The sequence below is a fragment of the Pseudomonas sp. LBUM1664 genome (assembly GCF_059695895.1).
The window spans coordinates 1,878,981-2,340,353 of sequence record NZ_CP166791.1 but is presented as its reverse complement, the minus strand read 5'-3'; the positions used below and the strand labels follow the sequence as shown (position 1 = coordinate 2,340,353).

At 59.6% G+C, this 461,373-nt stretch carries 413 protein-coding genes, 3 tRNA genes, 1 other RNA gene and 5 pseudogenes (2 of these 422 running past the window's edge); 196 read left to right on the top strand and 226 right to left on the bottom strand.

From position 1 onward, the window contains the following. Positions 1–105, top strand: partial view of an MFS transporter gene (locus tag ACA047_RS11050; RefSeq protein WP_497359221.1) — the 3' portion only. It extends 1,152 nt beyond the left edge of the window; 105 of the gene's 1,257 nt are visible here — the last part of the coding sequence; the start codon falls outside the window, past its left edge; its stop codon occupies positions 103–105. A gap of 44 nt (positions 106–149) precedes the next feature. Here the strand turns inward: ACA047_RS11050 and ACA047_RS11045 are convergent, their stop codons facing one another. Continuing rightward, positions 150–542 carry a tautomerase family protein gene (locus ACA047_RS11045; protein ID WP_497359220.1) on the bottom strand — a complete coding sequence of 131 codons (393 nt, stop codon included), beginning with the start codon at positions 540–542 and terminating at the stop codon, positions 150–152. Between the two features lie 109 nt (positions 543–651). Here ACA047_RS11045 and ACA047_RS11040 point away from each other — a divergent pair, with 109 nt between their 5' ends. Together ACA047_RS11040 and ACA047_RS11035 are read left to right on the top strand one after the other, a co-directional pair. Further along, on the top strand, positions 652–1,515 hold the full coding sequence (locus ACA047_RS11040) for a LysR family transcriptional regulator (RefSeq protein WP_497359219.1): 864 nt from the start codon (positions 652–654) through the stop codon (positions 1,513–1,515). Between the two features lie 92 nt (positions 1,516–1,607). After that, a complete protein-coding gene (locus ACA047_RS11035; RefSeq protein ID WP_497359218.1) occupies positions 1,608–3,173 on the top strand; it encodes a methyl-accepting chemotaxis protein in 1,566 nt (521 codons plus the stop codon). A gap of 129 nt (positions 3,174–3,302) precedes the next feature. On the opposite strand, the gene ACA047_RS11030 is transcribed toward ACA047_RS11035, so the two are convergent. The 4 genes from ACA047_RS11030 to ACA047_RS11015 form a co-directional block, all read right to left on the bottom strand. After that, positions 3,303–3,884 (bottom strand): HupE/UreJ family protein, encoded by a 582-nt coding sequence (locus ACA047_RS11030; RefSeq protein WP_497359217.1) that lies wholly within the window; start codon positions 3,882–3,884, stop codon positions 3,303–3,305. A 70-nt stretch (positions 3,885–3,954) separates the two neighbouring features. Next, the gene (locus tag ACA047_RS11025; RefSeq protein WP_497359216.1) at positions 3,955–5,490 is read right to left on the bottom strand and encodes an amidase; all 1,536 of its coding nucleotides are present in this window, start codon (positions 5,488–5,490) and stop codon (positions 3,955–3,957) included. A 202-nt stretch (positions 5,491–5,692) separates the two neighbouring features. Then, positions 5,693–6,325 (bottom strand): ANTAR domain-containing response regulator, encoded by a 633-nt coding sequence (locus ACA047_RS11020; RefSeq protein ID WP_497359215.1) that lies wholly within the window; start codon positions 6,323–6,325, stop codon positions 5,693–5,695. Then, the gene (locus tag ACA047_RS11015; RefSeq protein WP_497359214.1) at positions 6,322–7,470 is read right to left on the bottom strand and encodes a transporter substrate-binding domain-containing protein; all 1,149 of its coding nucleotides are present in this window, start codon (positions 7,468–7,470) and stop codon (positions 6,322–6,324) included. Before ACA047_RS11015 ends, ACA047_RS11020 begins: the two co-directional genes overlap by 4 nt. A 658-nt stretch (positions 7,471–8,128) precedes the next feature. On the opposite strand from ACA047_RS11015, the gene urtA reads away from it, so the two are divergent. From urtA to ACA047_RS10960, 11 genes are all read left to right on the top strand, one after another. After that, positions 8,129–9,310, top strand: a complete 1,182-nt coding sequence (gene urtA / locus ACA047_RS11010) for an urea ABC transporter substrate-binding protein (RefSeq protein ID WP_497359213.1) — start codon at positions 8,129–8,131, stop codon at positions 9,308–9,310. 91 nt (positions 9,311–9,401) lie between these two features. Continuing rightward, entirely contained in the window at positions 9,402–10,304 is a 903-nt protein-coding gene (gene urtB / locus ACA047_RS11005; RefSeq protein WP_497359212.1) for an urea ABC transporter permease subunit UrtB, read from the top strand. A gap of 1 nt (position 10,305) precedes the next feature. Continuing rightward, complete coding sequence (urtC, locus tag ACA047_RS11000) at positions 10,306–11,448, top strand: urea ABC transporter permease subunit UrtC (protein WP_497359211.1); 1,143 nt, start codon at positions 10,306–10,308, stop codon at positions 11,446–11,448. Continuing rightward, positions 11,445–12,182 carry an urea ABC transporter ATP-binding protein UrtD gene (gene urtD / locus ACA047_RS10995; RefSeq protein WP_497359210.1) on the top strand — a complete coding sequence of 246 codons (738 nt, stop codon included), beginning with the start codon at positions 11,445–11,447 and terminating at the stop codon, positions 12,180–12,182. The genes urtC and urtD overlap by 4 nt, the downstream gene beginning before the upstream one ends. 2 nt (positions 12,183–12,184) lie before the next feature. Further along, positions 12,185–12,874: an urea ABC transporter ATP-binding subunit UrtE gene (gene urtE / locus ACA047_RS10990; protein ID WP_497359209.1), complete on the top strand. Its 690-nt coding sequence runs from the start codon at positions 12,185–12,187 to the stop codon at positions 12,872–12,874. Positions 12,875–12,896: 22 nt separating this feature from the next. Next, entirely contained in the window at positions 12,897–13,337 is a 441-nt protein-coding gene (gene ureE / locus ACA047_RS10985) for an urease accessory protein UreE (protein ID WP_497359208.1), read from the top strand. Further along, entirely contained in the window at positions 13,334–14,065 is a 732-nt protein-coding gene (locus ACA047_RS10980) for an urease accessory protein UreF (RefSeq protein ID WP_497359207.1), read from the top strand. The genes ureE and ACA047_RS10980 overlap by 4 nt, the downstream gene beginning before the upstream one ends. Positions 14,066–14,106: 41 nt before the next feature. Further along, positions 14,107–14,802, top strand: a complete 696-nt coding sequence (locus ACA047_RS10975) for an urease subunit beta (protein WP_497359206.1) — start codon at positions 14,107–14,109, stop codon at positions 14,800–14,802. Positions 14,803–14,805: 3 nt separating this feature from the next. After that, complete coding sequence (gene ureC / locus ACA047_RS10970) at positions 14,806–16,518, top strand: urease subunit alpha (RefSeq protein ID WP_497359205.1); 1,713 nt, start codon at positions 14,806–14,808, stop codon at positions 16,516–16,518. Positions 16,519–16,545: 27 nt separating this feature from the next. Next, complete coding sequence (ureG, locus tag ACA047_RS10965; protein WP_497359204.1) at positions 16,546–17,205, top strand: urease accessory protein UreG; 660 nt, start codon at positions 16,546–16,548, stop codon at positions 17,203–17,205. Then, positions 17,202–18,068, top strand: a complete 867-nt coding sequence (locus ACA047_RS10960) for an urease accessory protein UreD (RefSeq protein ID WP_497359203.1) — start codon at positions 17,202–17,204, stop codon at positions 18,066–18,068. Before ureG ends, ACA047_RS10960 begins: the two co-directional genes overlap by 4 nt. Before the next feature lie 190 nt (positions 18,069–18,258). Here the strand turns inward: ACA047_RS10960 and ACA047_RS10955 are convergent, their stop codons facing one another. After that, positions 18,259–19,287 carry a sortase family protein gene (locus ACA047_RS10955; protein ID WP_497359202.1) on the bottom strand — a complete coding sequence of 343 codons (1,029 nt, stop codon included), beginning with the start codon at positions 19,285–19,287 and terminating at the stop codon, positions 18,259–18,261. 330 nt (positions 19,288–19,617) lie between these two features. On the opposite strand from ACA047_RS10955, the gene ACA047_RS10950 reads away from it, so the two are divergent. After that, positions 19,618–21,795 (top strand): TonB-dependent siderophore receptor, encoded by a 2,178-nt coding sequence (locus ACA047_RS10950; protein ID WP_497359201.1) that lies wholly within the window; start codon positions 19,618–19,620, stop codon positions 21,793–21,795. A gap of 160 nt (positions 21,796–21,955) precedes the next feature. On the opposite strand, the gene ACA047_RS10945 is transcribed toward ACA047_RS10950, so the two are convergent. After that, positions 21,956–22,822 carry a LysR family transcriptional regulator gene (locus tag ACA047_RS10945; RefSeq protein ID WP_497359200.1) on the bottom strand — a complete coding sequence of 289 codons (867 nt, stop codon included), beginning with the start codon at positions 22,820–22,822 and terminating at the stop codon, positions 21,956–21,958. Positions 22,823–22,932: 110 nt separating this feature from the next. Between ACA047_RS10945 and ACA047_RS10940 the strand changes: the two genes are divergently transcribed. Further along, positions 22,933–23,907, top strand: a complete 975-nt coding sequence (locus tag ACA047_RS10940) for a quinone oxidoreductase family protein (protein WP_497359199.1) — start codon at positions 22,933–22,935, stop codon at positions 23,905–23,907. Between the two features lie 129 nt (positions 23,908–24,036). Here ACA047_RS10940 and ACA047_RS10935 read toward each other — a convergent pair whose 3' ends face one another. From ACA047_RS10935 to ACA047_RS10865, 15 genes and pseudogenes are all read right to left on the bottom strand, one after another. Next, entirely contained in the window at positions 24,037–24,492 is a 456-nt protein-coding gene (locus tag ACA047_RS10935; protein ID WP_497359198.1) for a hypothetical protein, read from the bottom strand. Positions 24,493–24,663: 171 nt separating this feature from the next. Beyond that, complete coding sequence (locus ACA047_RS10930; protein WP_497359197.1) at positions 24,664–26,091, bottom strand: efflux transporter outer membrane subunit; 1,428 nt, start codon at positions 26,089–26,091, stop codon at positions 24,664–24,666. A 17-nt stretch (positions 26,092–26,108) separates the two neighbouring features. Continuing rightward, the gene (locus ACA047_RS10925; protein WP_497359195.1) at positions 26,109–29,216 is read right to left on the bottom strand and encodes an efflux RND transporter permease subunit; all 3,108 of its coding nucleotides are present in this window, start codon (positions 29,214–29,216) and stop codon (positions 26,109–26,111) included. Next, positions 29,213–32,428 carry an efflux RND transporter permease subunit gene (locus ACA047_RS10920; protein WP_497359193.1) on the bottom strand — a complete coding sequence of 1,072 codons (3,216 nt, stop codon included), beginning with the start codon at positions 32,426–32,428 and terminating at the stop codon, positions 29,213–29,215. The genes ACA047_RS10925 and ACA047_RS10920 overlap by 4 nt, the downstream gene beginning before the upstream one ends. After that, a complete protein-coding gene (locus ACA047_RS10915) occupies positions 32,425–33,726 on the bottom strand; it encodes an efflux RND transporter periplasmic adaptor subunit (protein WP_497359191.1) in 1,302 nt (433 codons plus the stop codon). Before ACA047_RS10915 ends, ACA047_RS10920 begins: the two co-directional genes overlap by 4 nt. Positions 33,727–34,043: 317 nt before the next feature. After that, positions 34,044–34,628, bottom strand: a pseudogene (locus ACA047_RS10910) (OPT/YSL family transporter); the annotation flags it as partial. A 131-nt stretch (positions 34,629–34,759) separates the two neighbouring features. Then, a complete protein-coding gene (locus ACA047_RS10905; RefSeq protein ID WP_497359189.1) occupies positions 34,760–35,203 on the bottom strand; it encodes a PaaI family thioesterase in 444 nt (147 codons plus the stop codon). A gap of 37 nt (positions 35,204–35,240) precedes the next feature. Further along, positions 35,241–36,938 carry a fatty acyl-AMP ligase gene (locus tag ACA047_RS10900; protein ID WP_497359187.1) on the bottom strand — a complete coding sequence of 566 codons (1,698 nt, stop codon included), beginning with the start codon at positions 36,936–36,938 and terminating at the stop codon, positions 35,241–35,243. Beyond that, complete coding sequence (locus tag ACA047_RS10895) at positions 36,920–37,651, bottom strand: thioesterase II family protein (protein WP_497359185.1); 732 nt, start codon at positions 37,649–37,651, stop codon at positions 36,920–36,922. Before ACA047_RS10895 ends, ACA047_RS10900 begins: the two co-directional genes overlap by 19 nt. A gap of 20 nt (positions 37,652–37,671) precedes the next feature. Next, positions 37,672–38,922, bottom strand: a complete 1,251-nt coding sequence (locus tag ACA047_RS10890; RefSeq protein WP_497359183.1) for a cytochrome P450 — start codon at positions 38,920–38,922, stop codon at positions 37,672–37,674. Between the two features lie 26 nt (positions 38,923–38,948). Further along, complete coding sequence (locus ACA047_RS10885) at positions 38,949–39,812, bottom strand: class I SAM-dependent methyltransferase (protein ID WP_497359181.1); 864 nt, start codon at positions 39,810–39,812, stop codon at positions 38,949–38,951. Next, positions 39,809–40,084, bottom strand: a complete 276-nt coding sequence (locus ACA047_RS10880; RefSeq protein WP_497359179.1) for an acyl carrier protein — start codon at positions 40,082–40,084, stop codon at positions 39,809–39,811. The genes ACA047_RS10885 and ACA047_RS10880 overlap by 4 nt, the downstream gene beginning before the upstream one ends. A gap of 23 nt (positions 40,085–40,107) precedes the next feature. After that, on the bottom strand, positions 40,108–41,088 hold the full coding sequence (locus ACA047_RS10875) for an acyl-CoA desaturase (RefSeq protein WP_497359177.1): 981 nt from the start codon (positions 41,086–41,088) through the stop codon (positions 40,108–40,110). Positions 41,089–41,171: 83 nt separating this feature from the next. After that, positions 41,172–41,573 carry a PaaI family thioesterase gene (locus ACA047_RS10870; protein WP_497359175.1) on the bottom strand — a complete coding sequence of 134 codons (402 nt, stop codon included), beginning with the start codon at positions 41,571–41,573 and terminating at the stop codon, positions 41,172–41,174. A 51-nt stretch (positions 41,574–41,624) separates the two neighbouring features. Then, a complete protein-coding gene (locus tag ACA047_RS10865) occupies positions 41,625–42,413 on the bottom strand; it encodes an alpha/beta fold hydrolase (RefSeq protein WP_497359173.1) in 789 nt (262 codons plus the stop codon). A gap of 436 nt (positions 42,414–42,849) precedes the next feature. Between ACA047_RS10865 and ACA047_RS10860 the strand changes: the two genes are divergently transcribed. Continuing rightward, entirely contained in the window at positions 42,850–43,704 is an 855-nt protein-coding gene (locus tag ACA047_RS10860; protein ID WP_497359171.1) for an aldo/keto reductase, read from the top strand. Positions 43,705–43,867: 163 nt separating this feature from the next. On the opposite strand, the gene ACA047_RS10855 is transcribed toward ACA047_RS10860, so the two are convergent. The 3 genes from ACA047_RS10855 to ACA047_RS10845 all read right to left on the bottom strand — a co-directional run bounded on the left by ACA047_RS10855 (position 43,868) and on the right by ACA047_RS10845 (position 47,091). Further along, positions 43,868–44,755, bottom strand: a complete 888-nt coding sequence (locus ACA047_RS10855) for a serine hydrolase domain-containing protein (RefSeq protein ID WP_497359169.1) — start codon at positions 44,753–44,755, stop codon at positions 43,868–43,870. 270 nt (positions 44,756–45,025) lie between these two features. Next, positions 45,026–46,456, bottom strand: coding sequence for an IS1182 family transposase (locus ACA047_RS10850; protein ID WP_497351847.1), 1,431 nt, complete (start codon positions 46,454–46,456; stop codon positions 45,026–45,028). Positions 46,457–46,593: 137 nt separating this feature from the next. Next, the gene (locus tag ACA047_RS10845) at positions 46,594–47,091 is read right to left on the bottom strand and encodes a DMT family transporter (protein WP_497359167.1); all 498 of its coding nucleotides are present in this window, start codon (positions 47,089–47,091) and stop codon (positions 46,594–46,596) included. Positions 47,092–47,203: 112 nt separating this feature from the next. Here ACA047_RS10845 and ACA047_RS10840 point away from each other — a divergent pair, with 112 nt between their 5' ends. Further along, positions 47,204–48,136: a LysR family transcriptional regulator gene (locus tag ACA047_RS10840; protein WP_497359165.1), complete on the top strand. Its 933-nt coding sequence runs from the start codon at positions 47,204–47,206 to the stop codon at positions 48,134–48,136. Positions 48,137–48,451: 315 nt separating this feature from the next. After that, positions 48,452–49,039 (top strand): DcrB/PsbP domain-containing protein, encoded by a 588-nt coding sequence (locus tag ACA047_RS10835; RefSeq protein WP_497359163.1) that lies wholly within the window; start codon positions 48,452–48,454, stop codon positions 49,037–49,039. 63 nt (positions 49,040–49,102) lie between these two features. On the opposite strand, the gene ACA047_RS10830 is transcribed toward ACA047_RS10835, so the two are convergent. The 4 genes from ACA047_RS10830 to ACA047_RS10815 form a co-directional block, all read right to left on the bottom strand. Then, a complete protein-coding gene (locus ACA047_RS10830) occupies positions 49,103–49,819 on the bottom strand; it encodes an alpha/beta hydrolase (RefSeq protein WP_497359161.1) in 717 nt (238 codons plus the stop codon). A 64-nt stretch (positions 49,820–49,883) separates the two neighbouring features. Next, positions 49,884–50,996, bottom strand: a complete 1,113-nt coding sequence (locus tag ACA047_RS10825) for a M14 family metallopeptidase (RefSeq protein ID WP_497359159.1) — start codon at positions 50,994–50,996, stop codon at positions 49,884–49,886. Between the two features lie 110 nt (positions 50,997–51,106). Next, on the bottom strand, positions 51,107–51,886 hold the full coding sequence (locus ACA047_RS10820; RefSeq protein ID WP_497359158.1) for an ABC transporter substrate-binding protein: 780 nt from the start codon (positions 51,884–51,886) through the stop codon (positions 51,107–51,109). 262 nt (positions 51,887–52,148) lie between these two features. Then, a complete protein-coding gene (locus ACA047_RS10815; protein WP_497359156.1) occupies positions 52,149–52,583 on the bottom strand; it encodes a rhodanese-like domain-containing protein in 435 nt (144 codons plus the stop codon). A 100-nt stretch (positions 52,584–52,683) separates the two neighbouring features. Between ACA047_RS10815 and ftrA the strand changes: the two genes are divergently transcribed. After that, positions 52,684–53,643 (top strand): transcriptional regulator FtrA, encoded by a 960-nt coding sequence (ftrA, locus tag ACA047_RS10810; protein ID WP_497359154.1) that lies wholly within the window; start codon positions 52,684–52,686, stop codon positions 53,641–53,643. Between the two features lie 89 nt (positions 53,644–53,732). Here ftrA and cobF read toward each other — a convergent pair whose 3' ends face one another. Beyond that, positions 53,733–54,488 carry a precorrin-6A synthase (deacetylating) gene (gene cobF, locus ACA047_RS10805; protein ID WP_497359152.1) on the bottom strand — a complete coding sequence of 252 codons (756 nt, stop codon included), beginning with the start codon at positions 54,486–54,488 and terminating at the stop codon, positions 53,733–53,735. Next, on the bottom strand, positions 54,488–55,063 hold the full coding sequence (locus tag ACA047_RS10800; RefSeq protein ID WP_497359150.1) for a histidine phosphatase family protein: 576 nt from the start codon (positions 55,061–55,063) through the stop codon (positions 54,488–54,490). Before ACA047_RS10800 ends, cobF begins: the two co-directional genes overlap by 1 nt. Before the next feature lie 298 nt (positions 55,064–55,361). Between ACA047_RS10800 and ACA047_RS10795 the strand changes: the two genes are divergently transcribed. The 8 genes from ACA047_RS10795 (at position 55,362) to ACA047_RS10760 (ending at position 63,638) form a co-directional block, all read left to right on the top strand. Then, on the top strand, positions 55,362–56,216 hold the full coding sequence (locus ACA047_RS10795) for a MurR/RpiR family transcriptional regulator (protein ID WP_497359148.1): 855 nt from the start codon (positions 55,362–55,364) through the stop codon (positions 56,214–56,216). A 2-nt stretch (positions 56,217–56,218) separates the two neighbouring features. After that, complete coding sequence (locus ACA047_RS10790; RefSeq protein WP_497359146.1) at positions 56,219–56,863, top strand: cysteine hydrolase family protein; 645 nt, start codon at positions 56,219–56,221, stop codon at positions 56,861–56,863. Next, positions 56,860–58,212, top strand: coding sequence for a type I glutamate--ammonia ligase (locus tag ACA047_RS10785; RefSeq protein WP_497359144.1), 1,353 nt, complete (start codon positions 56,860–56,862; stop codon positions 58,210–58,212). The genes ACA047_RS10790 and ACA047_RS10785 overlap by 4 nt, the downstream gene beginning before the upstream one ends. Beyond that, the gene (locus tag ACA047_RS10780) at positions 58,196–58,948 is read left to right on the top strand and encodes an N-formylglutamate amidohydrolase (RefSeq protein ID WP_497359142.1); all 753 of its coding nucleotides are present in this window, start codon (positions 58,196–58,198) and stop codon (positions 58,946–58,948) included. Before ACA047_RS10785 ends, ACA047_RS10780 begins: the two co-directional genes overlap by 17 nt. A 74-nt stretch (positions 58,949–59,022) precedes the next feature. Further along, positions 59,023–60,372, top strand: a complete 1,350-nt coding sequence (locus tag ACA047_RS10775) for an APC family permease (RefSeq protein WP_497359140.1) — start codon at positions 59,023–59,025, stop codon at positions 60,370–60,372. Between the two features lie 110 nt (positions 60,373–60,482). Next, positions 60,483–61,499 carry an arginine N-succinyltransferase gene (locus ACA047_RS10770; protein ID WP_497359138.1) on the top strand — a complete coding sequence of 339 codons (1,017 nt, stop codon included), beginning with the start codon at positions 60,483–60,485 and terminating at the stop codon, positions 61,497–61,499. A 61-nt stretch (positions 61,500–61,560) separates the two neighbouring features. After that, complete coding sequence (gene astA / locus ACA047_RS10765) at positions 61,561–62,601, top strand: arginine N-succinyltransferase (protein ID WP_497359136.1); 1,041 nt, start codon at positions 61,561–61,563, stop codon at positions 62,599–62,601. Positions 62,602–62,768: 167 nt separating this feature from the next. After that, positions 62,769–63,638, top strand: a complete 870-nt coding sequence (locus ACA047_RS10760; RefSeq protein ID WP_497359134.1) for an isocitrate lyase/PEP mutase family protein — start codon at positions 62,769–62,771, stop codon at positions 63,636–63,638. Between the two features lie 72 nt (positions 63,639–63,710). Here ACA047_RS10760 and ACA047_RS10755 read toward each other — a convergent pair whose 3' ends face one another. Then, positions 63,711–64,940, bottom strand: a complete 1,230-nt coding sequence (locus ACA047_RS10755) for an acyl-CoA dehydrogenase (RefSeq protein WP_497359132.1) — start codon at positions 64,938–64,940, stop codon at positions 63,711–63,713. Positions 64,941–65,117: 177 nt separating this feature from the next. On the opposite strand from ACA047_RS10755, the gene ACA047_RS10750 reads away from it, so the two are divergent. The 3 genes from ACA047_RS10750 (at position 65,118) to ACA047_RS10740 (ending at position 67,575) form a co-directional block, all read left to right on the top strand. Then, positions 65,118–66,047: a LysR family transcriptional regulator gene (locus tag ACA047_RS10750; protein ID WP_497359130.1), complete on the top strand. Its 930-nt coding sequence runs from the start codon at positions 65,118–65,120 to the stop codon at positions 66,045–66,047. Between the two features lie 194 nt (positions 66,048–66,241). Continuing rightward, on the top strand, positions 66,242–66,643 hold the full coding sequence (locus ACA047_RS10745) for a MerR family transcriptional regulator (RefSeq protein WP_497359128.1): 402 nt from the start codon (positions 66,242–66,244) through the stop codon (positions 66,641–66,643). 32 nt (positions 66,644–66,675) lie between these two features. Further along, the gene (locus tag ACA047_RS10740; protein WP_497359126.1) at positions 66,676–67,575 is read left to right on the top strand and encodes a hydroxymethylglutaryl-CoA lyase; all 900 of its coding nucleotides are present in this window, start codon (positions 66,676–66,678) and stop codon (positions 67,573–67,575) included. A gap of 646 nt (positions 67,576–68,221) precedes the next feature. Here ACA047_RS10740 and ACA047_RS10735 read toward each other — a convergent pair. Continuing rightward, positions 68,222–69,921, bottom strand: a pseudogene (locus tag ACA047_RS10735) (AMP-binding protein). A 223-nt stretch (positions 69,922–70,144) separates the two neighbouring features. On the opposite strand from ACA047_RS10735, the gene ACA047_RS10730 reads away from it, so the two are divergent. The 4 genes from ACA047_RS10730 to ACA047_RS10715 are packed head-to-tail and all read left to right on the top strand — an operon-like array spanning position 70,145 to position 75,705. Beyond that, the gene (locus tag ACA047_RS10730) at positions 70,145–71,308 is read left to right on the top strand and encodes an isovaleryl-CoA dehydrogenase (RefSeq protein WP_497359124.1); all 1,164 of its coding nucleotides are present in this window, start codon (positions 70,145–70,147) and stop codon (positions 71,306–71,308) included. Between the two features lie 11 nt (positions 71,309–71,319). Continuing rightward, positions 71,320–72,927, top strand: a complete 1,608-nt coding sequence (locus tag ACA047_RS10725; protein ID WP_497359122.1) for a carboxyl transferase domain-containing protein — start codon at positions 71,320–71,322, stop codon at positions 72,925–72,927. 13 nt (positions 72,928–72,940) lie between these two features. Further along, a complete protein-coding gene (locus ACA047_RS10720) occupies positions 72,941–73,759 on the top strand; it encodes a gamma-carboxygeranoyl-CoA hydratase (protein WP_497359120.1) in 819 nt (272 codons plus the stop codon). Then, positions 73,756–75,705 (top strand): acetyl/propionyl/methylcrotonyl-CoA carboxylase subunit alpha, encoded by a 1,950-nt coding sequence (locus tag ACA047_RS10715; protein ID WP_497359118.1) that lies wholly within the window; start codon positions 73,756–73,758, stop codon positions 75,703–75,705. Before ACA047_RS10720 ends, ACA047_RS10715 begins: the two co-directional genes overlap by 4 nt. Before the next feature lie 29 nt (positions 75,706–75,734). Here the strand turns inward: ACA047_RS10715 and ACA047_RS10710 are convergent, their stop codons facing one another. Further along, positions 75,735–76,382 carry a LexA family protein gene (locus ACA047_RS10710; protein WP_497359116.1) on the bottom strand — a complete coding sequence of 216 codons (648 nt, stop codon included), beginning with the start codon at positions 76,380–76,382 and terminating at the stop codon, positions 75,735–75,737. A gap of 129 nt (positions 76,383–76,511) precedes the next feature. On the opposite strand from ACA047_RS10710, the gene ACA047_RS10705 reads away from it, so the two are divergent. Continuing rightward, on the top strand, positions 76,512–76,853 hold the full coding sequence (locus ACA047_RS10705) for a DUF6124 family protein (RefSeq protein ID WP_497359114.1): 342 nt from the start codon (positions 76,512–76,514) through the stop codon (positions 76,851–76,853). Positions 76,854–77,341: 488 nt separating this feature from the next. Further along, positions 77,342–78,493: a M14 family metallopeptidase gene (locus ACA047_RS10700; protein WP_497359112.1), complete on the top strand. Its 1,152-nt coding sequence runs from the start codon at positions 77,342–77,344 to the stop codon at positions 78,491–78,493. Positions 78,494–78,555: 62 nt separating this feature from the next. On the opposite strand, the gene ACA047_RS10695 is transcribed toward ACA047_RS10700, so the two are convergent. Continuing rightward, on the bottom strand, positions 78,556–79,092 hold the full coding sequence (locus ACA047_RS10695) for a cytochrome b (protein WP_497359110.1): 537 nt from the start codon (positions 79,090–79,092) through the stop codon (positions 78,556–78,558). Next, on the bottom strand, positions 79,089–80,171 hold the full coding sequence (locus tag ACA047_RS10690) for a catalase family peroxidase (protein ID WP_497359108.1): 1,083 nt from the start codon (positions 80,169–80,171) through the stop codon (positions 79,089–79,091). Before ACA047_RS10690 ends, ACA047_RS10695 begins: the two co-directional genes overlap by 4 nt. A gap of 166 nt (positions 80,172–80,337) precedes the next feature. Between ACA047_RS10690 and ACA047_RS10685 the strand changes: the two genes are divergently transcribed. Together ACA047_RS10685 and ACA047_RS10680 are read left to right on the top strand one after the other, a co-directional pair. Beyond that, on the top strand, positions 80,338–80,844 hold the full coding sequence (locus ACA047_RS10685; protein WP_497359106.1) for a sigma-70 family RNA polymerase sigma factor: 507 nt from the start codon (positions 80,338–80,340) through the stop codon (positions 80,842–80,844). Next, a complete protein-coding gene (locus tag ACA047_RS10680; protein WP_497359104.1) occupies positions 80,841–81,593 on the top strand; it encodes an anti-sigma factor family protein in 753 nt (250 codons plus the stop codon). Before ACA047_RS10685 ends, ACA047_RS10680 begins: the two co-directional genes overlap by 4 nt. 36 nt (positions 81,594–81,629) lie before the next feature. Here ACA047_RS10680 and ACA047_RS10675 read toward each other — a convergent pair whose 3' ends face one another. Further along, positions 81,630–82,466, bottom strand: coding sequence for an IclR family transcriptional regulator (locus tag ACA047_RS10675; RefSeq protein ID WP_497359102.1), 837 nt, complete (start codon positions 82,464–82,466; stop codon positions 81,630–81,632). Positions 82,467–82,713: 247 nt separating this feature from the next. Here ACA047_RS10675 and ACA047_RS10670 point away from each other — a divergent pair, with 247 nt between their 5' ends. The 8 genes from ACA047_RS10670 to ACA047_RS10635 all read left to right on the top strand — a co-directional run bounded on the left by ACA047_RS10670 (position 82,714) and on the right by ACA047_RS10635 (position 90,821). Continuing rightward, positions 82,714–83,739: an ABC transporter ATP-binding protein gene (locus ACA047_RS10670; RefSeq protein ID WP_497359099.1), complete on the top strand. Its 1,026-nt coding sequence runs from the start codon at positions 82,714–82,716 to the stop codon at positions 83,737–83,739. Continuing rightward, entirely contained in the window at positions 83,736–84,605 is an 870-nt protein-coding gene (locus tag ACA047_RS10665; RefSeq protein WP_497359097.1) for an ABC transporter permease, read from the top strand. The genes ACA047_RS10670 and ACA047_RS10665 overlap by 4 nt, the downstream gene beginning before the upstream one ends. A 6-nt stretch (positions 84,606–84,611) precedes the next feature. Further along, positions 84,612–85,406 (top strand): ABC transporter permease, encoded by a 795-nt coding sequence (locus tag ACA047_RS10660; RefSeq protein ID WP_497359095.1) that lies wholly within the window; start codon positions 84,612–84,614, stop codon positions 85,404–85,406. Between the two features lie 7 nt (positions 85,407–85,413). After that, positions 85,414–85,704: a (2Fe-2S)-binding protein gene (locus tag ACA047_RS10655; protein WP_497359093.1), complete on the top strand. Its 291-nt coding sequence runs from the start codon at positions 85,414–85,416 to the stop codon at positions 85,702–85,704. Between the two features lie 32 nt (positions 85,705–85,736). Then, entirely contained in the window at positions 85,737–87,092 is a 1,356-nt protein-coding gene (locus tag ACA047_RS10650) for an FAD/NAD(P)-dependent oxidoreductase (RefSeq protein WP_497360299.1), read from the top strand. Then, positions 87,089–88,204, top strand: a complete 1,116-nt coding sequence (locus ACA047_RS10645) for an NAD(P)/FAD-dependent oxidoreductase (RefSeq protein ID WP_497359091.1) — start codon at positions 87,089–87,091, stop codon at positions 88,202–88,204. The genes ACA047_RS10650 and ACA047_RS10645 overlap by 4 nt, the downstream gene beginning before the upstream one ends. Before the next feature lie 18 nt (positions 88,205–88,222). Beyond that, complete coding sequence (locus ACA047_RS10640) at positions 88,223–89,284, top strand: ABC transporter substrate-binding protein (RefSeq protein ID WP_497359090.1); 1,062 nt, start codon at positions 88,223–88,225, stop codon at positions 89,282–89,284. Positions 89,285–89,501: 217 nt separating this feature from the next. Further along, positions 89,502–90,821, top strand: a complete 1,320-nt coding sequence (locus tag ACA047_RS10635; RefSeq protein WP_497359088.1) for a leucine-rich repeat-containing protein kinase family protein — start codon at positions 89,502–89,504, stop codon at positions 90,819–90,821. Between the two features lie 46 nt (positions 90,822–90,867). On the opposite strand, the gene ACA047_RS10630 is transcribed toward ACA047_RS10635, so the two are convergent. Beyond that, positions 90,868–91,572, bottom strand: coding sequence for a YebC/PmpR family DNA-binding transcriptional regulator (locus ACA047_RS10630; RefSeq protein WP_497359086.1), 705 nt, complete (start codon positions 91,570–91,572; stop codon positions 90,868–90,870). Between the two features lie 219 nt (positions 91,573–91,791). Here ACA047_RS10630 and ACA047_RS10625 point away from each other — a divergent pair, with 219 nt between their 5' ends. Further along, positions 91,792–93,198 carry a type VI secretion system Vgr family protein gene (locus ACA047_RS10625; RefSeq protein WP_497359084.1) on the top strand — a complete coding sequence of 469 codons (1,407 nt, stop codon included), beginning with the start codon at positions 91,792–91,794 and terminating at the stop codon, positions 93,196–93,198. Between the two features lie 196 nt (positions 93,199–93,394). Continuing rightward, positions 93,395–93,943, top strand: coding sequence for a cytochrome b (locus tag ACA047_RS10620; protein WP_497359082.1), 549 nt, complete (start codon positions 93,395–93,397; stop codon positions 93,941–93,943). A 7-nt stretch (positions 93,944–93,950) separates the two neighbouring features. Here the strand turns inward: ACA047_RS10620 and ACA047_RS10615 are convergent, their stop codons facing one another. Both ACA047_RS10615 and ACA047_RS10610 read right to left on the bottom strand, forming a co-directional pair. Then, the gene (locus ACA047_RS10615; RefSeq protein ID WP_497359080.1) at positions 93,951–94,859 is read right to left on the bottom strand and encodes a 1-aminocyclopropane-1-carboxylate deaminase/D-cysteine desulfhydrase; all 909 of its coding nucleotides are present in this window, start codon (positions 94,857–94,859) and stop codon (positions 93,951–93,953) included. A 119-nt stretch (positions 94,860–94,978) separates the two neighbouring features. Then, positions 94,979–97,018, bottom strand: coding sequence for an oxidoreductase (locus ACA047_RS10610; RefSeq protein WP_497359078.1), 2,040 nt, complete (start codon positions 97,016–97,018; stop codon positions 94,979–94,981). A 204-nt stretch (positions 97,019–97,222) separates the two neighbouring features. On the opposite strand from ACA047_RS10610, the gene ACA047_RS10605 reads away from it, so the two are divergent. Both ACA047_RS10605 and ACA047_RS10600 read left to right on the top strand, forming a co-directional pair. Further along, complete coding sequence (locus tag ACA047_RS10605) at positions 97,223–98,353, top strand: carbon-nitrogen hydrolase family protein (protein ID WP_497359076.1); 1,131 nt, start codon at positions 97,223–97,225, stop codon at positions 98,351–98,353. A 2-nt stretch (positions 98,354–98,355) separates the two neighbouring features. After that, positions 98,356–99,393 (top strand): AraC family transcriptional regulator, encoded by a 1,038-nt coding sequence (locus tag ACA047_RS10600; protein WP_497359074.1) that lies wholly within the window; start codon positions 98,356–98,358, stop codon positions 99,391–99,393. Between the two features lie 298 nt (positions 99,394–99,691). Here the strand turns inward: ACA047_RS10600 and ACA047_RS10595 are convergent, their stop codons facing one another. From ACA047_RS10595 to ACA047_RS10550, 10 genes are all read right to left on the bottom strand, one after another. Beyond that, entirely contained in the window at positions 99,692–100,528 is an 837-nt protein-coding gene (locus ACA047_RS10595; protein ID WP_497359072.1) for a DUF2242 domain-containing protein, read from the bottom strand. 222 nt (positions 100,529–100,750) lie between these two features. Then, on the bottom strand, positions 100,751–102,622 hold the full coding sequence (locus tag ACA047_RS10590; RefSeq protein WP_497359070.1) for a SurA N-terminal domain-containing protein: 1,872 nt from the start codon (positions 102,620–102,622) through the stop codon (positions 100,751–100,753). Between the two features lie 224 nt (positions 102,623–102,846). Continuing rightward, positions 102,847–103,119 carry an HU family DNA-binding protein gene (locus ACA047_RS10585; RefSeq protein WP_002552737.1) on the bottom strand — a complete coding sequence of 91 codons (273 nt, stop codon included), beginning with the start codon at positions 103,117–103,119 and terminating at the stop codon, positions 102,847–102,849. Between the two features lie 150 nt (positions 103,120–103,269). Continuing rightward, positions 103,270–105,666, bottom strand: a complete 2,397-nt coding sequence (gene lon / locus ACA047_RS10580; RefSeq protein WP_497359068.1) for an endopeptidase La — start codon at positions 105,664–105,666, stop codon at positions 103,270–103,272. A gap of 161 nt (positions 105,667–105,827) precedes the next feature. Beyond that, positions 105,828–107,111 (bottom strand): ATP-dependent Clp protease ATP-binding subunit ClpX, encoded by a 1,284-nt coding sequence (clpX, locus tag ACA047_RS10575; RefSeq protein WP_013692650.1) that lies wholly within the window; start codon positions 107,109–107,111, stop codon positions 105,828–105,830. Positions 107,112–107,218: 107 nt separating this feature from the next. Beyond that, complete coding sequence (clpP, locus tag ACA047_RS10570) at positions 107,219–107,860, bottom strand: ATP-dependent Clp endopeptidase proteolytic subunit ClpP (RefSeq protein ID WP_003183177.1); 642 nt, start codon at positions 107,858–107,860, stop codon at positions 107,219–107,221. A gap of 93 nt (positions 107,861–107,953) precedes the next feature. Further along, on the bottom strand, positions 107,954–109,264 hold the full coding sequence (gene tig, locus ACA047_RS10565) for a trigger factor (RefSeq protein ID WP_497359065.1): 1,311 nt from the start codon (positions 109,262–109,264) through the stop codon (positions 107,954–107,956). 415 nt (positions 109,265–109,679) lie between these two features. Beyond that, positions 109,680–109,764 (bottom strand) — tRNA-Leu (locus tag ACA047_RS10560). 58 nt (positions 109,765–109,822) lie between these two features. Beyond that, positions 109,823–109,898 (bottom strand) — tRNA-His (locus ACA047_RS10555). A 40-nt stretch (positions 109,899–109,938) separates the two neighbouring features. Next, positions 109,939–110,015 (bottom strand) — tRNA-Arg (locus tag ACA047_RS10550). A gap of 281 nt (positions 110,016–110,296) precedes the next feature. Between ACA047_RS10550 and folD the strand changes: the two genes are divergently transcribed. After that, positions 110,297–111,151, top strand: a complete 855-nt coding sequence (gene folD / locus ACA047_RS10545) for a bifunctional methylenetetrahydrofolate dehydrogenase/methenyltetrahydrofolate cyclohydrolase FolD (protein ID WP_497359063.1) — start codon at positions 110,297–110,299, stop codon at positions 111,149–111,151. A gap of 366 nt (positions 111,152–111,517) precedes the next feature. Further along, the gene (gene pbpG / locus ACA047_RS10540) at positions 111,518–112,456 is read left to right on the top strand and encodes a D-alanyl-D-alanine endopeptidase (protein WP_497359061.1); all 939 of its coding nucleotides are present in this window, start codon (positions 111,518–111,520) and stop codon (positions 112,454–112,456) included. A gap of 42 nt (positions 112,457–112,498) precedes the next feature. Here pbpG and ACA047_RS10535 read toward each other — a convergent pair whose 3' ends face one another. The 4 genes from ACA047_RS10535 to ACA047_RS10520 all read right to left on the bottom strand — a co-directional run bounded on the left by ACA047_RS10535 (position 112,499) and on the right by ACA047_RS10520 (position 114,958). Continuing rightward, a complete protein-coding gene (locus tag ACA047_RS10535; RefSeq protein WP_497359059.1) occupies positions 112,499–112,696 on the bottom strand; it encodes a DUF6021 family protein in 198 nt (65 codons plus the stop codon). Positions 112,697–112,797: 101 nt separating this feature from the next. Continuing rightward, positions 112,798–113,472 (bottom strand): peptidase C39 family protein, encoded by a 675-nt coding sequence (locus ACA047_RS10530; protein WP_497359057.1) that lies wholly within the window; start codon positions 113,470–113,472, stop codon positions 112,798–112,800. A 457-nt stretch (positions 113,473–113,929) separates the two neighbouring features. Continuing rightward, positions 113,930–114,679 carry a TerC family protein gene (locus ACA047_RS10525; RefSeq protein ID WP_497359055.1) on the bottom strand — a complete coding sequence of 250 codons (750 nt, stop codon included), beginning with the start codon at positions 114,677–114,679 and terminating at the stop codon, positions 113,930–113,932. 27 nt (positions 114,680–114,706) lie between these two features. Continuing rightward, a complete protein-coding gene (locus ACA047_RS10520) occupies positions 114,707–114,958 on the bottom strand; it encodes a hypothetical protein (RefSeq protein WP_497359053.1) in 252 nt (83 codons plus the stop codon). Positions 114,959–115,093: 135 nt separating this feature from the next. Here ACA047_RS10520 and nhaR point away from each other — a divergent pair, with 135 nt between their 5' ends. Next, positions 115,094–115,990, top strand: coding sequence for a transcriptional activator NhaR (gene nhaR, locus ACA047_RS10515; protein ID WP_497359051.1), 897 nt, complete (start codon positions 115,094–115,096; stop codon positions 115,988–115,990). On the opposite strand, the gene ACA047_RS10510 is transcribed toward nhaR, so the two are convergent. Then, the gene (locus ACA047_RS10510; protein WP_497359049.1) at positions 115,987–117,144 is read right to left on the bottom strand and encodes an MFS transporter; all 1,158 of its coding nucleotides are present in this window, start codon (positions 117,142–117,144) and stop codon (positions 115,987–115,989) included. The genes nhaR and ACA047_RS10510 overlap by 4 nt on opposite strands. Before the next feature lie 280 nt (positions 117,145–117,424). Between ACA047_RS10510 and sstT the strand changes: the two genes are divergently transcribed. After that, the gene (sstT, locus tag ACA047_RS10505; RefSeq protein WP_497359047.1) at positions 117,425–118,657 is read left to right on the top strand and encodes a serine/threonine transporter SstT; all 1,233 of its coding nucleotides are present in this window, start codon (positions 117,425–117,427) and stop codon (positions 118,655–118,657) included. Between the two features lie 93 nt (positions 118,658–118,750). On the opposite strand, the gene ACA047_RS10500 is transcribed toward sstT, so the two are convergent. After that, the gene (locus ACA047_RS10500; RefSeq protein ID WP_497359045.1) at positions 118,751–119,260 is read right to left on the bottom strand and encodes a DUF1993 domain-containing protein; all 510 of its coding nucleotides are present in this window, start codon (positions 119,258–119,260) and stop codon (positions 118,751–118,753) included. Positions 119,261–119,390: 130 nt separating this feature from the next. On the opposite strand from ACA047_RS10500, the gene ACA047_RS10495 reads away from it, so the two are divergent. After that, positions 119,391–120,038: a YceH family protein gene (locus ACA047_RS10495; RefSeq protein WP_497359043.1), complete on the top strand. Its 648-nt coding sequence runs from the start codon at positions 119,391–119,393 to the stop codon at positions 120,036–120,038. Positions 120,039–120,044: 6 nt separating this feature from the next. On the opposite strand, the gene ACA047_RS10490 is transcribed toward ACA047_RS10495, so the two are convergent. Continuing rightward, entirely contained in the window at positions 120,045–120,866 is an 822-nt protein-coding gene (locus tag ACA047_RS10490; protein ID WP_497359041.1) for a shikimate 5-dehydrogenase, read from the bottom strand. Positions 120,867–121,123: 257 nt separating this feature from the next. Between ACA047_RS10490 and ACA047_RS10485 the strand changes: the two genes are divergently transcribed. Beyond that, the gene (locus tag ACA047_RS10485; RefSeq protein ID WP_497359039.1) at positions 121,124–121,462 is read left to right on the top strand and encodes a hypothetical protein; all 339 of its coding nucleotides are present in this window, start codon (positions 121,124–121,126) and stop codon (positions 121,460–121,462) included. 103 nt (positions 121,463–121,565) lie between these two features. Here ACA047_RS10485 and ACA047_RS10480 read toward each other — a convergent pair whose 3' ends face one another. From ACA047_RS10480 to ACA047_RS10460, 5 genes are all read right to left on the bottom strand, one after another. After that, positions 121,566–123,086 carry a nucleobase:cation symporter-2 family protein gene (locus ACA047_RS10480; RefSeq protein WP_497359037.1) on the bottom strand — a complete coding sequence of 507 codons (1,521 nt, stop codon included), beginning with the start codon at positions 123,084–123,086 and terminating at the stop codon, positions 121,566–121,568. A gap of 90 nt (positions 123,087–123,176) precedes the next feature. Further along, positions 123,177–124,001, bottom strand: coding sequence for an arylamine N-acetyltransferase family protein (locus ACA047_RS10475; protein ID WP_497359035.1), 825 nt, complete (start codon positions 123,999–124,001; stop codon positions 123,177–123,179). A 116-nt stretch (positions 124,002–124,117) separates the two neighbouring features. Then, positions 124,118–124,912, bottom strand: coding sequence for an exodeoxyribonuclease III (gene xth / locus ACA047_RS10470; RefSeq protein ID WP_497359033.1), 795 nt, complete (start codon positions 124,910–124,912; stop codon positions 124,118–124,120). Positions 124,913–125,021: 109 nt separating this feature from the next. Further along, entirely contained in the window at positions 125,022–126,593 is a 1,572-nt protein-coding gene (locus tag ACA047_RS10465) for a sensor domain-containing diguanylate cyclase (protein WP_497359031.1), read from the bottom strand. Positions 126,594–126,816: 223 nt separating this feature from the next. Beyond that, entirely contained in the window at positions 126,817–127,476 is a 660-nt protein-coding gene (locus tag ACA047_RS10460; RefSeq protein WP_497359029.1) for a ribonuclease T2 family protein, read from the bottom strand. A gap of 186 nt (positions 127,477–127,662) precedes the next feature. On the opposite strand from ACA047_RS10460, the gene chrA reads away from it, so the two are divergent. Next, positions 127,663–129,018 carry a chromate efflux transporter gene (gene chrA / locus ACA047_RS10455; protein ID WP_497359027.1) on the top strand — a complete coding sequence of 452 codons (1,356 nt, stop codon included), beginning with the start codon at positions 127,663–127,665 and terminating at the stop codon, positions 129,016–129,018. Here the strand turns inward: chrA and ACA047_RS10450 are convergent. Beyond that, on the bottom strand, positions 129,015–129,512 hold the full coding sequence (locus ACA047_RS10450; protein WP_497359025.1) for a GNAT family N-acetyltransferase: 498 nt from the start codon (positions 129,510–129,512) through the stop codon (positions 129,015–129,017). The two genes, chrA and ACA047_RS10450, sit on opposite strands and share 4 nt — an antisense overlap. Positions 129,513–129,600: 88 nt before the next feature. Here ACA047_RS10450 and ACA047_RS10445 point away from each other — a divergent pair, with 88 nt between their 5' ends. Beyond that, positions 129,601–130,089, top strand: a complete 489-nt coding sequence (locus ACA047_RS10445; protein ID WP_497359023.1) for a hypothetical protein — start codon at positions 129,601–129,603, stop codon at positions 130,087–130,089. 51 nt (positions 130,090–130,140) lie between these two features. Here ACA047_RS10445 and ACA047_RS10440 read toward each other — a convergent pair whose 3' ends face one another. From ACA047_RS10440 to ACA047_RS10430, 3 genes are all read right to left on the bottom strand, one after another. Beyond that, the gene (locus ACA047_RS10440) at positions 130,141–130,389 is read right to left on the bottom strand and encodes a hypothetical protein (protein ID WP_497359021.1); all 249 of its coding nucleotides are present in this window, start codon (positions 130,387–130,389) and stop codon (positions 130,141–130,143) included. Between the two features lie 161 nt (positions 130,390–130,550). After that, positions 130,551–131,774, bottom strand: a complete 1,224-nt coding sequence (locus ACA047_RS10435) for an MFS transporter (protein ID WP_497359019.1) — start codon at positions 131,772–131,774, stop codon at positions 130,551–130,553. A gap of 8 nt (positions 131,775–131,782) precedes the next feature. Beyond that, the gene (locus ACA047_RS10430; protein ID WP_497359017.1) at positions 131,783–132,805 is read right to left on the bottom strand and encodes an alpha/beta hydrolase; all 1,023 of its coding nucleotides are present in this window, start codon (positions 132,803–132,805) and stop codon (positions 131,783–131,785) included. Positions 132,806–133,056: 251 nt separating this feature from the next. Here ACA047_RS10430 and ACA047_RS10425 point away from each other — a divergent pair, with 251 nt between their 5' ends. Continuing rightward, positions 133,057–133,974, top strand: a complete 918-nt coding sequence (locus ACA047_RS10425; protein ID WP_497359015.1) for an AraC family transcriptional regulator — start codon at positions 133,057–133,059, stop codon at positions 133,972–133,974. A gap of 97 nt (positions 133,975–134,071) precedes the next feature. Here the strand turns inward: ACA047_RS10425 and ACA047_RS10420 are convergent, their stop codons facing one another. The 6 genes from ACA047_RS10420 to ACA047_RS10395 all read right to left on the bottom strand — a co-directional run bounded on the left by ACA047_RS10420 (position 134,072) and on the right by ACA047_RS10395 (position 137,924). Continuing rightward, complete coding sequence (locus ACA047_RS10420) at positions 134,072–134,917, bottom strand: nickel/cobalt efflux protein RcnA (RefSeq protein ID WP_497359013.1); 846 nt, start codon at positions 134,915–134,917, stop codon at positions 134,072–134,074. Positions 134,918–134,923: 6 nt separating this feature from the next. Continuing rightward, the gene (locus ACA047_RS10415) at positions 134,924–135,217 is read right to left on the bottom strand and encodes a metal-sensing transcriptional repressor (protein ID WP_497359011.1); all 294 of its coding nucleotides are present in this window, start codon (positions 135,215–135,217) and stop codon (positions 134,924–134,926) included. A gap of 107 nt (positions 135,218–135,324) precedes the next feature. Continuing rightward, the gene (locus tag ACA047_RS10410; protein ID WP_497359009.1) at positions 135,325–136,212 is read right to left on the bottom strand and encodes a LysR family transcriptional regulator; all 888 of its coding nucleotides are present in this window, start codon (positions 136,210–136,212) and stop codon (positions 135,325–135,327) included. 6 nt (positions 136,213–136,218) lie between these two features. Further along, entirely contained in the window at positions 136,219–136,905 is a 687-nt protein-coding gene (locus tag ACA047_RS10405; RefSeq protein WP_497359007.1) for a cysteine hydrolase family protein, read from the bottom strand. Positions 136,906–136,942: 37 nt separating this feature from the next. Further along, complete coding sequence (locus tag ACA047_RS10400) at positions 136,943–137,209, bottom strand: hypothetical protein (protein ID WP_497360297.1); 267 nt, start codon at positions 137,207–137,209, stop codon at positions 136,943–136,945. Positions 137,210–137,537: 328 nt separating this feature from the next. Further along, positions 137,538–137,924 carry a DUF4260 domain-containing protein gene (locus ACA047_RS10395; protein ID WP_497359005.1) on the bottom strand — a complete coding sequence of 129 codons (387 nt, stop codon included), beginning with the start codon at positions 137,922–137,924 and terminating at the stop codon, positions 137,538–137,540. Positions 137,925–138,023: 99 nt separating this feature from the next. On the opposite strand from ACA047_RS10395, the gene ACA047_RS10390 reads away from it, so the two are divergent. Beyond that, a complete protein-coding gene (locus tag ACA047_RS10390) occupies positions 138,024–138,932 on the top strand; it encodes a LysR family transcriptional regulator (protein WP_497359003.1) in 909 nt (302 codons plus the stop codon). Positions 138,933–138,957: 25 nt separating this feature from the next. On the opposite strand, the gene ACA047_RS10385 is transcribed toward ACA047_RS10390, so the two are convergent. Next, positions 138,958–139,182 carry an Rv1289 family protein gene (locus tag ACA047_RS10385; RefSeq protein ID WP_497359001.1) on the bottom strand — a complete coding sequence of 75 codons (225 nt, stop codon included), beginning with the start codon at positions 139,180–139,182 and terminating at the stop codon, positions 138,958–138,960. Positions 139,183–139,259: 77 nt separating this feature from the next. After that, positions 139,260–140,071 (bottom strand): annotated as a pseudogene (locus ACA047_RS10380) (site-specific integrase); the annotation flags it as partial. Positions 140,072–140,174: 103 nt separating this feature from the next. On the opposite strand from ACA047_RS10380, the gene dusA reads away from it, so the two are divergent. Continuing rightward, on the top strand, positions 140,175–141,185 hold the full coding sequence (gene dusA / locus ACA047_RS10375; protein WP_497358999.1) for a tRNA dihydrouridine(20/20a) synthase DusA: 1,011 nt from the start codon (positions 140,175–140,177) through the stop codon (positions 141,183–141,185). A 178-nt stretch (positions 141,186–141,363) separates the two neighbouring features. Beyond that, complete coding sequence (gene tal / locus ACA047_RS10370; RefSeq protein ID WP_497358997.1) at positions 141,364–142,290, top strand: transaldolase; 927 nt, start codon at positions 141,364–141,366, stop codon at positions 142,288–142,290. A 133-nt stretch (positions 142,291–142,423) separates the two neighbouring features. Here the strand turns inward: tal and rssC are convergent, their stop codons facing one another. The 3 genes from rssC to ACA047_RS10355 all read right to left on the bottom strand — a co-directional run bounded on the left by rssC (position 142,424) and on the right by ACA047_RS10355 (position 145,124). Further along, complete coding sequence (rssC, locus tag ACA047_RS10365) at positions 142,424–142,906, bottom strand: anti-sigma factor antagonist RssC (protein ID WP_497358995.1); 483 nt, start codon at positions 142,904–142,906, stop codon at positions 142,424–142,426. Further along, a complete protein-coding gene (gene rssB / locus ACA047_RS10360; protein WP_497358993.1) occupies positions 142,906–144,087 on the bottom strand; it encodes a two-component system response regulator RssB in 1,182 nt (393 codons plus the stop codon). Before rssB ends, rssC begins: the two co-directional genes overlap by 1 nt. A 347-nt stretch (positions 144,088–144,434) precedes the next feature. Further along, positions 144,435–145,124 (bottom strand): MlaA family lipoprotein, encoded by a 690-nt coding sequence (locus ACA047_RS10355; RefSeq protein WP_497358991.1) that lies wholly within the window; start codon positions 145,122–145,124, stop codon positions 144,435–144,437. A gap of 226 nt (positions 145,125–145,350) precedes the next feature. Between ACA047_RS10355 and pcrP the strand changes: the two genes are divergently transcribed. Both pcrP and ACA047_RS10345 read left to right on the top strand, forming a co-directional pair. Further along, entirely contained in the window at positions 145,351–145,971 is a 621-nt protein-coding gene (pcrP, locus tag ACA047_RS10350) for an HAD superfamily inactivated hydrolase PcrP (protein WP_497358989.1), read from the top strand. A 108-nt stretch (positions 145,972–146,079) separates the two neighbouring features. After that, the gene (locus tag ACA047_RS10345; protein WP_497358987.1) at positions 146,080–146,343 is read left to right on the top strand and encodes a DUF4404 family protein; all 264 of its coding nucleotides are present in this window, start codon (positions 146,080–146,082) and stop codon (positions 146,341–146,343) included. A gap of 73 nt (positions 146,344–146,416) precedes the next feature. On the opposite strand, the gene queF is transcribed toward ACA047_RS10345, so the two are convergent. Both queF and copI read right to left on the bottom strand, forming a co-directional pair. Continuing rightward, the gene (gene queF, locus ACA047_RS10340) at positions 146,417–147,247 is read right to left on the bottom strand and encodes an NADPH-dependent 7-cyano-7-deazaguanine reductase QueF (protein WP_497358985.1); all 831 of its coding nucleotides are present in this window, start codon (positions 147,245–147,247) and stop codon (positions 146,417–146,419) included. Between the two features lie 61 nt (positions 147,248–147,308). Beyond that, complete coding sequence (gene copI / locus ACA047_RS10335; protein ID WP_497358983.1) at positions 147,309–147,833, bottom strand: copper-resistant cuproprotein CopI; 525 nt, start codon at positions 147,831–147,833, stop codon at positions 147,309–147,311. Between the two features lie 157 nt (positions 147,834–147,990). Between copI and ACA047_RS10330 the strand changes: the two genes are divergently transcribed. Together ACA047_RS10330 and ACA047_RS10325 are read left to right on the top strand one after the other, a co-directional pair. Then, positions 147,991–148,671 carry a heavy metal response regulator transcription factor gene (locus tag ACA047_RS10330; RefSeq protein ID WP_497358981.1) on the top strand — a complete coding sequence of 227 codons (681 nt, stop codon included), beginning with the start codon at positions 147,991–147,993 and terminating at the stop codon, positions 148,669–148,671. Continuing rightward, the gene (locus ACA047_RS10325) at positions 148,668–150,020 is read left to right on the top strand and encodes a heavy metal sensor histidine kinase (RefSeq protein WP_497358979.1); all 1,353 of its coding nucleotides are present in this window, start codon (positions 148,668–148,670) and stop codon (positions 150,018–150,020) included. The genes ACA047_RS10330 and ACA047_RS10325 overlap by 4 nt, the downstream gene beginning before the upstream one ends. Before the next feature lie 65 nt (positions 150,021–150,085). On the opposite strand, the gene ACA047_RS10320 is transcribed toward ACA047_RS10325, so the two are convergent. The 3 genes from ACA047_RS10320 to ACA047_RS10310 all read right to left on the bottom strand — a co-directional run bounded on the left by ACA047_RS10320 (position 150,086) and on the right by ACA047_RS10310 (position 153,335). Further along, positions 150,086–151,330: a lipoprotein-releasing ABC transporter permease subunit gene (locus ACA047_RS10320; RefSeq protein WP_497358977.1), complete on the bottom strand. Its 1,245-nt coding sequence runs from the start codon at positions 151,328–151,330 to the stop codon at positions 150,086–150,088. A gap of 63 nt (positions 151,331–151,393) precedes the next feature. Further along, positions 151,394–152,077 carry a lipoprotein-releasing ABC transporter ATP-binding protein LolD gene (gene lolD / locus ACA047_RS10315; protein ID WP_162843734.1) on the bottom strand — a complete coding sequence of 228 codons (684 nt, stop codon included), beginning with the start codon at positions 152,075–152,077 and terminating at the stop codon, positions 151,394–151,396. 7 nt (positions 152,078–152,084) lie between these two features. Then, positions 152,085–153,335, bottom strand: a complete 1,251-nt coding sequence (locus tag ACA047_RS10310; protein ID WP_497358975.1) for a lipoprotein-releasing ABC transporter permease subunit — start codon at positions 153,333–153,335, stop codon at positions 152,085–152,087. A 94-nt stretch (positions 153,336–153,429) separates the two neighbouring features. Here ACA047_RS10310 and ACA047_RS10305 point away from each other — a divergent pair, with 94 nt between their 5' ends. Next, entirely contained in the window at positions 153,430–154,026 is a 597-nt protein-coding gene (locus ACA047_RS10305) for a PilZ domain-containing protein (RefSeq protein ID WP_497358973.1), read from the top strand. Continuing rightward, a complete protein-coding gene (locus ACA047_RS10300; protein WP_116831868.1) occupies positions 154,023–154,745 on the top strand; it encodes a glycerophosphodiester phosphodiesterase in 723 nt (240 codons plus the stop codon). Before ACA047_RS10305 ends, ACA047_RS10300 begins: the two co-directional genes overlap by 4 nt. 42 nt (positions 154,746–154,787) lie before the next feature. Here the strand turns inward: ACA047_RS10300 and sthA are convergent, their stop codons facing one another. Together sthA and ACA047_RS10290 are read right to left on the bottom strand one after the other, a co-directional pair. After that, positions 154,788–156,182: a Si-specific NAD(P)(+) transhydrogenase gene (gene sthA, locus ACA047_RS10295; RefSeq protein WP_497358971.1), complete on the bottom strand. Its 1,395-nt coding sequence runs from the start codon at positions 156,180–156,182 to the stop codon at positions 154,788–154,790. Positions 156,183–156,820: 638 nt separating this feature from the next. Continuing rightward, positions 156,821–157,810 carry an FAD:protein FMN transferase gene (locus ACA047_RS10290; RefSeq protein ID WP_497360295.1) on the bottom strand — a complete coding sequence of 330 codons (990 nt, stop codon included), beginning with the start codon at positions 157,808–157,810 and terminating at the stop codon, positions 156,821–156,823. Between the two features lie 250 nt (positions 157,811–158,060). On the opposite strand from ACA047_RS10290, the gene ACA047_RS10285 reads away from it, so the two are divergent. Next, positions 158,061–159,359, top strand: a complete 1,299-nt coding sequence (locus tag ACA047_RS10285; RefSeq protein WP_497358969.1) for an MFS transporter — start codon at positions 158,061–158,063, stop codon at positions 159,357–159,359. Positions 159,360–159,530: 171 nt separating this feature from the next. Here the strand turns inward: ACA047_RS10285 and ACA047_RS10280 are convergent, their stop codons facing one another. Next, positions 159,531–160,994: a glyceraldehyde-3-phosphate dehydrogenase gene (locus tag ACA047_RS10280; protein ID WP_497358967.1), complete on the bottom strand. Its 1,464-nt coding sequence runs from the start codon at positions 160,992–160,994 to the stop codon at positions 159,531–159,533. Between the two features lie 169 nt (positions 160,995–161,163). On the opposite strand from ACA047_RS10280, the gene mfd reads away from it, so the two are divergent. From mfd to ACA047_RS10265, 3 genes are read left to right on the top strand one after another with little or no spacing between them, the layout of a single operon-like run. Then, positions 161,164–164,613, top strand: coding sequence for a transcription-repair coupling factor (gene mfd / locus ACA047_RS10275; RefSeq protein WP_497358965.1), 3,450 nt, complete (start codon positions 161,164–161,166; stop codon positions 164,611–164,613). Between the two features lie 10 nt (positions 164,614–164,623). Next, positions 164,624–165,190 (top strand): CsiV family protein, encoded by a 567-nt coding sequence (locus ACA047_RS10270; protein WP_497358963.1) that lies wholly within the window; start codon positions 164,624–164,626, stop codon positions 165,188–165,190. A gap of 11 nt (positions 165,191–165,201) precedes the next feature. Beyond that, a complete protein-coding gene (locus ACA047_RS10265; protein WP_497358961.1) occupies positions 165,202–167,904 on the top strand; it encodes an SNF2-related protein in 2,703 nt (900 codons plus the stop codon). A 66-nt stretch (positions 167,905–167,970) separates the two neighbouring features. Here the strand turns inward: ACA047_RS10265 and ACA047_RS10260 are convergent, their stop codons facing one another. From ACA047_RS10260 to ACA047_RS10250, 3 genes are all read right to left on the bottom strand, one after another. Continuing rightward, positions 167,971–168,714 carry an S-methyl-5'-thioinosine phosphorylase gene (locus ACA047_RS10260; protein WP_497358959.1) on the bottom strand — a complete coding sequence of 248 codons (744 nt, stop codon included), beginning with the start codon at positions 168,712–168,714 and terminating at the stop codon, positions 167,971–167,973. Between the two features lie 12 nt (positions 168,715–168,726). Then, positions 168,727–169,737: a beta-N-acetylhexosaminidase gene (gene nagZ, locus ACA047_RS10255; RefSeq protein ID WP_497358957.1), complete on the bottom strand. Its 1,011-nt coding sequence runs from the start codon at positions 169,735–169,737 to the stop codon at positions 168,727–168,729. 170 nt (positions 169,738–169,907) lie between these two features. Beyond that, positions 169,908–170,615 (bottom strand): TetR/AcrR family transcriptional regulator, encoded by a 708-nt coding sequence (locus ACA047_RS10250; protein WP_497358955.1) that lies wholly within the window; start codon positions 170,613–170,615, stop codon positions 169,908–169,910. Between the two features lie 241 nt (positions 170,616–170,856). On the opposite strand from ACA047_RS10250, the gene lexA reads away from it, so the two are divergent. Together lexA and sulA are read left to right on the top strand one after the other, a co-directional pair. Next, entirely contained in the window at positions 170,857–171,465 is a 609-nt protein-coding gene (gene lexA, locus ACA047_RS10245) for a transcriptional repressor LexA (RefSeq protein WP_003199651.1), read from the top strand. 10 nt (positions 171,466–171,475) lie between these two features. After that, positions 171,476–171,949: an SOS-induced cell division inhibitor SulA gene (gene sulA / locus ACA047_RS10240; protein WP_497358953.1), complete on the top strand. Its 474-nt coding sequence runs from the start codon at positions 171,476–171,478 to the stop codon at positions 171,947–171,949. 73 nt (positions 171,950–172,022) lie between these two features. On the opposite strand, the gene ACA047_RS10235 is transcribed toward sulA, so the two are convergent. The 7 genes from ACA047_RS10235 to ACA047_RS10205 all read right to left on the bottom strand — a co-directional run bounded on the left by ACA047_RS10235 (position 172,023) and on the right by ACA047_RS10205 (position 180,452). Further along, positions 172,023–172,256, bottom strand: coding sequence for a hypothetical protein (locus ACA047_RS10235; protein ID WP_497358951.1), 234 nt, complete (start codon positions 172,254–172,256; stop codon positions 172,023–172,025). A gap of 107 nt (positions 172,257–172,363) precedes the next feature. Further along, a complete protein-coding gene (locus ACA047_RS10230; protein WP_497358949.1) occupies positions 172,364–172,888 on the bottom strand; it encodes a DUF6586 family protein in 525 nt (174 codons plus the stop codon). Positions 172,889–173,095: 207 nt separating this feature from the next. After that, entirely contained in the window at positions 173,096–175,708 is a 2,613-nt protein-coding gene (topA, locus tag ACA047_RS10225; RefSeq protein ID WP_497358947.1) for a type I DNA topoisomerase, read from the bottom strand. A gap of 115 nt (positions 175,709–175,823) precedes the next feature. Beyond that, a complete protein-coding gene (locus tag ACA047_RS10220; protein ID WP_497358945.1) occupies positions 175,824–176,060 on the bottom strand; it encodes a DUF1653 domain-containing protein in 237 nt (78 codons plus the stop codon). A gap of 99 nt (positions 176,061–176,159) precedes the next feature. Next, complete coding sequence (fadA, locus tag ACA047_RS10215) at positions 176,160–177,335, bottom strand: acetyl-CoA C-acyltransferase FadA (RefSeq protein ID WP_497358943.1); 1,176 nt, start codon at positions 177,333–177,335, stop codon at positions 176,160–176,162. A 31-nt stretch (positions 177,336–177,366) separates the two neighbouring features. Further along, positions 177,367–179,514 carry a fatty acid oxidation complex subunit alpha FadB gene (gene fadB, locus ACA047_RS10210; RefSeq protein ID WP_497358941.1) on the bottom strand — a complete coding sequence of 716 codons (2,148 nt, stop codon included), beginning with the start codon at positions 179,512–179,514 and terminating at the stop codon, positions 177,367–177,369. A gap of 500 nt (positions 179,515–180,014) precedes the next feature. After that, positions 180,015–180,452: a hypothetical protein gene (locus ACA047_RS10205; protein WP_497358939.1), complete on the bottom strand. Its 438-nt coding sequence runs from the start codon at positions 180,450–180,452 to the stop codon at positions 180,015–180,017. Positions 180,453–180,555: 103 nt separating this feature from the next. On the opposite strand from ACA047_RS10205, the gene ACA047_RS10200 reads away from it, so the two are divergent. Further along, on the top strand, positions 180,556–180,996 hold the full coding sequence (locus ACA047_RS10200) for a universal stress protein (RefSeq protein WP_497358937.1): 441 nt from the start codon (positions 180,556–180,558) through the stop codon (positions 180,994–180,996). 76 nt (positions 180,997–181,072) lie between these two features. Here the strand turns inward: ACA047_RS10200 and ACA047_RS10195 are convergent, their stop codons facing one another. After that, the gene (locus ACA047_RS10195; RefSeq protein WP_497358935.1) at positions 181,073–182,986 is read right to left on the bottom strand and encodes an ATP-binding cassette domain-containing protein; all 1,914 of its coding nucleotides are present in this window, start codon (positions 182,984–182,986) and stop codon (positions 181,073–181,075) included. A 214-nt stretch (positions 182,987–183,200) separates the two neighbouring features. Here ACA047_RS10195 and ACA047_RS10190 point away from each other — a divergent pair, with 214 nt between their 5' ends. Next, the gene (locus ACA047_RS10190; protein WP_497358933.1) at positions 183,201–185,129 is read left to right on the top strand and encodes a transglycosylase SLT domain-containing protein; all 1,929 of its coding nucleotides are present in this window, start codon (positions 183,201–183,203) and stop codon (positions 185,127–185,129) included. Between the two features lie 134 nt (positions 185,130–185,263). Here the strand turns inward: ACA047_RS10190 and ACA047_RS10185 are convergent, their stop codons facing one another. Next, complete coding sequence (locus tag ACA047_RS10185) at positions 185,264–187,045, bottom strand: ABC transporter transmembrane domain-containing protein (RefSeq protein WP_497358931.1); 1,782 nt, start codon at positions 187,043–187,045, stop codon at positions 185,264–185,266. 248 nt (positions 187,046–187,293) lie between these two features. Here ACA047_RS10185 and ACA047_RS10180 point away from each other — a divergent pair, with 248 nt between their 5' ends. Next, positions 187,294–187,473 carry a PA1571 family protein gene (locus ACA047_RS10180; RefSeq protein WP_497358929.1) on the top strand — a complete coding sequence of 60 codons (180 nt, stop codon included), beginning with the start codon at positions 187,294–187,296 and terminating at the stop codon, positions 187,471–187,473. Between the two features lie 191 nt (positions 187,474–187,664). On the opposite strand, the gene pdxB is transcribed toward ACA047_RS10180, so the two are convergent. After that, positions 187,665–188,819 carry a 4-phosphoerythronate dehydrogenase PdxB gene (pdxB, locus tag ACA047_RS10175; RefSeq protein WP_497358927.1) on the bottom strand — a complete coding sequence of 385 codons (1,155 nt, stop codon included), beginning with the start codon at positions 188,817–188,819 and terminating at the stop codon, positions 187,665–187,667. Positions 188,820–189,014: 195 nt separating this feature from the next. Between pdxB and ACA047_RS10170 the strand changes: the two genes are divergently transcribed. Continuing rightward, a complete protein-coding gene (locus ACA047_RS10170; protein ID WP_497358925.1) occupies positions 189,015–190,418 on the top strand; it encodes an MATE family efflux transporter in 1,404 nt (467 codons plus the stop codon). On the opposite strand, the gene tusA is transcribed toward ACA047_RS10170, so the two are convergent. Both tusA and rlmM read right to left on the bottom strand, forming a co-directional pair. Then, the gene (gene tusA / locus ACA047_RS10165; RefSeq protein ID WP_497358923.1) at positions 190,415–190,666 is read right to left on the bottom strand and encodes a sulfurtransferase TusA; all 252 of its coding nucleotides are present in this window, start codon (positions 190,664–190,666) and stop codon (positions 190,415–190,417) included. The genes ACA047_RS10170 and tusA overlap by 4 nt on opposite strands. Positions 190,667–190,851: 185 nt before the next feature. Beyond that, positions 190,852–191,925 carry a 23S rRNA (cytidine(2498)-2'-O)-methyltransferase RlmM gene (rlmM, locus tag ACA047_RS10160; protein ID WP_497358921.1) on the bottom strand — a complete coding sequence of 358 codons (1,074 nt, stop codon included), beginning with the start codon at positions 191,923–191,925 and terminating at the stop codon, positions 190,852–190,854. A 172-nt stretch (positions 191,926–192,097) separates the two neighbouring features. Here rlmM and acnA point away from each other — a divergent pair, with 172 nt between their 5' ends. The 3 genes from acnA to ACA047_RS10145 all read left to right on the top strand — a co-directional run bounded on the left by acnA (position 192,098) and on the right by ACA047_RS10145 (position 197,397). Then, the gene (gene acnA, locus ACA047_RS10155; RefSeq protein ID WP_497358919.1) at positions 192,098–194,839 is read left to right on the top strand and encodes an aconitate hydratase AcnA; all 2,742 of its coding nucleotides are present in this window, start codon (positions 192,098–192,100) and stop codon (positions 194,837–194,839) included. A 126-nt stretch (positions 194,840–194,965) separates the two neighbouring features. Beyond that, positions 194,966–195,754, top strand: coding sequence for a CPBP family intramembrane glutamic endopeptidase (locus ACA047_RS10150; protein WP_497358917.1), 789 nt, complete (start codon positions 194,966–194,968; stop codon positions 195,752–195,754). A 77-nt stretch (positions 195,755–195,831) separates the two neighbouring features. After that, positions 195,832–197,397 carry a methyl-accepting chemotaxis protein gene (locus ACA047_RS10145; RefSeq protein WP_497358915.1) on the top strand — a complete coding sequence of 522 codons (1,566 nt, stop codon included), beginning with the start codon at positions 195,832–195,834 and terminating at the stop codon, positions 197,395–197,397. A gap of 191 nt (positions 197,398–197,588) precedes the next feature. On the opposite strand, the gene ACA047_RS10140 is transcribed toward ACA047_RS10145, so the two are convergent. After that, positions 197,589–198,281: an alpha/beta family hydrolase gene (locus tag ACA047_RS10140; RefSeq protein ID WP_497358913.1), complete on the bottom strand. Its 693-nt coding sequence runs from the start codon at positions 198,279–198,281 to the stop codon at positions 197,589–197,591. A gap of 96 nt (positions 198,282–198,377) precedes the next feature. Between ACA047_RS10140 and ccoN (ACA047_RS10135) the strand changes: the two genes are divergently transcribed. The 18 genes from ccoN (ACA047_RS10135) (at position 198,378) to ACA047_RS10050 (ending at position 214,936) form a co-directional block, all read left to right on the top strand. Then, entirely contained in the window at positions 198,378–199,802 is a 1,425-nt protein-coding gene (gene ccoN, locus ACA047_RS10135) for a cytochrome-c oxidase, cbb3-type subunit I (protein WP_497358911.1), read from the top strand. 10 nt (positions 199,803–199,812) lie between these two features. Continuing rightward, positions 199,813–200,421, top strand: coding sequence for a cytochrome-c oxidase, cbb3-type subunit II (ccoO, locus tag ACA047_RS10130; protein ID WP_024777895.1), 609 nt, complete (start codon positions 199,813–199,815; stop codon positions 200,419–200,421). Between the two features lie 5 nt (positions 200,422–200,426). Continuing rightward, positions 200,427–200,630 carry a cbb3-type cytochrome oxidase subunit 3 gene (locus ACA047_RS10125; protein ID WP_092403069.1) on the top strand — a complete coding sequence of 68 codons (204 nt, stop codon included), beginning with the start codon at positions 200,427–200,429 and terminating at the stop codon, positions 200,628–200,630. After that, a complete protein-coding gene (gene ccoP, locus ACA047_RS10120; protein ID WP_497358908.1) occupies positions 200,627–201,583 on the top strand; it encodes a cytochrome-c oxidase, cbb3-type subunit III in 957 nt (318 codons plus the stop codon). Before ACA047_RS10125 ends, ccoP (ACA047_RS10120) begins: the two co-directional genes overlap by 4 nt. A 493-nt stretch (positions 201,584–202,076) precedes the next feature. Further along, entirely contained in the window at positions 202,077–203,519 is a 1,443-nt protein-coding gene (ccoN, locus tag ACA047_RS10115) for a cytochrome-c oxidase, cbb3-type subunit I (RefSeq protein ID WP_497358906.1), read from the top strand. After that, positions 203,519–204,127 (top strand): cytochrome-c oxidase, cbb3-type subunit II, encoded by a 609-nt coding sequence (gene ccoO, locus ACA047_RS10110; protein WP_009042961.1) that lies wholly within the window; start codon positions 203,519–203,521, stop codon positions 204,125–204,127. Before ccoN (ACA047_RS10115) ends, ccoO (ACA047_RS10110) begins: the two co-directional genes overlap by 1 nt. Positions 204,128–204,132: 5 nt before the next feature. Beyond that, entirely contained in the window at positions 204,133–204,318 is a 186-nt protein-coding gene (locus ACA047_RS10105; RefSeq protein WP_003175465.1) for a CcoQ/FixQ family Cbb3-type cytochrome c oxidase assembly chaperone, read from the top strand. Next, positions 204,315–205,298 carry a cytochrome-c oxidase, cbb3-type subunit III gene (ccoP, locus tag ACA047_RS10100; RefSeq protein WP_497358904.1) on the top strand — a complete coding sequence of 328 codons (984 nt, stop codon included), beginning with the start codon at positions 204,315–204,317 and terminating at the stop codon, positions 205,296–205,298. Before ACA047_RS10105 ends, ccoP (ACA047_RS10100) begins: the two co-directional genes overlap by 4 nt. A 149-nt stretch (positions 205,299–205,447) precedes the next feature. Beyond that, a complete protein-coding gene (locus ACA047_RS10095; protein ID WP_497358902.1) occupies positions 205,448–205,702 on the top strand; it encodes a type II toxin-antitoxin system Phd/YefM family antitoxin in 255 nt (84 codons plus the stop codon). Further along, the gene (locus tag ACA047_RS10090; protein ID WP_497358900.1) at positions 205,702–206,112 is read left to right on the top strand and encodes a type II toxin-antitoxin system VapC family toxin; all 411 of its coding nucleotides are present in this window, start codon (positions 205,702–205,704) and stop codon (positions 206,110–206,112) included. The genes ACA047_RS10095 and ACA047_RS10090 overlap by 1 nt, the downstream gene beginning before the upstream one ends. A gap of 204 nt (positions 206,113–206,316) precedes the next feature. Beyond that, complete coding sequence (ccoG, locus tag ACA047_RS10085; protein WP_497358898.1) at positions 206,317–207,732, top strand: cytochrome c oxidase accessory protein CcoG; 1,416 nt, start codon at positions 206,317–206,319, stop codon at positions 207,730–207,732. A gap of 11 nt (positions 207,733–207,743) precedes the next feature. Further along, positions 207,744–208,283: a FixH family protein gene (locus ACA047_RS10080; protein ID WP_497358896.1), complete on the top strand. Its 540-nt coding sequence runs from the start codon at positions 207,744–207,746 to the stop codon at positions 208,281–208,283. Positions 208,284–208,439: 156 nt separating this feature from the next. Next, on the top strand, positions 208,440–210,890 hold the full coding sequence (locus tag ACA047_RS10075) for a heavy metal translocating P-type ATPase (RefSeq protein WP_497358894.1): 2,451 nt from the start codon (positions 208,440–208,442) through the stop codon (positions 210,888–210,890). Positions 210,891–210,914: 24 nt separating this feature from the next. Continuing rightward, complete coding sequence (ccoS, locus tag ACA047_RS10070; protein WP_497358892.1) at positions 210,915–211,133, top strand: cbb3-type cytochrome oxidase assembly protein CcoS; 219 nt, start codon at positions 210,915–210,917, stop codon at positions 211,131–211,133. Continuing rightward, a complete protein-coding gene (locus ACA047_RS10065; RefSeq protein ID WP_497358891.1) occupies positions 211,126–211,809 on the top strand; it encodes a sulfite exporter TauE/SafE family protein in 684 nt (227 codons plus the stop codon). The genes ccoS and ACA047_RS10065 overlap by 8 nt, the downstream gene beginning before the upstream one ends. Before the next feature lie 290 nt (positions 211,810–212,099). Beyond that, complete coding sequence (gene hemN / locus ACA047_RS10060; protein WP_497358889.1) at positions 212,100–213,482, top strand: oxygen-independent coproporphyrinogen III oxidase; 1,383 nt, start codon at positions 212,100–212,102, stop codon at positions 213,480–213,482. 94 nt (positions 213,483–213,576) lie between these two features. Beyond that, a complete protein-coding gene (fnr, locus tag ACA047_RS10055; protein ID WP_497358887.1) occupies positions 213,577–214,311 on the top strand; it encodes a fumarate/nitrate reduction transcriptional regulator Fnr in 735 nt (244 codons plus the stop codon). A 76-nt stretch (positions 214,312–214,387) separates the two neighbouring features. Further along, positions 214,388–214,936, top strand: a complete 549-nt coding sequence (locus ACA047_RS10050) for an adenine phosphoribosyltransferase (protein WP_497358885.1) — start codon at positions 214,388–214,390, stop codon at positions 214,934–214,936. A gap of 107 nt (positions 214,937–215,043) precedes the next feature. Here the strand turns inward: ACA047_RS10050 and recR are convergent, their stop codons facing one another. The 4 genes from recR to dnaX all read right to left on the bottom strand — a co-directional run bounded on the left by recR (position 215,044) and on the right by dnaX (position 219,504). Next, on the bottom strand, positions 215,044–215,646 hold the full coding sequence (recR, locus tag ACA047_RS10045; protein WP_497358883.1) for a recombination mediator RecR: 603 nt from the start codon (positions 215,644–215,646) through the stop codon (positions 215,044–215,046). 66 nt (positions 215,647–215,712) lie between these two features. Next, positions 215,713–216,747: an NADPH-dependent curcumin/dihydrocurcumin reductase gene (curA, locus tag ACA047_RS10040; protein WP_497358881.1), complete on the bottom strand. Its 1,035-nt coding sequence runs from the start codon at positions 216,745–216,747 to the stop codon at positions 215,713–215,715. A gap of 287 nt (positions 216,748–217,034) precedes the next feature. Continuing rightward, positions 217,035–217,373, bottom strand: a complete 339-nt coding sequence (locus ACA047_RS10035; RefSeq protein WP_025212712.1) for a YbaB/EbfC family nucleoid-associated protein — start codon at positions 217,371–217,373, stop codon at positions 217,035–217,037. Positions 217,374–217,437: 64 nt separating this feature from the next. Beyond that, the gene (gene dnaX / locus ACA047_RS10030) at positions 217,438–219,504 is read right to left on the bottom strand and encodes a DNA polymerase III subunit gamma/tau (RefSeq protein ID WP_497358879.1); all 2,067 of its coding nucleotides are present in this window, start codon (positions 219,502–219,504) and stop codon (positions 217,438–217,440) included. Between the two features lie 144 nt (positions 219,505–219,648). Between dnaX and ACA047_RS10025 the strand changes: the two genes are divergently transcribed. Next, on the top strand, positions 219,649–220,416 hold the full coding sequence (locus tag ACA047_RS10025) for a substrate-binding periplasmic protein (protein ID WP_497358877.1): 768 nt from the start codon (positions 219,649–219,651) through the stop codon (positions 220,414–220,416). Here ACA047_RS10025 and ACA047_RS10020 read toward each other — a convergent pair. Beyond that, positions 220,368–222,110 (bottom strand): putative bifunctional diguanylate cyclase/phosphodiesterase, encoded by a 1,743-nt coding sequence (locus ACA047_RS10020; protein ID WP_497360293.1) that lies wholly within the window; start codon positions 222,108–222,110, stop codon positions 220,368–220,370. The genes ACA047_RS10025 and ACA047_RS10020 overlap by 49 nt on opposite strands. 337 nt (positions 222,111–222,447) lie before the next feature. Here ACA047_RS10020 and ACA047_RS10015 point away from each other — a divergent pair, with 337 nt between their 5' ends. Together ACA047_RS10015 and ACA047_RS10010 are read left to right on the top strand one after the other, a co-directional pair. After that, positions 222,448–222,762 carry a helix-turn-helix domain-containing protein gene (locus tag ACA047_RS10015; RefSeq protein ID WP_497358875.1) on the top strand — a complete coding sequence of 105 codons (315 nt, stop codon included), beginning with the start codon at positions 222,448–222,450 and terminating at the stop codon, positions 222,760–222,762. A 237-nt stretch (positions 222,763–222,999) separates the two neighbouring features. Then, positions 223,000–223,506 (top strand): DUF4823 domain-containing protein, encoded by a 507-nt coding sequence (locus ACA047_RS10010; protein ID WP_497358873.1) that lies wholly within the window; start codon positions 223,000–223,002, stop codon positions 223,504–223,506. Positions 223,507–223,707: 201 nt separating this feature from the next. On the opposite strand, the gene ffs is transcribed toward ACA047_RS10010, so the two are convergent. The 6 genes from ffs to ACA047_RS09980 all read right to left on the bottom strand — a co-directional run bounded on the left by ffs (position 223,708) and on the right by ACA047_RS09980 (position 233,661). Further along, an RNA gene (gene ffs / locus ACA047_RS10005) (signal recognition particle sRNA small type) lies at positions 223,708–223,804 on the bottom strand. Positions 223,805–224,606: 802 nt separating this feature from the next. Further along, positions 224,607–225,767: a zinc-binding metallopeptidase family protein gene (locus tag ACA047_RS10000; RefSeq protein WP_497358871.1), complete on the bottom strand. Its 1,161-nt coding sequence runs from the start codon at positions 225,765–225,767 to the stop codon at positions 224,607–224,609. Positions 225,768–225,873: 106 nt separating this feature from the next. After that, positions 225,874–228,231 (bottom strand): NAD-dependent DNA ligase LigA, encoded by a 2,358-nt coding sequence (ligA, locus tag ACA047_RS09995; protein WP_497358869.1) that lies wholly within the window; start codon positions 228,229–228,231, stop codon positions 225,874–225,876. Between the two features lie 178 nt (positions 228,232–228,409). Next, entirely contained in the window at positions 228,410–229,252 is an 843-nt protein-coding gene (gene zipA / locus ACA047_RS09990) for a cell division protein ZipA (RefSeq protein WP_497358867.1), read from the bottom strand. A 258-nt stretch (positions 229,253–229,510) separates the two neighbouring features. Then, positions 229,511–232,999 carry a chromosome segregation protein SMC gene (gene smc / locus ACA047_RS09985; protein ID WP_497358865.1) on the bottom strand — a complete coding sequence of 1,163 codons (3,489 nt, stop codon included), beginning with the start codon at positions 232,997–232,999 and terminating at the stop codon, positions 229,511–229,513. A gap of 2 nt (positions 233,000–233,001) precedes the next feature. After that, positions 233,002–233,661, bottom strand: coding sequence for a GntR family transcriptional regulator (locus ACA047_RS09980; protein ID WP_497358863.1), 660 nt, complete (start codon positions 233,659–233,661; stop codon positions 233,002–233,004). Between the two features lie 369 nt (positions 233,662–234,030). Between ACA047_RS09980 and xdhA the strand changes: the two genes are divergently transcribed. From xdhA to guaD, 4 genes are all read left to right on the top strand, one after another. Next, on the top strand, positions 234,031–235,485 hold the full coding sequence (gene xdhA, locus ACA047_RS09975) for a xanthine dehydrogenase small subunit (protein ID WP_497358861.1): 1,455 nt from the start codon (positions 234,031–234,033) through the stop codon (positions 235,483–235,485). Then, positions 235,478–237,877 (top strand): xanthine dehydrogenase molybdopterin binding subunit, encoded by a 2,400-nt coding sequence (xdhB, locus tag ACA047_RS09970; RefSeq protein ID WP_497358859.1) that lies wholly within the window; start codon positions 235,478–235,480, stop codon positions 237,875–237,877. Before xdhA ends, xdhB begins: the two co-directional genes overlap by 8 nt. Positions 237,878–238,001: 124 nt before the next feature. Then, positions 238,002–238,844 (top strand): xanthine dehydrogenase accessory protein XdhC, encoded by an 843-nt coding sequence (gene xdhC / locus ACA047_RS09965; protein WP_497358857.1) that lies wholly within the window; start codon positions 238,002–238,004, stop codon positions 238,842–238,844. A 20-nt stretch (positions 238,845–238,864) separates the two neighbouring features. Beyond that, positions 238,865–240,169 (top strand): guanine deaminase, encoded by a 1,305-nt coding sequence (gene guaD, locus ACA047_RS09960; protein ID WP_497358855.1) that lies wholly within the window; start codon positions 238,865–238,867, stop codon positions 240,167–240,169. Positions 240,170–240,232: 63 nt separating this feature from the next. Here the strand turns inward: guaD and ACA047_RS09955 are convergent, their stop codons facing one another. Then, entirely contained in the window at positions 240,233–240,997 is a 765-nt protein-coding gene (locus tag ACA047_RS09955; RefSeq protein WP_003183531.1) for a GntR family transcriptional regulator, read from the bottom strand. Between the two features lie 242 nt (positions 240,998–241,239). Between ACA047_RS09955 and ACA047_RS09950 the strand changes: the two genes are divergently transcribed. Continuing rightward, complete coding sequence (locus ACA047_RS09950; protein WP_497358853.1) at positions 241,240–242,430, top strand: benzoate/H(+) symporter BenE family transporter; 1,191 nt, start codon at positions 241,240–241,242, stop codon at positions 242,428–242,430. A 97-nt stretch (positions 242,431–242,527) separates the two neighbouring features. Here the strand turns inward: ACA047_RS09950 and ACA047_RS09945 are convergent, their stop codons facing one another. Further along, complete coding sequence (locus ACA047_RS09945) at positions 242,528–242,872, bottom strand: YggL family protein (RefSeq protein ID WP_025212695.1); 345 nt, start codon at positions 242,870–242,872, stop codon at positions 242,528–242,530. A 234-nt stretch (positions 242,873–243,106) separates the two neighbouring features. Here ACA047_RS09945 and dacB point away from each other — a divergent pair, with 234 nt between their 5' ends. Beyond that, positions 243,107–244,573: a D-alanyl-D-alanine carboxypeptidase/D-alanyl-D-alanine endopeptidase gene (gene dacB / locus ACA047_RS09940; protein WP_497358851.1), complete on the top strand. Its 1,467-nt coding sequence runs from the start codon at positions 243,107–243,109 to the stop codon at positions 244,571–244,573. Between the two features lie 159 nt (positions 244,574–244,732). Here dacB and ACA047_RS09935 read toward each other — a convergent pair whose 3' ends face one another. Together ACA047_RS09935 and rlmKL are read right to left on the bottom strand one after the other, a co-directional pair. Then, entirely contained in the window at positions 244,733–247,117 is a 2,385-nt protein-coding gene (locus ACA047_RS09935) for a sensor domain-containing diguanylate cyclase (protein ID WP_497358849.1), read from the bottom strand. A gap of 142 nt (positions 247,118–247,259) precedes the next feature. After that, on the bottom strand, positions 247,260–249,545 hold the full coding sequence (rlmKL, locus tag ACA047_RS09930) for a bifunctional 23S rRNA (guanine(2069)-N(7))-methyltransferase RlmK/23S rRNA (guanine(2445)-N(2))-methyltransferase RlmL (protein WP_497358847.1): 2,286 nt from the start codon (positions 249,543–249,545) through the stop codon (positions 247,260–247,262). A gap of 531 nt (positions 249,546–250,076) precedes the next feature. On the opposite strand from rlmKL, the gene rmf reads away from it, so the two are divergent. Then, the gene (gene rmf / locus ACA047_RS09925) at positions 250,077–250,292 is read left to right on the top strand and encodes a ribosome modulation factor (RefSeq protein ID WP_003223300.1); all 216 of its coding nucleotides are present in this window, start codon (positions 250,077–250,079) and stop codon (positions 250,290–250,292) included. Positions 250,293–250,537: 245 nt separating this feature from the next. On the opposite strand, the gene ACA047_RS09920 is transcribed toward rmf, so the two are convergent. Beyond that, positions 250,538–251,557 carry a quinone-dependent dihydroorotate dehydrogenase gene (locus ACA047_RS09920; RefSeq protein WP_497358845.1) on the bottom strand — a complete coding sequence of 340 codons (1,020 nt, stop codon included), beginning with the start codon at positions 251,555–251,557 and terminating at the stop codon, positions 250,538–250,540. A gap of 240 nt (positions 251,558–251,797) precedes the next feature. Between ACA047_RS09920 and ACA047_RS09915 the strand changes: the two genes are divergently transcribed. From ACA047_RS09915 to cobA, 8 genes are all read left to right on the top strand, one after another. Further along, entirely contained in the window at positions 251,798–253,009 is a 1,212-nt protein-coding gene (locus ACA047_RS09915; protein ID WP_497358843.1) for a CmpA/NrtA family ABC transporter substrate-binding protein, read from the top strand. A gap of 13 nt (positions 253,010–253,022) precedes the next feature. Then, positions 253,023–253,598 (top strand): ANTAR domain-containing response regulator, encoded by a 576-nt coding sequence (locus ACA047_RS09910; protein ID WP_497358841.1) that lies wholly within the window; start codon positions 253,023–253,025, stop codon positions 253,596–253,598. Between the two features lie 364 nt (positions 253,599–253,962). Next, a complete protein-coding gene (locus ACA047_RS09905) occupies positions 253,963–255,174 on the top strand; it encodes a nitrate/nitrite transporter (protein WP_497358839.1) in 1,212 nt (403 codons plus the stop codon). A 9-nt stretch (positions 255,175–255,183) separates the two neighbouring features. Then, entirely contained in the window at positions 255,184–256,854 is a 1,671-nt protein-coding gene (locus tag ACA047_RS09900; protein WP_497358837.1) for a bifunctional protein-serine/threonine kinase/phosphatase, read from the top strand. A gap of 358 nt (positions 256,855–257,212) precedes the next feature. Continuing rightward, positions 257,213–259,666 carry a nitrite reductase large subunit NirB gene (gene nirB, locus ACA047_RS09895; protein ID WP_497358835.1) on the top strand — a complete coding sequence of 818 codons (2,454 nt, stop codon included), beginning with the start codon at positions 257,213–257,215 and terminating at the stop codon, positions 259,664–259,666. After that, the gene (gene nirD / locus ACA047_RS09890) at positions 259,663–259,980 is read left to right on the top strand and encodes a nitrite reductase small subunit NirD (RefSeq protein ID WP_497358833.1); all 318 of its coding nucleotides are present in this window, start codon (positions 259,663–259,665) and stop codon (positions 259,978–259,980) included. The genes nirB and nirD overlap by 4 nt, the downstream gene beginning before the upstream one ends. Further along, positions 259,980–262,697: a nitrate reductase gene (locus ACA047_RS09885; RefSeq protein WP_497358831.1), complete on the top strand. Its 2,718-nt coding sequence runs from the start codon at positions 259,980–259,982 to the stop codon at positions 262,695–262,697. The genes nirD and ACA047_RS09885 overlap by 1 nt, the downstream gene beginning before the upstream one ends. Before the next feature lie 10 nt (positions 262,698–262,707). Beyond that, positions 262,708–263,463: a uroporphyrinogen-III C-methyltransferase gene (cobA, locus tag ACA047_RS09880; protein ID WP_497358829.1), complete on the top strand. Its 756-nt coding sequence runs from the start codon at positions 262,708–262,710 to the stop codon at positions 263,461–263,463. A gap of 162 nt (positions 263,464–263,625) precedes the next feature. Here cobA and ACA047_RS09875 read toward each other — a convergent pair whose 3' ends face one another. The 8 genes from ACA047_RS09875 to ppsA all read right to left on the bottom strand — a co-directional run bounded on the left by ACA047_RS09875 (position 263,626) and on the right by ppsA (position 271,689). Further along, positions 263,626–264,660: an OmpA family protein gene (locus ACA047_RS09875; RefSeq protein ID WP_497358827.1), complete on the bottom strand. Its 1,035-nt coding sequence runs from the start codon at positions 264,658–264,660 to the stop codon at positions 263,626–263,628. A 107-nt stretch (positions 264,661–264,767) separates the two neighbouring features. After that, positions 264,768–265,358, bottom strand: a complete 591-nt coding sequence (gene sigX / locus ACA047_RS09870; RefSeq protein ID WP_025212681.1) for an RNA polymerase sigma factor SigX — start codon at positions 265,356–265,358, stop codon at positions 264,768–264,770. Positions 265,359–265,449: 91 nt separating this feature from the next. Next, positions 265,450–266,274 carry a mechanosensitive ion channel family protein gene (locus ACA047_RS09865; RefSeq protein WP_497358825.1) on the bottom strand — a complete coding sequence of 275 codons (825 nt, stop codon included), beginning with the start codon at positions 266,272–266,274 and terminating at the stop codon, positions 265,450–265,452. A gap of 2 nt (positions 266,275–266,276) precedes the next feature. Beyond that, positions 266,277–266,522, bottom strand: coding sequence for a hypothetical protein (locus ACA047_RS09860; RefSeq protein WP_014337331.1), 246 nt, complete (start codon positions 266,520–266,522; stop codon positions 266,277–266,279). Between the two features lie 63 nt (positions 266,523–266,585). Further along, the gene (gene cmaX / locus ACA047_RS09855) at positions 266,586–267,581 is read right to left on the bottom strand and encodes a divalent cation transporter CmaX (protein ID WP_497358823.1); all 996 of its coding nucleotides are present in this window, start codon (positions 267,579–267,581) and stop codon (positions 266,586–266,588) included. A 25-nt stretch (positions 267,582–267,606) separates the two neighbouring features. After that, a complete protein-coding gene (rraA, locus tag ACA047_RS09850; RefSeq protein WP_497358821.1) occupies positions 267,607–268,098 on the bottom strand; it encodes a ribonuclease E activity regulator RraA in 492 nt (163 codons plus the stop codon). A gap of 127 nt (positions 268,099–268,225) precedes the next feature. Further along, positions 268,226–269,215 (bottom strand): alpha/beta fold hydrolase, encoded by a 990-nt coding sequence (locus ACA047_RS09845; protein WP_497358819.1) that lies wholly within the window; start codon positions 269,213–269,215, stop codon positions 268,226–268,228. 98 nt (positions 269,216–269,313) lie between these two features. Further along, positions 269,314–271,689 carry a phosphoenolpyruvate synthase gene (gene ppsA, locus ACA047_RS09840; RefSeq protein WP_497358817.1) on the bottom strand — a complete coding sequence of 792 codons (2,376 nt, stop codon included), beginning with the start codon at positions 271,687–271,689 and terminating at the stop codon, positions 269,314–269,316. A gap of 176 nt (positions 271,690–271,865) precedes the next feature. Between ppsA and ppsR the strand changes: the two genes are divergently transcribed. Further along, positions 271,866–272,684 carry a posphoenolpyruvate synthetase regulatory kinase/phosphorylase PpsR gene (gene ppsR, locus ACA047_RS09835; RefSeq protein ID WP_497358815.1) on the top strand — a complete coding sequence of 273 codons (819 nt, stop codon included), beginning with the start codon at positions 271,866–271,868 and terminating at the stop codon, positions 272,682–272,684. A 74-nt stretch (positions 272,685–272,758) separates the two neighbouring features. Here the strand turns inward: ppsR and ACA047_RS09830 are convergent. After that, positions 272,759–273,609: pseudogene (locus tag ACA047_RS09830) on the bottom strand (type 1 glutamine amidotransferase domain-containing protein). A 103-nt stretch (positions 273,610–273,712) separates the two neighbouring features. On the opposite strand from ACA047_RS09830, the gene ACA047_RS09825 reads away from it, so the two are divergent. Continuing rightward, positions 273,713–274,612 carry a LysR family transcriptional regulator gene (locus ACA047_RS09825; protein WP_497358813.1) on the top strand — a complete coding sequence of 300 codons (900 nt, stop codon included), beginning with the start codon at positions 273,713–273,715 and terminating at the stop codon, positions 274,610–274,612. 128 nt (positions 274,613–274,740) lie between these two features. On the opposite strand, the gene ACA047_RS09820 is transcribed toward ACA047_RS09825, so the two are convergent. The 4 genes and pseudogenes from ACA047_RS09820 to ACA047_RS09805 form a co-directional block, all read right to left on the bottom strand. Beyond that, positions 274,741–276,153, bottom strand: coding sequence for an aspartate aminotransferase family protein (locus tag ACA047_RS09820; protein ID WP_497360291.1), 1,413 nt, complete (start codon positions 276,151–276,153; stop codon positions 274,741–274,743). Positions 276,154–276,255: 102 nt separating this feature from the next. After that, positions 276,256–276,779 (bottom strand): annotated as a pseudogene (locus tag ACA047_RS09815) (GNAT family N-acetyltransferase). A 110-nt stretch (positions 276,780–276,889) separates the two neighbouring features. Further along, positions 276,890–278,215, bottom strand: a complete 1,326-nt coding sequence (locus tag ACA047_RS09810) for an ATP-binding protein (RefSeq protein WP_497358811.1) — start codon at positions 278,213–278,215, stop codon at positions 276,890–276,892. After that, positions 278,212–278,889, bottom strand: a complete 678-nt coding sequence (locus ACA047_RS09805; protein ID WP_497358809.1) for a response regulator — start codon at positions 278,887–278,889, stop codon at positions 278,212–278,214. The genes ACA047_RS09810 and ACA047_RS09805 overlap by 4 nt, the downstream gene beginning before the upstream one ends. Before the next feature lie 175 nt (positions 278,890–279,064). Between ACA047_RS09805 and dsbD the strand changes: the two genes are divergently transcribed. Genes dsbD through dsbG form a run of 3 tightly spaced genes read left to right on the top strand, consistent with a single transcriptional unit; the run spans position 279,065 to position 282,404 of the window. Further along, positions 279,065–280,792, top strand: a complete 1,728-nt coding sequence (gene dsbD, locus ACA047_RS09800) for a protein-disulfide reductase DsbD (RefSeq protein ID WP_497358807.1) — start codon at positions 279,065–279,067, stop codon at positions 280,790–280,792. After that, entirely contained in the window at positions 280,792–281,661 is an 870-nt protein-coding gene (locus tag ACA047_RS09795; RefSeq protein ID WP_497358805.1) for a TlpA family protein disulfide reductase, read from the top strand. The genes dsbD and ACA047_RS09795 overlap by 1 nt, the downstream gene beginning before the upstream one ends. Beyond that, complete coding sequence (gene dsbG / locus ACA047_RS09790; protein ID WP_497358803.1) at positions 281,637–282,404, top strand: thiol:disulfide interchange protein DsbG; 768 nt, start codon at positions 281,637–281,639, stop codon at positions 282,402–282,404. Before ACA047_RS09795 ends, dsbG begins: the two co-directional genes overlap by 25 nt. 55 nt (positions 282,405–282,459) lie before the next feature. Here dsbG and ACA047_RS09785 read toward each other — a convergent pair whose 3' ends face one another. Beyond that, the gene (locus tag ACA047_RS09785) at positions 282,460–283,266 is read right to left on the bottom strand and encodes an alpha/beta fold hydrolase (RefSeq protein ID WP_497358801.1); all 807 of its coding nucleotides are present in this window, start codon (positions 283,264–283,266) and stop codon (positions 282,460–282,462) included. A 254-nt stretch (positions 283,267–283,520) separates the two neighbouring features. Here ACA047_RS09785 and ACA047_RS09780 point away from each other — a divergent pair, with 254 nt between their 5' ends. Then, the gene (locus tag ACA047_RS09780) at positions 283,521–284,069 is read left to right on the top strand and encodes an RNA polymerase factor sigma-70 (RefSeq protein ID WP_497358799.1); all 549 of its coding nucleotides are present in this window, start codon (positions 283,521–283,523) and stop codon (positions 284,067–284,069) included. A gap of 138 nt (positions 284,070–284,207) precedes the next feature. Here the strand turns inward: ACA047_RS09780 and ACA047_RS09775 are convergent, their stop codons facing one another. From ACA047_RS09775 to ACA047_RS09765, 3 genes are all read right to left on the bottom strand, one after another. Continuing rightward, on the bottom strand, positions 284,208–285,221 hold the full coding sequence (locus ACA047_RS09775; protein WP_497358797.1) for a GNAT family N-acetyltransferase: 1,014 nt from the start codon (positions 285,219–285,221) through the stop codon (positions 284,208–284,210). Between the two features lie 70 nt (positions 285,222–285,291). Next, complete coding sequence (locus ACA047_RS09770; protein WP_497360289.1) at positions 285,292–286,068, bottom strand: substrate-binding periplasmic protein; 777 nt, start codon at positions 286,066–286,068, stop codon at positions 285,292–285,294. Between the two features lie 114 nt (positions 286,069–286,182). After that, positions 286,183–286,809, bottom strand: a complete 627-nt coding sequence (locus tag ACA047_RS09765; protein WP_497358795.1) for a TetR/AcrR family transcriptional regulator — start codon at positions 286,807–286,809, stop codon at positions 286,183–286,185. A gap of 316 nt (positions 286,810–287,125) precedes the next feature. Here ACA047_RS09765 and ACA047_RS09760 point away from each other — a divergent pair, with 316 nt between their 5' ends. Next, positions 287,126–287,668, top strand: a complete 543-nt coding sequence (locus ACA047_RS09760) for a 3'-5' exonuclease (protein ID WP_497358793.1) — start codon at positions 287,126–287,128, stop codon at positions 287,666–287,668. 92 nt (positions 287,669–287,760) lie between these two features. Further along, positions 287,761–288,045: a pyrimidine/purine nucleoside phosphorylase gene (gene ppnP / locus ACA047_RS09755; RefSeq protein WP_497358791.1), complete on the top strand. Its 285-nt coding sequence runs from the start codon at positions 287,761–287,763 to the stop codon at positions 288,043–288,045. 93 nt (positions 288,046–288,138) lie between these two features. Here ppnP and ACA047_RS09750 read toward each other — a convergent pair whose 3' ends face one another. Together ACA047_RS09750 and ACA047_RS09745 are read right to left on the bottom strand one after the other, a co-directional pair. Next, a complete protein-coding gene (locus ACA047_RS09750) occupies positions 288,139–288,948 on the bottom strand; it encodes an MOSC domain-containing protein (protein ID WP_497358789.1) in 810 nt (269 codons plus the stop codon). A 71-nt stretch (positions 288,949–289,019) separates the two neighbouring features. Continuing rightward, positions 289,020–289,943, bottom strand: coding sequence for a chemotaxis protein CheV (locus tag ACA047_RS09745; RefSeq protein ID WP_497358787.1), 924 nt, complete (start codon positions 289,941–289,943; stop codon positions 289,020–289,022). Positions 289,944–290,423: 480 nt separating this feature from the next. On the opposite strand from ACA047_RS09745, the gene ACA047_RS09740 reads away from it, so the two are divergent. The 3 genes from ACA047_RS09740 to ACA047_RS09730 all read left to right on the top strand — a co-directional run bounded on the left by ACA047_RS09740 (position 290,424) and on the right by ACA047_RS09730 (position 292,678). Beyond that, positions 290,424–290,894 carry a hypothetical protein gene (locus tag ACA047_RS09740; protein WP_497358785.1) on the top strand — a complete coding sequence of 157 codons (471 nt, stop codon included), beginning with the start codon at positions 290,424–290,426 and terminating at the stop codon, positions 290,892–290,894. Positions 290,895–291,128: 234 nt separating this feature from the next. Then, positions 291,129–292,022, top strand: coding sequence for a sensor histidine kinase (locus ACA047_RS09735; protein WP_497360287.1), 894 nt, complete (start codon positions 291,129–291,131; stop codon positions 292,020–292,022). After that, the gene (locus tag ACA047_RS09730) at positions 292,019–292,678 is read left to right on the top strand and encodes a response regulator (RefSeq protein WP_497358783.1); all 660 of its coding nucleotides are present in this window, start codon (positions 292,019–292,021) and stop codon (positions 292,676–292,678) included. Before ACA047_RS09735 ends, ACA047_RS09730 begins: the two co-directional genes overlap by 4 nt. Here the strand turns inward: ACA047_RS09730 and yegS are convergent. Continuing rightward, positions 292,662–293,579 carry a lipid kinase YegS gene (gene yegS / locus ACA047_RS09725; RefSeq protein ID WP_497358782.1) on the bottom strand — a complete coding sequence of 306 codons (918 nt, stop codon included), beginning with the start codon at positions 293,577–293,579 and terminating at the stop codon, positions 292,662–292,664. The genes ACA047_RS09730 and yegS overlap by 17 nt on opposite strands. A 346-nt stretch (positions 293,580–293,925) precedes the next feature. Here yegS and ACA047_RS09720 point away from each other — a divergent pair, with 346 nt between their 5' ends. After that, complete coding sequence (locus ACA047_RS09720) at positions 293,926–294,234, top strand: hypothetical protein (protein ID WP_497358780.1); 309 nt, start codon at positions 293,926–293,928, stop codon at positions 294,232–294,234. Positions 294,235–294,295: 61 nt separating this feature from the next. On the opposite strand, the gene ACA047_RS09715 is transcribed toward ACA047_RS09720, so the two are convergent. Beyond that, positions 294,296–295,483: a molybdopterin molybdotransferase MoeA gene (locus ACA047_RS09715; protein ID WP_497360285.1), complete on the bottom strand. Its 1,188-nt coding sequence runs from the start codon at positions 295,481–295,483 to the stop codon at positions 294,296–294,298. A gap of 22 nt (positions 295,484–295,505) precedes the next feature. Further along, positions 295,506–296,045, bottom strand: a complete 540-nt coding sequence (gene moaB, locus ACA047_RS09710) for a molybdenum cofactor biosynthesis protein B (protein WP_497358778.1) — start codon at positions 296,043–296,045, stop codon at positions 295,506–295,508. A gap of 78 nt (positions 296,046–296,123) precedes the next feature. Here moaB and mobA point away from each other — a divergent pair, with 78 nt between their 5' ends. Further along, positions 296,124–296,726 (top strand): molybdenum cofactor guanylyltransferase MobA, encoded by a 603-nt coding sequence (mobA, locus tag ACA047_RS09705; RefSeq protein ID WP_497358776.1) that lies wholly within the window; start codon positions 296,124–296,126, stop codon positions 296,724–296,726. A 75-nt stretch (positions 296,727–296,801) separates the two neighbouring features. Further along, the gene (locus ACA047_RS09700; RefSeq protein WP_214912998.1) at positions 296,802–297,023 is read left to right on the top strand and encodes a YgdI/YgdR family lipoprotein; all 222 of its coding nucleotides are present in this window, start codon (positions 296,802–296,804) and stop codon (positions 297,021–297,023) included. A gap of 78 nt (positions 297,024–297,101) precedes the next feature. On the opposite strand, the gene ACA047_RS09695 is transcribed toward ACA047_RS09700, so the two are convergent. The 3 genes from ACA047_RS09695 to ACA047_RS09685 form a co-directional block, all read right to left on the bottom strand. Further along, positions 297,102–297,992, bottom strand: coding sequence for a pseudouridine synthase (locus ACA047_RS09695; protein ID WP_497358774.1), 891 nt, complete (start codon positions 297,990–297,992; stop codon positions 297,102–297,104). Positions 297,993–298,062: 70 nt separating this feature from the next. Then, positions 298,063–298,383, bottom strand: coding sequence for a transcriptional regulator (locus tag ACA047_RS09690; protein WP_497358772.1), 321 nt, complete (start codon positions 298,381–298,383; stop codon positions 298,063–298,065). A gap of 94 nt (positions 298,384–298,477) precedes the next feature. Then, complete coding sequence (locus ACA047_RS09685) at positions 298,478–298,714, bottom strand: glutaredoxin family protein (RefSeq protein ID WP_497358770.1); 237 nt, start codon at positions 298,712–298,714, stop codon at positions 298,478–298,480. A 190-nt stretch (positions 298,715–298,904) separates the two neighbouring features. On the opposite strand from ACA047_RS09685, the gene ACA047_RS09680 reads away from it, so the two are divergent. Beyond that, positions 298,905–300,617, top strand: a complete 1,713-nt coding sequence (locus ACA047_RS09680) for a cation:proton antiporter (RefSeq protein WP_497358768.1) — start codon at positions 298,905–298,907, stop codon at positions 300,615–300,617. 8 nt (positions 300,618–300,625) lie between these two features. Here the strand turns inward: ACA047_RS09680 and ACA047_RS09675 are convergent, their stop codons facing one another. Beyond that, entirely contained in the window at positions 300,626–301,834 is a 1,209-nt protein-coding gene (locus ACA047_RS09675; protein ID WP_497358766.1) for an ammonium transporter, read from the bottom strand. 340 nt (positions 301,835–302,174) lie between these two features. On the opposite strand from ACA047_RS09675, the gene ACA047_RS09670 reads away from it, so the two are divergent. The 7 genes from ACA047_RS09670 to ACA047_RS09640 all read left to right on the top strand — a co-directional run bounded on the left by ACA047_RS09670 (position 302,175) and on the right by ACA047_RS09640 (position 312,413). After that, positions 302,175–302,489, top strand: a complete 315-nt coding sequence (locus ACA047_RS09670; RefSeq protein WP_497358764.1) for an ElaB/YgaM/YqjD family protein — start codon at positions 302,175–302,177, stop codon at positions 302,487–302,489. A gap of 2 nt (positions 302,490–302,491) precedes the next feature. After that, complete coding sequence (locus ACA047_RS09665) at positions 302,492–302,881, top strand: phage holin family protein (RefSeq protein WP_497358762.1); 390 nt, start codon at positions 302,492–302,494, stop codon at positions 302,879–302,881. Beyond that, on the top strand, positions 302,878–303,213 hold the full coding sequence (locus ACA047_RS09660) for a hypothetical protein (protein ID WP_497358760.1): 336 nt from the start codon (positions 302,878–302,880) through the stop codon (positions 303,211–303,213). Before ACA047_RS09665 ends, ACA047_RS09660 begins: the two co-directional genes overlap by 4 nt. 179 nt (positions 303,214–303,392) lie before the next feature. Next, complete coding sequence (locus tag ACA047_RS09655) at positions 303,393–304,721, top strand: deoxyguanosinetriphosphate triphosphohydrolase (RefSeq protein WP_497358758.1); 1,329 nt, start codon at positions 303,393–303,395, stop codon at positions 304,719–304,721. Between the two features lie 370 nt (positions 304,722–305,091). Continuing rightward, positions 305,092–305,718 (top strand): response regulator transcription factor, encoded by a 627-nt coding sequence (locus ACA047_RS09650; RefSeq protein WP_123342045.1) that lies wholly within the window; start codon positions 305,092–305,094, stop codon positions 305,716–305,718. Positions 305,719–305,729: 11 nt separating this feature from the next. Continuing rightward, positions 305,730–309,347 (top strand): transporter substrate-binding domain-containing protein, encoded by a 3,618-nt coding sequence (locus tag ACA047_RS09645; RefSeq protein WP_497358756.1) that lies wholly within the window; start codon positions 305,730–305,732, stop codon positions 309,345–309,347. Positions 309,348–309,464: 117 nt separating this feature from the next. Then, on the top strand, positions 309,465–312,413 hold the full coding sequence (locus ACA047_RS09640) for an HD domain-containing phosphohydrolase (protein ID WP_497358754.1): 2,949 nt from the start codon (positions 309,465–309,467) through the stop codon (positions 312,411–312,413). Positions 312,414–312,531: 118 nt separating this feature from the next. Here ACA047_RS09640 and ACA047_RS09635 read toward each other — a convergent pair whose 3' ends face one another. Then, a complete protein-coding gene (locus ACA047_RS09635) occupies positions 312,532–313,014 on the bottom strand; it encodes a GAF domain-containing protein (protein ID WP_497358752.1) in 483 nt (160 codons plus the stop codon). Beyond that, positions 313,011–313,901 (bottom strand): ATP-binding protein, encoded by an 891-nt coding sequence (locus ACA047_RS09630; protein WP_497358750.1) that lies wholly within the window; start codon positions 313,899–313,901, stop codon positions 313,011–313,013. Before ACA047_RS09630 ends, ACA047_RS09635 begins: the two co-directional genes overlap by 4 nt. Before the next feature lie 163 nt (positions 313,902–314,064). On the opposite strand from ACA047_RS09630, the gene ACA047_RS09625 reads away from it, so the two are divergent. After that, positions 314,065–316,386 carry a hybrid sensor histidine kinase/response regulator gene (locus ACA047_RS09625; RefSeq protein WP_497358748.1) on the top strand — a complete coding sequence of 774 codons (2,322 nt, stop codon included), beginning with the start codon at positions 314,065–314,067 and terminating at the stop codon, positions 316,384–316,386. Here the strand turns inward: ACA047_RS09625 and ACA047_RS09620 are convergent. The 3 genes from ACA047_RS09620 to msrB form a co-directional block, all read right to left on the bottom strand. Further along, complete coding sequence (locus ACA047_RS09620) at positions 316,370–316,831, bottom strand: MarR family winged helix-turn-helix transcriptional regulator (RefSeq protein ID WP_497358746.1); 462 nt, start codon at positions 316,829–316,831, stop codon at positions 316,370–316,372. The genes ACA047_RS09625 and ACA047_RS09620 overlap by 17 nt on opposite strands. After that, positions 316,828–317,313 (bottom strand): glutathione peroxidase, encoded by a 486-nt coding sequence (locus ACA047_RS09615; RefSeq protein WP_497358744.1) that lies wholly within the window; start codon positions 317,311–317,313, stop codon positions 316,828–316,830. The genes ACA047_RS09620 and ACA047_RS09615 overlap by 4 nt, the downstream gene beginning before the upstream one ends. A 179-nt stretch (positions 317,314–317,492) precedes the next feature. Then, a complete protein-coding gene (gene msrB, locus ACA047_RS09610) occupies positions 317,493–317,888 on the bottom strand; it encodes a peptide-methionine (R)-S-oxide reductase MsrB (RefSeq protein WP_497358742.1) in 396 nt (131 codons plus the stop codon). A 220-nt stretch (positions 317,889–318,108) separates the two neighbouring features. Here msrB and ACA047_RS09605 point away from each other — a divergent pair, with 220 nt between their 5' ends. Both ACA047_RS09605 and htpX read left to right on the top strand, forming a co-directional pair. Then, a complete protein-coding gene (locus tag ACA047_RS09605; RefSeq protein WP_497358740.1) occupies positions 318,109–319,320 on the top strand; it encodes a pyridoxal phosphate-dependent aminotransferase in 1,212 nt (403 codons plus the stop codon). 302 nt (positions 319,321–319,622) lie between these two features. Next, positions 319,623–320,510, top strand: a complete 888-nt coding sequence (gene htpX, locus ACA047_RS09600) for a protease HtpX (protein ID WP_003199411.1) — start codon at positions 319,623–319,625, stop codon at positions 320,508–320,510. A gap of 90 nt (positions 320,511–320,600) precedes the next feature. Here htpX and ACA047_RS09595 read toward each other — a convergent pair whose 3' ends face one another. Next, positions 320,601–321,254, bottom strand: a complete 654-nt coding sequence (locus ACA047_RS09595) for a thiopurine S-methyltransferase (protein WP_497358738.1) — start codon at positions 321,252–321,254, stop codon at positions 320,601–320,603. A gap of 102 nt (positions 321,255–321,356) precedes the next feature. On the opposite strand from ACA047_RS09595, the gene ACA047_RS09590 reads away from it, so the two are divergent. After that, a complete protein-coding gene (locus tag ACA047_RS09590) occupies positions 321,357–322,124 on the top strand; it encodes a DODA-type extradiol aromatic ring-opening family dioxygenase (RefSeq protein ID WP_497358736.1) in 768 nt (255 codons plus the stop codon). 192 nt (positions 322,125–322,316) lie between these two features. Here ACA047_RS09590 and ACA047_RS09585 read toward each other — a convergent pair whose 3' ends face one another. Together ACA047_RS09585 and ACA047_RS09580 are read right to left on the bottom strand one after the other, a co-directional pair. Beyond that, positions 322,317–323,990 (bottom strand): DEAD/DEAH box helicase, encoded by a 1,674-nt coding sequence (locus tag ACA047_RS09585; RefSeq protein WP_497358734.1) that lies wholly within the window; start codon positions 323,988–323,990, stop codon positions 322,317–322,319. Between the two features lie 486 nt (positions 323,991–324,476). Then, positions 324,477–325,232, bottom strand: coding sequence for a spermidine synthase (locus ACA047_RS09580; RefSeq protein ID WP_497358732.1), 756 nt, complete (start codon positions 325,230–325,232; stop codon positions 324,477–324,479). 156 nt (positions 325,233–325,388) lie between these two features. Between ACA047_RS09580 and ACA047_RS09575 the strand changes: the two genes are divergently transcribed. Further along, positions 325,389–326,735: a class II 3-deoxy-7-phosphoheptulonate synthase gene (locus tag ACA047_RS09575; protein ID WP_497358730.1), complete on the top strand. Its 1,347-nt coding sequence runs from the start codon at positions 325,389–325,391 to the stop codon at positions 326,733–326,735. 133 nt (positions 326,736–326,868) lie between these two features. Here the strand turns inward: ACA047_RS09575 and ACA047_RS09570 are convergent, their stop codons facing one another. Both ACA047_RS09570 and ACA047_RS09565 read right to left on the bottom strand, forming a co-directional pair. After that, positions 326,869–328,098 carry a winged helix-turn-helix domain-containing protein gene (locus ACA047_RS09570; RefSeq protein WP_497358728.1) on the bottom strand — a complete coding sequence of 410 codons (1,230 nt, stop codon included), beginning with the start codon at positions 328,096–328,098 and terminating at the stop codon, positions 326,869–326,871. Between the two features lie 64 nt (positions 328,099–328,162). Continuing rightward, on the bottom strand, positions 328,163–328,384 hold the full coding sequence (locus ACA047_RS09565; protein WP_497358727.1) for a DUF1127 domain-containing protein: 222 nt from the start codon (positions 328,382–328,384) through the stop codon (positions 328,163–328,165). Between the two features lie 97 nt (positions 328,385–328,481). Between ACA047_RS09565 and ACA047_RS09560 the strand changes: the two genes are divergently transcribed. Next, the gene (locus tag ACA047_RS09560) at positions 328,482–329,336 is read left to right on the top strand and encodes a LysR substrate-binding domain-containing protein (protein ID WP_497360283.1); all 855 of its coding nucleotides are present in this window, start codon (positions 328,482–328,484) and stop codon (positions 329,334–329,336) included. Here the strand turns inward: ACA047_RS09560 and ACA047_RS09555 are convergent. Next, on the bottom strand, positions 329,326–330,060 hold the full coding sequence (locus ACA047_RS09555; protein ID WP_497360281.1) for a sulfite exporter TauE/SafE family protein: 735 nt from the start codon (positions 330,058–330,060) through the stop codon (positions 329,326–329,328). The two genes, ACA047_RS09560 and ACA047_RS09555, sit on opposite strands and share 11 nt — an antisense overlap. Positions 330,061–330,221: 161 nt before the next feature. Here ACA047_RS09555 and ACA047_RS09550 point away from each other — a divergent pair, with 161 nt between their 5' ends. Then, entirely contained in the window at positions 330,222–330,683 is a 462-nt protein-coding gene (locus tag ACA047_RS09550; RefSeq protein ID WP_497358725.1) for a MarR family winged helix-turn-helix transcriptional regulator, read from the top strand. Between the two features lie 275 nt (positions 330,684–330,958). Further along, the gene (locus ACA047_RS09545; protein ID WP_497358723.1) at positions 330,959–331,378 is read left to right on the top strand and encodes an organic hydroperoxide resistance protein; all 420 of its coding nucleotides are present in this window, start codon (positions 330,959–330,961) and stop codon (positions 331,376–331,378) included. 260 nt (positions 331,379–331,638) lie between these two features. On the opposite strand, the gene ACA047_RS09540 is transcribed toward ACA047_RS09545, so the two are convergent. Together ACA047_RS09540 and earP are read right to left on the bottom strand one after the other, a co-directional pair. Further along, positions 331,639–332,208 carry an elongation factor P gene (locus ACA047_RS09540; protein WP_160388943.1) on the bottom strand — a complete coding sequence of 190 codons (570 nt, stop codon included), beginning with the start codon at positions 332,206–332,208 and terminating at the stop codon, positions 331,639–331,641. 48 nt (positions 332,209–332,256) lie between these two features. Continuing rightward, positions 332,257–333,390, bottom strand: coding sequence for an elongation factor P maturation arginine rhamnosyltransferase EarP (earP, locus tag ACA047_RS09535; protein ID WP_497358722.1), 1,134 nt, complete (start codon positions 333,388–333,390; stop codon positions 332,257–332,259). A gap of 122 nt (positions 333,391–333,512) precedes the next feature. Between earP and ACA047_RS09530 the strand changes: the two genes are divergently transcribed. Beyond that, positions 333,513–333,911: a hypothetical protein gene (locus ACA047_RS09530; protein ID WP_497358720.1), complete on the top strand. Its 399-nt coding sequence runs from the start codon at positions 333,513–333,515 to the stop codon at positions 333,909–333,911. A gap of 2 nt (positions 333,912–333,913) precedes the next feature. Beyond that, the gene (locus ACA047_RS09525) at positions 333,914–334,396 is read left to right on the top strand and encodes a GreA/GreB family elongation factor (protein ID WP_025212614.1); all 483 of its coding nucleotides are present in this window, start codon (positions 333,914–333,916) and stop codon (positions 334,394–334,396) included. Between the two features lie 8 nt (positions 334,397–334,404). Here ACA047_RS09525 and cysB read toward each other — a convergent pair whose 3' ends face one another. The 4 genes from cysB to ACA047_RS09505 all read right to left on the bottom strand — a co-directional run bounded on the left by cysB (position 334,405) and on the right by ACA047_RS09505 (position 337,969). Then, complete coding sequence (gene cysB / locus ACA047_RS09520; RefSeq protein ID WP_497358718.1) at positions 334,405–335,379, bottom strand: HTH-type transcriptional regulator CysB; 975 nt, start codon at positions 335,377–335,379, stop codon at positions 334,405–334,407. 110 nt (positions 335,380–335,489) lie between these two features. Continuing rightward, a complete protein-coding gene (locus tag ACA047_RS09515) occupies positions 335,490–335,990 on the bottom strand; it encodes a universal stress protein (protein ID WP_497358716.1) in 501 nt (166 codons plus the stop codon). 96 nt (positions 335,991–336,086) lie between these two features. Further along, complete coding sequence (locus ACA047_RS09510) at positions 336,087–336,992, bottom strand: 5'-nucleotidase (RefSeq protein ID WP_497358714.1); 906 nt, start codon at positions 336,990–336,992, stop codon at positions 336,087–336,089. A 20-nt stretch (positions 336,993–337,012) separates the two neighbouring features. Further along, positions 337,013–337,969 carry a putative 2-dehydropantoate 2-reductase gene (locus ACA047_RS09505; RefSeq protein WP_497358712.1) on the bottom strand — a complete coding sequence of 319 codons (957 nt, stop codon included), beginning with the start codon at positions 337,967–337,969 and terminating at the stop codon, positions 337,013–337,015. Positions 337,970–338,262: 293 nt separating this feature from the next. Between ACA047_RS09505 and ACA047_RS09500 the strand changes: the two genes are divergently transcribed. Beyond that, positions 338,263–339,339, top strand: a complete 1,077-nt coding sequence (locus ACA047_RS09500; protein WP_497358710.1) for a 3-deoxy-7-phosphoheptulonate synthase — start codon at positions 338,263–338,265, stop codon at positions 339,337–339,339. Between the two features lie 88 nt (positions 339,340–339,427). Here the strand turns inward: ACA047_RS09500 and ACA047_RS09495 are convergent, their stop codons facing one another. Then, the gene (locus ACA047_RS09495; RefSeq protein ID WP_003183779.1) at positions 339,428–339,709 is read right to left on the bottom strand and encodes a GNAT family N-acetyltransferase; all 282 of its coding nucleotides are present in this window, start codon (positions 339,707–339,709) and stop codon (positions 339,428–339,430) included. 636 nt (positions 339,710–340,345) lie between these two features. On the opposite strand from ACA047_RS09495, the gene oprI reads away from it, so the two are divergent. Further along, positions 340,346–340,597 carry an outer membrane lipoprotei OprI gene (gene oprI / locus ACA047_RS09490; RefSeq protein ID WP_003199355.1) on the top strand — a complete coding sequence of 84 codons (252 nt, stop codon included), beginning with the start codon at positions 340,346–340,348 and terminating at the stop codon, positions 340,595–340,597. A gap of 126 nt (positions 340,598–340,723) precedes the next feature. Here the strand turns inward: oprI and ACA047_RS09485 are convergent, their stop codons facing one another. From ACA047_RS09485 to ACA047_RS09475, 3 genes are all read right to left on the bottom strand, one after another. After that, a complete protein-coding gene (locus tag ACA047_RS09485) occupies positions 340,724–341,695 on the bottom strand; it encodes a L,D-transpeptidase family protein (RefSeq protein ID WP_497358708.1) in 972 nt (323 codons plus the stop codon). 206 nt (positions 341,696–341,901) lie between these two features. Further along, complete coding sequence (locus ACA047_RS09480) at positions 341,902–342,195, bottom strand: hypothetical protein (RefSeq protein WP_003183788.1); 294 nt, start codon at positions 342,193–342,195, stop codon at positions 341,902–341,904. 56 nt (positions 342,196–342,251) lie between these two features. Further along, the gene (locus tag ACA047_RS09475; protein ID WP_497358706.1) at positions 342,252–342,857 is read right to left on the bottom strand and encodes an arylesterase; all 606 of its coding nucleotides are present in this window, start codon (positions 342,855–342,857) and stop codon (positions 342,252–342,254) included. Between the two features lie 10 nt (positions 342,858–342,867). Between ACA047_RS09475 and ACA047_RS09470 the strand changes: the two genes are divergently transcribed. The 4 genes from ACA047_RS09470 (at position 342,868) to ACA047_RS09455 (ending at position 347,597) form a co-directional block, all read left to right on the top strand. Next, on the top strand, positions 342,868–343,551 hold the full coding sequence (locus tag ACA047_RS09470) for an ABC transporter ATP-binding protein (protein WP_497358704.1): 684 nt from the start codon (positions 342,868–342,870) through the stop codon (positions 343,549–343,551). Further along, complete coding sequence (locus ACA047_RS09465; RefSeq protein WP_497358702.1) at positions 343,551–346,055, top strand: ABC transporter permease; 2,505 nt, start codon at positions 343,551–343,553, stop codon at positions 346,053–346,055. The genes ACA047_RS09470 and ACA047_RS09465 overlap by 1 nt, the downstream gene beginning before the upstream one ends. 34 nt (positions 346,056–346,089) lie before the next feature. Further along, entirely contained in the window at positions 346,090–346,587 is a 498-nt protein-coding gene (gene greB / locus ACA047_RS09460; protein WP_497358700.1) for a transcription elongation factor GreB, read from the top strand. A 158-nt stretch (positions 346,588–346,745) separates the two neighbouring features. Next, complete coding sequence (locus ACA047_RS09455; RefSeq protein ID WP_497358698.1) at positions 346,746–347,597, top strand: PI-PLC domain-containing protein; 852 nt, start codon at positions 346,746–346,748, stop codon at positions 347,595–347,597. Positions 347,598–347,602: 5 nt separating this feature from the next. Here ACA047_RS09455 and ACA047_RS09450 read toward each other — a convergent pair whose 3' ends face one another. The 3 genes from ACA047_RS09450 to ACA047_RS09440 all read right to left on the bottom strand — a co-directional run bounded on the left by ACA047_RS09450 (position 347,603) and on the right by ACA047_RS09440 (position 350,117). Then, on the bottom strand, positions 347,603–347,911 hold the full coding sequence (locus ACA047_RS09450; RefSeq protein ID WP_497358696.1) for a class I SAM-dependent methyltransferase: 309 nt from the start codon (positions 347,909–347,911) through the stop codon (positions 347,603–347,605). A gap of 249 nt (positions 347,912–348,160) precedes the next feature. Then, positions 348,161–348,595, bottom strand: coding sequence for a DoxX family protein (locus ACA047_RS09445; RefSeq protein WP_497358694.1), 435 nt, complete (start codon positions 348,593–348,595; stop codon positions 348,161–348,163). A gap of 100 nt (positions 348,596–348,695) precedes the next feature. Beyond that, the gene (locus ACA047_RS09440; protein WP_497358692.1) at positions 348,696–350,117 is read right to left on the bottom strand and encodes an MltF family protein; all 1,422 of its coding nucleotides are present in this window, start codon (positions 350,115–350,117) and stop codon (positions 348,696–348,698) included. Between the two features lie 234 nt (positions 350,118–350,351). On the opposite strand from ACA047_RS09440, the gene ACA047_RS09435 reads away from it, so the two are divergent. The 3 genes from ACA047_RS09435 (at position 350,352) to ACA047_RS09425 (ending at position 353,241) form a co-directional block, all read left to right on the top strand. Beyond that, positions 350,352–351,158 (top strand): TatD family hydrolase, encoded by an 807-nt coding sequence (locus ACA047_RS09435; protein WP_497358691.1) that lies wholly within the window; start codon positions 350,352–350,354, stop codon positions 351,156–351,158. A gap of 103 nt (positions 351,159–351,261) precedes the next feature. Then, positions 351,262–352,743: a methyl-accepting chemotaxis protein gene (locus tag ACA047_RS09430; RefSeq protein WP_497358690.1), complete on the top strand. Its 1,482-nt coding sequence runs from the start codon at positions 351,262–351,264 to the stop codon at positions 352,741–352,743. A 135-nt stretch (positions 352,744–352,878) separates the two neighbouring features. Further along, positions 352,879–353,241 carry a terminase gene (locus ACA047_RS09425; protein ID WP_497358688.1) on the top strand — a complete coding sequence of 121 codons (363 nt, stop codon included), beginning with the start codon at positions 352,879–352,881 and terminating at the stop codon, positions 353,239–353,241. A 13-nt stretch (positions 353,242–353,254) separates the two neighbouring features. Here the strand turns inward: ACA047_RS09425 and ACA047_RS09420 are convergent, their stop codons facing one another. The 3 genes from ACA047_RS09420 to ACA047_RS09410 all read right to left on the bottom strand — a co-directional run bounded on the left by ACA047_RS09420 (position 353,255) and on the right by ACA047_RS09410 (position 355,351). Continuing rightward, on the bottom strand, positions 353,255–354,052 hold the full coding sequence (locus ACA047_RS09420) for an acyl-CoA thioesterase (protein WP_497358686.1): 798 nt from the start codon (positions 354,050–354,052) through the stop codon (positions 353,255–353,257). Positions 354,053–354,192: 140 nt separating this feature from the next. Then, positions 354,193–354,954: a CHAD domain-containing protein gene (locus ACA047_RS09415; protein ID WP_497358685.1), complete on the bottom strand. Its 762-nt coding sequence runs from the start codon at positions 354,952–354,954 to the stop codon at positions 354,193–354,195. Between the two features lie 106 nt (positions 354,955–355,060). Beyond that, entirely contained in the window at positions 355,061–355,351 is a 291-nt protein-coding gene (locus tag ACA047_RS09410; protein ID WP_497358684.1) for a hypothetical protein, read from the bottom strand. Between the two features lie 207 nt (positions 355,352–355,558). Here ACA047_RS09410 and ACA047_RS09405 point away from each other — a divergent pair, with 207 nt between their 5' ends. Continuing rightward, a complete protein-coding gene (locus tag ACA047_RS09405) occupies positions 355,559–356,596 on the top strand; it encodes a patatin-like phospholipase family protein (RefSeq protein ID WP_497358682.1) in 1,038 nt (345 codons plus the stop codon). A gap of 116 nt (positions 356,597–356,712) precedes the next feature. On the opposite strand, the gene ACA047_RS09400 is transcribed toward ACA047_RS09405, so the two are convergent. From ACA047_RS09400 to kdpF, 6 genes are all read right to left on the bottom strand, one after another. Further along, complete coding sequence (locus ACA047_RS09400; RefSeq protein WP_497358680.1) at positions 356,713–357,411, bottom strand: response regulator; 699 nt, start codon at positions 357,409–357,411, stop codon at positions 356,713–356,715. Positions 357,412–357,474: 63 nt separating this feature from the next. Then, positions 357,475–360,126, bottom strand: coding sequence for a DUF4118 domain-containing protein (locus tag ACA047_RS09395; protein ID WP_497358678.1), 2,652 nt, complete (start codon positions 360,124–360,126; stop codon positions 357,475–357,477). A gap of 26 nt (positions 360,127–360,152) precedes the next feature. Then, the gene (kdpC, locus tag ACA047_RS09390) at positions 360,153–360,698 is read right to left on the bottom strand and encodes a potassium-transporting ATPase subunit KdpC (RefSeq protein WP_497358677.1); all 546 of its coding nucleotides are present in this window, start codon (positions 360,696–360,698) and stop codon (positions 360,153–360,155) included. A 48-nt stretch (positions 360,699–360,746) separates the two neighbouring features. After that, positions 360,747–362,801, bottom strand: a complete 2,055-nt coding sequence (gene kdpB, locus ACA047_RS09385) for a potassium-transporting ATPase subunit KdpB (protein ID WP_497358676.1) — start codon at positions 362,799–362,801, stop codon at positions 360,747–360,749. 10 nt (positions 362,802–362,811) lie between these two features. Next, positions 362,812–364,506: a potassium-transporting ATPase subunit KdpA gene (gene kdpA, locus ACA047_RS09380; protein ID WP_497358675.1), complete on the bottom strand. Its 1,695-nt coding sequence runs from the start codon at positions 364,504–364,506 to the stop codon at positions 362,812–362,814. An 8-nt stretch (positions 364,507–364,514) separates the two neighbouring features. After that, entirely contained in the window at positions 364,515–364,604 is a 90-nt protein-coding gene (kdpF, locus tag ACA047_RS09375) for a K(+)-transporting ATPase subunit F (protein ID WP_497358673.1), read from the bottom strand. Between the two features lie 405 nt (positions 364,605–365,009). Between kdpF and eat the strand changes: the two genes are divergently transcribed. Continuing rightward, positions 365,010–366,374, top strand: a complete 1,365-nt coding sequence (gene eat, locus ACA047_RS09370; protein WP_497358671.1) for an ethanolamine permease — start codon at positions 365,010–365,012, stop codon at positions 366,372–366,374. Between the two features lie 118 nt (positions 366,375–366,492). Continuing rightward, positions 366,493–366,660: a DUF2897 family protein gene (locus ACA047_RS09365; RefSeq protein WP_003183831.1), complete on the top strand. Its 168-nt coding sequence runs from the start codon at positions 366,493–366,495 to the stop codon at positions 366,658–366,660. A 79-nt stretch (positions 366,661–366,739) separates the two neighbouring features. Here the strand turns inward: ACA047_RS09365 and ACA047_RS09360 are convergent, their stop codons facing one another. The 3 genes from ACA047_RS09360 to ACA047_RS09350 all read right to left on the bottom strand — a co-directional run bounded on the left by ACA047_RS09360 (position 366,740) and on the right by ACA047_RS09350 (position 370,263). Further along, positions 366,740–367,591: an urea carboxylase-associated family protein gene (locus ACA047_RS09360; RefSeq protein ID WP_497358669.1), complete on the bottom strand. Its 852-nt coding sequence runs from the start codon at positions 367,589–367,591 to the stop codon at positions 366,740–366,742. A gap of 227 nt (positions 367,592–367,818) precedes the next feature. After that, complete coding sequence (locus ACA047_RS09355) at positions 367,819–368,154, bottom strand: ComEA family DNA-binding protein (RefSeq protein WP_497358667.1); 336 nt, start codon at positions 368,152–368,154, stop codon at positions 367,819–367,821. A 114-nt stretch (positions 368,155–368,268) separates the two neighbouring features. After that, the gene (locus ACA047_RS09350) at positions 368,269–370,263 is read right to left on the bottom strand and encodes a polysaccharide biosynthesis protein (RefSeq protein ID WP_497360279.1); all 1,995 of its coding nucleotides are present in this window, start codon (positions 370,261–370,263) and stop codon (positions 368,269–368,271) included. Between the two features lie 544 nt (positions 370,264–370,807). Between ACA047_RS09350 and ACA047_RS09345 the strand changes: the two genes are divergently transcribed. From ACA047_RS09345 to ACA047_RS09305, 9 genes are all read left to right on the top strand, one after another. Then, complete coding sequence (locus tag ACA047_RS09345) at positions 370,808–371,794, top strand: glycosyltransferase family 2 protein (RefSeq protein WP_497358665.1); 987 nt, start codon at positions 370,808–370,810, stop codon at positions 371,792–371,794. Between the two features lie 421 nt (positions 371,795–372,215). Further along, positions 372,216–372,407 (top strand): hypothetical protein, encoded by a 192-nt coding sequence (locus tag ACA047_RS09340; RefSeq protein WP_497358663.1) that lies wholly within the window; start codon positions 372,216–372,218, stop codon positions 372,405–372,407. Further along, entirely contained in the window at positions 372,404–372,949 is a 546-nt protein-coding gene (gene rfbC / locus ACA047_RS09335) for a dTDP-4-dehydrorhamnose 3,5-epimerase (RefSeq protein ID WP_497358661.1), read from the top strand. The genes ACA047_RS09340 and rfbC overlap by 4 nt, the downstream gene beginning before the upstream one ends. Then, complete coding sequence (locus ACA047_RS09330; RefSeq protein WP_497358659.1) at positions 372,949–373,776, top strand: ABC transporter permease; 828 nt, start codon at positions 372,949–372,951, stop codon at positions 373,774–373,776. Before rfbC ends, ACA047_RS09330 begins: the two co-directional genes overlap by 1 nt. After that, positions 373,766–375,133, top strand: coding sequence for an ABC transporter ATP-binding protein (locus ACA047_RS09325; RefSeq protein WP_497358657.1), 1,368 nt, complete (start codon positions 373,766–373,768; stop codon positions 375,131–375,133). The genes ACA047_RS09330 and ACA047_RS09325 overlap by 11 nt, the downstream gene beginning before the upstream one ends. After that, a complete protein-coding gene (locus ACA047_RS09320) occupies positions 375,120–379,424 on the top strand; it encodes a glycosyltransferase (RefSeq protein ID WP_497358655.1) in 4,305 nt (1,434 codons plus the stop codon). Before ACA047_RS09325 ends, ACA047_RS09320 begins: the two co-directional genes overlap by 14 nt. Before the next feature lie 49 nt (positions 379,425–379,473). Next, positions 379,474–380,460: a glycosyltransferase family 2 protein gene (locus ACA047_RS09315; RefSeq protein WP_497358653.1), complete on the top strand. Its 987-nt coding sequence runs from the start codon at positions 379,474–379,476 to the stop codon at positions 380,458–380,460. Between the two features lie 4 nt (positions 380,461–380,464). After that, entirely contained in the window at positions 380,465–380,803 is a 339-nt protein-coding gene (locus ACA047_RS09310) for an EamA family transporter (protein WP_497358651.1), read from the top strand. A gap of 33 nt (positions 380,804–380,836) precedes the next feature. Continuing rightward, positions 380,837–383,350 carry a DUF7657 domain-containing protein gene (locus ACA047_RS09305; protein ID WP_497358649.1) on the top strand — a complete coding sequence of 838 codons (2,514 nt, stop codon included), beginning with the start codon at positions 380,837–380,839 and terminating at the stop codon, positions 383,348–383,350. 100 nt (positions 383,351–383,450) lie between these two features. On the opposite strand, the gene ACA047_RS09300 is transcribed toward ACA047_RS09305, so the two are convergent. The 8 genes from ACA047_RS09300 to ihfB all read right to left on the bottom strand — a co-directional run bounded on the left by ACA047_RS09300 (position 383,451) and on the right by ihfB (position 390,032). Further along, entirely contained in the window at positions 383,451–384,449 is a 999-nt protein-coding gene (locus tag ACA047_RS09300) for an MraY family glycosyltransferase (RefSeq protein ID WP_497358647.1), read from the bottom strand. Then, positions 384,446–385,408, bottom strand: coding sequence for a UDP-glucose 4-epimerase family protein (locus tag ACA047_RS09295; RefSeq protein ID WP_497358645.1), 963 nt, complete (start codon positions 385,406–385,408; stop codon positions 384,446–384,448). Before ACA047_RS09295 ends, ACA047_RS09300 begins: the two co-directional genes overlap by 4 nt. Beyond that, positions 385,405–386,328 (bottom strand): glycosyltransferase, encoded by a 924-nt coding sequence (locus ACA047_RS09290; RefSeq protein WP_497358643.1) that lies wholly within the window; start codon positions 386,326–386,328, stop codon positions 385,405–385,407. The genes ACA047_RS09295 and ACA047_RS09290 overlap by 4 nt, the downstream gene beginning before the upstream one ends. 56 nt (positions 386,329–386,384) lie before the next feature. Beyond that, positions 386,385–387,275, bottom strand: coding sequence for a glucose-1-phosphate thymidylyltransferase RfbA (gene rfbA, locus ACA047_RS09285; protein WP_497358641.1), 891 nt, complete (start codon positions 387,273–387,275; stop codon positions 386,385–386,387). Next, positions 387,272–388,165 carry a dTDP-4-dehydrorhamnose reductase gene (rfbD, locus tag ACA047_RS09280; protein ID WP_497358639.1) on the bottom strand — a complete coding sequence of 298 codons (894 nt, stop codon included), beginning with the start codon at positions 388,163–388,165 and terminating at the stop codon, positions 387,272–387,274. The genes rfbA and rfbD overlap by 4 nt, the downstream gene beginning before the upstream one ends. Then, positions 388,162–389,238, bottom strand: coding sequence for a dTDP-glucose 4,6-dehydratase (rfbB, locus tag ACA047_RS09275; protein WP_497358637.1), 1,077 nt, complete (start codon positions 389,236–389,238; stop codon positions 388,162–388,164). The genes rfbD and rfbB overlap by 4 nt, the downstream gene beginning before the upstream one ends. A 230-nt stretch (positions 389,239–389,468) precedes the next feature. Beyond that, the gene (locus tag ACA047_RS09270; RefSeq protein ID WP_497358635.1) at positions 389,469–389,708 is read right to left on the bottom strand and encodes a lipopolysaccharide assembly protein LapA domain-containing protein; all 240 of its coding nucleotides are present in this window, start codon (positions 389,706–389,708) and stop codon (positions 389,469–389,471) included. Between the two features lie 27 nt (positions 389,709–389,735). Further along, positions 389,736–390,032, bottom strand: a complete 297-nt coding sequence (ihfB, locus tag ACA047_RS09265) for an integration host factor subunit beta (RefSeq protein WP_002554561.1) — start codon at positions 390,030–390,032, stop codon at positions 389,736–389,738. A 1,033-nt stretch (positions 390,033–391,065) separates the two neighbouring features. Here ihfB and ACA047_RS09260 point away from each other — a divergent pair. The 10 genes from ACA047_RS09260 to ACA047_RS09215 are packed head-to-tail and all read left to right on the top strand — an operon-like array spanning position 391,066 to position 403,449. Continuing rightward, positions 391,066–392,193 (top strand): DegT/DnrJ/EryC1/StrS family aminotransferase, encoded by a 1,128-nt coding sequence (locus ACA047_RS09260; protein ID WP_497358632.1) that lies wholly within the window; start codon positions 391,066–391,068, stop codon positions 392,191–392,193. Between the two features lie 32 nt (positions 392,194–392,225). Beyond that, positions 392,226–392,702: a GNAT family N-acetyltransferase gene (locus ACA047_RS09255; protein ID WP_497358630.1), complete on the top strand. Its 477-nt coding sequence runs from the start codon at positions 392,226–392,228 to the stop codon at positions 392,700–392,702. After that, positions 392,699–393,496, top strand: coding sequence for an ABC transporter permease (locus ACA047_RS09250; protein ID WP_497358628.1), 798 nt, complete (start codon positions 392,699–392,701; stop codon positions 393,494–393,496). Before ACA047_RS09255 ends, ACA047_RS09250 begins: the two co-directional genes overlap by 4 nt. Beyond that, on the top strand, positions 393,493–394,251 hold the full coding sequence (locus ACA047_RS09245) for an ABC transporter ATP-binding protein (protein ID WP_497358626.1): 759 nt from the start codon (positions 393,493–393,495) through the stop codon (positions 394,249–394,251). The genes ACA047_RS09250 and ACA047_RS09245 overlap by 4 nt, the downstream gene beginning before the upstream one ends. After that, the gene (locus ACA047_RS09240; RefSeq protein WP_497358624.1) at positions 394,205–394,525 is read left to right on the top strand and encodes a hypothetical protein; all 321 of its coding nucleotides are present in this window, start codon (positions 394,205–394,207) and stop codon (positions 394,523–394,525) included. The genes ACA047_RS09245 and ACA047_RS09240 overlap by 47 nt, the downstream gene beginning before the upstream one ends. Continuing rightward, entirely contained in the window at positions 394,522–397,752 is a 3,231-nt protein-coding gene (locus ACA047_RS09235; protein WP_497358622.1) for a glycosyltransferase, read from the top strand. The genes ACA047_RS09240 and ACA047_RS09235 overlap by 4 nt, the downstream gene beginning before the upstream one ends. Further along, entirely contained in the window at positions 397,749–399,812 is a 2,064-nt protein-coding gene (locus tag ACA047_RS09230) for a class I SAM-dependent methyltransferase (protein ID WP_497358620.1), read from the top strand. The genes ACA047_RS09235 and ACA047_RS09230 overlap by 4 nt, the downstream gene beginning before the upstream one ends. A 17-nt stretch (positions 399,813–399,829) precedes the next feature. Beyond that, positions 399,830–401,017 (top strand): glycosyltransferase, encoded by a 1,188-nt coding sequence (locus ACA047_RS09225; RefSeq protein ID WP_497358618.1) that lies wholly within the window; start codon positions 399,830–399,832, stop codon positions 401,015–401,017. A gap of 57 nt (positions 401,018–401,074) precedes the next feature. Beyond that, positions 401,075–402,439 (top strand): UDP-glucose dehydrogenase family protein, encoded by a 1,365-nt coding sequence (locus ACA047_RS09220; RefSeq protein WP_497358616.1) that lies wholly within the window; start codon positions 401,075–401,077, stop codon positions 402,437–402,439. Further along, on the top strand, positions 402,436–403,449 hold the full coding sequence (locus ACA047_RS09215) for an NAD-dependent epimerase (protein ID WP_497358614.1): 1,014 nt from the start codon (positions 402,436–402,438) through the stop codon (positions 403,447–403,449). Before ACA047_RS09220 ends, ACA047_RS09215 begins: the two co-directional genes overlap by 4 nt. 104 nt (positions 403,450–403,553) lie before the next feature. Here the strand turns inward: ACA047_RS09215 and ACA047_RS09210 are convergent, their stop codons facing one another. From ACA047_RS09210 to mtnA, 9 genes are all read right to left on the bottom strand, one after another. After that, positions 403,554–403,832: a hypothetical protein gene (locus ACA047_RS09210; RefSeq protein WP_497358612.1), complete on the bottom strand. Its 279-nt coding sequence runs from the start codon at positions 403,830–403,832 to the stop codon at positions 403,554–403,556. A gap of 230 nt (positions 403,833–404,062) precedes the next feature. After that, positions 404,063–405,760 (bottom strand): 30S ribosomal protein S1, encoded by a 1,698-nt coding sequence (gene rpsA, locus ACA047_RS09205; RefSeq protein ID WP_497358610.1) that lies wholly within the window; start codon positions 405,758–405,760, stop codon positions 404,063–404,065. A 120-nt stretch (positions 405,761–405,880) separates the two neighbouring features. Then, on the bottom strand, positions 405,881–406,570 hold the full coding sequence (cmk, locus tag ACA047_RS09200) for a (d)CMP kinase (RefSeq protein ID WP_497358608.1): 690 nt from the start codon (positions 406,568–406,570) through the stop codon (positions 405,881–405,883). After that, a complete protein-coding gene (locus ACA047_RS09195) occupies positions 406,567–408,774 on the bottom strand; it encodes a bifunctional prephenate dehydrogenase/3-phosphoshikimate 1-carboxyvinyltransferase (protein WP_497360277.1) in 2,208 nt (735 codons plus the stop codon). The genes cmk and ACA047_RS09195 overlap by 4 nt, the downstream gene beginning before the upstream one ends. A gap of 28 nt (positions 408,775–408,802) precedes the next feature. Then, positions 408,803–409,915, bottom strand: coding sequence for a histidinol-phosphate transaminase (hisC, locus tag ACA047_RS09190; protein WP_497358606.1), 1,113 nt, complete (start codon positions 409,913–409,915; stop codon positions 408,803–408,805). A 13-nt stretch (positions 409,916–409,928) separates the two neighbouring features. Continuing rightward, a complete protein-coding gene (gene pheA, locus ACA047_RS09185; protein ID WP_497358604.1) occupies positions 409,929–411,023 on the bottom strand; it encodes a prephenate dehydratase in 1,095 nt (364 codons plus the stop codon). Continuing rightward, the gene (serC, locus tag ACA047_RS09180; RefSeq protein ID WP_497358602.1) at positions 411,023–412,108 is read right to left on the bottom strand and encodes a 3-phosphoserine/phosphohydroxythreonine transaminase; all 1,086 of its coding nucleotides are present in this window, start codon (positions 412,106–412,108) and stop codon (positions 411,023–411,025) included. The genes pheA and serC overlap by 1 nt, the downstream gene beginning before the upstream one ends. A 193-nt stretch (positions 412,109–412,301) precedes the next feature. After that, positions 412,302–414,965 (bottom strand): DNA gyrase subunit A, encoded by a 2,664-nt coding sequence (gene gyrA / locus ACA047_RS09175; protein ID WP_497358601.1) that lies wholly within the window; start codon positions 414,963–414,965, stop codon positions 412,302–412,304. A 446-nt stretch (positions 414,966–415,411) separates the two neighbouring features. Then, positions 415,412–416,488 (bottom strand): S-methyl-5-thioribose-1-phosphate isomerase, encoded by a 1,077-nt coding sequence (gene mtnA, locus ACA047_RS09170; RefSeq protein ID WP_497358599.1) that lies wholly within the window; start codon positions 416,486–416,488, stop codon positions 415,412–415,414. A gap of 105 nt (positions 416,489–416,593) precedes the next feature. On the opposite strand from mtnA, the gene ACA047_RS09165 reads away from it, so the two are divergent. The 5 genes from ACA047_RS09165 (at position 416,594) to ACA047_RS09145 (ending at position 421,583) form a co-directional block, all read left to right on the top strand. Then, entirely contained in the window at positions 416,594–417,925 is a 1,332-nt protein-coding gene (locus tag ACA047_RS09165; protein WP_497358597.1) for a TRZ/ATZ family hydrolase, read from the top strand. A 61-nt stretch (positions 417,926–417,986) separates the two neighbouring features. After that, positions 417,987–418,685 carry a bifunctional 2-polyprenyl-6-hydroxyphenol methylase/3-demethylubiquinol 3-O-methyltransferase UbiG gene (ubiG, locus tag ACA047_RS09160; protein ID WP_497358595.1) on the top strand — a complete coding sequence of 233 codons (699 nt, stop codon included), beginning with the start codon at positions 417,987–417,989 and terminating at the stop codon, positions 418,683–418,685. Between the two features lie 4 nt (positions 418,686–418,689). Further along, entirely contained in the window at positions 418,690–419,361 is a 672-nt protein-coding gene (gene mupP / locus ACA047_RS09155; protein WP_497358593.1) for an N-acetylmuramic acid 6-phosphate phosphatase MupP, read from the top strand. A gap of 190 nt (positions 419,362–419,551) precedes the next feature. Beyond that, positions 419,552–420,292, top strand: a complete 741-nt coding sequence (locus ACA047_RS09150) for a YciK family oxidoreductase (RefSeq protein WP_497358591.1) — start codon at positions 419,552–419,554, stop codon at positions 420,290–420,292. A gap of 364 nt (positions 420,293–420,656) precedes the next feature. Continuing rightward, positions 420,657–421,583, top strand: a complete 927-nt coding sequence (locus ACA047_RS09145) for a GGDEF domain-containing protein (protein WP_497358589.1) — start codon at positions 420,657–420,659, stop codon at positions 421,581–421,583. Positions 421,584–421,817: 234 nt separating this feature from the next. On the opposite strand, the gene ACA047_RS09140 is transcribed toward ACA047_RS09145, so the two are convergent. From ACA047_RS09140 to ACA047_RS09110, 7 genes are all read right to left on the bottom strand, one after another. Next, the gene (locus ACA047_RS09140) at positions 421,818–422,588 is read right to left on the bottom strand and encodes an iron-containing redox enzyme family protein (protein ID WP_497358587.1); all 771 of its coding nucleotides are present in this window, start codon (positions 422,586–422,588) and stop codon (positions 421,818–421,820) included. A 78-nt stretch (positions 422,589–422,666) separates the two neighbouring features. Continuing rightward, positions 422,667–425,126, bottom strand: a complete 2,460-nt coding sequence (locus ACA047_RS09135) for an EAL domain-containing protein (protein WP_497358585.1) — start codon at positions 425,124–425,126, stop codon at positions 422,667–422,669. 189 nt (positions 425,127–425,315) lie between these two features. Next, positions 425,316–427,142 (bottom strand): ABC transporter ATP-binding protein, encoded by a 1,827-nt coding sequence (locus ACA047_RS09130; protein ID WP_497358583.1) that lies wholly within the window; start codon positions 427,140–427,142, stop codon positions 425,316–425,318. Beyond that, positions 427,135–427,770 carry a DsbA family protein gene (locus ACA047_RS09125; RefSeq protein ID WP_497358581.1) on the bottom strand — a complete coding sequence of 212 codons (636 nt, stop codon included), beginning with the start codon at positions 427,768–427,770 and terminating at the stop codon, positions 427,135–427,137. The genes ACA047_RS09130 and ACA047_RS09125 overlap by 8 nt, the downstream gene beginning before the upstream one ends. Positions 427,771–427,773: 3 nt before the next feature. After that, a complete protein-coding gene (gene trhO, locus ACA047_RS09120) occupies positions 427,774–428,715 on the bottom strand; it encodes an oxygen-dependent tRNA uridine(34) hydroxylase TrhO (RefSeq protein ID WP_497358580.1) in 942 nt (313 codons plus the stop codon). A 168-nt stretch (positions 428,716–428,883) separates the two neighbouring features. Further along, positions 428,884–429,183 (bottom strand): BolA family protein, encoded by a 300-nt coding sequence (locus ACA047_RS09115; protein ID WP_041024552.1) that lies wholly within the window; start codon positions 429,181–429,183, stop codon positions 428,884–428,886. 12 nt (positions 429,184–429,195) lie between these two features. Continuing rightward, positions 429,196–429,723, bottom strand: a complete 528-nt coding sequence (locus ACA047_RS09110; RefSeq protein WP_214510769.1) for a DUF2059 domain-containing protein — start codon at positions 429,721–429,723, stop codon at positions 429,196–429,198. A gap of 191 nt (positions 429,724–429,914) precedes the next feature. Between ACA047_RS09110 and ACA047_RS09105 the strand changes: the two genes are divergently transcribed. Next, positions 429,915–431,309, top strand: a complete 1,395-nt coding sequence (locus ACA047_RS09105) for a class II fumarate hydratase (RefSeq protein ID WP_072408458.1) — start codon at positions 429,915–429,917, stop codon at positions 431,307–431,309. Between the two features lie 39 nt (positions 431,310–431,348). On the opposite strand, the gene ACA047_RS09100 is transcribed toward ACA047_RS09105, so the two are convergent. Further along, on the bottom strand, positions 431,349–432,308 hold the full coding sequence (locus ACA047_RS09100) for a DMT family transporter (RefSeq protein WP_497358577.1): 960 nt from the start codon (positions 432,306–432,308) through the stop codon (positions 431,349–431,351). A gap of 188 nt (positions 432,309–432,496) precedes the next feature. On the opposite strand from ACA047_RS09100, the gene ACA047_RS09095 reads away from it, so the two are divergent. Beyond that, entirely contained in the window at positions 432,497–432,694 is a 198-nt protein-coding gene (locus ACA047_RS09095) for a DUF6316 family protein (RefSeq protein ID WP_497358575.1), read from the top strand. A gap of 79 nt (positions 432,695–432,773) precedes the next feature. Here the strand turns inward: ACA047_RS09095 and ACA047_RS09090 are convergent, their stop codons facing one another. Both ACA047_RS09090 and pap read right to left on the bottom strand, forming a co-directional pair. Beyond that, positions 432,774–433,958, bottom strand: coding sequence for a thiolase family protein (locus ACA047_RS09090; protein ID WP_497358573.1), 1,185 nt, complete (start codon positions 433,956–433,958; stop codon positions 432,774–432,776). 102 nt (positions 433,959–434,060) lie between these two features. Beyond that, positions 434,061–435,581, bottom strand: a complete 1,521-nt coding sequence (gene pap, locus ACA047_RS09085; protein ID WP_497358571.1) for a polyphosphate:AMP phosphotransferase — start codon at positions 435,579–435,581, stop codon at positions 434,061–434,063. A gap of 100 nt (positions 435,582–435,681) precedes the next feature. Between pap and mnmC the strand changes: the two genes are divergently transcribed. From mnmC to ACA047_RS09060, 5 genes are all read left to right on the top strand, one after another. Continuing rightward, positions 435,682–437,664, top strand: a complete 1,983-nt coding sequence (gene mnmC / locus ACA047_RS09080; protein WP_497358570.1) for a bifunctional tRNA (5-methylaminomethyl-2-thiouridine)(34)-methyltransferase MnmC2/FAD-dependent 5-carboxymethylaminomethyl-2-thiouridine(34) oxidoreductase MnmC1 — start codon at positions 435,682–435,684, stop codon at positions 437,662–437,664. Between the two features lie 285 nt (positions 437,665–437,949). Further along, positions 437,950–439,722 (top strand): N-acetylglutaminylglutamine amidotransferase, encoded by a 1,773-nt coding sequence (locus ACA047_RS09075; RefSeq protein ID WP_497358568.1) that lies wholly within the window; start codon positions 437,950–437,952, stop codon positions 439,720–439,722. 3 nt (positions 439,723–439,725) lie between these two features. After that, positions 439,726–441,471: an N-acetylglutaminylglutamine synthetase gene (ngg, locus tag ACA047_RS09070; RefSeq protein WP_497358567.1), complete on the top strand. Its 1,746-nt coding sequence runs from the start codon at positions 439,726–439,728 to the stop codon at positions 441,469–441,471. A gap of 169 nt (positions 441,472–441,640) precedes the next feature. Beyond that, complete coding sequence (locus ACA047_RS09065; RefSeq protein WP_497358565.1) at positions 441,641–442,831, top strand: osmoprotectant NAGGN system M42 family peptidase; 1,191 nt, start codon at positions 441,641–441,643, stop codon at positions 442,829–442,831. Between the two features lie 211 nt (positions 442,832–443,042). Continuing rightward, positions 443,043–443,270: a YheU family protein gene (locus ACA047_RS09060; protein WP_047226285.1), complete on the top strand. Its 228-nt coding sequence runs from the start codon at positions 443,043–443,045 to the stop codon at positions 443,268–443,270. Here ACA047_RS09060 and csrA read toward each other — a convergent pair. From csrA to ACA047_RS09045, 3 genes are all read right to left on the bottom strand, one after another. Next, positions 443,259–443,459: a carbon storage regulator CsrA gene (csrA, locus tag ACA047_RS09055; protein ID WP_123342138.1), complete on the bottom strand. Its 201-nt coding sequence runs from the start codon at positions 443,457–443,459 to the stop codon at positions 443,259–443,261. The genes ACA047_RS09060 and csrA overlap by 12 nt on opposite strands. A 150-nt stretch (positions 443,460–443,609) precedes the next feature. Next, positions 443,610–443,942: a YnfA family protein gene (locus ACA047_RS09050; RefSeq protein ID WP_497358563.1), complete on the bottom strand. Its 333-nt coding sequence runs from the start codon at positions 443,940–443,942 to the stop codon at positions 443,610–443,612. A gap of 57 nt (positions 443,943–443,999) precedes the next feature. Next, positions 444,000–444,815, bottom strand: a complete 816-nt coding sequence (locus ACA047_RS09045; RefSeq protein ID WP_497358561.1) for an SDR family oxidoreductase — start codon at positions 444,813–444,815, stop codon at positions 444,000–444,002. 290 nt (positions 444,816–445,105) lie between these two features. On the opposite strand from ACA047_RS09045, the gene ACA047_RS09040 reads away from it, so the two are divergent. Continuing rightward, the gene (locus ACA047_RS09040) at positions 445,106–445,264 is read left to right on the top strand and encodes a DUF3309 family protein (RefSeq protein WP_497360275.1); all 159 of its coding nucleotides are present in this window, start codon (positions 445,106–445,108) and stop codon (positions 445,262–445,264) included. 59 nt (positions 445,265–445,323) lie between these two features. On the opposite strand, the gene ACA047_RS09035 is transcribed toward ACA047_RS09040, so the two are convergent. From ACA047_RS09035 to ccmA, 12 genes are all read right to left on the bottom strand, one after another. Further along, positions 445,324–447,417, bottom strand: coding sequence for an LTA synthase family protein (locus tag ACA047_RS09035; RefSeq protein WP_497358559.1), 2,094 nt, complete (start codon positions 447,415–447,417; stop codon positions 445,324–445,326). A 291-nt stretch (positions 447,418–447,708) separates the two neighbouring features. Next, positions 447,709–448,584, bottom strand: a complete 876-nt coding sequence (gene speE / locus ACA047_RS09030; protein ID WP_497358557.1) for a polyamine aminopropyltransferase — start codon at positions 448,582–448,584, stop codon at positions 447,709–447,711. Positions 448,585–448,829: 245 nt separating this feature from the next. Further along, positions 448,830–449,237, bottom strand: a complete 408-nt coding sequence (locus ACA047_RS09025) for a hypothetical protein (RefSeq protein WP_497358555.1) — start codon at positions 449,235–449,237, stop codon at positions 448,830–448,832. A gap of 14 nt (positions 449,238–449,251) precedes the next feature. After that, a complete protein-coding gene (gene ccmI, locus ACA047_RS09020; protein WP_497358553.1) occupies positions 449,252–450,460 on the bottom strand; it encodes a c-type cytochrome biogenesis protein CcmI in 1,209 nt (402 codons plus the stop codon). Beyond that, positions 450,453–450,926: a cytochrome c-type biogenesis protein gene (locus ACA047_RS09015; protein WP_497358551.1), complete on the bottom strand. Its 474-nt coding sequence runs from the start codon at positions 450,924–450,926 to the stop codon at positions 450,453–450,455. The genes ccmI and ACA047_RS09015 overlap by 8 nt, the downstream gene beginning before the upstream one ends. Next, on the bottom strand, positions 450,923–451,459 hold the full coding sequence (locus tag ACA047_RS09010) for a DsbE family thiol:disulfide interchange protein (RefSeq protein WP_497358549.1): 537 nt from the start codon (positions 451,457–451,459) through the stop codon (positions 450,923–450,925). Before ACA047_RS09010 ends, ACA047_RS09015 begins: the two co-directional genes overlap by 4 nt. After that, a complete protein-coding gene (locus tag ACA047_RS09005) occupies positions 451,456–453,438 on the bottom strand; it encodes a heme lyase CcmF/NrfE family subunit (protein WP_497360273.1) in 1,983 nt (660 codons plus the stop codon). Before ACA047_RS09005 ends, ACA047_RS09010 begins: the two co-directional genes overlap by 4 nt. A 6-nt stretch (positions 453,439–453,444) precedes the next feature. Further along, a complete protein-coding gene (gene ccmE / locus ACA047_RS09000) occupies positions 453,445–453,900 on the bottom strand; it encodes a cytochrome c maturation protein CcmE (RefSeq protein ID WP_497358547.1) in 456 nt (151 codons plus the stop codon). Beyond that, positions 453,897–454,073, bottom strand: coding sequence for a heme exporter protein CcmD (gene ccmD / locus ACA047_RS08995; RefSeq protein WP_024778688.1), 177 nt, complete (start codon positions 454,071–454,073; stop codon positions 453,897–453,899). Before ccmD ends, ccmE begins: the two co-directional genes overlap by 4 nt. Then, complete coding sequence (locus tag ACA047_RS08990) at positions 454,070–454,825, bottom strand: heme ABC transporter permease (protein WP_497358545.1); 756 nt, start codon at positions 454,823–454,825, stop codon at positions 454,070–454,072. The genes ccmD and ACA047_RS08990 overlap by 4 nt, the downstream gene beginning before the upstream one ends. Positions 454,826–454,919: 94 nt before the next feature. Beyond that, a complete protein-coding gene (gene ccmB, locus ACA047_RS08985) occupies positions 454,920–455,588 on the bottom strand; it encodes a heme exporter protein CcmB (protein WP_497358543.1) in 669 nt (222 codons plus the stop codon). Further along, the gene (gene ccmA, locus ACA047_RS08980) at positions 455,585–456,220 is read right to left on the bottom strand and encodes a cytochrome c biogenesis heme-transporting ATPase CcmA (protein ID WP_497358541.1); all 636 of its coding nucleotides are present in this window, start codon (positions 456,218–456,220) and stop codon (positions 455,585–455,587) included. Before ccmA ends, ccmB begins: the two co-directional genes overlap by 4 nt. A 197-nt stretch (positions 456,221–456,417) precedes the next feature. On the opposite strand from ccmA, the gene fliK reads away from it, so the two are divergent. After that, positions 456,418–457,992 carry a flagellar hook-length control protein FliK gene (gene fliK / locus ACA047_RS08975; protein ID WP_497358539.1) on the top strand — a complete coding sequence of 525 codons (1,575 nt, stop codon included), beginning with the start codon at positions 456,418–456,420 and terminating at the stop codon, positions 457,990–457,992. Then, entirely contained in the window at positions 457,989–458,318 is a 330-nt protein-coding gene (locus ACA047_RS08970; protein ID WP_497358537.1) for an EscU/YscU/HrcU family type III secretion system export apparatus switch protein, read from the top strand. The genes fliK and ACA047_RS08970 overlap by 4 nt, the downstream gene beginning before the upstream one ends. A 163-nt stretch (positions 458,319–458,481) precedes the next feature. Here ACA047_RS08970 and ACA047_RS08965 read toward each other — a convergent pair whose 3' ends face one another. The 5 genes from ACA047_RS08965 to motD all read right to left on the bottom strand — a co-directional run. Further along, positions 458,482–458,877, bottom strand: coding sequence for a DUF2802 domain-containing protein (locus ACA047_RS08965; protein ID WP_497358535.1), 396 nt, complete (start codon positions 458,875–458,877; stop codon positions 458,482–458,484). Then, a complete protein-coding gene (locus tag ACA047_RS08960; protein ID WP_497358533.1) occupies positions 458,878–459,363 on the bottom strand; it encodes a chemotaxis protein CheW in 486 nt (161 codons plus the stop codon). A 72-nt stretch (positions 459,364–459,435) separates the two neighbouring features. After that, positions 459,436–460,305 carry a CheW domain-containing protein gene (locus ACA047_RS08955; protein ID WP_497358531.1) on the bottom strand — a complete coding sequence of 290 codons (870 nt, stop codon included), beginning with the start codon at positions 460,303–460,305 and terminating at the stop codon, positions 459,436–459,438. A 96-nt stretch (positions 460,306–460,401) separates the two neighbouring features. Beyond that, positions 460,402–461,193, bottom strand: a complete 792-nt coding sequence (locus ACA047_RS08950) for a ParA family protein (protein WP_497358529.1) — start codon at positions 461,191–461,193, stop codon at positions 460,402–460,404. Between the two features lie 48 nt (positions 461,194–461,241). Next, a protein-coding gene (gene motD / locus ACA047_RS08945; protein ID WP_497358527.1) for a flagellar motor protein MotD crosses the window boundary here: on the bottom strand, positions 461,242–461,373 show its 3' portion. Its footprint extends 753 nt past the window's final position; the window shows 132 of its 885 coding nt (coding positions 754–885); its start codon lies off the right edge, out of view; it ends in the stop codon at positions 461,242–461,244.

Genomic DNA, 461,373 nt, shown 5'->3' with positions numbered 1-461,373 from the left:
GCACTCGGTGCGGTGCTGGTGGGGTTGTTGGTCGCGACCTGCCTACGGGAAACGGCACCGGCCAGAGTGGCCGCACCTGTAGTCCCAGGAATAGACCGCGTGTAAAAACTCACTGCAAAGCGGACTGGGTCAGCCCAGTCCGCACGCTATCAGGGATGGTGAAGCTTGAATTCCTGGCTCAGACCGCCATAGCCATACGCGCTGGCCCTGCAATCGATGACATGGATGTTTGAGTGTGGATGCAGATTGCCGATTTCCTCGGCCAATAGCGCGAAAGCCTCATGCTGGAAGCGCGCTTTCTGCGCTTTGGTATTCGTCTCATCAGTGATGGTGACTTCCAGGCGAAACGAGTTGCGACCCAGCTCTGACAGCGAGCGGCTGTTGATGAACCACAACTCATGGGGTACGAACTGCACCATGACCATGGTTTGGTCAGGGCGTTTTTCCAGTACATCACAGGTGAGTGCGGTGAGCTGAGGGACGATGCTCTGGACGAGCGCCGTGTCCGGCGGGCCAGAAATTTTGAGGGTGATACCCGGCATGTTGGATTCCTTTGCAGAACGTAGATGTCTGGTTCAGATTAGGAAGTTGATTAAGTCCTGAAAAGCCGGAAGATACGATTACATCTATCGGAAAAACAGCAGGATAAACATGCGCCCCTTCGACCTTGAGCTGTTGCAGTCCTTCGTGGTTGCTATGGAGTCGGGCAGCCTTTCAGCAGCCGCGCCCAAAGTGTGCCGTTCACAATCGGCATTAAGCGAGCAACTGCGCAAACTGGAGGCCTTCGCCGGGGTGACGTTGTTGGAGCGCGGGAAAAAAGGCGTGTGGCCAACGCCGGCTGGCGAACGCTTATTAGTGCATGCACACGAAATGCTGGCCTTGAGTGATCGCGCGCTTGAAGACGTGCGCGGCGTGACCTTTACCGGTGAGTTGCGACTCGCCATTACCGACTACTTTCTGCCGAGCTCGATTGCCGAGCTGCTGAAGAAACTGCGCATGCGCTACCCACGCCTTCGCCTGCATGTGTCGGTGCGCAAGAGTATGCAAATCGAAAGTGGCGCGGATTCAGGCGATTTCGATATCGGCCTTTCAATGCGAATTCTCGACGGGCGCAGCCTTTGCAAGGGCATACCGGTTCGACGAGAGGCGTTGCATTGGGTCTCGGTCATGGGGTTCGAGCCTGAGAAAGAGGAAAACTCCCCACTGCCACTTTTGGTCCTGCCCCAGGGATGCAGCCTGCAACGCTTCACCAGAGAGACGCTGGAGGCCCACGACGTGCCTTATGTGGTTGCTCATTCCGCGTCCGGCGTTGCGGGGCTGCAATCAGCCCTGATGGCCGGGCTGGGCGTGGCTTGTTTGAATGCATCCGCTGTACCGATGGGGGCAGAGGTCTGCCGCTCAGCGTCCCTTTTACCGGCATTGCCGGATGTTGAGTTCAGTCTGTTACCCCCTCGTCCTGGCGAATCTCAGCTGGTGGGCGCCGTACGGGAAATGCTTGCCGGTCAGTTCTGTTAACCGGTTGTTATTAAAAGTACTTCTAACAATAGGTATTAACTTTTTCCAATCGCGGCCGATGGACTACTGATAGAAACCCGGGAGCGAGACAAATGAGAAATAATCAACCCGTCACACAGCGCGAGATTGCACTCGCTCCTCAGCAAAAACTCATCTCTACAACAGATGCCCGAGGCGTGATCACTTATTGCAATGACGCCTTCGTTGAGATCAGCGGCTTTGATAAAGCCGATCTGATTGGCGCTCCGCAAAACATCGTTCGCCATCCCGACGTGCCCCCGGCTGTTTTTGCCCATATGTGGGCTGCGCTCAAGCAGGGCCAACCGTGGATGGGTATCGTCAAGAACCGCTCCAGAAACGGCGATCATTATTGGGTCAATGCGTACGTCACAGCGATATATGAAGGTAACCAGGTCGTTGGCTTTGAGTCGGTCAGAGTCAAACCGACGGCGGATCAGATCCGCCGGGCTGAATCCCTCTATAAGCGCATCAGTCAGGGAAAACCGGCCATTCCCCGCCGGGACACCTGGCAACCGGCCCTGGTGAATGGCCTGCCTTACCTCGCAATGGGGCTGACGGGCACCGTGAGCGGACTGTTCTTGAGCACGCCGTTGGCAGTTGCAGTGACCGTAGGTGTAGCCGCGTCTATCGGCCTGCTTTCCTCGCGCTGGCGAAATCAAGGAGCCCTGCGCTTGTTGCAACAGGTTGAACCCTCGACTTCTGATTCATTGATCGCGCAGATGTACAGCGATGAAAGCGGCCCCCAGGCTCGCCTGGAGACCGCCTTCCTCAGCCAGAACGCACGTCTCAAGACTTGCCTGACGCGCCTGCAGGATACTGCCGAACAACTCAGCGCACTGGCCAGACAATCCGACCTGTTGGCCACTGAGAGTTCAAAAGGTCTTGATCGCCAGCGCGTCGAAACCGAGCAGGTATCGGCTGCGGTCAACCAGATGGCCGCAACCACTCAAGAAGTCGCCAGCCATGTCCAGCGCACCGCAGATGCCACTCAGCAAGCCAATTTGCTGACCGGGCGTGGTCGCGATGTGGCCCGAGACACCCGCGAATCCATTGAACGCCTTTCCGCCGTCGTCGGGGAGACAGGTCAGACGGTTGCGCAACTGGCCAAGGACAGCAACGAAATCGGCACCGTCGTTGACGTGATCAAAGGCATCGCCGACCAGACCAACTTGCTCGCACTCAATGCCGCCATTGAAGCAGCGCGCGCCGGCGACATGGGCCGGGGCTTCGCCGTGGTAGCCGATGAGGTTCGTCAACTGGCACAACGCACCTCGCAATCCACCACTCAGATTCATACGCTGATCACCAAGCTCCAGGCATCGTCCAACAACGCCGTGCAAAGCATGGAGAGCGGCTACCGTCAGGCTGAAGAAGGCGTAGCCTGGGTACTTGAGGCCGATAAGGCCTTGGTGGGCATCAGCGAAGCGGTCTCTCACATCACCAACATGACCACCCAGATTGCTGCCGCCACTGAAGAGCAAACCGCCGTCGCCGAGGAGATCAGCCGCAACATCGTCACCATCGCTCACCTGGCCGATCAAACGTCGGAACAGGCCCACCAATCTACGAACCTGAGCAAAGAATTGGCCAAAACCGCGTCGACCCAGTACTCATTGGTCGAGCGATTTAATCGATGATCAGCTGAAGTCTATGGGTTCTCGTTGAAGCTGCCCAACGACTTTTTCAGACAGTAGAACAGGCACGCAGCTCAACCGCTGCCGAGCAAATCCTTAAGCTTGGCAGCCGCCGCGCTTCCCTCGGGTGGCTCATCCTGCCAGCAACACAATACCCGCTCCCGCCGAGGCAAGGCCGACAACACGAATCAGCCATGCAGCCCCCCTTGGTGCCCAACGCGCCAGCGCATAGCCTGCCGCATGAAGAGCCGACGTGGCGGCAACGAATCCGATGGCATAACCCGCCGGGCTGCTCATTTCCGGTAACTCAAGGCCATGGGCGATACCATGAGCCAGGCCGAACAGTCCGGTGATCGCGATGGACAAGGCCACGGGCGGACGTGCCACGACAGCTATCAACAAGCCAAACGCGAGCACAGAAGCAGCAATGCTGGTTTCCAAATAGGGCACGGCAAACCCATCGAAACCCAACAGTCCACCCAGCAACATGCAACCGACGAAGGTCATTGGCAGCATCCAACGCGCACTGCCCTTTTGCTGAGCAGCCCAAAGCCCTACCGCAAACATCGCCAGCAGGTGATCGACTCCCGTCAGAGGATGGGCCACACCGGCCAACAACCCCGACCCGTCATGCCCGGGATGGGCAAATGCCAATACCGGCAGCACACACAACACCACGCCAAGAGACAGCCGTATAGATCGAGTCAACAGCATGGAACGCTCCTTGATTCTGATGAAGGCAAGGCGCCGACGATCAAGTCGCCAGCGCCCCGAAAGGATTCCTTCAAACCCGCGGCGGTTTAGGGAATGCACCACGAGCCTGCTCATAGGCCTGGGCCACCCGCAGCGCCAAGGCATCCTGGAAACGCGGCGCGACAATCATCATCGCCACCGGCAAGCCGTCGGCCAGACCCGCCGGAATCGAGGTTGCCGGGTGTCCCGTGAGGTCGAACGGTGCGGTATTGGTGAGCATGTTCAGCGCGCTGTGGACGTACTCCTCGATGGGCGCGTCCGCCGGGGTCAGCTTCGTCGCCACGAACGGCATGGTCGGCATCACCAGCACGTCGAAATCCTTGAAGGCCTCGTCGTATTGACGCGTCAGCTCCGGCACCAGCATCCGTGCCTTGGCGTAGTAAGCGCCGTGCAGGTTTTTCAGGCTGTAATGGCCCGTCAACGCCACAGCCTTGACGCTGCTGGACAATGCATCGGCGTGCTCGCGGCGCTTGGTACCGAAGTAGCTCATGATGGCCGGGTCGTAATAACCGTCGACGTTCATGCCATAGCCGTTGCCCTGCAGCATCTGATACGCCGCGCCATCGGTGGCAATTACGTTCCACATGTCCAGCGCTACACCCGAATGCCATGGCGCGCTGGCTTCGCCCACCGTGGCGCCGAGACTTTCCAATTGCGCGACTGCCGCCTTGACCATCGCATCCACTTGCTCTTCGGAGACACCGGGGATCGCAAAACCTTCGCGCAGCAGACCGATTCTCAGACCCGCCACGCCTTGATCCAGGGTCGCAACGCAAGCGACTGCCAAAGGGTTTTTCTGCCGCGAATCAAGGCCATCGGCACCAGCGATGACATCGAGCATGAGTGCCACATCGCGCACGTTGTTGGCCATCGGGCCGACATGGTCGATGGTCCGTTCGATGGGGAAAGCCCCCGTGTAAGGCACCAGGCCGTAGGTGGGTTTGTGTCCGACGATCCCGCTCCAAGCCGAAGGCATTCGAATCGAACCGCCCTGATCACCGCCAATCGCCATGTCTACTTCTTCAAGCACCACCAGCACCGCGCTGCCGCTGGATGAGCCGCCGGCATTACGCGTCAGGTCCCAAGGGTTTTTCACCGGGCCACTGGCGCTGGTGAAACTAGCGCCGGAAAAGCACAGATCCTCGCAGACCGACTTACCCACCACCGTCGCCCCAGCCGCCAGCAGGCGTTTGACCACGGTGGCATCCTCTGATGGAACATAGCCGTCCAGACTCAGAGAGCCGTTGGCCATCGGCACCCCGGCGACGGAAACGTTATCCTTGATAACCACCGTCCTGCCGGCCAAAGGCCCTTGTGCTGCCCCGGCGATGTGGGTCTTCACATACCAGGCGCCGTACAGGTTCTCGGCGTCCGGCGCTTTGCTGTATTCGCGGGTTGGCGGTTGCTGCGCCACCGTTGCGGCGTAAAGCTTGTCGATGGCTTCGTAGGAGCCAAGGGTTTCGTCCGCCAGGTTGAGGAAGGACGTCATCTGGCTGTCGCTCAGGTGATAACCGTGGTCTTGGGCGGCGATCAGGAAGTCGGCTTTGCTTGGGCGTTTTACGGACATTGGTGTTCTCCAGATATCAGTTAAGAGCTGCCCGAAATAAGGCAGTCATTGACTCGAACCGGCTGCGCTCATGGGCAGGTTGCGGCTCGCTCCGGAGGACTCCGTTGTCCACGCCGGTCGCCACGCGGTGATCCATACCTGCCGAGTTAGGGCGTATGGCAAACCTCCGCGCAGAAGAGGGTCAGGCCCGTTGGGCCGACACTCAGGAACAGGCTTGTTGAAATAACTCGTGGGCTTTGACCAGCGCCTCGGCGATCTTTTCCACGGGTTCGCGTTTGGCCATCGCCTGATCGCGCAAGGCGTTGTAGGCGTCGATTTCCGACATTCCCTTGGTTTCGATCAGGATGATTTTGGCCTGCTGTACGGTGCGCATCACCGCCATGCGGCCTTCCAGGCGCTTGACGTGTTTCTCCCGTTCCCGGGCCTTTCGCGACTGACTCAGGGTCAGCGCCAGCGCCGTGAGCAGGCCGAAAGACCGCACCGGCGAAGGGATCACCGAACAGGCATTGAGCTGCACCAGCGCCTCGACAATAATCGGGTTTTCGTAGGCGATCACCGGAATGATCGGAGGCGTGCTCGCATGCAGCAACCAAGGGATGTTGGTCGACAGACTTTCCGGCGAAACCGCCAGCACGATGACGTCGGCCTCGGTATTGAGACGCTCCGGGATCGGCCACTGCACGCGCACCTGACAGCCGATGCGCTGCAACTGCGCGATCAGATTGCGACCATCGTCATCGTCCGGATGCACCACCAGCACGCTGATGTCGCGCAGGTCCTTGATGCTGGCGGTACTGTCGTTGCGTTGGCGCTTTTTTGCCGCGCGCAGGGTCATAGCGGCCTCCCGGCGGAACTCGACCAGTCATTCAAGCGCGGTGCGATGGCATAGGGATCGGGTTTGAGGGCGCTTTGGCTCTCATAGAGAATGTCGAACTGCCCCTCGGCGTTGGCCCGGCCAATCCGGGAAAAAAGATACGTATGATGGTTGTGCGCATCCACTCGCACACGTCCCTGAGGCGCCTCGAACTCCAGACCACGCATGGCCTGCCGCACCTCGTCCACCTCGGTGCTGCCTGCGCTGACAATGGCCTTGGCCAGTAAGTGCACCTGGAAATACGCCGCCTCCCAGCAACGGTCGGTGACTTGCTCCTGCCCGAACAGCTCGCGGTACTGGGCGATGCACTGACGGTTGAACGGTGTGTCCACCGACTGAAAATAGGTCGCTGCCGAAATGTGCCCGACCCCCAAATGAACCCCCATCTGCTTGATGTCGGTTTCACTGGTGGTCAGACTGGCGATCGGCATGATGGCCGGATCAAAACCGGCGTCGGCGTAGGCCTGATACAAGTGCGCCATCGTCTCCCCCACTACGGTGGAGAAGATGAAGGAGGGTTTGAGTTCCTTTGCCTTGACCATGAGTTTGGCGAAATCTTCCGGCCGGGCGTTCTTCAGCGGCAGGTAGTACTCGCCCAGTTTGGTGCCGCCCCGCTCGTACAGCAGATCGCTCATCAACCGGTTGGTTTCGTAGGGATAAACGTATTCGGAGCCGATCATCAAAACCCGGTTGCCGAAGTTATCCAGCATGTAATTACCCAGTGGCACAGCGTTGTGGTTGGGCGTGGCACCGGTGTAGATGATGTTGCGCGAGTATTCAAAACCTTCGTAATACACCGGATACAGCAACAGCGCGTCATAGCGCTCCACGATCGGCAGCGCGGCCTTGCGCGCGGCGGAGGTGTAGCAGCCGAAGAAAAACCGCAGGTTCTCCTCGCGAATCAGCGACTCGATGTGCATGGCATACAACGCAGGGGTCGAATCGGGATTGCGCGTGATCAACTCCAGAAGCCGCCCCCCCACGCCACCTGCGGCGTTAATCTGCTGAATGGCGAATTGCGCGCCGCGCATTGTCGAGCCCTCGGCGGCAGCGGTGACACCGGTATCGGAAAAAAGACCGCCTATGCGGATCGCCTGGTCAACCATGCCTATTAACCTTGTTCAACGTGAGATGAGACGCCTGGCATCCGTCAGGGTCTGCAATTGTGCAAAGAGTCAGTGAGCGAAAGGCCGTCGGCTCGACGGTTGCTCTCAGGCGGCTTGTGCCTGAAGCTGGCGCGACAACGCTGTCGGGCCAGTCATGCGAGGGACCTTCCACACCTGCCGGAAATGGGCGTGTGACAAGGGACCCTGCGGGGGTATTGCTTTGCTGTCATGCAGATTACGGGCCACTCGCCATACAGCCGTGCGACGACTGAGTCGGCCAAGGCATCCACCCGCGACCATGGCTTAAATCCGCTAAAACCCACTGCGCCAGATCTTCACGCTTTTGGTGCGCATGCCCTGCTCTCGCGCCAAACCGGCGCAGCTTCGATCCAGCGTGCAATTAATGCAGGGAACACTGTTTCAGTGTCCTGCGAACGCTGGATTTCGCCAGCGTCGGCAATTGGCACCACCCTTGCAAATACACTCTTGAGACATCGCGCCAGCTGTTTGCCCTACGCCCCTTGGCAGGTAGGGAAACACCTCGCGTACGACTGGATCGGACACAGTAGTCCCGCCAGATTCGGCACAAGAAGCCTGACCTCCCGATTATTGATTTAACCGGGACGTTGGGCTTTTTTTATTCCTGGGGAGAAATGAGATGCACAACGACAAGCGCCGTTTGATCAAGCATGCCCTGTTGCTGGGGGCCTTTAGCCTGTTGCCGTTTTCCCTGGTCAGCCAGGTACAGGCTGCGGACACCGTGAAAGTGGGGATCATCCATTCCCTGACCGGGACCATGGCCATGAGCGAAGCATCAGTGGTGGATGCGGAAAAGCTGGCCATCGACGAAATCAACGCCAGCGGTGGCGTGCTCGGCAAGACCATCGAACCGATTGTCGAAGATGGCGCCAGCGACTGGCCGACCTTCGCCGAGAAAGCCCGCAAACTGCTGGAAAACGACCATGTGGCTGCTACTTTTGGCGCCTATACATCGGCGTCACGCAAAGCCGTATTGCCGGTGTTCGAACGTGACAAGGGCCTGCTCTACTACCCGACCTTCTACGAAGGTCTGGAAAAATCCCCGGCCATCATCTACACCGGCGCCGAAGCCTCGCAGCAAACCCTGGCCGCCATCAGTTGGTTGATGGCCAACAAGGGCAAGAGCGTCTATCTGGTGGGCTCGGACTACATCTGGCCGCGCACCACCAACAAGCTCGCCCGGGCCTCGGTGACCAAGCAAGGCGGTTCGATTGTCGGTGAGGATTACCTGCCGCTGGGTAGCATTGAATTCTCCTCGGTGATCAACAAAATCAGGGCGGCCAAGCCCGATATCGTCCTGTCGACCATCGTTGGCGGCTCCAACGTGGCGTTCTACAAACAGCTCAAGGCTGCGGGCATCGACAGCAGCAACCAAACCTTGATGGCGTTGGCTGTCACCGAAGAAGAAGTCACCGGCATCGGCGCAGAAAACCTCACTGGTTTCCTGACCTGCATGAGCTACTTCCAAAGCCTGAAAAACCCGGTCAACGAGAAGTTCGTCGCTGCCTTCAAGGCCCGCTATGGCGACAAGCGCGTGGTCGGCGACCCGATGGCAGCCGCGTATACAGCGGTTTACCTGTGGAAGAAAGCGGTGGAGAAAGCCGGCAGTTTCGAGGTTCCAGCCGTAATTGCCGCGTCCTCCGAGCTGACCCTCGATGCGCCTGAAGGCGAGATCAAGGTGCACAAGGATAACCACCACCTGTGGAAACGTGCGCGCATCGGCACCATCAACGCCCAGGGCCAGGTCGACGTGATCTACGAGTCCGCACCGATCGAACCCAATCCATTTCCAAAACTGTAATGCAGGGTCGGGCGCGACTCGCTTCGCGCCCTTGTCCACCAACATGCCCCTCCACTTGGCCCGCCAATGTGCAGCGACAGGTAGCGACTAAATGACTTTCGATATTCTGGTAATGCAGGTCTTCAGCGGCTTCTCGCTGTTCTCGGTGCTGGTACTGATGGCGATGGGACTGACCATCGCCTTTGGCCTGATGGGCGTGATCAACATGGCTCACGGCGAATTGATGGCGATGGGTTCGTACATGACCTACGTCACTTCGCTGGTGTTTCAGCGTTATTGCCCCGAGTTGATGGGCTGGTATTTCATTGTCGGCATCGGCGTCGCCTTCGTGGTGACGTTTGCCTTCGGTTTCCTGCTCGAACGCTGCTTCATTCGCTTCATGTACAACCGACCACTGGATACGTTGCTGGCGACCTGGGGCCTGTCACTGGTGCTGCAGCAAGTGTTTCGTCAAGTGTTTGGCCCCAAGGAAGTCAGCGTGCCAACCGTGCAGTGGCTACAAGGCGCCTGGAAAATCAGCGAAGGATTGGAGTTGCCGCTCAACAGGATTTTCATCATCGGCCTGACCTTCATCATCGCCGGTGCCGTGTTCCTGTTTCTCTACCGCAGCCGCTGGGGCCTGCGCATTCGCGCCGTGACCCAGAACCGGGCAATGGCCGGCGCTGCCGGGATCAACACCGCTCGCGTGGATGCCGTGACGTTCGCGCTGGGCTGCGGCCTGGCTGGAATCGCCGGCAGCTCCTTCACCATGCTGGCCTCGACCGGCCCCGTGAGTGGCCAGCAGTACCTGGTGGATACCTTCATCGTCGTGGTGTTCGGTGGCGTCGAGAGTCTGCTCGGGACTTTCCTTTCAGCCTTCGCCATCGGCCAGACGCAGATTTCGCTGGAGTACCTGACCACCGGATCCATGGCCAAGGCCATCACCCTGATGGTGGTGATCGTGTTGCTGTTCTTCCGCCCCAACGGCCTGTTTGCCGCGAAAGTGAGACGCTGAGATGAATGACATGACTGAAAAGCCCCCGACCCGGTCGCCGGCCCCGGCCCGCGTTCAGCGCTGGCTCAGCGATGGCTGGTTGCCGATGATCGAACGTCACAGCCTGAGCTGGCTGTCGATCCTGTTACTGATTGTGCTGCCCTTGAGCCTCGGTGACTTTCGCTTGGGGCTGGCCGGTAAATACCTGAGCCTGGCGTTCTGCGCCCTGGGCATGGTGCTCATCTGGGGCTATGGCGGGATTCTCAGCCTCGGCCAGGGCATCTTCTTTGGCTTGGGCAGCTACATGATGGCGATGTACCTGAAGCTGGAAGCCACCGCCACCGATGAAGCCGCCAGCGCGCTGGCAGCCTTCTATGGCTCGGCCCTGCCGGACTTCATGATCTGGAACAGCGTCGAAGCCCTGCCGTGGTGGTGGAAACCGTTCGAGTCGGCGACCTTCACCATCGCCGCAATCCTCATCATCCCGACGCTGCTGGCCTTCCTGCTCAGCTACGCCTACTTCAAGAAGCGCGTCGGCGGTGTCTACTTCTCGATCATCACCCTGTCCCTGGCGGCGATCATGTCGATCATGATCATCGGCCAACAAGGCTATACCGGAGGCGTCAACGGCCTGACCGATTTCAAAACCGCTTTCGGCCTGAGCCTGCAAACTCCGCAGACGCCGTGGATTCTGTATCTGATCACCACGCTGTTACTGCTCGCCTGCGTGGCGCTGTGCGGTTTCATCCTGCGCAGCCGCTTGGGCAAAGTGATCGTCGCCATCCGCGATCGCGAAGACCGGGTGCGCTTTTCTGGATACAACACAGCGCTGTTCAAGGCCTTCATCTTCGCCGTCGCGGCGCTGATTTCCGCTTTGGGTGGGGTGATGTTCACGCTGCAGGTAGGCCTCGCTTCGCCCTCTCTCGTGGGAATCATCCCTTCCACCGAAATCGTCATCTACGCCGCACTTGGCGGGCGTCTTTCGCTGGTCGGCGCGGTGTACGGCACATTGCTGATCGGCGTGGCGAAAACCTATCTGTCGGAAAACTTCGTCAATTTCTGGCAGTACTTCATCGGCTTCCTGTTCATGGGCGTCGTGCTGTTCCTGCCGTCGGGTCTTGCAGGACTACTGCAACGCCTGAGCAAAAAGGAGGTGCAGTCATGAGCGCGATGTTACTGAGTGTCGAGGACCTGACCGTTTCCTTCGACGGTTTCAAAGCGGTGGACAGCCTCAACTTCTACGTCGAGGAAAACCAGGTGCACGTGGTAATCGGTCCCAACGGCGCCGGCAAGACCACCCTGCTCGACATGATCTGCGGCAAGACCCGACCCAGCGCCGGCAGTATCCGTTTCAAGGATCTGCAACTGGCCAACATGATCGAGTATCAAATCACTCGAGCAGGCGTCGGCCGCAAATTCCAAAACCCTTCGGTCTACGAAGACTTGACCGTGCGCGAAAACCTGGACATTTCATCGCCCGACAAACGCGGCATTTTCAACTGCCTGTTCGCCCGCAAGGACATGGCCCTTCAGGCAGAAATCGAACAGACCGCCGAAATGATTTTCTTGCACGATCAGTTGGGCCTCAAGGCCGGACTGCTGTCCCATGGCCAGAAGCAGTGGCTGGAGATCGGCATGCTGCTGATGCAACGCCCCGAGCTGCTGTTGCTCGACGAGCCGGTGGCAGGCATGAGCGCGGGAGAACGGGAGAAGACCGCCGGCCTGCTCAAGCGCATCGCCAAGGGCCGGGCCATGGTGATCATCGAGCATGATATGCAATTCGTTAAATCGGTCGCCGACAAGGTCACCGTTCTGCATCAGGGCAAGACCCTGGCCTACGGCTCGATGGATCAGGTGCAAAACGATCCTCGCGTCATCGACGTCTACCTGGGGCACTGAGCATGCTGACCGTCAATAATCTCAACGTGTACTACGGCGACAGCCATGTGCTACGCAACCTCGACCTGAATCTGGCAGCCGCCGAGTCTCTGGCGATCATGGGGCGCAACGGCATGGGCAAGACCACGCTGCTCAAAAGCCTGGTGGGCATGCTGCCAGCGCGAAGTGGCAGCATCAAACTGGCGGGCGAAGAACTGACCGCACGCAAGAGCTATGACCGCGTCGCCGCCGGGGTCGGCTTCGTGCCCCAGGGGCGAATGATCTTCCCTTACCTGAGCGTTGAAGAAAACATCCTCACCGGGATGCAGGGCGTAGCGGCTGCCCCCATCCCCGACTACATCTACGAGTATTTTCCTGTGCTATTTGAAATGCGTCGGCGCAAGGGCGGCAACCTTTCCGGCGGGCAGCAGCAACAGCTGGCGATCGCTCGGGCGCTGGTTTCCAACCCCAAGGTATTGATCCTCGACGAACCCACCGAAGGCATCCAGCCGTCGATCATCAAGGACATCGCCCGGGCGCTGAACCTGCTGAAGAAAGAGCGTGGTTTCTCGTTGATCGTCTCCGAACAAGTGCTGTCGTTCGCCATGGCAGTGGCCGACCGCTACCTGATCATCGAAAAAGGCGAGTTCGTTCACAGCGAGGTCCGCGAGACCGTCGACCGCGAGCGCATCCTGCGCTACCTGACCATCTGAATCCTTCACAGGAGACAACGCCATGTTGATACTCGACCGCATTGTCGGCCAGGCCAGTGACCCTGAGCTCGCTGACCGCCTGCATGACTTGAACCACACCGGTCAGGTCGAGACTTTGAGTCTTTCGGCCAGCGACATTCAGCGTCATCGCCTGCGCCTGGCCAGTGACCGCGGCACTGATTGCGCCATTCGCCTGGAGCGCCATCAGCAACTGCGCAACGGCTCGGTACTGATGCTCGACGGCCAGCGCGCCATCGTTGTGCAAATGCAGGATCAACAATATCTGGAGCTGCAACCGCGTGATGCTGCCGCGGCACTGGAACTGGGTTACTTCGCCGGCAACATGCACTGGAAAGTGCGCTTTGCCGGGGACATATTGCAGATCCCACTCAACGGGCCCGAAGCCGACTATCTGGAGCGCCTGGCACCGATGTTGGCGAGCGGCCAGGTCTCACGCTCATGAGTGTGCTGGGCAGCAGCCTGCTGGCCTTGCAACAAGCCGACAGCTTCTTTCCGGGTGGCGCGGTCGCCTGGTCCTGGGGGCTGGAGACGCTGGTTGCCGATGGCCGTCTGGGCGCAGTCGAGGCAATACCCGTCAGGCGTCGTCAACGTGGGGTACATCGGGATCGCAGCGTGCAGATGCGCGGATTCGTCGAAGGCCAGTTGCGCCACCGCTGGGCCAGTTTCGACCGAGCTTTTTTGTTCGCTGCCTGGCACGCCGCCGAAGACGTTCAGGCGCTGCTGGAGCTTGACTCGCAGATCGAGGCATTCACGCTGGCCGAAGAACTGCGCCAAGGCTCACGCCGCATCGGTCTGTCGCTGCTGGACGTGCACGTTGCGTTGGGTACACCGGGCGCCGAGTCGTATCAACGCTACGTGCTGGCCGGCGAAACGCCTGGTCATCTACCCGTGGTGCAAGGTCTGCTCTGGCAACGCCTGGGGATGGATTGCGATCACTGTCAGCTCGCTGCCGCCCACGGACTGTGCACCGGACTTGTCAGCGCTGCCGTTCGCCTGGGTGTCATGGGCCACATCGACGCGCAAAGGGTACTCACTGACATCCAGCCGTTACTGCTGGAATTGCTGGCCAATGCGCCCCCAGGACTCAATGACGTTAGCAGTTTCACGCCCATGGCCGAGATCGCGGTGATGCGCCATGAGACTCAGGATCTTCGACTTTTCGCCAATTAAGGCGACGGGCCAGGGCCTGCCGCCGACACAGGAGCTTGAACATGCTGCTGACCCCTACCGAGCTTGAGCGGCTGACGCTGTACACCGCCGCCGAGCTGTCACGCAAACGGCGCGCCAAAGGTCTGCGCCTGAACTTTCCGGAAGCCTCGGCCCTGATCGCCGACGAAATTCTCGAAGGTGCTCGCGAAGGACGCAGCGTCGCGCAGCTGATCGGTTTCGGCTCGACGATCCTCAATACCGACGACGTCATGCCAGGCGTTGCCGAGTTGCTGCCAGTGCTGCAGGTAGAAGGTACCTTCCCGGACGGCACCAAACTGGTCACGGTGCATCAACCTATCCGCCCTGGCCGGTTACCGCTGGCCACGATGCCCACGCCCGGAGAAATAATCGTTGCACCGGGCGATATTCAACTGAACAGCGGCCGCCCCACCGCCACACTTCGGGCGGTCAATACGGGTGATCGTCCGGTACAGATCGGCAGCCACTATCACTTTTTCGAGGTCAACAAAGCCCTGGATTTCCCTCGCGAAATAGCCTTCGGCATGCACCTCGATATTCCAGCGGGAACAGCTGTGCGTTTCGAGCCCGGCGAACTGCGCGAAGTGCAGTTGGTGCAATTTGGCGGCAGCGGCGACATCCAGGGTTTCAGCGGTTTGACTAATGGCAACCTGCACGATCCGGCCTGCAAGGCAGCGGCCCTGGAACGCGCACGTGCCCAACACTTCAAGGGGGCCTGAACCATGGCAACGATGACACGCAAGGAATACGCCGCGATGTACGGCCCTACCGTCGGCGATGCCGTGCGCCTGGGCGACACCTCGCTGCTGGCCGAAGTCGAATTCGACCATTCAGTACCCGGCGATGAATGCCTGCACGGAGGGGGCAAAACCCTGCGCGACGGCATGGGCCTGATGCCCGGCCATGACAGCAATGACGGAGCGCTGGACATGTTGATCTGCAATGCGCTGATCATCGATCCGGTGATCGGTATCGTCAAAGGCGACCTCGGCATTAAGGACGGCAAAATCATCGCTATCGGCAAGGCCGGCAATCCGCAGGTCATGGACGGCGTGCACCCGCAACTGATCTGCGGCGTGGCAACCACGGTACGTGACGCCGAAGGGATGATCGTCACCCCCGGTGGTATCGATGTGCATGTGCATTTCGACTCGGCGCAGCTGTGCGAGCACGCGCTGGCAGCTGGGTTGACCACGCTGATCGGCGGCTCCCTCGGCCCGATTACCGTGGGTATCGACTGCGGCGGCGAATGGAACGTGGGCAAGATGCTGCAAGCCTGCGAAGCCTGGCCGATCAACTTTGGCTTCCTCGGACGGGGCAACTCCAGTAAGCCCGAATCGCTGCTCGGACAGCTGCGTGGGGGCTGCCTGGGCTTGAAGATTCACGAAGACTGGGGCGCCATGCCGGCAGTGATCGACACTTGCCTGAAAGTCGCCGACGAATATGACTTCCAGGTGCAACTGCACACCGACACGCTCAATGAATCAGGGTTTCTCGAAGATACCCTGGCGGCGATTGGCGACCGAACCATTCACATGTATCACACCGAGGGTGCAGGCGGAGGACACGCCCCGGACATCATCAGCGTGGCCGGTAAATCCAACTGCATCCCCTCCTCCACCAACCCGACAAACCCCTACACCGTGAACACGTTCGACGAGCATCTGGACATGATCATGGTCTGTCATCACCTCAATCCGGACGTGCCGGAAGACGTCGCCTTCGCCGAATCACGGGTGCGTCCGCAAACCATCGCCGCCGAAGACATTCTCCACGACACCGGGGCGATCTCGATTCTGGGCTCCGACAGCCAGGGCATGGGGCGCATCAACGAGGTGATCTGTCGCACCTGGCAACTGGCGTCGAAAATGAAGGAGCAACGCGGCCGCCTGCCAGAGGAAAGTACCGCGCTGGGTGATAACGAGCGGATCAAGCGCTACATCGCCAAATACACGATCAATGCAGCACGGGTGTTCGGCATCGACCGTTATATCGGTTCTCTGGAGCCGGGCAAGATCGCCGACCTGGTCTTCTGGCGGCCGGCCTTTTTCGGCATCAAGCCGGAACTGGTCGTCAAAGGCGGCTTCATCGTGCATGGGGTGATGGGCGACTCGGCCGCGTCGCTCTACACCTGCGAGCCATTGGTGATGCGCCCGCAATGGGGCGCGTTCGGCGAGGCCAAACAGGCGCTGTCGGTGAACTTCGTCAACCGCCTGGCCGTGGAGGCTGGCACTGCTGCAAAGCTGGGCCTGAAAAAAGCCCTGCTGCCAGCCATCGGTACCCGCACTCTGCGCAAATCCGACATGTTGCACAACGACGCCTGCCCAGAAATTCGCGTCGACCCCCAGACTTTTGATGTTTACGCCGATGGCGAGCGCCTGACCTGTGAGCCGGTCAGCGAAGTGCCGTTGGCCCAGCGCTACATGCTGCGCTGACCCCTATTTGCCTGATGGAGCCCGATGATGAACACGCCGCTCAATGCAATGCCCGTGGCCGATCTACAACCCCACCCCGGCGCCGCACGCGTGGGCATCGGCGGCCCGGTCGGTTCTGGCAAGACCCGACTATTGGAGCAACTGATTCCACGTTTCATTGCCCGCGGCACCGAACTGGCGGTGATCACCAACGACCTGGCCACCCGCGAAGACGCCGAGCGGGTTCGGCGTAGCGGCCTGATCGATCCGCAACGGGTTCGTGCGGTGGAAACCGGCGCTTGCCCGCATACGGCTATCCGCGAAGACCCGACCCTGAATCTGCAAATGGCGAACGAGCTGGAAGCGCGTTTCGAAAACCTCGATCTGGTGCTGATCGAGTCCGGTGGCGATAACCTGGCCTCGACCTTTTCCCTCGACCTGGTGGACTACTGGATCTTCGTCATCGATGTCGCAGGGGGCGACGACATCCCACGCAAACGCGGTCCGGGGGTATTGAGCTGCGACCTGTTGGTGGTCAACAAATACGATTTGGCGCCCTATGTAGGTGTCGATCTGCTGCGGATGCGTCGCGAGTCCGACGAGGCGCGCAACGGCAAACCGGTGCTGTTCACCAATTGCGCCACGGGCGAAGGCGTCGACGCGGTCGTCGAAGCCATCAGCCGCGCCGTGCTGTTCGACCGACCATGAACGCGCCACAAGAGTTGTTTCCTCCCCTGACTGAAACCGTGCAGCCACAGGCGCGGATTACCTTCAGCCAGACCCAGGCCGGCATCAGTTACATTGGCGCTCAGCAGGTGGGTTATCCGTTTCATCTGGGGCGCACGCTGAAGCTGCCGGATGACCCGCCAGGCATGGCCGCGGTGTATCTACAATCCTGTTCAGGGGGAATTTTCGCTGGAGAAAACCTGCATGTGCAGCTGCATGCCGAACCCGGCAGCCAGGTGCACCTCAGCACCGGCGCCGCGACCGTCGCCCACAGCATGCTGGAGCAACCCGCGCGACAGGTTGTCAGTTTGGTCGCCGAAATCGACGCTTTGCTGGAATACCTGCCGATGGCGACGATTCTGTTCCCCCAGGCAAAACTGCACAGCCAAGTGAAGGTGACCCTGCATCCAGGAGCCAGGGTGATGCTTTGCGATGCATTCTGTCTGCACGCGCCCCAGGGAAACGATGGCGTGTTCGACTTCTATCGTGCGGACCTTGAGGTGCGCAGCCCTGGCGGACAGCTGTTGGCCGCAGATCGCCTGGCCCTGACCGGACGCGACATGCGCCGACAATTGCCAGGCGTCAGTGAGCATATGCAAGCGCTGGCAACTTTTATGCTGGTGGGACAAACCCTGCCTGTCGACGAGCTGAAACGGATACTGCGCAACGCCCTGTGCGTCCTCCCCGCCTGCTACCTTGGCATCAGCGCACTACCCAATGATTGCGGGGTTAGCGTGCGCATCATGACCGTCGACACGGTGGCACTGCGCGCCGCGCAGCACACTGCGTGGGCATGCGTGCGCGAACACTTGACCGGCGTAGCACCACGCATGCGTCGTAAATAGGGGTTGGCTAGGTCATTGCTGGGTTCAGAAGATGCAATTGAACAGGCATCCACGACATCATTCTCTGTTCGAGAACGATCCGTGGGAACCCGTCAGGGCTTGGCCAAATGGAACTGCACCGCCGCCCATCGACCGCATGCCAAGCGTTTTTGAGTCAACAGATCTCCGTCAATGCCAAAGGATGCGGTGACTACTTGAAGATCGGTCGCGACGGGGGTTTGCGCCCGCCAGGTAGCCGCGGGCGGCTCATCAGCATCCGGGTGTAGCGCATTGCGTTCAGCTTCTGCCAGGCGCCATCATAGTTGGCGCTGTCGTATCTCCAGGCCCCGACCCAACTCTGTTTCTGCACACACGCCTTACAGATCGCGAACTGTTCCTGAGGTTCGATCCCCCCGATTCCTTTCAGCATATCCAGCACTTGGCCCATCGCGACGGCAAGCAACTCCACCTCCTTGGGTCTGATTTCTTCGTAACTGCTACTCGTGAAATCGTACTCGTCATCATTATCGGTAAAAAAAGCCGCAGCGCATTTTTGCAGATCGTTCACGAGTAGTTGCTTAAGCACCAGGCCGCTGCTGTCCAGTTCTCGAACCTTGTGCGCCACGATCATCTCGCCAAAGCCCACCATGGCCGACGTCAGCAAGTGACTAAGGCCGAACAGAGGCAGGAACGGCACGTCGTAGCCGTTGAGCGCATTGGAAATCAGCAATCCTTGTGGGAAGACGTGCGGCAAAGCGCTCTGATAACTCACGCTCGAGTCGGTACCCGCCAGATCTTTCACAAAAAAAACGTGGCATTTGAAATTGTCATTGCCAGAGAGAAATACCTCTAGCGACGTTCGCAGGAAAAGAAGGCGTCTGGTCGATCCGCCGAACGTGAATCGGTAAGCCAGCATCGGGCACTGCATGGTGATGCCCAGTTCCGTGGCGAGCTCTGCCGCTTCTATCTCTTCGGGGGTGGAGCTTTCGGGAAGCTTGCCGCGCAGGCAAGTGGCGATTGAGGAAGTCGGCGCCTGCGCGCCAGGCCCCTGCCAGTTGTCCACAAACACGAAGGTTTCAATCCGGCTGGCAGCCGCAAACAAGGGGTTGGCGATATCGTCACCGGAGCCGGGATAGAGCAACGTGCCTGTCCTTCCGGCGCTTGTACAGTAGCCTTCGACCTGTAGGTCGATGGTCTTGAGGATGTCCTTGCGGCCGAATGCCAGCCCCCAATCGCACATGGGTCTGTTCCTTTAGAAAGATTCCTGAAAGGCGAGCGGTGTCGTTTTGAGCATCAGCGTAGTTCAATGTGGCGACGCGTGAAGGCATGTTTTGTTTCAGTGCGCCCTGCCCGTGCGCCCATAACGTGGATCTCCCACCGACGATGCGTCGTACACCGACCTCTCCCAGTGCCTCCTTGGCAGCATAGACGCCTTACCAATGTGAAATTTTTGTTAACCAACTGACCCGCGCGCCTTTATTCAAATAGTCCGATCTGACACACTAATGATAATAATTCTTACAATCATTCGTATTTGATTTGTTTTGGTATCGCTTGGGGAATCAGATTGATGTTATTTCACACCACTCACCGCCGTTCGAACCTTTCACCTAACCTGCTGGCCCTCACCCTCTGCATAGCAGGCATCGCACCTGCCTCGGCAGACGACGCACCGTCCGAAACACCGGTAGAAAACGCTGCGCCCAGCACGCTGGAACTCGGCGCAACCGAAATCAGTGCCAGTCAGCTGGGCAGCACCACCGAAGGTTCTGGCTCCTACACCACTGGCCCCATGCAGACCGCAACCAAACTGCCGCTGACCATTCGTGAAACGCCTCAGGCAGTGACCGTCATCACTCGTCAGCGCATGGACGATCAGGCGATGACCAGCATTAACGATGTCGTGAAGGCTACGCCAGGGTTGTTCCTCAGCCAGTCGAGCGGTCCGGGGCGCCAGACTTACAGCTCCCGCGGCTTCGACATCGACAACATCATGTATGACGGGTTGCCCAGCACTTACCAGCCTTACTCGATAGCTGTGCAACCCAACCTGGCGATGTTCGACCGGGTCGAAATCATTCGTGGTGCAACCGGCCTGGTTACCGGGGCCGGCAACCCTTCGGCAGCAATCAACATGGTGCGCAAACGCCCCACGGCCGACCAACAAGTAACACTCACCGGCGCAGCCGGCAGCTGGGATAATTATCGCGGCGAGGTCGATGCCTCCAGTCCGCTTAACGAGAGTGGGACGCTGCGTGGACGTGTGGTGGGTTCGTACCAGGGGGCCAACAGCTTTCGCGATAAAGAAGAAAACGACCACGGTCTGTTCTACGCAATCGGTGAAGCCGACCTGAGCGAAAGCACCACGGCGACCTTGGGCTTTTCCCGCCAACAGGAGCAGACCAACTATTTCTGGGGTGGTTTGCCTATCGGAACCGACGGCCACCATTTGGATCTGCCTCGCTCCACCTACCCAGGCACAGATTGGGAAAACAGGAAGCTGCAAATCGACACCGCGTTCGGCGAAGTGGAGCACCGCTTCGATAACGATTGGAAACTGCATGTAGCGGGCTCGTTTTCAACGCTAGACGGCGAGTTCTCCGGCACTTACCTGTCGCGTTACGCCGGCCCGCTGGAGACCACGGCCTATCAATCGCATCACACCGATAAGCAGACCGCTTTCGACGCATTTACCAGCGGCCCGATCGAAGCTTTCGGCCGCACGCACGAAGTGGTCGTCGGGGCCAGCAACCGCACCTACGATGCGACCACCAAAGAGTACAGCCCGTACACCACAACGTGGCCGATCGGTGCGCCAAAGCCGGACTTCGTTCGGGACGGTAAAACCCGCAACGTCACCACCCAGGATGCCGTTTACCTCACCACCCGCCTGAGCCTGGCCGATCCGCTTACGCTGATCCTCGGTGGCCGCCTCGACTGGTATGACTACGATGACCGCACTGGCGACGGCGACTACAAAGTCACCCGTAATCTAACGCGTTATGCCGGCCTGATTTACAAGCTGGACGACCATCACTCCGTTTACGCCAGCTACACCGACATCTTCACCCCACAAACCTCGAAGCAGATCTCCGGCAAACTGATTGATCCGATCGTTGGCGAAAACTATGAAGCCGGCATCAAGGGTGAGTACTTCGACGGCGCTCTCAACGCCAGCCTGGCCGTGTTCCAGATTGACCAGAAAAACCGCGCCACCCTGGCACAAAGTCAGCTCGGCTGCCCCGTCATGACCTGCTACGAGGCGTCCGGCAAGGTTCGCAGCCAGGGCCTGGACATCGAACTGCAAGGCGCACTGACTGAGCACTGGCAAGTCGGCGCCGGCTATACCTACGCCCGCGCCCACTACATCAAGGACGAAAACCCAGACAACGAGAATCAGCGCTTCAAGACCGACACGCCTGAGCATCTGTTCAAAGTCTCGACGATGTATCGCCTCCAGGGTCCTCTGGAAAAACTCCGGGTCGGCGGTAACGTCTACTGGCAGAGTCGGATGTATAACGATGTGCCGCTCACCAATGGCAGCTATCGCATCGAACAGGGCAGCTACGCCGTCACCGACTTGATGGCCGGATACGAAGTCAATAAACACCTCGATCTGCAAGTAAACGCCAACAATATCTTCGACCGCGTCTACTACTCCTCGATCGGCTACAACACCACATGGGGCTCCACCGACAACTACGGCGATCCACGCAGCTACACGATGACCGCCAAGTACAGATTTTGAGTAGGTGAAACGCGGCGCCTGCAACACGCACAATGCCGTTGTTCAAGAAGTGATACCCGCTTCTTTATGGCGGCATTGGGCGCTGCGGGCTCTTGGCCCCTACGCTAAGCCAAAAGAGGTTGCCATCGTCGACCGCGAGCGCATCTTTCACCCAACAAACTCATGGCCTGAGTTCTGCGTCGCTCGCGAAAGACTCAGCAAAATAGTTCATGACGGCACGCACTATGGGTGAGCGCTTCATATCGCGGTGAATGACCAGCCATATGTCGCGTGAGAAGGATGATTTGCCGTGCTCCAGCTTGACGAGCGCTGGATCTGCATCACCCAGAAAGCAAGGCAAGCCGGAGACTCCAACGCCCGAACGGGCGGCAACCAAATGGCCGCTGATGTCGCTGAGTTCGCACGCAACAGAACGGTTATCTGCAATCCCAAGCAGCCACTGTTGCTGGGGCATATCGGCAAATTCTCTTTCGTATGCAATAAAAGCCCAATGCTCTGGTGTGGCGAGATCGGGATAGGTACGGCTCGCATATAGATCAAACAACATCGTTCCAACACGGCGTGCGACGTTGCTTGGTTCCCTTGGCCGTACATGACGCATGGCGATATCCGCTTCACCGCGACTTAGAGAGATGTGATGCGCCTGCGCGCTGATCGATAACTGAATTTCAGGATACTTCTGACGGAAATCCAACAAGCGCGGTGCGATGAAATGCGTTGCCAGTACAGGGGACGCACTTAGGGTAACGCGCCCACTCAACGACACCTGCTGGGACTTCACCTGCCGCGCGATATCGAAAGCCGCACTCTCCATGCGACGTGCCTGCTCGACAACTAGAACACCTGCGGCCGTCAGACGGCAGGATCGTGGCAGACGCTCGACTAAAGGCGTTTGCATTTCAGTTTCAAGCACCGCGACCCGTCGACCGACTGTAGCGTGGTCCACGCCCAACTCACGTGCCGCGCCGGACAGCGTTCCAGCCTTCGCCACCGCTAAAAGATAACGCATGTTCTCCCAATCGAACATCGGTGCAAATTCTCACATTAGCTTTGGCCATCTGCGGAATTTACACCATATACGTCCGGGTCATAGGCTTCTACCTGTGTATATGCGCACCAAAGAAAAGGGAGAGAATTATGAGTCTTGCCATAGCGATGACGCAGGTTGGGGGCCCGGATGTATTGCAACCGATTGACGTCAAGGTTGGCAGTCCTGGACCACGTGAGGTACTCGTTACTCAATCGGTGATTGGCGTCAATTTCGTCGACACCTACTTTCGCAGCGGCCTTTATCCGGTCGCGACGCTGCCAACCGTGCTCGGCTTCGAGGGTGCCGGCGTGGTCGTCGAGATAGGCAAGGATGTGAGCCATCTGCGGGTCGGCGACCGCGTTGCCTACGCAGGGGCACCGCTCGGAGCGTACGCTGAATCGCGCCTTCTCCCAGAGACCCGGCTCGTCAAGATACCTGGCACTCTCTCCTTCGAGACGGCTGGCAGCTCGATGCTCCGCGGACTCACCGCACATATGCTTTTAAACAAGGTCCATGCAACGAAGCGCGGCGACTGGATTCTCGTGCACGCGGCGGCAGGCGGGCTGGGACAGATAGTCGTTCGTTGGGCGAAACGGCTTGGCGCGAACGTTATTGCCACGGTCGGCTCGGCAGCAAAGGTGGAATTGGCGCGAGCGGCGGGAGCCGACTTTGTCTTGTTACATACGAATGCGAGCTGGGCCGAAGACACTGTTCGCCTATCAGATGGAAAAGGGGTCCATCTCGCAATCGACGGTATCGGCGGCGCTATGGTTTTCCATTCGTTGAGTGTCGTGCGCCCCTTTGGGGTTGTCGCAAGCTTGGGGCAGCCTGCGGGTCCAATTGCGCCTGTACGAGTCGAAGATTTGGGTTTTACCCGTTCGATCTCGCTGACACGACCCAGCTCGCTTTTGTATGCAAATGACCCTGAGCTATATAGGTCCGGGACCGCCGAGCTAATGGAGATGCTGGTGGATGGTATGGCCGCGCCTATCGGCGCGCGCTATCCATTCATAGAGGCTACACGGGCCCACGCCGACCTCGAATCAGGAAGGACGACGGGAAGCGTAATCCTCACTGTTTGACGGCAGCGTAGGCGCTTTGATTTGTCCTGTTCCGATCTGCCGACTGTGCCGTTGCGCGCCAGACTGTCTTGGAAGCCATGACCATGAAAATCAATCTGACGCTTGCTCCCAGCGCCTCGTCGGCAGGGCTTACCGTATCTGGTACAGCACAGCAGCCCCCGGCTTGGGTTCGAAAGCCGGCACGGTGCGCTGCTCGAGGGGGGTGCCCTTGGCGTCCCACACCAGGGTGTCCGGTGGGTACTCGTCCTTGCGGGTCATGACGTCGATCTGCTTGGCGATCACCTCCGAGCTTGCTTCCACTTCGGGGTTCCATTCGAACACGCCAACTCTGCCGTAGAACACGGCCGGCGCGTCAACATCAAGGCGCCGGTCGGGACACATGACCAGGCCGCGATCAAGCATGACCCGCAACGCGCCGACAGGCACCGCCTTCACGGTGGGCGTGGTGCGCTCGATGCTGTGGCCCGGGCAGACATTGGCCGAGCGGGTCACCATGTCCTCGACCACTTGACGATCGGATTGGGCCTGCGCCGAAAAGGCGGCGGCAGACAGGGCGAGCAGTGCGAGATTTGACTTCCAGAGCATGCGAAACCTCCTATGGACGAATACTTCAACGTTGGGACCGCTCACAGACAAGAACGATCCGTTGCCAAGGGCGCATGGATGCTACCACGACGATAAATGGCAGATTGCAACCGGGGCTTTACAGACCTCGACTTGCCAGCGGACCTCCAGGAACCCACCTTCCGCCGGGGATCAGTGCCCCCCGGTCCAGGAGCCGCCCAGGGCTGCTTGCAGCTGGACGCTGGTCACCAACTGCGTGGCCACCAGGCTAAGCAAGCTCTGGCGTTCACTGAGGCTGGTGGCTTGGGTGGTGGCGACATCGAGGTAGTCGATAACCCCGGCTTCATATTGGTCGCGGCTGACCGACGCCGACTCCTCGGCCGATTGCGCAGAATTACGCCGAGCTTCCAATTCCGGCTGCAAGGTACGCAGCTCCACCAGGTAATCCTCGACCTCACCCAATGCTGTCAATACCGTCTGACGATAGGTCGCGACCTTGGCGTCGTAGGCATAGCGGGCCTGCTCCACCTCGGCCTTGGTGGCGCCAAAGTCGAAGATCGTGCCCGTCAGGCTCGGACCAATGGACCAAAAGCGGTTGGGCAACGAGAACAGGTTGCTCATGCTCGAGCCCTCATAGCCGCCACTAGCGCTCAGGGTCAGATCCGGGTAGTACGCGGCCGTCGACACTCCGACGGCGGCGTTGGCGGCAGCCATGTCGCGTTCTGCCGCGGCGATGTCCGGGCGGCGCTCCAACAGGCGGCTGGGCACGCCCAGTGGCACGGTGGGCACGTGGTACTGCCAGGCCGGGTCCGCCGCCAGCGCGAAATCTGCCGGAGCCTTGCCGATCAGCAAAGCAATGGCATGCTCGTACTGAGCGCGCTGCCACTGTAGGTCGAGCATTGAAGCCTGGGCGCTCTGCAGCTGGGTCTTACCGGTGGCCAAATCAGCCCGCGAGGAGATCTGCTCGTCGTATTTGTTCTGGATGACTTGCAGGTAGCGTTCGTAACCGGCAATGGTCTCCCGATACAGGGCGATACGCTGATCGAGAATGCGCAACTGGAAATAATCCTGAGCCAGGGACGACTGTGCGCTCAGGGTGGCGTTGGCCAGGTCAGCGGCGCTGACCTGCGCGCTGGCGCGATTTTCCTCGACGGTGCGACGCAGCTTGCCCCAGATATCTGCTTCCCAACTCAGGCTAAGGGTCGCCGAGTAATCCTTGCTCACCCCGCTACTGGTAGTGCTGCTGGACGAAGAACCAGTGGCAGACTCGCTACGGGTATTCTCCACCGTGCCGCTCAGGCTCGGTAACTGGTCGGCTCGGGACTCACGCACCAGCGCCAGGGCCTTACGGTACTGGGCAGCGTAGAGCGCAACGTTCTGGTTATTGAGTTGCACCTGGGCCGCCAGCGTGTTCAGTTGCGGGTCCTGGTACAGCTCCCACCATGGCCCCTTGGGCAGCTCGTCCTGGGGGTTCGCCGCCTTCCAGCCTTCGGCTTCCTTGAAGGTGGTGGAGATCGGCGCAGTCGGTTTGTGGTAGTCGGGGCCGACCGTGCAACCGCCCAGCAGGCTGCTGGCCAGCAACACGGCAATACAGAGGCGCGAAGGCACTAGAGCGTTCATTCATTAACCCTTGTCAGTCAGCCGCGCACGTGAGTACGGCGTATACGCGTGTGCCAGAAACGCCGAGAAGCATGGCTCAGGCGGTCAAGATAGAGGTACACCACAGGCGTGGTGAACAGCGTCAGCAATTGGCTTACCACCAGGCCACCGGCAATGGCCACGCCCAGCGGCTTGCGCAAGTCGGCATCGCCGCCGCTGGCCAAGGCCAGGGGCAAGGCGCCGAAAAAGGCCGCAAGGGTGGTCATCATGATGGGACGGAAGCGCATGCGGCAGGCCTCAATGATGGCTTGCTCGGGCGTCAGCTTACGGTCGCGCTCGGCCATCAGGGCGAAGTCGATCATCATGATTGCGTTCTTCTTTACGATACCAATCAGCAACAGAATGCCGATCAGGGCGATCACCGTCAGCTGCATGTTCATCACATTGAGCAGCAACAGCGCCCCCACGCCCGCCGAGGGTAAGGTCGACAGAATGGTCAGCGGGTGGATGTAACTCTCGTACAGCACCCCCAGCACGATGTACACCGCCAGCAACGCCGCTGCGATCAACCACGGCATGCTCGCCGCCAGCGACGCGTAAGCCTGGGCGGTACCGGCGAAGCCGGACTGGATGTCCCGTGGCAGGCCGACTTTGTCGACGGCGCTGTTGATGGCCGCCGTGGCCTGTCCCAGCGACACCCCGTCCTGCAGGTTGAAGGCAATCGTGGTGGTGGCCGATTGACCTTGGTGGGCCACTTGCAGTGGCGCGTTGCCCGGGCTGAAGGTAGCGAGCGCGGCCAGGGGCACCTGCTGGTTATCGCTGTTGATCACGTACATGCGATCGAGCATGGTCGAGTCACTGGTGTACACCGGGTCCAGGCCCATGACGACATGGTATTGGTTGAGCGTCTTGTACAGAGTCGCCACTTGGCGCTGGCTATAGGCGTTGTTCAGCAGGTTGTCGATGTCGCTGACGCTCACCCCCAAACGGCTGGCGGCGGCGCGGTCGATGTGCAGTTTGAGTTCCTGGCCACCTGTCTGGGAGTCGGAGTCGATGCCAGTCAATTCCGGCAACGCACGCAGCGCAGCCTCGACCTTGGGCGCCCACAACCGCAACTGGTCCAAGTCGTCCGCCTGCAGGCTGAACTGGTAGCTGGCGTTGGCGCTGCGGCCACCCACGCGAAGGTCCTCAGCCGGCATCAGGAATACCTGGATGCCCGCCACCTTGTTGTTCGCCCTGGTCAGCCGGTTCGCCACCGCTGCCGCACTGCCGGTGCGCTGTTTGTAGTCCTTGAGGCGGATGAAGAATTCAGCGGTGTTACGCGAGCCGGCGCGGCCGCTGCCAGTGGACGACATCACCGCCTCCACGTCGGGGTCGGCGGCCAGGTCGTGGGCAATCTGCATCAGGTGCGGTTTGAGTGCCTGGAACGAGATGTTCTGGTCGGCGCGCACGGCGCCCATCAGCAGCCCTGTGTCCTGGGCCGGAAAGAAGCCTTTCTGCACAGTGGCATACAGGTAGACGTTGAAAGCGACAGTCAGCAACAGGCTGAACAGCGTCAGCAAACGGTGGCGCATGACCCAGGTTAGCGCTATCAAATACGCCGCCTGCAAGCGCGCCAGGCCGGCTTCGATCCACTGGTACAGGCGCGGTTCCCTGGCGTCGTGAACCGGCTGGCGCAACAGCATGACGCACAGCACCGGCGTCAGGCTCAGGGACACGAGCATCGACAAGCCCAGGGCGATGCTCAAGGTCACCGCAAATTCGCGGAACAGCCGGCCAACAATGTCCCCCATCAGCAAAATGGGGATGAACACGGCGATCAGCGACAAGGTCATGGACAGCACCGTGAAGCCGACCTCGCGGGTGCCCATCAGCGCCGCCCGCAGAGGACGCATACCCTGCTCCTGATAGCGAGCGATGTTCTCGAGCACGACGATGGCGTCGTCCACCACGAAACCGGTGCAGATGATCAGCGCCATCAGTGACAAGTTGTCGAGGCTGTAGCCCAGCAGGTACATGATCGAACAGGTGCCGATCAGCGAGACCGGCAGCACCACCGCCGGAATCAACGTGGCGCGCAGGTTGCGCAGGAACACGAAGACCACGGCAATCACCAGCAAAGTGGCGATCAACAGGGTTTCTTCAGTGTCATGCAGCGACGAGCGCACCGTAGGGCTACGGTCGATGACGCTGATCAACTGCACGTCGCCGGGGATCTCGCGTTGTAGCTCCGGGATCAGCGCTTTGATTCTGTCGATGGTCTCCAGCATGTTGGCGCCGGCCTGGCGGGTCACCCCCAGGGTCACCGAGGGCTGGCCGTTGTAGTAACCGCCCACGAAGGTGTCTTCCACCGAGTCGTAAACGTTGGCGACATCGCGCAGGCGCACGGCGGCGCCGTTTTTATAGGTAATGACCAGGGCCTGGTAGTCGCTGGCCTTGTCAATCTGGTCGTTGCCGTCGATCACCCAGCTCTGACCCTCGCCCTGCAGAATGCCCTTGGGCTTGGCCTTGGTGGCGTTGGCGATGGCTTCGCGCACGGTCTCAAGCGAGATACCGGCATGGTTCAGCAGGTTGGGCTGCACGTCAATGCGTACGGCGGGCAAGGCGCCGCCGCGCACCGACACTTCACCCACGCCATTCACTTGGGCGATTTTCTGCTGCAACTTGCTGTAGGCCAGGTCGTACAGCTCGCCCGGGCTGCGGGTCGGCGATACCAACGCCAGCATCAGCACCGGCGCCTCGGACGGGTTGGCCTTGCGGTACGTAGGCAGCGATGCCATGGCGCTGGGCAACAAGCTGCGTGAGGCGTTGATGGCCGCCTGCACGTCACGGGCGGCGCCATTGATATCGCGCGCCAGCTCAAATTGCAGGATCAGCGTGGTGGAGCCCTGGCTGCTGGTTGACGTCATCTCGGTGATGCCGGCGATCAGCCCCAGGTTGCGCTCAAGTGGCGTCGCGACCGTGGCCGCCATGGTCTCGGGGCTCGCCCCGGCCAGGGTGGCGCTGACCATGATGGTAGGAAAATCCACTTGGGGCAGCGGCGCCACCGGCAGCAGTGTATAGCCCAGAATGCCCGCCAGGGTGATGCTCAGGCTCAGCAGCAGGGTCGCTACCGGGCGACGGATGAACAGCCGTGAAAGGTTCATGCCTGCGCCCTGCCCCGGTTCATACGAGCCTTCGCGCGCTCGGACAGGCGATCAAACATCAGGTAGATCACCGGTGTGGTGAACAGCGTCAGTACCTGACTCAGCATCAGCCCGCCGACAATCACCAGGCCCAGTGGCCGGCGCAGTTCGGCACCGGCACCAGTGGCGAGCATCAGCGGCAAGGCGCCAAACAGCGCCGCCAGGGTGGTCATCAGGATCGGTCGCAACCGCAGCAACGCCGCCCGGTGGATGGCGTCCCGCGCATTGAGGCGCTGGTGCTGGCGACCTTCCAGGGCAAAGTCGATCATCATGATGGCGTTTTTCTTGACGATACCGATCAACAGAATCACCCCGATCAACGCGATCAGGCTGAACTCGGTGCCTGTCAGTAACAGCGCCAGTAAGGCACCGATGGCCGCTGACGGCAGCGTCGAGAGGATGGTCACCGGGTGGATGAAGCTCTCGTAGAGCATGCCCAGCACGATATACATGGTCACCACCGCCGCCAGAATCAACCATAGGGTGTTGCCGGTGGCGGTCTGGAAGGCATCGGCTGCGCCCTGATAACGCAGCGTGATGCTGCTGGGCGCGTCCAGTTCGGTCATGACTTGGCTAATGGCTTGCTGCGCCTGCTCCAAGGAATAGCCGTCAGCCAGGTTGAACGACAGGGTCACGGCCGGGAACTGGTCCAAGCGGCCGAGCGACAGCGAACCGGTGCGCTGGCCAACCTTGGCGATCTCGGTCAGGCGCACCATCTGCGCCGTTGTGCTAGTGCTGCTGGTCGAACTGGTCGAACTGGTGGTGCTCGACGACGTGCTGCTGCCGGTTGATGTTCCAGTACTGCTCGTCGTGGTGCTGCTGTTATTGCCGGTGGTGCTGCTAGTGGCCGCCGCCAGGTAGATGTTGTCGAAGGCTGCCAGCGATTGCTGGAACTTGCCCGGCACCTGCAGCACCACGCGGTACTGGTTGGACTGGGTGAAGATGGTGGAAATCAAGCGCTGGCCGAAGGCGTTGTACAACGCCGTATCGACGTCCGAGGCGCTGATGCCGTAACGCATGGCGGCGGCACGGTCCAGCTCGACGTAGGCCACCAGACCTTGGTCTTGCAGGTTGTCGATGACGTCACGCATTTCCGGGCGGTGTTGCAACTTATTCACCAGCTTGGGTATCAGCGCCGACAGGTTGGCACTTTCCGAGTCGTCCAGGGTGAACTGGTACTGGCTCGGGGTCAGCTGGTCGTCGACGGTGAGGTCCTGGGACGCCACCAGATTCAGCTGAATACCGGCCACGGCACTGGCGGATTTCTCCAGGCGGGTGATGACCTGGGTCGCGGTGTCGTCACGGTCTTCGAACGGCTTGAGCTCGATCTGCAGGCGGCCGTTGTTCAGGGCGTTGTTGGTGCCGTCGACACCGATGGTGGACGACACCGACTCCACGGCCGGGTCCTGCAGCACCACGTCGAGCAGCGCCTGCTGACGGCGGCCCATTTCGGCGAATGACACGTCTTGGGAGGCGCGAGTGAAACCCTGGATCAAGCCAGTGTCCTGGGTCGGGAAGAAGCCCTTTGGCACCATCAGATAGAGCAAGCCGGTCAGTGCCACGGTGCCGACCGCCACCAGCAGGGTCAAGCGTTGGTGATCCAGCACCCACACCAGGGCGCGGTCGTAAGCGTTCAGCACCTTCTGATACTGGCGATCGCCCCAGGCGGCGAAGCGCCCCTGCCCGCCTTCAGGCACGTGGCGCAAGAGGTGGGCGCAGAGCATCGGCGTCAGGGTCAGGGAAACGATCATCGACACCAGGATCGCCACCGCCAGGGTGATGGCGAACTCGCGAAACAACCGCCCGACAACGTCGCCCATGAACAGCAACGGAATGAGCACGGCGATCAACGAGAAGGTCAGCGAAATAATGGTGAAGCCGATTTCCTGGGAGCCCTTGAGGGCCGCCGCCATCGGTTCTTCGCCCTCCTCCAGGTGCCGGGAAATGTTCTCCACGACCACGATGGCGTCGTCGATGACGAAACCGGTGGCGATGGTCAGCGCCATCAGCGTCAGGTTGTTGATGCTGAAGCCGGCCAGGTAAATCACGGCGAAAGTACCCACCAGCGACAGCGGCACCGCCAGGCTGGGGATCAGGGTGGCGGTGAAGTTGCCGAGGAAGGCAAAGGTCACCAGCACCACCAGGCCGATGGACAGCAGCAACTCGATCTGCACGTCCTTGATCGAGGCGCGGATGGTCTGTGTACGGTCGCTGATCACGGTGAGCTTGACCGAGTCAGGCAACGCCGATTGCAGGGTCGGCAGCTTTTTCTTGATGCTGTCGACCACTTCGATAACGTTGGCGCCGGGCTGGCGTTGCACGGTGATGACGATTGCCGGTTGCCCGTTGGCCGTGGCAGCCAGGTACTGGTTCTGGGGGGCTTCGGTGGTGGTAGCGACGTCCTTGAGGCGCAGGGCCGCACCGTTTTCGTAGGCCAGCACCAGCTCGCCGTACTCCACCGCATCGCGCAATTGGTCGTTGGCGTCGATGGTGATGGAGTGCGAAGGGCCATCGAAACCGCCCTTGGAGCCGTTGACGTTGGCGGCGTTAACCTTGTTGTAGACGTCTTCCAGGGTCAAGCCGTGGGCCGCCAGGCTGGTGGGGTTGGCCTCGATTTTCACCGCTGGCTGCTGGCCGCCGGCCAGGCTGACCATACCCACGCCGGAAATTTGCGAGAGTTTGAGAGCCACGCGAGTGTTGATCAGGTCTTGCACCCTGGTCAGCGGCAGGCTGTCGGAAGTGGCGGCCAGGGTCAGCACGGCGGTATCGGCAGGGTTGACCTTTTTATAGGTCGGCGGGTTCGGCAGATCGCTGGGCAGCAGGCTGTCGGCGGCGTTAATGGCCGCCTGCACTTCTTGCTCGGCGACATCCAGGGAGAGGTCCAGGGAGAACTTGAGGGTAATCACCGAGGCCCCGGCCGAACTGGTCGAGTACATTTGCGACAGGCCCGACATCTGCCCCAACTGACGTTCCAGCGGTGCGGTGACGGCCGAGACCAGCACGTTGGAACTGGCACCCGGGTACAACGTACTGACCTGGATGGTCGGGTAGTCGACTTGCGGCAGCGCCGAGGTGGACAGCAAGCGGTAGGCGAAAATGCCCGCCAGCATCACTGCCAGCATCAGCAGCACGGTGGCGACCGGGCGCTGGATAAACAGCCGAGACGGGTTCATCGGGTCTTGTCGCCAATGACCGGCTTCGCGGTTTTAGCCGAGGCCGTATCGGTTCTGGCCGGTTTCTCGACCTCGACCTTGCTGCCTTCGCGCAAATGGTCAATGCCGCGGGTGACGACCTGTTCGCCTTGGACCACGCCCTCTCTGATCACCGTCTGGTCGCCCATGACCGGACCGACCTTGATGATACGGCGGGTGACCTTGCCGTCCTTGACCACGTACAGAAATTCACCCTCGCCGCCCAGTTGCACGGCGGCCGACGGCACCACCACGGCGTTGCGCAGGGTGTCGGTGGTCAGCTTCACGTTGACGAACTGGTTGGGGTAGAGCTTCTCGTCAGGGTTGTCGAACAACGCCTTGAGCTTGATGCTCCCGGTGCTGGTGTCAATTTCGTTGCTGATGAATTTCAGCGTGCCATTAGCCAGCGGCGTGTTACCCAACTGATCCAGAGCCTGCACGTTGAGCGCTTCACCTTTGCGTATCTTGGGCAGCAGGGTCGCCAACTGGGCCTGGGGCACGCTGAAGGTCACGGCGATGGGGTTGGTCTGGGTCACGGTGACGATGCCGGTCGTGCTGCTGGACGCCACAATGTTGCCCGGGTCCACCAGGCGCAGGCCGACGTAGCCATCAATGGGCGAAGCGATCTTGGCGTAGATCAGGTTGAGCTTGGCGGCATCGATCTGCGCCTGGTCGCTCTTCACCGCACCGGCGTACTCGCCGACAGTGGCGATCTGGGTGTCCAGGTCCTGCTTGGCGATAGAGTCTTTGGCGAACAGACGCTTGTAGCGCTCAGCGGTCAACTGCGCACTCTTGAGCAGCGCCTGGTTCTGCGCCAGGTCGCCCTGGTACTGATCTAAGGTGGCCTGGTAAGAGCGCGGGTCGATCTGCGCCAGTAACTGGCCCTTCTTTACGTATTGCCCTTCGGTGAAGTACACAGCCATGAGTTCGCCGTCGACGCGGCTGGTGACGGTGACCGAGTAGTTGGCAATGACCGTGCCCAGCGCCTGCTGGATCACTGGCACATCCGCGGTGCCAGCGGTGCCGACGGCAACACTGACCGCCGCATTGGGGTCCATCATCCCCGGCCCGCCGTGACGGCCCCCAGGTCCTCCTGGTCCTCCTGGTCCTCCTGGTCCTCCTGGTCCTCCTGGTCCTCCCGGGGCTGGCATGCCAGCGTCAGCCCCGGGCGCGGTGGACGGTGAGTGCTTGACGTAGACAACGGCAGCGCCAATGGCTGCGGCTATCAGGAGCGCGAGTAAGAGGCGCTTGTGTGAGCGGGCTGCCGGAGTTTGGGTCATTGGGAACTTCTGCTGGGCAAGGGACAAGGAGCACAACGCTCAACGGCGTAAGGCCGGCAAATCACTGGTCAGCACAGCGAGCCAATGTGCAAACAATATGCAGATGGGCCACCGAGCATATTCAAACAGGCCCTGGGTTCGAGGGATCGGCCCGCTTGAGTTCATGGGCGCATTTAGCCCTGCGCGATTGCGCCCAAACAAGCGCAAGGGGCGACCTTTGCACATTATTTACACTGCCAGGCCCTACTGAGGCGCGGCCGACCCCATTGGCGCTTTTGCGTCGGTAGGCGATATACAAAGCCCGTCGTTCCTGACCATCACAAACTCTCAACCATCTGCCACAACGACGCCCCCACCCCGGTAATGCTTTCCCCGGCAATCAACCCCGCCGCCGCGGTGATGGCGAAGCGTTCTGTGAGGGTCGACCAGCGACACCGAGGCCGGCAAGACGAAGGCCAAATCCAAGGCAGCCCCTTGAAGTCGTTCATCAAGTCCGTGCATTGCCCGGCCGAGCCGCCGGCGGTGTTGGCGCTCATCAAGTTGATCGGCACCTGCCCCGGTGCGACGATGCCGAAGCTCAACTGGGACAATTGTCCGACGGCCCCGATGGGCGGAATGCCCGTGGCGCCGACCACCCGGGCGGCCACGGCAGCCAGGCAGATCGCCAAGGGGATGGTCAATAATGCCATCCACAGGTTGATGCCGAACAACAGCGCCTGCAGGCTCACCACCAATATGATCGACAGCACGAACCCGGCGGCAGGCCCAGCCTTGGGTACCGCCCAGGTCGATCCGCCGCCCGCCTTGGTGGACTTGTGCAATGCCCACAAACGAATCGCCAGAGAGGCCAGGGTCGAGCAGACCATCAGACTCACGCCCGGCCATAGCAACCACTCCACCAGCGGTCTGGGCCAGAAGTGAGCATCCGAATTTCTACGAATTCAGTATCGACGCAAGACCACCAACAATGCCAACGGGGCATTGTTGGGCATCCGGACTCTGCTGTGTTCGCGGCGCTATCCAAATAGCAATTTCATACTTTCAAGGGAATATTTCGCATAGTAACCAGAGCGGTGGCGCAGAGGGTTTCCTTACCTTGTTTCACGGCAAACAAATCAGCCGCCGCAACCGTGGTGTTGTTCGATGCATTGATGACTCTCCCCCTGGCTAGTAACTTTTCACCATCAGCAGGGGCAATTAGTTTTACAGTAAAATCTGTAGTCATATTTATCCAGCCTGGAGGCAGCAGGGTTCCAGCAGCCGAACCCCCGGCAAAATCTGCCAACGCTCCGACGATACCACCTTGAAAGTAGCCACTATGTTGAGTGAGTTCTTTGCGAGCTGGCTGTTCGATTTCACAATATCCGGGTTTAAGGTAGTTATAATGAAACCCCAGCAACTTTGCTGCTGGCATACTGAGTACTGCACCTCGGACGTGCTTGTCAAAGTCGGGATTGCTTGCAGCGAAATCTTCCATGGTATTCATCCTTATTAATCTGGATTTGTGAACGATACTAACCAAGCCATCGCTCGAGTTTTTTTTCGATGTACTGAGTACGTATTGCATTGCGCATGACTTTACCACTACTGGTTTTCAGTAGTTTTCCTGGCATCAATAAAACAATGTCGTGGGGAGTAATCTCATTGTTTATAACCACTGCCTGCCGGATGATCGAAATGATTTCGTTCCCCTCGATTTTCTTTCTCCACTCTCTTCGCACTTCTTGAACGATAATTAGTTTGTCTTCAGCGTCCGGGAGCGAAAATACCGCGCACGCCGAATTCTCTAGACTATGGTGAGCCGCTGAAACAGCGTGCTCGATATCATGCGGGTAATAATTCTTACCACGGATAATGACCATGTCTTTTATTCGGCCCGTCACATATAACTCCCCTTGGTGAACAAATCCAAGGTCTCCGGTACTTAAATAAGGCTGTTGAATGTCCCCTGATAATCGATTTGCGAAGGTGTCAGCGGTGAGAGGTTCCTGGTTCCAGTAACCTCGTGCAATATGGGGACCCGCTATCCAGATCTCTCCAATTTCGAGTGATGTGCGGGCTTTCCGGGTTGCCGGATCAACTATTTCTATACGTGTACCCGGCAATGCTTTACCCGAACCCACCAATATTTGGCAGGGAGCCGTATTCGTCAGCAGAATTTTTCCATCACGCAGCGCCTGCTTGTCAACGTTCAGTGTTATCAAGCCTGCTCCCTTGACACCTCCTGCCGCTTGTAACGTGCATTCAGCCAAGCCATAACAGGGATAAACAGCTTTTCTGCTGAAACCGAATCGCTTGAAAGCAGCCTGAAACTCACTCATTGTATCGTTACGAATTGGCTCGGCACCATTGAACGCGACTTGCCAAGTGCTCAGATCCAGATCGATATCTGGTTCTCGCTCAAGGGCTTTAACACAGGCACCAAAAGCAAAATTTGGTCCACCGCTTGTATGGGCTTGATAGAGAGATATTGCTTGAAGCCAGCGCAATGGCCAGCGCATGAATGTTACTGGCGACATCAGAATACTTGTTGCGCCGACAAACATCGGTTGAAAAATGTTTCCGATAAGACCCTGGTCGTGATAATGCGGAACCCACCCTATGACGGTAGAAGCTTCGTCATGACCGAACGCATCGCGAATCATTGCCTGATTCGCAACAATGTTCGCATGCGTCACCATGACGCCTTTAGGAGTGGATGTCGAACCTGACGTATATTGAATAAACGCCAGGTCCTCAGCGTTGACTGCAAAATAGTCAAGGGGAAACGTAGACTGTTGGCGTCCCCCTGGGTCGTCCACCTCAAGCCATGACAACGATTCTCGATGGTCTTGATCCTGAAGGGAGTTGCTTAGGGCCTTGAGTGTAATAATAAGACGTGGGGCGCAGTCGTCGATGATGCCCTGCAGGGTGCGTTGTGATCGTTTTTTATTGGGTGGACAGAGAGGTACAGCAACCACTCCTGCGTACAGGCAGCCAAAAAAAGCGATGATGAAATCTAATCCCGCCGGGAATATCAATAACGCTCTATCGCCACGTTGGACTGTCTCTAACAGACGACCGGCAAACTGCCTCGCCTCGATTCTCAACTGTGCGAAAGTCAGCTCTTTTTCCGTCACCAATTTTTCAGAAAGAAAAATATAGGCCGGTTTTTCCGGGTGGCGCTCGCTATGGTTGTCCAGGCAATCGGTCATCAAACGAAATTTTTGCATTCAACCCTCCCAGTGCTTTGTGCGCTCAATGAGTGATGAATGATGTCGATTATCCCTTGAGGCCGTGACGAGTGGAAAAAGTGGTTGCCACTCAACTCATGGAAACTGAAGTCCCCGGTCGTTCTCTCCTGCCACGCCATTAGTTCGTCGGTCTCAACCACAGGATCATGGACGGCATAGAGGGCGCTGATAGGACATTTCAATGTATGCGTGGGATTAAACTGGTAAGTTTCTACCAGAGCCAAGTCATTACGGATGATCGGCATAAGTGTATTCAACAGTCGACTGCTGGTACCGAGGGCGTCCGGAACACCGCCATAGGCTATCAACTCATTCAGGAACGCTTGGTCCGGCAGGTCGTGAATCGGCGCCAATCGTGCTGCCAACTGTGGTGCGCGTCTACCCGAGACAAATAGATGCACTATTTGAACAGCGCTGCAAATAGAAAGCTTGCGGGCGACTTCATAAGCCAATACTGCACCCATGCTATGACCGTATAACGCGAGTGGCTGACTCTCCCGAATGAGCTGTTCAGCGATATGAGTAGACAAGCTGTCGACATCAGTAAACGTGGCTCTTTGGGCAGGCCCGTCGAAGCATTCCGGTTTGATTCTTCGAATGTTTTCCGAGAGAAGGGATCCCCACCCGTTATAAGTCGCGTTACTGCCACCTGCGTGAGGAAAACAGATGAGGGAGATGTTTTGTGTGTGCATTTCACCTTATCCCGGGAGAGTCAGACAAACTGAACATCGAGAGACGACAAGCTTCGAACGATGAAGCTGCCCGCCTGCCACGTCGGTTTGCTGTGACGGCGTATCAAGCCAGGCCCTTCCAACAATCTGGAAAGTACAGCCTGCATCTGGCGCTCGGCTAACAATGCACCTAAGCAACCGTGCATACCGTAGCCAAATGCTAAATGCCCCTTTGTCTTACGTTGAATATCAAAGCGGTCAGCAGCAGGAAAAACGCGCTCATCCCTATTGGCCGAACCCAGGCACAGTAGAATCTGATCCCCTGCGTTGATAACGTGCCCATCCAGGATCAACTCTTTTGTCGCGAAGCGTTTGGTATGTTGCAGAGGTGTCTCGAACCGCAAAACCTCTTGTACACAGCAGGGAATTAGCTGCGGCCTCTCCTGGAGTAAGCGGTATTGCTCAGGATGCTCCAGCAAGGCATTTATGCCGTTACCAATCAGGCTTTTGGTGGTTTCGTTTCCGGCAACAAAGCACATGATGCAGACGAAGATCAGTTCCTCATCAGTCAAGCGATCACCATCGATTTGCAGACCAAGCAGTTGGCTGATCAAGTCCTGCTTTGGATTTTTCTTACGTTCGGCAATGACATTGGAGAGATACTCCATATATTCATCAAGAACCGTGCTGACTTTTTCAAAATCGTCCTTGACCATCAATCCAGGCTCCAACAGAAAGCGGATGGCATGGGTCCAGGCATCGATGGTCGAGTGCATTTCGTCGGGTAGTCCGATCCATTCGCACATCACTCGTAACGGCGTGGGTTGGGCTAGGCCAGATATGATGTCCATCCCCCCTTGCTGATAGGCGTCCCGCAGCAGGTCTTGGATAATGCTTTCTATAGAGCTTTGCAATTGATCTATCGCCGACTGCGAAAACGCGATGTTCATCAATTTTCTCAAACGATGGTGGTCGGGATTCTCGGTGAATACGATTGATTTGTAGGCCAACCGCTGAAACGGTGCGTTATCGCGACCAAACTTAGCGGCTTGATTATCAACCTGTTTCGGAATAATGCTTGCATTGCAACTACGATCGCGCAAAACACTCATGACATCGGCATGTCGGGTGACCACCCACATACCCAACACTTTATGCAGAGGGTTCAGCTCACGTAACTGACGGTAAACACCATACGGTGTCTCACGAAATTCAGCGGAAAAAGGGTTGAATCGGGGTAAATTCATGAATTTACCGGGTGGCAATATATGACCCTGAGCACCATCAGACATCGTGAGGTTCCCTTCCATCAGATTGATTATCGGATAGCTTGAAGTTGGAGTCTCAACAACTGAATTTTTCCGAACTGAAAACCATAAGCTGACATTTTCAGGTAGCGGAGATAACGGGTAACGACTGCATCGCCGACACGTTCCACAGCAACTGCCCTATTGGCGGACAACCGGCGATACCACTCTTCACACGTTTTCGCATAATCCAGCCGGCCATTATCGACACGTTGAATTTCGAAAATCCCCTCCGTCGCTTGAACTATTTCTGCCAACGTGGGCAGGTCCGCATTGGGAAATATTTGCTCGTTGAAGAAAGTACTTGCCTGTTCTCGTGACATGGAACCATAGGCAATTGTTTGCAACGAAAGCCGCCCCCCGGGCTTCAACCACTTTCGACAGGAAGTAAAAAAACTTCGGTAGATGGCTATTTTCTCTTCAACACTATCTGAAGGAGATGCGAAGTGTTCAAAGGCACCAATGGAAATGATCCCATCAAATGGTGTTGCGGGGACGAATTCCTGCCAATTTTTTACTTCTATGGCCACCTTCGAATATAACTGCCTTTGTATATAAGCCGCTTGTTGATCACTCAGCGTCAGTCCTACCGCGCGGTTTATGTTTGGCATATTCTCCAACGCATCAAGGACACCCCCCCACCCGCAGCCAATATCAAGCACCGACTGTACATTTCTCGCATCAATCGCCTCAAGGTGATACGCTATTTTTTTGACTTGTGCACTCTCCAGGGTCTCGCTACCGGCCCATACAGCGCAAGAGTAAGAAAGTGTTGGATCTAGCCACAACTCATAAAAATCGTTACCCACATCATAATGATGGCGTATCGCTTTCGATTCCTCTTCCAGTCGATGCTCAGTTGTTAAAGCGTTCATTTTTCCGACTTCCTGTCCCTACCCATGATCAACCCAGTCACGGCCCTGATATTGGGATTATCGAATAACTCTTCTGCCGAGATCTCTACGCCATATTTTTGTTCGATTTCGATTAACAAAGACACTGCCAACGAGGAGTCCAACCCCAACTCACTGAAATCTTTATTTTCATCGATGCTGACTCCGGGAGCATTCAGCAGCTCGCCTATCTGGTCTTTACACCATTGGACAATGGTGTCTTTTTCTATCGAGACAGATTCATATGCAGTCATGATTGAGTTTTCCTTTAGAGGGACTATACGTTTCTTTTTTTACGGCTGGTCCTTCGTTGCAATGTGGGGACTCGTAAATCCCACGCCATCCCAATCAAGCACAAGCCCCGGATAAACCAGTAACCAGGATCGAATACTGACCATTGCAACCCGAATGAAGGGGACTCGGGGAATGCATGGTGGTTGTTGTGCCATGACTCTCCGAAGGTGACTAAACCGAATAAACCACCATTGCGGCTGTAATCTTTGGATTGATAAGGTCGCGTACCGAATCGATGAAGTATGGAGTTGATGGACCAAATGATGTGCCCCACAACGAACATGCGGACAGCCCCTCCCCAAAGGAAGCCGCTCAACGCGCCCCATAAAGATTGGCTAAGCAGTCCGCCCAGTAATGCCGGCGCTAGCAGGCCAAGATAGACCCACGTGTAGTAATAACGCGCCGTTTTGGCGATGAGTGGATCTCGAATCAAATCTGGAGCGTAGTAGGCAACGTTGGGGTAATCGTGCTCCTTCATCCACATGAAGTGTGAGTGCGCCAGCCCCTTGATGATGCCTGCTAATCCGGAGCCATGCAGATTGGGTGAATGCGGGTCGCCTGGTTGATCACTCAACTCGTGGTGACGCCGATGCATGGCCACCCAAGACAGCAGGGCCCCCTGCCCGGCCATGGAACCCAGTATCGTTAAGGCAACACCAACTGCCGGCTTGGCCTTAAACGAGCGGTGAGTAAAGTATCGATGATAGCCGACACTGACGCCGATCCCAGTCAACGCCCAAAAGGCAATGAACAAACCAATATCCAATGCGCTTACGGGTATATAAAATGCCAACAACCCCGCCAGAACAACGCCAAATACAGGGAGAATATCAAAGAGCAGAAAATGCTTGCGCTGAAGTCGATGAAAGTACGGACTGCTTATCGCTTTGCGCTTCACTATCTTACGTTCGTTTTTTTCTTCGGAAATTTGATCTACTTCGGGTGAGCGCGCAGCACTGTCCATCGTCAATCACTCCGTGACATATCGTTAATTTGGCTATACGTGGCGCTTATTTATTGCCTAGCATAATAATCGCCATCCGCGCTTCAGCTAACCACTAGAAAAGAAGCGCTGGCGCGAACCACTCGCTCATCTCCAACGCTGATATAACTGTTCGCAAAAACTAATCGACTTCCGGTTTTCTGAACATCCACCACGGCTTCCAACCAATCACCTATCTTGGCGGAACCGGCAAAATCGGTTGTCAGTGCAGTGGTCACCAGTTTGAGAGGTGGGTCTTTCGCAAAAGCTGCGCTGTAGCCTAGGGCGACATCTGCCAGCGCCATGAATAAGCCTCCGTGGGCGAGTCCACGCGCATTGGCGTGTTTCTCCTGTACACGAATCCCAATAGTGAAACCTTCAGTATTTTCCCGGTAATAGAAGGGACCTAAAAGATCAAGAAAAGGGCTGCTTCTAAATAACGGCTTGAAATCCTGCGGAACATCCATTTCGCGCTCCTTTTTCTTATTTTAATAAATGCGTGGAACTCTGTAGCTCAATTATGAAAGCGCGTCAGCTAAAAACGTCTTGATTTCCGCGTTGACTATGTCGGCGTGGGTCATGTTGACCGAATGCGCGGCGCCAACAACTTCCATGAATCGGCTATGAATAATTCCTGCCTCTAGCTGCCTGGCCTGTTCACTACTGATCGCAGCGTCTTCATTGCCCCATATGACGAGTGCTGGCATCTGCAATTTGCTCAACGCAGGAGAAAGGTCATCGCGGTCTGCCAGCGCCTTAAAATTCAAACATAATGTGCTGTCGTCAATGGCTTGCCATTTTTTGATCCAAGGTACAGCCAGTTCTTTATCCGCTCCCAAGATAAATCCCGACACACGTTGTGCAATTTCATCAGTCAGGGAGTTTTCAAGCCATGCACTCAGAAGCTGTGTATATACGGCTTTCTGGCCTTCTTCTTCCACGCCAGCGTGTGTGGCGATCAAAACCAGTGCTTGAACCTTTTCGGGGTAACGCAGTGCAGCCCTCAGACTAACGTAGCCACCTTGCGACATGCCCAATAAAACGGCCTTATCGATATTGAGGTGGTCCAGTAGAGCGGAGAGGTCGTCTGCACTATCCCAGAGGCTGAAAGGCTCAGTGACGGAAGCATCTTGTCCATGCCCTCGTTGATCCCAAGTGATGATTCGATAGTGCTCACGTAACGCGCGAACCTGAGCATCGAACATGCTTTGGTCCATGAATAGACCATGAGAAAGTACTATTGCTACGTCGCCATCCAGAGTATCTGTAAAGCTAATCGGCCTTCCGTTGATCAGTACGGCGGTCATTTTATCTTCCATGATATTAGGCATATTGGCTGACGGTAGCCTAGAAATCGTCCTTGTCAAATTTGGTGGCTTGCTTCTTTCCTGAGGAAGCTAATGACAGGTACACCTCAAACGGCGCGTAGCGCGAGGTGAACGATTTCACTTGGCAGCTACTACCTGATACGACTGACAGCTATGGGTCGTTTGCAGCCTCTCACGAAAGTCAGCTATCGGCCAAAAGCCGCCGATCGGTTGAATCCACAGCCAGAAGCGGTCAATCACGAAGCACCTGCCGAACTTGATGGGATCGCTTCGCTCCCTGCTTACAACTCACCCCGAGGCGAACAAATGAAACCAACATGAAGAATTCCCTGGCATGCTTGAAAAGCAACTTTACGCGGCACTACCCTTACACGTTCGCTTGCCCCCCCTGAAAATTAATCAGGACACTATAGACATGGAATTCGTCCCTCGCATGGCATCCGCTCCACTGATCACTCTCAACGACGGCGTACAAATTCCGCAACTGGGCTTCGGCGTCTGGAAACTGGATGATGCACAGGCTTACGAGTCTTCCAAAGCCGCACTGGCAGCCGGTTACCGGCATATTGATACGGCGGTGAGTTACAGCAACGAAGCTGGGGTCGGCCGCGCTGTCGCTGAAAGCGAACTGGCCCGCGAACAGATTTTCATTACCACCAAACTATGGAATGCCGACCAGGGCTTCGACAGCACCCTGCGAGCATTCGACGCCAGCATGCAGCGCCTGGGGCTCGAAACCTTGGATCTGTACCTCATTCACTGGGCCATCCCGAAGAAAGGTGCGTATCGCGACACCTGGAAAGCCTTCGTGAGGCTGAAGCAGGAAGGTCGAGTGCGCTCCATTGGTGTGTCTAACTTCAATGTCGAGCACCTGACCCACATCATTGATGACACCGGCGTGGTGCCGTCAGTCAACCAGATCGAAATCCATCCTGACTTCAACCAGGCCGAGCTAAGCAAGTGGTGCCGCGAGCAAGGAATCAAAACCGCGTCCTGGAGCCCATTGGGCCAAGGCGGCGAGCTGCTGAAAATGCCGCTGTTCGCCGAGATCGCCCAGCACCACGGCAAAACACCTGCCCATGTCATCCTGCGCTGGCACCTGCAAAACGGCCATGTGCCGATCCCGCGCTCTAGCAATGCCCAGCGCATGGCTGCCAACCTCGATGTATTCGACTTTGAGCTGAGCAGCCACGAGCTTGAGGCGATTGCCCAGCTCAAGCAAACCGGCCGCCTGGGACCGGACCCGGAAACCATCGAAATAGGCATCTGAGTCCGAACCTCAGATAGGGCTGAACCAACGCCCTCGGAAACACTAAACTACGAAACGCCCGCTGAACGATTTAGCCAATCTGTTGCGTCGATCGGTTGAATCCACAACCCAAAGCGGTCATCCGGCGAATCATGAGGCCGATGCCAAAAAGACTTAGACGCCTTCAGCCCCCCTGCCGCAGAATTTGCATCAGCTGTCCAACAACGATGGCTTCGACGGCACCTTCACTGGCGCCCGCCTCAAAAGCAGCGCAACAAGCCGATGCGTCGCCGTCGCAAATACGGTAGACAGCAATGACACTGCCTGGCCCGCAGCCTGTGTGCCCGCATAGGGAATATCCGCCATCAATCGACCCCTGCATCACACCAAGGCCATAGCCCGGCTTGATCCATGGGCGCCCGGGAATCGGGCCGCCCAATATTCGTGCTGTCTGCATTTCCTGGAGCAAGGCCGTGGAGAGCAGGTCTGCGCAGAGGAGTCGATCCAGAAATAGCGCTGCTTGCGAAATTGGGCCGATTAACAGGCCGTGATAAACCCAGGCGGGGTCATAATTTGAGGTGCTTCCAAGATGGGTCGTTTGTAAGTCTGCTCGCGTTTTAGCAAAGCGAACGTTCGACAGGCCCAGAGGGGAAAGTGCCCGTTGAATCACCGCTTCATCAAGCGTCAGATCAGTTAGCCGTTCAATTAGCCTGCCGATGAGCAAGTAGCCCACATTCGAGTAACGCCAACCGGTTCCGGGACTGTATCGAAGTCGAGTACCATCAAGGCGTTGCATCATTTCATTTGCCGACCAGGCGGGCTCACTGTTCGTAACGGCAGCGTGATACTCCGCAAGTTCGCCGTAATCAGCCAGACCTGCCTCATGCCGCAGTAGCTGGCGTAACGTGAAAGGCTGATCAAGAATTGGGTCGTCCAATCTGATCAGCCCGTCACGTACCAACGATAAGGCTGTCGCAGCCAAGACTGTTTTCGTAAAACTCCACCAGGGGGCCATCAGTTCTAATCGGTCAGGCGTTTGTGGCTGACCATTTGATACGAGTGAACTGAGCATTGGCTTCCTTGGAATGTTGAGCGGATCTACAACTCGACAAGATATCTCATTCACTCTTCTTCATCAGAGTGAAAAGTCAGCCGTTTGTACTGTCCTGAACGACTGCTATTGGCCCAGAGTGTGTAAAAACGCGCTGATGCACCGTCGGCGCGCAGCGCTGACGGTTGTTAGCTGAGTGATTGCTCGCAACAAGTCCTGCGGATCATCACGAGGGCCTGGGAGCCCCTAGCACCGCTTCTACCTTGCTGGGTGGCCAAAATACAGACCTCTTCAGGCCGACAGCGCCTTCATTAAACCGCTGGTACCGAGAATTTTCATGACCCGCTTCAAGTTGTAGGCGAGGACGTTCAAGCTCATCTCCGCACTCACTCCGTTCAGCTTTCGTGTCAGGAAATGCGTGGCGCCCATCCATTGTTTGAGTGTCCCGAAGGGATGCTCGACCGTACGTTTGCGGACTCGCATCATGTCCGGCGCGTTGCTCAGCCTGTTCTGCATTTCCTCCAGTACGGCTTCATGCTCCCAGCGTCGAACCCGCCGTTCCGTGCTCGGTGTGCACTGCGGTTTCATTGCGCAGCCCTTGCATTTCGAACTCCAGTAACGGTGCAGCGTCAGGCCTTTTTCAACGTTGGTATAGCGCCAGATCAGTGCTTCTCCCGCCGGGCAAATGTATTCGTTTTTTGCCGCGTCGTAGATGAAAGCATCGTTATTGAAACGCCCGTCCGCTTTGGCTCCAGAGGTCATCGGCTTGGGCACATAGGCAGTGATGCCTGCATCGTGACAAGCCAGGATCTCTTCGCTTTTGAAGTAACCTCGATCAGCCACTACCGACAACGTTTCTGACGCCATAGCCTCGCAGGCCTGCTTGGCCATCGAGCTGAGTTGATCGCGGTCGGAACCGACGTTGGTAACCTCATGTGCAACGATCAAATGGTGCTGGGTATCGACCGCTGTCTGCACGTTGTAACCGACGATTCCAGTGCCGCGCGTCATCATGGAGCGGGCGTCTGGATCGGTCAGTGAGACCTGTTTATCCGGTGATTCGTTGAGTTGAGTTTCAATGACCTGTAACTCTTTCATCTGAGCTTTGAGCTTGTCGATTTTCTCTTGCAGACGAGTAGCCTTAGGCTGGGCGATCGAGGGTTCTTGCCGATCGGCTTCGTCGAGCGCAGTCAGGTACCGATTGATACCCGATTCAATTTCTTCCATTCGCCGCTTGAGTTTGGCGCTGGTGAAATTGCGGTCGCGGTTGTTGACCGCCTTGAATTTGCTGCCGTCGATGGCGACCAGATTTTCTCCGAACAGTCCCAGCTGCTGGCACAGCACCACGAACTGGCGGCAGACACCTCGGATGGCCTTGCTGTTGTCTTTTCGGAAGTTGGCGATGGTCTTGAAATCGGGCATCAAACGCCCGGTCAGCCACATCAGCTCGACGTTGCGTTGGACCTCTCGTTCAAGACGCCGGCTCGATGGAATGCGGTTCAGATAGCCGTAGATGTAGATCTTCAGCAGGATCGCGGGATGGTAAGCCGGCCGGCCAGTATCAGCCGGTATGGCGCCCTCGAAACCCAGTTTGACCAGGTCGAGTTCGTCGACAAAGACGTCGACTACGCGCACCGGATTGGTATCCGTGACGTAATCGTCGAGGCTCGCCGGAAGGAAGGTGCCTTGGCCTCGATGTTCACCTTGGATAAAGCGCTTCATGGGCGATCCCTGCGATGAAATCCTCAGAAATCATAGCAAGGGTTTGCGAAAGCGTTTTTACACACTCTGGGCCGCCTGCATACTCAACACCGCACCGGCGGCGACCACCCCCAGCAATAAAACAAACAGACTCATATTCAACCTCGAGCAATCAGGACAAGGGCCACGACGATCAGCGCCAACGCCAGCCAGCGCTCGCCGTTGAACCGCTTGCGGGTCGCGCCGAACCAACCGAAATGGTCAATCAATACACTTTTGCCAACCTGGCCGGAGAGGATCGCGATCATGGTCATGGCAATGCCGATGTGGGGCGTGGCGATCGTCAGGACCACCACGTAGATCGGCCCCAGGAAACCGCCGATCAATTGCCAACGTGGCAATTCATTCAGGGCGGGGCCTTGCTGACGACCGCTCAACAGCAACAGTAGAAACAAAATCGCCGAACCAACGCCGAAGATGCTCAGGGTGGCCCACAAATGACCGACCTGGACCCCGAGCGGCCCCAGCAGGCCGGCTTCGACCGACAACCCCATGCCGGCCAGGATCACCAAGGGCAGCAATAACCAGCGCAACAGTGGCCGGGATGAGGACGCAGTCACCGTCGGTGCAGCCTCATTGAGAGAAGGCGCTTGCATAAAACAAAACCTGTCGAGGAAAGAATGTCCGGCATTATCGGCTGGCACTGCTGTGCGATAAATGGGAGCATCCCGATAACACTTTTGCGCAATGCGCACAGCGGAGCAGTCCATGTACGGCCTCAACGAATTTGGCTTCAAGGCGCTCCGCTTGTTTGTCGCGGTGCTCGACCATGGCAGTTTTTCGGAGGTGGCCAGGCGTGAGGGCCTGGCCCCGTCATCGATTTCCCGGCAGATTCAGTTGATGGAGCAGGCCCTGAACCAGCAGTTGCTCTATCGTCATACCCGCGCCGTTTCCCCCACCGAAGCCGGCCGCCTGCTGGGGCATCACGCACGGCTGCTGCTGGAGCAGTTGGAGGAGGCTGAACAGGCCTTGCAGGAACAGCACAGCGAACCAGCCGGACGGGTGCGGATCAACGCGCCTGTGGTGTTCGGCCAGCGTCACCTGACGCCATGGCTGGGACAGTTGTGCGAGCGCTACCCGAAGCTGCAACTGGATATCCAGCAGACCGACAGCTATGTCGACCCGCTGCAGGAAGGTGCCGACCTGCTGTTTCGCATCGGTCCGCTGCCCGACTCCGGCATGCAGGCGCGGATCCTCGCCCCCCATCGCTTTCAGATCGCGGCCAGCCCCGCCTACCTGGCCCGTCATGGCGCGCCGCTTAAACCCCAGGAGCTGGCGGCCCACCAGTGCCTGGCCTACAAAGGCGTGAGCGGCCAGCAGCGCTGGTTCTTCCGTCGCCCGGGCCAGGCCTGGACGCCCTACAGCGTCCGAGGACCGATCACCGGCAACCACGCCGACACCCTGACCCAAGCCGCCGAGCAAGGCCTGGGGCTGGTGATGTTTCCGTCGTGGCTGATCGGTGAAGCCGTGCGCAACGGCACGCTGATACCGGTGCTGCGCGATTACGAAGCGTCCAATAGCCTCGAACCCCAGCAGATCGCCATCCTCTGGCCAGGCAGCCGACGCCTGTCGGTAAAAGTGCGCACGGTGATCGATTTCTTTCTGGAGTGTTTTGGTGAAGTGCCCTACTGGGATCGCTGATCGTTGCGCCATCGCGAGCAGGCTCGCTCCCACATTTTAATCTGTGATGGACTTGGATTCTGGGTCCACTGCAATCCACTGTGGGGGCGGGCTTGCTCGCGAAAGCGGTGTATCAGCCGACATCAATACTGAATGTGCCGGCCTCTTCGCGAGCAAGCCCGCTCCCACAGGGGTGTGATCGACCACGATCTGAGGTGGAGGCCCGTCGCCGGCTCGGGGCAAAATGATGAGCCCCGGTCGTGACTGGCGCTGGAGTCAAGTGCGACGCCCGTGGGATGATCGGCCTTCAAGCGCGACCCTTTGTGGAGAGTTTCAATGTCATTGCTGAGTAAACACGCCGCCGCCCTGCTGCTGACAGCCGTCGCCAGTCTGGTCGTGGTGCCGACCCATGCCGCACAGCCCAAAACCGTCGGCGATGCAGCGGCACAGAAAGTTTCGATGCTGGGTGGCAAGTTCGCCTTCACCCTGCCCAAGGGCTTCACGGCGACACCGCTGCCCGCAGGTGATGCCGCCCAAGGCACCGCCGGGGCGACGGGTACGATGTACAGCAATGCCACCAGTAGAACCGTGGTGATTGCGGCTGAAAACACCATCGTCGACGGCTCGAATGTGAAAGACGACGACAGTGCGTTCCTCGACACGACCATGGCCGACTTCGCCGCCCAGCGAATCAAAGCCCTGCCGGATGCCAAGATCCTGAGCGAAAAAAGCCTGACCCAAAAAGGCACCGGCCTGGGTCTGCGTCAGCTCGACACCAGCGCCACCCAGGGCGGCGGACCAACCCTCGATACCACATTGCTGAGTGCCTCCGGCACGCGCATGGCGGTGGTGCAGATCATTTCCCGGGCCAGTGACAAGGCCGGTCATGAGGCGTTGGTAAAACAGATCGTCAGCGGTAAGTGATCTGCCCCGAAAAAAGTGGGAGCGGGCTTGCTCGCGATGACGTCGACACATTCAACGAAGCCCCTAGGGATTGAGCCGCTCCAGCCAGGCCCGCAGGTCCTGCACTTCCAGGTCACTGATGGTGTGACCAACGCCTGGGTAGGCATGGAATTCGGGTTCCAGGGCCAGGGTCTTCAGGAACGTGTCGGCTTCGGTGCCGTCGTGATAGGGAATGACCGGGTCTGCCGTGCCGTGGCCGATGAACACGGCCAGTGTCCGGCGCGACTGGTCGGGTGTCAGTTCAGCCCGCAGCACTGACAGGACTCGCCCACCCATCGCGGCAATGCCGCCGACGGCGTCGGGGTGTCGCAAGGCTACTTCGTAGCTCATCATCGCGCCCTGGCTGAAGCCCACCAGGTACACGTTGCTCGCGTCGGTCTGGTATTTGGCCCGCGCCTTCTCGATGAAATCCAGCAACACCTGGCCGCTGGCCTTCAGGTCTGTCGTGTCACCGTCATAGGCACCCTCGCCCTTCTTGGCAAACCACTGGTAATGCCCCGGCTCCATGGTTTTCGGCGCCCGCACCGAGAGGTAGTTGTAGTCTTGGGGCAGCTCATCCTTGAGTTCGAACAGGTCCTGTTCGTTACTGCCGGAGCCGTGCAAAAAGATCACCAGCGGCCGGTTTTTGGCCTGCTCATCGGCGTGGGCAAGGTAGTTGAGCGGTAAGTCCGTGTGCAACGAAGGTTGGGCCTGCAACCCGGACGACACCAGCAACAGCAACAGGGCGAGCGCTTTAAACATCGATCTTCCTCCATCATTTGATAGCCGCACGGCAACGACCGTGCGCTGAGGTAGACAGCACTTATCAGTCGTTGCTCAATTTGCCCGAACGAATGGGTTCACGCCCGGCGACTTTCGCCTGCCAGATCCCTGGCTGGGTGTAGCGCCCACGGTCCAGGGCGAACAGCACGCCGCTGGTGCCGGCCGGTACGGTGGTGACCCGATCACTCAACGGGTCGACCACCTCGAACAAAGGATCGCCCCGCTCCACCCACTCACCGGCTTCGCGCAGGAAGCTCACCACGCCGTGGTGCGGCGCGAACAGGTATTCAGTGCCTTCGAACGGTAAGCCTTCGCAGCATTCGGTGGGCGCGGGCGGCCAATCACCGCTAATAAATCCCTGCTCGGCCAGAAACCCGAGAATGGCCTCGCAATTGGCCTGGGCCTGCTCCACCCGGGTGTCACCCATGCTGCCCAGCTCCAGCGTGGTTGCCAGGTTGGCCAGCGGGATTGCGGCCTCGGGAAAAGCCCTGGCCAAGCGCAACCAGGGCGTGGAGCAGGACTCGTCGAACGAACTGCCGCCAGAATCTTCGCACAGCAACGCCACCCCGGCGTTCAACCGTGCGGCCAGCGAGCGCCACTGCGGCCAGTGCTGCGGTAAGGCGTACAAGTGGATCGCGGCCTCGAAATCGCAATGCAAATCCAGGGTGACGTCCGCGTCGCAGGCGTGACTCAGCAACAGACGATGCAGCGCTTCAAGTTGCGAAGGTGGCGCCGGCAAATCCTCCAGGACCTGGGCCATGGTCTGGCGGATCAGCGTGATATTGGCGGCCGGGTCGTCGCCCAGGCGATCACCAATGCGCTGCGCCACTGGCGCGCTGAGCTCCACGAAGGATCGATTGAAGTTCTTGCCGCTGCCCAGTTCGAAACGTCCCATGTGAGCGCTCTGCAGATGTTGATCCAGACCGATCGGGTTGGCCACCGGCACCAATTCGATTACCCCCTTGAGCAGGCCCTGGGCCTCGAGTGTGTTGAGCCGCTGCTTCAACTCCCAGGCGGTACGCATGCCCGGCAATTCATCGGCGTGCAGGCTGGCCTGGATGTACGCCTTGCGCGGGCCGTGGCCGTAACGAAACACACTGAGCCGGCGCTCGGTGCCCAGTTGGCTCCATGGCAGGGTATGGTCGATGCGTTGCATGAGGAACTCCGGATGGCGGTATCTCGATAGGCTCAGGGTAAAACAATCGCCCATGAAAAAGGTGGCCGGCCGGGTCAACGGCGGGCCACCTGGACACTACGTCTCAGCAATTAATGCCCGTAGACGTCAAAGGCAAAGTATTTATCCTGCACCTTCTTGTACGTGCCGTTGGCGCGGATTTCAGTGATGGCGGCGTTGAATTTCTCGGCCAGCGCCTTATCGCCCTTGCGCACCGCAATGCCGGCGCCGCCACCGAAGTATTTCGGGTCTTCGTAGGTCGGGCCCACGAAGGCGAAGCCTTTGCCGGCGTCGGTTTTCAGGAAACCGTCGTCGAGGTTGACCGAGTCGGCCAGCATGGCGTCTAGGCGCCCGGCGACCATGTCCAGGTTGGCTTCCTGCTGGGAGCCGTAGCGCACCAGGTTAATGCCCGCCGGCACCAGCACTTCAGTGGCGAAACGGTCGTGGGTACTGGCGCGCAGCACACCGACTTTTTTGCCTTTGAGTTCGGTCAGTGGGTCCTTGACCTCGCTGCCTTCCTTCATCACGAAACGCGCTGGGGTGTGGTAGTACTTGATGGTGAAATCGACGTTTTTCTTGCGATCATCGGTGATGGTCATGGACGATAGGATTGCGTCGATTTTCTTCACTTTCAGCGCCGGGATCAGGCCGTCGAACTCCTGCTCGACCCAGGTGCACTTAACCTTCATCTGTTCACACAGCGCGTCGCCGATATCGACATCGAAGCCGGTCAATTTGCCGTCGGGGGTTTTCATCGAAAAGGGTGGATAACCGGCTTCGATCCCGAGACGGATCGGCTTAGCGTCTTCGGCCACGGCCGACAGAGACAACACGGACAGTGCCAGGGCACCGAATATCGCTAGCTTCTTCATTCTTTCTCCTGAGTGCGCAGGTTCTTTATTAGCAGATTATTGGCAGATTCGTAGGCCGCGTTCGGTCAGTAAAAACCGAAGTGGCCGGAGTCTAGAGGGGCACTCAGGGGGCGAATTGTGTTCAGGCGACAAATATTTATAGAAAAACCCAGGATTGCTTAACGACTACGACGTTTGCAAAAAAATCTGTCAGACAACGCACCGTGGCGAGGGAGCAAGCTCCCTCGCCACGGTGGTCATGCAACGGCTTGCAAAAGAGGCCTCAGCAATCGCAGCCGATAGCTTTGTCCTCCACGCGTTCCACGAAGCCGATCAAGTGAAAACCTTCGTCGAGCCAGCCCATGACACCGCCGATCATTTCCTTGACCGGGTAACCCAAGGTCGCCAGCCGCACTGCCGCCTTGTTCGCACCGTTGCAATGCGGACCTGCGCAATACACCACAAACAGGGTCGTCTTGGGATAGGCCGCCAGCGCCTGGGCGGTGAGCGTCCGAGTTGGAAGGTTGATCGCCCCGGGAACATGGCCGCGTTCGTAAGCCAGCGGCCCGCGTACATCCACCAACACAAAATCGACATCGCCGGCCTGTTGGCTGGCATGAACATCGGAACAATCAGTTTCGAATGTCAGACGCCGGCTGAAATGCTCCAAGGCGATTTCGGACGGGGCAGCAGGCACTTGGCGAACCAGGCTGTTCATCGGTGTACTCCAGAGTAGATGAGGGCGTGAGCAGACTTTATCCGCCCGAGGCTTACCGCTACAGTGGCGCACAAGACACTCTGTGGGAATTTTCCGCCAAATGCAGCCTACCCCTGGTCTGGTCGCGATCCTTGCCTATGACGGCCTGTGCACCTTCGAATTCGGCATTGCCGTCGAGATCTTCGGCTTGGCTCGACCCGAATTCGATTTTTCCTGGTACGAACACCGGATCGTCGCCGTCGATGACGGCCCGATGCGCGCCATGGGCGGCTTTCAGGTATTGGCCGATGGCGGCATGGAACTGCTCGAAACCGCTCGAACCATTATCGTGCCGGGCTGGCGCAGCCGCAGCGAGCCACCGTCCGAAGCCTTGCTTGAGGCACTGCGCCGCGCCCATGACCGAGGCGCACGCCTGCTGTCGATCTGCTCCGGGGCGTTCGTGCTGGCGGCCGCCGGGCTGCTCGACGGGCTGGGGGCCACCACCCACTGGCGTTACACCGATGAACTGGCCAAAAGCTTCCCCGCGGTCCTGGTGGACCCGGACGTGCTGTACGTGGACTCAGGGCAAGTCATCACCTCGGCCGGCAGCGCCGCAGGCATCGATGCCTGCCTGCACCTGGTGGCGCGGGACTTCGGCGCCCAGGTCGCCAATGCCGTGGCGCGCCGGTTGGTGATGTCGCCGCAACGCACGGGCGGTCAGGCGCAGTTCATTCCGTCGCCGGTCAGTCGCACGCCACGCAGTGACCTGTCAGGCGTCATGCAATGGGCCCGCGAACGCCTCCATGAACCCCTCGGCGTGCGCGAACTGGCCAGTCAGGCGGCCATGAGCGAACGAACCTTCCTGCGACACTTCACCCAGGCCTGCGGGCTGTCACCCAAGGCCTGGCTGCAACATGAGCGCCTGGCCCGGGCCCGTGAGTTGCTGGAAAGCACCGATGACAACACCGACAACATTGCCCAACTGTGTGGCTACCGTTCGGTGGAGAGCTTTCGCGTGGCGTTTCGCAGCGTGGTGGGGTTGGCGCCGTCGGTGTATCGCGAGCGGTTTGGGCGGGGGTGAATCCGGCTAGCTCAATAAGCGAATGGGGTTGTGGCGAGGGGATTTAACCCCTCGCCACAAGGTTAGTGTTCAGACACAAACCTCGGGTATCAAGGCTTGCGCAACAAATAAGTATCCATAATCCAGCCATTAGCCTGCCGCGCGGCCTTGCGCGTGCGCTCGATGTCATCGGCCACGTCCCCCAACCGACCGGCGATGAGGATCTCATCCGGCGTCCCCACGTAGGCGCCCCAGTAGATGTGCGTATCCGGATCGCTCACCTGGCGGTACGCATCCTCGGCATCGAGCATCACCACCACGCTCGCCGCCTCCCCCACCTGCCCCGCCGCCAACCGGCGGCCGGTGGTGATTTCCAGCGAACCACCGATGCTGTTCAATGGCACTTTATGTCGCGCCGCGAGGGCCTGGACGCTGGTGATACCGGGTATCACCTCGAACTCGAAGGCACAGCGACCCGCGTCGAGAATCGCTTGCAGGATGCGCACGGTGCTGTCGTACAACGACGGATCGCCCCACACCAGAAAACCACCGCACTGCCCATCAGACAGTTCTTCATCGATCAATCTTTCGAAGGTGGCCTGCTTCGCACGGTTCAAATCCTCGACACTGGCGGTGTAGCCCAGGTCGCCGCGTTGACGCTCAGGGCTGTAGGCTTCAACGAAGCGGTACGTACGATCAACGATGTAGCGCCGACAGATTTCGCGTCGCAGGTCCAACAGCTTGTTCTTGGCGGATCCTTTGTCCATGAGAAAGAACACGTCTACCCGATTCAAGGCTTTCACCGCCTGCATCGTCAGGTAATCCGGATCGCCCGCACCGATGCCGATGATGGATAACTTCTTCATTACGGTGACTCCTGGCCAGACCCCTGGGTGCGCAATCGCCACACCCCGTTGAAGCGCAACTCGATGGCGGACAGCGGTTCGATGTCGATCCGGTTGAACGTGGCGGGCGGGCAATGCAATACATTCAGCAGGGCCGCGCGGATCACGAACGGATGGGTGACCGCCAGCAACTGTCCCGGTTGGGCTTCCAGGCTTGCCAGCCAGGCCCCGACACGGCGACACAACCGGGCGACAGATTCGCCGCCATGGGGCGCGGCCTCGCAATCGTCGAGCCAGGCTTGCAGTGCTTGCGGTTCGGTCTTGAGCAACTCATCGATGGAGAGCCCGCGCCAGCGTCCAAAATCGCAATCGGCCAAAGCCTGAACCACGCGGGGCTCGTCGCCGAACAGCGCGGCCGTCTGGCGCGTGCGCAATTCCGGCCCGCAGAGCAATTGCCGGACGTTCCGGTAGCCGTGGCCGGCATCCGGGCGCTGCGCCAGCCAGTCGGCGTCCAGCGGCTCCTCCAGCCCGAAGCGCGCGTGTTTCTGAGCGACGGTGCGGGCATGACAGATCAGGGTCAGACGGGTTGTTTGCACGCAGGGTTCTCAGGCAATTGGAAGGGTTTATGGGCGCAATGCTCACACTTTTCCTTGTACAGCACCTTATATGAAATCAAATAACCGAGACAAAAAGGCGTTATGTCTGACACTGCCAGAAGCCTTGACTGACGTACCTGACCCATGCAGCTAAGGCCCATTCCTACAAGGGTTTCGCACCATTTACGGGTATTTTAAACGGAACGTAAAAAGCGCTGGACATGTAGCACCAGCTACATAAATACTATTTTCATCAGTTATGAAAGAAATCCAACACCCATCCAGGCAAGGAGCACGGATGCCGCCTCTCAGAGACCTGATTACCGATCCCGGCCTGGTTTTGACGCCGTCGGAACGCAAGGTCGTACGTGCACTGCTTGATCACTATCCGCGCAATGGCCTGGGCCCGATGTCGCGCCTGGCGGACCATGCCGGTGTAAGCGACCCGACCATCGTACGGTTGGTGAAAAAACTCGGATTTGGTGGTTATGCCGAATTCCAGGAGGCGCTGCTCAGTGACATGGACCATCGCCTGCGCTCCCCCCGCACCCTGTTACAACCACGGGCCAAATTGCAGCAAGGTGACACCTGGAGCCAATACCTGGCGGCCAGTCAACGTGCGCTCATCGACACCCAGGCCCTGACCCAACCCGAAGACGTGCGCATTCTTGTGCAATGGTTGCTCGACAGTCGACATCAGGTGCATTGCTTCGGCGGGCGCTTCAGCAGCTTCCTGGCCGACTACCTGCTCAACCACTTGCGCCTGCTGCGCGCCGGCTGTTTTGCCTTGGAAGACAACGCCCAGTTGCCCGACCGGCTGTTCGACGTACAGCGCCAGGACCTGGTGCTGATCTTCGATTATCGTCGCTACCAGGCCCAAGCCTTGCGCGTGGCCAGCGCGGCCAAGGAACGTCACGCCCGGGTCGTGCTGTTCAGCGACGTCTACGCTTCGCCGTTGCGAGAGCTGGCTGACCTGATCATCAGCGCCCCGGTGGAATCGGTCTCGGCCTTCGACAGCCTGGTACCGGCGCTGGCCCAGGTCGAGGCACTGATCGCCTGCCTGACCCTGCAATGCCCTGACCTGGCCGAACGCCTGGAAGGTATCGACGCCTTGCGTACGGAATTCAACACGCACCTGTTGGAGGAAAAATAAGGATGTTCTCACTCCCCCACCGTTCCCCCCGGGATTTGCCGTTCACCTGCGACCACACGGCATTGCTGCTGGTGGACATGCAACGCGCCTGGCTGGAACCGCAATTCGATGCCCATCTGGACGCGCCCGAGGCCGAGTATTTCATCCGTCGGGCCCGCCAGCAGGTGATTCCCAATCAGCAGCGCTTGCTCAACGCGATGCGAGTGGCGCAGCAAAATGTGCTGCACACCCACATCGAAAGCCTCACCGCCGATGGCCGCGACCGCTCCTTGGACCACAAGCTGTCGGATATGCACCTGCCCAAGGGCAGCCCCGAGGCGCAGATCATCGCCGAGCTGGCGCCGCTGGAAAACGAAATCGTGCTGCCCAAGACGTCCTCGGGGGTCTTTAATTCCACCAACATCGACTATGTGCTGCGCAACCTGCAGACCCGCCACCTGATCATCGCTGGCATCGTCACCGACCAATGCGTCGACATGGCCGTGCGCGACGCCGCCGACCGCGGCTATCTGGTCACGCTGGTGGAAGATGCCTGCGCCACTTACACCGAACAACGGCATCTGGCCTGCCTGAACGCGATCAAGGGTTATTGCTGGATCACCGATACCGACAGCGTACTCGGTCGTTTGCAGGAGATGCAGCCGTGAGCCACCTTGATACCGCAGCGCCCCTGGCACCGCTGCCCGTCACCACCCTGGCCTGTACCGACCTGATCGGTGTGACCCGCGGGCGCTCGTTTCCCAGCGATGAACTGCCCCACTACCTCATCGCCGGTTGCGGCTGGGTGCCGGCCAACAGCGCGCTGACGCCCCAGGACATCATCGCGTCGACCAACCCCTGGGGGGCTTATGGCGATCTGCGGCTGGTGCCCGACCTGTCCAGCCGGGTGACCGTCAGCAACGGCCCCGACGCTCAGGCCCCGGCCCTGGATTTCATCCATTGCGACGTGCGAGAAACCGACGGCCGGCCCTGGGGCGCTTGCCCGCGCACGCTATTACACGACGAAGTGGAACGTTATCGCGCCGAGCTGGGCTTGCAGGTCTTCGCCGCGTTTGAACATGAGTTCAGCCTCAATACCTCCCTGCCCCAACCCGATCGCCTGGCTTTTAGCCTCCAGGCCCAGCGCCAGCAGGCCGGGTTCGCCGGATGGTTACTCAGCGCCCTGCGTGCCGGCGGCGTCGAACCGGAGATGTTCCTGCCTGAATACGGCAAGCATCAGTACGAAATCACCTGCCGCCCGACCCTGGGCGTGGCCGCCGCCGACCGTGCGGTGAACGTGCGGGAAATCACCCGCGAGATCGCCCGGCAAATGGACCTGGAGGTGAGCTTCGCCCCCAAGACCTCGGAACATGCCGTGTGCAACGGTGTGCATCTGCACCTGAGCCTGCAAGACCTGAGCGGTGAGCCCGTGCTCCACGACGCCGCAAGCGTCAACGGCTTGTCTAGCCTCGGCCGGCACTGGGCCGCCGGTGTCCTGCATTATCTGCCCGCGCTGTGTGCGCTGACCGCGCCGACGCCGGTGTCCTACGAGCGCCTGCAACCCCATCACTGGAGCGCCTCCTACGCCTGCCTCGGGCAGCGAAACCGCGAAGCGGCGCTGCGTATCTGCCCGACGGTGAGCCTGGGAGGGAAACCAATAGCAAACCAGTACAACCTGGAGTTCCGCGCCATGGACGCCACCGCCTCGCCGCACCTGGCGATGGCTGCGCTGCTGATCGCCGGGCGACTGGGCATCGAACAACGGCTGGCGCTCAATGCTGTCACCGATGAAATACCCGACGAATTGAATGAAGAGCAACGCAGGGCCCGTGGCATTATCGCCCTGCCGACGACCCTCACCCAGGCACTGGATTGCCTGCGCCACAGCGGCGCGCTGCTCGAAGCGCTGCCCGGGCCACTGGTCGAAACCTACTTCGCCCTCAAGGCCCAGGAGCTGGCCTTGACCCAGGCACTGTCACCGGCCCAATGGTGTGAGCACTATGCGCGAATCTATTGAGTGTGCTGAAGCGGGTCTTTACACCGAACCGGCCTATCGGTTGGTCCGGAAAGACTCCGAGCACCCGTTGCTGCTGGTGTGCGAACACGCCAGCCGGCTCATTCCCGACGTGCTGAACGACCTGGGGCTGGATGAGACAGCGGCCCACGAACACATTGCCTGGGACATCGGTGCGCGGGACCTGGCCGAACGCCTGTCCGAAACCCTCGGCGCGACCTTACTGTTGGCCAATTATTCACGGCTGCTGATCGACCTGAACCGCCCGCTACACGTGTCGGACAGCATCCCGTTGCAGAGCGAGATTTACCAGATCCCGGGTAACCAGACCCTGAACGAGGCCACGCGTGAATATCGTCGGCAGTGCCTGTTCCACCCCTTCCATGACCAACTGCGGGCGTTGATCGACCAGCGCCTGGCCGCCAACCGGCCGGTGCGAGTGGTGGGCATCCACAGTTTCACGCCAGTGTTCTACGGCCAGCCGCGCGCCCTGGAGGCCGGCGTGCTGTTCGGCGAGGCCAAGGATTATGCCCAGCGCATCGTCGACGGGCTGAGCCGGCATTCACTACGAGTGGCGGGCAACCAACCCTACAAGATCAACCCGTTGAGCGACATGACGGTCCCGGTGCACGGCGATGCACGCGGCCTCGACTCGGTGTTGGTCGAAGTACGCAACGACCTGCTGTGCAGCCCCGAGGCGGTGCGGACCTGGAGCGCTTATCTGGCCCCATTGTTGTAGGAATCAACAGCAAGTTTTTAGCCACAAGCGGCAAGCAAGAGCAACCAACACACAGCTGAGAAGGAGAACGGCTTATGAGTATCGAGGCATTTGGCTACAAACAGGAGTTGAAGCGCAGCCTGTCGCTGACGGATCTGGTGGTGTACGGGATGATTTTCATGATCCCCATCGCACCGTTCGGCGTGTATGGCTACGTCAACGCCGAGGCGCCGGGGATGGTACCGCTGGCGTATATCATCGGCATGGTGGCGATGCTGTTCACCGCATTGAGCTATGGCAGCATGGCCCGGGCGTTCCCCGTGGCGGGTTCCGTCTATTCCTACGCGCAACGGGGTCTTAACCCACACGTAGGGTTCATCGCCGGCTGGCTGATGTTGCTAGACTACCTGCTGATCCCGCCGCTGCTGTATGTCTACGCGGCCATGGCGCTGAATCATTTGTACCCGGACATTCCCAAGGTCGGTTTCATCCTCGCGTTTCTGGTAAGTGCGACCTTCGTCAACCTGCGTGGCATCACCTTCACCGCGCGAATGAACATTATCTTTCTGCTGGCGCAATTGGTGGTGCTGGGGATCTTCCTGTTCTACGCCTGGAATGCCCTGCACGGCGGTGCCGGTAACGGCCAACTGACCCTGGCCCCGCTGTACAGCCCGGAGCACTTCAACTTCGCCCTGTTGATGCAAGCCGTGTCGATCGCCGTGTTGTCGTTTTTGGGGTTCGATGCCATTTCCACCCTGGCCGAAGAAATCAAGGGCGACCCGGGCCGCAGCGTCGGCAAAGCGGCGCTGGTGACCTTGCTGGTCATGGGCGCGATTTTCGTGGTGCAGACCTGGATCGCCACTGACCTGGCGGCCGGCATGGGCTTCAAGTCCGCCGACACCGCTTTCTATGAAATCGCCGAATTGGCGGCCGGCAGTTGGTTGGCGACCTTGACCGCTGTTGCCACGGCCCTGGCGTGGGGCGTGGCCGTGGCGATCACCTCGCAAGCCGCCGTGTCGCGCCTGTTGTTCGGCATGGCCCGGGACGGCAAGTTGCCCAAGGTGCTGGCCAAGGTCCATCCGAAACACAACACCCCGTACTTGAGCATTTATCTGGTGGCGGTGCTGTCGCTGCTGATTTGCTACCTGTTCATTAATGCCGTGGACACCCTGACCTCTCTGGTCAATTTCGGTGCCTTGAGCGGTTTCATGCTGTTGCACATCACCGTGATCAATCATTACTGGCGCCGCCAGCGGTCCGGTCAGGTGATTCGCCATCTGCTCTGCCCGCTGGTCGGATTCGTTATCGTCGCGGCGATCATGTACAACATGGGCGTGGATGCGCAGAAACTCGGCCTGATCTGGGTTGCCGCCGGCGTGGTTTATCTGTGCGTGCTCAATAAATTCGGCACCCGTACTGCCTTGCCTGAGCCGTCCGGTCAATGAGGTCCGGTGGTCGAAGGGTTCGGCCGGCCGCGGTTACAACGCGTGGACATCGACAGTGATCGTCAAGCCCGGTGCCTGCCACCGGGCCCTCTGGAACAGGAGTGCAATCCATGCTGGCCTTACGTCCAGTCCAATTAACCGATCTGCCGCAGTTGCAGCAACTGGCCCGTGACAGCCTGGTGGGTGTCACGTCGCTTCCAGACGATGCCGAGCGGCTGCGGAAAAAAATCCTCGACTCGTGCGCCTCGTTCGAGGCCGACGTGCAAAGTCCCGGCGGGGAAAACTATTTTTTCGTCCTGCAAGACCTGGCATCCGGGCGCCTGACAGGCTGTTCCGAGATTCTCTCGAGCACCGGTTGCAACGAGCCGTTCTACAGCCTGCGCAACCGGCCGTTCTCCAGTGAATCCCGGGAGCTGAACATCCAGCACGGCGTGCCGGCGCTGTCGCTGTGCCAGGACCTCAACGGCCAGACGTTGCTGCGCGGCTTTCACATCGACGCCGAACGGGTGCGCACGCCGGAGTCGGAGCTGCTGTCCCGGGCCCGGCTGATGTTTATCGCCGCTCACCCCCAACGTTTTGCCGAATCGGTGATCACTGAAATCGTCGGTTTCAGCAGCGATGAGGGCCAGTCGCCGTTCTGGGACGCCATCGGCCAGCATTTCTTCGACCTGCCCTACGCCGAAGCCGAACGGCTGTGTGGCCTGCAGAGCCGTACCTTTCTCGCCGAGCTGATGCCGCAATACCCGATCTATGTGCCCATGCTGCCGCAGGCGGCCCAGGCCTGTATCGGTCGGGTGCATCCCGACGGCCAGGAGGCCTTCGACATCCTGGAGCGCGAGGGTTTCGAAACCAACAGCTACGTGGACATCTTCGATGGCGGGCCGACGTTGCATGCCCGTATCGCGGGCATTCGCTCGATCACCCAAAGCCGTATAGCCACTGCCCGGCAAAGCCCGCTGGTTGAAGCCCGTGGCCGTTATCTGGTGAGCAATGATGGCCTGGGCGATTACCGGGCCATCGTGGCCGAGCTGGACATCGATCCGCTGGGTACCGCTGGCCTGACGCCTGACAGTCTGGCAGCACTGGGCGTCGCCGATGGCGAGCGAATCCGGGTGGTTGCCTTATGAACCTCACGCCAGCCCGTGTCCCGCATCAGCACATCGGCCGACCCGATGAAGGAGCTGCATCATGATTGTCCGCCCGGTCGCCATTACTGACCTGCCCGCGTTGCTGGACCTGGCCCGCAGTGCAGGCCCTGGGTTCACCAGCCTGCCGGCCAACGAAGAGCGCCTGGCCCATCGCGTTCGCTGGGCCCAGCGGACCTTTGCCGGCCAAGTCGAGCGGGCCGATGCCGATTACCTGTTCGTGCTCGAAGACGATGACCGGCAAGTGGTCGGTATCAGCGCCCTGACCGGTGCGGTCGGGCTGCGCGAGCCCTGGTACAACTATCGGGTCGGGGTCACCGTCAGCTCGGCACCCGAGCTGGGCATCCAGCGGCAGATCCCGACGCTGTTCCTCAACAATGAGATGACCGGGCAGTCGGAAATCTGCTCGTTGTTCCTGCATCCCGAACAGCGTCGCGGTGACAATGGACGCCTGTTGTCCCTGGCGCGCTTGCTGTTCGTTGCCGAATTTTCAGCGCTATTCGGTGAAAAGATGATCGCCGAATTGCGCGGCCACGCCGACGAGCAAGGTTGTTCACCGTTCTGGGACAGTCTGGGACGGCACTTTTTCAAGAAAGATTTCAGCTACGCCGATCAGTTGTCCGGCATGGGCAGCAAGTCGTTCATTGCCGAGCTGATGCCGCGCCAGCCGCTGTATACCTGCCTGCTTACCCAACAGGCCCAGGCCGTGATCGGCAAGGCCCACCCGAATACCGAGCCGGCCCTGAAAATTCTTGGCGCCGAGGGCTTCAGCCATAAGGGCTATATCGACATTTTCGACGCTGGCCCGGTGATCGAGGCACCGGTTTCGAAGATCCGCACCGTGCGCGACAGCCAGTCGTTGACTGTGGCCATCGGCACGCCGGACGAACAGGCACCGGTCTGGCTGATCCATAATCGGCGCCTTGAGAACTGCCGCGTGACCAGCGCGCGAGCGCATTTGCACGGCCGCAGCCTGCTGGTCGACCGTCACACCGCCAAACGCCTGCAAGTGCAACTGGGTGACACGGTGCGCGCCGTGCCGTTGCTCAGGCAGGGGCAACAGGCGGTGGCGGTGGCGGCGTAAGCTTCAGGCTTTACGCTTGCCGCCGCTTGCCAAGCTTCGTGGGATCGACTTCGGCCAGTCTGTCCCTGTAAATTCGTCATCATCCTCGGTCGTTCCGCGTGGTAGCTTTCCATCCTTCGGCGTTGACACTTTTGCTCAAGCCTTTCCATTCCATTGGTGGAACTCATATGTCCAGGCTTTCCCATCAAGATTTGCGCAGTAACTTCCGTCAACTGCTGGCTTCCAAAACCTGCTACCACACCGCCTCGGTGTTTGACCCGATGTCGGCGCGCATCGCGGCCGACCTGGGTTTTGAAGTTGGGATCCTGGGAGGCTCGGTCGCGTCGTTGCAAGTGTTGGGCGCGCCGGACTTCGCCCTGATCACCCTCAGCGAATTCGCCGAACAGGCCACCCGCATCGGCCGCGTGGCCCAACTGCCGGTGATTGCCGACGCCGACCACGGCTATGGCAATGCCCTGAACGTGATGCGCACCATCATCGAACTCGAACGCGCCGGCGTGGCTGCGCTGACCATCGAGGACACCCTGCTACCGGCTCAGTTCGGCCGTAAATCCACCGACCTGATCGGCGTGGCCGAAGGCGTCGGCAAGATTCGCGCAGCGTTGGAAGCCCGGGTCGATCCGGAAATGGCGATCATTGCCCGTACCAACGCCGGGATTTTGCCGGTCCAGGAAATCATCAGCCGCACCCAGCAATACGAACGTGCCGGGGCAGACGGGATTTGCATGGTGGGTGTGCAAGACTTCGAGCACCTGGAGCAGATCAGCGAAAAACTGAATGTGCCGCTCATGCTGGTGACCTATGGCAACCCGCTGCTGCGTGACGACAAACGCTTGGCCGAGTTGGGCGTGCGGGTCACCATCGACGGCCACGGCGCCTATTTCGCCGCGATCAAGGCCACCTACGACAGCCTGCGTGAACAGCGGCAGATCTTCACCCAGGCGTCGGACCTCAGCGCCACCGAACTGACCCACACCTACACCCAGCCCGAGGACTACATCCGTTGGGCTGAGGAGTACATGAGCGTCAAGGAATGAGCTGACTCGCCCCATAGGATTTGCGTGTGGGAGCAAAGCTTGCTCCCACAGAGGCTCGTGGTGGGCCACATCTTAGCGCTCGCTACGCAGCATCTCCTTGGGCACGTACTTGCCAATCTCGAACTTGCCAATGGCAGCCCGGTGGACTTCATCCGGGCCGTCGGCCAGCCGCAGGGTGCGTTGCATGGCGTACATGTAGGCCAGCGGGAAATCGTTGGAAACCCCGGCCCCACCATGAATCTGGATCGCCCGGTCGATGACCTTCAAGGCCACGTTTGGCGCAACCACCTTGATCTGGGCGATTTCGCTCTTCGCCACTTTATTGCCAACGGTGTCCATCATGTACGCCGCTTTCAAGGTCAGCAGGCGGGCCATGTCGATTTCCATCCGCGAGTCGGCGATCTTGTCGACGTTACCGCCCAAGCGCGCCAGCGGCTTGCCGAATGCGGTGCGGCTGATGGCACGTTTGCACATCAACTCCAATGCGCGTTCGGCCATGCCAATGGACCGCATGCAGTGGTGAATCCGGCCTGGGCCGAGGCGTCCTTGAGCAATTTCAAAACCACGCCCTTCGCCCAGCAGGACGTTTTCGTACGGCACCCGCACGTTATCGAACAGCACTTCGGCGTGACCGTGAGGCGCATCGTCGTAGCCGAACACCGGCAACGGTCGTACGATTTTTACCCCGGGCGTGTCCACCGGCACCAGAATCATCGAGTGCTGGGCATGGCGTGGCGCGTCGGGGTTGCTCAGGCCCATGAAGATCAGGATCTTGCAGCGCGGATCGCACGCGCCTGAGGTCCACCACTTCTTGCCGTTGATTACCCACTGGTCGCCATCGCGTTCGGCGCGGGCGGCCATGTTGGTAGCATCCGAAGAGGCGACGTCCGGCTCGGTCATGGCGAAGGCCGAGCGGATCTCGCCTCGCAGCAGCGGTTCGAGCCAGCGCTGTTTTTGTTCTTCATTGGCGTAACGCACCAGCACTTCCATATTGCCGGTGTCCGGCGCCGAGCAGTTGAACGGCTCCGGCCCCAGCAACGAACGGCCCATGATCTCGGCCAAAGGCGCGTATTCCAGGTTGGTCAGCCCTGCACCCAGCTCGGACTCAGGCAGGAACAGGTTCCACAGGCCTTCAGCTTTGGCCTTGGCCTTGAGCTCTTCCATGATGGCCGTGGGCTGCCAGCGGTCACCTTCGGCCACTTGCCGCTCGAACACCGCTTCGGCCGGGTACACGTAGGCATCCATGAACGCGGTGACACGTTCACGCAGTTCCTGAACCTTGGGGGAATACGCAAAATCCATGAGCAGCACCTTCTTTGGCAGAGGTTGTTTAGGTCATGAAATCGATGCTAGATCAGCTACGAAAATTTACCTAACCTATTCTCGGCGTGTATTAACATTCATCACCGATATATGTTTCACTGATTTCCATCGCCACCCGGCACCTCACAACAAGCCCAAGAATAAGAGTGCAGCGCCATGAATCTGAGCAAGGTCGACCTCAACCTTTTCATCGTCTTTGACGCGATCTACACCGAAGCCAACCTGACCCGCGCCGGGCAGATCGTCGGCATCACTCAGCCGGCCGTCTCCAACGCCCTGGCACGCCTGCGGGAAACCTTCAACGACCCGCTATTCGTGCGCACGGCTCAAGGCATGGTGCCCACGCCCATGGCCCAGAACATCATCGGCCCAGTACGCAATGCCTTGTCGCTGCTGAGGGTGTCGGTGCAGGAAAGCCGGATTTTCAACCCGTTGCAGGCCGTCAAGACCTACCGCATCAGCATGACCGACCTCACCGAAGGCGTGATCCTGCCGCTGCTGTTCCAGCGCCTGCGGCGCCTGGCGCCGACCGTGGCCATTGAGAGCTTCCTGTCCAAGCGCCGTGAAACCACCAAGGAACTGGCCGCCGGCCGCCTCGACTTCGCCGTCGATGCCCCGCTCAACACCGACCCGCAGGTGCGCCATGTCAAGCTGATGGAAGACCGTTACGTGTGCGCCATGCGCAAGGGACATCCGCTGGCGGGCAAGGACAAAATCAGCCTCGATGATTACCTGTCCCAAACCCATGTGCATATTTCCAGCCGTCGCAACGGGCTGGGTTATGTCGACCTCGCGTTGGGCAAGATGGGCATCCAACGCAAGATCGCCCTGCGTTCCCAGCATTACTTGATGGCGTCCCAGGTATTGCAGCAGACCGACATGGTCATGACCGTCCCCGAGCGCTTTGCACGTCGTCACGATTTGCACGCCTTCCTGCTGCCGGTCAACGATGTGCCGCCGGTCGAAACCCACTTGTACTGGCACGAAAGCACCGACCAGGACCCGGCCAACCGCTGGATGCGCGAGCAGATGATCGAGCTGTGCCAGCAGGTGACGGCGCATGAGAAGAAGCTTGATAAGGTTTAGCCGATCAAAACTGTGGGAGCGAGCCTGCTCGCGATGGCGTTGGGTCAGTCAACATTGATATTGGCTGGTCCAGCCCTATCGCGAGCATGCTCGCTCCCACAGGTTTTGTGTCCCCAGTCCGAGACCTCACTGCTTGACGCGAACGTCAACCTGCCATTAGCTTAGCGCCAGCCCCTTTCGTTTCGAGCCCCTCCATGAGCAGCCAGACCTACAGCATCTCCGACCTCGCCCGCGAATTGGATATCACCACCCGGGCCATCCGCTTCTATGAAGAGCAAGGCCTGTTGAGCCCGGAGCGACGCGGCCAGGAACGTATCTATTCGCCGCGGGACAAGGTCAGCTTGAAGCTGATCCTGCGGGGCAAGCGCATTGGGTTTTCCCTGGCCGAGTGCCGCGAGCTGATCCAGCTCTACGATCCCTCCAGCGGCAATCAGAAACAACTGCACAGCATGCTGGCGAAAATCACCGAACGGCGGGAACAACTCGAACAGCAACTGCTGGACATCGAACAGATGAAGCTGGAGCTCGACACCGCCGAAGAACGCTGCATCCAGGCCCTGGAGCAGACGATCAAGGGCCAGGAAACCATCCAATAACGACGCGCCCCCTATCACTACAGGTCAATCCCATGTCCCTCCCCTCCTTTGTACGCCTGATCGAAGTCGGCCCCCGCGACGGTCTGCAGAATGAAGCGCAGCCCATCAGCGTCGCCGACAAGGTGCGCCTGGTGGATGCCCTGAGCGCCGCCGGCCTGGGTTACATCGAAGTCGGCAGTTTTGTCTCGCCCAAGTGGGTGCCGCAAATGGCTGGCTCCGCCGAGGTTTTCGCACAGATCCAGCGCAAACCCGGTGTCACTTATGGCGCCCTGGCGCCAAACCTGCGGGGGTTTGAAGACGCGCTGGCAGCCGGCGTAAAAGAGGTCGCGGTGTTCGCCGCCGCGTCTGAAGCGTTCTCCCAGCGCAACATCAATTGCTCCATCAAGGAAAGCCTGGAGCGCTTCGCGCCGATCATGGAAGCGGCCAGGCAGCACGGCGTCAGCGTGCGCGGTTACGTGTCCTGCGTGCTGGGCTGCCCATACGAAGGCGCGGTCAAGCCCGAGCAAGTGGCCTGGATCGCTCGCGAGCTATACGCAATGGGCTGTTACGAGGTTTCCCTGGGTGACACCATCGGCACGGGCACCGCTGGCGCCACGCGCAAGATGTTCGAGGTGGTTTCGGCTGACGTACCTCGGGACAAGCTTGCCGGACACTTCCACGACACCTACGGCCAAGCCATGGCCAACGTGTATGCCAGCCTGCTGGAAGGCATCGCGGTGTTCGACAGTTCCATCGCCGGCCTCGGTGGCTGCCCGTATGCCAAGGGCGCCAGCGGTAACGTCGCCACCGAAGACGTGCTGTACCTGCTCAATGGCTTGGGCATTGAAACCGGTATCGACCTGGACGCGCTGATCGCCGCCGGCCGGCAGATCTGTGACGTGCTCGGCCGCCCTAACGGTTCGCGCGTCGCCAAGGCCCGCGCCGCACAGTGAGGTGTTACCGCTCCCCTTGTAACAGCGGAAAAACGAGTAACACGGAAACAATTTGTCAGGCTTGGTCCGCTTGGTTTCTTGACCTAAAAATACAAGATATTGATTTATATAGATTTTTAAAAGTTGGCACGGCACCTGCTATATCTCTGACATAACAAGAATAAAAAAAAGCAGCAAACCCAATAAAAACAAGACGAAACGACTCTGACATAACAAAAACAACACGGCAGAGACGCAGCTAACAGATTTTTTTGGAGAGGATGTGCTTTTCAGGGTGCTTTCAGGAGCAACCCGCAACCGGGCAGAGAACAATAAAACTACCTTCAGGTAGCTCCCGAATCGGTTGGATCGCCAGGCGAAAAAGCAGATCAGCGCTCAAAAAAATACGTTTGCTCTTGATCCCGGATGGGGATCGCCAAAAACAGCGGTAAAGGGTCACGGCTACCAAAAACAACAACAGGCCGCCCCTCAATAATAAAAAAAGAGCACGCGACGACAAAATTAAAGGGGAGCTTCGGCTCCCCTTTGTGCTGTCTGATATTCGGGTTTTTTCTCGGTCGTTTTTGTGAAGGCGGTATGTCAGCCGCAGCAGTCTTGATCGATATACCGCATTCGCGAGCAGGCTCGCGCCCACAAAGGGCTGTGGTCAGTCTTGCTTATCGCGCAGTTCTTTGATGCTGATTTCGCGCATGCGGAATTTCTGGATCTTGCCGGTCACGGTCATCGGGAATTCCTCGACGAATTTGAAATGGTGCGGTGTCTTGAAGTGGGCAATGCGTTCCTTGCACCAAGCCTGCAACTCCAGCTCGGTGGCGCTGTGACCGAGGTGGAACTTGATCCAGGCGACGATTTCTTCGCCATAGCGTGAGCATGGAATCCCGATCACCTGCACGTCCGCCACCGCTGGGTGAGTAAAGAAGAACTCCTCCAACTCACGCGGGTAAACATTCTCGCCGCCCCGGATGATCATGTCCTTGTTACGCCCGACGATGCAGATGTAGCCCTGCTCGTTCATGGTCGCCAGGTCGCCGGTGTGTATCCAGCTGTCCTGGTCGATGGCGTCGGCAGTGCCCTTGGGGTTGTTCCAGTAACCCAGCATCACGCTGTAGCCGCGGGTACACAACTCGCCGATGGTGTCGCGAGGGACGATATTGCCGGCCTCATCGACGATTTTACTTTCCAGTTGTGGCTGGGTTCGACCTACGGTGGTAACGCGCAATTCCAGGTCGTCTGAAGGACCGGTCTGCAATGACACCGGACTGGTTTCCGTCATGCCGTAGGCAATTTGCACTTCGGCCATGTGCATCTCACTGATGACCCGCCGCATCACTTCGATCGGGCAAGTGGCCCCGGCCATGATCCCGGTGCGTAGGCTGGACAAGTCGAACTCGCCCCGCTGCGGCTGATCCAGCATGGCAATGAACATGGTGGGCACGCCATACAGCGCCGTGGCTTTCTCTTCGGCCACGGTGCTCAGGGTCAGCAACGGATCGAAGGCATCGTTGGGGTAGATCATGGTGCTGCCGTGGGTCATGCAGCCCAGGTTACCCATGACCATGCCGAAACAATGGTAGAGCGGCACCGGGATCACCAACCGGTCGCTGGCGGTCAGGCCCAGGCTTTCGCCAACCATGTAGCCGTTGTTGAGAATATTTCGATGGCTGAGAGTCGCGCCCTTGGGGAAACCGGTGGTGCCTGAGGTGTACTGGATATTCACCGGTTGATCGAAATGCAGACTGGCCTGGCGCTCGGCCAGTTGCTCAACTGACACCACTGCGCCAAGGGTTGCCAGTTGCGACCAGGGTAAAAAACCTGACGGTGGTTGAGGATCAAGGCTGACAACGCCTCGCAGATCCGGCAAGCGCTCACTGCGCAACTGGCCGATCGATTGCTCCGCCAATTCCGGCGCAAGCGCTTGCAGCATCGCGTGATAGTCCGAGGTCTTGAAAGACCCGGCACACACCAGCCACTGGCACCCGGATTGTTTAAGCACGTATTCCAGTTCAGAGCCGCGATAGGCCGGGTTTTGATGTTGACCAGGATCACACCGATCTTCGCACTGGCGAACTGGCTGATGCACCACTGAGCACAATTGGGGGCCCAAACACCGAGACGGTCGCCGGCTTTCAGGCCCAACGCCAGCAAGGCCCGGGCGTACACATCAACGGCTTCGGCCAGTTGTCGCCAGGTGTAGCGCAACGACTGATGACGAACCACCAGCGCCTCGCCATCCGGATGCCGGGCCACTGTCTGGTCGAAAGACTGGCCGATGGTCTGCGCCAGTAAAGCCTTGGCCTGTGAGCCTCGGGTGTAGCTGAGCTGCGAATGCGAACCGGGTTGATCCATGACGCCCCCTCTTGTCTTTATTAGTGGGTGTACCGGTGAACCTTAAAGGCTTTCTTTTGTGGTGAGGGAGTAAGCCCCCTCACCACAGAGTTCACTTACTCTGGCCCAAGCTGACGTTAACGTAAAGGGTGATTGACAGCCATCGGCCGCAGGCTTACGTTAACGTAAAGGTGAGAGCCATTCCGCCTCCTTTCACACCCGATAAAAAAGCCAAAGGTGTCCCATGAGCTACCCATCCCTGAATTTTGCCCTCGGCGAAACCATCGACATGTTGCGCGACCAGGTTCAGTCGTTCGTCGCCAAGGAAATCGCCCCTCGGGCGGCTCAGATCGACATCGATAACCTGTTCCCCGCTGATATGTGGCGCAAGTTTGGCGACATGGGCCTGCTAGGCATTACCGTACCGGAAGAATACGGCGGCGCTGGTCTGGGCTATCTGGCCCACGTGGTGACGATGGAAGAAATCAGCCGCGGTTCGGCCTCGGTCGCCCTTTCCTACGGCGCCCACTCCAACCTCTGCGTCAACCAGATCAACCGCAACGGCAACCACGAACAGAAGACCAAGTACCTGCCCAAGCTCATCAGCGGCGAACACATCGGCGCATTGGCCATGAGCGAACCCAACGCCGGTTCCGACGTGGTTTCGATGAAGCTGCGGGCCGACAAGCGTGGCGACCGTTACGTGCTCAACGGCAGCAAAACCTGGATCACCAATGGTCCCGACGCCAACACCTACGTGATCTACGCCAAGACCGATCTGGAAAAAGGTCCCCACGGCATCACCGCGTTCATCGTCGAACGGGACTGGAAAGGCTTCAGCCGCAGCAACAAGTTCGACAAGCTCGGCATGCGTGGCTCCAACACCTGCGAGTTGTTTTTCGATGACGTCGAAGTGCCGCAAGAGAACATCCTTGGTGTGCTCAACGGCGGCGTCAAAGTCCTGATGAGCGGCCTCGACTACGAGCGCGTGGTGCTGTCCGGCGGCCCCACCGGGATCATGCAGGCCTGCATGGACCTGATCGTGCCCTACATCCACGACCGCAAACAGTTCGGCCAGAGCATCGGCGAATTTCAGCTGATCCAGGGCAAAGTGGCCGACATGTACACCCAGCTCAACGCCAGCCGCGCCTACCTGTATGCCGTGGCCCAGGCTTGCGAGCGCGGCGAAACCACCCGCAAGGATGCCGCCGGGGTGATCCTCTACAGTGCCGAACGCGCCACGCAAATGGCCCTCGACGCCATCCAGATCCTGGGCGGCAATGGCTACATCAATGAATTCCCGGCCGGTCGTCTGCTGCGTGACGCCAAGCTGTACGAAATCGGCGCCGGCACCAGTGAGATTCGTCGGATGCTGATCGGCCGCGAACTGTTCAACGAAACCCGCTAACGGAGCTGACCATGGCCACGCTGCACACCCAGCTCAACCCGCGTTCGCCGGAGTTCATCGCCAACCGCGACGCGATGCTCGAACAAGTCGAGGCCCTGCGAACCTTGCTCGCTCAAGTCCAGCAAGGCGGTGGCCCCAAGGCCCAGGAACGCCACACATCACGTGGCAAATTGCTGCCCCGTGAACGCATCAATCGGTTGCTGGATCCTGGCTCGCCATTCCTGGAGATCAGCCCGCTCGCCGCTCACCAGGTTTATGGTGAGGACGTTCCCGCCGCCGGGGTGATTGCCGGTATCGGCCGCGTGGAAGGCGTCGAATGCATGATTGTCGCCAACGACGCGACAGTCAAAGGCGGCTCCTATTATCCGCTGACGGTGAAGAAACACCTGCGCGCCCAGACCATCGCCCAGCAGAATCGCCTGCCCTGCATTTATCTGGTGGATTCCGGCGGCGCCAACCTGCCACGCCAGGACGAAGTGTTTCCGGACCGCGAGCACTTCGGGCGGATCTTCTTCAACCAAGCCAACATGAGCGCCCAGGGCATCCCGCAGATCGCCGTGGTCATGGGCTCCTGCACAGCCGGGGGTGCCTACGTGCCGGCGATGGCCGACGAGGCGATCATGGTGCGCCAGCAGGCAACGATTTTCCTCGCCGGTCCGCCGCTGGTGAAAGCCGCCACCGGCGAGGTGGTCAGTGCCGAGGAACTGGGCGGTGCCGACGTGCACTGCAAGATTTCCGGGGTGGCCGACCACTACGCCGACAGCGACGAACACGCCCTGGCACTGGCCCGACGCAGCGTGGCCAACCTCAACTGGCGCAAACTCGGCGATGTGCAACAACGCATGCCCATCGCCCCCCGGTATTCGAGTGACGAGCTGTACGGCGTGGTTTCGGCCGACGCCAAGCAACCGTTCGATGTGCGCGAGGTGATTGCGCGACTGGTGGACGGCTCGGTGTTCGACGAGTTCAAGGCGTTGTTCGGTACGACACTGGTGTGCGGTTTTGCCCACTTGCACGGCTACCCAATCGCGATCCTGGCCAACAACGGCATTCTGTTTGCCGAATCGGCGCAGAAAGGCGCGCACTTCATCGAACTGGCCTGTCAGCGTGGTATCCCACTGCTGTTTCTGCAGAACATCACAGGCTTCATGGTGGGCCAAAAATACGAAGCCGGCGGCATCGCCAAGCACGGCGCGAAACTGGTCACCGCGGTGGCTTGCGCCCGAGTGCCGAAATTCACCGTCATTATAGGCGGCAGTTTTGGCGCCGGTAACTACGGCATGTGCGGTCGGGCTTACGACCCGCGCTTCCTGTGGATGTGGCCGAATGCGCGGATTGGCGTAATGGGTGCCGAGCAGGCGGCCGGCGTGCTGGTTCAGGTCAAGCGCGAACAGGCCGAACGCAGCGGCCATCCTTTCAGCGCCGCCCAGGAAGCTGAAATCAAACAACCGATTCTCGATCAGTACGAAGAGCAGGGTCACCCCTACTATTCCAGCGCGAGGCTGTGGGACGACGGCGTCATCGACCCCGCCCAGACCCGTGATGTGCTGGGCCTGGCCTTGTCCGCGTCGCTGAACGCACCCATCGAACCGAGCCGCTTCGGCGTGTTCCGGATGTAACCTTGGAGTGCTCATGGATAATTTCAACACCCTCGAATTGCTCACCGACCCGCGTGGCGTCGCCACCCTGTGGCTGAGCCGCGAGTCGAAAAACAACGCGTTCAACGCCCAAATGATCCGCGAACTGATCCTCGCCCTGGATCAGGTCAGCAGCAATCCGAACCTGCGTTTTCTGCTGATCCGTGGTCGCGGCAAACACTTCAGCGCCGGCGCCGACCTGGCCTGGATGCAGCAATCGGCCAAACTCGACTACCACACCAACCTTGACGACGCCCGGGAACTGGCGGAGCTGATGTACAACCTCGCCAAGCTGAAAATCCCCACGCTGGCAGTCGTCCAGGGCGCGGCGTTTGGCGGTGCGCTGGGGCTGATCAGCGCCTGCGACATGGCCATTGGCGCCGATGAAGCGCAATTCTGCCTGTCGGAAGTACGCATTGGCCTGGCACCGGCGGTGATCAGCCCGTTCGTGGTGCAAGCCATCGGCGAACGAGCGGCTCGGCGTTACGCCCTGACCGCTGAACGCTTCGGCGGGCAACGTGCGAAAGAAATCGGTTTGCTGTCGGAAAGTTACCCATCCGAGACACTGGATGATCAGCTCGAACAATGGATCGACAACCTGCTGCTCAACAGCCCGGCAGCCATGCGCGCCAGCAAGGAACTGCTGCGTGAGGTCGGTAACGGCGCCCTCACCCCAGCGCTGCGACGCTACACCGAAAATGCCATCGCCCGCATTCGCGTCAGCCCGGAGGGCCAGGAAGGTTTGCGGGCCTTCCTGCAAAAGCGGCCGCCAAACTGGCAAGCCGAGTCGAACCCTAAGGAGCCGCGTCGATGAGCGCCCCTGTCCTCACCACTTTACTGGTGGCCAACCGCGGTGAAATTGCCTGCCGCGTGATGCGCACCGCCAAGGTCATGGGCCTAACCACTGTTGCCGTGCACAGCGCCACCGACAGGGATGCCCGCCACAGCCGCGAAGCCGACATCCGCGTCGACCTGGGCGGTAGCAAAGCCGCCGACAGCTACCTGCAAATCGACAAACTGATCGCCGCAGCCCTGGCCAGCGGCGCCCAGGCCATCCACCCCGGTTATGGCTTTCTGTCTGAAAATGCCGGGTTCGCCCGGGCGATAGAGAACGCCGGGCTGATCTTCCTCGGCCCGCCCGCCACGGCCATCGATGCCATGGGCAGCAAGTCCGCGGCCAAGGCCCTGATGGAAACGGCGGGCGTGCCCCTGGTGCCCGGTTATCACGGTGAAGCCCAGGACCTGGACACCTTTCGCGACGCCGCCGAGCGCATTGGCTACCCGGTACTGCTCAAGGCCACCGCCGGCGGTGGTGGCAAGGGCATGAAGGTCGTCGAGGACGACAGCCAACTGGCCGACGCCCTAGCCTCGGCCCAGCGTGAGGCACAATCCTCGTTCGGCGACTCGCGGATGCTGGTGGAAAAATACCTGCTCCAGCCGCGCCACGTTGAGATTCAGGTGTTCGCCGACCAACACGGCCACTGCCTGTACCTCAACGAACGCGATTGCTCGATCCAGCGCCGCCATCAAAAAGTGGTGGAGGAAGCCCCCGCCCCCGGCCTGACCCCACAACTGCGTCGGGCGATGGGTGAAGCGGCCGTGCGTGCGGCCCAGGCAATTGGTTATGTCGGTGCGGGCACGGTGGAATTCCTGCTGGACTCGCGGGGCGAGTTTTTCTTCATGGAAATGAACACCCGGTTGCAGGTCGAGCACCCGGTCACCGAAGCGATCACCGGGCTGGACCTGGTGGCTTGGCAGATCCGCGTTGCCCAGGGTGAGCCCCTGCCGATCACTCAGGAGCAAGTTCCGCTGCTGGGCCACGCCATTGAAGTGCGGCTGTACGCCGAAGACCCGGCCAACGATTTCCTGCCGGCCACCGGACACCTGGCGTTGTACCGCGAATCTGCCGAAGGTTCGGGGCGGCGGGTCGACAGTGGGGTTGAAGAAGGCGACGAGATCTCGCCGTTCTACGATCCTATGCTTGGCAAACTGATCGCCTGGGGCGAAGACCGTGAACAGGCACGGTTGCGGCTGTTGAGCATGCTCGACGAATTTGCCATTGGCGGGCTGAAAACCAACATCGGCTTTCTGCGACGCATCGTGGCCCACCCAGCCTTTGCGGCGGCGGAACTGGACACCGGATTTATCCCACGTTACCAGACGCAGTTACTGCCAGAGCCTGGCGAATTGGATGACGACTTCTGGTTCGCAGCGGCTCATGGTTACGCCTTGAGTCTGACGCCTCGCGTACGCTGCGACGACGCCAATTCGCCTTGGGCCAATACCGCCGGGCTGCGTCTGGGGCGGCCAAGTGAAACCACCTTGCACTTGAGCTGCGAGGGCCAGGAGCGCGCAATAACGCTGGACGTTACAGCCCGTTGTGCAGATCTCAAGGGCGAGCAACTGGTGATCGAACACAACGGCCTGCGCCGCCGCCATCGCGCCATCCGCCAGGGCGACAGCCTGTATCTGCAATGGGAAGGCGACTTGCACCGAGTCGACGTGCATGACCCGCTGGCCGCCGCCGAAGCCAGTCACAGTCATCAGGGCGGCCTGACGGCTCCCATGAACGGCAGCATCGTGCGGGTCCTGGTGAGCGTCGGCCAAACGGTGGAAGCCGGGGCACAACTGGTGGTGTTGGAAGCGATGAAAATGGAGCACAGCATTCGTGCGCCCAAGGCCGGCGTAATCAAGGCGCTGTATTGCCAGGAAGGCGAAATGGTCAGTGAGGGCAGCGCGCTGGTGGCGTTCGAAGAATAGGCATCGGCCCGTTCCCAGGGCCGATCCAGTTAGAATCTGATGGTGGCCTGCACAACCACGCCGATGATTCGGCATTGCTCGGTATACAGGTTTTTCGGGTAGGTCGGATTGAGCGGAATCAGGTAACGCTGCCCGCTCTCTTCGATCAATTTACGAAAGGTCGCATCGCTGCTGCCGGGTAATTGGGCGACCACCAGTTTGCCGGGCACCGCTTCAATCGCTGGATCAACCAGAATCGACATACCCTCAGGGATGCTCAAGCCGGTCGGTGCGGTCATCGCATCACCCACTACCACCAGCCAGAACGCATCCCCCAGGGCGTGGTAATCCGTCAGCTCAAAGCGCGCCTGGCTGTAGGAACCAGGATCGCCTTCGCGGACTTCGCCCACCTCGTGCCAGTCACTCACCGGGTAGCGGAAGTACGGGTTGTACTTCTGTGCCAGGGCCATGCCTTCGGCGGTCGAGGTGTCCGGCTCGCGAATCACCATCGCCACTTCAAGAAACTCCAGCCCCAGTTCCTGCAGGACCCGGTTCATGTCTTCGACACTGGGCTGCCGGCGCTTGGTCAGCCAATGGCCGACGCCGCCCTGGGACATCCCCAAACGTTCTGCGAGCACCACTTGCGTGACGCGCAGCTCCTTCATCTTGGCCTTGACCAACTCTATCCATTTATCCATGTGCGGCACGATACGTGGGTGGCTCCGACCATCAAAACACAAATTGTAGTATTTAAATTATCGTCACAATTACGATAGGTACTATTCTGGATTCAGGAATTCAGACCCCACACGGAGAATCTCGACACCATGGACCTACCCAATAAAGCTGAGCCCGGCACGCCTTTCGACGGCACGTACCCTTCGCTGCAGGATTGCCCGGCGGCCCAACGGGCCCTGGACTATTACTTGAAACCGAGTGTTTCGGATGAACAGGCAGAACATCGTTTCTTCGACGTCAATCGCAACATCAGCGGGGAAGAAGCCCTGGTGCATGCTTGCGACCTGCTGCGCTGTGCAGCAGCCACCGCCCACGAATCCGCCAACCGGCTACAAGGTCCGAACCGTGACCTGGCGTTTTCAGTGGTGCATATGATTGATCTGGTCAAGGTGATGATTGACCGATCACTGGATGGCTACCCTACTCGCTAGGTAACGCAATGGGAATGTCACCGCGAATGCGGGCGACAGGAAATATTTTCCAATCGATGCGATAAAAACATTTGACTTGCAAATGATAATGATTATTATTGCATCAGCTGGTCGCGAGATCAGTCGATAGACCAGAAGACCTTAGGTCGGACTTCTGGAATATCTCCTCATCAGGCTAATCACGGTTTTTGACCCGGCTTTTTGCCGGGTCTTTTTTTGCCGATTTTCGGCTTATGGCTTCAGGCTAATGAAGTCTTTGAGTGTTGCTAATTCGGTGGCGGCGATGATAGCAAATGAATATCCATTTACAAGAGTCCCTGCGCCACACCGGCAGAACTATCGACAGGCAGCACTTGAGAATCAATCACTGACTCTCTAAGCTGCTTTAGCGTCCAGGGAGGGCGCCCCCTTCTTCACTTGCCGCAAATCATCCGATTTTTCCTTTCTTGCGTGTAAAGTAACGGCCATGAAAATCCTTTCTGGGAATCGTGACCGTGGCTAAATCTTCTTTTGATATCAGCGCCAATTTCGACAGCGGTAACATCCAGGTCGTCGACATCAGCAACCCGTTGCAATCACTGCTGAAAATCAGACCCGACACCCGCAGCGCCCACTTTCAATGGTTCCACTTCAAGGCCAGCGGCTTGCACGTTGGTCAGGAACATTCCTTCCGCCTGCTCAATGCCAGTCAATCGTCCTACAACAAGGCGTGGACGGGCTACCAGACCGTGGCCTCCTACGATCACGTCAACTGGTTCCGAATTCCTACCCAGTTCGAAGGCGATGCCCTGCGCTTTCACTTCGAGGCTGAACAGCCTCACGCCTGGTTTGCCTACTTCGAACCCTACAGCCGCGGCCGTCACGACTGGCTGATCGAACAGGTGCTGCACAAGGCCAGTACGGAACTGTTGGCCACCGGTAAAAGCGTTGAAGGCCGAGACATTCAACTGCTTCGCAAGGGCAGTGGCGTCGAAGGTCGGCGCAACGTCTGGATCATCGCCCAGCAACACCCCGGCGAGCACATGGCCGAGTGGTTCATGGAAGGTGTGATCGAACGCCTCCAGCATCAGGACGACGCGCAGCTCAACGAATTGTTGGATAAGGCCGATTTCTACCTGGTGCCAAACATGAACCCGGACGGTGCGTTCCACGGCCATCTGCGGACCAACGCCATGGGCCAGGATCTCAACCGTGCGTGGCAGAACGCCAGTCCGGAAATCAGCCCTGAGGTATTTTTCGTACAGCAGCAAATGGAAAAATACGGCGTCGATCTGTTCATCGACGTTCACGGCGATGAAGAAATTCCCCACGTCTTCACCGCTGCTTGCGAAGGCAACCCGGGCTACACACCACGCCTTGCCAAACTCGAAGAGCGCTTTCGCAACCACCTCAAGCACCAGACCAAAGACTTCCAGACCACCCACGGCTACACCCGCGACGAACCGGGCCAGGCCAACATGACCCTGGCCTGTAACGCGGTCGGCCAGAAATATGACTGCCTGTCCCTGACCCTGGAAATGCCGTTCAAGGACCATGACGATCACCCGAACCCGCTCACCGGTTGGTCCGGCAAACGCTCGATGCAATTGGGCAAGGATGTGTTGAGCACTATCGCGGACATGGTCGACGAATTGCGCTGATACTCAACCCAAGACCTGTACATGCCTTGTGGCGAGGGATCTTGCTCCCTCGCCACAAGGCTTCAGCCCCTGCCTCGCAACATACTGTCCAACACCTCATCCCGCCGTACCCAACCGTGAAACAGCGCCGCCGCCAGATGCACCAGCACCGTCAGAAACAACAGATAAGCCAGATAGCCATGGGCCTTGCGCAACAGTGCGAAGGTCTGGGCATCCGCCGGCAGAATGGATGGCAGTTGCAGCGAACTGCTAAGCATCACGGGGTCTCCCGCCGCCGAAATCATGCCCCAGCCCAACAGCGGCAGGATGAGCATCAAGACGTACAACAGAACATGCGAGGCTTTTGCCGCCAACACCTGCCAGCCCGGCAGATCAGCCGGCAATGACGGCTGGCGTGTGGTAAAACGCACCGCCAGGCGCACGATCACCAGCAGCAGAATCGCGATGCCCAAGGGTTTGTGCAATTGGAGCAGCCATTCATGGCGTTCGGACACCGAGGCGACCATGCCCGCGCCGATAAACAGCATGGCGATGATCATCAATGCCATCAGCCAGTGCAGCAGCCGAGCCAGCGGTGCAAAGTGATGAGGGGCGCTCATGGGCGGGACTCCTGGGTGGCGGGCAATTGGCTGACTTCGCTGGTACGGCGCAGATAGGAACTGGCATACGCGGCAGAACGCGCGGCCAGCAGCGGATCTTCAGAGCCCTCGATACCGCTGGGCAGGATCAGCGGGTCATAGTTGATGTCGCGGCATTCGCCGTTGTCCTGCGCCTGGGTGCGCTCCAGCACCAACGTGCCGGCGTTGAGCACCTTGCGATCCCCGGGCCAGACCTTGGTGGCGTCATTCACCGGATCACCCGGATTGGCCAGGGCAATGTTCAACTGCCAGCGCAGCGGCCCGGCGGCAAGACGCTTCACCAGGTCTTGCTCCAAAAAGTCGGCGCCCTGGGGTGGTGGCGCATCCGCAGCGTCCCGGCTCAGCGGCACCACACCCCAGCGCACCGCCTGGCGTTGCCCAGCGGGGTTAACCAGATAAAACGCATTGATGCCGTTGTAGGTTTCGGTGGCATAGCTGGCCGACGGTTTGGCAGTCTTGATCCATTGCAGAAATGGCGCAGCTTCCGGGTGAGCGGCAAAGAACGCCGGCACGGCCGCAGGGTTCGGTTTCCCCGTGGCCGGATCCGGCGATTGGGCCTGTTGCAACTGGTAGAACGCTTCGGGCGTGCCCACCGGGAACACCGGCATGCTGTTCATACCGGTGCGCCACTGCTGGCCGTTGGCCTGGGTAAAACGCAGCGCCAGGCTGCGAATCGGCACGCTGCCATCCGGCGCATAGGGGTTGCCGCTGGGCAAGGCAAAACGGCCGACCACCGGCGTTCGCGCGTCCATGAACACTTGAGCGCTGGAATAGACGCGGGCCTCGCCACTGCTTTCGAAATAGCCCGCGACGCAGACACCTTTTGAGTGATTGCGCCGAAATCCTGGGTGTACCCCGTTGTTCTTTTCCAGCACGTTGACCAGCGCATTGGGCGTCAGGCGTTGTGGGTCGAGGGTGCCATGGACGTAGGCAAAAGCCCCGGCCAACGCGGCAACAATCACCGCAATGCCGGTCAGGCGCAGCGTCAGGCTGGCGGTACTCAACGGCGGCCGACTCGGTTCAGAAGAAGGATCAACCATGAGGAAGCTCCAGGGCTCAAGGCCATTTGTGGAAAGGACCCGTCAGACGAAAGCCTGAAGGGTTTATTCCCACACCTCGTATTTATTTTTCCTGCGCTGGAATAATCTCGTTCGCGGATCGTCTTTCCAGTCCCGGCGCAATGACTGCCCAAGAAGCCACACTCCCATGAACGAACTCGACGAACAGTTGCGCGTGCTCATTCCCAGGCTACGGCGTTTTGCCGTGTCGCTGACCCGCAACCCCAGCAATGCCGATGATCTGGTGCAAGCGTGCCTGGAGCGGGCGTTGTCAAAATGGGACAACAAGCGCCCGGAGGGCGATCTGCGGGCCTGGCTGTTTTCGATTCTTTATCGACAGTTTCTCGATGCCCATCGCCGTTCCCGACGTTATGCCCGCATGCTGGAGTTTTTCACCGGCCGCGACGATGCCCACCCTTCGGCCGAGCGCAGCGTGATCGCGCAATCGTCCCTCCAGGCTTTCAATCAACTCACCACTGAACAACGTGCGCTTTTGCTGTGGGTGTCGGTGGAAGGCTTGAGTTACCAACAAGTGGCCGACATCCTCGGTGTGCCGACCGGCACCGTGATGTCACGCCTATCCCGTGCCCGCCAGGCTTTGCGTCAACTCAGCGACGGCGAAATCACCCGCCCTACCCTGCGGATACTCAAATGATCAGCATGCCCCCCAACGACAGTGACCTGCACGCCTACATCGACCGCCAACTGAGCGAGGACGACCGACAGTTGATGGAGACTTACCTGCACAACCACCCAGAAGTCGCCGCCCGGGTCCGGGCCTGGCAACAGGACGCGCAACACCTGCGCGCCACCCTGAGCGCAGGCCTGCAACAAGCCCCCAACCCGGATCTCGACCCGACACTGATTCGCCAGCGCGTGAAACACCGATCCCGCCGTCATTTGGCCAGCGCCGCGGTGTTGCTGCTGGCCGTCAGTGTCGGCGGGTTCAGCGGCTGGCAGGCGCGGGAAATGACCCTCCTCAGCGCCGCAGCCCCCATGACTGATGCCCTGCAGGCCTATCGATTGTTCGCCCAGCAAGGCATCCTGCCCGCCGATTACCAAACGGGTGACGAGCACAGCATGCAAGGCTGGCTCGACCGTTACTTCACCCAGGCCAACCGGCTGCCAGACCTGTCGGGCGCAGGCTTCAAACCGGTCAGCGCACGGTTGCTCAGCACCGAGCAAGGGGCGGCGGCGATGGTGGTGTATCAGGACCCGAGCGGCCAAAAGATCAGTTTTTACGTGCGCCCACCGGGCCCGAAAAACTTCCTGCTGCCCCGTGGCAGCCGTCGCGACGGTGAGTTGCAGGCCGAGTACTGGTCTGGGGCGGGATACAACTATGCGATGGTCATACCGAGCGATATGCCGGCGGCGCAGATGCTCAAGCAGACACTGAACTTTTGATCACTTGCGCCCACTGTAGAGGGCTTCAAGGTGTGTTCACCCCTGCCCAAACACCTGCGAAGGCCTACGCAACAGCGGGTCAAACGGGTTGATCCGCGGCCCGATCAGGGCCGCTTCGCGCTTGAGCATTTCCACCACCGTTGGCAGCCGATCCGGCCCCAGCCGATCGGTCACCGTCCCCACACTCAAGGCCGCCACGGCACGGCCTTCCCGATCCAGGATCGGCACGGCGACACCGGCCATGCCGGGCAGCACGCCGGTGTTGCGCCCGGCGTAGCCCAGTGTGCGAACGTTCTCCACCTCCGAGCGCAGGAAGACTTCGTCGTACAAATGAAAATCCTTGAGACGCGGCAGGTTGTAATGAATCACCGTGTCGCGCTCTTCCTCGGGCAGAAACGCCAGGATCGCCAGGCTGCCCTGCCCCACGCCCAACGCCACTCGGCCGCCAATGTCGCCGGTGAACGTGCGGATCGGGAACGGCCCTTCACTGCGGTCCAGACAGATCGCATCGAAACCGCTGCGCGCCAGCAAAAATAACGAATCCCCCAGCGAAGCCGACAGCCGCAGCATGGCCGGGCGTACCAGTTCACGCAGGTTACCGGTGTTCCCGGCACGGGCGGCCAAGGCAAAAAAGTCCAGGCTCAGGCGATAGCGTTTGCTACGCGCGTCCTGCTCGACCATGCCCTCGTCCATCAGGCTGCGCAGCAAGCGGTGTGTGGTCGGCTGGGACAGACCGATGCGCTGGGCCAGTTGCGTCACCCGCTCCGCGCCCTCGACGGTGTCACCCAGGCTGCGCAACACGGCAAATAACCTGGCGACTGCGCCAACCCCAACTTCACCCTTCTCAATATTCCGATCAGTGGAATTTTTCATGTTATTTCCAATCAATAAATTTACTCACTGAATGAAACTGAAAATAGTCATCACCTCAGTGAAATACTCCATTGAGCCCATCCTATTCTTCGTCCTACTCTGCGTCCACACAGGGGCGATTCGAACAACAGCGGCAGCCGACCCACTCAAGTCGAGCGCCAACGCCCCCCCGCAGCATCCTTTCGTATCTGCCCATAAAAAAGCGCGCCTCACAGCGACGCATAACAATCTCAGGTGGAGCGCAGCTATGGCTTTTGTGCAACTTGAAGGACTTGGTAAACGTTACGGCGACATCGACGCCGTGGTGGCCACCAACCTCTCGGTGGAGAAAGGCGAGTTCGTCTCCCTGCTGGGGCCCTCCGGCTGCGGCAAAACCACCACCTTGCAAATGATCGCCGGCTTCGTCGAAGTCAGCAGCGGACGCATCCTGCTGGACGGTCGCGACATCACCCACGCCAAGCCCGCCAGCCGTGGCCTGGGCGTGGTGTTCCAGAGTTACGCGCTGTTTCCCCACATGACCGTCAAGGACAACGTCGCCTTCGGCCTGCGCATGCGCAAAGTGGCCAACGCAGAGCTGCAGCAACGGGTCGATCGGGTGCTGAAACTGGTGCGCCTGGACCTGCACGCCGAACGCTACCCACGGGAACTCTCGGGCGGCCAGCGCCAGCGTGTCGCGCTGGCCCGGGCGCTGGTGATCGAACCGCCGGTGCTGTTGCTCGACGAACCGCTGTCCAACCTCGACGCCAACTTGCGCGAGGAGATGCAGTACGAAATCCGCCGTATCCAGCGAGAAGTCGGGATCACCACGTTGATGGTCACCCACGATCAGTGCGAAGCACTGTCCATCAGTGATCGAGTGGTGGTGATGCAGGCCGGGCGCATCACTCAAATCGACGCGCCTTACACACTTTACGAACACCCACGCACCGAATTCATTTCCGGCTTCGTCGGCAAAGCCAACCTGCTACCCGGCGAGCGCGACAGCGCAGGCGTCGTTCAAGCCTGTAGCCAGGGCAATGGGGAACTGACCCTGAGCCTGCGCCCGGAAAAAATCGATCTGTGCGACGTGGGTTCGGGGCGACTGCAAGGCACCATCGTCAGCCGCTTCTTCCTCGGCAGCCAATGGCTGTACGGCGTCTCGACCAGCCTGGGCGAGCTCTGCGTGGTGCGCCGCAACGACGGTTGCGCGCCCCTGACCGAAGGCACAGCGGTGGGCCTTGACTGGGACCCGGCGCTGCTGCGGGTGCTGAGTGTCGACGAGGTGTCGGCATGAAGCTGATCGACGGGATGCGCCGGGGCCGGCAAGGCTATCTGATGTCCGCACCGGCCCTGGCCTTGTACCTGGGTCTGCTGGTCATTCCCCTGGGCCTGACGCTGGTGCTGTCGTTCAACGTCTTCGACTACAGCTCGGGCATCAAGAGCGACGCCTACACCCTCGACCATTACGCCAGCCTGCTGGGCGACCCGTACTTCTACGAGATCTTTCTGCGCACATTCTGGATCAGCGCCCTGACCACCCTGTTGTGCGTGGTGATCGGCGTGCCCGAGGCGTACATCCTCAGCCGCATGCGGGCGCCGTGGCGCTCGATTTTCCTGATCCTGATTCTCACGCCGTTGCTGATTTCCGTGGTGGTACGGGCCTTTGGCTGGAGCCTGTTGCTCGGCGCCGACGGCCTGGTCAACCAGGCACTGCAAGCCTTCGGCGGCTCCCCAATGAAGCTGCTCTACACCCCGTTCGCCGTGGTCATCGCCCTGGTCCATGTGATGTTGCCATTCATGATCATTCCGGTCTGGACCTCGCTGCAAAAGCTCGACCCGGCCGCCGAACAGGCCGCGCTGTCTCTGGGGGCGAGCCAGTTCACGGTGATACGCAAGGTCGTGCTGCCGCAGATCATGCCGGGCGTGCTGTCCGGCACCCTGATCGTGTTCGGCCTCGCCGCGAGTTCATTCGCCATTCCCGGCCTGCTCGGCGGGCGCCGTTTGAAGATGGTCGCCACGCTGATCTACGACCAGTACCTGTCGGAGCTCAACTGGCCCATGGGCGCGGCCATTGCTGTCGCGCTGCTGCTGCTCAACCTGCTGATCATGCTGTCGTGGAACCGGATGATCGAAGGCCGCTATAAGAAGTCATTGGGGTAACTCGTCATGTCCAGGAACGGTCCTTTCGCTCTGTTGTTTCATACCCTGGTGGTGGTGTTCATGCTGGCGCCGCTGGTGGTGGTCTGTCTGGTGGCCTTCACCCCGGAAAACACCCTGAGCCTGCCGACCACGGCGTTTTCCCTGCGCTGGTTCCGTGCCGTGTTCGAGCGCGCGGACTTTGTCGATGCGTTCTACAACAGCCTGATCCTGGCGTTCTGCGCAGCCTCGCTGGCGACGTTGGTCGCGGTCCCGGCGGCCCTGGCGATCACTCGGCTCGAGTTCCCTGGCCGGGACTTTTTCAACGGCCTGTTTCTGTCGCCGATCATCATTCCGCACTTGGTACTGGGGGTGGCGCTGCTGCGGTTGTTTGCGCTGATGGGCGTGAACGGCAGCTTCGCCTGGCTGATCTTCGCCCATGTGCTGGTGATTACCCCGTATGTGCTGCGCCTGGTGCTGGCCTCGGCCATTGGCCTGGACCGCAGCGCCGAGCAGGCCGCGCAGTCGCTCGGGGCGGGGCGGTTCACGCTGTTTCGGCAAATCACCTTGCCGATGATTCTGCCGGGAGTGGCCGGGGGCTGGTTGCTGGCGTTCATCAACAGTTTCGATGAAGTCACGTTGTCGATCTTTGTCACTTCACCGGCCACGCAAACACTGCCGGTGCGCATGTATGTCTACGCCACCGAATCCATCGATCCGATGATGGCGGCGGTGTCGGCACTGGTCATTGCGCTGACGGCAGTGACCATGATTCTGCTCGACCGGGTCTACGGCCTGGATCGGGTTCTGGTAGGCAAACAATGAGGGCGCCATGGCTCTGCTGAAACGACTGGCCGAAGGCGACCGCCCGGCCCTGGACTTTACCCTCGACGGCAAACCTGCCACCGGCCTGCTGGGTGACACACTGCTGACCGCCGTGCTGACTTGCAGCGAACACCTGCGCGGCAGTGACTTCAGCGCCGAACCCCGGGCCGGTTTCTGCCTGATGGGCGCCTGCCAGGACTGCTGGGTCCGCCTGGGCGACGGCCGCCGCGTACGCGCCTGCTCGACCCTGCTCGAAGCCGGCCAGCAAGTCAGCCGCGAACCGGGACGCCAACCATGAACCATGCCTACCGCATCGCCAACGAGGTGGCCATGAAACCCATCGCCATTATCGGTGCCGGGCCGGCCGGTATCCGCGCCGCGCAGACGCTGGTCGCCCAAGGCCTATATCCGGTCCTGCTGGACGAAGCTGCGCACGGTGGCGGGCAGATCTATCGGCGGCAACCGGTCAACTTCAAGCGCTCGCCGGCCACGCTGTATGGCTTCGAAGCACGCAAGGCCTGCGCCATCCACCAGACCCTCGACGCACTGCGCGAGCAGCTCGATTACCGCCCCGAAACACTGGTGTGGAACGCCGAGGCCGGTTTGCTGGATACCCTGCATGGCGGCCGCGCCGCTCGCGTGGAGTGGTCCAGCGTGATCGTCGCAACGGGCGCCACCGACCGGATCCTGCCGGTACCTGGCTGGACGCTGCCTGGGGTTTACAGCCTCGGTGCGGCGCAAATCGCCCTGAAATTCCAAGGCTGTGCCATCGGTGAACGGGTGGTGTTCGCCGGCAGCGGTCCGTTGCTTTATCTGGTGGCTTATCAATACGCCAAGGCCGGCGCCAACGTCGTCGCGGTACTCGACAGTTCGCCCTTGAGCACCCAGGCCCGAGCCCTGCCCGGCCTGCTAGTGCAACCGGCCACCCTCGCCAAGGGTCTCTACTACCGCGCCTGGCTGGCCGCCCACGGCATTGCCGTGCATCAGGGCGCGAGCCTCTGGCGTATCGACGGAGAACGCCAGGTGCAGTCGCTGAAATGGCGCAATCCAAAGGGTGAGCACTCCCTCGATTGCGACGCGGTGGCCTTCGCCCATGGGTTGCGCAGCGAGACCCAACTGGCCGACCTGCTGGGCTGCGAATTCACCTGGAACCCCCTCAACCGCGCCTGGCTGCCGCAACGCGACCGCGCCGGGCGCAGCAGTGTGCCAGGGGTTTACCTGGCGGGTGACGGTGCCGCCATCATGGGCGCCGACGCGGCCGAAAGCGCCGGCGAACGGGCGGCCCTGGCCTTGCTCGAAGACATCGGTTACTCGATCGACCCGCAACGTTGCGCCCAGCTGGAACAAACCCTGGAGCGCATCGGCCATTTCCGACAGGGCCTGGAGCGGGCCTTTGCCTTTCCCGAAGATTGGGCAGCCCACGCCACCGACGATTTGGTGATTTGCCGCTGCGAAGAAGTCCGCGTCGGCGACATCCGCCAAGTGGTGGGTGAAGGCCACTGGGAGATCAACCGGGTCAAGGCCCATTGCCGGGTCGGCATGGGGCGTTGCCAGGGCAGAATGTGCGGCGCCGCCGCAGCGGAAATCATCGCCCGCGAGAGTGGACGCCCCCTCGGCGGCATCGGCCGTTTGCGGGCCCAGGCCCCAGTCAAACCCGTGCCATTTGGCCTGGAGGTCGAGCCATGATCGAAGTCGATGTAGTGATCATTGGTGGCGGCATCGTTGGTGCCTCGGCCGCGCTGTTCCTGAGCAAGGCCGGACGTCGGGTGGCACTGCTGGAGCGCGACTTCTGTGGCTCGCACTCCAGTGGTGTGAACTACGGCGGTGTGCGCCGCCAAGGGCGACCGCTGTCGCAACTGCCATTGTCGCAGCGGGCTCATGAAATCTGGAGCCAGTTGCCACAGTTGATCGGCATCGACGGTGAATATCAGCGCAGCGGCCATCTGAAACTGGCCCGCAGCCTTGACGACCTGCGCGCTCTGCACGACTACGCCGCCAGCAGCCAAGGCTTCGGCCTCGATTTGCAGCTGCTGGATCGCGATGAGTTGCGCGCCCGCTTCCCCTGGGTCGGCACAGTCGCGGTGGGGGCTTCCCTGTGCCCGGATGACGGACACGCCAATCCACGGCTGGTGTCCCCGGCATTTGCCCAGGCGGCCCGCAGGCATGGTGCCCAGATCCATGAGCAATGCACCGTCAACACCGTGGAGCACGACGGCCAGTGCTTTGAAGTACGCACCGAAACAGGCCTTGAGCTTCACGCACCCTGGCTGCTGAACTGCGCCGGCGCCTGGGCAAGCCATTTTGCCGCGCAGTTCGGCGAGGCGGTGCCGATGTACGCCGGGCACCCGGCGATGCTGGTCACCGAGCCGTTGCCATGGGTGATGAACGCCAGCACCGGCGTGGAGGGCGGCGGTATTTACGCGCGCCAGGTCGCCCGCGGCAATTGCGTGCTGGGGGGCGGCCAAGGTTTCGCCCTGGACGAGGCGCGCGCCCGACCCGGTCAGAACGCGGTGCTCGAGATCCTGCGCCAAGCCGTCGAGCTCTACCCATTCCTTGAGGGCGCCCAGGCCATTCGTACCTGGAGCGGCACCGAAGGTTACCTGCCCGATCGCCAGCCGGTGATCGGCCACAGCAGCACGCAACCGGGTCTGTTGCATGCGTTCGGCTTTGCCGGCGCGGGTTTTCAGATCGGCCCCGCGGTGGGCCAGGCGCTCACCGAGATCATCTGCAGCGGCGCATCAAACACGCCGCTGGATGCGTTTTCCATCACCCGGTTTCACTCCATCTCCGTTGCTTGATAGAGGAAGGTCGCGCCAATGAATAACGTCAAACGCAGTGCACTGTTCGGTTTCTGCTCGCTGGGTTTCTCTTGCCTGGGCACCCTGCTCCCGGTCACCCAGGCGTTGGCCGAGCCGACGCTTTATCTGGGCATGAACGGCGGAACCATGGAGCGGCTCTACGCCGACAAGGTTTTGCCGGCCTTCGAGAAAGCCAACAACGTCAAGGTGGTGATCGTGCCCGGTACCTCGGCCGATATCCTGGCCAAAGTTCAGGCCAGCAAAGGCAACCCGCAGATGCACGTGATGTTCCTCGATGACGGCATCATGTACCGCGCCATCGCCATGGGGCTGTGCGACAAGCTTGAGGACAGCCCGCCCCTGGCGCAGATTCCGGCCAAGGGCCGCATCAAGGAACAGGCGGTGGCGGTCAGCCTCGGCGTGACGGGGCTGGCCTACAACACGCGGATATTCAAGGAAAAAGGCTGGAACCCGCCGACCTCCTGGATGGACATGGCCGATCCGCGCTTCAAGGACAAAGTGGTGTTCCAGTCGATGGCCTCGTCGACCTTCGGCCTGCACGGTTTCTTGATGTTCAACCGGATCCAGGGTGGCAGCGAGACCGACGTCGAGCCGGGTTTCAAGGCCTGGCCAAACACCGTCGGACGTAACGTGCTGGAGTACATCCCGAGCTCGGCGAAAATCTCCGAAATGCTGCAGACCGACGAAGCCGCGCTGTTCCCGCTGACGCCCACCCAGGTGACCGCGCTGAAACTCAAAGGCATGCCGGTCGAGTATGCGCAACCGAAGGAAGGCGCCGTGGTGCTCAACGTCGCCGAATGCGCCATCGCCCAGAACACCCAACCTGAACTGGCGCAGAAGCTCGCCGCCTTCCTGCTGACCCCTGAAGCCCAGGCCATTGCCCTTGAAGAAGGCGACCAGATCCCGTCCAATCCCAACACCCCAACCACCGACAAAACCCGTGGCCAGGTAGAGGCGATGAAGCGCTATCTGGAAACGGCGATCGCCGTGGATTGGGACCAGGTCAACGAACAGCGCCCGGCCTGGAACGCACGCTGGAACCGCAGCATCGAACGCTAGAACGATCGACAGTGGCGAGGGGAACACCGTTGTGGGAGCAAGGCTTGCCCGCGATGAAGGCAACACAGTCTCTGAGAAAACGAGGCGCCTGAATCGCGGGCAGCCTTGCTCTCACAGATAAATCCCTCGCCACAGGGGTTTTGTGTTGGGCTTATTATTGGTTAACTGTCTGGCTTCGGGCTTTGCGCCCGCCCCTTGATCAACAGCGAACCCCTCCATGGATACCCTCGCCCAACTCCGTGCAGGCCAGCTCTCGGGCATCACCCGGCTGGACCTGGCCTGTGGCCTGACGCAGTTTCCCCGGGAAATCTTCGACCTGGCCGACTCCCTCGAAGTCCTCAACCTCAGCGGTAACTCGCTGGACACGCTGCCAGACGACCTGCATCGCCTGACTCGCCTGCGGGTGCTGTTCTGTTCGGACAACCGCTTCACTGAACTGCCCGAATGCCTGGGCCGTTGTGCCGCGCTGACCATGGTGGGTTTCAAGGCCAACCGCATCGAGCGTGTGACGGGCGCCGCCCTGCCGCCACTGCTGCGCTGGCTGATCCTGACAGACAACTGCGTCAGCCAATTGCCGGATGAGCTGGGCCAACGCCCTCATTTGCAAAAACTGATGCTGGCCGGCAACCGTTTGCAGCAGTTGCCAGCCAGCCTGGGCCAGTGCCATCGCCTCGAATTGCTGCGCATCGCCGCCAACCAACTGGCCGAGCTGCCGCAGTGGTTGCTGGAACTGCCAAGCCTGAGCTGGCTGGCCTACGCCGGCAACCCGCTGGAAACCCAAGACGAAGCCGCCGCCCTGAATACCACGACGCCCATCGATTGGTCGCAACTGAGCTTGCAACAACAGTTGGGCGAAGGAGCGTCAGGGGTGATTCATCAGGCGCTGTGGCAGCCGCCGGGCCAAGGTGCGCGAAAGGTCGCAGTGAAGGTGTACAAAGGCCACATGACCAGCGACGGCTCGCCACGGCATGAAATGCACGCTTGCATCACCGCAGGTCGGCATCCGAACCTGATTGACGTGCTGGGCCAGATCGTCGGGCATCCCGAGGAACAGGCTGGCTTGGTGATGGCGTTGATCGAGCCCAGTTACCGCAACCTGGCCGGGCTGCCGAGCCTGGCGTCGTGCACCCGCGACGTGTATGCCGACGAACTGCGCTTGAGCGCCCCCGTAGCCTTGCGCATTGCCCATGGCATCGCTTCGGTGGCCGCGCACCTGCATCGCCAGGGCATCACCCATGGGGACCTGTACGGGCACAACATTCTTTGCAATGACCAGGGTGACAGCCTGCTGGGGGACTTTGGCGCAGCGTCTTTCCACGCCACCACGGACACCTTGCAAACCCGCGCATTACAACGCATCGAAGTGCGGGCCTTCGGGATTCTGCTGGGGGAATTGCTGGCGCGGATCGAGCCGGGGCTTAACGCTGTGGGCGTTGCGAAGCTGCACGAACTGCAGGCGCGCTGCTGCCAGCCAGAAGTACTGGCACGGCCAGGGTTTGATGAGATTGAAGAACTGCTGGGTGAATCACAACACTGACCGTGGCGAGGGAGCTTGCTCCCTCGCCACAGGAGAGTGTGTTCGCTTAACCGGCCAACCCGACAAACATGTCCTGCACATCATCGTGGTTGTCGAGGCCTTCGAGGAACGCTTCGACTTCGGCCATTTGCTCATCGGTCAGACCGCTGACCGGGTTTTTCGGCTGATAGCCCAGCTTGGCCGACAACACGGTAAAGCCCTGCTCCGGCAGCGCCTTTTGCACGGCATCAAGGTCAGCTGGATCGGTGAGGAACAGCGTCGCGCCCTCTTCGCCCTGCTCGAAATCCTGTGCACCGGCCTCGATGGCGGCCATTTCCGGATCGGCATCCGGGCTGTCCGGGGCGGCCTCAATCATGCCGACATGGTTGAAGTCCCACGCGACCGAACCCGAGGCGCCCAACTGGCCCTTGCGAAACGCAACGCGAATTTCGGCAACGGTGCGGTTGATGTTATCGGTCACGCATTCAACGATCAGCGGCACCTGATGCGGTGCGAATCCTTCGTAGGTGACGCGGTGGTATTGCACGGTTTCGCCGAGCTGGCCAGAGCCTTTCTTGATCGCACGCTCCAGGGTCTCGCGGGGCATCGAGGCCTTCTTCGCCTGCTCGACCACCAGCCGCAAGTGCGCATTGGTGGCGGTATCGGCGCCGTTGCGCGCGGCAATGGTGATTTCTTTCACCAGTTTGCCGAAGATCTTGCCTTTGGCGTTGGCAGCCGCTTCTTTGTGTTTAACCTTCCACTGTGCGCCCATTACTCACTCTCTTGTCTGACGCGCCGAGACATCTGCCGGCCGGCGCTGTGGCGCAAGTTTATACGGCCTAAACCGGCTGATCGACCAAAAAATTCACCCTGTTGAATCGACATTTTCACAATATGTTGTAGGGGGTTTCTGAAATAGCGATTCGCAAGCACCGTTGCACCCTGGGGTTTCGTACCCTCTGCGCCTCTCTCCCTGCAAGTAAGAACCGCGATGCGCAACGACATGGAAAGTCCCTTCAGCCTGACACTCACGCAAAGCGACTTGCGCCTGCAAGTACTGCGGTTCAACGGTCGGGAAGCCCTCAACCAGCCGTACCGATTTGACCTCGAACTGGTCGGCCTGGCGCCGCCAATAAACCCCGACGCGCTGCTAGGGCAACCGGCCTTTCTGCGTCTGGACGGCGAATCGGGCGTGCATGGGATTGTGCACAGCGTCAGCCTGAGCGCTCATGCACCGCACCGCATTGGCTACCGCTTGACGCTGGTGCCTTCCCTCCAGCACTTGGAACAAGGCCCGCGGCGACGGGTTTTCTATCGACTCAGCGTTGTGCAGGTGCTGCAACGTCTGCTGGAAGACAACGCACTGCCCGTCCACAGTTACCGTTTCGAGCTGCCGCATGGCCAGTACCCGCGCCGCCCGTTCTGCATCCAGTACGAGGAAAGCGATCTGGAGCTGTTGCAACGGTTGTGCGAAGAAGAAGGCATCCATTATCACTTCGAGCACACCCCCCTGGGGCATGTCCTGGTGTTTGCCGAAGACCCGAAAAGCTTCCCGGCGCGGCCGGTCGAACTGCCCCTGCGTGCGGACGCTGACCTGCAACCGGCTATCAAGCGGTTGTACCAGCGTCACCACTCAATGACGCCTGGCTTGCCTGCCGGGTTCAGTGACCGGGCGATGACCGAAGCCGGGGCAACGGCGGCGAATCACGCCTTCGAAGGTACTGATCACGAGACGATGCGGGGCAATCCGGCGCTCGCTCACCATGACCAGGCCGGTCGCCGGCGTCTTGAGCGGTTGCGCTGTCGGCAACGGGAGATCCACGGCCACAGCACCCAACCGGCCCTGCGCAGCGGCCATATTGTGCAGATCTGCGAGCACCCGGTATCAACCTTCAATGACCAATGGCTGATCACCGAGGTTCACCATCGAGGGCGGCAGTTTTCGATCCTTGAGACGAATCTGTCACCCACACCGCCGGCCCGGGACTACCGCAACCGATTCTCAGCCATTCCATGGTCCACCGTGTTCAGGCCGGCCCTCAAGCATCCCAAGCCCTGCATCCCCGGTTATCACCTCGCTCACGTGCTCGGCCCTGCCGGCCAACCGGCCAGGCCCAATGAGCGCGGCCAGATCAACGTCAGCCTGTGGACCCCGGATGACGAAGGCATCCCCCTGCCCGTATCGCGACTGACGCTGAATAACAGCCCCGTCCTGATGGCCGGCAGCGAAGTACTGGTGAGTTTTCTCGACGGCGACCCCGACCGTCCGGTGCTGTGCCCAGGGGGTGTCGATACCGGCGGTGGGCAGGCCGCTGCGCCGCCGAAACCGGCGCCGGGAAACAAAGACGCAGGGTTGCTGTTCGACTGGCTCCTGAACCCGCCGGATACAACACCCTGACGGATCGCCACTGAGGACCGCAGCACTGACCAGACTGCCATCGACCAGAGAAGTTGTTCCATCGCAGTCCAGAACACTCGGGTTTGATGCTGACAAAAGCTGATCTGGCTCATGCAAACCCAGCGAAACGGGCTTACAGTAAACGCACAACGCCGCTCAAGACGGCGCTTTACCCTGATTGTTGGAGATATCTGCAATGCCCTGGAAAAACTCCGAAAGCCGCTACAGTACCGTCACGGTGACCTTGCATTGGCTGATGCTGGTTTTGCTGGCGGTGGTTTATGCCTGCATCGAGTTCCGAGGGATTTTCCCCAAGGGCAGTGGCGGCCGGACCCTGATCAAAGAAGCGCACTTCATGCTCGGCCTGACGGTGTTTGTGTTGGTCTGGCTGCGCCTGTTCGCCCGTAGCGTGGGTAAGGCACCGGCCATTTTTCCGGCGTCGCCTGCGTGGCAAACCCTCCTTGCACGCCTGATGCACTGGGCGTTGTACCTGTTCATGATCGCCATGCCGCTGCTGGGCTGGCTGATTACCAGTGCCGAAGGGCATCAGGTGATGTTCTACGGTTTCGATTTGCCGCTGCTGATCGATCAGAACAAGGATTTTGCCAAGCAGCTGGAAGGCTGGCATGTGCTGGGCGGTACCATCGGCTACTGGTTGATTGGCCTGCACGCCTTGGCTGGGCTGTATCACCACTACGTGGTGCGCGATAACACGCTGCTGCGGATGATGCCCAAACGCGGTTGATGACCGGTTATTCGAACCCTCGGCGGCCTTGCAGGCCGCCGGTGTGAACGAAGATCAAACGGGTCCCTGAGGCAAACTGTCCAGCCTCGACCCGCGCTTTGAGCAACATCAACGCCTTGCCGGTGTACAGCGGCTCCAGTTCGATTGCGCCAGTGGTTTGGATGAAGGCGGTGAGTTCGGTATCAACCCGGGCGAAACCGCCACGGCTGGCGTCGAACAATTCATACAGCGGGTTCAAAAGGCCCGCCTCCCGCACGATGCCTTCGACCTGCTGCGTCACGCCGTGGCCTGGAGGCACCGCCAGCGCACCGTAAACCGGACGCTCCCCCGCTTCGGCGAGCACCAGCCCCGCCAGAGACGTCCCGGTGCCGCAGGCCAGCCACCAGCCGTGATAATCCGCCCACCCCAACGCCGCCAGTTGTTCACAGACACCGGTCACCCAGGTCATGCAACCTTGCGCGCCGGGCAACCCTGAACCGCCTTCGGGCACCGGATGCAAATGCGGGTATTGCGCCTGCCAGGGCAGCCAAAAATCAGTGGCGTGCCGTGCTCGGTATCCGCCGTAACCCAACCAGTGCAGATGCATGCCGAACGCTTTCAGGTCGAGCACCGTCGGCGTTTCCTGGGGATGGCCACGCAGCAGCCCGACCGTTGGAAACCCGAAGCGCTTGCCTGCCGCGGCCAGCGCATGCAAATGGTTGGAGTAGGCACCGCCCAGGCTCATGACACCCTCGGCCCCGGCCTCATGGGCGGCGCGCAAATGGTGGACCAGCTTGAACCACTTGTTGCCGCTGATCAGCGGATCGATCCGGTCCAGACGCAACACCGCCACTTCAATACCGGCACGGGCAAGCCAGTCCAGTTGAAGGGGTTCGAGTCGGGGTTGGGGGTGCCAGTGGAGGCAAGAAAGCAGCATTGCAGCAGGCCGATGCGGAACGAGCTGAAATCTTAACAGCTCGGTCGCAAATGGCCTCAGGATCGGTGCTCACTGAAAAACCCATGTGGGAGCAACCTAGCTCCCACAAGCCCTGTGCCTTACAACTGCGCCGCCAAACGCGAACCCTGGTTGATCGCCCGCTTGGCATCGAGCTCCGCCGCCACGTCGGCACCGCCGATGAGGTGCACGTTCTGCCCTGCCGCTTCCAGGCCTTCCTGCAACTCGCGCAGCGGATCCTGGCCGGCGCAGATCACGATGTTGTCCACAGCCAACACTTGCGGCTCGCCGGTTTCGCCGATGCGAACGTGCAAGCCTTCGTCGTCGATCTTCAGGTATTGAACGCTGTTAAGCATCTGCACCTGCTTGTTCTTCAGGCCCGTGCGGTGAATCCAGCCGGTGGTCTTGCCCAGGCCGTCGCCGACCTTGGATGCCTTGCGCTGCAGCAGGAACACCTGACGCGCCGGCGCATGGGGCTCGGCCTTGATCCCGGCCACACCACCGCGAGCCTGGAGCTGGGTGTCGATCCCCCATTCCTTCCAGAACGCGTCACGGTCCTGGCTGGTGGCGACGCCCTGATGAACCAGAAACTCCGACACGTCGAAGCCAATACCACCGGCCCCGATCACCGCTACGCTGCGGCCCACCGATTTACGCTCCAGGATCACATCCAGGTAGCTCAGCACCTTGGCATGCTCTACACCGAGAATCGCCGGCACTCGCGGTGCAATGCCGGTGGCGAGGATGATCTCGTCGTAACCGCCCGCCACCAACTGCGCCACATCCACCCGGGTGTTGAGGCAAAGTTCGACGTGGGTGGTCTGCAATTTGCGATTGAAGTAGCGCAGGGTTTCGAAGAACTCTTCCTTGCCCGGCACACGCTTGGCGATGTTGAATTGACCGCCGATTTCGCTGGCCGAATCGAACAGCGTCACCTGGTGACCCCGCTGCGCCGCCACGGTGGCTGCGGACAACCCGGCCGGGCCGGCACCGACCACGGCAATTTTCTTCACCTGGGTTACCGGCAGGTAGTTGAGCTCGGTTTCATGGCACGCTCGCGGGTTCACTAGGCAACTGGTGAGCTTGCCGCCAAAGGTATGGTCGAGGCAGGCCTGGTTACAGCCGATGCAGGTATTGATTTCATCCCCACGACCCGCGGCAGCCTTGTTGACGAACTCCGGATCCGCCAGGAAGGGCCGCGCCATGGACACCATGTCGGCATCGCCTTCGGCGAGGATCTGCTCGGCCACCTCCGGGGTGTTGATACGATTGGTGGTGATCAGCGGAATACTCACCGAACCGCGCAGTTTTGCCGTGACTTTGCTGAACGCCGCCCGCGGGACCTTGGTGGCGATGGTCGGGATCCGAGCCTCATGCCAGCCGATACCGGTGTTGATAATGGTCGCGCCGGCCTGCTCGATGGCCTTGGCCAACTGGACGATTTCGTCCCAGGAGCTGCCGCCTTCCACCAGATCGAGCATCGACAGGCGAAAGATGATGATGAAGTTCGGGCCGACCGCTTCGCGCACCCGACGCACGATTTCCACCGGCAGGCGCATGCGGTTTTCATAGCTGCCACCCCAGCGGTCGGTACGGTGGTTGGTGTGGGCCGCCAGGAACTGGTTAATGAAATAACCTTCCGAGCCCATGATCTCGACACCGTCGTACTCGGCCTTCTGGGCCAGTACCGAACAGGTGACGAAATCGCTGATCTGCTTCTCGATACCTTCCTCGTCCAGCTCTTTGGGCTTGAATGGGTTGATCGGCGCCTGGATCGCGCTCGGCGCCACCTGCTTGGGGCTGTAGGCATAGCGCCCGGCATGGAGAATTTGCATGCAGATCTTGCCGCCGGCCTCGTGTACGGCCTGGGTAACGATCTGATGCTTGAGGGCCTCTTCTTCAGTGGTCAGCTTGGCAGCGCCGGAATACACGCCCCCCTCGTCGTTCGGCCCGATCCCGCCGGTCACCATCAGGCCCACACCGCCCCGGGCCCGCTCGGCAAAATACGCAGCCATGCGTTCGAAACCACCGGGTTTTTCTTCAAGACCGGTGTGCATCGACCCCATCAGGGTACGGTTGCGCAACGTAGTAAAACCCAGGTCCAACGGGGCCAGCAGCTGCGGGTAATGAGGGGCTGTCATCGGTAACTCCACAACGGGCGATCACGGAAAATGCGGAAGCTCTGCGGCTTCCATCAGTCATGTCGACAGCCTAAGAGCCGGGATGCGGGCGCTCAATGACCGTAACTGACAACTTATTGATCCAAACGCGCAGCGCCCCTTGGCAACACCCATCGTGGGCCCTACCCTAGTCAGTGAATCCGCACACGGCCGCTGACTGTCCCCATGCGCAAATTTCTGTACCTGCTGTTCTCACTGGCCTTGATCGCCGTCCTGATCACCTATGCATTATGGACGGCAGATCGTCCGGCGGGTCATTACCTGTCAGACCTTCGCATCAACCTGGCCGTCGACCAAGGCACTCCCGCCGGTCGAGGCAATCTGCTGGGCATCCAGCCCGAATTATTTCCCACCGACTACCAGAGCCCCGAGCGCCTGCATCGCAAACTGGCGGCCTATTTGCAGACCGCTCGCGACGAGGGCCTTCTCAATGACAAGACCATCGTGGTCTTGCCCGAGCACATTGGCACCTGGTTGATGGTCAGCGGTGAAAAAGACGAGTTGTATCAGGCCGCTACGTTGAAGGAAGCCATGAACTGGCTGGCGGTCAGCAACCCGCTGGCGTTTATCCGGGCGCTGGTCAATGCCAAAGGCGACGACCGACTGGACGATGCCTACCTGCGCATGAAGGCCGACACCATGGCCCACGACTATCAGGCGCTGTTTGGTGGGCTGGCCAAGGAGTTCAGCGTAACCCTGGTGGCCGGCTCCATCGTGCTGCCCGAACCCAGCGTCAGCGAAGGTGAACTGAAGATTGGCCGTGGCGCGCTGTACAACAGCAGCCTGGTGTTTGGCAGCGATGGCCGGCCGATCGGCCAACCCCAGCGCCAACACCATCCGGTGTTCGAGCAGCGGGACGTGCTGGGGGCTGACCGCCCGGACGCGGCCCGCGTCATCGACACCCCCGCCGGGCGCCTGGGTGTGCTGATTGGCAGCGACAGTTGGTACCCGATCCATTATCGGCAGCTCAACGAGCAAGGCGCGCAACTGATCGTGGTGCCCGCCTTCATCACCGGGCACGACACCTGGGACAAACCCTGGAATGGCTATAAAGGCCTGTCCACGCCGAGCGAAGTGAGCCTCAAGCCGGGTGAGGTGACTGAAGGCCAGGCCTGGCATCGCCTGACCCTGACCAGTCGGTTGCCCATCAGCCAGGCCACGGGCGGCGTCAGCGTGTTCCTGCGCGGCCAGTTCTGGGACAGCGGCAGCGCAGGCCAGAGTTTCATCAGCCACAACGGCCAGCACTTCCCTGATAGCGACGCCCGTGGCGCTCTCCTGCTGAACCTGTGGTTATGAACATGAAACCGCAACCGATGCGCCTGGGGGACCTGTCAGTGGGTTTTGTCCATAGCCTGGCCGATGCGGTTGCCAGCCATGGGCAGGACCCCCAACCCTTGCTTGAACAGTTCGGCCTCGATGCCGCACGCCTGGCCGAGCCCGGGGCTCGACTGTCGATCCCGCGTTACATGCGCATGGGCCACGCCGCGATCCAACAGACCCAGGATCCGGCCCTGGGCCTGCGCATGGGCCAGCTCAGCCGCTTGAGCCAGGCCGGGCTGGCTGGCGTCACCGCTGCCCAGGCGCCGACAGTACGCGAAGCCGCGCGCTGCATAATCCGCTTCGAGCCGCTGTATGGCTCCAACTATCGCGGCCAATCGAGTTTCCATGAGGACGCCCGGGGCGCGTGGCTGCGGTTCTATTCCATCAGCCCGTATAACGCCTACAACCGCTTCGTCGTGGATTCGATCATTGCCGGCTGGCTTGCGCAGCTATCGAGCGTGAGCGGCGTTGCACTGCGGGCCGAACGCATAGAAATCGAATTCCCGGAACCGGCATACCTGGAGGCCTACCACGCGCTTGGTGATTGCCCGATCCAGTTTGGCGCCGAACAGAATCAGCTGCGCCTGAGCCTGGACAGCCTCGCCCAGCGCAACCGACAGCATTGCCCCAGTACCTGGCGACACCTGGTTCAGTTGTGTGAACGGGAACTGGAGCAGTTGACCCGCACCCGCAGCTTGCGAGAGCGCATCATCCAACTGTTGGGACCGTTGCTCAACGGCGGCCGGGAGCCCGACCTGGAAGAAGTGGCGGCACGCCTGAAACTGCCGACCTGGACCCTGCGCCGCAAACTGGCGGAAGAAGGCACGCAATTTCGCGCCATCCTCAACGACACCCGCCGCGACCTGGCCATGACGTACATCCGCGATACCGAACTGGCCTTTGGCGAAATCGCCTACCTGCTGGGATTCGCCTCAGCCGAGGCGTTTCAACGCGCCTTCAAGCGCTGGAATGATCAGACGCCGGGAGAGTTTCGTCGCAGCCATAGGCTTAATTGAGCTTCAAGCTTGCCGCTTATGAGTTGTAGCTTGCCGCTGCCTTAAAGCTCCGTCGCATCTTCGGCAGGCTCCAGCGGGTCCAGTTCATACGCCTGGTATTCCAGCAGCTCTTCCTGATAATCATCCATTGCGAGTCCTTCCCCTGTCGTTGAAACCAATGCCTGATGGCGCTGATATCAGCATAAAGCTGCTTTATGAACAAAACATGAAGCAAAGGCTTCATGAATTAAACGTAGCACAGCGTCGAGAAATTACCGTGTGGAGGTGTGGCAAGAGATTTCTCCCCCACCACTGGCTCTCAGGAAGCGGAAAGCGGCTGAATCGGCTCGCTCGGAGCCGGTAACTCACTGGCCGGTGGGGGTGTGACTGTTTCCGTCGACGATGACGGCTCTACCGACGGCGCAACTTCACTGGGCGCGATCGGTGCCGGCTCGGCGGGTGGCGCGACCGGCTCTGATGCCGCCGGTGCGGCTTCGACAGGCGCTGGCGCAGTAGGCGTCACAGGCTCCGGTGTCGGGGCCGGCGTCAAAGCAGCCGGTTCGACCTTGGTTTCCGGAACGCCCAGCTCGGTTTTTGGTTTTTCGGCTTTCTCAGCGGCTTTCTTCGCTTCAGGAGGCAGAAACAGCTCCACCAGTGCAAAGAAACGATCATAGAACTTGGCCGCCGATACGGTTTCGCTGGCCACCTTGACCATCGAATCATCTGACGAACCGATCGGCATCGACACCGACCCCAGCACCCCCACGCCCAGGCTGGCGGAGTTGTTGGTTTTCTTCAGGGCATAACGGTCTTGCAAGGCGTTGGCGAACATGGTCGCGCGGTGTCCGGAACCGCCGTCTTCGGCACAGACCAGGTTGAAACTGATCTCCATGTGGGTCTCGCCGGTCTGCTGAAAGCTCTTGTGGCCGCTGACCAGCTTCGGATCACTGCTGGTGATGATATAGCCCTGACTGAGCAATGCCCGGCGCCCGGCTTCGCAGGTCGCCGCATCACTCACTGGGTAAGTACGCGAAAACGTCCCGGAGTCATCGAAATTTTCATGCTCGTAAATGGCGGCCTTCTTGGACGAGCATCCGGCTGCGGCGGCCAGCGCCAATGCAAGCCCGACGGTACAAATGTGAAATGGTCTGAACATTGAACATCCTGAGAAAAACGGTCCGGGGCGTATTGTGCAACAGAACGCTGCTTGGCAGCGCGGTAATCGTACCTAAAGAGTTACAAGTCTACTGGGGGTTGTTTGCGGGAAAAAGACGCGAATTCAAATGGATCGACGAACACCCTGTGCTGGGCAATCAGCACAAATAAAAAGACCCCGGCCTTTCGGCCGGGGTCTTTTGCCTAGCAAGCCGTCAGAACATCAAAAACGCTTGATGTCCGCCTGGCTCTCCAACTGCTTGCGGTAAGCCGCGAAGTCCTGCTGGCCAATACGGGACGCGAGATAGCGGCGGTACTCGGCCTTTTCTTCGTCGGTCGGTGCGGCCGCTTCGTTCACGCCGTTCAGACGCACAAGTACCAGACTGCCGTCGGGCAAGGTCACGCTGCTAAACGTCGGCTTGTCCTTAGAATCAGGCTTGGGCATACGGAACAGAGCCTGCAGTACAGCCGGGTCGATACCTTCCTGACTGCGGGTCACCGCTGCGGTGACTTTCCAGCTTTGACCGTCGACAGGTTTATCCAGCGCAGTCTTGCCTTCGCGCAGGCTGACGATCAACTCATCGGCCCGGGTCTTGGCTGCCGCACTGGCGTGTTCCTTGGTCAACTGAGTACGAATGGGCCCTGCCACGCTTTCCAGCGGCATTTGCTCAGGCTTGCGGTGCTCTTTGGCGCGCAGCACCACAACGGTTTCCGGGTCCAGCTCGATGGCAGTGCTGTTGGCACCCTCATCCAACACTTCCGGGCTGAACGCTGCGGTGACCACGGCACGGTTAGCCGCGACCCCTTCGCCACCTTCACGGCCGAACGGCGCCGACGTGTGAACGGTCAGTTTCAGGTCCTGGGCCGGCTGCGCCAGATCGGAGGCTTCAAAAGAGGCGTCTTCCAGTTGCTTGGTCGCCTCGACGAAACGCTGTTCCACCTGCTGGGTTTTCAGCTCGCGGGTCAGCTTGTCCTTGAGGCTGGCAAGCGTAGGTACTTCAGGCGCTTCGACACCCAGCAGCTTGATCAGGTGGAAACCGAAATCAGTGCGCACCGGTGCCGAGACCTGGTCCTTGCTCAAGGCGTACAGCGCCTTTTCGAATTCCGGATCATAGACACCAGGACCGGCATAACCGAGATCACCGCCGTTGTTCGCCGAACCCGGGTCCTGAGAGAACTCCTTCGCCAAGGCTTCAAACGACTCGCCTTTGGCCAGGCGCGCCTGGATGTCTTCAATCTTCGCCTTGGCCTGGGCTTCGGTAACCTTATCGTTCACTTCAATCAGAATGTGCGCAGCCCGACGCTGTTCGGACAGGTTCGCAATTTCTTTCTGATAGGCCGCCTGCAGGTCTTCATCCTTCACGCTGACCTGATCGAAGAAGGAGGCTTTCTTCAGCTCGAGGTAATCGATGACCACCTGATCAGGCGTCATGAATTCCTTGGCGTGTTTATCGTAGTAAGCCTTGACCTCGTCATCGGTCAGCTTCACGGCGGAGGAATCGGCCTTGATATTCAAGGTAGCGAAATCACGGGTCTGTTTTTCCAGGCGGGCGAACGCCAGCACCTGGGCATCGGTGACAAAACCGCTGCCAGCCAGACCTGCACGCAACTGACCAATCAGCATTTCCTGAGCCAGCATCTGGCGGAATTGCATGCGGTTGTAACCCAACTGACGGATCACCTGATCGAAACGCTCGGCACTGAACTTGCCGTCGACCTGGAACTCAGGCGTTTGCAGGATGACTTGATCCAACGCGGCTTCGGAGAACGCGAATTTCGCTTCGTGCGCACCTTGCAGCAACAGCTTGCGATCGATCAGGCCCTTGAGCGCCGAGTCGCGCAGCATCTTTTCATCCAGCAACGAGGCATCGAAATCCTTGCCCAGCTGTTGCATGAGCTGACGACGTTGCATGTCGACCGCCTGGCTCAGCTCGTTCTGACTGATTTCTTCGCCGTTGACCTTGGCCGCGTCATTGCTATTGGTGGTGGCTTTGAAAATGGCATCGAAACCGGTCAACGCCATCAATGCGACGATGACTCCGATGATGGTTTTGGCAATCCAGCCTTGTGAATTGTCCCTGATATTCTGCAGCATGCGTCCCCCAGAAACGGTTGAACTTCAAAATTAGGCAACCGTGGAGTGTGGGTAGAATCCGGATAGAAGAAAGGCGCATCCGAGGATGCGCCTTCTCGTAACTGGCGGAGCGGACCGGGTTCGAACCCGCGAGCCCTGGCGTGACTGACCGGTGTCAACCGGCCGTATTACCGCCCCGCTGCCAAGCCAGGCATGACCCCGACCCGGATAAACTCAACGAAACCTTAGTTAACGGCTTCTTTCAGTGCTTTACCAGCTTTGAAGCCTGGCTTTTTGGCAGCAGCGATTTCCAGTGTCTTACCGGTCTGCGGGTTGCGACCGATACGGGCTGGACGATCAGTCACGGAGAAGGTGCCGAAACCAACCAGAACAACGGAGTCGCCAGCCTTGAGAGCGCCAGTGACGGATTCGATTACAGCGTCCAGCGCACGGCCAGCAGCAGCTTTCGGGATATCAGCGGATGCAGCGATAGCATCAATCAGTTCCGACTTGTTCACTCTAAGTCCCCTTATATCTATTTGAGATGATTCTAAGTTTTTTTGGTGAAAACAAAAACGAGTGCTGAATGGCCTGCAGACACTTAAGAGCCGCTTTATAACAAGGGCTCTAAAAAACTGTCAAGGAAAGCCCCCCCAGACAAATACGCATTAATGCGTACTAATTCTTTCCTTAGAGTCAGACTCTCGCTTTTCGTCCTTCGCGACAATCTCCGGAGCCACATCCGGCAAGGGCTCCGGCGCGTATTGCAGCGCAATTTGCAGGACTTCGTCAATCCATTTAACCGGTTTGATCTGAAGATCTTGCTTGATGTTGTCAGGAATTTCCTTCAGGTCGCGGACATTCTCTTCTGGAATGATCACCACCTTGATGCCGCCACGGTGAGCCGCCAACAGTTTTTCCTTCAGGCCACCAATGGCCAAGACCTGGCCACGCAGCGTGATTTCACCCGTCATGGCGACATCGGCGCGCACCGGAATGCCGGTCAACGCTGATACCAGGGCCGTGCACATGCCTACGCCAGCGCTCGGGCCATCTTTGGGCGTAGCCCCTTCAGGCATGTGGATATGCGTGTCGCGCTTCTCGTGGAAGTCCAGGGGGATGCCCAGGCTGCGGGCTCGACTGCGAACCACGGTCAGCGCTGCTGTGATCGACTCGACCATCACGTCACCCAGGGAACCGGTCTTGATCAGTTGCCCTTTGCCAGGCACCACGGCCGCTTCGATGGTCAGCAACTCACCACCGACCTGAGTCCAAGCAAGGCCGGTCACCTGACCGATCTGATCTTGCTGTTCGGCAAGGCCGTAGCGGAATTTGCGCACACCCAGGAAGTGCTCCAGCAGGTCTGCAGTGACCTTGACCGCGAAGCGTTTTTCCAGCGCATGCTCCTTGACCGCCTTGCGGCAGACCTTGGCAATTTGCCGCTCCAGGCCACGCACACCGGCTTCGCGGGTGTAGTACCGGATGATGTCGCGAATCGCTTCCTCGTCGAATTCCAATTCGCCTTTCTTCAGGCCATTGGCCTGGATCTGCTTAGGCGAAAGGTATTTGACGGCGATGTTGATCTTCTCGTCTTCGGTGTAGCCCGGCAGACGAATCACCTCCATCCGGTCCAGCAATGCCGGCGGAATGTTCATGGAGTTGGAGGTGCAGAGGAACATCACATCCGACAGGTCGTAGTCGACCTCCAGATAGTGGTCGTTGAAATTGTGATTCTGCTCAGGATCGAGCACTTCGAGCAACGCAGATGCGGGATCGCCACGCATGTCGCTGCCCATCTTGTCGATTTCGTCCAAAAGGAACAGCGGGTTGCGCACGCCAACCTTTGTCATCTTTTGAATCAATCTTCCTGGCATCGATCCGATGTAAGTACGGCGATGCCCACGGATTTCAGCCTCGTCGCGCACGCCACCGAGGGCCATGCGTACGAATTTACGGTTGGTAGCGTGGGCAATCGACTCTGCCAGGGATGTTTTACCCACCCCGGGAGGACCGACCAGGCACAGAACCGGACCACGAATCTTTTTCACGCGCTTTTGCACGGCGAGGTATTCGAGGATGCGTTCCTTGACTTCTTCCAGACCGTAATGGTCGGCATCCAGGATGTCTTCGGCACGCGCCAAATCCAGACGCACCTTGCTCTGGGCCTTCCACGGCACCTGCACCAGCCAGTCGATGTAGGAGCGCACGACGGTGGCTTCTGCAGACATCGGCGACATTTGCTTGAGCTTGTTCAGCTCGGCCTGGGCCTTGGTCAGCGCATCTTTGGGCAGACCAGCGGCATCGATACGCTTTTTCAGCTCTTCGATTTCGTTGTGGCCTTCGTCGCCATCGCCAAGCTCCTTCTGGATGGCCTTCATCTGCTCATTCAGGTAGTACTCGCGCTGGCTACGCTCCATCTGCTTCTTGACGCGACCGCGAATGCGTTTCTCGACCTGCAGCAAATCGATTTCGCCGTCGAGCAATGCCAGCACGTGTTCGACACGGGCCGACAAATCAATGATTTCGAGAATTTCCTGCTTCTGCTCGATCTTGAGCGCCATGTGGGCGGCCATCGTATCGACCAACCGCCCTGGCTCGTCGATGCTGTTAAGCGACGACAGGACCTCGGCAGGCACCTTCTTGCCCAGTTGCACGTATTGTTCGAACTGAGACAGCAGGCTGCGGACAAACACCTCTGATTCACGCTCAGGCGCATCGACCTCTTCGATCAGCGACACTTCAGCCCGGCAATGGCCGTCCACTTCGCTGAAACGCTCGACTGCACCGCGTTGCTCGCCTTCGACCAGAACCTTGACGGTGCCGTCAGGCAGCTTGAGCAGTTGCAAAACCGTTGCAATCGTACCTACGCGATAAAGTGCGTCTTCGCCGGGATCATCATCGGCCGGATTTCTCTGAGCAAGCAGAAGAATCTGCTTGTCACCCGTCATCGCAGCCTCGAGGGCCTCGATGGACTTCTCGCGCCCCACGAACAGCGGGATAACCATGTGCGGATACACCACGACATCGCGCAATGGCAGGAGAGGCAATTCGATGGTTGTCTTCATGATTTTGCCTCTACGGCGGCCCTAAGGCCGGAAACAGATGGAAGTAAGCTTGAAACCAAGATGGGGGCAGCCTTGAAAAAAAACAAGCGCAAAGACACGTCTAAAACACGCTAAAAGCAAAGGGGCCCGAAGGCCCCTTCTTTGTTCCGGCAGCAGGACGCTTATGCGTCCGGTGCGGCCTTGGCAGCCGGCTCATTGTTTTCGTAGATATACAATGGCTTGGACTTGCCTTCGATAACGCTTTCGTCGATCACGACTTTACTCACCTCGGACTGCGAGGGGATCTCATACATCGTATCGAGCAATACGCCTTCGAGGATCGAGCGCAACCCACGGGCACCGGTTTTACGTTCCAGGGCACGTTTAGCGACCGATTTCAGTGCGTCGGAACGGAACTCCAGGTCGACACCTTCCATCTCGAACAGCTTGGCGTACTGTTTGGTCAGAGCGTTCTTCGGCTCGGTCAGGATCTGCATCAACGCTGCTTCATCCAACTCGTCCAGCGTCGCCAGAACCGGCAGACGACCGACGAACTCAGGGATCAGACCGAACTTGACCAGGTCGTCAGGCTCGACTTCACGCAGGGATTCACCGACCTTCTTGCCCTCTTCCTTGCTGCGAACTTCAGCATTGAAACCAATGCCGCCACGGGTGGAACGGTTTTGAATAACCTTTTCCAGACCGGAGAACGCACCGCCGCAGATGAACAGGATGTTACGGGTGTCGACCTGCAGGAATTCCTGCTGCGGATGCTTGCGGCCACCTTGAGGCGGAACGGAAGCGACCGTACCTTCGATCAACTTGAGCAAGGCCTGCTGCACGCCTTCACCGGAAACATCCCGGGTGATGGACGGGTTGTCGGACTTGCGGGAAATCTTGTCGATTTCGTCGATATAGACAATGCCCATCTGGGCCTTTTCCACATCGTAATCGCACTTCTGCAACAACTTCTGAATAATGTTCTCGACATCTTCACCTACATAACCAGCCTCGGTAAGGGTGGTTGCGTCGGCGATGGTGAACGGAACGTTCAGCAAGCGGGCCAAGGTTTCGGCAAGCAAGGTTTTACCCGAGCCTGTCGGGCCGATCAGCAAAATGTTGCTCTTGCCGAGTTCGACGTCGTCATTCTTTTTGTCACGCTGGTTCAGGCGCTTGTAGTGGTTATACACCGCTACGGCCAGTACCTTTTTCGCACGTTCCTGACCAATCACATACTGATCAAGGATGCCGCTGATTTCTTTAGGCGAAGGCAATTTATGCGCGCTGCTTTCGGCCTGGGCTTCCTGCACCTCCTCGCGGATGATGTCATTGCACAGGTCGACGCACTCGTCGCAAATGAAGACCGAGGGGCCGGCAATCAATTTGCGTACTTCATGCTGGCTTTTGCCACAGAAGGAGCAATAAAGCAGTTTGCCGTTGTCCTCGCCGTTGCGGGTGTCAGTCATTCGATCGATCCAAATCCGATAGGCTTGCAACACAAGATGAAGGCAATTGCGGGCTTTTTCAAGCCCGCAGGCGGCCGGTCATCCCAACCACCTGCATATTGAGCGGCTTAGGCAGGCATTTGACGCTTGTTGATCACAGAGTCGATCAGACCGTATTCGGCTGCACGCTCAGCGCTCATGAAATTGTCACGCTCGGTATCACGCTCAATGGTTTCGAGACTTTGACCGGTGTGATGGGCCAGCAGCGAGTTCAGGCGCGAACGAATATGAAGGATTTCCTTGGCATGGATGTCGATATCCGACGCCTGACCCTGGAAACCGCCCAATGGCTGGTGAATCATCATGCGCGAGTTAGGCAGGCAGTGACGCTTGCCCGCTGCGCCACCGGCGAGCAGGAACGCGCCCATGCTGCACGCTTGGCCGATGCAGATGGTGGAAACGTCCGGCTTGATGAATTGCATGGTGTCGTAGATCGACATACCTGCAGTCACCGAACCGCCGGGTGAGTTGATGTACAGATGGATATCCTTGTCCGGGTTTTCCGCTTCAAGGAACAGCAATTGCGCCGCGACCAGGTTGGCCATGTAGTCTTCAACGGGGCCAATCAGGAAAATGACGCGTTCCTTGAGCAGACGCGAGTAGATGTCATAGGCACGTTCGCCGCGGGCGGACTGCTCGATAACCATCGGGACCAGGCCGCCTGCGGCCTGGATGTCAGAGCTCTGCTGATAAAAAGAATTGCGGGACATGTCTCGCAGTCACTCCCAAATAGTTATGTCTTGAATACGCATAAGCCAGCACGAAGGCTGGCTTATGGGTGTGTATTTCTTACCGCAGAACGATCAATCGGCTTGTGGAGCTTCCACCGGCTTGACTGCTTCTTCGTAAGAGACCGCTTTATCGGTCACGCTAGCTTTCTGCAGAACAGTATCCACAACTTGCTCTTCCAGCACAACCGAACGGACTTCGTTCAGCTGCTGGTCGTTCTTGTAGTACCAGGACACGACTTGCTCAGGCTCTTGGTAGGCCGACGCCATTTCCTGGATCAGCTCGCGAACGCGGGCTTCGTCAGGCTTGAGCTCGAACTGCTTGACCACTTCGGCGACGATCAGGCCCAGCACAACGCGGCGCTTGGCTTGTTCTTCAAACAGCTCGGCCGGCAACTGGTCCGGCTTGATGTTGCCACCGAACTGCTGAACGGCCTGCACGCGCAGACGGTTCACTTCGTTGTCCAGCAAAGCCTTTGGCACTTCGATCGGGTTGGAAGCCAGCAGACCGTCCATGACCTGATTCTTGACCTTGGACTTGATGGCCTGACGCAGCTCACGCTCCATGTTCTTGCGAACTTCGGTGCGGAAACCTTCCAGACCTGTTTCCTTGATGCCGAACTGAGTGAAGAACTCTTCGTTCAGCTCAGGCAGTTTCGGCTCGGAAACACTGTTGACGGTCACGGTGAACTCGGCGGCTTTGCCAGCCAGGTCCAGGTTCTGGTAATCCTCAGGGAAGGTTAGGTTCAGCACGCGCTCTTCACCGGCTTTCGCGCCAACCAGGCCTTCTTCGAAACCAGGGATCATGCGACCGGAGCCCAGCACCAGCTGGGTAGCCTTGGCGGAACCGCCCGCGAACACTTCACCGTCGACCTTGCCGACGAAATCGATGTTCAGTTGATCTTCGTTCTGGGCAGCGCGATCGGCCACTTCAAAACGGGTGTTCTGCTTACGCAAGATGTCCAGCATCTTGTCCAGGTCGGCATCCGAAACGTCAGCGCTCAGGCGCTCGACGGCGATGGACTCGAAACCGGCAACAGTGAACTCAGGGAACACTTCGAACGTGGCAACGAATTCCAGGTCTTTGCCTTTTTCCAGCACTTTAGGCTCGACGGACGGAGCACCAGCCGGGTTCAGCTTCTGCTCGACAACCGCTTCGTAGAACGAAGACTGGATCACGTCGCCCACTGCTTCCTGACGCGCATCAGCTTCGTAACGCTGACGGATCACGCTCATAGGCACTTTGCCTGGACGGAAACCTGGGATTTTGGCCTTTTGGGCAGTCTGCTGCAGACGCTTGTTGACCTGAGTCTCGATGCGCTCAGCCGGCACGGTGATGCTCATGCGGCGCTCAAGAGCAGTAGTATTTTCAACAGAAACTTGCATGGATATTCCTCGTTGCACAGACGTTGGCCGGGCGTTTCCGACCCCAGAATCAAGGGCATGCATTCTAGTAGGTCAAACTCAAGAAGTCACCCTACTGAAAAAGGCAGGAAACAGGCGCCGATTTAGGAGCGGGACAAGCGGTCATGCCTCGCCCGGATTGCAAATACAGTCGATCATCCCAGGGCTGCGCCCCAACGCTTCTATATATAGAAGCATGACAGTTACGCACCTGGCTGGCCCCACAAGGAGACCGACGGGCATGCCGTGCATCATCACGAAACACAATCGCGACAAGCGGCCGCCCCGCACAACCCCGAAACCGGGCTGGCGATGGACCCAAAACCATTGAAAACAAAAACGGCGCAGCCCTCTTCAGGTACTGCGCCGTTTTCTGCTATTTAAATAGCGACTTGTATGGTGCGGACGGAGAGACTCGAACTCTCACACCTTGCGGCGCTGGAACCTAAATCCAGTGTGTCTACCAATTCCACCACATCCGCGTATCAAGCTTTTAAAGCAAAGGCGCCAGATTATTAAATCTGGCGCCTTTCTAGAATATGGGGTGGACGATGGGGATCGAACCCACGACAACGGGAGTCACAATCCCGTGCTCTACCAACTGAGCTACGCCCACCATATTGCCTTGTTGCCTTACTTGTGCCAAAGCTGCCTAATGGCGCACCCGGCAGGACTCGAACCTGCGACCATCCGCTTAGAAGGCGGATGCTCTATCCAGCTGAGCTACGGGCGCCTTTTTAATCTGTATTCTTGGACGATTACAAACTAAGTGCTTTCAGTTTTGCCGAGTTGAAACAACCAACTCCGCTCCACCTTCTTAACCAGTGCTAGGCTGTGCCCGACAAGTGCGACGAATGTTATAGACGGCCCGATAGGTCGTCAACTCTTTTTTAAAAAAAATTCATTTAATTAAAGGGGTTAGGGGAATTTGCAGACCAAGCGCCTTTGCCCTCACGCCTCGGCATGCGAGAATGCGTTCTCTTTTTTTCCCCTCTCGATGGTTAACCACGCGCAATGACTGCACAACTTATCGACGGCAAATCGATCGCCGCCAGCCTGCGCCAGCAGATCGCCCAACGAGTCACCGAGCGCCGCCAACAAGGCCTGCGCACGCCCGGCCTTGCGGTGATTCTGGTCGGCAGCGATCCTGCCTCTCAGGTTTATGTCTCGCACAAGCGTAAAGACTGTGAAGAGGTCGGCTTCCTTTCCCAGGCCTACGACCTACCTTCCGAAACCACTCAGCAAGCGTTGGCCGATCTGATCGATCGCCTGAACGATGACTCGAACATCGACGGCGTTCTGCTCCAACTGCCGCTGCCTGAACACCTCGATGCCTCCCAGTTGCTGGAGCGTATCCGCCCGGACAAAGACGTCGACGGTTTCCATCCTTATAACGTCGGCCGCCTGGCACAGCGCATCCCGCTGCTGCGTCCCTGCACCCCCAAAGGCATCATGACGCTGCTGGAAAGCACCGGCGTGGACCTTTATGGTCTTGATGCCGTGGTCGTGGGCGCGTCCAACATCGTTGGCCGTCCGATGGCCATGGAGCTGCTGCTGGCCGGCTGCACCGTCACCGTGACCCACCGCTTCACCAAGGACCTGGCCGGCCACGTCGGGCGTGCCGACCTGGTAGTCGTGGCCGCCGGCAAACCTGGCCTGGTGAAAGGCGAGTGGATCAAGGAAGGCGCCATCGTCATCGACGTGGGCATCAACCGCCAGGAAGATGGCAAGCTGGTGGGTGACGTGGTCTACGAGACCGCCCTGCCCCGCGCCGGCTGGATCACCCCGGTGCCGGGCGGTGTCGGTCCAATGACCCGCGCCTGCCTGCTGGAAAACACACTGTATGCGGCAGAGACGCTGCACAGCTGATACGTATCCGGCAATAAATCATAAAAGCCACAAAACCTGTGGGAGCGAGCCTGCTCGCGATAGCTGGATCAGCCAACATCAATGTTGACTGACACACCACTGTCGCGAACAGGCTCGCTCCCACAGGAGTTTTTGTCGCTTGCTCCTTAACCGACAAGCGTTGGCCGTGCTGTTTTTTTATGGAAGCCGCGCAAACTACAAATTTTTCAGATTCGATTCGCCAGAATCACGCTTTCATTAAACTTTATTTATTCACAAGCCCAAGCGGTGCAGGCATATAGCGCTGTCATCGCCCATACTCATAAAATGCAACGTTTTTTTTAAATCATTGCCAATGGCACCTTTAACTCTATCGAGCCTACTCGCGTGAAAATCCGTCTTTCGATCCTTAGCCTGTTCATCGCTTTCACAGGCACCTTTATCACGCAAAATGTCGACGCGCAGGAAACCATCGCGGCCCCACGAGACACGTCAAAACTGCAAGTCGCCTCGGGCAGCGCGATTCTGTTGGACCTGCAGACGGATAAAGTCGTTTATGCGAGCAATCCGGACGTGGTGGTGCCGATCGCTTCGGTGACCAAATTGATGACCGGCCTGATCGTGCTGGATGCCAAACAGAACCTGGATGAATACATTTCCATCACCATCGCCAACACTCCCGAGATGAAAGGCGTATTTTCCCGGGTCAAGCTCAACAGCGAACTGTCGCGCCGTGACGTGCTGCTGATCGCCCTGATGTCCTCGGAAAACCGCGCCGCCGCCAGCCTCGCCCACCATTACCCCGGCGGTTACGCGGCATTCATCGCCGCCATGAACGCCAAGGCCAAGGCGCTGGGCATGAGCAGCACCCATTATGTCGAGCCCACCGGCCTATCGATCCACAACGTTTCCACCGCCCGCGACCTGACCAAGCTGCTGATCGCCGCCCGCAAGTATCCGCTGCTGAGCGAACTGAGCACCACCAAGGAAAAGACCGTAACCTTCCGCAAACCGGTGTATAGCCTGGGCTTTCGCAACACCGACCACCTGATCCACAAGGACAACTGGGACATCCAGCTGACCAAGACCGGCTTCACCAACCAGGCCGGCCATTGCCTGGTGCTGGTGACCAAGATGAGCAATCGTCCAATGGCGCTGGTGATTCTCGACGCCTTCGGCAAATACACCCACTTCGCCGATGCCAGCCGGATTCGCAGCTGGGTGGAAACCGGTAAAAGCGCCAGCGTGCCAGCCGTGGCCCTTCAATACAAAGCGGCGAAGAACCTCAAGAACCGCCAGAGTGGTGTGGTGGAAGCGTCCCAGTAAGCCGCTTCATAAAAAAGCCCCGATTGATCAGGGCTTTTTTGTTCAAGGCTTCAGATCACCCAGCGGATCATAGGCCTTGGACTTCTCCTGCTCATCCTTCTCGTCCAGGGGCGCCTTGGCTGGCCCTACCGGATCGACTTGTGGATCGTCCAGATCCGGCGAATCCGGATCGAACCCCAGATCATTACCGGATGAATGTTCGGAAGAATGTGGCCCCGTAGGGGTATCTGACTGCGCCATACCTGCCTCCTCGAATCACGGCCCGGAAAACTCCGGACCCTGACGATAAGAGCCTCAGGCGTGCCGGGTCGTGCCCGACAAGTGACGAACGGGGCTGGCGATCAGTGCGCGGTGCTCAAGGCCTTGGTCGCTCGCGCCGCCGCTTGCTCCTGCCCTGCGCCAGCCAGCTCATCCGCCGCTTTCAGCCAGCGCTGCGAGTCGACACTGGCCGGAAGTTGCGTAGGACGCTGGGCCAGTACTGCCCAGCCGCCAGCGCCCTTGAAAGCCGATTCGAACGCACTGAAGCTCATCAACGTGCGCCGGTTCATGCCCGAGCGCAGCAAGACCGTTCGCTTCTGGCGGTTATAGCCGACGAGAATCCCGTACCGCGATTCGGACCAGAACGAACCCTCGTTATAACGCAGCAATACGGGATAGCCCGCCGCGACCTGCTCCAACAGCGCAGGCAACTCACTGTCGAGGGGATACACCACCAACCCATACTCTCGCGCCAGGGTTTGCATCGTTTGCTGCAAGCGGGCTTCGCCTCCGGGCAGGTGCAAAGGTTTCTCCAGCAACCCGGGCGTAATCACCGTGCCCTGCAACGTCAGCAGGGCGGCCAGGGATTGCGGTGCGCCCTGGTACATTTCACCACGAAAGAACGGCACACTGTTGAGCTCCACCCGTTCGGGCAGGCGTTGGATCTGCGGTGACACACTGCCCGCACAACCCGCCAGGGCCGCCAGGCAAGCCGTCGCCAGTACCAGTGATCGAAAAGAGGAAATTACCGGCAACATTATGACTCTCTTGTTCAGGCACCCGATTTCGGGCCGGACTTGGGCCGTCGATCATAAGGCGCCCACAAGCCTGGGTATAGCCTTAAACAACAGTCGCGTGGTCTCGATAGAACGAACCTGTCCGTCCTCGACGCCATCGATCGACTGCCTGCAACACTTGAGCGACTAGACTGTCCATTGTACTGAGTGCGTTGCCCCAGACGGGGCAGTAGGAGGCACAGATGAGCCTGACAGCGACAATTCTGATGCTGATATTCGGTTGGCTGAGCGTAGCGACAGCCATGTTGTGGGGTGTGCTACGGATCACCCGGCGCCATCATCACGCCCCCTCAGCGCAACCGGAAAAAACCGAAAAAGCCACCAGGCGCCATGCCGCCGCACACTGATCGCTCGCAGTTCAAAAGCGCATAAAAAAGCCGCCCGGGTCTGGACCCGGGCGGCTTCTGTCTGCCTGGAGTCAGGCTTTTTCAGCGACAGCCCTTTGTCGCGCGCGACGGGACATCATATTCAACGCCTCAATCGTCGCCGAGAAGGCCATGGCCGCATAGATGTAGCCTTTAGGCACATGTGCACCGAAGCCTTCGGCGATCAGCGTCATGCCGATCATGATCAGGAAGCCCAGCGCCAGCATGACCACTGTCGGGTTGTGATTGATGAATTTGGCCAGGGGCTCGGCCGCCAGCAACATCACCAATACCGACACCACCACGGCGATGATCATGATTGGCAGGTGTTCGGTCATGCCTACGGCCGTGATGATGCTGTCGATGGAAAACACCAGGTCCAGCATCAGGATCTGACCAATCGCGGCAGCAAAACCCAGGGTCACACCGGACGAGGCCGACTTGGGATCATCCGGCGCGGGGTCCATGCTGTGGTGGATCTCGGTGGTGGCCTTCCACAGCAGGAACAGGCCGCCAGCGATCAGGATCATGTCCTTCCAGGAGAACGCCTGCCCCAGGATTTCGATGACCGGCTCAGTCAACTGCACGATGAAGGCAATGGTGCTCAACAAGCCCAGGCGCAGGATCAACGCCATGCCGATGCCGACCCGCCGAGCCTTGGCACGATGCTGCTCGGGCAGCTTGTTGGTCAGAATCGAAATGAAGATCAGGTTATCGATGCCGAGCACGATTTCCATGACCACCAGTGTCGCCAGGGCGATCCAGGCGGTGGGGCTGGCGGCAAGTTGTAAAAGATAATCCATGGGGCAGTCCTGGCTCGATGTGACGGGTTAGATGGTTTGGGTGGCAGATTTGGTTTCGTCAGCGGTATCCGCCGGTTTTTGTTTGGGGCTGATCAATCCGCCGGTGGCCTCGCTGATAGCCTGCTCGGCGGCCTTATGAGTGTCTTCGATTGCCTGTTTGGCGGTTTCTGCGGCCTGCCCCATCAGTTGCTGGGCGCTTTTTTCGGCCTGTTCGCAGCCCACGAGTGCCATTGAAGACATCGTTAGCAAGGCTGCAAGACCCAAGGATTGATATGTCATGAATAAATGCCTCTCAGAGAATAGACAGAGCACGAAGATGGCTCACCGATGGTCGGCATTCTAGAGAGGTGAATACTTCAGGAAAATTCGTATTTTCAGCGGTTATACTTCGGTTTTTACGAATCGGCGTACCCCATGCTCAATTATCGTCAGTTGCATTACTTTTGGGTGGTGGCCAAGACCGGCAGCATCGTGCGGGCCTGTGAGCAACTGAACCTGACCCCACAAACCATCAGCGGACAGATTTCCCTGCTGGAGCAGACCTATAACATCAAGTTGTTCCGCCGCGTCGGGCGGCAGCTGGAATTGACCGAAGCGGGCCGCCAGACGCTGCCCTATGCCGAACACATGTTCCAGCTGGGCGGTGAACTGGAGCTGATGCTGCGGGCCCAGCCCAACGAACAGCAGACCCTGTTCCGGGTTGGGGTGGCGGATGTGGTGCCCAAGTCCATCGTCTATCGGCTGCTGGCACCGACCATGGAACTGAGCGAGCCACTGCGCATTACCTGTCGCGAGGACAAGCTCGAACGGCTGCTGGCGGACCTGGCAATCCAGCGCCTGGACCTGGTGATTTCCGACAGCCCGATGCCCACCCACCTGGACATCAAGGGCTACAGCCAGAAGTTGGGGGAATGCGGGATCAGCTTTTTCGCCACCGCCGCGCTGGCCGAACGCTACGGGCAGGATTTCCCCCGCAGCCTGCACGACGCCCCGCTGCTGATTCCCGGTCCGGAAACCGTGGTGCGCAGCCGCCTGCAACGCTGGTTTGCCGAGCAACAGATCCAGCCACGCATCGTCGGCGAGTTCGACGACAGCGCGTTGATGCAGGCCTTCGGCCAGTCAGGCAGCGGGATCTTTATTGGCCCGAGCGTGATCGCCGAAGAGGTGAAGCGCCAGTATGGCGTGCAGGTGATTGGCCAGACCGACGCGGTGAGCGAGTCGTTCTACGCCATTTCCGTGGAGCGCAAGGTCAGCCATCCGGGTATCGTCGCGATCGCCGAAGGAGCACGCCGCGAGCTGTTCAGCGCTTAGCCCACGCAGGTGGCGCGGGGCTTGAAGGTCATCAGCAACAACGCCAGCAGGATCGACACAAGGATGAACCCGGCCGCGGCAAAACCGACACTGCCAAGCCCCAATGTATCAATGACTCGCCCACCAACCATCGCCCCCAGCCCGATCCCCAGGTTGGCACCGGCGATGTTCAGCGAGGCGGCAAAAGCCGGCGCTTCGGGCGCGGCCTTCATCAACCGCACGTGGCTAACCAGGAATAATGCCGCCTGGGTCAGGCCCCAGACTCCCATCGCCGCCGCCAGCCCGAGGGTCGAATGAATATTCGGCACCAACGCCACCATGCCGCCAATCATGAACAAACAGAACACCATCGACGCGATCAACGGATGCCGGTCCACCGCGCGGCCGCCCAGGGAGTTGCCCAGCAACCCCACGGCCCCGAAGCCCATCAGGCACCAGCCCACCAGCGTGCCGTCGAATCCGGCCAGACGTTCGAGGATATCTGCCAGGTAGGTATAAGCGGTGAACATGCCGCTGAACACCAGGATCGACAGCAGTACATGCCCCTGCATCAACGGGCTGCGCAGGATCTTGAATTGCGAGCGAAAGCTCACCTGATGCTGATGCAGGTTGGTTTTCGGCAAGTAGATAAACAGCAGCAAAGCCTTGGCGAAGGCGATAACCGCCAGGATGGCAAAAGCGCTGCGCCAGCCGAACGCATCGCTGATCAGCGTGCCGACCGGAATGCCGAACACCGTGGCGCAGACGATGCCGAACCCGATCCGGGCGATGGCCCGCCCGGCGTACTGCGGCCCGACAATGTCCACCGCCGTTTCGCTGGCCAGTGCCCAGAACACCGGCAGACCCAGGGCCGGGATCAACCGGGCGATGGCCATCACCCAAATATTGGGGGCCAGGGCCGCCAGTGTGTTGGCCAGGCCGAACATCACCAGCACGCTGATAAACAGCTTGCGCCGCTCGAAGCGGGCGAACCAGGCGGTCAAAAACGGCCCGAATGCCGCCACCGTAAAGGCGAACAACGTCACCAGTAAGCCGGCTTGGGGAATGCTGACTTGCAGATCGCGGGCGATGGAGGGCAGCAAGCCAACGATGATGAATTCCGTGGTCAGCACCGTAAAACCGGCAGCCGATAACAGGAAAATAGGTAACAACATGCAGAACTCCAACAAAACGACGACACCAGCGTTAGCCCGAAGGCCCGCTGGCGGAATAGAAGATGAGAAGGACAAAGCCTAACAGAATGGGGCCGTCAGACAAACGCGCTTAAACACCCAGGTGACGGATCGTCACAGGTCCGTCAGATTTATCAGTGGGCTGTGCTAAAGTCCGCGCCCTGCAAACGCCGTACTTCCTTTCGGTCCCGATCATGTGGCCTGCCCGCTTGTTGCCCTGATTCGTCGACCGTTGCACACAAAAAAAATCAGAGATGCCGTTATGACTGCTTTGTCTCCTTCCCTTTTGCAACGCCTCAAACGCACCGGCCTGGTGACGCAAATCGTCATCGGCCTGATCGCCGGTATTATCCTGGCGTCGCTGGCGCCAGACCTGGCGAAGTCCACCGCATTCATCGGCAAGGTCTTCGTGTCCGCACTCAAGGCTGTGGCGCCGATCCTGGTGTTCGTGCTGGTCATGGCTTCGATCGCCAACCACAAGCACGGTCAGGAAACCCATATCCGGCCGATTCTGTTTCTGTATCTGCTGGGCACGTTCGCGGCCGCCGTGGTCGCGGTCGTGGCCAGTACGCTGTTTCCGTCCAACCTGGTGCTCTCGACCCATGATGTCGCCGTCACTGCTCCCGGGGGCATCAGCGAGGTGCTGCAGAGCCTGTTGCTCAGCGTGGTGGACAACCCGGTCAGGGCGCTGATCGACGGCAACTTCATCGGCATTTTGGCCTGGGCCATTGGTATGGGCGTCGCCATTCGCCATGCTGGCGAAACTACACGCACCGTGCTCGAAGACCTGTCCAATGGCGTGACCGTGATCGTGCGCCTGGTGATCCGCTTCGCCCCGCTGGGGATCTTCGGCCTGGTGTCCTCCACCCTCGCCACTTCCGGTTTCGGTGCCCTGCTCGGTTACCTGCAACTGCTGAGCGTACTGATCGGCTGCATGCTGTTCGTGGCCTTGGTGGTCAACCCGCTCATCGTGTTCTGGAAACTGCGTCGCAACCCCTACCCGCTGGTGTTCACCTGCCTGCGCGAGAGCGGCATCACCGCGTTCTTCACCCGCAGTTCGGCGGCGAATATTCCAGTGAACCTGGAGTTGAGCAAACGCCTGGGCCTGCACGAAGACACTTACTCGGTATCAATCCCACTGGGCGCGACCATCAACATGGCCGGCGCCGCCATCACCATTACCGTACTGACCCTGGCAGCCGTGCATACCCTGGGTATCGTGGTGGATGTGCCGACGGCCGTGCTGCTGAGCGTCGTCGCGGCCATCTGCGCCTGTGGCGCGTCCGGGGTGGCCGGCGGCTCGCTGTTGCTGATTCCCCTGGCGTGCAGCCTGTTCGGCATTCCCAGCGAAATCGCCATGCAAGTGGTCGCAGTGGGGTTCATCATCGGTGTCCTGCAGGATTCGGCAGAAACTGCGTTGAATTCCTCCACTGACGTGCTGTTCACGGCGGCGGCTTGCCTGGGCGAGGAAGAGAAGCTCGCGCGTAAGGCGTAACAACCGCGGTACATCCGTCGACGATGTGACAGACAGCCACAAAAAAGCCCGGAACGGCCCACACCGTTCCGGGCTTTTTTATACCTGCGGGTTTTAGAACGCGCCCATGTAGTCGCGTTTGCCCACTTCTACACCGTTGTGGCGCAGCAATGCGTAAGTGGTGGTGACGTGGAAGAAGAACTGCGGCAGGCCATAGGTCAGCAGGTAGTTCTGACCGGTGAAGCGTTTTTCCTTCGGTGTGCCCGCACGGGTGACAATTTCGATGCCTTCCTTGCCGTCGATCTGCTCAGGGCTAATGCCTTCGATGAAGGCCAGTACCTTGGTGATCAGCGCTTGCAGCTCGGCGAAGGTGGTTTCGCTGTCGTCATATTTCGGCACTTCAATCTCGGCCAGACGTGCAGATACGCCTTTGGCAAAGTCCACGGCAATCTGCACCTGACGCACCAACGGGAACATGTCCGGGTACAGGCGGGCTTGCAAGAAGGCGTTCGGGTCGATGTTTTTTGCGCTGGCGTGGGCTTCGGCCTTGCTCAGGACATCGCTCAGGGCGTTGAGCATCTGCTTGAAAACCGGGACGGAGGCGGCGTACAGGGAAATAGTCATGGCAATCTCATGCAGGTAATAGAACGGGACAAATCAAACGTGGTGCGATTATAGCCACGGCTGTTACACGGCTTGTCTTTTATTGCGCAAGGATTACGCTAGGCGGCTTCCACAGCATAGGGAACGCGCGATGAGCATCGAAGAACAAAGCCAGGCCGAAGAACCACGGCTCAACAGCACGGAAATCCGCATCCTCGGTGCGCTGGTCGAGAAACAGGCCACCAATCCTGAGACCTACCCGTTGACCCTCAATGCTCTGGTACTGGCCTGCAACCAGAAGACCAGCCGTGAACCGGTGATGAACCTCAACCCGGGCCAGGTCGGCCAGAGCCTGCGTGCGCTGGAAGGACGCGGCTTTACCAGGCTGGTGATGGGCAGCCGCGCCGACCGCTGGGAGCATCGGGTCGAGAAGGCTTTGGAACTGGTGCCGGCCCAGGTGATTCTGATAGGTTTGCTGTTCCTGCGCGGCCCACAAACGGTCAATGAGCTGTTGACCCGCAGTGGTCGGATGCACGACTTCGAAGACGCCGAACAAGTGGTGCATCAACTTGAACGCCTGATCGCCCGTGGGCTGGCGCTGCTAGTACCGCGCCAGGCCGGCCAGCGCGAAGATCGCTATGTGCACGCCATGGGCGACCCGGCAGACATCGAAGCGATCCTCGCCGCCCGCCACCAACCGGCAGAACGCAGTGTGGTTAACGGCGTATCGCTGGAGCGCATCGAGGAACTCGAAGCCCGGATCGCAGCGCTGGAGGAGCGTCTGGCACGGCTGGAATAACAGCGCCTACAGAGCCCTGGCGAACGCCACGGCTTTTTCGAACTGTTCCTGGCTTGGCCGCACGCCTGTGTACAGCACGAACTGCTCCAGGGCCTGGATCGCAATGACCTCCAGCCCGGTGATGACCTGTTTGCCCTCAGCCTGGGCACGTACGATCAGTGGCGTCTGCGACGGGATCGCCACGACATCGAACACAATTCGCGCCGCTGCGATGGTGTCGGGGGCGAACGCCAGTTGATCGGCTTCCGGGCCGCCGGTCATGCCGATCGGCGTGACGTTGATCAGCATCTGCGGCCGTTGTTCACCCAGCTCAGCTTGCCACACGTAACCCAGGGACTCCGCCAGGGCTCGTCCAGCGGTTTCATTGCGGGCAACGATCAAACCCTGCTTATAGCCCCCGTCGTGCAAGGCGCTGGCCACCGCTTTGGCCATGCCGCCGCTGCCGCGCAGGGCAAAAGTCGAGTCCTTGGGCACGGCATGGCTTTTCAGCAATTGGGCGATGGCGATGTAGTCGGTGTTGTAGGCCTTCAGATGGCCATTGGTGTTGACGATGGTGTTGATGGACTGGATCGCTACGGCGGAAGGATCCAGCTCATCGACCAGGGCGATACAGGCTTCCTTGAACGGCATCGACACCCCGCACCCGCGGATGCCCAGCGCGCGGATACCGGCAACGGCACCGGGCAGGTCCTGGCTACTGAATGCCTTGTAGTAGAAGTTCAGGCCCAGTTGCTCATACAGGTGATTATGAAAGCGCAGGCCGAAATTCCCGGGGCGCCCCGATAGCGACATACACAGCTGGGTGTCTTTGTTGGGATTGATCTGCATGCTTGTCTCCTTGCAGTCACTTTTCGGATAGACGGAAGCACCGTTCCGACCGGTTTTATTCGATGATGATGCGCCAGCCAATGCGGCCTCAGGCCCAGCTAATTCGGGTGCGCAAAGAAAACAGGCACGAACCTTACACAATATTTACCCAACGGCGTCGCAAATTCTGAGAAAATCGCTGTCAGAGCAAGTATCCCCGCGCCCTTACTCGGGTCTGTTACAGACCACAGGCGCCGGGGCCGAAACGAGGAAAAGCCATGAATCGTAAACTCCCCATAATCGCCCTGCTGCTGGGGGCACTCGCAGTCACCGGCCAGGCATCCGCCAATGGTCGCGGTGGTTGGGAGGGTCCCGCATTATTTGGCGCGATCGTCGGCTCGGCCATTGTTGGCTCGGCGATTATCAACCGAGACCGGCCGGTCTATGTGGAACAACCGGTCTACGTCCAGCCGCAACCGGTCTATGTGCAGCAACCACCACCGGTCTACTACGAACCACAGCCGGTGTATGTGGAACGACCTGTCTACTATCGTCGCCCGGCGCCGGTGTATTACGGGCCACCACGGGGCTACTACGGTCCACCCCCAGGTTATTGAGTCGCTCGGGTTGGTAATCAACCTCTGAGGCAAAACACAAAAAGCAGCCTGTGATCGACGATCACAGGCTGCTTTTTTATGGGGCCGACGTCAGTTTGAGCGATCAGACGTGCTCACTGCCTTTCAGCCGTACCGGGCCATGCTCTACCGGCCCGTGAGAAGGCTCCGTCACCACGGGGATCTGGTTGCCATCACAGTCGTGCAGCTTGCCGTCACTGAAGTAATCGCCTTCACGCAGCGCCGTCAGGTCCTGGTAACGCAACACCCGTTCGGTGCCGGCGGCAAAGACTGACTGCTGGTCGGAATTGCCCGTGGTGAAGTGGTTGAACGCCAGGTTCAGCACAATCGCCATGATCGCCGAAGAACTGATGCCCGAATGGAAGATCGTCGCGAACCAGCTTGGGAAATGATCGTAGAAATTCGGTGCGGCGATGGGGATCATGCCGAATCCGATGGAGGTGGCGACGATGATCAGGTTCACGTTGTTGCGGTAATCGACTTTCGACAAGGTCCGAATGCCGCTGGCCGCGACGGTGCCAAACAGCACGATGCCGGCGCCCCCCAGCACGGAAGTTGGCACCGCGGCGATCACCCGGCCCATGAACGGCAACAGGCCGAGCACCACCAGGAACACCCCGCCGGTCGCCACCACGAAACGGCTCTTGATCCCGGTCACCGCCACCAACCCGACGTTCTGGGCAAAGGCACTCTGGGTGAAGGAACCGAAGATCGGCGCGATCATGCTCGACAGCATGTCTGCCCGCAAGCCGTTGCCCAGGCGCCGGGAGTCGACCTTGGTGTCGATGATCTCACCCACGGCCAGGATGTCGGCAGAGGTTTCCACCAGCGTGACCATGACCACGATGCACATCGACAGGATCGCAGCGATATGAAAGGTCGGCATGCCGAAGTGGAACGGTGTTGGAAAGCCAAACATCGGGCCCTCACTGACGGATGAAAAGTCCGCCATGCCGAGCGACACCGCGATGATCGTACCGATAACCATCGCCAGCAGAATCGACAGTCGGGAGATGGTCGCGCTGCCCATTTTGCTCAACAACAGCACCAGCGCCAGCGTCACGGCGGCCAGGCCGATATTCGCCATGCTGCCGAAATCGGCGGCGTGGCTGTTGCCGCCCATCGCCCAGCGCGCCGCGACGGGCATCAGGGTCAGGCCGATGGTGGTAATCACGATGCCAGTGACCAGTGGCGGAAAGAAACGGGTGATTCGCGAGAACACCGGGGTGATCAGCAAGCCGATCAAGGATGCGGCGATCACCGCCCCCAAAATGGCTTGAAAGCCCCCTTCTCCACCGCTGCCGACAATCGCCACCATGGTCGCGACGCCCGAAAACGATACGCCCTGAACCAGAGGCAGTTGGCAGCCAAAAAACGGCAGGCCAAGTGTTTGCAGCAATGTCGCCAGCCCCCCCGCGAACAATGACGCCGCAATCAACAGACCGATGTCCGCCGGTGAAAGCCCGGCCGCCTGGCCGATGATCAATGGCACCGCGACGATGCCGCCGTACATGGTCAACACATGTTGCAGGCCGTAAGCCATATTCGCGCCGACGCCGAGGTTTTCGTCCTCGGGCCGTGGGAGTGAAACATGGGGCGTTTTCATGGTTCGGGGGTTCCCTGTTTTTTGCTATGCGCACACTGTATTCAAAACTCCGAACAAATGTCCATAGAGCTGTATACAACTTGTTGCGCGTCACATCATGAACAGCTCCGACACCGCAGGCCGCAAGAGCTCCCTTGGTGGTACGCACAGGTCGAATTCATGTTCCAGCAGGTCGATCAACTCATCGGCATCGGTGATCGACCGACGTTCACTCTCCTGCCCCATCCGGTGCAAGGCATAGCTGTTGCCGTTAAGGGTCTTGCGCCACCCATCACCGGTGCGAGCCACCATCAGCCGGCCCATGAATGGAGACTCCGGGTGGCTGCAGACGTACCAATTGCCAAGGGTGTAGTCGATGTCTTCCTGGCGTTGCAGGTCGAACAGGTACATCTGTCGCCATTCGCCGACGACGTTGGCGCGCAGCAGGTAGCCATCTTCGTGGGCCTCGATGCGGTACGGTTCGTGGGGGGTGAGCTGGGTATCACGGCTGTCCAGCAGCAAAGGCGCGGTGGGCACCATGCCACCGAAGCCGACGTCAGTGATGTAGCGCACACCGTCGAACGTCACCAGGCTGAGACGGTGAGTTCGCGCAGCCCAGGTCCCCTCGATGGCATTCATCACCACCCGTCCGGTGATACCTCTGGCGTCGAAGCCCAGTTCCTGCAACAGCGCCAGGAACAGTTGATTGAGTTCATAGCAATAGCCGCCGCGCCCTTGTTCGAAGACTTTTCGCTCGACCGATTCGAGGTCGATGGGCACCGGTTGGCGCAGCAGGGTCGAGAGGGTTTCGAAGGGGAATTCGGCCGTGTGGCGCCATTGAAGCTGACGCAACGTGTCAAGGGTCGGGGCTGGTGGTGTGTCGAAACCCAGCCGTTGCAGATAACGGCCCGTATCGCTCAGTCGGGGGTGGCTCATGAGGGTGTCCTTTCCTGGTCCGGCGCAGGGCTTACACCAAGCACGCTGCTGTTGGGCGCCAGGTATAAGGTATTCCCCTTTCAGAGACAATAACCGGCCTGGGTGCTGCGCCCCCCTCAGCGCCGCTTTCGCGAAACCAGCCGGATCCAGGTGGGGGCATGGTCGCTGGGGTGCGGTTGGTTCCTGACCCAGGCGTCCACGCCCGCCTCGCTCAGGTACGGGCTTGCCGCCGGGTTGAGCAGCAGGTGATCGATGCGCAGCCCGGAGTTTTTTTGCCAGTGTTGGCGCCAATAATCCCAGAAGGTATAGATGCGTTCGTCTGGATACAGATGACGCAACGAATCGGTCCAACCCTGGTCCAGCAGGCGCTGATAGCACTCACGACTTTCGGGCTGCAACAACGCGTCCTTGAACCAGGAACGCGGGTTGTAGATGTCCATGTCGGTGGGCACCACGTTGTAATCACCGGCCAGCACCACGGGATGATCGCTGGCCTGCAGCCCTTGGGCGTATTCGATCAACCGTTCGAACCACGCCAGCTTGTAGTCGAACTTGGGCCCCGGCTGCGGATTGCCGTTGGGCAGGTAAAGGCACCCTACCAGTACGCCATGCACCGCCGCTTCCAAGTAGCGACTGTGGCTGTCGTCTTCCCCACCGGGCAGGCCACGTCGGCTTTCCAGCGGTTGTGCATCCCTGGCCAGGATTGCGACGCCGTTCCAGGACGTCTGGCCGTGCCAGATCGAGCCATACCCTACCGACTCCAGCTCCGCTGCCGGGAAATCCTTGTCGGCGGCCTTGAGTTCCTGCAGGCAGACAATGTCGGGTTTCTCCCGCTCCAGCCATTCCAGCAGGTTGGGCAGCCGGGCTCGGATGCCGTTGATATTGAAGGTCGCGATCCGCAGGTTCTTCATGGGCCAGAACTCGAAGTGCCAAGACACTAGTTGTGACCGACAACAGACCGCGGTGGTTGCAACGGGTCCCTGGCCAGACCGTTATCAGCCGTCGAGGTTGCAGCCCATCTCAACGATCCGAGCGCTCCAGCACATCGAGCCCGCCTTCCGTCGACAACGCCGCCACACGGTTGCGGCCGCTGTGCTTGGCCTGATAAAGGGCCGCATCGGCCCGCTGGATGAAGACTTCGATGCTGTCCAGGTTACTGGGCACAAAAGCGTAGCAGCCCAAGCTCACCGTCAGGTAACCGATGGGGGAACCGGAATGGGTGATGTGTTTGTCGATGAGGTTGCGACGGATCTGCTCGGCCAGCGTCATGGCCCCGTGCAGGTCCGTGTCGGGCAGCAGCACCGCGAATTCTTCGCCGCCATAACGCACCGCAAGGTCGGCCTTGCGATGGCAGCAGCCCTTGAGCACCTTCGCCACTTCCGCCAGGCAATGGTCCCCGGCCACGTGCCCATAAGTGTCGTTGTAGTGCTTGAAGAAATCGATATCGAGCATGATCAGGCTCAATGGGCTGCGCTGGCGGGCGCCGCGACCAAATTCGACGTCCAGGGCCCGTTCGAACAGCCGCCGGTTCGCCAGCCCGGTCAGGCTGTCATGGGTAGCAATCAGCTCCAGCGCTTCCTGGGCCTTGCGCAGGTCTGCTTCGACCCGCTCGCTGTTACGCACCTGATGCACGAACACCCAGCCGAACAAACAAATACCCATGACCACCAGGCCCACGATAAGACTGGATTGGAACGCCCTGTCGTGCCAACCCGCCAGGATCGCTTCTTCGGACATCGCGGCGCTGACCACCAGCGGATAGGCCTGCAAATGTCGGTGCCCATAAAGCCTGATGACGCCATCGGCAGCGGAATGGATCAATACATCGCCGGACACCCCGCGGCCCGGGTCGTCCTTGAAAATATGTTCCTCGGCCAAAGGGTGACCGATCCGCGCCTCATCGAAGGGCCGGCGGGCCAGCAGCGTCCCGTCAGACAAGGCCAAGGCCATTTCGCCCTTGTCGTCGAGGCTGAAGCTTTTGAAGAATTGATCGAAGTACGACATTTTAATCCCGGCCAACAGCACGCCTTGGAAGTTGCCATCCTTATCATTCAAGCGCCGCGATACCGGGATGACCCACTCGCCATTTTGCCGACTGCGGATCGCCGGCCCGATATGTGCAATCAGGGACGCGTTCTGTTGGTGGAAAGCAAAATAATCCCGGTCCGCCACCCCTGGCCCTCGGCGCAGATGTTCAAAGGAGGTGATGACCCACTGACCGTTCTTGTCGAACAGGAACAAGCCGTGCAATTGCTCCAGCGATTGCACTCGCCGGGCGAACGTCTGTTGCAAGCGCGGTTGCAGCGCCGGGGCGAAACCGTCGACCTGCATCCAGTCCGCCAGGCTGTCCAGGACCAGATCAGTCTGCAGGAAGGTGTCCTGGGCCTGCTGAGCCATGGCTTGGGTAAGGTTGGCCGAGGCAACACGGGCCGACTCCAGGTCGTGGCGACGGGATTGCTCCAGTTGCAGGTAAAGCAAACCGCAGAGGCACAGGCACACCGCCGCGATAAACGCTACCGCTGCCTTGAGCAACGGCAGGCGCTTGGGGGCACCGCCGGGGGCATAGAACGGATCGAAGATGGGGATAGGCAAGCGAATTCCTGAGGAGGGCACAGCATGAGCGAATTCGCTCAAAGCCCACAATAACCATGAGCTTAGCCTACCGCTTGTGAGGCGGCAATTTGCCGGTGTGGCGAAGCCGATGGGTGGCTGGAGCTGAGCAAAAAAACCAGCCATCGTCCTGCAAAAAATGACCCTGCCCATTGTGAAGGAATACAGCCCGTGGCGAGGGAGCTTGCGCCCTCGCCTCAATGTTTTACCGCACCGGTGGCACCCTGATCTCCCCGGCCCGGCACTGTGTCTTGACGCCCTTGCCGCAAGCGGCGAACGCCAGATCCTTGTCCATGCACACGCGCACCTCCGACAGCTGCGGACCGCTGCATATCACCGCGATGCCGTCAGCCGCGATACCAGGGTTGCTTTGGCGAAATAGCCGGACAATTTCCTTGGCCTCGAAATAGTGCGAAGAGCTGAAAGGTTGTAGCGGCGGCGGGATCTTCACCGCGCCGACGGCCTTGTCGGCAACGGCCAGATAGTCCATGGCGTCGAGGCCGCTGCAAGTGCCGTGCTTGGACCATTCATGTTCCAGCAACTTGCGGGTTGCAAACAGCGTCAGGCCCTTCTCCCGCTCTGCCATCGTCAACGGCACCCTGGGCGCACAGGATTGCGGCCAGCCGCCCTTGGCGTATTGCGGCCAGAGGCCATGAAGCACAAAACCGTAGCCTTTGCCGGAGCATTGGGCATCGTTCTGGTGGGTCAAACAGAACGTCGGTGACCAGGACAGCGACAGCAAGTAGTAATCGAACACCCCCGCTACAGATTCTGCCCGTGCGTTACGGGGTTCGCGGGCATTGCCCACACCGATGGAGGCTAACGTCAGGGCGATCAGCACGACCCATGCAAAACGTTGTTTCATTAACCCACCCCCTAGGGAAATACAGGTAAAAAAAAGCATGACAATCCAACCGGTAATTGTTTGAGCGTTGTGTTTCAAACCCATGAAAGGGTGTGTCTTTTACAAGCAAACCTTGCAGGGGGCTATCTAAATTGCGTAACGCCCCATAACGTAGATCGCCTTTGACTTTTAAGCACCCCGCCGACCATGAGCAAACCGACCCCAGCCGTCGACGAAACCTTGGCCAGACCCTCGGCCATCAGCCTGCGTGAAGCCTTCTGGTTCTGGCTCAAGCTGGGTTTCATCAGCTTCGGCGGACCCGCTGGGCAGATCTCGATCATGCATCAGGAACTGGTGGAGCGCCGACGCTGGATTTCCGAGCGACGCTTTCTGCACGCCCTGAACTACTGCATGTTGCTGCCGGGGCCGGAAGCCCAACAGTTGGCGACGTACCTGGGTTGGCTGATGCACCGCAGCTGGGGCGGGGTCATCGCCGGGGCGCTGTTCGTGCTGCCTTCGCTGTTCATCCTCATTGCCTTGTCCTGGTTGTATGTCGCGTTTGGCGAAGTGCCGGTGATGGCGGGGATTTTTTATGGCATCAAGCCGGCCGTGACAGCAATCGTGGTGCATGCCGCCCACCGGATAGGCTCCCGCGCGCTCAAGAACCATTGGCTGTGGGCGATCGCGGCCGCGTCGTTCACCGCGATTTTTGCCTTCAACGTGCCCTTCCCGCTGATCGTGCTGGGTGCAGCGGTCATCGGCTACTTCGGCGGCCGCTGGGCACCGGGAAAGTTCAGCCTGGGCGGTCATGATGCCAAGCATCGATCCTTCGGCCCGGCATTGATCGACGACGACACCCCGACCCCGGACCATGCCCGCTTTAGCGCCTTCAGACTCGCCCGGCTGGCGATCATTGGCGCTTTGCTGTGGGCATTGCCGATGGGGCTGCTGGCCGTGGTGTTCGGCTGGGAAGGCACCCTGACGCAAATGGCCTGGTTCTTCACCAAAGCCGCATTGCTGACCTTCGGTGGCGCCTATGCGGTGTTGCCCTACGTTTATCAGGGCGCCGTCGGACACTTCGGCTGGCTGACGCCGACACAAATGATCGATGGCCTGGCCCTGGGTGAAACCACCCCCGGGCCGCTGATCATGGTGGTGGCCTTCGTCGGTTTCGTTGGCGGCTACGTGATGCAAGTATTCGGCCCCGAACAGGCCTTTCTCGCCGGCGCCGTCGCGGCCACACTGGTGACCTGGTTTACGTTCCTGCCCTCATTCCTGTTCATCCTGGCCGGCGGTCCGTTGGTGGAATCGACCCACAACGCGTTGAAATTCACCGCACCGTTGACGGCGATTACCGCAGCAGTGGTCGGGGTAATCCTCAACCTGGCCTGCTTTTTCGGTTACCACGTACTCTGGCCCAACGGCTTTGCCGGCGCACTGGATTGGCCGTCTGCAATCATCGCAATCGGGGCGGCCGTTGCGCTGTTTCGCTACAAGCGTGGGGTGATCCAGGTGTTAATGGCGTGCGGGCTGGCCGGGCTCGCGGTGCATTTGCTGCGCTAGACGAGGCACTTGCTCAGATAAGTCGCCGAGGCCGAGCACAAGGTCTTGAATTGGGCCGTTGCGCTGATCGAAGCTGGCGCCAGCGAGCGATCCTCCTTCTGATAGCCCTGGGCGATAAAGAATGCGGCGGCGCTGTCAGTCAGCAGATGAAGCCTCACTACCCCCTCGTTTTTCGCAAACGCTTCAAGATCGGCCAGCACCATCGCGCCAGTACCTCGCCCCCGCTGGCCCTCAAAGACAACCAGCGAGCGCAGCAACCGGTCGGCGCCATCCCCCTCGATTCCACCAAACGCCACACCGACGCCTTGGCTGAAGCTGAAGCTGAAGCTGAAAAATCGTCGACCGGGATGGTTCAGGTCATCCACGGGTAGACCGGCCAAGGTGAGCGCGTCGCGCAACGGCCCCAGATCGTCATTGCTCAGTATTGTCATGTGCATGGTTATTGTTTTCCCCCGTAGACTTCTCAGTGAATGCTCGTCCTCACCGATACTCAATAGCACATCACCTCATGACCCAGCGCAAGGCGAACACCATCGTCCTTCAGCTAAGCTCAACCCAATCATCACGACAGGGAAAATCGACATGAGCAAGGCAGACGAACTGGCGGCCAAACTGAGACACGCCCAGCGAACCCCGGCCGACACCGATCATTGCGCAGACCTGGCAATCGAGCATTGGCCCGCCCAGGTCTACGAGTTGTATCGTCAGATCGAAACCTGGCTGGCCCCGGTCTGCGAGGCCGGCCTGGACATCCGGCGCAATCCCACCCACGTGTTCGAAAGCCACTCCAGCGGTTCGACTTACAACTACGCCATTGATCAACTGGCGATAGAAGGCAACCATCGCCGCATCGAACTCGACCCAATCGCCCGCTTCTCCTCCAGAGGAGAGGGGTGCATTGAAATCCACATGAAGGGACAAGAACGCTGCATTGTGCGGACCCTCGGCGAGCATGGCGAATCGCTGTGGCATGTCCAGCCGCTTCGGGCGCCCGGCCTGCAACGCCCTGAACCGGTGGCGCTGGACGAAGACGTCCTGCTCACGCTGATAGAAGAAGGTCTTGGGCTTTAACGAAAATGGGCGACCCCTTGAGGTCGCCCACTATGCACCGAATAGAAACGGCTACCCGCGGATTGGACCTGCTGATTCGAGCAATGGATCGGTGGCAACTCCAAGCTCCGGCGGCAACAGCTCTACCGCCTGCCTTCCCATCAAAATGCTCAAGGCATTGTCGATTTCGTCGGCCGCGCCTTGTGCGTAGTGGGCATTTGCCCAGCGCCAGTAGCGCTTATACATCAGTCCGCCCACCGCCTGCGCGCACAGCTCGTCGCTGCTGACGCCCATTTTCCCCGCAGCAGCAATCACGGCCATAAGGGCTTGCTCCAACTGGGAAATTCGTTCGGTAGACACAGCTAACCAACTCGATAGGTCATTAATGTGGAGCTTACCAAGATACCAATGTGCTACCAACCGCAGGTGCTCAACGGTCACCCATTCAACGTCCGCTGAGGCGCGCTGAAGCGGTTTTCTGATCAACCTGCCGCGCTGCATGTCGCCGCGCTCGAAGACGGTGAAGACGCCCGAACCGCTGCGCGTGCAGCCAGGACAGTCAGCACAGCGGCTATGCCCAGCACGGCCGCGCTGGTTTCGAAGGTTGCCTGATAGCCGCTCAGATCAAACAGGATGCCACCTACCGTTGCGCCCACCGCAATGGCGAGCTGGATGATCGCCACCATCAAGCCGCCGCCTGCTTCGGCATTTTCCGGCAGCGTTCGCGCCAGCCAGGTCCACCAGCCAACGGGCGCCGCAGTGGCCACCAGGCCCCATATACCAAGCAGAACGGTCGTGATCGTCACCGACGCACCAAACCACACCAATGCGAGGGCAATCCCGGCCATCAACAGCGGGATGACAATGAGTGTCCGATACAGGCCGTTTTTCAAAAATGTGCCGATCAAAAAGGTGCCCAGAAACCCTGCCACACCGATCACCAACAACACGAACGAAAGCTGGGGCACGCTCACTTGCGTTACCGCTTCAAGGAACGGTCGCAGATAGGTGAACAGCATGAACTGGCCCATGAAGAAGGTACTGACAGCCAACATGCCCAATGCCACCGGCGCGCGGGTCATCAACGTGAAGACATTACCCGGGCCCTCTTTCGTTTGCGCTTGCATGGACGGCAGCCGTAACAGCAGCCAGACCAAAGCGAGCGCTGCAACAGGCACGACGCAAAAGAACGCGCCACGCCAACCGATGATCGCCCCCAGAAAACTGCCCAGCGGTGCCGCCACCACGGTCGCCAAGGCATTGCCGCCATTGACGATGGCCAAGGCGCGCGGGACTTGATCATCCGGCACCAGCCGCATGGCCGTGGCCGCCGACAGCGACCAGAAGCCGCCAATTGCAACGCCGATCAATGCGCGACCCGCCATGAATGTCGCGTAATTGGGTGCCAGTGCGACCACTGTTCCGGAAACGATCATCAGCAGTGTCAGCCCCGATAGCAGCCACTTACGGTCGACCCGGGCTGCAACCGATGCAATGAACAGGCTGGTGATCAGGGCAAAGGCGCCAGAGATGGCAATGCCTTGACCGGCCTGCCCTTCGCTGACATGAAGATCGGCCGCTATCGGCGTCAGCAGGCTGACCGGCATGAATTCCGACGCAACCAGCGCGAACGCGGCGAGCGACATGGCGAGCACCGCACTCCATGCAGGTTGGCCTTGTGGTTTCGACAAAGAGGTATCAGTCATTAGGAGGATTACTTCAGGTTGTTGCGGAAGAACTCGGTCAACTTGGCAAACGGAATCACGTTAACCCGGTCGTAGAGGTCCACATGGTTGGCACCGGGGATGACGACCAGTTCCTTGGGCTGCGCAGCCCGCTTGTAGGCATCTTCACTGTACTCACGGGAGTGCGCCTCAGAGCCGGTGATGAACAGCAAGGGGCGCGGCGAGATGCTTTCAATGTCATCGAACGGGTAGAAATTCATGAATTTGACGTTGCTGGACAGCGTCGGCATGGTCGTGGTCTGCGGCGAAGCACCAGCAGGCGTCACTTCGCCACGCGCAGTCCGGTAAAAGTCATAGAATTCATCTGCGATTGCATTGCCCGTCAGCTTCAGTGGTGAGCCGGAGGTGTACTGGGTTTTCCCACCGGTAAACTCCACATAGCGCTGCTCGGCTGCCGTGGCGAGGAACTGCTTTTTCTGTGCTGCCGTGGCCGAATTGCCCAGGCCTTTGCGGTACAAGTCACCATGGTTGTACATGCTGATCGTCGCGATTGCCTTGAGCCGCGGGTCTATCTTGGCCGCACTGATGACGAAGGCGCCGCTGCCGCAGATACCGATGATGCCGATGCGCTCGCGATCCACGAATGGCCGGGTTCCGAGGAAATCCACCGCGGCGCTGTAATCCTCCGCGTACATATCCGGCAACACCGCGTTGCGCGGCGTGCCCTCACTCTCCCCCCAAAAGGACAAATCCAGGGAGAGCGTAACAAAACCCTGCTCGGCCATTTTGGTCGCGTACAGATTGGAACTCTGCTCCTTCACCGCGCCCATCGGATGACCCACGATGATGGCGGCGCTCTTCTCCTTGCGCTCCAGGCCCTTTGGGATGAACAGGTTGCCCGCTACCTTCATCCCGTATTGATTCTTGAAGGTGACTTTTTCCACGGTCACCTTGTCGCTTTTGTAGAAGTTGTCAGCACCGTTCGACATGTCAGCCCCCATGGATGAGAAAGAGACGATGAGCAGCCCGAGGGCAAGCAGAATTCTTTTCACTGGATAGTCCTTCTGTTGGAAAGGGGTTCGAGGGGGTTGTCGCCCACACAGGCTCGAACGCGCATTGAGTAACGCTCTCCCGAGTCAGGTTGGATGGCATTTTCAGGGGGCAGCCTAGGTGACCGGTAGCGCATTTCACTGTGGTTCTTGCCCAATCCTATGAGCTCGCTTATTTCGTGTAGGCAGCGCTTCGCTTGGCAAGTTATTGTTCTGCCCATAGCTATTAACCCGACATGACAGCCGAACCCGACATGGCCACCCAACGCAGATCCTTACAAGAAACGCTCGCCGACATCATTGGCACCCGGACCACACAACCGGGTGACGTTGAAATGCCTATCGCCGGCCTCAGCTTCTTTCGGCGCGAAGCCCCGGCCGCGCCCGTCATTTGCATGATCGAACCGAGCATCGTGCTCGTGGCCCAAGGCGTGAAGCAGGTATGGGTAGGTGGCAAGGCCTATGGGTACGACACCGAGCGGTTCCTCATCACCTCACTGGACATCCCCGCCAATTCCGAAGTGCTGGTGGCAAGCCCGGAACAGCCGTGCCTGGGCCTGGTCTTGAAACTCGACTTGCGCGTGGTGGCCGATCTGGTCGCCCAGGGTGGCCTGGCTCCGAGTCGCGACCGTCCCGCCGGTGTTGGTGCGGGTATTGGCACCGCAACGCCGGACCTTCTGGCACCGTTCGCGCGTCTGCTGGCCTTGCTGGATGAACCCGAAGCGATCCCGGTGCTGGCGCCGCTGATCCAAAGAGAAATTCACTACCGACTGTTGATGAGCGACCAGGCTGCTCGGCTACGACAGATCGCCTCCGTCGACAGCCAGGGTTACCGGATCGCAAAAGCCATCGACTGGCTGAAATTGAACTACACCGAGCAAATTCGCGTGGAGGACCTCGCGGCACGCGTGCAGATGAGCGCCCCCACGTTTCACCACCACTTCCGCCAGCTCACTGCGATGAGCCCGCTGCAATACCAGAAGTGGCTACGATTGAACGAAGCGAAGCGCTTGATGCTCAACGAGCATCTGGACGTGGCGAGTGCAGCCTTCAAGGTGGGCTATGAAAGCCCTTCTCAGTTCAGCCGCGAATATGGTCGCTTGTTTGGCGTGCCACCCAAGCGAGACATTGCGGCGTTGCGGGGGCAGACCAGCGGCATCAAGACTGGGTGATTTCACGGTGGCGAGGTGGAGGGTGCTTCGCTGCATCGGCCTGGCAGCACACCTGCTGCATCAGAAGGTGCGAACTGATTAATGATCTCTGGCGGGGCTACGCATTCAGGCCGATCCAACCGTGGATACCCACGTACAGACCGACACCGATAATCAACACGCAGGACAGATAAGGCGCGCGACGCGCAACGCTGCCCAACCAGGGCCAGCGGTTGGAAGCCTGCCTTGCACCGATGGCCGCCGCAGCCCCCACGGTAACCAGAGTGATCGCCAGGCCGATGCTGAAGCACAGGACAAGCATCCCGCCCAGCGCGACTTCTTTGACCTGAAGGCAAAGCAGCAGAACGGTGATGGCCGCAGGACAAGGAATCAAACCGCCAGTCAGACCGAACACGACGATCTGGCCCGTGGTGACCTCTCGGTTGCTGAAGCGCTTGCGGATGTCGTTGGCATGCGCCCGTTCATGCGCATCCTGATAGCCCTCAAGCGATAGCGCCAGGCCTTCGAGCTCGCAATGCCCATGGTCATGCCCATCGTGGTGGTGCTCATGCTCACCAGGGTGATGGTGGTGATGGCCGTGCTCGGACTTGAACACCTGCTCGCCGCGCCAGGTGCGCCACAACATCCACAGCGCGATCGCAATGATCAGCACAGACGACGCGAGTTGGAAGTAAGGCTCTGTGGTCTCGGCATCCAGGCCCTGGCCCAGGTACATGCCACCGATAGCGACCAGCCACACCACGGCAGTGTGGGAAAGCGTGGCGGCCAAGCCCAGCAAAACGGCTTGTTTGACCGAGCCACGGATGGCCACGATAAACGCAGCCATCATGGTTTTTGAATGTCCGGGTTCAAGACCATGCAAGGCGCCCAGCAAGATCGCGCTCGGGAAGTATAGCCAGGCGTGAGCGCCTCCCTGTTGCAGCAGTTCAGCAAAGTTGAGCATGTCAGCCTAGAGGTACTTGGTGATTTGTTTGAACGCTTCCAGTGGAGCGCGCTCGCCCTTGTTCAGCGCCGAAACGGTGTCTTCCAGACAGTGGTCGATGTGATCCTGAATCAATGTGCGCTTGGCCTGGCACACCGCTTTTTCCACCGCATGCAACTGCTGGGCGATATCCACGCACTCACGACCTTCTTCGATCATGGTAATGATGCTGCGCAAATGGCCGTCCGCCCGTTTGAGGCGCTTGATGATCGCCTCATGGCTTTGGTGGAGATGGGGATGTTCGTGTTCGAGCTCACTCATGGCAGGACGTCTCGATGAATCAGGCCGACATCCTATCCTCCTGGGGGGGATGGGAGCAAATACTTCGAAGCCCTGAATAATGAGTCGAACCAGGCCTGTCTACACAATCAGGCCTTACCTTGGTAGTACTGCGCCATGTAATCAACAAACATCCGAACCTTGGCAGGCAGATTCCGGGTGTGAGGATAAAGTGCGTAGTAATGCCGTACCCCAAGGGTGTACTCCGGCAGAATCCGCACCAGCCTTCCCGTCAGCAAATCATCCTGCACCGTCGCCAAGGTAAATGCCGCAATGCCCCCGCCCGCCAACGCGCAGGCGTGCAAGGCAGTGATGGTGTCCGTATGGAAGGTGCTCTCACAACCCAAAGTGATCGACTCCCCTCCTTCACTGACCAACGACCACTGAGTAATCGATGCATACGTCAGAAGCCGATGGTCGTTGAGCTCAACAACACGGCGAGGCAGGCCGCACTTGAATATATAAGCCGGTGCCGCCACCAGAACCAGCGGCGAAACGCTGAGCAAGCGCGCGACAAGACTGCTATCGGCCAACGGCCCACAGATCCTTAACGCCACATCGAACCCATCGGCCACCAGATCGACAAGCGGATCCGAGCAGGACAGATCGACCTGGATATCCGGATAACGCTCCTGGAACGCCGGCAGCCAACCGGCCAGCTCTAACGTGCCTACCACCAGCGGAGCGCTAATTCGAAGCAGTCCGGAAGGGCGTTCTTGCTCAAGGCTGGCGGCTCGGGATGCTGCATCCACGCGATCCAGAATATCCACGCAAGCTGCGTAATACCGTTCGCCAGCCGCTGTAAGGCTCATACGCCGGGTATTGCGATTAATCAGACGCACGCCCAGCGCAGACTCCAGTTGCTGCAAGTGCCGCGACACCGAAGAATGCGTGGTGCCCAACCGCTCGGCCGCGGCTGAAAAACCCTGCGCCTCCACGATGCAGCGAAACACGCGCATGGCGAGCATCTGATTCATATCTTTTTAGCGCACCGGCAGTTTGATGATCTGGGCCGTGGTCATCACATCACCGAACGTATCCTCGACTTCGGCCAATGCGGCCCTGTGCAAGGCATCCTTGTCGATCGAGTCGCCATTGACCCGGGTAATCGCGCGGGTGGCCGATGCATCGGAGGCGACTAATACCTTGTAACCCAGAGGCGTCGCATCACGGGCGGCACCTGCGACACAGGCATGGGTCATGAGACCGGAGATGATCAGGTTTTCGATACCGGCGCTCTTCAAACGCTGGTCCAGATCGGTACTGCCGAAGACGCTGACGGTGGTTTTCTGCAGCACCGCATCCTGAGCCCTGGGTTGCATGTCTGGATGGAATTTCACGGTCTGGCCGCCCTCAGCAAACACCGGCGAACCTTTCGGCGCGATGTGCTGGACATGGTAGACCGGCATTTTATGTTCATCGGCGAATGTCATCAGCTCACGGGCATTGGCTAGCGCAGCAGCGCCATCGGGGATCGGCATCTTACCGGTGAAGTATTCGTTCTGAAAATCGATCACCAGTAACGCGGTTTTACCGGCGGGTAATTGGTTGATCGGCTCTGCGCCTGACATGGCCCGGATCGTTGGATGAGCTTCAGCCAGCGCGCCAGTACTGGCGACAATGCCGGAGAATGCACAGGCGACGAGAAAACGACGGGTGAAACGCTGCATGGGGGGATTCCTTCTTTGGTGGTTTAGGGAAGGAATACTAGGGAGGTAACTCAGGCTGGAACACAGTGCGGATGGAACAGAGCTTGTTTGGGTTTTGCACAAATAAACCCGTCTGCAATGGGATCGCCAGCACCTGGGCGAAGTCATGGAGCACTACGGCGTCGGTGCTGATATCTGAACGCATTGCGAGGTTTTCCAGCAGCTGCGTGACGGCGGCGATTCGATAAGCGGCGGTGTCGTGCAGCACGTCCAGCGGCGCTTCTCGGTTGATTGGCAGGGGGTGGAACTCGATGGACTGGTGGATGGGTTGCGTGACGCTAGACGAAGCCGATTTGGATTGGCTGCGTTTTTTGGAGGGTTGGGGGTAGGCTTTTCACTGGCTGATCTCCTGGATCTGAAAAGGAAGCTGCCAGCATCACTTCCACATGACGGGGTGGCAGCTGTACGCGGGTGTGGAAGACCGAGATCCAGGAACCGGCGCACCCGAAGGTGCCCCGCGTACAGCCGCCGAAATGTAACAGCAGACATAAGAAAAGTGCCTGCTTTTAATTTAACGGCGCTACGCGCCTGGAGTCATGAGGGCTGTGTGTGTGTGTGTGTGAACGAGCCCCCAATCTGTGCTGCTTCCTCTCTCAACGACCGATTATGCCTAGGTGGGTAAAAGTGAAACCTTGTGGCAACTTAAGACCGTAGCCAAGCATTCGATCAAAGCCCGAATGTGCGAGCCATAGAGCACCTATAGCGGCGAGATCAGGGATCGACCATATCACCCCGGCCGCGAGCAAAGCAGCACCGGATGCATACAAATGAAGGGGGTTATAACAATAAGCTCCAACTCTCGGGCCTAATGCATAGCCCAGAATACTCAAGTCAGGCGTGAAAAAAGTCACCAGTGCCTCCCACCATGTGAAGTCATAACCGGCCTGCCAGAACAGCAGAATACCGGTCGCGAATAGAAGCCCCCCCTCTACACGTTGCCATAGAACGGTATGCGGTGCCGATGGCGCTAAATTGAACATGAAAGCTCTCCAGGGATTGAGCATTCTATTCTGTTCGATACACCTATAAAGCGTGATCGTCTAAGATCGCATACCTACCATACAAAAATGGATAGCCTTGTGATTCAACACGAGCCAAGCTGGGAATGGTATCGGACTTTTCTTGCCGTGCTTGAGACCGGCTCATTGTCGGCGGCGGGGCGTGCGATGGGCATCAGTCAACCAACAGCGGGACGCCACATTGACGGCCTTGAGTCCGCATTGGCCCTGAAACTTTTTACCCGTTCATCAGATGGATTTAGTCCCACCAGTGCTGCTTATGAAATCGCGCCCTATGCCGTCAATTTGGCGGCAATGTCGGCCGCATTGTTGCGAAAGGCAAGTGAAGGCAACACTTATGTCCGTGGGACAGTGCGTCTGACAGTCAGCGAGGTGATCGGCGTTGAAGTCTTGCCGCCGATTCTGTCGGCATTGCGCAACCAACACCCCGAACTTGTTGTAGAAATGATTCTTTCTAACCAGGTTGATGACCTGCTGCGTCGGGACGCGGACATCGCGGTTCGGATGCATAGGCCAACGCAAAATGCGCTAATCGCAAGACATGTCGGCGGTATAGAGGTCGGGCTGTATGCCCATCGCAGTTATTTGGCAACGCATGGCAGTCCCAATTCACTGGAAGATCTGGTCAGCCATACCCTTATTGGCTTCGACCGAGAGAGCGCCTTTATCCGTGGATTCCTGAAGCAGTTCCCGGTATTTGCGCGCGTGGGCCTGGCGTTTCGCGCCGATAGTGAACTTGCTCAGCTGGCAGTCATGCGAGCCGGTTTTGGAATTGGTGGGTGCCAGTCGGCAGTTGCAGCTCGCGATTCAGCGTTGATTCGGGTACTTCCATCCGCGTTCTCGGTGCATATGGACACATGGGTCGCTATGCATGAAGACCTACGTAACAGCGCTCGCTGCCAGGTTGTATTCAATGCCATAGCGGAAGGGTTACGCGAGCATTCGCAGAACAGCCAGGTACTTCGCTAAATGCTTACAGATACGGCTGCGTAATTCAGGAAACGCTATTCCGCAAGGCGTGATCGCCGTACACATACGTCCCATCTACTGCATTGCAGGCATGGAGCATTGCAAATTCAGGGTCTCCATTGGACCAATCATCAATCGCTTTTCTAACCGAAGCTCCAACGCTCGCCACAAACTGCTCCTTGAGAGGCTCAATAGTTGTGTCCTGAGTTATACCGTTTTTGGGGGCGCGCTTGAGTGGTTTGCCATACATGTTTTTGTGGCAGTGGTACGGAAATGGTACGAAGCAAAAAGAGCTGCTCTACAGGCCAGGGTTTTCACGGTGCTACACCTTAGTAGCTCCAATCCATCATCTGGCAGGTAACACCAGACATCGTTGCCGATCTTCTGGCCTGGGTTCTTCATGTCGCGCACCAGCACCCGATGGCCAAGTTCGTCGAGATCCTCCCAGCGAATCCGGGTAATTTCATCGAGCCGACGCGTCGAGAACAGTGCGAAGCCCACGACCTTCAACATATTGGTGACGCTCTTACGCCGAGCCTGCATTTCCCGGTAATGCGTCAGGACCTTCCCCAACTCGTCCAGCGTAGGACGACGATCACGCTCCCGACTTTTCAAGTTGTAACCGAGCTTGCGCAAGACGCGCCGTGCACCACCCATGGCCAGGGGACTTACTTCATAGCCCCAAGCGTCCTTTCCAATGGAAAGTACCGCTCCGAGGTGGGCCAAGTCGTTACCGGCCGTCTGCGGCTGGACCCCTCCCCCTCAGGGCTCATCCGCCATAGCGCGAAGTCCACCAAGCATTGAGTGTTGATGTCGGTATCGTCCAATTTGCCCAGGTATGACTCACTGATAGCAGTCAGCGTCGCACGTTTGGTCTTACCCAGCGGTCGGGCTTTCTCCACCTCAACCAGATAGCGAGTAATCATATCTTTGAGTGTGACGCCCTTGCGGCTCGCCCGCTCAATCGCGCCAGGCTCATCCAGCTCCGATTCACGCTTGCGTGCCCAAGCCTGCGCCGCCTGTTTACGGGCGAAGGTCAGGCTCTCTTGATAGACTTGCACTCCGTCGCGCTTGATGCGGATCTGAGCCGTGTAGCTAACAGACCCATCCGCCAGTTTTCTTGCCCTGATAGTCGCCATGTCAAAAGTGGTACGCGTCAGTTTTGAAGTGGTACATCGTACCACCGAGCCCCAAAAAACGCCTGAAAACGCCTTAAAATACGCCCAGAACACGTTGAGTAAAATGCTAGAAAAACAGAGCTTTAGCCCAGTAAATACAAGGCCTACGCTGTCTCGGCGCTTTAGTGTTGCACCCATGATGGATTGGACAGACGCCCATTGCCGCTTCTTCCTACGTATCCTCTCCAAACACGCCCTGCTCTACACCGAAATGGTCACCACAGGTGCCTTACTCAACGGCGATCACGAACGTTTCCTACGCCACCACGAAACCGAGCATCCCCTCGCGCTTCAGCTGGGCGGTAGTGTCCCGGCCGATTTGGCCGCCTGCGCGCGGATGGCCCAGGAACACGGCTACGACGAGGTAAACCTCAACGTTGGCTGTCCAAGCGACCGGGTACAGAACAATATGATCGGCGCGTGCCTGATGGGGCATCCGGGGTTGGTGGCCGATTGTGTGAAGGCGATGCGTGATGCGGTGTCGATTCCGGTGACGGTCAAGCATCGGATCGGGATCAACGGGCGGGACAGTTACGAGCAGTTGTGTGAGTTCGTCGGGACAGTGCGTGAGGCCGGGTGCACGAGTTTTACCGTGCATGCGCGGATTGCGATTCTGGAGGGGTTGTCGCCGAAGGAGAATCGCGACATCCCGCCGCTGCGTTATGACGTGGCGGCGCGGTTGAAGGCGGATTTTCCAGAGTTGGAAATCGTGCTCAACGGCGGGATCAAGACGCTGGAGGCCTGTCATGAGCATTTGCAGACCTTCGACGGTGTAATGCTGGGGCGCGAGGCGTATCACAACCCCTATCTGCTGGCCGAGGTGGATCAACAGCTGTTCGGCAGTACCGCGCCGATCATCACCCGGGCCGAGGCGCTGGCGCAGTTGCGGCCTTACATCGCCAATCACCTGGCCGCCGGTGGTGCAATGCATCACATCACCCGGCACGTGCTGGGGCTGGGCACCGGGTTCCCGGGGGCGCGGCGGTTTCGGCAGTTGTTGTCAGTGGACATCCATAAAGCCAAGGAGCCGTTGGCCTTGCTGGACCAGGCGGCGGGATTGCTGGAGGGGCGTTAACCGTCACTTGCTTTGAACCTGCGTCCTGTTTTGGCATCGTATCTAGCGATACCCGCCCCAGCCTTTCAAACAGCCGTTTTCAGGTTGTTGCCGCTGGGGCCGTCGATACTTCTACACGCCCTTGAGTGGCTGCCGGCCCTCGGGTAATGTCAACAGACCCATAGGACAGAGCACGCTCATGACTTCCAAGCTGGAACAACTCAAACAGTTCACTACCGTAGTGGCCGATACCGGCGACTTCGAAGCCATCGCACGCGTTAAACCCGTGGATGCCACCACCAACCCTTCCCTGCTGCTCAAGGCTTCGGCCATCCACGGCTATGCCGAACTGCTGAACGCTTGCGTTGCCGACTGCAAGGGCGATGTGGGCCTGGCCAGCGACCGTTTTGGTGTGGCGGTTGGGCAAGAGATTCTGAAAGTGATTCCGGGGCGTATTTCCACTGAAGTGGATGCGCGCCTGTCGTTCGACACCGAGGCCATGTTGAAGCGTGCGCATCGTCTGATCGATCTGTACGAAAAGGCCGGCGTTGGCCGTGATCGCGTGCTGATCAAGATCGCTTCAACCTGGGAAGGCATTCGCGCCGCCGAAAAGCTGGAGCGTGAAGGCATCCAGTGCAACCTGACCCTGCTGTTCTCCTTCGCCCAGGCCGCCGCCTGTGCCGATGCCGGGGTGTTTCTGATTTCGCCGTTCGTGGGCCGTATCTACGACTGGTACAAGAAAGCCAATGGCAGCGACTACACCGGTGCCGATGATCCGGGCGTGCAGTCGGTAACGCGTATTTACAACTACTACAAGGCCAACGACTACAAGACCGTGGTCATGGGCGCGAGCTTCCGCAACCTGAATCAGATCGAGCAATTGGCGGGTTGCGACCGCTTGACCATCAGCCCGGAACTGCTGGAGAAACTGGCGGCCGACACGGGCAAGCTGGAACGCAAGCTGGCGCCAGGGCAAACCGGGGAAGCACGTTTGAGCCTCAATGAAGCGCAGTTCCGCTGGTTGTCGAACGAGGATGCCATGGCGACCGAGAAACTGGCCGAAGGTATTCGTCAGTTTGCTCGGGACCAGGAAAAGCTGGAGGCGTTGCTGCAAGCCAAGCTTTGAGCTGATTCAGAGGCATGCAAAAGGGCGAACCTTGATGGGTTCGCCCTTTTTTATGCGGTTTGGCGGTGGGAATATAGCTACTGGATGGGCCTGCTCGCGATAGGGCCCGTTCAGCCTACGCAAAACTCAAGAGTCAGGGCCGCTCCAGCGCATTCACCAGATCATGGAACGCTTCACGATTGGAATCGTTCAGCCCCATGAGGATCTTGTGGGCTTCGAGCACCTTGACCCGCACTTCCTCTTCCGACTGGTCTTGGTCAGGCAGGTCGTCCAGGCACTCCGGGCATGGCACAGGATCGCCCACGATGTTGAACACCTGATCGAAGCCCATCGATTGCAGAAGACGGGTGATGTCGTTGTGGGTGGTGACGACAGTCGGCAGCAAGCCGACCTTTTGCCGCGACAGGATCGACAGTTTGGCCAGCAGGCCCAGGGTGGTGCTGTCGATGCTGCGGGTTTCAGTCAAGTCGATCACGATCGCGCTGAAGTTCAGCGCGGTGAAGATCCGCTCAATAGTCGCATCCAACGCCGAACACAGGGTCAGGCGCACTTCACCGACAAACTTCAGGACAAATGTGCCGTCCTGCTCGGCGAACTGGATTCTACCGGTACTCATTAAAGATTCCTGCTCAACACTAACAGGGCGATATCATCCGGCATCTCCCCTAGCGTGGCTAATCCAAACACTTGCCGCAAGCCTTCCAGGCTGCCGCCCGCTGCACTCACCCGTTCAGGCAAGGCCGCTTCTTTCTCTTTGAGTGTAGGTTCTGTCAAAAGGTCCAAAATGCCATCGGACATCAGCGTCAGGCTGAATACCGGCGGCAGTTCCAGCACGCGGTCTTCGTAGGTGGCCTCATTGAACAGGCCCACCGGCAAACCACGCCCTTCCAGATAACGAACACTGTCTGGCGTATACAACACTGGCAACGGCAGATGACCGCCGATGCTATAGGTCAACAAACCAGTCTCCTCGTCGATGACTCCACCGACCATTGTGACGTGTTTGCCCAGCTTACAACTGATCAGGCCTCGGTTGATATGCCCAAGGACCTCTGAAGGCTTGAACTCTGGCAATGTGCCATTGCGCTTGGACTCAAAAAGTAGCCGCGTGGTCATGAACTTCAACAGGACCGTCACGAAGGCCGACGAAGCGCCGTGGCCGGAAACGTCCGCCAGGTAAAACGCCACTCGTCGCTCATCGACCCGGAAATAGTCCACGAAATCCCCCGACAGGTACAACGAAGGGATGATCTGGTGGGCAAAACGGAAACCGTCGACGGTCCAGGGGCTGACCGGCAGCATGTTCATTTGTACTTGACGACCGGCGTTCTGGTCTTCCTGCAACAGGTTCAAGCTGGCTTCCAGCTCGCGGTTGGCGGTTTCCAGTTTTTCGCGGTAACGCTGGTTTTCCACCAACAGGCGTGAACGGTCCAATGCCCGACGCACCGAGTGCTCGAGCACAGCCAGGTCTTCGAGGGGCTTGATCAGGTAGTCCGCCGCGCCCAGGCGCAACGCCTCGACCGCATCGTTCATCACGCCCGCGCCCGAGACCACGATGACCGGGGTCTGCGACGAAAGCTCGGTGATCTGGCGAATGAGTTCGAGTCCGCCCATCTGCGGCATACGCAGGTCGCAGATGACCAGGTCGGGCTTGTCTTGCTCGAATACCTGAAGACCCTGTTGGCCATTGCTGGCCTGCAGGACGCTGAAACCACTGTCTTCCAAGTAGGCCGCGAGGCTGGCTCGCACCACTTCGTCATCATCGATTATCAGCAGCGTGGCACTGGTTTTTGGCATGTGGGCAAACGGCGCCAGAATTAGGTTGGCGTAGCGGGCTGGGCAGTTTGACCTGGCACGCACTACTGGATTCGCTTTCTAGCCTCTCTGTCGTACCGGCTTCAGGCCTTTGCCCTACGCGCAACTACATCAGAGGTGCCCTTCTAAGGCGCAGACGGTACTCCCATCCGCGGGGCGTTTCAAGCTCAGGCAGATAGCCGCTTGCCGTCTCTATTTGTCAAAGTACAGAGAGTTATAAGAACCGAGCAAAGCGTAACTCAATGGAAGGATCAAACCCCACTCAAACCCAGCGTAAAAGCAAAAAAGACGGCCTTTCGGGCCGCCCTTCTTGTTTTTATCGGTCGAAATTAAAAATCGTCCTTGACCTCGCCGTCCTTGACCTTGAATTCGCGGTTTTGCAGGTAGGCGTTGCGGATGAACACGTACTTATCGCCAGTCACCAGCTTCTCGGCAGACAACAGGCTGGCGCGGCCATCTACGATGCCCAGGCCGTAGAGAGAGTTACGTACCGGGACGTCGTCAATATAGGTAATCGGGTTGGTGTAGCTATCGACAAACTTGGCCGGCGCGTCACGCAGGGTGCTTGGGCCCAACAGTGGCAGCATGACGTAAGGGCCGCTGCCCAAGCCCCAATACCCCAGGGTCTGGCCAAAATCTTCATCGTTGCGATGCAGGCCCATCTGGGTCCCCACGTCGAAGAAGCCCAGCAGGCCGAAGGTGGTGTTGAAGATCAACCGGGCAGTGTCGACCCCGGCAGAGGCCGGTTTGGCTTGCAGCACATCGTTGGCCAGGTTGCCAATGTCACCAGCGTTGCGGAACATATTATGGATGCCATCTTCAAGGAATTGCGGCATCACGTATTGATAACCCTGGGCCAATGGCTTGAGCGCATAGGTATCGAGCTTGTCGTTGAAGGTAAAGATCGGACGGTTAATACTTTCCCAAGGATCCTCTTCCGTGGCGGCATGGGTGGCGAACGGAACCAGCAGAACGCTGGCAGAGAGACACAGCTGAGCTAGACGATGGCTCCAGCGCATATGAGAAAACTCCAATGGGATTATTCAGGCAAGGGCGCCGAGCCCAGGCGGTGAGGTGGTTAGTATAAAGCGGAAAACGTGGATAGGCAGCACTGAGAAAAGCAGGTCTATATAGCACGCCTGTGTCACCTGACGCCTTCATTTCACAGTCACGTAACTGTTACCCAACTGTCACTGAACTGATACTTGCGCCCGTTAGGCTGCTGGTTATTTCAAGGACGTTCCCATGCCCCGCGCCGAAACCCTGCCCCTCCCCGCGCCCAGCCTGACCGCCGTATTGTTTGGCCTGAGCGGATGCTTGGTGGATTTCGGGGCGCGCATTCGCCAGCCCGGGGCATCACCGACCGACCACACACAGCCAACACCCGGCGCCCTCGAGAGCTTGCACCGTCTGCAGCTTCAGGAGATTCCCTGCACCTGGCTCGACGAACTGCCACCTGCCGTCAGCCATGGCCTGGCAGCGTCGTTACCGGGGTGGGTAAAACCGCCGCAACTTCCTGCAACAAATAATCCGTGGCCCGCTCCCCATGCCTGCTGGCAGGCCCTGATGACCCTGAACGTCCAGCAACTGGACGGCTGCGTATTGGTCAGTGGCGAGCCAAGGCTGTTGCAGTCGGGGCTCAACGCTGGTTTGTGGACCATCGGGCTGGCGTCATGCGGCTCGCTGTGCGGCCTGACGCCTGGCGAGTGGCAGGCCATGAGCCAACAGGAACGGGAAACCAAACGCGCCAAAGCCACCGTACAACTGTTCGGCCTGGGTGTGCACTCGGTGATTGATCACTTGGGAGAACTCGACACCTGCCTGGCCGATATCAGCCTGCGACGGCTCAAAGGCGAGAAGCCATGACCAAGATCATGCAGGGCGCGTAAGGGTGGATTACTCTTAGGCAAGCCATGGACTTTTGACGCACCATAGTGGTCCATGGCTGTGCCTATTAATAAAGGGAGTACGCCAATGCCTGCCCGCGAACTGCAGATACAACTCAACAAACTGCGCGAGCAATTGGAGCAGAATCCACCGCTGTCCGAAGCCGAGCGCGATGACCTGCATGCGCTGATGGAACAGATCCAACTTGAGCTTGAGCTGGAAACCAAAACCCAGGATACCAACGTCGCCGACAACGTGAACCTGGCCGTCGAACGCTTCGAACTGGAACACCCTACCCTTGCAGGGACCTTGCGCAACATCGTGCAAGCCTTGGGTAATATGGGGATTTGAAACCACCAAATACAAAAAGCCCCGCTATCGATAGCGGGGCTTTTTAATGTCTGCTGAAATGCACATGGGTTATTTATTGACGGACCAGGCGATGGTTCGGCAATTGCACCGCTTCAGTGCTGCGATACGGGTTGATGTCCAACCCACCACGGCGTACGTAACGGGCATACACCGTCAATTTCTCTGGCTTGAGCAACCGCTGCAGGTCGAGAAAGATTCGCTCCACGCATTGCTCATGGAAATCCGAATGCTGGCGGAAGCTGACGATGTAGGCCAACAGGCTGGCAGGGTCCAGCGCCGCGCCACGATATTGCACCGCCACGCTGCCCCAGTCCGGCTGGCTGGTCACCGGGCAGTTGGACTTGAGCAGGTGGCTGTGCAGGCTTTCTTCGACGATGCGCGACGCATCGCAACGCAGCAGTTCCGGGCGCGGGTGCGCGTACGAGTCGACGCTGATGTCCAGGTCGTCGATGCACACACCGGGCAACGCCACGACGCCTTCGCTTTCCACGTCCTTGAGACTGCGTATCCGCACGCCCACCGGCTTGCCGGCAGCCGCTGACAGGTCCTGGCGCAGGGTTGCTTCCAGACTGGCGGTATCGGCGAACGGGGTCTGGTTCAAGGAGTTGAGGTACAGCTTGAAGGATTTTGACTCAATGATGTTTGGCGAGTCCGCCGGGATCGCGAATTCACCGATGGCCACCACCGGCTTGCCGGACGGCAACAGCCAGGACAGCTCGAAACAGTTCCAGAAATCCACGCCCTTGTACGGCAGGGTATCGGCCGTCAGGCCCAGTTCCGCCCATTTCGCGGTGCGCGGGATCGGGAACAGCAGTGACGGCGTGTACGTGGCGATGTATTCGCTGGATTTGCCCAGCGGCGAATGTTCGGCTGCGGGATGCATGACGGAAACCTGACTGAAGAATCAGCGGATTCTATCAGCCTTTGCCGCAGCCTTTGAGTGCTTACTGACTGACTGTCAGCTCGCCCTTCATCCCGGCCTGGTAATGGCCGGGGATATTACAGGCGAACTCCAGGCGAGTGGCTTTGGTGAAGGTCCAGGTAAGCTCCGCGGTTTTGCCTGGTTCCACCAGCACGCTGTTGGGGTCATCGTGGCCCATGCCTGCCTGGCCGTGCCCCATGGTTGCGTGGTCCATGCCGGGCATCATCGCGGTCGGCATCAACTGTCCGCGCTGTTGCATCTTGAGCATTTGCTGCTGGTGTTCGACATGCATGGCCGCGCTGCCCAAGTTGAACTCGTGCAGCAACTGACCTTTATTGACGAGCACGAACCGAACGGTCTCCCCGGCCTTGATATCCAGCACCTTGGGATCGAACGTCATGTCCCCCATCACCACATCGATGCTGCGATTGGCCTTGGCCGCCGGTGCAGGTTCACCGAAATCAAAATGCAGGCCTGGCGACGCCCACGACGACGCACTGAGCACCAGTGCACAAGCGGCCAGGATCAAGCGGTTTCCCATCAACATGTCCATACTCCAACCGAATAAGGTTCAGCTTGTGGGAAACTCTATCCGTGTGTAGCTGCCAATCGGCTGACGGCTTGATTACAACTTTGTCAGCTTGCACCACCGCCGCACCTGCCACGGTATAACGCCCACGTTCAAACCACGCCTTGAGCTGCCCATGAAACTGCTGATCGTCGAAGACCAAACGAAAACCGGCCAATACCTGCGCCAGGGCCTGGGCGAAGCAGGGTTCAACGCCGACCTGGTGACCGATGGCATCACTGGCCAACAATTGGCCTTGAGCGGCGAATACGCCTTGCTGATCCTCGACGTGATGTTGCCCGGCCGCGATGGTTGGCAAATTCTGCAAGCGGTCCGTGGGGCTGGCCTGGATACCCCCGTGCTGTTCCTCACGGCGCGGGATGCAATAGAGGATCGGGTACACGGCCTGGAATTGGGCGCCGATGATTACTTGGTCAAACCTTTCGCTTTTTCCGAGTTGCTGGCGCGGGTGCGCAGCCTGTTGCGCCGTGGCAGTTCGACACCCCAGGAAACCAGCCTGCAACTGGCAGACCTGCGCCTGGACCTGATCCGCCGTCGCGTCGAACGCAACGGCCGACGCATCGACCTCACCGCCAAGGAATTCGCTTTGCTGGAAATGTTTCTGCGCCGCCAAGGCGAAGTGCTGCCCAAATCCTTGATCGCTTCCCAAGTCTGGGACATGAATTTCGACAGCGACACCAACGTCATCGAAGTGGCCATCCGGCGCCTGCGGATCAAGATTGACGATGACTTCCCCAGCAAGCTGATCCACACCGTGCGGGGCATGGGGTATGTCCTTGAAGAGCGCAGCCTGTGAGGGGCCAGTGGTCGCTGAGCAGCCGGCTGGCGCTGCTGTTCGCCGCCTGCACCACCGTGGTGTCGTTATTTGCCGGGGTGTTGTTCAGCCGGGGCAGCGAGGCGCACTTCATCGAGCTGGATCAGCAACTGCTGGAAGGTAAGCTGATCGGTCTTCGCCGCGCCCTGCAAGACCTCGACGCCGAGCAGACCAAGGGCCGCCTGGAAGATGAACTGAGCCGTCAGGCCGACCTGGCCTTGCGCATCAAAGGCAGCGATGGTGTGCGCTGGTACGACAGCTCGATCCGGATTCCGGCTCAACTGCCAGACCGTCCAGGCCTGTCTACCCTCAGCGATACCGACACCGATTACCGCGTGTTGAATGCACCGCTGTACCCTGACCGCCCAGATTCGCCGCAACTGACACTGCTGCTGGACATCACCCACCACCAGCACTTTTTGCAACGCATGCAGCGCCTGATCTGGCTGACCGTCGGCCTCTCGGCCCTGGCCACTGCCCTGCTCGGCGCCTGGGCCGCTCGGCGCGGCTTGCGCCCATTGCAACGCATGGGGGCAATCGCCGGCAGCGTTTCGGCTCGATCCCTCAACGCCCGACTGCCAGAAGAGCAAATGCCCGCCGAACTGGCAGAATTGGCCCACAGCATCAACGCCATGCTTGCACGCCTTGATGATGCGTTTCAGCGGCTCTCGGGGTTCTCCGCCGACATCGCCCATGAGCTGCGCACCCCGTTGTCGAACCTGCTGACCCACACCCAGGTCACCCTCACCCGCGAGCGCTCGCTGGAGGATTACCGCGAAGCGTTGCACAGCAATCTCGAAGAGCTGCAATGGATGGCGCAACTGGTCAACGACATGCTGTATCTGGCCAAGGCCGATCACGGTTTGCTGGCCCCCAACCGCGAACCGCTGGAATTGGCGAAAGAAGTGGACCTGCTGCTGGAGTTTTTCGCGCCACTGGCCGAAGACGCCAATGTGCGCTTGAGCCACGATGGCAACGGCCGCCTCAAGGGTGACCGCAGCATGTTGCGCCGGGCGTTGTCCAACCTGCTCGACAACGCTCTGCGCTTCACCCCCGACGGCGGCGAAGTACGAGTGCGGATCGTCGATACAGCTCAAGCGTTGAGCGTGAGTGTCGAGAACAGTGGCGAGGGTATTTCAGCGACCTTGCTGCCGCGCCTTTTCGACCGTTTCTACCGCGCCGATCCGGCCCGCCAGGAAGGCAGCAACGAACACGCCGGGCTGGGACTGGCCATCACCCGCTCGATCATCCACGCCCATGGCGGGCAGATCCGGTGCGAATCGGCCAATGGCTGGACGCGGTTTCTGATTGAGTTGCCGAAGGGAAATTAGGCCTGACACAAAACCTGTGGCGAGGGGCTTCAGCAAGCCTTTCTGCCACAGAGGTCTGTGCAATATCAGGAATAACGCAACGCCTGCGCCGGCTCGATCTTCGCCGCGCGCCACGCCGGGTATACGGTGGCGAGGAAGCTCAGGATGAACCCGGCAGAGCAGATCAGGATCACATCGCCGCGCTGAAGCTCCGACGGCAGGTTACTGACGAAGTACACATCGGAACTGAAGATGTGCTGGCCACTGACCCTTTCCAGCCAGCCCACCAGCTCACTGACATTCAACGCTGCAATCACCCCCAGCACGCCGCCGATCAGCGTGCCGACAATGCCGATCACCGTGCCCTGGACCATGAAGATCGCCATGATCTGCCGTGGTGTGGCGCCGATGGTACGCAGGATCGCGATATCCGCGCCCTTATCGTTCACCACCATGATCAGGGTCGCGATGATGTTGAACGCCGCCACCGCGACGATCATCAACAGCAGCAAACCAATCATGGTTTTTTCCATCTTCATGGCGCTGAACAGACTGCCCTGGGTGTGGGTCCAGTCGTCGGCCTTATAGTTCGCGCCCAGCCCCGTAGCGATGTCGCCGGAGACTTTCGGCGCGGCGTACAGGTCTTTCACCGCCAGGCGCACGCTTTGCACCTGGTTCGGCTCCCAGTGTTGCATCTGCGCGGCATCGGCCAGGTGAATCAGGGCCATGGAACCGTCCAGCTCAGCGCCCACCTTGAACACACCCACCACGTTCAGTCGTTGCATCCGCGGGGTGATACCGCCCGGCGCGTTGCTGACTTCCGGCACGATCAGGGTCAGTTTGTCGCCGACGTTCAGGCGAAAGCGCCGGGCGGTGATTTCACCGATCACCACGCCATATTCGCCCGGTTTCAGGGCATCGAGACGCCCTTGGACGATATGCTGGGCCACGATGGACACCTTGCCTTCCTGGGCAGGATCGACGCCACTGATCTGAATCGGCTGCATCGAACCTTTGTAGCTCAGCATGCCTTCCATCTCAGTGAACGGCACGGCGGCGATCACTTCGGGATTTTTCAGCGCCGCGGCGGCCACCGGCCGCCAGTCGTCGATCGGATTGACACCGACGATGGTGGCGTGAGGCACCATACCGAGGATGCGCGAACTCATTTCGCGCTGGAAGCCGTTCATCACCGACAGCACCACGATCATCGCCAGCACACCCAGGGCGAGGCCGATCATCGAGGTCATGGAGATGAACGAAACAAAGCGATTGCGGCGCTTGGCGCGGGTATAGCGCGTGCCGATAAAGATCGATAACGGTCTGAACATTCGCGGGGCACCGTATAAAAATAAAAGACCCGGCATTTGCATCAAATGCCGGGTTTCGGTCGGTCAGATGGGCGTCAGGCAACCTTCCTGCAAGTGCAGGACGCGGTCCATCTGCCGGGCCAGGTTCATGTCGTGGGTCACCACCAGGAACGCGGTGCGCATCGAGGTGCTGAGCTCCAGCATCAGGTCCTGAATGCCTTGGGCGGTGTGGGAGTCGAGGTTGCCGGTCGGCTCATCGAGCATCACCAGGCCAGGCTTGTTGACCAGCGCCCGGGCAATCGCCACGCGCTGACGCTCGCCACCAGACAGTTCGGCCGGTTTATGCTCCAGACGATGCCCCAGCCCTACCCGCTCCAGCAACGCCGTGGCCCGCTGGCGGGCTTCGGGAATCGCGGTGCGACCTATCAACAGCGGCATGCAGACGTTTTCCAGCGCGGTGAACTCAGGCAGCAGATGGTGGAACTGGTAAACGAAGCCCAGGGAACGGTTGCGCAGCAGGCCACGGGCCTTTTCGTTCAGCGCCGAAAGCTCTTCGCCCGCCAGCCAGACGCTGCCAGCGGTCGGCGTATCGAGGCCGCCCAGCAGGTTGAGCAAGGTACTCTTGCCCGACCCGGAGGTGCCGACAATCGCCACGCGCTCACCGGGGTGCAGCTCCAGTTGCAGGCCCGACAACACCACCACCGACTCCGGACCTTCCTCGTAGGATTTGCCCAGGTTGCGGCAGCTCAAGATTGCTTTTTCACTCATGCCCGACTCACTCATAACGTAACGCCTCCGCAGGCTGTGTGCGCGCGGCACGCCAGGCTGGATACAGGGTGGCGAGGAAACTCAAGACCAACGCAGCGCCGCAGACCATCAACACGTCATCCGCCTGCAGTTGCGACGGCAGGTAGTCGATGAAATACACATCGGCGTTGAGAAACTTGTGCCCGATCAGGCCTTCGAGGGCGGAAATCGCCGCGCTCACATTCAGCGCAGCGAACATCCCGACCAAGGCGCCGACGGCCGTACCAATCACGCCGATAACCGTGCCCTGGACCATGAAGATCCGCATGATCTGCCCCGGCGTGGCGCCAAGGGTGCGCAGAATGGCGATATCGCCTTTCTTGTCATTGACCACCATCACCAGCGTGGAAATGATGTTGAACGCAGCGACGGCGACGATCAGCAGCAACAGCAAGCCGATCATGGCTTTTTCCATGCGGATCGCCTGGTACAGGTTGCCATGGGTGCGCGTCCAGTCCCGGGCGTAGTAACGGTCTTCACCGAGCTGCTGAGCGATGGTCCACGCAACACGCGGCGCCTGGAACAGGTCGTCGAACTTCAACCGCAGGCCCTGGACCTGATCCGGCTTCCAGCGATGCAGGCGAGCCAGGTCCTGAAGGTTGGTGACACCCAGGTAACCGTCCAGCTCGCCGGCGCCGACATGGAAAATGCCAACCACGGTAAAGCGTTTCATGCGCGGGAACATTCCGCCCGGCGTCACAGTGACTTCCGGCGCGACGAAGGTGAGCTTGTCGCCGATGGACGCACCGAGCTTGGCGGCGGCCTTGTCGCCGATGACGATGCCGAAGCTACCGGGCGCCAGGTCGTCGAGTTTGCCCTGCTGCATGAAGTTGTCGATGATCGACACCTGCCGTTCCAGCGCGGGGTCGATACCATTGAGCAACACCTTGGAGACCTTGCCGTTGTTGGTCAGCAGCCCCTGCATTTGGGTGAAGGGCGCAACGGCCAGCACCTGCGGGTTCTGCTTGACCTTGGCGGCCAGGCTCGGCCAGTCGCTGATGGCTTCGCCAGATTCGAGGGTCGCGTGGGGCACCATGCCCAGCACGCGGGTGCGCATTTCATGATCGAAACCGTTCATCACCGACAGCACGACGATCATCACGACCACGCCAAGGGCCAGTCCGATGATGGAAGTCAGGGAAATGAACGATACAAAATGATTGCGACGCTTTGCACGGGTATAACGCGTGCCGATAAATACGAAGAGAGGTCTGAACATGTCGGGGCTTGTTCGGAGGGAAAAGGAACGTCCTTGTGGCGGGGGTCACAAACCAGCTTTACACTCAGACCACCGCCGCTACCATGGGTTCGCCATGTCGACATTAGATGAAGAAGATCGCCGCGAATACTACCGTATCGAGGACACGATCGCACTGGAAATTCGGCCCCTCTCTATTCCTGAAGCTGCTGGCCAGGAAGTGTTGCAGGATGCTTCTCCACTGTTCAATCTGCTCAGTGAACTGCACCTGAGCGAATTCGAGTCACAGCACCTGCTGCGCCAGATCAGCGAGCGCGAACGCGGCATCGCGGCGTACCTCAAAGCGATGAACAAACGCATCGACCTGCTCAGCCAGGTCATCGCCGTGACCGTACTCGGAGAAATCGGCGAACCGCAGCCGGTGATCATTTCCGAAGGCGGCATCGACTTCCAGAACCCCACACCCATTGCCGTTGGCACGCACCTGTCGATCAAACTGGTGCTGATGCCACAGGCTCTGGGACTGTTGCTCCGGGCACGGGTCACTCATTGCGCTCCCAAGGGCGACGGCCATAATGTGACCACCGAGTTCGAGCGCCCGACCGACGCCCAGCGTCAGTTGCTGGCCCGCTACATCCTGCAGAAACAGGCGCAAGAACGGCGCCAGGCACGCGAACTGAACGAATCAGGTATCAATAAGGAACAACCGTGACCCTCATTTATGGCCACCGCGGCGCCAAGGGCGAAGCACCGGAAAATACCCTGACCGGTTTTCAGGAGTGTCTCAAGCACGGCGTGCGCCGTTGCGAGTTGGACCTGCACCTGTCCATGGACGGCGAGTTGATGGTGATCCACGACCCGACCCTCAAGCGCACCACCGATCGCCGGGGCAAGGTAGTGGAGCATTCCGCCGCCGAGCTGGTGACCTACGATGCGCGCAAGGGTGGCCCGGGCTGGATCAAGCCGTGCCCGATTCCGCGCCTGGAGGAGTTGTTCGAAAAGTGTGATTTCGAGCATTGGCAACTGGAGGTCAAGAGCGCCTCACGCACCCGCGCCGCCGCCACCGTGCTGGGGATCCGCGAAATGGCCCAGCGTTTCGGACTGCTGGACAAAATCACCATCACCTCCAGCTCCCGGGAAGTGCTCAAGGCCGCTCTGGACTTGACCCCGGACATCTCCCGCGGCCTGGTGGCCGAATACGCTTGGCTCGACCCGCTGAAGGTGGCCCAGAGTTACGGTTGTGAGATTCTGGCGCTGAACTGGACACTGTGCACGCCCGAACGCTTGGTCAAGGCGCAACGTCAGGGGCTGCATGTGTCGGTGTGGACCGTCAACGAGCCCGCGCTGATGCGCAGGCTCGCCGACTTTGGCGCTGACAGCCTAATTACAGACTTTCCCGGTTTGGCCACTGCCACCCTCGAGAATTGCTGAAATCGGTCTCCCCGGCCGGCTCAGGCCACCGGCCGGAGCCGCTCAAAAAAGCCGGTTGAGCCCGTCATAGGCCGCTACCCGATAGGCTTCGGCCATGGTCGGGTAGTTGAACGTGGTGTTGACGAAGTACTTCAGCGTGTTCAGCTCGCCCGGCTGGTTCATGATCGCCTGGCCGATGTGAACGATCTCCGAAGCCTGGTAACCGAAGCAGTGCACGCCCAGCACTTCCAGCGTCTCGCGGTGGAACAGGATCTTCAGCATGCCTTGCGGCTCACCGGCAATCTGCGCCCGCGCCATGCTCTTGAAGAAGGCCTTGCCCACTTCATAGGGCACCTTGGCCTGAGTCAGTTCCTGCTCGTTCTTGCCGATAGAGCTGATTTCCGGAATGGTGTAGATGCCGGTCGGCACGTCGTTGACGAAGCGCCAGCTACCGTTGTCGACGATGCTGCCGGCAGCCGAACGACCTTGGTCGTGGGCCGCACTGGCCAGGCTCGGCCAGCCAATCACGTCACCGGCACCATAGATGTTAGGCACGCAGGTGCGGTAGTTCTCGTCGACTTCGATCTGGCCACGGCTGTTGACCTTCACGCCGATGTTTTCCAGGCCCAGGGCGTCAGTGTTGCCGGTACGGCCGTTGCACCAGAGCAAGGCGTCGGCCTTGATCTTCTTGCCCGACTTGAGGTGCAGGATCACGCCGTTGTCCACGCCTTCGACGCGCTCGTAGTCTTCGTTGTGGCGAACCGTGATGTTGTTGTTGCTGAAGTGATAGCTCAGGGCCTGGGAAATTTCCGAGTCCAGGAAGCTCAGCAACTGACCCCGGTTATCCACCAGCTCCACCAATACACCCAGGCCGCTGAAGATCGAGGCGTATTCACAACCGATCACGCCGGCGCCGTAGACAATGAGTTTACGTGGGGTGTGGCCCAGGCTCAGGATGGTGTCGCTATCGTAGATACGCGCATGGTTGAAATCGATGTCGGCCGGGCGATACGGGCGCGAGCCGGTGGCGATGATGATGTGCTTGGCCACCAGTTTTTCGACCACGCCATTGCCGCAGACCACTTCGACGGTCTGCTCATCGGCAAAACTGCCGGTGCCAAAGAACACGTCAACACGGTTGCGAGCGTAGTAGCCAGTACGCGAGGCCACCTGCTTGGAGATGACCTTCTCGGCGCTCTTGAGCACGTCCGGAAAGGAGAACCAGCGTGGCTCGCCGATGGCCCGGAACATCGGGTTGGTGTTGAATTGCATGATCTGCCGGACCGAGTGACGCAAGGCCTTGGACGGGATGGTACCCAAGTGGGTGCAGTTGCCGCCAACCTGACGACGGCTGTCGACCATCGCCACCTTGCGCCCTGCCTTGGCGGCGTTCATTGCTGCGCCTTCTCCTGCTGGGCCGGAACCCAGTACCACCACGTCGTAGTTGTAGACAGCCATGCGTACTCCTCAGAACAGGCCGCGGCGCCACACTTGGCACCAACGGCTAAATCATGCCGGCCTGCGGCATGAAGGAACAATTTGGGGCCGGTTCACGCGCCCGGCCACAGTCTATAGAAGCGTCAACGCCGCGCACATTACCCCTTGGTCGCGCCGTAGGCTAGGGGGCGTTCTCAATTAGTTTCCCCACCGCGTTGTGCCTTAAAGCGGGCCAGGCAAGGCGCAGGCCGCAGGGAATGGTGTTCCCTTTCCAAGGCCTGCAACGCAGCATGGCCCGCTTTAAGGCGCAACCCGGAGGGCCGGGCCTGCTGTTGTGCAGGGCTGCGTTGCTCGAAGCTTATTTGGAATGACCAAACCACGCTTCTCGCGCCTTGCCCTGCACAACAGCAGACCCGGCGCGGTGGGGAAACTAATTGAGAACGCCCCCTTTGCCTACGCTATTTCGCCACAGGCAACCTTTCATTGCGCTGTCATCATTGCATTACTCTTATTTCAGGCTTGCCTAAATCATTGTGGCGAGGGAGCTTGCTCCCGCTTGAGTGCGAAGCGCTCACAAAAGAGGGCTGCTGCGCAACCCAGCGGGAGCAAGCTCCCTCGCCACGGATTATTTACGTCCTAAGCGAACAACATCGCTGACATCACTGGGGTTTTCCACGACTGATCCGTTCAAACATATCGTTGGTACGGGTTTCAAAACGATTGCCATCGCGCAACACGAAAAATACCCCGATGCCATGTTTTTCGGCATAGTCCCAACCCCGTTCAGGACCGAGAATCAGCAACAGCGTCGATAGTCCATCGGCCATTAACGCAGAAGGATGAATCACCGTGACTGACGCCAGGTTGTGTAGGACCGGAGCACCGGTGCGCGCATCAAAGGTGTGGGAGTAACGCGCCCCGTCCTGCTCGAAATAACGACGGTAGTCACCGGACGTCGAAACCCCATAGCCGTTGACCTCAATGACGCGTTCAGCCACTTGCCGGTCGTCCCGGGGCTCTTCCAGGGCGATACGCCAGGCCGAACCATCGGGTTTACGCCCGGCAGCCTTGAGTTCGCCGGTGGCTTCGGCCAGGTAGCTGTCGATGCCCAGGGCCTGGAGCCGGGCTGCGATCCGGTCGACGGCGTAGCCAGCGGCGATGCTGTTGAAGTCGACTTCCACCGGGGCGTCCTTGCACAACCGGTCACCGTCGATGCGCAAGTGATCATGCCCAACGCGTTGTCGCGCCAGGGCCAGCGCCTCTGCGGTCGGCACTTTTTCTTCCCGGGACTGGGGACCGAAGCCCCACAGGTTCAGCAGTGGCTCCACGGTCAAGTCGAAGGAACCTTCACTTTCGGATGACAATTGCTCGCCCACCCGAATCAATTCCAGAACCGGTCCAGGCATGACCTGGCAACTGTCGGCAGGCAACGCATTGAAGCGTTCGATGTCCGAGTCGCTGCGGTAAGTCGAGAAGTGCCGATCCACTTCGGCGAGGATATTTTCCACCTCGGTCTGCACCGCTTTCGGACCCGGCGTGAAGGAATGCCTGACGTATTGAATGGAATAATGACTGCCCATGGTCGGGCCGTCGAAGCGTTCCAGGGTGTCGCCGTTGCCGCAACCGGACAAAACGCCGATCAAGACCACAACCCCACCCCATCGTCCAGTTAACAAATCTTCATCTCCCCTCAAAACCGCGCCCGCCATTATGGGCTACAACGCACGCAAAAACCTGTGGGCGCGAGCCTGTGGGTGCACAGCTTGCTCGCGAAGAACGATGACGCGGTCTTGCAGGTGAACCGTGTCGCCCGCATCGCGAGCAAGCTGTGCTCCCACAGGCTTTGCTCTCACAGGCGTGGCGCTTTCATACAAGATTTACCAGAGTGAGTACCTACAAATGCCTTCCAACACGAGCAACGGCAAAGCGATTTTTCGCGTTGTCAGCGGCAATTTCCTGGAGATGTTCGACTTCATGGTCTATGGCTTCTACGCCACGGCCATCGCCAAGACATTCTTCCCCACCGACAGTGCATTCGCCTCGCTGATGCTGTCCCTGGCCACGTTCGGCGCCGGGTTCCTGATGCGTCCACTGGGGGCGATTTTTCTCGGCGCCTATATTGACCGCCACGGCCGCCGCAAAGGTTTGATCATCACCCTGGCGATGATGGCCGCCGGCACTGTGCTGATCGCCGGTGTGCCGGGCTACGCCACCCTGGGTGTGGCGGCACCGCTGCTGGTGCTGCTGGGCCGATTGCTGCAAGGTTTCTCCGCCGGGGTCGAACTGGGTGGTGTGTCGGTGTACCTGGCGGAAATCTCCACGCCGGGGAACAAGGGTTTCTTCGTCAGTTGGCAATCCGCCAGTCAACAGGCTGCCGTGGTATTCGCCGGTCTGCTGGGGGTTGGTCTCAATCACTGGTTGAGCCCACAGGAGATGGGCGAATGGGGCTGGCGCGTACCGTTCCTGGTGGGGTGCATGATCGTGCCCGCGATATTCGTGATCCGTCGTTCACTGGAAGAAACACCTGAGTTCCAGGCAAGAAAACATCACCCTACCCTGTCGGAAATCATCCGCTCAATCGGCCAGAACTTCGGCATCGTATTGGGTGGCATGGCGCTGGTGGTGATGACCACCGTGTCGTTCTACCTGATCACCGCTTACACACCGACCTTCGGCAAAGCCGAATTGAACCTGTCAGACCTGGATGCGTTGCTGGTCACGGTGTGTATCGGCTTATCAAACTTCTTCTGGCTGCCCGTGATGGGAGCGGTTTCCGACAAGATCGGACGCAAACCCCTGCTGCTGAGTGCGACTATTCTGGCGATCCTGACGGCTTATCCGGCGTTGTCCTGGTTGGTAGCGAACCCCAGCTTCAGCCATTTGCTGATCGTCGAACTGTGGTTGTCGTTCCTGTACGGATCGTACAACGGTGCGATGGTAGTGGCCTTGACGGAAATCATGCCGGTTGAAGTGCGCACCACCGGCTTCTCCCTGGCCTACAGCCTGGCGACAGCGACCTTCGGCGGGTTTACGCCAGCGGCCTGTACTTATCTGATTCATGTGCTGGGTAACAAGGCAGCGCCGGGGATCTGGCTTAGCGGTGCGGCGGTGTTGGGGTTGATTGCTACCCTGGTGTTGTTCAAGGGCAATCGTCATGAACTGCGGACCGCGCAAGCCTCTGTAGTGGGTGGTGCCTGATAGATCGCTATCGCGAGCAGGCTCGTTCCCACATCAGACCGCATACATCAGCAACAACTCGGTCAACTGTGGGAGCGAGCCTGCTCGCGAAGAGGCCGGCCCAGCCAACACAAAACCTCCAGATAAAAAAACGCCCCGACAAGTCGGGGCGCTTTCATATGCAGCTAAGGCTTAGCGCGGGAATGCTGGCGGGTTCACACCGGCCATGTCTTCCATCACGCGAACCACCTGGCAGCTGTAACCGAATTCGTTGTCGTACCAGACGTACAACACAACGCGGTTATCGTTGCAGATGGTTGCCTCGGCATCGACCACACCGGCGTGACGCGAGCCCACGAAGTCGGTGGACACCACTTCCTGCGAATTGACGAAGTCGATCTGCTTGTGCAGATCGGAGTGCAGCGCCATGTAGCGCAGGTACTCGTTCATCTCTTCGCGGCTGGTAGCTTTCTCAAGGTTCAGATTGAGGATGGCCATCGACACGTTTGGCGTCGGCACACGGATCGCGTTACCGGTCAGCTTGCCGGCCAGCTCAGGCAGGGCCTTGGCAGCGGCGGTGGCAGCACCGGTCTCGGTGATCACCATGTTCAGCGCGGCGCTGCGGCCACGGCGGTCGCCCTTGTGGAAGTTGTCGATCAGGTTCTGGTCGTTGGTGTACGAGTGAACCGTTTCAACGTGACCGTTGACGATGCCGAACTTGTCGTTCACAGCCTTGAGCACCGGCACGATGGCGTTGGTGGTGCAGGAGGCGGCGGAGACAATCTTGTCGTCAGCGGTGATTTCGCCGTGGTTGATGCCGTGAACGATGTTCTTCAGCTTGCCTTTACCAGGCGCGGTCAGCACAACGCGGTCGATGCCCGGGCAGGTCAGGTGCTGGCCCAGGCCGTCGGCGTCACGCCATACACCGGTGTTGTCCACCAGCAGTGCGTTCTTGATGCCGTACTGGGTGTAATCCACCTCGGTCGGGTTCTTCGCGTAGATCACCTGGATCAGGTTGCCGTTGGCGAGGATGGTGTTGTTTTCTTCATCGATGATGATGGTGCCGTTGAACGAACCGTGGACCGAATCGCGGCGCAGCAGGCTGGCACGCTTGGTCAGGTCATTCTCGGCGCCTTTGCGCACCACGATGGCCCGCAGGCGCAGGCCGTCGCCACCACCGGTTTTCTCGATCAGGATGCGCGCCAGCAGACGGCCGATACGACCGAAGCCGTACAGCACCACGTCGGTGCCTTTACGCGCCGAAACGTTCTGCTGACCGACCACATCGGCCAGCTCTTCGCGAACGAATTGCTCGGCCGTGCGGCCATTGCCCTGGGACTTGAACTTGACGGCCAGCTTGCCCAGGTCCACCGAAGCGGCGCCGAGCTTGAGCTCGCTCATCGCCTTGAGCAGAGGGAAAGTTTCGTGGACGGACAATTCGCTGTCGTCGGACTGACGGTGGCGAGCAAAGCGGTGGGCTTTGAGAATCGCGATGACAGACTGGTTGATCAGGCTGCGGCCATAGATCGAGCTCACCACGTTGTTATTGCGGTAGAGCTGACCGATGAGAGGGATCATCGCTTCTGCGAGTGCTTCACGATCGATCCATTCACCAAGACACTGGTCGGGCTTCTGAGTCACGGGAACCTTCCACATGTAGGGACTGAAAAAAGGGGCTACATTATGCCGCCGAGTCCTGCGCGGAGCAATGCGCGCCTGTCGCACCGTGGTTTTCCTGTTTGCCAGGGTAGTCTGCGACTGACAGCCGGCCCCTTCCCCCGCTACAATTGCCGACTTTGTCGCAACGCTTGGAGCTCAACCTTCCGTGCCCGTTCTGCGTCTTCCGCATCTCCCTGCCGCGGCAGGTAAACAGCACTGGGGCAACCTGCCCGGTGCCGCCCTGAGCCTGGCCATCGCCGAGGCTGCCAGCGCTGCAAAGCGCTTCACCCTGCTACTGACCGCCGACAGCCAAAGCGCCGAGCGGCTGGAACAGGAGCTGAGTTTCTTCGCCCCGGGTTTGCCAGTGCTGCATTTCCCGGACTGGGAAACCCTGCCCTACGATCTGTTTTCGCCCCATCAGGACATCATTTCCCAGCGAATCGCCAGCCTTTATCGGCTGCCGGAGCTCAGTCATGGCGTTTTGGTAGTGCCGATCACCACGGCCCTACATCGCCTGGCACCAACCCAGTTTCTGCTCGGCAGCAGCCTGGTGCTGGACATCGGCCAGAAGCTTGATGTCGAGCAAATGCGCACCCGGCTGGAGGCCAGCGGCTATCGCTGCGTCGACACGGTGTACGAGCACGGTGAGTTCGCGGTACGCGGCGCGTTGATCGACCTGTTCCCGATGGGCAGCAAACTGCCTTATCGCATCGACCTGTTCGATGACGAAATCGAGACCCTGCGCACTTTCGACCCGGAAAACCAGCGCTCCATCGACAAGGTGCAGTCGGTCCGCCTGCTGCCAGCCAAGGAATTCCCGCTGCAAAAAGATGCCGTGACCCGCTTCAAGGCGCGGTTTCGCGAGCGTTTCGATGTGGATTTCCGGCGCTGCCCGATCTTCCAGGACCTGAGCAGTGGCATTACCCCCGCCGGTATCGAGTACTACCTGCCGCTGTTTTTCGAAGAAACGTCCACCCTGTTCGATTACCTGCCCCAGGACACCCAAGTGTTTTCCCTGCCGGGCATCGAACAGGCGGCGGAAAATTTCTGGAACGACGTGCGCAACCGTTACGAAGAACGTCGTGTCGACCCTTCCCGTCCTTTATTGCCACCGGCCGAGTTGTTCCTGCCGGTGGAAGACTGTTTTGCCCGCCTCAAAAACTGGCCGCGGGTGGTAGCGAGCCAGCAGGACGTGGAGACGGGCGTGGGTCGTGAACGCTTCCCGGCCAAGGCATTGCCGGACCTGGCCATTGAAGCCAAAGCGAGCCAGCCACTGGCAGCGCTTGCCGGCTTCCTCGACCAGTTCCCCGGCCGCGTGCTGTTCACCGCCGAATCCGCCGGGCGTCGCGAAGTGCTGTTGGAGCTGCTTGAACGCCTGAAACTGCGACCGAAGACGGTCGACAGCTGGCCGGATTTCGTCGCAGGCAAAGATCGGCTGGCAATTACTATCGCGCCACTGAACGACGGCATGGTCCTTGATGACCCATCCCTTGCATTGGTAGCCGAAAGCCCGCTGTTCGGCCAGCGCGTCATGCAGCGCCGACGTCGCGAGAAGCGCGCCGACGCCGCCAACGACGCGGTCATCAAGAACCTCACCGAGCTTCGCGAAGGCGCGCCGGTGGTGCACATCGACCACGGCGTAGGCCGCTACCTGGGCCTGGCGACCCTGGAAATCGATAGCCAGGCGGCCGAATTCCTGACCCTGGAATACGCCGAGGGTGCCAAGCTCTACGTACCAGTGGCGAACCTGCACCTGATCGCGCGCTACACCGGCAGCGACGACGCCCTGGCCCCGCTGCATCGCCTGGGCTCGGAAACCTGGCAGAAAGCCAAGCGCAAGGCCGCCGAACAAGTGCGCGACGTGGCCGCCGAGCTGCTGGACATTTACGCCCGTCGCGCCGCACGCGAGGGTTATGCCTTCGCCGACCCGAAAGCCGACTACGAAACCTTCAGCGCCGGTTTTCCGTTCGAAGAAACCGTCGACCAGCAGACCACCATCGACGCCGTGCGCGCCGACATGCTCGCGCCCAAACCGATGGACCGGCTGGTGTGTGGCGACGTGGGCTTCGGCAAGACCGAAGTGGCGATGCGCGCCGCATTCATTGCCGTGCACGGCGGCAAACAGGTCGCGATCCTGGTGCCGACCACCCTGCTCGCCCAGCAGCACTACAACAGTTTCCGCGACCGCTTCGCCGACTGGCCGGTGACCGTGGAAGTGATGAGCCGGTTCAAATCCACCAAGGAAGTGAACGCCGCCGTGGCCGACCTGGCCGAGGGCAAGATCGACATCGTCATCGGCACGCACAAACTGCTGCAAGACGATGTGAAGATCAAAAACCTGGGGCTTGTGATCATCGACGAAGAGCACCGCTTTGGTGTGCGCCAGAAAGAACAGCTCAAGGCCCTGCGCAGCGAAGTCGACATCCTGACCCTGACCGCCACACCGATTCCGCGCACGTTGAACATGGCGGTGTCGGGCATGCGCGACCTGTCGATCATCGCCACGCCGCCGGCCCGTCGCCTGTCGGTGCGCACGTTCGTCATGGAGCAGAACAAAAGTACGGTCAAGGAAGCCTTGCTGCGTGAGCTGTTGCGTGGCGGCCAGGTCTATTACCTGCACAACGACGTGAAGACCATCGACAAATGTGCCGCCGACCTGGCCGAGCTGGTGCCGGAAGCCCGTATCGGCATCGGCCACGGGCAAATGCGCGAGCGTGAACTCGAACAAGTGATGAGCGACTTCTACCACAAGCGCTTCAACGTGCTGATCGCCTCGACCATCATCGAGACCGGCATCGACGTGCCGAGCGCCAACACCATCATCATCGAGCGCGCCGACAAGTTCGGCCTGGCCCAGTTGCACCAGTTGCGCGGCCGGGTCGGGCGCAGCCACCACCAGGCCTACGCCTACCTGTTGACGCCGCCGCGCCAGCAGATCACACCGGACGCGGAAAAACGCCTGGAGGCCATCGCCAACACCCAGGACCTGGGCGCCGGTTTCGTGCTGGCCACCAACGACCTGGAAATCCGCGGCGCCGGCGAGTTGCTGGGCGACGGTCAGAGCGGCCAGATCCAGGCCGTCGGCTTCACCCTTTATATGGAAATGCTCGAACGGGCGGTCAAGTCGATCCGCAAGGGCGAACAGCCGAACCTCGATCAGCCCCTGGGCGGCGGGCCGGAAATCAACCTGCGGGTGCCGGCACTGATCCCGGAAGATTACTTGCCGGATGTCCACGCGCGGCTGATTCTCTACAAGCGCATCGCCTCGGCCAGCGACGAGGAAGGCCTCAAGGACCTGCAAGTGGAGATGATCGACCGCTTCGGCTTGCTGCCGGAACCGACCAAGAACCTGGTACGCACCACATTGCTCAAGCTCAAGGCCGAACAACTGGGCATCAAGAAAGTCGACGGCGGCCCCAACGGCGGCCGTATCGAGTTCGAAGCCCAGACCCCGGTCGATCCGCTGGTGCTGATCAAGCTGATCCAGGGCCAGCCCAAACGCTACAAGTTCGAAGGTGCCACGATGTTCAAGTTCTTGGTGCCCATGGAACGCCCGGAAGAGCGTTTCAATACCGTAGAAGCGCTGTTCGAGCGCCTCACTCCGACCACTGCTTGAAGGACGCCCCATGCGCCTGTTTCGCTCACTGACCTTGTTGATGACCCTGGTCGCCCCCCTGGCGCTTGCCGACGACCTGTATCAGGTTGAAATGATTTTGGTACGCCAGAATGCGGAACCGGCGATTGTCAGCCGTGCCGCACCGGAAGACTGGGACGCCGGCGCGCAGCGCCTGGGTGCGGACAGTCAGCGCACGCCAGCACTGGGCAACATCGTCGAGAAACTCAACGCCAGCGGCCAATACACGGTGTTGATGCACAAGGCCTGGCAGCAAACCCTGGGTGAACAGGGCAGCAAAGTCGCCATCAGCGACGGCGCCGAACAATTCGGGCAATTTCCCATCGAGGGCACTCTGGAACTGAAACTCGGCCGTTTCACCGACGTGGGTGCCGACTTCTGGATCAACCAGATCGATGCCAACGGCCTGGTGACTTCCAGCGAACGCCTCAAACAGGAAAGCCACACCAAAAATGGCCAGTTGAACTTCCTCGACAATGGCCACCTCGGCCTGCTGATCAAAATCACCTCGCTGACCGCGCCCGCGCCACGGCAGGCACCTGACGTCATTCCGGACTGATCGGCGCGCCTATGCCCTCGCCCCTAAGCAAACCCCTGGCACCTTCCTGGGTCAATCGATTCAAGGAACAGAGCCTGGAGCGCGGGCGCCGTTATGCGCTGGAAAACCGCGTCAGGATCGTCGAGGCCGGCGACAGCACCATCACCGCCAGTTGCGAAGGTTCTGGCGGCAGCATCTACCGCCAGACCATTCGCCTCAAAGAGTCCGCCAAGGGCACGTTGATTCTGCTCGAAGCCGCTTGCTCCTGCCCGGTGCGCATCAACTGCAAGCACTGCGCAGCGGTGTTGCTGCAGGTCCAGGAAACCCTGGCCTACCCTGCCGCCGAGAAAGACGCCCAACTGTTGGAGAAACTCCAGACGGTGCTGGACAACCGCAGCCCCAAGGCCCCTCCACAAGTGTTGGTGGACAACGTACAACCAATGCCGCGCCTGTGGCTGGCAAGCATCGAGTTCAGCGCGTTCGAACCACGCAACGGCAAAATGCAGCGCTACATCCAGCACCGCGCCGCCCTGTCCTTCAGCTATCTGGACGAATACGTCAGTGGCCAGCGCAACACTGACGTGCTGATTCGCCAGGACACACAGACGCTGCGGATAAAACGCCAGACCGATGTGGAACAGTCCTACCGCGAACAGCTGCGAATCCTCGGTTTCAAGATCGCGACCCGGCAAAGCAAGGCCCTGCCGGAAAGCGCCGGCGAACTGTACGAGATGGTCAATGACAGCGCCTGGCTGACGTTCACCCTCAATGACCTGCCAAAGCTGCGTGAGCAGGGCTGGGAATTGCAGATCGACGAAGATTTCGGCTTCGACCTGACCGCCGTGGACGACTGGTACGCCACGGTGGAGGAAGCACCGGAGCGGGACTGGTTCGACCTGGAACTGGGGATCATCGTCAACGGCGAGCGCCTGAGCCTGCTGCCGATCCTGTTGAACCTAATGCGTTCGCACATCGAATTGTTCAACCCGGAACGCCTGGCCAGGCGCCGCGACGATGAGCTCATTCTGGTCAACTTGCCCAACCGCCCGAATTCTGAATTCGGCCCGCAGCAAGTGGCCCTGCCCTACGGCCGGCTGAAACCGGTGCTGGCGACCCTGGGCGAGTTTTATCTGCAAGAGCCCGGCACCACCAAACTACGCCTCAACAGCGCCGACGCCTTGCGCCTGAACCCGCTGCAAGACATGCCCCTGAGCTGGGAAGGTGGCGAACACATTCGTGGCCTGGCCCAACGCCTGCGGGACATCAAGGACTACACCACCACCGCGCCAGAAGGCCTGAACGCGACGCTGCGGCCGTATCAACTTGAAGGCTTGAGCTGGATGCAATCGCTGCGACAGTTGGAAGTCGGCGGAATCCTTGCGGATGACATGGGCCTGGGCAAAACCCTACAAACCCTGGCGCATATTCTCAGCGAAAAAAACGCCGGACGCCTCGACCGACCGTGCATGGTGGTGATGCCCACGAGCCTGATTCCCAATTGGCTCGACGAGGCAGCCCACTTCACGCCGCAGCTCAAGGTGCTGGCCTTGTATGGCGCCGGGCGCAAGAAGTATTTCGAACGGCTGGCCGATTACGACCTGGTCCTCACCACCTATGCGCTACTTCCCAAGGATGTCGAGCGCCTCGCCGCGCAACCGCTGCACGTGCTGATTCTCGATGAAGCCCAATACATCAAGAACCCCACCAGCAAAGCCGCCCAGGCTGCCCGTGAACTCAACGCCCGGCAGCGGCTGTGCCTGTCCGGCACACCCCTGGAAAACCACCTGGGGGAATTGTGGTCGCTGTTTCACTTCCTGCTGCCGGGGTGGCTTGGGGACGTCAAGAGCTTCAACCGCGATTACCGTGTGCCGATCGAAAAGCGTGGCAGCGACGTACGACTGCAGCACCTCAACGGTCGGATAAAACCTTTCCTGCTGCGCAGGACCAAGGAGCAAGTGGCGACCGAGTTGCCGCCCAAGACCGAAATCATCCACTGGGTTGAACTCAGCGATGCCCAGCGGGACGTCTACGAAGCCATGCGCCTGGCGATGGACAAGAAAGTCCGCGACGAAATCACCCGCAAAGGCGTGGCCCGCAGCCAGATCATCATTCTCGAAGCGCTGCTCAAGCTTCGCCAGGTGTGCTGCGATTTACGCCTGATCAACGACGCCACCCTACCCGCCCGGGGCAGTACCTCGGGCAAGCTCGACAGCCTGATGGAGATGCTCGAGGAGCTGTTTGAAGAGGGCCGCCGGGTTCTGCTGTTCTCCCAGTTCACGTCCATGTTGTCGCTGATCGAAGACGAGCTGAAAAAACGCGGGGTGGATTACGCGATACTGACCGGCCAGACCCGGGACCGACGCACGCCCGTCAAAGATTTCCAGAGCGGTAAGCGTCAGATCTTTCTGATCAGCCTGAAGGCCGGCGGCGTAGGCCTGAACCTGACCGAGGCCGACACGGTGATCCACTACGACCCGTGGTGGAACCCGGCAACCGAAAACCAGGCGACCGACCGCGCCTATCGCATCGGTCAAAACAAGCCCGTGTTCGTCTACAAACTGATTGCTCGAGGCACGGTGGAAGAGAAAATTCAGCTACTGCAGAAGGAAAAGTCCGATTTGGCAGCCGGCGTATTGGACGGGCGCGTGGCCGGAGACTGGAAACTGCAGAGCGACGATATCGAGGCGCTGTTTGCGCCGTTGCCGGATAAGCTGGCAAAGCTGGAAAAGCACTGATACACCCCTATCCCTGTGGGAGCGGGCTTGCTCCCACAGTTCTTTGTGCAGGCTGGTTGGGTAGGCTCAGCGATCAGCCATCAACACCCGCGCCAACGTCGACTTCACCTTCCCCATCCCGTCATGCAACGCCTGCTCGATTTCGGCCATGGTGATCACTGCCGTGGACTTGCCCGCCGCCGGGTTGACCACCAGTGCCAGGCAGGCGTAATCCAGCTCCAATTCACGGGCCAGCGCCGCTTCCGGCATGCCGGTCATGCCAACGATGTCGCAACCGTCGCGCTCCAGCCGTGCTATTTCGGCCACGGTTTCCAGACGCGGCCCCTGAGTGCAGGCGTATACGCCGTGGCTGCTGTAGCCACAGCCCTCGGCGGCCAGGGCAGCGATCAGTTGCTGACGCAGCGACTCGCTGTAGGGGTAGCTGAAATCGATGTGGGTGACCGCGTCCAGGTCATCGGCAAAATAGGTGTGCTGACGACCGCTGGTGTAATCGATCAACTGATGGGGCACGCAGAAATGTCCAGTCCCCATCGCGGCATGAATCCCGCCCACAGCGTTGACCGCCAGAATCGCCTCGGCGCCGGCCTGCTTGAGGGCCCAGAGATTGGCGCGATAGTTCACCTGATGGGGCGGCAAGCGATGAGGATGGCCATGGCGGGCCAGAAACAGCACTTCACGCCCGGCATAGTCGCCAATTTGCACCTCAGCTGATGGCGCGCCATAGGGAGTTTCTACCGCTAGAGACTGGCGAATGGTCAGGCCTTCGAGCTGGGTCAGGCCAGTGCCGCCGATAATTGCGTAAACGGTCATGACAAAATGTCCTTAATCGATCAATTGGGCGGCTTTCAGCGCGCCGACTGCCGTGAGCCAGCGTGGATCCTGGCGATACTCGGTGCAGGCAAAGGCCTGGCCACGCATGCGGGCGATCCGCGCCGATGGCTTGACCTTCAAGCGCTGGGCAGCACTCAACGCCAGCTCTGCGGCGGCGCGGTCATTGCACACCAGGCCCATGTCGCAACCGGCTGACAACGCAGCCTCGATACGACTGGCGGCATCACCCACCACATGAGCACCGGCCATCGACAGGTCATCGCTGAAGATCACGCCATCGAATTGCAACTCGCCTCGCAGGATGTCTTGCAACCAGCGCCGGGAAAAACCCGCCGGATTGGCGTCAACCTGCGGATAAATGACATGGGCCGGCATGACCGCCGCCAGTTGCTTGCTCAGTTTGGCAAACGGTACCAGGTCGTTGGCGCGGATCTGTTCGAGACTGCGCTCATCGTTGGGAATTGCTACGTGAGAATCCGCCTCGGCCCAGCCGTGCCCGGGGAAATGCTTGCCGGTGGCAGCCATTCCGGCGGTGTTCATGCCGCGAATGAATGCACCGGCCAGCAACGCGGCGCGTTCGGGGTCGCCTTCGAAGGAGCGACTGCCAACGACGGCGCTGCGCTGATAATCGAGATCCAGCACCGGGGCAAAGCTCAAGTCGAGACCGACCGCCAGCACTTCAGTGGCCATGATCCAGCCACATTGTTCAGCCAGGTATTCGGCGTTCGGATTGTCAGCAATCGCCCGCATCGCCGGCAAGCGCACAAACCCCTGGCGCAGGCGCTGAACGCGGCCGCCTTCCTGATCAACCGCAAGCAAAAGATCAGGACGGATGGCGCGGATCGAGGCGCTCAGCTCACGCACCTGGCGTGGGTGCTCGATGTTGCGAGCAAAAATGATCAGGCCGCCCACTTCGGGCTGGCGCAACAAGTGGCGATCTTCGGCCGTCAGCCAGGTACCGGCGACGTCCACCATCAACGAGCCTTGCAGGCCAGCAGTCATAGCATTTCCTTAATAACGATGAACCCGCACGCAGGCACACGCACGAGCGCGCCGCCAGGCTCCAGGCCTGACAGATCGCGGCTGTGCGATGAAATATAAAACGGGTTCGAAACGAGAGTCGGCATGGCGGCTAGCTTAGCGGATGTAAGCAGCCGCGCCCACCCGTGTACTCAAGCCTTGGCGAGCGCCGGGGTCGATTTGCTGCGGGGACGCAACTGTGCGGCGGCCATGATCTCATCGGTGACACCACTTTCGGCACGCATGCCTGCAGCCAGGAACGGCACCATCAGGCGCATCACCTGCTCAATGGAGGTATTCACGCCGAAATCGGTTTCAGCAATGGCGCGCAGCGCCTTGATGCCAGACATGCTGAACGCAGCGGCACCGAGCATGAAATGCACGCGCCAGAACAGCTCGATCGGCGGAATGCGCGGCGCGGCCTCATTGACCAGCAACATGTAGCGGCGGAACACCTTGCCGTACATGTCTTCCAGATAACGCCGCAGGTGACCCTGGCTCTGGCTGAATGCAAGACCTAACAGGCGCATGAAAATGGAAAGGTCGTTACCGCTGCGCGGTTGCACGACAAGGGCTTGCTCGACCAGGATTTCCAGCAGTTCTTCCAGGGTTGGCTTGACGTCAGGCTTTGCCTGGCGACGCTCCAGCTCACGATCGAGGCTGAGGCAGAAAGGACCGAGGAACCGCGAGAAAACCGCCTGGATCAGCGCTTTTTTCGAACCAAAGTGGTAATTCACCGCGGCCAGGTTTACCCCGGCCTTGCTGGTGATCAGACGCAATGAGGTTTCGGCGAAACCTTTTTCCGCGAACAATTGCTCGGCAGCATCGAGAATGCGTTCAACGGTTTCCGACTGGGCCATGGCTACTCCGCCTGACAAACACTTGTTTGAAACATACGTTTCAGCCTTGGGGTTGTCAAGCCTGCCGGGACGTTTTGCGAACGCTCGGTCAGTTATTTAACCACACCTTCTAACTGGCTGTAGCCATGTCGCTTCCGGCAGCCCGACCGACCGTCCAGCGGCCTGTGAAAAAAGGAGGATTGCCAAGCGCCGTTCACTGTATATAATCCCAGTCACTGTATAAAAAGACAGAGCGATCATTATGCTAAAGCTGACGCCACGCCAAGCAGAGATTCTGGCCTTCATCAAACGCTGCCTAGAAGACAACGGCTACCCGCCGACCCGCGCGGAAATCGCTCAGGAGCTGGGCTTCAAGTCGCCCAACGCGGCTGAGGAACACTTAAAGGCGCTAGCCCGCAAGGGCGCGATCGAAATGACGCCGGGCGCATCCCGCGGCATTCGCATCCCTGGTTTCGAAGCCAAGGCCGACGAAACCACCCTGCCGATCATCGGTCGGGTAGCGGCAGGCGCCCCGATCCTCGCCCAACAGCATGTCGAGGAGTCCTGCAACATCAACCCTTCGTTCTTCCATCCACGGGCTGATTATCTGCTTCGCGTGCACGGCATGAGCATGAAGGACATCGGCATCTTCGACGGTGACCTCCTGGCCGTCCACACCACTCGCGAAGCCCGCAACGGCCAGATCGTGGTGGCGCGAATCGGTGATGAAGTGACCGTCAAGCGCTTCAAGCGCGACGGCAGCAAAGTCTGGCTGATTGCCGAAAACCCCGAGTTCGCCCCCATCGAAGTGAACCTGAAAGATCAGGATCTGGTCATCGAAGGCTTGAGTGTCGGCGTCATTCGCCGCTAAAGGAGGCTTTATGCAGTTCCCACACACACCACAGCACACGCAACTTCCGCTGTTCGAGGCATTCATGGCCCAACCGCTGGTTCCTGTCCTCAAAGAGGTCATCGAGTCGCCTTGGGGCGTCGAGCCCGAGGCCTTCAGCGAACTGTCGTTGCGTGGTGCGGCCGGGAACTGCCTGAACCTGCTGGCGCCGATCCTGCGAGAGCTGAGCCAGGACCAGGACGCTCGCTGGTTGACGCTGATCGCACCACCGGCCAGCGTCACCCAGGCCTGGCTGCGTGACGCCGGCCTGAACCGTGAACGCATCCTGCTGCTGCAACCACGGGGCACTCAAAGCGCCCAAGAGCTGACGCGTGAAGCTTTGCGCCTGGGTCGCAGCCATACAGTGGTCAGCTGGCTCAATCCGTTGACCGCGACCGCACGGCAACAGCTGATCAGCGCCGCTCGCATCGGGGACGCGCAAAGCCTGAATATTCGGTTGGGCTAAGACAAACGCAGGGCTTCTCCAGGACAGAGAAGCCGACCAGTAACACTATCTTCCAAAAAGCCGACAGATGGGATCAATGAAGAACCCGCGGCCCCTCTTCCTTGTTGAATTCGCCTTCAACCAGGCGGCCTGCCATCTGAACGCCCACGCTCAGCATCGCCTTGGCGACTTCGACGTGTTGGCCTTGGAGGAACACCTTGGCATCTTCGGAGAAACTCAGGGTTACCAGAGAACCCTCGTCCTCAGCCCTGCGCAGCTCGATGCGGCCATCAGGAAGTTCGACAATTTCTAGAAAGGACGTTGGCATAAAAGTCTGTTCTCCACGAAAGGCGAGGATTATATAGTCATCGGCCAGGCTTCGCTCGGGATCTTGACCAAGCGTTATCAACAAGCATTACAGGCTGGAAGAAATACTCAACACTCGTTCAATCCTTCGCGAAAGCGGATCGCCAGGCTTTTGAGGTTTTGGCGCCAGCTCTCCAGCTCCTCCTGGCTCAGCTCCTGCTCGGGGTCCTGCTCGTCCAGGTTGACTGCAACGATCAACGGCTGGGTCACATCGCCCTTGGGTTTGCGAGGGGCCCGCGGTGGCTGGAACAACGCCGCGTGGGCCGCCAACAGCTTAGCCAGCCAGGTTTCCGGGTTATGGGCCAGCTCAACCATTTCGGCCAGCTCGGGGATAGCGATGCTTTCCAACACTTCGCGGGTCAACAGCAGCTCGGCCCGCGGCGCATTCGCCTGTGGCAGGCGATAGAAACCCGCAATTTCATGGCACAGCCCCAACAATGCACCGTACAGGTGAAACAGCGCAGATTCGCGCCCTGCCTGGATCAGCGCAGGGGAATTCATCGCCCGCCCATCCTCGGCCCTAGCAAGTGCTTCAAGCGACAGGCCGGCGAAGTAAATTTTCTGATTGGTGCGGGTATAGAGTTCGTGGGCCATGTCGGCATTCTCCACAACGAAATAAAAACTTCACGCAAGTGCGACAGTGTCATGGATCAACCAAGGCCACTGCAAGCCAAAAACAAAGAGGCCGCACGATAACCCCTGGGGTTATCGTGCGGCCTCTTGTTTACTTGGGGCTTGTTGGGGACGGCTACGCCGTCCAGCGGGAGCAAGCTCCCTCGCCACAAGAAAGCACCCTAACCATCAGCGCTTGTCTTCAACGGTCCATTTTCCGCCGTCGTAGTATGCCTTCCAACCGGTAGGCTTGCCATCGACTTCGGTCTGTACGTACTGCTCCTTAGTCTTGCGGCTGTAGCGAATCACTGCCGGACGCCCTTCCGGATCCTTCTGCGGCGCTTCGCAGAGGAAATGGTACTTCGGATCGATCTCGTCCTTATGCGGCACAATCTCCATCACCAACGGCGCGCGAGTCTCGCGGTTTTTCGGGAACTGGCTGGCCGCCAGGAACAGGCCAGACGCGCCGTCGCGCAGGATGTAGGTGTCGTTGACCTTCTCGCACTTGAGCTCAGGCATCTTCACCGGATCCATCTTCGGCGGCGCTGCATCACCGCTCTTGAGCAGTTTGCGAGTGTTTTTGCAGGTCGGGTTGGTGCAACCGAAGAACTTGCCAAAACGGCCGGTCTTGAGCTGCATCTCGCTGCCACACTTGTCGCATTCCAGGCTCGGGCCTTCGTAGCCCTTGATGCGATAGGTGCCCTCTTCGATCTCGTAGCCGGCACAGTCCGGGTTGTTACCGCAAATGTGCAGCTTGCGCTTTTCATCCAGCAGGTAAGCATCCATCGCCGTGCTGCAGATCGGGCAACGATGCTTGCCGCGCAGCACCAGGGATTCCGATTCACCCTCGTCGTCCGCGGCGATTTCGTCGCCCGGCACCAGGTTGACCGTCGCCTTGCAGCGCTCCTTGGGTGGCAGGCTGTAGCCTGAGCAACCGAGGAATACGCCAGTCGAGGCCGTGCGGATCTGCATAGGACGACCACAGGTCAGGCACGGGATGTCGGTCATGACCGGCTGGTTGGCCCGCATGCCGTTGTCAGGGCTTTCGGCCACTTCGAGTTTTTTCTTGAAGTCACCGTAAAACTCGTCGAGGACGTTTTTCCAGTCCCGTTCGCCCTGGGCCACATCATCGAGGTTCTCTTCCATCCCAGCGGTAAAGCCGTAGTCCATCAGGTTAGAGAAGCTCTCGGACAAACGTTCGGTAACAATGTCACCCATCTTTTCCGAATAGAAACGACGGTTGTGCAGCGCCACGTAACCGCGGTCCTGGATGGTGGAAATGATCGCCGCGTAGGTCGAAGGACGACCGATGCCGCGTTTTTCCATTTCCTTGACCAGGCTGGCTTCCGAATAACGGGCCGGCGGCTTGGTGAAGTGCTGTGTCGGGTCAAGCTCGATCAGCTTCATCACGTCGCCCTGGGCCATGTCCGGCAGGACGTCGTCGTCCCCAGGCTTGGCGATTTGCGGCATGACGCGGGTGTAGCCGTCGAACTTCAGGATGCGGCCCTTGGCACGCAGCTCGAAGTCGCCAGCACCCACGCTGACCGTGGTCGACAGGTATTGCGCCGGCAGCATCTGGCAGGCCAGGAACTGGCGCCAGATCAGCTCGTAGAGGCGCTCGGCATCGCGCTCCATGCCCGACAGCTTGCTTGGCTCAGTGTTGGCGTCAGACGGACGAATCGCTTCGTGGGCCTCTTGTGCGCCTTCCTTGCTGCTGTAGACGTTCGGCGTGTCCGGCAGGTATTTCTTGCCGAACTCGCTTTCTATATAAGTGCGCGCCATCGCCACGGCATCGACCGAGAGGTTGGTCGAGTCGGTACGCATATAAGTGATGTAGCCGGCTTCGTACAGACGCTGGGCCATCATCATGGTTTTCTTCACACCAAAGCCCAGGCGGTTGCTCGCCGCCTGTTGCAGTGTGGAAGTGATAAACGGTGCCGACGGCTTGCTGCTGGTCGGTTTGTCTTCGCGCTTGACGATGCTGTAGCTGGAAGCCTTGAGCTTCTCCAGCGCAGCCATGGCCTGGGCTTCGTTGAGCGGCTTGAAGGCTTCACCCTTCTCGCGGGCCACGTCGAAGCGCACGGTAGCGCCCTTGGTGGTGCCGAGGTCAGCGTGAATCTCCCAGTACTCTTCAGGGATGAACGCACGGATCTCGCGCTCGCGCTCCACCACCAGTTTCACCGCGACCGACTGCACCCGACCGGCGGACAAGCCGCGGGCAATCTTGGCCCACAGCAGCGGTGAGACCATGTAGCCCACTACGCGATCAAGAAAGCGACGCGCCTGTTGGGCGTTGACCCGATCGATGTCCAGCTCGCCTGGCTGGGAGAAGGCTTCCTGGATGGCCTTCTTGGTAATTTCGTTGAACACCACACGCTTGTAGCGGCTGTCATCCCCACCAATGGCTTCGCGCAGGTGCCAGGCAATGGCTTCCCCTTCGCGGTCCAAGTCCGTCGCGAGATAGATGGTGTCGGCATCTTTGGCGAGCCGACGCAGCTCTTCGATGACCTTTTCCTTGCCCGGGAGGATCTCGTACTTGGCTTTCCAGCCGTGTTCCGGATCGACACCCATGCGTGAGACCAGCTGCTTGCGCGCCTTGTCTTTTGGCGACAGCGCCGGCGCTTCACCGGCAGCAGCCTTGCCGCGCTTGGCGGCTGGCTCCTTGCTGGCGCTAGCCGAACCGCTGGTGGGCAGGTCTCGGATATGGCCGATACTCGACTTCACCACGTATTGGTTGCCCAGATACTTGTTGATGGTCTTGGCCTTAGCCGGGGATTCCACAATGACCAGCGATTTGCCCATGGATCAGAAAATTCCTGAATTCTAAAAAGTGAAAGGCGGTTGGCGCCTGACGCGGCACCGCTATATATAGTGGCTGCAAGGTGAGGTCAAGCGCAGGGTTACCCGCATACCGGCCTCAAGGCTTGGAAAAAAGGCTCACCTCGGCCTGCACCAAAGCAAAGCGCGGCACCTGTTCGCCGTCAACCTCAACGGACTCCTCGAACATGCTCAACGGGCGCACCCAAAAGCCGTAATCGCCATACAGGGCTTGGTAGAAGACCACTTCTTCCTCGGTCTCGGAATGCCGCGCGATGCTGAATACGCGGTACTGCGGACCTTTGTAATGTTGGTAGAGCCCAGGTTGTATCGGCATGCTTTGGCCCTCACTCAAATCTTTTCAAAATAAAAACAAAATAAATCTGGAAAAAACAAAAACCGGGGCACGTGGCCCCGGCTTCCATCAACGCAACGCTTAGACGCGTTCGAAGACAGTGGCAATGCCCTGGCCGAGGCCAATGCACATGGTGGACACGCCAAGGGTGCCGCCATTCTGCTTCATGACATTGAGCAGGGTGCCGGAGATACGCGCACCGGAGCAACCGAACGGATGACCCAAGGCGATCGCGCCGCCGTGCAGGTTAACCTTCTCGTTCATCTTGTCGAGCACTTTCAAATCTTTCAGCACTGGCAGGGCCTGTGCGGCGAAAGCTTCGTTGAGTTCGAAGAAGTCGATATCGGAAATGCTCAGGCCTGCACGCTTCAAGGCTTTCTGCGTCGCCGGTACTGGACCATAGCCCATGATCGCCGGATCCACACCCGCCACGGCCATCGAACGAATCACCGCCATTGGCTGGATGCCCAGGTCCTGGGCGCGCTGGGCCGACATCACGATCATGCACGAAGCACCGTCGGTGATCTGCGACGAAGTACCGGCTGTCACGGTGCCGCCCTTCGGATTGAATGCCGGCTTGAGGGCCGCCAGGCTTTCCAGGGTGGTTTCCGGACGAATGGTTTCGTCGTAGTCAAACAGCTTCAGGAAGCCGTTCTCGTCGTAGCCCTGCATTGGGATGATCTCGTCCTTGAACTTGCCTTCCACGGTCGCCTTGTGGGCGAGCTGGTGGGAGCGCACGCCAAAGGCGTCCTGCTGCTCGCGGGTGATGCCGTGCATTTTGCCGAGCATTTCCGCAGTAAGGCCCATCATGCCCGAGGCTTTTGCCGCGTACAGCGACATGTGCGGGTTCGGATCGACGCCGTGCATCATGCTCACGTGGCCCATGTGCTCGACACCACCAACGACGAACACGTCACCGTTGCCGGTCATGATCGCTTGAGCTGCGGTATGCAGCGCGCTCATGGACGAACCGCACAGGCGGCTGACGGTCTGGCCGGCCGCGGTGTGAGGGATCTGGGTCATCAGCGACGCCATACGGGCGATGTTCCAGCCCTGCTCCAGGGTCTGGTTCACACAGCCCCAGATCACGTCCTCGACTTCATTAGGGTCGACCTTGACGTTGCGTTCCAGCAGCTTGCTGATCAGGTGCGCCGACATGTCCTCGGCGCGGGTGTTGCGGTGCATGCCGCCCTTGGAGCGGCCCATCGGCGTACGACCGAAGTCGACAATCACGACGTCTCTAGGATTCAAGCTCATAAAATGTTCTCTCGCTCTAGTCGTTGGGCGCTTAACCGAAGAAGCTCTGGCCGTTCTTGGCCATTTCACGCAGCTTCGCGGTCGGGTGGTACAGCGCGCCCAGATCAGCGTACTGGTCAGCCAGGGCAACGAACTCGGCCACACCGATCGAATCGATGTAGCGCAGCGCACCGCCACGGAATGGAGGGAAACCGATGCCGTAGACCAGACCCATGTCGGCTTCGGCGGCGGTTTCAACAATGCCGTCTTCCAGGCAACGCACGGTTTCGAGGCACAGCGGGATCATCATCCAGTTGATGATGTCCTCGTCGGTGACTTCGCGCTGCTCGTAGACAATCGGCTTAAGCACTTCCAGCACCGACGAATCGGCCACTTTCTTCTGCTTGCCGCGCTTGTCGGTCTCGTAGGCGTAGAAGCCCTTGCCGTTCTTCTGGCCCAGGCGCTTGGCTTCGTAGAGCACGTCGACGGCCGACCGGCGGTCGTCCTTCATGCGGTCCGGGAAGCCTTCAGCCATGACATCGCGACCGTGGTGGCCGGTGTCGATGCCGACCACGTCCATCAGGTACGCCGGGCCCATGGGCCAGCCGAATTTTTCCATGATCTTGTCGATGCGCACGAAGTCCACACCGGCGCTGACCAGCTTGGCGAAACCGCCAAAGTACGGGAATAGCACGCGGTTGACCAAAAAGCCCGGGCAATCATTGACGACGATCGGGTTCTTGCCCATTTTCTTGGCGTAGGCCACGGTGGTGGCAACGGCCTGCTCGCTGGACTTCTCGCCACGGATCACTTCCACCAGCGGCATCATGTGCACCGGGTTGAAGAAGTGCATGCCGACGAAGTTTTCCGGACGCTTGAGGGCCTTGGCCAGCAGCGAAATGGAAATGGTCGAGGTGTTCGAAGCCAGGATAGTGTCTTCTTTGACCTTGTCTTCGACTTCAGCCAGTACCGCTTGCTTAACCTTGGGATTCTCGACAACCGCTTCGACCACCAGGTCGACATGGCCGAAATCGCCGTAGGACAGGGTCGGACGAATGCCGTTGAGCACTTCGGCCATCTTCGCAGCGGTCATGCGACCTTTATCGACGCGACCGACCAGCAGCTTGGCGGCTTCGGCCAGGCCCTGCTCGATGCCGTGTTCGTTGATGTCTTTCATCAAGATCGGCGTGCCTTTGGACGCCGACTGGTAGGCGATACCGCCACCCATGATACCGGCGCCCAATACGGCGGCCTGCTTCACGTCACGGGCGATTTCGTCGTAGGCCTTGGCCTTTTTCTTCAGTTCCTGGTCGTTGAGGAACAGACCGATCAGGCTTTGTGCAGCCGAGGTCTTGGCCAGTTTGACGAAACCGGCGGCTTCGACTTCCAGGGCCTTGTCGCGACCGAAGTTCGCGGCCTTCTGGATGGTTTTGATCGCTTCGACCGGCGCCGGGTAGTTCGGGCCTGCCTGACCGGCCACGAAACCCTTGGCGGTTTCGAAAGCCATCATTTGTTCGATAGCGTTGAGCTTGAGCTTTTCCAGCTTCGGCTGACGCTTGGCCTTGTAGTCGAACTCGCCGCTGATGGCGCGCTTGACCAGTTCAAGAGCCGCTTCCTGGAGTTTGCCCGGCTCGACCACGGCATCCACGGCGCCGACTTTCAGCGCGTCTTCAGCACGGTTTTCCTTGCCGGCGGCAATCCACTCGATGGCGTTGTCGGCACCGATGAGGCGCGGCAGACGCACGGTACCGCCGAAGCCTGGGTAGATGCCCAGCTTGACTTCCGGCAGGCCGATCTTGGCCACGGTGGACATGACGCGGTAATCCGCTGCCAGGCACATTTCCAGGCCGCCACCCAGGGCGATGCCGTTGATGGCCGCGACGGTCGGTACGTTGAGGTCTTCGAAGTCGCTGAAGATACGGTTGGCTTCGAGATTGCCAGCGATCAGTTCGGCATCGGGCAGCTTGAAGTTGTCGACGAATTCGGTGATGTCGGCGCCGACGATGAACACGTCCTTGCCGCTGCTGACGATCACACCCTTGATCGAAGCATCTGCCTTGATAGTGTCCACAGCCTGACGCAATTCATTCAGGGTTAGACGGTTGAACTTGTTGACGGACTCACCCTTGAGATCGAACTTCAGTTCGACGATGCCACTTTCAAGAGCCTTAACCGTGATGGCTTTACCTTCGTAAATCATCAACTGATCTCCACGATATGGAAGCTGAACAGTACACGTTGAACGCTGACCACTGGTTGGGCATTGACGTTACCGTCGATGCTACGCCAATCCGCCAAACACACCCGTCAACGCGATAGTCGGGGTTCTGTAGGAACGCTCTGAAAATACAAACGCTCAATTCATACGCCCGTTTGATTTGGGTACGTCACCTTCACGGAATTTCCGACAATTGTCAATCGCCCTAAACAGGGGCTTGAACGCGACTTTGCAGTCATTTCCGTACCGCACAGATATGCAACACCGTGCTGCATGCCAAGCCATTCATAGAATCAATAATTAGAAAAGTCGCCCTAATTCCAAGCGCGATGGGTCCAACCGACTACGCTACCGGGAACGCTATTGATTTAAGATTAGGCGGACGCTACGAACGAGCGCCCGGACATGAAATTGATTACCGGCCTGCCTGGCCAACCCGCCCGACGAGACTGTCGGGCTTTTTTATGCCGCAGGATTGTGTTTCAAGCCAGCGCCTTGAGCACAGCGCAGATGTCCTGCAAGACACTGGCTTCGCCCTTCTCGCCCCAATACAAGGCGATCATCTGCCGATCGGCTTCAACCTTGTAGACATTGGCTGGCAATTTTTCGAAATGATTGAGCAACGCCTCATCCTCGCAGACTTCCCGCCACTGGTTGACCCACACGCCTGGCGCGGTTTGCCAGTAACACCAACTGGCCGGCTGCTTGCCCCGCCGGGGCCGGTGGTACTGGGCACAAGGGTTTGGCGGCTGTTGGCCGAGCCAATGCGGCCACTCCTGTGGTGCCAGTTGCATGGCCAGCCCGAGGCGTCGCGCCTCCATGCGCAGGGCCATGCGACCGCTCTGAACACGGGACGGCCGCAACCATGCCAGGGGGCTTAACACCACTAACAGGATTGACACCACTATCCAGACCGTCATATGTGTACTCCCGAATTCTGATGAGCCCATTGACCCGCGTCGCCGTCAATGCGCCTGAAAACCAGCCATACTTACCGTATCGCAATTCTCTGGAGTGCCTTCCATGTACTACAAACACGCCCTGGTCGCCGTCGACCTCACTGAAGAATGCGATCCCGTCGTCAAGCGCGCGCTTGCCCTTTGCGAAGGCCGGGACACCAAACTGTCGCTGGTGCACATCGTCGAGCCGATGGCGATGGCCTTCGGCGGTGACGTACCGATGGACCTTTCCCAGTTGCAGCAACAGCAATTCGATCAGGCCAAGGAACGTCTTGACCGACTGATCGTGAAATACCCGGCCCTGAAGAAGGAATTCAGTCACCTGACCTACGGCCAACCGCGCCAGGAGATCCATCACCTGGCCAAGGAGCAGGGTTGCGACTTGATCGTCGTCGGCAGCCATGGCCGCCACGGCCTGGCGCTGCTGCTGGGCTCTACTGCCAACGACGTGCTGCATGGCGCGCCTTGCGATGTGCTGGCGGTGCACCTGGTTAAACGTACATAAACCTGTGTGGGGATGGCACTTCAAATAGAAATCCCGGCGTTCATTGCTGAGCGCCGGGATTTTTTATGGCAGTGGATCAAGCGTCCAGTTCAGCCCAGCGCTCGACCAGCACATCCAGCTCGGCCTGCAACTGCTCCAGGTGCGCGATCACCTTGGCGGTTTCGGCGGCGGGCCGCTGATAGAAGCCAGCGTCAGCCATATCGGCCTCCACCGCTGCGATCTGCTTTTCCTTCGCGTCGATATCACCCGGCAGCGCTTCCAGCTCGCGCTGCAGCTTGTAGCTGAGTTTTTTCTTCGCGGGTGCCGCCGCCGCAGCAACCGAAGCAGGCTCGGCCTTGACCACAGCCGAATTCAGGTCGGCTTTGCCGGACTTGCTCTCGGTCACGCCCAGAAGGCGCGGCGAGCCGCCCTGACGCAGCCAGTCCTGATAACCGCCAACGTATTCGCGCACCAGGCCCTCGCCTTCGAACACCAGGGTGCTGGTGACCACGTTGTCGAGGAATGCCCGGTCGTGGCTGACCATCAGCACAGTGCCGTTGAAGGTCAGCAGCACCTCTTCCAGCAACTCGAGGGTTTCCACGTCCAGGTCGTTGGTCGGTTCGTCGAGTACCAGCAGGTTCGCCGGCTTGCTGAACAGCTTGGCCAGCAACAGACGGGCGCGCTCACCGCCGGACAGCGCCTTGACCGGCGTACGGGCACGCTGGGGGCTGAACAGGAAATCGCCGAGGTAGCTCAGCACATGGCGGCTCTGACCATCGATATCGATGAAGTCGCGGCCTTCGGCCACGTTGTCGATCACGGTCTTTTCCAGGTCCAACTGATGGCGCAACTGGTCAAAGTAGGCGACGTCGATCTTCGTGCCCTCCTCCACCTTGCCGTTGGTCGGCACCAGGCCACCAAGCATCAGCTTGAGCAACGTGGTCTTGCCGGTGCCGTTGGCGCCCAGCAGGCCAATGCGGTCACCGCGCTGCAGGACCATGGAGAAGTCCTTGATCAGGAACGGGCCGCCAGGGTGCGCGAAACTCACGTTCTCAAGAACCATCACCTGCTTGCCGGACTTGTCAGCAGTATCCAACTGAATGTTGGCCTTGCCGGTGCGCTCGCGACGTTCACTGCGCTCCATGCGCAAGGCCTTGAGCGCCCGCACACGACCTTCATTGCGGGTGCGACGAGCCTTGATACCCTGGCGAATCCAGACTTCTTCCTGTGCCAGCTTCTTATCGAACAGCGCGTTAGCCGTTTCTTCCGCCGCCAGCGCCGCTTCCTTGTGCACCAGGAAACTGGCGTAGTCGCCGTTCCAGTCGATCAGGCCGCCGCGATCCAGTTCGAGGATGCGGGTCGCCAGGTTTTGCAGGAAAGAACGGTCGTGCGTGATGAATAGCACCGCGCCCTGGAAGTCCTTCAGGGCTTCTTCAAGCCAGGCGATGGCGCCGATATCCAAGTGGTTGGTCGGTTCGTCGAGCAGCAGCAAATCGGGTTCAGACACCAAGGCCTGGGCCAGCAGGACGCGGCGACGCCAGCCGCCGGACAACTCGGCGAGGGTCTTGTCGGCCGGCAGTTGCAGGCGGCTGAGGGTGCTGTCGACCAGTTGCTGCAGACGCCAGCCATCGCGGGCTTCAAGGTCGTGCTGCACGTGCATCAACTTGTCCAGGTCGGCATCGGTGACGATGTTCTGGCTCAGGTGGTGATACTCGGCCAGCAGCGCGCCGACACCGTCCAGGCCTTCGGCAACCACGTCGAATACGGTCCGCTCGTCGGCCACCGGCAGTTCCTGGGGCAATTCGCCGATTTTCAGGCCTGGCGCGCGCCAGACTGAGCCGTCATCGGGCTTCTGATCGCCCTTGACCAGCTTCATCATGCTGGACTTGCCAGTGCCGTTGCGGCCGATGATGCACACCCGCTCACCACGGGCGATCTGCCAGGACACCTTGTCCAACAACGGCATAGCGCCGAAAGCAAGGGACACATCGCTGAATTTGAGCAGGGTCATGAGCTTCTCCAAAAACCGGGCGCGCATTCTACCTGAGATGAGGCCTCAAGAGTCCGCCAATTTCGTTGCTGAAGCACTCTGCACAACAAATGTTGCGAACTTGCGCCGACGGCTCTGCAAAGCTTTCGCCGGTTGCTGGCAAAAGGCTAAGCTACAGGCAGTTACCCTGGGTTATCCCTTGGGCTTGTCATGTTTTTTTATGCCCGGACGTCTCATGCGCAGTCGCCTTTTTAGTGTTTTGTCTTGTCTTTTCGTGTGTGCCACTGCCGTTCAATCCGCCCAGGCGGTGGATATCTCCACCCAGCGCCAGTATTACGATGAGGCCAAGCGTGCCTTGGCCAAGGGTGATTCCGGCCCTTATTTTCGCTACAGCCAGGCCCTGCACGATTATCCGCTGGAGCCGTACCTGGCCTACGACGAGCTGACTGCCCGCCTCAAGAGCGCCAGCAACGTCGAGATCGAGCAATTCCTCGCCGAGCACGGTGACCTGCCCCAAGCCAACTGGATGAAGCTACGCTGGTTGCGCTGGCTGACCGAGCGTGGCGATTGGGAGACTTTCGTCAAGTATTACGATCCCAAGCTCAATTTCACCGAGCTGGACTGCCTCAACGCTCAGTACCAGCTCAACCATGGCTTGAAGGCCGAAGGCTACGCCAACACCGAAAAGCTGTGGCTCACCGGTAAATCCCAGCCACAGGCCTGCGATGCGTTGTTCGGCCTGTGGGCTGCCCAAGGTCAGTTGACCGAACAAAAACGCTGGGAGCGGACCAAGCTGGCCGCCCAGGCCCGTAATTATCCGCTGGCCAACAGTCTGGTCAGCGGTCTGACCACCCTCGCCCCGCGCGGCAAATTGCTGGTGGACGTCGCGCAAAAGCCTGAACTGCTCAACCAGCCGTCGCGCTTTACCCCGGCCGATGAGCCGATGTCCGATATCGTCAGCCTTGGCCTGCGGCGTCTGGCCCGGCAGGATCCGGACAAAGCCATGGCGATGCTGGACGGCTACGCCAGCACCATGCATTTCTCCCGGGATGAAAAAGTCGCCATTGCCCGGGAAATCGGCCTGACCCTGGCCAAGCGCTTTGACAGCCGCGCCTTGGACGTAATGACAAAATATGACCCGGAACTGCGGGACGACACCGTTTCGGAATGGCGTTTGCGCCTGCTGCTGCGCCTGGCGCGCTGGGACGACGCCTATCAGTTGACCCGTCGCCTGCCCGAGTCGCTGGCCGATACCAACCGCTGGCGCTACTGGCAAGCCCGCACCCTGGAGCTGGCACAACCGCAGAACCCCGAGGCGCTGACGCTTTACAAGCAACTGGCCCGCGAGCGGGACTTCTATGGTTTCCTGGCCGCCGACCGCTCCCAGTCACCGTATTCGCTGGTTAACAAACCACTGGTGATGAGCCAGGCGCTGATCAACAAGGTACGCAACACGCCGGGTGTGCGTCGGGCGCTGGAATTTCATGCCCGCGGCGACATCGTCGATGGCCGCCGCGAGTGGTATCACGTCAGCCGCCATTTCAACCGGGACGAAATGGTTGCCCAGGCGAAGCTGGCCTATGACCTGAAGTGGTATTTTCCAGCCATCCGCACCATCAGCCAGGCCAAGTACTGGGATGACCTGGACATCCGCTTCCCAATGGCCCACCGGGAAACGCTGGTGCGTGAAGCCAAGGTTCGTGGCCTGCATTCGAGCTGGGTGTTCGCCATCACTCGCCAGGAAAGTGCTTTCATGGACGACGCCCGCTCCGGCGTCGGCGCCGCTGGCCTGATGCAGTTGATGCCCGGCACCGCAAAGGAAACCGCGCGCAAATTCAGCATTCCCCTGGCCTCGCCGCAGCAAGTGCTAAACCCGGACAAGAACATCCAGCTTGGCGCGGCTTACCTGAGCCAGGTCCACAGCCAATTCAACGGCAACCGCGTCCTCGCCTCCGCCGCCTACAACGCCGGCCCGGGTCGCGTACGCCAGTGGCTGCGCGGTGCCGACCACCTGAGCTTCGACGTCTGGGTCGAAAGCATCCCATTCGATGAAACCCGCCAATACGTGCAGAACGTGTTGTCGTACTCGGTGATCTACGGCCAGAAACTTAACTCACCGCAACCGCTGGTGGACTGGCATGAGCGGTATTTTGATGATCAGTAAATGGGCCAGCGGCGAGCTTTAAGCTTCAAGCGGCAAGCTGTTCCTGAAAAGCAAAAAAAATGCCCGTATCGAAAGATACGGGCATTTTTTTGGTCGGTTACCTGGTCGGTTGCTGGACCTTGTGGGCGCGGTTCTTAGTCGGTTGCCAGCTCCCGGCCCGTATTGAACTGCAACGCCGCCAGCCGCGCATACAGCGCATTGCTGGCGACCAGTTCCTGGTGGGTGCCTACGGCAACCACTTTGCCCTGGTCCATCACCGCGATCCGGTCGGCGTTTTTCACCGTGGCCAGGCGGTGAGCGATGACCAGCGTGGTGCGGTTTTTCATCAGGCTGGGCAAGGCTTGCTGGATCAGGTGTTCGCTTTGCGCGTCGAGGGCGCTGGTGGCTTCGTCCAGCAGCAGGATCGGGGCGTCCACCAACAACGCCCGGGCGATGGCCAGGCGTTGGCGCTGGCCGCCGGATAGCCCCTGGCCGCCGTCGCCCAGGTGGGTCTGGTAGCCGTCGGGCATTTTTTCGATGAAGTCGTGGGCGTGGGCGATCTGCGCCGCTTCACGCACCTGCTCGGACGTCGCTTCGGGGTTGCCGTAGCGGATGTTTTCCTCGACCGTGCCAAAAAACAGCGCCGGGTTTTGCGAAACCAGGGCGAAATGGCGGCGCAGGTCCAGCGGATCGAGTTGGGTCAGTGGCACATCGTCAATGAGAATCTGCCCTTGCACCGGGTCGTAGAAACGCAACAGCAGGTCATACACCGTTGATTTGCCAGCACCGGACGGCCCGACAAGAGCAAGGGTTTCGCCAGCGTTGATGGTCAGGTCCAGGCCGTCGACCGCATAGCTGTCTGGCCGGGACGGGTAGGAAAAGCGCACGCCTTCGAGGCGCAAATCGCCCCGAACCCGCGCAGGCAACGTAACGAGACCTGAGGCCGGCGGCTGGATGATGTTTTCCGAGCGCAGCAACTCGGCAATGCGCTCGGCCGCACCGGCGGCCCGTTGCAGTTCACCGATCACCTCGCTCAAGGTGCCGAAGGCGCTGCCGACGATCAGGCTGTAGAACACGAAAGCCGCCAACTCACCGCTGGAAATCCGCCCGGCGATCACATCCATGCCGCCCACCCAGAGCATCACCCCCACTGCCCCCAGCACCAGCACGATCACCAGGGTGATCAGCCAGGCGCGCTGGGCGATGCGCTTGCGGGCGGTGTCGAAGGCCTGCTCCACGGTGACGGCAAAACGCTGCTCATCCTGGACCTGATGGTTGTAGGCCTGCACGGTTTTGATCTGGCCGAGGGTTTCTGAGACGTAACTGCCCACATCAGCAATGCGGTCCTGGCTCTGGCGCGACAGGCCGCGCACCCGACGTCCGAACACCAGGATCGGTGCCAACACCAGCGGCAGGGCGATTACCACGATGCTGGTGAGTTTGGGGTTGGTAATGAACAGCAATACAATGCCGCCGACCACCATCAAAACGTTGCGCAAGAACAGCGACAGCGACGAACCGATCACCGACTGCAACAAGGTTGTATCGGCGGTCAGGCGCGACTGGATCTCCGAGCTGCGGTTGTTTTCATAGAACCCGGGGTGCAAGTACACCAAATGGTTGAAGACCTGCCGCCGGATATCGGCGACCACCCGCTCGCCGATCCATGACACCAGGTAGAAACGGGCAAAGGTACCAATCGCCAGCCCCACCACCAGCACCATGAACAGGGCGATGGACTGATTGAGCAGATGCGGTGAGCGGGTCATGAAGCCCTCGTCCACCAACAACCGGATGCCTTGCCCCATGGACAGGGTGATTGCGGCGGTGACAATCAGCGCCATTAAAGCGCCGACAACCTGCTTGCGATAAGGGGCGATGAAGCCGCTGGCCAGGCGTATGGCCCGCCGTTGTTGGGAAGAAAGCATCAGTAGCATCCAAAAAAACAACAGGAAAAGGGCTGACCAGGGCACCGAAACGAAGCGCAACCCACTTGAATCAGAATGAGTCAGGTTAAATATGACCGCAGCGACTAGCGGCTAGATGTTATCGATCTAAAGTCTGACTGGAAACGCATCATTGTTTCTGGTTGAGTGGAGCTGTCGCCAAGAACCTACACGGAGTGTCATGGCTCGGTCACTTGGCGATACTAAAGTAGGTACACAACCTGATGAGGAGACAGGCCATGTCCTTGCAACACAGCAGCGACGACAAGATTCAAGTGATCCGCACGCAACCGGACCAGTCTCTGGGGTGCTCGTTCATCGATGCCCAAGGGCGCGAAGTGCCGATCACTGAAGACATGATCCAGAAAGCCTGCAGCGAGCTGGAAAAACGACTGGTCAAACCTGCCGAACAAGAGTGATACAGCCCGTCTTCAATTGAACCCGACCTTGATGTCGGGTTTTTTATGTCTGAAAGAACAAGGCTGCCATTGACCTTTGGCCTGACACAAAGCTGTGGCGAGGGGATTTATCCCCGCTTTGTGGGACCAAGGCTGTGGGAGCAAGGCTTACCCGCGATGCAGGCACCTCGGTCTCCTGACCGCGTCATCGTTCATCGCGAGCAAGCTCTGCTCCCACAGCCCAGTGCCGTCACGATCTGTTGCAAGGCCGGGGACTGCCCGTCGATACGAACGCTCAAGCCGTCGATCTCCCGGCGCGGTGGATAGTGTTTGCGCAGGGCATCGAAAGCGCTGCGTTGCTCGCTGACCGTTCCCACCAGGCTGCGGCGAAAGTCCGCATCGTCGCGGCGTGGGTCGTACACGCCACGGCACAGCGCCGCCAGGGCCCAGGCCGGGTCGGTTTCGGCGTCCAGGGTAATGCCGCCCAGCCAGGGCCGAGGCAGCAAGTCGCTCAGGCTGACTTGAACCGGTTGTTCGAGGAACGCACACAGGGCTTCGTAGATTTGCGCCGTGCCGCGCTGGCGACCATCAAGGCTGTAGCCGGCGATGTGCGGGGTGGCGATCACGCACAGATCGGCCAGGTCCACGTCCACGGTTGGTTCCTGCTCCCAGACATCCAGCACCGCTTGCAGGTCTTCGCGTTCCAGCAACACTTCGCGCAGCGCCGCGTTATCGATCACCGGCCCACGGGCAGCGTTGATCAGCCAGGTACCGGGCTTGAGCCGGTTCAGGCGATCTTCGTCGAACAGGTGCCAGGTCGGTTGCTCGCCATCGCGAGTCAGGGGGGTATGAAGGCTGATTACATCGCACTGTTCAATGATCTGCTCCAGGCTCACGTAGTCACCCCCCTCATCAGCCTGACGAGGCGGATCACAGACTTTCACCGCCCAGCCAAGCCCCTTGAGCACCTCGATCAACCGCCCGCCCACCTGACCGGCACCGACCACGCCGTAAGTGCGCTGCTTAAGGTCCGCGCCTTCGATTTCAGCCAGGGTCATCAGGCTGCCCAGCACATAATCCACCACGCCACGGGCATTGCAGCCCGGCGCACTGGCCCAGCGGATGCCGGCCTCGGCGAAATAATCCAGGTCCAGGTGATCGGTGCCGATGGTGCAAGTGCCGACGAAGCGCACGTTGCTGCCTTCCAACAGCGCCCGGTTGACCTGGCTGACGGAGCGCACCAGCAGCACGTCGGCCTGCTCGACCATCGCCCGGTCGATGCCCCGCCCCGGTACCCGGCGAATCTCACCGAAACCTTGGAAAAACGCATCAAGCAGAGGAATGTTTTCGTCAGCGACGATCAGCATGGCAGAGCTCCTTTGGCGGGGTTGGCAGTGTAGGCGTTCCTCGCCTCGATGGGCCAGCGCATTACTTCAGTGAACGTATATTGTGGCGAGGGAGCAGGTGGCGATTACAAATCCCCAACACAGGTTTTTTCCTGACCATTGCGTCAAGGCGTAGAATGCGCCGCCTTGCGCTTATTCTTTTCGGACGCTTGCCCTGTGAATCCTGTGATCGACAACCCCGCCGCCCTCTCCCGCCCAGCCCGGGTTCGACTGGAGCTCAGAACGCTGCTGACCCTGGCATTGCCGATCATGGTGGCGCAACTGGCGACCACCGCCATGGGCTTCGTCGATGCGGTGATGGCGGGTCGTGTCGGCCCACGGGACCTGGCGGCGGTGGCATTGGGCAACTCGATTTGGGTGCCGGTGTTCCTGCTGATGACCGGCACGCTACTGGCCACCACCCCGAAAGTCGCCCAGCGCTTTGGTGCCGGTACGTTTGATGAGATCGGCCCACTGGTGCGTCAGGCACTGTGGCTGGCCCTGGTGGTGGGATTGATCGCGACGCTGGCGCTGTTCAGTGCCGAGCCGATTCTGCACATCATGAAGGTCGACCCCGAACTGATCGGCCCGTGCATGGAATACCTGCGAGGCATTGGCACAGGCCTGCCAGCGGTGGCGCTGTATCACGTGCTGCGCTGCTTCAGCGACGGCCTGGGTCGTACACGTCCGGCGATGGTGCTGGGGTTATGCGGGCTGGCGCTGAACATTCCGCTCAATTACATCTTCATTTACGGGCACCTCGGCGTGCCAGCCATGGGCGGCGTCGGTTGCGGCTGGGCCACGGCCATCGTGATGTGGGTCATGGCCCTGGGCATGGCCGGTTGGGCCCGGTGGGCACCGGTCTATCAGTCGAGTCGGTTGTTCGGCCGTTTCGACTGGCCACAATGGGCGGTCATCAAGCGCCTGCTGGGCATCGGCCTGCCGATTGGCATCGCCGTGTTTGCCGAGTCGAGCATTTTTGCGGTGATTGCGCTGCTGATCGGCAGCCTCGGCGCCACCGTCGTGGCCGGGCACCAGATCGCGCTGAACTTCAGTTCCCTGGTGTTCATGATCCCCTACTCCCTGGGCATGGCCGTGACGGTGCGGGTCGGCCAAACCCTGGGACGTGGCCAGCCTCGCGAAGCGCGCTTCGCGGCCGGGGTTGGCATGGGCACGGCCCTGGCGTACGCCTGCCTGTCGGCGAGCCTGATGTTCGGCCTGCGCGGGCCAATTGCCGCGATCTATACCGCCGACCCGGTGGTGATCGAAGTGGCGTCGATGCTGATCGTGTATGCGGCGCTGTTTCAGTTTTCCGATGCGATCCAGGTCACGGCGGCGGGCGCGTTGCGCGGCTATCAGGACACCCGGGTGACGATGATCCTGACGCTGTTCGCTTACTGGGGCATCGGCTTGCCGGTGGGTTACGCCTTGGGCCTGACCAACTGGCTCGGCGCGGCCAGCGGCCCGAGCGGGTTGTGGCAGGGCCTGATCGTGGGCTTGAGCTGCGCGGCGCTGATGCTGTCGATCCGACTGACACGCAGCGCACGCAAGCAGATCCGCATCAGCCGCGCGACGGGTTAAGCGAGTTTCTTGCGGATCCAGTAGCGGTAGGTGCCATCCACCTCGTCCTGGGCCACCAGTTCGTGGTCGAGAAACACACAGAACTTGGGGATGTCGCGGCGGGTCGAGGGGTCGGTGGCAATCACCTTCAGCAGCCCGCCGGGCGCCAGGTCACGGATGTGCTGGTGCAGCATCATCACCGGTTCCGGGCAATTGAGGCCGGTGGCGTCGAGCGTGCCGTCGACGGGCGTGTCGTTTATTTCACTCATGTTCTACTCCTGAAACTGGCCGGCATTGTCGCGCAATGCCGGCGTTCGGTCACCTCTGGCTGACACTGTACCCTGTGGGAGCGGGCTTGCTCGCGAAGGCGATCTGTCTGTTATTCAAGTGTTGACTGATACACCGCTTTCGCGAGCAAGCCCGCTCCCACAAGGACTTCATTGCCTTTAGCTGGCTAGCGGGACTTGGGCTTTTTGCTATCCAGCCGCCGCAAATGGCAAGTCACTTCTTCGCGGTCGTGGTACAGCTGCTTGCAGCCGATCTCGACCTTGATGCCACGGGCCTTGAAGCCGTCGGCGATGCGTTCGAGCAGGCGTTTGACTTCGGCATAACGCTGCTTCATCGGCAGCTTGAGATTGACCACCGCCTCGCGACAGTGCCCCTCGCCGATCCACTCTTCCAGCATCGCGGCGTTGCGCGCCGGTTTCTCAACGATGTCGCAGACCATCCAATCCACCGGTTGCTTGGGCTTGAAGGTAAAGCCGTCCGCCATCAGGTGTTGCACCAGGCCGGTGTCCATCAGGCTTTCGGCCATCGGGCCGTTGTCGATGGCGGTCACCAACATCCCGCGGTTGACCAGTTGCCAGGTCCAGCCGCCCGGAGCGGCGCCGAGGTCCACGCCGGTCATGTCGCTGTGCAGGCGCTCGTCCCACTGGTCTCGGGGAATGAAGTGGTGCCAGGCCTCTTCGAGCTTGAGGGTGGACCGGCTAGGCGCTTGCCGAGGGAACTTCAGGCGTGGAATGCCCATCGGCCACATTGCCGAATTGTCAGCCTGCGCCAAGCCCAGAAACACTTCGCGGCCGCTCTTGAAGGTCAGCAGCAGACGCGGCTTGCGCGGGTCGTCCACCAGCTTGCCGGCACCGGTCAGCGCCTTGCGCAGCGGCCCTTCGAATTTTTTGCAGAAGTTCGACAGCTCTTTGCCGTCGTTGGTGTCCACCACTTCCAGCCACAGACTGCCGCAGGTCGGGAACTGCGCCATGTGGGCCAGAATGACACTGATACGGTCGGTTTCCGGCAAGTCAATGAAGGTGCCGCGCGCCCACTGGCGCGGAAAAATCAGCTCGGCAAAACGCTGGCCGCGCATCAACCGTTCGGCGCCGTCGTCTTCGGTGCAGACAAATTCGGCGCAGGCACTGGCCGGTTTGGCCTTGGCGTAGCCGGCCACGTTGAGCCGTGCGGCGTGTTCGGCGATCTCGGAACAGACCTCGCCTTCGAAGCCCGGTCGGCAGTGCATGAAAAGCGTGTTCATTGAAACTCCGTAGCAAAGCCTGTCACGAAAACCGGCGCATGATAGCGGAGTTCGGAACCCCGGACCTGCCCTTGGTGTCCCGTGATTAGTCATAAGCTCAAAACAGGGCTAGGTTACAGGCTCTGTCCGTCCCGTCAGTCCGTAGCCGTGCGGACTCAAAGGAGTCATTTCAATGCCGTCCCTCGATAGCCTGAAAACCCTGAAAACACTGCAAGTCGACGCCAGAACCTACCACTATTTCAGCCTGCCGGACGCCGCCCGAAGCCTGGGCGACCTGGATAAACTGCCAATGTCCCTCAAAGTGCTGCTGGAAAACCTGCTGCGCTGGGAAGATGAAAAAACTGTCACCGGCACCGATCTCAAGGCCCTGGCCGGCTGGCTGAAGGAGCGTCGCTCCGACCGAGAGATTCAATACCGCCCGGCCCGGGTGTTGATGCAGGACTTTACTGGCGTCCCGGCCGTGGTCGACCTGGCCGCCATGCGCGCCGCCGTGGAAAAGGCCGGCGGCGATCCCCAGCGGATCAACCCGCTGTCGCCGGTGGACCTGGTGATCGACCATTCGGTGATGGTGGACAAATTCGCTACCAGCCAGGCGTTCGAGCAGAACGTCGACATCGAAATGCAGCGCAACGGTGAACGCTACGCCTTCCTGCGCTGGGGCCAGAGCGCCTTCGACAACTTCAGCGTGGTGCCGCCGGGCACCGGCATCTGCCACCAGGTCAACCTCGAGTACCTGGGCCGCACCGTGTGGACCACGGAGGAAGACGACCGCACTTATGCATTCCCGGACACCTTGGTGGGTACCGACTCCCACACCACCATGATCAACGGCCTCGGCGTGCTTGGCTGGGGCGTCGGCGGCATCGAGGCGGAAGCGGCGATGCTCGGCCAGCCCGTGTCGATGCTGATCCCCGAGGTCATCGGTTTCAAACTCACCGGCAAGCTGCGCGAAGGCATCACCGCCACCGACCTGGTGCTGACGGTTACGCAAATGCTGCGTAAGAAAGGCGTGGTGGGGAAATTCGTCGAGTTTTATGGCGACGGTCTCGCCGACCTGCCCCTGGCCGACCGCGCCACCATCGCCAACATGGCCCCCGAATACGGTGCCACCTGTGGTTTCTTCCCGGTGGACGACGTGACCCTGGACTACCTGCGTCTGTCGGGTCGCCCGACGGAAACCGTGAAATTGGTAGAAGCCTATTGCAAGGCCCAGGGCCTGTGGCGATTGCCCGGCCAGGAACCGGTGTTCACCGACACCCTGGCGTTGGACATGAGCAGCGTCGAAGCCAGCCTCGCCGGACCTAAACGACCTCAGGACCGTGTCTCGCTGCCTAATGTCGGCCAGGCCTTCAGTGACTTCCTGGGGCTGCAACTCAAACCTACCAGCAAAGAAGAAGGCCGCCTGGAAAGCGAAGGCGGCGGTGGCGTCGCAGTGGGCAACGCCGATCAGGTGGGCGAAACCGAGTACGAGTTCGAAGGCCACACCCATCGCCTGAAGAACGGCGCGGTGGTGATTGCGGCCATTACTTCCTGCACCAATACCTCCAACCCCAGCGTGATGATGGCCGCCGGGTTGCTGGCGAAAAAAGCCGTGGAAAAAGGCCTGACCCGCAAGCCTTGGGTCAAGAGTTCCCTGGCGCCGGGCTCCAAGGTGGTCACCGATTACTACAAGGCCGCGGGGCTGACCGAATACCTGGACAAACTGGGCTTCGCCCTGGTCGGTTACGGTTGCACGACGTGCATCGGTAACTCCGGACCGTTGCCGGAGCCGATCGAAAAAGCCATCCAGGCCGTCGACCTGACGGTGGCATCGGTGCTGTCGGGCAACCGTAACTTCGAAGGCCGGGTGCACCCGCTGGTGAAGACCAACTGGCTGGCTTCACCACCGCTGGTGGTGGCCTATGCCTTGGCCGGCACCGTGCGCATCGACATCAGCAGCGAGCCGCTGGGAAATGACCGAGACGGCAACCCGGTGTACCTGCGGGACATCTGGCCCAGCAGTCAGGAAGTGGCCGACGCCGTGGCCAAAGTGAACACCAGCATGTTCCACAAGGAATACGCCGCCGTGTTTGCCGGTGATGAGCAATGGCAAGCCATCGAGGTGCCCCAGGCGGCAACTTACGTCTGGCAACCGGACTCGACCTACATCCAGCATCCGCCGTTCTTCGACGACATTGCCGGACCGCCACCGGCCGTCAAAAACGTCGAGGGCGCCCGGGTCCTGGCCCTGCTGGGAGACTCGGTGACCACCGACCACATTTCCCCGGCCGGCAACATCAAGACTGACAGCCCGGCCGGCCGCTACCTGCGCGAACAGGGCGTGGCGCCACGGGACTTCAACTCCTACGGTTCAAGACGCGGTAACCATCAGGTGATGATGCGCGGCACCTTTGCCAACATCCGCATTCGCAACGAAATGCTTGGCGGCGAAGAAGGCGGCAATACGATCTACATCCCCAGCGGTGAAAGAATGCCGATCTATGACGCTGCCATGTTGTATCAGGCCTCGGGCACGCCGCTGGTGGTGATCGCCGGGCAGGAATACGGCACCGGGTCGAGTCGGGATTGGGCAGCCAAGGGCACGAACCTGCTGGGGGTCAAGGCGGTAATCGCTGAAAGCTTCGAGCGTATCCATCGCTCCAACCTGGTGGGCATGGGCGTACTGCCATTGCAATTCAAGCTCGACCAGAATCGCAAGAGCCTGAACCTCACTGGCAAGGAAACCCTGGACATCCTGGGGCTGAGCGACGTCGAACTGAGGCCGCGCATGAACCTGCCACTGCTCATCACCCGCGAGGACGGCCGCCAGGAGCGGATTGAAGTGTTATGTCGGATCGACACCTTGAATGAAGTGGAGTATTTCAAGGCCGGAGGAATCCTTCACTATGTCCTACGGCAATTGATTGCAGCTTAAAAAGACCCGTCCTACGAAAACACCGCCACTTATCGGCGGTGTTTTTGTTTCAGCCTGCCTATAATCCCGCCGGCCCCTGCTAGCCCCCCTCGCCACAACAGTTCTACTCAGGCTCAAGGATGTGATATGCCCGCCCTACCCTGGCCGTACCTGGCCTTTCTTTCTATCGGCTATGGCTTGGCTCTGGCCTACGGCCATCTGGCCTGGACCGCTGTCATCTCGGTCGCGTTGCTGCTGTTCGCCGGGTATGCGGTTCGCCAACGGCAGATGCCCATCGGCCAGTTTCTCGGGCACGTTCTGTTCGTGGTGCTGGCCCTGGCGCTGGCCCTGCACTGGATGCCGGGCTTTTTCAATGGACGGGCGATTGCGGCGCAACGCTTCACCGATGATGCCGCGCCGTTTGCCATGTACTTGAACCAGGACAAGCCGCTGATCGGCTTCTGGCTACTGCTGGTCTGCCCATGGATTATCGGCCGGCGCTCGTTGCGCCTGTCGGTCTATGCCACGGCCATGGGCCTGGCCCTGAGCGCGGTCATGGCCCTCGGTGGGGCGATCCTGCTAGGCATGATCCAATGGGCCCCGAAGTGGCCGGACCACGCCTGGCTGTGGGTATTCAATAACCTTTTGTTGGTGACGCTGGTGGAGGAAGCGCTGTTTCGCGGCTACATTCAGGGAGGCCTGAGCCGGCGCTTCAAACATCTGAGCTACGGCGACAATCTGGCGTTGCTCCTGGCCTCGTTGCTGTTTGGCTTGGTGCATGCTGGTGCGGGTTGGCAATGGGTGCTGCTGTCGGGCCTGGCGGGTGTCGGTTACGGTCTGGCGTATCGTTTTGGCGGCCTGGGCGCGGCGATTGCCACCCATTTCGGCCTCAATCTGCTTCATTTCGCCCTATTTACCTACCCGATGCTGGCGTGATAGCGACAGGTAAAAATAACTTCAATTAAAACCTGACGGCGCCGACAACCTTTCAAAGCCTTGCGGATCTACACACCATGCGTAACAACCAACCCGTAACACAACGTGAAAGGACCTTTGCGGCCCAGCAACGATTGATCTCCACCACCGATACCAAGGGTGTGATCACCTACTGCAATGACGCGTTCGTTGAGATCAGCGGGTTTTCGAAGGAAGAACTGATCCGTTCGCCTCACAACCTGGTGCGTCATCCCGATGTCCCGCCAGCCGTGTTCGCGCACATGTGGGACACGCTGAAACAAGGCTTGCCATGGATGGGCATCGTCAAGAATCGCTGCAAGAGCGGTGACCATTACTGGGTCAACGCCTACGTCACGCCCGTATTCGAAGGCAACCAGGTAGTCGGCTACGAATCGGTGCGGGTCAAACCCACCGCCGAGCAGATTGCCCGGGCCGAAGCACTCTATCAACGCATCAACCGGGGCAAGTCCGCAGTCCCGAGCAGCGATAAATGGGTGCCGATACTGCAGGACTGGCTGCCGTTTATCCTGGTCAGCCAATTGAGCTTCGTCGTGGGCGCGTTCCTCAATTCCTCCTGGGGCTTTGCCCTGGCCGCCGCGTTGTCGGTGCCCTTGGGGCTGATGGGCCTGCAATGGCAGCAACGCGGGCTCAAACGCCTGCTGCGCCTGGCCGGGCAAACCACTTCCGACCCGCTGATCGCCCAGATGTACACCGACAGCCGTGGTGCCCAGGCGCGCCTGGAGATGTCGATCCTCAGCCAGGAAGCTCGCCTGAAAACCTGCCTGACCCGTCTGCAGGACACCGCCGAACACCTCAACGATCAGGCGCGCCAGTCCAGCACCCTGGCCCACAGCAGCTCCAGCGGTCTGGAGCGCCAGCGGGTGGAAACCGAACAGGTCGCCACTGCGGTCAATCAGATGGCCGCGACAACCCAGGAAGTCGCCAGCCACGTGCAACGCACCGCCGATGCCACTCAGGAAGCCAATCGCCTGACCCGTCGCGGCCGCGACATCGCCGGAGAAACCCGCGAAGCCATCGAGCGCCTGTCGGTCGTGGTGGGTGAAACCGGGCAGACCGTGACCCAACTGGCCAAGGACAGCGACGAGATCGGTGGCGTGGTGGACGTGATCAAAGGTATCGCCGACCAGACCAACCTGCTGGCCCTCAACGCCGCCATCGAAGCGGCCCGTGCCGGGGAGATGGGCCGCGGCTTTGCCGTAGTGGCCGACGAAGTACGGCAACTGGCGCAACGGACCAGCGAATCCACCGGGCAGATCCACGCCCTGATTGCCAAACTCCAGCAGACCGCCACCAACGCCGTGCACATCATGGACGCCGGCCACCGTCAGGCCGAAGAAGGCGTGGCGCGGGTGATGGAAGCGGACCAGGCGCTGGTGGGGATCAGCGAAGCGGTGGCCAACATCACCGACATGACCACCCAGATCGCGGCCGCCACCGAGGAACAAAGCGCAGTGGCCGAAGAAATCAGCCGCAACATCAGCAACATCTCGGAACTGGCCGACCAGACCTCGGGCCAAGCCCAAAGCTCGGCGCTGCTCAGCGAAGAACTGACCCGTACGGCTAACACACAGTATTCGCTGGTGGAGCGGTTTAACCGCTGACAGATGTCTGCTTCATAAAAACCGGGGAAGTGATGTTTCCCGGTTTTTTTATTGCCAACTCAAAAGTGACGTCGCACGACAAACCGTCTTCGCGAGCAAGCCCGTTCCCACAAGGGATTGCAGTTGTTCATGCGAATGCATTCCAAAATGTGGGAGCGGGCTTGCTCGCGAAGAGGCCGGGACAACCACTATCACTTCTGAAGAAGAAACCCGGCCACTCTCTGCGCCGCAGCCTCCAGATGCTGTTCATGACTAAACCCCGAAGCCTTTAACGGTTTCAAATCATGATCCCCCGCCACCAGCCACAACACCTCGATGCTCGGTGACAAGGCATAGCCCTGCACCGCCTCACGACTGCCCAATGCATCGCGCTCGCCCTGGACGATCAAGGTGCGGGTCTTCAGTGCCGCCAGGTGCTCGACCCGCGGTTTCTCCGGTTTGCCCACCGCATAAAAGGGATACCCCAGGCACACCAACGCGTCAGCGCCCAACTCATCGGCCAGCAGACTCGCCATGCGCCCGCCCATGGACTTGCCACCAACGGCCAGCCGCCCAGCGACATAAGGCCGCACCGTGGCGTAGACCTCACGCCAGCATTCCAGCAGTTTGGGTGCAGGGTTTGGTGGACGCTTACCACCATCCTGACGCCGCTGGGCCATGTAGGGAAACTCGAAGCGCAACACGTTGACGCCATGCGCGGCAAGGCGCGCGGCCATGTCGTTCATGAACCCGCTGTCCATTGGTGCACCGGCGCCGTGGGCCAGGATCAGGGTCGGCGGCTCGGCGCTGACGCCCGGTTGCGCCCCCGTCCACAGCCAGCCATGTTCGGCCACACACCGCGCCCATTGATCCCCGTCAATACTGGCCTTGTGCTGTTTGTCCATGCTTACCTCGCTTTTAGTCTGCCTATAACTCCAGGCGAAGGATGCAGCGCTGCCTTGCGCAGGTATTCACTTCGGCTGAACCGTGGATGGGGAACCATGAACACATCTATCAGTACCGCCTACAACTACAAGGTGGTCCGCCAATTCGCCATTATGACGGTGGTATGGGGCATCGTCGGCATGGGGCTCGGGGTTTTTCTCGCTGCCCAATTGGTCTGGCCACAGCTCAACTTCGATTTGCCGTGGACCAGCTTCGGCCGCCTGCGCCCGCTGCACACCAACGCGGTGATCTTCGCCTTCGGCGGCTGCGCCCTGTTCGCCAGTTCGTTCTATTCGGTGCAGCGCACCTGCCAAACCCAGCTGTTCGCGCCGAAAATCGCTGCGTTCTGCTTCTGGGGCTGGCAAACGGTGATCCTGCTGGCGGCCATTAGCCTGCCACTGGGCTACACCAGTTCCAAGGAATACGCCGAGCTGGAATGGCCGATCGACATCCTGATCACCATTGTCTGGGTCGCCTACGCCATCGTGTTCTTCGGCACCGTGGCCAAGCGCAACACCAAGCACATCTACGTCGGTAACTGGTTCTTCGGCGCGTTCATCCTGACCGTGGCGATCCTGCACATCGTCAACAACCTGGAACTGCCGGTGAGTTTCACCAAATCCTACTCGGTGTACGCCGGGGCCACCGATGCGATGGTGCAATGGTGGTACGGCCACAACGCCGTAGGCTTTTTCCTCACTGCGGGCTTTTTGGGGATGATGTACTACTTCGTGCCGAAACAGGCCGAGCGCCCGGTGTATTCCTATCGCCTGTCCATCGTGCACTTCTGGGCGCTGATCACCCTGTACATCTGGGCCGGCCCGCACCACCTGCACTACACCGCGCTGCCGGACTGGGCGCAGTCGCTGGGCATGGTGATGTCACTGATCCTGCTGGCGCCAAGCTGGGGCGGCATGATCAACGGCATGATGACCCTGTCGGGCGCCTGGCATAAGTTGCGCAGCGACCCGATCCTGCGCTTTTTGGTGGTTTCCCTGGCGTTCTACGGCATGTCGACCTTTGAAGGTCCGATGATGGCGATCAAGACCGTCAACGCCCTCTCCCACTACACCGACTGGACCATCGGCCACGTACACGCAGGCGCCCTCGGCTGGGTGGCGATGATTTCCATCGGTGCGCTGTATCACATGATCCCGAAAGTCTTCGGCCGGCCACAGATGCACAGCATCGGCCTGATCAACGCGCACTTCTGGCTCGCAACCATCGGCACTGTGCTCTACATCGCCTCGATGTGGGTCAACGGCATCGCCCAGGGCCTGATGTGGCGTGCGGTGAACGAGGACGGCACGCTCACCTATTCCTTCGTCGAAACCCTGGTGGCCAGCCACCCCGGCTTCGTCGTGCGGCTGGCGGGCGGGTCGATCTTCCTCCTCGGCATGCTGCTGATGGCCTACAACACCTGGCGCACCGTGCGGGCCTATCAGCCTGCCGAAGCCGCCGCTGCCGCGCAGATGGCCTGAGGAGTCCACCATGAAACACGAAACAATCGAAAAAAACGTCGGCCTGTTGATGCTGTTGATGGTCCTGGCCGTGAGCATCGGCGGCCTGACCCAGATCGTGCCGCTGTTCTTCCAGGACGTGACCAATAAACCGGTGGACGGCATGAAGCCCTACACCGCCCTGCAACTGGAAGGCCGCGACATCTACATCCGCGAAGGCTGCGTCGGTTGCCATTCGCAGATGATCCGTCCGTTCCGCGCCGAGACCGAACGCTACGGCCACTATTCGGTGGCCGGTGAAAGCGTCTGGGATCACCCGTTCCTGTGGGGTTCCAAGCGTACCGGTCCGGACCTGGCACGGGTCGGCGCGCGCTACTCCGATGATTGGCATCGCGCCCACTTGTACAACCCGCGCAACGTAGTGCCCGAGTCGAAAATGCCGGCCTACCCATGGTTGGTGACCCAAGCGGTGGACAGCAGCCACACCGAAACGAAGCTGCGCGCCATGCGCACCCTCGGCGTGCCTTACACCGATGACGATATCGCAGGCAGCGTGGCCTCGCTCAAGGGCAAAACCGAAATGGACGCCTTGGTGGCCTACCTGCAAGTGCTCGGCACTGCCATCAAGAGCAAGAGGTAATCGCCATGTTTCTTGAAATGAGCACTGGAATGATCCGCGGCCTGGGCACGGTGGTGGTGTTCGTGGCCTTCATCGGCCTGACCCTGTGGGTATTCAGCAGCAAACGCAGCCCGGAATTCGCCGAAGCCCGCCTGCTGCCGTTCGCCGACGAGCCACCCGCCGACATCGCCAACCCTCAAGACCCTGCAACAAGGAGCACCCGGCCATGACCACCTTCTGGAGTACATGGATCTGCGTACTGACCATCGGCAGCCTGATCGGCCTGACCTGGCTGCTGATCGGCACCCGCAAGGGCGAGACCAAGGGCAGCGTCGATCAGACCATGGGCCACAGCTTCGACGGCATCGAGGAATACGACAACCCGCTGCCACAGTGGTGGTTCCTGTTGTTCGCCGGCACCTTGGTGTTTTCCGTCGGCTACCTGGTCCTCTATCCGGGCCTGGGCAACTGGAAAGGCATCCTGCCCGGCTACGAAAATGGCTGGACCGGCGCCCATGAATGGGAGAAGGAAATGGCCAAGGCCGACGCCAAGTTCGGGCCGATCTTCGCCAAATTCGCCGCCATGCCAGTGGCAGAAGTCGCCAAGGATCCACAAGCGTTAAAGATGGGCGGCCGCTTGTTCGCCTCCAACTGCTCGGTCTGCCACGGCTCGGACGCCAAGGGCGCCTTCGGCTTCCCGAACCTGGCCGACACCAACTGGCGCTGGGGCGGCTCCGCCGACACCATCAAGGCCACCATCATGGGCGGCCGCATGGCCGCGATGCCAGCCTGGGGCGAAGTGCTGGGGGACGCCGGGGTCAAGAACGTGGCCGCGTATGTACGCCATGACCTGGCCGGCCTGCCTCTGCCAGCAGACAGCGGTGCCGACCTGCAAGCCGGCCAGCAGGCGTTCAGCACCACCTGCGTCGCCTGCCACGGCGCCAACGGCCAGGGCACCGAAGCCATGGGCGCGCCAAACCTGACGCAACCGGCCGGTTTCATCTACGGCACCAGCCTGGCGCAACTGCAGCAGACCATTCGCCATGGCCGCCAAGGCCAGATGCCCGCGCAGAATGAACTGCTCGGCAATGACAAGGTGCAACTGCTTGCTGCTTACGTGTACAGCCTTTCGAAGAGTAATGAGCAGTTGAGCGCCAAGCCGCAAGCTGTGAGCTACAAGTAAAGGCAAAAGCAAAAGCTGCAAGCGACGAGTATCCACTTGAAGCTTGCAGCTTAAAACCTGCAGCTGCTTCTTTTTGTCGCACCCTCTCCTCTCGCACCTTTCGGTTCACCACAATCGGGTCTACGCTTGCCTCTGTGTGCACTGGCGACTGCCGGTTTCAGGTCGACCCGACCCGATGTGTTCGACAATCGTTCGACAAAAAAAAGGCCGTAAGAGCCGGTGAATACCGGCTGTTGCGACAATTGCCTGACATCACCCGAACGCAGTGTTTGAACACACCCCGTTACAACCGACCCGACCCCCTCGCCTCTTTCCTTCGTTGCGACATTTTGCCGGGGGCCAATTTTGTCCCTACACGGAACATGGAAAGGCCGCAGAATCAGCTTTGGAAAGCATTGACCCAGGTCATGGCGCGTTGCAATGACCCCCCGCTTTCTCCATACTTGCGACCGATTTTTATCCTAATAAAACACCCAAACCGTGGAACCTTAGAATGAGCACAGCAATCAGTCCGACTGCTTATAACTATAAGGTAGTCCGCCAGTTCGCCATCATGACGGTGGTCTGGGGGATCCTTGGCATGGGGCTCGGTGTCTTCATCGCCTCGCAACTGGTCTGGCCGGAGTTGAACTTCGATCTGCCATGGACGACATTTGGACGCCTGCGCCCGCTGCACACCAACCTGGTGATTTTCGCCTTCGGTGGTTGTGCGTTGTTTGCCACTTCTTACTACGTCGTGCAGCGAACCTGCCAAACACGACTGATCTCCGACAGCCTCGCCGCCTTCACCTTCTGGGGTTGGCAAGCGGTCATCGTCGGCGCGATCGTGACCTTGCCGCTGGGTTACACCACCACCAAGGAATACGCGGAGCTGGAATGGCCCCTGGCTATTCTGCTGGCCATTGTCTGGGTGACCTACGCGCTGGTGTTCTTCGGCACCATCGTCAAGCGCAACACCAAGCACATTTATGTCGGTAACTGGTTCTACGGCGCCTTCATCCTCGTGACGGCCATGCTGCACATCGTCAACCACGCCTCCCTGCCGGTCAGCTTCTTCAAGTCGTACTCGGCCTACTCGGGTGCCACCGACGCGATGATCCAGTGGTGGTACGGCCACAACGCCGTGGGTTTCTTCCTGACCACCGGTTTCCTGGGGATGATGTACTACTTCGTGCCGAAACAGGCCGAGCGTCCGATCTATTCCTATCGCCTGTCCATCGTCCACTTCTGGGCGCTGATCACCCTGTACATCTGGGCCGGTCCGCACCACTTGCACTACACCGCGCTGCCGGATTGGGCACAGTCCCTGGGCATGGCGATGTCGATCATCCTGCTGGCACCAAGCTGGGGCGGCATGATCAACGGCATGATGACCCTGTCGGGCGCCTGGCATAAGCTGCGCACCGACCCGATCCTGCGCTTCTTGGTCGTTTCCCTGGCGTTCTACGGCATGTCGACCTTCGAAGGCCCGATGATGGCCATCAAGACCGTCAACTCCCTGAGCCACTACACCGACTGGACCATCGGCCACGTACACGCCGGCGCGCTCGGCTGGGTAGCGATGATTTCCATCGGCGCCATCTACCACATGATCCCGAAACTGTTCGGTCGTGCGCAGATGCACAGCACCAGCCTGATCAACGCGCACTTCTGGCTCGCGACCATCGGTACCGTGCTCTACATCGCCTCGATGTGGGTCAACGGCATCACCCAGGGCCTGATGTGGCGTGCAATCAACGACGACGGCACCCTGACCTACTCGTTCGTCGAAGCGCTGCAAGCCAGCCACCCTGGTTTCATCGTGCGTGCCTTGGGCGGCGCGTTCTTCGCCAGTGGCATGCTGTTCATGGCCTACAACGTGTATCGCACCGTTCGTGCCTCTGACCCGGCTGAAGCTGAAGCCGCCGCCAAGATCGCCGTAGTTGGAGCTCACTGATGAAGCACGAAGCAGTAGAGAAGAATATCGGCCTGCTGGCCTTCTTCATGGTCATTGCCGTGAGCATCGGCGGCCTGACCCAGATCGTTCCGCTGTTTTTCCAGGACGTGACCAACAAGCCGGTCGAAGGCATGAAGCCGCGCACCGCCCTTGAACTGGAAGGTCGCGACGTCTACATCGCCAACGGCTGTGTCGGCTGCCACTCGCAGATGATCCGTCCGTTCCGCGCCGAAACCGAACGCTACGGTCACTACTCGGTCGCCGGTGAAAGCGTCTGGGACCACCCGTTCCTGTGGGGCTCCAAGCGTACCGGTCCGGACCTGGCCCGCGTTGGCGGCCGCTACTCCGATGACTGGCAGCGTGCGCACTTGTACAACCCGCGCAACGTAGTGCCTGAGTCGAAAATGCCGGCCTACCCGTTCCTCGTAGAAAACAAGCTCGACGGCAAAGACACCGCCAAGAAAATGGAAGTCTTGCGCACCCTGGGCGTGCCTTACACCGACGAAGACATCGCCGGTGCCAAGGATGCCGTGAAGGGCAAGACTGAAATGGACGCGCTGGTGGCCTATCTGCAAGGCCTGGGCACCATCATCAAAAGCAAACGGTGATCTGGATGGATATCGGGATGATTCGTGGCCTGGGTACCGTCGTCGTGATGGTGGCCTTTATCGGTCTGGCCCTGTGGGTGTTCAGCCCCAAGCGCAAGTCGGAGTTTGAGGACGCGACCTTGCTGCCGTTCGCGGATGATCCCGAAGCCATCAAGCACGTCGAGCAAGCTTCTAGGAGTAACAAAGAATGACTACGTTCTGGAGTCTGTACGTCACAGTCCTCAGCCTGGGTACGATCTTCGCCCTGACCTGGCTGCTGCTGTCGACCCGCAAGGGCCAGCGCGCCGAACAAACGGACGAGACCGTTGGTCACTCGTTCGATGGCATCGAGGAATACGACAACCCGCTGCCTAAATGGTGGTTCATGCTGTTCGTGGGCACCATCGTGTTCGCCCTCGGTTACCTGGTGCTCTACCCTGGCCTGGGCAACTGGAAAGGCCTGCTGCCAGGCTATAACTACCTGGACACCGACAAGCAGACCGCCTTCGCCAACGGCCAGACCGGCTGGACCGGCGTTCACGAGTGGGAAAAGGAAATGGCTCGCTCGGACGCCAAGTTCGGTCCGATCTTCGCCAAATTCGCCTCTATGCCGATCGAAGAAGTCGCCAAGGACCCGCAAGCCCTGAAGATGGGCGGTCGCCTGTTCGCCTCCAACTGCTCGGTCTGCCACGGTTCCGACGCCAAGGGTGCCTACGGCTTCCCTAACCTGACTGACGCCGACTGGCGCTGGGGCGGTGAGCCGGAAACCATCAAGACCACCATCATGGGCGGTCGTCACGCCGTGATGCCGGGCTGGGCTGCCGTGGTGGGCGAACAAGGTGTCGCCGACGTGGCTGCCTACCTGGTGAGCAGCCTGCATGGCCGCAAACTGCCCGAAGGCGCCAAGGCCGATCCAGCCAACGGCCAGAAGCTGTTCGCGGCCAACTGCGTGGCCTGCCACGGCCCAGCCGGCAAAGGCACGCCCGCCATGGGCGCACCTGACCTGACGCATCCGGCCGCGTTCATCTACGGTTCGAGCTTCGCCCAGCTGCAGCAGACCATCCGTTATGGTCGTCAGGGCCAGATGCCTGCCCAAGCCGACCTGCAGGGCAACGACAAGGTCCACTTGCTGGCCGCCTACGTCTACAGCCTGTCTCACGGCGAGAAGGCTCCGGCCGCCGACGCCCAGTAAGGCAAGCGCCTGATACACGAAAGGCCCCGTCAACGAACGTTGACGGGGCCTTTTTTGTTTATCGGCGCGACATAACGAACCCGTTCACCTTGCTTCCAACCAGCACGAGTAGTAACGTTCCTACATTCAGATTTCATGAGGACGCCGCCATGTCCATCACCACTATTTCCAGCCGCGAATTCAACCACGACACAAGTGGTGCCAAAAAAGCCACCCGTCAGGGACCTGTCATCATCACCGACCGTGGCAAGCCGGCCCATGTACTGCTAAGCATTGAGGAGTACCAGAAACTGACAGGCATCGGCGCAAGCATTGTCGAGTTGCTGGTCATGCCCGATGCCCCGGATATCGATTTCGATACCGAACGCGCCGTCATCACTCCCCGGTCGGTGGACCTGTCCTGATGTTTTTACTCGACACAAATGTCATTTCCGAACTGCGCAAACCGCAGGCAGATAAAAACGTGCAGGCCTGGGCGCGTAGCGTGCCCGCCCCCAGCCTGTACGTCTCGGCGATTACCGTATTGGAACTGGAAACCGGTGTGATGCGCTTCGAACGCAAGGATCCGGCGCAAGGCAGCCGTCTGCGTGCGTGGCTGGATAACCACGTCATGCCCGCGTTTGCCGGTAGGATCCTGGCGGTCGACCGCGCCGTTGCACTACGTTGCGCTCGCTTGCACGTACCGGATCGCAGCAATGAATGCGATGCGCTGATAGCCGCCACCGCGCTGGTCCATGGCATGACCGTGGTCACCCGTAACGTGAGCGATTTCCAGGCCAGCGGCGTGGCGTTGTTCAATCCATGGGTTGGCTAATGCCATCGAGTGTCTATAGTCAATTGATCTGGATCATGACTTGTTACATCCGCTACACCATTCCACCCCTCTCCCCAACGCGACCAAAGGTCGCACCCTTGAGTTAGAGCGACAGGCGTATCATTGCGCCACTGCAATACCCTTTCTGACCGTGGCCGGCACGTACTGGCTTCGGCACTTTTCCACTGCCGTGGGATGCATTTGATGAGTAACCAGATTCCGGTACATGACGTCACCCCGCCTGCCAAGGACGCGAACAAAAGCGTCGATCTGTATGCCTCTCGGGAAAAAATCTACACCCGAGCCTTCACCGGCCTGTTCCGCAACTTGCGGATGGTTGGCGGTGCAGCATTGTTTCTGCTGTATTTCGGCACGGTCTGGTTGAACTGGGGCGGCCATCAGGCCGTCTGGTGGAACCTGCCGGAACGCAAATTCTTTATTTTCGGCGCGACCTTCTGGCCCCAGGACTTCATTCTGCTGTCCGGGCTGCTGATCATCGCGGCCTTCGGCCTGTTTTTCATTACGGTGTATGCCGGGCGCGTGTGGTGCGGCTACACCTGCCCGCAGAGCGTGTGGACCTGGATCTTCATGTGGTGCGAAAAGGTCACCGAAGGCGACCGTAACCAGCGCATCAAGCTCGACAAGGCGCCCATGAGCGGAAACAAGCTCCTGCGCAAGCTGGCCAAGCACAGTCTGTGGCTGCTGATCGGTTTCGTCACCGGCATGACCTTCGTCGGTTACTTCACGCCCATCCGCGAACTGGTGTTCGAGTTCTTTACCGGCCAAGCCGATGGCTGGTCGTATTTCTGGGTCGGGTTCTTCACCCTTGCCACCTACGGCAACGCCGGCTGGCTGCGTGAGCAAGTGTGCATCTACATGTGTCCTTATGCCCGCTTCCAGAGCGTGATGTTCGACAAGGATACGCTGATCGTTTCCTACGACCCGCGTCGCGGCGAAAGCCGTGGCCCGCGCAAGAAAGGCGTCGACTACAAGGCGTTGGGCCTGGGGGATTGCATCGACTGCACCATGTGCGTCCAGGTCTGCCCTACCGGCATCGACATTCGCGACGGCCTGCAGATCGAATGCATTGGCTGTGCCGCCTGCATCGACGCCTGCGACAACATCATGGACAAAATGGATTACCCTCGCGGCCTGATCAGCTACACCACCGAACACAACCTGTCGGGGCAAAAAACCCATAAACTGCGCCCACGCCTGATCGGCTATGCCTTGGTGCTGCTGGCAATGATCAGCCTATTGGTGACGGCGTTCTTCATGCGTTCGCTGGTGGGTTTCGACGTCAGCAAGGACCGCGTGCTGTACCGCGAAAACGCCGAAGGCCGGATCGAGAACGTCTACAGCCTCAAGATCATGAACAAGGACCAGCGCGACCATACCTACGTGCTGGAGGCCAGCGGCCTGCCGGACCTCAAGCTGCAAGGTCGACGGGAAATCAAAGTCGCGGCAGGCGAGATCTTCAGCCAGCCGGTTGAACTGTCCAGCGCACCGGAGCAACTGCCATCGAGCACCAACGAGGTGACCTTTACCCTCAAGGATGCCGATGACGACAGCGTTCACGTTGAAGCCAAGAGCCGGTTCATCGGCCCACAAACTCGTTGAGAGAAATGAACATGCCTGCAGCAACCGCCACCAGCCCTTGGTACAAGCATCTCTGGCCGTGGATCATCATCGCCATCCTGACCTGCTCGGTGACACTGAGCCTGACGATGGTGACCATCGCGGTAAAGAACCCGGACAATCTGGTCAACGACAATTATTACGAGGCCGGCAAGGGCATCAACCGCTCCCTGGAGCGCGAACTGCTGGGCCAGACCCTGCAGCAGCATGCCAGCGTGCAACTGGACGAGGTCACCGGTGAAGTGAACCTGCGCTTGAGCGGCAACAGCCGGCCCCAGACCCTGGAATTGAGCCTGATCTCGCCGACCCAGCCGGAGAAAGACCGCAAGATCGTCCTCACCCGCAACGACAGCGAACCGGGCCGGTACGTCGGCCAATTGACGGACAAAGTCGAAGGCCGGCGCTTTATCGAATTGCTGGGGGTCGAGAACGACAAGACCTGGCGTCTGTTCGAAGAAGAACAGATCAACCCTGGCCAGGACATATTGCTCGGCGATGAACCGCTGCAAGGCGCTGAAGACCTGAAAAAATAAGCCGTTCACGGCCCTGTAGGAGCTGCCGAAGGCTGCGATCTTTTGATCTTTCGCTTGAGATTCAAGTGCCAAGGGAAAGATCGCAGCCTTCGGCAGCTCCTACAGTTCGTGTACCTCTTTGCAAGCCCACTGTGCCAGGCCTTCACAGCGACAACCATGACCACTCCCCAGCCCTGCTACCACTGCGCCCTGCCCGTTCCTTCTGGCAGTCGCTTCACCGCCGTTGTTCTCGGTGAAACCCGCGAGCTGTGCTGCCCGGGCTGCCAGGCGGTGGCCGAGGCCATTGTGGCCGCAGGCCTGGAGAGCTATTACCAGCATCGCAGCGAAGCGTCGGCCAACCCCGAAACCCTGCCCGTCCAGCTGATCGATGAACTTGCGCTATACGACCGTCCTGACGTGCAGCAATCGTTTGTGCGCCATGAAGGCGAGCTGGCCGAAACCACCCTGCTGATGGAAGGCATCAGTTGCGCCGCCTGCGGCTGGTTGATCGAAAAACAATTGCGCAGCTTGCCGGCAGTGGCCGAGGCGCGGTTGAACCTGTCCAATCACCGCTTGCATGTGCGTTGGGCCGACGCTCAATTGCCGCTGAGCGCGCTGCTCGCCGAATTGCGCCACATCGGCTATGCCGCCCATCCCTATCAGGCCGACCAGGCCTGCGAGCAACTCGCCGCGCAAAACCGCCTGGCCCTGCGCCAGTTGGGCGTGGCCGGGTTGCTGTGGTTCCAGGCAATGATGGCGACCATGGCCACCTGGCCGGAATTCAACATCGACCTGAGCCCCGAGATGCACACCATCCTGCGCTGGGTCGCGCTGTTCCTCACCACGCCCATTGTGTTCTACAGCTGCGCACCCTTCTTCAAAGGCGCGATGCGCGACCTGCGAACCCGACACCTGACCATGGACGTTTCGGTGTCCCTGGCCATTGGCAGCGCCTACATCGCGGGGATCTGGACGTCGATCACCGGCGTAGGCGAGCTGTATTTCGATGCCGTGGGCATGTTCGCGCTGTTTCTGTTGGCCGGCCGTTACCTGGAGCGCCGGGCCCGGGAGCGCACTGCGGCCGCCACCGCTCAACTGGTCAACCTCCTGCCGGCCTCGTGCCTGCGCCTGGAGGATAACGGCCAGAGCGAACGCATCCTGCTCAGCGAATTGCGCACCGGCGACCGGGTGCTGGTGCATCCAGGGGCTATCCTGCCCGCCGATGGCAAGATCCTCGACGGTCAGTCCAGCATCGACGAGTCGCTGCTGACCGGCGAATACCTGCCTCAACCCCGTCAGGTGGGCGACGCGGTCACCGCAGGCACGCTTAACGTCGAGGGCGCCTTGACGGTCGAAGTGCTGGCGCTGGGGCAAGACACCCGGTTGTCAGCCATCGTGCGGCTGCTGGAACGGGCCCAGGCCGAGAAACCGCGACTGGCGGAAATCGCCGATCGCGCGGCCCAATGGTTCCTGCTGTTTTCTTTGGTCGCCGCTGCTGCCATCGGCTTGCTGTGGTGGCAACTGGATGCCTCACGCGCCTTCTGGATCGTCCTGGCGATGCTGGTCGCCACCTGCCCTTGCGCGCTGTCCCTGGCCACGCCGACCGCCCTCACCGCCGCTACCGGCACACTGCACAAGCTCGGCCTGCTGTTGACTCGCGGCCATGTGCTGGAGGGCCTGAATCAGATCGACACGGTGATTTTCGACAAGACCGGCACCCTGACCGAAGGCCGCCTGGCGTTGCGCGCGATCCGGCCATTGGCGGCCCTGAACAGCGATCAATGCCTGGGGCTGGCCGCGGCCCTGGAAAATCGCTCCGAGCACCCCATCGCCCGCGCCTTCGGCCGTGCGCCATTGGCCGCCGAACACGTACAAAGCACCCCTGGGCTGGGGCTGGAAGGTTTGGTAGGCGAACAGCGCCTGCGCATCGGTCATCCCGGTTTTGTCTGCGAGCTGAGTGGCGCAACGGTACCGGTGATCCCGGACGAACCCGGACAATGGCTGCTGCTGGGCGATGCTAGCGGGCCGCTGGCCTGGCTCGTCCTCGACGACCGTTTGCGCGTCGATGCCCCAGCGCTGTTGGCAGCCTGCAAGGCCCGGGGTTGGCGCACGCTGCTGCTGTCGGGCGACAGTTCGCCGATGGTTGCCAGCGTCGCCGCCGAACTGGGCATCGATGAAGCCCGGGGCGGTTTGCGCCCGGACGACAAGCTGGCCGTGTTGCAGCAGTTGCACCAACAGGGCCGTAAGGTGTTGATGCTCGGCGACGGGGTAAATGACGTGCCGGTGCTCGCGGCGGCGGACATCAGTGTCGCCATGGGCTCGGCCACCGATCTGGCCAAGACCAGCGCCGACGCGGTGTTGCTGTCCAACCGCCTGGATGCGCTGATACAAGCCTTCAGCCTGGCCCGACGCACGCGTCGGGTGATCATCGAGAACCTGGTGTGGGCAGCGCTGTACAATGGCCTCATGTTGCCGTTCGCCGCCCTCGGCTGGATCACGCCGGTGTGGGCGGCGGTCGGCATGTCCATCAGTTCGTTGACCGTGGTATTGAATGCGTTGAGGCTGACTCGTCAGCCCAAAGCGCAGGTTTTCGACGCCACGCCCGATACCCGTCCGCTGCCGGCCTGAGCCGCGCGGGCCTGGAGTTCCAACATGCCAGCTCTTTACGTGATGATCCCGGCCGCGCTGCTGATCGTGGCCATTGCCGTGTATATTTTCTTCTGGGCCGTGGACAGCGGGCAGTACGACGACCTCGATGGTCCGGCCCACAGCATTTTGTTCGATGATCAGGACCCCAACCACAAGGCTGCGGTGGACGAAGCCAGTGGCGAAGTCGGTAAACCGGACGACAAGGCGCCGCCCCATGCTTGATCTGGCGCCACTGCTGGTGTCGGCAGTCATCCTTGGTCTATTGGGCGGCGGGCATTGCCTGGGCATGTGTGGCGGCCTGATGGGCGCCCTGACCCTGGCGATTCCCAAGGAACAGCGCAGCCGACGCTTTCGGCTGCTGTTGGCGTACAACCTGGGACGGATTCTGAGCTACGCCACCGCCGGACTGCTGATTGGCCTGGCCGGCTGGGCCGTGGCCAACAGCCCGGCGGCGATGATCATGCGGGTGGCGGCCGGTTTGCTGCTGATCGCCATGGGCCTGTACCTGGCGGGCTGGTGGAGCGGCCTGACCCGCATCGAAAGCGTCGGCCGTGGTTTGTGGCGGCATATCCAGCCCGTCGCCAACCGCTTGCTGCCGGTATCGAGCCTGCCCCGGGCCTTGCTGCTCGGCGCGCTGTGGGGCTGGCTGCCGTGCGGACTGGTCTACAGCACCCTGTTGTGGGCTGCCAGCCAGGGCAATGCACTGGACAGCGCCTTGCTGATGCTTGCCTTCGGCCTGGGCACCTGGCCGGTGCTGCTCGCCACCGGACTGGCAGCCGAGCGCGTCACCGCCTTGCTGCGCAAACGCAGCGTGCGCATGGCCGGAGGTGTTCTGGTGATTATCTTTGGTCTCTGGACACTGCCCGGGCCGCACCAACATTGGCTCATGGGGCATTGAACGAGTAGACCGCCATCGCTCCCACAGGAGATTTGTGGCGGGCACCACATTTTTGAACACCCCAGATCAAATGTGGGAGCCGAGCTTGCTCGCGATGGCGGTGGGTCAGTTGGCATCCCTATTGGATGTGCCGCCGTCATCGCGAGCAAGCTCGGCTCCCACAGGTCATGCGTCGTCCCCCAAAACCATGAACCCCTCCTTCGCAGCGAGCCCGTTGACGCAAATCAAAACAGCCCCGCCCTCGCCGCCCTAGACTCGCGTCCATGCCAGCCTATTCGGGGAACGCCCGCATGCTCGACACTATTCGTTGGGACTCAGACCTGATCCGCCGTTACGACCTGGCGGGACCACGCTACACCTCGTACCCGACCGCGGCGCAATTCGGCAGCCAGGTGGGCACCTTCGACCTGCTCCATGCCCTGCGCGACAGCCGCAAGGCCTTGCGCCCACTGTCGCTGTATGTGCACGTGCCGTTCTGCGCGAACATTTGCTATTACTGCGCCTGCAATAAAGTGATCACCAAGGACCGCGGCCGCGCCCACGCTTATCTGCAACGCCTGGAGCAGGAAATCCAATTGATCGGCTGCCACCTGGACCCCGCCCAACGCGTGGAACAGTTGCACTTGGGCGGCGGCACCCCGACCTTCCTCTGCCACGACGAGCTGCGCCAGTTGATGGCCCAACTGCGCAAACACCTGAATCTGCTGGACGACGATTCCGGCGACTACGGTATCGAAATCGACCCCCGGGAAGCCGACTGGTCGACCATGGGCCTGCTGCGCGAACTTGGCTTCAATCGAGTCAGCATTGGCCTGCAGGACCTTGACCCGGCCGTGCAGCTTGCCGTCAATCGCCTGCAAAGCCTGGAAGAAACCCGCGCCGTGATCGAAGCCGCCCGGACCTTGCAGTTTCGCTCGATCAACATCGACCTGATCTACGGCCTGCCCAAGCAGACCCCGGAAAACTTCGCCCGGACCGTCCAGGAAGTCATCAATCTGCAACCGGACCGTCTTTCGGTGTTCAACTACGCCCACCTGCCGGAACGCTTCATGCCCCAACGGCGTATCAACAGCCAGGACCTGCCGAACCCGGTGCAGAAACTGGCGATGTTGCAAGGCACCATCGAACAACTCACCGCCGCCGGTTATCGTTACATCGGCATGGACCACTTCGCCCTGCCCGACGACGAACTGGCGATCGCCCAGGAAGAAGCCACCTTGCAACGCAATTTCCAGGGATACACCACCCATGGTCATTGCGACCTGATTGGCCTCGGCGTGTCGGCCATCAGTCAGATCGGCGATTTGTACTGCCAGAACAGCAGCGACCTGAACCATTACCAGAACACCCTCGCCGACGGGCAACTGGCGACCAGTCGCGGGCTGATCTGCAACGCCGACGACCGCCTGCGGCGTGCGGTGATCCAGCAGTTGATCTGTCATTTCAACCTGGCCTTCGCGGAGATCGAGCAAACTTTCAATATCGATTTTCGTGGCTATTTCGCGCCGTTATGGCCGCAATTGCAGGCCATGGCCGAAGACGGTCTGATCGAGCTCGACAACACGCACATCAAAGTCCTGCCCGCCGGGCGCCTGCTCGTACGCTCAGTGTGCATGGTGTTCGATGCGTATTTGGAGCAACACAACCGGAAACGCTTCTCCAGAGTCATCTGAGCGCGACAATTTGACGGCGAAACCGCACTGGCCGGAGTGCCTGCGCTGGGGTACCCTTACGCCTTATGCGTGTTTTCCCACAAGGATTGAAGAAATGTCCGAGCCAGTCAAGCTGCGCGCCCACAACCAGGCCCATTGCAAGGATTGCAGCCTGGCCCCCCTCTGCCTGCCACTTTCGTTGAATCTGGAGGACATGGACGCGCTGGACGAAATCGTTAAACGGGGCCGCCCGTTGAAAAAAGGTGAATTCCTGTTTCGCCAGGGCGACACCTTCGATTCCGTCTATGCCGTGCGCTCGGGTGCTTTGAAAACCTTCAACCTGAGTGACGGTGGCGAAGAGCAGCTCACTGGTTTCCACCTGCCCAGCGAGCTGGTAGGCCTGTCGGGCATGGACACCGAGACCCATCCGGTCTCGGCCCAGGCGCTGGAAACCACCTCGGTGTGCGAAATCCCCTTCGAGCGTCTTGACGAACTGGCGCTGCAGCTGCCGCAATTGCGCCGCCAGCTAATGCGGGTGATGAGCCGGGAGATCCGCGACGATCAGCAAATGATGCTGCTGCTCTCGAAAAAAACCGCCGACGAGCGCATCGCCACGTTCCTGGTCAACCTCTCGGCACGCTTCCGCGCCCGCGGGTTCTCGGCCAACCAGTTCCGCTTGAGCATGTCGCGCAACGAAATCGGCAACTACCTGGGCCTGGCGGTAGAAACCGTTTCCAGGGTGTTCACCCGTTTCCAGCAGAATGAGTTGATCGCCGCCGAAGGCAAGGAAATCCACATTCTCGACCCGATCCAGCTCTGCGCCCTGGCCGGCGGCTCGATCGAAGGCTGATGAACGAGCGCGGCTGAGGGATTCGCCCGGCCGCGCTATACTGCCGCGTTTGTAGCCCTGCCAGGACACCTCGACGATGGTCTTCGACTCCTTCGACATCAAATCCCTGATCCGCCCCGTGATCGATTTTCCCAAGCCGGGCGTGATTTTTCGCGACATTACTCCGTTGTTCCAGTCCCCTACCGCCCTACGGCTGGTGATGGACAGCTTCGCCCACCGTTATGTCGAGGCCGAGTTCACTCACATCGGCGCGATGGATGCGCGAGGTTTCCTGATCGGTTCGATCCTGGCCTATCAGCTGAACAAGCCGCTGGTGCTGTTCCGCAAGCAAGGCAAGCTGCCGGCGGATGTACTGGCCGAGGGTTACCAGACCGAATACGGCGAAGCCTTCCTTGAAGTGCATGCCGACAGCCTGTGCGAGGGCGATTCAGTGGTGATGTTCGATGACCTGATCGCCACCGGCGGCACGCTGATCGCCGCCGCCAACCTGATCCGCCGCATGGGCGCCAAGGTCCACGAAGCCGCGGCGATCATCGACTTGCCGGAACTGCTCGGCTCCCAGCGCCTGGAAGATATGGGCATCCCAACGTTCTGCCTGACACAGTTTTCCCTGAACGAAAGGTAAACTGTGGGAGCGAGCCTGCTCGCGATAGCGTGTGTCAGTCAACATCAATGCTGGCTATCTATCTCTATCGCGAGCAGGCTCGCTCCCACAGTTTTTTGGGGTGGTCGTTATAAAGCGATCGGCTTGCGCCCGGCAAACGAATGCGCCAGCGTCCCGCCATCCACCAATTCAAGCTCCCCACCCAGTGGCACGCCATGGGCGATGCGGGAGGCGATCAGGCCTTTGTTGCTGAGCAATTGGGCGATGTAATGGGCGGTAGCTTCGCCTTCAACCGTTGGGTTGGTGGCGAGGATGACTTCCGTGAAAGTGCCCGCCTCCTCTATCCGTGCGATCAACTGTGGAATGCCAATGGCTTCCGGCCCCAGGCCATCGAGCGGTGACAAATGCCCCTTGAGTACGAAATAGCGTCCGCGAAAACCGGTCTGCTCCACGGCGTACACGTCCATCGGCCCTTCCACGACGCACAGCAGGCTGTCGTCCCGGCGCGAGTCGGCGCATTGCGGGCAGAGGTCGTCTTCAGTGAGGGTACGGCATAAACGGCAATGCCCGACCCCCTCCATGGCCTGGCTCAAGGCCTGGGCCAATCGTGAACCGCCGCTGCGATCACGCTCAAGCAATTGCAACGCCATGCGCTGGGCAGTTTTCTGACCCACACCCGGCAAAGTTCGCAGGGCATCGATCAGTTGGCGAATCAAAGGGCTGAAGCTCATGGAGGAAATGTCCGACATAACAACGAGACGCGGTTTATACCCGCGCCTCCGATTAGCGTCAAATACTCAATCCTGCGCCACCCGTACCACCAACTTGCCAAAGTTGCGCCCTTCCAGCAGACCGATAAGGGCCTGCGGCGCATTATCAAGACCGTCGACGACGTCTTCGCGGAACTTGACCTTGCCCTCACGCACCCAGGGCGCCATGGCGCTGATGAATTCCGGCTGACGGTCAGCGTAATCGTCGAACACGATGAACCCCTGGATCCGCACTCGTTTAGTCAGCAATGTGAGCTGCAATTGTGGCAAGCGATCCGGGCCGCTCGGCGCTTCATGCTCGTTGTAGGAGGCGATCAGGCCACAGAGCGGAATTCGTGCCTTGGCGTTGAGCAGCGGGACCACGGCGTCAAAGACCTTGCCGCCGACGTTTTCGTAATAGATGTCGATGCCCTTGTCGCAGGCCCGGGCCAGCTCCTCGGCAAAATGCTCGCTCTTGTGATCGATACAGGCGTCGAACCCCAACTCATCGACCACGTACTTGCATTTTTCGCTGCCGCCGGCCACGCCGACCACCCGCAGCCCCTTGATCTTCGCCACCTGGCCGACCACCGACCCGACGGCGCCCGAGGCCGCCGCGACCACCAGGGTTTCCCCGGCCTTGGGCTGGCCGATGTCCATCAGCCCCATGTAAGCGGTCATGCCCGGCATGCCCAACACACCCAGGGCCATCGACGGGCTGGGCAGCCCGGACGGGATGGGAACGATGTTACGGCCATCGCTGATGCTGTGACTCTGCCAACCCGTAGCACCCACCACCAGGTCGCCTTCCTGGAATTTCGGGTGCATCGAGCGCTCCACGCGACTGACAGCTCCGCCAGTCATCACCTCGCCGATTTCTACCGGTGCGGCGTAAGAAGGTGCGTCGCTCATTCGTCCACGCATGTAGGGGTCCAAGGACAGAAACAGCGTCTTGAGCAAAATCTGCCCCTGCACCAAATCCGGCAGCGCCACCTGCTCAAGACGGAAATTGTCCGAAGTAGGTGCACCTATGGGACGGGAAGCGAGGACGATGCGCTGATTGGAGGTCGATGCTTGAGACATGGAAGCGTTCTCCTTGATCGTTGAGTGGCATGTATAGGGAGCAGACCTTTTTGAAGGGGGTTGCGTTCGATGTTCTTGCCGTTGGACCGCGGTGCCTGCTTTCGCGAGCAAGCCCGCTCCCACAGGGAACTGTGGCGGACCCAGATGCTGATCTCACCTCGATACATTGTGGGAGCGGGCTTGCTCGCGAAAGCAGTCGAACAGACACCACATTTCTCGGCCAGAAACAAAAATGCCAGGCGCGATGCCTGGCATTGTGTGTAGCCCATCCCGACCGGGATGGCGAATCAGAACGGCAGTTTCATGCCCGGCGGCAGTTGCATGCCGGCGGTCATGCCAGACATTTTGTCCTGGCTGTTGGCTTCGATCTTGCGCACCGCGTCGTTGACGGCGGCTGCGAACAGGGCTTCGAGCATTTCCTTGTCGTCTTCGCTCAGACCTTCGACCACGCTCGGGTCGATGCTGACGCGCTTGACGTCGTGGCGACCGGTCATGACCACGGTCACCATGTCACCGCCGGACTTGCCGGTGACTTCGGCGTTGGCCAGCTCTTCCTGCATCTTGGCCATTTTTTCCTGCATCTGCTGCGCCTGCTTCATCAGGCCGGCCATGCCACCTTTCATCATGGGAATCACCTCGACAGTACTTGGATAAACACCGCGCCCGACCCATTCGGCCAGGCGCTTACAGTTATGAGCCCTGGGTGACCGGGGCCTCGACAGGTTCGATAGTATCTTGACGGACCACAGCACCGAACTGTTGCATCATTTGCTGGATGAACGGATCGCCATGGATCGACTCCTCGGCTTCGCGCTGACGGTTGACGCGACGGCGGGACGCAGCCTGGGCCGGGGTCTCCTGCTCGGGCTTGATCAGCTCGATACTCAGCGTCAGCGTGCGCTGGTGGTACTGGTTCAGCGCATCGTTGAGGCGGCGCTGTTGAGTCGCGTTGAACAGCGCACTGTGGGCCGGGTCCAGGTGCAGCAGCCAGTGGTCGCCCTCCACGGAGATCAGCGTGCAGTTGGCGGCGATGCTGCCGGTCATGCCGGTAATCGGCAGTTTCGGGAACAGCTCCAACCATTGCAGGGCCAGCCCGGTGGCCGGCATCGCCGCCGGCTCAGGCTCGGGCTCCGGTGCCGGCTCGGCGGTGTGCTCGCTGGCCAGGTCGTCCAGATAGCTGTAGGCCGAATCCGTGTCCGGTTCGATGTAATCCTCGTCCAGCGGCGGCTCGTCGTCCAGGTCGACGCCCGGCGTGGCGACATCGACGTCGGCCACTGTCGGCTCAGGCACTGGGGCCACGACCCACTCGGGCGCATCGAGCACCACGCTATCGGGCGTTGGCAACGGCATCGGCGGCAGCTCGGGCTGCTCGGCAATGATTTCCAGCACCGGCTCCACGGCAGGCTGCTGAACGATCTCGGGCTCGACCGGGTCGTTCCAGGGCAGGTCGATAACCGCTTCGGCGACCGGCTCGGGCAATGCCTCGACGACCGGTTCCGGCGCTGGTTCGGCTCGCGCGATGACGGGCGCCGGGGCCGGTTCCGCCACCGCGACCGGAGCTGAAGCCACTGCCGGCGCAACGACGGGCGCGGCAGCCACTGGCTTGGCGGAATCAGCTGTGGCCTGGCTGATCCCCACTGGCTTTAGCGTCTGCCTCGGGGCGTCCGCCGTATCGGCCGGTCGGAACGCGAGCATTCGCAACAGCACCATTTCAAAGCCGCCTCGCGGATCTGGCGCCAAGGGCAGGTCGCGACGGCCAATCAGGCCCATCTGGTAATAAAACTGCACGTCTTCGGCCGGCAGCGCCTGGGCCAGGGCCAATACGCGATCACGGTCGCCATGGCCGTTGTCGACGCCGTCAGGCAAGGCCTGGGCGATGGCGACACGGTGCAGCACGTTGAGGATCTCCGAGAGCACGCCGTTCCAGTCCGGCCCCTGCTCGGCCAGATGACGCACCGCTTCGAGCAACGCCTTGGCGTCACCTTCGATCAGCGCATGCAACACGTCATAGACCTGGCCGTGATCGAGGGTACCGAGCATGGCCCGCACATCGGCGGCCATGACCTTGCCCTCACCAAAGGCGATGGCCTGGTCGGTTAGGCTCATGGCGTCACGCATCGAACCATCGGCGGCGCGGCCCAGCAGCCACAGCGCATCGTCTTCGAACGGTACGTTCTCGACGCCTAGCACGTGGGTCAGATGCTCGACGACCCGTTCCGGCGTCATGTTCTTCAGGGAAAACTGCAGGCACCGAGACAAAATCGTTGCGGGAAGTTTCTGCGGATCAGTGGTCGCCAGGATGAACTTGACGTAGGGCGGTGGCTCTTCGAGGGTCTTGAGCAGCGCATTGAAGGAATGGCTGGAGAGCATGTGCACTTCGTCGATCAGGTAGACCTTGAAGCGCCCACGGCTCGGGGCGTACTGCACGTTGTCGAGCAGTTCGCGGGTGTCTTCGACCTTGGTGCGGCTGGCGGCGTCGATCTCGATCAGGTCGACAAACCGACCTTCATCGATTTCCCGGCAGACCGAACACTCGCCGCAGGGCGTCGAGGTAATGCCGGTTTCACAGTTCAGGCACTTGGCGATGATCCGCGCAATGGTGGTCTTGCCCACCCCACGCGTACCGGTGAACAGGTAGGCGTGGTGCAGCCGCTGGCTGTCCAAGGCATTGATCAGAGCCTTGAGCACATGGGTCTGGCCGACCATTTCGCGGAACGAGCGCGGACGCCATTTACGTGCAAGAACCTGATAACTCATCGAAAACCGTCGCAACTAAGGAACAGAAGCGGCTAATGCTAGCGGAGCAGGGGCGAAATTGCATCCAGTGTGCTCGTCTAATCTGACTAAGCTGAGGTCGCAGGTCTCGGTCGTCGACACGGTTTTGCACTGTCAGGAGAGTTTATGCGCTCAGCCATGGGGGCTTTGGTGTTGTTAAGTGCTGGTTGTTTTGCTGACGAAGTACCCTTGCGTTTCGCCATTACCGACGGCTGGGGCATGCCCATGGTGCAAATCGAACGAGGCCACCCGACCCAGGGCATACTGCCGGACATAATGATCAGCCTGGCGACCCAGGTGGGGATGCCGGTGCAATTTCACGTCCTGGCCCGCGCCCGACTGGACAGCGCAATGAAACACGGCGAAATCGACATGCGCTGTTACACCACACCCGATTGGATGAATGACAAGGATGGCGATTATCTATGGAGTGTCCCGCTGTTTTTCCAGCGTGACTTGCTCGTCGGCATCGAAAACACGCCTCCAGCGGTGGTACCCGCGATGCTGCCGCACCAGGCCATCGGCACCGTACTCAGCTATACCTACCCGACCTTGCAACCCCTGTTCGACAGCGGCCACCTGAGGCGCGACGATGCACGCAGCCAGGAACAGGTGCTGGCGAAATTGCTGGCCGGCCGCTATCGCTATGCGGTGAGCAATCAGTGGACGCTGAACTGGTTCAACCAACGGCATACCGCTGACCGGCAACTGCATGAGGTGGCTGTTCTCCAGGAACAGGAACTGAGTTGTTATGTGCGCAATGACCCAAAGATTCCGGCGCAACGCATTATGCGCACCTTGATGGCAATGAAAATGTCAGGGGAAATTGACGCAATCATCCAGCTCTACACCGGCGCCAGCGAGTCACCGACCAATGGCCCGGGCTCTCCCTGAACGCCTGGCCGCTGCTGCCATTGAGGCGGCGGAACAAACCCCCTCACCCACCCTGGGACCTGCTCGGGGGGCATGGGTCGGGCGATGAAATAACCCTGAGCCACCTCGCAGCCCAGGCGTAGCAGGAGCTGTCCATGTTCGAGACTGTCCAGCCCTTCGGCAACCACCTGACGACCAAACGCCCGGGCCAGGCCGATGATTGCCTGGGTCAGTGCCAGGTCGTCCCGGTCAACGAGTATGTCGCGAACAAAGGTCTTGTCGATCTTGATGGTCTGCGTGCGCAGGTGCTTGAGGTCATTGAGGGAGCAATGGCCAGTACCGAAGCGGCCCAGTGAAAATCCCACGCCCAGAGCCTGGCACGCCTGAAGGCACGCGCTGACGTGCTGGAGATTTTCCACGGCGACCGATTCAACGATCTGCAAATCCAGCATGCACGGCGACACCGCCGGGTGTCGCTCCAGCACTTGCCGTAGCTGCTCGACGAAGTCCGCCCGCTGGAAATGTCGTGCAGAGATATTGATGCTCACCGGCCAGCCCTGGCCTGTTTGTTGCCATTGCTGCAGCTGGATCAAGACCTGCTCCATGACCCACTCGCCGATTTCGACGATCAGGTCGGTCTCCTCCACCACCGGCAGAAACTCCCGGGGCGGCATCAGGCCCCGTTGCGGATGCTCCCAGCGCAGCAGCGCCTCGAGGCCAACCACGATGCCATTGCGCATATTGACCTTGGGCTGGAAATACAGCCGCAACTCGTTGCCAGCCAGCGCCTGTCGAACCCGCTCGACGGTTTGATAAGTGGCCCGCACCTCCTTGTCCCGGGACACATCGAATAAATGAAAACGATTGCGGCCACTTTGTTTGGCCACGTACATCGCCTGGTCGGCGTGGCGCAACAAGGTCTCGGCGTCTTCGTTGTCCCAGGGAAACAGCGTGACACCAATGCTGGCGAATACTTTGATGCCCTTGCCGTCAATGGCATACGGCATGGAAACGGCGATCAATACCCGGTGCAACGCCGCATACAACTCCTCCATCCCACGCACATGACGCAGCACCAGCACGAACTCATCCCCGGCCAGCCGCGCCACCACGTCCTCGCCGCGCACAATGCTGCGCAGTCGCCTGGCAACCTCCACCAGCAACCGATCGCCACTGGCATGGCCATAGCCGTCGTTGACGGCCTTGAAGCCATCAAGGTCGAGCATGCACACCGCCAGGGGCAAATTTTCCACCCGGGAAAACTCCAGGGCCTGATCCAGCAGATCGGACAGGTAGGTGCGGTTGGGCAACCCGGTCAGCACGTCGTGCCCGACCCGCCATTGCAGCGAATGCAGCAGCCGACGCTTTTCGCTGACGTCAAAGCGAATCGCCAGGTAGCGTTCGATTTGTCCTGTCACATCGTCGATCATGGGTACCAGGGTTGTATCAACCCAGTGCAGCGTACCGTCCTTGGCCCGGTTGCAGATTTCCCCTTTCCAGATCTGCCCCTGAACAATGGTGCGCCACAGGGTGTCGAAGAACTCGCCAGAGTGCTGGCCGGAATTGAGCAGGCGATGGTTCGCCCCCAGCAGCTCATCGCGCCGGTAGCCAAAAAGGTTACAGAATTGGTCGTTGACGTAAGTAATGCGCCCGCTCAGATCGGTTTCGGAAAAAATCGCGGCGGCATCAACGGCTCTGCGGTACTTCTTATCCATCGAAGCAGTCATCCATGAGTCATGGCTCATTGTCGCGCGCGGTTGCACCGCCTCCGGACAGGCGAAATTCAACTAGGCTCAAATACCTTGAGATAAGCTGGAGCACGGGCCCTGGCGGTGCTACCTGAAGGTTCAGGTTTCTGCTTTGTGTCGCACCAAGAACGCAAAGCCCACTTTCTTTCAAATATCCCGTCTTCTGAACCAGGTCACCAAATGCCCGTGCCAAAGGCCGATTCTACGAAACACATCACACTTTGCAAAGCAAGGTGATGGATCATGCAGTTGCCTAATGCGAAAATCTATCGTTAAGTTCTTGATTATAAATGGGAATTAAGCGATGCAAATTTCAAGTTTGGGTCCAGCCATCAGACGCTATCGCAAAGTAGCGGGGCTTACTCAGGCTGAACTTGGCGAAAAAGCTGGTTTTGACCCCAAAACCATCAGCCGCTTCGAAACCGGCACCTACACCCCCAGCATCGAAACCTTAGCCCTGCTTGCCGCCGTGCTGGATGTGCAGCTCAAGGCCTTTTTTGCCGACCTGGCCGATGAAGACGAACAGCGGGCGTATCTATTCGGTGTCATACACAAAGCCACCCCGAAGGATCTGGGAAAGCTGATCGCAGCGGTTGACCAGGCCTTGTCCAAGCCTTGATGCAGGCATGAAAAAAGAGGAGCCCGGTCTGTCGATGTGCGACGGACCTGGCTCCTCTTTGGCTTCAATTGCCCAATTGGCAATCTGAATGCAACACCACTTCCCTGGATTCCATACGCGATACAAACAATGTCACGTTGACATCGAATGACGCGAGCCCCGACTATCAGCGCGCTGATCCTGCATCTAGCTGATGCCTGCTATCGCTGACGCCAATAGAATTCCAAAGGGCATACCGTGCATAAACTCTCGATCATTCTTGTTTCGATACTCGCCACCGGCTGTACCGCCAAATATACACAACAGGATGTATCCACCCACCTGGCAAAGCTTGATCGGCAAATGCCGGTCGCCATCGCCACGCCGCTCGACGGTCGTTATGAAACAACACCCTACCCAGCATCGGGTGACATGACGGCCGCCGCCGTTAAAACGGCTTTCTCTCATTACGCCAACCACGTGACGGTAGTGGACTCGTGCCGTGAACTGGTCTGCCTGAGACAACAAAGCCCTGCCGGCTATTACGTCATCCCAGAAATCCTCCATTGGGAAGATCGCGCCACAGAATGGTCGGGCATTCCCGACAAGATTGAGGTGAAGCTAGCCATTTATGGTCCGACGGGAGCGGAACCGCTGGGGTCTACGATTCTGTCTGGCAAAAGCAAATGGGCCACGTTTGGCGGTGACCATCCGCAAGACCTGCTGCATGAGCCGATTGCTGAGTATGTGAAGACTCAATACTGATCGGTGAATGGCGAGCAGTCGTTAAAAAGAGGAGCCCGGTCTGTCGATGACAGACCGGGCTCCTCTTTTTGGTATTCGATGGCCCTGCTCCGGCCAAAATCCGGACAGCAGAAAACACCGACCGAGATCGATCAGTAGACAAAAGAAATATTAGGAATTTGGCAAACCTTGCGAACGAAGGCCTGGGCGTTATGGAGGCAACCCCACCAGCCACACCCCGGCACACAATGTTCCCGCTGTGGCTGCTTCCTTCCGGATCTGACCAGGTTCACGGGTAATCGTTGCGGGGGGACCGATGGGGTCACCATAACGACGCTCACCTGACGGCGAGCCGCGCCATTGTACCTATCTGACGAGAAGATACAACCGTTCGCGCCGGATAAAAAAACTGAAGATGTTCAAGCACTTGCTGTGGGGGCAAAGCTTGCTCGCAGTGACGGCGGCTTAACGACATTGATGCTGGCGGACCTACCGCCATCGCGAGCAGGCTCGCTCACAGGAACCTGTCGTGAAGTCGTAATAGATTGAATCTTTCAAACAATGACTTATGACCCACTACGGCCTTGAATCATTGCCAATGTTAAATGGCCGGTCACGATGAGGTATTACAGACTACCACCGGGCAAAACGGCCCATACTCGCCATTGAGTGCCTGAGCCCGAACTTGAACATTGAAAGATACAGGTCGAGCGCCCCCGCTGACGCCTATCTCATGCCGGTACCAACCAAGGCTGTCCGGGCGCACTGTGGTTGCAGGGACAAACTGCACCTGCCCCGTTACCACTGCAGTCACTTTGAACGTGTGAGCCGCAACCTGCTCGGGTCGGACATTATCCGAGATTTGCCAAGCCAATATAATGGTGTATCGACTTTGTCCGGCCTGGGAAAGCCTGCGGGGTGCATTGGGAATTGTCGTCGCGTTGTCCATCTCATCATTTTTCATAGCATCTTCCATAATAAATATAGCCATCATCCATGGCGGCTCTATGCTAGAAGAAAGCTCGAATATAAAACCATTATCAAAACAAATCGCATCACTTTAACTTCGCCCAGCCTCTTATCGAAACCAGGCAATGCAAGCATTTGCTGGGGGAGCAAAGCTACAACAAAACCTCATCCGCCCGGCCGCCTTCTTCCTGGATCACCAGATGGATGAAATGCAGCTTGGTGATGACGGCAGCCGGTACGACGAACGGGTAGAAATCCGGCTGACCCATGCTGCGGGACAATTCGTTGAGCATGCCGGCCAGTTCGATCCAGGCGTTGACGAATGACAGAAAGGCCACGCCGCCGGTGTGCTCGGGGTCGTATAAGGTCTCGGGCGGGAACGGCTGGTAGTCGAAATCCATTTCCCGGGCGCTCATGCCGAAGCCCAGCGCCGTGTCCACCGCGTCCATCATGTGCAGGTAATGGGCCCAGGTTTCGGCCCAGTCTTCCCAAGGATGCATGGTGGCGTAGGCGCTGACGTAATGGGTTTGCCAGTCCAACGGCGCCCCTTGCTGGTAGTGCCGCTCCAAGGCTTCAGAATAGCTGGCGCGCTCGTCGCCGAACTGCTCGCGAAAGGCCTCGAGCCAGTGGCTGTTGGCGATCAGCCGATCCCAGTAGTAGTGCCCCACTTCATGACGAAAATGCCCAAGCAAGGTGCGATACGGCTCGCGCATCTGCTGGCGTATGTATTCGCGATGGACATCGTCAGCCTCTTTGATGTCGAGGGTGACCAACCCACTGGCGTGGCCGGTGGTCGGCGGAGTGCCGTTGGGATCGACACCGATGAAATCGAAGGCCAGGCCCTGATTTTCATCGATGGTTTTTGGAATGACCCGCAAACCGAGGGTAATCAGTTGCGCCACCAGACGGCGCTTGGCGGTCTCGACTTTGCGCCAGCGCTCAGGGTTTTCCGGGATCGACAGATCTGGAATGGTGCGGTTCAGGCTGCAGGCGATGCACAGGGTATCGTGCCCATTGGCCGGCAACAGCCAGTTGCAGGCCGCCGGCGTATCGAGGTTGGCGCAGCGCCGAAACAGCCCGGCCTGCGGGTCGGCATCCAGCGTCCAGGTGTCGGGTTGCTCGCCGGGTTGCAGGGACGACAGGCGACTCTGCTCTGGCTGATAGCCCAGCGCCGCCAGGCAGGCCAGGCATTGGCTGTTGCGAAAAAACAAGGACTGGCCGCAGCGACACGGCCAGATCTTGCTGTTACGCGAGCGATCGCCCATGAAAGGTGCGGCGATGCGTGAACTCAGTTGTTCGAAGAAGCGGTACATGGCGATCTCCTGGAGCCTGAAAGACTAGATCCTCCTGCGCACATGATCGTTCCCACGCTCTGCGTCACTTGCAAAGCGGACGCGGAGCGTGGGAACGATCACCGTCTCAGACCTCGATACCGTGCTGGCCGAGAAACGCCACGAACGCCTCTTCGTCCAACACCTTGAGCCCCAGTTCGTTGGCCTTGGTCAGCTTCGAGCCCGCGCCCGGCCCGGCCACCACGCAATGGGTTTTCGCCGACACGGAACCTGCGACCTTGGCCCCCAGGCTCTCCAATTTGTCCTTGGCGACATCGCGACTCATCAGCTCCAGAGAACCGGTCAGCACCCACGTGTGACCCGCCTCAGGCAGGCCTTCGACGACTTTTTTCTCGCTCTGCCAGTGCATGCCGAAATCTTGCAATTGTTTCTCAGCGGCTTCGGCCTGCTGGCGATGAGCGACGATGGCGAAAAATTCCCGCACAGCGTTGGCCTGTTTTTCCGGTAGCGCCTGACGCATGTCCAGCCAGTCGGCGTTCATGACCGCTTCAAGTGAGCCAAACTTGTCCGCCAGTTTCTGCGCCCCGCCCGGGCCGACCGAGGGGATGTGCAGCTTGTCGAGGAAACCACCCAGGGTGGTGCTGGCGCAGAACTCGGCGCCCAGCTCACCCTGGCCCTGAATATCGAGGCCATGGCGCAGCAGGTCCTTGATTACCTGGCGGTTGTGCGGGTCTTCGAAGAAGCTGTGGATCTCGTGGGCCACTTCCAGGCCCACGTCCGGCAAGTACGTGAGCACCTGAGGCAAGGCCGCCTGCACACGCTCCAGCGAACCGAGGGAACGCGCCAGGACCTTGGCGGTTTCCTCGCCCACATCCGGAATACCGAGGGCGTAGATGAAGCGCGCCAGGCTCGGTTTTTTGCTGTCGACAATGGCCGCCAGCAGGTTCTTGCTCGACAGTTCGGCGAAGCCTTCCAGGTCGACCACTTGCTCGAAGGTCAGGGCATACAGGTCGGCAGGTGAACCCACCAGGCCTTCGTCCACCAGTTGTTCGACGCTCTTCTCGCCCAGACCTTCAATGTCCATGGCCCGGCGCGACACGAAGTGGATGATCGCCTGCTTGAGCTGCGCCCCACAGGCCAGGCGCCCGACGCAGCGGTACACCGCGCCTTCGCTGATGGTCTCTCGACCCTTGCTGCGCTTGATCAGCTGCGTGCGCTCCACATGGGAACCGCAGACCGGGCATTGTTGGGGGATTTCCACGGGCCGGGCATTCTCCGGCCGGCGCTCGGTGATCACCTGCACCACCTGCGGGATCACATCCCCGGCGCGACGGATAATCACCGTATCGCCGATCATCAGCCCCAGGCGCGCCACTTCGTCCATGTTGTGCAGCGTAGCGTTGGCCACGGTCACACCGGCGACCTTGACCGGTTTGAGCCGCGCGACGGGCGTGACAGCCCCGGTGCGACCGACCTGGAATTCTACGTCCAACAGCTCTGTGAGTTCTTCAGTGGCCGGGAATTTATGGGCAATCGCCCAGCGCGGCTCTCGGGCGCGGAAACCCAGCTCGCGCTGGGAGGCAATGCTGTTGACCTTGAACACCACACCGTCGATTTCATAGGGCAACGCATTGCGTCGTTCGCCGATGTCGCGGTAGTAATCCAGGCATTCGTCGATGCCGTGGGCCAGCTTCAATTCGCGGCTGATGGGCATGCCCCAGGCCTTGAGTTGCTTGAGATTGCCAACGTGGGTATCGGCAATGTCCGCCGTCACCTGGCCGATGCCATAGCAGCAGAATTCCAGAGGACGGTTGGCAGTGATACGAGAGTCCAACTGGCGCAAACTGCCCGCCGCCGCATTACGCGGGTTGGCGAAGGTCTTGCCGCCCGCTTCCAGTTGCGTGGCGTTGAGGCGCTCGAAACCGGCCTTGGACATGTACACCTCGCCGCGCACTTCCAGCACCGGCGGCCAACCGCTGCCCTGCAGCTTGAGGGGGATGTTGCGCACGGTGCGCACGTTGACACTGATGTCTTCACCCGTTGTGCCGTCACCGCGGGTGGCACCGCGCACCAGCATGCCATCCTGATACAGCAGACTGACCGCCAGGCCGTCGAGCTTCGGCTCGCAGCTGTATTCCACCGCCGCGCCATCGCCCAACAGATCGCCCGTAGGCAGGTCGAGACCTTCGGTCACGCGACGGTCGAATTCGCGCATCGTGGTTTCGTCGAAGGCGTTGCCCAGGCTGAGCATGGGGATCTCGTGACGCACCTGACTGAACGCCGACAACGCCACGCTGCCGACCCGTTGGGTCGGGGAATCGCTGGTCACCAACTCCGGGTGCTGCTCTTCCAACGCCTTGAGTTCGTGGAACAGGCGGTCGTACTCGGCGTCCGGGATGCTCGGTTCATCGAGGACGTGGTAGCGGTAGTTGTGCTGGTCCAGCTCTGTGCGTAGCTGTTGGATGCGGGTTTCGACAGCATTCATGGGTGTTCTCTCATAAAGCAAAAGAGCAGCCGAGGCTGCTCATTCTCAATACTTCGATCGCCTGTAGGAGCCGGCGAAGCCTGCGATCTTTTGATCTTGATCTTCCGCTTGGGACTCAAGCGGCAGTGGAAAGATCGCAGCCTGCGGCAGCTTCTACAGGGACGCGCGATCTTGCGCTTCAGCGCTTCTGGGTCAGCGCCCGACGTTCGAATTCGACGATGCGCTGGCGGTAATGCTCAATGGTCTGGGCAGTCAGTACGCTGCGCTGGTCATCCTTCAATTCGCCGTTGAGTTCCTGGGACAGCTTGCGAGCCGCGGCCACCATCACATCGAAGGCCTGCTTGGGATGACGCGGGCCTGGCAGGCCGAGGAAGAAGCTCACCGCCGGCGTGCTGAAGTGGTCGATGTCGTCCAGGTCGAACACGCCAGGCTTGACCGCGTTGGCCATGGAGAACAGCACCTCGCCGTTACCGGCCATGCTTTCATGACGGTGGAAAATGTCCATCTCGCCAAATCGCAGGCCGCTTTCCAGGATGTTCTGCAACAGCGCCGGGCCCTTGAAGCCGGCCGGGTCGCGGCAGATCACGCTGATCACCAGCACTTCTTCGGCCTGGGCCTGATCTCTGTCGCTGCTCGAGGGTTTGCTCTCGTCCGGGAAGTCGTCACGGCTGCTGAAGCTCGGGCCACCGTCCAGGTCCAAGTTGAGGTTCAGGTCACCCTGGGACGGCTCGCTGTTGCGCTTGCCGCGCTTGGAACCCGACTCACGCGGCTCACGCGCCGGGGCGCTCATCGATGGCAGGTCGTGCTCATCCAGTTGCGGCTCCTTATGGGTATCCAGCACCCGAGGCGGGCCCAGTAACTCGGCATTGCCCTCATCGTCCGGCAGGTTCGACAGGCTGCGATCAAGGCGAAACTTCAGTTTCCCCTTGCCACCGCGCATGCGGCGCCAGCCGTCGAAAAGAATACCGGCAATGACTATGATGCCGATGACGATCAGCCACTCGCGCAGACCGATTTCCATGTAATCCCGTGCCTCTATAAAAATGCTGAAAAATAAGGGGTTTAGCTATTTGCAAACCGCTTTAAAACGTGGCGCCAACTCTATGTTCTGAATGGCGTTTTGCCCACGCATACGAAAAATTGACATTAAACTAGCACGACCAAAGATAACTTTACACCGTCTGTCGCATAGGCTTGTGCCAATCTGTGAATTGCACAACAAGCCTCAAGGGTAAAAAAGACCTACATCATCCTGAGTAGATGCCCTACAACCAGTGTTTCAAGCATCCACCATCGCCATGGCCTCCTCCACATCCACCGCCACCAGTCGTGAGCAACCCGGCTCATGCATGGTTACGCCCATCAACTGATCGGCCATTTCCATGGCGATCTTGTTGTGAGTGATGTAGATGAACTGCACCGTTTCAGACATCTCTTTTACCAGCCGTGCGTAACGACCCACGTTAGCGTCGTCCAGCGGTGCATCGACCTCATCGAGCATGCAGAACGGCGCCGGATTCAATTTGAAAATGGCAAATACCAGGGCCAGGGCGGTCAGCGCCTTTTCGCCACCGGAGAGCAAATGGATGGTGCTGTTCTTCTTGCCAGGAGGACGCGCCATGATTGTCACCCCTGTATCGAGTAAATCTTCGCCGGTCAGTTCCAAATAGGCGCTGCCGCCACCGAAAACTTTCGGGAAAAGTGCCTGCAAACCGCCGTTGATCTGATCAAAGGTATCCTTGAAGCGATTGCGGGTTTCCTTGTCGATCTTGCGGATGACGTTTTCCAGGGTCTCCAGCGCTTCCACCAGGTCGTCATTCTGGGCATCCAGGTAGCGCTTGCGCTCGGACTGCTGCTGGTACTCGTCAATGGCTGCCAGGTTGATGGCACCCAGGCGCTGGATGCGCACGGCGATGCGTTCCAGCTCCTCCTCGGCGTCTTTCTCATTGGCCCCGGCCACCAAGGTGGCGAGCACGCCGTTGAGGTCGTAGCCGTCTTCCAGCAGTTGGTCCTGCAGGGCTTTGCGCCGCACTGTCAGGGCTTGCCATTCCATGCGTTGCTGTTCCATCTGGCCGCGGATCAGCTGGGATTGCTGCTCGGCCTGGCTGCGGCGCTTCTCGGCATCGCGCAGTTCACGGTCGGCATCTTCCAGGGCAATTTGCGCAGTCTTGAGTTCTTCGTCGACGCTCATGCGCTTGTCGAGCAACTCTTCAAGCTTGAGGCGCAGCTCCTCCAACGGGGCTTCGCCCTCCTCCAGATTGAGGCTCAACTGCTCGCGCTTTTCGGTCAGGCGTTCGGACTGCATTTCCAGCCGTTCGAGGGCCTGGCGCGTGGAATCGTACTGGGCCTTGAGCGAGCCCAGGCGCACCGCCAACTGATGGGCATGGTCTTTATGCTGACGCGCTTCCTGGCGCACCCGGTCGAGGCGTTCACGCAGGCTGTCGCGCTGGGCCAGCAACAGCTCGCGCTGCTCGGTATCCAGCGCCATGGCATCGAGGGCTTCCTGCAATTGCAGGCGCGCCTCGCCGATCTGTTCATGTTCCAGCGCCCGTTGCTCGCCCAGTTCGGCGATCTCTTCTTCGAGGCGGGTGCGGCGCAGGGCCAATTGTTCGACCTTGGCCTTGCCGGCCGACAACTGAGCCTTGAGTTCGCCCTGCTGGCGCGCTTCGTCCTGCAGCAATCGACGCAGATGCTCGCGGCCGTTTTCCTGTTGACGCTGTTGCGCTCGCAGGTTTTGCAGTTCGGTTTCCAGGGCTTCGACACTGGCCTCGCGCTCTTCACGCTCAGCACTCAGGCGCTGGATTTCCTGGCCCCGGGCGAGCATGCCGCTTTCGGCTTCACTGGCCCGGCGCACCCGCAGAAAATGCCGACCGACCCAATACCCGTCACGGCTGATCAGGCTCTCAGCAGGCGCCAGTTGCCCGCGCAGGGCCAACGCCTGTTCCAGGTTTTCCACCGGCTTGACCTGCCCCAGCCAGGGCGACAGATCGACCTTGGCCTCAACTTTGTCCAGCAAGCTGCCGGGCACGCGCACACCGTCGCCGACCGGGCTGAGCAAGCGCAGATCGCCCTGGGTGAAACCCGACAGGTCGAAGCCGCCGAAGTCATCCACCAGCACCGCTTGCAGATCGGCACCCAGCACGGTTTCCACTGCCAACTCCCAACCGGCATCGACCTTCAGGCCTTCGGCCAGGCGCGGACGCTCGGCCAGATGCTGGTCGCGCAGCCATTCGGCGGTGCCGGTGCCCGGGTCGAGCGCGGCTTGCTGCAAAGCCTCCAGTGAAGCAAGGCGCCCGTTGAGCCGCTGCAACTCGCCCTGGGCCTGCTGCTGGTTTTGCAAGGCCAATTGCAAGGCCTGGCGCAGTTGCTCAAGCCGTTCGACCTGGGCGTCTTCGCTGGCCTGCAAGTCTTCGAGGGTGGCTTCGCTGGCGGCCAGTTGTTCGCCCAGATCAAGGATCGCTGCATCTTCCGGGTCCGCCGCGAGCAAGGCTCGTTCTTCGGCCAGGCGGCGCTGACGCTCGGCCAGGCGCTCCATGCTGGTGTCCAACTGCTGGATACGCGACTGCTGGACCTCAGCCTGACGCCGCGGCTCGGCAGAGGTCAGGTTGAAACTGTCCCACTGCTCCTGCCAGCCGTGCATGGTCAGCTCGGCTTCTTCCAGGGCGGCGGCGGCCTCTTCGGCGGCGGCGCTGGTGAGTTCCTGTTCCGGCGTGAGCCTGTCCAGTTCTTCGCCGAGGGTCAGCAGCAAAGTCCGATCGTGGCCCAGGTGGGATTCGGTTTCCAGGCGTGCCCGTTCGGCTTCCTTCAAATCATCCTGCAACTGACGCAGCCGTTGCTGGCCATGCTGGATGCTTTGTTCGACCCGGGCGATGTCGCCGCCCACCGAATAGAAGCGCCCTTGCACCAGGTTGAAGCGTTCGGACAGGTCGTGGTGCCCGTCCCGCAGGCGCTCGATGGCGGCATCGGCGTTGCGTTGCTCGGCCACCAGGGCTTCGAAGCTGACTTCCTGGTTGCCGATGACCGCCTCACGCTGGCCAACCTGCTCGTTCAACGCCTGCCAGCGCAGGGCCGACAACTGGGCCTTGAGCTGGCGCTCCTCGCCCTTGTATTCCTGATACTTCTTGGCGGCCTCGGCCTGACGGTGCAGACGCTCGAGCTGACGCTCGAGTTCATCGCGCAGGTCGGTCAGGCGAGCGAGGTTTTCGTGGGTGCGGCGAATGCGGTTTTCGGTCTCGCGCCGCCGTTCCTTGTATTTGGAGATGCCTGCGGCTTCTTCAATGAAGTTACGCAGATCTTCGGGCTTGGCCTCGATCAGCTTGGAGATCATGCCCTGCTCGATGATCGAGTAGCTGCGCGGGCCCAGGCCGGTGCCAAGGAAAATATCGGTGATGTCGCGACGCCGACATTTGGTGCCGTTGAGGAAATAGCTGTTCTGGCTGTCGCGGGTCACTTTGCGGCGAATGGAGATTTCCGCATAGGCCGCGTACTCGCCGACCAGGGTGCCATCGGAGTTGTCGAACACCAGCTCGATGCTCGCCTGGCTCACCGGTTTGCGGCTGGTGGAACCGTTGAAGATGACGTCGGTCATCGACTCGCCGCGAAGGTTCTTGGCCGAGCTCTCGCCCATCACCCAGCGCACAGCATCGATGATGTTCGATTTGCCGCAACCATTGGGCCCGACCACCGCCGACATGTTACTGGGGAAGTTCACCGTGGTCGGGTCGACGAAGGATTTGAACCCCGCCAGCTTGATGCACTTGAGCCGCACGTTCAGGCCTTCGTCAGGGCAGAAACCACCAGATCGCAACTGCGCTGGGCATAGGCCGCCAGCACAATGCGGATCTGCGGAAAATCACGGGCCAGCACGGCAACGAGCAAGCGCTGAAACAGGTCGAGGAACTCGCTCATTTCGGCCTTGCGCTGTTCCAGGGCCAGGAAATAGGCACGGCTCATGGCCGGTTGCAGGTTCTCGACGGTTTCCTGCAAGTAGGGGTTATTGGCAAAGGGGTAAGCGGCGCGCATCACGCTGAAGCTTTCATCGACGAAGGTGCGGATGTCCTGGCGCTCGAAGGCGTCCTTGAGGCGCTGCTGGATCTGCAGGAACGGCACCATGTCGGCCGAGTCCTGCCAGCCATGGGCCACGGCATTGCCCAGCAGAATGTACAGCTCGCTCATCAGCGTACAGAGGCTGCGCACATTATGTTCGGTGAGTTCGGTGACGTGGGCGCCACGGCGCGGCAGGATGGCGATCAGATGACGCCGCTCCAGAATCAGCAGGGCCTCGCGGACCGAGCCGCGGCTGACGTTGAGCGCCAGAGTGACCTTCTGCTCCTGGATGCGCTCCCCCGGCTTCATTTCGCCACGAATGATGCGCTCGGCAAGATGATGGGCGATTTGCTCGGCGAGGCTGTCCGGGGCCTTGAACGTCATGGTTGTCCTTCAAACTCTTCGATTTGCACAAGCGGCGCAGTGTAGCGCACTCAATACGTCATGGCGCAGGGCCTGTACCGGGTTTTTGGCACGATATAAGCAAAAAAGCAGGGCGTTCGCCCTGAAAGGAACCCTGTGGGAGCCGAGCTTGTTCGCGATAGCGGTATGTCAGCTTGCATCCATACTGAATGTACCGCCGTCATCGCGAGCAAGCTCGGCTCCACAGGGTTCTCCAGTGCCTACAGATTCGGTGTTCACCCACAAAACGGATTTTCCTGACCTTTAAGTCAGAAAATCATTGACCGAAAAGTCAGAACTGCTAAATTCAGCTCACGTCGATACAACAACAATGAGTCTGCGAGGCCTTCCGTGATCCAGTTTTTACTCAACCAGGAACTCCGTAGCGAGCACGCCCTGGACCCGAACCTGACCGTGCTCAACTACTTGCGCGAGCACGTCGGTAAGTCCGGTACCAAAGAAGGCTGCGCCAGCGGCGACTGCGGCGCGTGCACCGTGGTGGTGGGCCAATTGCACACGGACGAGAACGGCCGCGAACGCATTCGCTATCGCAGCCTCAATTCGTGCCTGACCTTCGTCTCGTCCCTGCACGGCAAGCAACTGATCAGCGTCGAAGACCTCAAGCACCAGGGCCAGTTGCACAGCGTCCAGCAAGCAATGGTCGATTGCCACGGTTCGCAATGCGGCTTCTGCACACCAGGCTTCGTCATGTCGCTGTTTGCCCTGCAAAAGAACAGTGAGCAACCCGACGCCCACAAGGCCCACGAAGCCTTGGCCGGCAACCTGTGCCGCTGCACCGGCTACCGGCCGATCCTGGCCGCGGCCGAGCAGGTCTGCTGCGGTAAACAGCCGGACCAATTCGACGCCCGCGAGGCCGAGACCATTGTTCGCCTCAAAGCCATCGCGCCCACGCAAACCGGCGAACTCAACAGCGGCGACAAGCGCTGCCTGGTGCCGCTGACCGTGGCCGACCTGGCCGACCTCTACGACGCTTATCCCCAGGCACGCCTGCTGGCCGGCGGCACCGACCTGGCGCTGGAAGTCACTCAGTTGCACCGCACCCTGCCGGTGATGATCTACGTGGGCAACGTGGCCGAACTCAAGCGCATCGAACGCTTTGATGATCGCCTGGAGATCGGCGCCGCCACCGCGCTCTCTGATTGCTACGAGGCCTTGCAGGCCGAATACCCCGACTTCGGCGAACTGCTCCAGCGCTTCGCCTCACTGCAGATCCGCAACCAGGGCACCCTGGGCGGTAACATTGGCAACGCCTCGCCGATTGGCGACTCCCCGCCCCTGCTGATCGCCCTCGGCGCGCAGATCGTGCTGTGCAAGGGCCAGAGCCGCCGCACCCTGGCGCTGGAAGACTACTTCATCGACTACCGGGTCACCGCCCGCCAGGAAAGCGAGTTCATCGAAAAAATCATCGTGCCCCGGGCCAGCGCCGAGCAGGCATTCCGCGCTTATAAGGTCTCCAAGCGTCTGGACGATGACATTTGCGCCGTATGCGCGGCGTTCAACCTGCGGATCGACAACGGCGTGGTCCGCGACGCCCGCGTGGCCTTCGGCGGCATGGCCGCGACGCCCAAACGCGCCAAGCATTGTGAAGCCACCTTGATCGGCGCCCCGTGGAACGACGGCACGGTCGAACGCGCCTGCGCCGCCCTGGCCGAAGACTTCACGCCATTGTCGGACTTTCGCGCCAGCAAGGAATACCGCCTACTCAGCGCCCGCAACCTGTTGCGCAAATACTTCATCGAATTGCAAACGCCGCACATCGAGACTCGGGTGACCGCTTATGTCTAACCATCACACCGTAGAGAAGACTCAAGCCGAACTGGCCGAGCTGTTCGCCCGCGACCTGACCACCGGCGTGGGCCGCAGCGTCAAGCATGACAGCGCCGCCAAGCATGTGTCCGGCGAAGCCCAGTACATCGATGATCGCCTGGAATTTCCCAACCAGTTGCACGTGTACGCCCGGCTGTCGGACCGCGCCCACGCCCGAATCATCCGCATCGACACGGCGCCTTGCTATGCCTTCGAAGGCGTGCGCATCGCCATCACCCATGAAGACGTGCCGGGCCTCAAGGACATCGGCCCGCTGCTGCCGGGTGATCCGCTGTTGGCCATCGACGATGTGCAGTTCGTCGGCCAACCGGTGCTGGCCGTCGCCGCCAAAGACCTGGAAACCGCACGCAAGGCAGCGATGGCGGCCATCGTCGAATATGAGGATCTGGAACCGGTGCTGGACGTGGTCCAAGCCCTGCGCAAACGGCATTTCGTGCTCGACAGCCACACCCACCGGCGCGGTGATTCGGCCACGGCACTGGCGAGCGCCGAGCATCGCATCCAGGGTTCACTGCACATCGGTGGCCAGGAACATTTCTACCTGGAAACCCAGATTTCCTCGGTAATGCCCACCGAAGACGGCGGCATGATCGTCTACAGCTCGACCCAGAACCCCACCGAAGTGCAAAAACTGGTGGCCGAAGTGCTGGGCGTGTCGATGAATAAGGTCGTGGTAGACATGCGCCGCATGGGTGGCGGGTTCGGCGGCAAGGAAACCCAGGCCGCCAGCCCGGCGTGCCTGTGCGCAGTCATCGCGCACCTCACCGGCCAGCCAACCAAGATGCGCCTGCCTCGGGTCGAAGACATGCTGATGACCGGTAAGCGCCACCCCTTCTACATCGAATACGACGTGGGCTTCGACAGCACCGGGCGCCTGCACGGCATCGCCCTGGAACTGGCCGGCAACTGCGGTTGCTCGCCGGACCTGTCGGCCTCGATTGTCGACCGGGCGATGTTCCACGCCGACAACGCCTACTACCTGGGCGATGCGACCATCAACGGCCACCGCTGCAAGACCAATACCGCGTCGAACACTGCTTATCGTGGTTTCGGCGGACCGCAAGGCATGGTCGCCATCGAAGAGGTGATGGACGCCATCGCCCGGCACTTGGGGCTTGATCCGCTGGCGGTGCGCAAGGCCAACTACTACGGCAAGACCGAGCGCAACGTCACCCACTACTACCAGACCGTCGAGCACAACATGCTCGAGGAAATGACCGCGGAACTTGAAGAAAGCAGCCAGTACGCCGAGCGCCGCGAAGCGATCCGCTGCTACAACGCCAATAGCCCGATCCTGAAAAAGGGCCTGGCACTGACACCGGTGAAATTCGGCATTTCGTTCACCGCCAGTTTCCTCAACCAGGCAGGTGCCTTGATCCACGTCTACACCGATGGCAGCATCCACCTGAACCATGGCGGCACCGAAATGGGCCAAGGCCTGAACACCAAAGTCGCCCAAGTCGTGGCCGAGGTGTTCCAGGTGGAAATGGACCGGGTGCACATCACCGCGACCAACACCGACAAGGTGCCGAACACCTCGCCAACCGCCGCCTCCAGCGGCGCCGACCTGAACGGCAAGGCTGCGCAAAATGCCGCCGAAATCATCAAGCAGCGCTTGGTCGAGTTCGCGGCGCGGCAATACAAGGTCAGCGAAGAAGACGTGCAATTCCACAACGGCCATGTGCGGGTGCGCGATCATATCCTGACGTTCGAGGCGTTGATCCAGCAGGCGTATTTTGCCCAGGTTTCGCTGTCGAGCACCGGCTTCTACAAGACCCCGAAAATTTACTACGACCGCAGTCAGGCCCGTGGCCGGCCGTTCTACTACTACGCCTATGGCGCGGCGTGTGCCGAGGTCATCGTCGATACCCTCACTGGCGAATACAAGATGCTGCGCACCGACATCCTTCACGACGTCGGCGCCTCGCTGAACCCGGCCATCGACATCGGCCAGGTCGAGGGCGGATTTATCCAGGGCATGGGCTGGCTGACCATGGAGGAACTGGTGTGGAACGACAAGGGCAAGCTTGAGACCTGCGGCCCCGCCAGCTACAAGATCCCGGCCGTGGCCGACATGCCGCTGGATCTGCGGGTCAGGCTGGTGGAAAACCGCAAGAACCCCGAAGACACGGTGTTCCATTCCAAGGCCGTGGGCGAGCCACCGTTCATGCTCGGCATCGCCGCGTGGTGCGCCATCAAGGACGCCGTGGCGAGCCTGGGGGATTACAAACACCAGCCGAAAATCGACGCCCCGGCGACACCGGAGCGGGTGTTGTGGGGGTGTGAGCAGATGCGAGGGTTGAGGGCAGTGGAAGCTGTCGAAGCTGAAACCGAGTTGGCTTCGCTCTAAGACCGCGGCGCGGTCAATCGCTAGCAGGCTCGCTCCCACAGGGGGTTATGAACACAGATCCAATGTGGGAGCGAGCCTGCTCTCGATGAGGCCCGAACAGACAACAGAAATGTTGAGGTGAATTATGTACAACTGGATCAGCGCCCTCGCCGACCTGCAAACCCGCGGCGAACCCTGCGTGCTGGTGACGATCATCGAAGAGCTCGGCTCGACCCCGCGCAACGCCGGTTCGAAGATGGTCATCAGCGCCAGCCAGACATTCGACACCATCGGTGGCGGACACTTGGAATACAAGGCCATGGAGCTTGCCCGGCAAATGCTCGCCAGCGGCCAGCAGGGCACCCATCTGGAGCGCTTCAGCCTCGGCGCCAGCCTGGGGCAGTGCTGCGGCGGCGTGACCGTGCTGTTGTTCGAACCCATGGGCCAGGTGCAAGCGCAGATCGCCGTGTTCGGCGCCGGCCATGTCGGCCGCGCCCTGGTGCCGCTGCTGGCCGGGCTGCCCTGCAAGGTGCGCTGGATCGACGCTCGGGAAGCCGAATTCCCCGAGCAGGTCCCTCAAGGCGTGCGCAAAATTGTTGCCGAAGACCCGCTGGATGAAGTCGACGAACTGCCCGCCGGCAGTTACTGCATCGTCATGACTCACAACCACCAGCTCGACCTGGCGTTGAGCGCCGCGATCCTCAAGCGCAACGACTTTGCCTACTTCGGCCTGATCGGCTCGAAGACCAAACGGGTCAAGTTTGAACATCGCCTGCGTGATCGCGGCTTCGACAGCAGCACCTTGCAACGCATGCGTTGCCCGATGGGCATCAGCGAAGTCAAAGGCAAGTTGCCTGTGGAAATCGCCATCTCCATCGCCGGCGAAATCATCGCCACCTATAACGCGGATTTCGGCCAGCACACCGCACGCGCCGAACCCATTGCCAAACTGCTGCCGGCCTCACGCCGCAGCCAGGCCATTCGTTAATTCATGCTTGAGATGTTCCCATGCCCCTGACACGCAAAGCCTACCGCGCCGCCCTGCTCCACAGCCTCGCCGACCCCGCCGATGTTGGCATCGAAGCGTCTTATGAATATTTCGAGGACGGTTTGCTGGTGGTGGAAAACGGCCAGATCAGCGCCATCGGCCACGCCAGCGACCTGCTGCCAACCCTGGCGGCGGAGATCGAGATCACCCATTACCAAGATGCACTGATCACCCCCGGCTTCATCGACACCCACATCCACCTGCCGCAGACCGGCATGGTAGGCGCCTACGGCGAGCAATTGCTGGACTGGCTCAACACCTACACCTTCCCCTGCGAAAGCCAGTTCGCCGACAAGGCCCACGCCGACGCCGTGGCCGATATTTTCGTCAAGGAACTGCTGCGCAATGGCACCACCACAGCCCTGGTGTTCGGCAGTGTGCACCCGCAATCGGTTGACGCGTTTTTCGAAGTGGCCCAGAAACTCGACCTGCGCATGATCGCCGGCAAAGTCATGATGGATCGCAACGCCCCGGACTACCTGACCGATACCGCCGAATCCGGCTACACCCAGAGCAAGGCGCTGATCGAGCGTTGGCACGGCAAGGGCCGCCTGCATTACGCCGTGACCCCACGCTTCGCCCCCACCAGCACGCCGGAACAACTGGCCCTGGCGGGCCAATTGCTGGGCGAATATCCGGACCTGTACATGCAGACTCACATCAGTGAAAACCTGCAGGAAGTGCAATGGGTCAAGGAGCTGTTCCCTGATCGCAAAGGTTATCTGGACGTCTACGACCACTACCAACTGCTCGGCGAGCGGTCGGTGTTCGCCCACGGCGTGCATTTGTGCGATGAAGAATGCGCACGCCTGGCCGAAACCGGTTCGGCCATCGCGTTCTGCCCGACCTCGAACTTTTTCCTGGGCAGCGGCCTGTTCAACCTGCCAATGGCCGAAAAGCACAAAGTGAACGTGGGCTTGGGCACCGATGTGGGAGGCGGTACCAGTTTTTCGTTGCTGCAAACCCTGAACGAAGCCTACAAGGTGATGCAACTGCAGGGCGCGCGACTGAGCCCGTTCAAGTCCTTGTACCTGGCCACCCTCGGCGGCGCCCGGGCCCTGCGCCTGGAAGACAAGATCGGCACCTTGCAGCCGGGCACGGACGCGGATTTTTTGGTACTGGACTACAACGCCACGCCGCTTTTGGGCTATCGCCTGAAGCAGGCCCGGGACATTGCCGAGCGGTTGTTTGTGTTGATGACGCTGGGGGATGACCGGACGGTGGCGCAGACCTATGCGGCTGGCAGGTTGGTGCATCAGCGCTAGGTTTTTATCGCCTGCCAGATCGCCAATCGCGAGCAGGCGACTCGGTATGACTGATTCAACCCATCAAAGCTTGGCAGTCGAGCGCCCTGGCTTTTTGCTCTGCAACAAATGCGAAAACACCGCGTGCAAATCATCCGACGCGCTTTCTTCGTCGAGGTTGAGCTTGCTGTCGATGTGGTCCATGTGGTGCATCATCAGATCCACCGCCAGGGTGGCATCGCGAGCCTCGATGGCGTCGATCAACTGGGTATGTTCGTCGTAGGAACAGTGGGAACGGTTGCCACTTTCGTACTGGGCAATGATCAGCGAAGTCTGGGACACGAGGCTGCGCTGGAAGCTGATCAGCGGAGCGTTCTTCGCCGCTTCGGCCAGCTTGAGATGGAACTCGCCCGACAGGCGGATGCCGGCACCCCGGTCGCCACGGGAAAAACTGTCGCGCTCGTCGCTGACCATCTGCCGCAATTCAGCCAGTTGCTCGGCGGTGGCGTGCTGCACCGCCAATTCGGTGATCGCCCGCTCCACCAGACGCCGGGCCATGAATACCTGACGGGCCTCTTCGACACTCGGGCTGGCCACTACGGCGCCACGATTGGGCCGCAACAGAACCACGCCCTCGTGGGCCAGGCGCGACAACGCACGACGAATGATGGTGCGGCTGACCCCAAAAATCTCCCCCAGCGCCTCTTCACTCAACTTTGTACCGGGCGCCAGGCGCTGTTCGAGGATCGCCTCGAAAATATGCGCATAGACAATGTCGTCCTGGGTTCCGCTGCGGCCAGCTTTACCTGCTCGCGGTTGTTTCTTGAGGGGCTGCAACTGTTCGTTCATGGGCACTCGAGTCGAGAAAACTGCGGCGAATTAACCGTAACTGTAATACGGCACAGCAGGTCGCTGGTAAGTATCGCGTAAATAACACGGCGATTGTACACAACCTCTGATGGCAACACGACTGTACGGCTGTTTGCGGGCATGGCTGTATTGCACTCGGCAACTGCGTTGAGTTTAGGCTTAAACCAGAAACCTGTGGCTCCTCCAAGCCAGTCAATCTACAACAAGGACCACCGCCCACCATGACCGAAGTCACGACCGCGCCACTTCGCCCGCTAGCCGACACGTCGCCCTCGGCCATCGTCGCCGGGTTCATCGCCATGATGACCGGCTACACCAGTTCCCTGGTGCTGATGTTCCAGGCCGGGCAGGCGGCAGGGCTGACCAGCGGACAGATTTCATCGTGGATCTGGGCGATTTCCATCGGCATGGCGGTGTGCTCCATCGGGCTGTCGCTGCGTTATCGCACGCCGATCACCATCGCCTGGTCGACACCCGGCGCGGCGTTGCTGATCACCAGCCTGGGCGGCGTGAGTTATGGCGAGGCCATCGGCGCCTACATCACCTGCGCAGTGCTGGTGACCCTCTGCGGCCTGACCGGTAGCTTCGAACGCCTGGTCAAGCGTATTCCGGCATCGCTGGCGGCGGCGTTGCTGGCGGGAATCCTGTTCAAAATCGGCAGCGAAATTTTCGTCGCCGCCCAGCATCGCACCGGCCTGGTGCTAGGGATGTTTTTTACCTACCTGATCGTCAAGCGCCTGTCGCCACGCTACGCAGTGCTGGCGGCGCTGCTGATCGGTACGGCGTTGTCCGGACTTTTGGGGCTGCTGGACTTCAGCGGTTTTGCCTTGGAAGTTGCGACGCCAGTCTGGACGACTCCGCACTTTTCCCTGGCGGCCACCATCAGCATTGGCATTCCGCTGTTCGTGGTGGCGATGACCTCGCAGAACATGCCGGGCATCGCCGTGCTGCGGGCCGACGGCTACAACGTGCCAGCGTCACCACTGATCACCAGCACCGGCATCGCCTCGCTGCTGCTGGCGCCGTTCGGCTCCCATGGCATAAACCTGGCGGCCATCAGCGCGGCAATCTGTACCGGGCCGCACGCCCACGAAGATCGCAACAAGCGTTACACGGCAGCGGTCTGGTGCGGGATTTTCTATGGGATTGCCGGGGTGTTCGGCGCGACGCTGGCGGCGTTGTTCGCGGCGCTGCCCAAGGAGCTGGTGCTGTCCATCGCGGCGTTGGCGCTGTTCGGGTCGATCATCAATGGTTTGAGCATCGCCATGAGCGAAGCCAGGGAACGGGAAGCGGCGCTGGTCACCTTCATGGTCACGGCGTCGGGACTGACGCTGTTTTCCATTGGTTCGGCGTTCTGGGGGATTGTGGCGGGGGTGCTGACCTTGCTGATCCTGAACTGGCGCAATGCCTGACAGTTAAAAGCTTGCTCGCGAAGGCGGCCTGACAGACAACCGATAAATGACAGGCACAAAAAAACCGGCGCCCAAACGGGCTGCCGGTTTTTGAACATCAAGCGACCGGATTAATCGGCTTTTCCGGGTACCAGACGTCCATCAGCGGGCTGACTTCAACGCTGGTCAGCTCAGGACGCGCCTTGAGCCAGGCTTCAACGGCAGCACGCTGCTCTTGGGTCACCGAGCCACGCTTCTGCAGGCAAACCAGGCCGTAGTCGTCACCGCCGACATAGCCCAGGCCATTGGCTTCCATGGCTTCTTTGAGAAAAGCGTCGAGGAAAGCGTCAATAGCCTCATCGGCCAGATCTTCTTTAAAATCCAGGTTCAGTTCGAAACCCAGCTCTTGAAATTCATCCACGCACAGTTTTTTGCGCAGACGCTGGGAACGGTTAGTCGCCATTGGAACAATCCTCATAAGTAATAACGGCCGGCACTTTACCAGTTTGGTGCATCGATTGCCCGACTGATCGGGTGCGTTGACCTACCATCGGTAAAAAAATAGCGTCTGGAAGGGCTCAGGCACGGCACAAGCCGTTGCGGCTTGGGGCATAATGCCGACACTTTCGTGACCGTTGAGGGCGTTCATTTTCATGTCCTCGTCTTTTCCCCCCTCGCCCGTAGGGTTTTATTTCACATGATCAAATCTTTGCGCCCACTGCTTCTGGCCAGCCTTCTTCTTCCTTTGGCCCTCCCCTCCACCACCAGCGCCGCTACCATCAACACTGCTCTGTCGCCCAACGTGCAAAAGGCCCTCAGGGCCAGCAAACTGCAAGACAACGCGCTCTCCCTGGTGATGGTGCCGCTCAACGGCCCCGGCACTCCAACCCTGTTCAACGCCGATGTTTCGGTGAACCCGGCTTCCACCATGAAATTGGTGACCACCTATGCGGCCCTGGAAATGCTGGGCCCCAATCACCAGTGGAAAACCGAGTTCTACACCGACGGCACACTCAGCGGCGGGATTCTCAACGGCAACCTGTACCTCAAGGGCGGCGGCGACCCCAAGCTGAACATGGAAAAGCTCTGGCTGCTGATGCGCGACCTGCGGGCCAACGGCGTGCAGCAAATCACCGGCGACCTGGTGCTGGACCGCAGTTTCTTCATCCAACCGCAATTGCCCGAATTCAACGACGACGGCAACGACGAGAACAAACCGTTCCTGGTCAAGCCCGATTCGCTGCTGGTCAATCTCAAGGCCCTGCGCTTCGTCGCCCGCAATGATGCCGGCCGGGTACTGGTGTCGGTGGAGCCGCCGATTGCCAGCATTCGCATCGAAAACCAGGTCAAGGCGGTCAACTCCAAGCAATGCACCGGCGGCGTGCGCTACAACCCGGTGCCACAGGCGGACGGCAGCGTGACCGTGACTGTCGGCGGCCAGCTCGGTGATGGTTGCAGCTCCCAGACTTACCTGTCGCTGCTGGATCATCCAACCTACACCGCCGGTGCAGTGCGGGCGATCTGGAAGGAACTGGGCGGCAGCATCCAGGGCAAGGACCGTCTGGCTCCGACCCCGAGCAGCGCCAAGGTGCTGGCCCGGGCGTTCTCACCAGACCTGGCAGAGATCATCCGCGACATCAACAAGTACAGTAACAACACCATGGCCCAGCAATTGTTCTTGAGCCTCGGCGCGCAGTTCCGCAACGAAGCCGATGGCGACGATGCCAAGGCCGCACAACGGGTGGTGCGCCAGTGGCTGGCCAAGAAAGGCATCACCGCGCCGCACCTGGTGATGGAGAACGGCTCTGGCCTGTCCCGCGCCGAACGGGTCAGCGCGCGGGAAATGGCCGCGATGCTGCAGGCCGCCTGGCGTAGCCCATATGCGGCGGAGTACATCAGTTCGATGCCGATTGCCGGCACCGACGGCACCATGCGCAAACGCCTCAAGACCACCGCCATGGCCGGCGAAGCCCACGTCAAGACGGGCACCCTGAACACGGTCCGCGCCATCGCCGGCTTCAGCCGTGACATCAACGGCAACACGTGGGTAGTGGTGGCGATCCTCAACGATCCGAAGCCGTGGGGTGCTTCGTCGGTGCTGGACCAGGTGCTGCTGGACCTGTACCGCCAGCCGAAACTGCCGCAGACGGCTTCGGTACTCTGAGTTCTCGATTCGCCGCAGTTTCATCGACGACCAGAAAACCAATGTGGGGCGGGCTTGCTCGCGAAGGCGGTGTGTCAATCAACGGAGGTGTTGAATGTAACACCGCCTTCGCGAGCAAGCCCGCTCCCACAATTGACCGAGTATGCTCAACACAGCTTACTACCCCAACTGCGCCTCAACCTGATCCCGCCCGGCCTGTTTGGCTGCGTACACCCCCGAGTCGGCCCGCAACAGCAACGCATCCGCGCCCTCCCCGGGCCGCCAACTGGCAATACCGAAGCTGGCGGTGACGATGCCCACGTTCTCGATTGGCGCACCGCGCAGGCCTTCCCATAGCCCCAACGCCAGGGAATAGGCGCTTTCGCCGTCGGTGTCCGAGCACAACACCACGAATTCTTCCCCGCCCAGCCGACAGAAAACGTCGGCACGCCGCAGCCGCTGGGCGATGCGTTGGCAAACCGCCTGCAACACCCGATCGCCCACCGCATGGCCGTGCTGGTCGTTGATGCGCTTGAAGTGGTCGATGTCGAGCATGATGACCGCCAGGTCCCCGGAACCGCGTTCGACCCGGGCCATCTCAGTGGTCAGGCGCTCCTGGAAATAACGCCGGTTGCGAATACCCGTCAGGGCGTCGGTCACGGAGAGGGCTCGCAGCTCTTCTTCCACGCGCTTGAGGTCGGAAATATCCGAGACATAGCCGTGCCACAACACCCCGCCACCGGGTAACTGCTCGGGCGTCGCCTCGCCACGTACCCAGCGCAGACCGCGCAAGGGCAGTTGTACTCGATACTCTTCGCGCCAAGGGCTCAGGGTGTCGGCCGAAGCGCGGATCGAAGCGCGGACCCGCGCGCTGTCCAACGGGTGAATACGCGAGAACATCGCTTCGGCGTCCTGGACCAGTACATCGGGCTCGAGCTCGTAGATATCTCGGATACCGTCACTGGCATAAATCACGCTGAAACCGCCATTGAAATCCATTTTGAACTGGTAGATACCACCGGGAACGTGGGCGCTGAGCTTTTTCAGCAACAGGTCGCGGGCGGCCAGGGCCTCGTAGACGCGCTTGCGTTCGGTGATGTCGATGCAGATCGCCAGGTGCCCGACCCACAACCCTTGGTCATCGAGCACCGGCGTGGACAGCATGTTCACCGTCAGGTGGCTACCGTCACGGCGCACCAGAGTCCATTCCCGCGCCTGTTGACCGCCCTCCTCACCGCCCTCGAGCAGCATCGCGTGGCACGTGGAAATGGGTTTACCCAAGCGTGCACCGAGCTGTGCTGCCCGGGCCTGGAGCTCGCGCGGAACATGCAGGCTCTCAAGGGTCATGCTCTGCAAGACCTCGCAGCTCTGGTAGCCGAGCATCTGTTCGGCGCCGGCATTGAACGTGGTAATGACACCCCGCAGGTCCGTGGCAATGATCGCGACCTGGGTCGCGGCATCCAGCACACCGCGCAACTGCCCGTGGGTACCGCGCAGTTCCTGCTCCCGGGCGCGCAGTTCCTGGGTACGTTGCTCCACCAGTTTCAGGGCCCGCTGCCGCTGGCTGACCAACACATAAAGCAAGACGCTCAGCAGCAGGCTAAGCAAACCGCCCAGCACCACCACGCTCGCCACCGAAGAATGATTGGTCGACAGAAACATGCGGCTGGGCCACAACTCTACCCGGTAGTCGCGATCTGCCAGGTGCAACAGACGGGTCGCCGACAAATCGCTGTGCTCGGGTGGGTTATGGGATTCGAGCAGCGCTTCCTCCCGGTCGCCAGTAGACAGATCCACGACACGCATCGAGAGATTGTCATGACCGGACGCCGGCAGGCCATCGCCCACCAATTGGCGCATGCTGAGGGCAGCCACTACGTAACCGAACGGCTCCTTGGTCGACGCCCTGGTGACCGGCGCAACCAGCAATACCCCACGCGTCAGGGCCGGGTCGACGCCCACCAGATCCAATGGCTGCGAAACCACCAGAGCATCACGCTGGCGAGCCCGCTCGAGCGTGGCACGGCGCAATGGATCGGAAAGCAGATCCAAACCCAGGGGTGAACCATAGGAAGCCTGGCTCTGGAGGTAGAGCACCGGCGCGTATTCGTCCCGCTCGGCGGCCTGTCGCAAGCCACCGCTGCCGTCCGCCTCGCGGATGGTAAAGTCGTCTGGTCCGTCAAACCGCGCCTGCTGTTCGAACATTTGCCGTTCGTCCCGAAGCACCCGTGGCGCCCAGGCGAAGGCCCGGGTGCGCCGCAATAAAGCTTCGGCATAGCCGTGGAATTCGTTGTCGGAAACCCCTGCCGAATTGGCAAAGAAACGTCTCAGGCTGTCCAGGCGTTGCTCCTGGTCCTGGAAACGTTCCTCGATACGGCTAAAGCGCTCCTCGGCTTGCAGCTCAAAGCGCTGGTGCAACTGCTGGTCGAACAGGTTCATCATCGCCCAGGTCAGCAAACCGGTCAGGAACGTACCGCCCAACAAGACGAGCAAAGCCACCAGCCAGGCCGATACATCTTCGCTGATAAAGCCCAGGATTCTGGGGCGCACCTGCTGCAATGCCATAAATACAACTCAGAAAGGAGCCAGGCTTAGGCACAGCCCTGGACACAGGCTAAGTTATAGCTATTCGCCATCACTTTGACCAGTCCAAAGAGCGGCCAGAAGCCTTGAATTACAAGGCTTCATGGATCCAAATCACCTAAGGTCAACGTGCCATGATTTTCCAGGCACGGTGGATTTTGCTATTGCGGGCAAAATCCGGGTCAATGGTCTTGGCGGTGATCTCCTCCACCGCGTAACGCTCGACGAGGTTGTCCTCGAGCTGGAACTTGCGGAAGTTGTTGGAGAAGTACAGCACGCCGCCCGGTGCCAGGCGAGCCATGGCCAGGTCCAGCAGCTGGACATGGTCGCGCTGCACATCGAACACACCTTCCATACGCTTGGAATTGGAGAAGGTCGGGGGGTCGATGAAGATCAGGTCGTACTCGTCACGGCAGTCTTGGAGCCAAGCCGTCACATCGCCCTGCTCCAGGCGGTTCTTGTCCGAGAACCCATTGAGCGACAAATTGCGCCGCGCCCAATCCAGGTAGGTTTTCGACAGATCGACGCTGGTGGTGCTGCGAGCACCGCCCTTGGCGGCGTGGACGCTGGCGGTCGCGGTGTAGCAGAACAGGTTGAGGAAGCGCTTGCCGGCCGCCTCTTTCTGGATCCGCAAGCGCATCGACCGGTGGTCGAGAAACAGCCCGGTGTCCAAGTAGTCGGTGAGGTTGACCAGCAGCTTCACACCGCCTTCGTTGACCTCGGTGAACTTGCCCTGGGCGCTCTGGCGCTCGTACTGCTTGGTGCCGCTCTGACGCTCGCGACGCTTGATCACCACACGGCTCTTGTCGACGTTCAGCGCCTGGGGAATGGCTGCCAGGGCATCGAACAACCGGGCCGAGGCTTTTTCTGGGTCGATGGATTTTGGCGCAACGTATTCCTGGACGTGTACCCAATCGTGGTACAGGTCAATGGCCATGGAGTATTCCGGCATGTCGGCATCGTAGACCCGGTAGCAATCCACACCTTCACGCTTGGCCCATTTGCTCAGTTGCTTGAGGTTTTTTTGCAGGCGATTGGCAAACATCTGCCCGCCTTCGCTCAAACGTGCCTGCTCGACCACCGGGGCCGGGGCCGGTACCGGTTTGATCGGGTTGCCGTTCTTGTTGTACTGGCGCTCTTGCGGTACTTCAGACGCTTGATCCCGCTCTTCTTGGTCAAGGCGGGCCTGCTCGCGCTCGGCCTGACGCTGTTCCGGGGTACGACGCTCGCCGGTGACGAACTGATCGGGCAGCACCTTGATCAGCAGCAACTTGCACGGCAATGCACCGTTCCAGAACGAATACTGCTTGTGGCTGCGAATGCCCATGCGCTTACCCAGGTCCGGCGCGCCGGTGAACACCGCTGCCTCCCAGTTCAGGCACGCCTGACGCAGACGTTCGCCCAGGTTCTGGTAGAGATAAAGCAAGCTGGCTTCGTCGCCCAGACGTTCGCCGTACGGCGGGTTGCAGATCACCAGGCCTTTCTGGTTCTGGTCTGGACGTGGTTCGAAGGTGGCGACTTCGCCCTGATAAATCTTGATCCACTCGCTCAGGCCCGCACGCTCGACGTTGTTGCGGCCCGGCTGGATCAGCCGTGGGTCGGCTTCGTAACCGCGAATCCACAAGGGCGGCTTGGCCAGCCCGGCGTCGGCGCGGGCGGTGGCCTCTTCGTGGAGCTTCTTCCACAGCGCCGGCACGTGGCCCAGCCAGGCGGTAAAGCCCCACTGCTGGCGACGCAGGTTCGGCGCCATGTCGGCAGCGATCATCCCGGCTTCCACCAGGAACGTCCCCACACCGCACATCGGGTCGGCCAGTGCCCCGCCTTCAGCGGCAATGCGCGGCCAGCCGGCGCGGATCAGGATGGCGGCGGCGAGGTTTTCCTTCAACGGCGCGGCACCTTGCTGCAGGCGATAACCGCGCTGGTGCAAGCTGTGGCCGGAAAGGTCCAGGGAGAGGATCGCTTCGCCACGGTCCAGGCGCAGATGGATGCGCAGGTCCGGGTTGAGCTTGTCGATGGACGGCCGCTCGCCCGACGGGGTGCGCAGCTTGTCGACGATGGCGTCCTTGACCTTCAAGGCGCCGAAGTGGGTGTTGTCGATGCCCGAACCGTGGCCACTGAACTCCACCGCCAGGGTGCCATCGGCAAGCATGTGGTCTTGCCACTCGACATCCAGCACGCCGTGGTACAGGTCCTCGGCGTCCTTCATCGCAAAGCGCTTGAGCACCAGCAATACGCGGTTGGCCAGGCGCGACCACAGGCACAGGCGATAAGCCGTTTCCATGTCGGCCATGCCGCGCACGGCCGAGGTGTGCTCACGCGCCTCTTCAAGGCCAAGCCCGACGGCTTCCTCGAGAAGCAGGCCTTCGAGGCCTTTGGGGCAAGTGAGGAAGAGTTCGAAACGATCGGACATGGGATTTCCAGAGCCTTTGGCTAAGTGGGCCGGGCAACGCATTGCCGGGCCGGGTTCAATCAGGCGCTTTTCTCAAGAGCACCCGTGTGGCACGAGAGTGTGCCGTCCCGCCCTCGCCGCTCAGGCTAAAGAGCTTAGCTGCGAGGGCAGATAAAAAAATCTGTGCAACAAATTGTGAAGAACTCGACCCTTTCGTCGAATAGTACCCGAGTGCAACGGGGGGACATTCTCATTCGAGCGAGGGCAGCACCCTTCGGCGCAGAGCCGATCATACAGGGGTCTTGCTCATTAGCGGGCGACGAACATCATGTTACTTATCGCCCTAACATCTTTAATGTTACCTGCTTATGACAAAACGATCATTCCATCCATGTGACGCTTTGGTTAGAACTCAACACAGGTTGACGTCGCAACGGCGTCAACATCTCGGCTCGTCACGCCGGCAACGAGCCACCAACGGCAGAATGATTCTGCCCCGGCCTCGATAGAGGTCGACGCTAAGCAACAGTCAACAAGTGAGGGCAACACCCTATGAGAAGACTTAAGCGTGATCCGTTGGAAAGAGCATTTTTACGCGGTTACCAATATGGCGTTGGTGGTAAATCCCGTGAGCTTTGCCCCTTTACTCTACCGTCGGTACGTCAAGCCTGGATCAATGGCTGGCGAGAAGGACGCGGCGACAACTGGGACGGTATGACCGGCACTGCGGGTATCCATAGACTCAACGAACTTCACGCCGTCGGCTGATACAGGGCTTAACACTCAAGACACGACAATTTGACTTGATACACAACGATTAACCACGCACGTCCCATCCGGACGGCGGGCTTCGGCCCAGGGGCTCCTTCGAGGAGCCCTTTTTAATGCCTGAATTTTATGAATACCGGAACCTGAGCTGCAAACACTGTTGTGGCGAGGCTCTTCGTCCTGTGGGAGCAAGCTTTGCTCCCACAAAAAACGTGTTCGCCAAAATAGAGCGACCAATCCTCGAATCAGCCCAACGCCGCAATAGCATCCACCGACTCACGAATCAGCGCCGGCCCCTTATAGATAAAGCCCGAATAAATCTGCACCAGGCTCGCCCCTGCGGTGATTTTCTCGGCCGCATGCCGCCCTTCGGTGATCCCGCCCGCTGCGATGATCGGTAGGCGACCTGCCAGTTCGGCGGCCAGCACCTTCACCGTGTGGGTGCTCTTTTCACGCACCGGCGCGCCAGACAAGCCTCCCGCCTCGTCACCGTGTTCCAGCCCCTCGACACCTTCGCGGCCCAGCGTCGTGTTGGTGGCGATTACCGCGTCCATTCCGGTCTCGATCAGGGCCTGGGCTACCTGAGTGGTCTCTTCGTCGGTCATGTCCGGGGCGATCTTGATGGCCAGCGGGACATGCCGGCCATGAATCAGGGCCAGTTCCGCGCGACGTCGCGCCAGGTCGGCCAGCAGTTGCTTGAGGGAATCACCGAATTGCAGGCTGCGCAGCCCCGGGGTATTCGGGGAACTGACGTTGACGGTCACGTAGCTGGCGTGGGCGTAAACCTTGTCCAGGCAGATCAGGTAGTCGTCGACCGCGCGCTCCACCGGGGTGTCGAAATTCTTGCCGATGTTGATGCCCAGCACGCCCTTGTACTTGGCCGCAGCCACGCGGGCCAGCAAATGGTCGACGCCCAGGTTGTTGAAGCCCATGCGATTGATGATCGCCTCGGCTTGCGGCAGGCGGAAGATCCGTGGCTTGGGATTGCCCGGCTGCGGACGCGGGGTGACGGTGCCGATTTCCACGAAACCGAAACCGAGCTGGGCGAACCCGTCGATGGCCGCGCCATTCTTGTCCAGGCCCGCTGCCAGCCCGACCGGGTTAGGAAATTCGAGCCCCATCACCTTTACCGGCAGTTTCGCCGGTGCCTTGCACAGCAGGCCATTGAGGCCCAAACGCCCGCCCGCACCGATCAGGTCCAGGGACAAATCGTGGGAGACTTCCGGGGAAAGTTTGAACAGCAGTTCACGGGCCAGGTTATACATGGGCGGCTTTGACTCGGACGACGAAAAGAGGCGGCGATTATAGCCGGGCAACGGCAACTCAAGCGAGGCGCCAGCGCAAAACAGCGCCGATGGCATATGCCTTGCACCCTTTGCGTTCATCGGCCCCCCTACCAAAGGCGGAATGGGTGCCACACTGTTTGAAGGACAACGGCGTCGTCATCCGGCCTTGCTCTGGCAGCCGTCCGGGTACGGCGCCTTTTTTGTGGAAGGTGATGCTCGATGAATGAAATTCCAGCCAACCCCCTGGCCTGGGTCAATGGCAGCGATGCCCCGGAAAAGAGCGCGATCAATCTCGGGTTCATGGCCTTGAGTGACTGCGCCCCGGTGGTGGTGGCCGCCACCCAGGGTTTCGCCCAGCCCTACGGCCTGACCCTGAACCTCAAGCGTCAGACGTCCTGGGCCAGCCTGCGAGACAAACTGGTCAGCGGTGAAATCGATGCCGCCCACAGCCTGTACGGCCTGATCTACGCCGTGCACCTGGGTATCGGTGGTGTCGCGCCGACCGACATGGCCGTGCTGATGGGCCTGAACCAGAACGGTCAGAGCATCAACCTGTCCCATGGCCTACAGGCCCAAGGCGTGACCAGTCCTGAGGCACTGGAACAGCATGTGCACCAAACTCGACCGAAACTGACCTTCGCCCAAACTTTCCCCACCGGCACCCACGCCATGTGGCTCTATTACTGGCTGGCCGCCCAGGGCATTCATCCATTGTCGGATGTCGACAGCGTGGTGGTCCCGCCGCCGCAAATGATCGCGCACCTCCAGGCTGGGCGTATCGACGGCTTCTGCGTCGGCGAGCCCTGGTCCGCCAGCGCGGTGAAGCAAAACCTGGGCTTCACCCTGGCGACCACCCAGACCATCTGGCCTGATCACCCGGAAAAAGTCCTGGGTTGCACCCGCGCCTTCGTCGAGCAATACCCCAATACAGCCCGGGCTCTGGTGATGGCGATCCTCGAAGCCAGTCGTTTTATCGAAGAAAGCACCGAAAACCGCCGCAGCACCGCACAACTATTGAGTGCGCCCGAATACCTCGACGCACCGCTGGACTGCATCGAACCACGACTGCTGGGCATCTACGCCGACGGGTTGGGCAACAGCTGGCAGGACCCCCACGCCATGCGGTTTCATGGCGGCGGCGAGGTGAACTTGCCGTACCTGTCCGACGGCATGTGGTTCATGACCCAGTTCCGCCGCTGGGGCCTGTTGCGCGAAGACCCGGACTACCTGGCCGTGGCGCAGGAGGTCCAGCAACTCAAGCTGTACCGCCAAGCGTGCACGGCGCTGGATATCTCACCTCCTCGCCAGGACATGCGCAGCAGCCAGTTGATCGACGGCATCATCTGGGACGGCTCGGATCCGGCCAAGTACGCCCGCAGCTTCAAACTGCACGCCTTGAGCGATGCGGCTCCCCTTCTCGCCAGCCGCTGACAGGAGCCTCGACATGCTGCGTATCCTGCTGATCAACGACACCGCGAAAAAAGTCGGTCGCCTCAAAGCCGCCCTGATTGAAGCCGGGTTCGAAGTCATCGACGAATCCGGATTGATCATCGACCTGCCGGCGCGCGTCGAAACGGTGCGTCCGGACGTGATCCTGATCGATACCGAGTCACCCGGACGCGATGTGATGGAGCAAGTGGTGCTGGTCAGTCGCGACCAGCCACGACCGATCGTCATGTTTACCGATGAGCACGACCCGGATGTGATGCGCCAGGCAATCAAGTCGGGCGTAAGCGCCTATATCGTCGAAGGCATCCACGCCGCACGCCTGCAACCGATCCTCGACGTGGCCATGGCCCGCTTCGAAAGCGACCAGGCCCTGCGCGCCCAGCTCGTGGCCCGGGACCAGCAACTGGCCGAACGCAAACGCATCGAACTGGCCAAGGGCATGCTGATGAAGATGAAAGAATGCAACGAAGAACAGGCCTACACCCTCATGCGCCGCCAGGCCATGAGCCGCCAGCAGAAGCTGATCCAGGTGGCAGAGCAGATCATTGCGATGAATGAGTTGCTGGGCTGAAAAGGCCTTGTAGCGCCTGGCCTGACGTCATCGCGAGCAGGCTCGCTCCCACACCGGTTTCGGGATGAACGCGGCATCTGCGAACACCGTCAATCAAGTGTGGAAGCGAGCCTGCTCGCGATTGGCCTCCCTCCGATCTCCCCTGTTGGCACAGTTCTCGCTTAAGCAAACCCACAGGTAACCAACGGCGGTTGCCCCACCTACGACAAAGACGTCGCATACCCTCCTCGCCCCCTGGCGATTCGGGTTGCGGCGTTTTTTTGTTTTGGCCCCACAGTCCGGGGTCGGTGGTGCGGCCGCAGTGGCGCACTGCCTCAAAGCACTGACTCATTTTTTTCGAGACTTTTGACAGCTGAGGTGCGCGATGAATTCAAGCTTCTGGAAATCCGGCCATACCCCGACCCTGTTCGCAGCCTTCCTCTATTTCGACCTGAGTTTCATGGTCTGGTACCTGCTCGGCCCGATGGCGGTGCAAATTGCCGCCGACCTGCAACTGACCACCCAACAGCGTGGCCTGATGGTGGCCACGCCGATCCTGGCCGGCGCTGTGCTGCGCTTGTTCATGGGCCTGCTGGCCGATCGGATTTCTCCTAAAACCGCCGGCATGTTCGGTCAGGTCGTTGTCATCGGTGCGCTGTTCTGTGCCTGGAAGCTGGGCATTCACAGCTACGAGCAAGCCCTGCTGCTGGGCCTGTTCCTGGGCATGGCCGGCGCCTCGTTCGCCGTGGCCCTGCCGCTGGCGTCCCAGTGGTATCCGCCACAGCACCAAGGCAAAGCCATGGGCATTGCCGGTGCCGGCAACTCGGGCACCGTGCTGGCTGCGCTGATCGCGCCGATCCTGGCGGTCTCGTATGGCTGGAGCAACGTGTTCGGTTTCGCACTGATCCCGCTGGTGCTTACCCTGATAGCCTTCAGCATGATGGCCAAAAACGCCCCCGAGCGCCCAAAAGCCAAATCCATGGCCGACTACCTCAAGGCACTTGGCGACCGTGACAGCTGGTGGTTCATGTTCTTCTACAGCGTGACCTTCGGCGGCTTCATCGGCCTGGCCAGCGCCCTGCCTGGCTACTTCAATGACCAATACGGCCTGAACCCCGTGACCGCCGGCTACTACACCGCCGCCTGCGTCTTCGGTGGCAGCCTGATGCGGCCATTGGGCGGCGCCCTGGCGGACCGTTTCGGCGGCATCCGCACCTTGCTGGGCATGTACACCGTCGCGGCGGTCTGCATCGCAGCAGTGGGCTTTAACCTGCCGAGCTCCTACGCGGCACTGGCACTGTTCGTCTGCACCATGCTCGGTCTCGGCGCGGGCAACGGCGCAGTGTTCCAACTGGTGCCACAACGCTTCCGTCGTGAAATCGGCGTGATGACCGGGTTGATCGGCATGGCCGGCGGCATCGGTGGCTTCCTCCTGGCGGCGGGCATGGGCGCGATCAAGCAAAACACCGGCAGCTATCAACTGGCACTGTGGTTGTTCGCAAGCCTCGGTGTGCTGGCCTGGTTCGGCCTGTACGGCGTGAAACGTCGCTGGAGAACCACTTGGGGTTCGGCGGCCGTTACCGCAGCTCGGGTCTAAAAAACAGCCATGAGCCTGCGACTGAGTTTCGCCGAAGCCAGTGCCATCGGCCCACGGGAAGAGAACCAGGACGCCTTGCGCCTGGTCACCCCGGCCCCGGCCCTGGCCGCCAGCAAGGGATACCTGTTCGCCATCGCCGACGGCGTGAGCCAATGCGCCGATGGCGGGCTGGCCGCCCGTTCGACCTTGCAGGCCCTGGCCCTGGATTACTACTCCACGCCGCAAACCTGGGGCGTGGCCCAGGCGCTGGATCGACTATTGCTGGCACAGAATCGCTGGTTGCAAGCCAACGGTGGCGGGCAACCCCTGCTCACCACCGTCAGCGCCCTGGTTCTTCGGGGGCGGCGTTTCACCCTCGCCCACGTTGGCGATTGCCGGGTCTACCGCTGGCACGCCGATCATCTGCAACGCGTCAGCGAAGACCACGTCTGGGAACAACAGGGCATGCAACATGTGCTCAAGCGTGCCCTGGGGCTGGATCAGCACCTGGTCCTGGACTTCCTCGATGGAGAACTGCGCACCGACGAGACTTTCGTACTGCTCAGCGACGGTGTCTGGGCAGTGCTGGGGGACACGGCCATCGCCGGCATCCTTCGAGACCAGCCGGACCTGAATCTCGCGGCCCAGACGCTGGTCAACGCCGCGCATCTGGCCGGCAGCCAGGACAACGCCAGTGCCCTGCTGGTGCGGGTCGACGCGGTGGGCGAAGCGAGCATCGGCGATGCGCTGATCCAGTTACAGCAATGGCCCCTGCCCCCGGCGCTGAAACCGGGCCAGGTGTTCGAGGGCTGGCAGATCGAATGCCTGCTCGGCCAGAGCCAGCAATCGTTGCTCTACCGGGTACACGACGGCCAAGGCCAGCCATGGCTGTTGAAAACCTTGCCGGGGCACCTGCGCGATGACACACGGGCCGGGCAGGCATTGCTGTCAGAAGAATGGTTTCTCAAACGGGTTGCAGGAAGGCAATTTCCAGAGGTTCATGGCGTTCCCCAGCGTCAGCATTTGTACTACGTGATGCGGGAATATTCGGGAATGACCCTGGCCGAGCTGTTCAACCAGGGCGGCCCGCTGCCCCTGGCTCAATGGCAGGACCTGGCGCAACGGCTGGTGCGGGCGGTAGGCCTGTTGCATCGAAGGCAGATCTACCACCGCGACATCAAGCCGGAAAACCTGCACCTGGGCGATGACGGGGAATTGCGCTTGCTGGATTTCGGGTTGGCGTACTGCCCGGGGTTGTCCGAAGACCAGGCCAATGTGCTGCCCGGCACGCCCAGCTACATCGCCCCGGAAGCCTTCGCAGGTACCGCGCCGACGGCGCAACAAGACTTGTATGCCGTTGGCGTGACCTTGTATTTCCTGCTGACCGGGCATTATCCCTACGGCGAAATCGAGGCGTTCCAGCGGCCGCGCTTTGGCGTGCCGATCAGTGCCAACCGCTATCGGCCGGACCTGGCCGAATGGCTTGGGCAAAGCCTGGAGCGCGCCGTTGCGGCAGATCCGGGCCAGCGCTTTGAAACCGCCGAAGAATGGCTATTGCTGCTGGAACAGGGCGAGCGCCGCAGCTTGAGCGTAAGGCCCCGGCCGCTGCTGGAGCGCGAGCCACTGAAGGTCTGGCGAACGTTGGCGCTGGTGTCGTTACTGGTGAATATTGTGCTGCTGTTTTTGGTGTTTCATGGCTGAGATCCAGTCGCGCCCATCGCGAGCTCACTGCCCATACAAATCTGCGAACCTGCGCTCCATAACCGGGCAACACGCGTTGATTCGGTGCAATAAATCCGCCGCCGACTCGTGCAACCAGCCTATCCCTCAATAAATCCGCGCCCTCAAGCCACTTGGCACAACCACTGCATAACCTCTCTCACCATACATAAAGCAACGCCTCCAACGATGAAGGCGGTGCTTCCCGAGAGAACGGGACCAGGACAAAGGCGTCCTCGCTAGGTAACCACTAGCGGGACGCCTTTTTTTGTTTTCGTAAAAATTACCGAGCCAGTCTGATCGCCGTGATGAAACGGACCTGAGCTTGCGGAGAACCCTGATGAAAAAACTCAAACTGGTGATGATCGGCAACGGCATGGCCGGGGTTCGAACCCTCGAGGAACTGCTCAAGCTGAGCAACGAGCTGTACGACATCACGGTGTTCGGCGCCGAGCCCCACACCAACTACAACCGCATCCTGCTTTCGCCCGTACTCGCTGGCGAACAGACCTTCGAAGAAATCGTGCTCAACGACCTGAGCTGGTACCTGGACAACAACATCAAGTTGCTGCTCAACCGCAAGGTGGTGGAGATCGACCGGATCAAGCGCCGGGTCATCGCCGAAGACGGTAGCGAAGCCGAGTACGACCGCCTGCTGATCGCCACCGGCTCCACGCCGTTCATCCTGCCGATCCCCGGTAATACCCTGGAAGGCGTGATCGGCTACCGCGACATTGCCGACACCCAGGCCATGATCAACACCGCCAAGACCCACAAACACGCCGTGGTCATCGGCGGTGGCTTGCTGGGCCTGGAAGCCGCCAATGGCCTGAAGCTGCGGGGCATGGACGTGACCGTGGTGCACATCGGCGAATGGCTGCTGGAACGGCAACTGGACAAGACCAGCGGCCAGTTGCTGCAAACCGCCCTGGAAAGCCGTGGCCTGAAATTCCGCCTCAGCGAACAAACCCAGGCCCTGCACGACGCCGGCAACGGCCGGGTTGGCTCGGTACAGTTCAAGAACGGCGAAATCATCCCCGCCGACCTGGTAGTAATGGCTGCCGGCATTCGCCCGAACACCGAACTGGCGGAAAAATCCGGCATCCCATGCAACCGCGGGATCCTGGTCAACGACACGATGCAAACCTACGACCCGCGCATCTATGCCATCGGTGAATGCGCCAGCCACCGCGGGATCGCCTATGGCCTCGTGGCGCCGCTGTTCGAACAGGCCAAAGTCTGCGCCAACCACCTCGCTCAACTGGGCTTCGCCACTTACAAAGGCTCGGTGACCTCGACCAAGCTCAAGGTCACCGGCATCGACCTGTTCTCCGCCGGGGACTTCATGGGCGGCGAAGGCACCGAGACCATCACCCTTTCCGACCCGATTGGCGGCGTCTACAAAAAACTGGTGATCAAGGATGACGTGCTGGTCGGCGCCTGTCTGTACGGCGATACGGCAGACGGTGGTTGGTATTTCCGCCAGATCCGTGAGAACCACGCCATCAGTGAGATCCGCGACCACCTAATGTTCGGCGAAAACGCCTTGGGCGACGTAGGACACCAGGGCCAGGACAAAGCCATGAGCATGGCCGACACTGCCGAAGTCTGCGGCTGCAACGGCGTATGCAAGGGCACCATCGTCAAGGCGATCCAGGAACACGGGCTGTTCAGCGTCGATGACGTAAAAAAACACACCAAGGCGGCCAGCTCCTGCGGCTCCTGCGCCGGCTTGGTGGAGCAGATCCTGATCAACACCGTGGGCGGTGCGGCGGACGTCAAACCCAAAAGCGAAAAAGCCATCTGCGGTTGCTGCGACCTCAATCACGGCCAGATTCGCCAGGCGATTCGCGACCAGCACCTGCTGACCATCGCCGGGGCCATGAGTTACCTGAACTGGCGCACCCCGAACGGCTGCGCCACCTGTCGCCCGGCGTTGAACTACTACCTGATTTCCAGCTGGCCCGGCGAAGCCCAGGACGACCCGCAGTCGCGCCTGATCAACGAGCGCGCCCACGCCAACATCCAAAAAGACGGCACCTACTCTGTCGTCCCACGGATGTGGGGTGGCGTGACCAATCCTTCGGAGCTGCGACGCATTGCCGACGTGGCCGACAAATACAACGTCCCCATGGTCAAGGTCACCGGGGGTCAGCGCATCGACTTGCTGGGCATCAAAAAGCAGGACCTGCCCGGTGTCTGGAAAGATCTGGACATGCCGTCCGGCCACGCCTACGGCAAGTCCATCCGCACCGTAAAAACGTGCGTGGGCAGTGAGTTCTGCCGCTTCGGCACCCAGAACTCCACCCAACTGGGGATCGAGCTGGAACACGATCTTTTCAACATGTGGTCGCCCCACAAGGTGAAGCTGGCCGTCTCCGGTTGCCCACGCAACTGCTCGGAAGCGGGCATCAAAGACGTAGGCATTATCGGTGTCGATTCCGGCTGGGAGATGTACATCGGCGGCAATGGCGGGATCAAGACCGAGGTCGCCGAGTTCTTCGTCAAACTCAAGACCGCCGAAGAAGTGCGCGAATACAACGGCGCTTTCCTGCAGCTGTACCGCGAAGAGGCCTTCTACCTCGAGCGCACCGTGCACTACATGCAGCGGGTCGGCATGGAGCACATCAAGAAAGCCGTGCTCGAAGACCCGGAACGGCGCAAAGCTCTCCATGAACGTCTGAAATTTTCCCTGTCGCTGGAACAAGACCCATGGAAAGAGCGCCTGGAGCAGCCCCTGCTGAAAAAAGAATTTGAAGTCATCCCCGTGAAAAACCTGGAGGTGCAGGTATGAACTGGCTGGATATCTGCGCACTGGAAGAGATCAACGCCCTGGGCTCGCGCATCATCAGTGGCCCAAAAGGCGATATCGCGATTTTTCGCACCAGCGACGATGAGGTTTTCGCATTGGATGACCGTTGCCCTCACAAGAATGGCCCGCTGTCACAAGGCTTGATTTACGGCAAGCGCGTGGCCTGCCCGCTGCACAACTGGCAGATCGACCTGGAAACCGGCCAGGCCCAGGCCCCCGATGTGGGCTGCGCCCATCATCATTCGGCTCGGGTCGAGAACGGCCGGGTCATGCTGGCGCTGCGGGACGCAAGCTGATGAGCCACCAGACCACTGCCTCGACCTGCTGTTATTGCGGGGTCGGTTGCGGCGTGCTGATCGAGCATGACGACGAGCGCATCCTCGGCGTCAGTGGCGATCCCACCCACCCGGCCAACTTCGGCAAACTGTGCAGCAAGGGTTCGACCCTGCACCTGACCGGCGACCTCACCGCACGTGCCCTGTACCCCGAACTGCGCCTGGGTAAAGGCCTGGCCCGGGCCCGCACCGATTGGGACAGCGCCCTGGACCACGCCACCAGTGTCTTCGCCGATACCATCGCCGAGCACGGGCCCGACAGCGTGGCGTTTTACATCTCCGGACAATTGCTGACCGAGGACTACTACGCCTTCAACAAACTCGCCCGGGCGTTGGTGGGCACCAACAACATCGATAGCAACTCGCGGCTGTGCATGTCGTCGGCCGTGGTGGGCTACAAGCGTAGCCTCGGCGCCGACGCCCCACCCTGCAGCTATGAAGACTTGGAGCTGAGCGACTGTGTGATGATCGTCGGCAGTAACATGGCCTACGCTCATCCGATCTTGTTTCGCCGCCTCGAAGAAGCAAAATCCCGCCGGCCACAGATGAAAATCATCGTCATCGACCCCCGGCGCACCGATACCTGCGACCTGGCGGACCTGCACCTGGCGATCCTTCCGGGTACCGATGTCGCATTGTTCCATGGGATTTTGCATCTGCTGTTGTGGGAAGACTGGGTCGACCGCAATTTCATCAAGGCCCACACCGAAGGCCTGGCGGACCTGAAAAACCTGGTGCGCGACTACACGCCGAGCATGGTTGCGCAACTGTGTGGCATCAGCGTCGAGCAACTGCACCAATGCGCCGAATGGGTCGGCACTTCGCCAAGCTTCCTTTCGCTGTGGTGCATGGGCTTGAACCAGTCCACCGCTGGCAGCGCAAAGAACAGTGCGTTGATCAACCTGCACCTGGCCACCGGGCAAATCGGCCGTCCGGGTGCAGGTCCCTTTTCACTGACCGGGCAACCCAATGCCATGGGCGGTCGGGAAACCGGCAGCCTGTCGAACCTGCTGCCAGGCCATCGCGAGGCCGCCAACCCTGAGCATCGCGCCGAAGTCGCCAGCTATTGGGGCGTTGAGCAATTGCCCGCGACCACAGGGTTGAGCGCCATCGAACTGTTCGAACAGGTTCGCAATGGCAAGATCAAGGCCTTGTGGATCGCCTGCACCAACCCCGCCCAATCGATGCCAGACCAGACAGCAGTGCGGGAAGCCCTGCAAGCCTGTCCGTTTGTGGTGTTGCAGGAGGCCTTTCGGACCACCGAAACCGCCGCGTTTGCCGACCTGCTGCTGCCAGCGGCCAGTTGGGGCGAGAAAGAAGGTTCGGTGACCAACTCTGAACGGCGGATTTCCCACGTCCGCCGCGCGATTAGCGCACCGGGTGAAACACGACCGGATTGGGCGATTACAGTAGATTTCGCACAACGCTTGGAGAAACGTCTGCGGCCGGGCCAACCCAGCCTGTTCGCCTTTGAAACCCCGGCACAGTTGTTCGATGAATACAAACAACTGACCCGTGGCCGCGACCTGGACTTGTCCGGTCTCAGCCATGCGCTGATCGATCAACTCGGCCCTCAGCAATGGCCCTTCCCGGAGGGTGCCACTGTCGGAACTGCTCGCTTGTATATGGACGGGATTTTTCCTACCGACAGCGGCCGTGCCCGGTTTTTGGCCGAACCGTATCGCGCCGCCAAGGAACTGCGTGACGCACGCTTCCCGTTGACCCTGAACACCGGTCGACTGCGGGACCAATGGCACGGCATGAGCCGTACCGGCACCGCGGCGCAATTGTTTGGTCATGTGAACGAAGCCGTACTCAGCCTGCATCCCGACGAACTGGCTCGCCATCGCCTGCAAGCCGGCGACCTGGTCAGCCTCAAAAGCCGTCGTGGCGCCGTAATCGTGGCCGTGGACAGCGACGAAAGCGTGCGCCCCGGCCAGGCGTTTCTGCCCATGCACTGGGGCGACCGGTTCCTCAAGGGTGGGGTCAACACGCTGACTCAACCGGCCTTCGACCCTTTGTCGAAACAACCGGAACTCAAACACAGCGGCGTGCGCCTGGAACCGGTGAACCTGCCCTGGCAGCTTTTCGCCTTGATCGAGGGCGATGTTCAACAGCATCTGGAGACATTGCGACCGCTGTGTGAGGCGTTTGCCTACGTCAGCCTGAGTTTGACCGGTCGTGAACGTCCGGCATTGCTGATTCGCGCTGCCAGCGCCATTGCACCCGAACCGCAGTTGTTACAGGCGATCGACGAGCAACTAGGGCTGATCGAGGGGCCGGTGCTGGCCTATGACGATCCGCGCCGCTCCATCGGTAAACGAGTGCGAATCGAAAACGGCCGTATCACCGCCATTCGCCTGGCCGGCGAAACCCTGGCCCGGCACTGGCTGCAAAATTTGTGGCTGGAAGGTCGTGCCGATGAGCAATTGCGACGCTGGCTGCTGGCGCCTTTGAGCGCACCGCCGGGCAACGTCGGCGCTGCGCTTGGCGGCAGTAAAACACTGTGCAACTGCATGAACGTCAGCCAACGCGCGATCTGCGCAGGCATTGAACGTGGCCTGGACTTGCAGGGGCTGAAACAGGAACTGGGCTGCGGTACGCAATGCGGTTCCTGTGTTCCGGAAATCAAGCGCCTGCTGGTTGCCACTGCGCAACCGGTGGCCGTTATCTCGTGAGGAAAACACTATGAACGCAAAAGTCTGGCTGGTGGGTGCGGGTCCTGGCGACCCTGAATTACTGACCCTCAAAGCCGTGCGCGCCCTGAGCGAAGCCGACGTGGTGCTGATCGACGATCTGGTCAACGACGCCGTGCTGGAGCATTGCCCCGGTGCACGCATCATTGCCGTGGGCAAGCGCGGCGGATGCCGTTCCACACCACAGGCCTTTATCCACAGGCTGATGCTGCGTTATGCCCGCCAAGGCAAATGCGTGGTGCGCCTCAAGGGTGGCGACCCGTGCATCTTCGGCCGAGGCGGTGAAGAAGCACAGTGGCTGCGCGAACACGGGGTCGAAGTGGAGCTGGTCAACGGCATCACAGCCGGTCTTGCAGGCGCCACCCAGTGCGATATACCGCTGACCCTGCGCGGAGTTGCACGTGGCGTGACGCTGGTCACTGCCCACACCCAGGACGGCAGCAGCCTGAACTGGCAAGCCCTGGCGCAAAGCGGGACCACCCTGGTGGTGTACATGGGTGTGGCGAAACTGAGCGAGATCCGCGAGCAACTGCTGGCCGGTGGCCTGGCGGCGGACACCCCGGTAGCCATGATTGAAAACGCTTCCCTGCCTCATCAGCGTGACTGTCGCAGCGACCTGGCCGCGATGGAAGCCGATGCAACCGCGTTCCAACTCAAGAGCCCGGCGATTCTGGTCATTGGCGCGGTGGCGGCCGCGGCCGAACTTGCAGGATCGCAGCCTGTGTGGGCCCAGGCTTCAGCGCTGTAGCCAATAGCCAAGCAACACCGAACCTGTGGGGGCAAGCGTGCTCCCACAGGTTTTTTTTGTTTTAAGCAGGCGCATTGTGGCAATGCCCATAACTTTTTCTTCATAAATCGCAGGCAAAAAAAAGCCCGGCCTAAGCCGGGCTTTTCTAAAGCTGTGGGCTAATTACTTAGCTTGAGCTTCAACCTGCGCTTCTACGCGACGGTTAACTGCACGACCAGCTTCAGTGGCGTTGTCAGCAACTGGGCGGGATTCGCCGTAGCCAACAGACTGAACGCGGGACGATTCAACACCGTACTGGTTGGTCAGAACTTGCTTAACGGCGTTTGCACGACGCTCAGACAGTTTCTGGTTGTAAGCGTCAGGACCGACGGAGTCAGTGTGACCTTCAACAGTAGTGCTGGTGGATGGGTACTGCTTCATGAAGTCAGCCAGGTTTTTGATGTCGCCGTAGCTGTTAGGCTTGACTACCGACTTGTCGAAGTCGAATTTCACGTCCAGCTCAACACGAACAACTTCAGCAACTGCCGGGCAGCCATCAGCGTCAACAGTTACGTTGGCTGGGGTGTCAGGGCACTTGTCAACGTTGTCGCACACGCCATCGTTGTCGCTGTCGGAGCAGACTTCAGCTGGTGCTGGAACTGGAGCAGCAGCAGGCTTGGAGCCGCCACCGAAGTTCACACCGATACCGACGCTTGGAGCCCACTCGGTGTTGCCCTGGTCGATGTTGTACTGAGCTTCAACGCCGGCACGGGCGTAGAAGTTCTCGGTGAAATACAGCTTGGCGCCGCCACCAACGTTGGCGAAGGTGGAACGGTCACGACCGTTGCTGCCATTCTGGTCGATGCTCTGGTCGGAGAAACCGGCAGAGAGGTAAGGACGCAGCATGTCACCTGGATTGTTGAAATGGTACAGAGCGTCCAGAGCGGTGTTAGCGCCCTTGACGTTCGTGCCGTCGTCGGAACGTACGTTGTGCACTTCGTCGTAGGCCAGACGCAGTTCAACGTCGTCGGTCAGGAAGTAACCGACCGAACCGCCGAACAGGTTGCCGTTGTTCTTGAAGTTACGAGAGCTGTCGAATTGCTCTTTCTTGGCGAAGCCTTCGATTTCAACTGCGCCTTGGCCTTGTGCCAGAGCGCCGAACGAAGTGGCAGCAATAAGAGAACCAATGGCAAAGCCCAAGGTGTTTTTCAGTTTCATCCGTTAAATCCCCATCTGGTGATTGTGAAGCAGTCCCGCAAACCGGGGGACAACTCGGCGGCAAGTCTATCAGAACTTGCCTACACGTAAGAGACATTTGCGCCGAACTAAGTTTCAGCAATGCCTGCAAATTTCTCACGCAATTTGTCAAGAGCGCGCTTGTAACGCATTTTAGTCGCGCTCAAACCCATGTGCATTATGTCTGCGATCTCCTGGAATTCCAGCTCTGCGACAAATCGTAGCACCAGAATCTCCCGATCGATCGGGTTTACATAGACCAGCCAGCGATCGAGTCCACCCTTTTCCTCGGGTTTGGGCGCCTTTTCTTCTGACGCTTCCTCGAGAGGGTCCAAGCTCAAAGCGTCCATCAAGCGACGCTTTCGCCGTTCCTTACGATACTGCGTGATGCATTCGTTGTACGTGATGCTATAGAGCCATGTCTTGAACTTCGATTTCCCCTCGAAGTTCTTCAGGCCGTACAGCACCTTCAGCATCACCTCCTGACAGACATCGTCAGCATCGCGATCGTTCCCAAGATATCGTGCACAAACGTTAAATAATGTTCTCTGGTAACGGCGCATCAGTTCTTCGTAAGCGCGCGTTACGTGAAACAGCTCCGTGTGCGCGCGCGCGACCAACTCCTCATCGGAGAGATCACGGGGGTCGTAGCGCGTGGATAGCGATTGGGGTTTGTTCAAAACAAGTCGGGCCGACAGTCTAGGTCAATGTGCGCCGCAGCCTGTGGTAACGGGCATTTTGCGGCGGCATACATTAGCAGGGTTTGCCGGGTTAGCGGCTACTCACATGCTCTTCCAGCAAGATCCGATTGGAGAGCGACACCAACTCACCCTCATCGGTCAGCAATGTGGTCTTCACCGTGCCAATCTCTTCAATCTGGCCTTCGACCTCGCCAACACGCACTTGTTGCCCAACCTCATACAACTCACGCACATAGATTCCCGCAAGAATCTGACCGGCAATTTCCCGGCTTCCCAACCCCATGGCCAGCGCAACCGCCAGACCAACGGTAATCAATACGATCACAATCACATGGTTGAGCAGGTCAGTCTTGACCTCCAACTGGCTGATCGCGACCGAAATACTGATGATAATGACCAGGCCTTGGGCGATTCGACCCAAACCCTGGGCGTAATCGAGCCCTACGCCTTCGGCTGCACCGCGCACCAGCCCGTTGGCCAGTTGCGCCAGCAGAACGCCGACCAGCAACACCAGCGCAGCACCAAAAACCTTCGGCAAATACAGTGCAAGCATATCGAGCGTAGCTGAAACTCGCTCAAGCCCCAGGGATTCAGCCGCAGAAACCAGGAAAATAAGCAGCACGAACCAGTAGACGATCTTGCCGACCAGGGTCGAAATCGGCACCTGGATACCGCCACGGGACAACAGTTTGGTCAGGCCGGTGCCGCCCATCAGGCGATCGAGCCCCAGTTTGGCGAGCAGTTTGGAGAGCAGCGTGTCCAACAGCTTGGCCACGACAAAACCCAATAACAGCACCACCAGCGCGCCGAAAAGGTTCGGGATGAAGTTAGCTACTTTGGTCCACAACGCAGTCATTGCCGTGACGAGGCTCTGGGTCCAGAGATCAAGTTCCATATTCAATCAGCCTTATCAGCGGTGCGAGTAACAGGTTTACGACGCGAAACCGGCGAGACGTGGGCCGAGCCGTTATTCAAGGCGATCATCAGCGCGGGCAACCAACGGCCCAGCAGGCTGAACAGATCGCCGGCGCCGACCTGGCGGTTGGCGGTTTTCAGTACACGTCCCAGGCATGCATCGTCGTCCCGGCTGGACGGCGAAGCCTTGAGCATGTCGCGCAAAGACTGTTCAAACGGATCGTGCATACGCACCTCTCGTGATGTCTGTGGAAGACGTGATCAAATTTCGTCGGGTCACATGAAACCCCATCACACCCAGCGCAAACGACGGAATAACCACCACTGACCGAGGGCCACGCAGACCATCAACAGGCAGGCGACCAGGAAGCCGTACGGGCTTGCGGAAAACGGAATGCCGCCAACATTGATGCCCAGGAGCCCCGTGAGAAAACTCATCGGCAGGAAAATCCCGGTGATGATGCCGAAGCGGTACATGGTGCGGTTCATACGCACCGAAAGACGCCGGTCCTCGGCCTCCAGCACAAGCCCCACGCGCTCTCTGGTCAATTCCAGCTCTTCGAGATAGCGGGTCAGGCTGTTGTTCAATTCGTTCCAGTAGTCGCCGTCATCGTCGACAAACCAAGGCAATTTGAACCGCGTCATCTGCCCGAAGATATCCCGCTGTGGCGCCAGGAACCGCTTCAGTCCAGCCGCCCTTCGACGGATATGCAAAATGGCATCGTGCTCGGGGGTATACCGTTCGTCGGTATCGATCTTTTCTTCCTCGCCATCGACGATTTCCGAGAGGCAGGTGACCAGTTCCTGTACTTTGTTGGTCAGGTATTGCGCCATATAAAGGATGAGTTCTGACGCGGTTTTCGGCCCCTTGCCCTCGGCCAGGTGCTCCAGCAGTTCATCGGTGGCGCGCAACGGGCGCAGCCGCAGCGAGATCACCCGCTGGGCGGAAGCAAAAATACGCACCGAAACCATGTCTTCCGGCTCGGCACCCGGGTTGAGATTGATCCCCCTGAGAAACAACAGCAGCTCGGCGTTTGGCAGTGGCAAAAGGCGTGGTCGGGTGTTCTCTTCGAGCAGCAGGTCGCAGTTGAATTCGCTCAGGCCGCTGGACTTGCGCAACCAGGTTTGGGTTTGCGGATGACTGCGATCCCAGTGCAGCCACAGGCTTTCGTGCGCCTGCAACTGCAAATCGTCGAGTTCGGTCCGGGCTATCGAACGCGCGCCGCCTTTACCATCCAACACAAGGGCATGCACCAGCCCCCATTGCGCGTTTTCTTCCTCAAACATCCTCATACCTTATAACTGCGACGCTTCATTCAGGCATTTTCAGCGGGCTGGGCGAGACGATTACGCCGTTGTTGTCCGCATAGACATATTCGCCCGGACGAAACGTCACACCGGCAAAAGTCACCGCCACATTGAGTTCGCCGATGCCGCGCCGGTCGGTTTTCATCGGATGGCTGGCCAGGGCCTGCACCCCGAGGTCCGTCTGGGCAATGATGTCGACATCGCGGATGCAACCGTAGATCACCAACCCTTCCCAGCCATTTTTTGCCGCTTTTTCGGCCAGCATGTCGCCCAGCAGTGCCCGACGCAGAGAGCCGCCGCCGTCGACCACCAACACCTTGCCGTTGCCCTTGAGTTCAACCTGCTCCTTGACCCGCGAGTTGTCCTCGAAACATTTGATGGTCACGATTTCGCCGCCGAAGGAATCGCGGCCGCCGAAATTGCTGAACATCGGCTCCAACACCTGCACCAATTGCGGGTAGGCATCGCACAGATCGGGCGTAAGGTAATGGTTCATCGAACAACTCCTGTAGAGGCTGGAACGTCAGACTGAATGAACAACCGTTTGTGACCGGAGCAGCGGAACGCGTCATATCTTAGCCGCAAGCCAACCAGAGCGAAATGCCCTTGTCAGAGCCTTCGCTTCAAACCACTTCGGCCAGCCTGGGTTGATCTGCCAGCAACGGTGCATGCTGATCCGCCAGCCAGCTAGCCACCAACGGCCACACTTGAGCATGGGCGGCTTTGCTGACCAGCATTTCGACGTGACCGAAATCGTCAGTGAAGCCCTGCGCCCGGCCCAGGCAGACAAACTGCTTGTGCTCGGAACCGATCTGGTCGAAAAGTTTTCGACAGGCCCAGGTGGGGTCCTGATGGTCGCCCGCGGCACTCACCGCCAGCACCGGCAGTTGCACATCGGCAAGGCCAGCCCACCAGTTCTTCTCGGCATCACCAAAACGCCCGAACAGGCCATACCAACGCATGCTCTCCAGGGCCAGGCCGATGGGCTCGTCCTCCGGGCCGCGCCTGAGCCTTGAACCGGACAACTGGGCAAACCGCTTGAGGATGAGTCGTCCGCTCCACTCCACCGGTGGAATTTTCAGCGGCCAGTAGGTGCGGCTGACCTGGGTGCCAAAAAACGCCGCCGAAGCCACCGCCGGCTCGCCCAGGTAGTGGCCGCCCAACGCTGCCGCCAGGGTGATGCCACCCAGGGAATGGCCGATCCAGTGCGGTACCTGCCCGCTCTGCTCACGCACGAAGGCGCCAATGGCTGGCAGGTCGTAACGCGCGTAGTCGGCCACGCGGTTGTTGCGGTAACCCTGATTGCGCTGGGACAGCCCATGCCCACGCATCTCGGGGATCCAGACATCGAACCCCAGGCGTGCCAGGTACGCCCCCAGGCCCAGGCCCTTGGGCGAATACCAGAAGCGTCGGTTGGAAAAGCTGCCGTGCAACAGGATTACGGGAACGCCGCGGGCATCACTGCCGTCGGCCATGCCTAACCGGGTGACGGCCAGTTCAACGCTGTAATCCGGACTGTTGCCGGGTTTCAGACGATAGACGTCTTCGCTCAGATCACCACGCCGCTCGGCGCTGATCAAGGCGACAGGAAAAAGGTTGCTGCTGCTTTGCATAATGTTCTTGCACAAAAAAGGGCGGCTGTGGGAGCGAGCCTGCTCGCTCCCACAAGGAATTACCCGGCTGACATTACCGGTGAGACCCCCTCACTCAATCAGACCGCAGCCTGACCTTCAGCCAGGAAGAACCAGGTTTCCAGTACGGAGTCCGGGTTCAACGAAACGCTTTCGATACCCTGTTCCATCAGCCATTTGGCCAGGTCCGGGTGGTCCGAAGGGCCCTGACCGCAGATGCCGATGTACTTGCCGGCCTTGTTGCAGGCAGCAATGGCGTTGGCCAGCAGCTTCTTGACCGCGGGGTTCCGCTCGTCGAACAGGTGCGCGATGATCCCGGAGTCACGGTCCAGGCCCAGGGTCAGCTGGGTCAGGTCGTTGGAACCGATGGAGAAGCCGTCGAAGAACTCAAGGAATTCTTCAGCCAGGATCGCGTTGGACGGCAGCTCGCACATCATGATCACGCGCAGGCCGTTTTCACCACGGGTCAGGCCGTTCTCCGCCAGCAGATCGACGACCTGGCTCGCTTCACCCAGGGTACGCACGAACGGCACCATGATCTCGACGTTGGTCAGGCCCATTTCGTTACGCACGCGCTTGAGGGCGCGGCACTCGAGCTCGAAACAGTCACGGAACGATTCGCTGATGTAGCGAGAAGCACCCCGGAAGCCCAGCATCGGGTTTTCTTCTTCCGGCTCGTAGAGCTTGCCACCGATCAGGTTGGCGTATTCGTTGGACTTGAAGTCCGACAGGCGCACGATGACTTTCTTCGGCCAGAACGCTGCCGCCAGGGTGCTGATGCCTTCCACCAGTTTCTCGACGTAGAAACCGACGGGATCGTTGTAGCCGGCAATGCGCTTGTCGACGCTGTCCTTGATCTCCGACGGCAGGCCGTCGTAGTTCAGCAACGCCTTGGGGTGCACGCCGATCATGCGGTTGATGATGAACTCCAGGCGGGCCAGGCCCACACCGGCGTTCGGCAACTGCGCGAAGTCAAAGGCACGGTCCGGGTTGCCAACGTTCATCATGATCTTGAACGGCAGGTCCGGCATGGCGTCCACGGAATTCTTCTTGATATCGAAGCCCAGCTCGCCCTCGAAGATGTAGCCAGTATCGCCCTCGGCGCAGGAAACGGTCACGCCCTGGCCGTCCTTGAGCAGTTGGGTGGCGTTGCCGCAACCAACCACTGCCGGGATACCCAGCTCACGGGCGATGATTGCCGCGTGGCACGTGCGCCCGCCACGGTTGGTGACGATGGCGCTGGCGCGTTTCATCACCGGCTCCCAGTCTGGGTCGGTCATGTCGGAAACCAGCACGTCGCCGGCCTGGACCTTGTCCATCTCCGAGACGTCCTTGATGATCCGCACCTTGCCAGCGCCAATGCGCTGGCCGATGGCACGGCCTTCCACCAGCACGGTGCCGGTTTCCTTGAGCAGGTAGCGCTCCATGACGTTGGCCTGGGTGCGGCTCTTCACGGTTTCCGGACGGGCCTGCACGATGTACAGCTTGCCGTCGTCACCGTCCTTGGCCCATTCGATGTCCATCGGGCACTTGTAGTGCTTCTCGATGATCATCGCCTGCTTGGCCAGCTCACTGACTTCGGCGTCGCTCAGGCAGAAACGCGCGCGCTCAGCCTTGTCCACATCGACGGTTTTCACCGAACGACCGGCCTTGGCTTCGTCGCCGTAAATCATCTTGATGGCCTTGCTGCCCAGATTGCGGCGCAGAATGGCCGGACGGCCGGCTTCCAGCGTACCTTTATGGACGTAGAACTCGTCCGGGTTCACGGCGCCCTGGACCACGGTTTCACCCAGGCCATAGGCGCCGGTGATGAACACCACGTCACGGAAACCCGACTCAGTATCGAGGGTGAACATCACGCCAGCGGTGCCGGTTTCGGAGCGGACCATACGCTGCACACCGGCAGACAGGGCAACCAGCTTGTGGTCGAAGCCCTGGTGCACGCGGTAGGAAATGGCCCGGTCGTTGAAGAGGGAAGCAAAAACTTCCTTGGCGGCACGGATAACGTTTTCCACACCACGGATGTTCAGGAAGGTTTCCTGCTGGCCAGCGAAGGAGGCGTCTGGCAGGTCTTCGGCGGTCGCCGAGGAACGCACGGCAACGGCGACGTCGGGATTACCCTCGGACAGCTTGGCGAAGGCGGTGCGGATTTCGGCGTTGAGCTTCTCGGGGAATTCGGCGTCCATGATCCATTGACGGATCTGGGCACCGGTCTTGGCCAGGGCATTGACGTCATCGACGTCCAGGGCATCGAGCGCATCGTGGATCTGCTGGTTCAAGCCACTCAGGTCCAGGAAATCACGATAAGCCTGAGCTGTCGTGGCGAAGCCACCTGGCACCGATACACCGGCACCGGCGAGGTTACTGATCATCTCGCCGAGGGATGCGTTCTTGCCCCCCACATGCTCTACATCATGGACGCCGAGCTTATCGAGGGAAACTACGTACTCTACCAAGGTGATCTCTCCACTAACTGTGTTGGAAAAGCTCAGGGCACCGACGGCTCCAGGGGAGCGATTGCCGGCGATATGGCCTGGACCTGGAAAATAAGTGAGAATGCGAGCCACTGGCGGCCAGCAAATCGCGCCTATCATAACCAAGAATCGTCACTAGCTTAAGGCCCAAGGCGCAAATGAAACGATCTGCTTTCTTTATCTCCGACGGCACCGGCATCACGGCCGAAACCCTGGGCCAAAGCCTGTTGGCACAGTTTGAAAACATAACCTTCACAAAAATGACACGCCCGTACATCGACAACATCGACAAGGCGCGGGCCATGGTACAGCAAATCAATAAAGCCGCCGAAACCGACGGTTTCCGTCCGATTATCTTCGATACCATCGTCAATCAGGACATCCGTGAGATTCTCGCGACGTCCAATGGTTTCATGATCGACATTTTTTCCACCTTCCTGGCGCCCCTGGAACAGGAGTTGAGCGAGCATTCTTCCTACTCGGTCGGCAAATCCCACTCCATAGGCCACAACTCCAATTACATGGAGCGGATCGAGGCGGTCAACTTCGCGCTGGACAACGATGACGGCGCCCGCACGCACTATTACGACAAGGCCGACCTGATTCTGGTGGGTGTGTCGCGCTGCGGCAAGACGCCGACCTGCCTGTACATGGCCATGCAATTCGGCATCCGCGCGGCCAATTACCCGCTGACCGAAGACGACATGGAACGCCTGCAACTGCCCAGCGCCCTGCGCGCCCACCATCACAAGCTGTTCGGGCTGACCATCGACCCGGACCGCCTCACCGCGATCCGCAACGAGCGCAAGCCCAACAGCCGTTATTCGAGCTACGCCCAGTGCGAATTCGAAGTGCGCGAGGTGGAAAACCTGTTCCGGCGGGAGAATATTCCCCACATCAACTCCACGCATTTTTCCGTGGAAGAGATTTCGGCGAAGATTCTGGTGGAGAAAGGGGTGGAGCGGCGGTTCAAGTGAGGTAGTGGCCAACCACAAAACCTGTGGGAGCGAGCCCGCTCCCACAAGGGGATGGTGGTGTTTCTGATTGAAGCTTAAGCGCCCTTATTGCCCAGCCGCTTGACCAGCTCTCGCCCCACTTCCTGTGCCGATGCCGGGTTCTGGCCAGTGATCAACTCCCGATCCATCACCACATGTGATGTCCAAGGCGCGGTGTTGCTGCTGTATCGCCCGCCAGCGCCAGCGCGGTTTGCGGGTAGAATTTCATCGCGCCGCCGCCCAACAGCCCTTTGGCCAGTTCTTCTTCCTGATTACTGATTACTGTCATTTTATAACCGGCGTAAATCCAGTCGGCCTTGGCCGGCGCCTGTCCCTTGGCCGCCAACTGGCCGACGAAGCCCTGGGCATCGGGCAGGGTCGACAGCAACGCGATCGGCCCGTGGCAGACCAACGCTGTGGTTTTGCCTTTAGCGTGGAAGTGCGTCAGCACCCGACCCAATGGGGCGCTGGTGAGCAAATCCTGCATCGGCGCATGGCCGCCGGGGATGTACAGGGCATCGAACTGTTCCAGGCCAATCTGCTCGACACGGGCCAGGCTGACCACCGGTGAATCCTTGACCGACGTGATTTTCAGCTGCGCCAGCAACGCCTGATAGCGCTCAAGCTCGGCCTCGTCATTGTTGAAATACATCTTGTCCACCGAGGACCGGTCCAGCGTTGGCGCCTTGCCCTCAGGGGTGGCGAACGTCACCTGGTGACCGGCGTCCAGTAACAGCTTGACCGGTTGCAGCAGTTCATTGAGGTAGAACCCGGTGGAGAAGACCTTGCCGTCTTGCAGGTCCAAGTGATCGGCGTCCGACAGGACCACCAGCACATTGTCGGCATGGGCCGCGATGCTGGTGGCCGCCAGTGCCACAGACATTGCCAGGGTAGTGAGCTTTTTCATGATGACTCCAAGAGGCTTGGGTAGAAGATGCGCTCACTGTATTGATACCGTTATCGGCGATAAACTCGCCCGCAAGAACATCACTTGGCCTCTGGAGGTAATAATGCCCCGTCGATTCGATTACCTGGCCGACGTGGAAGCTTTCGTCACTGTCGTCGAAAAAGGCACCCTCAGCGCTGGGGCCGTGGCGCTGGGCACCACGCCTTCGGTCCTGAGCCGGGCCATCTCACGTCTTGAAGCCCGGCTCGGGGTGCAACTGTTGCGGCGCACCACTCGGCGGCTGAACCTGACCGATGCCGGCACCGTGTACCTGGAACAATCGCGCTCGGCGTTTGCCCTGATCGACGACGCCGAGCGCCGGATCCAGGGCCAGGACGGTGTCTTGACCGGTCGCGTGCGCCTGAGTGTGCCGACCACCTATGGCCATTACCGCCTGCCACCGCTACTGTCACGCTTCGCCCAGGCCTGCCCGCAAGTGCAGGTCGAGCTGAGCATCACCAATCGCAATGTCGATTTAGTAGCTGAGGGGTATGACCTGGCGATCCGTCTCGGTCAGTTGCCAGACAGCGGCCTGGTCGGTCGCAAGCTTGAAGATGCCCGCCTCTGCCTGGTGGCCGCGCCGCACTACCTGGGTCGCGCCGGTATGCCCATGCACTTCAACGAGCTGGCCGCCCACGCGTGCCTGCCCTTTGTGATGCCCAGCAGTGGACGCATCGCGCCCTGGCTGTTTCGCGAGAACAGTGAAGATCGGGAATGGTTGCCTGTGGCCAATGTTCAGGTGTCCGACGATGTGCTGGGCGTCGTGTCCCTGGCCCAGGCCGGGCTGGGAATTTGCCAGACTTATGACTTCATCGTCCGAGAGCGAATCGAGCGCGGGGAGTTGGTGGAAGTGCTGGAAGAATTTGGCGGGCGCAGCCGACCGTTTTCAGTGATCTACCCGCCCCACCGGCAACTACCGGCGGCGGCACGGGCATTGATTGATTGTCTGGTGGAGCAGCGTTGAAGGCGAAACAATTGCGGGCTTGCTCGCGAAGGCGATGTGTCAGTCAATACTTGATTGACAGACAGATCGCCTTCGCGCGCAAGCCCGCTCCCACAACGACGGGACGCGCTAAGTTCTACACTTAGAAATTAGGACTCGGCGACGGCACTCTGCAAGGCGCGACCGAAAATCTCGGCGACCCGGTCGATTTCTGCCGCTGTAATGATCAGCGGCGGCAGGAAGCGCACCACGCCACCCTGCCGGCCACCCAACTCCAGGATCAGCCCACGCTTGAGGCACTCACGCTGCAGCCGTGGTGCCAGCCGTGCGTTTACCGGCGGATGCCCCAGGGTGTCCAGCGTACCGGTCGGGTCCACCAGTTCGATGCCGAGCATCAACCCACGACCGCGGATGTCGCCCAACTGCGGGAAGTCCCGCTGCAGGATGTGCAGGTGCTTGCTCAAACGCTCGCCCATGGCGGCGGCATGGGCCGGCAGATTGTGCTCCACCAGATAGCGCATTACCGCAGAGCCGGCGGCCATGGCCATTTGATTGCCACGGAAGGTCCCGGCATGGGCACCCGGCAACCAGGTGTCGAGCCAGTCGCGATAGACCACAACCGCCAGCGGCAGGCTGCCACCGATGGCCTTGGACAAAACAACCACGTCTGGAATGATCCCGGCATGCTCGAACGCGAACATTTTGCCGGTGCGACCAAAGCCGCTCTGGATTTCGTCGACGATCAGCGCCACGCCAGCCTGCTCGGTGATCCGCCGCAAACCGCGCAACCAATCAAGATCGGCCGGTATGACCCCGCCCTCGCCCTGCACCACCTCGACGATCACCGCCGCCGGCAATTGCACGCCGGCCTCGGGATCGTTTAGCAAGTTCTCCAGATAATGCAGATTGGCCTTCACCCCCTCCGCACCGCCCAGCCCGAATGGGCAGCGGTAATCATAGGGGTATGGCATGAATTGCACGCCGTTGCTGAGCAAGGCGCCAAAGGGCTTCTTCGGCCCCAGGCTACCCATCAGGCTCAACGCCCCCTGGCTCATGCCGTGATAACCGCCCTGGAACGACAGCACGGTGCTGCGGCCGGTGGCGGTGCGCACCAGCTTGAGCGCTGCTTCCACCGCATCGGTACCCGTGGGGCCGCAGAACTGGATCTTCGCCTCGGCGGCCAGCTCCGTCGGCAACAGGCCGAACAAGTCCTGGACGAAGCGGTCCTTGACCGGCGTGGTCAGGTCCAGGGTATGCAACGGCAGCTCATCGGCCAGCACTTGCTGGATTGCATCGATAACCACCGGGTGGTTATGCCCAAGCGCCAGCGTGCCAGCACCGGCCAGGCAGTCGATGAAAGTGCGACCTTCAACGTCTTCCACATACAGCCCCTTGGCACGCTTGAGGGCCAGGGGAATGCGCCGCGGATAGCTGCGGGCGTTGGATTCCTGCCGGCTCTGGCGGGCCAGCAGCGGCGATTCATTGAACTGGTAGAGCGTCTCGACCGGCGCAGAGCTGACCCGCACCGGCTGTGCTTCGATAAAGCTGTTGGCGACTGACATTTCTCGACCCCGCAATACGCTGAAGTAGTGACCCAAATGACACACCGGGCAGGTGCGCATCCGGTCGGGGCGCACGTGCAGGTTTCCTGTTGTGGAAACGCATCAGCGAGACAAGGATTTACTCTCGGGCCAAACTTTCCTCGCGGGCTCGACCAGTGGCTTGTGCATCGCAATGGCGGTGACGCCGCCGATGACGAAGGCCTCGGCGCTTTGCTCGAACCCCAGCTGCCGATAGAACGCATGGCTGGTGCGCGCGTGCTGTTGAGGCGCACCTGGACCACCCCGCGGCTGCGTAACCACGCCTCGATGTCCCGCACCAGCGCCTGCCCGGCACCGCGGCGAAACCATTCCGGCTGCACGTAGCAGAACGCGATCCGGCCATTGACCGAAGCCATGGCGGCTCCGACCGGCCGTCCCTGCAAACGCGCCAGGGTCAGGCGTAACCGTGGGCTGGCCAGCCAGGGCTGTATCTGGGCGAGGGTGTTGTTGCGGGTCCAGGCTGCCACGATGCGCGGGTCGTTACGGTGTTCGGCGGCACAACCGACCCGAATGGAGCGCTCGGCGATGCGGCTGATGATGCCGGCATCGCTGGGCATGGCTGTGCTGATTTCGATGAGAGCTTCCATGGCGCTGTGTTCCTCAGTCCGTTGAGTCGAGCTGAAAAAACATAGACCCGGATGAGGTGGGTGCGCCAATGGGAAGTTGTAGCTTCAAGCTTCAAGCTTACAGCCGCCCGCTAGCGGGCCTTCACCGGCATCGTCAATTCGACCCGCAGCCCGTCCGCACGGCTGTCGAAATGCAGGCTGCAGCCGCAACGCTGGACGATGGCCTGGACGATCGCCAACCCCAGCCCGCAGCCGGTGCTCTGGCCGTTGCGCCAGAAGCGCTGGGTCAGGTGCGGGAGATCGTCGGCGGCAATGCCGGGGCCGTGGTCACGGACCTGGAAACGCACTCGCTGGCCGATCATTTCCAGGCTCAGCTCCACATGGGTATCGTGCGGGGTATGGCGCAGGGCGTTATCCAGCAAATTGCGCAATGCGGCGATGGAGAGCACCGCCGGCATCTGCACCGGTGCGTCGGACAAACCCCGGGATACCTGCAGCTTGATCCGCTGTGGATCGCCGCTGGCTGCGTCCTGGATCGCCAGTCGGGCGACCTGCTCGGCGTTGCACTGCACGCCGTCGTCGAACGACAGGCTGCCTTCGACCCGAGCCAACAGCAGCAACTGTTCGAGCGTACGGTGCAACCGGTCGGCGCCCTCCTCGGCCCGGGCCAGGGATTGGTCGCGAGCAACGCCTTCGGTCATGCGCGCCACTTGCAGGTGAGTCTTGATGGCCGTCAGGGGGCTGCGCAGTTCGTGGGCGGCATCGCCGGTCAGCCGTCGCTCGCGCTCGATGGTCTTGCCGATGCGCTGGAACAGCTGGTTCTGGGTTTCCAGCAATGGCCGCAGCTCACTGGGCAGCGGGTGAATCTGTAAGGGTTCCAGAGAGTCGGCGTTGCGCCGCATCAGCGCATCGCGCATGCGATTGAGTGGCGCCAGGCCCTGGCCGATGCCCAGCCACAACAGGCACAGGCAACCAAGCAACGCCACGCCCACCGGCACCGAGGCCGCCAGCAGCACCGACATATTCAAGGCTTCGCGCTCGATCTGGCGATCGGCGGTGGTAATGCGCAAATCGCCCCGGGCCAGGGTGAAGCTTCGCCAGGGCGCGCCGTCGATCATCTGGTCGTGGAAGCCCACTTTCTCGGCTTCCAGGGCCTGTTCCGGGGTGCTGTGGCTGCGGGCCAGGATCTCCCCGCGCAAGGAGCTGACCTGGCAGGCCATGCCGCCCGGAATGCTCAATTGCTCAGCGCTCAAATGCGTGCCGTCACCCTTGCTGGACAACGGCGGCAGCTGTTCCAGCAGGCCGGCGACCATCCGCGCCGAGGCCACCAGGCGCTGGTCGAGGGAGAACATCATCTGGTTGCGCAGGTCGCTGAGCATCCACGCCGCGGCCAGGGCCCAGATCAGGGCGAAGGCCGCGCCGAGTGTCAGGCTCAGGCGCAGTCGCAGGCTCATCACTTGGAGGATTCCCCGTCGGCCGGCCCCAGGCGATACCCCAGCCCGCGCACTGTCTCGACAATCCCGTTGCCGAGTTTGCGCCGCAGGTGATGGATATGGACGTTGAGGGCATTGCTTTCCAGCTCGTCATTGAACCCGTAGACGCTGTCCTTGAGTTGCTCGGTGGACAGCACCCTGCCGCGGTTGTGCAGCAGCGCTTGCAGCAGTGACTGCTCTCGACGGGATAAGTCCACCGGCTGGCCATCCAGGGTGGTTTCCCGGCTGCTGGGGTCGTACGTCAGGCGGCCGTGTTCAATCAGATTGACGCTGCGTCCCGCCACGCGCCGCAACAACGTGTGCAGGCGCGCTGCCAGTTCGCGCAGGTCGAACGGTTTGAGCAAATAGTCATCGGCGCCAGCCTGCAAGCCATCGACCCGATCGGTCACCGAGTCCCGGGCGGTGAGGATCAGCACCGGAATCTCCAGACCTTGCTGGCGCAATTGCTTGAGCAGTTTAAGGCCGTCCTCATCGGGCAGCCCCAAGTCCAGCACCATGACATCGAACTCGGCCACGCCGACCATCGCCCGCGCCGCCGACGCCGTGGCGACGTGCTCGACGGTCAGGCCCTGGGCCGTGAGGCCGGCGACGATCCCGCTGGCGATCAACTCATCGTCTTCGCAGACCAGTACGTGCATGGTAAGCCCCGTGGAAAAAGGTACATTAGGCCGCCGGCCGATTAAGCCGACATTATGCGACGAGTACGGCAAACATGGGCGATCATTGCCGCCTGCCGGTCGTCGCGGGGTTAATCGACGGTTAATCGCCAGCCGCCATTGTGCTTTCCACTTGCTCCGTTCTAAGGCTTTGTCCATGCGTCGATTGTTTTTGCTGTGGCTGTTCCTGATCTCGGGCCTGGCCCAGGCCGCCAATCCCTTCGAAACCAAACCCGATTTCCTGCCGGTAGAAAAAGCATTCGTGTTTACCTCCGAACGCCTTGATTCCGGTGAAACCCAACTGTTCTGGCAGATCGCCGACGGGTATTACCTTTACCAGCAGCGGCTCAAGTTCGACGGTCTTGACCAAGCGCAGAAGCCGAAGCTGCCAGAGGGTGAAGCCCACAGCGACGAGTTTTTCGGCGATCAGCAAGTCTATCGCCAGGCGCTGGAGTTGAAGATTCCGGCCGGCGCCACCGGCAAAATCAAGGTCGGCTTCCAGGGCTGTGCCGACGCTGGCTTGTGCTATCCACCCCAGACCCAAGTGGTAGACCTGGGCGGCCATGTTCCTGCGACAGCCAATAGCGAGGCGCCGGACCAGGCCCTGGCCAGCGGCCTGCAACAACGAGCGTTGGGCTGGAGCCTGCTGGTGTTCTTCGGCCTGGGCCTGTTGCTGGCGTTTACGCCGTGTTCCCTGCCCATGCTGCCCATTTTGGCCGGGCTGGTGGTGGGCAGCGGCGCCGGGCCCCGGCGCGGCCTGGCATTGGCCGGCAGCTACGTCATCAGCATGGCATTGGTGTATGCGGCCATGGGCGTGCTCGCCGCGTTGCTGGGGGCCAACCTTCAGGCGCTGCTGCAGCAACCGTGGCTGTTAGGCAGCTTCGCGGCGGTATTCGTGCTCCTGGCGCTGCCGATGTTCGGTTTCTTCGAATTGCAATTGCCCGCCGCCCTGCGGGATCGACTGGAAAACGCCGGGCGCCAGCGCCGAGGCGGCAGTCTGGTGGGCGCCAGCATTCTCGGAGCGCTGTCCGGCCTGTTGGTGGGGCCGTGCATGACCGCCCCGCTGGCCGGCGCGCTGCTGTACATCGCCCAGAGCGGCAATGCGCTGCACGGCGGGCTGATTCTGTTTGCCATGGGTGTCGGCATTGGTCTGCCGCTGTTGCTATTGGTGACCGTGGGCAATCGTTTCCTGCCCAAGCCCGGCGCCTGGATGAACCTGCTCAAGGGCGTGTTCGGCTTTCTGTTCCTGGGCACCGCGCTGCTGATGATTCGCCCGATCGTTGACAGCTCGCTGTGGATCGGACTGTGGGGTGCGCTGCTGCTGATTGCCGCCTACAGCGCCTGGCGCCAGACCGAAGGTTTCGGCCGCGCTGCCTATGTGTGCGGCAGCGCGTCGCTGCTGTTCGGCCTGTGGGGCAGCGTGTTGGTGATCGGCGCAGCAGGCGGCGGCGATGACTTCTTCCAGCCCCTGAAGACTTACACCGGTGCCTCGGGCAGCGCAGCCGTCACTGCCCATGATGCCTTCGTCACGGTCAGCGAGCCCGCCGCCCTGCAACAGGAACTGGACACCGCCAAGGCCAAAGGCCAGTGGGTGCTGCTGGACTACTACGCCGACTGGTGCGTGTCCTGCAAAATCATGGAAAAACAGGTGTTCGGTCGCGCCGAAGTGCTCGATGCCCTCAAAGACGTACGCCTGGTGCGTCTCGACGTCACCGCCGACAACCCCGCCAGCCGCGAACTGTTGAGCCGTTACCAGGTGCCGGGGCCGCCAAGCCTGCTGTGGATCGGCACGGACGGTGAAGAGCGCCGCAGCCAGCGGATCACCGGGGAAGTCGACGCCAAGGTTTTCCTGGAACGCTGGAACATCACCCGGGACGCGCGCTGATGCTGACGTTTACCCTGGGCACCTTTGCCATTGCCCTTAACCATCTGTTGCTGATCAGCGCCCTGGCACTGGCCACCTTCGTGGGCTGGCGGGTGGCCAAGCGCGGTGGCGAGAACCCCGAATCGGTGTTGTTCATGCTGTTTTTGCTCGGGCTATTCGCCGCGCGGATCGGTTTTGTCGCCGCCTACTGGAACTACTACCAAGACGATCTGCGGCAGATCATCGATCTGCGCGACGGCGGCTTCCTGGCCTGGCCGGGCATCGTCGCGCTGGTGATCGGCGCGCTGCTCTGGACCCGGCGCCGACCGGCGCTGCGCCGGCCGTTAGGCTTGGGCGTTGGCAGCGGTCTGCTGTTCTGGCTAGTGGCGACGATGTCGTTGACGATCTATGAACAAGGCACACGGCTGCCAGAGATCGACCTGCGCAACGCCGATGGCGAGACCGTGAAACTCACTGATTATCAGGGTGGCCCGCTGGTGATCAACCTGTGGGCCACCTGGTGCCCGCCTTGCCGGCGTGAAATGCCCGTGCTGGAGCAAGCCCAACAACAGCGCCCGGACCTGACCTTTTTGTTCGTCAACCAGGCCGAAAGCATGCAAAGCGTCAGCACCTACCTCGCCACCCAAGGCTTGAGCCTGACCAATGTGCTGTTCGATGGCAGCGGTCGCCTCGGCCAGGCCGTCGGCTCCATGGCACTGCCGACGACACTGTTCTACAGCGCCGACGGCCGCCTGCTGGGCAGCCACCTGGGCGAATTGTCGGAAGCAAGCCTGGCCCGCGCCCTGGAAAACTTTGAAACGCCGGATCCGACCACGGTACCCCACCCTGCCACAAGGAAACCGCCATGTCCCGCCTCCACCACCTGCTGACGCTGGCCTTCACCGGCGCACTGTTGCAGGCACCGCTGCTACAGGCCGAAGAATTGCCTGCGGCCATCAAGAAAATCGAAGCCAAGGGCGCAAAAATCGTCGGCACCTTCGAGGCACCGGACGGGCTTCGCGGTTACGCGGCGCAATACCAGAACCGTGGCATGGCGCTGTACCTGACGCCCGATGGCCAGCACGTCCTGCTGGGCAACCTGTACGACGCCGACGGCAAGGAGCTGAGCGCCGAGCCGCTGCAAAAGCTGGTTTATGCACCGATGGCCAAGGAGGTCTGGGCGAAGATGGAAGCCAGCAACTGGATCGCCGACGGTAGCAAGGATGCACCACGCACCGTGTACCTGTTCAGCGACCCAAACTGCCCGTACTGCAACATGTTCTGGGAACAGGCACGACCATGGGTCAACGCCGGCAAGGTGCAGTTACGCCACATCATGGTGGGCATCATCCGCGACGACAGCCCAGGAAAATCCGCCGCATTGCTGTCGGCCAAAGACCCGGAGAAAGCGCTGCAAGCCCATGAAAAAGCCGGTAAAGGCAGCGCGCTCAAGCCCCTCAAGGACATACCGCCGGCCATTCAGGCAAAACTGGACGCCAACCAGCAGTTGATGGACGCGCTGGAATTGTCTGCCACCCCGGCGATTTTCTATCTGGATGACAAGGGCGAACTGCAACAACAGCAAGGTGCACCATCCCCGGACAAACTGGTGAGTATTCTCGGGCCGAAGTGACTGGCATCCACTGCAAACTCCCTGTGGAAGCAGGCTTGCTCGCGATGGCGGTGGGTCAGCTACGCAGAAACTCCAACAACGCCCGGGTCACGAATTCCGGGTTTTCCAAGTTGGAGATGTGCCCCGCCTCCGGGATCAGCACATGGGGACAGCCCATCAATTCGGCCATTTCCAGCGCCTCCGAAGGCGGGCGCGGTTTGTCCTGGTCGCCGCACATCACCAGCGTGCTCTTGGCATCCAGCTCACGCAGGCGCGACAGGCTATCGTCCCGACCGAAAATGACCCGACCCAGCGGTACGATGCTGTCGCGCAAGCGGTCGGCCGGCAGCGCGGCCAGTGCGGCGCGCAACTGCTGGTAAAGCGGCGATTGCGGATCGATGCCTGGCCGGAAAAAAATCGGCACGACGATGTCCAGCAACGGCTCGGGGATGCTGCCACTGGCTACGATTTTGTCGAACAGCGAGAAGTAATACTGACGGGTCGGCTCCGGCTCGACGCCAACGTAAGTGTCCATCAACACCAATGCCTTGAGCCGTTTCGGCGCCGCCAGCGCCAGCCGTACGCCCCACATCCCACCCACTGAAAGCCCCACCAGGCTGAAGCAGTCAACGTTCAGATGATCCATCAACGCCAGTGCCTGGCGGGCCAGGTCGTCCAGTGAAGTCGTGCCCTCGGGCAACCGCCCGGACTGGCCGTGGCCCCACAGGTCCGGGGCGATCACCCGGTAATGTTGGGACAACGCCTCAATCTGCGGCGCCCACATGGCGTGATCCCACAGATAGCTGCTGCCCAGCAGCACCACCTGGCCCTGGCCTTGATCGAGGTAATGCAGGGGTTGTCCGTCGAGGGTTACAAAGGGCATCGATGACCTCCTTGAATGTGGAAAGCCTGGCCAGACTGACGTGGTGTACGGCAGGTCGTCAATCGCCAACAGTTCCCGCACCGCACTGCACTCGAACATCGTCCGTAGCGGCACGTTGCGTTCGACTTTGTCACATTAATAATTCACCCTCTCAATTGACAATAATTATCATTCAGCATAATTTGTCGCTCGATGTGTAGGACGAGTCCGGCAATCCGTCGTCCTGCTAACTTTATTGCAGCAAGGTGAATTCCATGATGGAACAAGTATCCACAAGCAGGTGCGACTCACCGTTACTTCAGGCGTTCGTCGATAACCGAATGATCCTGGTCAAGATTGCAGCGCGTATCACCGGGTGCCGGTCTCGCGCAGAAGATGTGGTGCAGGATGCGTTTTTCCGGCTGCAATCGGCGCCCCAGATCACCTCCTCGTTCAAGGCTCAGCTCAGCTATCTGTTCCAGATCGTGCGCAACCTGGCGATCGACCACTACCGCAAGCAGGCGCTGGAACAGAAGTATTCGGGGCCGGAAGAGGAAGGACTGAACGTGGTAATCCAGGGTGCCTCGCCAGAAACTTCTCACATCAACTTTTCCACGCTGGAGCGCATCGCCGACGCGCTGACCGAACTGCCCAGCCGCACCCGCTATGCCTTCGAGATGTACCGCCTGCACGGCGTGCCACAGAAGGACATCGCCAAGGAACTGGGCGTCTCGCCGACCCTGGTGAACTTCATGATCCGCGACGCCCTGGTGCATTGCCGCAAAGTGTCCGGGGTTCGCGGGGATACCTTCGCTCGGCGGTGATATCGCGGTGGTTTTGCCGACCTCATCGCGAGCAGGCTCGCTCCCACAGGGATTTGCAGTGAACGACAAGTTCGTGAACACCCAAATCCATTGTGGGAGCGAGCGCTGCTCGCGAAAGGGCCCTGAGGATCTACAACCTCACATCAACACACACCGATCAAAAAATCGCTCACGCCCCAGAATCATCAGTGCCGCCCGCTTGTGGGGGAAATCGAATTCCTTCTCACAATGAAAGCACTGGTTGTGCAGGTACCCGATCATTCGGGCGTTGTCGGCCCGAGGTTCGGCCACTACGCGCTGGGTGCGCGGGTCGTCCAGAAACAGGTAATGCACCAGCGCCGACAGCCAGCTCGCCACCTTGTGCGGGCCTCGGTGTTGCTCTTCGCCCACCAGCATGTGAATGCCACGATCGTAGTTCTGGGCCTCATAGAACGGTGCGATTCGATCTTCCTTGGCCCAATAGGCTTCAAAATAAGCGAACGGCTGGTCATCGAAACAGCCAATCAAGGTCAAGACTCGCGGATCGCTCTGCAACTTGCTCAAATACTCGCGATGCTGTTCCAGGCTGCCCTCCTCCTGCCAGAAACTCGCCACCCGGGGGCTGTTCTGCCAGCGATTGAACCGTGTCAGGTCCTGCTCAATCTCCAGGGTGCGCAGAGACACCCACGCCCCCAACCGCGCATCGAAACGCCGATACACTTCACCTTGCGGCTTGATGGGCCGACGCGGATGGCGCTTGCCATCGGTGATGATCATCTGTTGCGGGTAACTGCCGCTGAACGACTCCCCCAGCCATGGCTGTGGCAGTTGCCAGAACATCGTGCGCTCGCAGACGTATTGGTCCGTACCCTCGCTGCCCATCAGCAAGCCGCTGAGCAAAGCTTCGCCAGGGCGCTCGTTGAGGTGCCAGGTCAGGCGCTGGCAGTCGGGATCGCGGGCAAACAGCCAATAGCAGGCCGCCCATAGCGCCGGGCCAACCGGCCGGTCGTTGATTTCCTGCAAATGCACATGCAATTCGGGACTGCGCTCCAGGCGCAGCCGGATCAGCGGTGCGCCTTCAAGCATCAGACTCAGGTGGCGCTCGGTTTCATCGGCGCCGAGTCGACGACCACCGGGCAAGGCCAGCGTCGTCAGGGGGGTGAGATTGGACATGGGAGGGGCTCACGTATTCGTCGGTATTCAACGTGTGACGTGAACCGGGAGCGGAAATTTAGTGCCGCATTCAATGATCGTGCACTGGCACCAGAGATATCTGGTAGGGCCTGAAAATCGTCATCAGTTGACCGTCGTCACGTAGCTTTTGCAGCAACTGCCCAAACGCTTCGGCTGAGATCGGCGCCTGCGGGCGGATCAGCGCGTAATGGTGGTAAACCTGATCGATACGTTCGGACACCAGCAATTGCGGGCCGACGCCGGGATTGCGCAGCACGTAGTCGCTGAGATACGAACGGGTCACCAGCGCGATGTCCGCTCGCCCACGCAGCACCATCAGCAGGTTGCTGTCGTGGGAATAAGTCAGCGTGGCATTGTATTGGCCAGCCAGGAATTTGGGGTCGGCGTTGAATTCGGCAAAGGCGTAGTGGTAACCGCTGAACAGGGCCAGGCGCTTGCTTCTGAGGTCCGCGAAATAGCTTTGCTGGCGATCCGGCAAACGCTGGGTGACAAAGATTTCGGCATCTTCCAAACCCATGTCGACCGCCGTATGGGGCACGTCTTTCCAACCCCAGTCCGGGTTCTCGAAAATCGCCATATCGACCCGACCTTGCTTGAAATCATTGAATCGGCGCGGAATCGAAGTCGGCACCAGCACGAACTGGTAATCGGTTTGCGACCGATTCAAGGCTTCCACCATTTGTGGCAGCAGACCGGTGTCGGCGCCGTTCTCGGGGCGCACGGTATAGGGCGGGAAATGGGCTGCGCCGATCCGGACCAACTGCGCCGCCGAGGCGGGCAACGTCAAGAAAATGGCCAGTGCAGCCAGCAGAACACGCGAGGTCATCCCCATCGGCGAAAACGTCAAGATAACCCACTCCCCAAAAGTACCCATCAATACAATCAAGCTAGGCGGTTTCAGCCGCTTAGCCAGCCACACGGCCATCAAGGCACCGATCGATTATTGTTTTTCTTCAAGCACCAGAATCAGGGCTTGCTCGGCCAGCTCATTGAGGCTCAGGCTGCCTTCGGCGCGAAACCAGGTGGTGGTCCAGGACAACGCGCCAGTGAGGAAGCGTCGGGTAATGAACACGTCCCCTCGAATATACCCGGCATCCTTGGCCTGGCCCAGAACCTCGATCCATAAGTTTTCATAAATATCACGCAGGGCCAGCACGTGCCTTTGCCCTTCCTGGGATAACGAGCGCCATTCATAGACCAGCACCGCCATCGCCTCGCCGCTGCCGCCCATGATCGATTGCAACTCGCAACGGATCAGCGCCAACACCCGTTCACGCACGCTGCCCGCCTCGGTCAGGTCCGCGCGCATCAACGCGGTGTTGTAGCGGATGGTTTCTTCCATCACCGCCCGCAGGATCTCGTCCTTGCTCTTGAAGTGGTGAAAGATGCTGCCTGATTGAATGCCCACGGTGCTCGCCAGGTCGCGCACCGTGGTGCGTTCGAAGCCCTTGTTGCGAAACAGGTGAGCAGCGGTCTGGAGCAGTTTGCCGCGCGCGCTGTCCGGGTCGGTCAATTGCCCGTTGTCGACCAGCTCACGCATCACCCTCAGGGCTTTTTGCTCGTCCACCCGTTCTCTCCTGCAGTGGCTCTATCAAGGTGCGGCCATTTCACCGAAGCGGCGAGGTGGCGCGGGCAATTTAAGCTGGCCGGGGCAACCAAGCAAGCGCTCGGGCAGAAGAACGAGCGGCCGCTTACAAACCAAGCGCTCGCTTGATCGTCTCGAGCGTGGGCATCGATGCAGTGATCAGGCAATTAGAGGGCAAGCAGGATGATCAGGTAAAAAATCGGCAGGTTTGTTGCAGGTCGAAACAGGCCACTAGGCGGATGCGCCGGGTTTGACTACGCTCAAACCCATCAGCACGCCGATAACCGGGAACCCTGCAATGCCTCACTGGCTGGTGATTGATCTGGAAGCCACCACTGATGAAGGTGGCTGGCCGGTAACCGAAATGGAAATTATCGAAATCGGCGCCACGCTGGTGAATCGTGACGGCCGTGAAGTGGATCATTTCCAGCGCTTTGTTCGGCCCCTGAGGCGGCCGCTGCTCACGCCTTTCTGTCGTGAACTGACCCACATCACCCAGGCCAATATCGACAACGCCGCGCCCTTGACCGAGGTCTGGCCGGTGTTCGAACGCTGGCTGGCGCCGTATCACTCGAACCTGGAAGGCTGGATCAGTTGGGGCGATTACGACCGCAAGCAGTTGCTTCAGGAATGGCAGCACCAACAATTGAGCAGTTTCCTCGGCCAGGTACCGCACATGAACCTCAAACAGCGCTTTGCCAAGGCCCGTCGACTGGAACGACCGCTGGGGCTCAATGCAGCACTGCAACTGGCTGGCCTGCAATTCTGCGGTCAGCAGCATCGCGCGCTGGAGGATGCGCGCAATACTGCGCGGTTATTACCCCTGGTACTGCCTGGATGAGCAACGAGCCACAACCCGGCGTGGCAGATGACGAGTGTTGAAGCCTTGTGCATACTGGCCGGCCTTTTTCAGCCCTTTTCGAGGAATCGCCCATGTTTAAAGTCAACGAGTACTTCGACGGCACCGTCAAGTCGATCGCTTTTGGCACTGCCGAAGGCCCCGCGACCATCGGCGTCATGGCACCGGGCGAATACGAATTCGGCACGGCCCAGCGGGAAATCATGCACGTCGTCTCCGGCGCCTTGACCGTGAAACTGCCCGACAGCACCCACTGGGAAACCTTCGAGGCCGGCAGCCAGTTCAATGTACCGGCCAACAGCAAGTTCCAGCTCAAGGTGGCCGTCGACACTGCCTACCTGTGCGAATACCGCGGCTGAGTTTCAACCGCAAACACTGTTTTTGAAACGAAAAATGCCCGTGTCACTGGACACGGGCATTTTTCGTTTCAAGAACCGTTTGCAAAGTGGTGGCTATTCGAGCACTTCGACCGGCATGCCAACTTCAAGCCGACCGTTGCTGTCGTTGACCAGATTCTGGCCGAACATCGCACCGTCCGGTGTCGAACGATACTGCTGCAATGTCGCGAAGGGCTCACGGTTCGGATCGCGTTCGCCGGTTTGCGGATCGACCGTGGTCATGATGCAGCGTGAGCAGGGCTTGACCACTCGAAACGCTACATCGCCAATACGAATGCGCTTCCAGCCATCCTCGGCAAACGCCTCGCTGCCCTCGATCACCAGGTTGGGACGAAAGCGCAGCATTTCCAACGGACGACCGACCCGATTCGACAGGTCCTGCAATGAAGCCTGGCCGATCAGCAACAACGGAAAACCATCCGCGAAGGCGACCTTGTCGTCGTCCTTGCCGTAACCGGCTGCGGTGGTGCGCGCCAGTTCCACCGGCACATGCACCAGCCGGGTGGGGTTGCCGATAAACTCGCTGACCCAGGCGGCCGCCTCGTCACCGGCATCCGGCACACGCAAGGTGTCGCGCCAGATGATCACCCCGCGCCGTTGCTCTTCGAGGACAGGCGGCAGCGGCACGTCGATGGCGCCATGGCCCGGCGCGCTGAGCGTCAGGCCACCCGCCTCGTTCCACAACGCCGAGAGCTGGCTCAGCTTCGCCACGGCCCGCTGAGTCAGGAAGCGCCCACTGCCCTCATCCACCAGCATCCAGCGCCGGTCACCGTCCAGCCCAAGCTTGTCCAGGCCAATCCCTTGCAGAGGCTGGCCCTTGCCGGACTTCAACGGATAACGATAGAGCGCGCTCAGCCGCAACATGGTCAGCTTTCCTAGTGGCGAAAAAATGCCACCTTATACGAGCCGGCCATTGAAACAAACCACGATCAGCCTCAGTCGAGCATTAGCCGCTGGCGCACCACGTCGACCAGTTTGTCCGGTTGAAATTTGGAGAGGAAATTGTCGCAACCGACCTTCTTGACCATCGAATCGTTGAAACTGCCGGACAGCGAGGTATGCAGCACCACGTAGAGCCCACGCAGACGCGGGTCGTTGCGGATTTCGGTGGTCAGGCGGTAACCGTCCATTTCCGGCATTTCCGCGTCGGTGAAAATCATCAGCAATTTGTCGGTCATCACTTCGCCGGTATCGGCCCAAGCCTTGAGCATGTTCAGGGCTTTCAGACCGTCGCTGGCGATGTGCATTTTCACACCCAGTTGCCCCAGGGTGTCGCGCAGCTGCGAGAGCGCGACGTTGGAGTCATCCACCAACAGCACCTCACGTCCGCGGGCCCGCTCCAGCACCGGGTCTTCGAGTTTTTCGCGCGAGACCTTGGCGTTGTACGGCACGATTTCGGCCAGGACTTTTTCCACGTCGATGATTTCCACCAACTGATCGTCCACCTTGCTGATGGCTGTCAGGTAATGTTCGCGGCCGGCGCTGGTCGGAGGCGGCAGAATAGCTTCCCAGTTCATGTTGACGATGCGGTCCACGCCGCCCACCAGGAACGCCTGAACCGAGCGGTTGTATTCGGTGACGATGATGGTGCTGTTAGGCCCCGGCACCAGCGGACGCATGCCGATGGCCTGGGACAGGTCAATCACCGGCAGCGTCTGGCCCCGTAGATTGACCACGCCGCACACGAATGGATGGCGCTGTGGCATCAAGGTCAGTTTCGGCAGTTGCAGCACTTCCTGGACCTTGAACACGTTAATGGCGAACAACTGTCGCCCCGCCAGGCGGAACATGAGAATTTCCAGGCGATTCTCACCCACCAGTTGGGTTCGTTGATCTACTGTGTCGAGAATGCCGGCCATCGATGACTCCTGGGCTTGTTCGGATGAATCCAATAAACAAGATATCGGCTGCATGAGCCGGATCTTGACCCCTGCATAAAATGCAGCGCGGGGCATTGATGTCACATTAACATCATGCTTTACTGGCTTCATGATTTCATCTGCAATTTTCCCCCGCTGCGCGACCTCGGTTTGCGTACAAGGTTCCCTTGCCTAAGGGATTCCCCTAGGCACAATCAGGTCTAACCTGATGTTCCCGCTATCCAATAGCCATTAATGTGACGCTATTCTCATTGCTGAATGGAGTCAGGCTTTTGTGCGCGACCGCAGGACATCGGACTTCCAGCCTTTCGGTCGATCCAGCCAGAGCAATGTTAGTGAGTTTGTCATTGCCGAACGGCAAGGATGTGCCGGCGTGCCTTCGTGCATTGCCGGCCGTGCGGCCCAGCCATTCGCCACACGCGATTTTCTTTCGCCTGACATGATGTTGTGGAGATAAGCATGCCGAACGATCGTAAAAACTGGAGTCAGCGCCTTCCTGAGTTTCTGATTGAAGCCGAGACGCTTCTGGCCAAGTCGGAGGAGTGTCTGAGCCATTTGCAACTGATCAGCAACGACAAGGACGCCATCGACTGCATGCTCAGCACCTTGCTGAAACTGGCCAACAAGGCCGATGCCCTGGCGCTGGAAGCCGTGTCAGAGTTTTCGCTGCATATCCACGGCTTGCTCAGCCACGCGCAAAGCCAGATGGAACTGCATGATCAAGCCCTGGGCGCACTGAAGGATTGTTTCACCCTGATGGCCTGGCAACTTGAACTGGTCGATCACGCCACCGGCCAACTCGGCCTGGACAGTAGCGAGCAGACCTCGTTGATCGAAGCATTTGCGTTTCAGGTAGGCCAGACTCCCTGCCAGGCATTGCCAGCGTCGCGTCCGCTGGCGTTGGTGCCTTACCCTCAGAAACAAGCCTGATACCGATGATGCCGGCTCAACGCGACGAGCCTGGCTTCATAGCGTTTTCAAGCCCCATGCCGAGCGCGACCAACGATTTATGAAGTGGTACTATCGCCCGCGTCAGTCGTTTCAGACCGCGGCGCCAGAAGCCGCCCACTGAAGCCGCCTTCGACCTGAAACGTTTACCCGACCCGGCTTGTCAGATGCGCTGACCAGCCTGCCCGCAGCGAACATTCATTGGCTCCATCCGCTATGTACGCCAGCCTCAAGTCATTCACCACCTGGCCGCCCTCCCGAGAAAACGCCCGCCGGTTCACATTATTGTTGTGCATCTGCTCGACCCTCGGCTGCCTGCTGACTTACCTGTTCGCCCATACGGTGCCACTGAGCCTGGTGGTGCTCAATACCGCGGCCATGAGCTGTGTCTGGATCCGGCATCGACTGTCGCGCAAATCCATCAAGTTCCAGCCTCAGGAACTGGCCGACCGGTTGCTTGAGGTCCAGGAAAACGAGCGCCATCGACTCAGCCGCGAATTGCACGACGACATCGGCCAGTTGTTGACTGCGGCGAAACTGCAAAGCGAATGGCTCAAGCGCCGGATGCCGGAAGAATTGCACGACCAATGCACGACACTCTGCGAAACACTGGGCGAAACCCTCGACAAGGTCCGCGATGTATCGGCGATCCTCAACCCGAGGCAACTGACCAGCCTTGGGCTTGAAGCCAGCCTGCGCGCGCACCTGCTCAAGACGCTGGTCAACACCCCAGTGAAATGGAGCCTAGATTGCCAACAGCGCATGACTGGCATTCCGGAGGAAATGACGGTCGCGGCCTTTCGAATTACCCAGGAAGCGGTCACCAATATCTTGCGCCATGCCCAGGCGAAGAATCTGCTCGTGCGCCTGGAACGCCTGCCCGAAGGTCTGACCCTGCTGATCAGCGACGACGGCCAGGGATTTGTCCCCGCCGCCCACCCCGCTCGCGAAGGACAACGCGGCATGGCTGGCATGTCAGAGCGGGTCGAACAACTGGGCGGCACCCTCAAAGTCATCAGCGAAGCCGGAAAAGGCACGCATATCGAAGCACGCTTTCCCTGGGCGCCTCGTGCCCTGGAGCGAGCCAGTAAGAATAAGGTTCTCCATTGACTTGTAATTTGCTTCTGGTAGATGACCATTCGCTGATCAGGGCCGGCGTGCGCGCCCTGGTCATGGACATCCCCGGCTACGCCGTCATCGGCGAAGCCAATGATGGCGCGCAATTGCTGGAGTTGGTAGAACGGCTGAATCCGGATATCGTGCTGCTGGACATCTCCATGAAGAACACCAGCGGCCTGGACGCCTTGCAGCAGCTCAAAAAGGTACGCCCGCATAGCAAGGTGCTGATCCTGTCGATGCACACCGATCCGGCGTTGATCATGCAGGCGCTGGAGTCCGGCGCCCATGGCTATCTGCTCAAGGACACCACCCCCACCGAGCTGGAGCACGCTCTGGAGGCGTTGCGCAACAATGAACGCTACCTGAGCCCGGCCATCGCCCACACCGTGATCAACCAGGCGCTGACCCGCGTCCAGAAGCACCAGCCCGACCCTGCCCAGGCCCACAATCTGACAGCACGCCAGCTGGAAATTCTGCGGCTGATCGTACGCGGCAAGTCCACCCGGGAAATCGCCAATGGCCTGAGCCTGAGCATCAAGACCGTGGAAACCCACCGGGCGCAAATCATGAAGCGCCTGCAGATCCATGACGTGGCCGGACTGGTGCTGTTCGCGGTGCGCGAGCAAATCATCAGTCTGGACGATTGAGCGCCGCCGAGCCGCCCAGCACAGGTGAATCGGGGGGCAAATGCAAACGCAACGCCTTGGGGCGTACAGTGAAACGCAGACTGTCGACCTGTAACGGTTCGCCATCAAGATTGATATCCAGGCCTTGGGCAACCTTGATCTCCACCCACGGCAAGCGTGCGCGCACAAACATGTTGTCGATGCCCAAACCACCGGCCAGCAAGTCCTTCAACGTGCTGACCACTTCCTGAGGCGCCGGCAGGATGCTGATGTCCAGTAAACCGTCGTCGGCTAGTGCCTCCGGGCACAACACATGGCCACCCCCCGCCTGCCGACCGTTGCCGATGCCCAGTGCCAGCAAATCGCCCCGCCAGTGAAAATCGGGGCCCTGTAGTTCGCCATAAGCCGCACTCAGCTCACTGAATCGCGATAAGCCGGTGAACAGGTAGGCCGCGCCCCCCAGGACTTTTTTAAGGTCTTCGGAAGTGTTCGCCGTCACCTGGCTACCGAAACCACCCGTAGCCATGTTCAGGAAAACCTGGCCGCCGACTTCGCCCACGTCAACGGCCTGCGGCGCAACATCCAGCAAATCCAGGGCCTGGGTCGGTTCCAGCGGGACACCGGCCGCCCGGGCAAAATCATTGGCAGTGCCCAGCGGCAGCAGCACCAGGCTGGCATCGCTCGAATTCAGGGCGATAGCCTCGGCAATGTCACGCAAGGTCCCGTCACCGCCGCCGGCGATCAATCGCGTATAACCGGCATCCAGCGCTTCATCGACACACCGTCGGGCATCGCCGGCCTCCCAGGTCAATCGTACCGCCAGGTCCCAGCCCTGCTTGCGCTTGAGCATCACTGCCGCGCGAACCTCTTCGTTGAGCGCTTGCTTGCCATGCAAAATCAACAGCGCCTTGCCTTTGTTCATCGTTATCTCCGTCATTGGATGGTTCTGGAAATGGGACCGCTCATTCGGTCGAAAAAGCCCGGGTCGCTTCGATTTAATAAAAAAAGTACGACTTCCTGCCCAAAGGTAGGCACGGCAGAGCAGCCCCCTGACCGAGACTTCTCCATTCGAAGATTTTTCTTACAAGACTTGGCGAATCAGCTCAATTGACCCTCTAGCGGTATTGAGACACCTTGGCATTGTGTTGTGCTGGACCGGTAAAACGCCCATTAAACAAGGATGTGCTAACCCATGGATGGATACGTCACGGCCCGCAAGGGCCGTATCAGTGGCTCGAACAGTTATGGCCAAAGGGATGAAGCATCCCATGCATAGCCACAAATACAAGCGCTCGCCCCGGCAGCTCGCTTCTTTTGAAAGCGAACGGGCCGACACTCAAAACGAATGCAAAAGTTGCAGTAATCCCGCTGGAGGAATTGATTTGGAACCGCGCGTCGTTGAACTGGAAACCCACCTTAAATACATCCGCAGAGACATGGATGAAATCCGCACCGACGTAAAGGTGATCCGCCACAGGCTAGCCTATTCAGCCGGCGCGGCGGCAGTGGTCCTCGGCCTGCTGGGCTGGATTGCGAACAGTCGTTTCGATCAGTTGGTGATGCTGCTCTCGCGGTAAGGCAAAGGATGTAAAGGCCCGAGGACTCGACTCGGGCCGGAGCACGCCACCTGCAGCAGTGCTAGCCCAGGACTTCGCTCAAGGGAATAAAGCCTACTTCGTCGCCCTCGACCAGCGTCTGCTCCTCGAGTACTTCGACCAACCCTTCAGCCCAGGCCGCGCTGCGCAGAACACCGGAGCTTTGATTCCGGTAGATGATCGCCCGACCATTCTCCAGGCGGCCTCGCAAGTACTCTCGTCGGCTGCCTGCCTTCGGCCAGACGAAACCGGCCGGCACTTTGAACTTGAGCGGCGCCACTGACTGAACGCCCTGGCGTCGTAGCAGATAAGGCCGCGCCAGCAGTGCGAACGTCACCAGTGTCGAGGCGGGGTTTCCCGGCAGGCCTATCACAGGCACGCCACGGAAGTGCCCGAACGTCAGCGGCTTCCCAGGTTTGATGGCGAGTTTCCAAAGCGCCAACTCACCGTCCTCGCGCAACGCGATCCCCAGAAAGTCGGCCTCCCCCACCGAAACGCCGCCAGTGGACAGAATCAGATCGACATCCAACAGCTGCGCCAGGCGTTTGCGGGTGGCCGGCAAGTCGTCGGGCAGGATACCCGCATCAACCACTTCACAGCCCAGGCGCTGCAGCCAGCCACAGAGCAGCACGCGGTTACTGTTATAGATCTGTCCCGGGCCCAACACCTGGCCGGGCTCGACCAGTTCGTCGCCGGTGGACAGAACTGCAACGCGTACCTTGCGCACCACTTCCAGCGATGCACAGCCCAAGGATGCCGCCAGGCCCAGCTCGATCGGCCCCAAGCGAGTACCGGCAGAGAGGACCTGCTCCCCAACGGTCGTTTCCTGTCCTTGAGGACGGATGTTTTGCCCGCTGACCATCGGTTCGGTAAACCGTACCCGCTGATCGCTTTCAACCACGGCGTTTTCCTGCATCTCGACGCAATCGGCGCCGGCTGGGACTGGCGCCCCCGTGAAGATCCGTGCACAGGTTCCAATGGCCAGCGGAAGCGGGGCCTGCCCGGCAAAAATCCGCTGGCTGACCACCAGCGGCTCACCGTTCCAGTCAGCCCGCCGCAGGGCATAGCCATCCATGGCGCTGTTGGGCCATGGCGGCAAATCAAGGGTCGACACCAAATCCTCGGCGAGCACCCGCCCTTGTGCCGCGGCCAAAGGCAAACGCTCACGCTGAACAATCGGCGTGGCCGCCGCCATTTCGAGCAATCGCTGCAACGCGACCTCGACAGCCATCAAGGCGCCGGCCTTACCCGGTTTACCCACGGGATTCACAAGGGGCTGCCTGCTTCAGATGGGCCACGAAATTACACGGGCGATGCCGCACATCCAGCTGCTCGGCAAGGATCCCGTCCCACCCGGTACGTACCGCATTGGTGGAGCCCGGCAGGCAGCACACCAACGTGCCATTGGCCAGGCCTGCCAGCGCCCGGGACTGAACGGTGGAAGTGCCGATGTCCGCCACGGAAATCTGCCGGAACAACTCACCGAAACCGTCCACCTGCTTGTCCAGCAGGCACGCGACCGCTTCCGGGGTACTGTCACGACCGGTGAAACCGGTGCCGCCGGTGATCAGCACCACTTGCACCACCTCGTCGGCAATCCAGGTCGCGACTTGCGCCCGGATCTTGTACAAATCATCTTTGAGCAGGACCCGCGCCGCCAGATTGTGGCCGGCCGCCGTGAGCCGATCGACGAAGACCTGGCCGGAGGTGTCGGTTTCCAGGGTGCGGGTATCACTGACAGTCAGCACCGCAATATTGAGCGGCACGAAAGGTACATCAGCCTTGGCTTGCATAGGCTCGTCCAGTTGTAGGGGAAACAGCCCGGTGTTATATCACAGCGTTTGATTTTTTCGCCTGTGCGGAGACACGCCATGACCTCGAACACTCCCCTGCCATCATGCTCCATTCTGCTACTGGCGGGCGGGCGCGGACAACGCATGGGTGGGCAAGACAAAGGCCTGCTGGAGTGGCAAGGCGAACCACTGATTGCCCATCTCCATCGCCAGACCCGGGCGTTGAGCGATGACCTGATTATCTCTTGCAACCGCAACCCGGAACGTTATGCGCTGTACGCCGATAAATTGGTGCATGACGACGAAGGCGACTTTCCCGGCCCGCTGGCAGGCATCCGGGCCGGCCTCAAGGCAGCAAGGCATTCGTATTTGCTGGTGCTGCCGTGCGACGTACCGCAAATCGACTCAAGCCTGCTCAACAGCATGCGCGAAACAGCAAGCCAGCATCCCCACAGGCCACTGATGGTGCGCCACGGCGAGCATTGGGAGCCACTGCTGTGCGTCATTCCGCTGGCTCTGGCGCCGGCCTTCGATCAGGCTTGGAGCGAAGGCGAACGCAGCCCTGGCCGTATCATGCGCACGCTGCACGCCGTGGCATTGCAATGCCCTGCCAACGATCCTCGGTTAGCAAATCTGAACACGCCACAACTGCTGGCTGAACACAAAGGCGTGTCAGATTGACACTAGCCAGGAACTTGCGCGCAATGTATACGTCTGAAGGTCAGTAACTTGAAGAATCCATTTCGGAGAAACACCATGACTCAGCGGACCCTCGCCACTTTCATGCTCGCACTGGGCCTCGCCACTCTCGCCGGGTGCGCATCGCCAACTGTGATCACCTTGAATGACGGTCGCGAAATCCAGGCCGTCGACACGCCCAAGTACGACGAAGACAGCGGCTTCTACGAATTCGAGCAACTGGACGGCAAGCACACTCGCGTGAACAAGGATCAGGTTCGTACCGTTAAAGATTTGTAATCTTCAACGTCACAGCCAGAGACAGAAAAGCCCGCAATATTTGCGGGCTTTTTTATGCCTGTCAGAAAGCCAAACCGGCTACCACTGCAGCGTAATGCCGCTTTCAAACACACGCTCCTGGCCGGTGACCGGATCGATAAAGCGCAGTCCCTGAGCCAGTAACTTAAGCGGATTGGCGTAATCGTCCTCCGCGTCCCGGAGCACGTCGGGATAAAACGGATCGTTACAGATACCCGCGCCAAGGGCGCTCATATGAACCCGCAACTGATGCTTCTTGCCCGTGACCGGATACAGGCCGTAGCGCCACAACTCACCGTTTCTTTCCAGTACCTCGATGGCCGTTTCGGTATTGGGCTCGCCCGGCCCTTCCTGCATCCGGAAGAACGGTTCGCCATCGATCATTCGGCTTTTATGCACTCGCGGGAAGGTCAATTCAGGCAACCCGCGGGCGATGGCCTGGTAGCGTTTCTCGATCTGCCGCGTCGGAAACAGCGACTGATACGCCGAGCGGGTGTGCGGGTTAGCCGAAAACAACACCAGGCCGGCCGTGTGTCGGTCGATACGGTGCAAGGGCACCAGATGGGGATTGTCCAGCCGCCGGATCAGCCGTCGCAACAGGGTTTGCTCGACATACTCGCCCGCTGGAGTGACAGGCAGAAAATGCGGTTTGTCTGCCACCACCAGATGCTCGTCGGCATACAGAATCGACTCCACCACCGGGATCGGCTTCTCATCGGGCACTTCACGAAAGTAGTGGATGCGCAAACCTTCACGGTAAGGCAAGTCGATACGGATCGCCTTACCCTCGCCGTCCAGCACCCGCCCCCGGGCGATTCGATCCAGCCACTGCTCGCGGCTGATGGCGCTGAAGTGCTCACACAGACACTCCAACACCGTCTGCCAGGAGCCGGGCGGCAGATACAACGTGCTGGCCTGATGGTGTGCGGCGGAAAACGATGAACCGGACATTAAAAACTCTTAACTTTTTGCAGGACGGCATTATCCGACAGTCGCGCAGGCTAACCCAGCAATGATTGCTTCACGCCGGGATCGATGTCGGTTTTGCCGCCGCGTCAGTGAATTCTTTCAACCAGCGCAGCACCTCCACCGCCTCCCAGCGCCCCGGATCGTATAACGCGTACAAGAGGCCTTGATAACCCACCACATCCAGCTGTTTGTGATAACCGGCACGCTGGAACAGCGCTTCGATCTCAGCGAAACAGGTGTTGAAATGCAGTTTATTGAAGGGCGTCTTGCCTTCGGTAACCAGCCCGTCCAGGCGCAACTCCAGGACCGCCTCGCGCACAACGTCCGCGGACATCCGGTTCACGCTGTTTTTCAGTTGTTCGACATTGACCAAGGGACGCACTCCAGATAGCTGTATGGGCATACAGTAACCGAAGAATGCGATTATCGCCAATGGCAGCGTGTGGATACGATGAATGGAAAAGCTATCAACGCAGAAACGCGACAACCTGTTCGGCATCAAAAGGCCAGTCCAGCTCTGCGCCAGTATCGATTCTGCGCAGGACCGGGATACGTAACCCATAGTCTTCAGCTAAAGCTTCGCTTTCGGTGATATCCACCACCTCCACCAACAATCCATGTTCAACCAAAGACATCAACTCAGCTTCGGCCATTTCACAGAGATGGCAACCCAGGGTGCCTAACAGCTGGCATTCAGGAGGCATGACGGTAGACCCACAAAAGATAGGCGGTCATTCTAGGCCCGCCCCGTGAAACCGTCGAGCCGGCTACCCTGCCTCAAGATATTTCGGTAAAACGCTGATGCAAATCACTGAGTGCTAACGCTTTTCCGGCAATGCTTGTCGCTTTTTCCTCCTCTACGCTGTATGTCAGAACCTTGAACCGGAGTGCCCCTTGTTTGCCAATCTGCTGATCATTCTTGCCTCGTCCCTGGTGGTCATCGCCTTGTTCAGGCGGCTGCGCCTGCCACCGGTGCTGGGCTACCTCTGTGTCGGATTGGTGGTAGGACCGACCGCGCTGGGCTGGGTGAACGACAGTGAAGAACTGCCAGACCTGGCCGAGTTCGGGGTGGTTTTCCTGTTGTTTTCGTTGGGGCTGGAGTTTTCCCTGTCCAGGATGCTCGAATTGCGCCGGGTCGTGTTCGGCCTCGGCAGCCTGCAGGTGTTGTGTTCAGGTGCTCTCCTGGGTGCTCTGCTGCTGATCAGCGGCGCGCCGGTGTTGGCGGCGCTGCTACTGGGCGCCGGGCTGGCCTTGTCGTCCACTGCCATTGTCAGCAAGGAGTTGACGAGTCTGGGGGAAATCTTCAGCAGCCATGGCCAGAACGCCATCGGGGTGCTGCTGTTCCAGGACGTCGTCGCGGTACTGCTATTGACCCTAGTGCCTGTGTTCGCCGGCAGTAGCGAGCATGCGTGGTACTGGGCGCTGCCCCTGACATTGGGCAAAACGCTGGTCCTGTTCGGCGGCCTACTGTTGACCAGCCGCCTGCTGTTGCCCCGGCTGTTCCATGAAGTGGCCGCGTCCCGCTCCGCTGAACTGTTCGTGCTGCTGGCCTTGGTGATCGTGCTGCTGACGGCATGGCTGACGCATCTGCTTGGCCTGTCACCGGCGCTGGGGGCGTTCCTGGCGGGCATGTTGCTGGGGGAAAGCCACTACCGGCATCAGATCGAAGCCGATATACGCCCATTCCGCGACATCCTGCTGGGGCTGTTTTTCGTCAGCATCGGGATGTTGATCGATCTGCAGCTGTTCGTGGATGACGGCTTGCTGATCCTTGGGTTGACCCTGGGGTTGATGCTCATCAAGGGCTGCGTGGTCGCCGCGCTGGTGAAATGGCACGGCAGCGACGGCGAAACCGCCTGGCGCAGTGGCCTGGCCCTGGCCCAGGGCGGCGAATTCTGCTTTGCCCTGATGGCGCTGATGCAGCAGAACCGCCTCATGCCCGCCGACATCAGTGGCCTGCTGATGGCAGCGACCTTCTGCTCGATGCTACTGACACCGCTATTGCTGCGCGCCGCGCCACGCGTCGCCAAACACCTGCATCGCAAACCCAACGAAGCCGCGCAACTGGACCAGATCAGCGCGCTCAATGCCGGTTTGTCGGGTCATGTGGTTATTTGCGGATACGGGCGCGTCGGCCAATCCATCGGGCGGTTTCTGCGCCGCGAAGGCCAGGCGTTCGTCGCCCTGGATGACGACCCGGTCATCATCCAGGAAGCCACCGTCGGGGAAAAATGCGTGCATTACGGGGACTCACGACGAGCAGACCTGCTTGCGGCCGTCGGCCTGAACCGCGCCCGATTGCTGGTCATCGCGGTCGACAAGACGGACATCGCCATCACCGTGCTCAAGGAAGCCCGCCGGCTCAACCCACAGGTGCCGATCCTGGTGCGCACCCGCGACGACAGCCAGTTGGCCGAGTTGCAGGCTGCCGGGGCCAACGAAGTGGTCCCGGAGCTTTTGGAGTCAAGCCTGATGCTGGCCTCCCACGCCCTGATCATGCTCGGGCTGCCAGAACAGCAGGTCCGGCGTCATGTGGATCAGGTCCGTCACGACCGCTATCGCTTGCTGCATGGTTTTTATCCTGGCAATCAGGACAAAGAACCTTAGGGCAATGGTCAGTCCTGGCTGACCGCTCCGATTTTGTGAATCGACAGGTCGGCGCCGTAATACTCCTCTTCCTGCGTCAACCGCAGACCCAGCACAATCTTGATCAGGCCATAGACCGCGAACCCGCCGGCCAGGGCGATGACAACGCCCAGCGCTGTGCCGATCAACTGACTGATCAGGCTGACCCCACCCAGACCGCCCAAGGCGCTCTGACCGAAGATGCCGCAGGCGATGCCGCCCCAGACACCGCACAGCCCATGCAGAGGCCAGACGCCGAGCACGTCGTCGATCTTCCATTTGCCTTGGGCCGCGGTGAAACACCAGACAAACAAGGCACCGGCAATGGCACCGGTCGCCAGCGCGCCTACCGGGTGCATCAAGTCGGAACCGGCACAGACCGCCACCAGCCCGGCCAGTGGGCCGTTGTGCAGAAAGCCGGGGTCGTTGCGCCCGACGATCAATGCCGCTACGGTGCCACCCACCATGGCCATCAATGAATTGACCGCCACCAGTCCGCTCACCCCAGGCAGGGTCTGGGCACTCATCACGTTGAAACCGAACCAGCCGACAATCAGGATCCACGAACCCAGGGCCAGAAACGGAATGCTCGAGGGCGCGAACGCCACCAGGCGACCGTCCCGGTAGCGGCCATTACGCGCCCCGAGCAAGAGCACGGCGGCCAATGCCAGCCAGCCGCCCATGGCATGCACCACCACCGAACCTGCAAAGTCGTGGAAACTGGCACCAAACATGGCCTGCAGCCAAGCTTGCAGGCCAAAATTGCCGTTCCAGATCAAACCTTCGAAGAAGGGATAAACAAATGCCACGATCAGTACCGTGGCGCACAACTGCGGTGCAAATCGGGCTCGCTCGGCAATCCCGCCGGAGATGATGGCCGGGATCGCGGCGGCAAAGGTCAGCAGGAAGAAAAACTTCACCAGGCTGTAGCCATGATCGGTACTAAGTACCGCGGCCGGTTGCAGAAAGGACACGCCGTAGGAAATCCAATAGCCTATAAAGAAATAAGCCAGGGTCGAGACAGCGAAGTCACTGAGGATTTTTGACAGCGCGTTGACTTGGTTCTTTTGCCGGACGGTTCCCACTTCAAGGAACGCAAAACCGGCATGCATTGCCAGAACCATGACGGCACCGAGCAGAATGAACAACGTGTTGGAGCTGTGGACCAGACTGTCCACAGCGCTTTGCATATTTTCCATGGAGTTGGCAGACCTGAAAAAGTTGAAAAAAGCACCAAGCCGGTTCGCCCGCCTTGCCGACGCACCAAGTTGAAACGACTCGCCTACCTACCGAAGGATGACGAACCGCTTTGGTGCACGAAAACTGGCAGCACGATGTCCCGCTTCAAGGTGCTTCGCGGGTTTTGATTATTTGGGTTAAGGTTTTGCGGGCTTACGCCCAGCTTCAGCGCACCGGCGCAAGCAAACGCACCAGTACATGGCAAAAACCTGAGCAAAAGTTGTACCAGTCACTTTCACTGAACCTTCCGGCAAGGCTCATACTCGAACGCTTCAGACGTCACTTACGGAGATTCACCCCATGGCCAGAACCCAGGCAAAGACTGCTCAAGAAATCCTGATGGAAGATTTTCAGACGCTGGTCAGCGACACCGAACGGCTGCTGGATCACACCGCGACACTGGCAGGCGATCAGGCTGATGAAGTGCGCAGCCAGATCCACGAAACCCTCTTGCGCGCCCGTGAAACCCTCAAATTGACCGAAGACTCCGTACGCGAACGCGGCCAGGCTGCAGTGATCGCCACCGAAGAATACGTGCAGGCCAACCCTTGGCAATCCGTCGGCATCGCCGCAGGCGTGGGCTTCTTGATCGGTCTGCTGGCGACACGGCGCTAATGATGGGCATTGACGAATCCGGCTCGTCCGAAGCGGGCACACAACCTACAGCGCGTCGCCTCGGCGCAGCGTTTCTCGGTTTGCTGCACAGCCATGTCGAATTGTTCGGCATTGAACTGCAGGAACAAAAGGCGCGCACCGTCAGCCTGCTGCTGTTCGCCGGCCTTGCGCTGGTATTTGGTTTGCTGCTGCTGGTCGGTCTTTCGGCGCTGGTTTTGATCCTGGTATGGGATACCTATCGCCTGGCGGGAATTATCGGCCTGTGTCTGTTTTATCTGTTGGCGGCGCTGTTCTGCGGCCTGCGGCTCAAGGCAGCGATCTACGACGAGTCCTCCCCCTTCCACGCCACCCTCGAAGAATTGGCCAATGATCGGGAGCGCCTGCTGCCATGAGCCTGCCTGATATTCCTCAAGCCCGGACACGACAGGAAATGCGCAAGGCACTGGTGCGTCTGCGTATGGAGATGCATCGCCAGGAAATCCGTCAGGAAACGCGCCAACTGCTGCAGCCTCTGCAACGGGTGCGCGGTTTCACACAGAGCTGGCACGAAGGTTTCGGCATCAAGCATGCGCCGCTTTGGGGCGTGGCAGCGGTGTCTTTGCTCGGTTTCCTCACCGGCAAACGGACCCGCAGCGGCCGCACCAGTGGCATAACAAGCCTGATCCGGCTGGCAACGACGTTGTTGCCACTGATCAAGCTGGCCAAGAGCGTAGGCAAACCCTGAAAACTACAGGCTTGTACTGACCTTGAACGAGCCCCTCCCTGGAGGGGCTTGTTTCTGTCTGTCTGGATGAAACCCCGGCCATTCCAATTGATATAGACGCCACGCACCCATAGGCCTTGCAGGCCGCCCCACGAACCGGGAAGCTAGGGCATCGACATTATCAAACGGAGTAACCGGCCTTGGATTGGCACACCCTGCTGACTCGCGAACGCCTCGGAAAACCGCTGCACAGCCCGCAAGAGCTGGGTCGCAGCCCTTTCCACAAAGACCACGACCGCATCATCTTTTCCGGCGCCTTCCGTCGCCTCGGGCGCAAGACGCAGGTGCATCCGGTGTCCAGCAACGACCACATCCACACGCGCCTGACCCATTCGCTGGAAGTCAGTTGCGTCGGGCGTTCCCTGGGCATGCGCGTGGGAGAGACCATCCGCAGCGCCCTGCCTGAGTGGTGCGAGCCAAGCGACCTGGGCATGGTCGTGCAATCGGCCTGCCTGGCTCACGACATCGGCAACCCGCCGTTCGGTCACTCCGGTGAGGACGCTATTCGCTACTGGTTCCAGCAAGCCGCAGGCCGTGGTTGGCTTGACGCGATGAGCGAAGCCGAGCGCAACGACTTTCTGAATTTCGAAGGCAACGCCCAGGGATTCCGGGTGCTGACGCAGCTTGAATATCATCAGTTCGACGGGGGTACCCGGTTGACCTATGCCACCCTCGGCACTTACCTGAAATACCCCTGGACCGCCCGCCACGCCGACTCCTTGGGCTATAAGAAACACAAGTTCGGTTGCTACCAGAGCGAACTGCCATTGCTGGAGCAGATCGCCCACAAGCTCGGCCTGCCGCAGATCGAAGACCAGCGCTGGGCACGGCATCCACTGGTGTACCTGATGGAGGCGGCCGACGACATCTGCTACGCGCTGATCGACCTCGAAGACGGCGTGGAGATGGAGCTTCTGGAATACCCAGAGGTGGAATCGCTGCTCCTGGACCTGGTGGGCGACGATCTTCCGGACACCTACCGTCAGCTTGGGCCCCTGGATTCACGTCGACGTAAACTGGCGATCCTGCGGGGCAAGGCCATCGAACACCTGACCAACGCCGCCGCCAGGGCTTTCGTCGAGCAGCAGGAGGCATTGCTGGCCGGCACACTGCCAGGGGATCTGGTGGAGCATATGCACGGGCCCGCCAAGCGCTGCGTGTTGAATGCCAAGGACATGGCGCGCAAAAAAATATTCCAGGACAAGCGCAAGACCCTGCATGAAATCGGCGCCTACACCACCCTGGAAATCCTGCTCAATGGATTTTGCGGAGCCGCTTTGGAACAGCACGGTGGCCGTACGCCTTCGTTCAAGAATCGCCGCATCCTCGACCTGCTGGGCAACAACGCACCCGACCCCAGCGGGCCTTTGCATGCTGCGTTCCTGAGAATGATCGATTTCATCGCCGGGATGACAGACAGCTATGCCAGCGAAATGGCACAGGAGATGACCGGCCGCACCCGTCAATGAGAGGTCGGCCACGCCCCGAACCCTGTGGGAGCAGGCTCGCTCCCACAACAGGCCCGTCGCAAGTTGCACATGAGCGCTTCAAAAGAAACTTGTGATCGGCCAGCCAATATTTTAATAGAGATGCCCCTTCCAACTTAACTTTATAAACAACACGCTTAAAGAAACACCCCCATCACCTATAGCCTGGCCATAAGAAACAAAACTGATCATTCCACCTGCTTTACCAAAAGCCCAATTACGCGGTAGTACCCTGCCTCTTTTTTTGTAGGAAACTTCTGAAATTGAAGATGTATGCCTGTCTCTTCGTACGACCCCGGCTTTAACTGGGCTAAGGTGCGCGCTTTATTTAAGCTCGTAGGGGACTTTATTCATGAACTCCGTTTTCATTGTCGACGATCATCCGGTCATCCGCCTCGCCGTTCGAATGCTCCTGGAGCATGAGGGCTATAAAGTCGTAGGGGAAACTGACAACGGCGTCGACGCGATGCAAATGGTGCGCGAATGCATGCCGGACCTGGTCATCCTGGACATCAGCATTCCCAAACTTGACGGGTTGGAAATCCTCTCGCGCTTTAACGCCATGACCACGCCGCTTAAAACGCTGGTGCTCACGGCACAATCCCCAACGCTCTTCGGCATCCGCTGCATGCAGTCCGGTGCTTCCGGCTACGTGTGCAAACAGGAGGACCTCAGCGAACTTGTCAGCGCCATCAAGGCCGTATTGTCCGGCTACAACTATTTCCCCAGCCAGGCGCTGAACCCGGTGCGCCAAGATGATCCACGCAGTATAGAGTTGGACCTTTTCAAGAGTGTCAATGACCGGGAGTTGATGGTATTGCAACTTTTTGCCCAAGGCCGTACCAACAAGGAAATCGCCAAAGGTATGTTTCTAAGTAATAAAACCGTCAGCACCTACAAAAAACGGCTGATGCAGAAACTCAAAGTCAAATCCTTGGTAGAACTGATTGAAATGGCGAAGCGCAACGCGCTGGTATGAGAACAAACAGGATGCTCACATGCATAAAGGAATGTCTCCTGCTATTAAGCGCAGGGTTATATGCAGGAGTCCTCGCGGCGGCACCGGGTCCCGAGCACTACACGCTTCTGGCTCGTTCGACTGCGGCCCATGTCGAAGTCAGACTGGATGACGCCCGCCGCGCCTGGCTACAAGACCGGCAGGAATTGGTTCTGGGAACCTCTGCACCGGATTATCCACCCTTCGATCTCTCCACCAGCGGACGCGACTACGAGGGCATGACCGCCGACTACGCCGGCGTCATCGCCAAAGCGACCGGCCTGCCCATGAGGGTCCTGCGCTTCGGGTCCCGTGACGCGGCCATTGCTGCGCTCAAGAATGGGCAAATCGACATACTGGGGACCGCCAACGGTTTCGAAGCCCGCACCCCCGGCATTGTCCTGTCCACACCTTATGCGGTAGACCAACCCGTTCTCGTCACCCGAACCAATGAAAGCCGATCCTTGACTGACGATCTCAAGGGGCTGCGGCTAAGCATGGTCTATCACTATCTGCCGCTGCAGGAAATCGAAAAGCTGTACCCCAAGGCGCTCATCACCACCTACCCCTCCTACCAGAACGCCGTAAACGCCGTTGCCTTCGGCCAGGCCGATGTATTTCTCGGCGATACCATTTCCACCCATTACATGATCAGCAAGGGTTACTTGAGCAACATTCGCATGGCCAGCTTCGGGAAACATGAATCCTACGGGTTCGGCTTCGCGGTACGCCGTAACGATACCCAGCTACTGGAGGTCATCAACGCCACGCTGAACCAGATCTCCATCGCCGAACAAACGGCCATCGCCAAGCGCTGGAGTGCAGGCAGCGACCTGTACCTCACGGACCACAGGATACAACTGACCGACCGGGAACAACGCTGGCTGACAAGGCATCCAGTGGTTCGGGTGGCGGTGAACGAAACGTTCGCCCCCTTCACGTTCTTCGATTCGGATGGCGATTTTCGCGGGATCAGTGCCGACCTGCTGGAGCTGATCCGGCTGCGTACCGGCCTGCGCCTGGACATCCAGCGCCACCATAGCGACAGCGAAATGATTGCCGCGGTCCGCAATGATCAGGCCGACATGATCGCGGCGCTTTTGCCGAGCAGCGAGCGGCAACAGCAATTGAAATTCAGCCGCCCCTACGTCGATAGCTCATTCGTCCTGCTGACCCGCAAGCCATCCGACACACCGGCGACACTCGACCAGTTCGGGGCCAGAAGCCTGGCGATCGTCAAAGGTAATCCGCTCATTGAATGGTTACGAAGCCAGTATCCGAGCATCAACACAATCGAAACCGCCGACGCCTTGCACACCGTTGAAATGCTCGCCCAGGGCCAGGTCGATGGCGGCGTGAATTCGCTGGTCATGGCCAACTACTTCATCTCCTCCCACTTGTGGCGGGACCGGTTGCAAATCAGCAGCACCGTAGGGACTCAGCAGGCCATGTTCTCGTTGGCCACCGCAAAAAGTGCCACAGAGCTCAATGCCATCCTCGACAAGGCCCTGACCAGCATCGACCCCGACGAATTGGGCGTCATCAACAACCGCTGGCGCGGTTACGTCTCGGCCTCGGAACACACGTGGCGTACCTATAACCGCCTGTTCTTCCAGATCGCCGCAGGCGTCGGCCTGTTACTACTGCTTTCCCTGGCATGGAATGCCTACATGCAGCGGCAGATCAGGCAACGACAACGGGCAGAACTGGCCCTCAATGACCAGATCGAGTTCATGCACTCACTGCTCAACGGAACCCCTCACCCCATCTATGTGAGAGATCGCAACGGCTTCCTGCAAAGCTGCAACGACAGCTACCTGCAAACCTTCGACGCAAAACGCGAAGACGTCATTGGCAAGAACGTGATGCCCGGGTCCATGAGCAATGCTTTCGAAGCGCAGGAGTACCAGGCGGACTATCAGCGCGTCATGGCCGAAGGCACCGCCCTGATCGTGGATCGGCCGCTGCACATCGGGGACAAAAAGCTGACGATCTATCACTGGATCCTCCCCTACCGTAACTCTGCCGCGCAAGTGCAAGGCATTATCGGTGGCTGGATCGACATCAGCGAGCGGCGGCAGCTTTTCGAGGACCTGCGCGCCGCCAAGGAACGGGCAGACAGCGCCAACCGGGCCAAAAGTACGTTCCTGGCGACCATGAGCCACGAAATCCGCACCCCCATGAACGCGGTGATCGGCATGCTTGAACTGGCCTTGAAACATGCCGACAAGGGCCATGTGGACCGCTCGACAATAGAAGTCGCCTACGAATCGGCCTCCGGCATGCTGGAGTTGATAGGCGATATCCTGGACATCGCACGGATCGAATCGGGTCATCTGAGCCTGGCGCCCGAACGGGTCAATCTGAGGAACATGCTGCAATCGCTCATACGGGTATTCGAAGGCTTGGCCCGGCAGAAGAATCTGGCGTTGTCGCTGCAATTCGATCCTGGCGAAGGCAGCCCCGACGTGTTGATCGACCCATTGCGATTCAAACAGGTGCTCTCGAACCTGATCAGCAATGCCCTCAAATTTACCGAACAGGGTTGGGTACAGATCAAGGTCCAGCTGTCTCGAACCACCCAGGACAACGTCCTGCAAATGCAGCTTGAGGTCAGCGACAGCGGCATCGGCATCGGGCCGGCGGACCTGCAGCGTTTGTTCGAGCCTTTTGCCCAGGTTGACAATACCGGCCGGATGGCCCGAAAAGGTGCAGGGCTGGGCCTGGTGATCAGTCGCAACCTGTGCCAGATGATGGGCGGTAGCCTGCACATGAGCAGCCAGCCGGGTGCCGGCACCCAGGTCCGGGTGTGCCTGCAACTGACCGTGCTGCCAACGACAACCGCTTGCGAACCCTGCGAGCCGGTGATCGACACAACCGTGGCCGCTTTAAACGTTCTGGTCGTGGACGATCATCCGGCCAATCGCCTGTTGATGTCGCAGCAACTGGAATATCTCGGTCATCACTACCAAGTCGCCCACGATGGCGCACAAGGGCTCAAGGCTTGGCATGAAGGGGATTTCGACCTGGTCATTGCCGATTGCAACATGCCCATCATGAGCGGTTACGAACTGGCCAGATCGATTCGGCGCCACGAGTCCGAACAGAACCTGCCACCCTGCACCATCCTGGGGTTCACCGCCAATGCTCAGCCGGAGGAAAAACTACGCTGCCAGGACGCCGGAATGGACGAATGCCTGTTCAAACCGATCAGCCTGAGCGTCCTGAGCCAATGGATGAAGACCGTCAAACCCGCCAGCCGGCCACGTGTTTTCAATGTGCAAAACCTGCAGGCATTGACCGGCGGCGATCCTGCCTCCAACCGGCGACTGCTGGCAGAACTGCTCAGCAGCAACCGTTCGGACCGTCAGGAGTTGCTCGGCGTCGCCCGACGCGGTAACCGCCAAGCACTGACCGAAATCGCGCACAAGATAAAAGGCGTTGCCCGAATTGTGCAGGCGACCTCGCTGATCCAGCGGTGCGAGGCACTGGAGCACGCCTGTCATCAAGCACACGCGCCTGAACGAATTATCGAATGCGCCGAAGCCCTCGACCACGCCATGACGGACCTGGAGCGAGCCCTGGAAACGGAGATCGCCAAGGCAAAATAATCCAGTGTTTACTATGCTGTTTGCAGCAGTGCGTACCGGGGGGCGTTCTCAATTGGTTTGCCCACCGCGTTGTGGGGAACCCAATTGAGAACGCCCCTAACACTTGGAGTGACTGTAATGCTCAGCGCACCGCGTCCGGAAAAACGCCGGTTTCCCCTGCACGTCCACATCAGCGTGATGTTTACACTGCTTCTGCTGCTGACCGGTGTGGTGCTGGGCATTTTCCATTATCGACAAACCACGCAAATCATCATGTCCAGCAGTGAAAAACTGTTCAACCGCATTGAGCAGGACGTGCGCCTGGACTTGTACGACACCTACGAACCGATCCGCCATCTGCTGGGCCTGCTGGCCGACTACCCGGCGACACGCACGCCGCAGATGGCTCAACGCCGGGCCCTGCTGGTGCCCTTCAGCCAGGCGTTGCGGGACAACCCAAACCTGGCGTCGTTGTACCTGGCCAATCGCAACGGCGACTTTCTGATGGTCCGGCCGTTGCGTACCGAAGCCCTGAAAACCACCCTGAAGGCCCCAGCTGATGCGGTCTATCAGGTCTGGACCGTGGAGCGGGCAAACAATGAGGGCCCCGTGCGCTCCCAATCGCTGTTTTACGACGATGCCCTGACGCTCATCGGCCGCCAGGACATTGCTGACGAAACTTATGATCCGCGCAGCCGCAGCTGGTTTCGCAGTGCATTGGAGAACGCCGACCAGATCACTACCGAACCCTACGTGTTCTTCTCCACCCACAACATCGGCACCACCCTCGCCCGGCGCAGCGGTGAGCAGGCGGTCATCGGTGCCGACCTGACGCTGGCGTCCCTGTCCCAGACCCTGGCCAAGCACAAGGTGACCGCCGGCACCGAGATCGTGTTACTCGATCCCCAAGGCAATGCCGTGGGTTACCCGGACAGCAGCCGACTGATTGCCGACACCCGGTCGGCACGCCTGATCAAGGCCCGCGACCTCAGCCCGGCCATCGCCGCCGCACTCGACAACAGCACTGACACCCCACGCCTGGAGGCGGCCGGCCGCCAGTGGATCGTTTCTCGCAGCCACATGCAGGAAGGCGGGCCGCAGGGCCTGGAACTGGCGTTGCTGGTCCCTGAAGACGAGTTGCTGGTCGATGCCTATCGCATGCGCTGGCAAGGCGCGCTCATCACCCTCACCACCTTGCTGCTGTGCCTGCCCCTGGGCTGGCTGACCTCCAGAGTTCTGGTCAAGCCCCTGCGTGCCCTGGTACAGGAGGCCGATGCCATTCGCAGCTTCGATTTCAACTACCCGGTGTCGCGCCGCTCCCCCGTGCTGGAGGTCGATCAGTTGGGCGTCTCGATGGCTCGAATGAAAGAGACTTTGGCCAGCTTCTTTGAAATCACCGCCAGCCTGAGCGCCGAAACCCGCTTCGCACCATTGCTGGAACGGGTGCTGTTCGAGACCGTGAAAATCGGCGAGGCCCAGGCCGGCCTGATCTACCTGCGCGAGAACGACGACAATCGGGTCAAGCCGTACGGGCTGGTGATCGATGGAACCCCTCGGGATCTGGATGCCTTCAAACTGCAGGGTTATGACCTCCAGGCTGGCGACAGCCCGCAATGGCTCCAGCAACTGGCTGCCTCGGAAAATCTCGTGACCTCCCTGGGTTTCGAACAGGCCGCCGACCTGCAAAGCGTCTTGCGGGCACTGGACTCTCCACGGGTTCACCTGATCGGCATCCGCCTGCGCAATCGTCACCAGGAAACCGTTGGGATCCTGGTGCTGCTGATCACTGACAGCGGCGCCGAAGCCGACCTGGAAAAACTCCAGCCGGACCGCATCGCCTTCCTGCAGGCCGTGTCCGGTACCGCCACCGTAAGCATTGAAGGCCAGCGCCTGCAAGCCAGGCAAAAGCTATTGCTGGATTCATTCATCCAATTGCTGGCCGGCGCGATCGATGCCAAAAGCCCCTACACCGGCGGACATTGCCAGCGGGTGCCCGCCCTGACGCTGATGCTCGCCCAAGCCGCTGCCGCCAGCCAGGCACCGGCCTTCGACGCCTACAGGCCAACGGAAGACGAGTGGGAGGCCCTGCACATCGCCGCCTGGCTGCATGATTGTGGCAAGGTCACCACCCCCGAATACGTGGTGGACAAAGCCACCAAACTGGAAACCCTGAACGACCGGATCCACGAAATCCGTACCCGCTTCGAGGTGCTCAAGCGCGACGCCTGGGTCGATTACTGGCAGGCCGTGGCAACGGGCGGCGAGCCGCCAGCCCTGGCGCAGCGGCGCGACACGACATTGGCGGGCCTCGATGACGACTTTGCCTTTGTCGCCCGTTGCAATCTGGGCTCCGAAGCCATGGCCGACGCCGATCTGCAACGCTTGCAACGCATCGCCGAACACCCGTGGACCCGGACCCTCGATGATCGCCAGGGGGTTTCCTGGGAAGAGAACCGACGGCAGGCGCGCACGCCCAAACCCACGCTGCCGGTCACTGAACCATTGCTGGCGGACAAGCCCGAGCACCTGTTGGAGCGGCACGAAGCCGAACTGATCCCGGCGGACAACCCGTGGGGCTTCCAACTCGATGTACCGCCCTGGAAATACAACCGCGGCGAACTCTACAACCTCAGCATTACCCGGGGCACGCTGACCCGTGAGGAGCGCTATGTCATCAACCATCACATGGTGCAAACGATCCTGATGCTCAGCCAGTTGCCCTTCCCCAGCCACCTGGACAACGTTGCAGAGATCGCCGGCGGTCATCACGAGAAGATGGACGGCAGCGGCTACCCCAAGCGGCTCAAACGCGAGGAGATGAGCCTGCCGGCGCGCATGATGGCGATTGCGGACATTTTCGAAGCGCTGACGGCGGCCGATCGTCCTTACAAGAAAGCGAAGAAACTCAGTGAAGCCCTGGGCATCATGGCCACCATGTGCCGTGACGCCCACATCGATCCCGAGCTGTTCGGGTTGTTCATCGATGAGCAGATCTACCTCAATTACGCCAACCAGTTTCTCGACCCGAACCAGATCGACGACGTCGACCCCGACAGCCTGCGGGTCAAAGCGGGGTTGAAGGCATGAAAGCTATCCCTGTAGAAGCTGCCGAGCGAAGCGAGGCTGCGATCTTTCCCCTGACGCTTGAATCTCAAGCGAAAGATCAAAAGATCGCAGGCTGCGCCAGCGCCTACGCAAAGCCGGGTCAGCAATCAGTCAGGCGCAGGAAAATCGCGGCCAATTGTTCAATGCCAACCTGATCATGTTCGCTAAAACGCGCCAGTTTCGGACTGTCCAGGTCGAGCACACCGATCAGGCGTCCATCCTTGACCAGCGGCACCACCAGCTCGCTGTTCGACGCGCTGTCGCAGGCGATATGCCCGGCGAAGGCATGGACATCCTCGACGCGCTGGGTCTGGCGGGTCGCGGCCGCCGTGCCGCACACGCCGCGGCCGAAGGGAATCCGCACGCAAGCGATCTGGCCTTGGAACGGGCCCAGGACCAGCTCTTCGTGGCGATTGAGGTAAAAACCGGCCCAATTCAGGTCGTCCAGCTGGCTGAACAGGAAAGCCGAGAACTGTGCGGCATTGGCAATGAAGTCCCGCTCTTGCGCCAGCAAGGATTCAAGCTGTGCCGATAACAAGCCGTAGCCGTCGAGGCCTTCGCCCGTGCCATTCAAATCGATCATGCCTTGTGCTCCAGCAGTTTCAGTCCCACCCAATAACGGGCAAACTGATAGGCGCAACGTCCGTTGCGGTTGCCGCGTCCAGTGGCCCAGCGCACCGCCAGCACATCCAGCGCCTCGTCGCGCTGCCAGGCCAGCCCGGCCTTGGCCGCCAGCTCGCCGATCCAGTGCTCCACCACGTTGAGGAAATGCTCCTGGGTAAACGGATAAAACGACAGCCACAACCCGAAGCGGTCGGACAACGCGATCTTGTCCTCCACGGCTTCGCTGGGGTGAAGCTCGCCGTCAACCCGCTTCCAGTTCTCGTTGTCGCTTTCCTTTTCCGGCACCAGATGGCGGCGGTTGGAGGTGGCATACAACAGAACGTTGTCCGGCGCCTGCTCAAGGGAACCGTCCAACACGCTTTTAAGTACGCGGTAATCGCCTTCACCGGATTCGAACGACAGGTCATCGCAGAACAGCACGAAGCGCTGTGGCAATTTGGCGACCAGCTCGACCACCCGGGGCAGATCAGCCAAGTGATCGCGCTCGATCTCGATCAGCCGCAGGCCATGCTGGGCATGTTCGGCCAGCAACGCGCGCACCAGGGACGACTTGCCGGTGCCGCGCGAACCCCAGAGCAACGCATGGTTGGCAGGCATGCCGTCGATGAATTGCCGGGTGTTACGGCCCAGTTGTTCAACCTGGCGGTCCACGCCGATCAGGTCCGACAGGCGCATGTCGAGGCTGACCTGAAGCGGCAGCAGATAACCGCTGCGTCCGTCACGTTGCCAGCGAGCAGCCAGGGTCTGGGTCCAATCGAGGGTGGGCCGGGGGGCAGGCAGCAAGGGTTCGATACGGGCCAGCACGGCATCGGCGCGCTCAAGAAAAGCATTCAATCGCGAGTCCACGTCTTCTCCTCGGACAGGTTCATGGTAATGATGGCGCTACAGCGACGAAACGCCGTATTCAATGGCCGGTCTATCTCATACAGCACAAACCGGCTGGGCCGATATTCAGAGATCATCAGCTATGCTTGACCGGCGAAGGGAAACGTAAGTGGTTCATCATTCCATGGACATCAGATTCACCCAGCGGCTGTCCTACAAACAGGCCCGATTGACCGTCCTGGTGGGTTTCTTGCTGGGCACCTTGCTCAGTCTGATGCAGATAGGCATCGATTATGCCAGCGAAGACGCTTCGATCAACCGTGAAATCCTGTCGTTGCTGGAAATCAGCCACAACCCGGCCTCACGCATCGCCTACAACATCGATGCCGAGCTCGCCCAGGAACTGTCCATGGGCTTGTTGCGCTCACCGGCCATCATCGGTGCCGAACTGCTCGACAATAACAACACGGTACTGGCCAGCGTCAAACGACCCGAACTGCAAAGCAGTTACCGATTCATCAGCGACTTTCTGTTCGGCGCCCAGCGTCAGTTCGAAGACCGACTCTACCTCGATCACCTGCCCGGCGAATCCCTGGGCGTACTGCGACTGGACGTCGACACCTACGCTTTCGGCAGCCGCTTCCTGCGTCGGGCCGAGGTTACGTTGCTCAACGGGTTCGCCCGCAGTCTGATCCTGACCGGCCTGCTGTTGGCGCTGTTCTACGTGATGCTGACCAAACCCCTGGTACGGGTCATCCGCGAGCTGAGCAGTCGCGACCCGAGCAGCAGCGAACAGAACCGCCTGGAATGCCCTACCGGCCACCAGTCCGATGAAATCGGCGTACTGGTATCGGTCGCCAACCAGCAGTTCGAGAATATCTCCACCGAAATCCAGCAGCGGCGCACGGCTGAAAATCGCCTCACCGAATACCTGGCGCAGCTGGAAAACATCGTCTCGGCACGCACCGCCGAACTCAAGGCCATCAATGCCCGCCTCAGCCAGTCCAACGAGGAGCTGGAGGTGGCCCGGCGCACCGCCCTGGACATGGCCGAAGCCCGCTCCACCTTCCTGGCCAACATGAGCCATGAAATCCGAACCCCGCTCAACGGTTTGCTGGGCATGATCGCCCTGTCCCTGGATGGCCCGCTGACGGCCGAACAACAGCAACAGCTGTCGATTGCCCATGACTCAGGCAAGGTATTGGTCGAACTGCTCAACGACATTCTCGACCTGTCGAAATTCGACGCTGGCCAGCTGGAACTCGAACGTATCCCGTTCGACCTCGGCTCCCTGGTCGAAGACACCGCCAACCTGCTTTCCCAGAATGCCGCACCCAGCGTCGAGCTGGCCTGCCTGATCGATCCGAAGTTTCCAACGCAAGTACTTGGCGACCCGACCCGGGTGCGTCAGATAGTCAGCAACCTGTTGTCCAACGCGCTGAAGTTCACTCGCTTCGGCCGGGTCGATGTGCGATTGAGTCACTACGAAGGCGGCGTGCGGATCGAGGTCTGCGACACCGGCATCGGCATCCCCCAAGAGGCTCAAGCGAGAATTTTGCAGCCATTCACCCAGGCCGGCGCCGGTATTACCCGACAGTTTGGTGGCACCGGGCTGGGCCTGGCACTGACCTATAACCTTTGCGAAGTCATGCAGGGCCGGTTGACGATCAGTTCCGAAGCCGGTTTCGGCAGTCAGTTCTGCGCTGACCTGCCCCTGCCCAGCCATACCCCGGCGGCGCCTATCGAACCCTTGCACGGCAATGTCGTCGCCATTACTGCCGCCAGCAGCGGGCTGGCCGAGTTGCTGAACATGCTGCTGCCGGGCTGGGGGCTGGATTACATAAGACGCTCGGTGGATGACGGGCTGCTGGGGCTCAAGCCCGATGTCCTGATTACCGATTGCCCGGAATGCCTGTTCAACTTGCGGCCAACCTTCGATGCCCCGATCCTGCTGGTGACCGCTTACGGCAGTTTCATGCCCAGCGAAGAAGCCGCCGCCCTCGCGCCCCTGATACAACAGGCCCGGCCCCTGGCACGCCATGCGCTGCTGCAGATTTTACGTCGATCCTTGCAAAGCGAAGCGAGCACCATCCATGACGCGCATATCGAAACCCTGGCGCCGACCAAATGCGCCCGGGTGTTGCTGGTGGAGGACAATCCGGTCAACCAATTGGTGGCCAAGGGCATGCTGGTGAAACTGGGCTGCGAAGTCACCGTCGCGTCCCACGGCGTCGAGGCGCTGGATCAGCTCGAACAGCGGGCTTTCGACCTGGTGCTGATGGACTGCAACATGCCGGTGATGGATGGTTATGAGGCCAGCCGGCAGATTCGCCGCAGCGGGCGTTGGTCGGATCTGCCGATTGTCGCACTGACGGCCAACGCCATGCCCGAGGAACGTGAACGCTGCCGGGCTGCCGGCATGAACGATTACCTGTCCAAGCCGTTTCGCCGCGAAGAACTGGCGGCGCTGCTGGATCAGTGGGTGCCCATTACGTCAGCGCTTTGATCTGCCCCAGCAAATGATCGAGACCGTCGCGCAAATCACCCAGGCGGTCCAGATCAACCCCGCTGTCACACAACAGGCGGGCCTTGAGCGGGCCGACCTGCTCACGCAAGGCCCGACCTGCATCCGACAGGCTCAAGTGCACCTCTCGCTCATCGCGAGCCGAACGCTGGCGCTGGACCAGGTTCAGTTGTTCCAGGCGCTTGAGCAGTGGCGTCAGCGTGCCGGAATCCAGCAGCAACCGTTCGCCCAAGGCCTTGACCGTCGGCTGTTGCGGCGCGGTGTCCTGCCATTCCCACAGCACCAGCATCGCCAGGTATTGCGGGTAGGTCAGGCCGAGCTGATCGAGCATCGGCTTGTAACCGCGGATCACCGCCCGGGATGCGGCGTACAGCTTGAAACACAACTGGCTGTCGAGCTTCAGCGAATCGACTGACATGTCATTCATTTGAGCAGTGCTTCGATCTCGCCAGTCAGATCCTGGGGTTTGGTGGTCGGGGCAAAACGCTTGACCACCTGGCCGTCCTTGCCGACCAGGAACTTGGTGAAATTCCACTTGATCCCTTTGGACCCCAGCACGCCGGGCGCCCGCTGCTTTAACTGGACGAACAGAGGATGGGCATTGGCGCCGTTGACATCGATTTTCTTGAACAGCGGAAAACTCACGCCGAAGTTCAGCTCGCAGAACTCGGAAATCGCCCCCTCGTTTCCCGGCTCCTGCTTGCCGAACTGATTGCACGGAAAGCCCAACACCACCAGCCCCTGGTCCTTGTAGGTCTGCCACAGCGCCTCGAGGCCCTTGTACTGCGGGGTGAACCCACACTGGCTGGCGGTGTTGACCACCAGCACAGCCTTGCCGGCGAAATCGGCGAGGGTCTTTTGCTCACCCTTGATGGTGGTGCACGGAATGCTTAGCAGATTGTCGCTCATGGCAAGGCTCCAGATGAATGAAAGGAGGTTGAAGATAGCGAGCAATTAAATTGCATGCAATTTAATTGTCAAAGCTCCCACACCGCAAACTGTGGAAGCAAGGTTTGCCCGCGATGAGGGCGACGCGGCCTTTCAGAGATCGAGGTGCCTGTATCGCGAGCAGCTTTGCTCCCACAGACTTACTCGCGGGGCACGAGATCCAGGCACACCGAGTTAATGCAGTAACGCAGGCCCGTGGGCGGTGGGCCGTCGGGGAAGACGTGGCCCAGGTGGGCGTCGCATTGGGCGCAGACCACCTCGGTGCGGATCATGCCGTGGCTGACATCCCGCACTTCCACCACCGCGCTGCCTTCGATCGGCGCGGAGAAACTCGGCCAGCCGCAGCCGGAATCAAATTTGGTCCGTGAATCGAACAGCGGCTCGGCGCAGCAGATGCAGTGGTACACACCGTCGGTCTTGGTGTCGTTGTATTTACCGGAGAATGGCCGTTCGGTGCCCTTCAGCCGACAGACGTTGTACTGCTCCGGGTCAAGCATGGAGCGCCATTCTTCAAGGGTTTTTTCCAACTTTTCCATCGTCCTACCTCGGCAATTGAAAAAGCCCGATCCGACGCTTTTCCGCAGATCGGGCGGCACGTATGATTGCGCCTCGTCAGACGCCAGTCTGGCAGTCACATCATGCGCATTCAAACGGATTGTGATGCATGTACCGCGTCAGGCCTGGGCACAGACGCAGGATCCCCAGTACGGTAGTTCACACACCGCCTGGATCGTTCATTTTCGGGAACACATCGCCATGCAGGTCAGCAAATCGAACAAGCTCGCCAACGTCTGCTACGACATTCGCGGCCCGGTGCTCAAGCACGCCAAGCGCCTGGAAGAGGAAGGCCATCGCATCCTCAAGCTGAACATCGGCAACCCGGCGCCCTTTGGTTTCGAGGCGCCCGATGAAATCCTCCAGGACGTCATCCGCAACCTGCCGACCGCCCAGGGCTACAGCGACTCCAAGGGCCTGTTCAGCGCCCGCAAGGCCGTGATGCAGTACTACCAGCAGAAGCAGGTCGAAGGCATCGGCATCGAGGACATTTACCTGGGCAACGGCGTGTCCGAGCTGATCGTGATGTCGATGCAGGCCCTGCTCAACAACGGCGACGAAGTGCTGGTGCCAGCGCCGGATTATCCATTGTGGACCGCCGCTGTGAGCCTGTCCGGCGGTAACCCGGTGCATTACCTGTGCGACGAACAGGCCAACTGGTTCCCTGACCTGGCGGACATCAAGGCCAAGATCACGCCGAACACCAAGGCGCTGGTGATCATCAACCCGAACAACCCGACTGGCGCCGTATACTCCAAAGAAGTGCTGCTGGGCATGCTGGAGCTGGCACGCCAGCACAACCTGGTGGTGTTTTCCGACGAGATCTACGACAAGATCCTGTACGACGATGCCGTGCACATCTGCACCGCATCCCTGGCTCCAGACCTGCTGTGCCTGACCTTCAACGGCCTGTCCAAATCCTATCGGGTGGCGGGTTTCCGCTCCGGCTGGATCGCCATCTCCGGGCCCAAGCATCACGCCCAGAGCTACATCGAAGGCATCGACATGCTGGCCAACATGCGCCTGTGTGCCAACGTCCCGAGCCAGCACGCGATCCAGACAGCGCTGGGCGGCTACCAGAGCATCAATGACCTGGTCCTGCCCCAGGGCCGATTGCTGGAACAGCGAAATCGCACCTGGGAACTGCTCAACGACATTCCCGGCGTCAGTTGCGTCAAGCCGATGGGCGCGCTGTATGCCTTCCCGCGGATCGACCCGAAGGTCTGCCCGATCCACAACGATGAAAAATTCGTACTCGACCTGCTGCTGTCCGAGAAACTGCTGGTGGTCCAGGGCACGGCGTTCAACTGGCCATGGCCGGATCACTTCCGCGTCGTAACCCTGCCGCGGGTCGACGACCTCGACCAGGCCATTGGCCGGATCGGCAACTTCCTCAAGTCCTACCGCCAATAAGCAGAACAGCGTGCGAGGGCCCCTCACCTCGCACGCTGTTTGATTCAGCAACATATCCGTTCCAGCGGTTCCGGCAGGCCTTCTACACTAGGGGCCCAGCAGGCGATGGGGGCTGAAGCTCAACGTTCACGGGGTACGGGCGCCCTATTTCTTTTCCGTCGTCACTTTCAGAAAAGTCTTTCAATCATTTGGGACGCCTGTAGGACACAGTTTGAAATAGTCGGCGAGTTGAATAGCCTGCGGCAGCACCTTATATACCCCGCATAACGCTACATCTTTAGCATGAGGAGTTCTCCACAACCATGATGCGCATCCTGCTGTTTTTGGCCACTAACCTGGCGGTCGTGCTGATTGCCAGCATCACCCTGAGCCTTTTTGGCTTCAACGGGTTCATGGCGGCCAACGGGGTTGACCTCAACCTCAATCAGCTGCTGATCTTCTGTGCGGTGTTCGGTTTCGCCGGTTCCCTGTTCTCGCTGTTCATCTCCAAGTGGATGGCGAAGATGAGCACCAGCACCCAGATCATCAGCCAGCCGCGCACTCGCCACGAACAATGGCTGCTGCAAACCGTCGAGCAGCTGTCCCGCGAAGCGGGTATCAAGATGCCGGAAGTCGGTATTTTCCCGGCTTACGAGGCCAACGCTTTCGCCACCGGCTGGAACAAGAACGACGCACTGGTCGCCGTCAGCCAGGGCTTGCTCGAACGGTTCTCGCCGGATGAAGTCAAGGCCGTGCTGGCCCACGAGATCGGCCACGTCGCCAACGGCGACATGGTGACCCTGGCGTTGATCCAGGGCGTGGTGAACACCTTCGTGATGTTCTTTGCCCGCATCATCGGCAATTTCGTCGACAAGGTGATCTTCAAGAATGAAGAAGGCCAGGGCATCGCCTACTACGTGGCGACCATCTTCGCCGAGCTGGTACTGGGCATCCTCGCCAGCGCCATCGTCATGTGGTTCTCGCGCAAGCGCGAGTTCCGCGCCGACGACGCCGGTGCACGCCTGGCTGGCACCAGCGCCATGATCGGCGCCCTGCAACGCCTGCGTGCCGAGCAAGGTTTGCCGGTCCACATGCCCGACACCCTGAATGCCTTTGGCATCAACGGTGGCATCAAGCAGGGCCTAGCTCGCATGTTCATGAGCCACCCGCCGCTGGAAGAGCGTATCGACGCATTGCGTCGTCGCGGCTGACAGGTTCGAGCTTCAAAAAAGCCCGCAGTGATGCGGGCTTTTTCTTGTTTGATTTATGGGTTGTTGATCAGGCCCGGCAAACACACCACATCAACGACTGGAAACCCGATACACCCGCTCATCCAGCCGCTTCACCCCAGCCTGCAAGAACTTCCCGCTTTCACCCAGCACATCCTGTTCCTGCAAGACCTCCAGCTGCCAGGCTTTCCCCAGGAGCCGCCGCACCTCGTCATCACTTACGCAAAACGGTGGGCCAGGCATTTCAGCCTGGTTGTAATCGAGCGTTATCAACAGCCCAGTGCACTGCGGCAAGATCTTCTGCAAATGGGCCGCATACCGATCTCGCATCGGCTCAGGCAAGGCGATCAACGCAGCCCGATCGTACAGCACCGTGCAATTGGCCACATCCTGCGCAGCCAAGGCAAAGAAATCCCCGCAGCGGATTTCGATATTTGCGGCACGAAAGACCTTGAATGCACCTTCTTCACTCACGCTCGGCTCAAGCTGATGCTCAAGGAAAAAATCAGCGGAGGCTTTTTCCGACAGTTCCACGCCCAGTACTGAATGTCCCTGATGGGCGAGCCATAGCAAATCCAGGCTTTTCCCGCACAGCGGCACCAGCACCCGGCTCCCCTGCTCCAACCTCAATTGCGGCCAGAAACGTTGCAGATAAGGGTTCACTTCGCACGAGTGAAAACCGATCTGACTCGATGACCATCGTTTGTGCCAAAACTCGGGTTCCATGATTCGCTCCAAAAATTCGATCAAAACGGGCTAAAACTTATATTAGATTTAGATCATTGCCTGGCCGAAGATGACAACATCTTAACGCTCAGGAGTCTGTTCATGCTGCCCAGCTTGTTTATCTCCCATGGCTCACCGATGCTCGCCCTGGAGCCCGGTGACAGCGGCCCGGCACTGGCTCGCCTGGCCGCGCAGCTGCCCAGGCCGAAAGCCATCGTCATCGTGTCTGCCCACTGGGAAAGCGATGAACTGTTGGTCAGCGCCAATGCGCAGCCACGCACCTGGCATGACTTCGGCGGCTTCCCGCCGGCCCTGTACGCGGTGCAATACCCCGCGTCGGGCGACCCCCAACTGGCAGCACAAGTGGCCGACCTGCTCAACGCCGCGCACCTGCCGGCACGCCTTGACGCGCAGCGGCCATCCGACCATGGCGTCTGGGTGCCGTTGTCCTTGATGTACCCCGAGGCCGACATCCCAGTGGTACAAGTCTCCCTGCCCAGCCGCCAAGGGCCGGCGTTGCAGACACAGGTTGGCCACGCCCTGGCGAGTCTGCGCCAGCACGGCGTCTTGCTGATCGGCTCCGGCAGCATCACCCATAACCTGCGCGACCTGGATTGGAACGCCGGCCCTGAAAGCATTGAGCCCTGGGCCAGGGCCTTTCGCGACTGGATAGTTGAGAAACTGACGGCCGACGACGAGGTCGCGCTGCATGATTACCGTCGCCAGGCGCCTAATGCCGTGCGCAGCCATCCCAGCGACGAACACTTATTGCCGCTGTATTTTGCTCGGGGTGCGGGTGGCGAGTTCAACATTGCCCACCAAGGGTTCACGATGGGGACGTTGGGCATGGACATTTATCGGTTCGATTGACCGTTGGACCGAGTCGCTTCAATCGCGAGCGGGCTCGCTCCCACATTGGATTGGCATTTACCCTGTGGGAGCGAGCCTGCTCACGTTTGGCCTCTACGCACCTTTCCCTGAAGGAGCACCAACCAACAGGCAAAAAAAATCCCCGAACCAGTCGGGGATTTTTTATGCTCGATCAATCAGCCCGAGAGCCGATCAATCTTCGCGATAGCGACGCAGCTTGAGCTGCTTGCCAGCCACGCGAGTGTCCTTGAGCTTGGTCAGCAGACGCTCCAGACCATCTTCCGGCAGTTCCACCAGACTGAAGCTGTCACGCACCTGGATGCGACCGATGGCTTCACGAGCCAAGCCGCCTTCGTTGAGAATGGCGCCCAGCAGGTTCTTGGCAGCGATGCCGTCACGGGCACCCAGCGCGGTACGGCAGCGAGCACGGCCTTCGGCCAGCGGGATCGGCGCACGACGCTCACGATCAGCACGGTCCGGACGATCACCGGTACGCTCAGGACGATCGCCACGCGGTGCGTTGTTCGGCACCAGTGGACGTTCCTTCTCAATCGCAGCCAGGGTCAGCGCCTGGCCATTGGTGGCCTTGCGCAGCAGTGCAGCGGCCAGGGCACGTGGGGTGCAACCGATGTCGGCGGTCAGGCGATCGAGCAGATCACCGTGGGTCGATTCAGCGTCAGCCACCAGCGGCGACAGGCTGTTGGTCAGTTTCTTGATGCGCGCATCGAGAACGGCCTGGGCGTCCGGCAGGCGAACTTCAGCCACTTTCTGACCGGTCACACGCTCGATCACTTGCAGCATGCGGCGCTCACGCGGGGTAACCAGCAGCAGTGCCCGACCTTCGCGACCAGCACGGCCGGTACGGCCGATACGGTGAACGTAGGATTCCGGATCGTACGGCATGTCCACGTTGAACACGTGGGTGATGCGCGGAACGTCCAGGCCACGGGCGGCAACGTCGGTCGCCACAACGATGTCCAGACGGCCATCCTTGAGGGAATCGATCACGCGCTCACGCTGGTTCTGGGCAATGTCACCGTTCAGCGCAGCGGCTTTGTAGCCTTTGGCTTCGAGGGCGCTGGCCAGGTCCAGGGTCGCTTGCTTGGTGCGGACGAACATGATCAGGGCGTCGAAGTCTTCGACTTCCAGCAGGCTCAATACAGCCGAGGTCTTCTGGTCAGCGTGAACCAACAGGTGAGCCTGTTCGATCGCGGTAACGGTCTGAGTCTTGGTCTGGATCTTCACGTGTTGCGGATCGCGCAGGTGGCGCTCTGCAATGGCACGGATCGACTGCGGCAGGGTGGCCGAGAACAATACCGTCTGACGGGTAGCTGGCAGGGCCTTGAAGATGGCTTCCAAGTCATCCATGAAACCCAGCTTGAGCATTTCGTCAGCTTCGTCGAGAACCAGGTGGTTCACGGTAGCCAGTACTTTTTCGTCACGACGCAGGTGGTCGCACAGACGACCCGGAGTGGCAACAACGATCTGTGCGCCATTACGGATAGCTTTCAGTTGTGGGCCCATCGGGGCGCCGCCGTAAACGGCCACAACGGTAACGCCAGGCATTTGCTTGGCGTAGGTTTCGAAAGCGGTTGCTACTTGCAGCGCCAACTCACGGGTTGGCGCCAGGATCAGGGCTTGCGGTTCGCGCTTAGCAGGATCGATGCGATGCAGGATCGGCAGGGCGAACGCAGCGGTTTTACCCGTACCGGTTTGCGCCTGACCAATCATGTCGTGACCGGCCATGATGATCGGGATCGATTGCTGCTGAATCGCCGAAGGTTCTTCGTAGCCGGTCGCAATGACGGCAGCAAGAATGTTCGGGTTAAGATTAAAAGCGGCGAAGCCGCCGGTTTCCTGGGTCATGGGTCTGCCTCTAAGTGCATCCGCAAAGACCCATGCTCCAAAGCTGCGCGTGCCGTGTTGAGACTCAAGAGTCGCCCTGGCTGCTTTGTCGGCGGGGATTTGCGAAAACGAATGAATGAAAAAGAACATCATGGAAGCATCCGTTGTGCGGACATGCAACCGAAGCTGGCTTCGGGGAATTGCGCTACCTTGACGCGGCCCGGCTAAAGGCCGGCGCGCACTATACCGGAATTCGCCCGAAAAGGGAGCTTTTTTTATCGCAGAGTCCTGATAAGTGGCTCTCTGCCATAGGTTTTGGGAATCATCGCAACACCGTCTGTTTCGCAAAGGGCCGAGCCTGTGGGGGCGGGATGCTAAAACGATTCATCTTTACCTGTGGGAGCAAAGCTTGCTGGCGATTCAGACACCGCGATTCCCGCAGACACCGAGTTGTGTTCATCGCGAGCAAGCTTTGCTCCCACAGGGGGTTGTCACCCTGAACTTGGGTCAGGTCGCCGGCCGGATCGCCTTGATCAACGACTGCAACGAATAACCCAATCGCGGTGCCAGCCCTTCGGCTCGCTCGACCAGCCCTTCCATGTCCAGCGCCTGCTCCAGGTCCGACGGCACGAGCAGGATCACGTTGCCCTCCTTCACCGGCAGTTCCCAATAGTGCCGATGGTACAAGCCGCGCAACAGAGCCGCGCCCAATGGCTTGCCGTCGTCGGTGGCCCATTGGTTGATCACCAGCCAGCCGCCGGGGTTGAGGCGCTTCTGGCAGTTTTCCAGAAAGCCCCAGGCCAGGTGCCCGACGCCAGGGCCCACATCGGTATAGAGGTCGACGAAGATCAGGTCCGCAGGCTCGGCGGTTTCAAGCAGTTCCAAGGCATCGCCGACACGGATATACAGCCGCGGATCGTCGTCCAGCCCCAGGTATTCAATCGCCAGGCGCGGCACATCGGGACGCAGTTCGATGGCCTCGACGTCTTCCAGCGGCAGGAACTTGAGGCAGGCCTGGGTCAGCGTACCGGCGCCCAACCCCAGGAACAGCGCGCTCTCCGGCTGCTCGTGGCACAACGCACCGATCAACATGGCGCGGGTGTAATCGTATTCGAGCCAGCTCGGATCGGCCGTAAACACGCAGCTCTGCTCGATGGCATCGCCGAACTCAAGAAACCGGTAATCGGCCACTTCGAATACTCGGATCATGCCGAACTCGTCGTGCACCTCGGCGAGCAAATGCTCGACGCGCTCCTCTGTCATTTCATCTCCTGGTGGTTGTCGGACGGGCTGCGACAACGCGCTGAACCTATGCGCAAACTGAGCAAAGGCGCAATTGTCCGCGAAGCGACGCAAACAGGTCACGCACTAATTTGCTGATAACATGGCGGTCCGAGCGTAAACCACCTAGAGATCATGATGAGCCAACCCTGGAGCCCTGACAGCTGGCGCACCCTGCCGATCCAGCAGCAACCCCGTTATCCCGACGCGGCGCATCTGCTGCAGGTGGAGCAGACCCTGGCCAGTTATCCGCCACTGGTGTTTGCCGGTGAAGCCCGGGAGTTGCGCCGTCAGTTCGCCGAGGTGACCCAGGGCCGGGCCTTCTTGCTGCAGGGTGGCGACTGCGCCGAAAGCTTTGCCGAGTTCTCGGCGGCGAAGATCCGCGACACCTTCAAGGTGTTGCTGCAAATGGCGATCGTCATGACCTTTGCCGCCGGTTGCCCGGTGGTCAAGGTCGGGCGCATGGCCGGGCAATTCGCCAAGCCGCGCTCGGCCTTTGATGAAACCATCGACGGCGTGACCCTGCCAGCCTACCGGGGCGACATCGTCAATGGCATCGGCTTCGACGAGAAAAGCCGCGTTCCGGACCCTGAACGGTTGTTGCAGTCTTACCACCAGTCCACCGCCACATTGAACCTGTTGCGAGCCTTCGCCCAGGGCGGGTTCGCCGATCTGCACCAGGTGCACAAGTGGAACCTGGATTTCATCGCCAACTCGGCCCTGGCGCAAAAGTACAGCCACCTGGCCGACCGTATCGACGAAACCCTGGCGTTCATGCGCGCCTGCGGCATGGACAGTTCGCCGCAACTGCGCGAGACCAGTTTCTTCACGGCCCACGAAGCACTGCTGCTCAATTACGAAGAAGCCTTCGTGCGCCGTGACAGCCTGACCAACGATTACTACGACTGTTCGGCCCACATGCTGTGGATCGGCGACCGCACCCGTCAGTTGGACGGTGCCCATGTCGAATTCCTGCGCGGGGTGAACAATCCGATCGGGGTCAAGGTGGGCCCGAGCATGAACCCGGACGATCTGATCCGCCTGATCGACGTGCTCAACCCGGACAACGACCCGGGCCGACTGAACCTGATTGCGCGGATGGGCGCGAACAAGGTCGGCGATCACTTGCCGCCGCTGCTGCGCGCCGTGCAGCGTGAAGGTAAACAGGTGCTGTGGAGCTCCGACCCGATGCACGGCAACACCATCAAGGCCAGCAGCGGCTACAAGACCCGGGATTTCGCGCAGATCCTCGGCGAAGTGAAGCAATTCTTCCAGGTCCACGAAGCCGAAGGCACCTATGCCGGCGGCATTCACATCGAAATGACCGGGCAAAACGTCACCGAGTGTATTGGCGGTGCGCGACCGATCACCGAGGACAGGCTATCGGACCGCTACCACACCCACTGCGACCCGCGGATGAATGCCGATCAATCGCTGGAACTGGCGTTCTTGATTGCCGAGACGTTGAAGCAGGTTCGGCGGTGAGTCAGTAGGCTCTTCATCGCCTGTTAAATTGTCATCGCGAGCAGGCTCGCTCCCACTGTTGATCTCTGGTGAACACAACATTTGTGAACACCACGGTCAATGTGGGAGCGAGCCTGCTCGCGATAGCGGTGCATCAGTCACCACCGATCTCAGCCAATGCCACCGCCAACCGAGCCCCACCCACCCGCTGGCAATTAAGCTGTACCCGCGCCAACCCCAGCCAGTCGGCCATGCGCCGCAGGTTCATCGCCAAGGCGTGCATCCCCTCCTCGTCCAGCCCCGGTTCTTCCTCGTGCACGGCATGCACCGCCAGTCGGCCCAAGGCCCGCTCCGCCCGCAGATCCACGCGAGCCGCGATGCGTTCGTTGTGCAGAAACGGCAACACGTAGTAGCCATACACCCGCTTGGGGGCAGGCGTGTAGATCTCCAATCGATAACGGAAATCGAACAGCCGCTCGGTACGGCTGCGCTCCCAGACCAGCGAATCGAACGGCGACAGTAAGGCGCTGGCCGCCACTTTGCGCGGGATTTTCACGGTGGGTCGGCACCAGGCCGGTTGCTTCCAGCCTTGCACCTGGCAGCGCAACAATTCACCGGCCTCCTCCAACTCGACCAGTCGCCCACGGCTGTCGGCCGGATCGAGGCGAAAGTAGTCGCGCAAGTCTTTCTCGGTAGCGACTCCCAAGGCCTCGGCAGCATGCAGCAGCAAGGCACGCTGCGCCTGGGCCTCGTCTGGCAGCGGTTGTTGCAGGATTGAAGCCGGGAGCACCCGCTGCGGCAAGTCGTAGAGCCGCTCGAAGCCACGCCGCCCCGCCACCGTGACTTCCCCCGCGGCGAACAGCCATTCCAGCGCATGCTTTTCGGCGCTCCAGTCCCACCAGGGCCCGGCCTTTTCCTGGCGCGTGGACAAGCTGCCCGCGCCAATGGCGCCCTGCTCCCGGACCGAAGCCAGGACGCGGCGAATGACGTCCTGGCGCTCATGACCGAAACGCGCCAACTGCTGGTAAATACCCTCGCCACGGGACGCACGGATCATGCGCCAGCGCATCAGCGGATACATCGATATCGGCAGCAACGACGCTTCATGGCCCCAATATTCAAACAGCGTTCGACGTCGACCCTGGCTCCAGGCCGCTTGATCGAGCAAATCGGGATTGTAGTGACCGAGGCGGGAAAATAGCGGGAGGTAGTGCGAGCGCACAAGCGCATTGACTGAGTCGATCTGCAAGACGCCGAGGCGTTCGATCAGACGGTTGAGGCGCGCAGGTTGTACCGAAGCCAGCGGCAGCCGCCCATCGAATCCTTGGGCGGCCAACGCCAGACGCCGGGCCTGTTTGAGGGTAAAGGACACAGTCGCGGGCATGGAGATCTCCTTGTCTGCTCGCAACCTACCTCACCATTAAGGGGTTTGTGTAGGAAAGAATGGCTCATTTGTGCATTGGGTCATCCCAGAATGGCCGAACCACTTCTTGCTCCACATCAGCACGGGTGACACCGATATCTTTGAGCGCCTCGTCGCTCATTCCGGCGAGCAATTCGCGCTCGTGGTGCAATTCGTACCAGCGGCTAAACTTGTGTAGCAGAGCACCGATCGAAAACCCGTGGGACGAGAGTTTCTCTATCAGTAAATATCCTTTTTGACCTTTCATCGTGTTGTCCTCCGTTGGGGATGGTTGAAGTCTCGCGCTAACGATAAGATCAATCCAACGAATGTTTCTTATGCAATACATCTCGGAGATTGATCAATTGTCGAGTTACCCGAGCATCGATACGGAAGTGCTGCGTACCTTTGTCGCCATCGCCGACCAGGGCGGTTTCACCCGGGCCGGTGAACTGGTCAATCGCACCCAGTCCGCCGTCAGCATGCAGATGAAGCGGCTGGAGGAAGATGTATTGCAGCGGCGGCTGTTCGAGCGTGACGGGCGCCAGGTCAAGCTCACCGCCGAAGGCCAGGTGTTGCTGGGTTACGCCCGGCGGATCCTCAAGCTGCACAGCGAGGTGTTCAATACCCTGCGCGAGCCGCACATGGTCGGCACGGTACGCATCGGCACGCCGGATGATTATGTGATGCGGTTCCTACCGGGGATCCTGCAGCGCTTCGCCCAGTTCTATCCGCTGATCGAGATTGAAGTGCACTGTGAATCGTCCAAGCAGTTGCTGCAGCGCCAGGACATGGACCTGTCCATCGTCACCCGAAAACCGGGGGACGAAATCGGCCAGTTGCTGCGCAAAGAACGCTTTGTCTGGGCCGAAGCCGCGTGCTTCAACACTCATGAACAAACGCCACTGCCGCTGGCGATGTTCAACAGTGACTGCTTCTGCCGGCAATGGGCCTGTAATGCACTGGATGCCATGGGCCGCGATTATCGCGTGGCGTACAACAGCTCCAGCCTGTCGGCGATCATGGCGGTGGTGGGCGCGGGCCTGGCGATCACCGCGCAACTGGAAAGCCTGCTGACCCCGGACATGCGCGTGCTGGGCGCGGCGCAAAATCTGCCGGAACTGCCCGAGGCCAGCATCATGCTGATTCGAAATCTGCATAATCCATCGCCGATCACCGAATGCATGGCCGAGCACATCGTCGAAGGCTTCAAACTTTAAAGGCGAGCAACACCGCGCACAGCACCAGGAAGCCGCAGAACAGCCCGCGCAGCAGCCGTTCCGGCAGGGCGTGGGCGACTTTAACCCCCCAGCTGATACTCATCAGGCCACCGGCGGCCAGCGGTAGACCGATACTCCAGTCCACCTCATGGTGAAACGCATAGGTGGCAAGGGTCACGCCGGTACTGGGCAAGGCCAGCGCGAGGGACAGCCCTTGAGCAACCACCTGGGTGGTGCCGAACAGACTGGTCAGGATCGGCGTCGCGACGACGGCCCCGCCGACACCGAACAGACCGCCCATGGTCCCTGACACCGCCCCCAACACGCCGAGCCATGGCCAGCCATAACGCATCTGCGCCGAAGGCGGTGCAGTGGCAGCGAACATTCGGACAAGGTTGTAGGCTGTCAGCGCGATCAGGAACGCCACGAAGCCGATTCGCATGCTTTGCGCGTCGATGCCAACGGCCCAGACCGAGCCAAGCCAGGCAAAGCAAAAACCCATGGACGCCAGCGGCAGGACATGGCGCAATTCGATGCGATTGCGCTGGTGATAGCGCCACAACGCGAGCATGACATTGGGAACCACCATCACCAGGGCCGTACCTTGGGCGAGTTGCTGGTCAAGACCAAACCACACGCCTAACACCGGAATCGCGATCAGCCCGCCACCGATCCCAAACAATCCCCCCAAGGTCCCCAACACGACACCGAACACCAGAAACATCACAGTTTCGATCACAAACGATTCCCCCTTTCTCAGGGCGCTTATCCTACGCAGTCGGCGCCAGCGGGGGAACGTAACATCTGATCAGAACGTCAGAATTATCTGGCGCATTAAAGGTTCGCCCGCTAGATTCGTCACGATCATTGATTGAAGGTTTTACCATGAGCCCCCAGCGCGACACCCCCGAAGCCTGCGAAACCCTGTTGCTCGACAATCAGCTCTGCTTCGCCCTGCACTCCACGTCGCTGCTGATGACCAAAGTCTACAAGCCATTGCTGCAAGCCCTGGGCCTGACTTATCCGCAATATCTGGCGATGATGGTGTTGTGGGAAAAGGACGGATTGACCGTCGGTGAAATCAGCACTCGGCTGCTCACCGACCCCGGCTCGCTGACCCCCCTGCTCAAGCGCCTGGAGGCCGAAGGCCTGCTGAGTCGCACCCGCAGCCGTGAGGATGAACGCGTGGTGATTGTCGAACTCACCGAACAAGGCCGCGCCCTGCGGGGAAAGGCCATCGACATCCCCCAATGCATCCTCGCCGCCAGCGGCCAGACCCTGGAACAGCTGAAGAAGCTGCAACTGGACCTGCAAGCACTGCGCAGCCACTTGCAAGACAACCTCTGATTCCAGCCACACCGAAAACTTTCTGTGGGAGCGGGCGTGCTCGCGATAGCGGCAGCCCTGCCACCCTCTAATCCCCAACTCGCCCATCGCTCAACAAATTTTCACACTCTAGAAAGGCTCTAACTCAGGGGTATTACGCCCTTTCAGCCTCTTTCATCAAATTCGCCTCAAATTTATATTGCGCGCTAAATATTTGCTAGCTAAATTCAGCTCACAACTACTTAGCGCGCAAACATTTTGCGCAATAACCCCCACCCAGAAACGAGGCTCTCTCCATGCAAACTCTCTACACCGCAATCGCAACCTCCACCGGCGGCCGTGATGGTCGTGCGATTTCCAGCGACAACATCCTCGACGTCAAACTCTCCACGCCCAAGGAACTCGGCGGTGCAGGCGGTGCAGCGACCAACCCTGAACAACTGTTTGCGGCTGGCTACTCGGCCTGCTTCATCGGTGCCCTGAAATTCGTCGCCAGCCAGAGCAAACGCAAAATCCCGGACGACGCCTCGATTACCGCTCATGTCGGCATCGGCCAGATCCCCGGCGGTTTTGGCCTCGACATTGACCTGCACATCCGTCTGCCAGGCCTGGACCAGGCCGACGCGAAAAGCCTAGTGGATGCGGCGCACCAGGTCTGCCCGTACTCCAACGCCACCCGCGGTAACGTCGATGTGCGCCTGCACGTGACTGTTTAATCACCGACTCTGGACTGCACTTAGGAGATGCACATGAACACACTCAGCAATGGTTTACTCAACGTGGTGAGTCAAGTGCCAACGGTGCGTTCGGCAATGCTGCAGGTGTCTGAAGAGCTTAAGCAGCACCTGAAATAAAACTCAGGACCAAGCTGATCGTTCCCACTCGGGAGCGTGGAGCCGTGGATACGATCAGCCTTCCTCCTGCCCACAAAAAAGCCCGACTCAATGGTCGGGCTTTTTCATACACAAGACTTCGCTTATTTAGCGCGGCCTTTGTAGGAACCGCCTTCGCGGGTATCGATCTCGATCATGTCGCCGATTTCGATGAAGTCAGCAACCGACAGTTCGGTACCGTTCTTCAGTTTGGCAGGCTTCATGACCTTGCCGGAAGTGTCGCCGCGAGCAGAACCTTCGGTGTAGTCAACCTGACGCACGATGGTGGTCGGCAGTTCCACGGAAACCAGACGCTCTTCGAAGAAGATCGCTTCGCAAACATCGGTCATACCTTCTTCAACGAAAGGCAGAACGCTTTCGATGTCTTCGGCGTTCAGCTCGTACATGGTGTAGTCAGTGGTGTCCATGAACGTGTAGGTGTCGCCGCTGATGAAGGACAGGGTCGCTTCTTTGCGGTCGAGGATCACGTCATCCAATTTGTCGTCGGCGCTGTAGACGATCTCGGTCTTGTAACCGGTCAGCAGGTTCTTCAGCTTGGTCTTCATGATCGCGCTGTTACGACCCGACTTGGTGAACTCAGCTTTCTGAACCAGCCAAGGATCGTTTTCGAGACGGATCACGGTCCCGGGTTTCAGTTCTTTACCAGTTTTCATTGCGAATATCCGAATTTGGATGGGATTTACAAAAATCTAGGCCGCGTATCATATCCAATTTACATAAAACTTCACCAGCGCTGCGGCAAGATCGGATCGAGAGGCCTGTTCCAGACACCACGCCTGGGCATGCTCGGCCAGTTCCTGCTGCTGTTCGCTGCTCGCTTTCCAGTGTTCGCTCATGTCTTGGCCGGCATTCCACGCCCGCCAAAGACCGCTGATCGCTTTTTGCGCCGCCTCTGAAAGACCCTGGGTGTACAGCCTGAGAAACGCCTCGAGTTTTTCCAGGTGAACGTCTTCTTCCTGCTGGTAGATGTGCCAGAGCAACGGCCGGCCGGCCCATTGGGCACGCACGAAAGAATCTTCGCCGCGCACCGCGTTGAAATCGCAGCACCATAACAGTTGATCGTACTGGTCCTGCCGGATGAACGGCAGCACCTGCACCGTCAGGGCGCCGCGTCGATACACGTCACCCACCTTCAGGCCATCGACCCCGAACCAACGCCCGACATCGCCCAGCACCCGCCCTTCGGGAACCAGCACATGAAACGCCTGGGCATCGGTTGCCATTGCGTCGAACCAACTCGCCAACCCGGCGTTTTCATAGGCAAAGAGCGAGATCAGACGCGCATCCGGTGTCCGATCGACGCCCAATCCTTGCAGGAAAATGCGTTGCGCCGCGCCATCCTGTTGAAATTGCCGACGTCGCTCCTGAAGACCGGCCTCACGCAGCAAGCCGCCTGTGCCCTCCTGAAAGCCGGGGAAAAAGAAATACTTCTGCACGTGCTTATATTTGACCGACGGTAATCCGTGGCAACCGACCACCCAATCCTCGGCGCTCAGGTAATCGAGGTTCATCCACAACGGCGGTGTCTGGCGCTCGGCCATCGCATCCATGTAGGCGCTCGGCAACTGGCAGGCAAACGCGGCGATCACCACATCGGCGGCCTCGGTGGACGGCCAATCCTTGGGCCAGTGGCAAACGTGCACACCCTGCTGCCATTGCTCGCAAAGCGCGATGTCGATTTCGGGACACAGCCGTTCGAAAGCCCGCAGGTCATCCACCCATAACCGCACCGCACATCGGTGCTCGGCCACCAATTGCCGAGCCAGGCGCCAAGTGACGCCGATGTCGCCAAAGTTATCAACGACGGTGCAAAAAATATCCCAGCGCACGGTCATTCCCGACTCCCTGTGGCAAAAGCCTGATTGTCCCGCATTAAACCAATGATGCAGAAGAGCCGACGGCGATTAATCTTCATGCGACAATCACTGCCTACCCATGACTCTGCCAGGAAGCAGCCATGCCTGATCACTCGCCTGCCCCGCGCCTTTCAGCCCTGCAATTGACCGTCAGCATTGCCTTGGGCCTGTGGCTGGGGTTCCTCGCTATCGTTCTGACCGGCTGGCTGCTGTCAAAATTCCTGCTTAATGAACCACTGGCCCCAGTGGCCGCAGCGATCCATCAGCTGGCGCAACCACCGGCGGTGCAACCGGCGATGCAACCGCCCCCCGAGCCGCCAACCCCCATGTTCGAGCAGTATCAGCAGAATCTGCAAAAGCACGAACAGCGGCAGGCCCTCGATCAGGCCCGCAGCAACCCTCGCAACCAGTCCAACCCCAAGTGCCAGTTCTGGCTGCAACAGGACCAGAACGCGCCCAGCGAAAAAAGCCGCGCCAATGTTTTGCAATTCTGCGATTGATCATGAACAAACAGACCGTCCACCAGTTGATTCTCGACAAGCTCAAGATTGATCTCGACATCGCCGAACGCGCCGCGCAGACCGCCTACGAAACGGCGACCCACGAAGAAAACATTGCCGAGAACAAATACGACACCCTGGGCCTTGAAGCCTCTTACCTAGCCGCCGGGCAAGCCAGGCGCGTGGAGGAAATTCGCCAGGCCCTCGCCCTCTGTCAAAACCTGACGCTAAGGCCATACGACGAACAGCGCGGCATTCAGGTCGGCACGCTGATCGGCCTGGAGGATGAGGACGGTCGCCAGCAATGGCTGTTTCTAGGGCCGGATGCGGCGGGGTTGAAGGTCTCACTGGTGGGGCAACCGATCACCGTCATCACCCCTCGCTCGCCACTGGGCCGAGGCCTGCTGGGCAAATTCGAAGGGGATGAGGTGGAGATCGTCGTGGCGGGCGCCCGGCAACAGTTCGCTGTTACCGAGGCGATCTAGAAAGGCTGTCAGTGCACCGGCAGTTCGACACCGTCGAACAGCTCTTCGAGTTCCTGCTTGTTGTGGCACTGGATGGCCTTGGCCATCACTTCCCGAGTCAAGTGCGGGGCGAACTTCTCGATGAAATCGCACATGAAACCACGCAGGAAGGTGCCGCGACGGAAGCCGATCTTGGTCACGCTGGACTCGAACAACTCGCTGGCATCCAGCACCACCAAATCATTGTCGAGCTTGGTATCGACGGCCATTTTCGCGACGATGCCCACGCCCAGGCCGAGGCGAACATAGGTCTTGATCACGTCGGCGTCAGCGGCGGTGAACACCACTTTCGGGGTCAAGCCGCGATGGCTGAAGGCCTCGTCGAGTTTTGAGCGGCCCGTGAAACCGAACACGTACGTCACGATCGGGTATTCGGCCAGGGCTTCGAGGGTCAGCTTCGGCACTTTGGTCAACGGATGCCCCTGGGGCACGACCACACAACGGTTCCAGCGATAACACGGCATCATCACCAGATCCCCGAACAATTCCAGGGCCTCGGTGGCAATGGCGAAGTCGACGGTGCCGTCGGCGGCCATTTCGGCGATCTGCATCGGCGAGCCTTGGTGCATGTGCAGCGCCACGTCCGGGTATTGCTTGATGAAGTTACTGATTACCGGAGGCAACGCATAACGGGCCTGGGTGTGGGTGGTGGCGATCGACAGGGTGCCTTTTTTCTCGTTGGAGAATTCCTGGGCGATCTGCTTGATGCTCTCGACCTTGCGCAGAATCTCGCCAGCCGTGGTGATGATGCGCTCACCGGCCGGGGTGACGCGGGTCAGGTGCTTGCCGCTGCGGGCGAAGACTTCGACACCCAGCTCATCCTCCAACAGGCGGATCTGCTTACTGATGCCAGGTTGCGACGTGTAGAGACTTTGGGCAGTAGCGGAAACGTTGAGGTCGTGGTGCGCCACTTCCCAGATGTAGCGCAGTTGTTGAAGCTTCATATGTATCCCTCAAAGCAGTTGGACGCCACGGGCATCAGCGACGGTATATAACTATATGAATGGTTGTATTGATAAATCTAGAACTTTTTATAAAAAGCCATCATTTAGCCTCAAGCCTCCCCCTGGCGCCGACGCTGTACCAGCGGCACCAGGTAAACCGGCACCCGAGATAACTGCAATACCCGTGCGGCGGTTCTGCCCAAGGGGGTTACACCGTTTGCCCCTTGGCAATGACTCCCTACGATCAGCAAGTCGACAGAGAGTTTCGCAGCCTGTTCGAGAATGACTTGGGAAGGGTCGCCCTGGTAAACCCTGACAGACTTGATCAGTTTCAAGTCTTGCTGACCCTCCCCCAGCTCCTCGCGAAAGCTGTCGAGTACCCGTTGTTCGATATTGGCCATCACCGTATTCAGACCCTGGCGATGAAATTCGTTCAGCGTCTGTTCGTCGAGATAGCTTTGCAACACCGACTCGGCAAACAGCCCCATCGGTTCTACCGCATGCACTACATACAACTCGGCTTCGAACGTCCGTGCCAGCGCCAAGGCATGCTGCATCACATAAGGGGCGTAGAGTCCCAAGTCTGTGGCGTACAGCATCGAACGAATCATGTGACCTCCTCGTGTGCCAAAATGGCGGAGATTGATTCAGCTTAGCAGTGCCTTGAGGAGCGCGACGTGCAGCTTAACGCCCCGAACAACAGGCAGTTAGGGCTTCACTTCGTTACTGATACCGTGGGGCACGTGCCCCGTAGCGACTACCTCGCGAGCCAGTTCGCAGTGGCCGGTCTGGTCATCGAAAAACACGTCGGCGGCGAAGGCTTCGAGGAATGCCGATTTGGTCAGGCCGCCGAGAAACAGCGACTCGTCCAGACGAATATCCCATTCGCGCAACGTGCGGATAACCCGCTCGTGGGCCGGTGCCGAACGGGCAGTGACCAGCGCCGTACGAATCGGACAGGCGTCTTCGGGAAACTCACGCTGCAGCGCATTGAGCGCCGCCAGGAACCCCTTGAACGGCCCGCCTCGCAGCGGCTCGCGTGCGGCCTGTCGCTCGCTGGCCTGGAACGCTTCCAGGCCATCCGCCTGATAGACACGCTCCGACTCATCGGAAAACAGCACCGCATCGCCGTCGAAGGCAATGCGCAATTCTTCGCTGGCGGCGCGGCTGGCACCGCCCGACAAAATGGTCGCCGCTGCAAATCCGGCGTCCAGCGCGCTGCGCACGTCTTCGGCATGGGTGGACAGAAAAAGATCACAGCCGAACGCCTTGAGATAGGGGTAAGGACTGCGACCGCCGACGAACGCTGCACGGGAAATCGCCAGGCCATAATGATGAATCGAGTTGAACACTCGCAGACCGGTGTCGGCACTGTTGCGTGAAACCAGAATCACCTCGACCCGGGCACGCCCCAGATGCTCGTTGAGGTTCAGCAGTTTTTGCACGAGGGCGAACGCGTCCCCGGGTTCAAGGACTTCGTCTTCATGCTCGATCTGGTATTGCCGATAGGCCTCGACGCCGCTCGACAGATACACCTTGTGGCTTTCACGCAAGTCGAACAGCGCCCGCGACGAAATCGCCAGCACCAGTTTGTCGTCGATGTTGTTTGCCATGTCGCCCCCCCTTTGCCCGTTCAGCGGTTACGTCGGTCCATAAACGCCAACGCCTGATACAAGGCTTCGATTTTCGGCAGCTCACACCCCGCCGCCTTCGCCGCCGCCAATGGCCGGCCGTAGATCGCGTCCAGCTCCAGCGCACGCTTGTGGGAATGATCGTGATACATGCTCGGCCAGTAGTCGGGCATTTTTTCGGTCATCGCAAACAGATAGTCGGCGTAGCCTGGCGCAATGTGATGCCCGCAGGCCTGAGCGCCGCGCACCACTTCCCCCATCAGCGCCTGGATCAAACCACGGCTGTGGCTGTCGGCCATCAACGGCGTGGTGCTGGCACCCAGCAGCACCGAAAGGCCGTTGTACGGCACATTCCACACCAGCTTCTGCCAGCGTGCCTGCTGCAGGTCAGGCATGGCCTGGGAGTCGATACCTGCGGTGCGGAACAACCCCGCCCCCTCCTCGACAATCGCCATGCACTGCGCCTGATCACTGCAAGGACCACTGTGGTAACCCATATTGACCGACCCCAAGGCCTGGTGGGCAATGACGCCAGGGCCGACACGATGCACGCAGATCAGGCACAGGCCGCCTAACAGGTGCAGCGAATCGGGCAGCAACGGTCGAAGGTCGTCTTCGACATCGAGGCCGTTCTGCAGCAACAGGACTTTTGCACCGTCGGCAGCAGCCTGGATGATGGCCGGGGCAAGATCGGCATTGCTGGTGGCCTTGGCACCGACCAGCAGCCAGTCGCAAGGCGGCATATCGCCAGCCGAGCGATACGCCTGGACCGGGTTGAGGGTCAGCGCGCCGTGAACCGCGCTGTCGACCTGCAAACCGCCTTCGGCCACGGCACCAAATTCGCTGCGCAACAAAAAAAAGTGCACATCAAAACCGGCGCGAGCCAGCATCACGCCGTAGAATCCGCCGATCGCCCCGGTGCCGATCATCCCGATCCGCGGTTTAACGCCTGCCTGCATAATCGAAACTCCTCTGGTAGACAGCCCCCGCACACTATCAACGTGGGCGGCATGTCATGCAATCTTGATTGCATAGGATCACAAACCTGTGGCGAGAGAGCTTGCCCTCTTTTGTGAGCGCTGCGTACTCAAGCGCGAGCAAGCTCCCTCGCCACAATTAAACCCGTACCTGCCCATTGTCGAGCAGCCTCGTAACGCGATAAGGTTCGGCTCCCCGACGCGCTTAATATCCGCTGTGCACCGCCGCGCGGGGATCGCTGGCGGCCGGCACCCGTGACCTGACGAGTAACACGATGGCTGATTTACCGATCAATGACCTTAACGTCGCCTCCAACGAGACCCTCATCACGCCTGACCAGCTCAAGCGCGATATCCCCCTGAGCGACGCTGCCCTGCGCACCGTGACCAAGGGCCGGGAAGTCATTCGCAACATTCTCGACGGCACCGACCATCGCCTATTCGTGGTCATAGGGCCTTGCTCGATCCATGACATCAAGGCTGCCCACGAATATGCCGAGCGCCTGAAAGTGCTGGCGGCGGAAGTCTGCGATACCTTGTATCTGGTGATGCGGGTGTATTTCGAAAAGCCTCGGACCACCGTTGGTTGGAAAGGCCTGATCAACGACCCGTACCTGGACGACTCCTTCAAGATCCAGGACGGTCTGCACATTGGTCGCCAGTTGCTGCTCGACCTGGCCGAAATGGGCCTGCCCACCGCCACCGAAGCCCTGGACCCGATCTCCCCGCAATACTTGCAGGACCTGATCAGTTGGTCGGCCATCGGCGCGCGCACTACCGAATCCCAGACTCACCGTGAAATGGCCTCTGGTCTGTCTTCGGCCGTGGGCTTCAAGAACGGCACCGACGGCGGCCTCACCGTGGCGATCAACGCCTTGCAGTCGGTTTCCAGCCCTCACCGCTTCCTGGGCATCAACCAGGAAGGCGGCGTGTCGATCGTCACCACCAAGGGCAACGCCTATGGTCACGTGGTGCTGCGCGGTGGCAACGGCAAGCCGAACTACGACTCGGTCAGCGTCGCGCTGTGTGAACAGGCGCTGGACAAGGCCAAGATCAAGCCGAACATCATGGTCGATTGCAGCCACGCCAACTCCAACAAGGACCCGGCACTGCAACCGCTGGTGATGGAGAACGTGGCCAACCAGATCCTGGAAGGCAACCAGTCAATTATCGGCCTGATGGTCGAAAGCCATCTGAACTGGGGCTGCCAGGCGATCCCGAAAGACCTCGCCGACTTGCAGTACGGCGTGTCCATCACCGATGCCTGCATCGACTGGAGCGCGACCGAGAACACCCTGCGCAGCATGCACGCCAAACTCAAGGACGTGCTGCCAAAGCGTCAGCGCAGCTGATCGGCCTTCTTCAGCGCATAACAAAGTCAACGCATAAAAAAACGCCGGGCTTTTCAGTCCGGCGTTTTTTATTGGGGAATCCGTGGTGTCAGAGCTTCGCCGCGTGCCGCTGGTGACGCTCCATGTAGCGCTCCACGTAGGAGCAGGACGGGATTACCGTGTAGCCCATTTCTTCGGCGTACTGCAGCGCCCTTTCGGTCAACGCCGCCGCAATGCCCCTGCCGCGCAAGGCGTTGGGCACGAAAGTGCGATAAATATCCAGGGTCTGTTTGCCCAAGTCCATATAGGTCAGATACGCACGATGACCGTCCACATTGGTCTCGAACTGATGACCAGCCTGGTCATGGTGGATGGACAACGCCTCGCTCATCACTACTCCTCGCGGGTCTGAATGCTGACCCCTACCTTACCGATGTTTTTCCGGCGAAGGAACATCTACGCCACCCCGTGCCTGCCTGGCCACCGAGCGCCAAAAATTCAACCGCTCAAACCCGAGCACGTCGTGAATAGTAGGCACCAATGACGCAAATGCTCAAGGCATGCCTGTCATTAGAGAGGTCAACCCTGTCGGATTTATCGATTGAGCGCCACCGTCGCGCTGTAATCGGCCAAGGCGCAATAGCTGAACATCGCCAGTTGTTGAGTCTTGAGACGAGCGCTCCATATTAAAGTCACCGCCAATACCAATAAAGATACGTGAGCGGCTGCACAAATTTTGTACAAAAGTGTAGACGAATCAATAAACAGCGACTTTAGCGCAGCCTGGAAGTGTTCATGCGCGAGCGGAACTTTTCTTCATCAGCACCCTCCTACCATGGGCTTGAGGCTGTATATTTTTTAAACAACACCCAAAAAAGTTGCTCGAAAAAGAATCACCGCCTACAATTTTTTTGCTTCTTGCGCTACGTCAGTTTACTTACTACAAGTAATGGGTAGTATGTACGCCGGCTAACTCCTCACTCTGAGGAGACAGTCATTAAATAGAAAGTCCTTGAAGGGGAACACGATGAACAACGTTCTGAAATTCTCTGCTCTGGCCCTGGCCGCAGTTCTGGCTACCGGTTGCAGCAGCGCATCGAAAGAAACCGAAGCACGTCTGACTGCTACCGAAGACGCAGCAGCTCGCTCCCAGGCTCGTGCAGACGAAGCTTACCGTAAAGCTGATGAAGCTCTGGCTGCTGCTCAAAAAGCACAACAGACTGCTGACGAAGCTAACGAGCGTGCTCTGCGCATGCTGGACAAAGCTAGCCGCAAATAATAATCCTTCGGGATTGTTATCGAGCCGACCCATTTTTTGGGTCGGCTTTTTTATTGCCTAGTGCTTGCCCAGGCGATAAAAAACCCGCCGACATCGCGAAACGTCGACGGGTTCTAATGAGTGTCGTTATTGCTGCAGGTCGATCGGCGCGCTCGAGACCATCGGTGCCGAAGTATTCGGAACAGCGATCTCGACCGGCAGGCCGTCTTCGGCAGCCACCACATCACGCACCACATTCCAGTCCATGCGCAGGTTGCTGGTGATGTCTTCACGCTTGAGCATCGCGTTGATCACTGCGGTGTGCTTGTCCACCACCGACGGGTTGCCATTGTCGTCCAGCGGTGTATGGGCTTCCAGGTAAACCTTGCCGCCGCTCAAACCAAGCTTGTACGGGTCGTTGATAATACGCACCGACGTGCCCACCGGCACCATGCCGGCCATTTCCAGGACGTTGTTGTTGAACATCCGGAAGCAGCCGTGGCTGGTGCGCATGCCGATACCGAATTTTTTGTTCGAACCATGGATCAGGTAGCCCGGGGTACCCAAGGTGAACTTGAACGGACCCAGTGGGTTATCGGGGCCGGCCGGCACCACATTCGGCAGTGGGTCACCGTCGGCGGCATGTTCGGCCTTGATCGAGGCCGGCGGGGTCCAGGTCGGGTTCGGTGTCTTGGCAATGATGCTGGTGTGGGCAATCGGCGATCCCCAACCTTCACGGCCAATCCCCAAGGGGAAGGTGTAGACCACGTTCCGATCTTTGGGGAAGTAGTAGAGACGGTACTCGGCGAGGTTGATCACAATGCCCTCGCGCGGGCCCGGGGGCAGGATGAAACGGGTTGGCAGCACGATCTCGGTGCCAGCCCCCGGCAACCAGGGATCGACCCCAGGGTTGGCGGCGACCATCTCGCTGTAGCCCAGGTCGTAGGTCGTGCCCAGGTCGGCGAAGGTGTCTTCGTATTTGGCCTTGATGACCTGCACCTGGCCAATGATGTCTTCACCCGGCGGTGGCAGGGGCAGCTCCAGTGCAGCAACGGGGCCCGCCATACACAGGGCGGCAAGAGACAAGCAGCGGGCGACGGCAGGCAAGCGCGGCAACATCCAGAAATCCTTCGCAGATCGAACAGAGGGTATGAAAAAGGCGATTGTACACCGCCACCCGTTATTTCGGGGAGGGTGGCAATGATACGTCCGATGCACAGTATTTTGGAGGGCTGAACGTTTATCTGGAGCGTTCACAGAATTGGCATCCACCGCAAACACCCCTTGCGGGAGCTGGCCCATGGTCATGCTTGGCATCTGAGCGATTACAACTCGAACCGCAGCTCTGGCCAGATTGGCGAAGTGCCGCGTTTCTGGGACTCCAGAATCGCCCGACACAATGAACACAGGCGGTGATCCTGGAATATCTTGCGATCAACACCCGACCAGCGCGGCTGGGCCGGTAGCAGGCTGCCGCAGAGGGTACGGTCAGCCGAGCCTCCGAGTTCCAACTGCCGGGTCACCAGATGCACCCGCACTTCCTGACAGGCGAACAGGTCCAGCTGTTCGTCAGGCTCGATCAGTTGGTAGGCAAACAGGGACCAGGCGGGACGCGGCATCAGTGGCTCCAAATCGGGGGCGCCACATTAGCCGAAAGACCGCCTGTAGAAAAGCGTCAAAGCAGCGGTTTTAGCGTCGGCCAGACATTTTCCAGCAACTTGCCCTGGGCCGCGACGGACGGGTGCAACCCATCGCCTTGCATCATGCCGGGAACACCACCGATGTCCTTGAGGAAAAACGGCACCAGCGGCACTTTTTTCTCCTCTGCCAGGGTGCTGTAGACCTGGGCGAAGGCATCGGTGTATCGCCGTCCGTAATTGGGCGGCAGTTGCATGCCCAGCAATAGCACCCTGGCACCGCTGGCGCGAGAGCTGTCGATCATCGCTGCAAGGTTTTGTTGCAATTGTGTTGGCAGCTGTCCGCGCAAGCCATCGTTACCACCGAGCTCCAGTATCACCAGCTCCGGTTTATGGGCTGCAAGCAGCGCCGGCAGGCGCGCCTGGCCTCCTGCGCTGGTGTCGCCACTGATAGAAGCATTGACCACCTTATCGTCGAAACCCTCGGCCTTGAGCCGTTGTTCGAGCAACGACACCCAACCTTGGCGGGTATCCAGGCCGAAAGCCGCGCTGATACTATCGCCAACGATCAGGACTGTACCCGCCGCTGCGTTCTGGGCCATGCACATCATGGCCAGGCCAGCACTCAAAAACCACACACGCATCGGATTCTCCATGGGCTCAAGCATTCTCACCGCGACGGACCTTAGCAAAGTGGTCCCCAGCGCGGAAGGTGAACTGACCATCCTGCACGAACTCAGCCTGGAACTGAACAAAGGCGATAGCCTGGCCATCGTCGGCGCGTCCGGTTCCGGTAAATCCACCCTCCTGGGCCTGCTGGCCGGCCTTGACCTGCCCAGCAGCGGTGAAGTGACGCTCGCCGGCCAAGCCCTCAGCGCGCTGGATGAAGACCAACGTGCGCGGATCCGCGCCGAACATGTCGGTTTTGTCTTCCAGTCGTTCCAGTTGCTCGACAGCCTCAATGCACTGGAAAACGTCATGCTGCCGCTGGAACTGGACGGTCGCAAGGATGCCCGCGAACGCGCCACGGAATTACTGCAGCGGGTCGGCCTGGGGCAGCGCCTGACCCACTCGCCCCGCCAGCTCTCCGGCGGCGAACAACAACGCGTGGCAATTGCCCGCGCCTTTGCCGCCGAGCCCGACGTGCTGTTTGCCGACGAACCCACCGGCAACCTCGACAGCCACACCGGCGAGCGCATCAGCGATCTACTGTTCGAACTGAACAAGGAAAGCGGCACGACCCTGGTGCTGGTCACCCATGATGAACGCCTGGCCCATCGTTGCCGGCGCCTGATCCGACTTGAAGCCGGCCAAATGGTCGCGTCCCTGGAGCCTTGATGGCACGCTTGCCGCTGTTGCGCCTGTTCAGTCTCGCCGCCCGCCAATTGTTGCGCGACGCCCGCGCCGGCGAGCTGCGCGTGTTGTTCTTTGCCCTGCTGGTGGCGGTGGCGGCGAGTACCGCCATCGGTTACTTCGGCGCCCGCCTCAACGGCGCGATGATGATGCGCGCCACCGAATTCCTCGGCGCCGACCTGCTGCTCGAAGGCAGCTCGCCTGCCCGCTCCGAGCAGATCCGCAGTGGTACCGAACTGGGCCTGGACCATGCCCAGGTGGTGGAATTCTCCAGCGTTGTCGCCACCGACAATGGCATTCAGCTTTCCAGCGTCAAGGCTGCCGATGACACCTACCCATTGCGCGGCGAGCTGAAAAGCGCCCCCGCACCATTCGCCCCGGAAGAAACCGGCGGGCGACCGAACCCTGGCGAGGCCTGGGTCGAAGCACGGCTGCTGACGGCACTGGACCTGAAAATCGGGGACAGCATCGACGTAGGCAACAAGACCTTGCGCCTGAGCCGTGTCTTGACCTATGAGCCGGATCGCGCCGGCAATTTCTACAGTCTCACGCCTCGGGTTCTGATCAACCTCAAGGACCTGGACGCCACCGGCGTGGTGCAGCCCGGCAGCCGCGTCAGCTATCGCGACTTGTGGCGCGGTCCGGCGCCAGCACTGCAAACCTACCGCGACCTGATCAAACCGGGCCTTGAGGCCAACCAGCGTTTGCAGGATGCCCGCGACGGCAACCGGCAGATCGGTGGCGCCCTGGGCAAGGCCGAGCGTTACCTGAACATGGCCAGCCTGGTAGCCGTGTTGTTATCCGGCGTCGCCGTCGCGCTCTCGGCCAATCGCTTTGCTACCCGACGTTTCGATGCCAGCGCCCTGCTGCGCTGCCTGGGTCTGTCACGCCGGGAAACCATGGTGCTGTTCAGCTTGCAATTGACGGTGCTGGGCCTGCTGGCCAGCGTCAGTGGCGCCCTGCTCGGCTGGATCGCCCAGTTGGGACTGTTCGCACTGCTGCATGACCTGTTGCCCACCACCGTACCGCCGGGTGGCCTGCTGCCGGCGATTGCCGGGATCGGCACCGGGCTGGTGGCGCTGGCGGGGTTCGCCTTGCCGCCGCTGGCCGCGCTGGGACGGGTGCCGCCATTGCGCGTGCTGCGTCGGGACATGCTGCCGATCCCCTCCAGCACCTGGGTAGTCTACGGCACGGCACTGGGGGCCCTTGGCCTGATCATGTGGCGCCTGAGCCTGGACCTGGTGCTGACCTTCGCCCTGCTCGGTGGTGGCGTCGTTGCAGCGCTGGTACTCGGCGGCCTGCTGTTGCTACTGCTCCAGAGCCTGCGCCGGATGCTCGCCCGTGCCTCGCTGCCCTGGCGGCTCGGGCTCGGCCAGTTGCTGCGCCATCCCTTGGCGGCGGCCGGCCAGGCGCTGGCATTCGGCCTGATTCTGTTGTCCATGGCGTTGATCGCGCTGTTGCGCGGCGAGTTGCTGGACACCTGGCAAAACCAGTTGCCAAAAAACGCCCCAAACTATTTCGCCCTGAACATCCTGCCCAACGACAAACAGGCCTTCACCGACAAACTGCTGGCGTTGTCGGCGCAATCGGCCCCGCTCTACCCGGTTGTACCGGGGCGGCTGATCAGCATCAACGGCGAGCCGGCCAGGGAGTTTGTCACCAAGGACTCGGCCGGCGACCGGGCGCTGCAGCGCGACCTGAGCCTGACTTGGGCTGCGGACCTGCCGGCGGGTAACGTCGTCACTGCCGGGACCTGGTGGTCGCAGCAGCCACCAGACGATATTCCGGGGGTTTCGGTGGAAGGCAAAGTGGCCGACAACCTCAAGATCAAACTGGGGGACCGCCTGGTTTTCAGCGTAGGCGGTGCAAACCGTGAGGCGAAGGTCACCAGCCTGCGGGAGATCAACTGGGACAACTTCCAGCCGAACTTCTTCATGATCTTCCAGCCCGGCACGCTGAAGGATCTACCGGCCACCTACCTCACCAGCTTCTACCTGGCAGCCGGCCACGATCAACAGATTGTCGACCTGGCCCGAGCCTTCCCGGCGGTGACGATCCTGCAAGTCGAAGCCCTTCTCGAACAACTGCGCAGCATCCTGGCCCAGGTCACCCTGGCCGTGGAGTATGTGTTGTTGTTTGTGTTGGCGGCAGGGATGGCCGTGCTGTTCTCCGGGCTGCAAGCCACCCTGGACGAACGGATTCGCCAAGGCGCGCTGCTGCGAGCCCTGGGCGCCGAACGGCCGCTGCTGGTCAAGGCCCGGCGCATCGAGTTCGGCCTGCTGGGCGCGGTCAGTGGCCTGCTCGCGGCCCTGGGTTCGGAACTGGTGAGCCTGGTGCTCTACCGTTACGCCTTCGACCTGCCTTGGCATCCGCATCCATGGCTGCTGGTGTTGCCGCTGGTGGGTGCCTTGTTGATCGGCGCTGCCGGCGTGTTTGGCACCCGTCGTGCGCTCAATGCCAGCCCGCTGACAGTCTTGCGCGAGGGTTGATAGACTCTGGGCTTCGCCCTTACAAGAAATTGCCATGAGCCGTTATCGTCCACCCCGCACCGCCGGCACCGCGCTGATCACCCCCGAGGGTGAAGCGCGGATGCGTGCTGAATTCCATGAACTGTGGCATGTACGCCGCCCTCAAGTGACCCAGTCGGTCAGCGAGGCGGCGGCCCAGGGTGATCGTTCGGAAAATGCCGAATACACCTACGGCAAGAAAATGCTGCGGGAAATCGACAGTCGCGTGCGCTTCCTCACCAAGCGCCTCGAAGCACTCAAAGTGGTCAGTGAAAAACCCAGCGATCCAAACAAGGTGTATTTCGGCGCCTGGGTCACTGTGGAAGATGAGGATGGCAAGGAATCACGCTATCGCATCGTCGGCCCGGACGAGCTCAATTTGAAGCAGAACCTGATCAGTATTGACTCACCGCTGGCACGGGCGCTGATTGGTAAAGCGCTGGACGCTGAAGTCACCGTTCAAACTCCAGCTGGGGAGCAACTGCTGTATATCACCCATATTGAATATTTATAAAGACCACACCCTCCACGACTCAAACTTCCTTCTTGATAATATCCCGACATAGGATATTAACCTCTGCGATTTGACACAAACTCTCTTTTCCAAGAAATTAAAAGCACGCCAACGAGGCGCACTTTAACTTTCGAATAAAATATTCAAGGATGAATAGCATGAGCACTCATTATCACCCTCACTGGATGGACAACACACCTGGCATATACAAACTTCGTATTGATGAACTGATACTCCCTGGCACCCACAACTCCGGTTGTGATAGAGAGGCTCCCAAATTTTTAGCGCCCAATGAAATCGCTCAGGACGTGCCTATCCGCGATCAGCTCAATAGAGGATTCAGGGTGTTCGATCTGCGGGTAGAACTATTTGCCAACCAGCCCGTCGGCCACCCCCGACGCTTCCAGCTGTATCACCTGACTTCATCGGGCCGAACCGTTGCTGGCGATGTTTTGGAGGTGCTTAACGCTTTTTATACCGACCCTGCCCGAAAGAACGAAATTATTATCTTGAATTTTCACCAGTTCAAAAATTTTACCAGTTCTTCGCACGGGGAACTTCAACAGCTCATCGATCAAATGATCGGCCCACGCCTGATCCCTTACTCCTTGAGCTATTTAACACTGGAGCAACTTCGGCAGAAAACCCCAGGGCGTACCGTGGTCATTTCCTATAACAGCGGTCGTGGCGACCCCGATGACTGGCCCGGCGTCGAACAACAATGGATCGGCGAAAACTACCTCTCCACTTCGAAGTTGAAAACCTTCATGGATGAAGCCAGCATGAGACCCAAAAGACCTTACGCGCTTCGCGCTATTCAATGCGCTAAATACACTGGCCTGTTCGTCCCCGACGACTTCAGCGACAAAGTGGATGCCTGGTTCCAATCCAAGGACATCGACAGTTATATCCAGCGCTTTCACATCATCAATACCGATTGGTCGACCCGCAGCGACATCGTGCTCAATTGCATGCATGCCAACCAGTTCAGGGCTCGCGCCAAAGGCTGAACACCTCAACGACGAGTGATCAAGCCCTGCCGTGCCACACGGGTCAGTTGCCGGATCATTTCAGGTGCGTCCGCCGCACTGGGGGACTGGATGACGGCCAGGTCGAAACTGTCGTCGGCGAAACGCGCCAGGGACTCACCGTCTTCGACAAACTGGATCAGGAAAGCCGCAGGCCCGTGACTGCGTCGCGGCCAGCCATCGAGATAACGCAACAGCGTTGGCTGGTGGGTGCCGCCCAGGAGAATTTTTGGATTGCGCTGCAAAAGGTTCGCCGTGATCGGCGCAAGACGTACTAGGGGGCTGGGTGCGTTCATCGTGTCGTGTCTCTGCCTCAAAAGTCTGCATGGCAGGTGAGAGGCAACACCGAACCAGCGCTTTAGCGGTATTTCGAAGCCTGTTTTCCGGCTTCTGTCGGCAACTGAGTGAGTCACCTGGCGCCCCGCAAGTAGCTGTTTAAATCGGCGCATGAGCGGCATCCTAGAGAAGCTGACCGGCCAGTGTCAAGAATCTGCGCGCACAAAAAAGGCCCGTACAAGACGGGCCTTGATGATCGAATCGGGCAATCAACCAGCGATGGCGCGATCGACCGACAGCTTGCCGGCACCTTCGATCAGCACCGCAATGCTGCCCGCCAGCAAGGCCAGGGCAAACTCATAACCGTTGTTGGCCATGAACAGACCGTTGCCGATGTGCACGGAGAAAATCGCCACCAGCGACAGGAAGGCCAGGCCCAGTGCAGCCGGACGGGCCAGCAGGCCGATGATCAGCGCCAACCCGGCAAAAAACTCAGTACCGCCCGCCAGCGTCGCCATCAGATAACCCGGGGTCAGGCCGATGCTTTCCATCCATTGCGCCGTACCCGCCAGGCCGTAGCCACCGAACAGGCCGAAAAGTTTCTGCGAACCGTGAGCGGCGAAAATGATCCCGACAGCGATGCGCAGAACAGTCAGGCCGTAGCCAGCGCGGGTAAACAGGACTTTGTTGATCAACGAGCTCATGCGGGTTCATCCCTTGGTGTGTGGTTGTTGGTCGCCATATTAATCAAAAAAACTTGTTATAAAAGCGCAAAAATTTCGACATACCAATCAATTTAATCGATCACTTTCGCAGGGCGACCTTTTGCTCCTCCGGTTCCAGCGACTCCCGCTCCCGATCAAATGCCAGATAATATTTGTTTACGCTATTAACGTAGCTGACGGCGCCCATTCCCACCTGCTCCATGGCAATGCGCTCGACCTGGAAGAACCACTGATTGGGGTTCAGCCCACGCCGCTGGGCCTCGGCCCGCATGCCTTGGACGCGCTCAGGCCCGATGTTATAGGCCGCCAATACGAAGGCCATGCGCTCGCGCTCGTTGAGCTTGGGGCTGGCGAAAAACTTGCGGCGAATCAAAGCCAGGTATTTGGCGCCGGCCAGCACGTTGGCGTCCAGGTTCTGGATGTTATTGACCCCGACCCGCTGCGCCGCCGACGGGGTAATCTGCATCAGGCCGGTGGGGCCGCTGCCGCTGCGGGCGCTGGGTTGCAAGGCGGATTCCTTGAATGCCAGGGCCGCCAGGTTGAGCCAGTCCATGCCTTGGGCCTCGGCATGTTTTTGCAACACAGGGCGCAGCTTCTCCAAGCGCTGGCGATCAGCCCGGGCGAGCGGATAGTGAACCTGGTACAAGCGGCGGTAGATGCGCAGGAACGCAGCGTCCTCGTTGGCCGGCACCTTGTAGGTCACCAGGAACTGGTCAATGCTCGCCCGTAGCATGGAGGCATCGCGACGGACGAACCAATACTCGTCACCCGGCTTGCCGATCAGCAACTGACGGTCGAGGCGCAGCTTGGGAAGGATCTTGCCCCAGCGCTCGGCGATGGGCTGCTCGACAATGGTCAGGTGGAAAATCCCGCCCTGAACCATTTCCAGCACATCTTCGACTGCCAGGGTGGGGTCGACCCATTCAATCTTCACCGGTGACAATTTGAGCAGCGCCAGCTTCTGGTTGATCTGGCTCACCGCATCCCCTGCCGCGCTGCCGTTGGGCAGCGCGAGAGTCTTGCCGGACAGTTGCTCCACACGGGTGTAGCGCTTCTCGCCCTTGATGCCCACCAGCACTAAGGGCACGTCGGTACGGATCGGATCGCTGGCGCTGACTGCATGACCGGCCTGGGGCTCGAGCAACTCCCCGGGCGCCACAAGATCGCCCTCCCCGCGCTGCAAGGCGCCAAGCAACTGGTCCTTGGCCTTGGGAATGATCTTGAGGGTGATTTCCTGGCCGTCCCGGGCGTGGCCATTAAGGTATTGCTCGAAGGCGCGCAACCGATGGTATTCGACGCCGATGGGCTGGCCCTGGACTTCACCGGAACTGTTGCGGCTCTGGTTGACCAGTACCTTCAACACCCGGCTACTGCGGATTTGCGCCAAGTCGCGCACCGTGCCCGGCGCCACGGCCTGCACCGGTCCGGGCAGCCGCGCTTCGGCCGGCATCGGCAGCAACAGCGAACAACACAACAGTAGCAACACCTGGGGACGTGTCATCCACTCTCCGGAAGGATACTGTGGACCGCCTCCTTGAAAAATCGAGGCTGGGTCGACAGAAACAGAGCGCCTTGGCGCTGAAAAAGTGCGAAAGACTGGCACAGTGATGGCGTTTATACCAACCCGACTTGTCTCGCGGCCTTAACAGACAGCCTCAACTCGTTGTAGTTCTTGGCTTTTCTTATAAATCTACAGCTCTGATATGCTTTCCGGCCTTTGGGCCGAGGTAGCACCATGCAACTCATCGATATCGGCGTCAACCTGACCAACCCCAGTTTCGCCGACAAACACCAGGCAGTGCTTGAACGCGCCTATGAAGCCGGGGTCTGCCAACTGGTCCTGACCGGCACCAGCGTCGAGGGCAGCGAACAGGCCCTGGAGCTGTGCCAGCGCCTCGACGACAGCGGGCAGCGGCTATTTTCCACCGCCGGCATTCACCCCCACAGCGCCAGCGACTGGACCGCCGATAGCGCCAGGCACCTCAAGGATTTGCTGATACAAAGCCGAGTCCGCGCGGTGGGTGAATGTGGGCTGGATTTCAACCGGGACTTCTCCCCCCGTGCGCAGCAGGAAAAAGTCCTGGAAGAACATCTCGCTCTCGCGGTGGAATTGCAACTGCCGGTCTTCCTTCATGAACGGGACGCCGATCAGCGGATGCTGGAAATCCTGCGGGACTTTCGCGATCAGTTGCCCGCCGCCGTGGTGCATTGTTTTACCGGTGAGAAAAAGGCGCTGTTCAGCTACCTCGACCTGGACTTGCACATCGGTATCACCGGCTGGATCTGCGATGAACGCCGGGGCACGCATTTACACCCGTTGGTGCGCGAAATCCCTCGCGGCCGGCTAATGCTCGAAAGCGACGCACCGTACCTGCTGCCCCGCACACTGCGACCCAAACCCAAGAACGGTCGCAACGAGCCGGCCTACCTGACGGAGGTCTTGCGCGAAATTGCCCTGCATCGGGACGAAACGCAGGAAGACCTGGCGGCCCACAGCACGGCATGCTCGCGGGCATTTTTTGGGTTGCCCTCAATTTCCTGACCCATTAGATCCTCTGTTGACCCACATCAAAACCAGCCCCCTGAATAGCGGCACAATAATGGCACCTTGCCAAAACTGTTTCCGCTATCAGAGAAGACCTTCCATGGGTGCCTGGCTTAGCAATATCTCGCTGAAGTACAAATTCTGGGCGGTCAATGCGGTCGCTTTTTTTACCACCTTGCTACTGGTGCTCTACGCGGTGCACCTCGAACAACAGGCGCGAAACCACACCGCTCAGGCGAACGCCCAAGCCAAGGCGCAATTGCTCGATGCCTGGCCTGCCGGGCAGCCACTGCCCAAGGCTGATGACCTGCTGAGCTACCATCGCGGCCAGATCCCCATTTTCAATGAGCAATCGCTGCCTTCACTGACGCAGGCCGATGGCTGGGTCGAATTCAACGCTGGACCACTGTTCGGCGACCATCCGCTGCTGGGGGCCGAAGTGATCCGCCGAGGAGACGACCAACGGCTCGCCGTACTGGCCAAGGGCGCAAGCCTCAGCCAAGTGTTCAGCGAACGCTTCAGTCAATACGCCGTGGCGGTGTTCGTGCTGATGTTGGCGATGCTGGGCGCATCGCAGTTGTTGATCCGTTTCTTGCTCAGCCAACTCAACACCCTGAAGGACGTGATGCTGCACGTGGAAAAAACCGGTGACCTGTCCGCCCGCGTGCCCCTGGCCTGCAAGGACGAAGTGGGTCAGATGGCCGCGGCGTTCAACGCCATGCAGGCCGGTTATCAACGGGTGGTCGATACGGTTGCCAGCACCGCCCGGCAACTGGACAGTGGTGCAGCGCGCCTGGCGTCGAGCATGAACGATGTACGTCACGGCATGCTCGGCCAGCAGAGCGAAACCGACCAGGCGGCCACAGCGATCAACGAGATGTCCGCCACGGTTTATCACATCGCCCAACATGCCGGCGCCACCCGCGACCTGTCGAAAACCGCCGACACCCTGGCCGGCAACGGTCGCGAAGTGGTCAGCCGTGTACAACAGTCGATCACCGGGCTGTCCTCGGGCGTGCAGCAGACCGCCGAAATGATCCAGCGCCTGGCCGAAGACAGCCAGAAGATCAACAGCGTGGTCAGCGTCATTCATAGCATTGCCGAACAGACCAACCTGCTGGCCCTCAATGCGGCCATCGAAGCCGCGCGGGCCGGGGAAATGGGCCGGGGCTTTGCCGTGGTGGCCGATGAGGTGCGCAACCTGGCCAAGCGCGTACAAACCTCAACGGATGAGATCACCACCATGGTGTCAGCCTTGCAGGCCGGCACCCGGGACGCAGTGGATTTCATGCAGGAGAGTTCGTGCAAAGCCGACGATTGCGTGCAACAGGCCCGTGAGGCCGGCGAGGCGCTGGCGCAAATCACCAGTGCGGTGGCGCAGATGCGCGAGAGCAACACCCAGATAGCTGTCGCGGCCGAGCAGCAAAGCCACGTGGCCGAGGAAATGAACCGGGCGGTGGTGAGTATTCGCGACGTGACCGAAAACACTGTGCGCCAGACGGTGGACTCAGCCACCACCAGCCATGAACTGGCGACGCTGGCGGGCGAGTTGAGCAAGGCAATCGGGCAACTCAAGCTCTAGAGCGTTGTGCCCGTGGGCCTGTGAGGTGAAACGCTATGGCCGCCTATCACTTCGATAGCCAACTGCGATTCGCCGTCCCGCTCGGCCAGGCTTATTCTTGGGTTATTCGGTTTCATGAACTCAAGGAACAGCATCATGGGCAAACGTCACCCCAACCTTGCGGCCTGGCAATGGCGCGCCTACCCTGACAACCATCGCCACCCAACCAACCTGGTGCTGCACCTGATTGCGGTACCGCTGTTCATCATCGCGTTTCTGCTGATTGTGTCGGGGGTGTTCAGCCTGAGCCTGGCCAACGTCGCCATCGGCATCGTCGGTCTGCTCGCTGCACTCGGCTTGCAGGGCCACGGTCATAGTCTGGAGGCCCAGGCCTCCGAACCCTTCAGTGATCGCAAAGATGCAATATCGCGCTTGGTGGTGGAGCAGTTCCTGACCTTTCCCCGATTCTTTCTCAGCGGTGGCTGGTGGCGCGCCTGGCGAGATCGCCACCGTCACTGAGTCGCCGAAAGCCTCAGGCGAAAATCGTCACCGTCTGCCGGCTCATGGCGATCAAGCGGCCATCGGCACTCCAGAATTTCGCGGCGACATGGCCATAGCCGTCCTCGGCGTGTTCGATCTCGGCCAGGTATTTGCACCAGTCCAGTGTCGTGAGCTCCAGCAGCGGCTGGACGAACTCAATGGTCCAGGTGAGCGTGCTGCCCGGGGCCATGTGGGTCAGGTGGGGCAACAACGCCGGAGGCCAGGCATCTACCAACGCCAGGATATGGCCCTCGTTCAACGGTTCTTCTTTCACATCACCGCGCAAGCGCACCCAGCCCCCCATGCTGCGGGACTTATTGCCCGTGAACGGCAAACCACCGACACTCCACGACATCGCCAGGTGACGCATGAATTCCGGCGTACCGCCTTTGATGTAGGGCAGCTCCTGGCATTGTTCCACGCTTTTGAATTCCGGCGCGGGGTCAGCCTGCACCGCCACCACGGAGGAGCGCGATGCGCCGAAACTGCCTTGCACCACGGTCACCACCTGGCCGTTCTGCACCGCTCGCCCCAATACCTGGCTGACCGCCTTGCCTTCACGCAACACGTCGACCTCGAAGCTGACCGGCACATCCGGTTCGACCGGGCCGACAAAGGTGATCGCCAGCGAACGCACCAGGCGATCCGCCGGCACCTGCGCACGCATTGCTTCGTATTGCAGCGCCGCTACCAACCCGCCAAAAGTGGCGCGGCCCTGACCCCATTCAGGCGCGATGATCACGGCGTCTGGCTGACGACGCACCGCATCGATCAAATCGGAAAAGCGCATGACAACCTCGCAAACGTGGGCAAAAGATGAAGGGATCTTAACCAGCCCAGGCAAGCGGCACAGCGCTCATTCCGGCCAAAGAGACTGACAGAAAAGCCGCACCACCTGAATCCATCCCCATTGTGGAATATGTGCAGGACTCAGGATTTTTTGAAGCAACTGGCGATAAGTTTATCAAGCACCTTATCGGCCCGGGCCTCGGCCTTTTCCATGGTGCCCAGCCAAACCGGCACACAGGGTTGCAGATCGGTTTCCTGCTCGGCCCTGGCCAGCCATTGCCAGCAATCGTGCCAGTCGCCCAGCGCGCCCTGAGCGGACTTGAGCCGTGGCATGGCTGCTTCGGGCAGGCGGTCGAGTTCAGGGTAGGCTTCGATGGCGTAGCGCACGCGCTTGATCAGCAGACGTAAACGGTGGCGGTCATGGGTCGGGTCGCGCAAGGCTTCGCCGAGTTTCTCCCACTGTTTATCCAGACGCTTTTCGATGCGTTTGCGCAACCCCTTGAGCAGGCCCTGGCGCTGGGCTGCGCGAATGAAGCGCGGGAAGGCGTCGAGGATCATCAGCAATTGCGCCAGCTCCGAGCTGCCGGCCACAGCGGGATAAGCGTTGGCCATTTGCACCTGACGCCGCTGCGCCGCTTCAGGCTTGCCGTGCTGTTCAAGGTAAGCCGCCAACACTTCCCGGTCACGCAAGGGTGTGGTCAGGGTGCCGACCGCCGAAGCAGCCGTCTCCAGCTGTTCGACACCGGGCAACCCGCGTAACGGGCGAAGCAGACTGCGCAAACGGCGAACCGTGGTTCGCAGGTCGTGCAATGCTTCGCTGTCGGTATGGGCATTCAAGCGGGCCTGACAGGCCAACAGACGGATTTCCAGGCCCAGAACTTGGGCCACCAGCCGATCGATCATGGGGACGTACTCCGTACGCAGCTTTGAGCGTCAAGCTGCAAGCTTCAAGTGAGGAGCGCTGTGCGCCCGATACTTGTAACTTGCAGCTGACGGCTTGTCGCTGCTTTTAGCGTCCTGCGCGGGACTCGCGGATGTAGAAGCGCGCCTTCTCGGCTTTCTTGGCACAGCCCTCGAAAGCTTCGAATTGCTGTTGGGTCTTGGCGCCGGTCAACAGCGACAGGGCCTTGGAGTAGCTGACAGTGCCGGCAAAACCTTCGGCCTTGGCCAGGTCCAGCTCATGCCAGGCGCTGTCGAGCTGGCTACCGCAGCTGTCGCGGTAAGCGGTTTTGCCTGCACAACCGGCCAGGGCCAAAACCATCAAAGATGCCACCAGGGGCAGGCAGATCCGGGCTTTCATCGATTACACCTCAAGTCAGGTCAACAGTCGTGCTGGTAAGACGGTGGCCAAGGCGAAAAGTGCCTTGGCTTGGCCGCAGAAATTCAAGTGTGGCGAGAATACGCAAATGCCGCCCCGACGTGTCAAAAAACGATGCCTGCACCACAACGATTGAGCCTGGCCGTGGATGGGTGCATTGTTGACGCCTGTTCGACAAGAGGCCGGGTCATGACAAAACGTGTCGCATTGGTATTGGGCTCGGGCGGCGCCCGAGGCTACGCCCATATCGGGGTGATCGAAGAAATCGAACGCCGTGGCTATGACATTGCCTGCATCGCCGGTTGTTCGATGGGCGCCGTCGTGGGTGGCATCTATGCTGCGGGCAAGCTCAAGGATTACCGCAACTGGATCGAAAGCCTCGATTATCTGGATGTCCTGCGGCTGGTGGACGTCAGCTTTCGCCTGGGGGCGATTCGCGGCGAGAAAGTCTTCGGGCAAATCCGCAAGATTGTTGGCGAACTCAACATTGAAGACCTGCGCATTCCCTACACCGCCGTGGCCACCGACCTGACCAACCAGCAGGAAATCTGGTTCCAGGAAGGTTGCCTGCATCAGGCGATGCGCGCCTCGGCGGCGATTCCCAGCCTGTTCACGCCGGTGATGCAAGGCAACCGCATGCTGGTGGATGGCGGCCTGCTCAATCCGTTGCCGATCGTGCCGGTGGTGTCGAGTCATTGCGACCTGATCATCGCGGTCAACCTCAACTCCACCAACCAGAACCACTACAAACTGCCAGTGATCCAACGTCCCCCGGCGTTCAGGAGCCGCTTCGACAACCTCATCAGTTCCCTGGGTTCGCACCTGCCGTTTCGCCGCAAACAGGCCGAGCAATTGTTGCTGCTGGAGCAGGAAGCGTTAAAGGCCGAGGCGGCCGACATCAACCCATGGCTCGAGTCCGCCGAGCCCGAAGGCCAGCAACCGGCCGCCGCGCCTGAAACCGAAGGCGCGCCGAAATCCGCTACCGGTTCATTCATCATCGATAACGTCGGCCCGGCCTCGTTGCTGGACTTGATCAACCAGAGCTTCGAGGTGATGCAGACCTCGCTGGCCCAGTACAAGATTGCCGGTTATCCGCCGGATGTGCTGATCAACGTGCCGAAGCGGGTGTGTCGTTTTTTCGAGTTCTACAAGGCGCCGGAGCTGATCGCTTTGGGGCGGGAGATTGCCCGGGATACGCTGGATCGGTATGAGAATGATCAGAGATGAAGGATCTCGAGTGGCTGTGAGGGCCTCATCGTGATCAGGCTCGCTCCCACATTGGTCCTGCTGAGTTCACAAAATTTGTTTCAGCTCGCAATGGCGGCAGCCCAGGCAATGAAAAACTAAACTCCACCCTCCCCCAACAACCGATATCCCACTCCGGCCTCGGTCGCAATGAATCTCGGCCGGGTCGGGTCGTCGGCCAGTTTCTGACGCAGATGGCCGACCACGATCCGCAGGTAATGGCTGTCTTCGGTGTGAGTCGGACCCCAGATGTCCTTGAGCAGTTGCTGCTGGGTGATGACCCGCCCCGGGTGCCGCGCCAGTTGTGCCAGTACGGCATATTCCTTACGGGTCAGGGCCACTTCGGCGCCGTCCAGCAGCACCCGGCGATAAGCCAGGTCCACCGTCAGTGGGCCGAACGTCAGCGCCGCCTCCCGTGCTTCGCCTGCCGGGGCCTGGCGCAGCAGGGCACGGACGCGGGCCAGGAACTCCTGGATGCCGAACGGCTTGGTCACATAATCGTTGGCGCCGTTGTCCAGTGCCTCGACCTTCTGCGCTTCGCTGGCCCGCACCGAAAGCACCAGCACCGGCACCGTCGACCATTGGCGAAACTCGCGCAGCACCTGTTGGCCGTCCATGTCCGGCAGCCCCAGGTCGAGCACCAGCAGGTCGGGTTTGTTCAACGCCGCCTGGGCCAGGCCTTCGGTACCGGTGCCGGCTTCCAGCACCTTGTAGCCTTGGGAGGTCAGGCTGATGCGCAGGAATTTGCGGATCTGCGGTTCGTCATCGATGACCAAAAGGGTCGCGGTCTGGCTCATGGGAGTCCGTTCGTGCAATCAAGTAGCTAGTGGCCTGGTGGCTAGAGAGTAACGCAACGCCGCTCAGGCTTCATCGTCCATGCCCGGTTGCGCCTGCAATGGCAGGTGCAGGGTGATGCAGGTGCCGCGCCCGTCGAGGCCGTCGTCCACGCTAATGCGCCCGCCATGGGCGCCGACCATGCCCTGACAGATCGCCAAGCCCAGCCCCGTGCCCTGCCCGCCCCGATCGCCGCGCGCAGCAGTGTAGAACATGTCGAAGATTTTCTGCCGATCTTCTTCAGGGATCCCGGGGCCTTCATCGGCCACAGAAAAAAACACTTCGCTGTCCGTCGCGTCGGCGCTCAACAGCAGCCGCCCGTGGGCCGGCGAAAATCGCGCGGCGTTCTCCAGCACGTTCACCAGAGCCTGTTCGATCAGTGCCGCATGGACATACAGCAACGGCAACTCGGCGGGCACCTCGATACTGACCGCCAGCGGTGCCAGCACCGCCCGCAGGCGGTTCAGCGCGCTGCCGACGATATCAGCCGGCGACACCCAGTCCCGCGCCAGCTTCAGGGCGCCGTGGCCCAGGCGAGTCATGTCCAGCAAGTTCTGGATGTAGCGATCCAGCCGCTCGGCTTCATCGCGAGTGCCTTCGAGCAGTTCACGACGATCTGCCAGCGGGATCGCTTCTCCCAGCGCCAGCAAGCTGTCGATGCTGCCGCGCATGGACGTCAGCGGCGTGCGCAAGTCGTGGGACACTGAAGCCAGCAAAGCGCTGCGCAGCTGCTCGGTTTCGCCGTGCAGGCGCGCCGCTTCCAGGTCCTGGGCCAGTTGCGCCCGAGCCAGCGCCTGGGCCAATGGTTGACTGAGGGCCGACAGCAAACGACGACGCTGGCCGCTCAGGGGCTTGCCTTCTTTCGGACACACACCCAGCAATGCCAACGGCCCACCTTCTGCCGACAATGGCCACCACCACCAGCGCCCGGACGGCAGCGTCCCGGTGCCGGCGCCGGCCGGTTGATCATGTTGCCAAGCCCAGTCGGCCGCTGCGCGCTCGGCTTCGGTGAAGTCCAGATGTTCACCGGTCTCGACCTTCCAGCCGCCCTGGCCGTCGCGGTTCAGCAGGCACAGTTGCAAGTCGTGCCAGCCATTGAGGTGCTGCGCAGCAGCGGTGACCACCGCCTGGCGGTCAGTGGCGGCAGTGAGTTTGCGCGACAGGTCGAGCAATTCACCGGTTTCTTGCTGGGTGTCGCGCAGGGCTTGCAATTGCCGGCGCTGGCGGGCTGCGAGGTTGCCGGTCAGCGTAGCCATCAGCAGGAAGAACACCAGCGTCAGCACGTCTTCTTCGCGCTGGATGGTGAGGGAAAAATTCGGCGGAATGAACAGAAAGTCATAAGCCAGGAACGATAACGCCGAGCAGGCCAGCGCCGGACCGAGGCTGCTGCGTACCGCCACCAGCAACACCGCCATCAGAAACACCAGGGAAATATTGGGCAACGCCAAAAGCCCCGAAATCCCCCAGGCCAATGCACTGGCCGCCACCGTTGCTACCAGCGCCAGCACGTAGTCGAACCCGGTCTGGACGGCGCTTGAACGCACACGGGCAGGACGGGGCTGTTCATCGCTGTCCAGCACGTTGATTTCCAATCCCCGGGCATCACGCAGCAAACGTGAAGCCAGGCCACCACCGAACAGTCGCCGACGCAGACTCGGTCGGGACTGGCCCACCAACACCAGTGTGGCGCGACGTTCGGTGGCATGCTGGATCAGGGTTTTGGCGACTTCGCCGGCCCGCAGCAGCACCACTTCCCCGCCGAGGCGTTCAGCCAGTTGCTGGGCGTTTTGCAAGTGCTGGCGTGATGGTTCGTTCCCTGCACTGCCGTTGTCCACGTGCACCAGGCTCCAGGGCAGATGCCGGCGCTGGGCCACGCGGCTGGCATGGCGCACCAGACGTTCAGCCTGAGCGTCACCGCCCACCCCCACCAGCAATCGACCCCGCACCGCCGGCGCCGCCTGGCCCAGCTGTCGATACCCCTGGGCCAGGTCGTTATCCACCTGCGCAGCAGCGGTCTGCATGGCCAGTTCGCGCAACGCGGTCAGGTTGGTCTGGGTGAAAAACGCATCGATCGCCGCCCGGGCCTGTTCCGGCACGTAGACCTTGCCATCGCGCAGGCGCTCCAGCAGTTCGCGCGGCGGCAGGTCAATCAGCAGCAGTTCATCGGCTTCCTGCAGGACCCAGTCCGGCAGTGTCTCGCGAACCTGCACGCCGGTGATGCCACGGACCTGATCGTTGAGGCTTTCCAGGTGTTGGACGTTGACGGTGGTGTAGACATCGATGCCGGCGGCGAGCAGTTCCTGGATGTCTTGCCAGCGTTTGGCATGACGGCTGCCCGGCGCATTGCTGTGAGCGAGTTCGTCCACCAGTACCAAGGTCGGCCGGGCGACGAGCAGGCCGTCGAGGTCCATTTCTTCGAGCATCACACCGCGATATTCCGAGCGCACCAACGGCTGTTGCGCCAGTCCACCGAGCAGCGCTTCGGTTTCGCTGCGACCGTGGGTTTCCACCACGCCGGCAATGACCTTCACGCCTTGGCGTAGCTGAGTATGGGCCGCTTGCAGCATGGCGTAGGTCTTGCCAACACCCGGGGCCGCGCCAAGGAAGACCTTGAGCCGGCCACGGTCGTTGCGAGGTAAATTGGCTAACAGTGCGTCGGCGCGGCCGGAGTCGCTCATGCTGTGGGGTTCTCTTGTCATCCGCTCTACAGTTTTTCCAGGGCCAGGTTCAACGCCAGCACATTTACCACCGGCGGCCCCACCAAAGGTTGCTCAATGTGAGCGTCGAGCAGTCGCTGCAATGTCGACACCGGCAGGTTGCGCGCCGTGGCGACACGCGCCAGTTGATAGGCAATCGCGGCCGGTGGCAAGTGCGGGTCCAACCCGCTGCCGGAGGTCGTCAGCAGCGCCAACGGCACCGGGCCCTGGCCGGGCACTTGCAGTTTGTGAGCGTCATCGATGACCCGCGCGGCCAGAGCCGGGTTGCTCGGGGAAAAGTTGCTGGCGCCACTGGCTACCGTGGCGAAAGCACCGGCCGACGGACGTGGATGAAACCAGGCATCGCCGGCAAAATCCTGGGCGATCAGCATCGAGCCACGGACTTTGCCGTTGGCATCAAAGACCAGGCTGCCGTTGGCCTGCGCGGGAAAAGCGACTTGCGCCACGCCTGTGACCAGCAGCGGGTAAGCGATGCCGGTGAGCAGGGTCATCAGAAGCAATAGGCTCAAGGCCGGACGAACTAATGTGGACATCCAAAAATCCTCAGTTAAAAGCACATCTGTGGTCAGCCCTTAACGGGCTCAAACCAGATTCAACGCCGTCAGCAACATATCGATCGCCTTGATCCCCACGAACGGCACCACGATCCCACCCAGGCCATAGATCAACAGATTGCGCCGCAGCAGCGCCGCCGCGCTCGCCGCCTGTACCCGCACGCCGCGCAGAGCCAGGGGGATCAGCACCACGATGATCAATGCGTTGAACACAATGGCCGACAGAATCGCGCTCTGCGGACTGCTCAGGTGCATCACGTTCAACACGCCGAGTTGTGGATAAATCGAGGCGAACAGCGCTGGCAGGATCGCGAAGTACTTGGCGATGTCATTGGCGATGGAAAAGGTTGTCAGTGCACCACGGGTCACCAACAACTCCTTGCCGATCTGCACCACGTCCAGCAACTTGGTCGGGTCGCTGTCAAGATCGACCATGTTGGCCGCCTCCCGCGCCGCCTGCGTGCCGTCGTTCATCGCCATGCCGACATCGGCCTGGGCCAGGGCCGGGGCGTCGTTGGCGCCGTCGCCACACATCGCCACCAGACGACCGTCATTCTGTTCATGACGGATACGCGCCAGTTTTTTCTCCGGCGTGGCCTCGGCCAGCACGTCGTCAACACCCGCCTCGGCGGCAATCGCAGCGGCGGTCAGCGGGTTGTCGCCGGTGACCATCACAGTGCGAATCCCCAGCTTGCGCAGCTCGGCAAAACGCTCGCGGATGCCGGGCTTGACGACGTCCTTGAGGTGAATTGCTCCCAGTAGTTTGCCGTCGGCACAGACCAGTAAGGGAGTACCGCCGCTTTGGGCAATCTTGTCGACTTCCCGGGCCAGCGCCGTCGGTAATCCATCGCGGGGCAGACCAATAAAACCCAGCAGCGAATCCACGGCGCCCTTGCGGTAAATGCGCCCTTGGTAGTCGACGCCGGACAAGCGGGTTTCGGCGCTGAACGGCACAGCAGTCAACCGTTCAGTGCCGGGCTCTGGCTGCGGATGCAAACCTCGCAGGTATTCGACGATGGACTTGCCTTCGGCCGTGTCGTCGGCCAACGAGGCCAACAACGCACCTTCGGCCAGCTCTTTGGTGCCGACACCGGGGGCGGCATGGACCGCTGTACAGCGGCGATTACCAAAGGTGATGGTGCCGGTCTTGTCCAGCATCAGCACATGCACATCGCCCGCTGCTTCCACCGCGCGACCAGACTTGGCGATCACGTTCAGGCGCACCAGCCGATCCATCCCGGCGATGCCGATGGCTGACAGCAGCCCGCCGATGGTGGTTGGAATCAGTGTGACCAGCAGCGCCACCAGAAACACCAGCGGCAGGTTGCCGTTGGCGAAGTGGGCGAACGGCTGCAGCGTCACCACCACCAGCAGGAAGATCAGCGTCAGGCCGATCAGCAAAATATCCAGCGCCACTTCGTTCGGCGTCTTCTGGCGCTTGGCGCCTTCGACCAGGGCGATCATGCGGTCCAGCGTGGACTCGCCGGGATTGCTGGTGATGCGCACCATCAGCCAGTCGGAGACCAGGCGCGTGTTGCCGGTGACGGCCGAACGATCACCGCCGGATTCGCGGATGACCGGGGCCGATTCGCCCGTAATAGCCGCCTCGTTGACTGCGGCGATGCCTTCGATCACTTCACCGTCGCCGGGGATCATCTCCCCGGCTTCGACGCGCACCACATCGCCCTTGCGCAGGCGGGTGGCGGGTACCACTTCAAAACCGTTGGCGGTCTGGCGGCGTGCACTCAGGCCTTCGCTGCCGGCCTTGAGGCTATCGGCCCGGGCTTTGCCGCGACCTTCGGCCAAAGCTTCGGCGAAGTTGGCGAACAGCACGGTGAACCACAGCCACAGTGCGATTTGCGCGGCGACGAAGGTCGGCACAGCGTTGTCCGGAATGAAGCACAACACAGTGGTGAGGATCGCGGTCAGTTCCACCACCAGCATCACCGGGGCGCGGTGCAATTGGCGCGGGTCGAGCTTGACGAACGCTTGCACCAGCGCCGGCCGCCATAGGGCCGACATGTTGGTTTTCGGTTGCTCCGACGCCTTGGCGACGACGGTTTTGCTCATCGGCATATTCATCATCAGATCCTCAGAAGCCCATGCTCAGGTGTTCGGCAATCGGCCCCAGGGCCAGGGTCGGCAGGAAGGTCAAACCGCCCACCAGCAGGATGGTCACGGTCAATAAGGTCACGAACAGCGGGCCATGGGTGGGGAAGCTGTTCTGGCCAATCGGGGCGGTTTTCTTCAGGGCCAGGCTGCCGGCTAATGCCAGTACGGGCAGGATGTAGCCGAAGCGACCGATCAACATGCCCAGGCCCAGCATCAGGTTGTGAAATGGCGTGTTGGCGCCGAACCCGGCGAATGCCGAGCCGTTGTTCGCCCCTGCCGAGGTGTAGGCGTAGAGCAACTGGCTGAAACCGTGGGCGCCGGGGTTGCTCACCGCTGCTGCAGGCCCAGGCAGGCTTGCGGCGACGGCGCCTAGCACCAGCACGCTCACGGGCATTACCAGCAAGGTCACCACCAGCAGTTGCACTTCCCTGGCGCCCAGCTTCTTGCCCAGGTATTCCGGGGTGCGGCCGATCATCAACCCGGCCAGGAATACGGCGATCAGTACGTTCAGCAGCATCCCGTAGAGCCCGGCCCCGACGCCCCCGAAAATCACTTCGCCGACCATCATGTTCACCAGCGAGACCATGCCGCTCAGCGGATTGAGGCTGTCGTGCATGGCGTTGACCGAACCATTGGACGCCGCCGTGGTGGTCACTGACCACAGCACCGAGGCGGTGGTGCCGAAGCGCGCTTCCTTGCCTTCCAGCGGCGCGGTCTGTTCCACGGCAGCGTTGTTCAGGGCCGGATTAGGTTGGTACTCGGCCCATAGCGAAGTAGCGCCGCCGATCAAAAACAGCGCGAGCATGCAAGCGATGATCGCCCGGCTCTGGCGCAGGTCCTTGACGTAATGGCCGAAGGTGAACACCAGCGCGGCGGGAATAAGGATGATCGAAGCAAGTTCAAACAGATTGCTCCAGGCCGTCGGGTTCTCGAATGGATGCGCCGAGTTGACGCCGAAGAAGCCGCCGCCGTTGGTACCCAATTGCTTGATCGCGATCTGGCTGGCGGCCGGGCCCAATGGGATGACCTGGTCGGCGCCCTGCATTGTCACCCCGTGCACATAGTGCGCGAAGGTTTGTGGCACGCCCTGCCACACCAGGAACAGCGCCAGCAGCAAGCACAGTGGCAGCAGGCCGTAGAGCGTCGCGCGGGTCATGTCGACCCAGAAGTTACCCAGCGTCGCGGCGGATTTACGCCCGATTCCGCGACACAGCGCCACCAGCACAGCCAGGCCGGTCGCGGCGCTGACAAAGTTCTGCACGGTCAGGCCAATCATCTGGCTCAGGTAGCTCAGAGAAGCTTCACCGCTGTAGGACTGCCAGTTGGTGTTGGTCATGAAACTGACGGCGGTGTTGAAGGCCTGGGTCCATTCCATGCCGGGCAATTGCTCGGTATTGAGCGGCAGATAACCCTGCAGCAGCAGGATCGTGAACAGCAGCGCAAAACCAGCCAGGTTGAAGGCGAGCAAGGCCAGGGTATATTTCTGCCAGCTCTGTTCAGCAGCGGGATCGACACCGGCCAGGCGATAGCAACCACGCTCCACCGGGCCAAGGATCGGTGAAAGCCAAGTGCGCTGGCCTTCCATCACCCGGTAGTAAAAACGCCCCAGGAAGGGTGCCGGAATCAGCACCAGCGCGAAAAAGGCGAGGATCAGCCCATAGTCATAACCGTGCATAGCCGCTCCTAGTTCCGGTCCGCGCGCAACAGCGCAGTCAGCAGATAGATGAACAGCGCCACTGCCAGCAGCAGCGACACCCCGTCCAGAACACTCATGGGATTTCTCCGTGATACGGCGTCGTGCCGTGTGTGGAGTGATTGTCGGCAGGGAGGCTGTAAAGGAACGAGATCGAGAGGGGGCTTGGGGGATAAAGAATGTGTAAAGAATGGGGTTTCCGGCTGGCTGGGCTGGCCTCATCGCGAGCAGGCTCGCTCCCACATTTGTTCTGTTGTGCATAGAGAACTTGCGTCCACTGAAGATTCCCTGTGGGAGCGAGCCTGCTCGCGATGAGGCCAGCCCATGCACTGACGCTCTGAACTGGGGCACAAAATCCAGATATTGGGCGGCGAACATCCCCGATACGACACGATTTAGCCCATTACGACCGCACACACCACACTGGCACGCCCACTGCACTGCCCTCTCCCAGCGCTTTTGCTATTTATCGAGGGGAGCCACCGATGAACACACAACTAAAACCCACCCTGGGCACCCTGCATTTATGGGGCATTGCCGTCGGGCTGGTGATTTCCGGCGAATATTTTGGCTGGAGCTACGGCTGGGGTGTTGCCGGGACGCTGGGCTTTCTGGTGACCTCGTTCATGGTGGCGGCCATGTACACCTGCTTCATCTTCAGTTTCACCGAACTGACCACCGCCATTCCCCACGCTGGCGGGCCGTTTGCCTACAGCCGCCGAGCCTTCGGCGAGAAAGGCGGGTTGATCGCCGGGCTGGCAACGCTGATCGAATTCGTCTTCGCACCGCCGGCCATTGCCCTGGCCATTGGCGCCTACCTGAACGTGCAATTCCCCGCCCTGGACCCGAAACATGCAGCAGTCGGTGCCTACATCGTGTTCATGGGCCTGAACATCCTCGGGGTGAAACTGGCGGCGACGTTCGAGCTGATCGTCTGCGTGCTGGCAGTGGCCGAACTGCTGGTGTTCATGGGCGTAGTGGCCCCGGCGTTCAGCTTCAGCAATTTCGCCCTGAACGGCTGGGCCGGTTCCGATGTGTTCAGCGTGCCGGCCATTGCCGGGATGTTCGCCGCGATCCCCTTCGCCATCTGGTTCTTCCTGGCCATCGAAGGTGCGGCCATGGCCGCCGAAGAAGCCAAGGACCCGAAACGCACAATCCCCAAGGCCTATATCAGCGGCATCCTGACCCTGGTGGTGCTGGCCATGGGCGTGATGTTCTTTGCCGGTGGCGTGGGCGACTGGCGCACCCTGTCGAACATCAACGATCCGCTGCCCCAAGCCATGAAAACCGTTGTCGGCGAAAGCTCCGGTTGGTTGCACATGCTGGTGTGGATCGGCCTGTTCGGCCTGGTGGCGAGTTTCCACGGCATCATTCTTGGCTACTCGCGGCAGTTCTTCGCCCTGGCTCGAGCCGGATACCTGCCCACCTCCCTCGCCAAGCTGTCACGTTTCCAGACGCCGCACCGGGCCATCATCGCCGGTGGGCTGATCGGCATCGCCGCGATCTACAGCGACGGCCTGATCAACCTTGGTGGCATGACCCTGACCGCAGCAATGATCACCATGGCCGTGTTCGGCGCCATCGTCATGTACATCATGAGCATGCTCAGCCTGTTCAAACTGCGCAAAACCGAACCCAACCTGGAACGCACTTTTCGCGCACCCGGCTATCCGATCATCCCGGGCATTGCCCTGGTGCTGGCGGTGGTGTGCCTGGTGGCAATGGCCTGGTTCAACGCGTTGATCGGGCTGATCTTCCTCGGCTTCATGGCGGTGGGTTTCGTGTACTTCATCCTGACCGCACAACTGCGCGCAGACGCCCCGGCCGACGCGATGCTGACCGGGCTTTGAGGTGAAGCCGGCCGAACGGGCGTAGTATTGAACCACTGCGAACATCCTTCGCTCATAAGTGGTAGGCGCGGCAGATTGGCGAAAGACGCCCACTGGCCGCGCCCTCAAGGAGAGCCCTATGCCCTGGTATGCCTGGTTGATACTGATCGTTGCAATCGGCTCGATCGTTGGTGGTCTGATGATGCTGCGCGACACCGCCAACAAGGTCGAGCTGACGGATGAACAGCGCAAGCGTGTTGCCGAGCGCAATGCAGAAATGGATGCGAAGGAGGCCAAGGACCGCTGACCGTGGAGTACGACTGTCTCTGTGGCGAGGGAGCTTGCTCCCTGGCCACAAAAGCAAGCGCATGACAGCGCCCACAGCGTTACTTTTCCCAATCCGCCTTGGCAATGTGCAAGCCATGCAACCCCTTGTACGCTGCTCGCTCAGGCTGGCTCCAGCCCTCCAGCAATGAAGCCTCCAACTGATAGATCTCCACCCCGAGCGGACGACAGACGCTGAGAGGATCCTGCGCATCCGGCCCCCACATCGCCAGCGATAGGTCACCGCCGGGGCAGGTGGACAAGGCACACAGCAGATCAATTTCGGCAAAAAACTCCAGATAATCGCCCTTCTGCGCCGGACAGGCCTTCATGAAGTACATGTCGTCATGATTGAGCCCGGTGCACTGAAAGATATTCAGCACATCGTGCACGTCGAATTCCGTCAAGCCATGGGGTAGCACCGCACGGGTCAAGTTCGAGTGACAGTGATGATGGAAGTCCTCGCCGGTCAGCATCCTGTTCACATACGGATCACAGCGTGTGCCCAGCAGATCGTGCAGCCGTCCACCATGCTCGTCGATGCCGTAACCGGCCAGGCTGTCATCGGTGATGGTCACCAATGGCCGCAAAAATGGCAGGTTCGACCACAGCCGATCATGGGTGCTGACGTGGGCGCCCTGAAGCTGGCGAGTGCGCGCCGCCCACAGGCGTTCCCGCGGATCGTGGGCATTCCAGACATTGAAATCCCCCACCTGCGGGCCCACCGGGGTCGTAACGCGAAACACATGACCGGCCGGCACATGCCAGGCGCGGCCGGTGCGGATCGGCACTTCGAACTGCTCGATCAACGTGCGCTTGTCCTGCTGCATGCGGATCCGCTCGTAAAATGCCTTGTCCACCTGCAGGGCCGAGCCTTTGCTGACCTGGTAGGCCGCCGGATAATCTTTGTACATGGCACACATCCTCGAACAGTGATGGGTCGCTGGGGTCAGGAATTGCAAAAGCAGTTGCTCGGAGTCCTCGAGATAATGTGATCAGCCGGGGAAAGTCCGTTGTCCATGCTCAAAGCCTCCAGATTGTTCAACAATCAGTTTTCAATGAGCAGTCACGTTTTGTGCCAGGTGCATCCCGGAACGCAAAAAGGCCAGTCATCACGACCGGCCTCTTTCACTATTTCACCTCAGTTCACTTCCAGCTTGTCGCGATTCCTGTCCAGGATCGCCTTGCCAATTCCCTTGACCTCCAGCAATTCCTCTACCGACGAGAAGGCCCCATTACTCTCACGGTATGCAACAATCGCCTTGGCCTTGGCCTCGCCTATCCCCGACAACTCGCGTTGCAGCGTAGCGGCATCCGCCCCGTTAAGATCCACCTTGGCGCTTTGCGGTTTTGCCGACACGTCCATTGCCTGCGGCGCCGCCGTTGTCTCGGGTTTGACCGCGGGCGCAGCGATGACAGCTATAGAGGCGCTGGTCAGAAGGGCAAAAACCAGAGAGTAGAAATAGCCTGTACGCATAAGTGACGCTCCATGACATCGTTAAGAAAGAAGCAGCTTTTGCGAAGCTGCCTCTCAAACTTAGGCGATGCTGGGGCACTGTCAAAAATGTGTACGTTACAGACTGTGTAACAATCAGGGCTCCAAGCGGCGCTGCTGGTAGATCCAGTCGACAATCTCCCCGTCGGGCGAATAGCCATTGACCGTTTCGCGCAAGAGCTGGCGCACTCGCCCGTAATCATCCCCCTCAACGGCGTTGAGCAGGTCACTCAACTTCAGCTTCAACACATCCCAGGGCAAATGGTCCTCATTGGCTGTCATGATCATCGGGTGCTCGGTCGCCGCGACGTTATCGCCGATCAACAGCTCTTCATACAGCTTCTCACCAGGCCGCAGGCCAGTGAACTTGATGGAAATATCGCCCTGGGGATTGCGCTCTGAACGAATGCTCAAGCCCGACAGGTGGATCATCTTCTTCGCCAACTCGACGATCTTCACCGGCTCGCCCATATCCAGCACGAACACATCCCCGCCTTGCCCCATGGAACCGGCCTGAATCACCAATTGCGCAGCTTCGGGTATGGTCATGAAGTAGCGGGTGATCTTCGGGTGAGTGACCGTCAGCGGGCCACCAGACTTGATCTGGCCATGGAACAAAGGAATGACGGAGCCCGACGAGCCCAGGACATTGCCGAAACGAACCATTGTGAAGCGGGTTTTGTTAACCCGCGACACATTGGCCTTATCGCCAAACAGCACGGGGGCAACCTCACGGCTGAGGGCTTGAAGCGTCAACTCAGCCAAACGCTTGGTGCTGCCCATGACATTAGTCGGGCGCACCGCCTTGTCGGTGGAAATCAGCACAAAGCTGGACACTCCCGACTGCAACGCCGCTTGAGCGGTGTTGAGCGTACCGATGACATTGTTCAACACACCTTCGGCAATGTTGTGCTCAACCATCGGAACATGCTTGTAGGCGGCAGCGTGATAGACCGTATCCACTTTCCAAGTTTTCATCACATCCAGCAGTTTGTCCTGATGACGGATGGAACCAAGAATGGGCAACAACTTGACCGACACCGACTTGCGAGAGGTGCGCTCCTCAAGCTCCGTAAGAATCTTGTAGAGGTTGAACTCACTGTGCTCGAACAGTAGAAGCGTGGTCGGCTCCAAGGAAAAAATCTGCCGGCACAACTCCGCCCCAATCGACCCACCCGCCCCCGTCACCATCACCGTCTTGCCCTTGATACAGCGCTCGAGCAAATCGGCCTGGGCAGGTACCGCATCCCGACCAAGCAGGTCAGCGATGTCGACTTCCTGGATGTCATCGACCTTCACCCGGCCACTGGCCAGATCGGTGAAGTTCGGGACGCTTCGCACGTGAAGCGGATAATCTTCCAGCAGATTGAGAATTTCCCTGCGTCGTGCGCGGGTGGATGACGGCAATGCCAGGAGAATTTCCTGGGCACCCGTGACGTCGATCATCTGTTGGATGTGTTTGGGTTTGTAGACCTGAAGGCCCGAAATGGAACGATCGATGATGCTCAGATCATCATCGATGAAGGCCACTGGACGCATCACACGCCCCATGCGCAAAGCCGCCACCAACTGATTGCCTGCCACACCCGCTCCATAGATGGCGACCTTGGTCAACCCATCGTCACGACTGGTAAACGGCACATGCTGGGCCGCCGTGAACCAGTCGCCCATGAAGTATTGGCGCATGCACAGGCGCAGGCCGCCAATGATGACGAGGCTCAGCCACCAGTAGTTGAAAATGATTGATCGCGGGACGACGGTCTGGTGATTGCTGTACCAGTAGACGACGACCGCCAGGATTAGCGAAGAAAGACTAACGGCCTTGATGATAGCTATCAGGGCATCGTTGCCAAAATAGCGCATGACGGCTCGATACATGCCGAACCGGATAAATAAAGGAATGGCTATAACAGGCGCACAAGCAAAGAGCCAGAGATGGGCTCTCAATGGATTGTACATGTCGTCGATGCCAAGGCGGACGATAAAGGCGAGCCACAGGGCTGCCCAAACAAGTACTACGTCTGTAGCGACCTGAATGAAGCGTTTTTTCCTACGCGGCAAGCCTACAAGGAAAGTCCTGAGTCTCTCCATAATGTGATCGAACACTATCATCCACTCCCTTACCTAAATGCGCGATTGGATTGTACTGTCAGAGCAGTTTTAGCACATCATATAAGCGACTGATCCGGAAGCATAAATTAACAAATCAGATTTCATGAAGGCTATCACCACGCCATCACCTTCAAGAGGCCGGCGAACATTCAAATCAAGAAAATATAGCCTCAGGCCACCGCATCTACCTCAACACATGATGAAAAATCGATTGGCCCAGCATAGCTTCGGATCTGATGCAGCACAGACCTCGCCCGTCAAATCGCAGGTCTCGATGCTCGACGTCGTCCTTCACTCTCCTGCCTAGGAACACTTTTCCCCAACGAAGTGCCGCTCTCGAACAGACTTTTCGAGAGATCCACCTTAAAATGCCGCCCGGGTGCGCTCCGTAGACATTTTTCCGAGCACAGACTCCGTGCTCCACCCCCCGAAGCCCTGTCCCAATTTGCGCACTCCTTGAGCGCTTGGACCTACAGTTGACCGCGGGTACGGCAATCTATTTGGCAATGTTTGAGATGAACGAATGAACACGCAGCCCCCACCATCCGAGCAGAACGCGCGCACCACGGAAAGCGCCGTCGTGACGGCCACGAGCGCCAAAGTTGCTATTTTACTTTGCACTTATAACGGCTCGGCGTTTATCAGCGAACAGCTGGATTCATTCGCGATGCAAACCCACAAAAACTGGGTGGTCTATGCATCGGATGATGGCTCAAGTGATGAAACCCTCAAGCACCTGAAGAACTTTCAAACCCAACAGGGAGAAGAGCGCTTAATTATCCTGGATGGCCCGCGCCAGGGCTTCGCAAAGAACTTTCTCTCGCTGATAAAAAACCCCTCCATTGACGCTGATTATTTTGCCTTTAGTGATCAGGATGACATCTGGTTCCCGGACAAGCTGGAACGAAGCATTGCCCACCTCACAGCGGTACAAAACATTCCAGCGCTTTATTGCTCCAGGACTCGACTCATTTCCGCTGACCGACAGGTGATCGGTTTCTCCCCGCACTTTTTGGCCCCTCCTCACTTTCGCAATGCGTTAGTTCAAAGTATTGCAGGAGCCAATACAATGCTCATCAATCGCCACACAAGGGCATTACTCGCGCAGACACCTGACGACGCAACTGTCGTCGCCCACGACTGGCTGACTTATCTTCTGGTCAGCGGATGCGGTGGCAAAGTGATTTTCGATCAAGCCCCCACGCTCGACTACCGACAGCACGGTGGAAACCTGATTGGTGCGAACTCAGGGTTTAAAGAACGGCTGATTCGCCTGGGCAAGATGTGTTCGGGGCGGTTTAGCGAATGGAGCAATCAAAACCTGCTCGTGCTGGCCAGTTTCAAGCCAAGGTTGACACCCGAAAACCGACTGACTCTTGGCCAATTTGAGCAAGCTCGACAAAGCGCCCTGCTGCACAGGCTTTACCTGATGAAAGAGTCTGGAATCTATCGCCAGACTGGCAAAGGTAATCTCAGCCTATTCGTTGCCGCTTGCCTGAACAAAATTTGAAGTAACGCCGCCGCCCTACTGGAAAATCAGTATTGCGAGACACAATCTCAACGCCTGATCCGGCGGGCTTCGCAGCGCCGTGGATGCCTCCAAGTAGCATATATGATAAGGTGCAGCCCGCCCAACGGCGAAGGATAGCTGTCCAATAGCCATCAAATAATAGCACTTCAGTCAACACCGCTGAGTGCAAGCGCTGAACGTTTGAAGCTTGGCCTGACGTTTTTCAGTAGATACGCCAAGGGTAATTTTTCAGGCTCTGGGAAACCAATGGCTACGGTGATGATCGACAGTCAGCCCGTAGCATTTTGCAGGCAGTCGCCCAAAGCGGCCGAAGTAGCATGGGGCCAGTACCGAAACTGAAGGAACGAAATGAAGCAAGGTGGAATGCTCCCTCACCACGTGATCGGAAACGCCTCAAGCAATGAGTGAATTCACCCACTTCAGCGTCGCCTCAGTCAATAAAACGGGTATGACCCGCCTGACCTGTATGAATATTGTCCGCAACCAACGCCGGACACACAGCCCATTTTTCGACGGCTTTGCCTCCTTGCCACTACGTCAGGGCCACGGCAAAGACCTCACCTCGTTTCTGGTGGAGACTTTAAAACGATGAAAGCCACACTTCTTGCCATCCCGGAAGTCATTCTGTTCGAGCCAAAAATTTTTGGGGACGACCGCGGATTTTTCTACGAAAGCTTCAATCAGAAAGCTTTTGAAGAGGCCATAGGACGTTCCGTCCAGTTTGTGCAGGACAACCATTCGCGATCGGCAAAGGGTGTGCTCAGAGGCTTGCATTACCAGATCCAAAACACTCAGGGCAAGCTGGTGCGTGTAACACAAGGCGAGGTATTCGACGTCGCGGTGGATTTGCGCAAAAGCTCTGCGACATTCGGCAAATGGGTAGGCGCCCATTTGAGTGCTGAAAACAAACACCAGCTATGGGTTCCTGAAGGTTTCGCCCACGGCTTCGTGGTGTTGTCCGAGAGCGCCGAGTTCTTGTACAAGACAACTGACTACTACGCTCCCGCCCACGAACGTAGCCTGGCGTGGAACGACCCGAGCATCGGAATTGATTGGCCAATAGAGGCTGCGCCAGCGCTGTCCACGAAAGACCAAGCGGCCGTCTTGCTGCAAGACGCCGAGGTATTCGCCTAGTGAACCCACATGTCTCCCCGGCAGGTGGCCCCCTTAGCCTGCTGCGAAGCCTCTGGCACCACCGACAACTGATCGCTCAAATGACCAGGCGCGAAGTGATTGGCCGCTATCGAGGTTCGGTAATGGGACTGGCCTGGTCGTTCTTCAACCCGATCCTGATGTTGGCGGTATACACCTTCGTCTTCTCCGAGATTTTCAAGGCTCGATGGGTCGGCCAGGACGCGGGTAAAGGTGAGTTCGCGATTCTGCTGTTCGTTGGCATGATTGTGCATGGCCTGTTCGCCGAATGTGCCAACCGGGCACCGTCCCTGATTCTGTCGAACAGTAACTACGTAAAGAAAGTCGTGTTCCCGCTGGAGATTCTGCCGCTGATCACGCTAGGGTCGGCGCTGTTCCATACCTGCATAAGCTTGATCGTCCTGGTCCTCGCGCAGCTGCTTTTGACCCACGCTGTTCCATGGACTGCGATCCTGCTTCCGCTGGTATTAATGCCCTTGGTTCTGGGAACCCTGGGGGTCAGCTGGCTGTTGGCGTCGCTTGGTGTATTCCTACGCGATGTCAGCCATGTCATTGGTGTCCTGACCACCGTCCTGTTATTTCTTTCACCGGTGTTGTACCCAGTGGCGGCTCTGCCCGCCGCCTATCAGCCATGGCTGAAGCTGAACCCGCTCACCTATATCATTGAAGAAAGCCGCAACATTTTACTGTTCGGGCACCTACCTCAATGGAGCGATCTTCTAGTGGCAACGGTCATCGGAACGCTGATGGCTGCTGCTGGCTACTGGGTGTTCCAAAAAACACGTAAAGGATTTGCTGATGTCCTCTGATGACTTTGCAATCAGCGTAAGCAACGTCTCCAAATGCTTCTATACCTACGAAAAACCTCAAGATCGACTCAAGCAAGCCTTCGTGCCCAAATTGCAGCGATTGATCGGTCGCCCCGCTACCACCTACGGTAAAGAGTTCTGGGCCCTGCGGGACATCAATTTCACCGTTCAGAAAGGCGAAACCGTCGGTATCGTCGGTCGAAACGGTTCCGGAAAATCGACCCTGCTGCAGATCATCAGTGGCACGCTGACGCCAACAACAGGCGTCGTAGAAACCCGAGGCAGAATTGCAGCCCTCCTTGAGCTCGGTTCAGGTTTCAACCCTGAGTTCTCAGGACGAGAAAACATCTATCTGAACGCAGCCGTTCTCGGGCTTAGCCGCGATGAAGTGGATCAACGATTCGATGCAATCGCCAGCTTCGCGGACATTGGCGAATTCATCGATCAGCCGGTAAAAGCCTATTCGAGCGGGATGGCTGTACGATTGGCGTTTGCGGTACAAGCGCAAGTGGACCCCGACATCCTGATCGTCGATGAAGCGCTTTCCGTAGGGGATGCCAGATTTCAGGCCAAGTGCTTTGAACGCCTGCGCCAACTGAAAGACAATGGCACCAGTATTCTTTTGGTGACTCACGCGAGCGAGCAAGTGGTTACGCATTGTTCGCGTGCAATTCTGCTGGAGCGAAGCCGAGTCGAGTTGATTGATAAATCTCGTCCAGTCATCAATCGATACCTTGATATCTTGTTCGGTAGGGATAAGCGCCAAGACGGTGGGACCGAGCAGCCGCTGAATCAAGCGCCTTCCCAGGAAGTCATGCCTTCATTGGCAGACGCCGAACTTAGTTTCAGTGAAGACAAGTACTCCACCAAGATCGGCTACAACCCTCACGAGTACCGATGGGGCGACGGGGCGGCAACGCTGTTGGACTTCCACCTGAGCGCAGGCGGTCGTGAATACCCGAATACGATTGATGCGGGCGAACAGATTACCCTCTCTCTGGCCGTCAAGTTCAACCATCTCGTCGTCAACCCGATCCTTGGATTCACAATCAAAACCAAAGAAGGAGTCACCCTTTATGGCACTAACTCCTATTTGCTCGATTGCGACGACATGAGCCAGCTGGGAGCCCCTGGTACTCAGGCCACAGCGCGCCTGAGTTTTCAAAACAAGCTGGCTTGCGGTGACTATTTCATATCGGTTGGCCTGGCCTCTCGTCAAGGCGAAGAAATCATCCCACACGATCGTCGATATGACTCCATCCACTTCATCGTCTCACCCACACCTCGCCTTCATGGCTTGATAGATTTGGCTGTTTCCATGGATTTTGATCAGGTAAATAACAATGCTCGAGCTTGAGCGCAACGGATACTCCCGTAGCCCAGAGACAGGCGTATGGTTACGCTCCGACTATCAGGGCATTGCCTATAGCGACGGTGATCATGCAGAAAATCACCTGGCTCAAATTGTCCGTAATGCCAAAGACATATCCGTGTTGTCGGTGGAGCTTTCCGAGCACTGCCACGACTGGGCGAGCCTTTATCACCTCAGCTCAGCTCGTGGGAACATCCTTCGCCCTTTTGAGACTCACCTCAAGGGTCGCATTCTTGAGATCGGCGCAGGCTGCGGCGCAATCAGCCGTTATCTGGGCGAATGCGGTGGCGACGTTTTGAGCTTGGAGGGCAGCCCTCGCCGCGCAGCTATCGCCGCCAGCCGGACCCGAGATCTGGACAACGTCACGGTCCTTTCCGAACGATTTGACGACTTCAAAACCGAAGAGCGTTTCGACGCGATTACCCTAATTGGGGTGCTCGAATATGCCAGCATGTTCAGCTCGGACCCAGATCCGGCATACGCGATGCTCAAACGTATTCGCGAACTGCTGAAACCTAATGGCCGACTGTTCATTGCGATCGAAAACCAGCTGGGCCTGAAGTATTTCGCCGGTGCCCCCGAAGACCATGTCGGCATCAAGATGTATGGCATCGAAGGTCGCTACGCACCCGGGCAACCGCAAACGTATGGCCGCAAAGAACTGGCAGACCTGATCGCACGCGCTGGCTACAAGCGATCGGAATTCCTTTCGCCAAGTCCAGATTACAAAATTCCGAACTCCATCTTTACGGAACGCGGCATCGCCGCAAAAAACTTCGACTCAGGCAGCTTGAACGTTCAAAACGTTAAAAAAGACCCACAGTTGCCGCCCGACACCCATTTCAACCTTGAGAAAGCATGGCCTGTCGTTGTCGACAACCACTTGGGAATAGAGCTGGCGAACTCCTTCCTGATCGCTGCGTCGTGCGAAGACGACAAAGCCATCGCCGACGACGTGCTGGCCTATCACTTCAGCACCGGCCGAAAAGCGGCGTACTGCAAACAGGCACTGTTCGTAGAAACTGCCGAAGGCATCACCGTTCAATACACTCGACTTAACGCTGACAAGCCTGCGGCCGATGACAGCGGCTTCAACTATATCCTTCCTGAAACTGATCGCTACGTTCAGGGACGCATACTGAGCCTGGATTTCCTCTCCATTGCCAGCAGTTCGACCTGGTCGATGGAGCAGTTTGCAGCGTTCATGAAAAGCTATGTGGACCACCTGCGAACCCTACTTGCCGATCAAGGATTCAACCTTCCACTGGCCAGTGCAGATGAGCGCTTACCCGGGAGGTTTATCGATGCAGTGCCTCAAAATGTCGTGCTACAACGCGACGGCACGCCAAAGCTAATCGATATTGAGTGGGAAGACGTCGGGGGTGTCGAGCTTGGACACCTATTGATGCGTGGGCTGCTGTTGCTCTTGGCCAGCGCCGGTCCTTTGCCGGAAGGTCAGCGAGCGTTGACTCGTCGGGAGTTCATAGCTGGGGCCTTCGACGCTGTAGGCTTGTCTGTCACTTGCGAACAGCTGGACAAATACGTCCTCGAAGAGTCCCGCTTCCAGGAGCAGGTAACCGGTCGAGCGCGTGATACCTTCATCGACTGGCGGCCAGAGGAGCCGGTCAATCCGCAAGCGCCAGATGCAAGCGTTCCGCTATGTGCATCGCTCTACTACGCGGAAACGGAAGATGGCTTTAACGAACAAGCCGTCATTCATCGCGAGATCACACTCGGTCAACAGACCTTAACGTTCCCATTGGGCGGGATTCCGGCATCGTCGACAGTCTTGCGACTGGATCCGGTAAACCGACGGGCCTGCTTCTCCATTGCGTCGTTGCGCGTCCTTAAAGACAACAACGTCGAGTGGGAATGGTCCGGCCATCTTGAAGATCTATCCCATTGCTCGGAAGTCTTACAGCTGCTCAATGGAGTCGGGAAGAGTGGGTTGCTTCTCAGCACGACTGAAGATGCGTTTTTTATCCTTCCGATCAAGCTGGAGAACCTGTCGGGGCGGGAAGACTCGGTATTGGAGTTAAAAATCCATCACCACGATAACCGTGATGCCTTTGAAAAGCTGGGCTTGTCCATTCAACCAGGGTTGGGCAAAAAGCAACTCCAAGAGCAGGACCCCATGCCGCTGCTGATTGGCATAAACGCCAAACTCTGGCAAGACGCAGCTGCTGAAACAGCTAATCGCATTCCCGAGATAGCTATGCTCAATGACGAAATAGCTATGCTCTCTCAGGAAATGGCTAAGACCGCCCGCGAAAAAGATACACATATACATAACCTGAACCTCACCATACAAGCATTGCAGGGATCGACAAGCTGGCTCGTTACGGCCCCCCTGCGCAAATCCGTCGTGCTTGCCAGACGCCTGAAAAAAGGGCTGCAACTAATCTCCCTGATAATCAAACGGGGCGGTGGCTTGCAAAAGGCCCTGAAAAAAACACATAGCATCTGGAAAAAGCAGGGGGTAGCTGGGATTCTCGCTCGCCTTCGTTGGCTGAGTCGGCAAGAAAATCTCGCCTTCGTCGGCCAGGAAACTCGAGCGGTGCCAGATCGCCACGACTACGCATTGTGGGTGAAGTATTACGACACCATCGACGCGAGCGCACGAGCGCACATGATGGAGGAAATGAGTCATTGGAACAGCGCCCCACTGATCTCCATAATCATGCCAGTATACAATCCGCCACTCGACCTATTGCGCGAAGCCATCGACAGTGTCAAAGGCCAGCTATACCCAAACTGGCAATTGTGTCTTGCAGACGACGCCTCAACAAATCCAGAAGTACTCACCTACCTGAAAGCACTATCTATTGCAGACCCGCGAATTGACGTGGTTTTCAGACCTGAGAATGGCCATATATCCCGTGCTAGCAACTCTGCATTGGAAATAGCTAAGGGCCAGTATATTGCACTCATGGACAATGATGACCTGCTGCCAGGACATGCCCTGTACTGGGTCGCTCGCACCGTCCTGGAAAACCCGGGAGTAGGCTTGATCTATTCCGACGAAGACAAAATCGATACCCAAGGTCAGCGAAGCTCACCTTATTTCAAGTCCGACTGGAACGAATATCTGTTCCGCTCTCAGAACATGATTTGTCATTTAGGGGTCTACCGTCGAGACCTCGTCAATGAAGTAGGTCAATTCCGTGTAGGGTTCGAAGGTGCGCAAGACTACGATCTGGCATTGCGTTGCGTAGAAAAACTTAACCGTGATGAAATCGTTCATATCCCGCGAGTGCTTTACCACTGGCGCATGCACAGTGGCAGTACCGCAATGGCTGGCGACGAAAAGCCCTATGCAGCATTGGCGGGAGTGAAGGCTCTTGACGAGCACCTCCAGCGAAAAGGAAACATCGGCACAACAGAATTACTGCCTATGGGCATGTACCGTGTGCACTATCGACTGCCTGCTGTTCTTCCTATGGTCAGCTTGATAATTCCTACGCGTAATGCCCATGCATTGGTTAAGCAATGTATCGATAGCATCAAGCAGCTCACGTCCTACTCCAATTACGAGATCATTCTCGTTGACAACGGTTCAGACGAACCTGAGTCCTTAAAATATTTTGAAGAGATAAATCAGGAAAAAAATATAACCGTACTGCGCGATGACAGCCCCTTCAATTATTCCGCCCTGAATAATAAAGCTGTAAAAATAGCGCGCGGAGAGCTTGTAGGCCTGATCAATAACGACATCGAAGTTATCAGCGAGAATTGGCTCGGTGAAATGGTATCCATCGCACTACAGCCCAATGTCGGGGCCATAGGCGCGCGTTTGTGGTATCCAGATGACCGCTTGCAGCACGGCGGCGTACTCGTAGGGATTGGCGGCGTCGCCGGACATTCGCATAAATATTTACCTAAAGGCGATTATGGCTATTTTTGCAGGGCTGCGTTAACGCAAGAGTTTTCAGCCGTAACAGCTGCCTGTTTAATCATACGAAAAAACATTTTTGAACAAGTATCTGGTTTAGACGAAACAAACCTGAAAGTTGCATTCAACGATGTTGATTTCTGCCTCAGGGTTCAAGAAGCTGGCTATATAAACGTATGGACGCCCTATTCAGAGATGTACCATCACGAATCAGCCACACGCGGCACTGAAGACACACCAGAGAAAAAAGAGCGTTTTGAAACCGAGGTCATGCACATGAAGTCGCGCTGGCCGGATATCCAGAACGATTATGCGTACAATCCGAACTTGACGCTTGATCATGAGGACTTTGGGCTTGCTTGGCCTCCTAGGATTAAGATTTGACTCTCATTTGGCGGACACCTCTATCCCTTTATTCGACGGCATATAAACAATGATTTCAAATCAAAAAATCGCGACTGTAATCCCTTGCTACAAGGTAAAAAAACATATCCTGAAAGTAATCAGCGATATGATTTCAGACGTAGATAAAATATATGTTGTCGATGATTGCTGCCCTGAGGGTACGGGAGACTTCGTAATCGCCAACTGCTCCGACCCGCGAGTTGTCGTTGTAAGGTGCGAAGAAAATCAAGGCGTGGGTGGCGCAGTAATGACCGGCTACAGTGCCGCAATCCAAGATGACATGGATATTATCGTAAAGGTCGATGGCGATGGGCAGATGGATCCGTCACTAATACCCGCGTTCATCACGCCAATTCTTAACGGCGAAGCTGATTACACTAAGGGTAACCGTTTTTTTGATCTGGAAGAAATCCAGCAAATGCCAAAAATGCGCCTTTTCGGTAATGCCGCACTATCTTTCATGACAAAACTATCATCTGGGTACTGGGACTTATTTGACCCAACCAACGGTTTCACTGCAATACACAGCGATGTGGCAAAGCATTTACCCATGAAAAAAATCAGTCGCCGTTATTTTTTTGAAACCGATATGTTATTTCGACTAAATACATTACGCGCCGTGGTAGTGGATATCCCTATGGACGCAAAATATGCTGATGAAGTGAGCAATCTTAAAATCTCAAAAGTGGTTGGGGAGTTTTTCTTTAAGCATCTGAGAAATATGGGGAAACGCATATTTTATAATTACTACCTCAGGGATATGTCTCTAGCCTCCATTGAGCTACCGTTGGGGCTGCTGATGGTGACCCTTGGGGGAGTATTTGGTCTGTCGCACTGGATCAGCTCAATACAATCAGGCGTAGCCACATCCGCAGGAACCGTGATGCTATCTGCGTTACCTTTAATCCTAGGCACCCAGTTCATTCTTGCGTTCATCGGGCACGACGTTCAATCTATTCCGAAGAGGCCTTTTCACTTGCAAAATAGAAAACTTTCTAACAATATCAAAAGGTAACCACGTGACATACTTGATTGCTTTTATTTGCGTACTGGGAATAGCTGCGGGCCAGATTCTTTTTAAGCTAAGCGCGGCATCGCTTCAAAAAAGCGGAAGCTTTTTTGATCCCAATACACTTCTCACACTCTTTAGCGCCTTTGCTCTATACGGTATTACAACAATCGCTTGGGTCTGGGTTCTTCAAAAAATCGAATTAGGGAAAGTATACCCCCTGATGGCGTTGGCCTTTGTTATTGTCCCCATTGGAAGCCATCTGTTTTTTGGAGAAAAATTTCAACCTCAATACTTCCTCGGGGTAGCGATAATAATTATTGGCATTGTTCTCGCTGTTAAAGCCTAACCATCGCTAACTTTTATCGCTAACGAGGAGCTCATGGCGCCCAACATGATACCTACTAATCAGTTATTACAAAAAACAAAAAACCTCCTTCTTTCAACACTGTTATTTTTGACTTTTATCGGTTTCGCTGCAAACGAAGCGTACTCATCGGAACAGCTGGGTGAAGGAACGATTGATGTTATAAAGCAAGAAAATAATAAAATACTTGCTGAAGGCTGGGTGGGTGCTAGTAAACCCTCTCAACAGGTAACGTCACTATCGGTTTGGCTCGCTGATAAAAAAATATATGACGGGCAGTTCGAGCGATATGAACGTCCAGATGTCGTCAAAGTGAAAAACCGCAGCGATTGGTTACGATCAGGATGGCGTTTAAGGTTCTCGGTACCTGATGAGATAAAAACAGGTGACTACCCCGTAAAAATCATTGCAACACTCGACACTGGAAAAGAAATAACACTCTTCACAAATCAAACGACTCACACTGTTGCAATAGACGGATCGATTAATGAAAACAACAAACATGCTAGAGTCATCAAGCGAATCATCGCGATCACCCTAGCATCATTAGCAATATTATTTCTTTACACAGACAACATACATTCTTGGATCAAAGCCAAGACCCAATTCATTTTCGGCCAACCGCTGCTATTTGGAGCCGGTTTAATCGCCTCGTTTCTTCTGTTCGTCGGCATAGGCCTTACTGGTTCTTCGTTTAACATTGGCCTTTCTCAGTCCCCTTTTGTAAAAGCAAACATTGGCAACGTCATGGGACAGAATCAGGCAATTCGAAGTGATGAATGGCTGGTCCTCACGCCTTTAGCCATTGCTCAATTCAATCATGTTCCAGCCAATCCCGTGAAAAATACTAATCACGGTGAAGACGGTCAGAATATGCTAATTGTAGGTATGACTGGTGTTCCAGTATGGCACCTATCCGCCATCGCCAAACCTGCGACCTGGGGATATTTTTTCTTTGATCTAAAAAGAGCATTAGCCTGGAACTGGTTATTCCCTATTTTTTCCTGCTTAATCGCACTATGGGCCGCAGTCGCCATAATGTTACCTGGAAACTGGAAGGCCAGCTTCCTTATTTCATTACTATTTAGCTCAGCGCCTTATGTTGTAGCCTGGTCAAACTGGCCAGCTTACGCCGTTTTCTTTCCAAGCCTTATTTTCGTCTGCGCCAACTCCATTCTTCGCACAAACAGCCCCTTGAAAAAAATAGCACTTGGGGTCCTGCTGGGGATTACTTTCGCGGGTTTCGTATTTATTCTTTATCCGCCATGGCAAGTCTCTCTAGCTTATATCTTCATGGCACTGACAATCGGCGTAGTGATCCGAGATAAGCTCTATAAAAATTTTAATCCGACCGTTATTTACAGCCTCATTATCGCGCTTGGGATCGCTATTACTATATTGCTATTCTGGTGGCTTGATGCGAGAACGGCCATTCAGGCCATGGAGGAGACCGTATACCCTGGCCAACGGACTACCGTTGTCGGGGGGACAATGTCAATACCGACTTTGCTACGCGGCTTCACTAACATCATAACACTTCAACAATTAGACAGCCCATTCAGCAATCAAAGTGAAATTGCGTCCTTCCCATATCTGTTCTTACCTCTGGCGCTTCTTTTCATTTTAAGGGCTGTGCAAAAATCCCTCACCGCGCTGGAAATTTCATTAGCCGTAGCTATTTTATTTATAATCTTCTTTATGTTTATCGGCATCCCCTCTGATATTGCAAAATACTCACTATGGGGTCGCGTTCCACCGAACAGAGCGGACTTAGCACTTGGTTTATCCTCACTACTACTGTCAGGATTGCTTCTAACGAGTGAGCACAAACGCATCCCCTATGAGAACACGGTAAAATTATTCTCCGCAGCCGCATCCATCCTATGGGCTTATATAGTTTATAAAGCGCTCGGTGATTTGAATGATACGATACTGGCTGGCTTCAACAGCAACTTAATGCTGGCACTCATTATCGTAATCGCAATGCTTGGATATTTCTTAGCCACCGGAAACTTTAAGGCATTTGCCTATCTGAGCTTAGGACTGTCGACATCCACTACGTTTGCATTCAATCCAATCAACATCGCTCCGCACGACGTCACAAGTACGTTTGATAAAAATCCACCTGTACCGTTTGACAATCAGCGCGTGTTGGTTCTCGAAAACATGACACCTGCAATGTATTTGGTTGCCAGTGGCATGCCCATAGCCAATGGGATATTTTATTATCCTCAGAAATCCCTATGGACTCGTCTCGACCCTAACGGCAAGCAGTCAGATATTTATAATCGCTACCAACACTTATCTTATTCAGGAGTAGATGCCGTATCTCTCGGGTACTTCAGCTTAGAAACCCCAAGACCCGACGTAGTTAACATAAAGGTAGACTTGGAAAATTTTGACTTCGTTCTTAGTGGAGCTGGCCTGATAACGGCGCCAGCCAGTAGTCAGTCGATGCTGGAGAAAAATAAAAGCCTGACATTTATCAAGAGCGCCGATGGCTGGGTGTGGTACTCCGTAAACAGATAGTGTCAATGCAGCCTAAGAAGCCTCTTTAACGAGGCTTTTTGGTCTAAGCTTTCAGGATCCGCAAACGTGGAACGCTTCCATTGCATCTGGTGATCTCGACTTAGCGCCTCAATTTATATATCGCTGCGACCAGAGGAACATATGCAACCAGCAATCCGACAGCACCTTGAACAAGGTTCATTCCGACTAGCACAGCAATCGGCAATAACCAAATAGCATTAAGAAAAACCACAGCACTTGTCACCAAAGAATGACTACTATATTTCCTCGCTGCGTATTGGTAAGCATGGGTTCGATGAGCCTCGTATATCCTGGCCCCTTCTATCATTCGTGCCAGCAGCGTAAAAGTCGCGTCAACAACAAACACCCCAAGTAAAATAAGCCAGCACCACAACAGCACCGACTTAGTCGAGGATGAGAGAAGTGCTATCGCGCCAATGACAAGCCCAAGAAACCCACTCCCCGCATCCCCCATAAAAATCTTCGCTGGTGGAAAGTTCCACCAAAGAAACCCAGCCACGGCCGCCGTCAGAATCAACGGTGCCCAGATCAGCTCGACATTGCCGCTGACCCAATAAACCACACACATCCCCAAACACACGCTGATCGCCTCAGCACTGGCCAAACCATCTATGCCGTCCATAAAGTTATAGAGGTTGAGCATCCATACCAAGTACACCAATGCCAGGATATTACCGAACCAGCCCATATCAACGGTCAGGCCAAACAGCTCGATGGGTGCAAGACCGTTCAACCAGAACAGCGCCCAGGCCGCCGCAACGAAATGCCCCAACAATCGCCATCTGGCAGCTATATGCCCATGATCGTCGGCGAATCCTATAATCGCGACGAGCAGCCCGGCACCAAACAAGCCGTACAAAGCCGCCGGGCTTAGGAGATCAAGCCCGGAAAGTACAGGTAGTGCCAGCAGAAAGGAAATCACGATGGCCACCCCTCCCCCGCGCGGCGTCGGGATCGAGTGAGAGCTGCGCTCATTAGGTATGTCCATCAAACTCTTTGCCAAGGCATAACGACGCAAGATGAGCGTCAATGCCCACGAAACAGCGAATACCGCGAGCAGCAGCCACCAAACAATCATTTCGTTTGTTTTTCCAGATAATGGCCTGCGGTCTGGCGCATGGCGTTGTCCATGTTAATGGGGGGCGTCCATCCCAATAATTCATGATTTTTTGTGATATCGACTTGCAGCGAACCGCATATGCGTTGAGCAACCGCTTGCTTGCCCAGTGCCGAAGCCGCCAGTTTCAACAGCCATTCAGGTACAGGCAAGAGTCGGGCAGGCTTGCCTAACGCCTGGGACAGGCGACGCAGCAGTTGAGTGGTAGAGACGTCTTCTCCGTCGCTGACCAGAAAGACCTGGTTGGCCGCGGCGCGATGGTCAATACACGTGACAATGAGGCTTCCCAGATTGTCGATGGCGACCAGACTTCGCTGATTTCGAATGGCCCCCAGGGGCAACGGAATGCCTTTATTGAGCCAGTTCATCATGCTCAAGAAATTCGCTTTGACCCCCGGGCCATATACCAGGGTCGGACGGATGATCACGATTTCCATCCCCGTATCGCGGCCCAATTGCTTCAACGCCTCTTCAGCTTCGTACTTGGACACGCCATAAGGATCCAGCGGGCGCGGATGATCATCAGCCTTGAATGGTTTACCCAGCAGCGTACTTTCACCGTTGACCTTTATCGAGCTGATGAAGATAAAGCGCTTCACCCCTGATTCGGCGGCACGCTTTGCAAGCCTGAGTGTTCCTTCCACGTTGACCTTACGAAACTCGGCCAAAGCATCGACGCAGGTTTCATTCATGACGTGCACCCGGGCAGCGGCATGAACGACCACCTGGACATCATCGAGTGCGGGTAAAAGCTCGGCGTGGGTAAGATCGAAGGGCACCACGGGACACAATCCATGCAACCGCGTCGCGCCCCGAGCAGCAGCAATCGGGCTGAATTTCATGTCCGCCAACAACCTGAAAACCAGCGCCTCGCCAACAAAACCGCTTGCCCCTGTGATCAATACCTTCGGGGCTGTCATTGGGGTTTTTTTCCTATCAATGCCGTGACCCAGCAAATACAAAAGAAGAACACCTTATCCCGGACTCGCCGACGACAACGCCAGGCGCTGAAGGAAAGCTTGATGAGTTGTATACGGCGCAAACTCAGCCACGTTTGCACAAAAGGATTGGCGCCCTGCCCCACCAACAGCGCAATCAACTGAACCTGATTGAACCACCAACCATCATGAATGGTTTTATAACGGGAAATCAGCGGGCTCAAGCCCTTATTGGCGCCTACCTGGTTACGCTCATGCTGGCGATAGTCCATGGACGGCTCAGGGTCGATATACCAGAGGTAACCGTGGCTACGAGCAAAGGCGTAGAAATACCAGTCATGCAGGCTGACATTTTGCAGTTGCTGCCAATTGGCGAGTATCGAAGCCTTTAGCGAGTCCGCCAGTTTTTTGCTCATCACATAAGTGCAACCAGGACCGGCCGCTTCGAACAGGAAGTCCCAGGCGACCTGAGGTTGTGCCTTGTCCAACACGTGAGTGCTGCCGTTGGCCCAGAAGGCTGTGACATTACTGGAATAGGCATCTACGCGATGGGCCTGGATGGCTTCGCAGGCACGCTGGAGTTTATTCGAATGCCAAACATCATCCTGGTCGGCAAAGGCAACTAAATCGTAGCCTTCGAAGTCGACATCGCGGATGAGGCGGAAAAAGTTACGGGAGGCACCGCCAAATGTACCCGCAGCGGGCAAGGCCAGCACCTCAGGATGTTCAGCCGCATAAGCCGCACACCAGGCTTCGGTACCGTCAGTGGAAGGATCGATACTGATATAAACGGTTACGTCGACAGCTGACTGGCCGAGGATCGAGCTCAACTGCTGCTCGATCCACTGCATGCCGTTGTAGGCAGCCAGCAAAACCAAAACCTTGGGAAGTTTTACTGGCATGCCATTCCTGCCTGGACCAATTAAACACTACTGTTCGAAAGGACTGCGCCTTCGAATCAGAGGGAAGGTGAGTCCAGAAGCTTCTGCAGGTACTGACCATAGCCAGTCTTCTTCAGAGCATTGGCCTGAGCACCCAACTGCTCGGCAGTGATCCAGCCATTGTGGTAGGCAATCTCTTCCAGGCAAGCCACTTTCAGGCCTTGGCGCTGTTCGATGGTGTGCACAAAGTGACTGGCTTCCAACAATGAATCATGGGTACCCGTATCCAGCCAAGCGAAGCCACGGCCGAGCATTTCCACGTTGAGGGTCTTTTGCTCAAGGTACGCTAGGTTAACGTCTGTGATTTCCAGCTCGCCACGCGCCGATGGCTTGATATTCTTGGCAATCTCGACGACCTGATTGTCATAGAAGTACAGGCCAGTCACTGCGTAGCTGGATTTTGGTTTAAGCGGCTTTTCTTCGATGCTCAAGGCACGACCGGCAGCGTCGAACTCGACCACACCAAAGCGCTCGGGATCGGATACGTGATAACCGAATACGGTCGCGCCGAGCTCTTGAGTGCTGGCAGAGCGCAGGTTTTCCGTAAAGTGCTGACCGTAGAAGATATTGTCACCCAGGATCAGGCAGCAAGGGTCCTTGCCGATAAACTCTTCACCAATAATGAAAGCTTGGGCCAGACCGTCCGGGCTAGGTTGTTCAGCGTAGCTCAGCTTAATACCGTACAGGCTGCCGTCCCCCAACAACTTGCGAAAGCAGGGCAGATCTTCAGGGGTGGAGATAATCAGGATTTCACGCATGCCGGCGAGCATCAGCACCGACAGCGGATAGAAGATCATTGGCTTGTCGTAGATTGGCAGCATCTGTTTGGATACGCCAAGGGTCAACGGGTGCAGTCGTGTGCCCGAGCCGCCGGCGAGGATGATGCCTTTACGATTTGTCGTGGTCATTTATTCAGAACTTCCCTAAGCATTCGAGTTACGCCACTTTGCCAATCCGGCAAGTGTAGAGAAAAATTATCGCGCAGTTTCTGAGTGTTCAGTCGGGAATTCAGAGGACGGCGCGCCGGTGTTGGATAGTCGGCTGTGTCTATCGGATTAATTGAGGTAACGGCGAGTTCTTCGCCATTGGCCTTGGCAAAACCGATCACATGACTGGCGTAACCATGCCAGGACACCTCGCCAGCGGCCGCCAAATGATACAGGCCCGCCAGTTCAGGACGCCTCAAGACTTGCTGGATAACCAGAGCGGTCACATCGGCAATCAAATCTGCACCGGTCGGGGCGCCAATCTGGTCGGCGACGACACTCAAGGTGTCGCGATCCTTGGCCAGACACAGCATGCTCTTGGCAAAATTATCGCCGCGAGCACCGTATACCCAACTGGTGCGCAAGATCAGGTGCTTGCAACCCGAGGCAATGATCGCTTGCTCACCGATCAGTTTGCTGGCGCCGTAGTGATTCACCGGGGCGACAGCATCGGTCTCTTGCCAGGGTTTCAGGCCTTCGCCGCTGAAAACGTAGTCGGTCGAGTAGTGAATCAGCCAGGCATCCAGAGACACAGCCTCTTCAGCGATGACTTGGCAGGCTTGGCCATTCACACGGTCGGCCAGTTCGGCCTCGGGTTCAGCATTATCGACCGCAGTATAGGCCGCAGCGTTGACGATGACATCCGGCTTGACCTGTCGGATCGTCGCACGCAATCCGTCGAGGTCAGACAGGTCGCCCCTCAAACCATCGACCGGGTGACGATCCAGGGCGATCAACTCGCCAAGCGGCGCAAGGGAGCGTTGTAGCTCCCAGCCTACCTGGCCGTTTTTCCCCAGCAAGAGGATTTTCATACCGTGCCCGAACGACCCGCATAATTCTGGTCAATCCATTGCTGGTAGCTGCCGCTTCTCACGTGAGCCACCCACTCAGAGTTGTTCAGATACCATTCGACGGTCTTGCGGATACCGGTTTCAAAGGTTTCCTCAGGCGACCAGCCCAACTCGCGCTGGATTTTGCTGGCGTCGATGGCGTAACGCTGATCGTGGCCCGGACGATCCTGAACATAGGTAATCAGGCTGGCGTGCGGACGATGAGCGGAGTCTGGACGCAGTTCGTCGAGCAGTGCGCAAAGGGTATGCACTACTTCGATGTTCTGCTTCTCATTATGGCCGCCAATGTTGTAGGTCTCGCCGATGATGCCTTCTGTCACGACTTTGTAGAGCGCGCGGGCATGGTCTTCGACATAGAGCCAATCGCGAACCTGGTCACCCTTACCGTAGACGGGTAGAGGCTTGCCTTCCAGCACGTTGAGAATGATCAGCGGAATCAGCTTCTCTGGGAAATGGCACGGACCGTAGTTGTTCGAGCAGTTGGTGACCAGGGTCGGCAGACCATAAGTGCGGGCCCATGCGCGAACCAGGTGGTCGGAGCTGGCCTTGCTGGCCGAATACGGCGAGCTTGGCTGATAGGGCGTGGTTTCGGTGAAGAGGTCTTCCGGACCTTCGAGGTCTCCGTAGACTTCGTCGGTGGAGATATGGTGGAAGCGAAAGTTGCTTTTACGCACATCGTCCAGCGCAGCCCAGTAGTGGCGTGCAGCTTCCAGCAAGGTGTAGGTGCCGATGATGTTGGTCTGGATGAACTCAGACGGACCGGAGATCGAGCGATCAACGTGCGACTCTGCGGCCAGATGCATGATGGCATCTGGTTGATGCTCACGCAGCACTCGGTCGATCTGGTCGCGGTCGCAGATATCGACGCGCTCGAACACATAACGGGAGTTCAGGCTCACTTCGGCCAATGACTCCAGATTACCAGCGTAAGTAAGCTTATCGACGTTAACGACAGAGTCGGTGGTATTGGAAATGATATGGCGGATGACTGCCGAACCGATAAACCCGGCGCCGCCGGTTACTAGAATTTTCACTCGAAACCATACCCTTGAGTTGCTGACAGGGCCGCCAACAGAGCGCTGTCTAATCCATGAATGCAAAAACCACCTAAGTTAGCCGGGGCTTTCGACGGAAACCATCTGAACCGATACAGAAGTACCCCCTGATCGGGCAGGCGCAGTATTTTACAGCTTAGTGAGGGTTTTACTAATGGATATAGACAAACTGTAACGGAAATTCGACATGTTTCTTAAGGATGTCGCTCTCAGGCCAACCGCTTGCTTGACGCTTTGGACCTGCGCCCCAGGAACCAACCCAGAATCGGCCCGATTGCCATACCGATCAGCAGCGCCAGAACCATGAGCAGCGAGACTGGCAATTGTGGCCCCGCCCAGCCAAGGAACAGCAATGAAACCGATTGCTGATTCTCGAGAACAAACGCCAGGATCGCCAAAACAACCAAGAGGGCGAACACGGCAAGAAGCACGCGTTTTAGGTTACGCATGAGCGATCCCTTGACGTGAGACGACTGTCAAAACCCCTCCTCCTCGTCTTCGTTCACACGATCACGCAGCTCTTTACCTGGCTTGAAATGCGGAACGAATTTTCCATCGAGGCTGACGGACTGTCCGGTTTTTGGATTGCGACCAACACGCGGCGCGCGATAGTGCAGGGAGAAGCTGCCAAAGCCACGGATCTCAATACGATCGCCGGTAGCCAGACACTGCGACATCTGCTCAAGCATGGTCTTGATGGCCAACTCCACATCCTTGGATGAGAGCAGCCCTTGATGGGTGACAATTCGTTCGATCAACTCCGACTTCGTCATATTTTCCCCTTCTTTTTCAAGCAGCTAGGCCAGCGCTTCAAAGGTTTTAGCATGCTCTGAAGTTTTTGAACAGCTTGAGTCTTGACTTATTCCTGTGCAATTTCGTGACAGCGCGCCCGCGCATTCACTGAAGGACTAAGCCGACATCCTCCAGCATCGACAATACGATGCTTTGCGGAGCAGACATGCCAAAAAGCACTGCTCGCCAAGAGGTGGCAGGTGGGATTGCGCCTGAATGGAAAATCCTCTGCGCCGCCATGAAGGTCGCTCACTCCCGACCCTCCCGTACATCGGAAATAAAAACGATACATGTCAATTTGTTTCGTAAAATTTCATAAATTTGACAATTTATAACAAGCGAATTCGCCCTGCCTGCCTGCCTTTTCCCCGAAAATCTGTACCAGATCTGACACGCAACCCCCCTTTTTGGAAGACGAATCAGCCCCGGCCCGGGCAATCCAGCCAATGGCTTCAGGGGAAATATGTGTCTATTATCTGTTCCGCGTAGGAAGAATCTGCGCCCTAGGCTGGAATAACCTGCATGTAGCCTAGGAAAAGTTACCGATTACAGGTAGCGCGCGCTGACATCGCACCCCACGGTGTCTGGCGTCAAAAGTACGCATTAAATATTTGGCTTCTGACACATACGAACCTGCTTTGAGCATCAAAAACTGCCCCTACCGAAATACGAGCCATTGTCCATTTCCGCTCATTTGCTGAATGTCCGACATAACCCGCGCGCTATGGAGTGTTATGGCAGTTTTCCTGGAAGCGCTCTAACACGGGCGTTTCGCGGGAATTTTGACTGTCGCATGTGAAAAAGTTCCCTGTTGTTCAAATCGAGATACGGAGATCGCCTGTCGACCCCTTAGTTTCCTCCAGCTGGACTGGTCAGCGTGCCACAAAAAAATAGAGCTTGAGTATCGACGGTCATCGTCGGACGCAAAGCCATCCACCCAACATTTGCATAACACCCGATTGGTATGTACAGCGCCTTCAAGCTTTGGCCAAACCTACCTATAAGGATATTCCCATGTCGATTCAGCTGTTCGTCCCAAAATTCCGTATTGATGAATGCCTCGCCGCGATTCGCGAATGCCTCGAAAAAGGCTGGACCGGGCTAGGTTTCAAAACGGCTACCATGGAAGAGGAATGGAAAACCTACACCGGTTTGCCGCACGCTCACTTCCTGAGCTCCAATACAGTGGGCCTGCATTTGGCCATCGAGCTGTTCAAGACCAAGTTCGGCTGGGCCAATGATGACGAAGTTATCACCACCCCTCTGACATTCATCTCCACCAACCACGCCATTCTGTATGCCGGCATGAAGCCGGTGTTCGCGGACGTCGACGAATCCTTGTGCCTGGATCCGGAGAGCGTGGTAGAGCGTATTACCTCGAAGACCAAAGCGCTGATTTTTGTCGGTATTGGCGGCAACATCGGTCAATATCAGAAGATCGTTGAGATCTGCAAAGAGCGCGGTATCAAACTGATCCTCGATGCGGCCCACATGGCTGGCACTCGACTCAACGGCAAGCATGTCGGCCAAGAAGCAGACAGCGTTGTGTTCAGTTTCCAGGCGGTCAAAAACCTGCCGACCGCCGACTCCGGCATGATCTGCTTCAAGGATCAGCAAGACGATGAGCGCGTTCGCAAGCTGACCTGGCTGGGCATCAACAAGGACACCTTTGCACGTACCGCAGCACAAGGCGCCTACAAGTGGATGTATGACGTCGAAGAGCTGGGCTACAAGTATCACGGCAACTCGATCATGGCTGCGATGGGCCTGGTACAACTCAAGTACCTGGATCAGGACAACGCTTATCGCCGTCAGCTCGCTGCCTGGTACCGCCAGAACCTGGCTGGTCAAAACAAGATCAGCATCATTGACGTTACACCAGGTTGTGAATCGTCGACTCACTTGCTGCAGATCCGTGTCAAGGATCGCGATGCGTTGATGCTGGCTCTGAACGAACACCAGATTTATCCTGGCGTACACTACCGCGACAACACTGAGTACTCCCTGTACTCGTTCGGCGCCGGCACCTGCCCGAAAGCGGCAAAAGCCAGCCAGGAAATCCTGTCACTGCCGATGCACCTCGGGCTCACCCGCGCGGACGTCGATACTGTGTGCGAACTGCTGATCCGCTACGCAAAATGAAGCGCGCACTCCCCTCGTTTGGAGACGACGCATTGCGTCTTCGCTTAATCGAAGAGAGTGACCTGCATGAGACCTTGTCCTGGAGAAACCGGGACGAGGCTCGTGTCTGGTTCAAGACTTCGGCCCCGCTGACCTATGAGCAGCACTCCAACTGGTTCCACAAACACTACCAGCCCAAGGACAATGACTTTCTGTTTGTTGTCGAGGCGCAGGGCTCTTTGGTGGGGCAAGCATCTGTCTACGCAATCGACTGGCAGACGCGCTCGGCTGAAGTCGGCCGATTTCTAGCTGATCCCGATCACTCGGGGCGCGGCTATATCAGTCGTGCCTGCGCGGTGCTCCTGGATATCTGTTGGGACGCACTCGACTTGGAGTATGTGTTTCTCGAGGTTATCGAGAGCAACGACCGCGCAATCCGTCTTTACCTCAAGCATGGTTTTTGTGAAGAGCAACGTTACGAGGGACTGATTAGAATGGGCCTTCGAAAAGACCAGGCGGGAATTGAATGACGAGCGTCACAAGACTACTTATCGATAGCACCCGCGCACTGAAAATGTGGCGCGTGTGGACCTATCTGGGCGTGCAGGATATCAAGGCAAGGTTTCACCGGTCATTCTTCGGTCCCCTGTGGATCGTATTGACAACCGGCTTTTTTGTGACCGGTGTCGGCCTGATCTACGGACTGCTATTCGGTCAACCTGTGCATGAATTTCTGCCTTATCTGGCATGCGGTTTCGCGTTGTGGGCGTTTATCGTCGCGTCGATAACCGACGCCAGTGCGACCTTCATCAGGGCAGAGGGGTACATAAAGCAATTCTCCTATCCCAAGCAGATTTACCTGCTGAGAACCCTGATATCAAGCGTCATCGTGCTACTTATTGGCATTGCCGTGGTGATACCGGTCCAGCTGGTTTTCAATGAAATGGATGCTCTCGGCTGGTTGTACGCAATCCCTGGTTTGTTACTGCTGATGATGGCTGCCCTGGGGCATATCACAATCAGCGCCTACCTGGGTGCGCGGTTTCGAGATTTCCCCCATGCAATGGCCGTGATGCTGCAGATGATGTTTTTCATCACGCCGATCATGTTTCCGATAAAGATGTTGCATGAAAAAGGGCTTGGATTCATCTACCAACTCAATCCGCTTTATTACCTCATTGATGTGGTACGGCACCCTATCATTCAGGGTGAATTGGCGTTGCCGGAAAACTATATGTGGGCAGGCGTGTATGTCTTGTCCTGCTGGTTAGTGGCACTGCTCGTTGCCTTGAAACTCGATTCTCGCGTGGTTTTCCTCTTATGACTCATGCATCGCTTGTCCTGAAGAATGTCGACATTACCTTCGAAGGCGCATTGAGCAGTGAAGAAGGATTAAAGAGCTGGTTCAGGCGTAAATTGCTCAACCGCAACGCAGCGACTGCTACCAACTACCGTATTGCTGCGCTGCAAGGCATCAACCTGGAAATCAACCACGGGGAACGCGTCGGCCTGATAGGGCTCAATGGCGCGGGCAAGAGCACCTTACTCAAAGTCATGGCGGATATTTATCCTCCGACATCGGGAACGGTCTCGATCCAGGGCCACGTCTGCCCGATGTTCGAATTCGCCACCGGCTTCGAAATGAATCAGTCGGGTTGGGACAACATTCGTATTCGCGGGCTATTGCTGGGTATGTCTCCAGACGCGATCGAAGAGAAACTTCCCGAAATCGCCAAGTTCACCGAGTTGGGCGATTTCCTAGACTATCCGGTGCGTACCTATTCTTCCGGTATGTTCATTCGCCTGGCGTTCGCCGTCTCGACCAGCATCAACCCGGAAATCCTGCTGATCGATGAGGTCATGGGGGCCGGCGACATTTCCTTTGCGGAAAAAGCCAAGCGCCGGATGTTCGAATTTATGGAACAGGGGAAAATCCTGGTATTCACCACCCATAACTTCAATCTCCTGAATGACTTCTGTAGCAGGACGATATGGTTGCACAAAGGCCAGATAGTTGCTGATGGCCCTACCAATGAAATCGTCAAGCAATACAACGACGCGCACACTGCCAGCCTGTAATTCCAAGCCTGTAGCGTCAAAATACGCAAGGAAGAAAAATGGAAAGGACATCAACATTAAGGCATCCCCAATCATCACGTTTGTTCGCCGCAGCTCGGCGGCCTGCGCCAGCTTTTCCACCTCGCAGCTGATGACGAGGGTGGCCTTGCCAATTTCCATCGCTTTCGGCAAATTCGAAAACTGGTTTTATCAACAGAAAATTCGACCATTGGTTGATCGCTTTCTGTCCCGTAGCACCACGCCTCAACTCAAGCAGCCCTTGGAACAGCCATGAAATTTAGCGACTTTTCTACTGACCTGAAGATCCACGCCAGTACCAGGGCTCCGTCGAACCCCAAAGTTACCGTAATCCTGCCGACCTATTCCCGTGGACATGGCCCGCTGCAGGAATCCATCGATAGCGTGCTGGCCCAGAGCTATAGAAATTTCGAACTGATTATTGTCGATGATGGCTCCCGGGACGGCTCTGCAGCCGTACTGCAGGAATACCTGAAGAAAGACACGCGGATCATTGTTCATTCCTATCACAAAAACAGTGGCCTTCCGGCGTTACGGGTCAATCAGGCCGCGCTACGGGCAAAGGGCAAGTACATCGCCTATCAGTTCGATGATGACTTGTGGACGGAACACAGCCTGCAAGTACGCGTAGAGCGACTGGAAAAATGCAGCAAACCCACAGTGGTATATGCAAATGCCAGCGTTGATATTGTCCTTGCCGATGGAACGATAACCGCCAGAACGCTGGGTGGCCCTTTCAACTACGGTCTGTTGATGAATGGCAATTACATTGCCAACAACACCGTGATGCACCACAAAGCCTTGTTCGATATTGCCGGCATGTACGACTCGCACGTGATGATGCGCCGTTTCTCGGATTACGACTTGTGGCTGCGATTTGCCAAGCACGCCGACTTTATCTGGGTCGACGATGTCACCTCGCATGTGCGCGCCAACCTGGTCGACTCGCTGGGCAAGGAAATCCCGCTGTTCTTCACGCGATACAGAAAGAGTCTGTCCATACCGCGAGACCAACTGTTAAAACCGACGACCATCAACAACTATGACGTTATTGATCTCTCGCAGTTTTCCGACTCATTCACCGATACAGAAATCAACGAGTATCGCCGCTTGGAGGCTGTGCCCTTCCTGACGAAGTTCAACGACTATTGCAGCGATAGCGAGATGGCCGTGGCGGCAAGCGCCCGAGGCCGCAAGTTGCATCTGTTGACGGTCAAGCCTGACTATTCCACATCGGTCGATGTCACGATCAATAACTTCACATTGTTACCGGGTCAACGCGCAGTCACCAGCACATTTGTCAAAGAAAACGATCTGCCCACCATCGACTTGACCGGCATCGACGTGGCGGTGCTCTACCGCACTGTGGGTGCCCCGAGCAGTCAGTTCATCAATAGCCAAAAGGGCAAGACGCCCATGGCTTACTTGATGGACGACAATATGCTCCACTTCCATTCGGTTGGCCCGCAGCACAGTTTCCTGGCACCGGGTACGCCTGCTTATCAGCAGATTGTTCATCAAATCAAGACCGTGGATACCTGCATCGGCTACAGCGATGCGATCAATGAAGACTTGCGTGGGCTCAACAGCAAGACCGCGCGGCTCAACACCAATATCCATGCGCGATTCGTTCAGAAGCGCACGTACAATCGCGACAAACGCCTGAAAGTCGCCATTATGTCCGGGGCCGTGCGCGAAGATATTCTGCGAGAACTTTGGCAAGCGCTTTCAAACTTTGCCAGCCAATATTCGAAATCCGTAGAGTTCCACTTCTGGGGCCTGGACCCGGAGAAATTCGGCCCTCTGGATTGTCCCGTCTATTTCAAGCCGTTCACCCACGTTTACGAAGCCTACATTGGTGACCTGAGCAGAAGCAGCTTCGACGTGGCGCTGGTCCCTCTGGATTTCAGCACCCGAGCAGCCCGCAGCAAAAGTCCTGTGAAACTTTTGGAGTCGGTCGCTGCCGGCGCGATATGCATTTTTACCGACACCGTCCCCTATTCCGATATTCCTGACGCCTGCTGTATCAAGGTCGATAACACTGTCCAGGCATGGGAGCGAGCGCTGACCACCGCCTACACCATGGGCCAGCAAGAGCGTACTCAAATGCTCGAAAACGCTCGTAAATTAGTGCTGTCGCGGTACACCACCGAGTCGCAGTTCTACGACTTCCTGGCAACGTTCGAATCCGTTCGTTTGCATTCACGGCTGGGCGATAGAGCCATCGCCTATGCGTTTCACGAAACAGCCCTTGGTGGCGCAACGCTTCATTTGATAAGGCACGCGGGCCTGGTCGCATCCCTTGGTTTTCGCGTCGTGGGGGTCGTTCCCAAAGATGCAAACTACAGCGCCGCGTTCAAATCGCGTTGGGATGCTGCCACTGATGGAGCGAGCCTGATCGAAGAGTCCTGGCCTTCAGGCTACATTGACTCCCCAACGCCCCAGCGTCCATTCCAACCGCAGGATGAGTTGGCGGCGGATCATCTTGCCCGTCGCCTGGCACACGAAAGGATAGGCTTCCTGCATTTTACGACCTGGTCACCGACTATGAGTCTGCTGGCCAAACGCTTGGGCGTTCCGTGTACAGCAAGTGTCCACCAGCACTATGAAGGCGCCGCAAACTCCATCGTGCGCTTTGCCGATTCGATCCATTGCTCGTCGCTGACTCATGGATTCAAGTGGGCAAGCCTGTCCAAAAGTCCGGCCAGACGAATTGTATGCCCAGTGTCTTCCGATTATTTCGACGCGTTCGAGGTGAATCGGGAGCGGGTGGCAAACACTCAGCGCTCATTGCGCATACTCGTGTCTGGCACACTCCAGCCAAGAAAAAATCAGCTCGGTGCAATTCAGGCCGCGATACTGTTAAACGAAGCCGGATTCGATGTTTCACTAGACCTTATTGGTTATGACGTATTTCACGACCGGTACGTTGGTGAATGCACATCATTGATTGAAAGCAGTGGTTTGAAAGACAAATTCACGATCCATGGTTTTATCGACGATCCGAAGCCCTTTTATGACAACGCCGATCTGCTGCTGATATCGGCAACTGATGAATCAATGCCGCAAACCATGCTGCAAGCGATGGCCATGGGCATACCCGTGGTGTCGACGATCGTCGGCGGTGTGGGGGAGATTATCAAACATCGCTACAGTGGCTTTCTGTCCAAGGACGATAGCCCTGAAGCGATGGCCGCCGCGATTTCGCAATACATGCTGCTTACGCGAAACCAGCGTCTGGAGATCATCGACCGCGCGCAAAGATCCATGCTATTTCTCGCCCGGCCGACTTACGTTCGATCCGAGTTGGTGGATTTATACAATCAAGCGTTCGACGAGTTCTCCAAACATCAAGACGCTGTGCTGGCTTCAAAAATCGCGGAGCAAGCGCCATCGACGCCCTCGTATGAACATATGCTGCTCGAAACTCTTTTAACAACGCGCAGTCAGATCAGCCAAATGAGCAGAGCGCTGGATAAATGAAACTTGAGAATGAACCTGTAAGAATTGACCTGGGCTGTGGCAAACGCAAGCAGGAAGGGTTCCTCGGAATCGATCGCTTCCCCATGCCGGAAGTCGATATTTTGGCCGATATCGACAGCGTTCTGCCCTTGGAAGATGATTCGGTCGATATATTGTTTTCATCGCACGCCCTGGAACACACCAAGGATCTGATGTTCACGATGCGCGAGATCTATCGCGTGTGTAAGCACGGTGCGCAGGTATGCATCATCGCGCCCTACTACGAACAGAAGCTGAACGTCGCCAATCCTTACCACCTCATGGTTTTCAATGAGCACACGCCTCGCTTCTGGACGGACCATCCCGAGACACCGGTAGACGCGCTTGATTATGCCGACCCGGTACAACGTCCATGGGGCCTTTCAAAGTCGGACAACTCCAACCCTGGTCTCGATATTCGATTGATCAACGTTGAGTTTTTCTACTTCCCTGAATACCGTCATCTACCTCTCGAACAAAAGAGAAAGTTTCGTAACGAGCGATTCAACATATGTGAACAAATCATGTACCAGTTGATCGTTTGGAAAGGAGATGAATGTTCGCCTGACGCCAGTTTTGCGGATCACGTCAGCGCTTTCGTACCCTATGAACCTTATTACATCAGGCACCTCAAGATGCATGAGCAAGAAGAAATCATCCAAAAGTTCACTCAAACTGAAACAGCGCTTCGTCAGCGCATTGAAGACTTGAAACTGGAACTTGCCGAAAAAACGGTGCCCTCCCCGCCTCAGCCCGCTGTTCCTGATTTGGCCCTTGAGCGGCGAATCAGCGAGCTGACCGAAGACCGTATACAGACCGAACGCCTGCTTCATGAAGCAAGAACTGAAAACCATCAGCTTCGCTTGCAAGTAATGGGTTTGTTTGAAAGAACAGAACTGCTTAATAACCAGCTGCATGATATCAATATTAAACTGATGAAATCTGAGCAGCAGTATCAGCTGCTCAATGAGAAAGCGTTAAGCCTCAACGAGCAGAACATGCAGCTTCGCGACGAGGCTGTACAAGCGTCCGAGCGGTTTAACAAGCAGAGTATTCAGCTTCGCGATGAGGCCGCACAAGCGATCGAGCGACTTAACGAGCAGAATATGCAGCTTCACGATGAAGCCGCACAAGCGTCCGCCCAGTTTAACGACCTGCTGGAGCACCTGACTCAAGCTCAATCGCATACCGCAGAAGCCAATCAGGAAGTACTGGCCCTGGTAAGGAAAAACCAGGAACTGCGTGACAAGTTGGAAACCCTGGCGACAATCGATGCAAAAGTAGCCTTGCTCAAGGCCGAACTGCTAACTGCCAATGGCATCATCGATTGGTATCGCGCGAAGGAAGGCTCCTGGAAAAGCGAGCAGGATCGACTAAGCCAGGAGTTGTCGTCCGTTCGACAGATCTCGCAGATTCAATCGCCACTGGTGCAAGAGGTACAGCATCTGAAGTTGGCGCTGAGCAATGCGCAGAAACATGCGAACCACTCGCGCCATGAAGCCCTGCAGGTGATCGATAACCTTCAGACTGAAGTGAGCGGATATCGCGCCTCGCGCTCCTTGCAATTGGTCTCGCTGTACAAGAGCAAAGGCTCATTGTGGGATTCGATTTCACCGGCATTTGCGTCCCTCAGAAGTTTTACGGAGAAGCACCTTCTTAATACTTCTCGCCCTCTGCTGGCTTTGGGTGATGATTTGAGAAACATCCCGTATCGGGAATACCTGATGCCGATCAAACAAGACAAACTTTGCGGCGTAACGCTGGCCATCCGTCCGCTGATGCGCGGAGTCCAGGGACTGATCGGCATTGAAATCGTCTCCAGCGCCAAGGAAGTCGTCGCACAGGTCGTCCTGCCGCTGGCCAGCGTCAACCCGGATGAACCTACCCATTTCGAGCTGCCGGTACCGACCGCACTTGAGCAGAACTGGTACCTGCGTATTTTCGTGAAGGACTCTGACGTCCCCGTTGGTCTTTATGAAGTCAGCGAGTACTCCATGATTAGGAAGCGCTACAAATACTTCCCTTTTGCTGCACTACAGTAATGGTTAAAGGTCGCAGCTTGAAGCCGCAAATAGACATCCTGTTGGTCATTGAAGGGGAGATAGCCACGACTCATTTGATTGAGCATATGCTGTCTGCCTGCCAGCCTTACGGGATTGTTTACCGTAAAATATTTCTCTCCGCGCTGACACCTTCGGATATTCGCAAGACTACTATTCCGCTTTTTGTGCGCAGCGGTGATCCGTCCCTGCGGCTTTGGATTGACAGGCTGCACAACGCCCATCACCCGTACATCTATTACATTGACGATAATTTCTGGAAAATCGAAGGCGACTCACCCATTGCCCGGTATTACCAGCATCCGCTCATCCGTCACACCCTGGAAGCCGCCGTTTCCGGGGCTTACCGGGTGTTGACCAACTCTGACTTGTTGGCGGAATTCCTTTATCAGTTCAATGAAAAAATCGAAGTACTGCCGTCATTTTTCGAGTTCTCACTGTTGAAGCCCGTGCAGGCCAACGCCCATGGAGAGCTGCGCATAGGTTTTGCAGGGAGCCCTTCCAGGGTCCACGATCTGGATATCATCAAACCGGTCATTCAACCCATTCTTGATGCCTATCCGCAGGTGGTTTTCGAGTTCATCGGTGCAACGCTGACAGACGTTGCACCGAATAGCCGCATCCGCAGCTTCCCGCACAACACGGATTACGAAGGTTTCATCCACTTCAAACAGGAACGACAGTGGTCGATCGGCCTGGCGCCCTTGATCGACAACTATTCGAACCGCTGCAAAACAAACAACAAATACCGTGAATATTCCGCCTGTGGAATCGCCGGAATTTATTCGGATATGCCGCCGTATCGGCGTTCAATCATCGACGGCGAAACCGGGTTGCTGACCAAACACACGCCTGAGGCATGGTTTTCAGCCATCAGTCGGCTGATTTCCGATCAGGTGTTGCGAGACAAAATTGCGGCCAATGCCCATGAAGACGTCTTCAAGAAACACAGTGTCGAACGAGTGGCGACGATCTGGTCCGAGCATTTCACTCAGGTGCAGCGGCACATGAAGCGCACCAGGATCAAACCGTTCAGGATCAACAAGCTGAGATCCTACGTCATCACCCGCTTTCTTAAATTTGAGTCACTCTGGGTGCGTACCTCTACCGTCTATGCCGAAGGCGGGATACGCTTACTCGCCACCAAGCTCGTCAACCGCATCAAATTTCGCCTTGGCATGCAATAAACCTTTTTAAGAAAGCCTCTCGATAGTGGCTCCCCATATTTATCAGGATCGTAAATTATGAGAGTTACAATTTTCGGCACCGGTTATGTCGGCCTTGTCACCGGCGCCTGTCTTGCGGATGCCGGCCATGAAGTGATGTGCGTCGATATCGACAACGCCAAAATCGAAGGCCTGAAGCGCGGTATTGTCCCGATTTATGAGCCAGGGCTAGACGCACTGATCGAGCAGAACCAGCAGCAGGGGCGATTGCACTTTACGACGAACTCGTACGAAGGCGTCGACTTCAGTGATTTGCAGATCATTGCTGTGGGAACACCACCCAACGAGGATGGCTCGGCAGATCTGCAACACGTCCTGGCCGTTGCCCGTACCATCGGCCAGCACATGAGCAATCGCAAGATCATCGTCAACAAATCGACCGTTCCGGTGGGAACCGCCGATAAGGTAACGCAGGCGATCAAGCAAACCCTGCAAGCCAGGCAGGTTGAGCTTGAGTTCGCTGTGTGCTCCAACCCGGAGTTCCTTAAAGAAGGTTCTGCAATCGAAGACTTCTCCAAAGCTGCGCGCATCATCGTCGGCACCGACTCCGAAGAGGTCAGGACGGTCATGCGCGAATGTTACGTCCCGTACAGTCGTAATCGCGACAAATTGATTTTCATGGACGTGCGTTCCGCCGAACTGACCAAATACGCAGCCAATGCGATGCTCGCGACAAAGATCAGTTTCATGAACGAAATCGCGCAAATGGCAGAGCGTTTAGGAGCAGATATTGAAGACGTCAGGCTGGGTATCGGTTCAGATCCGCGAATCGGTTTCCAGTTCATCTACCCGGGTTGCGGTTATGGCGGCTCGTGCTTTCCCAAAGACGTTCAGGCACTGGCTCGCACTGCGCAGGAAATCGGCTATGAAGCCGAATTGCTCAACGCCGTGGAATCGGTGAACAACCGGCAAAAGAATGTACTGTTCCAAAAGCTCTCCAATGCTTTCGACCATGACTTGGCCAACAAAACCATTGCAGTTTGGGGGCTTTCCTTCAAACCCAATACGGATGATATGCGCGCAGCCCCAAGCCGCAATCTGATTGAAGCCATCTGGGCGGCGGGCGGCAAAGTTCAGGCGTTCGATCCTGCCGCAATGGATGAAACATCCCGCATTTACGGTGAGCGCAGCGACCTCAAACTGGTGAGCAATCGTGAGCAGGCGCTGGAAGGCGCCGATGCGCTGGTAATCTGTACGGAATGGAAGCAGTTCCGTACCGTGAACTTCAAATGGCTCAAGACCTGCCTTAATTTTCCGGTGCTGATCGACGGACGTAACTTGTTCGATCCGGCCGCCGCCAAAGAAGCCGGGTTCATGTATTACGCCATAGGTCGCGGTGACGCGCTCATGCCGGTGCCGCAAAAGGAAGGAACTCTGCTGTGAAGGTACTCGTGACGGGCGCAGCCGGGTTTATCGGCTTCCATGTCAGTCAGTCGCTGCTTGCCCGCGGCGATGAAGTGGTCGGCATCGATAATTTGAATGACTACTATGAAGTCTCCCTCAAAGAAGCCCGACTCGCTCTGCTGACTCCGCACCAGGCCTTTCGCTTCATACGCATGGATATTGGCGACCGTAATGCGATGGCGGCTCTTTTTGCCGAAGAAGGTTTCGACAAGGTCGTCCATCTTGCTGCACAAGCAGGCGTTCGCTATTCGCTGGAAAATCCCCACGCGTATGCCGACAGTAACCTTGTAGGCTTTTTGAATGTGCTTGAAGGCTGTCGCCATGGCCAAATCAAGCATCTGGTCTATGCCTCGTCCAGCTCTGTCTATGGAGCAAACGAGAGTATGCCGTTCTCCGTACACGACAACGTCGATCATCCCGTATCGCTTTACGCCGCGACCAAAAAAGCCAATGAGCTGATGGCCCATTCCTATAGTCATCTCTATGGATTGCCGACCACGGGGTTGCGCTTTTTCACGGTATACGGACCTTGGGGAAGACCGGACATGTCCCCGTTCCTGTTTGTCAGGGCAATTCTTGAGGGCAAACCGTTAAAGATTTTCAACTACGGAAAACACCGTCGCGACTTTACGTATATCGACGACATTGTCGAAGGCGTAGTGCAGGTTCTCGACCAGGTTGCAGCGCCCAATACCCAATGGTCGGGACTGACGCCTGATCCTGCATCCAGTCGAGCCCCATGGAAGATCTACAACATTGGGAATAGCCAACCTGTCGAATTGCTCACCTACATCAGTCATATCGAAGATGCCCTGGGCAAAACCACTCACAAGGAGCTATTGCCGTTGCAGCCAGGGGACGTTGAAGATACTTACGCGGATGTCGACCAGCTGAAGGCTGATACCGGCTACGCCCCCAGCACGTCAATAGAAAGCGGTATTCATCAGTTCGTGAGTTGGTACAAGGACTTCTACAACATCACGGACTGAGGAGCTCGGGGACTCCCCTGCCGCCCCATCAGTTGCAACGTCCAGTCCCGGGATAGGTTTACAACCTGTTCAGGACTGGACACAGGCAGCGCAAATATCCCCCGCTATCGACACATGACCAACATCGTACGGGTCAGATAACCCGCCGGATTAAACCCGAAAGGGTATTGGTCTTCATCTTTCGCGTCGTCGGATCGGGTAATCACCTTGTAGCCCGCCCCCTTGCACTCTCTCACAGCCCGCTTGCGACACTTCTCCCAGCCTGAACCCAACCCTGAGCAGTCGATCTCGATGCCGCTGACGCCACGCACTGCGTGGGTCTTGGCGCTTGTGGTACAACCCGCCAGTGCCAGCAAGGCCAATACAAGGAAAAGTCTGTTCATTCATATCCTTTAGGCAAGAGGTGCGGCCGATAACTTACTTCAAGCCCAAGCCTACCCTTTAAATAGGCAATCGATCTGCTTAACAAAGAAGACAGTTTGGTTAAGCTATGGTTTCACAGCGAATACGTGCTGCCGTCGATAGCTCCGCCCACTGAGGGAGGGAAACGCAGTAAATCGCAGGCACAAAAAAGGGCGACCGAAGTCGCCCTTTTTCTATGGTCTGACAGAACTTAGTTCTGTTTTTCCATTTGTGCACGCAACAGGTCGCCCAGAGTGGTAGGACCAGCAGCGATGTTATCCGAAGCAGCTGGCTTGTCGCGCAGGCTCTGGATAGCTTCTTTCTCGTCTTCAACGTCTTTCGACTTGATCGAGAGCTGGATTACGCGGCTCTTGCGGTCAACGCTGATGATCTTGGCTTCTACTTCTTCGCCTTCTTTCAGAACGTTGCGCGCGTCTTCAACGCGGTCACGGCTGATTTCGGAGGCTTTCAGAGTCGCTTCGATATCGTCGGCCAGAGTGATGATGGCGCCTTTAGCGTCAACTTCTTTCACGATGCCCTTAACGATTGCGCCTTTGTCGTTCTCTTGAACGTACTCGGAGAACGGATCGCTTTCCAGTTGCTTGATACCCAGGGAGATGCGCTCGCGCTCTGGGTCAACCGACAGGATAACGGTGTCCAGCTCGTCGCCCTTCTTGAAACGGCGTACGGCTTCTTCGCCCACTTCGTTCCAGGAGATGTCGGACAGGTGAACCAGGCCGTCGATGCCGCCGTCCAGACCAATGAAGATACCGAAATCGGTGATCGACTTGATGGTGCCGGAGATTTTATCGCCCTTGTTGAACTGGCCAGAGAAATCTTCCCATGGGTTAGATTTGCACTGCTTGATGCCCAGGGAGATACGACGACGCTCTTCGTCGATGTCCAGAACCATAACTTCCACTTCGTCGCCGACTTGTACGACTTTCGAAGGGTGGATGTTTTTGTTGGTCCAGTCCATTTCGGAAACGTGTACCAGGCCTTCAACGCCTTCTTCCAGCTCAGCGAAGCAGCCGTAGTCGGTGAGGTTGGTAACACGAGCGGTGACGCGGGTGCTTTCTGGGTAACGGGCTTTGATAGCAACCCATGGATCTTCGCCCAGTTGCTTGAGGCCCAGGGAAACACGATTGCGCTCGCGATCGTACTTCAGAACCTTGACATCGATCTCGTCGCCAACGTTGACGATTTCCGAAGGATGCTTGATACGCTTCCAGGCCATGTCGGTGATGTGCAGCAGGCCATCGACGCCACCCAGATCGACGAATGCGCCGTAATCGGTGAGGTTCTTGACGATACCTTTGACCTGTTGGCCTTCCTGCAGCGATTCCAGCAGAGCTTCACGCTCGGCGGAGTTCTCGGCTTCCAGGACACTGCGACGGGAAACGACAACGTTGTTGCGCTTCTGGTCCAGCTTGATGACCTTGAATTCCAGCTCTTTGCCTTCCAGGTGCGTGGTGTCGCGCACTGGACGGACGTCAACCAGGGAACCTGGCAGGAACGCACGGATGCCGTTAACGTCGACAGTGAAGCCGCCTTTAACCTTACCGTTGATAACGCCCTTGACCACTTCCTCAGCTGCGAAAGCCGCTTCCAGAACGATCCAGCATTCAGCGCGCTTGGCTTTTTCACGGGACAGCTTGGTTTCACCAAAGCCATCTTCAACCGAGTCCAGCGCAACGTGAACTTCGTCACCGACGTTGATGTTCAGTTCGCCAGCGTCGTTGTAGAACTGCTCAAGCGGGATGAGTGCTTCAGACTTCAGACCAGCGTGAACGGTTACCCAACGAGCTTGGTAATCGATATCAACGATAACACCGGTGATGATGGAGCCTGCCTGAAGGTTCAGGGTTTTCAGGCTTTCTTCAAAGAGTTCCGCAAAGCTTTCGCTCATTTTAATTCCTGTTGATTAGGGCGAAGAATACGCCCGCCTCCACACCCCAGACGGTGTGGGTTAGTTTCATATAAAAGAAGCGCCGCAGGACTATGACTGGTCCCCTGCGCAGCTTCCTGGTCACCCGGCGATATCGCGAATGGCGATCTCGCTCATGATGCGTTGCAACACCTGATCGATGGACAACTCCGTGGAATCCAGCTGTATCGCGTCAGCCGCCGGCTTGAGCGGGGCTACTGCGCGCTGGGTATCACGCTCATCGCGTGTACGGATCTCATCTAGCAGACTCGACAGACTAACATCCTCGCCTTTGCCCTTCAACTGCAAATATCGGCGGCGAGCCCGCTCCTCCGCGCTGGCGGTGAGAAAGATCTTCAGTGGCGCATCGGGAAACACCACCGTGCCCATGTCGCGACCATCGGCCACCAGCCCCGGCGGCTCCTGAAATGCCCGCTGACGCTGGAGCAACGCCTCGCGCACCGCTGGCAGCGCGGCAACCTGGGAAGCCCCGGCGCCAACACTTTCGGTGCGGATGACATCGCTGACTTCGTCACCTTCGAGAATGATGCGCTGCAGCTGACCGTCGGTCGCCGCAATGAATTGTACGTCCAAGTGCGCGGCCAGCGCCTTGAGCAGCTCTTCGTTGGTCAGATCGACGCCATGATTGGCGGCGGCGAACGCCAGCAAACGATACAAGGCGCCGGAATCAAGCAGGTTCCAGCCCAGTTGCTTGGCCAGAATCCCGGCGACGGTGCCCTTGCCCGAGCCGCTCGGGCCATCGATGGTGATGACCGGTGCCTTGATGTTCACGACTGTGCCTCTTGTGCTACTCGAATACCGACCTGCGCGCACAGCGCGAGGAAGTTCGGGAACGACGTCGCGACGTTGGCGCAATCATGGATGCGAATCGGCGCACTGGCGCGCAAAGACGCAACACTGAAGGCCATGGCGATGCGGTGGTCACCGTGGCCATGGACTTCACCGCCGCCGATCTGGCCGCCGTCGATGATGATGCCGTCCGGCGTCGGCTGGCATTTGACGCCCAGCGCCAACAGGCCGTCCGCCATCACCTGGATGCGGTCCGACTCCTTGACCCGCAGCTCTTCGGCGCCAGTCAACACGGTGCGTCCCTCTGCACATGCAGCGGCCACGAACAGCACCGGGAACTCGTCGATGGCCAGCGGAACCAGCGCCTCGGGAATGTCGATACCCTTGAGCTTAGCCGCTCGTACGCGCAGGTCTGCCACCGGCTCGCCGCCCACTTCACGCTGGTTTTCCAAGGTGATATCAGCGCCCATCAGACGCAGGATGTCGATCACGCCGGTACGGGTCGGGTTGATGCCGACATGCTCGAGCACCAGGTCGGAGCCTTCGGCGATCGACGCGGCCACCAGGAAGAACGCCGAGGATGAGATATCACCCGGCACTTCGATGTGGGTCGCGGTCAATTTACTGCCGGACTCGACGGCGGCCGTCGCGCCATTGACCGTGACCGGGTAGCCGAAGCCGCGCAGCATGCGCTCGGTGTGGTCACGGGTCGGGGCCGGCTCGGTGACAGTGGTCTTGCCTTCGGCATAGAGGCCGGCCAGCAGCAGGCAGGATTTCACCTGGGCGCTGGCCATTGGCATGGTGTAAGTCAGGCCCTTGAGCTTGTTACCACCGCGAATGACCATCGGCGGGCGACCGTCGGCGGCGGTCTCGATGACCGCGCCCATTTCCCGCAGCGGGGTGGCCACGCGATTCATCGGGCGCTTGGACAGCGACGCGTCACCGGTCAGGGTGCTGTCGAAGTCTTGGGCGGCCAGCAGGCCGGACAACAGGCGCATCGAGGTGCCGGAGTTGCCCAGGTAGATCGGGCCCGGGGCGGGTTTGAGGCCGTGCAGGCCGACGCCATGGATGGTCACGCGACCGTGGTGCGGGCCTTCGATGACCACCCCCATGTCGCGAAACGCTTGCAGCGTCGCCAGGGCGTCTTCGCCCTCAAGGAAACCTTCCACCTCGGTCACGCCTTCGGCCAAAGAGCCGAGCATGATCGAGCGGTGGGAAATCGATTTATCGCCCGGTACACGAATACGCCCACTCAGGGAGCCACCAGGTTGTGCCAGGAAAATCAGATCGTTGGAGTTCATAGCGTCCACATAGGCCCGACGGGCCAGGATTTTACTGAAATGCTCGCGGGCAACCCTGGCGCGCGTGAAAACGCCCAGCAATTGGTGCCCGTCCCCTGCATCGACCGCGTCGCGCAAGGCGTCGAGGTCGCTGCGAAATGTATCGAGTGTGCGCAGGACAGCTTCGCGGTTGGCGAGGAAGATGTCGTGCCACATGACCGGGTCGCTACCGGCGATTCTCGTGAAATCGCGGAAACCGCCGGCAGCGTAACGGAAGATCTCAAGATTTTCATTGCGTTTGGCCAATGAATCCACCAAGCCGAACGCCAACAGGTGTGGCAAATGGCTGGTGGCGGCCAATACTTCATCGTGACGCTCGACCTGCATGTGCTCGACATCGGCGCCCAGTTCGCGCCACAGACGGTCCACCACCGCCAGCGCAGCGGGGTCGGTCTGCTCCAGCGGCGTCAATATCACTTTGTGGCGACGAAACAGTTCGGCGTTGGAGGCTTCCACCCCGCTCTGCTCGGAGCCGGCAATCGGATGACCGGGCACAAAGCGCGCCGGCATTCCACCAAAAGCCTGGACGGCCGCGCGCACGACATTGCCCTTGGCACTGCCGACATCCGTGAGAATCGCTTGCCCCAAGTTCATGGTCGCCAGGCGCGCCAGCAGTTTTTCCATGGCCAGGATCGGCACCGCCAGTTGGATCACGTCCGCGCCCTGGCAAGCGATAGCCAGGTCATCTTCGCAGCGATCCACCACGCCCAGCTCCACCGCCAGCTTGCGCGACTGCGGATCCAGATCGATGCCAACCACCTCACGACACAGACCGCTTTCGCGCAGGCCCTTGGCAAACGAACCACCGATCAGTCCCAGGCCGACCACCACCAGGCGACCGATCATAGGCGCGGCAGGTTGCAGCGAAGTGACATCAACCACGAGCCAGAACCTTGCTCAACGCCTCCAGGAAACGGCTGTTTTCCGATGGCAGACCAATGGTGATGCGCAGGTGGTTCGGCATGCCGTAATTAGCCACTGGACGCACGATCATGCCTTCGCGCAGCAAGCCCTGGAACACCGGCGCCGCGACACGCCCGATGTCGACGCAGATGAAATTGCCTTTCGACGGGATCCAGCCCAGGCCCAACTCACGGAACCCGGCTTCCAGCTGCTGCATGCCGGCCTCGTTCAAGCGACGACTTTCAGCCAGGTAGGCGTCATCCTGCAACGCGGCGCAGGCGGCGGCCAGGGCGAAGCTGTTGACATTGAACGGCTGACGCACGCGGTTCAGCACATCGGCCACCACGGCGCTGGACAAGCCGTAACCGACCCGCAGCGACGCCAGGCCATAGGCCTTGGAGAAGGTGCGCGAAACCAGCAGGTTTGGATAGGCTGCGAGGAAGTCCAGGCCATCGGGCAAGTCGCTGCCTTCGGCGTACTCGATGTACGCCTCGTCCAGCACCACCAGCACGTGCGCAGGCACGTCCTGCAGGAAGTCGTCCAGCGCCTGGGCGCCGAACCAGGTGCCGGTCGGGTTGTTCGGGTTGGCGATAAAGACCACGCGGGTGTTGGCGTCGATGGCGGCCAACATGGCCGGTAGATCGTGCCCCCAGTCCTTGGCCGGGACCACACGGGCGTCGGCTCCGACGGCCTGAGTGGCGATCGGGTAGACCGCAAACGCGTGTTCGCTGAACACGGCGTTGAGGCCCGGCGCCAGGTAGGCACGCGCCACCAACTCGAGAATGTCGTTGGAGCCGTTGCCCAGGGTGACCTGGCTCAGCTCGACGCCACAGCGCTCGGCCAGCAAGCTCTTGAGCGCAAAACCGTTGCCGTCGGGATAACGGGTCAGCTCTGCCAACTCATCACGAATCGCCGCCAGCGCCTTGGGGCTCGCACCCAGCGGGTTTTCATTGCTCGCCAGCTTGACGATGCTGGCCGGGTCCAGGTCCAGCTCACGGGCCAGTTCGTCCACGGGCTTGCCCGGAACGTAAGGCGAGAGTTGTTGCACGCCCGGCTGTGCCAGAGCGAGGAAGTTGCCACTCATTTGCTATCCGCCCTTAAAGAACTGCTTTGGGGTAGGAACCCAGCACCTTGAGTGCCACTGCTTCCTGACTGATTTTCTCCAGCACACCTTTTACCAACGGATCGCGGTGGTGGCCGACGAAATCGATGAAGAACACGTAGGTCCATTTACCGCTGCGCGACGGACGGGTCTCGATCCGTGTCAGATCGATACCGTTATCGTGGAACGGCACCAGCAGCTCATGGAGCGCACCGGGCTTGTTGCTCATGGAGACGATGATCGAGGTCTTGTCGTCGCCGGTCGGCGGTGCTTCCTGGCTGCCGATGATCAGGAACCGCGTGGAGTTGTCCGGGCGATCTTCGATTTTCTCGGCCAGGCGAGTCAGCCCGTAGAGGCCGGCCGCCATGTCACCAGCAATCGCCGCCGAGTTCCACTCACCCTTGACCCGCTTGGCCGCTTCGGCGTTGCTCGACACCGCCACGCGCTCGACATTCGGGTAATGCGCATCCAGCCACTTACGGCACTGGGCCAGGGACTGGGCATGGGAATAGATCCGGCTGATGCTGTCGGTCTTGGTGCTCTCGCCCACCAGCAAGTGATGGTGGATACGCAGCTCGACTTCACCGCAGATCACCATGTCATGCTCAAGGAAACTGTCCAACGTGTGGTTGACCGCGCCTTCGGTGGAGTTTTCCACCGGCACCACGCCAAAATTCACCGCGCCGGCCACCACTTCGCGGAAAACTTCGTCGATGGCCGCCATCGGCTTGCTGATCACGGCATGGCCAAAATGCTTCATGGCGGCGGCCTGGGTGAAGGTACCTTCCGGCCCCAGGTAGGCGACTTTCAGCGGCTGCTCGAGGGCCAGGCATGAAGACATGATTTCGCGGAACAGCCGCGCCATCTCTTCATTGCCCAGCGGCCCCTTGTTGCGTTCCATGACACGCTTGAGTACCTGCGCCTCACGCTCAGGGCGATAGAACACCGGCACTTCGCCTTCGGCCAGGGAGGACATTTTCACCCGTGCCACTTCCTGAGCGCAGCGCGCACGCTCACTGATCAGTTCCAGGACCTTTTCGTCCAGGGCGTCGATGCGCAGGCGCAGTGCCTTGAGTTCTTGCTCAGCCATCAGCCATGTTCCTTCTCGAACTCTGCCATGTAGGAAATCAGCGCGTTGACCGCGTTGATGTCGACGGCGTTGTAGATGGAAGCACGCATGCCGCCTACCGAACGGTGCCCCTTGAGGTTCAGCAGCCCACGCTCGTCGGCACCGGCCAGGAATGGCTTGTCGAGACGGTCGTCGGCCAGGCGGAACGGCACGTTCATCCACGAACGGTCGGACTTGTTGATCGGGTTGCTGTAAAGGCCGCTGGCGTCGATGAAGTCATAGAGCGTGCGCTGCTTCACGTCATTGAGCTTGCCAATGGCTTCGACACCGCCCTGCTCCTTGAGCCATTCGAACACGAGGCCAGACAGGTACCAGGCCAGGGTCGGCGGGGTGTTGTACATCGAGCCGTTGTCGGCCGCGACCTTGTAGTTGAGCATGGTCGGGCACAGGGAACGGGCGCGACCCAGCAAGTCTTCACGAATGATGTTGACCAGGATGCCGCTCGGGCCGATGTTCTTCTGGGCGCCGGCGTAGATCATGCCGAAACGGGAGATATCCACCGGGCGCGAGAGGATGTCCGAGGACATGTCGGCCACCAATGGCACGTCGCCGGTTTCCGGGATCCAGTTGAATTCCAGGCCGCCGATGGTTTCGTTCGGCGCGTAGTGAACGTAGGCCGCGTCCTTGGACAGGCTCCATTCGTTCTGGCCGGGAATGGCAAAATAATCGTAGGGCTTGGCGGTGGCGGCAACGTTGACGTGGCCATAACGCGAGGCTTCTTCGATGGCTTTCTGCGACCAGATGCCGGTGTCGATGTAATCGGCCTTGCCGCTTTCCGGCAGCAGGTTCAGCGGGATCTGGGCGAATTGCTGGCTGGCGCCGCCCTGCAGGAACAGCACCTTGTAATTGGACGGAATGTTCAGCAGATCACGCAGGTCCTGCTCGGCCTTGGTGGCAATGGACACGAACTCATCGCTGCGATGGCTCATTTCCATGACGGACAGGCCCTTGCCATGCCAGTCGAGAAGTTCACCTTGGGCACGCTTCAGGACCGCTTCAGGAAGCGCCGCCGGGCCGGCACAGAAGTTATAGGCTCTCTTGCTCACATCCAATCTCGCTCTGATCTGGGGGTTCACGCAATTAATACGGTATCAGGTGGTGCGCACTGTGGACCTAGGGTGTGGGAGCAAGGCTTGCTCCCACACAAGCCTTGCTCTCACAAAGCTGCAATTTGATACGAAATTTCAAAAGGGACAAACAACAAGGGGGCGAATCTTCATCCGCCCCCTGCGTGTCCGCTTAGTCCTGCGGTTCTTCTTCGTCTGCGGCGGCGTCAAGCGGTTGGTCGCCGGTCATGTCGTCGACATCAGCACCGAGGGTGCCGTCGAACGCCTCGCCTTCCTCACCTTCCAGCTCCTCGCCTTCGACTTCCGATGGCTCCTGGACCCGCTCAAGCCCCACCAGCGTTTCGTCGCTGGCCAGTTTGATCAGGGTCACACCCTGGGTGTTACGGCCCAGGCTCGACACTTCGTCGACCCGCGTACGTACCAGGGTGCCCTGGTCGGAGATCAGCATGATCTCTTCGCCATCGAGCACCTGGACAGCGCCAACCAGACGACCGTTACGGTCGTTGCTGACCATGGCGATCACGCCCTGGCCGCCACGCTTGTACTCAGGGAACTCGCTGATGGCCGTGCGCTTGCCATAACCACGCGCCGAAGCGGTGAGGATCTGGCTGCCTTCTTCGGGGATCAGCATGGAAATCAGCTTCTGGCCTTCCGGCAGACGCATGCCGCGCACACCGCGGGCGGTACGGCCCATGGCGCGAACGTCGGATTCCTTGAAGCGGGTGACCTTGCCGCCGTCGGAGAACAGCATGACTTCACGCTCGCCATCGGTGATGGCGGCCGAAATCAGCACGTCGCCTTCGTCCAGTTCCAGGGCAATCAGGCCGACGCTGCGCTGACGACTGAAGGATTCCAGCGGGGTCTTCTTCACGGTGCCATTGGCAGTCGCCATGAAGATGTAGTGACCTTCGGTGTATTCCTCCACCGGCAGCATGGTGGTGATGTATTCACCATCGTCCAGCGGCAGCAGGTTGACCAGCGGACGACCGCGGGCGGCACGGGACGCTTCGGGGATTTCATAGGTCTTGAGCCAGTACACCTTGCCTTTGCTGGAGAACAGCAACAGCGTGGTGTGACTGTTGGCGACCAGCAGGTGAGCGATGTAGTCCTCGTCCTTGACGCCTGTAGCCGACTTGCCTTTGCCGCCGCGACGCTGCGCCTGGTAGGCCGCCAGCGGCTGGGTCTTGGCGTAGCCGCCGTGGGAAATGGTCACCACGCGCTCTTCTTCCGGGATCATGTCACCCAGGGTCAGGTCCAGGCGTGCGTCGAGGATCTCGGTACGGCGCACGTCGCCGTATTCGGCACGGATGACTTCCAGTTCTTCGCGGATCACTTCCATCAGGCGCGTGGCGCTGTTGAGGATGCGGATCAGCTCGCCGATCTGGTTGAGGATCTCCTGGTACTCGGCCAGCAGCTTCTCGTGTTCCAGGCCGGTCAGACGGTGCAGACGCAGTTCCAGGATGGCTTGCGCCTGTTCCGGGGACAGGAAGTACTTGCCCTCGCGCAGGCCGTATTGCGGGTCGAGGTTTTCCGGACGGCACGAGTCGGCGCCGGCACGTTCGACCATCGCCACCACCGCGGTGGATTCCCAAGGCGTGCTGATCAGCGCTTCCTTGGCTTCCGACGGCGTTGGCGAGGCCTTGATCAGGGCGATGACCGGGTCGATGTTCGACAGGGCAACGGCCTGACCTTCAAGGATGTGGCCACGCTCGCGCGCCTTGCGCAGCTCGAATACGGTGCGACGGGTAACCACTTCGCGACGGTGACGCACGAAGGCTTCCAGCAGGTCCTTGAGGTTCAGGATCCGCGGACGACCGTCGATCAGCGCCACGATGTTGATGCCGAACACCGCTTGCAACTGGGTCTGGGCGTAGAGGTTGTTGAGGATCACCTCGGGCACTTCGCCACGGCGCAGCTCGATCACGACGCGCATGCCGTCCTTGTCGGACTCGTCCCGCAGCTCGGTGATGCCTTCGAGCTTCTTCTCCTTGACCAGCTCGGCGATCTTCTCGATCAGACGGGCCTTGTTCAGCTGGTACGGAAGTTCGGTGATGACGATCTGCTGGCGGCCACCGACCTTGTCGATGTCTTCGATGGTCGAACGGGCGCGCATATAAATACGGCCACGGCCAGTGCGGTAGGCTTCGATGATACCGGCGCGACCGTTGATGATCGCGGCAGTCGGGAAGTCCGGGCCCGGGATGTACTGCATCAGCTCATCGACGGTCAGCTCGGGATTGTCGATGAGGGCCAGGCAACCGTCGATGACTTCACCGAGGTTGTGCGGCGGGATGTTGGTCGCCATGCCCACGGCGATACCGCTGGAGCCGTTGACCAGCAGGTTCGGGATACGGGTCGGCATGACCGCCGGGATCATTTCGGTGCCGTCGTAGTTCGGCACCCAATCCACGGTTTCTTTATGCAAGTCGGCCAGCAGTTCGTGGGCCAGCTTGGTCATGCGCACTTCGGTGTATCGCATGGCCGCGGCGTTGTCGCCGTCCACCGAACCGAAGTTGCCCTGGCCATCTACCAGCAGGTAGCGCAGGGAGAATGGCTGCGCCATCCGCACAATGGTGTCGTACACGGCGGTGTCACCGTGGGGGTGATACTTACCGATCACGTCGCCGACGACACGGGCGGATTTCTTGTACGGCTTGTTGAAGTCGTTGCCCAGCTCGCTCATCGCGAACAGCACGCGCCGGTGCACGGGCTTCAAGCCATCGCGCGCATCCGGCAGCGCCCGCCCGACGATTACGCTCATTGCGTAGTCGAGGTAGGACTGTTTCAGCTCGTCTTCGATATTGACCGGGAGGATTTCTTTGGCCAGTTCGCCCATGAGAAGCCTGATTCCTTTTTCTGGTGAAACCTCGTCACATCCAGATGGGACGAACGAAGCTCGCCGCTGCAGAACAAATGCCGTGCAGCGACTTACGACAAATCAACGAGTTATGCCTTGGATCTGCGCAGTAAAGGCCACCTCGCGAGGCGGCCTTGGAAACCGCCGGATGTTATCACAAGAGCCGCCACGCACCTATCCCCCTGATGCGCATGGTGCGTAGTTAGTTGACCGGTGACAGGCTGATATTGGACCAGAGGGGCTCAGAGGCGCTGCGAATGAAGAATTGGGTGGAAAATGCAAGGTCTTTGTTGACTTTTCGGACCTAATCGCGAGCAGGCTCGCACCCACAGGGGATTTTTGTATGCCTGAGATTTAGGACACAACACCGATCCAATGTGGGAGCGAGCCTGCTCGCGATAGCGATATATCTGACGACAACTGTCTCAATGCAACCGCTTGCGGCACATCAACTGCGCCAGCTTCGCGGTATCCGGGCGCTCGACGATGCCCTTTTCCGTGACGATGACGTCGATCAGGTCCGCCGGAGTGACGTCGAACACCGGGTTGAAGGCGTCTACATCCGCTCCGACCCGTTTGCCGCCAACTTCCAGCAGCTCGCGTCCGTCGCGCTCTTCAATCGGGATGTCGTCACCGCTGGCCAGGCTCATGTCGATGGTCGAACTCGGCGCCACCACCATGAAGCGTACGCCGTGGTGCATGGCGCAGACCGCCAGTTGATAGGTGCCGATCTTATTCGCCACGTCGCCATTGGCAGTGATGCGGTCGGCACCCACGATCACCCAGGTCACACCCTTGGTTTTCATGATGTGGGCCGCGGCGGAATCGGCGTTGAGGGTTACCGGAATGCCTTCGTTGGCCAGCTCCCACGCGGTCAGGCGCGACCCCTGCAGCCACGGACGGGTTTCATCGGCATAAACCCGTTCGACCATGCCTTCGAGGAACGCACCGCGGATCACCCCCAGGGCCGTACCGAAGCCGCCGGTGGCCAGGGCGCCGGTATTGCAGTGGGTCAGGATAGCCTGGGCGTTGCCCTGATGCTTGCGGATCAGGTCGACGCCGAGCTGGGCCATGGTCAGGTTGGCCTCTCGGTCGCTTTCATGGATTGCGACAGCTTCAGCCTCAAGGACAGCCAGCGGCTCGGCATGTTCTTTCAAACGCCCCAGCCGGTCGCGCATCCTGTCCAGCGCCCAGAACAGGTTCACCGCTGTCGGCCGGGAATCGGCCAATAAAGCAAAATCGGCTTCCAGGGCCGCTTGCCAGTCACCGCCCTCGGCCACCCTCGCCCGCGCTGCCAGCACCACGCCATAGGCCGCACTGATGCCGATGGCCGGTGCGCCACGTACCACCATCGAGCGAATAGCCTCGGCCACACCAGCGGCACTGGTGTAGGCGATCCAGTTTTCCTCGAACGGCAAAATACGCTGATCCAGCAGATACAGGGCGCCATCCCGCCAATCGATGGCTTTCACTTTCTCCGCAGCCAACAGTCGATCGCGCATCCCACACCCCGCACTCATGAACAAAGCCGCCGATTATAGCGATCCCTCCGCGAAGACGCTCGGGTATACTTCGCCATCCCTTATAACCCATGGAACCGTTCCACGATGCCCAAGCCTGCCGTTGCGCTCGACTTATTATTGCTGCCGACCTGGTTGGTGCCTGTCGAACCCGCCGGCGTGGTGCTCAAGGATCATGGCCTGGGCATTCGCGACGGTTGCATCGTCTTCATCGGCCCGCGGGCAGAAGCCCTGAAGTGTGACGCCACCCAGGTCCGCGAATTGCCGGGCATGCTGCTCAGCCCAGGCCTGGTCAACGCCCACGGCCATGCGGCAATGACGCTGTTCCGTGGCCTGGCCGACGATCTGCCCTTGATGACCTGGCTCGAGCAACACATCTGGCCGGCCGAAGCCAAGTGGGTCGATGAAGATTTCGTACGCGACGGCACCGACCTGGCGATCGCCGAGCAGATCAAGGGCGGCATCACGTGTTTCTCTGACATGTATTTCTACCCCAAGGTTGCCAGCGAACGCGTCCATAACAGCGGCATTCGCGCGCAAATCGCCATTCCAATCCTGGATTTCCCGATCCCCGGTGCCGCCAGTGCTGACGAAGCCATTCGTCAGGGCATCGAATTGTTTGGCGACCTCAAGCACCATCCACGGATCAAAGTTGCATTCGGCCCGCATGCGCCCTACACCGTGGGCGACGAGAACCTGGAGAAAATCCGTGTGATCGCCGAGGAGCTCGACGCCGCCATTCATATGCATGTTCACGAAACCGCCTTCGAAGTGCAGCAGGCTGTGGATAACACCGGTGAGCGGCCAATGGCCCGATTGGGGCGGCTGGGTCTTCTGGGGCCGCGCTTTCAGGCCGTGCACATGACCCAAGTCAGCGATGAAGACCAGGCTTTGCTGGTAGAAAGCAATTGCAGCGTGATCCATTGCCCGGAATCGAATCTGAAGCTGGCCAGCGGTTTCTGCCCGGTAGAGCGCTTGTGGCAGGCTGGGGTCAATGTGGCGATCGGCACCGATGGCGCGGCGAGCAACAACGACCTAGACCTGCTCGGTGAAACCCGCACCGCCGCGCTGCTGGCCAAGGCCGTCGCCGGTTCGGCCACGGCCCTGGACGCTCACCGTGCGTTGCGCATGGCCACGCTCAATGGCGCCCGCGCGCTGGGCATCGAAGCGACGATCGGCTCGCTGGAAGTCGGCAAGGCCGCCGACCTGGTGGCCTTTGACCTGTCGGGCCTGGCGCAGCAGCCGGTCTACGACCCAGTGTCGCAACTGATCTACGCCACGGGCCGCGATTGCGTGAAGCACCTGTGGGTGGCCGGCAAGCCGTTGCTGGAAGATGGCCGGCTGACCCGCCTGGACGAGTCGCACCTGACCACCACAGCCCAGGCCTGGGGTCGCCGCATCAGCGGCCACAACGAATAACCACACCCCTGGAGCCACGGCTCGGGGTACACGATTTTTCAAGTTTTTCGAGGATCTGCACATGAGCAACGTCGACCACGCCGAAATCGCCAAATTCGAAGCCCTGGCCCATCGCTGGTGGGACCGTGAAAGCGAATTCAAACCGCTGCATGACATCAACCCGCTGCGGGTCAACTGGATTGACGAACGGGTCAACCTGGCCGGCAAGAAGGTGCTCGACGTCGGCTGTGGCGGCGGCATCCTCAGCGAAGCCATGGCGCAGCGCGGCGCGACGGTGATGGGCATCGACATGGGCGAGGCGCCGCTGGCGGTTGCGCAACTGCATCAATTGGAATCCGGCGTCAGCGTGGAATACCGGCAGATCACCGCCGAAGCCCTGGCCGAGGAAATGCCTGAGCAATTCGACGTGGTCACTTGCCTGGAAATGCTCGAACACGTGCCGGATCCGTCATCGGTCATCCGCGCCTGCTTCCACATGGTCAAGCCTGGCGGCCAGGTGTTCTTCTCCACCATCAACCGCAACCCCAAGGCGTACCTGTTCGCCATCATCGGCGCCGAATACATCATGAAGCTGCTGCCGCGCGGCACCCATGACTTCAAGAAATTCATCCGGCCTTCGGAGCTGGGCGCCTGGAGCCGCATGGCCGGGCTGACCGTCAAGGACATCATCGGCCTGACCTACAACCCGCTGACCAAGCACTACAAGCTGGCCGCCGACGTTGACGTCAACTACATGATCCAGACCCTGCGCGAGGAGTAAGTCGATGCGTCTCAAGGCGATTCTATTCGACATGGACGGCACGCTGCTCGACACCGCGCCGGACTTCATCGCCATCTGCCAGGCCATGCGCGCTGACCGTGGCTTGCCACCGATGAACACACAGCACATTCGCGACGAGATTTCCGGCGGAGCCCGGGCAATGGTCGCGGTAACCTTTTCCATGGACCCGGAATCACCGGGCTTCGAGGAACTGCGCCTGGAGTTCCTCGACCGCTACCTCAAGGGTTGCGCGGTCCACAGCCACCTGTTCGACGGCATGGCCCAAGTGCTGGCCGACATTGAGGCGGCCAACCTGATCTGGGGCGTGGTCACCAACAAACCGCTGCGCTTCGCCGAGCCGATCATGCAGCAGTTGGGCCTGGCCGAGCGTTCGAAGGTGCTGATCTGCCCTGACCATGTGAAAAACAGCAAGCCGGACCCGGAGCCGCTGACCCTGGCATGCAAGATGCTCGACCTGGACCCGGCCAGCGTACTGTTCGTGGGAGACGACCTGCGAGACATCGCGTCTGGTCGCAGCGCCGGCACCAAGACCTGCGCGGTGACCTACGGCTACATCCACCCGGACGACAACCCCAGGCATTGGGGTGCGGATGTGGTCATCGATCATCCCTCGGAGCTGCGCAAAGTGCTGGATAACGCGTTATGCGGTTGCTGAGCTGACCGAATCGGCGCTAACGCTCTTGTGGCGAGGGAGCTTGCTCCCGCTCGGCGGCGAAGCCGTCGCCTGCTGACTCAGGGACCGCTTCGCGATCCAGCGGGAGCAAGCTCCCTCGCCACAAAAAGCTCACTTGCCATGACAGCCCTGTGCCACAGGTACTGTGCTGCTTTAATTGTTGAGGTTTTTTATGTTTGATTATTCCGCCCGTCCCGACCTGCTCAACGGCCGGGTCATTCTGATCACCGGCGCCGGTCGCGGGATTGGTGCCGCTGCGGCCAAAGCCTACGCCGCCCATGGTGCAACCGTGTTGCTGCTAGGCAAGACCGAAGCCAACCTGACACAGGTCTATGACGAGATCGAAGCGGCTGGCCATCCCCAGCCGGCGGTGATTCCGTTCAACCTCGAAACCGCCCTGCCCCATCAATACGATGAGCTGGCGGCCATGATCGAAACCGAATTCGGTCATCTGGACGGGCTGCTGCACAACGCCTCGATCATCGGCCCACGCACGCCGCTGGAACAGTTGTCCGGCGAGAATTTCATGCGGGTGATGCAAGTAAACGTCAACGCCATGTTCATGCTCACCAGCACCTTGCTGCCGCTGCTCAAGCTGTCCAAGGATGCGAGCGTGGTGTTCACCTCCAGCAGCGTCGGGCGCAAGGGCCGGGCCTACTGGGGCGCTTACGGCGTGTCCAAGTTCGCCACCGAGGGGCTGATGCAGACGCTGGCCGACGAAGTCGACACCGTCGCACCGGTACGTGCCAACAGCATCAACCCCGGCGCGACCCGCACCAGCATGCGCGCCCAGGCCTATCCGGGGGAAAACCCGCTCAACAATCCGACGCCTGAAGAAATCATGCCGGTCTACCTGTACCTCATGGGGCCGGACAGCACCGGCATCAACGGCCAAGCCTTCAACGCACAATAATTGCGCTGCCCCACGCCGCGACGATTTACCGTCGCGACGCCGCCTTCTGCGGCGCCCAACCAGACAAACCGCCAAGCCCATGTCGCCCAAAAAGACCACAGGACACTCACAATTTACTGTCAATTCATTGATTCCTAACCTGTTTTTATTCTAATGAACTGAATGGCACGACTTTCGCTCTAAATACCCTCAAACACGCCATGTTCGGCGGGAACGGGACGCTGGGACGAGATTTACGCCTGACAGGGAAGCGGACTAAACTCAAATCAGATGTCCTACGGGACTGAAGGAACAGTACGACGCGCAGCCTAAAGCCGCCTCACCCAGCCTGTCAGGACAGATTTAGCTTAGGGGCTCACGCCATATGAAAACGCCCACCCAGATGAACGCGATTGACTTCGACAGCGCCAAACTGCAGCGCCTGGGCTTCGGCCAGGCGATGCCGCTCGTGGTGCGGTCCGTCAACCTTTCGCAATTGCGTCAGCACCTGGGCCAACAATTGCAGACCAGCCTGGAGCCGCAACGAATCCTGGGTCTGTTTTTCCGGGAAGTTCAGCGACTGGTGCCCCTGGATGCGTTGGCTTATCAGCACAAACCCAGCGATCTGCGTCTGGAGTTCGGGCAGCGTGGGCATCACATCCTCAGCTACACCCTCAGCCATGACGGCGAACACTTGGGCGAAGTGGTATTCCGTCGCAATCAACGCTTCGCCGAGTCGGAACAGAGCGACCTCGAGTCGCTACTCTCGACGCTGTTGTACCCGCTGCGCAATGCCCTGCTCTACCGTGCCGCTACACAGAGCGCCCTGCGCGACCCGCTGACCGGCACCGGTAACCGCATCGCCATGGACCAGACCCTGGTGCGCGAAATCGACATGGCCAGGCGTCATTTGCATCCATTGTCGCTCCTGATGCTCGACATCGATCATTTCAAGCACATCAACGACAACCATGGGCACGGTGTCGGCGACGAGGTGCTCAAAGCCGTTGCCGAGTCGATCAAGAGTCAACTGCGCAATGTGGACATGGTGTTCAGGTTCGGCGGAGAAGAGTTTCTGATCCTGCTCTCCAACACCAGCCGGGACGCCGCGGCCATGATCGGTGAACGACTGCGCTATGCCGCTCAGGTGCAGGATTATTTTGCCGAAGGCGCAAGGATTGAACTGACGGTGAGCTTGGGTTGCGCAACATTGCTGCCGGGCGAATCAGCTGAAAGCCTGCTGCGTCGGGCCGACAGCGCGCTGTACGTGGCCAAGCGCGAAGGACGAAATCGGCTGGCGATGGCGGGTTGAAACAAACCAAGCGAGCGCAGCACATTCAACATCTTCACAAGCTGAACCACCGCTATCGCGAGCAGGCTCGCTCCCACAGGGGGTTGGTGGGGGGTATGAATATCGAAGCCAACAAAAAAGTGAGAGCGAGCCCACTCGCGATGATGATCTGGCAGTCAACCTCTGCGTTGACTGTCCAGACCTCTTCGCGGGCAGACTGGCTCCCACATTGTTGGCTATGTGTAGCAGCAGAAATCAGCTTTCGGCCAGCGCCAAGCGCTCACGGGCAGATGAAGATTTCTCGACAGACTCCGAATGTTCCAGTTGCATGCAGCGTTCCAGGAACAGGTACATGTAGTCGTAGCTCTTGCACACGGCCTGACGCAGCTCCGCTTGCAGGGCCTTGCTCGGATTCATGCCCGCCAGGGTACAGATGATTTCCAAGGCTTCCCAAGGGTGGGCATCGTCGTACTGGGCGTGCATCTTCAGCCATTTCATGGCCCGTTTGCGGTCTTCCTCGGCAAAAGCTGCCGCGTAGACGCCGCTGGAACACACCAACGCCGACCACTCCCCGGTCGCCCCCTCGATGGCATAGTTGGTCGCCGCGATTGCCACGATCAGCGAGTCCGACGAGCTGGTGTGCCAGCACCAGTGGCTCAATGCATGGAGCTCGGGCGGCACATGCTGCGCTTGCAGATCTTCCAGAGTCACGCCATGGGCGGCGCTCCAGTTCACCCAGTAATCGGCATGATTGAGTTCTACACGAATGTTGCGCATCAGCCAGCGACGCGCCATGTCCTCACCGGGATGGCGGGCAAAGCGGGTCTTGGTGAGGTTTTGCCCCATGTATAAGGCGAACTGTTCAACGACCGGCCAACCACCGATGAGGTAGTGGCGCATGGTTTTGGCGCTGAGCTTGTTGTCACGCATTCGTTGATACAGCTCATGTTCGACAACCCGGCGTTTGCTCTCGCTGCAATCGGTAATGAGCTGTTGTGCCCATTGCGGATAGCTTTGAGCGTCCATGAGCGGGCCTGTTCGGTTGAATGTGTCGATCACTGTCGGGGCTCCTTTTGATTGTGATTTTCTGGATCAACAAGAGGTTCAGCGGAACGTGCCGGGGGCCTTGAATAACAGCGGCCGGGGCCGGGCCGGCCTACATTGCAAAGTCTCACAGGTAAACAATTGCGGGCGTTCGATCTCATACCCTTGAGCGTAATCCACGCCGATTTCCAGCAATGCCTGCTCGATCTGGGCGGTCTCAACAAACTCGGCAATAGTACGCTTACCCATGACGTGGCCGATATGATTGATCACTTCGACCATTGCACGGTTAATCGGGTCGTCCAGCATATCCTTTACGAAACTCCCATCGATCTTCAGGAAGTCTACAGGTAAATGTTTCAGGTAAGCGAATGAAGACATTCCGGCGCAAAAGTCATCCAGCGAGAAATAACAACCCAAGCTCTTGAGTTCGTTGATAAACCGGATCGCACTGCCTAAATTCGAAATAGCGCTGGTTTCTGTAATTTCAAAACAAATCATTTCCGGAGGAATCGAGTAGGCGACGAACTGTTTACGCAGGAAGTCGAGGAATGCCTGATCTCCTATAGTAGTGCCTGACAGATTAATCGCACACATGGCCATGGGCCCCTTTCGCGACTCATTCAGGCATTGACGGATGATTTTGAAGACATTTTCCACTACCCAGCGGTCCAGGGAGGTCATCAGGCCATAGCGTTCCGCTGCGGGAATGAAGCTGTCCGGCAGGATCATCCGCCCGGCTTCGTCATGCAGACGCAGCAGGATTTCTATATGCCCGCCGCCATGATCACCCGGGCCCAGCGCAGCGATTTCCTGGGCGTAGAGACAGAAGCGGTTTTCCTCCAGGGCCATATGCAAGCGCTGGACCCAGGCCATTTCCCCAAAGCGCAGAGACAGCTCCGAGTCATCCGCGTGATAAACCTGGACCCGGTTACGCCCCTTCTCCTTGGCCATGTAGCAGGCCATATCGGCGGCGCGCAGGGACGCCTCCAGAGTCGTCGGGCTCTGGGCGATATGCACCAGGCCGATGCTCACGGTGGTCACGAAGGGCCGCCCCTTCCAGACAAAGTGCAGGTTCTGCACCGTCTGGCGCAGCCCTTCGGCAATTTTTTCCGCTGCCTCCGGCGAACAGTTCTCCAGCAAAATACCGAACTCATCCCCGCCCAGTCGTGCCAGGGTGTCACTTTCCCGCAGGCCCGATTGCAGCAAGGCGCAAATATGACGCAACAACTCGTCACCCGCTGCATGGCCGCAGGTGTCATTGACCAGCTTGAACTGGTCCAGGTCGAGAAACATCAAGGCATGACGCCCGGCTTGGCGGGTTAGGTTGTGCAAGGCCTGCTCGAGGCGATATTCGAATTCCCGGCGGTTCGCCAGACCAGTCAGGGCGTCATGGGTGGCCTGCCACGACAGGTTGGCAATGTATTGGCGCTCCTGGGTCATATCGTGCAGCACCAGTACGGCCCCACTGACCTTGCCGGCATGACGGATCGGCGCGCCCACCAGGGTGACCGACACGGTGCTGCCGTCCAGTCGCTGGATGAGTTTGGAGTGCTCGCTGCCGCCGCTGAGCCGACCGCTGAGGATGTGCTCGATCAGGGTCAGCCCTTCGGCCTGGGCGTTGTCGTCGAGCAAATTGAACAGTGCAGCCAGGGGCAGCCCCGTGGCGTGTTCGGATTTCCAGTGGGTCATCGCTTCGGCAGCGGGGTTCATGTAGGCGATGGCGCCTTCTACGTCGGTGGTGATCACCCCATCGCCGATGGATTGCAGGGTGATCTGGGCCCGCTCCTTCTCCAGTTGCAGCGCATTGGCAAAGACCTGTCGCTGGGCCAGCAGTTTATGGGTACGCAACAACGCCAGGACGATCAAGCCCAGGGCAGTGGCGAAGTTGGTCACCAGCAACAGACGCAGGATAAAGCGCGACCCCTCGCCCAACGCATCGCTGAACGCTTTGGCTGCCGGCGTGACGGAATCGTTGATCGCATAGATTTGTGCCTTCCAGCCGCGAATATCGGCGTCCGACGCCTCGCCTGCGGTAATGCCCTCGTGCATCTGCCGGGCAACGTTGTCCAGCTCGATCAAATAGCCGTCGCCCACCGTCCAGAGATCGATGGCTTCTTCCAGGTAACTGAAGTGACGAAAGTTGAGATAGAGCCAGATCACACTGGACACGTCATCCGGGTGATTGCCGCCCTTGAGGATTCCAGCCCTTGCCGCTTCCAGATCCGGCGGTTGATGATCCAGCGCCACCCGCAGTTCATGACCGCCCTCGGGTACGGCGATGGCTTGCTGATACTTTTGGAAAATCACCTCATCACGGCTGTCGCCATAGAGATTGAGGTAATAAATGGCGTCTTTCTGGCCCTTGGACCAGAGGCTTTCGCCCGCCACGTAGCCGCGAACCGCAGACAATACATAAAGGCTGACGCCTCCGAGCAATGCTTGAAATAGCACAACGGCAATAAAGGGCCAGACGATGCCCAGCAGCCGTGGTGTTCCGAGAGTCTGCTTTTGCTTCATGAGGTCCCTTGCACAGGTACTGCCGGATGAACATCCGCGAGAATTCGATCCTGATTTCACAGCCTAGGCTAGTTTTCGACCCATGGAATGACTCGATGACGGGTCGACGGGCTTTGGATGGAAATTCGGATAAGTCAGGGAGTTTCCCTGATTTTTTTCAGATACTAAGCGCAGAAAAGCGCTAGAAACTCAAGGCTGCTGTATCTGTTGCAAGTGACCATAAAGCCGGGCGTACAGACCACCGTCGGCAATCAACTGCAAATGGTCACCGTCTTCGGCGATTTGCCCGCCGTCAAATACCAGTACCCGATCGGCCTGTTTCACGGCTGATAACCGGTGGGCGATGATCAGCGTGGTACGCCCGCTCAGGAAACGCGCCAACGCCTGATGGAGATTGTATTCAGTGGCGGCGTCCAGTGCTGAAGTCGCTTCGTCGAGAATCACCACCCGAGGGTCGGCCAATACCATGCGGGCGATAGCCAGCCGCTGACGCTGGCCGCCAGACAGCCGCACCCCGGAGCGCCCGACGACACTCTCCAGCCCTAGGGGCAACGCCCGCACGGTGACGTCGAGCTGGGCAATTTCCAGCGCCCGCCAGCAGGCTTCGTCGCTGCACTCGCGGCCCATGGAGAGGTTGGCGCGCACCGTGTCGTTGAACAGCGCCGGGTGTTGCAGCACCACCGCGACGTTCTCCCGAATGGTTTCCAGGCCGATCTCCTGCAGCGTAGCGCCGCCGAACCGGATACTGCCCGACTGTGGCGTGTAGAGCCCCAATAACAGTTGCACCAGGGTGCTTTTACCGCCGCCGCTGGCGCCGACGATGGCCACCTTCTCACCCGGTGATATGGACAGTTTCAACTGGTCTAGCACCAGTTCTTCGCCATAACCGAAGCTTAACCCTTGAATGTCGATGCCCACGGTGTCGCGCCCCTTGAACGGATCGACACCACCGGCATATTGCGGTTCGTCGGCACGGGACAGCAACTCGTTGATCCGCGACAGCGCACCGCCGGCGGCATAAAAGGCGTACTGCAGATTGAGCAGCTGCTCCACCGGACCGATCATGAACCACAAGTAGCTGAACACCGCCAGCATCTGGCCGATGGACAGGTCGGAAAACAGCACGGTGAGCATGGCCGCGGCGCGAAAAATATCGATACCAAACTGAAACAGCAAACCGCTGGCACGGTTCGAGGCGTCGGTTTTCCACTGCGAATTGATTGCGTAATCGCGTACTTCCTTGGCGCGTATCCCCAAACGCCCGAGGAAAAAGCCCTGACGGTTACCGGCGCGCACTTCCTGGATGGCATCCAGGGTTTCAGTCAAGGCCTGGGTGAAACGCGAGGTGCTGTCGTTTTCCAGCTTCTTGAGATGCTTGACCCGTTTGCCCAGCTGCACCGTGGCATAGATCACCAGCGGATTGAACAACAGGATCAGCAACGCCAGCTTCCAGTGCATCCACACCAGGATGCTGGCGGTGCCCACCAGGGTCAGGTGCGCCACCAGGAAACGGCTGAGGGTTTCGCCGATGAATTTGTCGAGGGTGTCCAGGTCGGTGACCAGGTGGGCCGCCACGGTGCCGCTGCCCAAGCTCTCGTATTCGCTCAGGGAAATGCGCTTGAGACGTTCGATCAACCGGATGCGAATGCGATAGACGATGTCTTTGGCCAGCCGTGCGAACAATCGCGCCTGCAGCACGTTGAACAGCAAAGCGCCGCACCGCAGGACCAGGGTCACCGCCAGCATCAGCCCGATATAGCCGGCCGCGCTCTGCCAACCCGTGGGCAACGCATGATTCATGACCTTCAATGCCGCATCGCCCTTGCCCAGCAGCACTTCGTCCACCAAAAGAGGCAACAGCAACGGGATCGGTACGCTGCACAGCGTCGCCAGCACGGCCACGCCGTTGGCGATCCACAGGGCTTTCTTGTGTTTGAACGCCAGGCGGCGGATTTCTGCCCAGCTCAATCGATCGATGCGCTGTGGCGCCGATGCGCCATCTGGCAGGTCAGGCACAGGCCGCGCGCTCCAGCCAGCGACCCAGTAACGCAGACAACTGGTTCAGGGGCTGATAGCCGTTGGTGAGCAAGGCCAATTGGCCGTCACGTTCGGCCAATAGCGTGGGGAACCCGGCGATACCAAGGTCTTGCACCCAGGTGAAGTCCGCCGCAGTGGCCGCATGCTGATCGGCGCGGTCGAATGCCGCGGCGAATTCAATGCGTGGCAGCCCGGCCTGTTCGGCCAGTTCTACCAGGACGCTGGCGTGGGTCACGTCGCGGCCTTGCACATAAAAAGCCTGCTGGATCAGCCTCACCAGCTTCCAGGCCAGGTCCGGCGCCAGGCCGCGGGCCGTCACCACTGCCCGGCAGGCCGGTTCGGTGTCGTAGACAAAACCGTCCGGCAACGCACCTTCGAGCTTGAACGGCTGGCCGGTGGCCTGGGTGACGGCCTGCCAGTGTTCAAGAATGTAGCGCCGGGTAGTCGGCTCCAGGGCCGAACCGCTGCCGGTGCGCAAACCGCCCATCACCAGGTGCAATTGCACGCCAGAGGCCTGCGCCTGCTCTACCAGTGCCTCGGCCACCGGTGCGAAACCCCAGCACCAGGAACACATCGGGTCCATCACGTAGAGCAGGCGTGGTGCCATGGTTCAAGCCTCGGAAGATGACTGCTTGTAGTTGTAACCGATCGGGTGCGGCATGTTGCGGGCCTTGGCCAGTTCGATCTGTTTTTGCCGGTCGATGGCGCTGCGACGGGTTTTCTCGCTCAGCTTATCCCAGCAATGAGGGCAACTGATGCCTGGCACGTAGTGCTCCGAGGCGCGGTCTTCTGTGCTTATCGGTGTACGACAGGCGTGACATTGATCGTAGTCCCCTTCACTGAGGTCGTGGCGAACCGTCACACGGTTATCGAACACGAAGCAGTCGCCGCGCCATTTGGTTTCTTCCTGGGGCACCTCTTCGAGGTATTTCAGGATTCCACCCTTGAGGTGATAAACCTCGTCAAACCCTTGGCTGAGCATGTAGCTGGAGGCTTTTTCGCAACGAATGCCGCCGGTGCAGAACATCGCGACTTTCTTATGCTTGGCCGGATCGAAGTGGGCTTTGATGTACTCCGGGAATTCGCGAAAGCTGGCGGTCTTGGGGTCAATCGCGCCCTCAAAGGTCCCGATGGACACTTCGTAGTCGTTACGGGTGTCGATCAACAGCACTTGCGGATCGCTGATCAGCGCGTTCCAGTCCTGCGGTTCGACATAAGTGCCGACCTGCTTGTTCGGGTCCACGCCTTCAACGCCAAGGGTGACGATTTCTTTCTTGAGCTTGACCTTGGTGCGGTAGAACGGTTGCTCATCGCAGTACGACTCTTTGTGGTCGATGTCGATCATGCGCGGATCGTTCTTGAGCCAGGCCAGCAATCCGTCGATGCCTTCGCGGGTGCCAGAGACCGTGCCGTTGATGCCTTCCTGGGCGATCAGAAGCGTGCCTTTGATGCCGTTGTCGATCATGGCCTTGAGCAATGGCTCGCGCAGTTCAACGTAATCTTCAAGGGTGACGAACTTATACAGTGCCGCCACGACAATGGATGGTGTCATGGGTATTTCTCCAGGTGGCTACCCTCGTAAAGGGTGAACCGGATGCGAAAAAAAACGCGCCCTGTGAGGCGCGTTGCGGATTCTAGCAAATACGCTGTGGCTTTAGGAGCAGCACGCTCCCTGGAGCCAGATGAATTGTGGTGAGCAAGCTCACCACAAACAGCGTTCTTAATGCTTGCTGCCACCGGCACAAGTCGGCGAAGCCGGGGCTGCGTCGATTTGCGCCCATTCTTCGGGGGTGTAGGTGTGCAGCGCCAACGCATGGAATTCGCCCATCAGCTCGCCCAGCGTGCCGTAGACCTTCTGGTGACGCTTGACGCGATTGAGGCCCTCGAACTGCCGGCTGACCACCACGGCCTTGAAGTGGGTCTGTAACCCACGGCTGTGCATGTGGCTTTCATCCAGCACTTGCAGGTGCTCGGGCTGCAAGAGCCCGAGCGTCGATTCGATGCGTTGTTGCATGCTCATACCGGGCTCCGCTTACGGCTTTTTCTTGGCTGGGGCAGGGGCGGCGGCTTTTGGCTCAAGCTCAGCGGTCATGTCCGCCAGCAGCTTGTTGACCACCGGCACCGCGCTTTCAAGCTTGGCCTGGGTCAGTTGGGCCGATTGCTGGGTCAGCTGTGGCATTTTCTCCAGGACTTTCTTGCCCAGGGGAGACTGATAGAAAGCCACCAGATCCTTGAGCTCCGACTCGCTGAAGTTGCTGGTGTAGAGCTTGACCATATCCGGCTTGAGCTTGTTCCAGCCAATGGCTTGGTCCAGGGCGGCATTGGCCTTGGCCTGATAGGTTTCCAGGGTGGCTTTTTTCGACTCAGGGGCCTTGGTCTGCTCAAAGCGCTGGGCAAACATCTGCTGCACTTGCATGTACACCGGGGTGCCCAGTTTGTCAGCGTGAGCCAGGGTCAGGAACGCTTCGGCACTGGCGTTGTGGCTGGCGGTATCGGCAAAAACAGGGCCGCTGGCACACACCAGAGCAACTGCGGTACAGATGGCACGAAGACGGGTCATCGAGTTTCCTTTCATTACAGGCGAGGTAAAACCCCAAGGGCGACCATTCTGCGCCTAAAAAACGCCGGGCCTCAACCCCGATGCTTGGCGGGTCCGATTGACGGGCCGAACCGACCGACCCTAGATTGAGGGAACCGGTGCCGCCCATCAGGGCCTAAACTGCGCATTCAGCCCTACAGGAGTTTGACCCAATGAGCCGTATCGAAACCGACAGCCTTGGCCAGGTTGAAGTCCCGGATGACGCCTACTGGGGCGCCCAGACGCAGCGCTCCATGATCAACTTTGCCATTGGCAACGAACGCATGCCGCTGTCGGTGCTGCATGCCCTGGCGCTGATCAAGAAAGCCGCTGCGCGAGTCAATGACCGTAATGGAGATTTGCCCGCCGACATCGCCCGCCTGATCGAACAGGCCGCCGACGAAGTGCTGGCCGGCCAACATGACGACCAATTCCCGCTGGTGGTCTGGCAGACCGGCAGCGGAACCCAAAGCAACATGAACGTCAACGAAGTGATCGCCGGGCGCGCCAACGAGCTGGCGGGCAACCCGCGCGGCGGCAAGAGCCCGGTGCACCCCAACGACCACGTCAACCGTTCCCAGAGCTCCAACGACTGCTTCCCCACCGCCATGCACATCGCCGCCGTCCAGGCCGTCCAGCAGCAATTGCTGCCGGCCATCGGCGAGTTGTCCGGCGGGTTGGCGGAACTGGCGGCGCGCCACATGAAACTGGTCAAGACCGGCCGCACCCACATGATGGATGCCACGCCAATCACATTTGGCCAGGAACTGTCAGCCTTCATTGCCCAGCTCGATTACGCCGAGCGGGCGATCCGTGCCGCATTGCCGGCGGTCTGCGAGCTGGCCCAGGGTGGCACCGCGGTGGGCACCGGGCTTAATTCACCCCACGGTTTTGGCGAAGCCATTGCCGCCGAATTGGCGGCGTTGTCCGGCCTGCCGTTCGTCACCGCACCGAACAAATTCGCCGCGCTGGCGGGTCATGAACCTTTGACCGCCCTGTCCGGCGCGCTGAAAACCCTTGCCGTGACCCTGATGAAGATCGCCAACGACCTGCGCCTGCTGGGTTCCGGGCCACGGGCCGGGTTCGCCGAGGTGAAATTGCCGGCCAACGAACCGGGCAGTTCCATCATGCCCGGCAAGGTCAACCCAACCCAGTGCGAAGCCTTGTCGATGCTGGCCTGTCAGGTAATGGGCAACGATGTGACCATTGGTTTTGCCGCCAGCCAGGGCCACTTGCAGTTGAACGTGTTCAAACCGGTGATCATCCACAATCTGCTGCAATCGATCCGTCTGCTGGCCGATGGCTGCAGCAACTTCCAGCAGCACTGCATCGCCGGGCTCGAACCGGACGCCGAGCAGATGGCCGCGCATTTGGAACGTGGGTTGATGCTGGTGACCGCGCTGAACCCGCATATCGGCTACGACAAGTCCGCCGAAATCGCCAAGAAAGCCTACGGCGAAGGGCTGACACTGCGCGAGGCGGCGTTGCAATTAGGGTATCTGACCGATGAAGAGTTCGATGCCTGGGTGAGGCCGGAAAATATGCTTGAGGCCGGTAGTCAGGGCTGAAAGCTGAGATCGTTCCCACGCTCAGCGTGGGAACGATCATTAGCTTGCCGTGAGTCGCGCGCGCCGAGCCCTGAGCCCGGCCATCAGCGAAGGCCCGAGCGCAACCAGTGCCGACCCCAGCACCACCAACACCGCCCCGCCATACCCCAACAGATTGATCTGCTCGGCATGGACGTAGTCAGGCCACCACCAGGCGGCCATCGCCACCGCAGCGAAGGTCACCAACGGTGTGATCGCCAGGGTCGCGCTGACCCGCGAAGCTTCCCAATGGGCCAATGCCTCGGCAAACGCACCGTAGGCAATCAAGGTATTGAGGCAGCAGGCGAGCAATAGCCAGCCTTGCAGAGGGCTCAGTCGCAACGCCTCCAACGGATGCACCCAGGGTGTGAGCAGCAACGCGCAGAACAGGTAGATCACCATCATCACCTGCAACGAATTCCACACCGTCAACAGTTGCTTCTGGCCCAGGGCATAGAACGTCCAGACCGTCGACGCCAGCAACACCATCAGCACCCCGGCGGTGTAGTCGCTCAGGGACGTCAGCAACTCGCCGAGGCGCTGGTTGAAAAACAGTGCGAAACCGATCAGCAACACCGCCAAGCCGATGCCCTGCCCCACGCTGAAACGCTCCTTGAATACAAACAGACTGGCGACCAGCAACATGATCGGTCCCATCTGCACCACCAGTTGCGCGGTGCCGGGGCTCAAGCGGTTCAGGCCCATCAGGTACAGCACGTAATTGCCCACCAAACCCAGCACTGCCATCGCCACCAACCAGCCGCCACGGGGGCCAAGCACCTTTCGGCTGGGCAAGCGCCGGGTGGCTGCCAGGTAAATGAACAGCAAGCCGCCAGACACCAACAAGCGAAACCAGGTCACGGTGACCGGGTCCATCACTTGCAGCACTTGCTTGAGCTTGATCGGCAGAATTCCCCACAGCAGAGCGGTCAACAGGGCAAGGAACAGACCATAGACCCAGCGACCGGACGATATGTGCATGTAACCCTCGAAGCTCAAGACGTGGACGGCCATTCTAGGTGTGGATTGCCCGGCAACACAGGGACAGTTGGGCAGAGGCCGCTCATAGGATTGTATGGGTCGTAGCCGTCGATCGGCTGGCCGGGCGAGAATCAGGGACTGGACATAAGCTCAAGTAAAACCGACCGCACTGCCCGATGGAGAGCAATATGCTTGGCGAACGTGCACAGGATCCCGCCGTTACAACCTTTTTTCGCAGTGACCGAATTTGCCGGGTAAACGGCGAGTTTTATTTCAATACCCGCGAAGGCACTCAGGAGGGTCCGTTCGCCAATCGCGAGGTGGCAGAGCGCGAGATAAAGGCTTATATCGCACGGATGCAGCACCTGACCCAAGTCGCCAGTTGAACGTGGTTCATCGGTCGGCGCATCAGCTCTGTGGCGAGGGAGCTTGCTCCCTCGCCACAAAAGCCCTCCAGGCTTGCGATTATCTAATTGCCTCAAACAACCCCGTCGCCCCCATCCCGCCACCCACGCACATAGTCACGACCCCATAGCGCAGATTGCGCCGTTGCAGCTCGCGTACCAGGTGCCCCACTTGCCGCGAGCCGGTCATGCCGAACGGGTGGCCGATGGAAATCGAGCCGCCGTTGACGTTGTATTTCTCGTTATCGATTTCCAAACGATTGCGGCTGTACAGGCACTGGGACGCGAACGCTTCATTGAGTTCCCACAGGTCAATATCAGCGACCTGCAAGCCCTTGGCCTTGAGCAGTTTCGGCACCGAGAACACCGGGCCGATGCCCATCTCGTCCGGCTCGCAACCGGCCACGGTAAAGCCACGGAAAAACGCTTTGGGCTTGAGTCCCAGCGCCAAGGCTTTTTCCAGGCTCATCACCAGGGTCATCGAGGCCCCGTCGGACAACTGCGAAGAGTTGCCCGCCGTCACCGAACCGTCTTCGGCGAACACCGGCTTCAGGCCGGCCAGGCTTTCATAGGTGGTGTCCGGACGGTTGCAGTCGTCGCGATCGACCACGCCCTCGAGGATCTGCACCGCACCGGTGTTCTTGTCCTCGACTTTGTACTTGACCGCCATCGGCACGATTTCATCATCGAACAACCCGGCCGCCTGGGCCCGGGCGGTGCGTTGCTGGCTTTGCAAGGCGTAGCGGTCCTGTTCTTCGCGGCTGACCTGGTAACGGCGGGCGACGATTTCCGCCGTCTGGCCCATGGGGAAATAAATCCCGGGCATCTGCTCCTTGAGCAGTGGGTTGACCAGGTTGTCGGTGTTGACGCTTTTCATCGTCAGGCTGATGGACTCCACGCCACCGGCAACGATGATCTCGCTACAACCGGAGGCTATCTGGTTGGCGGCAATGGCAATGGCTTGCAGGCCCGAGGAACAGAAACGGTTGAGGGTCATGCCGGCGGTGCCGGTGCCCAGTTTCGAGAGCACCGCCACGTTGCGGCCGATGTTGTAGCCCTGGGCGCCTTCGTTGGAGCCGGCGCCGACGATGCAATCCTCGACGCTGGCCGGGTTGATGTCATTGCGAGCCAACAATGCATCGACACAATGCGCCGCCATGTCGTCCGGACGGGTCATGTTGAACTTGCCGCGAAAAGACTTGGCCAGGCCGGTCCGTACGCTGTCGACGATCACCACTTCACGCATGGCTGTACCTCATTGTTGTAGTCGGTTAGGAGTGAATCGAGCATAAATCCACTGCATAACCGACCGCGACAATCATTCACCCCGCGTATGCACCCCCATCGCCTACTTCTTGCCCTTCTTTTTGCGCGCCTGTTTCTCGGTGCGCTCGAAAGCCTCCTCCAGCGCCTGGTTCAGGGTGCGCAACACCTTGACCCGCGCCCAGCGCTTATCGTTGGCCTCCACCAAGGTCCAAGGGGAGATCTCGGTGCTGGTGCGGTCCACCATGTCGCACACCGCCGCCCGGTAGGCATCCCACTTGTCGCGATTGCGCCAATCGTCCTCGGTGATCTTGAAGCGCTTGAAGGGGATCTCCTCGCGCGCCTGGAAACGCTCCAGCTGAGTCTCTTTGTCGATGGCCAGCCAAAACTTGACCACCACCACACCGGCATCGGCAATCTGCTCCTCGAAGTCGTTGATTTCGCCGTAGGCCCGCAACCAGTCGGCCCGGCTGCAAAAACCTTCGACCCGCTCCACCAGCACCCGGCCGTACCAGGAGCGGTCGAACACGGTGAACTTACCCCGCGCCGGGATATGCCGCCAGAACCGCCACAGGTAGGGATGGGCGCGCTCTTCTTCGGTGGGTGCGGCAATCGGCACGATGCTGTACTGACGCGGGTCGAGGGCCGCCGCGACCCGCCGGATCGCCCCGCCCTTGCCCGCCGCATCGTTGCCTTCGAACACCGCCACCAGGGCGTGCTGGCGCATGCGCTTGTCCCGCAGCAAGCCGGCAAACCGCGCCTGCTCGGTGATCAGTTGTTCTTCGTAATCGGCCTTGTCCAGGCTCAGGGTCATGTCCAGGCTACCGATCAGCGTGACTTGATCGTCCAGCACAGGCAGTGGCGCCACGCTAACCTTTTGCGCCTTGACCTTCGGCCGATCCAGGGCCTGGCGCAGCCCCTCGAGCAGGATCCTGCCGACCGTGAGGCTGCGATAACAGGTATCCACGCCTTCGATCACATGCCACGGCGCGTAATCGCGGCTGGTGCGGCGCAGCACCCGCTCACCGTATTTGACGAATTTGTCGTAGGTCTCGGACTGCTGCCAATCCAACGGGCTGATGCGCCAGCTGTGCAGCGGGTCGTCCTGGAGCCCCTTGAGCCGGGCTTTCATCTGCTTCTTGGACAGGTGGAACCAGAACTTGAAAATCAGCGTGCCTTCATCACACAGCATCTTTTCAAGCCGCTCGGCGGCGTTGATCGCCTGGTCGAGTCGAGGGTCCTTGATCTCGCCATGGACCCGCCCCTGCAGCATCTGGCTGTACCAGTTACCGAAGAAAATCCCCATGCGCCCCTTGGCCGGCAGCATCCGCCAATAACGCCAGACCGGTGGCCGGGCCAGTTCTTCGTCGGTCTGCTGGTCGAAGGTGCGCACTTCAATCAGTCGCGGGTCCATCCACTCGTTGAGCAGTTTCACCGTCTCGCCCTTGCCCGCGCCTTCGACGCCGTTGATCAGCACAATGACCGGGAAATGGCCCTGCTGCTGCAATTCGAACTGGGCCTCGAGCAGCGCTTCACGCAGCGCTGGCACTTCAGCCTCGAAGGTGTCTTTGTCGATGACGTGACCGATTTCAGCGGATTCAAACATGGGCAGCTCCTTCCAGGGATTGGGCCAAGACTAGCGGATTGGACGCGGCCTTGGACACTGATCGGCTAGAATAGCGACCTTTGTTTTCACCGAGCCTGCCATGACGCCCATCCAGTACCACGCCCAACTCGACTGGGATGACCAGGGTCGCCCGCGCTCGCGGGTGTTCGACGATGTGTATTTTTCCGACCAGTCGGGCCTGGAAGAAACCCGTTACGTGTTCCTTGAGCAGAACAACCTGGCCGAGCGCTTTGCAGCGCTGCCGGATGACGGGCGACTGGTGATCGGCGAAACCGGGTTCGGCACCGGCTTGAACTTCCTCTGCGCCTGGCAGTTGTTCGAACAATGCGCCCCGGCAGGCGCCCGGCTGCATTTTGTCAGCGTCGAGAAATATCCCTTGAGCCCGCAGGACCTGCGCCGTGCACTGGAACTGTGGCCGCAACTCAAGCTTCAGGCGGATCAATTGCTTGGCCAGTACGTGGCGATCCACCAGGGTTTCCAACGCCTGACATTGGCGGATGGGCGAGTGACGCTGACCTTGTTGATCGGCGATGCCCTGGAGCAATTGCCGCAGCTGGATGCGCAAATCGACGCCTGGTTCCTCGACGGTTTTGCCCCGGCGAAGAACCCCGAGATGTGGACCGCCGAGCTGTTCGCCGAACTGGCTCGACTGGCGGCGCCCAATGCGACCATCAGCACCTTCACCAGCACCGGTTGGGTACGGCGGCTGTTGAACGCGGCGGGCTTCAAGATGAAGCGCACGCCAGGCATCGGGCACAAATGGGAGATTCTTCGTGGGGTATTCCTCGGCTGGCCCGAGCAGACTCCAGCACCGGCCCCGGCAAAACCCTGGTACGCCCGCCCCGCCCCGCTGACCAGCGAGCGCCGGGCACTGGTGATCGGCGGCGGCCTGGCCGGTTGTGCCAGCGCGGCCAGCCTCGCCGACCGTGGCTGGCAGGTAACGCTGCTGGAACGTCACGCCGGCTTGGCCGAGGAAGCGTCCGGCAACCCGCAGGGCGTGTTGTACCTCAAGCTGTCGGCTCACGGCACGGCGTTGTCGCAGATGATTCTCAGTGGTTTTGGCTACACCCGGCGCGTGCTGGAGCATCTGCAACGCGGCGTCGACTGGGACGGCTGCGGGGTCTTGCAACTGGCGTTCAACAACAAGGAAGCCGAGCGCCAGGCGCAACTGGCCGAGGCCTTCCCAGAGGACTTGCTGCATTCGCTCGATCAGGCACAGGCCGAGTCACGGTCCGGCATCGGCCTGGCCTGTGGCGGTTTGTTTTATCCCGAAGGCGGCTGGGTGCATCCGCCAGCGCTGTGTCGCTGGCAGGCCTCTGGCGCAATGATTGCCGTGCAGCCTCACCAAGAGGTGCTGGAACTGCGCCGCGTAGAAGGTCAGTGGCAGGCGTGGGACGGCGAACGTTGCCTGGCCAGCGCGCCGGTGGTGATCCTCGCCAGCGCCGCCGAGATCAAACGCTTCGAACCGGCCGCCGACTTGCCCCTCAAGCGCATCCGCGGGCAAATCACCCGGCTGCCACAGACCGCCCGCAGCCAGGACCTGGCCACGGTGGTCTGCGCCGAAGGCTACGTGGCCCCGCCGCGACTGGGCGAACACACCCTGGGCGCCAGTTTTGACTTCAAGAGCGACGACCTGACACCCACGGCGGCCGAACACGCCGGCAACCTGCAGATGCTGGAAGAAATCTCTGCGGACCTGGTGGATCGCCTGGATGCCAGCGCCCTGGATCCGCAACACCTGGAAGGTCGTGCGGCGTTCCGTTGCACCAGCCCCGACTACCTGCCGATTGTCGGCCCGTTGGCTGACAGTCGGGTATTCACCGAAGCGTATTGCGCCCTGAGCAAGGATGCCCGGCAGGTGCCGGACCATCCTTGCCCGTGGCTCGATGGCCTGTACATCAACAGCGGCCACGGCTCTCGGGGCCTGATCACTGCACCGCTGTCGGGCGAGCTGATCGCCGCCTGGCTGGGCAATGAACCCCTGCCACTGCCCCGAAGCGTGGCCGAGGCCTGCCATCCGAATCGGTTTGCCTTGCGGACGTTGATTCGGGGTAAGGCCTAGCGCAGATCGCTGGCCCACCAAAAACCCTGTGGGAGCCGAGCTTGCTCGCGATAGCGGCGTGTCAGCCTACTAAGATGCTGGCTGAACTACCGCAATCGCGAGCAAGCTCAGCTCCCACAGGTTCCTCTTATCTTTGAATCGCTCGGCAGACCAAGCGCCCCCACCCGTCGGCTTATAACGCATCGATCTAAAACTCACAGCAATCCCCCCGGTCAGTTTCAGAGTACCCGCCATTTCGGCGCGTGTTGTTTGCCCCCTCCCCAACGGAAAAACCGGTAAGGACTTATGTGCGGATTAGCTGGAGAGTTACGTTTCGATCAACAACCTGCGGACCTTGCGGCCGTAGAGCGGATTACCCATCACTTGGCCCCTCGCGGTCCTGACGCCTGGGGTTTCCATAGCCAGGGGCCGATTGCCCTGGGCCATCGGCGCCTGAAAATCATGGACCTGTCCGACGGCTCGGCCCAGCCGATGGTCGACAATCAACTGGGCCTGTCCCTGGCCTTCAACGGCGCGATCTACAACTACCCGGAACTGCGAGCCGAGCTCGAAGGCTTGGGCTACGCCTTTTATTCCGGTGGCGACACCGAAGTGCTGCTCAAGGGCTACCACGCCTGGGGCGAAGCACTGCTGCCCAAGCTCAACGGCATGTTTGCTTTCGCCATCTGGGAACGCGACGCCAAGCGCCTGTTCATCGCCCGCGACCGCCTCGGCGTCAAGCCGCTGTACCTGTCGCGTACCGGCCAGCGTTTGCGCTTTGCCTCGGCGTTGCCGGCACTGCTCAAGGGCGGTGACATCAGCCCCATGCTCGACCCGGTGGCCCTCAATCATTACCTGAATTTCCATGCGGTGGTCCCGGCGCCGCGCACCTTGCTGGCCGGTGTTGAAAAACTGCCGCCAGCCACGTGGATGCGCATCGAAGCCGACGGCACCACCGAGCAGAAAACCTGGTGGACCCTGCCCTACGGCCCCCGGACCGATGAACAGAACCTGAACCTGGAAGACTGGATCGATCGTGTACTCGACAGCACCCGCGAAGCCGTGGCCATTCGTCAACGAGCCGCCGTGGATGTCGGCGTGCTGCTGTCCGGCGGCGTCGATTCAAGCATGCTCGTGGGCCTGCTGCGGGAGGTGGGCGTAGAAGAGCTGTCCACTTTCTCCATCGGCTTCCAGGATGCCGGCGGCGAGCGCGGTGACGAATTCCAGTATTCGGACCTGATCGCCAAGCACTACGGCACCCGTCACCACCAATTGCGCATCGACGAAAAAGAGATCATCGAACAACTGCCCGCCGCGTTCCGCGCCATGAGCGAACCGATGGTCAGCCACGACTGCATCGCCTTTTATCTGCTGTCGCGGGAAGTGGCCAAGCATTGCAAAGTGGTGCAAAGCGGCCAGGGCGCCGACGAACTGTTCGCCGGTTACCACTGGTATCCGCAAGTGGACGGCGCCAGCGATCCGTACGCGGCCTATCGCGCCGCCTTTTTCGATCGCAGCTACGAAGAATATGCCGCCACCGTGCAGCCTGAATGGCTGACCGCCAACGACGCGGCCGGTGACTACGTCAAAGAGCATTTCGCACAACCGGGCGCCGATGCCGCGGTGGACAAAGCCCTGCGCCTGGACAGCACCGTGATGCTGGTGGACGACCCGGTCAAGCGCGTCGACAACATGACCATGGCCTGGGGCCTGGAGGCACGCACGCCGTTTCTGGATTACCGGCTGGTGGAGCTCTCGGCGCGAGTCCCGGCGAAATTCAAACTGCCCGACGGCGGCAAGCAAGTGCTCAAGGAAGCCGCCCGGCGGGTGATCCCCAGCGAGGTGATCGACCGCAAGAAAGGCTACTTCCCGGTACCGGGCCTCAAGCATCTGGAAGGCGACACCTTGGCCTGGGTCCGCGAACTGTTGCTTGATCCGAGCCAGGATCGCGGCCTGTTCAACCCGGCCATGCTCGACCGCCTGCTCACCGACCCCAACGGCCAGCTCACCCCATTGCGTGGTTCGAGGCTGTGGCAACTGGCGGCGCTGAACCTGTGGCTCAGCGAGCAAGGACTCTGATCGATGAAACCCAACCCTACCGTTCACAACCAACGCCTTTTACGCGGCCAGGCGCCTTCCTACGAACGCCTGCAGGCACGCCTGGCCGAAGACGGCAGCGAGCTGGGCGGCGACCCCATCGCCGTGCATTGCGGCTGGGGCCGATTGCTGATCGGCCACACCTTCCCGGATCCGGCGAGCCTGGCCCAAGAGCTGCTCAACGAACAACCCGGCGAGCGCGACATCGCCTTGTACGTTGCCGCCCCCCAGCAAGTGCTCGGGTTGGAGCCGGCGCAACTGTTCCTCGATCCGTCCGACACATTGCGCCTGTGGTTCAGCGACTATCGGCAGGCCACACGAGTGTTTCGTGGCTTCCGGATTCGTCGGGCCCAGAACGATGCTGACTGGCAGGCCATCAACCAGCTCTACCAGGCTCGCGGCATGCTGCCCATCGATCCGCAGCGGCTGACCCCGCGCCATGAGGGCGGCCCGGTGTATTGGCTGGCTGAAGACGACGACACCGGTGCGGTGATCGGCAGCGTCATGGGCCTCAATCACCAGAAAGCCTTCAACGATCCGGAAAACGGCAGCAGCCTCTGGTGCCTGGCCGTGGACCCGCAATGTTCGCGCCCCGGGGTTGGCGAAGTGCTGGTACGCCATCTCATCGAGCATTTCATGAGCCGTGGCTTGAGTTACCTCGACCTGTCGGTCTTGCACGACAATCGCCTGGCGAAAAACCTCTACGCCAAACTCGGCTTCCGAAACCTGTCGACCTTTGCCATCAAACGCAAGAACGGCATCAACCAGCCACTGTTCCTGGGGCCTGGCCCGCAAGCGCAGTTCAATCCCTATGCACGAATCATTGTCGAAGAGGCTCACCGTCGGGGCATCGAAGTGCAGGTCGACGACGCCGAGGCCGGGCTATTCACCCTGGTCCACGGCAGCCGCCGGGTTCGTTGCCGCGAATCCTTGAGCGACCTGACCAGCGCCATCAGCATGACCTTGTGCCAGAACAAAAGCCTGACCCATAAGGTGCTGAAAAACGCCGGTCTGAACATGCCAACCCAACAGTTGGCAGGCAATGCCGATGACAACCTGGCGTTTCTCGATGAGCACGAACGGGTGGTGGTCAAACCACTGGACGGTGAACAGGGCCAAGGCGTGGCGGTGGATCTGTGCACCATCGAGCAAGTGCAAGGCGCGATTGAAACAGCCCGCCAGTTCGACAGCCGGGTGCTGCTGGAAAGCTTCCACGAAGGGCTGGACCTACGGATCCTGGTGATCGGTTTTGAAGTGGTGGCAGCGGCGATCCGGCGGCCGGCGGAGGTGATCGGCGACGGTCGGCATTCCATCGGTGCGCTGATCGAAGCCCAGAGCCGCCGCCGGCAAGCCGCCACGGGCGGTGAAAGCAAGATCCCGATGGACGCCGAGACCCAGCGCACGCTGAGCGCAGCGGGGTTTGACTACGACAGCGTGCTGGCGGCCGGTGAACACCTGTTCGTACGGCGTACGGCAAATCTTCATACGGGCGGCGTTCTGGAGGATGTCACTGGGATCCTTCATCCAACCCTCGCCGATGCGGCGATCCGCGCCGCGCGGGCGCTGGACATCCCCATGGTCGGCCTCGACCTGCTGGTGCCGGCGGCCGATCAGCCCGAGTACGTGTTCATCGAAGCCAACGAACGTGCCGGCCTGGCCAACCACGAACCGCAACCCACCGCCGAACGCTTTGTGGATTTGTTGTTTCCCCATAGCCAGGCAGTGGCCTAGCTCTTTCCCTGTGGCGAGGGAGCTTGCTCCCGCTGGGCTGCGAAGCGGCCCTCTTCTTTGTGTACTGTACAGAGAGCTGAAAGGCGACCGCTTCGCGCTCGAGCGGGAGCAAGCTCCCTCGCCACAGGTATCGCATCCCCCGCTACTTATCTTTCCGTGAGGAGTTTCCATGATCAGCAAAATTCCCGAACCGGATCTCGAGTACCTGCAAAAGGTCCTGCTGGAAATGCTCGCCATTCCCAGCCCTACCGGCTTCACCGATACCATCGTGCGCTATGTCGCCGAGCGGCTCGAAGAGTTGGGTATTCCTTTTGAACTGACCCGCCGTGGCACGATCCGCGCCACGCTCAAAGGCCGCAAGAGCAGCCCCGACCGGGCTGTGTCGGCACACTTGGACACCATCGGCGCGTCCGTGCGGGCCATCAAGGACAACGGTCGCCTGACCCTGGCCCCGGTCGGTTGCTGGTCCAGCCGGTTTGCTGAAGGCAGCCGAGTCAGCCTGTTTACCGACACCGGCGTGATCCGCGGCAGTGTGCTGCCGTTAATGGCATCCGGGCATGCGTTCAACACCGCGGTAGATGAAATGCCCATCAGTTGGGACCACGTCGAACTGCGCCTGGACGCCTACTGCGCCACCCGCGCCGATTGCGAAACCCTGGGGGTCGGCATCGGCGACTACGTGGCCTTCGATCCCCTGCCGGAGTTCACCGAGAGCGGCCACATCAGCGCCCGGCACCTGGATGACAAGGCCGGGGTTGCAGCACTGCTGGCGGCGCTCAAGGCAATTGTCGACAGCGGCGAAGAGCTGCTTATCGACTGCCACCCGCTGTTCACCATCACCGAGGAAACCGGCAGTGGGGCGGCGGCCGCGCTGCCCTGGGATGTCAGCGAATTCGTCGGGATCGACATTGCCCCGGTCGCGCCGGGCCAGCACTCAAGCGAACACGCGGTCAGCGTAGCAATGCAGGATTCCGGGGGCCCTTACGACTATCACCTGTCGCGGCACTTGCTGAAATTGGCCCGGGAGAACGAACTGCCGGCACGCCGTGATCTCTTCCGCTACTACTTCAGCGACGCCCATTCGGCCGTGACCGCCGGGCACGACATCCGCACCGCCCTCCTCGCCTTCGGTTGCGACGCCACCCATGGCTACGAACGTACCCACATCGACAGCCTGGCCGCCCTCAGCCGCCTGCTCGGCGCCTACATCCTCAGCCCCCCGGTGTTCGCCAGCGACGCACAACCAGCCCAGGGTTCACTGGACCGCTTCAGTCATCAGATCGAACACGATACGCAGATGGAAAGCGATACCCGAGTGCCGTCGGTGGACAGCCTGGTGGGGCAACGTTCGGATAACTGATTCAGAAACTCAGTGTCTGGGGTATTGCCATCGCGAGCAGGCTCGCTCCCACAGGTTGATCTTCATTGAGCATGAACTTTGTGCTCGACGCAGATCCCTTGTGAGAGCGAGCCTGCTCGCGATGAGGCCCGAACAAATACCGCAAGCCCCAAGGCTAGCCGCAAAAGCCCATTGGCCGTAGCATCGCGATAATGTCTAGCCGAGGTACAACATGCTGATTCCCTACGACCAACTCGAAGTCGACACGCTCACTCGCCTGATCGAGGACTTCGTGACCCGCGACGGCACCGACAATGGCGACGATACCCCCTTGGAGACTCGTGTATTGCGAGTCAGGCAGGCCTTGACCAAAGGCCAGGCAATGATCGTTTTCGACCCTGAAAGCGAACAGTGTCAACTGATGCTCAAGCACGACGTGCCCAAGCATCTATTCGACTGAACACGCCTTGCGAGCCGCCTGGGCCTTCTTTTTCTGAATCTTTTCGTAAATTTCGGAGCGGTGAACGTCTATGTGCCGTGGCGCTTCCACGCCAAAACGCACGGTGCTGCCGCTGACCGACAGCACACGAACGGAAATATCGTCGCCAATGGAAATCAACTCACCCACAGCGCGGCTTAGTACGAGCATGGTTCTTGTCCTTAAGAATGTCTGGACCTTGACCATGCCCGGCCTGTTTCCGGTTCTCAAGGCATCAGCGAGAATTCAGTAAGTCCCTACACACAAGGCTCTGGCGACTGACGGAAACTTCCTGCAAAACCTCGTCAAACCGAGTTTTTTTCAAGAAGCCGACAATCGCGGGCCGAACAGAATCACGCTGGCCCCCAACACACAGAGCGCCACGCCGATCCAGTCGGAACCCAGCGGACGCACTCGCTCCACCACGGCCAGCCAGCCGATCGAAGCAATTATATAGATGCCGCCATAGGCCGCGTAGGCGCGACCGGCGTAGGTCGCTTCAATGCGGGTCAGCAACAGGGCGAACAACGTGAGGCTGAGCAGCGCCGGCGCGACCCACCAGACACTCTTGCCCTGCCGCAGCCACATCCAGAAGGCATAGCAGCCGGCGATTTCAAACAGCGCGGCGAGAAAAAACCACAAGTAATTGAGCATGCAAGTGTCCGTCAGGAGGGCCTAATGGCGCCATCCTGAGGACACGGGGCATCCAGGTCAACTCGGGTTCTGTCGGGCCTTGGCGCGCATCTTATCGGCCATGACCGTCATTTCGTCGTAGAGCAACTGCGGATTTTTCTGCTTGATGGCCCAGGCCATCCGGCCCTGTTCGTGGGGCAGGATCATGAACTGGCCCTGGGCGACGTGCTCGTAGATGTAATCGGCGATGTCGGCGGCGGTGATCGGTGAGCTTTCCAGCAATTTTCCAACCTGGGCTTTCATGGCCGGAGTCGGGCCGCGGAAGGAGTCCAGCAGGTTGGTCTGGAAGAACGACGGGCACACCACGTGTACGCCGATTTCCTGCTGCGCCAGTTCGACCAACAGGCTTTCCGACAGCGCCACCACGCCGGCCTTGGCGACGTTGTAGTTGCTCATGGCCGGCCCCTGCATCAGCGCCGCCATGGAGGCGATGTTGATGATTTTGCCGCGGCTTTTTTCCAGTAACGGCAGGAACGCCTTGCAGCCCTTGACCACGCCCATCAGGTTGATCGCGATCTGCCAGTCCCAGTCTTCCAGGGACAGCTCGCTGAAGAACCCGCCCGAGGCCACGCCGGCGTTGTTGACGATGACGTCGATGCCGCCGAGCTTCTCCTCGCAGGCCTGGGCGAACGCAGTCAGTTGGCTGTAATCGCGTACATCGCAACGCTGGACGAAACCGTCACCGCCCGCGGCCCTCACTAATTTGAGGGTTTCCTGAAGGCCGGGCTCGCTGACATCCGACAAGGCCAGGTGCCAGCCTTCACGGGCCCAGCGCAGCGCGATTTCGCGACCCAGGCCAGAGCCGGCACCGGTGATCATCATGCGATTTTGCATAGGAAACAGCCTTGTTGTTCCGGGAGAGATGGGCCGAGTGTAGCGAAGGAGTTTGCCGGACCCACGCTCCATCAGATTGCTGAATGGCGAGGTCAAACCGTGACACGTCATGCCACAAGGACGTGCCAAATTTTCACCCGCCCAAACCGCGATAAGCCGGGGGGTTTCAAGCACTAAAAAACATTGAATTTTTTACAGAACGTAACGGTCGGACTTATTAAGCCGCCCGGATTTATGCATGCGTGCTGGCAGTTAACAGTTGTATCACCCCAGAACTGACCAATAAGGAAATCAACATGGGCACAATTCTTATCATTATCCTGATCCTCCTGCTGATCGGTGGTCTGCCGGTCTTCCCGCACTCCAGAAGTTGGGGTTACGGCCCGTCCGGTATCATCGGTGTAGTGTTGGTGGTGTTGTTGGTCCTGCTATTACTGGGCAAGATATAAACCACTAAGCGCAAAAAAAAAGAGGCCTTTTCAGGCCTCTTTTTTATGCTCGCTGATCATCAGTCCGGCTTGCCGTTCACCACCCCCGCGGTGTTATCCAGCAGGCTCTTGGTGGCAGTCTGCAAGAACGACTCAAGCTTGAGTTTCATCTGCGCGGTGTCCGGTGCATCCGGGATGATTTCCGCATGTGGGTTGGCACCCAATTCATAGCGGTACATCTTCGGCGCCATTTCCTTTTCCTTCGGCAGCACCAGAATCTTGTCGTCGTGAATGATCGCGGTGGTCTGCTCACTGCCCGACGGTTTGATCACACCGAAACCGGTATCGCCTTCAGGCAGGTTCAACAGGTCGCGGCCCCAGCACTGGTTACGCACTTGCCCGCCGATCCGGCCCATGATGGTCGGGACGATATCAACCTGGGTGCCCACGGTGTGGCTACGCTGGCCAAATTTTTCCTGGATACCCGGGCCGATCAACAGCATCGGCACGTTGAAGCGGCCCAGGTCCATTTCGGTGATCTGGCGCTCGTTGCCGAAGCCATGGTCGCCGACCACGACAAACAGGGTTTCCTTGAAGTAAGGCTCCTTGCGTGCCTTCTCGAAGAACTGGCCCAGCGCCCAGTCGGCGTAGCGCATGGCGGTCAGGTGTTCGTTCAGGCTGCCACGGTCGGTGACCGGCTCCACCGGCAATGGTGTCGGCAGTGCATACGGCGTGTGGTTGGACAGGGTTTGCAGCAAGGCATAGAACGGCTTGCCGTTTTCCCGGGCCTTGAGCTCGACCAGACCACGGTCGAACATGTCCTGGTCGGACACACCCCAGGTCGGATCGGAGAACACCGGGTTCACGAAATCGTTACGCCCGATGAAAGTGGTCATGCCCTGGTTGCTGAAGAAGCCCGACTGGTTGTCCCAGGCGAAATCGCCGTTGTAGACATACACGTCGTCGTAGTCACGGACACTAAGCAGTTGCGGCAGGCCCGACAGCTTGTGGCTGCCTTCGGGAGTCTGCATCAGGTACTCGAAGCCCGGCAGGTTCGGGAAGCACGCCATGGTGGCGAACATCCCCTGGTGGGTGTGCGTACCGTTGGAGAAGAAGCGGTCGAACAACAGGCCTTCCTTGGACAGTTTGTCCAGGTACGGCGTGATGTTGCCCGGCGCGCCCAGGGCGCCCACCGAGTGACCGGCCATGCTTTCCATGAGGATCACGACCACGTTCTTGATCGGCAGTGTCTTGTCGGCCGGCGGCGTGTAGTCGCGGCGCACGGCGGCAATGTCGGTATCGACCAGCTTGTCGTCGGGCATCACCAGCATGTCACGCACGGTCTGCTGTGCCAGCGGCTGCTCGAGGGTGGCTTTCCAGATGTTGTCACGGTCTTCGGACATCCGGCTCTTGGCCGCCGCCACCAGCGACAGCGTGCCATTGAGGCCCAGCTGGTTGGCGAAGTTCGAATCGGTGGTGTAGACGTCACCCCAACGCAGGGGTGGGCCCTGGCGCAGGGTGCCACGGGCAGCGGTCACTGCCACCAACAGGCAGACCACGAACACCGCGATACGCCCGTACCATGGGGCGATCTGGCGCGTGCCGATGCTGCCACCACTGAATGGCCCACGCGGACGGGTGGCGCGGTCGGCGCCCTTGAACGCCAGGCTCAGGATCACGGTGCCACCGACCCAGGCCAGCAGGTAACGCACCACCGGGAAACCGTACCAGAGCATGCTCATCACGGTTTTCGGGTCTTCCTTTACATACTGGAAGACCAGCCCGTTGAGGCGCTGGTGAAACTCACGGTAGAAGTCCATCTCCATCAAGCCCAGGAACAGCGCGATGCTGGAGGTGACGGTCAGCCAGAAACGAAAGAACCCACGTGCCGCCATGGCCCGCGCGCTGAACAGCGCCAGCAGCAGCGGAATGATGAGGTAGACCACCAGCCGCAAGTCGAAACGCAGTCCATTGGCGAACGCTTCAATGAAAGTCGAGGCTGGGGTGTCGAGGATCATCTCGCGGTTATAAACCAGCAGCGCCACGCGCAGCAGGCTGAACATGACCATCATCACCAGGGCACAAAGCAACGTGTAGGCCAGGTGCGATTTGACGGTCGGTTGCAGCAGGCGATGCTTAGTGCGCTGCTGACTCAGGGCGTCCGGAATTGCCATGTCGTTTAAGGACCTATTGGAGTTGAAGTGACAAAAAAATAACGGCGCGCCCTCTGTTGGCCAGTGCCTGGCCCCGGGGCTTGCGCGAGTGCGCAAATGTTGCACGAACGGCTATGGCATTACCATTAAATAACCGGTCGCGATAAGGCGCGGGGGATTGTCCGCAAGATTTTGTGAAAATTTCGTTCAATGAATATCTAGAAACACAAAAGTCGAGCCGATCGTTGTTGTGCGAGGGAGCTTGCTCCCTCGTCACATAAGCTTCCTGGCCCCAACAGCCACAACAACTTGTCAGTCGTTACTTGGCTTGTTAATCGCCTGCAACACATATTGCGGCATGGCGAATGCGCCAATGTGCACGTCGGGGTTGTAGTAGCGGGTGACAATGCCGCTGCCAATGAACCGCTCGCGCAGGGTTTCGCGGGACAACTTGCGATAGGCCGTGTCGGTCGAGCCCCAGGCAAAGGTCATGGCGCCACCGATGTAGGTCGGCACGGCGGCCTGGTAGAAATGCCAGTCGGCAAACAGGCTACGCAGGCGCCCGGCGGTGGTCTGCACTTCGCCCAGTTGCATGAACGGCGTGCCGTTCTGGGTCACCAGGATGCCGCCTTCGTTGAGACAGCGATGGCAGGCTTGATAGAAGTTCTGCGAGAACAGCACTTCACCCGGGCCGATCGGGTCGGTGGAGTCAGAAATGATGACGTCGAATTTCTCCTGGGTGGTGGAGACGAACCGCATGCCGTCGTCGATCACCAGGTTCAGGCGCGGGTCGTCGTAGGCACCCTTGGAGTGGTTGGGCAGGAACTCTTTGCACATGTCCACCACAGTCCCGTCGATTTCCACCATGGTGATGTGCTCGACACCCAGGTGCTTGGTCACCTCACGCAACATGCCGCCGTCGCCGCCACCGATGATCAGCACGCGCTTGGCCGCGCCATGGGCGAGGATCGGCACATGGGTGAGCATCTCGTGGTAGATGAACTCGTCGGCTTCGGTCGTCTGGATCACGCCGTCCAGCGCCATCACACGACCCATGCGCGGGTTCTCGAAGATCACCAGGTGCTGGTGCTCGGTGCGCACTTCGTGCAGCAGCTTGTCCATCCGAAAACGCTGGCCGTAGCCTTCGTAGAGGGTTTCCAGGTAGTCGCCGGTCGGGGTAGTCGTCATGGTCAGGTGCTCCGATAAATACGCGGTTGGCCGATGAAGGCTCGCAAAGGCGCGCATTCTACGACGCCGGACATGACAGGTCGAACCTTGTAGGAGCTGCCGAGTGAAGCGAGGCTGCGATCTTCGCCCTGACAGTTGAATCTCAAGCGAAAGATCAAGATCAAGATCAAAAGATCGCAGGCTTCGCCAGCGCCTACAGAGCCCAGCAGAAGCAAGCTCCCTCGCCACAGGGCAATCTCCAACCCTTAGTGGAATTGACGCCCCAACCCCGCCGGCACGCCTTCGATGGTGGTGTCTTCCCACGGCCCGTTCGGGCTGACGGAGCGGCTCCAGCCGTTGTTCCAGCGGTAGTAGGTGCGCTGGCGATAGAAGGTGTTGGTCTGGTTATCCAGCACATAGACCCCAAGCTTGGCGTCCCAATGGCTGTTACCGCCCGGCGGCGGGGCGAAACTGGCGGAGGTGCGCGGCAACGGTTTGGCCGGTTTGTTCGGGGTAACAGGCTTGCCCGGGACGGTCGACGGGGCCGGCTTGGTGGTCGGGCCCGAAGGTGGAATGGGGGGCAGCGGTGTCGAAGGCTCCGGCGGACGCTGGACCGCACAAGCGCTCAAGCCCAGAACGAGCGTGAGCAGGGTGATACGAGCGATGGCCGTCATGGTGCGAATTCCTGTTATTGGTCCGGACTGTCGATGGTCAGTTGTTGCGGCGCCGTGGTGCTGCTCGCCAGGGGTTGGCTGCGGCCGATCCACTCGCCAGCGGTCGGTTGACCGGCCCGCGAGATGCGCGCCACCAGTTGGACTTCAGGGAAGTTCGACAGTTTCAGCTGCGGCATCATCGCGTCCGCGTCACCCAGCTCAACGCTGACCGGAAGGTCGGCGACAGTCAGGCGCTTGACCGCCAGCGGTGCCGGCGGGCCGGAGGTGGCACGAGCGAAGATGAACACGCTGTCGCCCGGCTGCACTTTGGCCTTGAGTGCCGGCGCCAGGTCGACGCGCACCTTGAGCAATGCCGCTGCCTTGGCAACCGGGGCCTGGGCCTGGGCAACCTTGCCACCACTGGCCTGAAGCTTCTCGGTGGCGCGGGTGATGCCGCCCTGCAGCGCATCACGGGATTTGTCGCCCTCCGGCAACTGCGCCAGCAGACGCCCCCAATAATCAATCGCCTCCTGATAGCGTTCGCCCTCAAACGCGGCGATGCCCAGCAGCCCCAGGCTGGTGACTTCTTTCGGATCAAGCTTGAGCGCTTCGTCGGTCAGGGCCTGGACCTTGTCCGACCATTTCTTGCCATCGGCGAAATACTGCGCCTGGGCCCATTGCCCCAACAACTCGGGTTGCCGGCCGGCCACCACCACGGTGCGTTCGAAGATCTTCGCCGCATCCGCCGGCCGATCCTGCGCCATGTAGGTACGGCCGAGGAAATACAAACCCTCGGCGGAGTCTGGTTGTGCGGCCACGGCACGTTCCAGGCGCTGGGTCATTTCTTCCATCGACTGCGGCGCCTGGGCGAATTCGCGGGTCAGTTCGACCTTGTCGCTGGCGCCGAAATGCAGATACAGCCCCAGGCCCAGTAACGGCACCAGTACAGCGGCGAGCAACGGCAACGGTTTGCCCAACCGGGATTCCCGTGGCGCCTCGGCGCCCTCGGTGTCAGCGAGCAGTTCACGGGCGGCTTCGGCGCGCCCGGTGTCCAGTTGCGCGGCGTTGAGCACGCCCTCCTCCTGCTCGGCCTGCAACTCAGCAACGCGCTCTTGGTACAGCGCCACGTTGAGCGCGGTGCGGTCCTCTTCCAACTGGGCGCGGCGACCGCGCAGAACGGGGATCAACAGAAAACTCAGGGCAATCAGAAGAAGCAGACCTGCGGCGAGCCAGAAATCAATCATGCTTGGTTTTATCCAACAGTTGGTCGAGGCGCTGGCGCTCTTCGACAGAAAGCGTGTCCGGGCTGGCGGTACGCTGGACCCGGCGGCGGCGCACGATTACCGCGATGACCACGAAGCCACCGAGCAATAGCCCGGCGGGGCCGAACCAGAGCAGCGCGGTTTTGGAGGACAGGGCCGGGTTGTAGCGCACGAACTCACCGTAGCGATCCACCATGAAGTCGATGATCTGCTGGTTGTCCTTGCCCTCACCGAGCATGCGAAAGATTTCCTTGCGCAGATCGGCGGCAATCGGTGCGTTGGAGTCGGCGATGTCCTGGTTCTGGCACTTGGGGCAGCGCAGTTCCTTGGTCAGTTCGCGAAACCGCTCGCGGTCGCCGTCGTTGGCGAATTCGTAGGTATCGATGGCGGCGTGGGCCACGCCAGCGAGGCTCAACCCGAGGATGGCAGCGGCTAACCAGCGCTTCATGGCTTGGCCTCGTCCACCAGTGCCTGATACTTGGCGGCCAGTTTCTCGCGCCAGACCTGTTCATCGATCACGCCGACGAACTTGTCGCGGATCACGCCCTTGGCGTCGATGAAGAACGTTTCCGGCGCCCCGTAGACACCCAGGTTCAAGCCCAGGGAGCCTTCTTCGTCGCGAATGTCCAGTTGATACGGGTTGTGGAACTCGGCGAGCCACTTCAAGGCATCGGCGTTGACGTCCTTGTAGTTGACGCCGTAAATCACCACGCCGTTCTGGGCCAGTTTATTCAGCACCGGGTGCTCGACCCGGCAGGAAATGCACCAAGTGCCCCACACGTTGACCAGCGCCGGCTTGCCCAGCAGATCGGCGCGGGTCAGGGTCTTGTCGCCCTGCACCGAGGGCAGCGAAAACTCCGGGAACGGCTTGCCGATCATTGCCGACGGCAGCTCGGCCGGGTTCAGGAAAAGCCCCCGGTACAGAAAGACCGCCACCACCAGAAACAGCACCAGCGGCAACAGCATCAACCAACGTTTCATGCAGTGGCTCCCGTCATGCCCAGGGTCTCACGCACCCGGGTTTTCACCTTGACTCGATAACGACGATCCAACGCCGCCAGCACGCCGCCCAGGCCGGTGAGCAGGCCACCGAACCAGATCCAGCGTACGAACGGCTTGACGTGCACCCGCACCGCCCACGCCCCGTCGCCCAGGGATTCGCCCAGCGCCACATAGAGGTCGCGGGTGAAACCGGCATCGATCCCGGCTTCGGTCATCATCGAGCTCTGTACGGTGTAGAGGCGTTTTTCCGGATGCAGCACCGTCACTTCCTGACCGTTGCGAATGACCCGCACGGTGCCTTTGTCGGACGTGAAGTTCGGGCCTTCGTAATGTTTGGCGCCCTCGAAAACAAACTGATAGCCGGCAAGGTCCATGGACTCCCCGGGCGCCAGACGCAGATCGCGCTCGGCGCTGTTCTGGCTGGAAAGCACCACGCCCAGGGCGCAGACGGCGATCCCCAGGTGGGCGATCTGCATGCCCCAATAACTGCGGGTCAGGGTTGGCAGCCCCTTGATCAGGCCCTTGTGGCGAGTTTTATCAAAGATGTCCCGCACGCCCGCCAGCAACACCCAGGCCGCCAGCATGAACGTCGCCAGCACTGCCCAGTTGAAGTCGCCATAGGCGATGCCCGCCACCACAGCCAGGCCAGCAGCGCCCAGCAGCACCGGCGTCAACATGCCCAGCAGCCACTTCACCGGCGTGTCTTTCCAGCGCACCAGCATGCCGATGGCCATCACCACCATCAGGATCGCCATCAGTGGGATGAACAGCGCGTTGAAGTACGGCGGCCCGACCGACAGCTTGGCGCCGGACAGCGCATCGAGCACCAGCGGGTAAAGAGTCCCCAGCAGGATCATCGACGCGGCTACCACCAGCACCAGGTTATTGCCCAGCAGCAGGGTTTCCCGGGACCAGAGGTTGAAGCCGACCTGGCTTTTCACCACGGGCGCACGCAACGCGAACAACGTCAGCGAGCCGCCGACCACGAACAGCAGGAACATCAGGATGAACACGCCACGCTCGGGGTCCGAGGCAAAGGCATGCACCGACGTCAGGACACCGGAACGCACCAGGAAAGTCCCCAGCAGGCTCAGCGAGAACGCGGCGATGGCCAGCAGCACGGTCCAGCTCTTGAACACGCCACGTTTTTCCGTGACGGCCAGGGAGTGAATCAGCGCAGTGCCCACCAACCATGGCATGAAAGAGGCGTTTTCTACCGGGTCCCAGAACCACCAGCCGCCCCAACCAAGTTCGTAGTAGGCCCACCAGGAGCCGAGGGTAATGCCGATGCCGAGGAACGCCCAGGCGACGATAGTCCACGGGCGCGACCAACGTGCCCACGCGGCATCGAGGCGGCCACCCAGCAACGCGGCAATGGCGAACGCGAAGGCCACGGAGAAACCGACATAGCCCATGTAGAGCATCGGTGGGTGAACGATCAGGCCGATATCCTGCAACAACGGATTAAGGTCACGGCCGTCCATCGGCACCTGAGGCAAAATGCGCTCGAACGGGTTGGAAGTGACGATCAGGAACAGCAGGAAACCGGTGCTGATCATGCCCATTACCGCCAGCACCCGGGCCAGCATCACCTGTGGCAACTGCCGGGAGAACACCGAGACCGCGAAGGTCCAGCCGCTGAGAATCAACGCCCAGAGCAACAACGAGCCTTCATGGGCGCCCCACACCGCACTGAACTTGTAGTACCAGGGCAAGGCACTGTTGGAGTTGCTGGCGACGTAGGCCACGGAAAAATCGTCGGCCATGAAGGCGTAGGTCAGGCAACCGAAGGCAAACACCATAAAAGTGAACTGCCCCCACGCCGCCGGCTGGGCCAGGCTCATCCACAGGCGGTCGCCACGCCAGGCACCGAGCAACGGCACCACGGCCTGCACCAGAGCAAAACACAGGGCCAGGATCATTGCCAGGTGGCCCAACTCGGGAATAAAGAGACCCATCATCGATCAACCCTCCTTCACGGGAGCGGGCGCCGTCTGGCCGCTGTCTTTCAGGGCCTTGGTCACTTCCGGCGGCATGTATTTTTCGTCGTGCTTGGCCAGCACTTCATCGGCCACCACCACGCCGTCGGCGTTGAGCTTGCCCAGGGCGACGATGCCCTGCCCTTCGCGGAACAGGTCCGGCAGGATGCCGCGATAGGTAATGGTCACGGTCTTGTTGAAATCGGTGACGTTGAATTTCACGTCCAGCGAATCCCCGGAACGCACCAGCGAGCCCTTCTCCACCATGCCACCGGCACGGATGCGCGTGTCCTTGGGCGCTTCGCCATTGGCGATCTGGGTCGGGGTGTAAAACAGGTTGATGTTCTGCTGCAGGGCGCTCAGGGCCAGGCCGACTGCGGCGCCGACCCCCACCAGGATCGCAAGAATGATGACAAGACGTTTTTTGCGCAGCGGATTCACTGACCGTTCTCCCGGCGCAGACGACGCGCCTCTTGTTGCAGATACCGCTTGCGGGCCAGGATCGGCACCGCCACGTTGAGGACCAGCACCGCCAGGCAGATGCCATAGGCTGACCAGACATACAGGCCATGATGACCCATGGCGAGGAAATCGCCGAATGAAGCGAAACTCATCGAGCGGCCTCCAGGCTGTTCTGTACTTCGGCCTTCACCCAACTGGCCCGGGATTCGCGCTTGAGCACTTCCAGGCGCATGCGCAGCAACAGCACCGCGCCGAAGAAACAGTAGAAACCCAGCACGGTGAGCAACAGCGGCAGCCACATTTCGACGGGCATCGCCGGTTTTTCGGTGAGGGTGAAGGTCGCGCCCTGGTGCAGGGTGTTCCACCACTCCACCGAGTACTTGATGATCGGGATGTTGATCACACCGACAATCGCCAGCACTGCGCAGGCCTTGGCGGCACTGTCACGATTGCTGATGGCGTTGCCCAGCGCAATAAGACCGAAGTACAGAAACAGCAGGATCAGCATCGACGTCAGTCGGGCATCCCAGACCCACCAAGAACCCCAGGTCGGCTTGCCCCAGATCGCTCCGGTGACCAGCGCTACGGCGGTCATCCAGGCGCCGATGGGCGCGGCGCATTGCAGGGCCACGTCGGCCAGCTTCATCTTCCACACCAGCCCGACCACACCGCACACCGCCAGCATCACGTAGACGGACTGGGCCAGCATCGCCGTCGGCACATGGATATAAATGATGCGAAAGCTGTTGCCTTGCTGGTAGTCCGGCGGCGCGAAAGCCAGGCCCCAAATCACGCCGATGCCGATCAGCAGCAGTGCTGCGATGCTCAACCAGGGCAGCAATTTGCCGCTGATGCCGTAGAACCACTTAGGTGAGCCGAGCTTATGAAACCAGGTCCAGTTCATTGCTGTTTCCATCACGGTTGCGGCTCGCCATCACGAACCGCCAGGTCTGCCTTTACTTCAAAAGAAGTGGTCAGTTTTTGACCAGGCGTCATTATTATTCGCCGACGCTGATTTTCAGGCCAGCGGCTATTGCAAAGGGTGTCAGGGTTATCGCCAGGGCGGTCAGGCTACCAAGCCACAGCAGATAACCGGTTGCCGGCATGCCTTGCAGCGCGGCTTGCAAGGCGCCACTGCCCAGGATCAACACCGGGATATACAGCGGCAGGATCAGCAGGGCCAGCAACAGGCCGCCGCGCTTCAACCCCACCGTCAACGCCGCGCCCACCGCACCGAGCAGGCTCAGCACCGGTGTGCCCAGCAGCAGTGACACTAGCAGCACCGACATGCATGAGGCGGGCAATCCCAGCATCATCGCCAGCAGCGGCGAGAGCAGCACCAGCGCCAGGCCGGAAAACACCCAGTGTGCCAGTACCTTGGCCAAAACCAGAAGGGCCAGAGGGTGCGGCGAAAGGACCCACTGTTCCAGGGAACCGTCTTCGAAATCACTGCGGAAAAGCCCGTCCAGCGAGAGCAGGACCGATAAAAGTGCCGCTACCCAGACCAGCCCCGGCGACAAGGTTTGCAACAATTGAGTCTCCGGGCCGACCGCCAACGGGAACAACGCAATGACGATCGCGAAGAACACCAGCGGGTTGGCCAATTCGGCCGGGCGACGGAACAGCAGGCGCGCCTCGCGGGCCAGCAACAGGCCAAACACACTCATACGGCCCAGTTCCCCAGATCAATGCTGCGATAACCGGACGGCATCCGGACCAATGTGTGGTGGGTGGTCAATAGCACCATGCCGCCGTTTTCACAGTGCCGGGCCAGGTGCTCCTCAAGCTGCGCCACACCTTGCTTATCCAGGGCGGTGAACGGTTCGTCGAGAATCCACAGCGGCGGGCTGTCCAGGTACAGCCGGGCCAGGGCCACGCGGCGCTGCTGGCCAGCGGACAGTGTGTGGCACGGCACGTCTTCGAAGCCGCGCAACCCCACTGTCGCCAACGCCTGCCAGATCGCCTCGCGCCCGGCCGGTCGATGCAGCGCGCAGAGCCAACTGAGGTTTTCTTCGGGGGTCAGCAAATCCTTGATGCCGGCGGCATGGCCGATCCAGAGCAGGTTGCGGGCCAGTTCGCTGCGCTGGCTCTGCAGGGGCTGGCCATTGAGCAGCACCTGGCCTGCGGTCGGCTGCATCAGCCCGGCCACCAGGCGCAACAGGCTGGTCTTGCCGCTGCCATTGGGGCCGCTGATTTGCACCATGTCGCCAGGCGAGAGTCTCAATTCGAGATTTTCGAAAAGCAGCCGCAAATCTCGCTCACAGGCGAGGCCAACGGTTTGCAAGAGAGGACTGGTCAAGGGATCGCGGGCCTTATACGGTTCAAGTCGGCAGAGCAGCGGCCGTTAAAGAGAGCAGCATAGATGCATTGATGGCCTGTTCCACAGCGCTGCGTCAAACAATTGCAAGGTTTTCGCCACTCCCTGTAAGACGGGCGGCATTATACATGCCATGCCCTACTCTAAAGAGGGCTTATTTACCCAAGGTAAGACCGCAGATGACAGGCGACATGAACATCCTGCCGCTGCCTCAGGCCACGGCAACAACGCGTATGCCGGTGGTCAGTGGCGAGCTGCTCAAACTGCTGACGCCGGTCGAAGGACTGATCGGCACCGGCCAGACCGCCCAGGCCGAAGTGCTGTCGCTCAAGCAGGCGGATCAGACTTTTCAGCTGTTGCTCAAGGTCACCCTGGAGAGCGGCCGCCAGACCACGGTGCAGGCCACCAGTACCCAGCCGTTGCCACAGGGCACCAGCCTGGCCGTGACCCAGCCGTCCGCCAGCAACCTGGCCATTACCGTGCAACAGGCCCTCGCCTCCAGCGTTGCCACCCTGACCCGTATCGACACCGCGCAGTTGCCGGTCGGCACCCTGCTGCAAGGCAAAGTGCTTACCAGCCAGGCATTGCCACAATTGCCGGGGCAGCCGGCGGTGTATCGCTCATTGGTGGGCCTGCTCAACACCGCCCAGGCCGGCAGCACCCTGGACATCGACAGCCCCCGACCGCTGCGCATCGGCACGCTGTTGAGTGCTCAGGTGCAAGATGCCCAGACGTTGAAATTCATTCCACTGAGCAATCGCCAGGAACAACTGGCGGTAAGCCAGCAACTGGTCACACAGGTGAGCCGTCAAGGCTCGCTGGACGGCCTGATCACCGTCCTGCAAAACCTTCCTCCGGCCACTGACGACACCGGCACCGAACTGCGCGCCGCGGTAACACGCCTGTTGGCGGGTCTGCCGGATGTCCAGCAACTGAGCACACCCAAGGGACTGGCACAAGCCATGGTCGCCAGTGGCGTGTTCCTGGAAAGCAAATTGCTGACCGGGCAACCGCCGAGCCTGGCGCCGGACCTCAAAGGCGATCTGCTGAAACTGATCGCCCAGCTGACCCCGAGCCTGCCCGCCTCTACCAATCTCACGGCCATCATCGCCGCCAACACGTTGGCCCAGGTGTTGCCCAGCTTTGTGCGCAGCGCCCTCGGAACCCTCGGCCAGGTCAGCGCCAAGCCGCTACCCACCAGCTTCCCCCTGCCCTCTCGCCTATTGAAAGACCAGGACGAAGAAGGCGATCTGGAGCACCTGCTGCGCCTGGCGGCCGCCGCCGTGTCGCGCCTGCAAAGCCATCAGTTGTCCAGTCTGGAACAGACCGGCCTGACCGACGACGGTCGACTGATGAGTACCTGGCAGTTGGAAATCCCGATGCGCAACCTGCAGGACATCGTGCCCTTGCAGGTCAAGTTCCAGCGTGAGGAAACCCCACCCCGGGAGGAGCCGCAGGAGCGCCGGGAAGAACGCGAACCGAAACAGCAACTCTGGCGGGTTGAGCTGGCGTTCGACATGGAACCGTTGGGGCCGCTACAGATTCAGGCGCAGTTGCTCAGCGGCAGCCTGTCGAGCCAGTTGTGGGCAGAACGACCGTACACCGCGAGCCTGATCGAGAATAACCTGACAGCGCTGCGTGAGCGCCTGGTGACCTGCGGCCTGAACGTCGGCGACCTGGACTGCCACCTCGGCACCCCGCCCCAGGGTCCCAAGACCCGACTCGAACAACGTTGGGTGGACGAAACCGCATGACAACCCACACCGAACCCCGCCAGGCCATTGCCCTCAAGTACGATGGCCAGCATGCCCCGACCCTCACCGCCAAGGGCGACGAAGCCCTGGCCGAGGAAATCCTGCGGATCGCCCGCGAAAGCGAGGTGCCGATCTATGAAAATGCCGAGTTGGTGAAACTGCTGGCACGGATGGAGTTGGGGGACAGCATCCCGGAAGAGCTATACCGCACGATTGCCGAGATCATCGCCTTCGCCTGGAACCTCAAGGGCAAATTCCCCCAGGGCTACGACCCGAACGCACAGGGTGTCGAGAAGGATGTGACGGAGCGTGGGGAGGATTACTGAGCTCAAAATCCAGCAAAGGCCGCTCTTGTGCTGAAGATTGGTGGGCGCTCGTCAAAAAAAAATCGCAGCCTTCGGCAGCTCCTACACGGGAATGTGAACCTCTGTAGGAGTTGCCGAAGGCTGCGATCTCTTGATCTCGCTAGTAGCTTGCCGCTTAAAACTATCAGCCGCCCTTATGCAGCTTGCTCATCAACTCGGCCTCGGCCTGGGTCAAGCCGCAGGCCTGGGTCAGTTCGTCGATGCTGGCGCCCATGCCCACCAGGCGGGCGGCCTGGGCGAAGGACAGGCTGGAGGGGTCGCGCTGTTCCAACTGGGCCAGTTTCTCCGGCAACGGCGCGACCACGGCACGCAGCTCATGGATGGCTTCGCCCATGCGCACGGTGCCGTTCTGATAATCGTCGATGCGCTTGACCAGGGCCTTGATGCGCTGATCACGCAGCGCATCGCCTTGGGCCTGCTGAGCGGCGATCTGCCGCTGACCGCGTATATACGCCAAAAACATCGCCAGCGTGCCTGCCCAAAAAAGGAACAGGACAATGACTGCTACCTCAAGAATCAATCAGATACTCTCCAGTTCCGACCACTCTTCTTCGCTCATCATCTTGTCCAGCTCAACCAGGATCAGCAACTCGTTGTTCTTGTTGCACACGCCTTGAATGAACTTGGCGGATTCTTCGTTACCCACGTTCGGCGCGGTCTCGATTTCCGACTGACGCAGGTAAACCACTTCGGCGACGCTGTCGACCATGATGCCAACCACTTGCTTGTCGGCTTCGATAATGACGATCCGGGTGTTGTCGCTGATCTCGGCGTTCTCCAGGCCGAAACGCTGGCGGGTGTCGATCACCGTGACCACGTTGCCACGCAGGTTGATGATGCCCAGCACGTAGCTTGGTGCACCCGGTACCGGAGCGATCTCGGTATAGCGAAGCACTTCCTGAACGCGCATCACGTTGATGCCATAGGTTTCGTTATCGAGTTTGAAGGTCACCCATTGCAAAATCGGATCTTCGGAACCCTTTTGAGACGACGCCTTATCATTCATACCCTGACCCCTCGAAAAACCGCCTGTGGCGGCGTGTGTTCTGTCCGGCGACGCTGTGCGCCACCGGTTGTCTTATTTCGGTTTCTGGACCGGCTTGGTGCCGCCCAGGTGTTTTGCCCCACCGCTGGCGATCAGCTCGGCCAGCTCGGAAACGTCCAGCAAGGCGCACATGTGCTCGATCACCGTACCGGCCAGCCATGGCCGTTGTCCTCTATGGCTGCGCCACTTGATCTCGTTCGGGTCCAGGCGCAGTGAGCGACTGACCTGATGCACCGCCAACCCCCACTCGTAACCTTGCACCGAAATCACGTACTGCAGGCCCTGGCGAAAGTCATCGCGATAACGGTCCGGCATCACCCAGCGCGCGGTGTCCAGCACCTTCAGGTTGCCGGCCTGGCTCGGCAGGATCCCGAGGAACCATTCCGGCTGGCCGAACAACGGCGTCAATTCCTGCCCGGCCAGGGAATAAATCGATCCCAGGCATACCAGCGGCACCGCCAGGGTCAACCCGGCCACATCAAACAACAAACACTCGAACGGCTCGGCAGCCCAGGCTGGACGGTCATCGGGCCGCGCCGGCGGCGTGTTGCTCGGCGGCAGGTGAACTTCTACCACCGGCGTTACCAAATTCTGCAGCAACGGTGCAACCGTCGAGACCGGTGCCAGGATCGGTGCAGGCGCATCAATCACCGCCACCTGTGGCTTGATCAACGTCGCCTCGACCACCGCCGCCTTCACTGACGTCTGCGCGTCACGGGCCTGCTCTTCGAGCACGGCCGCCTGAAACTCATCCAGCACACCTTCGGCTGCGACGATCTCGGGCAACGCCTCGATCGCGCTCGTTACCGGTGGCAGTTCTTCGGTCGCTTCCTGCAACAGCCCGTCCAGGTAAGACTGCAAGGCCATTTGCGGACGCGAGATTGTCTTTATTGGGCGGCTCATAGGAAAAGTGCGCCACTTAAAGAGGTTATCGGCATGAATGCGCTAGGACTTGAGCGCTCGCGAGCGAACGCAGTACCTGTAGGAAACCTTGCCACCTTAAGCCACCTGCTGCGAAACAAGCTGTTGGGTCAGCAGGTGCTTGAGCAGCGCCCGGTAAGCCAGTACACCACGGCTTTTGCCGTCGAATTGCGAAGGGGTCACACCGGCGCGGCTGGCGTCCCGCAAGCGGGTATCGACGGGGATGTAACCTTGCCAGATGTCATCCGGGTACTTATCCCTCAACACCCGCAGGGTGCCCAAGGACGCCTGGGTACGACGGTCGAACAGGGTCGGCACAATATTGAACGCCAGCGACTGCTTGCGTGAGCGGTTGACCATCGCCAGGGTATTGACCATGCGTTCCAGGCCCTTGACCGCCAAGTGCTCGGTCTGCACCGGGATCACCAACTGCTGGCTGGCCGCCAAGGCGTTGACCATCAGCAACCCGAGCAGCGGCGGGCTGTCGATGATCGCGTAATCGAAATCCTGCCACAGCTGCGCCAGACTCTTGGCGATCACCAGGCCCAAGCCGCTCTGTCCCGGCGACTGCCGTTCCAGGGTTGCCAGGGCGGTGCTTGATGGCAACAGCGAAATCCGCTCGTCACTGGTGGACAACAGCAACTGCCCCGGCAAGCCTTCGGGCACGACGCCCTTGTGCAGGAACAGGTCGTAGTTACTGTGTTCCAGGGTATCGGGATCGTAGCCAAAGTAGCTGGTCATCGAGCCGTGCGGGTCCAGATCGACAATGACCACGCGTTTGCCCGCCTCGGCCAGCAATCCGGCTAAAGCGATGGAAGAGGTGGTTTTACCCACACCACCTTTTTGATTGGCGACTGCCCAGACTCTCATTCGGATCGTTCCTCCCGGCCGAAACAGGCTCGACCGAGAAATAGCTCGTTATAAAGCGGGTGACGGAGAATTGACGGCGCTCTGTCGTCCCGGCGACTTGACCGGGGTCGGTGCAGTTTGTGTGCCAGCACGCTTCAATGCCGCATCCGGCGTTGCGTTAGCCGTGCCGGTACTGGTCAG

Excerpts from the sequence above, each read along its gene's own strand:
- ACA047_RS11045 (WP_497359220.1), bottom strand. The coding sequence starts at position 542 with ATGCCGGGTATCACCCTCAAAATTTCTGGCCCGCCGGACACGGCGCTC.
- ACA047_RS11040 (WP_497359219.1), top strand. The coding sequence starts at position 652 with ATGCGCCCCTTCGACCTTGAGCTGTTGCAGTCCTTCGTGGTTGCTATG.
- ACA047_RS11035 (WP_497359218.1), top strand. The coding sequence starts at position 1,608 with ATGAGAAATAATCAACCCGTCACACAGCGCGAGATTGCACTCGCTCCT.
- ACA047_RS11030 (WP_497359217.1), bottom strand. The coding sequence starts at position 3,884 with ATGCTGTTGACTCGATCTATACGGCTGTCTCTTGGCGTGGTGTTGTGT.
- ACA047_RS11025 (WP_497359216.1), bottom strand. The coding sequence starts at position 5,490 with ATGTCCGTAAAACGCCCAAGCAAAGCCGACTTCCTGATCGCCGCCCAA.
- ACA047_RS11020 (WP_497359215.1), bottom strand. The coding sequence starts at position 6,325 with ATGACCCTGCGCGCGGCAAAAAAGCGCCAACGCAACGACAGTACCGCC.
- ACA047_RS11015 (WP_497359214.1), bottom strand. The coding sequence starts at position 7,470 with ATGGTTGACCAGGCGATCCGCATAGGCGGTCTTTTTTCCGATACCGGT.
- urtA (WP_497359213.1), top strand. The coding sequence starts at position 8,129 with ATGCACAACGACAAGCGCCGTTTGATCAAGCATGCCCTGTTGCTGGGG.
- urtB (WP_497359212.1), top strand. The coding sequence starts at position 9,402 with ATGACTTTCGATATTCTGGTAATGCAGGTCTTCAGCGGCTTCTCGCTG.
- urtC (WP_497359211.1), top strand. The coding sequence starts at position 10,306 with ATGAATGACATGACTGAAAAGCCCCCGACCCGGTCGCCGGCCCCGGCC.
- urtD (WP_497359210.1), top strand. The coding sequence starts at position 11,445 with ATGAGCGCGATGTTACTGAGTGTCGAGGACCTGACCGTTTCCTTCGAC.
- urtE (WP_497359209.1), top strand. The coding sequence starts at position 12,185 with ATGCTGACCGTCAATAATCTCAACGTGTACTACGGCGACAGCCATGTG.
- ureE (WP_497359208.1), top strand. The coding sequence starts at position 12,897 with ATGTTGATACTCGACCGCATTGTCGGCCAGGCCAGTGACCCTGAGCTC.
- ACA047_RS10980 (WP_497359207.1), top strand. The coding sequence starts at position 13,334 with ATGAGTGTGCTGGGCAGCAGCCTGCTGGCCTTGCAACAAGCCGACAGC.
- ACA047_RS10975 (WP_497359206.1), top strand. The coding sequence starts at position 14,107 with ATGCTGCTGACCCCTACCGAGCTTGAGCGGCTGACGCTGTACACCGCC.
- ureC (WP_497359205.1), top strand. The coding sequence starts at position 14,806 with ATGGCAACGATGACACGCAAGGAATACGCCGCGATGTACGGCCCTACC.
- ureG (WP_497359204.1), top strand. The coding sequence starts at position 16,546 with ATGAACACGCCGCTCAATGCAATGCCCGTGGCCGATCTACAACCCCAC.
- ACA047_RS10960 (WP_497359203.1), top strand. The coding sequence starts at position 17,202 with ATGAACGCGCCACAAGAGTTGTTTCCTCCCCTGACTGAAACCGTGCAG.
- ACA047_RS10955 (WP_497359202.1), bottom strand. The coding sequence starts at position 19,287 with ATGTGCGATTGGGGGCTGGCATTCGGCCGCAAGGACATCCTCAAGACC.
- ACA047_RS10950 (WP_497359201.1), top strand. The coding sequence starts at position 19,618 with ATGTTATTTCACACCACTCACCGCCGTTCGAACCTTTCACCTAACCTG.
- ACA047_RS10945 (WP_497359200.1), bottom strand. The coding sequence starts at position 22,822 with ATGTTCGATTGGGAGAACATGCGTTATCTTTTAGCGGTGGCGAAGGCT.
- ACA047_RS10940 (WP_497359199.1), top strand. The coding sequence starts at position 22,933 with ATGAGTCTTGCCATAGCGATGACGCAGGTTGGGGGCCCGGATGTATTG.
- ACA047_RS10935 (WP_497359198.1), bottom strand. The coding sequence starts at position 24,492 with ATGCTCTGGAAGTCAAATCTCGCACTGCTCGCCCTGTCTGCCGCCGCC.
- ACA047_RS10930 (WP_497359197.1), bottom strand. The coding sequence starts at position 26,091 with ATGAACGCTCTAGTGCCTTCGCGCCTCTGTATTGCCGTGTTGCTGGCC.
- ACA047_RS10925 (WP_497359195.1), bottom strand. The coding sequence starts at position 29,216 with ATGAACCTTTCACGGCTGTTCATCCGTCGCCCGGTAGCGACCCTGCTG.
- ACA047_RS10920 (WP_497359193.1), bottom strand. The coding sequence starts at position 32,428 with ATGAACCCGTCTCGGCTGTTTATCCAGCGCCCGGTCGCCACCGTGCTG.
- ACA047_RS10915 (WP_497359191.1), bottom strand. The coding sequence starts at position 33,726 with ATGACCCAAACTCCGGCAGCCCGCTCACACAAGCGCCTCTTACTCGCG.
- ACA047_RS10905 (WP_497359189.1), bottom strand. The coding sequence starts at position 35,203 with ATGGAAGATTTCGCTGCAAGCAATCCCGACTTTGACAAGCACGTCCGA.
- ACA047_RS10900 (WP_497359187.1), bottom strand. The coding sequence starts at position 36,938 with ATGCAAAAATTTCGTTTGATGACCGATTGCCTGGACAACCATAGCGAG.
- ACA047_RS10895 (WP_497359185.1), bottom strand. The coding sequence starts at position 37,651 with ATGCACACACAAAACATCTCCCTCATCTGTTTTCCTCACGCAGGTGGC.
- ACA047_RS10890 (WP_497359183.1), bottom strand. The coding sequence starts at position 38,922 with ATGTCTGATGGTGCTCAGGGTCATATATTGCCACCCGGTAAATTCATG.
- ACA047_RS10885 (WP_497359181.1), bottom strand. The coding sequence starts at position 39,812 with ATGAACGCTTTAACAACTGAGCATCGACTGGAAGAGGAATCGAAAGCG.
- ACA047_RS10880 (WP_497359179.1), bottom strand. The coding sequence starts at position 40,084 with ATGACTGCATATGAATCTGTCTCGATAGAAAAAGACACCATTGTCCAA.
- ACA047_RS10875 (WP_497359177.1), bottom strand. The coding sequence starts at position 41,088 with ATGGACAGTGCTGCGCGCTCACCCGAAGTAGATCAAATTTCCGAAGAA.
- ACA047_RS10870 (WP_497359175.1), bottom strand. The coding sequence starts at position 41,573 with ATGGATGTTCCGCAGGATTTCAAGCCGTTATTTAGAAGCAGCCCTTTT.
- ACA047_RS10865 (WP_497359173.1), bottom strand. The coding sequence starts at position 42,413 with ATGACCGCCGTACTGATCAACGGAAGGCCGATTAGCTTTACAGATACT.
- ACA047_RS10860 (WP_497359171.1), top strand. The coding sequence starts at position 42,850 with ATGGAATTCGTCCCTCGCATGGCATCCGCTCCACTGATCACTCTCAAC.
- ACA047_RS10855 (WP_497359169.1), bottom strand. The coding sequence starts at position 44,755 with ATGCTCAGTTCACTCGTATCAAATGGTCAGCCACAAACGCCTGACCGA.
- ACA047_RS10850 (WP_497351847.1), bottom strand. The coding sequence starts at position 46,456 with ATGAAGCGCTTTATCCAAGGTGAACATCGAGGCCAAGGCACCTTCCTT.
- ACA047_RS10845 (WP_497359167.1), bottom strand. The coding sequence starts at position 47,091 with ATGCAAGCGCCTTCTCTCAATGAGGCTGCACCGACGGTGACTGCGTCC.
- ACA047_RS10840 (WP_497359165.1), top strand. The coding sequence starts at position 47,204 with ATGTACGGCCTCAACGAATTTGGCTTCAAGGCGCTCCGCTTGTTTGTC.
- ACA047_RS10835 (WP_497359163.1), top strand. The coding sequence starts at position 48,452 with ATGTCATTGCTGAGTAAACACGCCGCCGCCCTGCTGCTGACAGCCGTC.
- ACA047_RS10830 (WP_497359161.1), bottom strand. The coding sequence starts at position 49,819 with ATGTTTAAAGCGCTCGCCCTGTTGCTGTTGCTGGTGTCGTCCGGGTTG.
- ACA047_RS10825 (WP_497359159.1), bottom strand. The coding sequence starts at position 50,996 with ATGCAACGCATCGACCATACCCTGCCATGGAGCCAACTGGGCACCGAG.
- ACA047_RS10820 (WP_497359158.1), bottom strand. The coding sequence starts at position 51,886 with ATGAAGAAGCTAGCGATATTCGGTGCCCTGGCACTGTCCGTGTTGTCT.
- ACA047_RS10815 (WP_497359156.1), bottom strand. The coding sequence starts at position 52,583 with ATGAACAGCCTGGTTCGCCAAGTGCCTGCTGCCCCGTCCGAAATCGCC.
- ftrA (WP_497359154.1), top strand. The coding sequence starts at position 52,684 with ATGCAGCCTACCCCTGGTCTGGTCGCGATCCTTGCCTATGACGGCCTG.
- cobF (WP_497359152.1), bottom strand. The coding sequence starts at position 54,488 with ATGAAGAAGTTATCCATCATCGGCATCGGTGCGGGCGATCCGGATTAC.
- ACA047_RS10795 (WP_497359148.1), top strand. The coding sequence starts at position 55,362 with ATGCCGCCTCTCAGAGACCTGATTACCGATCCCGGCCTGGTTTTGACG.
- ACA047_RS10790 (WP_497359146.1), top strand. The coding sequence starts at position 56,219 with ATGTTCTCACTCCCCCACCGTTCCCCCCGGGATTTGCCGTTCACCTGC.
- ACA047_RS10780 (WP_497359142.1), top strand. The coding sequence starts at position 58,196 with ATGCGCGAATCTATTGAGTGTGCTGAAGCGGGTCTTTACACCGAACCG.
- ACA047_RS10775 (WP_497359140.1), top strand. The coding sequence starts at position 59,023 with ATGAGTATCGAGGCATTTGGCTACAAACAGGAGTTGAAGCGCAGCCTG.
- ACA047_RS10770 (WP_497359138.1), top strand. The coding sequence starts at position 60,483 with ATGCTGGCCTTACGTCCAGTCCAATTAACCGATCTGCCGCAGTTGCAG.
- astA (WP_497359136.1), top strand. The coding sequence starts at position 61,561 with ATGATTGTCCGCCCGGTCGCCATTACTGACCTGCCCGCGTTGCTGGAC.
- ACA047_RS10760 (WP_497359134.1), top strand. The coding sequence starts at position 62,769 with ATGTCCAGGCTTTCCCATCAAGATTTGCGCAGTAACTTCCGTCAACTG.
- ACA047_RS10755 (WP_497359132.1), bottom strand. The coding sequence starts at position 64,940 with ATGGATTTTGCGTATTCCCCCAAGGTTCAGGAACTGCGTGAACGTGTC.
- ACA047_RS10750 (WP_497359130.1), top strand. The coding sequence starts at position 65,118 with ATGAATCTGAGCAAGGTCGACCTCAACCTTTTCATCGTCTTTGACGCG.
- ACA047_RS10745 (WP_497359128.1), top strand. The coding sequence starts at position 66,242 with ATGAGCAGCCAGACCTACAGCATCTCCGACCTCGCCCGCGAATTGGAT.
- ACA047_RS10740 (WP_497359126.1), top strand. The coding sequence starts at position 66,676 with ATGTCCCTCCCCTCCTTTGTACGCCTGATCGAAGTCGGCCCCCGCGAC.
- ACA047_RS10730 (WP_497359124.1), top strand. The coding sequence starts at position 70,145 with ATGAGCTACCCATCCCTGAATTTTGCCCTCGGCGAAACCATCGACATG.
- ACA047_RS10725 (WP_497359122.1), top strand. The coding sequence starts at position 71,320 with ATGGCCACGCTGCACACCCAGCTCAACCCGCGTTCGCCGGAGTTCATC.
- ACA047_RS10720 (WP_497359120.1), top strand. The coding sequence starts at position 72,941 with ATGGATAATTTCAACACCCTCGAATTGCTCACCGACCCGCGTGGCGTC.
- ACA047_RS10715 (WP_497359118.1), top strand. The coding sequence starts at position 73,756 with ATGAGCGCCCCTGTCCTCACCACTTTACTGGTGGCCAACCGCGGTGAA.
- ACA047_RS10710 (WP_497359116.1), bottom strand. The coding sequence starts at position 76,382 with ATGGATAAATGGATAGAGTTGGTCAAGGCCAAGATGAAGGAGCTGCGC.
- ACA047_RS10705 (WP_497359114.1), top strand. The coding sequence starts at position 76,512 with ATGGACCTACCCAATAAAGCTGAGCCCGGCACGCCTTTCGACGGCACG.
- ACA047_RS10695 (WP_497359110.1), bottom strand. The coding sequence starts at position 79,092 with ATGAGCGCCCCTCATCACTTTGCACCGCTGGCTCGGCTGCTGCACTGG.
- ACA047_RS10690 (WP_497359108.1), bottom strand. The coding sequence starts at position 80,171 with ATGGTTGATCCTTCTTCTGAACCGAGTCGGCCGCCGTTGAGTACCGCC.
- ACA047_RS10685 (WP_497359106.1), top strand. The coding sequence starts at position 80,338 with ATGAACGAACTCGACGAACAGTTGCGCGTGCTCATTCCCAGGCTACGG.
- ACA047_RS10680 (WP_497359104.1), top strand. The coding sequence starts at position 80,841 with ATGATCAGCATGCCCCCCAACGACAGTGACCTGCACGCCTACATCGAC.
- ACA047_RS10675 (WP_497359102.1), bottom strand. The coding sequence starts at position 82,466 with ATGAAAAATTCCACTGATCGGAATATTGAGAAGGGTGAAGTTGGGGTT.
- ACA047_RS10670 (WP_497359099.1), top strand. The coding sequence starts at position 82,714 with ATGGCTTTTGTGCAACTTGAAGGACTTGGTAAACGTTACGGCGACATC.
- ACA047_RS10665 (WP_497359097.1), top strand. The coding sequence starts at position 83,736 with ATGAAGCTGATCGACGGGATGCGCCGGGGCCGGCAAGGCTATCTGATG.
- ACA047_RS10660 (WP_497359095.1), top strand. The coding sequence starts at position 84,612 with ATGTCCAGGAACGGTCCTTTCGCTCTGTTGTTTCATACCCTGGTGGTG.
- ACA047_RS10655 (WP_497359093.1), top strand. The coding sequence starts at position 85,414 with ATGGCTCTGCTGAAACGACTGGCCGAAGGCGACCGCCCGGCCCTGGAC.
- ACA047_RS10650 (WP_497360299.1), top strand. The coding sequence starts at position 85,737 with ATGAAACCCATCGCCATTATCGGTGCCGGGCCGGCCGGTATCCGCGCC.
- ACA047_RS10645 (WP_497359091.1), top strand. The coding sequence starts at position 87,089 with ATGATCGAAGTCGATGTAGTGATCATTGGTGGCGGCATCGTTGGTGCC.
- ACA047_RS10640 (WP_497359090.1), top strand. The coding sequence starts at position 88,223 with ATGAATAACGTCAAACGCAGTGCACTGTTCGGTTTCTGCTCGCTGGGT.
- ACA047_RS10635 (WP_497359088.1), top strand. The coding sequence starts at position 89,502 with ATGGATACCCTCGCCCAACTCCGTGCAGGCCAGCTCTCGGGCATCACC.
- ACA047_RS10630 (WP_497359086.1), bottom strand. The coding sequence starts at position 91,572 with ATGGGCGCACAGTGGAAGGTTAAACACAAAGAAGCGGCTGCCAACGCC.
- ACA047_RS10625 (WP_497359084.1), top strand. The coding sequence starts at position 91,792 with ATGCGCAACGACATGGAAAGTCCCTTCAGCCTGACACTCACGCAAAGC.
- ACA047_RS10620 (WP_497359082.1), top strand. The coding sequence starts at position 93,395 with ATGCCCTGGAAAAACTCCGAAAGCCGCTACAGTACCGTCACGGTGACC.
- ACA047_RS10615 (WP_497359080.1), bottom strand. The coding sequence starts at position 94,859 with ATGCTGCTTTCTTGCCTCCACTGGCACCCCCAACCCCGACTCGAACCC.
- ACA047_RS10610 (WP_497359078.1), bottom strand. The coding sequence starts at position 97,018 with ATGACAGCCCCTCATTACCCGCAGCTGCTGGCCCCGTTGGACCTGGGT.
- ACA047_RS10605 (WP_497359076.1), top strand. The coding sequence starts at position 97,223 with ATGCGCAAATTTCTGTACCTGCTGTTCTCACTGGCCTTGATCGCCGTC.
- ACA047_RS10600 (WP_497359074.1), top strand. The coding sequence starts at position 98,356 with ATGAAACCGCAACCGATGCGCCTGGGGGACCTGTCAGTGGGTTTTGTC.
- ACA047_RS10595 (WP_497359072.1), bottom strand. The coding sequence starts at position 100,528 with ATGTTCAGACCATTTCACATTTGTACCGTCGGGCTTGCATTGGCGCTG.
- ACA047_RS10590 (WP_497359070.1), bottom strand. The coding sequence starts at position 102,622 with ATGCTGCAGAATATCAGGGACAATTCACAAGGCTGGATTGCCAAAACC.
- lon (WP_497359068.1), bottom strand. The coding sequence starts at position 105,666 with ATGAAGACAACCATCGAATTGCCTCTCCTGCCATTGCGCGATGTCGTG.
- clpX (WP_013692650.1), bottom strand. The coding sequence starts at position 107,111 with ATGACTGACACCCGCAACGGCGAGGACAACGGCAAACTGCTTTATTGC.
- clpP (WP_003183177.1), bottom strand. The coding sequence starts at position 107,860 with ATGTCCCGCAATTCTTTTTATCAGCAGAGCTCTGACATCCAGGCCGCA.
- tig (WP_497359065.1), bottom strand. The coding sequence starts at position 109,264 with ATGCAAGTTTCTGTTGAAAATACTACTGCTCTTGAGCGCCGCATGAGC.
- folD (WP_497359063.1), top strand. The coding sequence starts at position 110,297 with ATGACTGCACAACTTATCGACGGCAAATCGATCGCCGCCAGCCTGCGC.
- ACA047_RS10535 (WP_497359059.1), bottom strand. The coding sequence starts at position 112,696 with ATGGCGCAGTCAGATACCCCTACGGGGCCACATTCTTCCGAACATTCA.
- ACA047_RS10530 (WP_497359057.1), bottom strand. The coding sequence starts at position 113,472 with ATGTTGCCGGTAATTTCCTCTTTTCGATCACTGGTACTGGCGACGGCT.
- ACA047_RS10525 (WP_497359055.1), bottom strand. The coding sequence starts at position 114,679 with ATGGATTATCTTTTACAACTTGCCGCCAGCCCCACCGCCTGGATCGCC.
- ACA047_RS10520 (WP_497359053.1), bottom strand. The coding sequence starts at position 114,958 with ATGACATATCAATCCTTGGGTCTTGCAGCCTTGCTAACGATGTCTTCA.
- nhaR (WP_497359051.1), top strand. The coding sequence starts at position 115,094 with ATGCTCAATTATCGTCAGTTGCATTACTTTTGGGTGGTGGCCAAGACC.
- ACA047_RS10510 (WP_497359049.1), bottom strand. The coding sequence starts at position 117,144 with ATGTTGTTACCTATTTTCCTGTTATCGGCTGCCGGTTTTACGGTGCTG.
- sstT (WP_497359047.1), top strand. The coding sequence starts at position 117,425 with ATGACTGCTTTGTCTCCTTCCCTTTTGCAACGCCTCAAACGCACCGGC.
- ACA047_RS10500 (WP_497359045.1), bottom strand. The coding sequence starts at position 119,260 with ATGACTATTTCCCTGTACGCCGCCTCCGTCCCGGTTTTCAAGCAGATG.
- ACA047_RS10495 (WP_497359043.1), top strand. The coding sequence starts at position 119,391 with ATGAGCATCGAAGAACAAAGCCAGGCCGAAGAACCACGGCTCAACAGC.
- ACA047_RS10490 (WP_497359041.1), bottom strand. The coding sequence starts at position 120,866 with ATGCAGATCAATCCCAACAAAGACACCCAGCTGTGTATGTCGCTATCG.
- ACA047_RS10485 (WP_497359039.1), top strand. The coding sequence starts at position 121,124 with ATGAATCGTAAACTCCCCATAATCGCCCTGCTGCTGGGGGCACTCGCA.
- ACA047_RS10480 (WP_497359037.1), bottom strand. The coding sequence starts at position 123,086 with ATGAAAACGCCCCATGTTTCACTCCCACGGCCCGAGGACGAAAACCTC.
- ACA047_RS10475 (WP_497359035.1), bottom strand. The coding sequence starts at position 124,001 with ATGAGCCACCCCCGACTGAGCGATACGGGCCGTTATCTGCAACGGCTG.
- xth (WP_497359033.1), bottom strand. The coding sequence starts at position 124,912 with ATGAAGAACCTGCGGATCGCGACCTTCAATATCAACGGCATCCGAGCC.
- ACA047_RS10460 (WP_497359029.1), bottom strand. The coding sequence starts at position 127,476 with ATGAAACAACGTTTTGCATGGGTCGTGCTGATCGCCCTGACGTTAGCC.
- chrA (WP_497359027.1), top strand. The coding sequence starts at position 127,663 with ATGAGCAAACCGACCCCAGCCGTCGACGAAACCTTGGCCAGACCCTCG.
- ACA047_RS10445 (WP_497359023.1), top strand. The coding sequence starts at position 129,601 with ATGAGCAAGGCAGACGAACTGGCGGCCAAACTGAGACACGCCCAGCGA.
- ACA047_RS10440 (WP_497359021.1), bottom strand. The coding sequence starts at position 130,389 with ATGGCCGTGATTGCTGCTGCGGGGAAAATGGGCGTCAGCAGCGACGAG.
- ACA047_RS10435 (WP_497359019.1), bottom strand. The coding sequence starts at position 131,774 with ATGACTGATACCTCTTTGTCGAAACCACAAGGCCAACCTGCATGGAGT.
- ACA047_RS10425 (WP_497359015.1), top strand. The coding sequence starts at position 133,057 with ATGGCCACCCAACGCAGATCCTTACAAGAAACGCTCGCCGACATCATT.
- ACA047_RS10420 (WP_497359013.1), bottom strand. The coding sequence starts at position 134,917 with ATGCTCAACTTTGCTGAACTGCTGCAACAGGGAGGCGCTCACGCCTGG.
- ACA047_RS10415 (WP_497359011.1), bottom strand. The coding sequence starts at position 135,217 with ATGAGTGAGCTCGAACACGAACATCCCCATCTCCACCAAAGCCATGAG.
- ACA047_RS10410 (WP_497359009.1), bottom strand. The coding sequence starts at position 136,212 with ATGAATCAGATGCTCGCCATGCGCGTGTTTCGCTGCATCGTGGAGGCG.
- ACA047_RS10405 (WP_497359007.1), bottom strand. The coding sequence starts at position 136,905 with ATGCAGCGTTTCACCCGTCGTTTTCTCGTCGCCTGTGCATTCTCCGGC.
- ACA047_RS10395 (WP_497359005.1), bottom strand. The coding sequence starts at position 137,924 with ATGTTCAATTTAGCGCCATCGGCACCGCATACCGTTCTATGGCAACGT.
- ACA047_RS10385 (WP_497359001.1), bottom strand. The coding sequence starts at position 139,182 with ATGTATGGCAAACCACTCAAGCGCGCCCCCAAAAACGGTATAACTCAG.
- dusA (WP_497358999.1), top strand. The coding sequence starts at position 140,175 with ATGCTAGAAAAACAGAGCTTTAGCCCAGTAAATACAAGGCCTACGCTG.
- tal (WP_497358997.1), top strand. The coding sequence starts at position 141,364 with ATGACTTCCAAGCTGGAACAACTCAAACAGTTCACTACCGTAGTGGCC.
- rssC (WP_497358995.1), bottom strand. The coding sequence starts at position 142,906 with ATGAGTACCGGTAGAATCCAGTTCGCCGAGCAGGACGGCACATTTGTC.
- rssB (WP_497358993.1), bottom strand. The coding sequence starts at position 144,087 with ATGCCAAAAACCAGTGCCACGCTGCTGATAATCGATGATGACGAAGTG.
- ACA047_RS10355 (WP_497358991.1), bottom strand. The coding sequence starts at position 145,124 with ATGCGCTGGAGCCATCGTCTAGCTCAGCTGTGTCTCTCTGCCAGCGTT.
- pcrP (WP_497358989.1), top strand. The coding sequence starts at position 145,351 with ATGCCCCGCGCCGAAACCCTGCCCCTCCCCGCGCCCAGCCTGACCGCC.
- ACA047_RS10345 (WP_497358987.1), top strand. The coding sequence starts at position 146,080 with ATGCCTGCCCGCGAACTGCAGATACAACTCAACAAACTGCGCGAGCAA.
- queF (WP_497358985.1), bottom strand. The coding sequence starts at position 147,247 with ATGCATCCCGCAGCCGAACATTCGCCGCTGGGCAAATCCAGCGAATAC.
- copI (WP_497358983.1), bottom strand. The coding sequence starts at position 147,833 with ATGTTGATGGGAAACCGCTTGATCCTGGCCGCTTGTGCACTGGTGCTC.
- ACA047_RS10330 (WP_497358981.1), top strand. The coding sequence starts at position 147,991 with ATGAAACTGCTGATCGTCGAAGACCAAACGAAAACCGGCCAATACCTG.
- ACA047_RS10320 (WP_497358977.1), bottom strand. The coding sequence starts at position 151,330 with ATGTTCAGACCGTTATCGATCTTTATCGGCACGCGCTATACCCGCGCC.
- lolD (WP_162843734.1), bottom strand. The coding sequence starts at position 152,077 with ATGAGTGAAAAAGCAATCTTGAGCTGCCGCAACCTGGGCAAATCCTAC.
- ACA047_RS10310 (WP_497358975.1), bottom strand. The coding sequence starts at position 153,335 with ATGTTCAGACCTCTCTTCGTATTTATCGGCACGCGTTATACCCGTGCA.
- ACA047_RS10305 (WP_497358973.1), top strand. The coding sequence starts at position 153,430 with ATGTCGACATTAGATGAAGAAGATCGCCGCGAATACTACCGTATCGAG.
- sthA (WP_497358971.1), bottom strand. The coding sequence starts at position 156,182 with ATGGCTGTCTACAACTACGACGTGGTGGTACTGGGTTCCGGCCCAGCA.
- ACA047_RS10285 (WP_497358969.1), top strand. The coding sequence starts at position 158,061 with ATGCCTTCCAACACGAGCAACGGCAAAGCGATTTTTCGCGTTGTCAGC.
- ACA047_RS10280 (WP_497358967.1), bottom strand. The coding sequence starts at position 160,994 with ATGTGGAAGGTTCCCGTGACTCAGAAGCCCGACCAGTGTCTTGGTGAA.
- ACA047_RS10270 (WP_497358963.1), top strand. The coding sequence starts at position 164,624 with ATGCGCCTGTTTCGCTCACTGACCTTGTTGATGACCCTGGTCGCCCCC.
- ACA047_RS10265 (WP_497358961.1), top strand. The coding sequence starts at position 165,202 with ATGCCCTCGCCCCTAAGCAAACCCCTGGCACCTTCCTGGGTCAATCGA.
- ACA047_RS10260 (WP_497358959.1), bottom strand. The coding sequence starts at position 168,714 with ATGACCGTTTACGCAATTATCGGCGGCACTGGCCTGACCCAGCTCGAA.
- nagZ (WP_497358957.1), bottom strand. The coding sequence starts at position 169,737 with ATGACTGCTGGCCTGCAAGGCTCGTTGATGGTGGACGTCGCCGGTACC.
- ACA047_RS10250 (WP_497358955.1), bottom strand. The coding sequence starts at position 170,615 with ATGGCCCAGTCGGAAACCGTTGAACGCATTCTCGATGCTGCCGAGCAA.
- lexA (WP_003199651.1), top strand. The coding sequence starts at position 170,857 with ATGCTAAAGCTGACGCCACGCCAAGCAGAGATTCTGGCCTTCATCAAA.
- sulA (WP_497358953.1), top strand. The coding sequence starts at position 171,476 with ATGCAGTTCCCACACACACCACAGCACACGCAACTTCCGCTGTTCGAG.
- ACA047_RS10235 (WP_497358951.1), bottom strand. The coding sequence starts at position 172,256 with ATGCCAACGTCCTTTCTAGAAATTGTCGAACTTCCTGATGGCCGCATC.
- ACA047_RS10230 (WP_497358949.1), bottom strand. The coding sequence starts at position 172,888 with ATGGCCCACGAACTCTATACCCGCACCAATCAGAAAATTTACTTCGCC.
- topA (WP_497358947.1), bottom strand. The coding sequence starts at position 175,708 with ATGGGCAAATCGCTGGTCATTGTGGAATCCCCGGCTAAGGCCAAGACC.
- ACA047_RS10220 (WP_497358945.1), bottom strand. The coding sequence starts at position 176,060 with ATGCCGATACAACCTGGGCTCTACCAACATTACAAAGGTCCGCAGTAC.
- fadA (WP_497358943.1), bottom strand. The coding sequence starts at position 177,335 with ATGAGCTTGAATCCTAGAGACGTCGTGATTGTCGACTTCGGTCGTACG.
- fadB (WP_497358941.1), bottom strand. The coding sequence starts at position 179,514 with ATGATTTACGAAGGTAAAGCCATCACGGTTAAGGCTCTTGAAAGTGGC.
- ACA047_RS10205 (WP_497358939.1), bottom strand. The coding sequence starts at position 180,452 with ATGACGGTCTGGATAGTGGTGTCAATCCTGTTAGTGGTGTTAAGCCCC.
- ACA047_RS10200 (WP_497358937.1), top strand. The coding sequence starts at position 180,556 with ATGTACTACAAACACGCCCTGGTCGCCGTCGACCTCACTGAAGAATGC.
- ACA047_RS10195 (WP_497358935.1), bottom strand. The coding sequence starts at position 182,986 with ATGACCCTGCTCAAATTCAGCGATGTGTCCCTTGCTTTCGGCGCTATG.
- ACA047_RS10190 (WP_497358933.1), top strand. The coding sequence starts at position 183,201 with ATGCGCAGTCGCCTTTTTAGTGTTTTGTCTTGTCTTTTCGTGTGTGCC.
- ACA047_RS10185 (WP_497358931.1), bottom strand. The coding sequence starts at position 187,045 with ATGCTACTGATGCTTTCTTCCCAACAACGGCGGGCCATACGCCTGGCC.
- ACA047_RS10180 (WP_497358929.1), top strand. The coding sequence starts at position 187,294 with ATGTCCTTGCAACACAGCAGCGACGACAAGATTCAAGTGATCCGCACG.
- pdxB (WP_497358927.1), bottom strand. The coding sequence starts at position 188,819 with ATGCTGATCGTCGCTGACGAAAACATTCCTCTGCTTGATGCGTTTTTC.
- tusA (WP_497358923.1), bottom strand. The coding sequence starts at position 190,666 with ATGAGTGAAATAAACGACACGCCCGTCGACGGCACGCTCGACGCCACC.
- rlmM (WP_497358921.1), bottom strand. The coding sequence starts at position 191,925 with ATGAACACGCTTTTCATGCACTGCCGACCGGGCTTCGAAGGCGAGGTC.
- acnA (WP_497358919.1), top strand. The coding sequence starts at position 192,098 with ATGCCGTCCCTCGATAGCCTGAAAACCCTGAAAACACTGCAAGTCGAC.
- ACA047_RS10150 (WP_497358917.1), top strand. The coding sequence starts at position 194,966 with ATGCCCGCCCTACCCTGGCCGTACCTGGCCTTTCTTTCTATCGGCTAT.
- ACA047_RS10145 (WP_497358915.1), top strand. The coding sequence starts at position 195,832 with ATGCGTAACAACCAACCCGTAACACAACGTGAAAGGACCTTTGCGGCC.
- ACA047_RS10140 (WP_497358913.1), bottom strand. The coding sequence starts at position 198,281 with ATGGACAAACAGCACAAGGCCAGTATTGACGGGGATCAATGGGCGCGG.
- ccoN (WP_497358911.1), top strand. The coding sequence starts at position 198,378 with ATGAACACATCTATCAGTACCGCCTACAACTACAAGGTGGTCCGCCAA.
- ccoO (WP_024777895.1), top strand. The coding sequence starts at position 199,813 with ATGAAACACGAAACAATCGAAAAAAACGTCGGCCTGTTGATGCTGTTG.
- ACA047_RS10125 (WP_092403069.1), top strand. The coding sequence starts at position 200,427 with ATGTTTCTTGAAATGAGCACTGGAATGATCCGCGGCCTGGGCACGGTG.
- ccoP (WP_497358908.1), top strand. The coding sequence starts at position 200,627 with ATGACCACCTTCTGGAGTACATGGATCTGCGTACTGACCATCGGCAGC.
- ccoN (WP_497358906.1), top strand. The coding sequence starts at position 202,077 with ATGAGCACAGCAATCAGTCCGACTGCTTATAACTATAAGGTAGTCCGC.
- ccoO (WP_009042961.1), top strand. The coding sequence starts at position 203,519 with ATGAAGCACGAAGCAGTAGAGAAGAATATCGGCCTGCTGGCCTTCTTC.
- ACA047_RS10105 (WP_003175465.1), top strand. The coding sequence starts at position 204,133 with ATGGATATCGGGATGATTCGTGGCCTGGGTACCGTCGTCGTGATGGTG.
- ccoP (WP_497358904.1), top strand. The coding sequence starts at position 204,315 with ATGACTACGTTCTGGAGTCTGTACGTCACAGTCCTCAGCCTGGGTACG.
- ACA047_RS10095 (WP_497358902.1), top strand. The coding sequence starts at position 205,448 with ATGTCCATCACCACTATTTCCAGCCGCGAATTCAACCACGACACAAGT.
- ACA047_RS10090 (WP_497358900.1), top strand. The coding sequence starts at position 205,702 with ATGTTTTTACTCGACACAAATGTCATTTCCGAACTGCGCAAACCGCAG.
- ccoG (WP_497358898.1), top strand. The coding sequence starts at position 206,317 with ATGAGTAACCAGATTCCGGTACATGACGTCACCCCGCCTGCCAAGGAC.
- ACA047_RS10080 (WP_497358896.1), top strand. The coding sequence starts at position 207,744 with ATGCCTGCAGCAACCGCCACCAGCCCTTGGTACAAGCATCTCTGGCCG.
- ACA047_RS10075 (WP_497358894.1), top strand. The coding sequence starts at position 208,440 with ATGACCACTCCCCAGCCCTGCTACCACTGCGCCCTGCCCGTTCCTTCT.
- ccoS (WP_497358892.1), top strand. The coding sequence starts at position 210,915 with ATGCCAGCTCTTTACGTGATGATCCCGGCCGCGCTGCTGATCGTGGCC.
- ACA047_RS10065 (WP_497358891.1), top strand. The coding sequence starts at position 211,126 with ATGCTTGATCTGGCGCCACTGCTGGTGTCGGCAGTCATCCTTGGTCTA.
- hemN (WP_497358889.1), top strand. The coding sequence starts at position 212,100 with ATGCTCGACACTATTCGTTGGGACTCAGACCTGATCCGCCGTTACGAC.
- fnr (WP_497358887.1), top strand. The coding sequence starts at position 213,577 with ATGTCCGAGCCAGTCAAGCTGCGCGCCCACAACCAGGCCCATTGCAAG.
- ACA047_RS10050 (WP_497358885.1), top strand. The coding sequence starts at position 214,388 with ATGGTCTTCGACTCCTTCGACATCAAATCCCTGATCCGCCCCGTGATC.
- recR (WP_497358883.1), bottom strand. The coding sequence starts at position 215,646 with ATGAGCTTCAGCCCTTTGATTCGCCAACTGATCGATGCCCTGCGAACT.
- curA (WP_497358881.1), bottom strand. The coding sequence starts at position 216,747 with ATGTCTCAAGCATCGACCTCCAATCAGCGCATCGTCCTCGCTTCCCGT.
- ACA047_RS10035 (WP_025212712.1), bottom strand. The coding sequence starts at position 217,373 with ATGATGAAAGGTGGCATGGCCGGCCTGATGAAGCAGGCGCAGCAGATG.
- dnaX (WP_497358879.1), bottom strand. The coding sequence starts at position 219,504 with ATGAGTTATCAGGTTCTTGCACGTAAATGGCGTCCGCGCTCGTTCCGC.
- ACA047_RS10025 (WP_497358877.1), top strand. The coding sequence starts at position 219,649 with ATGCGCTCAGCCATGGGGGCTTTGGTGTTGTTAAGTGCTGGTTGTTTT.
- ACA047_RS10020 (WP_497360293.1), bottom strand. The coding sequence starts at position 222,110 with ATGGATAAGAAGTACCGCAGAGCCGTTGATGCCGCCGCGATTTTTTCC.
- ACA047_RS10015 (WP_497358875.1), top strand. The coding sequence starts at position 222,448 with ATGCAAATTTCAAGTTTGGGTCCAGCCATCAGACGCTATCGCAAAGTA.
- ACA047_RS10000 (WP_497358871.1), bottom strand. The coding sequence starts at position 225,767 with ATGTACCGCTTCTTCGAACAACTGAGTTCACGCATCGCCGCACCTTTC.
- ligA (WP_497358869.1), bottom strand. The coding sequence starts at position 228,231 with ATGAATGCTGTCGAAACCCGCATCCAACAGCTACGCACAGAGCTGGAC.
- zipA (WP_497358867.1), bottom strand. The coding sequence starts at position 229,252 with ATGGAAATCGGTCTGCGCGAGTGGCTGATCGTCATCGGCATCATAGTC.
- ACA047_RS09980 (WP_497358863.1), bottom strand. The coding sequence starts at position 233,661 with ATGACGTTCAAGGCCCCGGACAGCCTCGCCGAGCAAATCGCCCATCAT.
- xdhB (WP_497358859.1), top strand. The coding sequence starts at position 235,478 with ATGTCTAACCATCACACCGTAGAGAAGACTCAAGCCGAACTGGCCGAG.
- xdhC (WP_497358857.1), top strand. The coding sequence starts at position 238,002 with ATGTACAACTGGATCAGCGCCCTCGCCGACCTGCAAACCCGCGGCGAA.
- guaD (WP_497358855.1), top strand. The coding sequence starts at position 238,865 with ATGCCCCTGACACGCAAAGCCTACCGCGCCGCCCTGCTCCACAGCCTC.
- ACA047_RS09955 (WP_003183531.1), bottom strand. The coding sequence starts at position 240,997 with ATGAACGAACAGTTGCAGCCCCTCAAGAAACAACCGCGAGCAGGTAAA.
- ACA047_RS09950 (WP_497358853.1), top strand. The coding sequence starts at position 241,240 with ATGACCGAAGTCACGACCGCGCCACTTCGCCCGCTAGCCGACACGTCG.
- ACA047_RS09945 (WP_025212695.1), bottom strand. The coding sequence starts at position 242,872 with ATGGCGACTAACCGTTCCCAGCGTCTGCGCAAAAAACTGTGCGTGGAT.
- dacB (WP_497358851.1), top strand. The coding sequence starts at position 243,107 with ATGATCAAATCTTTGCGCCCACTGCTTCTGGCCAGCCTTCTTCTTCCT.
- ACA047_RS09935 (WP_497358849.1), bottom strand. The coding sequence starts at position 247,117 with ATGGCATTGCAGCAGGTGCGCCCCAGAATCCTGGGCTTTATCAGCGAA.
- rlmKL (WP_497358847.1), bottom strand. The coding sequence starts at position 249,545 with ATGTCCGATCGTTTCGAACTCTTCCTCACTTGCCCCAAAGGCCTCGAA.
- rmf (WP_003223300.1), top strand. The coding sequence starts at position 250,077 with ATGAGAAGACTTAAGCGTGATCCGTTGGAAAGAGCATTTTTACGCGGT.
- ACA047_RS09920 (WP_497358845.1), bottom strand. The coding sequence starts at position 251,557 with ATGTATAACCTGGCCCGTGAACTGCTGTTCAAACTTTCCCCGGAAGTC.
- ACA047_RS09915 (WP_497358843.1), top strand. The coding sequence starts at position 251,798 with ATGAATGAAATTCCAGCCAACCCCCTGGCCTGGGTCAATGGCAGCGAT.
- ACA047_RS09910 (WP_497358841.1), top strand. The coding sequence starts at position 253,023 with ATGCTGCGTATCCTGCTGATCAACGACACCGCGAAAAAAGTCGGTCGC.
- ACA047_RS09905 (WP_497358839.1), top strand. The coding sequence starts at position 253,963 with ATGAATTCAAGCTTCTGGAAATCCGGCCATACCCCGACCCTGTTCGCA.
- ACA047_RS09900 (WP_497358837.1), top strand. The coding sequence starts at position 255,184 with ATGAGCCTGCGACTGAGTTTCGCCGAAGCCAGTGCCATCGGCCCACGG.
- nirB (WP_497358835.1), top strand. The coding sequence starts at position 257,213 with ATGAAAAAACTCAAACTGGTGATGATCGGCAACGGCATGGCCGGGGTT.
- nirD (WP_497358833.1), top strand. The coding sequence starts at position 259,663 with ATGAACTGGCTGGATATCTGCGCACTGGAAGAGATCAACGCCCTGGGC.
- ACA047_RS09885 (WP_497358831.1), top strand. The coding sequence starts at position 259,980 with ATGAGCCACCAGACCACTGCCTCGACCTGCTGTTATTGCGGGGTCGGT.
- cobA (WP_497358829.1), top strand. The coding sequence starts at position 262,708 with ATGAACGCAAAAGTCTGGCTGGTGGGTGCGGGTCCTGGCGACCCTGAA.
- ACA047_RS09875 (WP_497358827.1), bottom strand. The coding sequence starts at position 264,660 with ATGAAACTGAAAAACACCTTGGGCTTTGCCATTGGTTCTCTTATTGCT.
- ACA047_RS09865 (WP_497358825.1), bottom strand. The coding sequence starts at position 266,274 with ATGGAACTTGATCTCTGGACCCAGAGCCTCGTCACGGCAATGACTGCG.
- ACA047_RS09860 (WP_014337331.1), bottom strand. The coding sequence starts at position 266,522 with ATGCACGATCCGTTTGAACAGTCTTTGCGCGACATGCTCAAGGCTTCG.
- cmaX (WP_497358823.1), bottom strand. The coding sequence starts at position 267,581 with ATGTTTGAGGAAGAAAACGCGCAATGGGGGCTGGTGCATGCCCTTGTG.
- rraA (WP_497358821.1), bottom strand. The coding sequence starts at position 268,098 with ATGAACCATTACCTTACGCCCGATCTGTGCGATGCCTACCCGCAATTG.
- ACA047_RS09845 (WP_497358819.1), bottom strand. The coding sequence starts at position 269,215 with ATGCAAAGCAGCAGCAACCTTTTTCCTGTCGCCTTGATCAGCGCCGAG.
- ppsR (WP_497358815.1), top strand. The coding sequence starts at position 271,866 with ATGAAACGATCTGCTTTCTTTATCTCCGACGGCACCGGCATCACGGCC.
- ACA047_RS09825 (WP_497358813.1), top strand. The coding sequence starts at position 273,713 with ATGCCCCGTCGATTCGATTACCTGGCCGACGTGGAAGCTTTCGTCACT.
- ACA047_RS09820 (WP_497360291.1), bottom strand. The coding sequence starts at position 276,153 with ATGTCAGTCGCCAACAGCTTTATCGAAGCACAGCCGGTGCGGGTCAGC.
- ACA047_RS09805 (WP_497358809.1), bottom strand. The coding sequence starts at position 278,889 with ATGCACGTACTGGTCTGCGAAGACGATGAGTTGATCGCCAGCGGGATC.
- dsbD (WP_497358807.1), top strand. The coding sequence starts at position 279,065 with ATGCGTCGATTGTTTTTGCTGTGGCTGTTCCTGATCTCGGGCCTGGCC.
- ACA047_RS09795 (WP_497358805.1), top strand. The coding sequence starts at position 280,792 with ATGCTGACGTTTACCCTGGGCACCTTTGCCATTGCCCTTAACCATCTG.
- dsbG (WP_497358803.1), top strand. The coding sequence starts at position 281,637 with ATGTCCCGCCTCCACCACCTGCTGACGCTGGCCTTCACCGGCGCACTG.
- ACA047_RS09785 (WP_497358801.1), bottom strand. The coding sequence starts at position 283,266 with ATGCCCTTTGTAACCCTCGACGGACAACCCCTGCATTACCTCGATCAA.
- ACA047_RS09780 (WP_497358799.1), top strand. The coding sequence starts at position 283,521 with ATGATGGAACAAGTATCCACAAGCAGGTGCGACTCACCGTTACTTCAG.
- ACA047_RS09775 (WP_497358797.1), bottom strand. The coding sequence starts at position 285,221 with ATGTCCAATCTCACCCCCCTGACGACGCTGGCCTTGCCCGGTGGTCGT.
- ACA047_RS09770 (WP_497360289.1), bottom strand. The coding sequence starts at position 286,068 with ATGACCTCGCGTGTTCTGCTGGCTGCACTGGCCATTTTCTTGACGTTG.
- ACA047_RS09760 (WP_497358793.1), top strand. The coding sequence starts at position 287,126 with ATGCCTCACTGGCTGGTGATTGATCTGGAAGCCACCACTGATGAAGGT.
- ppnP (WP_497358791.1), top strand. The coding sequence starts at position 287,761 with ATGTTTAAAGTCAACGAGTACTTCGACGGCACCGTCAAGTCGATCGCT.
- ACA047_RS09750 (WP_497358789.1), bottom strand. The coding sequence starts at position 288,948 with ATGTTGCGGCTGAGCGCGCTCTATCGTTATCCGTTGAAGTCCGGCAAG.
- ACA047_RS09745 (WP_497358787.1), bottom strand. The coding sequence starts at position 289,943 with ATGGCCGGCATTCTCGACACAGTAGATCAACGAACCCAACTGGTGGGT.
- ACA047_RS09740 (WP_497358785.1), top strand. The coding sequence starts at position 290,424 with ATGCCGAACGATCGTAAAAACTGGAGTCAGCGCCTTCCTGAGTTTCTG.
- ACA047_RS09735 (WP_497360287.1), top strand. The coding sequence starts at position 291,129 with ATGTACGCCAGCCTCAAGTCATTCACCACCTGGCCGCCCTCCCGAGAA.
- yegS (WP_497358782.1), bottom strand. The coding sequence starts at position 293,579 with ATGAACAAAGGCAAGGCGCTGTTGATTTTGCATGGCAAGCAAGCGCTC.
- ACA047_RS09720 (WP_497358780.1), top strand. The coding sequence starts at position 293,926 with ATGCATAGCCACAAATACAAGCGCTCGCCCCGGCAGCTCGCTTCTTTT.
- ACA047_RS09715 (WP_497360285.1), bottom strand. The coding sequence starts at position 295,483 with ATGGCTGTCGAGGTCGCGTTGCAGCGATTGCTCGAAATGGCGGCGGCC.
- moaB (WP_497358778.1), bottom strand. The coding sequence starts at position 296,045 with ATGCAAGCCAAGGCTGATGTACCTTTCGTGCCGCTCAATATTGCGGTG.
- mobA (WP_497358776.1), top strand. The coding sequence starts at position 296,124 with ATGACCTCGAACACTCCCCTGCCATCATGCTCCATTCTGCTACTGGCG.
- ACA047_RS09700 (WP_214912998.1), top strand. The coding sequence starts at position 296,802 with ATGACTCAGCGGACCCTCGCCACTTTCATGCTCGCACTGGGCCTCGCC.
- ACA047_RS09695 (WP_497358774.1), bottom strand. The coding sequence starts at position 297,992 with ATGTCCGGTTCATCGTTTTCCGCCGCACACCATCAGGCCAGCACGTTG.
- ACA047_RS09685 (WP_497358770.1), bottom strand. The coding sequence starts at position 298,714 with ATGCCTCCTGAATGCCAGCTGTTAGGCACCCTGGGTTGCCATCTCTGT.
- ACA047_RS09675 (WP_497358766.1), bottom strand. The coding sequence starts at position 301,834 with ATGGAAAATATGCAAAGCGCTGTGGACAGTCTGGTCCACAGCTCCAAC.
- ACA047_RS09670 (WP_497358764.1), top strand. The coding sequence starts at position 302,175 with ATGGCCAGAACCCAGGCAAAGACTGCTCAAGAAATCCTGATGGAAGAT.
- ACA047_RS09665 (WP_497358762.1), top strand. The coding sequence starts at position 302,492 with ATGGGCATTGACGAATCCGGCTCGTCCGAAGCGGGCACACAACCTACA.
- ACA047_RS09660 (WP_497358760.1), top strand. The coding sequence starts at position 302,878 with ATGAGCCTGCCTGATATTCCTCAAGCCCGGACACGACAGGAAATGCGC.
- ACA047_RS09650 (WP_123342045.1), top strand. The coding sequence starts at position 305,092 with ATGAACTCCGTTTTCATTGTCGACGATCATCCGGTCATCCGCCTCGCC.
- ACA047_RS09645 (WP_497358756.1), top strand. The coding sequence starts at position 305,730 with ATGCTCACATGCATAAAGGAATGTCTCCTGCTATTAAGCGCAGGGTTA.
- ACA047_RS09640 (WP_497358754.1), top strand. The coding sequence starts at position 309,465 with ATGCTCAGCGCACCGCGTCCGGAAAAACGCCGGTTTCCCCTGCACGTC.
- ACA047_RS09635 (WP_497358752.1), bottom strand. The coding sequence starts at position 313,014 with ATGATCGATTTGAATGGCACGGGCGAAGGCCTCGACGGCTACGGCTTG.
- ACA047_RS09625 (WP_497358748.1), top strand. The coding sequence starts at position 314,065 with ATGGACATCAGATTCACCCAGCGGCTGTCCTACAAACAGGCCCGATTG.
- ACA047_RS09620 (WP_497358746.1), bottom strand. The coding sequence starts at position 316,831 with ATGAATGACATGTCAGTCGATTCGCTGAAGCTCGACAGCCAGTTGTGT.
- ACA047_RS09615 (WP_497358744.1), bottom strand. The coding sequence starts at position 317,313 with ATGAGCGACAATCTGCTAAGCATTCCGTGCACCACCATCAAGGGTGAG.
- msrB (WP_497358742.1), bottom strand. The coding sequence starts at position 317,888 with ATGGAAAAGTTGGAAAAAACCCTTGAAGAATGGCGCTCCATGCTTGAC.
- ACA047_RS09605 (WP_497358740.1), top strand. The coding sequence starts at position 318,109 with ATGCAGGTCAGCAAATCGAACAAGCTCGCCAACGTCTGCTACGACATT.
- htpX (WP_003199411.1), top strand. The coding sequence starts at position 319,623 with ATGATGCGCATCCTGCTGTTTTTGGCCACTAACCTGGCGGTCGTGCTG.
- ACA047_RS09595 (WP_497358738.1), bottom strand. The coding sequence starts at position 321,254 with ATGGAACCCGAGTTTTGGCACAAACGATGGTCATCGAGTCAGATCGGT.
- ACA047_RS09590 (WP_497358736.1), top strand. The coding sequence starts at position 321,357 with ATGCTGCCCAGCTTGTTTATCTCCCATGGCTCACCGATGCTCGCCCTG.
- ACA047_RS09585 (WP_497358734.1), bottom strand. The coding sequence starts at position 323,990 with ATGACCCAGGAAACCGGCGGCTTCGCCGCTTTTAATCTTAACCCGAAC.
- ACA047_RS09580 (WP_497358732.1), bottom strand. The coding sequence starts at position 325,232 with ATGACAGAGGAGCGCGTCGAGCATTTGCTCGCCGAGGTGCACGACGAG.
- ACA047_RS09575 (WP_497358730.1), top strand. The coding sequence starts at position 325,389 with ATGAGCCAACCCTGGAGCCCTGACAGCTGGCGCACCCTGCCGATCCAG.
- ACA047_RS09570 (WP_497358728.1), bottom strand. The coding sequence starts at position 328,098 with ATGCCCGCGACTGTGTCCTTTACCCTCAAACAGGCCCGGCGTCTGGCG.
- ACA047_RS09565 (WP_497358727.1), bottom strand. The coding sequence starts at position 328,384 with ATGAAAGGTCAAAAAGGATATTTACTGATAGAGAAACTCTCGTCCCAC.
- ACA047_RS09555 (WP_497360281.1), bottom strand. The coding sequence starts at position 330,060 with ATGTTTCTGGTGTTCGGTGTCGTGTTGGGGACCTTGGGGGGATTGTTT.
- ACA047_RS09550 (WP_497358725.1), top strand. The coding sequence starts at position 330,222 with ATGAGCCCCCAGCGCGACACCCCCGAAGCCTGCGAAACCCTGTTGCTC.
- ACA047_RS09545 (WP_497358723.1), top strand. The coding sequence starts at position 330,959 with ATGCAAACTCTCTACACCGCAATCGCAACCTCCACCGGCGGCCGTGAT.
- ACA047_RS09540 (WP_160388943.1), bottom strand. The coding sequence starts at position 332,208 with ATGAAAACTGGTAAAGAACTGAAACCCGGGACCGTGATCCGTCTCGAA.
- earP (WP_497358722.1), bottom strand. The coding sequence starts at position 333,390 with ATGACCGTGCGCTGGGATATTTTTTGCACCGTCGTTGATAACTTTGGC.
- ACA047_RS09530 (WP_497358720.1), top strand. The coding sequence starts at position 333,513 with ATGCCTGATCACTCGCCTGCCCCGCGCCTTTCAGCCCTGCAATTGACC.
- ACA047_RS09525 (WP_025212614.1), top strand. The coding sequence starts at position 333,914 with ATGAACAAACAGACCGTCCACCAGTTGATTCTCGACAAGCTCAAGATT.
- cysB (WP_497358718.1), bottom strand. The coding sequence starts at position 335,379 with ATGAAGCTTCAACAACTGCGCTACATCTGGGAAGTGGCGCACCACGAC.
- ACA047_RS09515 (WP_497358716.1), bottom strand. The coding sequence starts at position 335,990 with ATGATTCGTTCGATGCTGTACGCCACAGACTTGGGACTCTACGCCCCT.
- ACA047_RS09510 (WP_497358714.1), bottom strand. The coding sequence starts at position 336,992 with ATGGCAAACAACATCGACGACAAACTGGTGCTGGCGATTTCGTCGCGG.
- ACA047_RS09505 (WP_497358712.1), bottom strand. The coding sequence starts at position 337,969 with ATGCAGGCAGGCGTTAAACCGCGGATCGGGATGATCGGCACCGGGGCG.
- ACA047_RS09500 (WP_497358710.1), top strand. The coding sequence starts at position 338,263 with ATGGCTGATTTACCGATCAATGACCTTAACGTCGCCTCCAACGAGACC.
- ACA047_RS09495 (WP_003183779.1), bottom strand. The coding sequence starts at position 339,709 with ATGAGCGAGGCGTTGTCCATCCACCATGACCAGGCTGGTCATCAGTTC.
- oprI (WP_003199355.1), top strand. The coding sequence starts at position 340,346 with ATGAACAACGTTCTGAAATTCTCTGCTCTGGCCCTGGCCGCAGTTCTG.
- ACA047_RS09485 (WP_497358708.1), bottom strand. The coding sequence starts at position 341,695 with ATGTTGCCGCGCTTGCCTGCCGTCGCCCGCTGCTTGTCTCTTGCCGCC.
- ACA047_RS09480 (WP_003183788.1), bottom strand. The coding sequence starts at position 342,195 with ATGCCGCGTCCCGCCTGGTCCCTGTTTGCCTACCAACTGATCGAGCCT.
- ACA047_RS09475 (WP_497358706.1), bottom strand. The coding sequence starts at position 342,857 with ATGCGTGTGTGGTTTTTGAGTGCTGGCCTGGCCATGATGTGCATGGCC.
- ACA047_RS09470 (WP_497358704.1), top strand. The coding sequence starts at position 342,868 with ATGGGCTCAAGCATTCTCACCGCGACGGACCTTAGCAAAGTGGTCCCC.
- ACA047_RS09465 (WP_497358702.1), top strand. The coding sequence starts at position 343,551 with ATGGCACGCTTGCCGCTGTTGCGCCTGTTCAGTCTCGCCGCCCGCCAA.
- greB (WP_497358700.1), top strand. The coding sequence starts at position 346,090 with ATGAGCCGTTATCGTCCACCCCGCACCGCCGGCACCGCGCTGATCACC.
- ACA047_RS09455 (WP_497358698.1), top strand. The coding sequence starts at position 346,746 with ATGAGCACTCATTATCACCCTCACTGGATGGACAACACACCTGGCATA.
- ACA047_RS09450 (WP_497358696.1), bottom strand. The coding sequence starts at position 347,911 with ATGAACGCACCCAGCCCCCTAGTACGTCTTGCGCCGATCACGGCGAAC.
- ACA047_RS09445 (WP_497358694.1), bottom strand. The coding sequence starts at position 348,595 with ATGAGCTCGTTGATCAACAAAGTCCTGTTTACCCGCGCTGGCTACGGC.
- ACA047_RS09440 (WP_497358692.1), bottom strand. The coding sequence starts at position 350,117 with ATGACACGTCCCCAGGTGTTGCTACTGTTGTGTTGTTCGCTGTTGCTG.
- ACA047_RS09435 (WP_497358691.1), top strand. The coding sequence starts at position 350,352 with ATGCAACTCATCGATATCGGCGTCAACCTGACCAACCCCAGTTTCGCC.
- ACA047_RS09430 (WP_497358690.1), top strand. The coding sequence starts at position 351,262 with ATGGGTGCCTGGCTTAGCAATATCTCGCTGAAGTACAAATTCTGGGCG.
- ACA047_RS09425 (WP_497358688.1), top strand. The coding sequence starts at position 352,879 with ATGGGCAAACGTCACCCCAACCTTGCGGCCTGGCAATGGCGCGCCTAC.
- ACA047_RS09420 (WP_497358686.1), bottom strand. The coding sequence starts at position 354,052 with ATGCGCTTTTCCGATTTGATCGATGCGGTGCGTCGTCAGCCAGACGCC.
- ACA047_RS09415 (WP_497358685.1), bottom strand. The coding sequence starts at position 354,954 with ATGATCGATCGGCTGGTGGCCCAAGTTCTGGGCCTGGAAATCCGTCTG.
- ACA047_RS09410 (WP_497358684.1), bottom strand. The coding sequence starts at position 355,351 with ATGAAAGCCCGGATCTGCCTGCCCCTGGTGGCATCTTTGATGGTTTTG.
- ACA047_RS09405 (WP_497358682.1), top strand. The coding sequence starts at position 355,559 with ATGACAAAACGTGTCGCATTGGTATTGGGCTCGGGCGGCGCCCGAGGC.
- ACA047_RS09400 (WP_497358680.1), bottom strand. The coding sequence starts at position 357,411 with ATGAGCCAGACCGCGACCCTTTTGGTCATCGATGACGAACCGCAGATC.
- ACA047_RS09395 (WP_497358678.1), bottom strand. The coding sequence starts at position 360,126 with ATGAGCGACTCCGGCCGCGCCGACGCACTGTTAGCCAATTTACCTCGC.
- kdpC (WP_497358677.1), bottom strand. The coding sequence starts at position 360,698 with ATGTCCACATTAGTTCGTCCGGCCTTGAGCCTATTGCTTCTGATGACC.
- kdpB (WP_497358676.1), bottom strand. The coding sequence starts at position 362,801 with ATGAATATGCCGATGAGCAAAACCGTCGTCGCCAAGGCGTCGGAGCAA.
- kdpA (WP_497358675.1), bottom strand. The coding sequence starts at position 364,506 with ATGCACGGTTATGACTATGGGCTGATCCTCGCCTTTTTCGCGCTGGTG.
- kdpF (WP_497358673.1), bottom strand. The coding sequence starts at position 364,604 with ATGAGTGTTCTGGACGGGGTGTCGCTGCTGCTGGCAGTGGCGCTGTTC.
- eat (WP_497358671.1), top strand. The coding sequence starts at position 365,010 with ATGAACACACAACTAAAACCCACCCTGGGCACCCTGCATTTATGGGGC.
- ACA047_RS09365 (WP_003183831.1), top strand. The coding sequence starts at position 366,493 with ATGCCCTGGTATGCCTGGTTGATACTGATCGTTGCAATCGGCTCGATC.
- ACA047_RS09360 (WP_497358669.1), bottom strand. The coding sequence starts at position 367,591 with ATGTACAAAGATTATCCGGCGGCCTACCAGGTCAGCAAAGGCTCGGCC.
- ACA047_RS09355 (WP_497358667.1), bottom strand. The coding sequence starts at position 368,154 with ATGCGTACAGGCTATTTCTACTCTCTGGTTTTTGCCCTTCTGACCAGC.
- ACA047_RS09350 (WP_497360279.1), bottom strand. The coding sequence starts at position 370,263 with ATGGAGAGACTCAGGACTTTCCTTGTAGGCTTGCCGCGTAGGAAAAAA.
- ACA047_RS09345 (WP_497358665.1), top strand. The coding sequence starts at position 370,808 with ATGAACACGCAGCCCCCACCATCCGAGCAGAACGCGCGCACCACGGAA.
- ACA047_RS09340 (WP_497358663.1), top strand. The coding sequence starts at position 372,216 with ATGAGTGAATTCACCCACTTCAGCGTCGCCTCAGTCAATAAAACGGGT.
- rfbC (WP_497358661.1), top strand. The coding sequence starts at position 372,404 with ATGAAAGCCACACTTCTTGCCATCCCGGAAGTCATTCTGTTCGAGCCA.
- ACA047_RS09325 (WP_497358657.1), top strand. The coding sequence starts at position 373,766 with ATGTCCTCTGATGACTTTGCAATCAGCGTAAGCAACGTCTCCAAATGC.
- ACA047_RS09320 (WP_497358655.1), top strand. The coding sequence starts at position 375,120 with ATGCTCGAGCTTGAGCGCAACGGATACTCCCGTAGCCCAGAGACAGGC.
- ACA047_RS09315 (WP_497358653.1), top strand. The coding sequence starts at position 379,474 with ATGATTTCAAATCAAAAAATCGCGACTGTAATCCCTTGCTACAAGGTA.
- ACA047_RS09305 (WP_497358649.1), top strand. The coding sequence starts at position 380,837 with ATGGCGCCCAACATGATACCTACTAATCAGTTATTACAAAAAACAAAA.
- ACA047_RS09300 (WP_497358647.1), bottom strand. The coding sequence starts at position 384,449 with ATGATTGTTTGGTGGCTGCTGCTCGCGGTATTCGCTGTTTCGTGGGCA.
- ACA047_RS09295 (WP_497358645.1), bottom strand. The coding sequence starts at position 385,408 with ATGACAGCCCCGAAGGTATTGATCACAGGGGCAAGCGGTTTTGTTGGC.
- ACA047_RS09290 (WP_497358643.1), bottom strand. The coding sequence starts at position 386,328 with ATGCCAGTAAAACTTCCCAAGGTTTTGGTTTTGCTGGCTGCCTACAAC.
- rfbA (WP_497358641.1), bottom strand. The coding sequence starts at position 387,275 with ATGACCACGACAAATCGTAAAGGCATCATCCTCGCCGGCGGCTCGGGC.
- rfbD (WP_497358639.1), bottom strand. The coding sequence starts at position 388,165 with ATGAAAATCCTCTTGCTGGGGAAAAACGGCCAGGTAGGCTGGGAGCTA.
- ACA047_RS09270 (WP_497358635.1), bottom strand. The coding sequence starts at position 389,708 with ATGCGTAACCTAAAACGCGTGCTTCTTGCCGTGTTCGCCCTCTTGGTT.
- ihfB (WP_002554561.1), bottom strand. The coding sequence starts at position 390,032 with ATGACGAAGTCGGAGTTGATCGAACGAATTGTCACCCATCAAGGGCTG.
- ACA047_RS09260 (WP_497358632.1), top strand. The coding sequence starts at position 391,066 with ATGTCGATTCAGCTGTTCGTCCCAAAATTCCGTATTGATGAATGCCTC.
- ACA047_RS09250 (WP_497358628.1), top strand. The coding sequence starts at position 392,699 with ATGACGAGCGTCACAAGACTACTTATCGATAGCACCCGCGCACTGAAA.
- ACA047_RS09245 (WP_497358626.1), top strand. The coding sequence starts at position 393,493 with ATGACTCATGCATCGCTTGTCCTGAAGAATGTCGACATTACCTTCGAA.
- ACA047_RS09240 (WP_497358624.1), top strand. The coding sequence starts at position 394,205 with ATGAAATCGTCAAGCAATACAACGACGCGCACACTGCCAGCCTGTAAT.
- ACA047_RS09235 (WP_497358622.1), top strand. The coding sequence starts at position 394,522 with ATGAAATTTAGCGACTTTTCTACTGACCTGAAGATCCACGCCAGTACC.
- ACA047_RS09230 (WP_497358620.1), top strand. The coding sequence starts at position 397,749 with ATGAAACTTGAGAATGAACCTGTAAGAATTGACCTGGGCTGTGGCAAA.
- ACA047_RS09220 (WP_497358616.1), top strand. The coding sequence starts at position 401,075 with ATGAGAGTTACAATTTTCGGCACCGGTTATGTCGGCCTTGTCACCGGC.
- ACA047_RS09210 (WP_497358612.1), bottom strand. The coding sequence starts at position 403,832 with ATGAACAGACTTTTCCTTGTATTGGCCTTGCTGGCACTGGCGGGTTGT.
- rpsA (WP_497358610.1), bottom strand. The coding sequence starts at position 405,760 with ATGAGCGAAAGCTTTGCGGAACTCTTTGAAGAAAGCCTGAAAACCCTG.
- ACA047_RS09195 (WP_497360277.1), bottom strand. The coding sequence starts at position 408,774 with ATGATCGGTCGCCTGGTGGTGGTCGGCCTGGGACTGATCGGTGGTTCG.
- hisC (WP_497358606.1), bottom strand. The coding sequence starts at position 409,915 with ATGAGTGGCAACTTCCTCGCTCTGGCACAGCCGGGCGTGCAACAACTC.
- pheA (WP_497358604.1), bottom strand. The coding sequence starts at position 411,023 with ATGGCTGAGCAAGAACTCAAGGCACTGCGCCTGCGCATCGACGCCCTG.
- gyrA (WP_497358601.1), bottom strand. The coding sequence starts at position 414,965 with ATGGGCGAACTGGCCAAAGAAATCCTCCCGGTCAATATCGAAGACGAG.
- mtnA (WP_497358599.1), bottom strand. The coding sequence starts at position 416,488 with ATGCGCGATCGACTGTTGGCTGCGGAGAAAGTGAAAGCCATCGATTGG.
- ACA047_RS09165 (WP_497358597.1), top strand. The coding sequence starts at position 416,594 with ATGCCCAAGCCTGCCGTTGCGCTCGACTTATTATTGCTGCCGACCTGG.
- ubiG (WP_497358595.1), top strand. The coding sequence starts at position 417,987 with ATGAGCAACGTCGACCACGCCGAAATCGCCAAATTCGAAGCCCTGGCC.
- mupP (WP_497358593.1), top strand. The coding sequence starts at position 418,690 with ATGCGTCTCAAGGCGATTCTATTCGACATGGACGGCACGCTGCTCGAC.
- ACA047_RS09150 (WP_497358591.1), top strand. The coding sequence starts at position 419,552 with ATGTTTGATTATTCCGCCCGTCCCGACCTGCTCAACGGCCGGGTCATT.
- ACA047_RS09145 (WP_497358589.1), top strand. The coding sequence starts at position 420,657 with ATGAAAACGCCCACCCAGATGAACGCGATTGACTTCGACAGCGCCAAA.
- ACA047_RS09140 (WP_497358587.1), bottom strand. The coding sequence starts at position 422,588 with ATGGACGCTCAAAGCTATCCGCAATGGGCACAACAGCTCATTACCGAT.
- ACA047_RS09135 (WP_497358585.1), bottom strand. The coding sequence starts at position 425,126 with ATGAAGCAAAAGCAGACTCTCGGAACACCACGGCTGCTGGGCATCGTC.
- ACA047_RS09125 (WP_497358581.1), bottom strand. The coding sequence starts at position 427,770 with ATGGCACCACGCCTGCTCTACGTGATGGACCCGATGTGTTCCTGGTGC.
- trhO (WP_497358580.1), bottom strand. The coding sequence starts at position 428,715 with ATGACACCATCCATTGTCGTGGCGGCACTGTATAAGTTCGTCACCCTT.
- ACA047_RS09115 (WP_041024552.1), bottom strand. The coding sequence starts at position 429,183 with ATGAGCATGCAACAACGCATCGAATCGACGCTCGGGCTCTTGCAGCCC.
- ACA047_RS09110 (WP_214510769.1), bottom strand. The coding sequence starts at position 429,723 with ATGACCCGTCTTCGTGCCATCTGTACCGCAGTTGCTCTGGTGTGTGCC.
- ACA047_RS09105 (WP_072408458.1), top strand. The coding sequence starts at position 429,915 with ATGAGCCGTATCGAAACCGACAGCCTTGGCCAGGTTGAAGTCCCGGAT.
- ACA047_RS09100 (WP_497358577.1), bottom strand. The coding sequence starts at position 432,308 with ATGCACATATCGTCCGGTCGCTGGGTCTATGGTCTGTTCCTTGCCCTG.
- ACA047_RS09095 (WP_497358575.1), top strand. The coding sequence starts at position 432,497 with ATGCTTGGCGAACGTGCACAGGATCCCGCCGTTACAACCTTTTTTCGC.
- ACA047_RS09090 (WP_497358573.1), bottom strand. The coding sequence starts at position 433,958 with ATGCGTGAAGTGGTGATCGTCGACAGCGTACGGACCGGCCTGGCCAAG.
- pap (WP_497358571.1), bottom strand. The coding sequence starts at position 435,581 with ATGTTTGAATCCGCTGAAATCGGTCACGTCATCGACAAAGACACCTTC.
- mnmC (WP_497358570.1), top strand. The coding sequence starts at position 435,682 with ATGACGCCCATCCAGTACCACGCCCAACTCGACTGGGATGACCAGGGT.
- ACA047_RS09075 (WP_497358568.1), top strand. The coding sequence starts at position 437,950 with ATGTGCGGATTAGCTGGAGAGTTACGTTTCGATCAACAACCTGCGGAC.
- ngg (WP_497358567.1), top strand. The coding sequence starts at position 439,726 with ATGAAACCCAACCCTACCGTTCACAACCAACGCCTTTTACGCGGCCAG.
- ACA047_RS09065 (WP_497358565.1), top strand. The coding sequence starts at position 441,641 with ATGATCAGCAAAATTCCCGAACCGGATCTCGAGTACCTGCAAAAGGTC.
- ACA047_RS09060 (WP_047226285.1), top strand. The coding sequence starts at position 443,043 with ATGCTGATTCCCTACGACCAACTCGAAGTCGACACGCTCACTCGCCTG.
- csrA (WP_123342138.1), bottom strand. The coding sequence starts at position 443,459 with ATGCTCGTACTAAGCCGCGCTGTGGGTGAGTTGATTTCCATTGGCGAC.
- ACA047_RS09050 (WP_497358563.1), bottom strand. The coding sequence starts at position 443,942 with ATGCTCAATTACTTGTGGTTTTTTCTCGCCGCGCTGTTTGAAATCGCC.
- ACA047_RS09045 (WP_497358561.1), bottom strand. The coding sequence starts at position 444,815 with ATGCAAAATCGCATGATGATCACCGGTGCCGGCTCTGGCCTGGGTCGC.
- ACA047_RS09035 (WP_497358559.1), bottom strand. The coding sequence starts at position 447,417 with ATGGCAATTCCGGACGCCCTGAGTCAGCAGCGCACTAAGCATCGCCTG.
- speE (WP_497358557.1), bottom strand. The coding sequence starts at position 448,584 with ATGACGACTACCCCGACCGGCGACTACCTGGAAACCCTCTACGAAGGC.
- ACA047_RS09025 (WP_497358555.1), bottom strand. The coding sequence starts at position 449,237 with ATGACGGCCATCGCTCGTATCACCCTGCTCACGCTCGTTCTGGGCTTG.
- ccmI (WP_497358553.1), bottom strand. The coding sequence starts at position 450,460 with ATGATTGATTTCTGGCTCGCCGCAGGTCTGCTTCTTCTGATTGCCCTG.
- ACA047_RS09015 (WP_497358551.1), bottom strand. The coding sequence starts at position 450,926 with ATGAAGCGCTGGTTAGCCGCTGCCATCCTCGGGTTGAGCCTCGCTGGC.
- ACA047_RS09010 (WP_497358549.1), bottom strand. The coding sequence starts at position 451,459 with ATGAAACGTTGGTTGATGCTGTTGCCGCTGGTGCTGTTTCTGGTGGTG.
- ACA047_RS09005 (WP_497360273.1), bottom strand. The coding sequence starts at position 453,438 with ATGGGTCTCTTTATTCCCGAGTTGGGCCACCTGGCAATGATCCTGGCC.
- ccmD (WP_024778688.1), bottom strand. The coding sequence starts at position 454,073 with ATGAGTTTCGCTTCATTCGGCGATTTCCTCGCCATGGGTCATCATGGC.
- ACA047_RS08990 (WP_497358545.1), bottom strand. The coding sequence starts at position 454,825 with ATGAACTGGACCTGGTTTCATAAGCTCGGCTCACCTAAGTGGTTCTAC.
- ccmB (WP_497358543.1), bottom strand. The coding sequence starts at position 455,588 with ATGAGTGTGTTTGGCCTGTTGCTGGCCCGCGAGGCGCGCCTGCTGTTC.
- fliK (WP_497358539.1), top strand. The coding sequence starts at position 456,418 with ATGACAGGCGACATGAACATCCTGCCGCTGCCTCAGGCCACGGCAACA.
- ACA047_RS08970 (WP_497358537.1), top strand. The coding sequence starts at position 457,989 with ATGACAACCCACACCGAACCCCGCCAGGCCATTGCCCTCAAGTACGAT.
- ACA047_RS08960 (WP_497358533.1), bottom strand. The coding sequence starts at position 459,363 with ATGAATGATAAGGCGTCGTCTCAAAAGGGTTCCGAAGATCCGATTTTG.
- ACA047_RS08955 (WP_497358531.1), bottom strand. The coding sequence starts at position 460,305 with ATGAGCCGCCCAATAAAGACAATCTCGCGTCCGCAAATGGCCTTGCAG.
- ACA047_RS08950 (WP_497358529.1), bottom strand. The coding sequence starts at position 461,193 with ATGAGAGTCTGGGCAGTCGCCAATCAAAAAGGTGGTGTGGGTAAAACC.